This is a genomic window from Pseudoalteromonas sp. MEBiC 03485 (assembly GCF_004195145.1).
Taxonomy (GTDB): domain Bacteria; phylum Pseudomonadota; class Gammaproteobacteria; order Enterobacterales; family Alteromonadaceae; genus Pseudoalteromonas; species Pseudoalteromonas apostichopi.
On sequence record NZ_SGBT01000001.1, the window covers coordinates 1,697,280 to 2,158,652 of the forward strand.

At 40.9% G+C, this 461,373-nt stretch carries 397 protein-coding genes, 19 tRNA genes, 2 other RNA genes and 1 pseudogene (2 of these 419 running past the window's edge); 258 read left to right on the forward strand and 161 right to left on the reverse strand.

The window, feature by feature from the left end:
- Together EVU92_RS07830 and EVU92_RS07835 are read right to left on the reverse strand one after the other, a co-directional pair.
- Window positions 1-152 carry the 5' portion of a hypothetical protein gene (locus EVU92_RS07830; protein WP_130050741.1) on the reverse strand. It extends 76 nt beyond the left edge of the window, so only the first 152 of its 228 coding nucleotides appear in the window; its start codon is at window positions 150-152; its stop codon lies off the left edge, out of view.
- 9 nt (window positions 153-161) lie between these two features.
- A complete protein-coding gene (locus EVU92_RS07835; protein WP_130050742.1) occupies window positions 162-389 on the reverse strand; it encodes an EF-hand domain-containing protein in 228 nt (75 codons plus the stop codon).
- A gap of 312 nt (window positions 390-701) precedes the next feature.
- Between EVU92_RS07835 and EVU92_RS07840 the strand changes: the two genes are divergently transcribed.
- Genes EVU92_RS07840 through EVU92_RS07855 form a run of 4 tightly spaced genes read left to right on the forward strand, consistent with a single transcriptional unit; the run spans window position 702 to window position 4,543 of the window.
- The gene (locus tag EVU92_RS07840) at window positions 702-2,159 is read left to right on the forward strand and encodes a HAMP domain-containing sensor histidine kinase (RefSeq protein ID WP_130050743.1); all 1,458 of its coding nucleotides are present in this window, start codon (window positions 702-704) and stop codon (window positions 2,157-2,159) included.
- Between the two features lies 1 nt (window position 2,160).
- Entirely contained in the window at window positions 2,161-2,688 is a 528-nt protein-coding gene (locus EVU92_RS07845) for a hypothetical protein (RefSeq protein WP_130050744.1), read from the forward strand.
- A 2-nt stretch (window positions 2,689-2,690) separates the two neighbouring features.
- Entirely contained in the window at window positions 2,691-4,034 is a 1,344-nt protein-coding gene (locus tag EVU92_RS07850) for a sigma 54-interacting transcriptional regulator (protein WP_130050745.1), read from the forward strand.
- An 8-nt stretch (window positions 4,035-4,042) separates the two neighbouring features.
- Window positions 4,043-4,543, forward strand: a complete 501-nt coding sequence (locus tag EVU92_RS07855) for a DUF1543 domain-containing protein (RefSeq protein ID WP_130050746.1) — start codon at window positions 4,043-4,045, stop codon at window positions 4,541-4,543.
- A 42-nt stretch (window positions 4,544-4,585) separates the two neighbouring features.
- Here the strand turns inward: EVU92_RS07855 and EVU92_RS07860 are convergent, their stop codons facing one another.
- From EVU92_RS07860 to pdsR, 4 genes are all read right to left on the reverse strand, one after another.
- Window positions 4,586-4,795, reverse strand: coding sequence for a hypothetical protein (locus EVU92_RS07860; protein ID WP_054551195.1), 210 nt, complete (start codon window positions 4,793-4,795; stop codon window positions 4,586-4,588).
- A 50-nt stretch (window positions 4,796-4,845) separates the two neighbouring features.
- Complete coding sequence (locus EVU92_RS21560) at window positions 4,846-5,016, reverse strand: hypothetical protein (RefSeq protein ID WP_167658756.1); 171 nt, start codon at window positions 5,014-5,016, stop codon at window positions 4,846-4,848.
- A gap of 111 nt (window positions 5,017-5,127) precedes the next feature.
- Complete coding sequence (gene pdsS / locus EVU92_RS07865; RefSeq protein ID WP_130050747.1) at window positions 5,128-7,254, reverse strand: proteobacterial dedicated sortase system histidine kinase; 2,127 nt, start codon at window positions 7,252-7,254, stop codon at window positions 5,128-5,130.
- Entirely contained in the window at window positions 7,254-7,943 is a 690-nt protein-coding gene (gene pdsR, locus EVU92_RS07870) for a proteobacterial dedicated sortase system response regulator (RefSeq protein WP_130050748.1), read from the reverse strand. The genes pdsS and pdsR overlap by 1 nt, the downstream gene beginning before the upstream one ends.
- Before the next feature lie 219 nt (window positions 7,944-8,162).
- On the opposite strand from pdsR, the gene pdsO reads away from it, so the two are divergent.
- Genes pdsO through EVU92_RS07885 form a run of 3 tightly spaced genes read left to right on the forward strand, consistent with a single transcriptional unit; the run spans window position 8,163 to window position 11,484 of the window.
- Window positions 8,163-8,900: a sortase-associated OmpA-like protein PdsO gene (gene pdsO, locus EVU92_RS07875; RefSeq protein ID WP_130050749.1), complete on the forward strand. Its 738-nt coding sequence runs from the start codon at window positions 8,163-8,165 to the stop codon at window positions 8,898-8,900.
- Window positions 8,901-8,926: 26 nt separating this feature from the next.
- Window positions 8,927-10,912 (forward strand): marine proteobacterial sortase target protein, encoded by a 1,986-nt coding sequence (locus tag EVU92_RS07880; protein ID WP_130050750.1) that lies wholly within the window; start codon window positions 8,927-8,929, stop codon window positions 10,910-10,912.
- Window positions 10,900-11,484, forward strand: coding sequence for a class GN sortase (locus tag EVU92_RS07885; protein WP_130050751.1), 585 nt, complete (start codon window positions 10,900-10,902; stop codon window positions 11,482-11,484). Before EVU92_RS07880 ends, EVU92_RS07885 begins: the two co-directional genes overlap by 13 nt.
- Here the strand turns inward: EVU92_RS07885 and EVU92_RS07890 are convergent.
- Window positions 11,394-12,338, reverse strand: a complete 945-nt coding sequence (locus EVU92_RS07890; protein ID WP_130050752.1) for a DMT family transporter — start codon at window positions 12,336-12,338, stop codon at window positions 11,394-11,396. The genes EVU92_RS07885 and EVU92_RS07890 overlap by 91 nt on opposite strands.
- A 125-nt stretch (window positions 12,339-12,463) precedes the next feature.
- On the opposite strand from EVU92_RS07890, the gene proB reads away from it, so the two are divergent.
- From proB to EVU92_RS07920, 6 genes are all read left to right on the forward strand, one after another.
- On the forward strand, window positions 12,464-13,567 hold the full coding sequence (gene proB, locus EVU92_RS07895) for a glutamate 5-kinase (protein WP_130050753.1): 1,104 nt from the start codon (window positions 12,464-12,466) through the stop codon (window positions 13,565-13,567).
- A gap of 65 nt (window positions 13,568-13,632) precedes the next feature.
- Entirely contained in the window at window positions 13,633-14,607 is a 975-nt protein-coding gene (locus EVU92_RS07900; protein ID WP_130050754.1) for a GGDEF domain-containing protein, read from the forward strand.
- A 66-nt stretch (window positions 14,608-14,673) separates the two neighbouring features.
- On the forward strand, window positions 14,674-15,033 hold the full coding sequence (locus tag EVU92_RS07905) for a glutathione S-transferase N-terminal domain-containing protein (protein WP_054560852.1): 360 nt from the start codon (window positions 14,674-14,676) through the stop codon (window positions 15,031-15,033).
- Window positions 15,034-15,113: 80 nt separating this feature from the next.
- Complete coding sequence (gene gltX / locus EVU92_RS07910; protein ID WP_130050755.1) at window positions 15,114-16,598, forward strand: glutamate--tRNA ligase; 1,485 nt, start codon at window positions 15,114-15,116, stop codon at window positions 16,596-16,598.
- Between the two features lie 394 nt (window positions 16,599-16,992).
- Window positions 16,993-22,314 carry a S8 family serine peptidase gene (locus EVU92_RS21815; RefSeq protein WP_130050756.1) on the forward strand — a complete coding sequence of 1,774 codons (5,322 nt, stop codon included), beginning with the start codon at window positions 16,993-16,995 and terminating at the stop codon, window positions 22,312-22,314.
- Window positions 22,315-22,646: 332 nt separating this feature from the next.
- Window positions 22,647-23,489, forward strand: a complete 843-nt coding sequence (locus EVU92_RS07920) for a MipA/OmpV family protein (RefSeq protein WP_130050757.1) — start codon at window positions 22,647-22,649, stop codon at window positions 23,487-23,489.
- On the opposite strand, the gene EVU92_RS07925 is transcribed toward EVU92_RS07920, so the two are convergent.
- On the reverse strand, window positions 23,473-24,663 hold the full coding sequence (locus EVU92_RS07925; RefSeq protein WP_130050758.1) for an ATP-binding protein: 1,191 nt from the start codon (window positions 24,661-24,663) through the stop codon (window positions 23,473-23,475). The genes EVU92_RS07920 and EVU92_RS07925 overlap by 17 nt on opposite strands.
- A complete protein-coding gene (locus EVU92_RS07930; RefSeq protein ID WP_130050759.1) occupies window positions 24,660-25,349 on the reverse strand; it encodes a response regulator transcription factor in 690 nt (229 codons plus the stop codon). The genes EVU92_RS07925 and EVU92_RS07930 overlap by 4 nt, the downstream gene beginning before the upstream one ends.
- A gap of 939 nt (window positions 25,350-26,288) precedes the next feature.
- Between EVU92_RS07930 and EVU92_RS07940 the strand changes: the two genes are divergently transcribed.
- The 3 genes from EVU92_RS07940 to EVU92_RS07950 all read left to right on the forward strand — a co-directional run bounded on the left by EVU92_RS07940 (window position 26,289) and on the right by EVU92_RS07950 (window position 29,338).
- The gene (locus tag EVU92_RS07940) at window positions 26,289-26,990 is read left to right on the forward strand and encodes a DUF3581 domain-containing protein (RefSeq protein ID WP_130050761.1); all 702 of its coding nucleotides are present in this window, start codon (window positions 26,289-26,291) and stop codon (window positions 26,988-26,990) included.
- A 95-nt stretch (window positions 26,991-27,085) separates the two neighbouring features.
- Complete coding sequence (locus tag EVU92_RS07945) at window positions 27,086-28,321, forward strand: DEAD/DEAH box helicase (protein WP_130050762.1); 1,236 nt, start codon at window positions 27,086-27,088, stop codon at window positions 28,319-28,321.
- Window positions 28,322-28,369: 48 nt separating this feature from the next.
- Window positions 28,370-29,338 (forward strand): sensor domain-containing diguanylate cyclase, encoded by a 969-nt coding sequence (locus EVU92_RS07950; RefSeq protein ID WP_130050763.1) that lies wholly within the window; start codon window positions 28,370-28,372, stop codon window positions 29,336-29,338.
- On the opposite strand, the gene EVU92_RS07955 is transcribed toward EVU92_RS07950, so the two are convergent.
- Window positions 29,335-30,291 carry a hypothetical protein gene (locus tag EVU92_RS07955; RefSeq protein ID WP_130050764.1) on the reverse strand — a complete coding sequence of 319 codons (957 nt, stop codon included), beginning with the start codon at window positions 30,289-30,291 and terminating at the stop codon, window positions 29,335-29,337. The genes EVU92_RS07950 and EVU92_RS07955 overlap by 4 nt on opposite strands.
- A 246-nt stretch (window positions 30,292-30,537) precedes the next feature.
- On the opposite strand from EVU92_RS07955, the gene EVU92_RS07960 reads away from it, so the two are divergent.
- The gene (locus tag EVU92_RS07960; protein ID WP_130050765.1) at window positions 30,538-33,423 is read left to right on the forward strand and encodes a M16 family metallopeptidase; all 2,886 of its coding nucleotides are present in this window, start codon (window positions 30,538-30,540) and stop codon (window positions 33,421-33,423) included.
- A 28-nt stretch (window positions 33,424-33,451) separates the two neighbouring features.
- Here the strand turns inward: EVU92_RS07960 and EVU92_RS07965 are convergent, their stop codons facing one another.
- From EVU92_RS07965 to EVU92_RS07975, 3 genes are all read right to left on the reverse strand, one after another.
- On the reverse strand, window positions 33,452-34,393 hold the full coding sequence (locus EVU92_RS07965) for a sensor domain-containing diguanylate cyclase (protein ID WP_130050766.1): 942 nt from the start codon (window positions 34,391-34,393) through the stop codon (window positions 33,452-33,454).
- Between the two features lie 323 nt (window positions 34,394-34,716).
- The gene (locus EVU92_RS07970) at window positions 34,717-35,034 is read right to left on the reverse strand and encodes a helix-turn-helix transcriptional regulator (protein WP_130050767.1); all 318 of its coding nucleotides are present in this window, start codon (window positions 35,032-35,034) and stop codon (window positions 34,717-34,719) included.
- Between the two features lie 3 nt (window positions 35,035-35,037).
- The gene (locus tag EVU92_RS07975; RefSeq protein WP_130050768.1) at window positions 35,038-35,442 is read right to left on the reverse strand and encodes a hypothetical protein; all 405 of its coding nucleotides are present in this window, start codon (window positions 35,440-35,442) and stop codon (window positions 35,038-35,040) included.
- Between the two features lie 338 nt (window positions 35,443-35,780).
- Here EVU92_RS07975 and cysE point away from each other — a divergent pair, with 338 nt between their 5' ends.
- Together cysE and EVU92_RS07985 are read left to right on the forward strand one after the other, a co-directional pair.
- A complete protein-coding gene (gene cysE, locus EVU92_RS07980; RefSeq protein ID WP_130050769.1) occupies window positions 35,781-36,605 on the forward strand; it encodes a serine O-acetyltransferase in 825 nt (274 codons plus the stop codon).
- Between the two features lie 86 nt (window positions 36,606-36,691).
- Entirely contained in the window at window positions 36,692-37,279 is a 588-nt protein-coding gene (locus EVU92_RS07985) for a hypothetical protein (RefSeq protein ID WP_130050770.1), read from the forward strand.
- 2 nt (window positions 37,280-37,281) lie between these two features.
- Here the strand turns inward: EVU92_RS07985 and xseA are convergent, their stop codons facing one another.
- Complete coding sequence (xseA, locus tag EVU92_RS07990) at window positions 37,282-38,616, reverse strand: exodeoxyribonuclease VII large subunit (RefSeq protein WP_130050771.1); 1,335 nt, start codon at window positions 38,614-38,616, stop codon at window positions 37,282-37,284.
- Window positions 38,617-38,750: 134 nt separating this feature from the next.
- Here xseA and guaB point away from each other — a divergent pair, with 134 nt between their 5' ends.
- From guaB to rimI, 5 genes are all read left to right on the forward strand, one after another.
- A complete protein-coding gene (guaB, locus tag EVU92_RS07995) occupies window positions 38,751-40,220 on the forward strand; it encodes an IMP dehydrogenase (protein WP_054551225.1) in 1,470 nt (489 codons plus the stop codon).
- 100 nt (window positions 40,221-40,320) lie between these two features.
- Window positions 40,321-41,898 (forward strand): glutamine-hydrolyzing GMP synthase, encoded by a 1,578-nt coding sequence (gene guaA / locus EVU92_RS08000; protein ID WP_130050772.1) that lies wholly within the window; start codon window positions 40,321-40,323, stop codon window positions 41,896-41,898.
- Between the two features lie 146 nt (window positions 41,899-42,044).
- A tRNA-Trp gene (locus tag EVU92_RS08005) sits at window positions 42,045-42,121 on the forward strand.
- A gap of 68 nt (window positions 42,122-42,189) precedes the next feature.
- Window positions 42,190-42,492 (forward strand): hypothetical protein, encoded by a 303-nt coding sequence (locus EVU92_RS08010; protein ID WP_130050773.1) that lies wholly within the window; start codon window positions 42,190-42,192, stop codon window positions 42,490-42,492.
- Window positions 42,479-42,925 (forward strand): ribosomal protein S18-alanine N-acetyltransferase, encoded by a 447-nt coding sequence (gene rimI / locus EVU92_RS08015; RefSeq protein WP_175580473.1) that lies wholly within the window; start codon window positions 42,479-42,481, stop codon window positions 42,923-42,925. Before EVU92_RS08010 ends, rimI begins: the two co-directional genes overlap by 14 nt.
- Here rimI and EVU92_RS08020 read toward each other — a convergent pair.
- Complete coding sequence (locus tag EVU92_RS08020; RefSeq protein WP_130050774.1) at window positions 42,922-45,576, reverse strand: ATP-binding protein; 2,655 nt, start codon at window positions 45,574-45,576, stop codon at window positions 42,922-42,924. The genes rimI and EVU92_RS08020 overlap by 4 nt on opposite strands.
- Before the next feature lie 251 nt (window positions 45,577-45,827).
- Between EVU92_RS08020 and prfC the strand changes: the two genes are divergently transcribed.
- The 4 genes from prfC to EVU92_RS08040 all read left to right on the forward strand — a co-directional run bounded on the left by prfC (window position 45,828) and on the right by EVU92_RS08040 (window position 51,028).
- Window positions 45,828-47,411, forward strand: coding sequence for a peptide chain release factor 3 (gene prfC / locus EVU92_RS08025; RefSeq protein ID WP_130050775.1), 1,584 nt, complete (start codon window positions 45,828-45,830; stop codon window positions 47,409-47,411).
- Window positions 47,412-47,472: 61 nt separating this feature from the next.
- Window positions 47,473-49,215: an arginine--tRNA ligase gene (gene argS, locus EVU92_RS08030; protein ID WP_130050776.1), complete on the forward strand. Its 1,743-nt coding sequence runs from the start codon at window positions 47,473-47,475 to the stop codon at window positions 49,213-49,215.
- A gap of 400 nt (window positions 49,216-49,615) precedes the next feature.
- A complete protein-coding gene (gene pdxH / locus EVU92_RS08035) occupies window positions 49,616-50,254 on the forward strand; it encodes a pyridoxamine 5'-phosphate oxidase (RefSeq protein ID WP_130050777.1) in 639 nt (212 codons plus the stop codon).
- Entirely contained in the window at window positions 50,255-51,028 is a 774-nt protein-coding gene (locus EVU92_RS08040; RefSeq protein WP_130050778.1) for a TatD family hydrolase, read from the forward strand.
- Here EVU92_RS08040 and EVU92_RS08045 read toward each other — a convergent pair.
- Window positions 50,995-51,615 (reverse strand): AhpA/YtjB family protein, encoded by a 621-nt coding sequence (locus EVU92_RS08045; protein ID WP_130050779.1) that lies wholly within the window; start codon window positions 51,613-51,615, stop codon window positions 50,995-50,997. The two genes, EVU92_RS08040 and EVU92_RS08045, sit on opposite strands and share 34 nt — an antisense overlap.
- Before the next feature lie 125 nt (window positions 51,616-51,740).
- Between EVU92_RS08045 and serB the strand changes: the two genes are divergently transcribed.
- A complete protein-coding gene (serB, locus tag EVU92_RS08050; RefSeq protein WP_130050780.1) occupies window positions 51,741-52,760 on the forward strand; it encodes a phosphoserine phosphatase SerB in 1,020 nt (339 codons plus the stop codon).
- Here serB and EVU92_RS08055 read toward each other — a convergent pair.
- Window positions 52,743-55,223, reverse strand: coding sequence for a PilZ domain-containing protein (locus tag EVU92_RS08055; RefSeq protein WP_130050781.1), 2,481 nt, complete (start codon window positions 55,221-55,223; stop codon window positions 52,743-52,745). The genes serB and EVU92_RS08055 overlap by 18 nt on opposite strands.
- A gap of 351 nt (window positions 55,224-55,574) precedes the next feature.
- Here EVU92_RS08055 and radA point away from each other — a divergent pair, with 351 nt between their 5' ends.
- Complete coding sequence (radA, locus tag EVU92_RS08060) at window positions 55,575-56,960, forward strand: DNA repair protein RadA (RefSeq protein WP_130050782.1); 1,386 nt, start codon at window positions 55,575-55,577, stop codon at window positions 56,958-56,960.
- 50 nt (window positions 56,961-57,010) lie between these two features.
- Window positions 57,011-57,943: a hypothetical protein gene (locus EVU92_RS08065; protein WP_130050783.1), complete on the forward strand. Its 933-nt coding sequence runs from the start codon at window positions 57,011-57,013 to the stop codon at window positions 57,941-57,943.
- 25 nt (window positions 57,944-57,968) lie between these two features.
- Here EVU92_RS08065 and EVU92_RS08070 read toward each other — a convergent pair whose 3' ends face one another.
- Together EVU92_RS08070 and srmB are read right to left on the reverse strand one after the other, a co-directional pair.
- Window positions 57,969-58,307, reverse strand: coding sequence for a BON domain-containing protein (locus EVU92_RS08070; RefSeq protein ID WP_130050784.1), 339 nt, complete (start codon window positions 58,305-58,307; stop codon window positions 57,969-57,971).
- Window positions 58,308-58,522: 215 nt separating this feature from the next.
- Window positions 58,523-59,755 carry an ATP-dependent RNA helicase SrmB gene (gene srmB, locus EVU92_RS08075; RefSeq protein ID WP_130050785.1) on the reverse strand — a complete coding sequence of 411 codons (1,233 nt, stop codon included), beginning with the start codon at window positions 59,753-59,755 and terminating at the stop codon, window positions 58,523-58,525.
- Between the two features lie 76 nt (window positions 59,756-59,831).
- On the opposite strand from srmB, the gene EVU92_RS08080 reads away from it, so the two are divergent.
- A complete protein-coding gene (locus EVU92_RS08080) occupies window positions 59,832-60,530 on the forward strand; it encodes a methyltransferase (RefSeq protein WP_130050786.1) in 699 nt (232 codons plus the stop codon).
- Here EVU92_RS08080 and EVU92_RS08085 read toward each other — a convergent pair whose 3' ends face one another.
- Window positions 60,531-60,968, reverse strand: coding sequence for a hypothetical protein (locus EVU92_RS08085; RefSeq protein WP_130050787.1), 438 nt, complete (start codon window positions 60,966-60,968; stop codon window positions 60,531-60,533).
- A 104-nt stretch (window positions 60,969-61,072) separates the two neighbouring features.
- Here EVU92_RS08085 and EVU92_RS08090 point away from each other — a divergent pair, with 104 nt between their 5' ends.
- Window positions 61,073-61,501 carry a DUF2147 domain-containing protein gene (locus EVU92_RS08090; RefSeq protein ID WP_130050788.1) on the forward strand — a complete coding sequence of 143 codons (429 nt, stop codon included), beginning with the start codon at window positions 61,073-61,075 and terminating at the stop codon, window positions 61,499-61,501.
- Window positions 61,502-61,548: 47 nt separating this feature from the next.
- Here EVU92_RS08090 and fldB read toward each other — a convergent pair whose 3' ends face one another.
- Window positions 61,549-62,070, reverse strand: a complete 522-nt coding sequence (gene fldB, locus EVU92_RS08095) for a flavodoxin FldB (protein ID WP_130050789.1) — start codon at window positions 62,068-62,070, stop codon at window positions 61,549-61,551.
- 80 nt (window positions 62,071-62,150) lie between these two features.
- Here fldB and xerD point away from each other — a divergent pair, with 80 nt between their 5' ends.
- The 20 genes from xerD to EVU92_RS08195 all read left to right on the forward strand — a co-directional run bounded on the left by xerD (window position 62,151) and on the right by EVU92_RS08195 (window position 79,901).
- Complete coding sequence (gene xerD / locus EVU92_RS08100) at window positions 62,151-63,086, forward strand: site-specific tyrosine recombinase XerD (RefSeq protein ID WP_130050790.1); 936 nt, start codon at window positions 62,151-62,153, stop codon at window positions 63,084-63,086.
- Window positions 63,087-63,145: 59 nt separating this feature from the next.
- A complete protein-coding gene (dsbC, locus tag EVU92_RS08105) occupies window positions 63,146-63,880 on the forward strand; it encodes a bifunctional protein-disulfide isomerase/oxidoreductase DsbC (protein WP_130050791.1) in 735 nt (244 codons plus the stop codon).
- A 75-nt stretch (window positions 63,881-63,955) separates the two neighbouring features.
- Entirely contained in the window at window positions 63,956-65,677 is a 1,722-nt protein-coding gene (gene recJ, locus EVU92_RS08110) for a single-stranded-DNA-specific exonuclease RecJ (protein ID WP_130050792.1), read from the forward strand.
- A gap of 143 nt (window positions 65,678-65,820) precedes the next feature.
- Window positions 65,821-66,919 (forward strand): peptide chain release factor 2 gene (prfB, locus tag EVU92_RS08115; protein ID WP_130050793.1). Its coding sequence is split into 2 segments (ribosomal slippage): window positions 65,821-65,895 and window positions 65,897-66,919, totalling 1,098 coding nucleotides; the frame shifts between segments, so codons are not numbered across the junction.
- A gap of 26 nt (window positions 66,920-66,945) precedes the next feature.
- On the forward strand, window positions 66,946-68,481 hold the full coding sequence (gene lysS / locus EVU92_RS08120) for a lysine--tRNA ligase (RefSeq protein ID WP_130050794.1): 1,536 nt from the start codon (window positions 66,946-66,948) through the stop codon (window positions 68,479-68,481).
- 252 nt (window positions 68,482-68,733) lie between these two features.
- Window positions 68,734-68,931: a hypothetical protein gene (locus tag EVU92_RS08125; RefSeq protein ID WP_130050795.1), complete on the forward strand. Its 198-nt coding sequence runs from the start codon at window positions 68,734-68,736 to the stop codon at window positions 68,929-68,931.
- 112 nt (window positions 68,932-69,043) lie between these two features.
- Window positions 69,044-69,136 (forward strand) — tRNA-Ser (locus EVU92_RS08130).
- Window positions 69,137-69,169: 33 nt separating this feature from the next.
- Window positions 69,170-69,246 (forward strand) — tRNA-Arg (locus tag EVU92_RS08135).
- Between the two features lie 22 nt (window positions 69,247-69,268).
- Window positions 69,269-69,345: transfer RNA gene (locus EVU92_RS08140), tRNA-Arg, on the forward strand.
- A gap of 46 nt (window positions 69,346-69,391) precedes the next feature.
- A tRNA-Arg gene (locus tag EVU92_RS08145) sits at window positions 69,392-69,468 on the forward strand.
- A 111-nt stretch (window positions 69,469-69,579) separates the two neighbouring features.
- Window positions 69,580-69,656, forward strand: a tRNA-Arg gene (locus EVU92_RS08150).
- Between the two features lie 476 nt (window positions 69,657-70,132).
- Window positions 70,133-71,392 carry a hypothetical protein gene (locus EVU92_RS08155; protein WP_130050796.1) on the forward strand — a complete coding sequence of 420 codons (1,260 nt, stop codon included), beginning with the start codon at window positions 70,133-70,135 and terminating at the stop codon, window positions 71,390-71,392.
- A 16-nt stretch (window positions 71,393-71,408) separates the two neighbouring features.
- Window positions 71,409-72,785, forward strand: a complete 1,377-nt coding sequence (locus EVU92_RS08160) for an SH3 domain-containing protein (protein ID WP_130050797.1) — start codon at window positions 71,409-71,411, stop codon at window positions 72,783-72,785.
- 8 nt (window positions 72,786-72,793) lie between these two features.
- Complete coding sequence (locus EVU92_RS08165) at window positions 72,794-73,906, forward strand: dipeptide epimerase (RefSeq protein ID WP_130050798.1); 1,113 nt, start codon at window positions 72,794-72,796, stop codon at window positions 73,904-73,906.
- Window positions 73,903-74,652, forward strand: a complete 750-nt coding sequence (locus tag EVU92_RS08170; RefSeq protein ID WP_130050799.1) for a L,D-transpeptidase family protein — start codon at window positions 73,903-73,905, stop codon at window positions 74,650-74,652. Before EVU92_RS08165 ends, EVU92_RS08170 begins: the two co-directional genes overlap by 4 nt.
- Window positions 74,653-74,732: 80 nt before the next feature.
- The gene (locus EVU92_RS08175; RefSeq protein ID WP_130050800.1) at window positions 74,733-76,301 is read left to right on the forward strand and encodes a sodium:solute symporter; all 1,569 of its coding nucleotides are present in this window, start codon (window positions 74,733-74,735) and stop codon (window positions 76,299-76,301) included.
- Window positions 76,302-77,213 (forward strand): BadF/BadG/BcrA/BcrD ATPase family protein, encoded by a 912-nt coding sequence (locus tag EVU92_RS08180; RefSeq protein WP_130050801.1) that lies wholly within the window; start codon window positions 76,302-76,304, stop codon window positions 77,211-77,213.
- Window positions 77,203-78,138 (forward strand): N-acetylmuramic acid 6-phosphate etherase, encoded by a 936-nt coding sequence (gene murQ, locus EVU92_RS08185; protein ID WP_130050802.1) that lies wholly within the window; start codon window positions 77,203-77,205, stop codon window positions 78,136-78,138. The genes EVU92_RS08180 and murQ overlap by 11 nt, the downstream gene beginning before the upstream one ends.
- Window positions 78,138-79,316, forward strand: a complete 1,179-nt coding sequence (locus tag EVU92_RS08190) for a DUF1343 domain-containing protein (RefSeq protein WP_130050803.1) — start codon at window positions 78,138-78,140, stop codon at window positions 79,314-79,316. Before murQ ends, EVU92_RS08190 begins: the two co-directional genes overlap by 1 nt.
- A gap of 153 nt (window positions 79,317-79,469) precedes the next feature.
- Entirely contained in the window at window positions 79,470-79,901 is a 432-nt protein-coding gene (locus tag EVU92_RS08195) for an energy transducer TonB (protein WP_130050804.1), read from the forward strand.
- Between the two features lie 69 nt (window positions 79,902-79,970).
- Here the strand turns inward: EVU92_RS08195 and EVU92_RS08200 are convergent, their stop codons facing one another.
- Window positions 79,971-82,991: a carboxypeptidase regulatory-like domain-containing protein gene (locus EVU92_RS08200; protein ID WP_130050805.1), complete on the reverse strand. Its 3,021-nt coding sequence runs from the start codon at window positions 82,989-82,991 to the stop codon at window positions 79,971-79,973.
- A gap of 377 nt (window positions 82,992-83,368) precedes the next feature.
- Complete coding sequence (locus tag EVU92_RS08205) at window positions 83,369-84,214, reverse strand: SIS domain-containing protein (protein ID WP_054560797.1); 846 nt, start codon at window positions 84,212-84,214, stop codon at window positions 83,369-83,371.
- A gap of 337 nt (window positions 84,215-84,551) precedes the next feature.
- Between EVU92_RS08205 and pbp4b the strand changes: the two genes are divergently transcribed.
- The gene (gene pbp4b, locus EVU92_RS08210; RefSeq protein ID WP_130050806.1) at window positions 84,552-86,999 is read left to right on the forward strand and encodes a penicillin binding protein PBP4B; all 2,448 of its coding nucleotides are present in this window, start codon (window positions 84,552-84,554) and stop codon (window positions 86,997-86,999) included.
- Window positions 87,000-87,093: 94 nt separating this feature from the next.
- Window positions 87,094-88,470 carry a Na+/H+ antiporter NhaC family protein gene (locus EVU92_RS08215; protein WP_130050807.1) on the forward strand — a complete coding sequence of 459 codons (1,377 nt, stop codon included), beginning with the start codon at window positions 87,094-87,096 and terminating at the stop codon, window positions 88,468-88,470.
- Window positions 88,471-88,749: 279 nt separating this feature from the next.
- Here EVU92_RS08215 and EVU92_RS08220 read toward each other — a convergent pair whose 3' ends face one another.
- On the reverse strand, window positions 88,750-89,886 hold the full coding sequence (locus tag EVU92_RS08220; RefSeq protein ID WP_130050808.1) for a PQQ-dependent sugar dehydrogenase: 1,137 nt from the start codon (window positions 89,884-89,886) through the stop codon (window positions 88,750-88,752).
- 261 nt (window positions 89,887-90,147) lie between these two features.
- On the opposite strand from EVU92_RS08220, the gene EVU92_RS08225 reads away from it, so the two are divergent.
- Together EVU92_RS08225 and EVU92_RS08230 are read left to right on the forward strand one after the other, a co-directional pair.
- Window positions 90,148-90,894 (forward strand): hypothetical protein, encoded by a 747-nt coding sequence (locus EVU92_RS08225; protein WP_130050809.1) that lies wholly within the window; start codon window positions 90,148-90,150, stop codon window positions 90,892-90,894.
- Window positions 90,895-90,965: 71 nt separating this feature from the next.
- Window positions 90,966-92,639, forward strand: coding sequence for a P-loop NTPase fold protein (locus EVU92_RS08230; RefSeq protein WP_130050810.1), 1,674 nt, complete (start codon window positions 90,966-90,968; stop codon window positions 92,637-92,639).
- A gap of 266 nt (window positions 92,640-92,905) precedes the next feature.
- Here the strand turns inward: EVU92_RS08230 and EVU92_RS08235 are convergent, their stop codons facing one another.
- Genes EVU92_RS08235 through EVU92_RS08245 form a run of 3 tightly spaced genes read right to left on the reverse strand, consistent with a single transcriptional unit; the run spans window position 92,906 to window position 94,700 of the window.
- The gene (locus tag EVU92_RS08235; protein ID WP_130050811.1) at window positions 92,906-93,505 is read right to left on the reverse strand and encodes a hypothetical protein; all 600 of its coding nucleotides are present in this window, start codon (window positions 93,503-93,505) and stop codon (window positions 92,906-92,908) included.
- Complete coding sequence (locus tag EVU92_RS08240; protein ID WP_130050812.1) at window positions 93,495-94,046, reverse strand: RNA polymerase sigma factor; 552 nt, start codon at window positions 94,044-94,046, stop codon at window positions 93,495-93,497. Before EVU92_RS08240 ends, EVU92_RS08235 begins: the two co-directional genes overlap by 11 nt.
- A gap of 6 nt (window positions 94,047-94,052) precedes the next feature.
- On the reverse strand, window positions 94,053-94,700 hold the full coding sequence (locus EVU92_RS08245) for an energy transducer TonB (protein ID WP_130050813.1): 648 nt from the start codon (window positions 94,698-94,700) through the stop codon (window positions 94,053-94,055).
- A gap of 118 nt (window positions 94,701-94,818) precedes the next feature.
- Between EVU92_RS08245 and EVU92_RS08250 the strand changes: the two genes are divergently transcribed.
- Window positions 94,819-95,325, forward strand: coding sequence for a DUF3087 domain-containing protein (locus tag EVU92_RS08250; RefSeq protein WP_130050814.1), 507 nt, complete (start codon window positions 94,819-94,821; stop codon window positions 95,323-95,325).
- A gap of 9 nt (window positions 95,326-95,334) precedes the next feature.
- Complete coding sequence (locus tag EVU92_RS08255; protein ID WP_130050815.1) at window positions 95,335-95,784, forward strand: low molecular weight protein-tyrosine-phosphatase; 450 nt, start codon at window positions 95,335-95,337, stop codon at window positions 95,782-95,784.
- Between the two features lie 190 nt (window positions 95,785-95,974).
- Here the strand turns inward: EVU92_RS08255 and EVU92_RS08265 are convergent, their stop codons facing one another.
- Window positions 95,975-97,048, reverse strand: a complete 1,074-nt coding sequence (locus EVU92_RS08265; protein WP_130050816.1) for an energy transducer TonB — start codon at window positions 97,046-97,048, stop codon at window positions 95,975-95,977.
- 543 nt (window positions 97,049-97,591) lie between these two features.
- On the opposite strand from EVU92_RS08265, the gene ribA reads away from it, so the two are divergent.
- From ribA to csrA, 6 genes are all read left to right on the forward strand, one after another.
- On the forward strand, window positions 97,592-98,218 hold the full coding sequence (ribA, locus tag EVU92_RS08270) for a GTP cyclohydrolase II (protein ID WP_130050817.1): 627 nt from the start codon (window positions 97,592-97,594) through the stop codon (window positions 98,216-98,218).
- 78 nt (window positions 98,219-98,296) lie between these two features.
- Entirely contained in the window at window positions 98,297-99,091 is a 795-nt protein-coding gene (locus tag EVU92_RS08275; protein ID WP_130050818.1) for a BPSS1780 family membrane protein, read from the forward strand.
- Complete coding sequence (locus EVU92_RS08280; RefSeq protein ID WP_130050819.1) at window positions 99,091-99,543, forward strand: regulatory protein RecX; 453 nt, start codon at window positions 99,091-99,093, stop codon at window positions 99,541-99,543. The genes EVU92_RS08275 and EVU92_RS08280 overlap by 1 nt, the downstream gene beginning before the upstream one ends.
- Before the next feature lie 17 nt (window positions 99,544-99,560).
- Window positions 99,561-102,161: an alanine--tRNA ligase gene (gene alaS / locus EVU92_RS08285; RefSeq protein ID WP_130050820.1), complete on the forward strand. Its 2,601-nt coding sequence runs from the start codon at window positions 99,561-99,563 to the stop codon at window positions 102,159-102,161.
- A 6-nt stretch (window positions 102,162-102,167) separates the two neighbouring features.
- Window positions 102,168-103,385, forward strand: a complete 1,218-nt coding sequence (locus EVU92_RS08290) for an aspartate kinase (RefSeq protein WP_130050821.1) — start codon at window positions 102,168-102,170, stop codon at window positions 103,383-103,385.
- 93 nt (window positions 103,386-103,478) lie between these two features.
- Window positions 103,479-103,670: a carbon storage regulator CsrA gene (csrA, locus tag EVU92_RS08295; protein ID WP_036970495.1), complete on the forward strand. Its 192-nt coding sequence runs from the start codon at window positions 103,479-103,481 to the stop codon at window positions 103,668-103,670.
- Window positions 103,671-103,697: 27 nt separating this feature from the next.
- On the opposite strand, the gene EVU92_RS08300 is transcribed toward csrA, so the two are convergent.
- Entirely contained in the window at window positions 103,698-104,165 is a 468-nt protein-coding gene (locus EVU92_RS08300) for a YcxB family protein (protein ID WP_130050822.1), read from the reverse strand.
- A gap of 123 nt (window positions 104,166-104,288) precedes the next feature.
- Between EVU92_RS08300 and EVU92_RS08305 the strand changes: the two genes are divergently transcribed.
- A complete protein-coding gene (locus tag EVU92_RS08305; RefSeq protein WP_130050823.1) occupies window positions 104,289-105,212 on the forward strand; it encodes a hypothetical protein in 924 nt (307 codons plus the stop codon).
- 350 nt (window positions 105,213-105,562) lie between these two features.
- Here EVU92_RS08305 and EVU92_RS08310 read toward each other — a convergent pair whose 3' ends face one another.
- Window positions 105,563-105,754, reverse strand: coding sequence for a hypothetical protein (locus EVU92_RS08310; RefSeq protein ID WP_130050824.1), 192 nt, complete (start codon window positions 105,752-105,754; stop codon window positions 105,563-105,565).
- Between the two features lie 49 nt (window positions 105,755-105,803).
- Window positions 105,804-105,977 (reverse strand): DUF1328 family protein, encoded by a 174-nt coding sequence (locus tag EVU92_RS08315; RefSeq protein WP_130050825.1) that lies wholly within the window; start codon window positions 105,975-105,977, stop codon window positions 105,804-105,806.
- Window positions 105,978-106,511: 534 nt separating this feature from the next.
- Between EVU92_RS08315 and EVU92_RS08320 the strand changes: the two genes are divergently transcribed.
- The 4 genes from EVU92_RS08320 to EVU92_RS21565 all read left to right on the forward strand — a co-directional run bounded on the left by EVU92_RS08320 (window position 106,512) and on the right by EVU92_RS21565 (window position 109,965).
- Entirely contained in the window at window positions 106,512-106,760 is a 249-nt protein-coding gene (locus tag EVU92_RS08320; protein ID WP_130050826.1) for an OadG family transporter subunit, read from the forward strand.
- Between the two features lie 15 nt (window positions 106,761-106,775).
- Complete coding sequence (oadA, locus tag EVU92_RS08325; RefSeq protein ID WP_130050827.1) at window positions 106,776-108,548, forward strand: sodium-extruding oxaloacetate decarboxylase subunit alpha; 1,773 nt, start codon at window positions 106,776-106,778, stop codon at window positions 108,546-108,548.
- 12 nt (window positions 108,549-108,560) lie between these two features.
- Complete coding sequence (locus EVU92_RS08330) at window positions 108,561-109,691, forward strand: sodium ion-translocating decarboxylase subunit beta (RefSeq protein ID WP_130050828.1); 1,131 nt, start codon at window positions 108,561-108,563, stop codon at window positions 109,689-109,691.
- A gap of 97 nt (window positions 109,692-109,788) precedes the next feature.
- Window positions 109,789-109,965, forward strand: a complete 177-nt coding sequence (locus EVU92_RS21565; RefSeq protein ID WP_165385086.1) for a hypothetical protein — start codon at window positions 109,789-109,791, stop codon at window positions 109,963-109,965.
- Window positions 109,966-110,115: 150 nt separating this feature from the next.
- Here the strand turns inward: EVU92_RS21565 and EVU92_RS08335 are convergent, their stop codons facing one another.
- Complete coding sequence (locus EVU92_RS08335; RefSeq protein WP_130050829.1) at window positions 110,116-111,432, reverse strand: peptidoglycan DD-metalloendopeptidase family protein; 1,317 nt, start codon at window positions 111,430-111,432, stop codon at window positions 110,116-110,118.
- A 397-nt stretch (window positions 111,433-111,829) separates the two neighbouring features.
- Here EVU92_RS08335 and tyrS point away from each other — a divergent pair, with 397 nt between their 5' ends.
- The gene (gene tyrS, locus EVU92_RS08340) at window positions 111,830-113,029 is read left to right on the forward strand and encodes a tyrosine--tRNA ligase (RefSeq protein ID WP_130050830.1); all 1,200 of its coding nucleotides are present in this window, start codon (window positions 111,830-111,832) and stop codon (window positions 113,027-113,029) included.
- Window positions 113,030-113,088: 59 nt separating this feature from the next.
- On the opposite strand, the gene ampE is transcribed toward tyrS, so the two are convergent.
- From ampE to folE2, 4 genes are all read right to left on the reverse strand, one after another.
- The gene (ampE, locus tag EVU92_RS08345) at window positions 113,089-114,039 is read right to left on the reverse strand and encodes a regulatory signaling modulator protein AmpE (protein WP_130050831.1); all 951 of its coding nucleotides are present in this window, start codon (window positions 114,037-114,039) and stop codon (window positions 113,089-113,091) included.
- Window position 114,040: 1 nt separating this feature from the next.
- Entirely contained in the window at window positions 114,041-114,748 is a 708-nt protein-coding gene (mtnN, locus tag EVU92_RS08350; RefSeq protein ID WP_130050832.1) for a 5'-methylthioadenosine/S-adenosylhomocysteine nucleosidase, read from the reverse strand.
- Window positions 114,749-114,851: 103 nt separating this feature from the next.
- On the reverse strand, window positions 114,852-115,445 hold the full coding sequence (locus EVU92_RS08355) for a DUF2726 domain-containing protein (protein ID WP_130050833.1): 594 nt from the start codon (window positions 115,443-115,445) through the stop codon (window positions 114,852-114,854).
- Between the two features lie 81 nt (window positions 115,446-115,526).
- Entirely contained in the window at window positions 115,527-116,447 is a 921-nt protein-coding gene (gene folE2 / locus EVU92_RS08360; RefSeq protein WP_130050834.1) for a GTP cyclohydrolase FolE2, read from the reverse strand.
- Window positions 116,448-116,621: 174 nt separating this feature from the next.
- Here folE2 and arcB point away from each other — a divergent pair, with 174 nt between their 5' ends.
- Window positions 116,622-118,949 carry an aerobic respiration two-component sensor histidine kinase ArcB gene (arcB, locus tag EVU92_RS08365; RefSeq protein WP_130050835.1) on the forward strand — a complete coding sequence of 776 codons (2,328 nt, stop codon included), beginning with the start codon at window positions 116,622-116,624 and terminating at the stop codon, window positions 118,947-118,949.
- 6 nt (window positions 118,950-118,955) lie between these two features.
- Here the strand turns inward: arcB and arcA are convergent, their stop codons facing one another.
- From arcA to trmB, 5 genes are all read right to left on the reverse strand, one after another.
- Window positions 118,956-119,672, reverse strand: a complete 717-nt coding sequence (gene arcA / locus EVU92_RS08370) for a two-component system response regulator ArcA (protein ID WP_054551295.1) — start codon at window positions 119,670-119,672, stop codon at window positions 118,956-118,958.
- A 105-nt stretch (window positions 119,673-119,777) separates the two neighbouring features.
- A complete protein-coding gene (locus EVU92_RS08375) occupies window positions 119,778-120,299 on the reverse strand; it encodes a YfiR family protein (RefSeq protein ID WP_130050836.1) in 522 nt (173 codons plus the stop codon).
- Entirely contained in the window at window positions 120,299-121,921 is a 1,623-nt protein-coding gene (locus EVU92_RS08380; protein ID WP_130050837.1) for an ATP-binding protein, read from the reverse strand. The genes EVU92_RS08375 and EVU92_RS08380 overlap by 1 nt, the downstream gene beginning before the upstream one ends.
- Before the next feature lie 118 nt (window positions 121,922-122,039).
- A complete protein-coding gene (gene rsmC / locus EVU92_RS08385) occupies window positions 122,040-123,068 on the reverse strand; it encodes a 16S rRNA (guanine(1207)-N(2))-methyltransferase RsmC (RefSeq protein WP_130050838.1) in 1,029 nt (342 codons plus the stop codon).
- Window positions 123,069-123,085: 17 nt separating this feature from the next.
- Entirely contained in the window at window positions 123,086-123,811 is a 726-nt protein-coding gene (gene trmB / locus EVU92_RS08390) for a tRNA (guanosine(46)-N7)-methyltransferase TrmB (RefSeq protein WP_130050839.1), read from the reverse strand.
- A 200-nt stretch (window positions 123,812-124,011) separates the two neighbouring features.
- Here trmB and mutY point away from each other — a divergent pair, with 200 nt between their 5' ends.
- Window positions 124,012-125,091 carry an A/G-specific adenine glycosylase gene (gene mutY / locus EVU92_RS08395; RefSeq protein WP_130050840.1) on the forward strand — a complete coding sequence of 360 codons (1,080 nt, stop codon included), beginning with the start codon at window positions 124,012-124,014 and terminating at the stop codon, window positions 125,089-125,091.
- A gap of 15 nt (window positions 125,092-125,106) precedes the next feature.
- Window positions 125,107-125,379, forward strand: coding sequence for an oxidative damage protection protein (locus EVU92_RS08400; RefSeq protein ID WP_036970432.1), 273 nt, complete (start codon window positions 125,107-125,109; stop codon window positions 125,377-125,379).
- A 51-nt stretch (window positions 125,380-125,430) separates the two neighbouring features.
- On the opposite strand, the gene EVU92_RS08405 is transcribed toward EVU92_RS08400, so the two are convergent.
- On the reverse strand, window positions 125,431-128,193 hold the full coding sequence (locus tag EVU92_RS08405; protein ID WP_130050841.1) for a hybrid sensor histidine kinase/response regulator: 2,763 nt from the start codon (window positions 128,191-128,193) through the stop codon (window positions 125,431-125,433).
- Window positions 128,194-128,586: 393 nt separating this feature from the next.
- On the opposite strand from EVU92_RS08405, the gene EVU92_RS08410 reads away from it, so the two are divergent.
- The 10 genes from EVU92_RS08410 to EVU92_RS08455 all read left to right on the forward strand — a co-directional run bounded on the left by EVU92_RS08410 (window position 128,587) and on the right by EVU92_RS08455 (window position 135,744).
- Window positions 128,587-128,662, forward strand: a tRNA-Phe gene (locus tag EVU92_RS08410).
- A 70-nt stretch (window positions 128,663-128,732) separates the two neighbouring features.
- Window positions 128,733-128,808 (forward strand) — tRNA-Thr (locus tag EVU92_RS08415).
- A 35-nt stretch (window positions 128,809-128,843) separates the two neighbouring features.
- Window positions 128,844-128,919 (forward strand) — tRNA-Phe (locus EVU92_RS08420).
- Window positions 128,920-128,976: 57 nt separating this feature from the next.
- A tRNA-Thr gene (locus EVU92_RS08425) sits at window positions 128,977-129,052 on the forward strand.
- 35 nt (window positions 129,053-129,087) lie between these two features.
- Window positions 129,088-129,163 (forward strand) — tRNA-Phe (locus EVU92_RS08430).
- A 51-nt stretch (window positions 129,164-129,214) separates the two neighbouring features.
- Window positions 129,215-129,290, forward strand: a tRNA-Thr gene (locus tag EVU92_RS08435).
- Window positions 129,291-129,407: 117 nt separating this feature from the next.
- Window positions 129,408-129,483 (forward strand) — tRNA-Phe (locus EVU92_RS08440).
- A 533-nt stretch (window positions 129,484-130,016) separates the two neighbouring features.
- Complete coding sequence (locus EVU92_RS08445; RefSeq protein WP_130050842.1) at window positions 130,017-131,423, forward strand: efflux transporter outer membrane subunit; 1,407 nt, start codon at window positions 130,017-130,019, stop codon at window positions 131,421-131,423.
- 2 nt (window positions 131,424-131,425) lie between these two features.
- On the forward strand, window positions 131,426-132,664 hold the full coding sequence (locus EVU92_RS08450) for an efflux RND transporter periplasmic adaptor subunit (protein ID WP_130050843.1): 1,239 nt from the start codon (window positions 131,426-131,428) through the stop codon (window positions 132,662-132,664).
- A complete protein-coding gene (locus EVU92_RS08455) occupies window positions 132,664-135,744 on the forward strand; it encodes an efflux RND transporter permease subunit (RefSeq protein WP_130050844.1) in 3,081 nt (1,026 codons plus the stop codon). The genes EVU92_RS08450 and EVU92_RS08455 overlap by 1 nt, the downstream gene beginning before the upstream one ends.
- Before the next feature lie 286 nt (window positions 135,745-136,030).
- Here the strand turns inward: EVU92_RS08455 and ssrS are convergent.
- A non-coding RNA gene (gene ssrS, locus EVU92_RS08460) (6S RNA) lies at window positions 136,031-136,214 on the reverse strand.
- Window positions 136,215-136,408: 194 nt separating this feature from the next.
- Between ssrS and EVU92_RS08465 the strand changes: the two genes are divergently transcribed.
- The 5 genes from EVU92_RS08465 to EVU92_RS08485 all read left to right on the forward strand — a co-directional run bounded on the left by EVU92_RS08465 (window position 136,409) and on the right by EVU92_RS08485 (window position 142,181).
- A complete protein-coding gene (locus EVU92_RS08465; RefSeq protein WP_130050845.1) occupies window positions 136,409-136,972 on the forward strand; it encodes a UPF0149 family protein in 564 nt (187 codons plus the stop codon).
- 20 nt (window positions 136,973-136,992) lie between these two features.
- Complete coding sequence (gene pepP, locus EVU92_RS08470; protein WP_130050846.1) at window positions 136,993-138,318, forward strand: Xaa-Pro aminopeptidase; 1,326 nt, start codon at window positions 136,993-136,995, stop codon at window positions 138,316-138,318.
- A gap of 8 nt (window positions 138,319-138,326) precedes the next feature.
- Window positions 138,327-139,508 carry a 2-octaprenyl-6-methoxyphenyl hydroxylase gene (ubiH, locus tag EVU92_RS08475; protein ID WP_130050847.1) on the forward strand — a complete coding sequence of 394 codons (1,182 nt, stop codon included), beginning with the start codon at window positions 138,327-138,329 and terminating at the stop codon, window positions 139,506-139,508.
- A complete protein-coding gene (locus EVU92_RS08480; RefSeq protein ID WP_130050848.1) occupies window positions 139,505-140,671 on the forward strand; it encodes an FAD-dependent monooxygenase in 1,167 nt (388 codons plus the stop codon). Before ubiH ends, EVU92_RS08480 begins: the two co-directional genes overlap by 4 nt.
- Before the next feature lie 208 nt (window positions 140,672-140,879).
- Window positions 140,880-142,181 (forward strand): MFS transporter, encoded by a 1,302-nt coding sequence (locus tag EVU92_RS08485; RefSeq protein ID WP_130050849.1) that lies wholly within the window; start codon window positions 140,880-140,882, stop codon window positions 142,179-142,181.
- A 605-nt stretch (window positions 142,182-142,786) separates the two neighbouring features.
- Here the strand turns inward: EVU92_RS08485 and EVU92_RS08490 are convergent.
- Both EVU92_RS08490 and EVU92_RS08495 read right to left on the reverse strand, forming a co-directional pair.
- Window positions 142,787-144,937: a TonB-dependent receptor gene (locus EVU92_RS08490; RefSeq protein ID WP_130050850.1), complete on the reverse strand. Its 2,151-nt coding sequence runs from the start codon at window positions 144,935-144,937 to the stop codon at window positions 142,787-142,789.
- Between the two features lie 843 nt (window positions 144,938-145,780).
- Window positions 145,781-146,626 carry a LysR family transcriptional regulator gene (locus tag EVU92_RS08495; RefSeq protein ID WP_130050851.1) on the reverse strand — a complete coding sequence of 282 codons (846 nt, stop codon included), beginning with the start codon at window positions 146,624-146,626 and terminating at the stop codon, window positions 145,781-145,783.
- Window positions 146,627-146,750: 124 nt separating this feature from the next.
- Here EVU92_RS08495 and EVU92_RS08500 point away from each other — a divergent pair, with 124 nt between their 5' ends.
- The 4 genes from EVU92_RS08500 (at window position 146,751) to gcvP (ending at window position 152,144) form a co-directional block, all read left to right on the forward strand.
- Entirely contained in the window at window positions 146,751-147,350 is a 600-nt protein-coding gene (locus EVU92_RS08500) for a hypothetical protein (RefSeq protein ID WP_130050852.1), read from the forward strand.
- Window positions 147,351-147,529: 179 nt separating this feature from the next.
- Entirely contained in the window at window positions 147,530-148,612 is a 1,083-nt protein-coding gene (gene gcvT, locus EVU92_RS08505) for a glycine cleavage system aminomethyltransferase GcvT (protein ID WP_130050853.1), read from the forward strand.
- 51 nt (window positions 148,613-148,663) lie between these two features.
- Window positions 148,664-149,053, forward strand: coding sequence for a glycine cleavage system protein GcvH (gcvH, locus tag EVU92_RS08510; RefSeq protein WP_054551324.1), 390 nt, complete (start codon window positions 148,664-148,666; stop codon window positions 149,051-149,053).
- Window positions 149,054-149,252: 199 nt separating this feature from the next.
- Complete coding sequence (gcvP, locus tag EVU92_RS08515; RefSeq protein ID WP_130050854.1) at window positions 149,253-152,144, forward strand: aminomethyl-transferring glycine dehydrogenase; 2,892 nt, start codon at window positions 149,253-149,255, stop codon at window positions 152,142-152,144.
- 250 nt (window positions 152,145-152,394) lie between these two features.
- On the opposite strand, the gene ltrA is transcribed toward gcvP, so the two are convergent.
- The 5 genes from ltrA to EVU92_RS08545 form a co-directional block, all read right to left on the reverse strand.
- Window positions 152,395-153,885 (reverse strand): group II intron reverse transcriptase/maturase, encoded by a 1,491-nt coding sequence (gene ltrA, locus EVU92_RS08525; RefSeq protein WP_130050855.1) that lies wholly within the window; start codon window positions 153,883-153,885, stop codon window positions 152,395-152,397.
- A 1,224-nt stretch (window positions 153,886-155,109) separates the two neighbouring features.
- Window positions 155,110-155,517, reverse strand: coding sequence for a hypothetical protein (locus EVU92_RS08530; protein ID WP_130050856.1), 408 nt, complete (start codon window positions 155,515-155,517; stop codon window positions 155,110-155,112).
- A complete protein-coding gene (locus EVU92_RS08535) occupies window positions 155,504-155,959 on the reverse strand; it encodes a hypothetical protein (RefSeq protein ID WP_130050857.1) in 456 nt (151 codons plus the stop codon). Before EVU92_RS08535 ends, EVU92_RS08530 begins: the two co-directional genes overlap by 14 nt.
- Window positions 155,960-156,018: 59 nt before the next feature.
- Window positions 156,019-158,253, reverse strand: a complete 2,235-nt coding sequence (locus EVU92_RS08540; protein ID WP_130050858.1) for a TonB-dependent siderophore receptor — start codon at window positions 158,251-158,253, stop codon at window positions 156,019-156,021.
- Window positions 158,254-158,736: 483 nt separating this feature from the next.
- Window positions 158,737-159,582, reverse strand: coding sequence for a helix-turn-helix transcriptional regulator (locus EVU92_RS08545; RefSeq protein ID WP_130050859.1), 846 nt, complete (start codon window positions 159,580-159,582; stop codon window positions 158,737-158,739).
- A 472-nt stretch (window positions 159,583-160,054) separates the two neighbouring features.
- Here EVU92_RS08545 and EVU92_RS08550 point away from each other — a divergent pair, with 472 nt between their 5' ends.
- The 8 genes from EVU92_RS08550 to EVU92_RS08585 all read left to right on the forward strand — a co-directional run bounded on the left by EVU92_RS08550 (window position 160,055) and on the right by EVU92_RS08585 (window position 174,386).
- Window positions 160,055-162,733: a TonB-dependent receptor gene (locus EVU92_RS08550; protein WP_130050860.1), complete on the forward strand. Its 2,679-nt coding sequence runs from the start codon at window positions 160,055-160,057 to the stop codon at window positions 162,731-162,733.
- A gap of 53 nt (window positions 162,734-162,786) precedes the next feature.
- Entirely contained in the window at window positions 162,787-164,229 is a 1,443-nt protein-coding gene (locus EVU92_RS08555) for a phosphoesterase (RefSeq protein WP_130050861.1), read from the forward strand.
- Window positions 164,230-164,316: 87 nt separating this feature from the next.
- A complete protein-coding gene (locus EVU92_RS08560) occupies window positions 164,317-164,802 on the forward strand; it encodes a sigma-70 family RNA polymerase sigma factor (RefSeq protein ID WP_240701303.1) in 486 nt (161 codons plus the stop codon).
- Window positions 164,803-165,750, forward strand: coding sequence for a FecR domain-containing protein (locus EVU92_RS08565; protein WP_130050863.1), 948 nt, complete (start codon window positions 164,803-164,805; stop codon window positions 165,748-165,750).
- Between the two features lie 4 nt (window positions 165,751-165,754).
- Window positions 165,755-168,703 (forward strand): TonB-dependent receptor, encoded by a 2,949-nt coding sequence (locus tag EVU92_RS08570; RefSeq protein WP_130050864.1) that lies wholly within the window; start codon window positions 165,755-165,757, stop codon window positions 168,701-168,703.
- 723 nt (window positions 168,704-169,426) lie between these two features.
- A complete protein-coding gene (locus EVU92_RS08575) occupies window positions 169,427-171,769 on the forward strand; it encodes an arylsulfatase (protein ID WP_130050865.1) in 2,343 nt (780 codons plus the stop codon).
- A gap of 208 nt (window positions 171,770-171,977) precedes the next feature.
- Window positions 171,978-172,982: a hypothetical protein gene (locus tag EVU92_RS08580; protein ID WP_130050866.1), complete on the forward strand. Its 1,005-nt coding sequence runs from the start codon at window positions 171,978-171,980 to the stop codon at window positions 172,980-172,982.
- A gap of 279 nt (window positions 172,983-173,261) precedes the next feature.
- On the forward strand, window positions 173,262-174,386 hold the full coding sequence (locus EVU92_RS08585) for a lactonase family protein (protein ID WP_130050867.1): 1,125 nt from the start codon (window positions 173,262-173,264) through the stop codon (window positions 174,384-174,386).
- Window positions 174,387-174,459: 73 nt separating this feature from the next.
- Here EVU92_RS08585 and EVU92_RS08590 read toward each other — a convergent pair whose 3' ends face one another.
- Window positions 174,460-175,149, reverse strand: coding sequence for an alpha/beta fold hydrolase (locus EVU92_RS08590; protein ID WP_130050868.1), 690 nt, complete (start codon window positions 175,147-175,149; stop codon window positions 174,460-174,462).
- Window positions 175,150-175,251: 102 nt separating this feature from the next.
- Here EVU92_RS08590 and EVU92_RS08595 point away from each other — a divergent pair, with 102 nt between their 5' ends.
- The 4 genes from EVU92_RS08595 (at window position 175,252) to EVU92_RS08610 (ending at window position 180,115) form a co-directional block, all read left to right on the forward strand.
- Window positions 175,252-175,539 carry a hypothetical protein gene (locus EVU92_RS08595; RefSeq protein ID WP_130050869.1) on the forward strand — a complete coding sequence of 96 codons (288 nt, stop codon included), beginning with the start codon at window positions 175,252-175,254 and terminating at the stop codon, window positions 175,537-175,539.
- A 137-nt stretch (window positions 175,540-175,676) separates the two neighbouring features.
- A complete protein-coding gene (locus tag EVU92_RS08600) occupies window positions 175,677-176,543 on the forward strand; it encodes a hypothetical protein (protein ID WP_167658072.1) in 867 nt (288 codons plus the stop codon).
- A 9-nt stretch (window positions 176,544-176,552) separates the two neighbouring features.
- Entirely contained in the window at window positions 176,553-177,635 is a 1,083-nt protein-coding gene (locus EVU92_RS08605; protein WP_130050870.1) for a DUF4785 domain-containing protein, read from the forward strand.
- Between the two features lie 941 nt (window positions 177,636-178,576).
- On the forward strand, window positions 178,577-180,115 hold the full coding sequence (locus EVU92_RS08610; protein WP_130050871.1) for a glutamate synthase-related protein: 1,539 nt from the start codon (window positions 178,577-178,579) through the stop codon (window positions 180,113-180,115).
- A gap of 266 nt (window positions 180,116-180,381) precedes the next feature.
- Here EVU92_RS08610 and EVU92_RS08615 read toward each other — a convergent pair whose 3' ends face one another.
- Together EVU92_RS08615 and EVU92_RS08620 are read right to left on the reverse strand one after the other, a co-directional pair.
- Complete coding sequence (locus EVU92_RS08615; protein WP_130050872.1) at window positions 180,382-180,690, reverse strand: hypothetical protein; 309 nt, start codon at window positions 180,688-180,690, stop codon at window positions 180,382-180,384.
- A gap of 43 nt (window positions 180,691-180,733) precedes the next feature.
- Window positions 180,734-181,681 carry a helix-turn-helix domain-containing protein gene (locus EVU92_RS08620; RefSeq protein WP_130050873.1) on the reverse strand — a complete coding sequence of 316 codons (948 nt, stop codon included), beginning with the start codon at window positions 181,679-181,681 and terminating at the stop codon, window positions 180,734-180,736.
- A gap of 119 nt (window positions 181,682-181,800) precedes the next feature.
- On the opposite strand from EVU92_RS08620, the gene EVU92_RS08625 reads away from it, so the two are divergent.
- Window positions 181,801-182,337, forward strand: a complete 537-nt coding sequence (locus EVU92_RS08625; RefSeq protein ID WP_130050874.1) for an isochorismatase family protein — start codon at window positions 181,801-181,803, stop codon at window positions 182,335-182,337.
- Here EVU92_RS08625 and EVU92_RS08630 read toward each other — a convergent pair.
- Window positions 182,318-183,217: a LysR family transcriptional regulator gene (locus tag EVU92_RS08630; RefSeq protein ID WP_130050875.1), complete on the reverse strand. Its 900-nt coding sequence runs from the start codon at window positions 183,215-183,217 to the stop codon at window positions 182,318-182,320. The genes EVU92_RS08625 and EVU92_RS08630 overlap by 20 nt on opposite strands.
- A 106-nt stretch (window positions 183,218-183,323) precedes the next feature.
- Here EVU92_RS08630 and EVU92_RS08635 point away from each other — a divergent pair, with 106 nt between their 5' ends.
- A complete protein-coding gene (locus EVU92_RS08635; RefSeq protein WP_130050876.1) occupies window positions 183,324-184,157 on the forward strand; it encodes a type 1 glutamine amidotransferase domain-containing protein in 834 nt (277 codons plus the stop codon).
- Between the two features lie 43 nt (window positions 184,158-184,200).
- Entirely contained in the window at window positions 184,201-185,355 is a 1,155-nt protein-coding gene (locus EVU92_RS08640) for an iron-containing alcohol dehydrogenase (RefSeq protein WP_130050877.1), read from the forward strand.
- A 145-nt stretch (window positions 185,356-185,500) separates the two neighbouring features.
- Here EVU92_RS08640 and EVU92_RS08645 read toward each other — a convergent pair whose 3' ends face one another.
- Window positions 185,501-185,974, reverse strand: coding sequence for a YqhA family protein (locus EVU92_RS08645; RefSeq protein WP_130050878.1), 474 nt, complete (start codon window positions 185,972-185,974; stop codon window positions 185,501-185,503).
- 190 nt (window positions 185,975-186,164) lie between these two features.
- Between EVU92_RS08645 and EVU92_RS08650 the strand changes: the two genes are divergently transcribed.
- Complete coding sequence (locus EVU92_RS08650; RefSeq protein ID WP_130050879.1) at window positions 186,165-186,908, forward strand: hypothetical protein; 744 nt, start codon at window positions 186,165-186,167, stop codon at window positions 186,906-186,908.
- 48 nt (window positions 186,909-186,956) lie between these two features.
- Here the strand turns inward: EVU92_RS08650 and EVU92_RS08655 are convergent, their stop codons facing one another.
- Both EVU92_RS08655 and zigA read right to left on the reverse strand, forming a co-directional pair.
- A complete protein-coding gene (locus tag EVU92_RS08655) occupies window positions 186,957-187,625 on the reverse strand; it encodes a DUF1826 domain-containing protein (protein ID WP_130050880.1) in 669 nt (222 codons plus the stop codon).
- A complete protein-coding gene (gene zigA / locus EVU92_RS08660) occupies window positions 187,625-188,821 on the reverse strand; it encodes a zinc metallochaperone GTPase ZigA (RefSeq protein WP_130050881.1) in 1,197 nt (398 codons plus the stop codon). Before zigA ends, EVU92_RS08655 begins: the two co-directional genes overlap by 1 nt.
- Before the next feature lie 436 nt (window positions 188,822-189,257).
- Between zigA and EVU92_RS08665 the strand changes: the two genes are divergently transcribed.
- The 6 genes from EVU92_RS08665 to EVU92_RS08690 all read left to right on the forward strand — a co-directional run bounded on the left by EVU92_RS08665 (window position 189,258) and on the right by EVU92_RS08690 (window position 199,786).
- Window positions 189,258-191,324, forward strand: a complete 2,067-nt coding sequence (locus EVU92_RS08665; RefSeq protein WP_130050882.1) for a catalase — start codon at window positions 189,258-189,260, stop codon at window positions 191,322-191,324.
- A gap of 64 nt (window positions 191,325-191,388) precedes the next feature.
- Window positions 191,389-192,363 carry a DNA topoisomerase IB gene (locus EVU92_RS08670; protein ID WP_130050883.1) on the forward strand — a complete coding sequence of 325 codons (975 nt, stop codon included), beginning with the start codon at window positions 191,389-191,391 and terminating at the stop codon, window positions 192,361-192,363.
- A 140-nt stretch (window positions 192,364-192,503) separates the two neighbouring features.
- Window positions 192,504-193,487 (forward strand): kelch repeat-containing protein, encoded by a 984-nt coding sequence (locus tag EVU92_RS08675; protein ID WP_130050884.1) that lies wholly within the window; start codon window positions 192,504-192,506, stop codon window positions 193,485-193,487.
- Between the two features lie 160 nt (window positions 193,488-193,647).
- A complete protein-coding gene (locus tag EVU92_RS08680; protein WP_130050885.1) occupies window positions 193,648-196,725 on the forward strand; it encodes an Ig-like domain-containing protein in 3,078 nt (1,025 codons plus the stop codon).
- Between the two features lie 368 nt (window positions 196,726-197,093).
- The gene (locus EVU92_RS08685) at window positions 197,094-198,578 is read left to right on the forward strand and encodes an alpha-L-fucosidase (RefSeq protein ID WP_130050886.1); all 1,485 of its coding nucleotides are present in this window, start codon (window positions 197,094-197,096) and stop codon (window positions 198,576-198,578) included.
- A 206-nt stretch (window positions 198,579-198,784) separates the two neighbouring features.
- Complete coding sequence (locus EVU92_RS08690) at window positions 198,785-199,786, forward strand: family 43 glycosylhydrolase (protein WP_130050887.1); 1,002 nt, start codon at window positions 198,785-198,787, stop codon at window positions 199,784-199,786.
- Window positions 199,787-199,855: 69 nt separating this feature from the next.
- Here the strand turns inward: EVU92_RS08690 and EVU92_RS08695 are convergent, their stop codons facing one another.
- A complete protein-coding gene (locus EVU92_RS08695; protein ID WP_240701304.1) occupies window positions 199,856-200,668 on the reverse strand; it encodes a DUF2306 domain-containing protein in 813 nt (270 codons plus the stop codon).
- Between the two features lie 224 nt (window positions 200,669-200,892).
- Between EVU92_RS08695 and EVU92_RS08700 the strand changes: the two genes are divergently transcribed.
- The gene (locus EVU92_RS08700; RefSeq protein WP_240701305.1) at window positions 200,893-202,032 is read left to right on the forward strand and encodes a helix-turn-helix domain-containing protein; all 1,140 of its coding nucleotides are present in this window, start codon (window positions 200,893-200,895) and stop codon (window positions 202,030-202,032) included.
- On the opposite strand, the gene EVU92_RS08705 is transcribed toward EVU92_RS08700, so the two are convergent.
- Entirely contained in the window at window positions 202,029-203,756 is a 1,728-nt protein-coding gene (locus EVU92_RS08705; RefSeq protein ID WP_130050888.1) for a response regulator, read from the reverse strand. The genes EVU92_RS08700 and EVU92_RS08705 overlap by 4 nt on opposite strands.
- Before the next feature lies 1 nt (window position 203,757).
- Window positions 203,758-204,297: a heme NO-binding domain-containing protein gene (locus EVU92_RS08710; protein ID WP_130050889.1), complete on the reverse strand. Its 540-nt coding sequence runs from the start codon at window positions 204,295-204,297 to the stop codon at window positions 203,758-203,760.
- Between the two features lie 192 nt (window positions 204,298-204,489).
- Here EVU92_RS08710 and EVU92_RS08715 point away from each other — a divergent pair, with 192 nt between their 5' ends.
- Window positions 204,490-206,109, forward strand: a complete 1,620-nt coding sequence (locus tag EVU92_RS08715; protein WP_130050890.1) for a diguanylate cyclase — start codon at window positions 204,490-204,492, stop codon at window positions 206,107-206,109.
- Between the two features lie 22 nt (window positions 206,110-206,131).
- Here EVU92_RS08715 and EVU92_RS08720 read toward each other — a convergent pair whose 3' ends face one another.
- Window positions 206,132-207,280, reverse strand: coding sequence for a hypothetical protein (locus EVU92_RS08720; RefSeq protein WP_130050891.1), 1,149 nt, complete (start codon window positions 207,278-207,280; stop codon window positions 206,132-206,134).
- A 263-nt stretch (window positions 207,281-207,543) separates the two neighbouring features.
- On the opposite strand from EVU92_RS08720, the gene EVU92_RS08725 reads away from it, so the two are divergent.
- The 3 genes from EVU92_RS08725 to EVU92_RS08735 are packed head-to-tail and all read left to right on the forward strand — an operon-like array spanning window position 207,544 to window position 209,158.
- Window positions 207,544-208,398: an alpha/beta fold hydrolase gene (locus tag EVU92_RS08725; protein WP_130050892.1), complete on the forward strand. Its 855-nt coding sequence runs from the start codon at window positions 207,544-207,546 to the stop codon at window positions 208,396-208,398.
- A complete protein-coding gene (locus tag EVU92_RS08730) occupies window positions 208,395-208,952 on the forward strand; it encodes a DUF2975 domain-containing protein (protein WP_130050893.1) in 558 nt (185 codons plus the stop codon). The genes EVU92_RS08725 and EVU92_RS08730 overlap by 4 nt, the downstream gene beginning before the upstream one ends.
- Complete coding sequence (locus EVU92_RS08735; RefSeq protein ID WP_130050894.1) at window positions 208,952-209,158, forward strand: helix-turn-helix transcriptional regulator; 207 nt, start codon at window positions 208,952-208,954, stop codon at window positions 209,156-209,158. The genes EVU92_RS08730 and EVU92_RS08735 overlap by 1 nt, the downstream gene beginning before the upstream one ends.
- Here the strand turns inward: EVU92_RS08735 and EVU92_RS08740 are convergent.
- Window positions 209,155-209,925, reverse strand: a complete 771-nt coding sequence (locus EVU92_RS08740) for an AraC family transcriptional regulator (RefSeq protein WP_130050895.1) — start codon at window positions 209,923-209,925, stop codon at window positions 209,155-209,157. The two genes, EVU92_RS08735 and EVU92_RS08740, sit on opposite strands and share 4 nt — an antisense overlap.
- Before the next feature lie 156 nt (window positions 209,926-210,081).
- Here EVU92_RS08740 and EVU92_RS08745 point away from each other — a divergent pair, with 156 nt between their 5' ends.
- Window positions 210,082-210,330, forward strand: coding sequence for a hypothetical protein (locus EVU92_RS08745; RefSeq protein WP_130050896.1), 249 nt, complete (start codon window positions 210,082-210,084; stop codon window positions 210,328-210,330).
- Between the two features lie 45 nt (window positions 210,331-210,375).
- Here EVU92_RS08745 and EVU92_RS08750 read toward each other — a convergent pair whose 3' ends face one another.
- Window positions 210,376-211,026 carry a tellurite resistance TerB family protein gene (locus tag EVU92_RS08750; protein ID WP_130050897.1) on the reverse strand — a complete coding sequence of 217 codons (651 nt, stop codon included), beginning with the start codon at window positions 211,024-211,026 and terminating at the stop codon, window positions 210,376-210,378.
- A gap of 182 nt (window positions 211,027-211,208) precedes the next feature.
- On the opposite strand from EVU92_RS08750, the gene EVU92_RS08755 reads away from it, so the two are divergent.
- The 5 genes from EVU92_RS08755 to corA all read left to right on the forward strand — a co-directional run bounded on the left by EVU92_RS08755 (window position 211,209) and on the right by corA (window position 214,960).
- Window positions 211,209-211,592: a hypothetical protein gene (locus tag EVU92_RS08755; protein WP_130050898.1), complete on the forward strand. Its 384-nt coding sequence runs from the start codon at window positions 211,209-211,211 to the stop codon at window positions 211,590-211,592.
- A 174-nt stretch (window positions 211,593-211,766) separates the two neighbouring features.
- Window positions 211,767-211,979: a helix-turn-helix transcriptional regulator gene (locus EVU92_RS08760; protein WP_130050899.1), complete on the forward strand. Its 213-nt coding sequence runs from the start codon at window positions 211,767-211,769 to the stop codon at window positions 211,977-211,979.
- A 31-nt stretch (window positions 211,980-212,010) separates the two neighbouring features.
- Window positions 212,011-212,625, forward strand: a complete 615-nt coding sequence (locus tag EVU92_RS08765) for a hypothetical protein (RefSeq protein ID WP_130050900.1) — start codon at window positions 212,011-212,013, stop codon at window positions 212,623-212,625.
- A gap of 27 nt (window positions 212,626-212,652) precedes the next feature.
- A complete protein-coding gene (locus EVU92_RS08770; RefSeq protein ID WP_130050901.1) occupies window positions 212,653-213,882 on the forward strand; it encodes a serine hydrolase domain-containing protein in 1,230 nt (409 codons plus the stop codon).
- Window positions 213,883-214,003: 121 nt separating this feature from the next.
- Complete coding sequence (gene corA / locus EVU92_RS08775) at window positions 214,004-214,960, forward strand: magnesium/cobalt transporter CorA (RefSeq protein ID WP_130050902.1); 957 nt, start codon at window positions 214,004-214,006, stop codon at window positions 214,958-214,960.
- A gap of 223 nt (window positions 214,961-215,183) precedes the next feature.
- Here the strand turns inward: corA and dps are convergent, their stop codons facing one another.
- From dps to EVU92_RS08795, 3 genes are all read right to left on the reverse strand, one after another.
- Window positions 215,184-215,702 carry a DNA starvation/stationary phase protection protein Dps gene (gene dps / locus EVU92_RS08785; RefSeq protein ID WP_130050903.1) on the reverse strand — a complete coding sequence of 173 codons (519 nt, stop codon included), beginning with the start codon at window positions 215,700-215,702 and terminating at the stop codon, window positions 215,184-215,186.
- A 233-nt stretch (window positions 215,703-215,935) separates the two neighbouring features.
- The gene (locus tag EVU92_RS08790) at window positions 215,936-216,355 is read right to left on the reverse strand and encodes a CBS domain-containing protein (protein WP_130050904.1); all 420 of its coding nucleotides are present in this window, start codon (window positions 216,353-216,355) and stop codon (window positions 215,936-215,938) included.
- 79 nt (window positions 216,356-216,434) lie between these two features.
- A complete protein-coding gene (locus EVU92_RS08795; RefSeq protein ID WP_130050905.1) occupies window positions 216,435-217,445 on the reverse strand; it encodes a substrate-binding domain-containing protein in 1,011 nt (336 codons plus the stop codon).
- Between the two features lie 167 nt (window positions 217,446-217,612).
- Here EVU92_RS08795 and EVU92_RS08800 point away from each other — a divergent pair, with 167 nt between their 5' ends.
- The 3 genes from EVU92_RS08800 to EVU92_RS08810 all read left to right on the forward strand — a co-directional run bounded on the left by EVU92_RS08800 (window position 217,613) and on the right by EVU92_RS08810 (window position 219,633).
- Window positions 217,613-218,416: a LytTR family DNA-binding domain-containing protein gene (locus EVU92_RS08800; RefSeq protein WP_130050906.1), complete on the forward strand. Its 804-nt coding sequence runs from the start codon at window positions 217,613-217,615 to the stop codon at window positions 218,414-218,416.
- 82 nt (window positions 218,417-218,498) lie between these two features.
- Window positions 218,499-219,020 carry a cytochrome b/b6 domain-containing protein gene (locus tag EVU92_RS08805; protein ID WP_130050907.1) on the forward strand — a complete coding sequence of 174 codons (522 nt, stop codon included), beginning with the start codon at window positions 218,499-218,501 and terminating at the stop codon, window positions 219,018-219,020.
- 103 nt (window positions 219,021-219,123) lie between these two features.
- Complete coding sequence (locus EVU92_RS08810; protein ID WP_240701306.1) at window positions 219,124-219,633, forward strand: penicillin-insensitive murein endopeptidase; 510 nt, start codon at window positions 219,124-219,126, stop codon at window positions 219,631-219,633.
- A gap of 109 nt (window positions 219,634-219,742) precedes the next feature.
- On the opposite strand, the gene EVU92_RS08815 is transcribed toward EVU92_RS08810, so the two are convergent.
- The gene (locus EVU92_RS08815; protein ID WP_130050908.1) at window positions 219,743-220,333 is read right to left on the reverse strand and encodes a LysE family translocator; all 591 of its coding nucleotides are present in this window, start codon (window positions 220,331-220,333) and stop codon (window positions 219,743-219,745) included.
- 99 nt (window positions 220,334-220,432) lie between these two features.
- Between EVU92_RS08815 and EVU92_RS08820 the strand changes: the two genes are divergently transcribed.
- Entirely contained in the window at window positions 220,433-220,882 is a 450-nt protein-coding gene (locus EVU92_RS08820) for an Lrp/AsnC family transcriptional regulator (protein WP_130050909.1), read from the forward strand.
- A gap of 97 nt (window positions 220,883-220,979) precedes the next feature.
- Window positions 220,980-221,789, forward strand: coding sequence for a hypothetical protein (locus EVU92_RS08825; RefSeq protein ID WP_130050910.1), 810 nt, complete (start codon window positions 220,980-220,982; stop codon window positions 221,787-221,789).
- Between the two features lie 52 nt (window positions 221,790-221,841).
- Here EVU92_RS08825 and EVU92_RS08830 read toward each other — a convergent pair whose 3' ends face one another.
- Both EVU92_RS08830 and EVU92_RS08835 read right to left on the reverse strand, forming a co-directional pair.
- Window positions 221,842-222,411: a PepSY-associated TM helix domain-containing protein gene (locus EVU92_RS08830; protein WP_130050911.1), complete on the reverse strand. Its 570-nt coding sequence runs from the start codon at window positions 222,409-222,411 to the stop codon at window positions 221,842-221,844.
- Window positions 222,404-222,874: a DUF4920 domain-containing protein gene (locus EVU92_RS08835; protein WP_130050912.1), complete on the reverse strand. Its 471-nt coding sequence runs from the start codon at window positions 222,872-222,874 to the stop codon at window positions 222,404-222,406. Before EVU92_RS08835 ends, EVU92_RS08830 begins: the two co-directional genes overlap by 8 nt.
- A gap of 255 nt (window positions 222,875-223,129) precedes the next feature.
- On the opposite strand from EVU92_RS08835, the gene EVU92_RS08840 reads away from it, so the two are divergent.
- Window positions 223,130-224,497: an alkaline phosphatase PhoX gene (locus EVU92_RS08840; protein WP_130050913.1), complete on the forward strand. Its 1,368-nt coding sequence runs from the start codon at window positions 223,130-223,132 to the stop codon at window positions 224,495-224,497.
- 121 nt (window positions 224,498-224,618) lie between these two features.
- Here the strand turns inward: EVU92_RS08840 and EVU92_RS08845 are convergent, their stop codons facing one another.
- Both EVU92_RS08845 and EVU92_RS08850 read right to left on the reverse strand, forming a co-directional pair.
- The gene (locus EVU92_RS08845; RefSeq protein ID WP_130050914.1) at window positions 224,619-225,551 is read right to left on the reverse strand and encodes an alpha/beta hydrolase; all 933 of its coding nucleotides are present in this window, start codon (window positions 225,549-225,551) and stop codon (window positions 224,619-224,621) included.
- A 115-nt stretch (window positions 225,552-225,666) separates the two neighbouring features.
- Window positions 225,667-228,036 carry a TonB-dependent receptor gene (locus EVU92_RS08850; protein ID WP_130050915.1) on the reverse strand — a complete coding sequence of 790 codons (2,370 nt, stop codon included), beginning with the start codon at window positions 228,034-228,036 and terminating at the stop codon, window positions 225,667-225,669.
- 247 nt (window positions 228,037-228,283) lie between these two features.
- On the opposite strand from EVU92_RS08850, the gene EVU92_RS08855 reads away from it, so the two are divergent.
- On the forward strand, window positions 228,284-229,540 hold the full coding sequence (locus EVU92_RS08855) for an MFS transporter (RefSeq protein WP_130050916.1): 1,257 nt from the start codon (window positions 228,284-228,286) through the stop codon (window positions 229,538-229,540).
- A gap of 68 nt (window positions 229,541-229,608) precedes the next feature.
- The gene (locus EVU92_RS08860) at window positions 229,609-230,082 is read left to right on the forward strand and encodes a VOC family protein (protein WP_130050917.1); all 474 of its coding nucleotides are present in this window, start codon (window positions 229,609-229,611) and stop codon (window positions 230,080-230,082) included.
- Here EVU92_RS08860 and EVU92_RS08865 read toward each other — a convergent pair.
- Complete coding sequence (locus tag EVU92_RS08865) at window positions 230,079-231,716, reverse strand: hypothetical protein (RefSeq protein WP_130050918.1); 1,638 nt, start codon at window positions 231,714-231,716, stop codon at window positions 230,079-230,081. The genes EVU92_RS08860 and EVU92_RS08865 overlap by 4 nt on opposite strands.
- A gap of 238 nt (window positions 231,717-231,954) precedes the next feature.
- On the opposite strand from EVU92_RS08865, the gene EVU92_RS08870 reads away from it, so the two are divergent.
- Both EVU92_RS08870 and EVU92_RS08875 read left to right on the forward strand, forming a co-directional pair.
- Window positions 231,955-233,271, forward strand: a complete 1,317-nt coding sequence (locus EVU92_RS08870; protein WP_130050919.1) for a DASH family cryptochrome — start codon at window positions 231,955-231,957, stop codon at window positions 233,269-233,271.
- 111 nt (window positions 233,272-233,382) lie between these two features.
- Complete coding sequence (locus EVU92_RS08875) at window positions 233,383-235,065, forward strand: sensor domain-containing diguanylate cyclase (RefSeq protein WP_130050920.1); 1,683 nt, start codon at window positions 233,383-233,385, stop codon at window positions 235,063-235,065.
- On the opposite strand, the gene EVU92_RS08880 is transcribed toward EVU92_RS08875, so the two are convergent.
- The 7 genes from EVU92_RS08880 to fucP all read right to left on the reverse strand — a co-directional run bounded on the left by EVU92_RS08880 (window position 235,051) and on the right by fucP (window position 242,589).
- Window positions 235,051-235,620 carry a DUF2799 domain-containing protein gene (locus tag EVU92_RS08880; protein ID WP_130050921.1) on the reverse strand — a complete coding sequence of 190 codons (570 nt, stop codon included), beginning with the start codon at window positions 235,618-235,620 and terminating at the stop codon, window positions 235,051-235,053. The two genes, EVU92_RS08875 and EVU92_RS08880, sit on opposite strands and share 15 nt — an antisense overlap.
- Window positions 235,621-235,740: 120 nt before the next feature.
- Window positions 235,741-237,408, reverse strand: coding sequence for an asparagine synthase-related protein (locus EVU92_RS08885; protein WP_130050922.1), 1,668 nt, complete (start codon window positions 237,406-237,408; stop codon window positions 235,741-235,743).
- A 106-nt stretch (window positions 237,409-237,514) separates the two neighbouring features.
- On the reverse strand, window positions 237,515-239,398 hold the full coding sequence (locus EVU92_RS08890; RefSeq protein WP_130050923.1) for an acetate--CoA ligase: 1,884 nt from the start codon (window positions 239,396-239,398) through the stop codon (window positions 237,515-237,517).
- A 211-nt stretch (window positions 239,399-239,609) separates the two neighbouring features.
- The gene (locus EVU92_RS08895; protein ID WP_130050924.1) at window positions 239,610-240,380 is read right to left on the reverse strand and encodes a transporter substrate-binding domain-containing protein; all 771 of its coding nucleotides are present in this window, start codon (window positions 240,378-240,380) and stop codon (window positions 239,610-239,612) included.
- 84 nt (window positions 240,381-240,464) lie between these two features.
- Window positions 240,465-240,845, reverse strand: a complete 381-nt coding sequence (locus tag EVU92_RS08900; protein ID WP_130050925.1) for a hypothetical protein — start codon at window positions 240,843-240,845, stop codon at window positions 240,465-240,467.
- The gene (locus tag EVU92_RS08905) at window positions 240,845-241,216 is read right to left on the reverse strand and encodes a hypothetical protein (protein ID WP_205987926.1); all 372 of its coding nucleotides are present in this window, start codon (window positions 241,214-241,216) and stop codon (window positions 240,845-240,847) included. The genes EVU92_RS08900 and EVU92_RS08905 overlap by 1 nt, the downstream gene beginning before the upstream one ends.
- 59 nt (window positions 241,217-241,275) lie before the next feature.
- Entirely contained in the window at window positions 241,276-242,589 is a 1,314-nt protein-coding gene (fucP, locus tag EVU92_RS08910; protein WP_130050926.1) for an L-fucose:H+ symporter permease, read from the reverse strand.
- 154 nt (window positions 242,590-242,743) lie between these two features.
- Between fucP and EVU92_RS08915 the strand changes: the two genes are divergently transcribed.
- Window positions 242,744-243,874 (forward strand): ROK family transcriptional regulator, encoded by a 1,131-nt coding sequence (locus EVU92_RS08915; protein ID WP_168990003.1) that lies wholly within the window; start codon window positions 242,744-242,746, stop codon window positions 243,872-243,874.
- A 33-nt stretch (window positions 243,875-243,907) separates the two neighbouring features.
- Here the strand turns inward: EVU92_RS08915 and EVU92_RS08920 are convergent, their stop codons facing one another.
- Window positions 243,908-245,947, reverse strand: coding sequence for a S9 family peptidase (locus EVU92_RS08920; protein WP_130050928.1), 2,040 nt, complete (start codon window positions 245,945-245,947; stop codon window positions 243,908-243,910).
- Between the two features lie 141 nt (window positions 245,948-246,088).
- The gene (locus EVU92_RS08925; RefSeq protein ID WP_130050929.1) at window positions 246,089-247,321 is read right to left on the reverse strand and encodes a TMEM143 family protein; all 1,233 of its coding nucleotides are present in this window, start codon (window positions 247,319-247,321) and stop codon (window positions 246,089-246,091) included.
- A 239-nt stretch (window positions 247,322-247,560) separates the two neighbouring features.
- On the opposite strand from EVU92_RS08925, the gene EVU92_RS08930 reads away from it, so the two are divergent.
- The 3 genes from EVU92_RS08930 (at window position 247,561) to EVU92_RS08940 (ending at window position 250,781) form a co-directional block, all read left to right on the forward strand.
- Window positions 247,561-248,469: a GGDEF domain-containing protein gene (locus tag EVU92_RS08930; protein WP_130050930.1), complete on the forward strand. Its 909-nt coding sequence runs from the start codon at window positions 247,561-247,563 to the stop codon at window positions 248,467-248,469.
- 59 nt (window positions 248,470-248,528) lie between these two features.
- Window positions 248,529-249,113, forward strand: a complete 585-nt coding sequence (locus tag EVU92_RS08935) for a VTT domain-containing protein (protein WP_130050931.1) — start codon at window positions 248,529-248,531, stop codon at window positions 249,111-249,113.
- Window positions 249,114-249,194: 81 nt separating this feature from the next.
- Entirely contained in the window at window positions 249,195-250,781 is a 1,587-nt protein-coding gene (locus EVU92_RS08940; RefSeq protein WP_130050932.1) for an L-lactate permease, read from the forward strand.
- A 58-nt stretch (window positions 250,782-250,839) separates the two neighbouring features.
- Here the strand turns inward: EVU92_RS08940 and EVU92_RS08945 are convergent, their stop codons facing one another.
- Both EVU92_RS08945 and EVU92_RS08950 read right to left on the reverse strand, forming a co-directional pair.
- The gene (locus tag EVU92_RS08945) at window positions 250,840-252,780 is read right to left on the reverse strand and encodes a phytase (protein ID WP_130050933.1); all 1,941 of its coding nucleotides are present in this window, start codon (window positions 252,778-252,780) and stop codon (window positions 250,840-250,842) included.
- A 58-nt stretch (window positions 252,781-252,838) separates the two neighbouring features.
- Window positions 252,839-255,139 carry a TonB-dependent receptor gene (locus EVU92_RS08950; protein ID WP_130050934.1) on the reverse strand — a complete coding sequence of 767 codons (2,301 nt, stop codon included), beginning with the start codon at window positions 255,137-255,139 and terminating at the stop codon, window positions 252,839-252,841.
- A 284-nt stretch (window positions 255,140-255,423) separates the two neighbouring features.
- Here EVU92_RS08950 and EVU92_RS08955 point away from each other — a divergent pair, with 284 nt between their 5' ends.
- From EVU92_RS08955 to EVU92_RS08965, 3 genes are all read left to right on the forward strand, one after another.
- Window positions 255,424-256,341 carry a GGDEF domain-containing protein gene (locus EVU92_RS08955; protein ID WP_130050935.1) on the forward strand — a complete coding sequence of 306 codons (918 nt, stop codon included), beginning with the start codon at window positions 255,424-255,426 and terminating at the stop codon, window positions 256,339-256,341.
- Window positions 256,325-257,323 (forward strand): AraC family transcriptional regulator, encoded by a 999-nt coding sequence (locus EVU92_RS08960; protein WP_130050936.1) that lies wholly within the window; start codon window positions 256,325-256,327, stop codon window positions 257,321-257,323. Before EVU92_RS08955 ends, EVU92_RS08960 begins: the two co-directional genes overlap by 17 nt.
- Before the next feature lie 150 nt (window positions 257,324-257,473).
- Window positions 257,474-258,826 (forward strand): magnesium transporter, encoded by a 1,353-nt coding sequence (locus EVU92_RS08965; protein WP_130050937.1) that lies wholly within the window; start codon window positions 257,474-257,476, stop codon window positions 258,824-258,826.
- Here EVU92_RS08965 and EVU92_RS08970 read toward each other — a convergent pair.
- On the reverse strand, window positions 258,823-259,722 hold the full coding sequence (locus EVU92_RS08970; protein WP_130050938.1) for a LysR family transcriptional regulator: 900 nt from the start codon (window positions 259,720-259,722) through the stop codon (window positions 258,823-258,825). The genes EVU92_RS08965 and EVU92_RS08970 overlap by 4 nt on opposite strands.
- 107 nt (window positions 259,723-259,829) lie before the next feature.
- Here EVU92_RS08970 and EVU92_RS08975 point away from each other — a divergent pair, with 107 nt between their 5' ends.
- From EVU92_RS08975 to EVU92_RS08980, 3 genes are all read left to right on the forward strand, one after another.
- Window positions 259,830-261,473, forward strand: a complete 1,644-nt coding sequence (locus EVU92_RS08975) for an amidohydrolase family protein (RefSeq protein WP_130050939.1) — start codon at window positions 259,830-259,832, stop codon at window positions 261,471-261,473.
- Between the two features lie 128 nt (window positions 261,474-261,601).
- On the forward strand, window positions 261,602-261,778 hold the full coding sequence (locus EVU92_RS21570) for a hypothetical protein (RefSeq protein ID WP_168990004.1): 177 nt from the start codon (window positions 261,602-261,604) through the stop codon (window positions 261,776-261,778).
- A 67-nt stretch (window positions 261,779-261,845) separates the two neighbouring features.
- Entirely contained in the window at window positions 261,846-262,751 is a 906-nt protein-coding gene (locus tag EVU92_RS08980) for a tetratricopeptide repeat protein (protein WP_130050940.1), read from the forward strand.
- Here EVU92_RS08980 and EVU92_RS08985 read toward each other — a convergent pair.
- From EVU92_RS08985 to EVU92_RS09005, 5 genes are all read right to left on the reverse strand, one after another.
- Window positions 262,748-263,296, reverse strand: a complete 549-nt coding sequence (locus EVU92_RS08985; RefSeq protein ID WP_130050941.1) for a hypothetical protein — start codon at window positions 263,294-263,296, stop codon at window positions 262,748-262,750. The two genes, EVU92_RS08980 and EVU92_RS08985, sit on opposite strands and share 4 nt — an antisense overlap.
- A 142-nt stretch (window positions 263,297-263,438) precedes the next feature.
- Entirely contained in the window at window positions 263,439-265,958 is a 2,520-nt protein-coding gene (locus EVU92_RS08990) for a TonB-dependent receptor (RefSeq protein ID WP_130050942.1), read from the reverse strand.
- Window positions 265,959-266,094: 136 nt separating this feature from the next.
- On the reverse strand, window positions 266,095-267,075 hold the full coding sequence (locus EVU92_RS08995) for a diguanylate cyclase (protein WP_240701307.1): 981 nt from the start codon (window positions 267,073-267,075) through the stop codon (window positions 266,095-266,097).
- Between the two features lie 150 nt (window positions 267,076-267,225).
- Complete coding sequence (locus EVU92_RS09000) at window positions 267,226-267,603, reverse strand: DP-EP family protein (protein ID WP_130050943.1); 378 nt, start codon at window positions 267,601-267,603, stop codon at window positions 267,226-267,228.
- Window positions 267,604-267,625: 22 nt separating this feature from the next.
- A complete protein-coding gene (locus EVU92_RS09005) occupies window positions 267,626-270,880 on the reverse strand; it encodes a winged helix-turn-helix domain-containing protein (protein WP_130050944.1) in 3,255 nt (1,084 codons plus the stop codon).
- 401 nt (window positions 270,881-271,281) lie between these two features.
- Between EVU92_RS09005 and EVU92_RS09015 the strand changes: the two genes are divergently transcribed.
- On the forward strand, window positions 271,282-271,710 hold the full coding sequence (locus tag EVU92_RS09015) for a hypothetical protein (RefSeq protein ID WP_130050946.1): 429 nt from the start codon (window positions 271,282-271,284) through the stop codon (window positions 271,708-271,710).
- Entirely contained in the window at window positions 271,707-271,898 is a 192-nt protein-coding gene (locus EVU92_RS09020; RefSeq protein ID WP_054551820.1) for a helix-turn-helix transcriptional regulator, read from the forward strand. Before EVU92_RS09015 ends, EVU92_RS09020 begins: the two co-directional genes overlap by 4 nt.
- Window positions 271,899-272,000: 102 nt before the next feature.
- Here the strand turns inward: EVU92_RS09020 and EVU92_RS09025 are convergent, their stop codons facing one another.
- Complete coding sequence (locus EVU92_RS09025) at window positions 272,001-273,191, reverse strand: MFS transporter (RefSeq protein WP_130050947.1); 1,191 nt, start codon at window positions 273,189-273,191, stop codon at window positions 272,001-272,003.
- A 268-nt stretch (window positions 273,192-273,459) separates the two neighbouring features.
- Here EVU92_RS09025 and EVU92_RS09030 point away from each other — a divergent pair, with 268 nt between their 5' ends.
- Together EVU92_RS09030 and EVU92_RS09035 are read left to right on the forward strand one after the other, a co-directional pair.
- Window positions 273,460-274,311 (forward strand): universal stress protein, encoded by an 852-nt coding sequence (locus EVU92_RS09030; protein ID WP_130050948.1) that lies wholly within the window; start codon window positions 273,460-273,462, stop codon window positions 274,309-274,311.
- 104 nt (window positions 274,312-274,415) lie between these two features.
- The gene (locus EVU92_RS09035; protein WP_130050949.1) at window positions 274,416-276,548 is read left to right on the forward strand and encodes a TonB-dependent receptor; all 2,133 of its coding nucleotides are present in this window, start codon (window positions 274,416-274,418) and stop codon (window positions 276,546-276,548) included.
- 263 nt (window positions 276,549-276,811) lie between these two features.
- Here the strand turns inward: EVU92_RS09035 and EVU92_RS09040 are convergent, their stop codons facing one another.
- Together EVU92_RS09040 and EVU92_RS09045 are read right to left on the reverse strand one after the other, a co-directional pair.
- A complete protein-coding gene (locus EVU92_RS09040) occupies window positions 276,812-277,669 on the reverse strand; it encodes an AraC family transcriptional regulator (protein ID WP_130050950.1) in 858 nt (285 codons plus the stop codon).
- 785 nt (window positions 277,670-278,454) lie between these two features.
- Window positions 278,455-278,601, reverse strand: a complete 147-nt coding sequence (locus EVU92_RS09045) for a DUF2986 domain-containing protein (RefSeq protein WP_130050951.1) — start codon at window positions 278,599-278,601, stop codon at window positions 278,455-278,457.
- A gap of 156 nt (window positions 278,602-278,757) precedes the next feature.
- Here EVU92_RS09045 and EVU92_RS09050 point away from each other — a divergent pair, with 156 nt between their 5' ends.
- Complete coding sequence (locus EVU92_RS09050) at window positions 278,758-280,248, forward strand: dipeptidase (protein WP_130050952.1); 1,491 nt, start codon at window positions 278,758-278,760, stop codon at window positions 280,246-280,248.
- Between the two features lie 67 nt (window positions 280,249-280,315).
- Here EVU92_RS09050 and EVU92_RS09055 read toward each other — a convergent pair whose 3' ends face one another.
- The 8 genes from EVU92_RS09055 to yghU all read right to left on the reverse strand — a co-directional run bounded on the left by EVU92_RS09055 (window position 280,316) and on the right by yghU (window position 287,082).
- The gene (locus tag EVU92_RS09055; protein ID WP_130050953.1) at window positions 280,316-281,107 is read right to left on the reverse strand and encodes a putative porin; all 792 of its coding nucleotides are present in this window, start codon (window positions 281,105-281,107) and stop codon (window positions 280,316-280,318) included.
- 167 nt (window positions 281,108-281,274) lie between these two features.
- Window positions 281,275-281,703: an OsmC family protein gene (locus EVU92_RS09060; protein WP_130050954.1), complete on the reverse strand. Its 429-nt coding sequence runs from the start codon at window positions 281,701-281,703 to the stop codon at window positions 281,275-281,277.
- A gap of 89 nt (window positions 281,704-281,792) precedes the next feature.
- Window positions 281,793-281,945: a DUF2256 domain-containing protein gene (locus tag EVU92_RS09065; RefSeq protein WP_130050955.1), complete on the reverse strand. Its 153-nt coding sequence runs from the start codon at window positions 281,943-281,945 to the stop codon at window positions 281,793-281,795.
- Window positions 281,935-283,431, reverse strand: coding sequence for a deoxyribodipyrimidine photo-lyase (locus EVU92_RS09070; protein ID WP_130050956.1), 1,497 nt, complete (start codon window positions 283,429-283,431; stop codon window positions 281,935-281,937). Before EVU92_RS09070 ends, EVU92_RS09065 begins: the two co-directional genes overlap by 11 nt.
- Before the next feature lie 133 nt (window positions 283,432-283,564).
- A complete protein-coding gene (locus EVU92_RS09075) occupies window positions 283,565-284,164 on the reverse strand; it encodes an NAD(P)H-dependent oxidoreductase (protein WP_130050957.1) in 600 nt (199 codons plus the stop codon).
- Between the two features lie 296 nt (window positions 284,165-284,460).
- Window positions 284,461-284,847 carry a hypothetical protein gene (locus EVU92_RS09080; RefSeq protein WP_130050958.1) on the reverse strand — a complete coding sequence of 129 codons (387 nt, stop codon included), beginning with the start codon at window positions 284,845-284,847 and terminating at the stop codon, window positions 284,461-284,463.
- Window positions 284,848-284,907: 60 nt separating this feature from the next.
- Window positions 284,908-286,206, reverse strand: a complete 1,299-nt coding sequence (locus EVU92_RS09085) for an MFS transporter (protein ID WP_130050959.1) — start codon at window positions 286,204-286,206, stop codon at window positions 284,908-284,910.
- Window positions 286,207-286,242: 36 nt separating this feature from the next.
- Window positions 286,243-287,082 carry a glutathione-dependent disulfide-bond oxidoreductase gene (gene yghU / locus EVU92_RS09090; RefSeq protein WP_130050960.1) on the reverse strand — a complete coding sequence of 280 codons (840 nt, stop codon included), beginning with the start codon at window positions 287,080-287,082 and terminating at the stop codon, window positions 286,243-286,245.
- A 111-nt stretch (window positions 287,083-287,193) separates the two neighbouring features.
- Here yghU and EVU92_RS09095 point away from each other — a divergent pair, with 111 nt between their 5' ends.
- Window positions 287,194-287,568, forward strand: a complete 375-nt coding sequence (locus tag EVU92_RS09095; RefSeq protein WP_130050961.1) for an STAS/SEC14 domain-containing protein — start codon at window positions 287,194-287,196, stop codon at window positions 287,566-287,568.
- An 8-nt stretch (window positions 287,569-287,576) separates the two neighbouring features.
- On the forward strand, window positions 287,577-288,596 hold the full coding sequence (locus tag EVU92_RS09100; protein WP_130050962.1) for an endonuclease/exonuclease/phosphatase family protein: 1,020 nt from the start codon (window positions 287,577-287,579) through the stop codon (window positions 288,594-288,596).
- Between the two features lie 18 nt (window positions 288,597-288,614).
- On the opposite strand, the gene EVU92_RS09105 is transcribed toward EVU92_RS09100, so the two are convergent.
- Both EVU92_RS09105 and EVU92_RS09110 read right to left on the reverse strand, forming a co-directional pair.
- Entirely contained in the window at window positions 288,615-289,205 is a 591-nt protein-coding gene (locus tag EVU92_RS09105) for a rhomboid family intramembrane serine protease (RefSeq protein ID WP_130050963.1), read from the reverse strand.
- 98 nt (window positions 289,206-289,303) lie between these two features.
- The gene (locus EVU92_RS09110) at window positions 289,304-289,990 is read right to left on the reverse strand and encodes a type 1 glutamine amidotransferase domain-containing protein (protein ID WP_130050964.1); all 687 of its coding nucleotides are present in this window, start codon (window positions 289,988-289,990) and stop codon (window positions 289,304-289,306) included.
- Window positions 289,991-290,124: 134 nt separating this feature from the next.
- Between EVU92_RS09110 and EVU92_RS09115 the strand changes: the two genes are divergently transcribed.
- Window positions 290,125-291,036, forward strand: coding sequence for a LysR family transcriptional regulator (locus tag EVU92_RS09115; protein ID WP_130050965.1), 912 nt, complete (start codon window positions 290,125-290,127; stop codon window positions 291,034-291,036).
- Here EVU92_RS09115 and EVU92_RS09120 read toward each other — a convergent pair.
- The 5 genes from EVU92_RS09120 to EVU92_RS09140 all read right to left on the reverse strand — a co-directional run bounded on the left by EVU92_RS09120 (window position 291,033) and on the right by EVU92_RS09140 (window position 296,626).
- The gene (locus EVU92_RS09120; RefSeq protein ID WP_130050966.1) at window positions 291,033-291,770 is read right to left on the reverse strand and encodes a dienelactone hydrolase family protein; all 738 of its coding nucleotides are present in this window, start codon (window positions 291,768-291,770) and stop codon (window positions 291,033-291,035) included. The two genes, EVU92_RS09115 and EVU92_RS09120, sit on opposite strands and share 4 nt — an antisense overlap.
- Window positions 291,771-291,854: 84 nt before the next feature.
- A complete protein-coding gene (locus EVU92_RS09125) occupies window positions 291,855-293,078 on the reverse strand; it encodes a glycerophosphodiester phosphodiesterase family protein (RefSeq protein ID WP_130050967.1) in 1,224 nt (407 codons plus the stop codon).
- A 35-nt stretch (window positions 293,079-293,113) separates the two neighbouring features.
- Complete coding sequence (locus EVU92_RS09130; RefSeq protein WP_130050968.1) at window positions 293,114-293,971, reverse strand: carboxylate/amino acid/amine transporter; 858 nt, start codon at window positions 293,969-293,971, stop codon at window positions 293,114-293,116.
- Window positions 293,972-294,060: 89 nt separating this feature from the next.
- Complete coding sequence (locus EVU92_RS09135) at window positions 294,061-296,199, reverse strand: M3 family metallopeptidase (protein ID WP_130050969.1); 2,139 nt, start codon at window positions 296,197-296,199, stop codon at window positions 294,061-294,063.
- Window positions 296,200-296,416: 217 nt separating this feature from the next.
- Window positions 296,417-296,626 carry a hypothetical protein gene (locus tag EVU92_RS09140; protein WP_054561957.1) on the reverse strand — a complete coding sequence of 70 codons (210 nt, stop codon included), beginning with the start codon at window positions 296,624-296,626 and terminating at the stop codon, window positions 296,417-296,419.
- Window positions 296,627-296,823: 197 nt separating this feature from the next.
- Here EVU92_RS09140 and EVU92_RS09145 point away from each other — a divergent pair, with 197 nt between their 5' ends.
- On the forward strand, window positions 296,824-297,696 hold the full coding sequence (locus EVU92_RS09145; protein ID WP_130050970.1) for a mechanosensitive ion channel domain-containing protein: 873 nt from the start codon (window positions 296,824-296,826) through the stop codon (window positions 297,694-297,696).
- A 55-nt stretch (window positions 297,697-297,751) separates the two neighbouring features.
- Here EVU92_RS09145 and EVU92_RS09150 read toward each other — a convergent pair whose 3' ends face one another.
- Window positions 297,752-298,351, reverse strand: coding sequence for a Yip1 family protein (locus tag EVU92_RS09150; RefSeq protein WP_130050971.1), 600 nt, complete (start codon window positions 298,349-298,351; stop codon window positions 297,752-297,754).
- Window positions 298,352-298,593: 242 nt separating this feature from the next.
- Here EVU92_RS09150 and miaE (EVU92_RS09155) point away from each other — a divergent pair.
- The 14 genes and pseudogenes from miaE (EVU92_RS09155) to EVU92_RS09220 all read left to right on the forward strand — a co-directional run.
- Window positions 298,594-298,725, forward strand: a pseudogene (gene miaE / locus EVU92_RS09155) (tRNA isopentenyl-2-thiomethyl-A-37 hydroxylase MiaE); the annotation flags it as partial.
- A 40-nt stretch (window positions 298,726-298,765) separates the two neighbouring features.
- Complete coding sequence (locus EVU92_RS09160) at window positions 298,766-300,442, forward strand: recombinase family protein (RefSeq protein WP_130050973.1); 1,677 nt, start codon at window positions 298,766-298,768, stop codon at window positions 300,440-300,442.
- On the forward strand, window positions 300,442-300,636 hold the full coding sequence (gene miaE, locus EVU92_RS09165; protein ID WP_130050974.1) for a tRNA isopentenyl-2-thiomethyl-A-37 hydroxylase MiaE: 195 nt from the start codon (window positions 300,442-300,444) through the stop codon (window positions 300,634-300,636). The genes EVU92_RS09160 and miaE (EVU92_RS09165) overlap by 1 nt, the downstream gene beginning before the upstream one ends.
- Window positions 300,623-302,299, forward strand: a complete 1,677-nt coding sequence (locus EVU92_RS09170) for a recombinase family protein (RefSeq protein ID WP_130050973.1) — start codon at window positions 300,623-300,625, stop codon at window positions 302,297-302,299. The genes miaE (EVU92_RS09165) and EVU92_RS09170 overlap by 14 nt, the downstream gene beginning before the upstream one ends.
- The gene (gene miaE, locus EVU92_RS09175; RefSeq protein WP_130050975.1) at window positions 302,299-303,072 is read left to right on the forward strand and encodes a tRNA isopentenyl-2-thiomethyl-A-37 hydroxylase MiaE; all 774 of its coding nucleotides are present in this window, start codon (window positions 302,299-302,301) and stop codon (window positions 303,070-303,072) included. The genes EVU92_RS09170 and miaE (EVU92_RS09175) overlap by 1 nt, the downstream gene beginning before the upstream one ends.
- Before the next feature lie 168 nt (window positions 303,073-303,240).
- Window positions 303,241-303,783 carry a hypothetical protein gene (locus EVU92_RS09180; protein WP_130050976.1) on the forward strand — a complete coding sequence of 181 codons (543 nt, stop codon included), beginning with the start codon at window positions 303,241-303,243 and terminating at the stop codon, window positions 303,781-303,783.
- Window positions 303,776-304,270: a hypothetical protein gene (locus tag EVU92_RS09185; RefSeq protein WP_130050977.1), complete on the forward strand. Its 495-nt coding sequence runs from the start codon at window positions 303,776-303,778 to the stop codon at window positions 304,268-304,270. Before EVU92_RS09180 ends, EVU92_RS09185 begins: the two co-directional genes overlap by 8 nt.
- 86 nt (window positions 304,271-304,356) lie before the next feature.
- The gene (locus EVU92_RS09190; protein WP_130050978.1) at window positions 304,357-304,737 is read left to right on the forward strand and encodes a hypothetical protein; all 381 of its coding nucleotides are present in this window, start codon (window positions 304,357-304,359) and stop codon (window positions 304,735-304,737) included.
- Between the two features lie 347 nt (window positions 304,738-305,084).
- Entirely contained in the window at window positions 305,085-306,035 is a 951-nt protein-coding gene (locus EVU92_RS09195) for a DUF2971 domain-containing protein (RefSeq protein WP_130050979.1), read from the forward strand.
- 465 nt (window positions 306,036-306,500) lie between these two features.
- Window positions 306,501-306,809, forward strand: coding sequence for a DUF4145 domain-containing protein (locus EVU92_RS21720; protein ID WP_205987927.1), 309 nt, complete (start codon window positions 306,501-306,503; stop codon window positions 306,807-306,809).
- Window positions 306,810-307,119: 310 nt separating this feature from the next.
- Window positions 307,120-307,848 carry a hypothetical protein gene (locus EVU92_RS09205; protein WP_130050980.1) on the forward strand — a complete coding sequence of 243 codons (729 nt, stop codon included), beginning with the start codon at window positions 307,120-307,122 and terminating at the stop codon, window positions 307,846-307,848.
- A 398-nt stretch (window positions 307,849-308,246) separates the two neighbouring features.
- Complete coding sequence (locus EVU92_RS09210) at window positions 308,247-309,077, forward strand: hypothetical protein (protein ID WP_130050981.1); 831 nt, start codon at window positions 308,247-308,249, stop codon at window positions 309,075-309,077.
- A 105-nt stretch (window positions 309,078-309,182) separates the two neighbouring features.
- Window positions 309,183-309,608, forward strand: coding sequence for a hypothetical protein (locus EVU92_RS09215; protein ID WP_130050982.1), 426 nt, complete (start codon window positions 309,183-309,185; stop codon window positions 309,606-309,608).
- A gap of 352 nt (window positions 309,609-309,960) precedes the next feature.
- Window positions 309,961-311,403, forward strand: coding sequence for an IS1182 family transposase (locus EVU92_RS09220; RefSeq protein ID WP_069439015.1), 1,443 nt, complete (start codon window positions 309,961-309,963; stop codon window positions 311,401-311,403).
- A gap of 205 nt (window positions 311,404-311,608) precedes the next feature.
- On the opposite strand, the gene EVU92_RS09225 is transcribed toward EVU92_RS09220, so the two are convergent.
- The gene (locus tag EVU92_RS09225) at window positions 311,609-313,186 is read right to left on the reverse strand and encodes a DUF3987 domain-containing protein (protein ID WP_130050983.1); all 1,578 of its coding nucleotides are present in this window, start codon (window positions 313,184-313,186) and stop codon (window positions 311,609-311,611) included.
- Window positions 313,187-313,380: 194 nt separating this feature from the next.
- Between EVU92_RS09225 and miaE (EVU92_RS09230) the strand changes: the two genes are divergently transcribed.
- From miaE (EVU92_RS09230) to EVU92_RS09240, 3 genes are all read left to right on the forward strand, one after another.
- The gene (miaE, locus tag EVU92_RS09230) at window positions 313,381-314,052 is read left to right on the forward strand and encodes a tRNA isopentenyl-2-thiomethyl-A-37 hydroxylase MiaE (protein WP_130050984.1); all 672 of its coding nucleotides are present in this window, start codon (window positions 313,381-313,383) and stop codon (window positions 314,050-314,052) included.
- A gap of 237 nt (window positions 314,053-314,289) precedes the next feature.
- A complete protein-coding gene (locus EVU92_RS09235; RefSeq protein WP_130050985.1) occupies window positions 314,290-316,512 on the forward strand; it encodes an EAL domain-containing protein in 2,223 nt (740 codons plus the stop codon).
- 5 nt (window positions 316,513-316,517) lie between these two features.
- Window positions 316,518-318,419, forward strand: a complete 1,902-nt coding sequence (locus EVU92_RS09240) for a HAMP domain-containing sensor histidine kinase (protein ID WP_130050986.1) — start codon at window positions 316,518-316,520, stop codon at window positions 318,417-318,419.
- On the opposite strand, the gene EVU92_RS09245 is transcribed toward EVU92_RS09240, so the two are convergent.
- Genes EVU92_RS09245 through EVU92_RS09255 form a run of 3 tightly spaced genes read right to left on the reverse strand, consistent with a single transcriptional unit; the run spans window position 318,412 to window position 320,539 of the window.
- Window positions 318,412-319,197 carry a transporter substrate-binding domain-containing protein gene (locus tag EVU92_RS09245; protein ID WP_167657988.1) on the reverse strand — a complete coding sequence of 262 codons (786 nt, stop codon included), beginning with the start codon at window positions 319,195-319,197 and terminating at the stop codon, window positions 318,412-318,414. The two genes, EVU92_RS09240 and EVU92_RS09245, sit on opposite strands and share 8 nt — an antisense overlap.
- Window positions 319,198-319,246: 49 nt before the next feature.
- The gene (locus tag EVU92_RS09250) at window positions 319,247-319,993 is read right to left on the reverse strand and encodes a UDP-2,3-diacylglucosamine diphosphatase (protein WP_130050988.1); all 747 of its coding nucleotides are present in this window, start codon (window positions 319,991-319,993) and stop codon (window positions 319,247-319,249) included.
- 54 nt (window positions 319,994-320,047) lie between these two features.
- Window positions 320,048-320,539, reverse strand: a complete 492-nt coding sequence (locus tag EVU92_RS09255; protein ID WP_062569843.1) for a peptidylprolyl isomerase — start codon at window positions 320,537-320,539, stop codon at window positions 320,048-320,050.
- Window positions 320,540-320,716: 177 nt separating this feature from the next.
- Here EVU92_RS09255 and cysS point away from each other — a divergent pair, with 177 nt between their 5' ends.
- Window positions 320,717-322,096, forward strand: a complete 1,380-nt coding sequence (gene cysS / locus EVU92_RS09260) for a cysteine--tRNA ligase (RefSeq protein WP_130050989.1) — start codon at window positions 320,717-320,719, stop codon at window positions 322,094-322,096.
- 134 nt (window positions 322,097-322,230) lie between these two features.
- Window positions 322,231-323,115, forward strand: a complete 885-nt coding sequence (locus EVU92_RS09265) for an EamA family transporter (RefSeq protein ID WP_130050990.1) — start codon at window positions 322,231-322,233, stop codon at window positions 323,113-323,115.
- 47 nt (window positions 323,116-323,162) lie between these two features.
- Here the strand turns inward: EVU92_RS09265 and folD are convergent, their stop codons facing one another.
- A complete protein-coding gene (gene folD / locus EVU92_RS09270; RefSeq protein WP_130050991.1) occupies window positions 323,163-324,017 on the reverse strand; it encodes a bifunctional methylenetetrahydrofolate dehydrogenase/methenyltetrahydrofolate cyclohydrolase FolD in 855 nt (284 codons plus the stop codon).
- 341 nt (window positions 324,018-324,358) lie between these two features.
- On the opposite strand from folD, the gene EVU92_RS09275 reads away from it, so the two are divergent.
- The 13 genes from EVU92_RS09275 (at window position 324,359) to EVU92_RS09335 (ending at window position 334,819) form a co-directional block, all read left to right on the forward strand.
- Window positions 324,359-324,435: transfer RNA gene (locus EVU92_RS09275), tRNA-Pro, on the forward strand.
- 50 nt (window positions 324,436-324,485) lie between these two features.
- Window positions 324,486-324,562: transfer RNA gene (locus EVU92_RS09280), tRNA-Arg, on the forward strand.
- 23 nt (window positions 324,563-324,585) lie between these two features.
- Window positions 324,586-324,661, forward strand: a tRNA-His gene (locus EVU92_RS09285).
- 16 nt (window positions 324,662-324,677) lie between these two features.
- Window positions 324,678-324,754, forward strand: a tRNA-Pro gene (locus tag EVU92_RS09290).
- A 40-nt stretch (window positions 324,755-324,794) separates the two neighbouring features.
- Window positions 324,795-324,871: transfer RNA gene (locus tag EVU92_RS09295), tRNA-Pro, on the forward strand.
- A gap of 446 nt (window positions 324,872-325,317) precedes the next feature.
- Entirely contained in the window at window positions 325,318-326,622 is a 1,305-nt protein-coding gene (gene tig, locus EVU92_RS09300; protein ID WP_054553149.1) for a trigger factor, read from the forward strand.
- A 273-nt stretch (window positions 326,623-326,895) separates the two neighbouring features.
- Entirely contained in the window at window positions 326,896-327,513 is a 618-nt protein-coding gene (gene clpP / locus EVU92_RS09305; RefSeq protein WP_130050992.1) for an ATP-dependent Clp endopeptidase proteolytic subunit ClpP, read from the forward strand.
- Between the two features lie 135 nt (window positions 327,514-327,648).
- On the forward strand, window positions 327,649-328,932 hold the full coding sequence (gene clpX, locus EVU92_RS09310; protein ID WP_054562074.1) for an ATP-dependent protease ATP-binding subunit ClpX: 1,284 nt from the start codon (window positions 327,649-327,651) through the stop codon (window positions 328,930-328,932).
- Window positions 328,933-329,075: 143 nt separating this feature from the next.
- On the forward strand, window positions 329,076-331,436 hold the full coding sequence (lon, locus tag EVU92_RS09315; protein ID WP_130050993.1) for an endopeptidase La: 2,361 nt from the start codon (window positions 329,076-329,078) through the stop codon (window positions 331,434-331,436).
- A gap of 198 nt (window positions 331,437-331,634) precedes the next feature.
- A complete protein-coding gene (locus EVU92_RS09320) occupies window positions 331,635-331,925 on the forward strand; it encodes an HU family DNA-binding protein (RefSeq protein ID WP_175580427.1) in 291 nt (96 codons plus the stop codon).
- A 158-nt stretch (window positions 331,926-332,083) separates the two neighbouring features.
- A complete protein-coding gene (gene ppiD, locus EVU92_RS09325; protein ID WP_130050994.1) occupies window positions 332,084-333,985 on the forward strand; it encodes a peptidylprolyl isomerase in 1,902 nt (633 codons plus the stop codon).
- 97 nt (window positions 333,986-334,082) lie between these two features.
- The gene (locus tag EVU92_RS09330; protein WP_130050995.1) at window positions 334,083-334,481 is read left to right on the forward strand and encodes a GNAT family N-acetyltransferase; all 399 of its coding nucleotides are present in this window, start codon (window positions 334,083-334,085) and stop codon (window positions 334,479-334,481) included.
- Window positions 334,478-334,819 (forward strand): cupin domain-containing protein, encoded by a 342-nt coding sequence (locus EVU92_RS09335; protein WP_130050996.1) that lies wholly within the window; start codon window positions 334,478-334,480, stop codon window positions 334,817-334,819. The genes EVU92_RS09330 and EVU92_RS09335 overlap by 4 nt, the downstream gene beginning before the upstream one ends.
- 92 nt (window positions 334,820-334,911) lie before the next feature.
- Here the strand turns inward: EVU92_RS09335 and EVU92_RS09340 are convergent, their stop codons facing one another.
- Genes EVU92_RS09340 through pspF form a run of 6 tightly spaced genes read right to left on the reverse strand, consistent with a single transcriptional unit; the run spans window position 334,912 to window position 341,277 of the window.
- Window positions 334,912-335,673: an ATP-binding cassette domain-containing protein gene (locus EVU92_RS09340; protein WP_130050997.1), complete on the reverse strand. Its 762-nt coding sequence runs from the start codon at window positions 335,671-335,673 to the stop codon at window positions 334,912-334,914.
- Complete coding sequence (locus EVU92_RS09345; protein WP_130050998.1) at window positions 335,673-336,665, reverse strand: oligopeptide/dipeptide ABC transporter ATP-binding protein; 993 nt, start codon at window positions 336,663-336,665, stop codon at window positions 335,673-335,675. The genes EVU92_RS09340 and EVU92_RS09345 overlap by 1 nt, the downstream gene beginning before the upstream one ends.
- Before the next feature lies 1 nt (window position 336,666).
- Entirely contained in the window at window positions 336,667-337,560 is an 894-nt protein-coding gene (locus EVU92_RS09350; protein ID WP_130050999.1) for an ABC transporter permease subunit, read from the reverse strand.
- Window positions 337,547-338,581 carry an ABC transporter permease gene (locus EVU92_RS09355; protein ID WP_130051000.1) on the reverse strand — a complete coding sequence of 345 codons (1,035 nt, stop codon included), beginning with the start codon at window positions 338,579-338,581 and terminating at the stop codon, window positions 337,547-337,549. Before EVU92_RS09355 ends, EVU92_RS09350 begins: the two co-directional genes overlap by 14 nt.
- Window positions 338,581-340,158 carry an ABC transporter substrate-binding protein gene (locus EVU92_RS09360; RefSeq protein WP_233786808.1) on the reverse strand — a complete coding sequence of 526 codons (1,578 nt, stop codon included), beginning with the start codon at window positions 340,156-340,158 and terminating at the stop codon, window positions 338,581-338,583. Before EVU92_RS09360 ends, EVU92_RS09355 begins: the two co-directional genes overlap by 1 nt.
- Window positions 340,159-340,203: 45 nt before the next feature.
- Entirely contained in the window at window positions 340,204-341,277 is a 1,074-nt protein-coding gene (gene pspF / locus EVU92_RS09365; protein WP_130051002.1) for a phage shock protein operon transcriptional activator, read from the reverse strand.
- Between the two features lie 188 nt (window positions 341,278-341,465).
- Here pspF and pspA point away from each other — a divergent pair, with 188 nt between their 5' ends.
- From pspA to EVU92_RS09410, 9 genes are all read left to right on the forward strand, one after another.
- A complete protein-coding gene (gene pspA / locus EVU92_RS09370; protein WP_054553137.1) occupies window positions 341,466-342,128 on the forward strand; it encodes a phage shock protein PspA in 663 nt (220 codons plus the stop codon).
- A 57-nt stretch (window positions 342,129-342,185) separates the two neighbouring features.
- Window positions 342,186-342,419: an envelope stress response membrane protein PspB gene (pspB, locus tag EVU92_RS09375; RefSeq protein ID WP_036969793.1), complete on the forward strand. Its 234-nt coding sequence runs from the start codon at window positions 342,186-342,188 to the stop codon at window positions 342,417-342,419.
- Entirely contained in the window at window positions 342,416-342,817 is a 402-nt protein-coding gene (gene pspC / locus EVU92_RS09380; RefSeq protein WP_130051003.1) for an envelope stress response membrane protein PspC, read from the forward strand. Before pspB ends, pspC begins: the two co-directional genes overlap by 4 nt.
- Window positions 342,818-342,879: 62 nt before the next feature.
- Complete coding sequence (locus EVU92_RS09385; protein ID WP_130051004.1) at window positions 342,880-344,292, forward strand: YcjX family protein; 1,413 nt, start codon at window positions 342,880-342,882, stop codon at window positions 344,290-344,292.
- Entirely contained in the window at window positions 344,289-345,323 is a 1,035-nt protein-coding gene (locus tag EVU92_RS09390; RefSeq protein WP_130051005.1) for a TIGR01620 family protein, read from the forward strand. Before EVU92_RS09385 ends, EVU92_RS09390 begins: the two co-directional genes overlap by 4 nt.
- 134 nt (window positions 345,324-345,457) lie before the next feature.
- Window positions 345,458-346,639, forward strand: coding sequence for a methionine gamma-lyase (megL, locus tag EVU92_RS09395; RefSeq protein ID WP_130051006.1), 1,182 nt, complete (start codon window positions 345,458-345,460; stop codon window positions 346,637-346,639).
- 226 nt (window positions 346,640-346,865) lie between these two features.
- Window positions 346,866-347,663 (forward strand): phenylalanine 4-monooxygenase, encoded by a 798-nt coding sequence (gene phhA / locus EVU92_RS09400; RefSeq protein ID WP_130051007.1) that lies wholly within the window; start codon window positions 346,866-346,868, stop codon window positions 347,661-347,663.
- A 9-nt stretch (window positions 347,664-347,672) separates the two neighbouring features.
- Window positions 347,673-348,017, forward strand: coding sequence for a 4a-hydroxytetrahydrobiopterin dehydratase (locus tag EVU92_RS09405; protein WP_036969771.1), 345 nt, complete (start codon window positions 347,673-347,675; stop codon window positions 348,015-348,017).
- 122 nt (window positions 348,018-348,139) lie between these two features.
- Complete coding sequence (locus tag EVU92_RS09410) at window positions 348,140-348,709, forward strand: hypothetical protein (protein WP_130051008.1); 570 nt, start codon at window positions 348,140-348,142, stop codon at window positions 348,707-348,709.
- A 131-nt stretch (window positions 348,710-348,840) separates the two neighbouring features.
- Here the strand turns inward: EVU92_RS09410 and EVU92_RS09415 are convergent, their stop codons facing one another.
- The 6 genes from EVU92_RS09415 to map form a co-directional block, all read right to left on the reverse strand.
- A complete protein-coding gene (locus EVU92_RS09415) occupies window positions 348,841-349,917 on the reverse strand; it encodes an efflux RND transporter periplasmic adaptor subunit (RefSeq protein ID WP_130052260.1) in 1,077 nt (358 codons plus the stop codon).
- An 11-nt stretch (window positions 349,918-349,928) separates the two neighbouring features.
- Window positions 349,929-353,039, reverse strand: a complete 3,111-nt coding sequence (locus tag EVU92_RS09420; protein ID WP_130051009.1) for an efflux RND transporter permease subunit — start codon at window positions 353,037-353,039, stop codon at window positions 349,929-349,931.
- 199 nt (window positions 353,040-353,238) lie between these two features.
- Window positions 353,239-353,637, reverse strand: a complete 399-nt coding sequence (locus EVU92_RS09425; RefSeq protein WP_130051010.1) for a hypothetical protein — start codon at window positions 353,635-353,637, stop codon at window positions 353,239-353,241.
- Between the two features lie 153 nt (window positions 353,638-353,790).
- Window positions 353,791-354,618 (reverse strand): 2,3,4,5-tetrahydropyridine-2,6-dicarboxylate N-succinyltransferase, encoded by an 828-nt coding sequence (dapD, locus tag EVU92_RS09430; RefSeq protein WP_130051011.1) that lies wholly within the window; start codon window positions 354,616-354,618, stop codon window positions 353,791-353,793.
- Between the two features lie 9 nt (window positions 354,619-354,627).
- Entirely contained in the window at window positions 354,628-357,246 is a 2,619-nt protein-coding gene (glnD, locus tag EVU92_RS09435) for a [protein-PII] uridylyltransferase (protein ID WP_130051012.1), read from the reverse strand.
- A gap of 12 nt (window positions 357,247-357,258) precedes the next feature.
- Window positions 357,259-358,068, reverse strand: coding sequence for a type I methionyl aminopeptidase (gene map / locus EVU92_RS09440; protein ID WP_256854704.1), 810 nt, complete (start codon window positions 358,066-358,068; stop codon window positions 357,259-357,261).
- Between the two features lie 247 nt (window positions 358,069-358,315).
- Here map and rpsB point away from each other — a divergent pair, with 247 nt between their 5' ends.
- The 14 genes from rpsB to EVU92_RS09515 all read left to right on the forward strand — a co-directional run bounded on the left by rpsB (window position 358,316) and on the right by EVU92_RS09515 (window position 371,833).
- On the forward strand, window positions 358,316-359,044 hold the full coding sequence (rpsB, locus tag EVU92_RS09445; protein WP_054562046.1) for a 30S ribosomal protein S2: 729 nt from the start codon (window positions 358,316-358,318) through the stop codon (window positions 359,042-359,044).
- Between the two features lie 103 nt (window positions 359,045-359,147).
- The gene (tsf, locus tag EVU92_RS09450) at window positions 359,148-359,999 is read left to right on the forward strand and encodes a translation elongation factor Ts (protein ID WP_130051014.1); all 852 of its coding nucleotides are present in this window, start codon (window positions 359,148-359,150) and stop codon (window positions 359,997-359,999) included.
- Window positions 360,000-360,150: 151 nt separating this feature from the next.
- Complete coding sequence (gene pyrH, locus EVU92_RS09455; protein ID WP_130051015.1) at window positions 360,151-360,900, forward strand: UMP kinase; 750 nt, start codon at window positions 360,151-360,153, stop codon at window positions 360,898-360,900.
- A 14-nt stretch (window positions 360,901-360,914) separates the two neighbouring features.
- A complete protein-coding gene (gene frr, locus EVU92_RS09460; RefSeq protein WP_054553121.1) occupies window positions 360,915-361,472 on the forward strand; it encodes a ribosome recycling factor in 558 nt (185 codons plus the stop codon).
- A gap of 104 nt (window positions 361,473-361,576) precedes the next feature.
- Window positions 361,577-362,356 carry an isoprenyl transferase gene (locus tag EVU92_RS09465; RefSeq protein ID WP_130051016.1) on the forward strand — a complete coding sequence of 260 codons (780 nt, stop codon included), beginning with the start codon at window positions 361,577-361,579 and terminating at the stop codon, window positions 362,354-362,356.
- Window positions 362,357-362,378: 22 nt separating this feature from the next.
- The gene (locus tag EVU92_RS09470; RefSeq protein WP_130051017.1) at window positions 362,379-363,245 is read left to right on the forward strand and encodes a phosphatidate cytidylyltransferase; all 867 of its coding nucleotides are present in this window, start codon (window positions 362,379-362,381) and stop codon (window positions 363,243-363,245) included.
- Window positions 363,242-364,441: a 1-deoxy-D-xylulose-5-phosphate reductoisomerase gene (gene ispC / locus EVU92_RS09475; protein WP_130051018.1), complete on the forward strand. Its 1,200-nt coding sequence runs from the start codon at window positions 363,242-363,244 to the stop codon at window positions 364,439-364,441. The genes EVU92_RS09470 and ispC overlap by 4 nt, the downstream gene beginning before the upstream one ends.
- Before the next feature lies 1 nt (window position 364,442).
- Complete coding sequence (gene rseP / locus EVU92_RS09480) at window positions 364,443-365,795, forward strand: sigma E protease regulator RseP (RefSeq protein WP_130051019.1); 1,353 nt, start codon at window positions 364,443-364,445, stop codon at window positions 365,793-365,795.
- A 106-nt stretch (window positions 365,796-365,901) separates the two neighbouring features.
- Entirely contained in the window at window positions 365,902-368,373 is a 2,472-nt protein-coding gene (gene bamA, locus EVU92_RS09485) for an outer membrane protein assembly factor BamA (RefSeq protein WP_130051020.1), read from the forward strand.
- Between the two features lie 12 nt (window positions 368,374-368,385).
- Window positions 368,386-368,904 (forward strand): OmpH family outer membrane protein, encoded by a 519-nt coding sequence (locus EVU92_RS09490; RefSeq protein ID WP_130051021.1) that lies wholly within the window; start codon window positions 368,386-368,388, stop codon window positions 368,902-368,904.
- A gap of 9 nt (window positions 368,905-368,913) precedes the next feature.
- Window positions 368,914-369,954, forward strand: a complete 1,041-nt coding sequence (gene lpxD, locus EVU92_RS09495) for a UDP-3-O-(3-hydroxymyristoyl)glucosamine N-acyltransferase (RefSeq protein WP_130051022.1) — start codon at window positions 368,914-368,916, stop codon at window positions 369,952-369,954.
- Between the two features lie 10 nt (window positions 369,955-369,964).
- Window positions 369,965-370,417 (forward strand): 3-hydroxyacyl-ACP dehydratase FabZ, encoded by a 453-nt coding sequence (gene fabZ, locus EVU92_RS09500; protein WP_054562040.1) that lies wholly within the window; start codon window positions 369,965-369,967, stop codon window positions 370,415-370,417.
- A 2-nt stretch (window positions 370,418-370,419) separates the two neighbouring features.
- Entirely contained in the window at window positions 370,420-371,190 is a 771-nt protein-coding gene (gene lpxA / locus EVU92_RS09505; RefSeq protein ID WP_054553112.1) for an acyl-ACP--UDP-N-acetylglucosamine O-acyltransferase, read from the forward strand.
- Window positions 371,191-371,464: 274 nt separating this feature from the next.
- Window positions 371,465-371,833 (forward strand): septal ring lytic transglycosylase RlpA family protein, encoded by a 369-nt coding sequence (locus EVU92_RS09515; RefSeq protein WP_130051023.1) that lies wholly within the window; start codon window positions 371,465-371,467, stop codon window positions 371,831-371,833.
- On the opposite strand, the gene cydC is transcribed toward EVU92_RS09515, so the two are convergent.
- Genes cydC through EVU92_RS09540 form a run of 5 tightly spaced genes read right to left on the reverse strand, consistent with a single transcriptional unit; the run spans window position 371,830 to window position 378,199 of the window.
- Window positions 371,830-373,569, reverse strand: coding sequence for a thiol reductant ABC exporter subunit CydC (gene cydC, locus EVU92_RS09520; RefSeq protein ID WP_130051024.1), 1,740 nt, complete (start codon window positions 373,567-373,569; stop codon window positions 371,830-371,832). The two genes, EVU92_RS09515 and cydC, sit on opposite strands and share 4 nt — an antisense overlap.
- Window positions 373,562-375,322, reverse strand: a complete 1,761-nt coding sequence (gene cydD / locus EVU92_RS09525; RefSeq protein WP_130051025.1) for a thiol reductant ABC exporter subunit CydD — start codon at window positions 375,320-375,322, stop codon at window positions 373,562-373,564. Before cydD ends, cydC begins: the two co-directional genes overlap by 8 nt.
- The gene (gene cydX, locus EVU92_RS09530) at window positions 375,312-375,464 is read right to left on the reverse strand and encodes a cytochrome bd-I oxidase subunit CydX (RefSeq protein ID WP_036969707.1); all 153 of its coding nucleotides are present in this window, start codon (window positions 375,462-375,464) and stop codon (window positions 375,312-375,314) included. Before cydX ends, cydD begins: the two co-directional genes overlap by 11 nt.
- Window positions 375,465-375,476: 12 nt before the next feature.
- Window positions 375,477-376,616 (reverse strand): cytochrome d ubiquinol oxidase subunit II, encoded by a 1,140-nt coding sequence (gene cydB, locus EVU92_RS09535; protein ID WP_130051026.1) that lies wholly within the window; start codon window positions 376,614-376,616, stop codon window positions 375,477-375,479.
- Window positions 376,613-378,199, reverse strand: coding sequence for a cytochrome ubiquinol oxidase subunit I (locus EVU92_RS09540; RefSeq protein ID WP_130051027.1), 1,587 nt, complete (start codon window positions 378,197-378,199; stop codon window positions 376,613-376,615). Before EVU92_RS09540 ends, cydB begins: the two co-directional genes overlap by 4 nt.
- A gap of 421 nt (window positions 378,200-378,620) precedes the next feature.
- Between EVU92_RS09540 and lpxB the strand changes: the two genes are divergently transcribed.
- The 6 genes from lpxB (at window position 378,621) to EVU92_RS09570 (ending at window position 386,575) form a co-directional block, all read left to right on the forward strand.
- Window positions 378,621-379,778 (forward strand): lipid-A-disaccharide synthase, encoded by a 1,158-nt coding sequence (gene lpxB, locus EVU92_RS09545; protein WP_130051028.1) that lies wholly within the window; start codon window positions 378,621-378,623, stop codon window positions 379,776-379,778.
- On the forward strand, window positions 379,768-380,373 hold the full coding sequence (rnhB, locus tag EVU92_RS09550) for a ribonuclease HII (protein ID WP_130051029.1): 606 nt from the start codon (window positions 379,768-379,770) through the stop codon (window positions 380,371-380,373). The genes lpxB and rnhB overlap by 11 nt, the downstream gene beginning before the upstream one ends.
- A complete protein-coding gene (dnaE, locus tag EVU92_RS09555; RefSeq protein ID WP_130051030.1) occupies window positions 380,373-383,864 on the forward strand; it encodes a DNA polymerase III subunit alpha in 3,492 nt (1,163 codons plus the stop codon). The genes rnhB and dnaE overlap by 1 nt, the downstream gene beginning before the upstream one ends.
- 16 nt (window positions 383,865-383,880) lie before the next feature.
- Window positions 383,881-384,837 (forward strand): acetyl-CoA carboxylase carboxyl transferase subunit alpha, encoded by a 957-nt coding sequence (gene accA / locus EVU92_RS09560; RefSeq protein ID WP_130051031.1) that lies wholly within the window; start codon window positions 383,881-383,883, stop codon window positions 384,835-384,837.
- 90 nt (window positions 384,838-384,927) lie between these two features.
- Window positions 384,928-386,238, forward strand: coding sequence for a tRNA lysidine(34) synthetase TilS (gene tilS / locus EVU92_RS09565; protein WP_130051032.1), 1,311 nt, complete (start codon window positions 384,928-384,930; stop codon window positions 386,236-386,238).
- Entirely contained in the window at window positions 386,231-386,575 is a 345-nt protein-coding gene (locus EVU92_RS09570; protein ID WP_130051033.1) for a hypothetical protein, read from the forward strand. Before tilS ends, EVU92_RS09570 begins: the two co-directional genes overlap by 8 nt.
- Before the next feature lie 25 nt (window positions 386,576-386,600).
- Here EVU92_RS09570 and EVU92_RS09575 read toward each other — a convergent pair whose 3' ends face one another.
- Window positions 386,601-387,497: a GGDEF domain-containing protein gene (locus EVU92_RS09575; RefSeq protein ID WP_130051034.1), complete on the reverse strand. Its 897-nt coding sequence runs from the start codon at window positions 387,495-387,497 to the stop codon at window positions 386,601-386,603.
- Between the two features lie 139 nt (window positions 387,498-387,636).
- On the opposite strand from EVU92_RS09575, the gene EVU92_RS09580 reads away from it, so the two are divergent.
- Entirely contained in the window at window positions 387,637-389,610 is a 1,974-nt protein-coding gene (locus tag EVU92_RS09580; RefSeq protein ID WP_130051035.1) for a monovalent cation:proton antiporter family protein, read from the forward strand.
- On the opposite strand, the gene EVU92_RS09585 is transcribed toward EVU92_RS09580, so the two are convergent.
- Window positions 389,611-390,756, reverse strand: a complete 1,146-nt coding sequence (locus EVU92_RS09585; protein WP_130051036.1) for a patatin-like phospholipase family protein — start codon at window positions 390,754-390,756, stop codon at window positions 389,611-389,613.
- Between the two features lie 134 nt (window positions 390,757-390,890).
- On the opposite strand from EVU92_RS09585, the gene EVU92_RS09590 reads away from it, so the two are divergent.
- Together EVU92_RS09590 and ffs are read left to right on the forward strand one after the other, a co-directional pair.
- A complete protein-coding gene (locus EVU92_RS09590) occupies window positions 390,891-391,760 on the forward strand; it encodes a DUF3014 domain-containing protein (protein ID WP_130051037.1) in 870 nt (289 codons plus the stop codon).
- A 136-nt stretch (window positions 391,761-391,896) separates the two neighbouring features.
- Window positions 391,897-391,993, forward strand: an RNA gene (ffs, locus tag EVU92_RS09595) — signal recognition particle sRNA small type.
- 661 nt (window positions 391,994-392,654) lie between these two features.
- Here ffs and EVU92_RS09600 read toward each other — a convergent pair.
- The 5 genes from EVU92_RS09600 to EVU92_RS09620 form a co-directional block, all read right to left on the reverse strand.
- The gene (locus tag EVU92_RS09600; RefSeq protein WP_130051038.1) at window positions 392,655-392,939 is read right to left on the reverse strand and encodes a hypothetical protein; all 285 of its coding nucleotides are present in this window, start codon (window positions 392,937-392,939) and stop codon (window positions 392,655-392,657) included.
- A gap of 1 nt (window position 392,940) precedes the next feature.
- Complete coding sequence (locus EVU92_RS09605) at window positions 392,941-393,264, reverse strand: helix-turn-helix domain-containing protein (RefSeq protein WP_130051039.1); 324 nt, start codon at window positions 393,262-393,264, stop codon at window positions 392,941-392,943.
- Between the two features lie 421 nt (window positions 393,265-393,685).
- Complete coding sequence (locus EVU92_RS09610; RefSeq protein ID WP_130051040.1) at window positions 393,686-395,065, reverse strand: alpha-amylase family glycosyl hydrolase; 1,380 nt, start codon at window positions 395,063-395,065, stop codon at window positions 393,686-393,688.
- Window positions 395,066-395,310: 245 nt separating this feature from the next.
- The gene (locus EVU92_RS09615) at window positions 395,311-395,511 is read right to left on the reverse strand and encodes a hypothetical protein (RefSeq protein WP_130051041.1); all 201 of its coding nucleotides are present in this window, start codon (window positions 395,509-395,511) and stop codon (window positions 395,311-395,313) included.
- A gap of 274 nt (window positions 395,512-395,785) precedes the next feature.
- Window positions 395,786-397,576 (reverse strand): ATP-binding protein, encoded by a 1,791-nt coding sequence (locus tag EVU92_RS09620; RefSeq protein ID WP_130051042.1) that lies wholly within the window; start codon window positions 397,574-397,576, stop codon window positions 395,786-395,788.
- Window positions 397,577-397,858: 282 nt separating this feature from the next.
- Here EVU92_RS09620 and EVU92_RS09625 point away from each other — a divergent pair, with 282 nt between their 5' ends.
- The 7 genes from EVU92_RS09625 to EVU92_RS09655 all read left to right on the forward strand — a co-directional run bounded on the left by EVU92_RS09625 (window position 397,859) and on the right by EVU92_RS09655 (window position 405,720).
- Window positions 397,859-398,158, forward strand: coding sequence for a hypothetical protein (locus EVU92_RS09625; protein ID WP_130051043.1), 300 nt, complete (start codon window positions 397,859-397,861; stop codon window positions 398,156-398,158).
- A 194-nt stretch (window positions 398,159-398,352) separates the two neighbouring features.
- Window positions 398,353-399,198: an HDOD domain-containing protein gene (locus tag EVU92_RS09630; RefSeq protein ID WP_130051044.1), complete on the forward strand. Its 846-nt coding sequence runs from the start codon at window positions 398,353-398,355 to the stop codon at window positions 399,196-399,198.
- A gap of 232 nt (window positions 399,199-399,430) precedes the next feature.
- Complete coding sequence (locus tag EVU92_RS09635; protein WP_276319788.1) at window positions 399,431-400,072, forward strand: SIMPL domain-containing protein; 642 nt, start codon at window positions 399,431-399,433, stop codon at window positions 400,070-400,072.
- 315 nt (window positions 400,073-400,387) lie between these two features.
- Window positions 400,388-403,006: a TonB-dependent receptor gene (locus EVU92_RS09640; RefSeq protein WP_130051046.1), complete on the forward strand. Its 2,619-nt coding sequence runs from the start codon at window positions 400,388-400,390 to the stop codon at window positions 403,004-403,006.
- Window positions 403,007-403,135: 129 nt separating this feature from the next.
- Entirely contained in the window at window positions 403,136-404,593 is a 1,458-nt protein-coding gene (locus tag EVU92_RS09645; RefSeq protein ID WP_130051047.1) for a family 10 glycosylhydrolase, read from the forward strand.
- A gap of 70 nt (window positions 404,594-404,663) precedes the next feature.
- Window positions 404,664-405,407, forward strand: a complete 744-nt coding sequence (locus tag EVU92_RS09650; RefSeq protein ID WP_130051048.1) for a hypothetical protein — start codon at window positions 404,664-404,666, stop codon at window positions 405,405-405,407.
- 79 nt (window positions 405,408-405,486) lie between these two features.
- A complete protein-coding gene (locus EVU92_RS09655; protein ID WP_130051049.1) occupies window positions 405,487-405,720 on the forward strand; it encodes a hypothetical protein in 234 nt (77 codons plus the stop codon).
- On the opposite strand, the gene EVU92_RS09660 is transcribed toward EVU92_RS09655, so the two are convergent.
- The 3 genes from EVU92_RS09660 to EVU92_RS09670 are packed head-to-tail and all read right to left on the reverse strand — an operon-like array spanning window position 405,717 to window position 409,702.
- The gene (locus EVU92_RS09660; RefSeq protein WP_130051050.1) at window positions 405,717-406,097 is read right to left on the reverse strand and encodes a diacylglycerol kinase; all 381 of its coding nucleotides are present in this window, start codon (window positions 406,095-406,097) and stop codon (window positions 405,717-405,719) included. The genes EVU92_RS09655 and EVU92_RS09660 overlap by 4 nt on opposite strands.
- A 20-nt stretch (window positions 406,098-406,117) precedes the next feature.
- Window positions 406,118-407,743, reverse strand: a complete 1,626-nt coding sequence (locus tag EVU92_RS09665) for a phosphoethanolamine--lipid A transferase (RefSeq protein ID WP_130051051.1) — start codon at window positions 407,741-407,743, stop codon at window positions 406,118-406,120.
- A gap of 15 nt (window positions 407,744-407,758) precedes the next feature.
- The gene (locus EVU92_RS09670) at window positions 407,759-409,702 is read right to left on the reverse strand and encodes an LTA synthase family protein (protein ID WP_130051052.1); all 1,944 of its coding nucleotides are present in this window, start codon (window positions 409,700-409,702) and stop codon (window positions 407,759-407,761) included.
- Between the two features lie 175 nt (window positions 409,703-409,877).
- On the opposite strand from EVU92_RS09670, the gene EVU92_RS09675 reads away from it, so the two are divergent.
- The 4 genes from EVU92_RS09675 (at window position 409,878) to EVU92_RS09690 (ending at window position 414,468) form a co-directional block, all read left to right on the forward strand.
- Window positions 409,878-410,552: a response regulator transcription factor gene (locus tag EVU92_RS09675; protein WP_130051053.1), complete on the forward strand. Its 675-nt coding sequence runs from the start codon at window positions 409,878-409,880 to the stop codon at window positions 410,550-410,552.
- Window positions 410,552-411,961: an ATP-binding protein gene (locus tag EVU92_RS09680; protein WP_130051054.1), complete on the forward strand. Its 1,410-nt coding sequence runs from the start codon at window positions 410,552-410,554 to the stop codon at window positions 411,959-411,961. Before EVU92_RS09675 ends, EVU92_RS09680 begins: the two co-directional genes overlap by 1 nt.
- Before the next feature lie 77 nt (window positions 411,962-412,038).
- Window positions 412,039-412,227 carry a DUF3185 family protein gene (locus EVU92_RS09685; RefSeq protein WP_054553751.1) on the forward strand — a complete coding sequence of 63 codons (189 nt, stop codon included), beginning with the start codon at window positions 412,039-412,041 and terminating at the stop codon, window positions 412,225-412,227.
- Window positions 412,228-412,293: 66 nt separating this feature from the next.
- A complete protein-coding gene (locus tag EVU92_RS09690) occupies window positions 412,294-414,468 on the forward strand; it encodes an exonuclease domain-containing protein (RefSeq protein WP_130051055.1) in 2,175 nt (724 codons plus the stop codon).
- Window positions 414,469-414,482: 14 nt separating this feature from the next.
- Here the strand turns inward: EVU92_RS09690 and EVU92_RS09695 are convergent, their stop codons facing one another.
- From EVU92_RS09695 to ccsA, 3 genes are all read right to left on the reverse strand, one after another.
- The gene (locus EVU92_RS09695) at window positions 414,483-415,322 is read right to left on the reverse strand and encodes a mechanosensitive ion channel domain-containing protein (protein ID WP_130051056.1); all 840 of its coding nucleotides are present in this window, start codon (window positions 415,320-415,322) and stop codon (window positions 414,483-414,485) included.
- A gap of 163 nt (window positions 415,323-415,485) precedes the next feature.
- Complete coding sequence (locus EVU92_RS09700; protein WP_130051057.1) at window positions 415,486-416,754, reverse strand: CNNM domain-containing protein; 1,269 nt, start codon at window positions 416,752-416,754, stop codon at window positions 415,486-415,488.
- Between the two features lie 61 nt (window positions 416,755-416,815).
- Window positions 416,816-417,619, reverse strand: coding sequence for a cytochrome c biogenesis protein CcsA (ccsA, locus tag EVU92_RS09705; RefSeq protein ID WP_130051058.1), 804 nt, complete (start codon window positions 417,617-417,619; stop codon window positions 416,816-416,818).
- 243 nt (window positions 417,620-417,862) lie between these two features.
- Between ccsA and ffh the strand changes: the two genes are divergently transcribed.
- The 6 genes from ffh (at window position 417,863) to tyrA (ending at window position 422,851) form a co-directional block, all read left to right on the forward strand.
- Complete coding sequence (ffh, locus tag EVU92_RS09710) at window positions 417,863-419,239, forward strand: signal recognition particle protein (RefSeq protein WP_130051059.1); 1,377 nt, start codon at window positions 417,863-417,865, stop codon at window positions 419,237-419,239.
- A gap of 240 nt (window positions 419,240-419,479) precedes the next feature.
- Window positions 419,480-419,728, forward strand: coding sequence for a 30S ribosomal protein S16 (gene rpsP / locus EVU92_RS09715; RefSeq protein WP_036967110.1), 249 nt, complete (start codon window positions 419,480-419,482; stop codon window positions 419,726-419,728).
- Window positions 419,729-419,745: 17 nt separating this feature from the next.
- The gene (gene rimM / locus EVU92_RS09720; RefSeq protein ID WP_130051060.1) at window positions 419,746-420,279 is read left to right on the forward strand and encodes a ribosome maturation factor RimM; all 534 of its coding nucleotides are present in this window, start codon (window positions 419,746-419,748) and stop codon (window positions 420,277-420,279) included.
- The gene (gene trmD, locus EVU92_RS09725; protein ID WP_130051061.1) at window positions 420,279-421,046 is read left to right on the forward strand and encodes a tRNA (guanosine(37)-N1)-methyltransferase TrmD; all 768 of its coding nucleotides are present in this window, start codon (window positions 420,279-420,281) and stop codon (window positions 421,044-421,046) included. The genes rimM and trmD overlap by 1 nt, the downstream gene beginning before the upstream one ends.
- Before the next feature lie 33 nt (window positions 421,047-421,079).
- Entirely contained in the window at window positions 421,080-421,439 is a 360-nt protein-coding gene (rplS, locus tag EVU92_RS09730; RefSeq protein WP_130051062.1) for a 50S ribosomal protein L19, read from the forward strand.
- A 278-nt stretch (window positions 421,440-421,717) separates the two neighbouring features.
- The gene (gene tyrA, locus EVU92_RS09735) at window positions 421,718-422,851 is read left to right on the forward strand and encodes a bifunctional chorismate mutase/prephenate dehydrogenase (RefSeq protein WP_130051063.1); all 1,134 of its coding nucleotides are present in this window, start codon (window positions 421,718-421,720) and stop codon (window positions 422,849-422,851) included.
- 55 nt (window positions 422,852-422,906) lie between these two features.
- Here tyrA and nhaB read toward each other — a convergent pair whose 3' ends face one another.
- Entirely contained in the window at window positions 422,907-424,487 is a 1,581-nt protein-coding gene (gene nhaB / locus EVU92_RS09740) for a sodium/proton antiporter NhaB (RefSeq protein WP_130051064.1), read from the reverse strand.
- A 233-nt stretch (window positions 424,488-424,720) separates the two neighbouring features.
- Between nhaB and fadR the strand changes: the two genes are divergently transcribed.
- Together fadR and EVU92_RS09750 are read left to right on the forward strand one after the other, a co-directional pair.
- The gene (gene fadR, locus EVU92_RS09745) at window positions 424,721-425,434 is read left to right on the forward strand and encodes a fatty acid metabolism transcriptional regulator FadR (RefSeq protein WP_130051065.1); all 714 of its coding nucleotides are present in this window, start codon (window positions 424,721-424,723) and stop codon (window positions 425,432-425,434) included.
- 430 nt (window positions 425,435-425,864) lie between these two features.
- Complete coding sequence (locus tag EVU92_RS09750) at window positions 425,865-426,470, forward strand: peroxiredoxin C (RefSeq protein ID WP_054551729.1); 606 nt, start codon at window positions 425,865-425,867, stop codon at window positions 426,468-426,470.
- A gap of 68 nt (window positions 426,471-426,538) precedes the next feature.
- Here the strand turns inward: EVU92_RS09750 and EVU92_RS09755 are convergent, their stop codons facing one another.
- Window positions 426,539-429,064 carry a TonB-dependent receptor gene (locus EVU92_RS09755; RefSeq protein WP_233786807.1) on the reverse strand — a complete coding sequence of 842 codons (2,526 nt, stop codon included), beginning with the start codon at window positions 429,062-429,064 and terminating at the stop codon, window positions 426,539-426,541.
- A 265-nt stretch (window positions 429,065-429,329) separates the two neighbouring features.
- Window positions 429,330-429,809 carry an SsrA-binding protein SmpB gene (gene smpB / locus EVU92_RS09760; protein ID WP_063700124.1) on the reverse strand — a complete coding sequence of 160 codons (480 nt, stop codon included), beginning with the start codon at window positions 429,807-429,809 and terminating at the stop codon, window positions 429,330-429,332.
- Window positions 429,810-429,942: 133 nt separating this feature from the next.
- On the opposite strand from smpB, the gene EVU92_RS09765 reads away from it, so the two are divergent.
- Both EVU92_RS09765 and EVU92_RS09770 read left to right on the forward strand, forming a co-directional pair.
- A complete protein-coding gene (locus EVU92_RS09765) occupies window positions 429,943-430,383 on the forward strand; it encodes a type II toxin-antitoxin system RatA family toxin (RefSeq protein ID WP_130051067.1) in 441 nt (146 codons plus the stop codon).
- Window positions 430,380-430,706: an RnfH family protein gene (locus EVU92_RS09770; protein WP_130051068.1), complete on the forward strand. Its 327-nt coding sequence runs from the start codon at window positions 430,380-430,382 to the stop codon at window positions 430,704-430,706. Before EVU92_RS09765 ends, EVU92_RS09770 begins: the two co-directional genes overlap by 4 nt.
- Before the next feature lie 42 nt (window positions 430,707-430,748).
- On the opposite strand, the gene bamE is transcribed toward EVU92_RS09770, so the two are convergent.
- On the reverse strand, window positions 430,749-431,111 hold the full coding sequence (gene bamE, locus EVU92_RS09775; RefSeq protein WP_063528054.1) for an outer membrane protein assembly factor BamE: 363 nt from the start codon (window positions 431,109-431,111) through the stop codon (window positions 430,749-430,751).
- 117 nt (window positions 431,112-431,228) lie between these two features.
- Here bamE and EVU92_RS09780 point away from each other — a divergent pair, with 117 nt between their 5' ends.
- Complete coding sequence (locus EVU92_RS09780; RefSeq protein WP_240701308.1) at window positions 431,229-431,546, forward strand: GIY-YIG nuclease family protein; 318 nt, start codon at window positions 431,229-431,231, stop codon at window positions 431,544-431,546.
- Here EVU92_RS09780 and EVU92_RS09785 read toward each other — a convergent pair whose 3' ends face one another.
- The 4 genes from EVU92_RS09785 to ilvC all read right to left on the reverse strand — a co-directional run bounded on the left by EVU92_RS09785 (window position 431,547) and on the right by ilvC (window position 437,196).
- Window positions 431,547-432,410: a M20/M25/M40 family metallo-hydrolase gene (locus EVU92_RS09785; protein ID WP_168990005.1), complete on the reverse strand. Its 864-nt coding sequence runs from the start codon at window positions 432,408-432,410 to the stop codon at window positions 431,547-431,549.
- On the reverse strand, window positions 432,397-433,581 hold the full coding sequence (locus EVU92_RS09790; protein WP_130051070.1) for a tetratricopeptide repeat protein: 1,185 nt from the start codon (window positions 433,579-433,581) through the stop codon (window positions 432,397-432,399). The genes EVU92_RS09785 and EVU92_RS09790 overlap by 14 nt, the downstream gene beginning before the upstream one ends.
- Before the next feature lie 84 nt (window positions 433,582-433,665).
- Complete coding sequence (locus tag EVU92_RS09795; protein WP_130051071.1) at window positions 433,666-435,579, reverse strand: methyl-accepting chemotaxis protein; 1,914 nt, start codon at window positions 435,577-435,579, stop codon at window positions 433,666-433,668.
- A gap of 144 nt (window positions 435,580-435,723) precedes the next feature.
- Window positions 435,724-437,196: a ketol-acid reductoisomerase gene (ilvC, locus tag EVU92_RS09800; RefSeq protein WP_130051072.1), complete on the reverse strand. Its 1,473-nt coding sequence runs from the start codon at window positions 437,194-437,196 to the stop codon at window positions 435,724-435,726.
- A gap of 146 nt (window positions 437,197-437,342) precedes the next feature.
- On the opposite strand from ilvC, the gene ilvY reads away from it, so the two are divergent.
- The 6 genes from ilvY (at window position 437,343) to EVU92_RS09830 (ending at window position 442,842) form a co-directional block, all read left to right on the forward strand.
- Entirely contained in the window at window positions 437,343-438,245 is a 903-nt protein-coding gene (ilvY, locus tag EVU92_RS09805; RefSeq protein ID WP_130051073.1) for an HTH-type transcriptional activator IlvY, read from the forward strand.
- Window positions 438,246-438,519: 274 nt separating this feature from the next.
- Window positions 438,520-439,497: a GGDEF domain-containing protein gene (locus EVU92_RS09810; protein ID WP_233786745.1), complete on the forward strand. Its 978-nt coding sequence runs from the start codon at window positions 438,520-438,522 to the stop codon at window positions 439,495-439,497.
- Between the two features lie 168 nt (window positions 439,498-439,665).
- Window positions 439,666-440,499 (forward strand): MipA/OmpV family protein, encoded by an 834-nt coding sequence (locus EVU92_RS09815; protein WP_130052263.1) that lies wholly within the window; start codon window positions 439,666-439,668, stop codon window positions 440,497-440,499.
- Window position 440,500: 1 nt separating this feature from the next.
- Window positions 440,501-440,887 (forward strand): DUF3019 domain-containing protein, encoded by a 387-nt coding sequence (locus EVU92_RS09820; RefSeq protein WP_130051075.1) that lies wholly within the window; start codon window positions 440,501-440,503, stop codon window positions 440,885-440,887.
- Window positions 440,888-440,901: 14 nt separating this feature from the next.
- Entirely contained in the window at window positions 440,902-441,594 is a 693-nt protein-coding gene (locus EVU92_RS09825) for a response regulator (protein ID WP_054562019.1), read from the forward strand.
- Window positions 441,595-441,600: 6 nt separating this feature from the next.
- The gene (locus tag EVU92_RS09830; protein WP_130051076.1) at window positions 441,601-442,842 is read left to right on the forward strand and encodes an ATP-binding protein; all 1,242 of its coding nucleotides are present in this window, start codon (window positions 441,601-441,603) and stop codon (window positions 442,840-442,842) included.
- A gap of 131 nt (window positions 442,843-442,973) precedes the next feature.
- Here the strand turns inward: EVU92_RS09830 and EVU92_RS09835 are convergent, their stop codons facing one another.
- From EVU92_RS09835 to EVU92_RS09845, 3 genes are all read right to left on the reverse strand, one after another.
- Window positions 442,974-443,189 (reverse strand): DUF3820 family protein, encoded by a 216-nt coding sequence (locus EVU92_RS09835; protein WP_130051077.1) that lies wholly within the window; start codon window positions 443,187-443,189, stop codon window positions 442,974-442,976.
- A 138-nt stretch (window positions 443,190-443,327) separates the two neighbouring features.
- Window positions 443,328-443,609 carry a hypothetical protein gene (locus tag EVU92_RS09840; protein WP_130051078.1) on the reverse strand — a complete coding sequence of 94 codons (282 nt, stop codon included), beginning with the start codon at window positions 443,607-443,609 and terminating at the stop codon, window positions 443,328-443,330.
- Between the two features lie 283 nt (window positions 443,610-443,892).
- Entirely contained in the window at window positions 443,893-445,464 is a 1,572-nt protein-coding gene (locus EVU92_RS09845; protein ID WP_130051079.1) for a cation:proton antiporter family protein, read from the reverse strand.
- 221 nt (window positions 445,465-445,685) lie between these two features.
- Here EVU92_RS09845 and EVU92_RS09850 point away from each other — a divergent pair, with 221 nt between their 5' ends.
- Both EVU92_RS09850 and EVU92_RS09855 read left to right on the forward strand, forming a co-directional pair.
- A complete protein-coding gene (locus EVU92_RS09850) occupies window positions 445,686-446,429 on the forward strand; it encodes a sporulation protein (RefSeq protein ID WP_130051080.1) in 744 nt (247 codons plus the stop codon).
- A 69-nt stretch (window positions 446,430-446,498) separates the two neighbouring features.
- On the forward strand, window positions 446,499-446,936 hold the full coding sequence (locus tag EVU92_RS09855) for a GNAT family N-acetyltransferase (RefSeq protein WP_130051081.1): 438 nt from the start codon (window positions 446,499-446,501) through the stop codon (window positions 446,934-446,936).
- A gap of 24 nt (window positions 446,937-446,960) precedes the next feature.
- On the opposite strand, the gene EVU92_RS09860 is transcribed toward EVU92_RS09855, so the two are convergent.
- The 6 genes from EVU92_RS09860 to EVU92_RS09885 all read right to left on the reverse strand — a co-directional run bounded on the left by EVU92_RS09860 (window position 446,961) and on the right by EVU92_RS09885 (window position 452,709).
- Window positions 446,961-448,313, reverse strand: a complete 1,353-nt coding sequence (locus tag EVU92_RS09860) for a sodium-dependent transporter (RefSeq protein WP_130051082.1) — start codon at window positions 448,311-448,313, stop codon at window positions 446,961-446,963.
- Window positions 448,314-448,486: 173 nt separating this feature from the next.
- The gene (locus EVU92_RS09865) at window positions 448,487-449,776 is read right to left on the reverse strand and encodes an ATP-binding protein (RefSeq protein ID WP_130051083.1); all 1,290 of its coding nucleotides are present in this window, start codon (window positions 449,774-449,776) and stop codon (window positions 448,487-448,489) included.
- Between the two features lie 12 nt (window positions 449,777-449,788).
- Window positions 449,789-450,493 carry a response regulator transcription factor gene (locus EVU92_RS09870; protein ID WP_130051084.1) on the reverse strand — a complete coding sequence of 235 codons (705 nt, stop codon included), beginning with the start codon at window positions 450,491-450,493 and terminating at the stop codon, window positions 449,789-449,791.
- Between the two features lie 13 nt (window positions 450,494-450,506).
- Window positions 450,507-450,908: a DUF3019 domain-containing protein gene (locus EVU92_RS09875; RefSeq protein ID WP_130051085.1), complete on the reverse strand. Its 402-nt coding sequence runs from the start codon at window positions 450,906-450,908 to the stop codon at window positions 450,507-450,509.
- On the reverse strand, window positions 450,898-451,737 hold the full coding sequence (locus tag EVU92_RS09880) for a MipA/OmpV family protein (protein WP_130051086.1): 840 nt from the start codon (window positions 451,735-451,737) through the stop codon (window positions 450,898-450,900). The genes EVU92_RS09875 and EVU92_RS09880 overlap by 11 nt, the downstream gene beginning before the upstream one ends.
- A 165-nt stretch (window positions 451,738-451,902) precedes the next feature.
- A complete protein-coding gene (locus EVU92_RS09885) occupies window positions 451,903-452,709 on the reverse strand; it encodes a hypothetical protein (RefSeq protein WP_130051087.1) in 807 nt (268 codons plus the stop codon).
- A 115-nt stretch (window positions 452,710-452,824) separates the two neighbouring features.
- On the opposite strand from EVU92_RS09885, the gene EVU92_RS09890 reads away from it, so the two are divergent.
- Complete coding sequence (locus EVU92_RS09890; RefSeq protein WP_130051088.1) at window positions 452,825-453,973, forward strand: serine hydrolase domain-containing protein; 1,149 nt, start codon at window positions 452,825-452,827, stop codon at window positions 453,971-453,973.
- 106 nt (window positions 453,974-454,079) lie between these two features.
- On the opposite strand, the gene yhbY is transcribed toward EVU92_RS09890, so the two are convergent.
- Window positions 454,080-454,376 carry a ribosome assembly RNA-binding protein YhbY gene (gene yhbY / locus EVU92_RS09895; RefSeq protein ID WP_130052264.1) on the reverse strand — a complete coding sequence of 99 codons (297 nt, stop codon included), beginning with the start codon at window positions 454,374-454,376 and terminating at the stop codon, window positions 454,080-454,082.
- 88 nt (window positions 454,377-454,464) lie between these two features.
- On the opposite strand from yhbY, the gene rlmE reads away from it, so the two are divergent.
- The 8 genes from rlmE to EVU92_RS09935 all read left to right on the forward strand — a co-directional run.
- Window positions 454,465-455,094 carry a 23S rRNA (uridine(2552)-2'-O)-methyltransferase RlmE gene (rlmE, locus tag EVU92_RS09900; RefSeq protein WP_130051089.1) on the forward strand — a complete coding sequence of 210 codons (630 nt, stop codon included), beginning with the start codon at window positions 454,465-454,467 and terminating at the stop codon, window positions 455,092-455,094.
- Between the two features lie 66 nt (window positions 455,095-455,160).
- Window positions 455,161-457,098 (forward strand): ATP-dependent zinc metalloprotease FtsH, encoded by a 1,938-nt coding sequence (ftsH, locus tag EVU92_RS09905; RefSeq protein WP_130051090.1) that lies wholly within the window; start codon window positions 455,161-455,163, stop codon window positions 457,096-457,098.
- A 105-nt stretch (window positions 457,099-457,203) separates the two neighbouring features.
- The gene (folP, locus tag EVU92_RS09910) at window positions 457,204-458,052 is read left to right on the forward strand and encodes a dihydropteroate synthase (RefSeq protein WP_130052265.1); all 849 of its coding nucleotides are present in this window, start codon (window positions 457,204-457,206) and stop codon (window positions 458,050-458,052) included.
- Window positions 458,045-459,400 (forward strand): phosphoglucosamine mutase, encoded by a 1,356-nt coding sequence (glmM, locus tag EVU92_RS09915; protein ID WP_130051091.1) that lies wholly within the window; start codon window positions 458,045-458,047, stop codon window positions 459,398-459,400. The genes folP and glmM overlap by 8 nt, the downstream gene beginning before the upstream one ends.
- 69 nt (window positions 459,401-459,469) lie before the next feature.
- Window positions 459,470-460,219: a triose-phosphate isomerase gene (gene tpiA / locus EVU92_RS09920; RefSeq protein ID WP_130051092.1), complete on the forward strand. Its 750-nt coding sequence runs from the start codon at window positions 459,470-459,472 to the stop codon at window positions 460,217-460,219.
- A gap of 1 nt (window position 460,220) precedes the next feature.
- A complete protein-coding gene (gene secG, locus EVU92_RS09925; protein WP_130051093.1) occupies window positions 460,221-460,568 on the forward strand; it encodes a preprotein translocase subunit SecG in 348 nt (115 codons plus the stop codon).
- Window positions 460,569-460,645: 77 nt separating this feature from the next.
- Window positions 460,646-460,730 (forward strand) — tRNA-Leu (locus tag EVU92_RS09930).
- A gap of 194 nt (window positions 460,731-460,924) precedes the next feature.
- On the forward strand, window positions 460,925-461,373 hold the 5' end (the start) of the coding sequence (locus EVU92_RS09935; RefSeq protein ID WP_130051094.1) for a general glycosylation pathway protein. The gene runs 496 nt beyond the window's last position; 449 of the gene's 945 nt are visible here — the first part of the coding sequence; it begins with the start codon at window positions 460,925-460,927; its stop codon lies beyond the right edge, outside the window.

A 461,373-nucleotide genomic window follows, 5' to 3' on the forward strand; every position in this document is an offset into this window, starting at 1 on the left:
AGTAAGTTATCGTGCTTAGTCGCTTCAGCTAAAGAAATCTCACCGTCGGCGTTTGTATCAAATTTAGCAAATCGAACATCCATTTGTGATGCTAAAACGGTAGCGCTGATAACCAAAAACATGAGTGAAAACGCTGCTAAAAGTTGTTTCATTACAATCTCCTATTGAATAAACGACTGAAACTCAGAAAATGAAATTTGACCATCTTGGTTACTATCTATTTGAGTAAAGTTGCTATGTAATAATGCATCTTCAGATGCCTCTGCTTCACTCAAAAAGCCGTTACTGTCTTTATCTAGCTCGTTAAAAGTCGTTTGCAGATCGAATGCATAACAGTCTACCGTAACTAGGTTTATCAACACTGCGGCTGAAATGGCCGTAATCTTCATTTTGTGTCCTAAATGACTAATTTACTTTGTAGTTATCAAAATTGGTGCCAGTTTTTAAATGTGTTAATTATCAGTGGGTTATAACTTTTGTGTGGTTTTTAATGCGAAATAGTTACAGAGTATTGTGTCTTTTTTGCAACGCTTTTTAGGCGACTAAGCTTTATTCACCTTGTTTCAATGAGTTAGCGTGTTGCTAAATAGCAACTATGTATCAGTTTTTGGGTAAAAGTCAGTACTTTTTAAGGTCGGATTCAGCGAGTGTCTAAGTTTATTCACTAATAATCAGCATCAGCAATTATGTTGAGAGTGAATATGCAAAATAAAGTAGCGATAAAAATGAAACAGTTAGTCAACTGGCGGCCTAGTCTCATTAGTCAGTTCGTTTGTAGTATTTTGCTGTCTTTACTGCCGTTATCTTTAGTGGTGATTTTGTTTTTAAATGCCCTTAATAAGCAGCTTGCGCTGACCCAAGAAATCGTCGGTGACAATTACGAACTTACCAAAGCATTCAATAATCTTAAACAAGACTTAAATAGTTTAGAAAGGGCGACTCGACAAAATTGGGTGCTTAAGAGTGAATCTCTCGATAGCCTGATTGCTAACAAGTGGCAATCTTCTTTGCAAAGTGTTGATGAGCTTATTTTTTTGAGCCCTGCAGCTGATTATGTGTCGCAGTGGCGTCAGCTTGCTGAGGTATTACAATTTGCAGAGCAGCATTTGCTAGTTGAACAAAAGCAAGATGGTGAGCTGTTTGCTCCTGCTAGCAAGCTTATCAGTGAACAAACAAACTGGCTTAAAGAGCAAAATGAATTACGGATCACAAAAAACCAACAGCAATTAAAAGCATTACAAGCTTCATTTATTAATTGGTTAATAGCATTAATTCCACTCACGCTATTGGTAGGTGGTGGATTTCTATGGCGGATAAGCGGACGCCTACGAGAGCTTACCAATGTTATTGATAAATTAGGGCAAGGGCACTGGCAGCAAAAAATTCATGTCCGTGGTTCTTCAGAGTTAGTTGAATTAGGCAATAAACTTGAATGGGTACAAGCACAGTTACATATGCTTGAGCAGCAAAAAGATACTTTTTTGCGTCATGTGACACATGAGTTGAAAACCCCCCTAGCTTCTATGGTTGAAGGCACAGATTTACTTGCAGATGAAATTGTTGGCCCAATCAATAGCGAGCAACAAGCAGTCCTTGAGCTAATAACACAAAGTATGGTGCGACTTAGAGTCATGATTGAAAGCTTATTGAGTTACAACGCTATCCGCACTAGTAAGCAAAGCCTGAGCGAGCTTAATTTTAACGTGATGATGAATAAAATTGAGCGTCATTTTGAGCACCGACTATCTGCGCGTGACTTATCCATTGTTTGGGTTAACGAGTTACCAAATAAAGCCTTGTTTATATCAATAGAACTACTTGAAATGGTGCTTATTCAGCTGACCTCAAATGCGTTAAAGTTTTCGCCAGAACATGAGTCAGTGATAATCAAGGCAAGCTTAAAGCAGGGGCAATTAATTTTGAGTGTAAGCGACTTAGGCGAAGGCATTGATGATACTGAAAAAGCCGCTGTGTTCGGGGCTTTTTACCAAGGCAAGAATGCAAAACAACATACTGAAATGAGCAGCGGACTGGGTTTAACCATAGTCAAAGAAACCGTAGATCAATTAAACGGTAAGCTCTATATTACTGATAATGACCCTCAAGGGTGTGTATTTACAGCCATTTTACCAATTCAATTAACCCAAGGAGTTAACTGATATGGGCTTAGCTAATAAAGCCAGTTTTATGCTTGTTATAGGCACGTTTTTTATAACTGGGTGCACGCTCACGCAAAAGAATGTTGAGCCAGAACAAGTAGAGCCGAAAGCAGAGGTTAAACCTGATGGGCAACCTAACCCTAAACCTCGACCAAAAAGTGAGCCTTTGTATCCGTCCGCAAGTACCGTTATTGCATGGCATGCTGCCAAGTGTGGTGGCTTTAAAGCAAAATCTGACAAAGTAAATTATGTTGGTGAAAATGAACTAAAACGTCTTTTTGAGTCGATATGTTTATTCGCTGCTTCAGAACCTGAAAAGGCCCTTAACCTGCTTGATAAAAGCGACCGTGCTTATTATTGGCCAGATGATATTAAGCAGTATCTTTGGCTACAAAAGCAATATTTACAGCAAAGTTTAGCGGCAAAACAAGCAAAGCAAGCGCTGAGTGATGAAATGGAAAAAACCTTATCGTCGCTTGCGACTATCGAACAACAACTTCTGCTACGTGAAGAAACCAAGGAGCAGTAACCATGAATGAAGTAACAAAACCACGAGTTTTATTAGTTGATGACGATGCTAGTTTATTAAAGTTATTGGCGATTAGAATTGAGTCTAAAGGCTACTTGGTAAGTACTGTTGAAAGTGGCATTGAGGCATTACAAGCGCTAAAAAGCCAAACCTATGATGCGGTGATCACTGACTTAAGAATGGATGAAATGGACGGCATGGCCCTGCATCGCCAGCTGCAAAGTCGTTATCCTTCGATGCCGGTGATTATGATGACAGCGCATGGTTCGATTCCTGATGCAGTTGAAGCAACTAAACAAGGTATATTTGCGTTTATTACCAAGCCGGTTGATAAAGATGAGCTGTTCGACAGCCTTGCTAAAGCTATCGAGATCCATGGTGTACATGGTGATGAAACACCGACACAAACAAATATTGTCACCCGCAGCGGCGCGATGTTGCATTTACTTGAGCAAGTTAAATTGCTTGGCCCAACGCAAGTGAATGTGTTGATTTCCGGTGCCAGCGGAACAGGTAAAGAGCTGCTAGCACAAGCGATACATCAACATAGCCATGTTAGTAAAGGGCCATTTGTTGCTATTAACTGCGGCGCTGTGCCGGGGGAGCTTTTAGAATCTGAATTGTTTGGTCATAAAAAAGGCGCGTTTACAGGCGCGGTAAAAGATCACCAAGGTTTGTTTCAACAAGCCCAAGGTGGTACCCTTTTTCTAGACGAAATAGGTGATATGCCGCTAAATTTACAAGTAAAGCTGCTAAGGGTTTTACAAGAGAAAACCATTCGCCCTGTGGGCTTTCAAGAAGAAATCCCAATTGATGTGAGGGTGATGTCAGCGACTCACAAGAACCTCCCTGAGGCAATCAGCAACCAGCAATTCCGTGAAGATTTATATTACCGATTAAATGTGGTGAACTTAAAACTCCCCCCGCTTTGTGAGCGCAGAGAAGATATTAGTTTGCTAGCACAGCATTTTGCAGGTTTAATTGCTAAACGTATGGGACAAGAGCAAAAGCAATTTGCTAATGATGCGATGCATGCCTTGGTTCGCTATGACTGGCCGGGTAATATTCGTCAATTACAGAATGTGATAGAGCAGGTAGTAGCCCTAACACCCGGTAAAGTGATTGCAGCTCAGCTCGTAGAAAGTGCATTAAACAGCAACGCTAGTATTGCTGAGCCGCTTTCTTTAAATGATGCAAAAAAAGAATTTGAGCGAGATTATTTAATTAATACGCTGAAAATGTCAGCGGGTAATGTTGCCGAAGCCGCTAAGCTTGCGAAACGTAATCGCTCAGATTTTTATAAATTAATTAAAAAGCACAATATTAATGTTGAAAGCTTAATATAAGGAAAAACATGGCACTTTTTTTAGTCTATTTGGGCGGTCGTATTCAAGGATGCCACATTGAAATGCACGATGTTAGATTTGTCGTAGGCGATAACATTGAACAAACCTATTCAAAGCTTAAAGCACAGTGGGTGGGTGATAAAAGCAAAGTACATATGGATAGCTACATGCAAATTCAGCATATCGATGGCTATCAGGTTGAAGTAGTTGATACTCAACATAGCCAAGCTGAAAAACTGTATTTTGTGAATTTAGGTGCCTATCGAGCAGATAGCCTTGCTGAGCAACATGATTTTGCCTTGTACGTTGCGCGTAGCAGTGAAGAAGCAAAGCAACGCGCTAAAGAGTCTTTATTGGCTGGAATGACTCATCTTCATAAAGATGATTTACACGATGTGGACGATTGTTTTGCGATTGATTTGCTTGATAGCAACTTATCAATCAAATTAACGCCAAGTGGGCAGGCACAAGCCATGAAGCCCGACTGGTTTGGTTATCATGTATTGTGATATCTATGCTCAATAATACTTAATTAAGCGAGTTGGTATTAACTATTCTTGGTTATCGTTTTTGCTGGCAACTTTAAAGGCGATAATTACTAATCCAAACAAGGCAAATGGAAGTGCAGCAAGTAAATACTCAACGGTATGACTGTCTTGATAGTTAGGCTGAAGTAGGAAGTGCCCTGCAACACAAAGCAGAATAGCCACGAATAAAACAGGCAGTAAAATCAGTTCTTTTTTAGGTGAGTGTTTTTTCATTACAGAATGCCATCTTTAGAAAGTGCGCCATTGTAATGATCTCGGCTTACTCAGGTCAAATAAGTTGCTTTGTAGTTCGCTTTATATTGCGCTGTATCAACTTTTTTTGTATCAGTTTTTACTGGCTGCTTTTTTGGAGCCGCTTGTTTATCTGTTACTTCATTATGGTTAAATAGCCCCATAATGAATTCAATCTCTTCACGTTGTAATCCAGATCGCATGATGCTCTCCAAAAATATTTTCCTTTTGTAATACAAATATTACGTTCTGTAATCTGAATTATTGGTGAATATAACGTCTCTAAACTGTAATCATATGTAACGCAAATGTGCTTATTTAATAGGCAGCTTCACAGTAAACACAACACCTGTGCCATCATCTAAATTTTCTGCCAATACCTTACCCTGATGGTAATCACAAATAAGCCTTACAATGTAAAGACCTAAGCCTAAATGAGGCTGCTGCTGATGTTGTTGGCTCCTCACAGATACCATTGAGTCAAAAATGTGTTCAACTAAACCATCGGGTAACAAAGGCCCTTGATTGCTAATCGTTAATAGCGCATGTTGATCTTGCTTGGTTAAGCTAACTGAAATTGTGCTTTGTGGAGTTTTAAATTCAAGTGCATTGTTGATAAGTTTATCGAGTAATTGGGCAATAAACTCTGGTGCGCCACTGACATTTAATGGTTCTTTATCAAGCGATAGAGTAAATAGGCTTTCACCATAGGTTATTTGATAGCCTTGCATACATCCAGTGATCACCTTGGTGAGATCAAACTCTTCTGTTTCGGCGTTTTGAATGCTTTGTTCTAGACGTGTCGCTTCACTCATGGTGGTAATAATTTTACCTAATCGCTCAACCCCTTCACTGGCACGGTCTAAGTATTTTTGGCTGAGCTCAGATTGTGGCTGCATTTGTAAATTTTCAAGTGATGAACGAACAACAGCCACAGGTGTACGCAGCTCATGGGATAGCCGTGATGACATATTTTCTAAATAATCAGTATAACCACTTAAGCGACTAACAATATTGGCAAAGCTGCGAGAAAGGTCGCCAATTTCATCATTAGAGTCGGCATAGGTTATGTTGCCAGTGATTCGCCCTTGGGCATCAATGGCTTGTTCAGCATTATCACGTAAGCGGCGGATACGGCTGGAAATTCTTGAAGCAAAAAAGAACAGGGTCACAGTGCCAACAAGCATCACCGCTAAAATGACATTAAATAGCTTTTCTAGTGACTTGTTACGTAATGTACGCACGCCGTTGGTAGTTTCTTCTGCGATTACTGCACCAATTACTTTATCTTGGATCCAAATAGGGTAGGCGGCCGATAAAATAACGGCTTTGTTATCTGGAGTTAAGCGCCATGATGATGCGGGTTTTCCTTTTAAGGCACTCGCAATATGTGTGCCTTGCATCGCTGCTACGTCATGTAAGGTATCAATGAATTCATTCTCTGGGCGCGTCAGAATCTTATAGTACAGAGGGTGTAAGTAATCTTGCTCAAATCGTTGCCACCAGGTTGTTGCGGGCTCCTCTTTTAGGCCGTCTGCCCAAACGCCATCGGCATGATGAATAGAGCCTGATTGCGCAAGTACACGATGATGGTTATCGACCACCCAAATTCGACTGCCACTGTGGCCCATGCCTTTCAAAATACGGTTAATTTCTGGCGAAGGCACTAAAACAGAGCCGATATCATTGGGGTTTTGTAGGTTTGAGGTCGACATAAGCTGAGGCTCAACCTTGTCTTCATCCCAATCTTCAATCGCAAAACCGAGCTTATTACCTAGCATCGCAAGCGGAAAACGCAACTCTATATTGTAACCTGTGTCGGTGCTTTTAAAATAACCTTGGATTTTCGTGACCGGCTCTTGTGTTGTAGCATCAAATGCATTGACCCAGCCATCTTGACGAGCTGCCACCACATAACTTTTAAATTCACCTTCAGGTGTTTTTAACATGATTTGTAAGTGATCATTGCGAGTAAAGCTAAGCACATTTTTAGCACGATACACCAGTGAACTGTCTGTTACTTTAAATGCTGCATAAAGGTAGTTTTCGTATTTGCCTACCATGTGATCAAAACTTAGATCACTATCTTGATGATCGTTACTTAACCCCTGTAAGTAGCGCTTGTCATAATGCCAAAATAAACTTTGATAAGGTTGCCACTCCGACAATTTACCATCAAGTTGAATCGGGTTATTTAGGTTATAGGCATATAAATCTCGACCTTTTACAACTTGATCTAAAAAATTGGTTTGCGAGTCAAACAAAGCGGGCCGCTCATGTAATGCCGTTGCTAGCGCGCGGGTTGTACCAACTAAGGTTTTTTCTTGGCCTTGTCTTAAGAACTTTTCCATTTCCCAAACATATTCATAGCCAAGCCAAGGCAATAAAAACAAAAAGCAGGATAAGAAAATAAACTTTGTTCTAAGCCCAAAACGCAGCATTAAGCTTGCTCCCAGCGGTAACCCATACCGTACACTGTATCAATGCAGTCAAACGCATCATCTAAGGCGATAAACTTTTTACGAATGCGTTTTACGTGCGAGGTAATGGTGCTGTCATCAACATAAATTTTCGCATCACTCATTAATTCGTTACGGCTTTTTACATGGCCTGGGCGCTGTGCAAGTGAATGCACCATCCAAAATTCTGTCACAGTTAAATCAACCAGTTGCTCTTGCCAAAAAACCTGCATGCGCTGGGTATCTAACTTTAATGGACCGCGATGCAAAAGAGCGGCTTGATCAGCTGGTTGGTCGAAGGCATCAAGGCGCCTAAACAATGCGCCAATGCGAGCAGCAAGATGTGCCATACTGATGTCTTTGGTTAAGTAATCGTCAGCTCCCATACGCAGGCCGCATACGGTATCAATTTCGCTATCACGGGCGGTTAAAAATATAATCGGTAAGGTTTTAGATAGACTGCGTAATGTTTGGCAAAGTAAAAAACCACCATCCACTTCATGGCCAAGGCCAATATCAACAATGGCTAAATCTGGTAAAGATTGACTAAATGCCAGTTCAGCACTGGCTCTGTCAGCAAAGCCTACAACTTGATAGCCCTGAGCACTGAGCATTTCTGTGTAGTTTTCGCGGATTGCTGTTTCATCTTCAACGATTGCTATTTTCTTCATTGTTAATACTTACTTAAATTCTTTCTATAGCGAACTATACCTAATTTTTTGCCTTGCGTACTGGCAAAAACGCGATTGCCATTTTTCTGCCACAATTGCTCAGCAGTTTGCCTTTTTTGATCCCTTTTATTGCCATTTCGACTTGTTTCAATAGCTCCATACCAAGTTCGCAACACCAACCAATGTTGCCAAGCAATTAAGTAGAAAAAGGATTAAACCATGAAAAAATTAATTATTGCCGCTGTCATCACATCAGCTCTAACTGCAACCCCTTTTGCAGAAGCTGCGAGTAAAACAAAACAAGAGACACCGAAAGAAACGGCCATTGGCCTAGGTGCTGGTGCAGTTGTAGGTGGCATAGTAGGAGGCCCAGTTGGCGCATTTATTGGCGCGTTTGCTGGTGGCTTAATTGGCGAAAAAGAAGCGGCAGAAAACACCATTGATGAGCAAGCCCACGCATTAGTTTTAATGAAAGATCAAACCGCAGATTACCAACAAGTGATTGCTGATAATGAAGCCCTTAGTGAGCAACTTGAATTATTAGCTGATGAAAAAGAGCAGTTACTACAAGCCCAATTAAACACCTTACTGGCTATGACGGTACAGTTTAAAACCGGCTCTAGCGAAATAGCTCCGCACTTTGCTAATCAACTCGACAAAGTCGCGCAGTTACTCATAGCCCAGCCAAATCTTGCTATCGATTTAAGTGGTTTTGCTGATCAGCGCGGTGATGAGCTAGCTAATTTAATGCTCTCGAAACAGCGTGTAAATGCAGTGCAAAGTTATTTGATTAAGCAAGGCGTGCCTCATACCCGTTTAACCGCAACCGCCTTTGGTGAGCAGCAAAGTGTCGCTGATTCAAATAACTACGAAGACAACGTGTTTGATCGCCGCGTAACCTTAACGACACGCCCTGTGGCACAAAGTCGCTTACGCACAGCGCAAAGTAACCACTAATTCATCTGTCGATGGAGTGACATAATATGTTGAGTAACCGTACCAAAAGGCTTCTTTTTGGGAGCCTTTTTATCCTCTTATTAGGCTATGCCGTTAATCCAGCATTTGCTGAAAATGCCAGTGCCGAACTGCGTTTTTATGATGACTCAAATAGCCAAGTGTCGTCGGGTTTATTAGTGAAAAACGATGTCACTATGAAGCTCACCGGGCTTATTAATCATGTTGTTGTTAAACAGCGTTATCAAAACCCGCACCCATTTTCGGTAAATGCCCGGTATGTGTTTCCGTTGCCTGATGAAAGTGCTGTTCATGCTATGCAAATGCAAATTGGTGAGCGTATTATCACAGGCAATATTGCCCTTAAGCAGCAGGCTGAACAGCAATTTGAGCAAGCTCAAAAGCAGGGTAAACATGCCGCTTTAGTGCGTCAGCAACGTGCTAATATTTTCTCTACCGATGTGGCAAACCTTGGAGCTGGTGAAGAAATTGAAATCACCTTGCAATATCAGGAGATCATCGGTTTTCGTGATGGTGTATTTTCATTGCGTTTTCCTACAACGATTACACCACGTTACGAACCTTTGACGGCAGCGCTTCAGCAAACAGTTAATACAGAGAAAAAGTTTGAGCCAACAACTGACACAGAGCAAGTGGCATCAGCTTGGTTAAAACCTGTTTTTTACCGTGCGAAAAGCCAAGAGTCTGATGCGAGCTTAAATCTTGCTATTGCGATGGATATTGGCCTTGAACTGAGTGATATCAGTGCTAATTTAGCGGGCATGCAAATCGATAATCCAAGCTTTGGTCAGTACCAATTATCACTTAATCGTGATGTTCCAATGGATAGAGACTTTGAGCTCGAATTTAAACCCCTTGATAAAGCCCATTCACAAGCTGCATTTTTTACCGAAACAGTAGCAGGGCAAGAATATGGCTTACTGATGTTAGTACCGCCAAGCGATCACTTTACCTCGCAGGCACGCCTTTCGCGTGAAATGGTGTTTGTTATTGATACCTCAGGCTCAATGCATGGTCAATCTATGGAACAGGCCAAACAAGCCCTGTTCTATGCCTTATCGTTATTAGATGAAAATGACAGTTTTAACATTATAGGTTTTGATGACGAAGTGTCGGTATTAAGTGATACACCTATGATTGCCAATGATTTTAACATCCGCCGCGCAGAGCGCTTTATTTATGGTTTACAAGCAGATGGTGGCACCGAAATAGCAAAAGCACTGACTCAGGTACTTGATGGTAAACAGCATGATGGTTTTGTACGCCAAGTGGTGTTTTTAACAGATGGCAGTGTTGGTAATGAAACGCAGCTATTTAAGCAAATTCAAACGGGTTTAGGTGACAGTCGGCTATTTACTGTCGGTATCGGCAGCGCACCTAATAGCTTTTTTATGACAAGGGCTGCCGATATTGGCCGTGGTACTTTCACTTTTATTAGTAGTACCAGTCAAGTACAGCCAAAAATGCAACTGCTTTTTAATAAGCTGGCACACCCCGCTGTTACAAAGCTTGCTCTTGAAGGCGATAAAGGTGCACTTGAATATTGGCCATCGCCGTTACCGGACCTGTATTTTTCTGAGCCTGTTTTGGTTGCAGTAAAGCTTGATGGTAGTCAGCACTTAACGTTAAAGGGGCAAACAAATTCAGGGCCAATGACCATTAATTTAGCAACGACTAATGCCGCAAGCGGTGAAGGTATAGCAAGGCTTTGGGCAAGACAAAAAATTAAGTCTCTGCTGCTATATAACGAAAAACAGGCGGTACGCGCAGAAGTCGAAACATTGGCACTTCAGCATCATTTACTCAGCCCTTTTACAGCCTTTATTGCGGTTGATAACTATGCGGGTAATGAGATTGCAGAGCGTTCAATGCAAGTACGAAACAAACTACCGAACGGCATGACACTTCCGCAAACCGACGGACAAAGCCGGGTGTTTATGCTACTGGGGTTGATGTTGATTGCATCCTCGTGGTTATGGCAATGGCGACGCTAAAAAAAGCGCTGCCAGTTTGCTGCGCATTACTAGGTATCGCATTGTTTGCTAATGGGGGATATATGCAGGCGAAGGCTTGGCTTGCTCAGGTGTTAATTGAGTCGGCTTGGCAGCAAGCTTTGCTGAGTCCTTATGAGCAAGTTAGGCCTTGGTTTTACGCCGATGGTTATGTCACCGCACACATAAATTGGCCAAGTCAGCAGCAAGAATTGACAGTACTTGCTGGTGCATCGGGGCGAAACCTCGCGTTTGCCCCCGGCCACTTTTTGCCAAGCGGTGAACTTGGCAGCTCAAAAGGGGTGTTAATAGCTGGCCATAACGACACCCACTTTGCATTTCTAAAACATGTTGTAGTGGGTGAGCAGTTCAGTGTGCAATTGCAAAATGGCCAGATTGAACACTATCAAGTTCGCAGCATAGATATTATTCATCAAAGCGAACAGGACTTTTTAGCTCAATCAGGCCTTTATTTATTAACCTGTTACCCTTTTGACTCGTTAGCTTCTGGAACTGAGTTTAGGCTACTGGTGTCGGCTGATAAATTATCGTCTACGTCAACTTTGAGTTCTTGATGGCGCTGACTAACAATAACACCGGCGAATACTACCGCAATACTCACCCATTGCCATACGGTTAGTACTTCGCCTAGTAGAATGGCTGACAAAATTAACGCAAAAATTGGAATCAGGTTTGAGTAAGCGGCAGCGGTTAACACCGACACCTTACTGATGGCGTAATTGTACATGCCATAGCCACCTAAAGTGACACAAGAACCTAAATATAAAATGCTCAGTAGGGCACTTAAATCGTGCTGATTTTCGCTTGGTAATTCGATAAAAAATAAAAAAGGCGCAAAGAACAAGCTACCACTAAACCCTTGAATTGCTATTAAGGTCAGCGGTGAGTAACGCGCTACTAAGTGTTTTACACTCACGGTATAAAATGCGGCGCATACCATCGCCATCAGCTCTAAAAAGTTACCAAGCAGTGGATTAGGGGCTTGTTCAGTACTTGGTGATAATAGCGTTAATAAAATACTGCCACCAATACACAAGGTAAAACCAACGACGATGGCTTTACTGATGTACTCTTTTAATATTAAGAACGCCAAAATAGCGACAATAATTGGCAAGCAAGAGACAATTACCCCTGCTTGCGATGCAGAAGTGTATTCTAGTGCATGGCCCTCAAATAAATAATAAAAGCAAGGCTCAGCTAGTGACATACCAATTAAGTACTTCCAGTCACCTTTTTTAAACTCAAAACGGATTATGTAGCGCCATAAACATAAGCTAATCAATAACGTGGTCAGCATTCTTAAAAAAATGACTAACACAGGATCATAAATATTGATTGCGTGCTTTAAAGCAATGTAGGAGCTGCCCCATAAAAAGGTCGCGATAATTAAGCATAAACTGGCTGGCATAGGTGTCGCTATTGAGTAAAAAAACGAGAACGCGATCCTAGCATGAATTTATTTAACTTGTTCAAAAACTGTTAGCTGGTATATATATACCCAAACTACCTCAATATGCAGAATATAAGAATCAAATGCAAAGACCACACGTCGTTGTTGTAAAGCTGGGCACAAGTGTGCTGACAGGCGGTACCGACAAATTAGATAAAGCGCACATGGTTGAACTTGTTCGCCAATGTTGCGAATTAAAAAAACAGGGTTATCAGGTTGTTTTAGTATCAAGCGGCGCGGTTGCTGCAGGTCGTGAGCAACTAATTACCCCCTGTGGTCGTTCTTTGATTGAAAAACAAATGCTTGCTGCTATCGGCCAAGGCCAGCTTATTCATATATGGCAAAGTCTGTTCGCTTTGTATGGGGTGAATGTTGGGCAAATGCTCTTGACCCGCGCCGATGTAGAAGACCGTGAACGTTACTTAAATGCCCGCGATACCTTAAATGCGCTACTTGCACATAATGTGGTGCCAATTATTAACGAGAACGACGCCGTGGCAACCGCCGAGATTAAAGTGGGCGATAACGATAACTTATCTGCTTTAGTCGCGATATTAGCGAATGCAGAAAAGCTGTTACTGTTAACTGACCAAGAAGGCTTATTTACAGGCGATCCTCGCTCTGATGCCAATGCAACGCTCATTAATGAAGTAGAGCACATTAACGATGAGTTAAGAGAGCTTGCTGGTGGCAGTGGTACAGCTTTGGGGACGGGCGGTATGGCAACTAAACTGCAAGCTGCCGATATTGCACGTCGCGCTGGTGTAGAAGTGATTATCGCCAAAGGCGCGGGTAAAAATGTGATTCTAAATTGCATGGCCGATGAGCTCCCTGGCACGCGCTTTTTAAAACTAAAGGCACCAAAAGATGGCCGTAAAAAATGGCTACTTGCAGGGCCAAAAAGTACGGGCCAGTTGGTAATAGACGATGGAGCGATCGTTGCGCTTAAAGAGCGTGGCGCAAGTTTGTTAGCGAAAGGAGTCAAAACTGTACGTGGCTGTTTTGAGCGCGGTGATTTTATTGACGTCGTGTCGAGTCAGGGGCAATACATTGCTAAAGGACTTGTAAACTTTAACCATCAAGAAATTGATCAAATTAAAGGTTGTCATTCATCGCAAATTACTGAGCTGCTTACATTTGCATCAAGCAGTGAAGTAATTCACCGAGATGATATGATTTTGTTATAGTTTTTTAGTAAATCTGATAAAGTTAACTAAACTAAAGTGAGAAACAGCTTTTGAGGCTTTAATAGATGGCAGCTAACCCTTGCGGACATGACTGGGTTGTAGATATTACGCAGCAAGAAGATGAGTTAGGGTTGGATCGGGCACTAATTAATGCCGTGACTGAGTTAGAAGGATTCTCTCGCTTTGCTATCTATATCAATAAGTTCTTTAAACCAGGCCTTCCAGCACGACTTTTAAATAGAGATTCTGTTATCGAAGAGCTCAGCGAACATGAAGTCAATGAGCTCATCGAAAAAGTCAGCCGTAATAAAATTCGTATTAGCCGTAACTATGGGTATGTTTCTACCTATGTGCCTATTTATTTCATGGGTAACGTTATTGGTGTGTTAGTAATTGAGTCAGAGAAAGAGCTTTCAGAGCGTGTAAGTATGTTAGCTATTTACATGCTTAATATATATGCCAATCAGGTATCTTTGCTTTATAAATCTCAATTAGATCCTTTAACTGAACTGCTTAACAGACAGACCTTTGATAAAAAAGTAATTGAAATAGCTTCAGAAGCCTCATTGCATACCAAGGAGCTTGACTCTAAGTATCGTCATTGGTATCTGGCTATAGTCGATATTGATTACTTTAAACGTGTGAATGATAATTATGGCCACGTTATTGGTGATGAAGTTATCTTGTTAGTGGCACAACTATTAAAAAATAACTTTCGCATTGAAGATTACGTTTTTCGTTATGGCGGTGAAGAATTTGCCGTGTTATTTCAAGCAAGTGACGAGTTAGATGCACGAAAAGCTCTTAACCGTTTTCGAGGTTGTGTTGCAGAATACCCATTTCCTCAGGTTGGTAATTTAACTGTGAGTAGTGGTTTTATGCCGGTTTACGAGTTTGAAATGGTTGCAAGCCTTGTACAAAAAGCCGATCAAGCCCTATACCATTCTAAAAATAGTGGACGAAATTGCGTTACTGCTTATTCCGAATTAGATATCCAACAAAGCCAACCTCTAGATGATGATTCAATAGAGTTGTTTTAAGGTGTTGCAGCGCGCTTTGCTGTGTTAAAATTGCCCACTATTTTTAGAACCCTATGAGAAGGTGAGATGAAGTTCGTTCGTTGGTTATTAGGCCGCATCATTTTGTTTTTTGATTTTGTATTCACACCACGTAGTAAAAAGCGTCCGGCAGCTGAGCAAGCGGCGCTTGATTCAGTAACATCACAATTTAAGCTATATCAATTTAAGGCCTGCCCATTTTGCGTGAAAGTACGTCGTGCTATTAAACGCCAAGGTCTATCAGTTGAAACCCGTGATGCAAAAGGTAACGAGCAGTTTCGCCAAGAGCTTTTAGAGCAGGGCGGAAAAGTTAAAGTACCATGTTTACGTATTGAAGAAAACGGCCAAGTAACTTGGTTGTATGAATCAAACGATATCATTGCTTATTTAGATAAAGTCGCTGCATAAGGCGGCTTTTCACTTCGATTATAGTCCGTGCTGTGCTAGCATTTGGGCAAATTTTTAATTGTCTTTTGAGAGATATTACCATGACAATTCGCACCCGTGTTGCTCCGTCACCAACTGGCGACCCGCACCTAGGTACTGCATACATCGCATTATTTAATTACTGTTTTGCTAAGCAGCAAGGCGGTGAGTTTGTGCTACGTATTGAAGATACAGACCAAGTTCGTAGTACACCAGAATCAGAGCAAGCTATTATGGATAGCTTAAAATGGTTAGGCTTGAACTGGGATCACGGTCCAGATGTAGGCGGTGAGTTTGGTCCATACCGTCAATCTGAGCGTAGCGATTTATATAAGAAATTTGCGCATCAGCTAGTTGAGCAAGGTAAAGCATTTTACTGTTTTGCAACGAGCGAAGAACTTGACCAAATGCGTGAAGAGCAAATGGCAGAAGGCCTACGCCCAAAATACGACGGTCGTGGTTTAAATCTTTCTGAAGATGAAATTAAAGCGAATCTTGAAGCTGGTAAACCTTACGTAATACGTATGAAGATCCCAAGCGAGGGTACGTTTAAGTTTAACGATTATCTGCGTGGCGAGATTGAGATCCCATGGGAAAATGTAGACATGCAAGTGCTACTTAAAGCTGATGGTTTCCCAACTTACTTCCTTGCAAACGTTGTTGATGATCACCACATGCAAATTAGCCATATTTTCCGTGGTGAAGAATGGATCAACTCAGCGCCTAAGCTATTAAAATTATATGAAGATTTTGGTTGGGAAGCGCCTGTATTAGGTCACTTACCGTTACTTCGTAACCCAGATAAATCAAAGTTATCTAAGCGTAAAAACCCAACTTCAATCAATTACTACAAAGAAATGGGTTACCTACCAGAGGCACTATTAAACTATTTAGGCCGTATGGGTTGGTCAATGCCAGACGAGCGTGAAAAGTTCACGTTAGCAGAGATGATTGAACACTTTGATATGAAACGAGTGTCGCTTGGTGGTCCTATCTTTGATATTGATAAGTTAAGCTGGTTAAACGGTATGTGGATCCGTGAAAACTTATCTGATGCAGAATTAATGCAACGTTTTGTTGATTGGAAATTTAATTCAGAGCTATTCGCGAAAGTATTGCCAGAAGCAAAAACGCGTATTAATACGCTTTCTGACATGGTTGATCTTGCCGGTCACTTTGTGGGGGGTATTCCAAGCTATGATCCTGCGCTATTAACGGCAGGTAAAGCAGATGAAGATGTAATCCGTCAAGCATTGCAGTTCTTCATCTGGCAATTAGAAGGCTTACGCAGTTGGGAAAAACCAGCGATTTTTGCAATCGCAAAAGAAGTGGCGACTTTCCATGAATTGAAGATCAAAGACTTTCTTGAGCCAATCTTTGTGGCTATCACAGGTAAGACTTCATCAACATCAGTACTTGATGCAATGGAAATTTTAGGCTCAGATCTTTCGCGTGCTCGTTTACGTGTTGCATTAGCACACCTTGGTGTGTCTAAAAAGCAGGCGAAAAAAATTGAGCGTGCATATCGCGATTATCCACAAGCTTAATTGTGATATTAGTTGCAAAAACCGAGCTTATGCTCGGTTTTTTGTTTTAGAAATTAAGCTAATTCACACTTTTAACAACATGCTTAATTAAGAGGTCTATTTTAATGCAAGAACCCCTTGTCAGTAACAAGGAAATAGTTGTTGGTTACTCAACCCTCCTTCGTTTTTTATAAAACTATTCGCGTGCAGCTTTCCTATAACATTCAATAGGAATGGGGGTTTTAAAAAGATTTGCCCTTTTCAAAGTAATTTCCATGTTAACAATGCGTACAAAGCGCTACACGAATTTGCAACAGTTTTAAAACACCCTGTGGTTATATTGTAATTGTAAGCCGGAGATGGATATTCATGGTGCTTCAATAATTATTCAAATTAACTATCCAGGGGATACTTTATGCAAGTGAAAACACTCTCGATTGCTGTTGCTGCAGCTCTCTATAGTGCCAGCGCTGCTCATGCAGTAGGTGTTGATAACAATCTAGTCAAACACCAATTAAAAGCACCTAATATTACATTTGAAGAAGTAAAAGCGTTTAGCAAAGAGCTTAGTCAAGGTAACTCTTCAAGCATGTTGCAAAATGATGGTCTTAATGTTCAGCTAAACAGCAAAGCTAATAAATTTAAAGAAGAAGGCATTAATGGCGAACATATTTACATCATTCGTTTACGTGATAATGCTGTTGCCCTAGAAGCACGCGATTTAACCTCGCCATTATCACAATCACTTCAAGCACAAGGCGTTTCAAAAGTATTCGAAAAAGGTCAAGCGGCAGTCTCTGCCGTAACTGATTATCAAAATAAATTGCTTTCAAAACAACGCACTGTAATGCAAGGCATCACAGCTGTGACTGGTCGTACTGAGATGCGTCGTCAATTCACTAAAGCATTAAATGGTTTCTCTGTAAAAATGACAGAGCAAGAAGCAATGCGCGTTGCTGAGCTTGGTGCGGTTGTTTCTGTGATGCGCTCTAAGAACTATGACTTGCTTTCAGATGAAGGTCCTAAGCACATTGGCGCAGATCAAGTTTGGGATGGTTCAAGCGTTCCAAGTGGCATCAAGGGCAAAGGTGAAGGTCAAATCGTTGGTATCATCGATACAGGTATTAACTCAGATCATCCATCATTTGCGGCCGTTGGCGGTGATGGTTACGAACATGAAAACCCATTTGGTGCGGGCGTTTATGTAGGTGACTGTGTTGAAGAACCTGAAGAAATTCAATGTAATAATAAATTAATCGGTGTGCGTTCTTATGATGTGATCACTGATTCGTTTGATGCCATGATCCCTGGTTGGCCAGCAATTGGTGAAGATTATCAAGGTCACGGTTCGCATGTTGCATCAACTGCTGCTGGTAACGTGGTTAAGAGCGTACCATTTATGCTTCCAAGCTACGGTGAAAATACCGATGGTAATATTTTAAAAGAAGACCTTTTCCCTGAAATCTCAGGTGTGGCACCGCACGCAAATATTATTGCTTATCAAGTATGTTACCCATCAAGTGATGAATACGTTGGCTGTCCCGGCGAGGCACTTGTTGCAGGTATTGAAGATGCGATATCGGATGGTGTTGATGTAATCAACTTCTCAATCGGCGGTGCAGATTCAAATGTTTGGGCAGATCCAGTGCAACTAGCATTCTTAGCAGCACGAGAAGCGGGTATCAACGTTGCAGCTGCGGCTGGTAACAGTGGTCAAGCTTGTGGTTCATCAGAATGTTTTGGTTATCTTGATAACTCTTCACCTTGGCTTGCACAAGTTGCTGCAACAACTCATGGTCGTACTGTCGCTGTTGAAACTGCGGTAGAGTTTGCAGGCTTTGCGGACGAAACTTTGGGTTCAGAAGTACCAAGCTGGTCAGAAATGGAACTTGTTGGGGGATCAATCAACAGTGAAGAAATTACTGGTGTGGTTGTTTGGGCTAAAGATTACGAAGACGTAAATGGCTATAAAGATTACAACGGTTACTGTACTGCAGATTACCCAGAAAATACTTTTAACTTCTACAAAGATGGTACTGAAATCGCAGGTGCGGCCGATGGTAGCACGAATGTTATTGTTATCTGTCAGCGCCATGATGCCAATGACCCAGAAGCTAACGCGCGAACCGCAAAAGTAGATCATGTTAAAGCAGGCGGTGCAGATGGTTTCATCCTGTTTAACCGTGACCGTGATCAAGGTACTGTTCCTCAAAGCTATTCATTACCAGGCGTTCACTTTACATATGAGCAATGGAATGGAGTATACCCAGAAGATGGTTTAGAAGACTGGGTAGATAGTAATTCAGAGAAAGGCCACATGGTTACTATTAAACCAACCGTAATTGAGCGTCGTGTGGATGCTGAAGATGCGGATTGGCTAGCTACTTTCTCATCACGTGGTCCGTCATACTCAAACGTTGAAGTTTTAGCGCCGACTCTAGCTGCACCAGGTGTAGATATTTACGCAGCTTACTCTGATGAGCATCCGTTCGTGACGCCGCATGGTCAAGATTATGCGGCAATCAGCGGCACGTCGATGGCATCACCACATGTTGCCGGTTCAATGGCATTACTTCGTCAGGTTCACCCTGATTGGACTGCTGCTGAAGTACAATCAGCATTATCAATGACAGCTGAGAATGTTGTTAAATATCACCGTTTAAACGACCAAAATGATGTGGTTGCAGATGCGAAAACTTATCGCTCTGGTGCTGGTCGAATTAATGTAGCATTAGCAGCAAAGGCTGGCTTTGTTATGGATGAAACTGCTGATAACTTTTTAGCAGCAGATCCATACAATGGTGGTACGCCGCATAAATTAAACTTACCAAACCTTGTTAACTTCTCATGTGCGCCAGAGTGTCAGTGGGTTCGTACCATTAAGGCAACTGAAGATGGCACGTGGACTGTAAGTCATGAAGATGTTGAAAACTGGGCGTTTGATGTTAATTCACAATCAGCTCAAAACGGTGTGAACATTGATATCTTCCCGAAAACCTTCACGCTGAAAAAAGGTGAAACACAAACAATCATTGTTAAAGCATCAATCATGGATACCCAAGATTGGTTCAGTAACTCTGAAGTTGAGCTTCATACAAACCTTGTTTTCCAAGCCGAAGAAGCGGATATCCCAGATGCGCATTGGCCTGTGGCGTTCAAATATGACCGTGGTAACTTACCATCATCATTAGAGACGACAGCTCACTCTAATGAGGGAACATATGTTGCTAAGGGCATTGTATTGCCAAATGTAGAAGCGCCAGTAGCACGTGCATATCAGCCAGTAAAAGCAGATATCACAACGGTGACTTTACCAAAAGATGATGAACGTACCTTCCCTTGGACGATGAACCGCACAGGTGATGTGGATACAGCTGATATTTTAGATGAAGCAACATTTACTAAGTTTGTGACAGTACCAGCTAACTCAAAACGTTTTATTGCAGAAACTGTTGCTGTTGAATCTGAACTAGAAGGCACCTTGAACGTATTAAACCCTATTATTTATGTAGGTAAAGACTACAATGGTGATGGGATTGTTCAGCCACAAGATGAAATTTTGTGTGCATCTAACCACAAGATTTATAAAAACTTCTGTAATATTAATAACCCAGAAGAAGGCGAGTATTGGGTTGTTGCTTATAGTCCGAATAAAGCGTCAGTGGGTGCAGTTGAAGAAACCTTTGAACTTGCAACAGCGGTTGTCTCAGACCAAGTTGCTTCAGGTATGACTGCGAGCCTTCCAGGAAGTGATGGTCAAAATACTGTTGAAATGACTGTTGACTGGGATATGGACCTTGATGCTGACAGTGTGTACTACTCACTTCTTGATGTAGGCACGTCGGCAGTAAACCATGGCAACCTAGGTTCTATTCCATTTAAACTTAATCGTGGTAATGACGTTGCTCATCTTGATGCGCCATATACAGGTGCAAAAGTAGGCGATATGGTACCTTACACGTTTGAAGTGTTAGCGAATAACTCAGGTGTAGACCGTGAGTTCTCATTGGAACTTGATATCCCCGCAGGTCTTGATATCAAAGCAGAAAACGTAATGGTTTCAACAGCATCTGAAATCAATGTTGAAATTGCTGACGGCAAAGTAATTGTAACTGGCACACAAGCGGATACTCGCGATGTTGAGCCTGACTATATCGTAACCGATAACATCACTGATGAAATGTGCCGTACGCCTGATTTTGGTAACTCAAACCCAGGTGGCTATGTTGACTTGGCAGAGTTCGGTATTATGCCTATGCTATCTGGTTTTGATGAGGATAACCTGTACAACTCTCGCATGGGTTATTCACTCCCAATTGCTAGTTTTTATAATGGCGCATACGACACATTCAGCCTTTATAATAATGCTGAAAATACTAATATCCAAAACTCGATAATTCAAATTCGTGGTATGGGTACAGTAAACACCAATGGCAGCCGTTATTTCTACCCTGTGCATAATCCGTTCCCTTATAACTCATTCCCATATGAGAACATGGGTCCATTATGGCGTGGTTGGGAATTTAGTGACCACGGTTTATTACGCTCTGTAATGTCGGTTGGCTTATCGTCTGACGAAGGTATTTCACTTGCAAGCACAACAACAGGTTGGGGTATCGTTGAGTGGGATAACGCATCAGACTACGACAACCCTGTTTATGATCGCTCTACGGGTAAATACACTTATACAAAACGTGATAACTCATTTGACTTCCAAGTGTTATTCAATGCTAATACTCGTTTTGGTAAAGGTGAACATGAAATTTACTACGCATACGATAATTTAGATTTTGGCAGCACTCGTCCTGCAGGTAGTATCGGCTTACAAGGTTTCCGTGGTGCGCAGTATGAGTATGGTCCACTTGAAAATTACCGTGGTATCCAAATTGCTTATAACAACCTAGATGAAGTAATTAGCGATGATTATGTTGTTTGTATGGATTACATAGGTCCAGAATCATCACAGTTTGAAGTGACTGCATGGGCTGAAGTTATGCCTTCGGCAGCAGGTCAAACACTTGAAGTTGGAGCGAAAGCTGCTATCTCAGGTCTTAATGACATGATTTCAACAGCGACACTGGCAATTCCGGGTAATATCACTGTTGTTGCACTTGATGACATGGTAACTACTGAGGAAACACCAATTAGCTTTGAAGTTCATCACATTGATGAGAAGAACTCGAAGAATGAAATCTCAGTAATTTCTGATGATGTTACCTATGAAGTTGATGGCGATACAGTAACGATTACACCAAACGAGAACTTCTCTGGTGAAACAGAAGTAACTGTAATGGTGTCTGATATCGAATATCCATCAGATGCTGCAAGTACAACCTTCATGTTAACGGTTGAAGCTGTTAATGACGCACCAGTTGTAGTTGTTGAAGCAAGTGCTCAGCAAGTTACTGAGGGCAGCGTTATTACCTTAGATGCATCTGCATCACATGATTTAGACAACGATGAGTTAACTTTCTCATGGGAAGGCTCAGGTGCAATAGCAAGCCCAGCATCAGCAATCACTGAAGTATCAGGTTTAACGGCTGGTGAGCATCAGTTTACTGTAACGGTAAGTGATGGTATTGAAGCGATGGAGCTTGGTGTAACTGTGACGGTAACCGCACAAGAAACAACAGTGGTTCCTGAAGAAAAAGCGAAATCATCAAGTGGCTCACTTGCTTGGTTAACTATGTTATTAGCAGGTTTTGCAGGTGTTCGTCGCCGTGTAAAACGAAACTAATAAATCCCTAAGTATGTTATGTGACAAAGGGCCCTAGGGCCCTTTTTTGCGTCTAGTAAAACCTAATGGGCATTTATTAATAACCAAAAAGAATATCTAAAATTGAAAACCTATGTAGCAAAATGTACAGGCAGTTTTATATTTTTTTCAGTGTGTTAATTTAAAGATAAGGTATAAAAGGGATGCCTTGTGCACTTTGTATGGTAAAAAAATTATACAAAGATGCGTGCAAACGATATGATCGTTCCCGATTGGGTAAAGACTAAAAAGTTTTTAGTAGTATTAAGTTGTCATAATAATTATTTGTTATGACATAAAGGTGAATTGGGTTAATGAAGAAATTGTTTGGCTTAGTGTGTTGTTTATCTGCATCAACTGCATTTGCGCAGGTTGAAGCTATACATCCGCAATTAATTAAAAAGTCGACAATACATGCCAGCATCACAGTTGGCTATGGGGGTATTGAAAACCCAGTACTTGATGCTGATGACGTCACTTCGCCAATTCTGCCAAGCTTTGCTTATTACAGTGATAATTGGTATTTCGATGACTTTTCTGTTGGCTACAGTTTATATGAAACAGAAAAGTTTTATGTCGATTTACTTGGTCGCTTTAATGACGATGGCTTTTTCTTTGAGCTTGATGGAGTAGATAAACTTTATGCGGTAGGTGTTGTAAGGTCGAGTTCAGGAAGACCAACTTTACCAACAGCTTCACCCATTGAGCTAACGCCCATAGAGCGTGACCTTTCTTATATGGCTGGGCTATCGTCTGCTGTAAACGTTTATGATGACATCTGGTTAAGTGCAGCTTATGTGAACGATGTGACCAATGTTCATAATGGTTATGAAATCTTGTTTAACGGCTACCAAATATTTGAGCTGTTTTCTGGTACTGCTGGTATTGAGGCGGGCATTAATTACAAAAATGAAGAGTTGATTGACTATTATTACACAGTTTACCCAACTGAAAGTAAAACCCGCTTACTAAGCTACAATTTAGAAAGTGCCACCAACTACTATTTGAAAGTGAGCTATGAATATCCGATCAGCGATAGTTTCAGTCTTGATTTCAAACTCAAACATACATGGCTAGACAGCAACTTAGCCAATTCAAACATGATCAATAAAAACGGATACTTCTCAGGCTTTACAGGTATTACCTACCACTTTTAGGCCAGTGTATTGTGATTTGTGCACCGCCCGTTTGTGGGCAATTGGCTAAGCTTATTTTACCGCCATGCCAACTGGCAATACGATGAACTATATAAAGCCCTAATCCATAACCACTAGCCAACTTATCTCCTTCACCTTGTTTAAAAGGCTCAATCAGCGCATCTGCATTAATTGGTAAGCCAGGTCCATCATCTGCAATACTTATAAGGTAATAGCCCGCTTGTTCTTTACTGCTTATATGGATAGTGTTTTTTGCGTATTTAGTGGCATTGATCAGTAAATTTTGCACTGCAATAGCCATAAAGCTTGCTTCACAATAGGCAGTATCTACTTCAAGCGCTGAAATGAATTCGAGTTCTTTGTATAAATCGAATTTAGCTACTTCCGTATTGATAAGTTTAGTTAAGTTAACTTTCTCCTGATTAAACACGCTTTGCTGGTGCTCTAAGCGAGCAAACGATAAGTATTGCTCTAAACGTAATTCAATTTCATCGATATCGCGTTCTATTTGCCTACTTTCTTGTGATTCTAGCTCTGCAATCGATAAAGCAAATCGCATACGGGTAAGAGGCGTACGAATTTCATGAGAAATAATGCGTGATAAATCGTTATGTAATTGCACAAATTTATTAATGCGCTCAGACATATGGGTAAACGTGCTAGCCAATGGCGCGATAGATGAATTAGGTTTTATATCTAGCTCTATCCGCTGTGGCTTTTTGCTAAAGTGGTAGGCTGCGCGTTGTAATAAACTCAAATCACGAAATACAGGGCGAATGAACAACAAGATCATGGCACCAAGTAAAAAGTAAAAGGCAAAAAATGCAAACCAGTCAGTCTTTGCTTGTGAAATCAAGGAAATAGGGCCTATTTTTTGAATGCTGCCGAAACTTCCTTTCAGGTATATATACTGCTGATTATTCTCGGTGACACTGATAATGCCATCTTTATTGAAACTAGCTTGCAATGAATCGGGTAACACAAGTTCGTTTTGGTTAAAGGTACTGATCCTAGATGCTTTTTGCTCTGCGATTTGCGCAAGTTCTGCGACGCTGATTTGCACACTCGGTATCTGCTCAGAGAAAAATTGATTATAAAGCTGACCAAAAGCCAAAACTAAGGCAATTAAGCTGACAGTGATAATTAAATACAGCTTAAAAAATTGCTGTTTCATATTTTTGAAATATCCAGGCTGTATCCTTTACCCCGAACAGACTTAATATCCAACGACTCCTTATGTTTGCTAATGGTTTCTTTAAGCTTTTTACGTAAACGGCTAATTTTTAAATCAATAGCTCGGTCAAGTCCATCATACTCACGACCAATAACATGCTTAAATAATACTTCTCGAGAAACCGGTTGGGGTGTGCTTTTAGCTAGATAGGCAATGATCTCAAACTCACTTTCATTGAGGTTCAATGCGGTATTATGAAAGTAGATATCACGTTTTTTAGTGTCGATACGCAAAATATCACTTTGATGTGAAAAGTTATCTTGGCCAACAGTATGGGCGATAATTGTTTTAACCTTAGCTAATAACAGTTCAGGCTTAATGGGTTTTACAAGGTAGTCATAGGCGCCTAAGTTCAAACCTTTAATTTGTGATTGTACTGAGTCCAGCGCTGTTAAAAAAATGACAGGGCAACTGTATTTTTCTTTCAACTGGGAAATTAACTCAAAGCCATTGCCATCCGGTAGCATAACATCACAAATAATCAGTGAAGGCATGAAGGTGATTTCACTGCTACGGTAAGCCTCTGTAGTATTAAACACATCAATTGTATAGCCATGCTTTAACAAAAATGTTTGAATTAAGCTTGCTAATTTCACATCATCTTCAATTATAAAAATATGCTGCATTATAAACTCCAGCCAAAGCGCCGCTTTATTCGGTAATCTTTAGCTTCATAGCTTGCTATTGAGAGTAGTTGTTGTTTAACAACCTGATTACTCAATGGATTTATTAATTTCACAGTAAGTGGGTGCTCAGTTTTAATCTTAAACTTTTCGCTAATTAAACCTCCTTGTTTATAACACTGCGTATACTGTGGACGCTGAGTTATTTCTAAACAAAGCTCTTTAAAGGGAGCAATTCGAAAATGAATTTGTATATTAAATTCACAGACCTTTTGTTTCGTATCTGTCACACACACGGTGGGAGAGACTTTAAAAAAAGGTTGCTCAGGATTGTCATCACTTAAGCAAAGCGACGAAAAACAAAGACAAAAAAACAGCAATAGCCAACTTAATCGGTATATCATCTAACCAAGTCTCTGTTTTTTAATAGTCTTTTCTTCAAAGTAACAATAACCATCGAAAATTGATGTAACCTGCTCAACTCACTTTGAGTACTCATTTTTTTGCCGCTTATTATAATTGTTATTTATGCAGCCTATGAGCGGCGATTACACGATAAAAAAGCGGTTCTATCATACCTTACTTATCGTTGTAGCTACAAATAGGTGCTATGCAAAGCCTGTATTTTCAGCTTGTTGGCATATTTCTTAATGTTTAAAAAGTTAGTTTGTTGTTTTAAAAAGAAAACTGAATTTATATTTAGTTTTAGCTAATAGTTTTTCATTATGTTTAGCTGAGTCTAAGTGTTTACTAATCTGCTTTATTTGTTAATCCTTTCGTACAAATTGATACAATTTAGATTTAGCCTATCGAAACCAATATTTTAGCTGATGTCATTAAACATCTCCTAAGTTCGTGATTTATAATTAACAGATTCGACCTCTATTTTCTATTTTTCTGGTAGTATGGTCAGGTTATAAGTAGTTTAAGCAGTGAACAATTATGTTAAGTCCTTATTATCAGCAGCATGCTGATTACGTTTCTATCTCACGTGAGCAAGGCTGTCGTTTCGCCAAATTAGTGGCTGATGATTTCAATCCGTTACACGATAAAGACGCTAAAAAGTTTTGTGTACCGGGCGATTTACTTTTTTCGCTGGTTTTAAACCGTTACGGCATAAGTGAAAAAATGGAGTTTACTTTCGCTGGTATGGTTGATGAAAATTCAAAGCTAACTTTCCCTGAGGGTGCTGATGAGTTTGCGATTACCGATGGCGAAAAAGTAATGCTAAAAGTTAAACGAGAAGGTGCTGTTAGCCAGTGTCCAGAATTAACGAATAGCTTAATTAAAAATTATGTTGAGTTTTCTGGTACTACGTTTCCGCATGTCATCATCCCATTAATGGGTAAGCAAGACGTGATGATCAACCCTGCGCGCCCTATGGTGATTTACGAGTCAATGCTGATTAACCTAGATCGTCTTGATATTAGCGCACCTGAATTACAATTTGCGGAACCTGATTTTGAATTTACTGGCAAGCGCGGAAAAATTACGCTTCGCTTTAACCTTTTAGAAAACGGCAAGAAAGTAGGCTCAGGTGAAAAGCACATGCTTGTATCTGGTATTCGTGATTATTGCCAAGCAACGGTTGATGACTTAATTAGTTTTTATAATCACCGTAAAGAATCACTTAAACCAGAGTAATCTCTACATTTGCTATAAAGGGCGCTCATTGCGCCTTTTTTGTTGCTGATGTTCAGCGTACAATAGCGTTTTTATAGCCAAATGTACTTCAGAATATGTCAGTAGCGACCTTTTCAGAGTTAAATCTTGCACCTGCATTGCTAAGTGCTTTGCAAGAAGAGAATTATCACACCCCCACAGCAATTCAAGCGCAAACCATCCCACTCATTTTAGCGGGAGCTGATGTAATGGGCAGTGCACAAACCGGAACGGGCAAAACAGCCGCCTTTGTTTTACCACTACTGCACAACTTGATGTCTGCTGAAGTACTCCCTGATGCTGTTAAGGTACTTATTTTAACGCCCACCCGAGAGCTCGCTCAGCAAGTATTTGCAAGTGTAGAGCGCTATGCTGCGCACACAGGTATAAAAGCGGCGCTTGCTTATGGCGGCGCCAGTATTGGCCCACAAATTAAAGCCATAAAAGCTGCACAGGTTGTCATCGCAACACCTGGGCGCTTACTTGATCATGTGATCAAGGGCAGTATTAAGCTCTCTAGTATTAATGCTTTGGTATTCGATGAAGCTGATCGCATGCTTGATATGGGCTTTATTGACGAGATCAATCGTATCTTGCGTCACGTGCCAAAAGATCGTCAAACCTTACTGTTTTCAGCAACATTTGACGACAGCATCTTTAAGCTAAGTAAGCAGTTATTGAATGATCCTAAATTAGTTGAAGTAAATAAACGCAACTCAGCAGCGGTTGAAGTTGAGCAGCTAGTTTATGCGGTTGATGAAGATCGTAAGCGTGAACTGGTATCGCATATGATTGGTATGAAGAATTGGCAGCAAGTACTAATATTCACTCGTACTAAACAAACCGCTGATGTGCTTGCAAAAGAAATGTGTAAAGACGGTTTAAAAACTGAATCTATTCATGGTGATAAAAGCCAAGGAGCACGAGATAAAGCGCTACATAACTTTAAATCCGGTGCAACAAGAGTACTGGTAGCGACAGATGTTGCTGCTCGTGGCCTTGATATTGCTTCGTTAAAGTATGTAATCAATTACGAACTGCCTTATGTGGCCGAAGATTATGTACACCGTATTGGTCGTACAGGTCGTGCTGGCGAGAAAGGGATGGCGATGTCGCTGGTTAGTATTGATGAGCAATGGTTACTGGATGAAATAGATATCTTACTCGACACGAGACTTACTCCACAGTGGTTACCAGGATATGAGCCTGATTTAACCAAAGAGCCAAAACAGGTTCGTAAAAATACAAATAAAGCACGGCGCTCGCGTGATAAAAAACGTATCTTAGGGCAAAAAAGTAGGAGACGTTCCTAAATTTGGCATATATTTATACTATCCTCAGGCTAAAGTTGAGAGTTTAGTATGTTAGAAGAAAATAAGTGGGTTTTTCGCCGCGCTGATAAACAATTTTCCTTAGAAAAGTGGCAGAAAACAATTAATCTCATGACTGAGTTGTTTTCTGCTCCTGCGGGTTTTATCGTCCATAAAACTGACAATGTTTATCGTATTATTGTATCCAGTGAGCAGCAAGAAAACCCCTATGAAGCAGGGGCTGAATTAAATGCTGACGATAATATCTTCTGTAAAAAAGTTGTGCGAGATATGGCACCACTTTATGTTGATCATGCAAGTAAAGACTCTCAGTGGGATGATAGCCCACTAGTGAAAGATGGTTTTGAATCTTACCTTGGTGTACCTATTAGTTGGCCTAATGGTGAACCGTTTGGCACATTTTGTGTAATGGATTTTAAGCGGACTCACTATCAACAGAGCTTTTTAGAATTAATAGAGCAACTTCGCGATATGGTTGAGGACGACCTTGCTTTGTTAGATAATTTTACGCAGATGCGTGAAATTGCCATGCTCGATTCACTTACCAATATTTATAATCGCCGCGCAATAGACCTACTTTGCCAACATAAACTGAATATATCGAAACGTCTTGGCTTTGACATTAGCTGTTTGTTTATTGATATAAACAGTTTTAAACCGCTCAACGATACTTACGGCCATGAAGTTGGCGATCTCGCGCTTATTTGTTTAGCTGACACTATGAAAGAGTGTCTTCGTGAAACCGATATTATTGGCCGCTTAGGGGGCGATGAGTTTATTGCTTTATTGCAAGTTCAGCCAGGTGATTGCATAGAAAGCATAGCCGATAAGCTCAACACCACCTATCAATCTAATTTAGCAAAGCGGGGCATTCCAGTTACGAGTTTAAGTATTGGTTCTGGGGTGATAGCTCAGCCAAAAGAAAACTTTGCTGAGCTATTAAAACGAGCAGATGAAGATATGTATGAGAAAAAGCAAGCCTCGAAGGCAGCACGTTAAGCTATTTGTTTCTCAGCTAGGTTCAGCTCCATGGTCGCTTTAAGTAAACGATAAAGGTTAATTGACGCATCAATTTCTTCTTTACGATTAGTTAAGCTTTCGATATTTAAACCGAGCGGTACATCTAAATGCGCGCAGCTTTGTAAAATTAAGTCAAGATTCTCACGGCAAATACGCACCGATTCACTCAATGTATTTGCCGAATCTAACATACGGTACTTAGTCGCCTCTGGTACCGAAATTCCTAACCACTCCATAAATTCTAAGGTTTTTTCACCGCCACATGGAGTAAACGTTAGAATAATACGCTTTGGGGTTGTGCCTTGTGCTTTACAGCTGCGGGCATAGCTGGTGATCAAATCAATAGTCGCTTGGGCATTGTAAACGGCTTGTGAGATGAAAAACTTACAGCCTTGCGCTGTTTTTTCGACTAAACGCTCATGTTCATTACGTTTGCTAGCGTGACGCTCTGCAATAGTAACGCCACCTAAAAATACATCGCTATTCTGTTTTACTAGCGTTTTATAAGCATCAGAAAGGCTTAATTTGATGTCACCATGAGATGATGGACTACCTACTAGCACTAAGTTCTTTAATTCAAAATCATTTCGAGTTTCATTTAACCACTCGGTAAACTCAGCTTCACCACGTTGGGCAACACTTTTATAAGTGATTACATCCAGTTGTGAGAGGCTGCGAAGTAGTTGACTATATTCACGTGGATCAACCGTTTCTTTAAACGGAAAAGGGCGCGGTTTAGCAATTCGGCTGCTTTCATCTTGAATGTCGTAAATGATCACACCATCGTATTCAATTTCGTGCAAGCGACCTAGTAGCTTTTGGGCAATAGTTTCAAGCATGGCTTTATCAGTACCTGATTTTGGTGGTGTGGTACCGATAAGGTAGACGCCTTGATTGGTGTCTTCAATTTTCTCTTGTAATGATAAAGCCATAATCCTCATTCCAGCTTGTGCTAATGTCTATGTAAACAATATAGCAGCCATTTAGACGTCTAGATAGATTTTTCTGATGAAAGTTTTTCAATGACTATGAATTTTACTCAAGTTGAATGTGAGGTGTTCTACGAAATTGACACACCTGTTTACATAAATTATTGCCCTGACCCTCATATTTTCTGGCGCTTTGATGCATAATCAAGCTGCAATCATTATGAGAAAAATAACTAACAAGGGAACATTATGAAATTTAGATTATTAGCAACCAGTTTTGCTGTAACACTTGCGCTGAGTGGCTGCGCAAGTAACTCACAGTCAAATATGGTTAAAGAAGTCGAAATTGAGCAGCAAGTAAGCCAAGATGATAATCGTGTATTTAGCCAAGATTACCTATTAGAAGAGCTTGAGAACGGCCTTCGCGTAATGGTAGTGAAAACCGACTACCCAGACGTCGTATCACTGCAAATTCCGGTATCGGTTGGCTCACGTAATGAAGTTGAAGCAGGTAAAACTGGTTTTGCACACTTCTTTGAGCATATGATGTTTAAAGGCTCTGAAAAATTCCCGCAAGATGTCTATTCAGATATTTTAAAGAACTCAGGTGTTGATAATCGCGCGTATACGACCAACGATTACACTAACTATCACTTAAATTTCTCAAAAGAGCACTTAGATAAAGTACTCGAAATCGAAGCTGATATTTTCCAAAACCTGACTTACAGCGAAGAGCAGTTCCGTACTGAAGCACTGACTGTAAAAGGTGAATATTTAAAGAATAATGCTAGCCCAATTCGTAAGTTACTTTCTGCCGTTCGTAACGAAGCATTCGAGAAGCACACATATAAACACACCACGATGGGCTTTTTTGAAGACATCGAAGCCATGCCTGATCAAATGGCATATGGTAAAGAGTTTTTCGCTAAGTTTTATAAGCCTGAGTACGTCTCTTTAGTCATTGTTGGTGATGTTGATCCACAAGAAACTATGGCAATGGTGAAAAAACATTGGGGTAACTGGAAAAAAGGTGATTACCAAGCCGACATTCCAACTGAACCGAAACAACAAGCACCTAAGTACGTTCATGAAAAATATGATGGTTTACCGGGTCATTGGTTGCTAGTGTCTTACAAAGGCACAGCATGGGATCCAACTCAAAAAGACCGTGCTGCGCTTGATTTGATTTCGCAGCTTTATTTCTCAAATAACTCGGCACTTTATCAAGAACTTGTTGTTGATAAACAAATTGCCAGTCAAATGTTTACCTATAACCCAGATACTAAAGACCCCGGTTTATTACATGTTTTTGTAAAAGTAGAAAACGAAGCTGATCTTGCTAAAGCCCGTGATGCGATTAACCGTACTTATGCACAAGCACGTACTGAGTTAGTTGATGCGCAAAAGTTAGCTGATTTAAAATCTAACTTAAAATACAGCTTTATCAATGGTCTTGATTCATCGCAATCAATAGCCTCAACGCTTGCAAGCTACATGCACTTTGAGCGCGACCCTGAAGTTATTAACCAACTTTACGCCACTGCTGATAGCATCACTCCAGAAGATATCAAAGCAGTAGCAAACAAGTATTTTGTTGATTCAAGCCGTACCACTGTGACAATGTCGGCGCTTGATAAAGTAACTGGTTTTGAGCAGGAAGTTGATTTAAATGCAGCGGTGGCAAGTATCGAGCAAGCACCAACAGAACGTCATTTTAAAGTACTTGATAAAACAAATAGTTCACCATTGGTTGATGTAAACTGGTTATTCAATACCGGTGCGGCAGCTGATCCACAAGGCAAAAAAGGTTTAGCGGCGCTAACAGCCGCGATGCTAGCGCAAGGTGGTTCAGAATCAATGAGCTATAAAGATATTAAGAAAGCCTTATATCCTTTGGCGGGAAGCTTTGGTTATCAACTTGATAAAGAGATGATTTCACTTCGTGGTCGAGTACACAAAGATAATGCTGCGAAATGGTATGCGCTTGTTAGCGATCAATTGTTAAATCCTGGCTTTAGAGAAGATGATTTCAAGCGTCTGAAAAAAGAGCTTATAGATAGCATTAAAGCGGGCCTTAAAGCGTCAAATGATGAGGAACTAGGTAAAGAAGTGCTTTATCATCAGCTTTATAAAGGTCATCCTTACGAAAGTTATAACTACGGTGACATATCAGATCTTGAAGCATTGACACTTGATGACGTCAAAGCGTTTTATAATAGCCAGTTTACACAATCTAAACTAACAGTGGGTCTAATTGGTGCTATCCCAAGTGATGTTAAATCGACAATGATGAAAGATTTAACCCAACTTCCACAAGGTAAAGAAAGCCGTTTAATGATCCCTGATGCGCCAGTACTTAAAGGTCATCATGCGACTATTGTTGAGAAATCAGCGCAATCTACCGCAGTGTCCTTTGGTTTCCCAATTGATACAATTCGTAGCAGCGATGATTGGACAGCCCTTTGGTTAGTTCGCTCTTATTTTGGTGAACACCGCAGTTCAAACAGCTTCTTATATCAACGCATTCGTCAAACCCGTGGTATGAACTACGGCGACTATGCATACATCGAATACTTCCCACGTGGTATGTTCCAAACAAAACCAGATGCTAACTTAGGTCGTTCAGAGCAAATTTTCCAAGTATGGTTACGCCCGCTGCGTTCTAATAACGATGCTCACTTTGCAACACGTACGGCATTATTTGAGCTTGATAAGCTAATTAAAAATGGCATTAGTAAGGAAGATTTTGAAGCGACTCGTAATTTCTTAATTAACTTTGTGCCGCAAATGGTTGCAAGCCAAGATCGTCAATTAGGATATGCACTTGATAGTGAGTTCTATAACACAGAGAGCTTTGTAGACTATGTGCGCGGCAAGCTTGAAAAGCTAACCCTTGATGATGTTAACCGCGTTATTCGCGATAACCTGCAAACCGAGAATATTCACTATGTGTTTATTACCGGTGACGGCAAAGATATGCAAAAACGTTTAGCATCAGAGCAAACATCACCTATGGTGTATAACGCTGAAAAACCGGCAGAACTTGTTGCTGAAGATAAAGTGATTGCAGACTATAAACTTGCAATACCAGCGAAAAATATTAAAGTACTTGATGTCGAAAAAGTATTTCAATAATTACTAATTAACTAATCAATGCCCCTATTTAGGGGCATTTTTCTATGCTTAATGGCTCGATGTTATCAGCAACTACAAGTTGATTTCGGCCAGCTTCTTTTGCTTGATAAAGCGCGCTATCAGCCATTTCAATGAGTAACATGGCATCATCACAACTACTAGGATATAGCGTGGCTAACCCGACACTTACTGTTAATGGGTAGCCAGCCAGTTCAGCCAACTTTAGCGTAGCAAGTTTTGTCATAAAACGTGTTACGAGTAATTGAGCATTATGGCTTTGCGTATTACCAAGTACTAGAACAAATTCTTCACCGCCGTATCTTGCGCACAAGTCACTGGGCCTGCGAGTAAATTCAGACAATAGTTTTGCCACTTCTTTTAAGCAATTATCACCAACTAGATGACCAAGGTTATCGTTAAGAGACTTAAAGTTATCAAGATCGACCATCGCTATGGATAAGGGATGTTTTAAGCGTGCACAGCGACTCCATTCTTGCGAATAAAAATCATCAAAATGACGTCGGTTAGCAACTTGCGTTAGACCATCGATACGAGCAAGCTCTCGAACTTGCTGCTCGGCAAGTTTACGTTCAGTAATATTTAAGTGGCTGATCACAACATAATCTGTTTTGCCAAGTTTTAAAGGTACTGCGCGCATCATAAACCAGCGGCTTTCAGTATCACTATGACAAGGATATTCCAAGTAAAACTCTGCGAGCTGCTGATTGATAACTTGGTTTATTCCGGTGTAGGCCTTTTCACCAAACTCATCGCCATGGGCCGCAGCTGATCTACAAATAGCTAGATAGTTTTGACTTTCCCACTGAGTGTTACACTCGCATCCATTCTCATCGCCGAATGATAGCCAGCTGCGATTTACAAATGTGATATCCCCCGAGTCATTAATCACCACAATATGCTCAGAGATAGTATCGAGTATTAACTTTAGAAACTCTTTTGATTCAACCACTTTATAACCTAGCCAGTGCTTAGTTATTTAAGGTTAGCAATAAATGGCGAATTTTCCTCTAAGCTACGCTTAAAGCTTTCATAAAAGTGTTTTGCTAGAGTCCTGAAGGGGTAGTGTAAAGCTCCTATTTAGCTCATGAAGTTAACAGCTGTCAGTACTGCATTTTAAGTTCAGTTCTGACAGTTGACCTAAGTCTCTAAGTAAAGCATCAGGAAATGCTAAAGTATAGAACCAATTTTAACACCTAGCGCAAATAGCATGGTTACTATTACAAAGCCGATAAGTGTGGCATAGCCGCGTTGTTCTTTGGTCATATTTCACTCCTAAAAAATAACAAATACTGTTGCCATACCAAGGGCGAAACTAATAAACGAAGAAGTCGCTACGATTACAGCTAGGTTTTGCTTACTCACTGCGTGTGCTTTGCTGTCATTAGTTGATTCGTCATCGAGCTTGATGAGTTCACCTTGGCGTACTTCAAACACTGCGCATAAGCTCATGGTAGTTTCTTTTGACGCAGCGCCTTCTTTTTCAACTCGTTGAATGGTTCGTAGGCTTACATCACAGGCATCGGCCAGTTGTTGCTGCGTCCACTCGAATTTAAGCCTCAATGCTTTAATTGTATTAGGGTTCAGTTGCATTACTTACTTCCCAATGAACGGTTCAATTAACGTGATTAGGGCAAAACCAAAAATTGCTCCACCAATAAAACACCCTAAGGTAACCATAGCCACTTGCTTTGGGTTATCTGTAAGTGAAGTCTGTGTACTCTGTTGAACTAATTTACCTGCTTTGTAAAACGAACATTCAAGCTTACCTGTTAGTATATTTTGCATCTCAAATTCGACTGCATAAGCATTCTCTTGGTAATTAAAGTCGTGGTGACTTTTAAAACCGAAGCTGCGCTTTTCACTAACCAATTCATCGTTTACATATATTTTTTCTTTACCACTCATGATGTGACCAAAGCATGCGATTTGATTATCACCATCTTGAAAGTAGAACTTATAACCTAATTTGTGTGAGTTTAGTACGTCGTTTTTCATCATCGTTTCCTTGTTAAGTTGATGATGTAAATTTAATGATTATTTTTGTTTTTTACGCCGTCAGTAATACGCCAGTTCCTATTTTGGCATATGACAGACAAGATGTCATATCTGTTTTGTTGTTGAAAAATAAGTACTTTAATTAAACCGCGTGCCTGTCATTAGAGTTTGCAGCTGTCATATGAGATTGATTTAAAAACACCTGCAAATGATCAAAAATAAGGTTTGATACTCTGGTTATTACATATAACCAGAACAAATAAATAACGGGTTAGTACATCTTGCTACAAATCCGTTAAACTAAAGGCTTAGCAGTTAGGTACAACCAGAAAGGCAATATTATGCGTCATGAAATTTGGCAAAAGCTTCGAGATGAAGCAAACGAAGTCGTTTCCCGTGAACCGCTTTTAGCAAGTCACGTTTATTCGTGTGTGTTAAATCATGAATGCTTAGGTTCGGCGCTTAGCTTTATTGTCGCGAATAAACTCGCAGATGCGGTGGTATCAGCATTTACTATCCGTGAATTATTCGATCAAGCCTTTGTTAAATGTGACCTCATGCTGACGCATGTGGCTCATGACATAAAAGCAGTTAAAGATCGCGACCCTGCGGCCGATAGTTACTTAACTGTTATTTTGAACCTTAAAGGCTTCCATGCAATACAAGCACACCGACTCGCAAATTGCTTATGGCAACAAAACCGAAAAGAGCTTGCTCGTTTCATTCAGAGCAGAACCTCAGAAGTATTTGGCGTTGACATCCATCCTGCTTGTAAAGTTGGTCATGGTATTATGTTTGACCATGCAACTGGGATTGTAATTGGTGAAACTGCAGTTATCGAAGATAACGTTTCGATTCTACAATCTGTAACCTTAGGTGGTACAGGTAATGAACAAGGTGATCGCCACCCTAAAATACGTGCCGGTGTATTGATTGGCGCAGGTGCTAAAGTACTAGGTAACATCGAAGTCGGTGAGGGGGCGCGTATTGGTGCTAATTCAGTGGTGTTAAGTCCGGTTCCTGCACACACAACTGTGGTTGGGGTACCTGCTAAAGTGGTCGGCAAACCGAGCTGTCCCTGTCCAGCCGAAAGCATGAACCAAAACTTTTTAGATGATGGCACAACTACCGCTAGTAATGCCTCACACACCAGTGCTATGTTGTAGTTTTACATCAATAAAGAGCAATGGAATTGTCTAAATTATCCTTCGGATTAGCTGTTATAGCGTCATTTTTTTGTGGCGCTCTTGCTATGTCACTCTTTCAGTCTAATCCACTAGAACAGACTCAAACTCACCAGCAAGAATTTATTGAAGCGCAAACTGTTGAGGCGCCACAGCAAACCAAGTCGGTAGTCCCTGTGAATGCTAAAAAAATCGCTGCACCTAAAGCTGACGTACCAGAAACTCTTAGCAAAAGTGAGCTTGAACAACAAATTGCTGAGCTAAAGCTACAAGTTGAAAGCCAACAAGCTGTGATTGCTAACTACCGTTCAAGTGCAATTCCCCCGCAGCAAATTGATTCACATCTTGAAGAACTTTATACCTTGTTAGAAGAGCAATCTCGTGATGAAGCGTGGGCTTACCAAGTTGAAACTGCGATGAGCGATTTTTTAATCATGGCAGATTTACCTGTACAACCAGAGCTAAAAATCGCAACGTGCAAAAGTTCCGTTTGTCAGTTTAAGCTACTGCAACCAGAGGGTGTAGATGACTTACCAAACCGTTATTGGCGTGATTTAGGCGATAAAATGACGGAGCAAAGCTGGTGGAAGCAGTTTAAATTTACTTCCAGCACTTCGAGTGATGGCAGTCTAACCGTTATCGCTAGTACCGAGTAAAGTTAAACGACCTTCGAGTGCAGCTGACCATCGGTAAGTTCGGTGGTTATAAACTCTCCTGAACTTACATCGTTAACTGATTTCACCACTTTGCCTTGCTGGTTCTTGGTAATGCTATAACCACGCGCTAATACACTGAGTGGGCTTACAGAATCTAAGCGGCTCGCTTGCAAAGAAAGCTGATTGCGTGAACTTGAAAGTTGCTGTTGCATCGTTTGTCTCAGTCGGGCGTGTAGTTGCGCGAGCTGATGCTCGCTTTTTGCGAGCTGATTTTCAGGTGAACGTTGCATCAAGCGTGGTGTTAAGTTAGCAAGTACTCGCTCATATCGCTGAATTTTGTTATTCATTGCACCATGCAAGGCTAAACTAAGCTCATCTAATTTTTGCGCTTGCTGATTTAGTTGATTACGTGGATGGCAAAGTTGTAAGCGATGCTCAAATTGTGTTGCAGTACTGCGCTTTACTGCCAAGGAATGTTTAAAAGCATGATTTAAGTGCCTAACTAACTGCGTAACTTTATTATGTAGCTCTTCCGTGTTTGGGCTAACTAGCTCAGCAGCAGCCGAAGGGGTTGCGGCACGAATATCGGCTACATAGTCACTTATTGTGGTATCGACTTCGTGACCAACGGCACTAACGATTGGTAAGTGACTTGCGAAAATGGCGCGAGCCAATTGCTCATGGTTAAAGCACCACAAATCTTCGAGTGAACCACCACCGCGACCTAATATAAGTACATCCACTTCATTACGCTGATTGGCGATGCTTATTCTTTCTATTAATTGGCTGTGGGCATCTGCGCCTTGTACCATCGCTGGATAAATCACGACTTCAAGCTGCGGAGCACGGCGTTTTAGTACGGTAAGAATATCGCGAATAGCTGCCCCAGTGGCTGAGGTAATCACCCCAATACGATTGATATTGGTTGGTAATGGTTTTTTGTGAGCTGAGCTAAATAGGCCTTCGGCAGCTAAGCGCATTTTAAGCGCATCAAACTCTTGTTTTAATAAACCTTCACCAGCAGGGGCCATGTGCTCAACAATCAGCTGATAATCACCACGGGGTTCATACAAGGATACGCGGGCGCGCACAGTTACTTGTGCACCATTGCTTGGGCGAAAAGTTTGGCCGCGATTATTGCCGCGCCACATCGCCGCTTTTACCTGTGCTCGGTCGTCTTTTAGAGTGAAGTACCAGTGTCCAGATGCAGGGGCTATAAAGTTAGAAATTTCACCATTTAAGATAAGCGATGAGAAGCCTTGTTCTAAAACATGGCGAATTTCCTTATTTAGGCGCGAGACCGTGTAAACAGGCTGTGTTGAGTGCGTAAAAGCCATTAATAACCCCAGTAAAAAATTCTGTGTGTACTTTAACACAAATAAATGAATAATTTTATTTACTCGTGCTCACAACGCTGATAAAATTTGGCCGCAATTCCTTATACTCAGATCCACATGTGAGAAGTTGCACTATGCTAAGAATCGCTAAAGAAGCTCTTACCTTTGACGACGTACTTTTAGTACCAGGTCATTCTACTGTTTTGCCACACACGGCAAATATTTCAACTCGCTTAACGCGTGGTATCAATCTTAACTTGCCGTTAGTTTCAGCATCTATGGATACTGTAACAGAAGCACGCTTAGCGATTGCTTTAGCGCAAGAGGGCGGTTTAGGTTTCATCCACAAGAACATGACAATCGAAGAGCAAGCTAAAAACGTTCGTAAAGTAAAAACTTACGAAGCGGGCATTGTTTCTTTCCCTGTTACTGTGACTGCGGATCTTACAATTGCTGATGCTATCGCGCTTTCAGAAGACAAAGGTTTTTCAGGTTTCCCTGTAACTGACGCTGACAATAACCTTGTTGGTATTGTTACAAGCCGTGATATGCGTTTTGAAACTAAGCTTGAGCAACCTGTTTCTACAGTAATGACGAAAAAAGAATCGTTAGTGACTGTTAAAGAGGGTGCAGACCGTGATGAAATCTTAGGTCTAATGCACGAGCACCGTATCGAAAAAATTCTCGTAGTTGATGATGCATTTAAACTTAAAGGCATGATCACTGTAAAAGATTATCAAAAAGCACAAGACAAGCCGCATGCATGTAAAGACGAGCAAGGTCGTCTACGTGTAGGTGCAGCTGTTGGTGTTGGCGCGGGTACCGATGAGCGTATCGCAGCGCTTGTTGAAGCAGGTGTTGATGTACTACTTATCGATACATCACATGGTCACTCTCAAGGTGTTATCGACCGTGTTGCACAAACACGTCAAGCATACCCTGATTTACAAATCGTAGCGGGTAACGTTGCAACAGCTGAAGGCGCGATTGCCCTTGCTGATGCAGGTGTTGATGCTGTTAAAGTAGGTATCGGTCCTGGTTCTATTTGTACTACTCGTATCGTAACAGGTTGTGGTGTTCCACAAATTACTGCTATTTCTGACGCAGTTGAAGGCTTAAAAGGCCGTGATATTCCTGTTATTGCTGACGGTGGTATTCGTTTCTCTGGTGACATCGTAAAAGCACTTGTTGCGGGCGCATCATGTGTAATGGTTGGTTCAATGTTAGCTGGTACTGAAGAAGCACCGGGTGAAGTCGAGCTGTATCAAGGCCGTTACTACAAATCATACCGCGGTATGGGTAGCCTTGGTGCTATGGACCAAAAAGAAGGTTCATCAGACCGTTACTTCCAAAAATCGAACGAAGCAGACAAGCTTGTTCCTGAAGGTATCGAAGGCCGTGTTGCTTATAAAGGTCCTATCGCGACAATCATTCACCAACAAGTGGGTGGTCTTCGCAGTGCAATGGGCTTAACAGGCTGTGCAACAATTGAAGAGTTAAACACTAAACCTCAATTTGTTCGCGTTACTTCAGCTGGTATGGGTGAGTCACACGTTCACGACGTGCAAATTACCAAAGAAGCGCCAAACTACCGCTTAGGTTAATTACCTTAAGGTATTGAAATTACATGGGCTAGCATTTGCTAGCCCTAATTTATTGATCATCTCCCTTTGGGAGAGCAGTTCCTGACTAACGAGATACTCCATGAGCAAAGACATTCACGATTCACGAATTCTCATTTTAGATTTTGGTTCGCAATACACACAGTTAATCGCACGTCGTATACGTGAGATTGGTGTTTACTGTGAGCTATGGGCATGGGATGTAACTGAAGAGCAAATCCGCGAATTTAATCCACAAGGTATTATTTTGTCGGGTGGCCCTGAGTCTACAACACTTGAAAACAGCCCACGTGCTCCTGAGTATGTATTTAACGCAGGCGTTCCAGTACTTGGTATCTGTTACGGCATGCAAACAATGGCAACGCAACTAGGTGGTAGCGTACACAGCTCTGATAAGAAAGAGTTTGGTTATGCGCAAGTTGAAAAAGTAGGTAACTGTGCGTTATTCGATGCTATCGAAGACCACATTACTGACGGCGGTGCAGGCGTACTAGACGTTTGGATGAGCCACGGCGATAAAGTGATGGAAGTACCAGAGACTTTCAAAACAACTGCTAAAACATCAACGTGTCCGCATGCTGCAATGTCTTGGGAAGAAAAACGTTTTTACGGCGTACAGTTCCACCCAGAAGTAACTCATACTCACCAAGGTTTACGCTTACTTGAGCGCTTCGCGATTGATATCTGTGGCTGTGAAAAGCTATGGACACCCGCTAAAATCATCGACGATGCTATTGAGCGTATTAAAGAAACGGTAGGTGATGACGAAGTTATCTTAGGTTTATCAGGTGGTGTTGATTCATCTGTTGTAGCTATGCTTATTCACCGTGCAATTGGCGACAAGCTAACATGTGTATTCGTTGATAACGGTCTTCTTCGTTTAAACGAAGGTCAGCAAGTTATGGACATGTTTGGCAACAAGTTTGGCCTAAACATTGTTAAAGTGGATGCTGAAGATCAATTCTTAGCAGACTTAGCAGGTAAGTCTGACCCTGAAGATAAGCGTAAAGCGATTGGTCATACGTTCATTAAAGTATTCGACGAGCAAGCTAAAAAGCTGAAAAACGCTAAATGGTTAGGTCAAGGTACTATCTACCCAGACGTAATCGAATCTGCTGCATCAGCAACAGGTAAAGCACATGTAATCAAGTCTCACCACAACGTAGGTGGTTTACCTGACGACATGAAAATGGGTCTTGTTGAGCCATTACGTGAGCTATTTAAAGATGAAGTACGTAAAATTGGTCTTGAGCTTGGTCTGCCTTACGACATGCTTTACCGTCACCCATTCCCGGGTCCTGGTTTAGGTGTTCGTGTACTTGGTGAAATCAAGAAAGAGTACTGTGATTTACTACGTCGTGCAGATGCTATCTTCATCGAAGAGCTACACAAAGCTGAGCTATACCATAAAGTAAGCCAAGCATTCACTGTATTCTTACCAGTTAAATCGGTAGGTGTAATGGGTGATGCACGTAAATACGACTGGGTTGTATCACTACGTTGTGTAGAGACAATCGACTTTATGACGGCACGTTGGTCACACTTACCTTACGAATTCTTAGGTGTGGTTTCAAACCGTATCATCAACGAAATCGATGGTATCTCACGTGTTGTTTACGATATTTCAGGTAAGCCACCGGCAACAATTGAGTGGGAATAATTTTATTATTCTGACCTGAATTGGTTCAAAAACGGCGAATTAGCTTGCTAATTCGCCGTTTTGTTTATTTAAAAAGCAGTTAAACTAAAAACTGTGTTTTTTTACTTTACCTTTGAAAAAAGCTCTATATAATTCGTCGTCATTGCAGGGGCGTAGTTCCAATTGGTAGAACAGCGGTCTCCAAAACCGACGGTTGGGAGTTCGAATCTCTCCGCCCCTGCCATTTCTTCCTTCTTTACTTTAATCGCAAATCTCCCTATATTACTTGCTCTTAATCATGATTGAGTCGTTATGAATCCAAGTTACGCTGCGATATTCTCTGTACAATCTTTAGAGTTGAATCAACACTATCGAACTGTGCCTGACGTTTCTAGCGAAGAGATGTCAAATACTCAACAAGAAACACTTACGCTACCGTTACAGTTTCACCAAGACCTCGAAAAAGCATTTGCGCCGTTAGTTATTACTGAAATCGTTAAAACAACAAGTATTAGCTGGCAAGAGGGGTGCTTGGGTTTACCGAGCGATAAGCTTAATAGTAAACAGAAAAAACAACTTTGGTCTTTAATCGGTGAACAACTTGATAAGCTTTAAATCTGTAGATGCAACTTATATCAGCCAGTTAATGGCTATTGAAAATGCGTGCCATAGTCACCCGTGGACAGAGAAAACCATGCTGTCGTGTTTAGCGGGCCGTTACTTTAACCTGGCTGCTTTTCATGGCGATGATATGCTAGGTTTTTATATCGGTGAGCAAGCGGGCCCAGATTACACCCTGATGGATATTTGTGTTGCGCCAAAGCACCAAGGGCAGGGCATTGCTAAGCAGTTGTTAAATGCTTTTATTGAGCATGGTGAACAGCACCAAGCTGAAAACCTCTTCTTAGAAGTGCGTGAGTCTAATGCACCTGCTATTGGCTTGTACGAAAGTGCTGGCTTTTCACATATGTCAGTGCGCAAGAACTACTACCCAACCGCAACAGGGAATGAAGACGCTATTTTAATGGGCATGAGCTTTAGCCTTTAAGATGCCTCTTCAAGGGCGCTTATAAGCGCGTTGTAGCATTGCTCGATTTGTTCAGTTTGATTACTACGTAAGGCATTTTCAAGTTGTCCAGCGGTCTTATGAATTGCTTCAAAACTAAAACACCCAGCACTGCCTTTTAGGCTATGCGCTACTGAGCGCAGCGCTTCCCACTCTTTAGTGCGATACAACTGCACGACCTGGCTTAAGTAATCAGGCAGCTTTGAACGATAGTTGTCGTTAATTTGTTGGAATTTTTCACTTTTCAGTAAATTTTCCCATTTGTTTTGGCTATCTTTTTCAATGTGTAAGTAGCTTACGAGAACTTGCTCTAATGCGTCTTTATCGATTGGTTTTGCAAGGGCTTCATCACAGCCCGCTTCTATGTAAGTATCGACATCGGTTTTCATCACATTGGCTGTAAGCGCGATAATAGGTCCATCGTAGGCTGCATGACGTAACATTTGCGTCGCTTCTAAGCCACCCATTACAGGCATCTGCATATCCATGATGATCAACTGATAATCATTAACCAATGCCATTTCTACCGCTTCAGCACCATTTTTTGCGATGTCAGGCTCAAGTCCCCAAGTTTGTAACAGTAGTTTGATCAGCAACTGGTTATCTGGGTTATCTTCGGCCACCAGTATATTGGCATCAAAGCTATTAGCAGCGAATGAAAGCTGTACGTCTTTACTCGGCGAGAGCTGCTCATAGTTATGAATAAAGGCCTCATACTTAAGCTGCTCGGCATTTAAGTGAGCTGCAACTTGCACGGTAAAACAACTGCCGTTTCCAGGTTCACTGATAAGTTGCACATCACCACCCAATAACTGGGCTAAGTTCTTCGAAATACACAAGCCAAGACCTGTACCACCAAAGCGGCGAGTTGTCGTCGCATCAGCTTGTTCAAACGGTTTAAATACCCGTTCAACTTCGCGCTCTGACATACCAATACCTGTGTCTTGAATCGCAAATTGTAAATTTTGTTTTTCGCTGTTGTAGCTAATATCAATCGAGATACTGCCTTTCTCAGTGAATTTAACCGCATTACTGGCAATATTGATCAAGATTTGTTTTAAACGTGTGGTATCGCTATTAATGGTTTTGGGGATTGGTAGCTTGTAGTTGATATTAAACGCCAGTTGCTTCTCATTAGCCAGTGGGCGAATAATCGAATCAATATCATGAATAAGCTGCACTACATTACATGGCCCACGCTCAACAGCGAGTTTTTCAGCTTCAATTTTTGATAAATCAAGAATGTTATTGATGAGCTCAAGCAAGTGCTTAGAGTTACGTAAAATGGTGCTTAAATGTTGTTCATCATTCACCGCATCTTTGTTGTGCAGAAGTTGCTCTGTAAAACCCATAATTGCGGTAAGTGGGGTGCGAATTTCATGACTCATATTTGCTAAAAAGCGGCTTTTTAGTTGGTTGGCTTGTTCGGCTTGCGCGATTGCCACTTCTAGCTTGCTATTCATTGCTTCGAGCGCTTTAGTACGGCTTTCAACCTTTTCTTCTAGGTGATGCTTATATTCTTCGAGTTCGTCTTGGTAATGACGAATTTGGTTCACCATGTGGTTAAAGTCGTTAAAAAGTACGCCTACTTCATCGTTTGTATGGGCGGGCAAATACACAGATAAATCACCATCACCAACGCGATGGCTTGCAGCGCCTAATAACTCGACTGGGGTGAGTAGTAAATTACGCACCACAATGTAAATAAGAATAGGTAGTGAAATCACAGAGATAATTACAATTAACGCAGTAATTAAACTGATGGCTTTACCTGACTGATACAGTAAATCTTTGGGGGTGGTCGAGATGAAGTAATCGCCGTCGGTCATTTGCACCGCATAGATGATACGCTCTTCTTTATCGATACTCGAAAGCTCAATGCTGGCTAGTTTTCCGTAATCGGCCAAATGCTTAATTTGTTCAAGCTCGTATTCACTTAAGTAGCTGCCCCGTAAGTCATAGTCTGAGCTAAATAAAATTTGTCCTTTAGTTGTCAAAAACAAATTTAGGGTGTTATTAAAAGGCGCTTCTAAAATGCTGGCATTTAATATCGATGGTTCTACATGTACAACAATAAATCCTAACTGTTGCGGCTGTTTTAAGTAGTAATCGATATTGTAAATAGGGTGCACAAAGTACAAACTGGTGGAGCCATCTTCTTTGGGGATCATAAATTGCTGCTGGCGCAAATTTGATTGCAGTACTTGATCAAAAAACGGGTAGCTTTTAGGCGCAGGGGTTAATTGGCTTGAATAAAATGCATCACTTTTGCCGTCTGGGGCAACATAGTTAATGCTGACTATATCAGGGTAAGCTTCTGAATAACTTGCAAATACATTCATTAACTCGCCAAGGCGTTCAATGTATTGGTTTTTTGATTCGGGTTCACGGGCTAAAAAGTCCGCCAATACTGGAGAAGTCGAAAGTAACCGGGTAATCGAATGAAATGAGTCAATGTAATTGAAGATTTTTTGTTGCTGTTGCTCAACAAAGCGACTGACAATAAGCTCTGCTTGTTTTTTTGTTGAATTGGTCACATTGGTTAACGTAAAGCCACCTAAAAACAACAAAGGTAAGATCACTAAAGGTGTGATATACCATAATAATCGAATACTGAGCTTACTGGTTTTCATGACCTAAATTGATATCCCTCCGTGCAATTTATCAATAGTATGCGTTACAACTTGATTACACAAGCTTAGCAAAAAAGTGAACAACCCATATACCCAGCCTATGGTGAATAATTACTTACAATCGTTGCTTTTTTGGCTAAGACAAACAAGGTATAATAGTCGGCAATTCTATTTTATTTTTACAGTGCGCACCGAGCTTTATAATTTATAGGGCAGCCAAGTGCGCTTTGTTATGACTAAAAGCAGCTTACATGTCTAATTTAACTACCGAAATTAATAAACGACGCACCTTTGCGATCATCTCGCACCCGGATGCGGGTAAAACCACCATTACAGAAAAAGTTCTGTTATTCGGACAAGCTATTCAAAAAGCGGGTACCGTAAAGGGTCGTGGCTCAAACCAGCACGCAAAATCAGACTGGATGGAAATGGAAAAAGAACGTGGTATCTCGGTAACCACGTCTGTTATGCAATTTCCTTACAATGAGCGTCTAGTTAACTTACTTGATACTCCAGGACACGAAGACTTCTCTGAAGATACCTATCGTACATTGACTGCGGTTGACTCGTGTCTAATGGTAATCGACGCGGCGAAAGGTGTTGAGGATCGTACTCGTAAATTAATGGAAGTAACACGCTTACGTACTACACCTATCGTAACTTTCATGAATAAGTGTGACCGTGATATTCGTGACCCAATGGAGTTATTAGACGAAGTTGAGACTGAGCTTAACATCGCCTGTGCGCCTGTTACTTGGCCGATTGGGAGTGGTAAAGAATTCAAAGGTGTGTATCACATTCACCGTGAAGAAACGATTTTGTATAGCACAGGCCAAGGTCACACGATTCAAGAAGTACGTGTTATTAAAGGTTTAGATAACCCAGAACTTGATGATGCAATTGGTAGCGAACTTGCAGAGCAGCTTCGTGAAGAGCTAGAGCTTGTGATTGGTGCATCACACGAATTTGATTTAGATCTGTTCTTAGCGGGTGAGCTATCGCCTGTGTATTTTGGTACGGCACTTGGTAACTTTGGTGTTGACCATGTTCTTGATGGCTTAACTGAATGGGCTCCGGCGCCACTACCTCGTGAAACAGAAGACCGCCAAGTAGCTGCAACTGAAGATAACTTCTCTGGCTTCGTATTTAAAATTCAAGCAAACATGGACCCTAAACACCGTGACCGTATTGCCTTTATGCGAATTGTATCGGGCAAATACAGCCAAGGTATGAAGATGAACCATGTGCGTATTGGTAAGCAAGTGAGTATTTCTGATGCGGTAACCTTCATGGCAGGTGACCGTGAGCGAGCGCAAGATGCTTATGCGGGTGACATCATTGGTTTACACAACCACGGTACAATTCAAATAGGTGATACTTTTACGCAAGGTGAAAAAATGAAGTTTGGTGGTATTCCTAACTTCGCACCAGAATTATTCCGCCGTATTCGCTTAAAAGATCCATTAAAACAAAAGCAATTGCTAAAAGGCTTAGTTCAGTTATCTGAAGAAGGTGCTGTGCAAGTCTTTAGACCGCTTATAAATAACGACCTTATCGTTGGTGCGGTAGGTGTACTACAGTTTGATGTGGTTGTTGCTCGCTTAAAAGCTGAATACAACGTTGATGCGATTTACGAAGGTGTCAGTGTTAATACTGCACGTTGGGTAAGCTCAGACGATAACAAAAAGCTTGAAGAGTTTAAGCGTAAGTGCGAAAGCAACTTAGCGCTTGATGGTGGCGATAACCTTACTTATATCGCGCCAAGCCGTGTAAACCTAAACTTGTCGATGGAACGCTATCCAGATATCAAGTTTAACCACACGCGCGAAAACTAATACGCTAAGACTGCTTCAAATTTAAGGGCCCGTACTACGGGCCATAAAGGTAAAAATTACAATGAATATTCGTACTCTTTTAATCGAAAAAGCAATTGCTGCGATGGTTGCAGCAGGGTTACCAGAAGACACAAACCCAGCGGTAACGCAAAGCACACGCCCGCAATTTGGTGATTACCAAATCAATGGCGCGATGGGGGCTGCAAAAAAACTAAAATCGAACCCGCGTGAGCTAGCACAAAAAATTATCGATAACCTAGATCTTGCTGATATCGCAGAAAAAACTGAAATTGCAGGCCCTGGTTTTATCAATATTCACTTAAAGCCTGCGTTTTTATCAGCTAGCTTAAAAGCGGCAAATGAAGATGAAAAGCTGGCTGTTGCACCGCATGCAACGGCGCAAAAAGTGGTTGTTGATTACTCATCACCTAACCTTGCTAAAGAAATGCATGTAGGTCATTTACGTTCGACTATCATTGGTGATGCGGTTGTTCGTGCCCTTGAGTTCCGTGGCGATGAAGTTATCCGTCAAAACCACATGGGTGACTGGGGTACTCAGTTTGGTATGCTAATCGCGCACTTAGAAGATCAAATCAACCAAGGTGTTGATCTAGACAAAGTTGCACTAGCTGATTTAGAGACCTTCTATCGTGATGCGAAAAAACGCTTTGATGATGAAGAAGGTTTTGCTGATAAAGCGCGTGATTACGTTGTTAAATTACAAGGTGGCGACGCACACTGTGAAAAACTATGGAAGCTATTCATTGCGACTTCTGTGAAGCATTCTGAAGAAGTTTATAAGCGTCTAAACGTAACGCTTACATCCGATGACATCATGGCTGAAAGTGCTTATAACAGTGAACTTGCAAACATTATTGCGCTATTAAAAGGCAAAGAAATTGCGGTTGAATCTAATGGTGCACAAGTGGTGTTCTTAGATGAGCTTGCTAATAAAGACGGTGAGCCTTCAGTATTTATCGTACAGAAATCAGGTGGTGGTTTCTTATATGCCACAACTGACCTAGCAGCCTGTGATTACCGTTCAAACAAACTGGGTGCGGATCGTATCCTAATCTTCGTTGATGCGCGTCAAAGCTTGCACTTCAATCAAGTTGAGCTAACAGCACGTAAAGCTGGTTTATTACGTGATGAAACAAGTTATGAATTCTGCCCATTTGGTACCATGATGGGGGCCGACGGTAAGCCATTCAAAACTCGTACTGGCGGTACAGTTAAACTTGCAGACTTGCTAGAAGAGTCAATCACTCGTGCTGCAGCTAAACTTGCTGAGCGTGAGTCAGACTTAAGCGACGAAGAGCGTAGCGAAATAGCCCGTAAAGTCGGTATTGGCGCAGTGAAATATGCGGATCTTTCTAAACACCGCACTAGCGACTATATCTTCAACTGGGATAGTATGCTGAGCTTTGAAGGTGCTACAGCGCCTTATCTTCAATACGCATACACCCGCGTTCGCAGTATCTTCCGTAAATCAGGTATTGATGCTGCGTCATTAACAGCAGACGTTGCAATCAACGAGCCACAAGAAAAAGCACTCGCACTTAAACTTCTACAATTAGAAGAAGTACTTGATCTAATGATCAGCGAAGCAACACCGCACGTATTATGTGGATACCTATATGAACTAGCAAGCCTATACATGACGTTCTATGAGGCGTGCCCAGTCCTAAAAGAAGGCGTAGAGCCAAATGTACGTGACAGCCGTTTAGTGTTATGTAATTTGGTTGCGAAGACCCTGAAATCAGGGTTGGATCTTTTAGGTATCGAAGTAATGGAGCAAATGTAATCACCGTCGTATTTTAACCTAATACTGCGTTGTCAAACCGACTGACCCTAATCACATACAAAACACGTATGCTCATAGGGATAAGTCGGTTTTCCGCCTTGTCTTAGGCTAAACTACTTAGGTGAACTCTGCCTCGTGTAGTTCGCTTTGAAAGCACTCCTACACTTGCAGAACGTTCAAGAGCTCATAGCTTCGTAGGTTGGGTAGAGCGTAGCGAAACCCAACATAAATAGCAGGCCCTAGACTCTAGGCGCTAGGGGAGTAGCTTGTAGAACCTAGAACCTAGAACCTAGAACCTAGAACCTAGCTTCGTAGGTTGGGTAGAGCGCAGCGAAACCCAACAAAATTGATAGCTCAATAACCTTGATTAATCTTTAGCCGATAGCGTAGAGGGAATTTTATGAAACTTGAAGATATTCGCCGTGAATATTTACAGGATGGTTTATCTGAAGACATGCTTGATGCGTCTCCAATTAAGCAGTTTGAAAAATGGCTAGAACAAGCTGTTGCAACTAACTTACCTGATCCTACGGCGATGGTGGTTGCTACGGTTGATGAACATGGCCAGCCTTCACAGCGTATCGTGCTGTTAAAGCATCTTGATGAAAATGGCTTTGTGTTTTTTACTAATACTGGCTCGCGCAAGGCGCAAGAACTTAAAGGTAATAACAAAATTTCCTTGCACTTTCCTTGGCATCATATGGAGCGACAAGTCATTGTGTATGGTGAGGCAAAACCATTACCAACAACCGCTGTGGCTAAGTACTTTTTATCGCGTCCAAAAGAAAGCCAATTAGCAGCTTGGGCATCTCAGCAAAGCCGTCCAGTGTCATCACGTAAGGTATTAATGGAAACATTTGCGAAAATGAAGCAAAAGTTTTCTGATGGTGAAATTCCATTGCCTGATTTTTGGGGGGGCTATTGCGTTGAGCCTACTAAAATTGAGTTTTGGCAAGGTGGTGCACACCGCTTACATGACCGGTTTATGTATCAACGCCATGCCGATGGCAGTTGGCTGTTTGGTCGTTTAAATCCGTAAATGCACTTCATCGATTCTCACTGCCATCTTGATTTTAGTGAGTTTGATGAGACTCGTTCAGAGCTCATCAAAGAGTGTAAGCAAGTAGGGATCGAACATTTTATTGTGCCGGGTGTGAGCTTGGCACAATCTACAGCACTTTTTTCTTTTGCTAAATCAGAGCCTAGTATCTCAGTTGCTTTAGGTCTACACCCTTATTTTTTATCTGATCACCAAGATCATCACCTTGCTGAGTTAGAGCAGTTAGCAAAAGCCCATTTAGGAAAATTTATTGCCATCGGCGAGTGCGGGCTTGATCGTAGTATCGACAACCTCGATAAACAAACATGGCTTTTTGAAGGGCAGATAGAGCTTGCCAACCAACTCGCTTTACCACTGATTGTTCATCACAGACAAAGCCATGATTTGATTACTCGCTCATTTAAACGCTGTAAACCAAAGTATGGTGGTGTTATCCATGCCTTTTCAGGCTCTGAACAACAAGCTCAAAGTTATATAAAACAAAATTTTAAGCTCGGAGTGGGGGGCGTTATCAGTTACCCGCGAGCTGCTAAAACTCGTAAAGTTATAAGCTCAATTGAGCCACAGCATTTAGTGTTAGAAACCGACTCGCCGTCAATGCCGCTGGCAGGCTTTCAGGGGCAGGTTAATACGCCACTTAAAGTGCGCAACGTATTCGCTCATTTATGTGAGCTCAAAGGCGTGACAGGTGATGCACAGCAGCAACTCGCTGCTGAACTTTACGATTCTTGCTCTGCGCTTTTTTTGATGTAACGGTTGATTTGCCAGAGTTTTAACCCGCGACCTAGCTGCCAAGTAAAAATACAGGTGATCACTAACATTAATAACACTTGGCGACCTAAATCATGAAAACTACTGTGGCTGGTCGCAATGGAAGCCTGTGTTAAATAGGTAATTGATACAAAACCAATAGGTCTTTCATCATCACTTATCACCGGCTCAACAAATGGGGTTTTAAGCTTGCTGATACCCGGCGTTGAATCGGGTAATAAACCAAAAGTGTGGTGGCTTTGCCAATTATCGCTGGCCGCAATTTGAATACCCTGCTGATCGTAAATCGTTGCCGCTAACACATACTCATCTTCAGCAATATGATTACATAGTTCATTTAACTCTGGTTTGTTTTTCTCTTGCAGTGGGGTCTTTGCATTTAGTGCCATAAACTTGGTTAAGCTTATTGCTGTGCTATCAGCACTATCGTAAAGTAATTGGTGACTTTGGAAGCTACTATTCATGGCAACCCAACTTAACAGCACAAAGCAGGCTGTAGCCAAACTCAAGCGCACAAAGCGCTGGCGATAAGTGGCTGAAAAGGGAATTTTAAGTTGGTTATTTTTCATAGTCACCGTATACGTTACTGACAGCTTTTAATTTTGATGGTACAACATGATAACTTTAACAGCCCCTTGTGTGCGAGTGCCAAATGCACGACCAAGGACAGACATAAGTCTAATGTGGAGCCACTATGTCACAGCTTAGCTTAGCTGCTACACCTTCAGCAAATTTAGCAGAACAAATCAGTCTAAATTGTTGGTATAAAATTGAAAACAAACACCTTATTACAACAGACTTTACGCCAAAAGCAAACCAAGGCGTGTTTAGTGTTGCCTTTGGTAATGAGCTTAATGCAGAGAAACTGCTTACTATTAGTGATTTTTTAGCGTCACATGGGTTAAGTAATTTATCGCTTTGTTGTTATCAACCAATTACAGATATACCTGTGGCATGGAGCTTTCATAGCGATGCTACAATTTTACTGAGCCCACTCGTATTAGTTGAGTTTGCCAAACAGTTAGGTATTCAACTGGTGCAATTAACGAATCCACCGACAGTGGATGAGCCAGGCTTATTGTTGATGGATATGGACTCAACAGCTATTACTATTGAGTGTATCGACGAAATCGCGCGTCTTGCTGATGTTTATGATGAAGTTGCCGCTGTCACCGCGCAAGCTATGGCCGGGCAGCTCGACTTTGCACAAAGCTTAAAGCAGCGTGTCGCGAAGCTTGAGGGCATCGATGTAGATTTAATTGACGGCTTAAAAGCGCGTTTACCGCTTATGCCGGGCGTGAGTGAATTATGCCAATACCTAAAAGCGCATAACTGGCATTTAGCAATCGCATCGGGTGGCTTTGTGCCTTTTGCAGAGCAAGTGCAGTCACTGCTTGGTTTAGATGAGGTGCATGCCAATACTCTTGAATTCAAAGATAATCGCTTAACGGGTAAAGTCATTGGCACTATTGTTGATGCTGAAGAAAAGGCTCGTGTACTTAAACGAATCGAACAAAAGCTGACTTTAAATAATCGTCAAACAGTTGCCATGGGTGATGGTGCTAACGATTTGAAAATGATGGCTGCGGCAGGGCTTGGCGTTGCTGTGCATGGTAAACCTAAAGTAGTTGAGCAAGCACAAACTGCAATTAATGAAGGTTCATTACTGCAAGTTGCTTACTTACTCTCTCTACCGTTAGATTACTCGCTTTAACCAAGTCGCTTTGCGTTTACTCATTTCCGTGATCAGCTTTTGGTCAATATCAAAATGGGTAAGCGCTTCTTCGGTTATATCAATTAAATCACCTACACCGGCTACTGCCCACAGCGCTTCTTCTAAATCTTTTGCTTTGTGCAATGCGTACTGACTAATATATTTAAGCTCATTCGCTAAGTAATCAATATCAGGTCGACCAGTACGTGAAACATATAAACGAAACACAAATACTAAATCGTTTTTCAGCGCTTTTTTCACAAATAAAGTTTGTGGTTTGTAGTCATCTTCACTGATACAGCGACTAGTAATTGCATCGCTAATTTCGGCTTGGCGCGGATCAAAGCGTAAAAATAAAGTAAATGGTAATGGCGGATCTTGGCGACTACGATCTTTTATTAACGGGGTGATCACCTCTGTAATTTGATCCGTCGATAAGAAACCATCGATGCTGGTCGTCTCATTTAATAACGCAAAGTTTTGCAGTAACACATGTAGTGGGCTTGGATATAAACCTTGACCAATTGCGCCAGCTTTAAAGTGAGCTGCTTCTTTATGTAAATAAAACGGAAATTGGCATACACTTTTGGTCACCATGTTTCTGAGTGCGGTCGATAACCCCGGAATCTTAGGCGTTTCTTCGCAGACACGTAATTTGTCTTTGTTGTTATCGATTAAAACAGTGAAAAACTTAATTGCCATATGTGGTAGGTCACCAATCCGATGGACTTTTAAGTTTACTGTTGTCAGTGATTTACTCACTGCCATCACTTCATAGGCAAGATTCGTCAAATCATGCTTTTTGGTAATTTTTTGCAAATCAGGCAAGTTTAACTTAATGATATCGCCTTTTTTGAACTCAACTGGTTGGTCGCATTCAATTTGCAATCCCATCACTGATAAGTCTCGGGTATGCCCTGTAATAGTTTGCTCATGGTGTTCAATGCTGACAGCTGTTTTGTATAAGTAGCGTTTATGAGCTCTAAGGTTTACATATTCGAGCGCCACAGGCTCTAAATGAGGGGGCGTTTTGTGCTTACTGTGACCGAAAAGCTTGAGCTGGTTTACTGCATCTTTACTGTAATCAAGTTGTTGATATGTTCGTTGTTCAAACTTTGTACCAACCGAAGTTAAAATTAGTAGATATTTAACATCTTTGATCAACCCCTGCACTCGTGGTGTAGGTGGTTTATTTAGTTTTTCGATATTTTTGCCAGCACTGCTTGGCAGTGACAATGGAATGTAAGAGTCTTCCGGATGGCTTGGCATCAACTGTAGCTTAAAGCACTGCCAGCTGTCTTTTTGGCTGCCAAACCCGAGGAATAAATCTCTTAGGTGTGGTTGGCTTTCAAGCTCAGTTTTTGTAGCGGAATAATAATAAATTTTGCCCGCAGCCGTATGCGTGAAAGTATAAAGGTATTCTTCTTTTACTGCATCAGGTGAGCTAAGTAAGTGGCCCAAACGCTGCTGATTAATAATACTGTATAAACATGACAACTTACGTTCATCACAAAAATAGCGCTGAATAAAAATATTATTCTCAGTGGTTAATGCAAGGCTAGGGTAAAGTTTGTCGCCTTGTAAGCTTAAAAAAGCATAAAACGAGGTAACGCGTGGAATATAGTATTGCTCGTAGCCTTTTGAGACAACAGCATCTAGCGTATTGTCTAAATTAACTTTATAGCGGCGTTTGTTGCCGTGGATAAAGCTTTCTAAAAACTCATCAAATTTTTCATTATTCTCAATAAAGGTGCGTTTTAAGCGTACATGATTGTATTCACGAGAGACCTTTTCTACGGCAACCACTTCGTATTGAATACCGTTTTTTAAGCCCAGTTCGAAGTCTTGCTCTAGGCCAACCAGGCGTAAACCAATTAATTGACCTTTTTTAACTGAGTAACGAGGCCCCAGCTTAATTTTGGCACCGCTTAAAGAAATATCTGAGGTTGATGCAGCAACTTTGCGGTCTTTATCAAGCTCAACGGTGATTTTAATTGAATAGTTCATCCGCTCTTCGCGGCGACTCTCGTAAGATGCAAATTTAATGACCTTGGCTGGCTGCACTGCAGCTGCACTATCGTCGGTTAAAGCTTGTTCTGCAGCCTTTTTTTGCATTACTCGGTGATTATTTTCAGTGTTCATCACCGCTTCGTAAACGGCAAGCGTGTAACCACCGTGGCGTTTTATGGCATCTTCAAACACTTCAATGGCGGTATCATCCATAAAGTGTTGCTTGCCGTCATATTCGTAAGGTTTCACTTGGCCGGTTACTTGACCACGTAAATCAATAAAGCGAGCTACAGGCTGAGATAAGCGCGACATTTCCATTTTGATCAGAAACTGCTCTGGCTTTGTTAAGCTAGCTGTCTTTGATTTAAACAGTTTATCGAACTGGGGAGTGCCTAAATGTGCCTTTAGTTCATCAACTAGGCTTTCATATTTAAGCAGAATGTCTTCAGCCATTTATAAAACCATCACCGTCTATCTAAAAAAGTAGGTATACTAGCGGGCTATTTAAAGCCAAAACAGTGTGACTACTTCTTTATTTTATTAGTTATTGTTATATGTATTCGCCAATTAAATGGCAAGCACTGTAAAGTTTTATTTGTAAGCAAAAACTGTGCCCTTAACTATTTCTTAATTAAGTGCTTAGCTAAATTAAGTACTTTTTAGGGGCAGGTTACAGCATGTTATCATTTGTGACTATAAATTGGCTCTAATTAAATCGCCTAAGTCGTATGTTTTACTTTAGCTATTATATGCTTGAAAATACAGAAATAGTCACAAATCAGCTACCAAAATAGGTAAGGCCGAATGGCAAAATCAGCAAAAATCGAATTTGTCTGCACTGAGTGCGGCATGAACTATCAGCGCTGGCAAGGACAGTGTAAGTGTGGAGCGTGGAATACGCTCGCAGAGTTTAAACCCTCAGCAGGGCAATCAAAACAAGCAGCAAGCCGCGCCGCTGTGGCAGGTTATGCCGGTGTCGTAAGCGGTGGTTCAAAGAAAATAAATGAAGTAGCCACAACAGAGGCTGAAAAACGTCTCACTGATATTGGTGAGCTAGATAGAGTATTAAGTGGTGGCGTAACCACAGGTTCAGTCAATATTATTTCTGGTGACCCAGGTGCAGGTAAAACCACCTTGTTGTCAGACTTGGTTGCACGTATGTCAAAGCTCATGCCGTCTTTGTACTGTACAGCCGAAGAGTCTTTATCGCAGTTTAAAAACCGTGTGAATCGCCTACGTTTAGATTACAACGAAGAAGAGTTGTATTTGCTTTCTGAAACCAGCGTTGAAGCTATTATTGAAGAGCTTGATAAAAATAAAATTAAGTTTGCGGTGATAGACTCAATTCAGGCTGTAGTAACAGAAACGGCAAATGGTAGTCCAGGTTCACCTTCACAGGTAAAAAGTGCAGCCCAAGCATTAACGCAATACTGTAAGCAAAATGATGTAACTATGTTCATCATTGCCCATGTAAACAAAAATAATGAAATTGCCGGGCCGCAAACGTTAGTACATATCGTCGATGCTTTATTACATATCGATACTAACGATGGGCAAATAAGAACGCTACGAGCTAATAAAAACCGTTTTGGTGATATCGACACTGTGGGTATTTTCAGAATGTGTGAGCGCGGAATGCTGAGTGTTGATAACCCGAGTGAAATCTTTTTATCTGGTTCTAGTACCGAGTCTCCGGGATCTGCTATTACTTGTATTCGTAAAGGTAACCGTAATTTACTTCTCGAAATCCAGTGCTTAACTACAGAAACAGAAGCTGAGTTTCCGCAGCGGGTGTGTGTTGGTTTAAACATGAACCGTATCAAGATGCTTACGGGAATTTTACGCAAACATACAAAAACAAAAATCTTTCATGACACCTTTTTTAACATTGTTGGTGGTTTAAAAATCGATGAATCAGAAACCTGTATCGATTTAGCATTAGTAACAGCGTTATTAAGCAGTTTGAACGAGTTTGTTGTGCCTCGCACAACTTGTATTATGGGCGAGCTAAGTCTTAATGGCGATGTTAGACCAATAGACAGCGGAGTACCCAGAGTTAAAGAAGCTGCCCAACACGGCTTTACTGAAATTTTTATTCCGCATCGCAATTACCATAAATCAATGGAAGGACTTGGAGCTAAGATCACGCCAGTGAAAACAGTGCATGAATTACTGTCGTTAATAAACTAAATACAATTTGATACACTGATAAAAAATTTACACCAATTAAAGGAAATATAATGAAGAAGTTAATTATTGCAGCGGTTGTTGCTGCGGCTGTCGGTGGCGTAGCTTACGCAAATTACGCAGCTACACAGGAAGTGAAAAAGGTGGTTGATAAGCAAATCAGTGCATTATCAACACAAAGCGGTGTAGATATTAAATACAGCGATATCTCAGCCAGTATTTTTGATAGTAGTATGCAGTTAACAGAAATCACTGTTTCGAACAGCCTGAGTAATGAGCAAGTTGCGACAATTGATAGTATTGATGTGTCGGGTTACGAAGTTGATGCTGTACCGCCGCACACAGGTTTTGTGATGAAAAACTTTCGTTTTAGCGATGAGTTTTTGGCACAGCTTCCTGAAAATTCAAATAACAAGCTAGCATCAACAAGTTATAACGTTGACTCATCTCTTGATTACAATAAAGATTCAGGCGATAGTGATTTTGCACTTAAAGTCACTGCGAATGAGGTGGCTGATGTTAATTTTAATCTAGGCTTGGCTAAAACCACAGCACTGATGGAAGCATCTTTGGCTGTTAGCCAGATGCAAAATGAAGCAGCTGACGGTCAATTAACATTAGAGCAGCAGTTACAACAGCAATCGAAAATGATGGCAGCATTAACTCAGTTAGAACCGCGTAGCATAAATATGTCGATTGCTGACGAAGGTGAGCTTAAAGCGGTATTTGAAAGCTTTTTAACTGCACAAGGAATGACTCATGAGCAATTTAAGCAAGTCGTTACCATGCAGTTACAACAAGTGCCTGTGAGTGAAGAACTTGCAACAGCGATTAGCAATTTTGTGAGTGGTTTATCGTCTTTCTCTGTGTCTGCTAAATTACCTGAAGGTAAAACCATGATGGAGATTAATCAGCAAATTCAAATGCTGATGGGTCAACCAGAAGAGCTTGCTAAATTTATTAACTTACAAGCAAGCGGCGAATAATCTCACACCACTTGTAAACTTAGCCTTAAAGTGATGAGTGATTAAGCTTGCTCACTTTAAGGTTGTTTTTTATCTGCATCACACCTTGGCTGTGCTCTAAAAACTTTTGTGCCAAAGCTCGCTGAAACCCTGTTTCTGTAATGCCTTTTAGTTCAACAGTATCACCATCAACAATTACTTGTAGGTTTTCAATTTGAAAATTTGGATTGCTCGTTAATTTTTGCAATGCCATTTGCTGTAGACGTGGTTGTGCCGATGTGCTGGTTGTTAGTACGCTGGTATTGGCGCTTACAGTAGTTGCGCAAGCAAGTAAAAACAAACAACTTAATAAAGTAAGTGCTATGGTTAATTTGAAGCGGCTCATACAATTCCCTCGTTAATCTAGTCTGCTGTGAACTATTGCTGAACCTGTTACAATTATTATTCCAAAATTTAACTTATTGATTTTTATGTTTTTATTTTTGTGTTGAGTATGTGAGGGTAAGAAAGTGTGAACTAATTACACACTTAATAAGTAAAAAAGGTAGGGCATAAAAATGCCGAGACAAACTCGGCATTTTTATAACAGTGTCAGTAAAACTATTTTTTCTTCTTAGTTTTAGACTTGGCTTTTTTCTTTGCCTTCATTTTTTCTGGATCTTTCTTCTTTTTGGATGGGAGCTTAGCTTCTTTATGCTGTGGCTCGAGCCCTTTGATAACTCGGCGTTTGAGTTTTTGTTCGATATAACGTTCAACTTTACCAACAATTGCTACGTCATGGGCTTCAACAAATGAAATCGCGATGCCTTTTTTGCCAGCGCGAGCGGTACGACCAATACGGTGAACATATACATCTGCGGTGCGTGGCATATCAAAGTTGATAACGTGACTGATATCAGCAACATCAATACCACGTGCGGCAACATCCGTTGCAACTAATATATTATTTCGCCCAGAGTGGAAGTTCTCCATTGTCTTCATTCGTTTGTCTTGCGGCATTTCACCGCGTAACCAAGCAACACGAATGCCTTCGTTGTTTAATTCACCAATCAGTGTTTCTAGGCGCTCACGAGTTTTAACAAACACAATAGCTTTCTGAATGTCATCACCATTTAACGTTTCAACTAGCATTTTCAGCTTGTGGTTGTAGTCATCTGCAAGGTGAACCCACTGGTGAATTTTGCCTTTCTCTTTTCGTGATGATTCAGCTTCAAGTAGTGCAGGATCATTTAAGATACGCTCTGCAAATAACTCAACGCTGTCACCTTCAAGGGTGGCTGAAAATAAGAAACATTGGCGGCGGTTTCGCGCCTCATCACAAATGCGAAGCATTTCTTTACGAAAGCCCATGTCTAACATGCGGTCTGCTTCATCAAGGATCAGCACTTCAACGTTTTCGGCATGAAAGTTCTCTGTCTCGAGATACTCCATTAAGCGTCCTGGCGTCGCAATTAGAATGTCGTTATTGCTTTCGAAAATTTCTTTGTGGGTCCCGTAGTTTATACCTCCAGTCACAACGCCAATTTTAAGATGAGTTTGTGCTGCAAGTAATTCACATTGCTCATGAATTTGATACGCAAGCTCACGGGTTGGTGTCATGATCAAGACACGTGCAAAACCAGGTTCACGACGCGGGAAATCGAGCAAGTATTGAATTGCAGGGATCAAAAACGCGGCTGTTTTACCCGTACCAGTAGGGGCAGATGCCAAAATATCACGACCTTGAAGTGCTTCAGGGATCGCTTGTTGTTGAATACTGGTTGGCGTATCAAAACCCATTTTATTAATGGCATTTAACAGCTTGTTATCAATATCAAATTCAGAAAATTGCATAGAGTGACATAAATAGAGGACAATTAAGCCTAATTATACGCGTTAACGCGGCTGTGGTGAATGAAAAGGTGAAAAAATGTCAGGCTTTGTGTTTAAACAATTTACAGTAACGCAAACACGCACTGCGATGAAAGTCTCAACCGACGGTATTTTATTAGGTGCGTGGGCTAATCTGAAAAGGGCTGAACGCATCTTAGATATAGGCACTGGCACAGGACTACTGGCTTTGATGGCAAAGCAAAGATCACCTGAAGCAAATATCAGTGCCATCGAAATTGATTCTGGTGCTTGCAGTGATGCTCGAGAAAATTTCGCCAATAGCCCTTGGCCTGATATTAGTCTTTTTCAAGGTGCGGTGCAGTCGTTCAGTGCAGTAAAGCCTTTTGATGCAATCATTACCAATCCGCCGTATTTTAATGCGAGCTTAAAAGGTGATAACGATGCTCGCAATACTGCTCGCCACACAGATGGTCTTAGCTTTAGTGATTTAATTGCGGCTTGTACTCGGCTTAGCCACGGAAAAACTGTATTGAATGTAATTTTGCCTTGCGTCGAAGCGCAACAATTTATTACTGTGGCAGAGCAAGCAGACTGGTACTTAACACGTCATTGCTTGGTACGCACTACCGAGAAAAAACAACCAAGTCGTAGCCTTTTGTTATTCAGCCAAAGCAAGTGTGAATGTGAAACAACGTCGTTAACGATACACGCAGCTGATGGTAGCTACAGCCAAGATTACAAAGAGCTATGTAAAGCTTATTACCTAAAAATGTAATTATATCTGTGGTTTTTGCATGGAAGGTGGCTGTAATTGCATAACCTCATCAAGTTGAATTTGCTGAACATACTCAAGCTTTAATAAGGCATCTAACACCGACTTACTGTGTGATTTTTCTATTTCAGCGCTGCAAAAATCAATAATATTAAAGCGGCGTTTGATCAACAGGCCTTTAATTTCTGGTAAAGGTTTTGTGGTTTCGATAAGAACGCGGGTAGTTGGGCAGGGATCGGCATAGCCTGAGCGCATTAACTTATTTAAATTGAATAAGTTATCGTCAAGCCGACCCAGTTCAAGAGCGGCTTTAGCGCTATCAGGGATAAACAATGGCTCAGCAAAGCGATTTATTATTATATCTCCTGCTGCGTTAATTTTGGTAACCTGATTACTGTCATAACTGACAATATCACCGGTAAGTAATGTAAATTGACTCATTGTGTTCCCTCGCAATGTGTTGTCTATTTCTGAAAATAGCAAAATGGTGTGTTTTACTAAGTCCTGATATAGTGCCAAAGTCTTAAGTTTTATACGAGTTTTTTATGATCCGTTTATCAATTGTTTTATTTGCCTTATTATTTTCTAAGCTGTGCTTTGCTGCTTTGACACCCGTGGGTCTTTGGAAAACCATTGACGAAGAAACCAATGAAGCGAAATCTTTAGTGCGTATTAGTGAGCAAGATGGCGTGCTGATTGGCAGTGTAGAAAAAATACTTAACCCAGCCAAGCAAGATGCAATATGCGAAAAGTGTAAAGGTGATAAGAAAAATCAGCCTATTCTTGGGTTACAAATTATTGAAGGTGCTAAAGATGCTGGGGATGGTAGCTGGCAAGATGGTGAAATTCTGGACCCAAACAATGGTAAAACTTATACCCTAAAATTGACTCCAAAAGAACAGGGTAAGGTACTTGAAGTGCGCGGCTATATTGCTTTTTTCTACCGTAATCAATATTGGCAACGTGTTGAATAAAAATTAAAAAGCCAAGCAATGCTTGGCTTTTTATAAATAACAGGATGTTACAAGCTTTCGCTGTATTCAGTCATTACTTGCTCAACCCAGGTTGCAATACGGTCATCGCTCAGCTCGTATTGGCTGTCTTCATCAAGGGCTAAGCCTACAAACTGTTTACCATCTTCTGTGAGCGCTTTTGAGGCTTCGAATTCATAACTTGTATCGTTAGGCCATTTACCGAGCAAGGTAATACTCTGATCACAAATCTCATCGTGTAACATGCCAAGTGCATCTTGGAACCATTGACCATAACCTTGTTGATCACCCATTCCAAACAGAGCCACGGTTTTGCCGTTTAAGTTAACATCTTTAATGTCGTCCCAGATTGATTCCCAATCTTCTTGCAGCTCACCAAAGTCCCAAGTTGAGATGCCGAAGATAACGAAATCAAATTGCTCTGCATTTTTTAATGGCTCATCTTTGATATTGTGAAGGCTCACTATGTCGTGGCCAATAATATCGCGAATTTTCTCTGCCGCTATTTCTGTGTAGCAGGTTGTAGAACCATAAAATAAACCAATCTGCATCGTATTTATCACTGTGTATTTGCCTGATATGATAGGCCTAAGTTTACCGTAAGGTATAATCAATTGATACCTTGATAAGGATGAGAGTACGCGTGGCTGATAATAATTCACAAGCACAAAAAGGTGTAATGACAGCAAATAACGCCGAACATTTAGAGTTATTTTTAGATACTCTGTATCTTGAGCAAGGCGTCAGCGAAAATACATTGGCGGCCTATCGCAGTGACCTTGAAAAGTTTTGCCAATTTATAAAAGATAAAGACCTTCTTGCCGTTAGCTCAGATGATATCGAAGCTTATTTAGCTTACCGCGTCGATCTAGGACTGAAGTCGCGCAGCACCGCACGTAGCATTAGTGCACTGAAACGTTTCTATCAGTATTTTGTGCGCGAAAAAGTGATTGCAGATTCACCCATGGTAAACATTGCTCAACCAAAAGCTGGGCAATCATTACCGAAAACACTATCCGAAGCCGAAGTAGAAGCATTGCTTGCAGCCCCAGACATAGAAGACCCTATGGGACTTCGCGATAAAGCCATGCTTGAGCTTTTATATGCTACAGGGCTTCGTGTTACTGAGCTGGTGGGGCTCAGAATGGAGCAAATTAATTTGCGCCAAGCTGTGGTTTTTGTAAAAGGTAAGGGTAATAAGGAGCGCTTAGTTCCCTTGGGTGAAGAAGCAATGTATTGGCTTGAGCAATTCTTAAAAGTGGGCCGTTCGCAAATGATAAAGCATGCCACTGACTTTGTGTTCCCATCTAAGCGTGGGATTGGTATGACGCGACAAACTTTTTGGCATCGCATCAAACACTATGCTATTTTGGCATCAGTTGAATCGCCGTTATCACCGCATACGCTCAGACACGCGTTTGCAACGCATTTGCTTAATCATGGGGCGGACCTTAGAGTCGTGCAAATGATGTTAGGTCACAGTGACTTATCAACAACACAAATTTATACCCATGTAGCGAATGAAAGATTGAAGTCGGTACACGAGCAACATCATCCACGAGCTTAGTGCAAGATTTTTAAAGATGTACCGGTCTATATAAAAAATGATCAGGATATAGGATATTTATGAAAAAGTTAGTTTTAGCCACAGCACTACTAGGCACAAGCTTAAATGTGTTTGCCAATGGCGTATCAACAACAGACGCTGCTGATGCCCCAATTATTGCTAAGTTTGCCGAATTAGGCGTAACCGTTAAGCAAATCAATCCAAGCCCAGTGGCAGGCCTTAAAGAACTAATTACTGACAAAGGCGTGCTGTATGCAAGCCCTGACGGTCAATTTCTTATGCAAGGAACACTGATTGACCTTAATAACCGAGTTAACCTAACAGAGCATGCACTGAGCGATGTACGTAAAGAAGGTATAGCTGAATACGAAGATTCGATGATCGTTTACAAAGCGAAAAACGAAAAGCATTCAATCACGGTGTTTACTGACATTAGCTGTGGTTATTGCCGTAAGTTACACCGTGAACTTGATGATTTCTTAGAAGCGGGTATCACAGTTAAATACCTTGCTTTCCCACGTGGTGGTTTACGTGGTAAAGGGTATCAAGATTTAATGAATGTATGGTGTGCTAAAGATCCAGCTGAAGCTTTAACAGAAGCAAAAGCGGGTGCAGAAGTAGCAGCGGTGCCTGGTTGTCACGCACCAATTGCAGAGCATTACCAACTTGGTCAAAGTTTTGGTATGTCGGGGACACCAGCAATTATTTTAGAAGATGGCACGATGATCCCAGGTTATCAATCAGCTGCGCAAATCAGCCAAGCACTTGATGCTTTACCAAAAACATCTTCATAACTGTTTTTTAAACGAAAAGGCCTATTTGTTGTAGGCCTTTTTACTTGCCTTTGCTTAAGAAGTACCGTTTCCAACATGGAAAAAATAATTCAAGCTCGTCCACGTGTTGATGATTCACACTTACCGCACCATTTACACCCTGTTATCAAGCAGATTTACGCGACTCGACAGGTGCAAAATGCTACTGAACTCGATAACAGCGCTGCGACATTACATGACTTTAAGCTGTTTAAAGACATCGACAAAGCTGTTGCGTTATTGCAAGAAGCAATTGCCGCACAAAGCCGCGTTTTAATTGTAGGAGACTTTGATGCTGACGGTGCAACCAGCACTGCAACTTTGATGCAAGGTCTTGCTATGTTTGGCTTAAAGAATCTTGATTATTTAGTACCAGACAGATTCAGCCTTGGTTATGGCCTAAGCCCTGCACTTGCAGAGCAAATCGTTTCCATGCAGCCTGAGCTTGTGATCACCGTTGATAACGGTATTTCATGTATTGATGGTATTGCTATAGTAAAGAAAGCTGGTATTAAAGTGCTGGTGACTGATCATCACTTGCAAGGTGAGTCCTTGCCAGATGCCGATGCCATTGTGAATCCGAATCGTCATGACTGTCAGTTTCCATCGAAGTCGATAGCAGGCGTTGGGGTCGCTTTTTATTTACTTATTGCTTTACGAAGCCACTTACGTGAGCAAGGATATTTTCAGCATCAGCCAATGCCAAATTTGGCTGAGTTACTTGATATTGTAGCCCTTGGTACCGTTGCCGATGTGGTCGCTCTTGATGCCAATAACCGTACCTTAGTTCATCAAGGTTTAGCACGCATTCGCAGTGGTAAAACACGGCCCGGAATTAGTGCACTTATTGAAGTGGCAAATCGCAATGCAGGGCGTTTAAGTGCCAGTGACTTTGGTTTTTCATTAGCGCCACGCTTAAATGCAGCAGGGCGTTTAGATGATATGAGTTTAGGTATAGCCTGTTTGTTATCTAGCGATATAAATCAAGCACGCCGTATTGCCAGTGAGCTCGACAGCCTTAATCACGAGCGCCGTGAAATAGAGCAGGGCATGCAAACTGAAGCACAAGCCGTGCTTGACCGTTTAGCATTCAAAACCGAGTCCGTACCTGATGCCATTTGTCTATACCAAGCTGATTGGCATCAAGGTGTGATTGGTATTTTGGCTGGTCGTTTAAAAGAAAAGTATCACCGTCCTACGATTATTTTTGCAGCTGGCGATAACGGCGAAATAAAAGGTTCTTGTCGTTCCATTGAAGGGCTGCATATGCGTGATTTACTAGAGCGAGTAAATACTCTCTATCCGCATTTGATCAGTAAATTTGGTGGTCATGCTATGGCGGCGGGGCTGAGTATCAATGAACACTGTTTTAATGAGTTTAAAACAGTGTTTGAGCAAATGGTGACAGATACTCTTACTGAAGAGCATAAGCAAAGCATCTTACTTACCGATGGTGAGCTGCCAAATGATTGCTTTTCGATGGAGTTTGCCAATCAACTAAAAAATGCAGGTCCTTGGGGGCAGCAATTTCCTGAGCCAGTGTTCGAACATGTATTCGAAGTAATACAGCAGCGAATTGTTGGCGAAAAACACCTAAAACTAGTTTTAAAACATCAGTCTGGGCGGTTAGTTGATGGGATTGCATTTGGCGTGGATGTGCGTGCATGGCCAGATACCGAAGTGCGTTATGTAAAAGCAGCTTACCAACTCGATATAAATGAATTCCGTGGTAAATTTACCTTACAGTTGATTATTCGAGAGCTACAAAAAGCGACATAAAAATATCGTTATAATCGACATAAAAGGCTAATAAAACGCTCGGTTTTTTGTTAAAATCGGGCGTTTTTAATATTTGTAGATAATTTACCGTAATTATCGTCGATATCGGTGCACGGTAAATCAGCCATTTTGGAGTAATGTACATGTTTGAAGTGAATCCTGTGATTAATCAAATCAAGGAAATTCGCGAACGTACTGAACTGCTTCGGGGGTACCTTTGACTACCCTCTTAAGAAAGAGCGGTTAGAAGAAGTTAACGCAGAACTTGAAGATTCAGCCGTGTGGAATGAGCCAGAACGAGCTCAAGCCCTTGGCCGTGAAAAGTCGGCACTCGAAGCTATCGTAGAGACCATTGATAATCTAGTGGCAGGTACCGAAGATGTTGAAGGTTTAGTAGAGCTTGCAGTTGAAGCTGAAGATGAAGAAACCTTTGCTGAAGCAGAAGCTGAATTGGGCGATTTAAACGCACAACTTGAAAAGCTAGAGTTCCGTCGAATGTTCTCAGGCGATCATGACCAAAACGATGCTTACCTTGATTTGCAATCAGGTTCTGGCGGTACTGAAGCTCAAGACTGGTGTAACATGCTGTTGCGTATGTACTTACGCTGGGGTGAAGCAAAAGGCTTTAAAGTTGAGCTAGTTGAAGCAACTGACGGTGATGTGGCTGGTATTAAGGGTGCAACAGTGCGCTTTGTTGGCGAATATGCATACGGTTGGCTGCGAACAGAAACAGGTGTTCACCGTCTAGTTCGTAAGAGCCCATTTGACTCGAGTGGTCGTCGCCATACTTCGTTTGCATCAGCATTCGTATATCCAGAAATCGACGATAATATCGAAATTGATATTAATCCGGCTGACTTACGTATTGACGTTTACCGCGCATCAGGTGCCGGTGGTCAGCACGTAAATACGACAGAATCTGCGGTTCGTATTACTCACATACCAACGAATACTGTTGTACAGTGCCAAAATGAGCGTTCACAGCATAAGAATAAAGACCAAGCAATGAAACAGCTAAAAGCGAAGTTGTTTGAACTTGAAATTCAAAAGCAGAATGCAGAGAAGCAAAGTCAAGAAGATGCTAAATCTGACATTGGCTGGGGTAGTCAAATACGTTCATACGTACTTGATGACTCTCGCATTAAAGATTTGCGTACAGGTGTTGAAAACCGTAACACTCAAGCGGTTCTTGACGGCGACTTAGATAAATTTATTGAAGCCAGCCTTAAATCTGGCCTATAACCACCAAGCTAAAAAAGAGCTAAAAAATGACTGATCAAATCCAAGACGAAAATAAGTTAATCGCTGAGCGTCGTGGCAAATTAGACGCAATCCGCGAAAATTGCCCAGCCAACGGTCATCCAAACCAATTCCGTCGTGAACATTACACGGCTGATTTGCAAGCTGAGTTTGGTGATAAATCGAAAGAAGAATTAGTTGCTGAACAACACGTTGTATCAGTTGCTGGTCGTATCCTTGCTAAACGAGGTCCTTTCCTAGCATTACAAGATATGAAAGGCCAAATTCAAGCGTACGCATCAAAAGACGTACAAAAAGAATTAAAAGCTAAATACGGTCAACTAGATATTGGTGACATCATCGGTGTTAAAGGCGCACTAAATAAGTCTGGTAAAGGTGACCTATACGTAGAAATGACTGAGTACGAGTTACTGACTAAGTCATTACGTCCGTTACCTGAAAAGTTCCACGGTTTATCTGACCAAGAAACAAAGTACCGTCAACGTTATGTTGATTTAATTACTAATGATGCGACACGTGAAACGTTCCGTATTCGTTCAAAAGTTGTTGAAGGTATTCGTCGTTTCTTAGCTGAGCGTGATTTCATGGAAGTTGAAACGCCGATGCTACAAGTGATCCCAGGTGGTGCGTCTGCACGTCCATTCGTAACACACCATAATGCACTTGATATCGATATGTATTTACGAATCGCACCTGAGCTTTACCTAAAACGTTTAGTCGTTGGTGGTTTTGAGCGTGTATTCGAAATCAACCGTAACTTCCGTAACGAAGGTTTATCTACACGTCATAACCCAGAATTCACGATGATCGAATTCTACCAGGCTTACGCTGATTACATTGATCTGATGAACATTACTGAAGACATGTTACGTACTGTTGCTACAGACGTACTTGGTTCACCAATTGTTGTAAACACAACTAAAGATGAAAACGGTGAAGTGGTTGATTCGGTAGAGTACGATTTTGGTCAGCCTTTTGCTCGTCTAACTATGAGCGAAGCTATTCTTAAGTACAACCCTGACTTCGATGCAGCGGTATTTAATGACCCAGAAAATCATTTTGAAGAACTTAAAGCATATGCGAAGCAAGTACACGTTAAGATCCCTGAAAACTGTGTATGGGGCCCAGGTAAGTTCTTATGTGAAATCTTCGAAGAGACTGCTGAGCATAAGTTAATTCAACCTACTTTCATTACCGCTTATCCGTGGGAAGTGTCACCACTTGCACGTCGTAACGATGAAAACCCATTTGTGACTGACCGTTTCGAATTCTTCGTTGGTGGCCGCGAGTTAGCGAATGGTTTCTCTGAGCTTAATGATGCACAAGACCAAGCTGAGCGCTTTACGCGTCAAGTTGAAGAGAAAGATGCGGGTGATGATGAAGCAATGCACTTCGATGAAGACTACATCCGCGCATTAGAGTATGGTTTACCTCCAACAGCGGGTGAGGGTATTGGTATCGACCGTCTGGTGATGTTATTTACAGACTCACCAACGATTAAAGACGTGATCCTATTCCCACACATGCGTCCTCAAGCTGACTAATCAGCTAAAAGTCTTTAAAAACGCCGCTTTTTAGCGGCGTTTTTTTATCAGAAATTTCTGATTTTTATTACTCACAAATTTACTACTAAATTGTAATTAGCTGATCTAAAAAGAAATACCGAATTAGCCTTCAAATAAAGTTACTAGATTGTAAATTTTTTATACAAACCTAAAGTTGGATAGTGTTTTTTTTAGCCAAGATATGACATCATTGCGCCATATTCGTTCAACGCATAAATGGACTTAATTCTAATGACAAAAAAGCCTTCGCAGTTGCCAACAGATACAAATAAAAACGAGCATCAACGTGAAGATTTTTATCGTGCTTGTATAGCTGAATTTCAACAATTAGGTTACCAAGATCAATACCTCGCTGAATTAACCGATGAGCTGATCCCATTGACGGGTCTTGAGCCGTTGAGTGATAAAGAAAAAGTGGCGAAAGGATAAACAAAAATAAGCTGTTTTAGCTCGTTATGGACAATCTATAACCATCTATACGATTTTCCTTGAAAAGTGTTTGACATATTTCCTGAAATCTTTATTATACGCCCCACAAGACGGAGAGGTGGCCGAGTGGCCGAAGGCGCTCCCCTGCTAAGGGAGTATAGGGTTTGTAGCTCTATCGAGGGTTCGAATCCCTCCTTCTCCACCATTTTTTAAATGGTTTTCTTGTAAAGTAAAGAATGGGCGCATAGCTCAGCTGGATAGAGTACCTGGCTACGAACCAGGCGGTCGGAGGTTCGAATCCTCCTGCGCCCACCATCCTTTACTAAAATCAAAATGTGGGCGCATAGCTCAGCTGGATAGAGTACCTGGCTACGAACCAGGCGGTCGGAGGTTCGAATCCTCCTGCGCCCACCACTTTTGAAAAGTCTTAGTGAGACTTAAACTAACTAAAATAGAATGTGGGCGCATAGCTCAGCTGGATAGAGTACCTGGCTACGAACCAGGCGGTCGGAGGTTCGAATCCTCCTGCGCCCACCACTTTCTATACATTCATACTGCAATGTTCGAAAGTGCAAACCGACTAAATGTCGGTTTTTTTGTGTTTTAATAACACCGTCATTGCAAGACGTAAATAAGCAGAACCATTGCGGACGCGTAGCTCAGCTGGATAGAGTACCTGGCTACGAACCAGGCGGTCGGAGGTTCGAATCCTCCCGCGTCCGCCACTTTCTTCTGGAAAGTGACATAAACCGACGAAAGTCGGTTTTTTTGTGCCTGCAATTCGCGTAGGAGCTTGAAAACTCGATATAAACCTGTAGCAGCGATTTTATATCGCGTTTATTATCGTAATATTCGTAGCAGCGACTTCAGTCGTGAACATCACGCTTCCACTCCACAAATTAAACCCCAACTCAAAATACAAAAAATACACCCAGTAGGCGTGAAACTTGTTTCGCGCGCATCGCGCATTAAGATAATGTCGCTCCAGACGATGAACAATACCCCTTCGAGACGATAGACTTTAATCGTTAAATTATTTTTTAAGCCAGCGTCTTATAGGCAATAAAACCGAGTTAATTTGCTTCATGAAGAAATTGTGTTAGATTTAATAAAATATTCCAAAAAAAATAACAAGTGGGAATTTTATTTTATGTATGCGAAAGGTGCATATCAAAAACGGCTGGCTATAAGTTGCGGCTTGATGCTTTTGACTGGTTGTGAAGCGAACACAGAAAAAAACCCATTAACCGACCAACAATACTTTGAGCAGGTAATGTTAGCTCCCGCTATTTTGCCAAAAGATTTAAAAAATACTGGTTGCTTATCACTGGAAGGTGAAAGTCAGCAGCCAGGCTATAAATCAGCAACTGAGGTTAATTATCAACAGGCAGGTTGGCAAAACAGAGTGGCGGCCGATTGGCAGTATTTCTTAGCCTCTGAGCAGCCAGGTAAATTTCTATTAATAGATTATCAAGTACAGGCAGGGCAGCTAGCCTATCGCTATTTAAGTGATGGCAGCCATAATAAATTGTATGAGCCTTGGAGCTCATCAAAAATTCAAGCATTTAGCGGTGCGCTATCTAAAGTAAGACAAACCCACCCAGAGCTTGGTGCAACACTCTATGCAGGTGATACAGCGCTGGCAGATTTGATCAGCAGTATTAATAGCTATGAAGCATTTGGTAAAGCCGATGGCAACTCAAATGCTATTGCCAGTTATTTTGTGAATGTGGCAGGGCGAGAGTACTTACGTGGACTTTTTAATGATGGCTGGCTCAAACTACAGGATGAGCGTTTGTTATTTAACGGCGCATATGGCTCAGAGCAGTTTATGCCATCAGACGAGTATTGGCATAACCCTGCAAATAATGAGCTTGATGCAAAAGTCGTTCATTATATAACAAGCAGTGATGATCCCGGCTATTTAGGATATCGTTGCGACAGTTGTGGCTTAACGGGCAACAAAGCAATGACTACACTTGCTCAAGCTGAATGGTTAAAGCGCTTGGTTAGTCACCAGCGTGAGCCAAGTACACAAATGCCTTATTTACAAGCAAGTGATGTTGATGTGCTACTTAACGGCACAGGTCATACCTACGAACAGGCTCAAGTAGGCGGCATGATGGTAGGTATCAGTCATATTGTTACAAATGCGTTGGCAGATGTTATTGCTCCAAATGATAGTCGCTCTGCAAAAGAGGTGCTCGATAGCGCAACCAATGGGCAGTGGCGTGTATGGCAAAAAATTGGTTGGGGACCAAGTGAAACGCGCTCCACCACAGAAGCCGTGATGCTGGCACATGTGTGTCTAGGAAATTATCAAGGTGGGCGTGAGTTTACATTTAGTGTACAGCAGTCAACTCAGGGGGCTGACGAAGCCAATTTGCCGACAGTCGGTAAGCAAATGCAGCAAAAATTGCAGCATGCTTTTACAAAATTATTAGATTCACGCTTTCAATAAGAATTAAGGTACAGCTATGCGTCGTTCAATTATCGCTTTATCAATTACTTTAGGTGTTGCCTTTAGTGCACCCATGCATGCCGAAGATTGGCAATCAGATGTTATCGGGGTCACGCAGTCACAGCTTTCTCCTAGCTACTGGTTAGCGCAAGGGGCATCGGCAAAAATGATTATGACGGAGGCTCAAATTGCTGCCTTCAACGAAAAACTTATTAAAGATAATAAATACATTGTTGATCCACTGTCTTTCCAAAAATCGCTCAGTAAAGACGAGCTAACAAGTGCCATTCACTCGGCAAGTGCAATTCCAAAAAGCCCGCGTTTTTTTACCGATGGCCGACAACTCACTGCGAAAGATTTTGCTAAATATCAGGCTAACTTAAATCTTAATAAAGTCGCAGATACTAATAAGGTGCGTTTTGCAGTGGTAGTTAAACGTACTGCATTACGTACATTTCCAACTTGGGATCGGGTTTTAAATAGTGGCCTTGATCAAGACTTAGATCGCTTCCAAGAAAGTGGCATGTTCCCGGGTGAGGCTGTGGCTGTATTACATCAAAGTGCAGATAAAAAATGGTTGTTAGTACGTGCTTACAACTACTTAGCATGGGCACCTGCCGAAGATCTTGCCTTTGCTGATGCGGATAAAATAAAAGCTTATCGTGAACAAGATAACTTCTTGGTTGTGACAGGTGCAAAAGTAAATACTGCTTATGTGCCAAACGATGAAAGCCGCTCAGAAGTGCAACTAGATATGGGGGTACGCTTACCCTTAGTTGATAGTGAGAAAGTACCTTATTTGCTAAACGGCCAAAATAGCTATGCCAGCCATGTTGTACAGTTACCTACTCGTGATGAGCAAGGTCAACTTGTAATTAAACCAGCGATGATCAGCAAAACTGCCGATGTAAATTTAGGTTACTTAGACTACAACGAGCAAAATCTAATTAAACAAGGCTTTAAGTTTTTAGGTGAGCGTTATGGTTGGGGGCATGATTACAATGGCCGCGACTGCACCGGGTTTGTTGGTGAAATTTATAAAAGCTTTGGCCTATTAATGCCGCGTAATTCAGGGCAGCAAGGCAGTAGTGAATACGGGCAAAATAATCGTTTTGATAAGAATACCGCTGCGGATGCCAAGATACCAACGGTTAAAAATATGGCGATTGGCGATCTGATCTATATTCCTGGTCACGTGATGATGTACTTAGGGGAGCATCACGGCGAGCCGTATGTTATTCATGATGTCAAAGGATTAGGTTACAACAAAGGCGATGGCAGCTTTTATAGTAGTGCCTTGAATGGGGTGTCTGTGACACCTTTATTGCCACTAAGATTATCTCAAGAAACCAGTTATTTAGACCGTGTTTATAACATTAAGCGTATTCGCTAGAGGCCGATATGAAAATTAAAGCTGTTCGCTTTGCAAAGCTCAAAGTGCCGTTAGTTACCCCATTTAAAACAGCACTGAGAGAAGTGAGTTTTATCGAAGACTTAGTGGTTTTAATCGACACTGAATGTGGTCAAACTGGCTATGGCTCAGCGGCCTCAACGCCGGTTATCACTGGTGATACCCATCAAGGGATGATAGCGGTCATTAAGCAGTTTATTGCGCCTAAGTTGGTGGGGCAAGAAATTGAAAACATCAACCAGCTCACTCAAATTATTCAATCAACCGTGGTTGGCAACAGTAGCGCAAAAGCCGCCCTAGAACTGGCTGTGTACGACTTGTGGGGTAAGCTCTATCAAGCACCTTTATATAAGTTACTTGGCGGCGGTAAGTCAGAACTTAAAACGGATATTACCATTAGCGTCGATAACATAGATAAAATGCTCAGTGACTGTCAGCTAGCCGTTGAGCAGGGCTTTGACGTATTAAAAATAAAAATTGGCAATAACCTTAATCAAGATATTGAACGTGTCAAAGCAATCCACGCGGGGTTTGCTGCTAAGGCGCAATTACGTTTAGATGTAAACCAAGGTTGGAATGCCAAACAAACTGTGTTTGCATTACAACAACTTGAGCAAGCTGGCGTGGTGTTAGAGTTAGTTGAGCAACCAGTAAAAAGCAGTGACTTTCAAGGCCTCAAATATATTACTGAGCGGGTGAATACACCGATTATGGCTGATGAAAGCGCCTTTTCACCTAAGCAAGTAATCCAGCTTTTAGAGTTGGGAGCGGTTGATATTATCAACATCAAGTTAATGAAAACGGGCGGTTTAAGCCGGGCAATTGAGATTGCTAACATCACAGCCCAATATCAAGCTGAATGTATGATTGGTTGTATGCTAGAGGGCAGTATTGCTGTCGCAGGGGCTGCGCATTTAGCTTCTGCCAAAGCACAACAAATCAGTAAAATTGACCTAGATGGTCCAGCTCTTGGTCAGTATGACCCTGTACAAGGTGGGGTTGAGTTTATCGGCCCTCAAATAAGCTTATCGGATAAACCAGGTCTTGGTATTGAATCAATAAAAGGGCTTGAACTAATAACAAACGGAGTATGGCCAGCATGAAAAAACTAGTTAGTCTTATTGCAGCTATGAGTTTAACGGCTTGTGCAAGCAAAGAGTCACCTAAACCTGTTATTGATAACAGTCATCAGCAACTCGTGGTGGTGGTCGCTAATGACAGTGATGCTATTGATGCCACGCTGTATCGCTTTGAAAAAGACGCCGGTAAATGGCAACAACAAGGCGAACAACATGCGGTAGTACTTGGTCGTACCGGTCTTGCTTGGGGAGTGGGGCTGCACCCTGCACAACCAGGTCAGCAAAAACAAGAAGGGGATGGTAAAGCGCCTGCTGGTATTTTTGAGCTAGGTACTGCATTTGGGTATTTAGATTCATTACAAACGAACCTAAGTTATCAAGCAATGACTGCAAACGATTACTGCATTGATGTGAAAGGCTCGCCTTTTTACAATCAACTGGTCGACAAAGCACAAGTAGGCGAAGACGCAGTAAAAGACTCTTCAGAATGGATGCGCCGTGATATATACAGCCAAGATAATTTGTATAAAAAAGGCATTGTTGTTAAGCATAATCCAAGCAATATCAATGGCGCGGGTAGTTGTATCTTTATGCATTTATGGCGTGCGCCTAGCAAGCCTACAGCTGGTTGTACAGCAATGACAGAACGCAATATGGACGCTTTGCTTGCTTGGTTAGATGAACGTAAAAAGCCTTTATTAGTCAGCTTGACCAAGGCGCAATATCAACAAAAGCAAAGTCAGTGGCAATTACCTAACTTAGCTGAATAAAAATAATAAAATAAAAGTATTTTAATTCTGTCATAATGATGGAATAATATATTCCATTAAGGTTTGGGTTAGGATAATAAATGAGTGCAAATTACGCTTTACTTGATTGGCTAGTATTCGCAAGTTACGGTGCTATTTTATTGCTAAGTGGCTGGTGGTTTAATCGCAAACGCGCTAACTCAAGCCAAGATTTTTTTCTAGGCGGAAATAGTATGCCAACTTGGATGGTGGCTATTTCTGTTTTAGCTACCTCACAATCTGCAGCAACCTTTATCGGTGGGCCAGATCAAGGCTATCAAGGTGACTTTTCCTACATAGCCACTAATATCGGTGCGTTTATTGCCGCCTTTGTCGTATCGGCATTTTTAATTCCAAAGTTCTATCAGCAAAAAGTATTTACGGTTTATGAGCTACTAGAAAAACGCATCGGTCCAAAGGCAAAGCGTCGCAGTGGCTTGATGTATTTATTTGGCCGTGTGTTTGCCAGTGGTGCGCGTTTGTACATGGCGGCCATTGCCGTGGCGATGATTTTATACGGAAATATAGATGCAGACAGTGTGGTTATAGCTACTCTGGTGTTAGCACTTGCTGGCTTGCTTTATACCTTTTTGGGGGGGATTCGCAGTGTTATTTACTCAGACGTGTTGCAAAGTATTGTTTACGTGAGTGCTGCTATAGCGGTCATATGGAGCTTACTTGCCGTTATTCCTGCTGATTTTTCGACTATTATCGCAACACTCAATGAGCCAAGCCCAGGTGCAGATTCTAAACTAGCACTGTTTAAATTTGATTTAGATTTTGGCCCGTCTGGGGTGTTTAACATGGCCTCTGTTTTAACAGGTTTTGTACTTTTAAACATCGCTGCATTTGGATTAGACCAAGATATGACGCAGCGTTTATTAACCTGTAAAAGCCCTAAAGAAGGCAGTAAGGCGTTATTACTATCTGTAGTGATGGTGATTCCCGTTATGGCTATTTTTATCTTTATAGGTTTTCTGCTTTATATTGTTTATCAGCAACCTGCATTGATGAACAGCGAGGCAGGCCAAGCCGTTGTACAAGAGTTTAATGGCGAAAAAATCACAATCTTTATGTACTACGTATTGAACGAAGTACCAGCAGGAGTTAAAGGTTTGGTGAGCGTTGGTATTATTGCTGCCGCTATTTCTACGTTGAACTCAGGGCTTAGTTCGATGTCTTCAGTCATCGTACAAGATATCTATCGTCCGTATTTAGAAAAACATAATAAACAAGTTAGTGATCATCACTTTGTCAAAGCAGGTCGTGTCGGTATGGCAGTGGTGAGCCTTGCCTTAGCGCTAATGGCTATTCTTTGTTATTTCTGGCAGCAATACAGTGATATGCCATTATTAAAATTTGCTTTAAGTGTGATGGTGTTCTCGTACAGTGGCTTGTTAGGTGTGTACTTTACGACGTTGTTCACCAAACGTGGCAGTGAAGGCTCAGTGTTAGCTGCGCTGATAGCAGGTTTTATGGTGACCTTATTAATGCAGCCATACATGATTGACTGGTTACTACCTGAGACAATGCGTTTTTACCTAGGATTTACTTGGCAACTGTGTATAGGCACTTTGCTTGCGACACTTGTGTGTTGCTTTGGTAAATCATCGAACGAGAAGAGTGCATAAATGGCAGTTCGCTATATTCTAGCCATTGATGGTGGCGGCACTAAAGTGTTAGCTGAGCTTAAGGAGCTGGCAGGTGATGCTGTTTTTCATGCTCAGGCAGGTTCTGCATCAATTTCGAATGATCTTGATTTAGCGTTAGAAAATATTGTTAAAGTGACCCGCGATGTATGCCAGCAAAGTGGCGCAGAGCCAAGTGAAATCGTCACCGTTATGGGAGTGGCTGGTGGCTCATCGGTAAGCCTTGCTGAGCAATTAAAAGTGATGCTTAAACTGGTGTACGAAATTGAATTTGCCAGTTTGCAAATCACCAGTGATGCAATTACTTCATTATATGGTGCAAACCTTGGCGAGCCATGTGTAGTTATTGCACTTGGCACAGGTGCTGTCGGAGCAAGATTAAATGCTCAAAAGCAAACAAAGTTGGTTAGTGGCTGGGGCTTTACTGTTGATGATTTTGGCGGTGGTGCCCGTATAGGTCTTATGGCTGTGCAGCAATTATTAAACGATATAGATATTTATGATTTACCAAAAAGCCGATTAACGATTCGTTTGAGTGAGCAGCTAGGATGCACTCGACAAGCAATTAGTAGTTGGCTTAAACAAGCAAAACCTGCGGACTATGCAGCATTTAGTCCTTTAGTGTTTAGCTTGAAAAATGACTGTAAAGCGGCAAATAGTGTATTAACAGAGCACACTCAATCGGTAGTTCAGTTAATTAATAAAAGCCGAGGAAACTCACTATTACCAGTGATTTTAATTGGTGGTTTGGCGAAAGTTAGCCAACCATTATTGCCACTTGCTTTACAAAACGAATTATCTCCTTGCAAGGGAGATTCATTAACTGGTGCTGCGATTTTAGCAGCAGAGCATTACCATGACATTATTGAAAAAGGACAACCCAATGAGCCCTGAGCACGTATTTAAGCAACAGCGTGAGTTACTCGAAGAGTTAAACGGCATTGTCTCCGAAGGACAAAACCCAGACACTTTGGATATCGATCTGCTCAGCTCCACTGAGATCCTCACTAAAATCAATAATGAAGATCACAAAGTGGCTGAGGCGGTTAAATTAGTTATCCCGCAAATTAGTGAAGCGGTAGACCACGTAGTCGAAGCCTTTCAAAATGGCGGTAGGTTGATTTACATTGGGGCAGGCACTAGTGGTCGTTTAGGGATTTTAGATGCGGTTGAATGTGCTCCTACCTATAGCGTGAGCGATCAGCAAGTGTTGGGTATTATTGCCGGTGGTGACACTGCTGTTAAGAAGGCTGTTGAAGGTGCTGAAGATAGTACGACACTTGCCGTTGAAGACTTAAAAAATGTTAATTTAAATAGTAAAGACGTGGTGGTTGGCATTGCTGCCAGTGGCCGTACTCCTTATGTTTGCTCGGCAATTGAATACGCTAAATCACTCGGTTGTGTGACTGTGGGTGTCACATGTAATCCAAATTCAGCGGTGATGCTTTTACCTCAAATCGGCATTTGTCCTGTTGTTGGAGCTGAAGCCGTAACTGGCTCAACACGAATGAAATCGGGCACTGCGCAGAAACTCGTACTTAATATGCTAAGTACAGCTAGCATGATCCGCACTGGCAAGGTGTATAAAAACCTGATGGTTGATGTGAATGCTAGTAATGAAAAACTATATGCTCGTGCTATTCGTATTGTTATGCAAGCAACAGACTGTACTCAGCAGCAAGCTGTTGATGCATTAAAGCAAGCAGATCAAAGTGCTAAACTTGCTATTTTAATTGTGCTAACAGGAAAACCTGCGCCTGAAGCAAAACAGTTACTTTCAAAAGCCGGCGGCTTTTTACGTAAGGCGGTTGAAGAATAATGCGTTTTTTAGCTGTTTTACTCGTTAGTTGTTTCGCGCTTTTAGGTTGCCAAGAAACGCCTGTACAAGCACCTGAGAAAACCCAGCCTTTGCAAGTGGGGGCTGCTAATTTTCAAGTCTACGTTCCAGCACTAAAAGGTAAACGTGTCGGGTTAGTGGTTAATCAAACATCAGTAGTTAATGGTCAACATTTGGTTGATGCATTACTAGATAAAGGCGTTGTCGTTAGCAAAATATTTGCCCCTGAGCATGGCTTTCGCGGCGATCATGACGCTGGAGCTCATGTTAAAAGCACAGTAGATGCTAAAACTGGCATCGATGTTGTGTCGATTTATGGCAGTAACAAAAAACCAAGCCCTGAGATGCTTGCAGATTTAGATGTCATTATTTTTGATATTCAAGATGTCGGTGTGCGTTTTTACACTTACATCAGCTCAATGCACTACGTGATGGAAGCCGCTGCTGAAAATAGTAAAGAGGTTGTGGTTCTAGACAGACCAAACCCGAATATTGCCTATGTTGATGGACCTATCCTTGACCCACAATTTCGTTCGTTTGTTGGCATGCACGAAATTCCTGTTTTGCACGGTATGACAGTGGCGGAACTTGCTCAAATGATCAAAGGTGAAGGCTGGATAAATGATGCTAATAAGCTTGAACTAAGCGTTGTGCCCGTTGCGAATTATGACCGTACTATGGCTTATGAGCTACCAATAAAGCCTAGCCCTAACTTACCGAATGCACAGTCAATTGCGCTTTATCCATCACTATGTTTCTTTGAAGCAACACCCGTGACTATTGGTCGTGGCACTGACTTTCCGTTCCAAGTGGTGGGCTATTCACCAGTAAAATTGGGTGAATTTAGTTTCACGCCAAGGGCGATTAAAGGCGCTTCAATGAACCCTAAATTCAAAGAAGTTGAAGTATTTGGTCAAGACTTGCGAGATGCTGATATTCATGGCTTAGATTTAAGTGTGTTTATTTCGGCATACCAACAGCTGAGCGCGAATGAGCAAGAATTTTTTGAACGCGCTGACTTTATGGACAAACTTGCAGGCACTGATAAATTGCGTTTAGCCATTGAAGCAGGCCAAACTGAGCAGCAAATAAAGCAAAGCTGGCAAGCCGATTTAAGTGCTTTTAAACGCAAGCGAGCCCCATATTTGCTTTACCAATAATAGCTAGATAACTAGATAAATAAGAACGAGGCACTTGCCTCGTTTTTTAATATCTCTAAAAATTAATTGTGGTATATTCAGGAACTTGTTTTCATACCAATTTGCTTAATTCAATTATGTATTATTACGAGTTGGTATCATTAAGGATATACCATGAAAGCTTATTTAAGCATTGCCGTACTTGCTTTACTAGCTGGCTGCTCACAACTCCCTAACACTTCAAAAAGTAACTCAACCGATGTACTCGACCTTCGTGATGATAAAAATGCAGCAGAGCAGTTGTGGACACTTAAAAATGCAACAAAGCCTAACTACCCAAAAGCAGCTTTAATATCTAAGCAGACGGGCTGTGCGCGCTTTGTAATTACCATTGATAATCAGGGTAATACCACCGATATTCGTTTTGTGGAGAGCTTCCCAGAAGGGCTGTTTGTAGATGTGTCACGAGAGTCGCTTAAAAATTGGCAATGGCAGGCAAGTACAAGTAACAACGAGTCGCGAGCGATTATTCGAACTGTGCAGCTCGACTACTTTATGAAAGAAGCGACTAATTTAGCTGCGGCAAAAGCATTTTGTACAATTTAAGCTTTTGGCTTTTACTTTTTTCAGGCATAAAAAAGGGCCGCAATAGCGGCCCCAACAGGATAAATTAACTTAGAACTTGAAGTTAAACGACAGCTGCACGCGACGTGGGCTGTAGTAGTTACGATATTCACCAAAGTTTTCTGACGAGACATATGGGTTATTGTTGTAACCTGTTTGACGGTCAAATACATTGAAGATATCAGCACGGAATTGTAGTTCCATGTCACCTGAGAACTTAAAGTCTTGGGTGTAGTTTAAGTCAAGTTGCCAATGGCTTGGACTACGACGACTACCTGCAGGCTCGCTGTAACGCGTTGTGCCACTTGAGTAACCGTAGATTGAACCATCCCATGCTTCCCAAGGTTTACCCGACTGGAATACAAAGTATGCACCAATGTTTGCATCCCATGGCACTGTATAGTAACCATAGACTTTTACTTTATGCGGTTTATCACCTGATAATGTGCCGTATTTGTAATCCCAAGGGTAACGACCACGGCCATCACCATAGTTTGATGAACCAATGAAGGTATTCGCATCTGTTGTTGCTGTGGTGTTATCTTGGTCGAAGTTACCGTAGTAATGACTCCAAACATAAGAAGCATTGATATAGCTGTTTTCACCTAGGTATTCAGCTTCGATGCTTGCTTCCCAATATTTAGTCTCGCCACCATCTACTTCGGCAATAACATAAGATGAACCACCAATTTCATCGCGGATTTCAGCGAGGTTATCGACATAAAGGCCTTTGTCTGCAATATGTTGTGGTACGCCATCAGCATCAACGCCAGAGTAGTCAGTTAAGCGGGCATTGTTTGGCATATCTTCCCAGAAATGCGATGCCTTACGGTGACGAACATGAGCACGTAATACTAAATCAGAGCCCACATATTTAGTGGTACCAAGCGTAAACTCTTTGATTTGACGAGGTTTTAAGTTATCAGCAAATACTTTACCAGATGAACCTTGACGCGGCTCTGCATAAATTACGTTGCCGTCTGCATCAAATTCAACTTCGATTTCGGCACGGGTATTACGGTCCCAAGAGGCGGCACGTGCAAGTGAGCTTGCTTCTGGGTTATACATTGAGAAGTTAGCAAATATAGCGTCTTGATCTGCATAGTTCCAATTCACACCTAAACGCGGTTGGATCATATCTGACCAATCTGTTTGGTACATTTTGTATTTTTCGCCTGGGGCTAACTCATAACCTGAGATCGTGCCAGATGCCGATTTAAGGCCTTGGCCATACCAAGTATCGCGGCTCACTAACACACCCACATTGTAAGTCCAATCACCTACTTCAATGGTGTCGTTGATTTCGAAGTTAAGGGTTTCCATTTCTGAGTTAATAGCAGAAACGGCATCACCACCTGCTACTAAGCTCATTTGTTGCACGCGAGCACGGTAAATAACCGGCGCAGAGCTGCCTTCTTCTAAGCTTTCATCTAGGCCGCCAACATAAGAGATGCTACCCCAACCATTTGAAAGACGAGACAGTACTTCTTTACCTTCTTTCCACTCGCCACCTAAATGTAATGTATGGTAGCTATCGCCCCAAGTAAATTCATGTTCTAGATTTAACTCAAAGCTATCACGGTAGAAGTCGATATTATCGTATCGGTAATACGCACCAACACCGCCGCCGCCTCGCATTTGACCATCTTCGGTATAACCGTATTGTGCAATTAGTGGTGCTGCGCCTGCATTATATGCAGCAATTTGTTCTGCTGTGTAGTTATCATCAGCATCTAATAAGCTAGGGACACTGAAGTAACCCATTTCAGTTAGATTATTTAAGTCAAGCTGGCTCGTTAATGAAGGTACTACTGATAATTCAGTATCTGGCTTACCTGCTGTTTCTATCTCTAATTTACTGTATTGGAATGAAAGAGTTGTTGCATCGCCTAAAATCCACGAACCATCTAAAGTAAAGATATCTTGGTTGGCTTCATCACCAGCAGATACACTGTCAGTTTCGTAAGCGCCAATTGAACGGCCTTCAATGGTTTTTTCTGAGGTACGCTGTGAAATATTAAGTAAAATATCGTCAGTAGGTGCCCAAGTTAATTTACCAAAATACTCATCACGAACACTTTTAAAGTCTTTTACAGCACCATAGGCAGTATCTTTATTGGTACGCTTTTCTTCTGGGCGGTAATAAGAAGTATAAAAATACAAGGTATCTTCAATGAGTGGGCCGCCTAAACTTGCTGTTAACCAGCTTTTATCAAGCTCATAGCTTTCTTGACCTGTTGGTGTTGCCACTAAACTCTTAGGTTGAACTTTGTATTCAACATTGCCGTGGAATTCGTCAGTACCTGATTTTGATACAGTGTTAATTGAGAAACCACCTGAGCGGTTAAAGCCAACGGCTTTTGCACCACCGCGGTCCATAGTAACGTAAGCAACGTCATGGGTTGATGGCTCAGATGCTAAGTTACCAAACATTGGGAGTGAAACATCTACGCCGTCAAAGCCGTAAGAGTTATCAACACCCGAACCACCTGCTGATGGACCAAGCGTTGCATTTTCTGATAGCTCAACACCCGGAACAAGTTTTAGTAGGTCACGGTAATCTTGACCAACTGGCACGCTGTTGATTGCTTCTTCGCCTAATGAGTTAGTCAGTGCAGACTTACCTTGGCGGAATAATTTACTGCCAGTAACTGTAATGACTTCAACGTTTTCGTTAGCACCGCCCATAGTGACATTTAAGCTTGATGTTTGCTCAAGTAAAACGTCGACAGTCATGGTTTGAGTTACACCGTTTTTATCAGTGAAAGTCAGTTCATAAGTACCTGGTTTTAATTGCGGTAAGTCGTAGCTGCCATCTTCTCGCGTAACGACTGTACGTGGTTTTGGCATCACATTACTTTTTGCTGTAACTGTGATCCCCGCCAGTGACTGCTGCGCTTTAGGTGATGATACTTTACCTTTGATCCCGCCGGTTAGATTTGCAAAGGCTGGCGCGCTGGCTAGAGCTGCGGCCATAACAACACCGGTGAAGGCTGTTTTCTTTGCGCGAAGTGCATTGCTTGTCGCTTTTGCTATATAGCTCATTGCGAGTGTGGATGCATGTTGTTTCATTGTTTCCCGTCCTTATATTTATATGCTTTGCTGGACTACTTACCCAATTGAGACTTATGAACTTTAAAATTATGTTGCCCACATATTAAACAGGTGTTATCTAAGTTGGTCAAGAATATTTTTTCATTTAAAGGTTGGTTTTTAGGAATAAAATATATAACCGATTTTAGGTAAAGCTCAGTAATGACTTGCTTTAGCAGGGTGCTAATTTATTCTTAGTACAATTTTGTAAGAAATTATGACTTCTTAGTCAGTGGCTTAACAGAAGCATTATATGGGGTGAAGGCAGTATTGAGTCGTTAATTTAAGGTAAAATTCAGGCACTAAAAAAGCAGCCAGAGCTGCTTATTTGTGTTCTTATCGTAGAAAATAAGAAATTAGTTATTCTTAAATTCCCCAACAACTTCATTAGAATGTTCTAGTAACTTGCGACCTTGGCGGCTCGATTGCGTTAGGGCGATAAACAAAATGTCGATTACAAAATCTTGTGCCGTACGCGCTAAAATTGATGATAAACGCACAGATTCGCCTTCAGCAACCGAATAAAGCTTTACATCTGCTGAGTCGGCTACAAGGCTACTACCAAATTTTGTGACTGAGATCACCGAGCTTGAATTTTTCTTGGCTTGCTTTACAACTTCGGCAATTTCGCGAGTCATACCTGATTCACTTATCGCAATGACCAAATCACCTTTTGAAAACGTCGCCACATACGCAAGTTGTGCGTGCCCATCCGGCTCCGCAATTGCTGGCATACCGAGTTTTTGTAATTTATAAGAAAAATCTTTTGCAACCAGAGCCGAGCCACCTAAACCACAAATTAGAATGCGTTTTGCAGATTTTAATAGCTCTACTGCTTTTTCGACTGCCGGCGCTTCGTTTAGGTTCTTGGTTTCGGTTAATACCGCCAGTTTACTGCTTAATAGCTTTTCGGCGATTTGCTCTAGCGAGTCATTAAGGGTGATTTTACCATGTAGCTTAGGTTCGCTGCTTTCATCATTAAGGGCATCAATTACCGCAAGCTTAAAAGCAGGAAAGCCTTTATAACCTAATTTTTGTGAAAACTTCACCACACTTGATTGGCTTACACCAACCACTTTTGCTAGTTCAACCGATGATAAATTACGAATAGCATTCGCTGAATTTAACGTAAAGTCAGCAAGCTTGGCTTCGCTGCTCGATAGAGATTGACGTAAGGCTTTTATTTTTACAAAAGTAGACATAGGGCTCACTTTGTTTGCTTAACTTAGTCAAAACGCAAAGCAATGGTTCAATTATAAACACAGGGCTTGGGCGCATTGTTTGCTTAACATGACGACTTATTTTTGTTTTAGCTAACCTAAGTTTGGAATATTTTTCTTAATTTAGATGGAATAATATAGTTTTATTCCATAATAGATACAACACTAATTATTGAGATAGCTCTATTTTTAGTAGCTTATCGATAATATATGCTTTTTATTCTTTATTTGTGAAATAAAATATTTTACATGTTAAGTAGGTGTTGCTACTGTATTGCTGAGAATCGTCAACGCTTAAATCATCAGGTATGAATCTGTTATGAGTTTTACCCCTTTGAAAACATTTCTTAAACAGCTGTGTTATCTCAGTAGTGCGGCATTATTAGTAAGCTGTGCCAGTAATCCATATACCTACACACAGTCAGCTAATTATAGCCACCGTGTTAAGTTTTTAGTAATGCATTACACCGCAATTGATTACGAAAAATCAATGCACGCTTTAGTCGATGAAGGGGGCTTGAGCTCTCATTATTTATTACCTGAGTCAGGCGATCCAAGTTATCCAAAAGACGATTTAGAAATTATTCAGCTCGTTGATGAAAAAGACAGAGCATGGCACGCCGGACGCAGTTTTTGGCAAGGCCGAGAAGATTTAAATGACCATTCAATTGGTATTGAAATAGTGAATGTACCAACGTGTCATATTCCTGAGCAAACTAAGCTTGCGATGGAAAATGACGCTAGTAAGTTATGTATTTTTCCAGACTATGACGCCAAGCAAATAGAGCTATTAATAAAGTTAAGTAAAGATATTCTTGCTCGTAACCCTGATATTGGCCCAACTCAAGTTATTGGCCATTCTGATATAGCCCCAAGCCGTAAGAACGACCCTGGTCCGCGCTTTCCTTGGTATCAACTATATAAAGCGGGTATCGGTGCGTGGTACGACAGCGACACCCTTGATAAATATTGGCAAGTATTTAGTGCATCAAAACCATCAGTTGAGTTGATGCAAAAAGCGCTGCGCAGCTACGGCTATGAGGTGATTGCAACGGGGCAGCTTGATTCGCAAACGCTAGATGCTTTAAGTGCTTTTCAAATGCACTTTTTGCCTTGGCATGTAAGCGGTAATAATGATGCAAGAAGTGCTGCAGTGTTATTTGCTTTATTAGATAAATACTTTCCTAAAAAGCTTGAGCGATTATTCCAAGAATACCAGCAACAACAGCAAGCGGTTGAGCCAGAGCCAAAAACACTTTCCAATGCACAAGTAATCGCGCGAATTCCTGCGCTTGATCCGAGTAGTCGCGCGCTTGTTAATGACAGAGGTACATTTACAGCTTATAAAGGTCGCGGGGAGATCATCATTGAAAATCAGGATGCAACCAGTGCTGACATTTTTATAAATGGCGAAAAAATTAATATAGCATCGCCATTAACAGCTGAAAAAATATATCAATACAGTTTAGCTAAGCGTACCCATAATGGCATTAATACTTATAAAGTAGAAAATGTATTGCCTGAGGGGGCAAGCTTAACCTTACGTTTTCCCTATCCAAAGCTGGACAAAAGCAGCACACAAAAACGCTTTACTGCCGTTGATGAATTAATAAATCAAGAGATTAAAGAGGGCTTTCCGGGCGCTGTACTTGCCGTTGTTAAAGATGGCAAACTGATTAAATTAAGCCATTATGGTGTGGCTAAGAAGTATCATGCTGATGGCAGTGAGCTTAACAGCCCACAAGCCATGCAAAACGATACCTTGTTTGATATAGCTTCAAACTCAAAAATGTTTGCCACTAACTTTGCACTCATGAAGCTTGCCAGCGAAGGTAAACTAGACGTAGAGAAACCTTTATTTTATTACCTGCCAGAATTTAGAGGCAGCGGGCGTGAGCAGCGCTTAGTAAAAGACTTACTCACACACAGTGCGGGTTACCCTGCAGTGGTTGATTTTCATCGTAAAGACAATAAATTTGGTGAGCGCTTTTTTTCGCAAAACAGCCTGCGTACTAAAAACCTGCTATTAACTGGCGTCCCTTTCGTCGCTGGCCGTAACGTAAAACACTTATATTCTGATATCGATTATATGTTGCTAGGTGTACTGGTTGAACGCATTAGTGGTATGGCGCTCGATACTTATGTTGAAAGCCAAATTTATCAGCCGCTTGGTTTAACGCATACAGTTTATAACCCGCTGCAAAAAGGTTTTCTAGCCTCACAAATTGCCGCTACTGAGATTAATGGTAACACCCGAGGTGGACGCATCGAGTTTGAAAATATTCGTACCGATGTACTACAAGGTGAAGTACATGACGAAAAAGCGTTTTATGCCTTGGGTGGCGTAGCAGGACATGCAGGGCTTTTTAGTACCGCCAGTGACTTGTCAGTGTTAATGCAAGTACTACTTAATGGTGGCGGCTACGATAACAAGCAGATTTTTACACCGCAAGTACTCGAACAATTTACAAAGCCAGAGGCGAGTGATGAGACCTATGGCTTAGGGTGGAGACGAGCGGGGCATCAAGCGCGTAAATGGCATTTTGGCCCTTATGCCAGCCCGCGAGCTTTTGGTCATACAGGCTGGACTGGCACTGTAACCGTAATAGATCCCGAGTATGACCTTGCCATCGTACTACTAACTAATGCTCGTCATACACCTATTGAAGGTTCGCAAGAAAATTACGAGTTTGTTGGCAAACGTTTCGAAACGGGTAAGTATGGCTCTATTATCTCACTGATTTATGAGAGTATATTAAATCACTAGTCGAATTAAGTTGAGTTTAGTGGCAAAGCCATTAAGCTTAGCGAGTTTTCGCATAATAAAAATAAAATGTTGTTCTTAATTTAAAAGGGTTTTTATGTCTTGGTATTCAATTTTACCACCCTTGATTGCTATCTTAATTGTGTTTTGGCGCAAAGAAGTGATCATGGCGTTATTGGTCGCGGTTGCGTCGTCTGAGTTTTTACTTGCTCTGAATGGTGAAGGTAATACCTTGTTTTTCACCTTTATCAATACCATTGAGCGAGTTATTGAAGTTGCCAGCTCCCCTGGTAATAGCCGTATCCTTATCTTTAGTATTCTAATTGGTGCTTTACTTGCTTACATTCGTGAATCTGGCGGTGTGGCTGCTACAGTTAATTTACTGATGAACAAAGGGGTTGCCAAAAGTAAGCGCCAAGTGGGTTACTTAACCATGTTCTCAGGTATTGCGGTATTCATTGAATCGAACTTAAGTGTATTAACCTCGGGGATTTTATCGCGTGGTTTATTCGATAAATTCAAAATGAGCCGAGCACGCCTTGCTTATATTATCGACAGTACCAGCGCTCCTGTGTGTATCTTAATCTTGCTAAATGGCTGGGGCGCTTACGTGCTGGGCCTACTTGGCAATTACGAAATGGAAGAGTCGGCGGTATCGGTATTGTGGGGCAGTATTGGCTATAACTTTTACGCCATTATTACTTTGCTCATCGTGTTTTACACTATTACTTTTGACAAGGTACATGGCCCATTAAAGCAAGCTGAAGAAAATATTGAACAACAAGAAACTGAACTGACTGAAGAAGTTAAAGGCTCAAAAGCGCGTTATATGCTTGTTCCGCTTATTACTTTAATTGGTAGTATGGTTGGCTTTATGTTCTGGACTGGCGATGGTGATATTGCCAGTGGCAGTGGTTCTAAATCAGTGCTGTATGCAACTATTTTAGCATGTGTTGTAGCTTACTTCTTAATGATCAGCTCTCGTGACTTTACTCACCATAAGCTGGTGGATATCGGCTTTAAAGGTATGGGAGAGCTGTTACCACTGGTTGCTATTGTATTGTTATCGCTGACCTTAGGCGCGAGCTTAAAAGATTTAGGTACAGGTGTGTTTGTAGCAGGCCTTGTGGGTGATTTCTTACCTATATACTTGGTTGTGCCAGTACTGTTTTTAACCGGTGCGGTGATTTCATTTACCACAGGTACCTCGTGGGGCACTTTCGCAATTCTTATTCCGATTGGTGTACCGCTCATTCAAGCTTTAGGGTTACCACCTTCATTGGTCATTGCGGCTATTTTAGGTGGTGGTGTGTTTGGCGATCACTGCTCGCCAATCTCAGATACCAGCGCGGTGTCGGCCATTGCATCTGGGTGTGATTTATTAACTCACGTAAAAACCCAAATGCCATACGCCTTATTCGGCGGCGCATTAACCTTCATCGCTTACCTAGTGACGAGTATTATTGTTTTATAAGTAATAGCTTTGAGCTTTAAGTCTTAAGTTATAAGTAAAAAACCACAGAGGGAGTCTGTGGTTTTTTATTGCTTGAATTTCGATAACTCGCATATTCAAGTCTGATAGCCGTCAGCCGTCAGCCGTCAGTTTGAAAGCTGATGGCTCGTTGAACCATCGTGCGAAATAAATTTCACGCCTACGAGGGGTAAACCCGCTGTTACCTAAAAGCTTGCGACTTTACTCTTGTAACTCGCTACCTTGTATTAAATCTTATAGCTGACGGCTGAAAACTGAAAGCTATATTTTCGGTACAACCTTATAAACACCCACACCATCAACACCAAGATATAAATCACCATTAGGATGGGTGGCAAGGCTGCGCACACGACCTACACCTTCAAATACCTTGCTGTGGCCTATTACTTTGTCACCATCAAGTTTCACCAAAACAAGATGACCAAACTTCATCGAGCCTACGGCAATTTGACCTTGCCACTGTGGGTATTTATCACTGGTGATAAACTCCATGCCTGATGGGGCAATTGAAGGCACCCAATACCAATCAGGTTGTTCCATTCCATCGCGACTGGTTTCGTCGGTAATTTTTGTACCAATGTAGTTGATCCCATAAGTGATCTCAGGCCAACCATAGTTTGCACCTGCTTTAACTATATTGATTTCATCGCCGCCACGAGGGCCATGTTCATGACTCCATATAACCCCCGTTTCAGGGTGCATTGCCATACCTTGAGGGTTACGGTGTCCATATGAATAAATGCTTTTGTGAGTTGTTTTATGGTTATAAAACGGGTTTGATTTAGGGATAGAACCATCGCTATTGATACGGTGAATTTTGCCTGCATCATAGTCAAGGCTTTGTGGGTGAACGTCTCTTTTGCCACGGTCGCCAATAGAGAAGTACAAGTAACCTTCTTTGTCGAACTCAATACGTGAACCATAGTGTTTTGTTGTTTTAATATTTGGCTCGCCATCAAACAATAATTGCTGATCGACGAGCGTCATATCTTTAAAGCGGGCACGCATAATCGAGGTATTGTAACCCTCACCATCGCCTTCATAGCCCGAGTACGAAAAGTAAATCCAGCCATTTTCGGTAAAGTTCGGATCAAGCTCTATGTCTAATAAGCCCCCTTGACCTTCATCATGTACTTTAGGTGTGCCTTTAACTGTTTGCTCAACGAGTTTGCCATCACGAATTAACCTAAGCTCACCACGTCTGTCGGTAACGAGTAAGTCACGCTCGTTAAGCCAAGCCATACCCCAAGGAATTTGAATTCCTTCGCTTACTAATTCTAGTTTGTAGTTATTAGCGCTAGCATCCAGTGGAATTTTTTGCTCCGGCTGGGCACAGGCTTGCAAACTCGACAAGCTAATTGAGGCGATGATTAAACTGTTAAACAAAGACCTTTTCATGGTAACTCCATAATATTTAAACACGATGTTACTAGCCTAGCTGGTTCAGCATTAAAGTGTTATTAACATTAGAGCAATGTGCGATTATTGGTAGGAAAAGCGAGGTAAAGAGCGGAGTATTGCCGTCAGCCGTCAGCCGTCAGCCGTCAGCCGTCAGCCGTCAGCCGTCAGCCTGAAAGTTGATGGCTCTCAGTCTAGCTTTGCTTGTGGATACCTGCTAGCTTAGCAAGTTATTATTCTTAAAAGGATTTTACTAGTCGTATGAAGTCAGAAAAGTTTTTTAAATGGGTGTGGAATGTTAACGGCCTAATTTTACTTATAGGCTTAATCATTGGAGCAGCAGCAATAGGGTATAACTTTGTTGCTTACTTACTAAAGTCCGATAACCATGTTCAGCAACAAACACTAAACTTAGCTGAAGATGAAAAGCAGCAAGAAAAGTGGAAACTGGGTTACCCCCTTAAGGTCGAGGGGAGTGATTTTTACTTTATCCCGTTGGAATCAGAAAAACTGGATATTGAGGTGAAAGCTGACGTAACAGTTTACAATAATTTTAGCGGTGGTTATAAATACAGACCTACGCGCTCAAAGAACATCTTGTTTCTTAATGACAAAACCAATCACGCCAAGTGGCTATTTAAAACAACGGATCAGTTGATCATAGAGTTTGGTGCTTTAAGCCATTACAAAGAGTTTGATACTCGTCCTTACAATGAGCAAAAAGCCGATGCTCCTAAGGCAGTTTCGTATGAAGTTATCAAAAACGATACCAACAACGACAAACTGCTCGATGGCAAAGATAAGCGCACCTTCGCGCTAAGCAAGATTGATGGCTCAAACTACAGCGAAGTTATTTCAGGTTACAACCGCATTGTAGAGTCTAACCTCAATGCTGAAGGCAATTTATTCGTTGTATTTATTAACAACGATGAAGTTTACTCAATGCTGATAGACCTAGGTAAATTTGAAGTGATTAGTAAAAGCATTCTACCGAAGGTAGGAGAGTGAGTTGGTTTAAATTTAAACTAATAATGATAATTACTAAATATTAATTCTTAAGTTTATTGTTAGGTACTTAAATGGATAAGATAAAACAATTTGATTGGAGTGGGCCTACTAATCCTAAAACTGAAGGTGAATTTTTCCCGCCAGACAAACTAGATAGAGCAAAATATGCATCTTTTCTTACAAATCTTTTAGCAAGCGAAGGGTTTGATGAGAGCCGGGGCTTCGATTCTTGTAAAAGAAATTATGTGCTTAATTTAAATGCTGAGTGGGGAGCTGGAAAGACTTATTTTTTAAAGCGTTGGTCGCAAGATTTAAAAAGTGATTACCCAGTCGTATATGTTGATGCTTGGAAGCAAGATTATTCTGATGATCCATTTTTGACTGTTATATCATCAATTATTTCTCAATTAGGCATTCAAGCAGAGTTTGAAATTAAAGTTCCCAAAAGTGCTGTCTCTATGTTTAAGGCTGTTGCACCTGCAATAGCTCAAGGGGTAGTAAAAAAAGTTTTAAATACAGACTTTGATGAGATATGTAATTTGTTAGCTGACGATGATTTAAGTGATGAGGAAGGTGGAGACCCTAATACAAAACAATCAACAACTGATTTTTCTCCTGCCGCTAAAGCTCTAGCTGAAAATTTGATTAAAGAGCATGAAGCCAAAAGCAAAAGCATTGAAGTAATTAAAAGCAAGTTATCTATATGGGTTAATAAATTTGAAGAACAGAACGGTATACAGCTACCAATTTTTATTTTTATAGATGAGCTTGATCGTTGTAGACCTAGTTATGCGGTTGAGATGTTGGAAACAATAAAACATATCTTTGATGTCAAAGGTATTGTATTTGTGGTTGCAACAGATACAGAGCAATTACAACACACTATAAAAGCAATATATGGTCAAGGTTTTAGCGCTCAAATGTACTTGGGTAGGTTTTTTAATAGTAGGTATAGCCTTATGAGACCTGCATTAAGTGACTTTTTAAATGTGCACGCTGATAGAGTAAAGTTTGATCCAGAATACCTTAAGAACAAAAATATTCAGATGCTGCCTCAGGCAGAAGAAGCAGAAACTGCATTTGCAAATATTTCAGTCGTTCTAGATGCTTTTCAAGTATCTGCGAGAACAGCGATTCAAATAACGGAACGAATTACAGCGATTATTACTAATTTACCAAGCGGCAAAAAAGTTGATATTCTTGTTTTAGCTACTTTATTTTGTATCTATGAAAAAGATCACTCATTGTACAATGAGATCATAAGTGGGCGATTTAAGCGAGAAGGGAAAAATAACAAAGGTCAGCCTAGAAAAATTAGTTTAAGTGAATTCCTCGAGGGACAAATTTTAGATACTTATGCTTCCACTGAGCTTTTATATTTTATAGAACCTGAAACTTACACTACTAGGTTTTATACTAGCAATATGTCATATCAAAGGAACCAGTACAGTAAGGGAAACTACCCAGTTTCATTATCTGAGTTTATTAAAAATATTTTTTGTAAAATTTTTAATAGCTTTGAAAGTGATTTTGGCTTCATCTATTCGGATAGTGAAGGCGGAATTTCTGAACTGCAAAAAGCTGAAAGGGAATTAGCTAAACTGCCTTATGGAATTTCTCAAAAAGTAACAATACCTTGGATAAACTATATTTATATCAAAGAGGAATATGATCAAATCACGAAAGAGCATTATCGTGATTTTATAGAGCTATCTTCGCCGTTAGACTATATGGGAGATAGCTGATATTTATAAATGATAATTTTATAGCTTTGCTACGTTAAAAAAAATTAGGATTAGGTCGTCATTTATGGCGACACATTTTTATCTTCTATACAGTGATAGACTATAGTTTGACTCTACAAGAGTATGGATTGAAACCATCGCGCGAAATAAATTTAACGCCTACGCGGGGTAAACCCGCTGCTACTTAAAAACTTGCGACTTTACTCTTGTAGCCCGCTAACTTGTTTTAAATCTGATAGCTGACGGCTGAGAGCTGACCGCTGCTTTTAAGCTTTACACTTTTCCGCCTCATGGGTTAACTGTTTGAGTGCGATGATTTGGCCTTGCTTGTTTTGGTCTAGGGCGAGTAGGTCACCCTGGTGAATGTGGGTATCTAGGGTGCCGTGTTTTTGTAGCTCTTTAAGGAGTGATTGTTTTATTTGTACAAGGACATTTTGCTCGCAGTCGGCGATATACCAGTCGTTATCAACGCTTACTAAACGCCCTGTGAAGCTGGTACGGGCTTGGTGATTAGCAAGTGCTTGTTGGTAGTTAGTATCTAGGTTTTGTTTTTGTTGTTTAAGGTTACTCACATAGCTGCCTTTGGCGTCGAGTTCGTGTACCTCAAGCCATTGATAATCTGATAAATCCACCGCATAAACATCGGTTAACTCGCGGTTGTTGTATTGCAGCATGACAAAGCCAAGAATGGCTAAAGCAGCAAAAACTCCGGTCATTTGTAGGCCTAAAAAGCGCTGTGGTGTTGGTGTGGCTGACTGTGGTTTTTGCATGTGTGAAAGCTCGTCGGTGCTTAAGCTGTGCTGTGCTTTACGCTTTTGAAAATATGCTTTTAAATCTGCATCGAATTGCTCGTCGTTACGCTTCATGATGGCCTCCTAGTTGTTGTTTCAGGTTTTGACGGGCATATCGCAGCCGAGTTTTAATGGTCTCTGGGTTACTTTGTGTGATAGCAACAATATCTTCGAGACTAAAGCCTTCTTGTTGTAAGGTCAGCGCTTCACGTTGTACAAAGCTAAGTGCCATTAGTGCTTTATCAAAGGCTTCGTAGTCGTAGTGATAACTTGTATCCTGAGATTCAGTAAATAGTTGGTTGTCTTCTAACTCAACGAACTTTTGTTGCTTACGAAATTCATCAATTAATAAATTACGTGCTAACCGGAAAAGCCACGCTTTTGGGTTGTTCTGATCATTGTAAAAGTCGCGTTTATCAATGACTTTTAACCAGGTTTGCTGGCATATATCAAGGGCCAGATCTTTATCACTCTGAGTGACTAGGTAGTGATAAAGATCGTTCCCGTATTGAGCAACGAGTTGGTTAAGGTAACGGTTGTCGCCCGTTTTGGCATACTGCGCCAAACAATCTGTGTTTGGCTTGTCAAATAACCATGTCTTGATGCTCATTAGCATAGGCAGTTATCCATCTATTTTAAAATCAAGTTGAACACTTTGGTTTGCTTGTAATTGTGCCACACCTTCAACAACTTTAGGGCGATATTTCCAACGTTTAATAGCGCGAATTGCTTCACGGTCAAATACTCGCTTAGGCTCAGCATCAATAATAACAGGGTCAATCACTTCACCAGTCGGTGAAATGCTAAAGCTAATTTGCACCCAGCCTTCAATGCCATCACGAGCTGCTACTGGTGGGTACTTAGGGTTTATGCGCACAATTGGCGTTGCATCTCCCGTTGGTTGATTAATGCTTTTGCTTAGCGTGTCGCCAATGTTATCGAATGTCATCGTTGGTGTTAAATCTGCTACCACAACTGTATCAGGGTTATCAATCGCTGGGCGCGGTGGCGTCTTCGGTGGCATTTTTGCAGTTGGTGGTGGCGGCAGTGTTTGCTTTACTTGTACTTTTGAGTCTTTGGGTACTTCATAAATTTCAACCGTGATATCTGGGCCTGTTTTTACATCGGCTCTTTGCTCAGCAGAAATTAAGTATTGCATAAATGCAAATGCTGCAAAGGTCATGACACCGCCGCCAATAATTGCTGCGGTTGTCTTTAAAGCCGCCTTGCTGTTATTCAAGCTTGCTGAGTTTAGTGGTAAAGTATGCATAGCCGTTCCTCTTTGGATAATTGCTTTCATAGCTAAAACGGCTGGCAAATAAAAAAGGGGTGAAATTTTTTTCACTTTTTATTTCTTCACTAATTTTAGTGTGACTTTTTAGGTTGTTATGAAACTTATTCAAATAGACAAAGCACGTTACCGTAAACATTTAAACCAAGTGATTATTGCCTGTGTAATTGCTTTAGCCATTGGCAGTTTAGCCATTTCACAAACGCTAATTGCGTTATTCCCTGACTCAAGCGGTAGTCATTTTCATTGGAACCTATTAGGTGTTGTTGTGTGTAGTTTGCTGGTGGGCTTTGTGCTTAATAAATACCGCAATCATGATTACATGACTGAAATAGTGTATGTGTGGGAGCTTAAAAAAGCCCTTAATAAAATCACCCGTAAAATGCCTAAGTTAAAAGCAGCAGGGCGTGAAGGCAATGCAGATGCTTTATTAGCAATTCAATACAGCTATGCTGGTTCGCGTTTGTTATGGCAGCTCGATGACAACACCATTACCATGGATGAGCTGGCAATTAAGCAGGCAGAGCTTGATAATGTTGCAGATAAATACAACCTTACTCTTGATGCAGAACGTTATGATGAGTCAATCTTAAAGCAATTTTAAGGACGAATAATGAAAAAGGTTTTGATTGTTTGCTTAGGCAACATTTGCCGTTCACCTACTGCTGAAGCGGTACTTAGAAGTCGTGCTAAGGCGTTGGGTGTCAATGTCAAAGTTGATTCTGCTGGCACCATTGGTTACCACCAAGGTAATCCTCCAGATTCACGCTCAAAAGCAGCAGCTGAAAAGCGCGGTTATAGTTTTAAAGGGATTTATTCGCGACCAGTGGCTCAAGCTGATTTTCATGAGTTTGACTTAATTCTCGCAGCCGACAAGCAAAATCTTGCTGATTTACATGCCATGTGCCCAGAGCACTTAGAATATAAGTTGTCGCTGTTTTTAAGTCATGGTGATGCAGGAGAGAGCGAAATCCCCGATCCCTATTATGGTGGCGATCAAGGCTTTGAAAAGGTACTCGATTTAATTGAGGATGCAGCCGATAACCTGCTTAAAAAGCTATGATACCAATCCGCAATAATACTTAATCATTTTGAGGGATTAAACCTGTCGCTATCTACGTTAAAAATTTCTGATTTAGAACAACTAAATAACGAAATTTTTGCCTTGCTATCAACGAGGTTTTCTTGCCTCAAAATAGATTACTTAATAAAGCGAATTGGTATAAAAAAGGGTCGCACTGCGACCCTGTTATTTAGTTGTTGATTTTAAAGTCTAATTGCACCCGAGAAGTCGCAGCAATCGCTTGACCGTTTTCAAACTTAGGGGCATAACGCCATTGTTTTACTGCTTTAACCGCTTCTCTTTCAAATGCAGAGCCACCCTCAGAACCTACCACAGTTATGTTGTCTACAAAGCCAGACGGGGTTACTTCAAACTCCATTACGACACTGCCATCTTCCATACGTTGAACTTTTGATTTTGGATATTTAGGATGCACGCGGTATAACGGTTCTTGTTCTTGGCTCTCTTTCCATGGCACCATTTTCGCTATCGCTAAGCAATGTTTAGTTGCTTCGTCGCTTTTACCTGTTTTTTCGTATAAGTGAACTAGCTTTGAATGGGCGTTTAATTCGGTTTGATGATCAAAGTCTAACTCTTGATCAAATACACTAACTACGTGATTTAAACGTTCAATGGCGGTGCTGTATTTACGTTGATTTTCTGCAAATGCGGCAACTAAAAAGTCTGCACTGATCCGATCAACTGCGTTATTTGGTAAGTTTTCTTGGTAGTACTTATCTGCTTCTTCAAGATATTCCTTTGCTGTGTAATAGCGCTCGCCACTACCTTTGTAAGCGAGGATACGAGCGGCGGTCATTTTTGCATCTGCAACAAGCTTGGCTGAGTTTTGTTTTTCAGCAATAGCAATGACATCATCAAGATATGTATCAGCACGCTTTGCTGAGGGAGTTGATTCTGCCATGCCGATTAATGAGTCATACACTTGTACACTTAGCTTGCCATGGTTTTGTTCTAGTATTTCGTAGGCTGTACGATATAACTCAAAGCGTTGTTCTTGTTTGTATTCAGCAAGGCTGTTTGCATAGTTAATAGCAAGATTAGCGGTGTTGTCGGCGCTTTCTCCATAAATTTCTTTGCCAAGCTCAAACGCTTTTTTGGCAAGCTCACTACTGTCTTGCTTATTTTCTACAGCGGCGATATAAGCGCGGTAGGTCTCGTTAAATTCTTGGGTGGTCGTTTCATTGGCAATGCCTTGCTGGCTAAACAGTAGTGTAATGCATAAGGCAAGTGAGCTTTTTTTCATAATAGTCCTTATTATTTTGCCCAGAGAAGGGGGGATTAATACTTGTTGATGATAATTATTATCATCATTAGGTGCAAGGTAGCAAATTACACTCGATGTGTCACTGTTAAGGTTTAAGGTACGAAGTGTGATTCGTTGAACTGATGATTGGCAGGCTTAGTCGCAGGGCGCTACAAATTAGCACGAAGGCTTTTTTCATAATATTCCCTATTATTGTTGTTTTTATTAATGGTTTGAAAAAAGGCTTAGCGGTTTATTGAGATTAAACTAATCTATTTTTTCGAATATCTGCAAAGGTTTATAAAGTAATTTTTTTAATTCAATAGCCTAGCTGTAGAGGGTAGAGCTTTTAAGGTACTTTATTAGCGCCACTAAAGCGAGGCGCAAAGCTCGTATCTTGGGGTGGTTTGAGTGTATAATACTTGAATTGCTGGTAACTGCCTCAATATTAGTTATCACTCGTCGTATGTTGCATCCTTACAACCTTCAAGCTGTTGTAATCACATTTGCAGTATCGCATTTATTTTTTAATTTGGATTTGTCGTGGCGCAAGTAAGAGCAAGAGTCCAGCTGAATGTTGGCAAAAACAGTGATATCCCTGCAGAAATCGTATCTTTCAGTGGCTTAAAAGATGGCCAAGAGCATGTTGCTTTAGTTTTTAATCAAGCCGACACAGAGCAAGACGTACCATTAATTCGTATGCATTCAGAATGTTTAACGGGAGATGTATTTCACTCGTCTCGTTGTGATTGTGGTGAGCAATTAAATGAGTGTATCGAAATGATGCACCAGCAAGGTGGCATTTTATTATATTTACGCCAAGAAGGCCGTGGCATTGGTTTATACAATAAAATTGATGCGTATGTATTGCAGTCACAAGGCATGAATACTTACGAAGCGAATAACCACTTGGGTTTTGCTGACGATTTGCGTGACTTTTCAGACGCAGTGTTAATGTTAGAAGCGCTTAACTTAAATCACGTTAAGTTAATGACAAACAACCCAAATAAGCTTAAAGCACTGCGTGATGCAGGCATTGAGGTTGAGTCGGTGGTTGGCACTCATGCACACATCAAAGCGGGTGTGGTAGGTAACCGAGCTTACCTCGAAACGAAAATCAAACATGGCTCGCACATGCTTGATATTAAAAAAATTAAAAAGCCTGAGTAATTTTCACTATAGGTGACTATAAACAAGTAGCGCACCCAGTTATACTCGGTGCGTTTTGTTGTTATTGAATGAGAAACTATGTCGATCGAAGTACGTATTTTTAAAGCAGGTGCAGGCGTTAAATGGTTTAAAGCTGGATGGGAAATCTTTAAGCTGCAACCGTTTACCTTTATTTTAATGCACCTGCTAATCGTGATAATTAGCTTTTTGGCATTGCTGCTACCTTTACTGCAAGTTGTTGGTGCATTTGTAACCCCGTTTTTGATGGCTGGTTTTTATCAAGCTGTATTAACAAAACAACAAGGCGGGACTATCAGCCAAGCTGATATCTTTAAGCCGTTTAGTAATAAAGGAAACCGTATAGGTTTAGTGCGCGTTGCAGTGTATCAGATGGCAGCAGGTATTTTATTAGCCTTACTTTCTAATTTCATTTTTGCTGATGCTTACGCAGTTATTTCGAGCCAGACTTTTGATCCGCAGAACCAAACACACATTACAGATTTATTGGCAACCATTTCAATGGGGCAAGTTGCGGTATTTCTATTGGCTATCTGTGTGTATCTAACAGCTTTTGCTTATGCAGTGCCATTGGTTTACTTTCAAAAACAAAGCAATATGTTTCAGGTTTTAAAAACCTCATTCATGGTGTTTTACCATAATATGGCACCACTGAGTGTTTATGGTCTAATTTGCGCCGTTTTAATGGTAATCTGTATTCCTTTATCATTTATTCCTCTATTGGTTTTAATGCCAATTTGTTACATTAGTTTCTTTGTGTCTTTTCAGGCTATTTTTATGCCGGTTGTGCCAAAAGGTGATGACCAAACAAAAGCACCTGAAGCACAGTCACAATCAGGACGCTTTGACGCGTAATGGATGATAAAGAACAAAAGTTAAAGAATTATGTACTTTGGTTACTGTCTCGACAAGATTATTCGCGTCGAGATTTAACACGAAAGTTACTGCAAAAAGAGGCGTCGCCGGAGTTCACAGAACGCTTGTTAGACTGGTGTGAGTCACACAACTTTATCAACGAACAGCGCTACTGTGAAGGGTTTGTACGCCGCCATTTAGCTAAGTATCATGGTGCAAAACGCATTCAGAGCGAAGCAATGGCAAAAGGGATAGACCGAGCATTATTAGATAAGACGCTCGAGGAGTTCGAAGTCGATTGGTTCGAACTCGCGCAGGACGCATATTTAAAGAAGTTTTCAAATTCAGGTAAAGAACTCGACCATAAAGAAAGAGCGAAACGTGTACGCTACTTGATGTATCGAGGCTTTAATTACGAACAAATTGATTTTGCAATGCAAGCACAGCAATAAACGGGTGAGATTTTCACATGCAGCATATGACTACCGCACAGATCAGGCAACAGTTCTTAGACTTTTTTGCCTCTAAACAACACCAAATTGTTCCTTCAAGCTCGCTGATCCCGGGTAACGATGCCACGTTATTATTTAATAACGCCGGTATGGTGCAATTTAAAGATGTATTTTTAGGTGCCGAAAGCCGCCCTTACTCACGTGCGACCAGCTCACAACGTTGTGTGCGTGCAGGTGGTAAACATAACGACCTAGAAAACGTAGGTTACACTGCACGTCACCATACATTCTTTGAAATGTTAGGTAACTTCAGCTTTGGTGATTACTTCAAGCAAGACGCAATCAAGTTTGCGTGGGAGTTTTTAACTGATGTTGTAAAACTACCGCAAGAAAAGCTACTAGTAACCATTTATCACGATGATGAAGAAGCCTTCAACATTTGGCATAAAGAAGTGGGTCTAAGTGAAGATCGCATTATTCGCATTGCAACTAGCGATAACTTCTGGTCAATGGGTGATACGGGTCCTTGTGGTCCATGTTCTGAAATCTTTTACGATCACGGTGAAGAAATTTGGGGTGGTCCTCCTGGCTCTCCAGAAGAAGACGGTGACCGCTTCATCGAGATCTGGAACCTAGTATTTATGCAGTATAACCGCCATGCCGACGGCACAATGGAACCTCTTCCTAAGCAGTCTGTTGATACAGGTATGGGTCTTGAGCGTATCTCTGCAATTTTACAAGGCGTTCACTCAAACTACGAAATCGATTTATTCCAAGCACTTATTGCCGCTGCGGCTAAAGTAACAAACGCGCAAGACTTAGATGATAAATCACTACGCGTTGTTGCTGACCACATTCGTTCATGTGCGTTCTTAGTATCTGATGGCGTTATGCCATCAAACGAAGGCCGTGGCTATGTGTTACGTCGTATTATTCGTCGTGCAGTTCGTCACGGTAATAAGCTAGGCGCGAAAGGTGCGTTCTTCTACAAGCTAGTTGCTGCTCTAATCGAACAAATGGGCCAAGCGTACCCAGAGCTTGCTAAGCAACAAGAAATTATCGAGAAAGTACTACGTATTGAAGAAGAGCAGTTTGGTAAAACACTTGAGCGTGGTCTTACTATTCTTGAAGAAAGTCTTACTGACATCAAAGGTGATGTGATCCCTGGCGACTTAGTGTTCAAGCTTTATGACACTTACGGTTTCCCTGCTGACTTAACAGCAGATGTGGCGCGTGAGCGTTTCATGACGATTGATGAGCACGGCTTCCAAGAATGTATGGCTGTACAGCGTAAGCAAGCACAGCAAGCTGGTAAGTTTGGTGCTGATTACAACCAACAACTTAAGTCAGAAAAACACACTGACTTTAAAGGCTACGATGCAGAGCATTACACTGGCACTGTGGTTGAGCTTTTCTCTGAAGGTCAATCAGTTTCTGTACTTGAAGATGGTCAAGAAGGTATCGCAATCTTAGACCGTACACCTTTTTATGCTGAATCTGGTGGCCAGGTTGGTGACACGGGTGTGTTAAAAGTCGCTGGTGGTGAGTTCGTAGTCACTAACACTACTAAGCTTGGTAACGCATTTGCGCACCACGGTCGTGTTCAAGGACGTATTGGTACAAATGATAAAGCAGAGGCAATAATTGATGCAGCACGTCGCGATAGCATCAAGAAAAACCACACTGCAACACACATATTGCACGAGACGTTACGTCAAATTTTAGGTGAGCATGTAAATCAAAAAGGTTCACTTGTTGACCCTGAGCGTTTACGTTTTGACTTCTCTCACTTTGAAGCGGTAACAAAAGACGAATTACGTCAAATCGAGCGCGCAGTGAATGATGAGATCCGTCGTAACTTTGCTCTTGAAACTGAGCTAATGGCTATTGAAGATGCCAAAGCAAAAGGTGCAATGGCATTATTCGGTGAAAAATACGACGACGAAGTTCGCGTAGTAACCATTGGTGATTACTCAATTGAACTATGTGGTGGTACTCACGTTAAGCGTGCTGGTGATATCGGCTTATTCAAAATTGTGTCAGAAAGTGGTATCGCGGCAGGTATTCGCCGTATCGAAGCAGTAACAGGTGCAGAAGCTGTTGCCTATGTTAGTGAGCAAGAGCAACAGCTAAATGATGTTGCAGCGCTAGTAAAAGGTGATAGCAGCAGTGTACTTGAAAAAGTGACAGCATTACTTGAGAAGTCAAAAGGGCTTGAGAAGCAAATTGCCCAGCTTAACGACAAGCTAGCAAGTGCGGCAGGGGCATCGTTACTTGACTCTGTAGTTGAAGTGAATGGTATCAAACTTCTGGTCGCTGATGTTGCTGGTACTGAATCTAAAGCACTACGTGGCATGGTTGATGACCTGAAAACTAAGATTGGTTCAGGTGTAATTGCTCTTGGTGTAGCCAATGGCGATAAAGTAAGCCTGATCGCGGGTGTAACTAAAGACCTAACAGGTAAAGTGAAAGCTGGTGAGCTTGTAAATCACATGGCTGCACAAGTAGGCGGTAAGGGCGGTGGTCGTCCTGATATGGCACAAGCAGGTGGTACTCAGCCAGAGAACCTTACTGCAGCCTTAGAAAGTGTAACTGGCTGGTTAACTGAGCGTTCTTAATCACTAGTGGCACTTATCGTCCAAAAATTCGGTGGCACCTCAGTTGGCTCAATAGAGCGAATTGAGGCCGTCGCCGACCTTGTTGTAAAAACTAAGCAACAAGGCCACCAAGTTGTGGTAGTGCTTTCGGCTATGTCGGGAGAAACTAACCGTCTTATTGAACTCGCTAAACAAATCGATTCTCGACCTAGCGCTCGTGAGCTTGATGTATTGCTGACCACAGGTGAGCAAGTCTCAGTCTCTTTATTGGCAATGGCTATCATTAAACGTGGTCATTCAGCGGTAAGCTTACTTGCCGATCAGGTTAATATTCGCACCGACAATATGTTTGGTAAAGCGCGTATTGAAGAGGTTGCTGCGACTCGTCTAAAGCATGAGCTTGAGCATAACCGTATTGCCATAATTGCAGGCTTTCAGGGGCGCGATATTGAAGGTAATATCACCACGCTCGGTCGCGGTGGTACAGATACTTCTGCGGTTGAGATTGCAGGTGCTGTCAATGCGGATGAATGTCAAATTTACACCGATGTTGATGGGGTATACACCACTGATCCGCGTATTGAACCAAATGCGCGACGTATGAGCCATGTTACCTTCGAAGAGATGCTTGAAATGGCCAGTCTTGGGGCTAAGGTTCTGCATATTCGCAGTGTCGAAGCCGCAGGAAAATACAATATACCGCTCAGAGTGTTATCGAGTTTTAACCCGGATCAAGGAACCTTGATCAGTTTTGAGGAACCGGATGTGCAAGCAAACATTGTGTCGGGTATCGCCTTTAATCGTGACGAAAGTTTGATTTACGTCAATGGCGTGCACCAAGGGACGGAAAACCTTGCAAAAATATTGAAACTTTTCGCAGAATTCGGCATCGAAATAGATATGATTAATCAAGTTAATCATAACTTTGAAAAAATAGACTATGCTTTTACTGTGCACACGAATGATTTTGAGCAAGCGCTCGAAATTCTGACCAAAAACCAAGATGGTATCAGCGCAGAATCTATTAAAGGGGTCAGCAATGTTGCCAAAGTGTCTGCAGTAGGTGTAGGGATGAAATCTCACTCTGGTGTGGCAAGCTTATTTTTTAATGCGCTTGGCGAAGAAAACATCAAAGTGATGCTTGTGTCGACATCAGAAATAAAGATATCAGTTTTAATTGATGAAAAATATTTAGAACTGGCTGTACGTGCACTACACAAAGTTTTTTTAACTGAAAATGAATAAGATCTAGAGTTTTTACTTACTTTTAAGTCTAGATTTCATTAGAATGTTTTTGACGCGGAATCTTTTAATTTTTTGGAACATGGGAGCAAGAGAATGCTAATACTAACTCGTAGAGTAGGTGAAACCCTTATGATCGGTGACGAAGTAACAGTTACTGTTCTTGGTGTTAAAGGAAATCAAGTTCGCATTGGTGTAAATGCACCTAAAGATGTATCAGTACATCGTGAAGAAATCTACATGCGAATCCAAGCAGAGAAATCTAACCCAAATCCGGGCAATGTTTAATCAGCGATAGATATTTTTAAGAGCCACTCATTGAGTGGCTCTTTTATTTAGTTCAGCTGTTATTTCATCATTTAGCGCTTGTTTAGAAATATATTGCATACCGCGCTGCGCCTTTAAAATATAACCTCGCTCAGTTTCAATAATCTCACTAATTTGTTGCCAGCTTAATTGGTAGCTTTTATGTGGGTTTTCGGCCTTCACTCCTTCATCATCAAAGGTGATGGTCACTTCGCTACCTGATGCTCGGCTCATCATTTGTCTTGCGACCCACCATGGGCGCTTGTAATAAAACGATAAACACTCAACGACAGCAAGCATAATCATAAAGCTGCCCAGATAATGGTTCTCTAATTGATAAAAAGCTAATAAGCCTAGGGTTATTAACAATGCCAACAGCGGGTATTTAGGCTTGGCTTGTGATGAATAAGGTAAAGACTCATCAAAGCATTCGTAATAATACGGTTTATCTAGTGTGTAATTTGTACTTAATGTCATTCTCAGACTCACTTATTCGACTGGCAGCAGTTTAACATTGATAGAAAAAAACTGCCGCAGTTGGTTTTCATTTAGTTGTCATTATGAGAGCTTAAGATATCTGTATTTTTAGGGGTAAGTTGTATGTTTGTTAGTTCAATGTCATTAGCGCTTGCAATGACTTCAAATACTTTTTTAGTTATGGGCGATATGCCATACACCCCGATAGATGAAATAAATCTCGCAAATGACGGAAAAATTACTAAGGCAATCGCTGCAACACCCCATGGCTTTTTAATGCACCTTGGCGATATGAAATCAGGAGCGCTTGCTTGCACGAATAAGCTTTTGCAAACTAATAAGGCGTTATTAACATCGCTGACTACGCAGCCTTTTATTTACACCCCAGGTGATAATGAGTGGACAGATTGCGACCGCGTCACATTAACTCCTCAATTTGATGAGCTCGAACGGCTAAGTTTTGTTAAAGGCTTAATGTTCGACGATGCTTATAGACAAAAAGCAAAACAGTTACAGGGTTATTTAACACAAACTGAAATGCTAGAGAATGCTCGTTGGCAATTCGATGGCATTGAGTTTCGCACCTTACATATACCAGGTACTTTTAATGGTCGCTCGCAAATTTTAAAAAGTGACAAAAGCGCAGCACTTGATGCAGCCGACAAACGTGATAAGTACAATTTAATTTGGTTAAAACAAGCACTCGTTCAGCAAGATGCTAAGGCGTATGTGTTTGGCTTTCAGGCTGATATTTACCACCCGACCAGTAAACCAGTTTGTAGTGAATCACAGCGCTCAAACTGTGATGCTTTTAAAGTATACCGTGATGCCATCAGTGACTTCGCAAAGCACACCAATAAGCCTGTGTTAGTGATGCATGGTGATACAGGTCCATACTGTAAACAACAGTTAGCAAGTAACTTAACACGCTTGAATGTACCTGGTGATTTTGCTGTGAGTGATGTAGCAAAAGTGAGCTTTGTTGATGGGAAGTGGCATATAGCGAGTGTAACAACAAATGAACCCCTCACAACGGGTTGTAAGTGAAACCCAACAAGTTAGCGTGTTTCTAGGGGAAAGAGTAAAGTTACGAGCTTAAGGTAGCTGCGGGTTTACCCCGCGTAGGCGTGAAATTTATTTCGCGCGATTCTCTCAATTTATGCGGCTGTAAGTCGGGCTTTAGCCCGTCACGTATGTGTGATAAAACACGTGTCGCCATAAATAACGACCTACGTGGCGTAGGGTAGAGCGGAGCGAAACCTAACAAATTAGCGAGTTTCTGGGGGAAAGAGTAAAGTTAGCAAGCTCCTTGACACAAGCAGCAGGCAGCCTAGACTTGCTAACTTGCATACACAAAAAAAGCGACACTTGGCCGCTTTCTTCATAAAGTGTTGTGATTAGCAGTTAGTTTCTTCTGCGTTAACACCTTCTTTTACTTCTTCACATGTGTCTTCAACAGCATTTTGTGTATCAGTAATTGCTTCATCAATACGCTCACCTGCATCTTCTGCCGAGTTATCTTCACAACCCATGATGAATAGACCTGAAAATAGAGCGATAGTAGCGGCTTTCAAAGTTGAATTTTTCATAACGAAATTCCTTGTAAATAAAATAAATTAAGTGGTTATTTGCTTATAACTACTTAGGGGCGTTACCTCTAAGAGCTCCAGATACCAGTGAAATAACTAGTAGTACTAAAAATATAAAAAAGATAATTTTAGCGATGCCTGCAGCGGCTCCTGCGATACCACCAAAACCTAACACTGCTGCGATTAACGCGATAACTAAAAAAGTAATGGTCCAGCGTAACATAATGGTCTCCTTGGCTATTTAAATTTTCTAAAGTTCGATGTAACTGAAGCGAGTTCTGTGCCAGATGTTTTACTTGTTTTATTTCAATGGTTTACCTTTATTTGTGATGCTGGTAGATGTTCATCACTTGGTAACATTTACGAGTAAGCATGTAAGTTATTCATAGTGATATTTTTTCATATTGAGTTGCATGAGGAAAACATCAGATTGCCACAGCATTGGTAAGACCAATTTAACTTTTTATTGGTTGGTAAAGTCTAACACCTTGTTGTGTGTGGTTTTTAGACGCTTGCTGGTTTTTAGTTAATAGCTGAACATATAACTTATGGCTATATCGACTATTTATATCATCTATATCGAGGCTTTGAATGATGGAAATGTAGGGTGTTAATTATATGTGCGGCATGTTATTTTAAAATTAATTGGTTTTACCAATTTACAATGGTGCTATACAAATGATTTTGGTTTGTTATTATTGGTGCATAATTATTTAACAAAAATAACTTTTTATTTTAAGTAAGCGAGGGGAGTCGTATGGATATAGGTGGATTACTCACCACTGCGGCCAGTTTGATGGTAACAGGCATGGTAGGCGTGTTTGTTTTTCTGACTATTCTGATTACAGCAGTCACTTTAATGTCAAAACTAGTGGGTCGATTTGATGATCCTGCAAGTGCAGAACCTACGCGAACAGCAAAAATTCAACCTCAACAGGGTGTGCCTCAGGCACATATTGCAGCAATAAGCGCTGCAATCGCTCAATTTCGAAATAAACAAAAATAACGGGGCAGCTCGAACATGGCTAAATTAAAATTAACCGAATTAGTATTGCGTGACGCACACCAGTCTCTTTTGGCAACGCGTATGCGCTTAGACGACATGCTACCCATAGCCGAAAAACTCGACAATGCGGGTTATTGGTCAATTGAATCATGGGGGGGGGCAACGTTTGACTCGTGTATCCGTTATTTAGGTGAAGATCCTTGGCAACGTATTCGCGAACTAAAGGCTGCAATGCCAAACACTAAGCAGCAAATGTTACTTCGTGGACAAAACCTTTTAGGCTACCGTCATTATGCTGATGATGTGGTCGAAAAGTTTGTCGAGCGAGCACACAAAAATGGTGTTGATGTATTTCGTATTTTCGATGCGATGAACGATGTACGAAACCTTGAAACTGCTATTAAAGCAGCTGTTAAAGTGGGAGCTCACGCTCAAGGTACAATTTCATACACAGTAAGTCCTGTACATACACTTGATATGTGGCTGAAACTTGCAAAACAGCTTGAAGAGCTTGGCTGTCATTCGATTTGTATTAAAGATATGGCAGGTTTATTAAAGCCATATGATTGTGAGCAGTTGATCAAAGGCCTAAAAGAAACCGTGTCTATTCCTATTGCGATGCAATGCCATGCTACTACTGGCTTAAGCACTGCAACTTATCAAAAAGCAATCGATGCAGGTATTGATATGCTTGATACGGCGATTTCGTCAATGAGTATGACTTATGGTCATAGCGCAACGGAGACAATAGTTTCAATTGTCGAAGGCACAGAGCGAGATACTGGCCTTGATTTAAACCAATTAGAAGAAATTGCAGCTTACTTCCGTGATGTACGTAAGAAATATGCTGCTTTTGAAGGTAGCTTAAAAGGCGTTGATGGTCGCATCTTATTAGCACAGGTACCTGGCGGCATGTTAACTAACATGGAAAACCAGCTTAAAGAACAAGGCGCGGCTGATAAGCTTGATCAAGTATTACTTGAGATCCCACGTGTTCGTGAAGACTTAGGTTTTATTCCTTTGGTTACGCCAACCTCGCAAATTGTAGGTACCCAAGCGGTACTTAACGTATTAACTGGCGAGCGTTACAAAACCATTACTAAAGAAACTGCGGGCGTGCTCAAAGGTGAATATGGTGCCACTCCTGCACCTATGAATAAAGAGCTGCAAGAACGAGTGCTAGAAGGCGCAGAGGCAATTACTTGTCGTCCTGCAGATAAATTAGAGCCTGAACTTGAGAAACTTGAAGCTGAGTTATTAAGTGAAGCCAAAGAGCAAGGTTTAGAACTTGCTGATGACGTGATTGATGATGTACTTACATATGCATTATTCCCACAAATAGGCCTTAAATTTATTAAAAACCGCAACAACCCAGATGCGTTTGAAGCAATTCCAACAGGTGAAGTTGCCAAGTCTGAAAGCAAACCTGCTTCTTCAAGCCCTGTAAAAGCGGAGCAATACAGCGTTAAAGTTGATGGTAAAGTTTACGATGTCGTCGTAGCACAAGGTGGTGAGCTTAAAGAAGTAACTTTAAAAGACAGTGAATTAATTCCTCAGTCTGCTTCAGCGTCAGCAGGCGAAACACTCAATGCGCCGTTGGCTGGTAATATTTTCAAAGTGAAAGTGAAACCAGGCCAAACAGTAAATGAAGGTGATGTGGTTATTATCATGGAAGCGATGAAAATGGAAACAGAAGTTCGCGCCGTACACTCAGGTACAATTGCAGAAGTATTAGTAGCTGAGGGTGACTCTGTTGCCACTGGCGATGCGCTAATCGCGCTAGCATAGGAGAGGCAGAGGATGGATGGTGTTTTAAACCTCTGGCATGCCACGGGTATTGCTAATTTTACCTTTGCGGCATTGATCATGATTGCGGTTGGTTGCTTGTTACTTTATTTAGCAATTGCACGTAACTTTGAGCCACTGTTGTTATTACCTATTGGCTTTGGGGCTATTTTAACGAATATCCCTGTGGCCGGGTTATCTGAGCCGGGTGGGTTACTTTATTATGTGTACCACATCGGGATTGATTCTGGGGTGTTCCCACTTTTGATCTTCATGGGGGTTGGTGCGCTTACAGACTTTAGTGCCTTGATAGCAAACCCTCGTATGTTGTTGTTAGGTGCGGCTGCACAGTTTGGTATTTTTGCTACTCTATTTGGTGCAATACTACTTAACTTTATTCCTGGCTTTGAATTTACACTACAAGATGCATCTGCGATTGCCATAATTGGTGGTGCAGATGGTCCAACAGCTATTTTCTTAGCATCTAAGTTAGCGCCTGATTTACTTGGTGCAATCGCAGTTGCGGCTTATTCATACATGGCATTGGTGCCAATTATTCAGCCGCCAATTATGCGTGCACTAACTACACAAGAAGAGCGTGAAATTCAAATGCCGCAACTTCGTACTGTATCGAAGAAAGAGAAAATTGTTTTCCCGTTAATGGTGTTGAGTTTAACCATCTTGTTTTTACCAGCTGCAACACCTCTGGTAGGTATGTTTTGCTTGGGTAACTTGATGCGTGAATCGGGCGTGGTTGATCGTTTAAGTAATAGTGCACAAAACGAAATCATCAACATTACCACCATTTTCTTAGGCTTAGCGGTGGGCTCAAAGCTTGCGGCAGATAAGTTCTTAACCGTAGAAACAATAGGTATTTTGGTGTTAGGTGCTTTGGCCTTTGCGATAGGTACAGCTTCAGGTGTGTTTATGGCAAAAGGGCTTAATAAGATCTCTAAATCGCCAATCAACCCATTAGTGGGCGCAGCAGGTGTATCAGCGGTACCAATGGCAGCACGTGTGGTTAATAAGGTTGGTCTTGAGAGCAACCCGCATAACTTCTTGTTAATGCATGCCATGGGGCCAAACGTAGCAGGGGTATTAGGAAGTGCCGTTGCAGCAGGTATTCTTTTAGCTATTGTTGGCTAAGTCGATTTACTTCCAACCGACTGGCGCAGTAATTTTACTGCGCTTTTTTTTGTCTATAGACTAGGTAGTTAAATGATTCTTGTGTAAGGAAGCCATCATGAATATTTTTATTATCTTACTCTGCCTTTTTGTTGCCTTGGTTATTCTAATACCGCTACTTGAAAAGTATCAGTCTAAAATGGGGCTTGATGGCGCAACTAAATATGCAAAGTATATTTGGCCACTAGTGATGATTTCGCTAATTATTCAGCTTATCTATGTATTATTAAGATAATAATTGTATCGGTAATGAGCGTGTTTAATTTAAGGTATGAATAGAGTCGGCAATAAGTTTAGTTTGATAATGCCATAACCGTTTTAGCTTGAATTGTCTCAGAAACGAAAAAGCCGCTTCAATTGAAGCGGCTTTATTATGTTTACTTAGCTACTTATTTAACGCTAGTTGTAACTCTCTGTTACGCTGTAATTGCGCTAAGAAGTTATCAGCAATTGGTTTAAACTTAGCTAGCTCATCGCGCGGTAAAGGCTCTGATTTAGGTAGTTTGACTGTTTTCGGATTACGGTGCACACCGTTTACTAAGAATTCATAGTGTAAGTGTGGGCCTGTTACGCGGCCTGTCGCACCAACGGTACCAATTTTTTGGCCTTGCTTCACTTTTTGGCCTGTTCTAACCATTTTCTTGTTTAAGTGTAAGTATTTAGTCACATACTGTGTGCCATGGCTAATAAAAACGTAGTTACCATTGTACTTACTATAACCAGCTTTAATTACTTTACCATTACCCGATGAAACCACTGGCGTACCTGTACGTGCAGCGTAATCAATACCATTATGTGGTTTTACCGTCTTAGTCACAGGGTGTAAGCGGCGAGGATTAAAGCTCGAGCTAATATACTTAAAGTTAACTGGCGCACGTAAGAAGGCTTTTTTCATGCTACGGCCTTCAGGCGTGTAGAAGTTACCATCTGTATGGCGAATAGCGGTATAACGCTCGCCTTGGTTAATAAATTCTGCGGCAATAATTTTACCATCACCAATGTACTCACCATCAACATAGTGAGCTTCGTAAATAAGACCAAATTGGTCACCTTTACGAATGTCATTAGCGAAGTCGACATCCCAACCAAAGATGTCAGCAAAATTCATAATTTGACGCTCGCTTAGACCAGCGGCAATACCAGACGTCCAAAAACTATTAGAGATCTCACCGCCAGCTGATTTACTTAGCGTTTCGATTTCTTTGCTATCAATAGCGGTGTCGTAGTTACCTTCGTCATTTAATGTAACGTATAAGGTATCTGTTTTTGAAATCACATAACGAAGCTGCGCTAGAGAGCCATCTTCGGCCGTTGCAAAGCTTAAGATTTCGCCTGGGTGAATTTTTGTTAACTTACGAGTTTCAGCGTTGGTATTAACTAGTTTGTGTAATGTTTGCGCTGAGAAACCCGCACGTTTGAATATAAGTGCTAAATTATCGCCATTACGTACTTCATGGTCGATAAGCTCGTATTCTGGAAGTTTTGCTGCTGCTTGCTCCGAATTTAGCTCAGTTAGTTTTTCGTTATCATCAACTTTAACTTGTAATTCGTAGCGTTTGCCAATTTCAAGTGCGTTCGCACTGTTGTCCTTTGATGCGGTGGCTTTTTCAGAAGGCAATAATGCCAAGCCGACAATAGCAGAAACCAAACCGAGAATAAGCAGTTTGTGTTTTTTGGGAAGTTTGTGCACTACGTGAACCATATCGTGCCTTTTCTGCTGTCAAGAAATTTAAATACTAATATCGCAGGATATACCTAAAATAGAGCAAATACCAGTGTTTTGTAGATTTAAACTGGCGCTATTTTACGCTAGAATTGGCCTGCGCGTTAAACTTTTTTGGTTGAAATTGCAGCAGATGCCTATGGTTAAACTAAATCTAGATTAGTTAACTAAAGTACCTTCATAAAATTGCAATAACGCGGTATAAAGAACAATCATGCGCGCTGCCTTCAGGGCTGTTTCTTAAACTATTTAAGTTAGGCTTTTTTCTAGTGTCGCTTTTGGTGCTAACTAGCTAAATTTTAAAGTTTTTAGCTCTATATTTATAACCCTGACAGGCCACCACGCCCCGGTAGCTGAATTTTTGGAGTAATACACAGTGGATTTACAAACCGCTCTAGCTGAGATAAAACGCGGTGCAGAAGAGATATTAATTGAAGACGAATTAGTTGAAAAGCTAAAGTCTGGTAAGAAACTTAAGATCAAAGCGGGTTTCGATCCAACTGCGCCTGATCTGCATTTAGGTCATACAGTTCTTATCAACAAAATGAAAACCTTCCAAGATCTAGGTCATGAAGTAATTTTCTTAATCGGTGATTTCACCGGTATGATTGGCGATCCAACGGGTAAAAACGTAACACGTAAACCGTTAACTCGTGAAGATGTTCTAGCTAACGCTGAAACATATAAAGAGCAAGTATTTAAGATACTTGACCCTGCTAAAACTACTGTTGCGTTCAACTCTACTTGGATGGAGAACCTCGGTGCTGCAGGTATGATTAAATTGGCTGCGCGTCAAACAGTAGCACGTATGCTAGAACGTGATGACTTTAAAAAGCGTTATGCCGGCGGTCAATCAATTGCTATCCACGAATTTTTATATCCACTGGTACAAGGTTGGGATTCTGTTGCATTAGAAGCTGATGTAGAGCTTGGCGGTACAGACCAACGCTTTAACCTATTAATGGGTCGTGAATTACAAAAAGATGAAGGTCAGAAGCCACAAACAGTATTAATGATGCCACTGCTTGAAGGTACTGATGGCGTTCAAAAAATGTCTAAGTCATTAGGTAACTACATTGGTATTACTGATGAGCCTAACGATATGTTTGGTAAAGTCATGTCTATTAGCGATGAGCTAATGTGGCGTTACTATGACTTATTAAGTGCCTTATCAATCGAAGAAATTGCTGCACTTAAACAGCGTGTTGCTGATGGTGCGAACCCACGCGACATCAAGATTGAGCTAGCGAAAGAAATGATTGCTCGCTTCCACAGTGAAGAAGCAGCTGAAGGCGCTCATCAAGATTTTATCAAGCGTTTCCAAAAGAATGCATTACCAGATGAGATCCCTGAAGTAACAGTAACGATTGCTGAAGACACTGTGTTCATCACTAATTTATTAAAAGAAGCTAACCTTGTAGCAAGTACATCAGAAGCAATGCGTATGATTAAGCAAGGCGCTGTAAAGATTAATGGTGAAGAAAAAGTAACGGATACTAAGCTTGAAGTTGCTAAAGGTACAACACAGATTTACCAAGTAGGTAAGCGTAAGTTTGCTAAAATCACCTTAGCTTAATAAAGCTAATAGGTATAAAAAAACCAGCTGCGGCTGGTTTTTTTGTGCTTATATTTTGATTAGTTTGTGAATAGGCTAATTACTTCAATCCCGACTATAAGCAGTAACCAAAATGCTTTCGCTTGATTTAAACGATTGACTAATGCGGGAATATCATCAGCATTTGGTAGGCGATCGGTACCAACACGCATTTTATTAAAGCGCTCACCTTGGTATAGGGCAGGGCCACCTAACTGCACTTGCAAAGCAGCCGATGTAACACTCAACAGCCACCCTGTATTGGTTTGATAAAAGTGTCTGCCATAGTGTTTTATATAATGAATACATTGCTTGCTGGCATTGGTTGCTGCAATCGTTAATGCGACTAATCGAGTGGGTAGCCACTCCAATACAAACAGGAGCTTAGCAATGGGAGCCAAAAACGGGTTGTCGGGTTTGCGGTTTTTTCGCCATGCTTGATGAATTAATGTGAGTAAGCGATAAACCAAAGCAAGGATAGCGCCGCCAAGTATATAAAAGAAAATAACGGCAAAATAATGCCGTGCACTTTGTAGCACCAGTGACTCCATCGTTGCTTTGCAAATTCCAGGATCTGATAAACGTGATACATCACGAGCAACGAGGCTAGCTAGTAGCTCTCTAGCTGTCGCTTTTTGATTGAGCTTGAGTAATCTGGCAATACGTAAAGATTTCTTCTCTTGAGCGCGGCTACTGAGTAACAAATATAAAATTAAGCCATTTAATAACTCAGGGTAAAAAGCAAACTCTAAAAACAGCACGATCAATGTCACTATCACTAAAATAGTGAGTGTAAAAGCCAAAGTTGAGGCTAAATACTGATAGCTTTTGGGGTTCGTTGGGTTGTATAAACGCTCGCCGAGTGCAGAGAAAATAACGGTTAAAAAGGTGTTTGGATGATACCAACTAACCAAAGGAAAGAAGCGCTCAGCTAAGAGCGCTACAAAAAATACAATAATGTCCAAATGGTTTTGAACAATATTTGTAATCACCTTATAAACTCACCGACGTCAGTTTTTCAAGTAGAGCAACCACCATTTTAGAAGAGTTGATAGATGCAGTTTCGATATACTCTTCAAATGATTGCGGCGATTCTTTACCAGCAATGTCAGACATTGAACGAATCACAACAAATGGTGTTTCTAATACGTGGCAAGCTTGAGCAATTGCCGCACCTTCCATTTCTACAGCAAGCATCGTTGGGAATTCAGCGCGTGTTTTTTCAATTCGTACTGGGTCACACATAAATGAATCACCGGTACAAATTAGGCCAATCATGGTTTTAACATCGCTGATTTGGTTTACGCTTTGCTCTGCCGCTTCAATCAGTTTAGGGTGTGCAGCAAAGCCTGCTGGCATTTGTGGTACTTGGCCAATTTCGTAACCAAATGCAGTAACGTCTACATCGTGATGGCGCACTTCTGAAGAGATAACCACATCGCCTACATTTAGTGACGGTTCAAAACCACCTGCAGAACCTGTGTTGATCACACAATCTGGGCTGAAGTTATCGATTAGTAGTGTTGTTGCTACTGCAGAAGCTACTTTACCAATGCCAGATTGAACTAAAGTAACAGTGTTACCCGCTAATTCACCGGTGTAAAATGTAAAACCAGCTTTAGTCATGATGCTTGGGTTTGCCATCGCTTCGCGTAAGATTTTTACTTCTGGCTCCATCGCGCCAATAATACCAACGTGCATAATATTTGATTCCTTAGATTGAATAGAATGATTATACCTAAAAACAGCTAAAACAAACAAAAAAGCAGACTTTAAAGTCTGCTTTTGCCAATATTATGACAGGCTAGATTTCAGCGAGCGCCGTTGAGTGTGCTTTTGCTTGTGATGGTGACAACACGGCTGGTTTAGTTACGCGGTTACGTGCCGGTCTAACTGGTGCTGCTGCAGGTTTACCAAGCTTAAACATGATTGCATCACGTACTTCTCTTGGTTGATAACCTGATTTTACCTTCATACGAATATGTGGAATGCCTGCAGCTTCTAATGCGCCGCTAACAAACCAATCTCGTTGAGCTTTGTGGCCGTCGCGGTTGGTGTTATTTACCAAATCAACAGCGGCAACAATAGTTAGTTTATCTTTGTCGATAAGTACATAATCTAACTGTTTGTTTTTGGCTTTAGCCATCGCTGCGCGTTTAGCTTTTACCGATAAACCTTGTTTACAGTCGATTAAATCAATCAGTTTAACGCGGCTTACGATTTTATACTGATCGCCTACAGCACGTTCAAGAAGATGTAAAAAAGCACTCTCAACTTGCGTAAAAACAGTTTGCTTACGAGTGAAAGGATAGGGGTTTCCGCCTTCATCGGTAAACTTCGACGCAACAACAGAGGCTACTACGACTAAAACTAAAATTGATAATAAAGCGAATTCCATACGGTAACTCCACAACAACAAATTGACACTGAAAATTAAAAGCAATTAGCGTGCCTAAGTGTGTGGAGGTACTCGAAATTTTTAAGCTGTGTATCCGCCTGCAATTCCTTTAACTGCGATTGCTACTGCGTCATGGGCATGAAGTGATTCGTAGTGATTGATTTGCAACCAATAATCTGCGTAGTTATGCTGTTCAAGTAAGCCTTTAATTTTACGTGCAGCATCTTCGCAGAACATTAAGTTTTGACCATTTAAGCGGGCAAATTCTTGCTCATCTTCACGTTTAACTGCCGCTTGCACAGGTGTTTTTAGCTCAGCTTCTAACGCATCAATTAAGCCAACCACATCAAAACTGTCAACGTTACTATCGAGTTTTACTTTCACGTTTGCAATTGAACGCTGTGAGTGTGGTGTAGCAACAATTCCGTCAGTTGTGCCTAGCCATTCTAAAACAGTTTGCTTATCAACATTTTGCTCTGCAAACTTTTCGCTAAACGCATTTTGAATTAATTGACGAGCAAGGGCTGCTGAACATGGGCATGTTGACGAGTAAGTTACATCAACCATTAACTCAAAGCTTAAAACACCTTGGTTGATCTTCGCGATCAGGTGAATAGGGTAGTTTTTCCAACCCACTTTGCCACTTAATAAAGATTTACGACGTAAAGGCAGCTCAAATTTAAATTCGATTTGTGCTTGGTCACTTAAATCATCATGACTACTAATAAAGGCATCAAGTGCTTGGGCAAGTGTTTGTGGATTAACTTGCTGCTCGGTTGATAAAGTGTCTAACGCTAAAAATAAACGCGACATGTGAATGCCTTTCGCGTCTTCTTTATGCAAGTTTACAAAAGCTCGTGCCTTGGCAATTACATTTACAGGGGCAATATTGCGAGTTTCAAAAATGAAAGGAAGTTCAATTTCGCCCATGCCAACCCAGTCTAATTTACCTGTTTGTAGGGCGGGAGCCGTATCAGCAATATCTGGCATCGTGGTTTGCATGGTAATACTCATTCTTTGCAATTATTAAAGCGCGGTATTTTACATGAAAAAATATAAAAAAGCGGCGTTGATGAAAAAATTCTATGTTTATCGCACAATATGAATATTTCTAAAGGAATAGTGATAAAATCAGCTATGCTGTTTTTTTTCGATTATGTGCCTAAGCTTTAATATATGATTGATTCTTCTTTGAGTCCGTGGGCTCGCACACTCTCAAGCTTTATTTCTAAATACGGTGAGTTTAAAACTGCCGCCGCCTGTTATGCCTTATTATTGGTCATGTCGCTGATCTTATCGTGCATGTTTTATTATGTAGCAGTCGGTACGGTAACTTTAGTTGATGTTTTGGCGGTGATGTTCTTCACTGCGGTGGTATCGCCGATTTTAATTACTGTGCTGCTTAACTCAATTCGTCAGTTAGAAGCCTCTTACAGCTATCTAGATAGCGCAACCAAACAAGAAAAACTACTCAACCAAACGCTAAAAGACAATATCAGTCGCTTAAATGAAGAGATTGATGAGCGTAAAATGGCGTTTCATGCCAAACACAGAGCAATCGAAGAACTCAGGCGTGAAATTGCCGAGCGTAAGAAAACCCAACAAGAGCTAGCACAACAAGGTATGTTATTGCGCTCTATTGTCGACTCGTCTCCCGATTTGTTTTATTACCGCGACAACAACGGCGTATTTGCTGGCTGTAATAAAATGTTCGAACAAGTGATAGGGAAAAGCAGCGATGAGTTAATAGGTAAAAGTGTTGAAGAAATCTACCCAAGTGATTATTTACCTGAGGTACTGCGCACCGATAAAAAAGTATCACAAACTCACCAAGCTCTCACTCTTGATGTTGAATATCCAGTAGGGGGTGAAAAGCGTTGGTTTGAAATGCGTAAGTTACCCTTTATTAATGAAAAAGGTGAGTACATTGGTTTACTTGCTTTTGGACGTGATATCACCAGTCGTAAAGAAGCAGCACAAGCACTTGAAGCAGCCTATAAAGATAAAGGTAAGTTCATTGCGACTTTAAGTCATGAGTTAAGAACGCCGCTTAACGGTATTGTGGGTTTAACCCGCATGCTACTTGATACTGAACTAGATAAACAGCAACGTAGCTGGTGTAACACGGTATTTTCGAGTGCCGAAACCCTTGGCAATATTTTTAATGATATTATTGATTTAGATAAAATTGACCGTGAGCAGCTCGATATTGTTGCCGACTCAGTCAACGTGGCCGACTTTATTAATGATGTAGTGAACTTTGCCGGTCTGATTGCTGAACAAAAAGGGCTAGAGTTCAATATTAAGCGCAAAGGTACGCTGGATGTTTACGCATCGCTCGACCCAACTCGTTTACGCCAAGTTGTTTGGAACCTTATCAACAATGCGGTTAAGTTTACTCAACAAGGCCATGTTGAACTTGAATGTCGTCGTGAGAATCGTGCCGATGGTCCGTGGTTAGTTATGCGAGTCAGTGATACAGGGCAGGGTATTCCGCAAGAGCAACTACACCGTATTTTTGACATGTACTATAAAGCACCTGATATCAATGGTACTAATGCCATCGGCTCTGGTATCGGCCTTGCGGTAACGAAAGCACTCGTTAGCGCGATGAAAGGTGAAATTAATGTCAGCAGTACAGAAGGTGAGGGCAGTGTTTTTGTAGTCGAAATACCGCTTCAGTTATGTATTGCGCCTACAGAGCAAAGTTATGCAGTTCGTAGCTTAAATATTCTTTTAGTGGAAGATGTGCCGTTAAATGCTGAAATAGCTACTAACTTACTTGAGCAGCGAGGGCACGAAGTTATTTGGGCTGAAACTGGTGAAGATGCGCTGTCGTTTGTCTATACAGAAGATGACTTAGATCTAGTTCTGCTTGATATGCAATTACCTGATATCAATGGTGATGAAGTAGCTCGTCAAATTCGTGACGATGAACACTTTGATAAGCTGCCAATCGTCGCCTTGACTGCCAACGTACGTAGCGCCGAAGAAGAGCTTGCTGGCATCAATATTCAAGGAGCACTTGCCAAGCCTATCAACACCACTAAACTCGATAAAATGCTCGGCGAGCTATTTGATATCAAACAGCAAAAAAACTGTCAGCCTGAGCCAATCAAAGCTGTGACTGAAAAAGATTTATCAGGTATTCGCATTGAGTTACTCGACATAGAAACCATCGAAGACTTTGTAGGCTCTATGGGGCTGGTTATATTTAATCGTAGCTGTGAGTTATTTAATAAGTTAAACCCTCAGTACCAAACTGAGCTGGCAGATGCCTTAGCGGCAGATGATAGAGAAGAGTACAAATCGGTGGCACACAAATTAAAAGGTGCGGCTGGTTCTGTAGGCTTAAACGATGTGCAGTTACACGCTAAGAAGATGGAACACGGCGCGCTTGATGAAAGTAGTGAAGAGTTACAACTGTGGCTTGATGAACTAGCAGTTAAAATAAATGAAGGGCGTGAAGCCCTCCAATTATTCTTGCAACAGTTAGAAGATTAATTCTAATTAGCTGTCGATTTTACCAATGAAGCGGTAGCCTTCACCATGGATGGTGCTGATTAGCTCAGATGTGCTGTTATCGCTTTCAAAGTGTTTTCTGATACGACGAATCGTTACGTCTACAGTACGGTCATTAGCGCGAAGCTCACGACCAGTCATGTGCTTGATTAATTGCTCACGGCTGAAAATACGGCCCGGTGAGTCAAGCATTAAGCGTAGCGCGCGGTATTCACCTTTAGGTAAACGCTTCGCATCGCCACTTGGTGATGTTAAACAACGGCTGTTTTCATCAAGTTCCCAACCGTTAAATGTGATAACACCATTTGTTTCGATATTCGCTTCTTCGCCACCAAGGGCTGTGCGCGAAATAAGGTTACGAGCACGAATAGTTAATTCGCGAGGGTTGAAAGGTTTAGTGATGTAATCATCAGCACCAATTTCAAGACCTAAAATGCGATCAACGTCGTTGTCACGACCTGTTAAGAAAATTAAACCAACGTTACGTTTTTGACGTAATTCACGCGCTAAGATTAGCCCGTTTTTACCTGGTAGGTTGATGTCCATAACTACAAGGTTCACATCATCATTATTTGTAAGCTTGTCATGCATATCATCGCCATCAATGGCTTCAATAACTTTGTAACCTTCAGCTTCAAATAAACTAACGAGGTTTAGTCGAGTTACGTCTTCATCCTCTACGATCAGAATGACTGGCGTTTGCATTGTATATTAACCTTTTCGGAAATTTTATTTACAAAAATTCGGTATTATCAAGCAAAACCGAATACTAGAGATTATAGGATTAGATCCAATTGTTAACAAGTAAAATCAATTTGGATAAAACTTAGCCATAGCTAACAATCGAGATTGCACTTTAAAGTTATGCTGCAATACGTGCTGCTTATTGATATACAGTCGGATTTTATTTCCTTCTTGAACCAGAGAGGCTATACCGCCATTTTCTAAAAAGCTGATACTTTCACCTATCGTTAAAGTATCCAATGAAATTGTATCGGTCCAAAGTGGAAGTATATCATTTTCTAATGTTTCATCAATGTATGTGATATCACAAACTTGAGAAAGTTCAGAAATTTGCTGGGTTTTTTTCACTAATATAACTTTGATTGGCTTTTTGTTAATTTGCAGTTCATTTCTATCTTTAAGAAACGCACCAGGGCCTTTATCTAAGTCATAAAAACAGAATGAAATAGGTGGAGGATCCATTTGCTCATTAAACTTAGTGAACTTGGCAATTTGATACAAAAATGCCGATTTTACCTGGTCAGGTGATTTTGCAGATACCGGGCACACAACAAGCAAAGTTAATAAGATACAACTCACTAATCTCATTACGCTGCACCTTCTTGCAACGGCAGGGTAATTATAAAGTGTGTACCTTCTTGGACTAGTTCATCGTATACGATGCTACCACCGAGTGCTTGAGTCACTAGGTTATACACCAAGTGCATGCCTAAACCACTACCACCTTCACCACGTTTAGTCGTCACAAATGGGTCAAAAATACGTTTTCGAATCGATTTTTCTACACCATGGCCATTATCAAAGTAATGAATGCTCAAGCTACTTTCGTTGCGCTCAACGTTAAAGGTGATTTCGTTATTTTGATCGTCACTAAATGCATGTATCACCGAGTTACTTAACAGCTGTTGTAGCACTTGTTGTAACGGTCCAGATTTGGTTTCAATACTAACATCATTGTTGCAGTTAATCGTGATTTTTGGATTACGGTATTGAATTTCAGAGCGCATCGACATCACTACATCGCTCAATAAATTATTTAAGTTTATTTTGGTGGTGACTTCGACATCTTGATTAACGGCAACTTTCTTAAAGCTAGAAACTAGTTCAGCAGCGCGATTTAGGTTGCGATAGATGAGGTCTAAGTTTTCAATGCCGTCATTAATAAAGCGTTTTAAGTGTGCTGAAGTTAGAGTTTTTTGTTCAAATAGGGCATTAATTTCAGCGAGTTTATCACGGAGTAGAGTAGAGCCTGTAATGCCCAAACCAATAGGTGTATTTACCTCATGGGCAACGCCAGCAACCATTTGGCCTAGTGACGCCATTTTTTCGTTTTCGACGATTTGGTTTTGGTATTGATGCATTCGCTCAAGGGTGTTGAGTAGCTCTTGGTTAGCCTCACGTAATGCGATTGTGCGCTGGTTTACTTTTTCTTCAAGGCTTTGGTTTAGTTGTTTAATCTCTTGTTTGTCTTTTTCGTGGCGCTCAATTTGCTTTTTAGTGCGCGCGAGCATGATGTTTAAGCTGCCAGCAAGTTGATTTATTTCATCAATATTGGTTTTTTTCGCACGAGTTTCATAGTTATGATTTTTCGATACATCTTGCAGCAAGTTACTCAGCTCATCAATAGGGTTTGCAATGCGTTTTTGAATACGTCGAGCAACAAAGTACACCAAAACTAGAACAAATAAGGTGAGCAAAATATCGATGATAATCTTACGATTAATGTACTGATTTAGCCTATCTAAGCCGCCGCGAACGTACACGTAACCAATGGTGTCGCCTTCGTATACGATAGGTGTTATTAGCTCTATATCTTCATCTTTAAAACGCGGTTCTAATAAATTATCGATGCTACCGACTTTAATGGGTACAGGTGGTGTTCGGTTGGCATTAAAACTACTAAAAAACACTGGTTCGTTTGATAACTCATCGATTGAGTAGATGTGGATGTTTTTAATGAGCGGCACAGACTCAAATGATTTTAAGCGCTCAGATTCTGTTTCGTTATCATCAAACAATACGGTGATTTGTGCATTGTAGGCGATTATTTTCGATAGAATAGAGATTTTATCGACAATCAGTGCTTTTTGCTCTTTGACATCTAAGTAAGTCGAAATAGAAATAGACAAAGACAAACATAACGCAGTAACTAGCATTACCGCATTGGTCAACGCTTTACGAATACTTGTTTGTGTCGAAAATGTCGGCATGCGCTTTTGAAGGCCAGAATTTTTGTTATTAGTAAGAGTTTAGTCTAGCAAAGACAATTGAAAGTAACTAAATATTTTAAAAAATATTTTTACTACGAATAAGCTATTTACTCAACTTTTATTTAGCTGAGTAAACTGCAAATTTAGTATTCTTGAAATCGGTACTGTATTGGCCAAATTGCGCTTCTAAAATAGGTGGGTATTTTAAGAAGCTGTTTGCAACTATGGTCAACTGACCTTGTTTACTTAAGTGCTGCTTAGCTGAGCTAAGAAATGCTTCGGCAATGGTGTAGTCTGTAGCAATACCGGTATGGAAAGGCGGATTACTGATGATTAAGTCAAACTTACCATTAATATTTGCCAAGCCATCACTCAATACCGTTTGGCCTTTAAGGTGATTTAACGCCAGTGTTTGCTCAGTGGCATAAGTTGCTAATGCACTTACATCGCTACAAACAAATTCAAGCTCAGGCTGCTTTAAACCTAAGTAAGTAGCAATAATGCCGGCGCCGCAAGCAAAGTCGAGTACTTTGCCCTTGCTAATACTTGGCGCATTATTTAAAAGTACCGCAGTACCAACATCAAGAGCACCATGGTTAAATACCCCTGGCACACTGATCGCAGTAAATTCGACTTCGCCCGCTTTTACCTGAAATTGCTTATGGTAACGGCTGATATCAAAGCTATCGTTTAGCGTAAGCTCAGAGAATAAATACAAAATACAGTGCTTAGCACTATCGATTTTGTTACTAAAATTACAGTGGTCTTTTAGCTGTTTCTCTGCTGATTTAACACCGCTTTTATTTTCACCTACCACAAAAAGTTGTACATCTTGATGACAAACAGCACGGATGTTATCAAGGCACATTTGTGCTTCTGGCTTAGCTTTAGGGTAATAGTAGATAACTAAATCGTAGTTACCATGTGGAATAGTGTGATCAACCACAGCATGTACGCCGGCAATTTTGCTGGCATACATGAAATTTGCGTGGTTATAGCTGAACGCGGTAATTACTGAGTCAGGATTGAGTGTTTTAAGTTCGTGTAAAAAGCCATCTTGCTCAAAGTTAACCACTAAAATCGATTTTCCAATAAGTTCGTCTTCATTTCGAAGCAATAATAAACTTGGATTGGTTAACTTACTCATGTTGCTTTTACCTTCTATTACTTAGTACGCTCAAACATTAGATCCCATACGCCGTGACCTAAGCGGTGACCACGTTGTTCAAACTTTGTCAGTGGACGTGAGTCTGGGCGAGGAACGTAATCGTTGGTTTCTGACTGGTTTTTGTAACCTTCAGCAACTTGCATTACTTCAAGCATATGTTCAGCATAGTTTTCCCAGTCAGTCGCCATATGGAAAACACCACCAATTTTTAACTTGCTACGTAATTTTTGCGCAAACTCAGGTTGTACAATACGACGCTTATGGTGACGTTTTTTATGCCATGGATCAGGGAAGAATAATTGCAGCTTAGATAAGCTTTCATCAGCAATACAATCAGCAAGCACTTCAACCGCATCGTGTTCGAATACACGTAAGTTTGTTATACCAGCTTCGTCCGCATCCATTAAACAGGCACCCACACCCGGGCGGTGAACTTCAATACCAATGAAGTTAAGCTCAGGTGCGTTTTTAGCCATTTCAACTAGCGATTTGCCCATGCCAAAGCCGATTTCTAGTACGACATCGTTATCGTTACCAAACACTTCAGCTAGGTTTAGCATGCCATTTTTGTGCTCAAGGCCCATCGTTGGCCAACACTTTTCGATGGCGGCGGCTTGGCCTTTTGTTAGGCGACCTTCGCGCTTAACGAAACTACGAATCGTGCGGATATATTTACCCTCTTGCTTTGCTTGCTCGAGGTTTGGGTTGCTTGAATCATTCATAAATTTGGCCTGATAAAAACACTGACTATAGAAAAAGGTTGCGTATTATCCCTGACCAGCGCCTTGAGTACAATAGTCAGGGCCTGTTTATCTTGCGAGATTAATTTTGACATTGAGGTAAAGCTGCTGCTGTTCGACTTGCTTGGCCTAACTAACTGCAATAGACTTGGCCGCAATGAGCTTCAGCAGGTAAAGACGTTATTTTGAATTTAAGCAATAAGGAGTCAACTTGGTTTGCAAACCAAGTGGTTGACTGGTATCACCTTCACGGCCGTAAAACGCTGCCATGGCAGTTAAATAAAACCCCTTATAAAGTATGGATTTCTGAGGTTATGCTACAGCAGACTCAGGTCGTTACTGTTATTCCTTACTTTGAAAAGTTTATGCAAAGCTTTCCTGACATCATTGCGCTTGCAAATGCGGATGAAGATCAGGTGCTACACCACTGGACAGGGCTTGGCTATTACGCCCGTGCGCGCAACTTGCATAAAACGGCAAAAATAGTCCGCGATAAATACCAAGGTAAATTTCCAACAACTCTTGAAGAGGTGATGGACTTGCCGGGTATTGGACGTTCAACTGCTGGGGCAATCTTGTCTTTATCGCTTGGCCAACATCATCCAATTCTAGACGGCAATGTTAAACGAGTACTAGCACGCTTTTTTATGGTTGAAGGCTGGTATGGAGTGAAAAAGGTCGAAAATCAACTTTGGTCATTATCATCGCAATTAACGCCTAAAGAGTCGGTCACTGAGTTTAATCAGGCAATGATGGATTTAGGAGCAAGCCTTTGTTCGCGGAGTAAATTCGACTGTGAGCCTTGCCCTTTAAATAGTAAATGCCTTGCTTTTAATGAAGGTAAAGTTAAAGAGTTTCCACATTCAAAGCCTAAAAAAGCAGTGCCTAAAAAGTCATGTCATCAGCTTATTCTAGCCTGTGACAATAAAGTACTCATGGAAAAACGCCCAAGCTCAGGGATATGGGGTGGTTTGTTTGGCTTTTTTGAGTTTAGCGAGTTAACTGAGCTAGAAACATTTTTAGCCCAGCATGGTTTATCTAACGATACGCAGGCACTTGAAGCATTTACCCATATATTTTCGCATTTTGAGCTGACTATTAATCCGCATGTTTTAACACTGCCGAACATTCCTGATCTTATCAATGAGCGTCAATTGGTTTGGTATCCGCTTGATGAGTCAGTTGAAGTTGGTCTTGCAGCGCCTACGAAAAAGCTGGTTAAACTATTAAGCGCAATAGATTACAATAGCATCACGCAATAAGAGTAGAGAGCAATTATGGCACGTACAGTATTTTGTCAAAAGTTACAAAAAGAAGCTGAAGGCTTAGGCTTCCAACTATACCCAGGTGAGCTTGGTGAAAAGATTTTCAACAACATCAGTAAAGAAGCTTGGGGCCAATGGCAACACAAGCAAACAATGCTGATCAACGAAAAGCATCTGAACATGATGGACCCAGAGCACCGTGCTTTTTTAGAAGAGCAAATGGTAGGTTTCTTATTTGAAGGTAAAGACGTAGAAATAGAAGGCTACCGTCCACCAGAAAAATAAGCCTATGATCTAAAAGCAAAAAGGGCCGTTATGGCCCTTTTTTGATAGGTGTTATTCAGTATCTTGCTCTGCTTTTTTTATTTGTTCTTTTAAATACTGCGCTACTTTGGAATATTCAATTTCATAGCTGTCACGCAGTTCAATTAAGTCATCACTAGAAAGTTCATCATCTTTACAGCGTTGTTCAAATACAGCAGCTAGTTCTGCAACTTTCATTGCGCCAATCGTTTTTGAAATAGACTTGAGCTGATGACAGGCTGATATAATGGCCTCTAGATCCTGCTCAATGACACCACTGTTGACTTCCTTACTTAGCTGGTAGCTTTGCTCTAAGTACATTTTAAAGAAGCGTAGTTTTTTGTTCTCGTCAGTACCAACATAATCAGCCAATACATTCATATCGATTGGTGCTGCCGGTCTTTTTACTTCGAGCTTAGTAGCCTCAGGGTTCGTTTTGTAAGCGCATTTGTGTAATGTGGCTTCTAGTACATTTAATTCAACTGGCTTAGTGATGTAATCGTTCATACCTATGCTCAAACAGCGCTCTTTTTCACCTTTAAGAGCATTAGCTGTGATGGCAATCACGTAAGGTTGTGCATTGATATCTTCAAGCTGTGACGCTTCATTACGAATTATTTCAACCATATCGTAACCAGACATTTTTGGCATATGTAAGTCGGTCAGAATAATTGAGTGTTTTCCTTCACGCCATGCTTCAAGGCCTTTTTCACCATTTTCAGCCAGCTCAACACCATAGCCTAGCAGGTGTAATTGATCGGTTAACACTTGTTGATTTAGCACGTTATCTTCAACAAGTAATACTAGCTTATTTTCTTCGCGGGCTTTATCAACACTTAAGTAGTCGTTAAGTGATTTTTTTGAAGTTATTTGTTTTGGTTTATGTAAACCAGCTGCCACAAGTAGCGACATCATAAAGTTGGACTTGCATAGCGGTGCTGCGTTTAGGTAGAAGATATTTTTATGATTAACAGCGGCTTCGTCCAGTTTACTTAGAACTATAACTTGTTGTTTATTATCTTCTAGGGTGTAGAGTAAGCGGCGCAAGATATAGTTAATATCTTCCATGCTCTCGATACCATCGAGGATCCAAATAATATCTTTTTTATCCTGTTCTACTTCGATTATATCGCTGTTGTCAGCGATAACAGGAGTTGCTCCCATAAATGATAGATAACGAGTAAGTATCTTTTTACGACCATCGTGGTTAGTTACAACCACTACGCGTTGGTTTTTCATTACCTGCTTATGAGCATATTCAACTTTACCTTGTGTACTAAAAGGTAATTCGACAACAAACTCACTGCCTATTCCTAGGTCACTAGATACAGAAATAGTTCCTAGCATTAGCTCAGTTAAGCTTTTGCAAATAGATAAACCTAAGCCCGTACCACCGTATTCACGGGTGATTGAGCCTTCAGCTTGAATGAATGGGTTAAAGATCTCGCGAAGCTGTGCTTGCGTCATACCCTTACCGTTGTCTAATACACTAAAACGCAGGGTGTAGTGGTCAGTGGTGTTTTGTGCCACCTCTACCGAAATCTTGACGTGTCCTTTACGTTTGTCGTCTGTTGAGGTGAACTTAATCGCATTACTACATAAGTTATAAAGAACTTGGCGAACTCGCACTGTATCACCAATCAAGTTCGTAGGAATATCAGGGGCAATAGCAAGTTCTAATTCAAGATCACGCTTTTTAGCAACCGATGATAAAACACGAGCGACTTCTTCAATGGTGTCTGACACAGAAAAAGGAATGTTATCGATGTTTAATTTACCCGCTTCAATTTTCGAGAAATCGAGAATGTCATCTAATATTCCTAATAATGAAAATGCAGAATCACGAATAATTGTGCTTAGTCTGTGCTGTGCACCATCTAGCTCTGTTTGGCGCAGTAAATCAATAGTTCCGATAACCCCGTTCATAGGGGTGCGAATCTCATGGCTCATGGTCGCCAAGAAAGTAGTTTTAGTTTCGTTTGCCTGCTCGGCTTTTAGGGTTGCTTGCTCAAGAGCAAGGGTTCGCTTGTGTACTTCATTTTCAAGGCTGCTTTGTAGTTTTTGTAAATCAGCCTGAGAAGCTTTGTTTTCCGTTATAGCTGACTGAACTTTATTTAGAAGCAAGTTGATGTGTCTAGCTACAGAGTTTAATCCAAAATCCAATTCTTCAGTTACGTGGGTCTGATAATCTGCATTTTCGGTAATTGCTTTTAACTCTTGACTCAAAGCGCTACTGCTTTTACTAAAACGTTTATTAATAAAAATGCTCAGTGCGAAGGATAAAATAATTAATGCAAGAAGAGTCATGGCTGCAAGGGCGAGTGAAACCCCTATTGATTGTGTAACAGGCTGCTCAGATGGATGTTGTTTTACTATAAGTTCACCGACAGGTTGGTCATTAAGTTCAAGTACAGTGTGAATGAGTGAGTTTTGTTCTAGTTGTTGGTTTACTTTACTTGGCGTTATGAGCTTTTTGTTATTAGCGTAAACCAGTGAAACGTCACCATTGAATTCGTATCTATACAAGTAATAATCAAAGTTAGCCTGAAGGAGGTGTGCTAAGTCTAAAACTTCTTTTACTTTGTCTTGACCTGGCATAGTTAATGCGCTGACAAGTGGAGAAGTGAGTTGAGCTGATAGTTGCTGAGCTGTTAATTGAGGTTTATCTATCTTTTGTGGTTTATTACTAGTTGGATAAAAGGAATAAGCAACAACCGCTAGCAAGGCGATGACAAGGTTCGTGATTATAAAAAGCGGTAAGAGGCCTTTAACAGGTGAATTCGATTTACTTGGCATGGCATTAGTCCAACAATTAAACAGCAACATTGAGCATATTCTTGATTATTAGATAATCCTATCATCTACGAAGAAAAATTCACCACGTTTTTAACATAGGTAACCCTTTTATGATGAGGGTCAACTCAAAGGCGCTAAGTTTGTAGATTAAATAAGCTAAAAGCTATTAAAAACAGCAATCTTGATTGAAAACTGTGCAAACAGTTAGAATCCTCAAAAAAAAGTTGACTTGAGAGGGCAAAACCCGTTTAATACGCCGCACGCCCAGACAGCGACAACCAGTTTTGTTGCTTAAAAGTGCGTTTAAAATTTAGTGCCAAAATAGCTCGGTATTAGAGCCCTTTGGAATTGCATTGAAAATCCTTGTTGATATTCTGCATAAAACTAAATATTGCCCAGATAGCTCAGTCGGTAGAGCAGAGGATTGAAAATCCTCGTGTCGGTGGTTCGATTCCGCCTCTGGGCACCATTATTAAATATATTGGTGTTTAATTTTTGATTAAAACATCAGTATAGTGCATAGCACGCAAATTTAGTGTGCCGACTTAGCTCAGTTGGTAGAGCAACTGACTTGTAATCAGTAGGTCATCCGTTCAACTCGGATAGTCGGCACCATTTATTTTAATAGTTAGCATTTAGCTAATTGTTTTGCCCAGATAGCTCAGTCGGTAGAGCAGAGGATTGAAAATCCTCGTGTCGGTGGTTCGATTCCGCCTCTGGGCACCATTATTTGATAATCTCTTTTAAAGTGATTATAGTGCACAACGCACACGATTTTAGTGTGCCGACTTAGCTCAGTTGGTAGAGCAACTGACTTGTAATCAGTAGGTCATCCGTTCAACTCGGATAGTCGGCACCATTTATTTTAATAGTTAGCATTTAGCTAATTGTTTTGCCCAGATAGCTCAGTCGGTAGAGCAGAGGATTGAAAATCCTCGTGTCGGTGGTTCGATTCCGCCTCTGGGCACCATTATTTATAATCACAATGTGATTAAGTGCACAACGCACACAGGTTTAGTGTGCCGACTTAGCTCAGTTGGTAGAGCAACTGACTTGTAATCAGTAGGTCATCCGTTCAACTCGGATAGTCGGCACCATTTATTATCCTAGGCAGCAAATTGCAGTCAGGAACTTAGCCCAGATAGCTCAGTCGGTAGAGCCATTGGGAGTTGCATTGAAAATCCTTGTGGATATTCTGCATAGAACTAAATATTGCCCAGATAGCTCAGTCGGTAGAGCAGAGGATTGAAAATCCTCGTGTCGGTGGTTCGATTCCGCCTCTGGGCACCATTGATTCAAAGCCTCGCAATTGCGAGGTTTTTTTGTTTTTGGCCCCTCCAAATCACGATTTTACATCCCGTAGGCGTGAAATTTAGAGCTATCAGCTTTCAGCCGTCAGCTATCAGATGAAAAAGTTAGCGAGTTAGAAAGAGTAAGGGTACGAGTTTCGAGGCCCGAGATACGAGTTGAAGGAGGCGTTTTAACGCCGAAAAAAGAGTTATTAGATATCAGTGGTTAGAAGTCAGATTGAAAAGTGCCTACACTCAGTTTCAGATAAATGCTCACCCGTATATGTAAATTTATTACACGCTAATAAACTCTTGTAAAAGAGAGAAGCTAGATCAAAGTTCTGATAGCTGATAGCTGATAGCTGATAGCTGATAGCTGATAGCTGATAGCTGATAGTTTGCAACTTACCTCCATTTTCCTACCGTTCATCGTAGCCACATGCCAGGCAGTGTAATGTTATGTAAAGTCAGTTGAGCAAAACTTAACGTGGTGCTTGAATTACACTCATAAATAGATGTTTTCAGGTTTTTAGAATGAATTGGCAATATAAGCCGAGTTTTTTGGCTTTAAGTGTAATTTTGCTAAGTGCATGTGCAAGCCAGCCGGCTCACAATGAACGAGTTGCTGAACTTGAGTCGGTGCCGAGTGCATGGCAGCAGCTTCCCGCAGACGACAAGGTGCTTGCAGTTCAAGATAACTGGTTGCAGCAATTACACGATCCTCAAGTTTTTAATTTAGTTGAGCAAGCATTGGCGCATAACCAAGCAATTTTACAAGCTGGTTTTGATGTGGCAATTAAAGAGCAGCAGCTTATTGCTGCAGGGGCTGATTTATGGCCAAGCCTAGATTTATCAACACGTGCTAGCCGCAGTAAAGATAATCGCCCTGTCAGTTACAGTAATGCCAGCTCAGCATCGCTAGAATTAAGCTACGAAGTTGATTTATGGGGAAAATTATCGGCCTCAGAAAGACAGGCAAACCTTGAGTATCTAGCAGAAAAAGCCATATTTGCGCAAAGCAAACAACAATTAGTGGCTGATGTAGTAGCTGGTTGGTTTGATGTTATTACTAATCACAAATTGCTTGAGTTGTTTAAGCAACGAGAACAAAACGCCGAGAAAAATTTAGATATTATTGAATCAGGATACCGCCAAGGTTTAAATGAAGCGCTTGATGTATATCTTGCGCGTAATGAGTTAAATACTGAGCGCTCGAATATTGCCGCGCAGCAAGCCAAGCTAACTCAATCGATTCGTGATTTAGAGCGTTTAACAGGTCAATATCCTGCAGGCGCATTAACTGTCAGTGCAGATTTGCCATTACTTGAGAACACTATTCCGTTGGGGTTGCCTTCAGAGCTCATCACCCGCAAACCAGCGCTAATGGCGAGCTGGTATCAGCTTTTAAGCACAGACGCAGGGCTTGCTTATGCGCATAAACAGCGTTTTCCGAGTTTAAATCTTTCAGCATCAATCAGTGACAGCACCAATAGAGTAAGTGATTTATTTTCGCCTTCTAGCTTAGCTTGGTCGCTGATTGGTAGCATTTCAATGCCGCTCTTTGAAGGGGGGCGTTTACAAGCTAATGAAGAACAAGCAAGGCTTACCGTTAAACGTCAAGAGCAAGCTTACCTTGCCACACTCTATGATGCATTTAATGATGTTGAAACTGCAATTAGCCAAGAACAAGCTTTAAAAGTTCGTTATGAAAAAACCTTAGAAGCCCAAGAAAATGCGGTTGCCGCTGAGCGCTTATCCTTTGAGCAATATCAAAGTGGCTTAGTAACATACACCACCGTTCTAGATGCGCAAGATCGTTCTTTCAACGCGCAGAGTTCGGTCATCGAACTTAAAAATCAGCTTATTAAAAATCGAATTAACTTACACATTGCCCTTGGTGGTGACTTTAGTGCAGCAAACAGCGAAGTAGAAGAGCAATAATCATGAATAGTAAGACACGTAAAATATTAATCCCACTTGTAGTTATAGCTGTGACGGTACTGCTCGTCATGTTTATTAAAGGCAACCCACCACAAGCAAACCGCTTTTCTTCACCACCGAAAGCGAAAGTAAATGTTGCTGTTAAAACGCTGACGCCAGAATCCTATCAAGTGATGATAGATAGTTTTGGAACGGTTAAGCCGCGTACGCAAAGTTTGTTAGTTGCTCAGGCCTCCGGACAAATTATAGAAATTAGTGAACAATTTCGTGAAGGTGGTTTTTTTGAAAAAGGCGATGTGTTGTTGCAGCTAGACGATAGAGATCACCGCGCCGAAGTGAAATCAGCCCAAGCTGCTTTATTAACCGCAGAGCAAGGCTTACTTGAAGAACAAGCTCGCGGTCGCCAAGCTGAAACTGACTGGCAGCGCTTAGGTAAGGGCGAAGAAGCTAGTAGCTTAGTGCTGCGTAAACCACAATTAGCTGCTGCTGAAGCGAGCGTATTATCGGCTCAAGCCACCCTTGAAAAAGCTAAACTCGACTTAGAGCGTACAAAAATTACAGCACCTTACGCAGGTCGTGTTTTAAGTCGCAGTGTAGACTTAGGCCAAGTTGTGAGTAACAACATGGAACTAGCGAGCATTTATGCGATTGACCGTGTTGAGATCCGCTTACCAATCAAAAATAAAGACTTGCCGTTTATTAACTTACCTGAGCAGTTCCGTGACGGCGCTAAAAATAGTGCGGGTTCATTAGTTAAATTCAGCTCAGACCTTGTTGGTAAACAGCATTGGCAAGGTCAAGTTGTCCGCACCGAAGGTGCCATTGACGAAAACGCTCAGCAGCTTTATGTGGTTGCACAAATTAATGACCCTTATAAAGCAACATCTATAAATCAATATCCAATCAAAATTGGTCAATATATCAAAGCGCAGATCACCGGTAAGACGATTGATAATGCCATTGTGATTCCAAATAGTGCGATTTACCAAGGCACTTATGTTTATGTTGAAGAGCAAGGTGTTTTACGTCGTAAAAATATTTCACTTGCTTGGCAAAATGCTAATCAAGCTGTTGTAGCTGATGGCCTGTCTGCAGGTGATAATTTAGTTATTACACCGCTTGGACAAGTTAGCTCAGGTACGCAAGTGACTGTGATGGGAAGCGAAGAGTATCAAGCTACGAGGGGGAAAGCTAAGCGTCTTAATAATCAAGAGCAACCTAAAGAGCAAGGAGCGCAATAATGATTGCTTGGTTTACAAAGAATCATGTTGCAGCAAACTTATTGCTGATCAGCATTTTATTAGCAGGTTTATTTAGCGTTTCGACACAAATCCCGCTTGAGGTATTTCCATCGTTTGAGTCAGATCGCATTAGTGTCAGTGTATCACTTCGTGGCTCGACGCCTGAGGATGTAGAAAAAGGGGTCTCTATTCGCATTGAGGAAGCTGTTCAAGATCTTGAAGGGGTAAAGCGGATCACGAGTCGTTCATCAGAAGGCTCTTCATCAGTAAGTATAGAGGTCGAGACAGGTTATGACCCAAGGGAGCTATTGGCTGATATTAAAAGTCGAGTAGATGCGATTAACACCTTTCCGGTTGATGCGGAAAAGCCGATAGTTTCGCTTGCCGAATGGAAGCGCGAAGTTATCGCAGTATCTGTTTCAAGTATTTATGGTGAAAAAGAAACACTTGAATACGCTGAAACTGTACGTGATGAGCTTTTGCGTTTGCCAAGTGTAACTCAAGTTGAGTTAAGCGGAGTTCGTAATTACGAAATAGCCATAGAGGTGAGTCAAGATACTTTGCGGCAATATGATTTGAGTTTAGCGGATATTTCTTCAGCTATTAAGAACTCAAGCACAGACGTTTCTGCTGGTAATTTAAAAACAGAGGGCGGTGATGTACTTATTCGCTCTAAAGGGCAAGCATACCGTAAAGATGAATTTGCTAATATAGTGGTTAAGAACCAAGCCGATGGCACTATTATCCGTTTAGGTGATATTGCCCGTATTAGTGATGATTTTGAAGAAACCCCCGTTCGTACTCGTTTTAATGGTAAACAGGCAGCTTTTATTGATGTATACCGTATTGGTCCACAAAGTGCGATTGAAGTAGCTGATGCTGTAAAAAACTTTATCACAGAACATCAAAGTCAACTTCCAGAAGGGTTTGAGTTAAGTTATTGGGACGATGACTCCGAAGTTGTAAAAAGCCGCATAGCAACTCTCACAAGTAACGCAATTCAGGGCGGAATTTTAGTGCTAGCGCTATTAACTCTATTCCTACGTCCAGCTATTGCTTTTTGGGTATTTATTGGCATACCTGTATCGTTTATGGGCGCATTTTTGATAATGCCTATCTTTGGTATAACACTCAATGTAATCAGCTTATTTGGTTTTATTTTAGTGTTAGGTATTGTTGTAGATGATGCCATTGTTACAGGTGAAAACGTTTATACCCACTTAAAAACGGCAGAAAGTGGTGAACAAGCGGCTATTCGTGGTACTCAGGAAGTAGCAACTCCTGTGACCTTTGGTGTGTTGACAACCGTTGCAGCCTTTTTACCTTTAGCTTTTATTGAAGGTGCGCGAGGCGCTATCTTTGCACAAATCCCTGTCGTGGTTATTCCGGTTTTACTATTCTCATTAATCGAGTCAAAGTTTGTTTTACCTGCACACTTAAAGTATTTAAAGCTGCGCCACGAGAAGGGTGAACCGACCAAACTTGAACGCCTTCAGCAGCGCTTTGCCGACGGTTTTGAACACGCAATAATGAAATATTACCAACCATTATTGAATTTAGCCTTAAAGAATAAAGTAGCCACTGTGAGCTTATTTGTCGGTATTTTTATAATTATTATGACTTTAATAACAAGTGGTTGGACGAAGTTTACTTTTTTCCCTCGAATTCCAAGTGAAACCGTGCGTGCATCTGTTACTTTTCCTGCAGGTACACCGTTTGAAGTAACGAATAAATATGTAATCAAAATGTCAGACAAGGCAAAAGAGTTACAAGATAAATATCGTGATGAAGACGGTCAAAGTGTAATTTTAAATATTTTGGCAACTACGGGGGGGCGTGGTGGCTCGTCAAATACGGGCAGTGTTAGATTTGAGATTATGCCAGCTGAAAAACGAGAATCAGATATTGGCTCTCGTGAACTTGCTAGTGAATGGCGAGACTTAATTGGCATTATACCGGGTGCAGAAAGTGTAACGTTCCGTGCTGAGTTTGGCAGAACATCGAGCCCAATTGATGTACAGCTAAATGGTAGCTCAATTGAAATGCTTGAAGCAGTAGCCGAAAGAGTGAAAGAACGATTATCGACTTATCCAACCGTCTTCGAAATTGCTGATAGCATGTCAGACGGTAAAGAGGAGTTGCAAATAGAGCTGACAGAGCAAGGTTTAGCATTAGGTTTAAACCGTGTTGATGTATCGCAGCAAGTACGTAATTCGTTCTTCGGTGCGCAAGTTCAGCGCATACAACGTGGGCGCGATGATGTGCGGGTTATGGTGCGTTTACCTATTGAAGAGCGTCGTTCTGTTGCTGATTTGAAAGACATTCTAATTAAAACTCCTGCTGGTGGGACTGTGCCGCTCTCGCATGTGGCAACTCTAGTACCGGGCCAAAGCCCATCATCTATTTATCGTATTGACCGCTATCGCACACTGAATGTGACTGCGGATGTCGAAAAATCAAATACCAATATGACGGTGCTGCAAGCAGATCTAAAAACTTACTTAGACGAGCTAATGCAGCAATATCCTGGAGTTGATTATTCACTAGAAGGTGAAGCCAAAGAACAGCGTGAATCATTTGGTTCACTGGCTTGGGGCCTAGTGTTTGTATTTTTTATTATTTATGCGTTATTAGCGATTCCGTTTAAATCATATATGCAGCCATTGATCGTAATGAGCGTTATACCGTTTGGCATGATAGGTGCCGTAATGGGTCACTGGATAATGGGAATGGATCTGACCATTATGAGTTTACTTGGCATGTTGGCCTTGATAGGCGTGGTTGTGAATGACTCACTGGTACTGGTTGATTTTATCAATAAGAAACGTGAAGAAGGCGGTGATTTACTTGAAACCGTTAAGCTTGCCGGTGCAGCTCGTTTTCGCCCAGTTATGCTAACCAGTCTAACCACTTTTATTGGTTTAATGCCGCTGTTATTTGAAAAAGCTACGCAAGCACAATTTCTTATACCAATGGCGGTAAGTCTTGGTTTTGGGATTATCTTTGCAACGCTTATCACCTTGCTATTAGTGCCGGTTAATTATCTATTGATGGAGCGCTTTCAGGGATGGTTTAAGTAGGGGGCGATAGGTTAAAAGCTTGTGTGTTGGGTAGAGTGAAGTGAAACCCAACACACAGGAGCTATCAGCTTTCAGCCGTCAGCTATCAGAAGAAATAAGTTAGTGAGTTAGCGAGGGGAAAGAGTAAAGTTAGATTGTGCCCGCACATAGCTATGGCTAAACCCGATACCGTAGGCGTGAAATTTATTTCGCGCGAATAAGAGTAATAAGTTCTTGTATAAAAGAAAAACTACATGGAAGATTTTCGATAGCTGATAGCTGATAGCTGATAGCTGATAGCTTGATGGTGTTCCCCAAGTATGCGGTGCCCGGTGTCAGTCCTGAAACCTTGAGGTTTCAGGGCGGGGATCTGCGGTCTACCGTAGGCTTCTCGGTACATGCCGAGCTTGCACAATAGTAAACGAACAGAAACCCTAACATAAAATTTATCGGCTCAGGGACTTAACCAAGCTCCTACACCCTAGGGAACACCTTCAGTATATAAGACAAGTTTCAATCCTTAAACCATAGAAGTAAAAAAAGCGGATCGTTCGCGTAGTTTTTCCCCACCTTTAACTGCTTATTTACTTTTCAGATTGCTTTTTGACCTCAATCATACAATTAATTGGAGTTGCGATTTATCGAGTGGTAGCATGGCGTTACTTAGCCGAACAAAGAAAAAGTTATGAGCACGTTACCTGATTACCAACAAGCCCAATTGTTATTAGAAAAAAATGAAATTTTCGTCGCACCAGCCGAAGCCCATGGTGTGATCAGTGGTTTATTAGCCTGTGGCATCAATATTGAAGCCGAAGAATACTTAGGTTTACTAAGTGATGTATTCAACGATGGCTTAGCCTTCAATAAAGATTTAAAAGCATTTTTTGCTGACGTTTATTCTCAGGTTGTGGCCAGCTTTAGTGATGAAGAATTTCAGTTTGATCTATTCTTACCAAGCGATGATGAAACACTGATCGATTTAGCTAATGGATTAGTATCTTGGGTATCGGGTTTTATGCTTGGTTTTGGGTTAAAACAAAAAGATTACGGCAAGTTATCAGCTGATGTGAAAGAAGTAATTAGCGATTTTAGTGAAATTACCCGCTTAGACACCATGTTTGAAGAGACCGAAGAAGATAGCCAAGCACTGCACGAGGTGATTGAATATGTGCGTGTTTCTGCGTTGTTATGTTTTGCTGAGCTAGGTAAAGAGCCTACAGACAAAAATCCTAAGAAGACCCTTCACTAATCAAATTACAGAGGTTTAGCATGTCGTCTATTGTAATCGATAAAGCTGAATTTAAAGCCCGTCGTGAGCGCCTGCTTGCGATGATGGATAAAAACAGTGTGGCTATTATTCCTGCTGCAGGAGAAGTAACACGTAGTCGTGATACTGAGTATGCATTTCGCCAAGACAGTGATTTCTTCTACCTAACAGGGTTTAACGAACCGGATGCAGTTTTAGTATTGTGTCCGTCGAGCGATACGCCAAGTACTCTTATTTGCCGTAACAAAGACAAACTGGCTGAAATTTGGCATGGTCGCAGAATAGGCTTCGAAAAGGCTAAATCTGAGTACTTATTCGACGCAACTAGCCCACTTACTGAACTAGATGAACAATTATTAGATTTGGTGAACGGCCAGCAGATTTTATTTTATGCACAAGGCACTTACCCAAACTTCGATGCAAAGATCTGGGATTTATTAAGCACACTTCGCGGCGCACCTAAAAAAGGCTACAAAGCCCCGCACACCATTAAAGATATTCGTGGTTTAGTGCACGAAATGCGTTTATTTAAATCTGACGCAGAATTAAACATTATGCGCAAAGCCTGCGAAATTAGTGCGCAAGGTCATATTCGCGCTATGCAGTTTGCCAAACCAGGCGCAACTGAATACCAATTAGAAGCTGAACTGCATCATCATTATGCAATGAATGGTGCTCGTCATCCTGCTTATGGCACGATTGTGGGCAGTGGTGACAACGCCAATATTTTGCACTACACACAAAATGACGCTGAACTAAAAGATGGTGATTTAGTGTTAATTGATTCTGGCTGTGAACTTGAAGGTTATGCGGCAGATATTACACGCACTTTCCCAATCAATGGCAAATTTAGCGAACCTCAAGCAGCGCTTTACAATATTGTATTAGCAGCCCAAGAAGCGGCATTTAGCCAAGTAAAACCGGGTGGTAGTTTGTCTAAAGCCAATGAATTGGCCTCGACGGTACTTACGCAAGGGCTCATTGAGTTAGGCATTCTAACGGGCGAGCTTGATGAACTAATGGCTAACCAAGCGTGCAAAGCCTTTTACATGCATGGACTTGGCCACTGGTTAGGGTTAGACGTTCACGATGTTGGCGAATATAAGCTTGATGAAAAAGAGCGTGTATTTGAACCAGGCATGGTGCTAACCATCGAACCTGGCTTATATATTAGCGAAGATGCAAAAGCACCAGAGCAATATAAAGGCATTGGTATTCGTATTGAAGATAACTTACTTGTCACTCAAGATGGCCATGAAAACCTGACCATTTCGGTTCCAAAAACCATTAGTGACATTGAAGCAGTGATGCAAGCAAACAAAGGCTAGGAGCAAGCGTGGCAAAGCAGTTTGATGTTGTCATTATCGGCGGTGGAATGGCGGGTGCAAGTTGTGCACTGGGCCTAAAACAGAGCAATAAGCAGTTATCAATCGCTGTAATTGAGGCAAATGAAGTAAGCGCAGACTATCACCCAAGCTTTGATGATAGAAGCATTGCGCTGGCTCAGCAGTCGGTGCAATACTTAAAATCAATCAATGCCTTTGATTGCCAAGCGCCATTTGCGGCAGCGATTGAAAAAGTAACCGTATCTGATCGTGGTCATTTTGGTAAAACACATATTGATTGCCAAGAATACGGCCATGATGCCCTTGGCTATGTGGTCGAAGTGAATCCATTTGGGCGTAGTCTTCATCAGCAACTCATGCGAACTGATGTCCGTTTATTTTGCCCTGATACAGTCGCCAAACTTGAATACCAGAGCGACTGTGCCAACATTACACTGAGCTCAGGTGAGCAGTTAAGTGCAAAGCTTGTGGTGATTGCTGATGGTGCTCATTCACAAAGCCGTAAGTTGGCCAATATTGAGTTTAATACCCGCGCTTATCAGCAAGCGGCAATTATTGCCAACATCGAAGTGGCTGGTGGTCATCATCATCATGCTTTTGAGCGTTTTACGGAATACGGCCCAATGGCACTGTTGCCAATGAGTAATAATAGATACTCACTAGTATGGTGCATGGAGCCTGAGCAAGTTGAGCACTATATGACACTTGAAGACGATGCTTTTTTAGCTGCTTTACAAAAAGCATTTGGTTACTGCGGCGGTTCATTTAGCAAAGTAGGCATGCGTGCAAGCTACCCTCTGGTTTACGGTAAAGCAGAGTCACTTAGCAGCCATCGCACGGTATTAATAGGGAATGCAGGCCACGCTATTCACCCAATTGCAGGGCAGGGCTTTAACTTAGGCCTGCGAGATGTACAACTATTGTGTGATATGGCTAATAGAAGCGACCTTGGTGATTACGCTTTTACCCGTTATTACAGTCAAAAGCGTAGCAAGGACATTACTACCGTGATGACACTCACAGACAGCCTAGTGCGTTTGTTCTCAAACTCATCACGATTGCTCGCACTTGGTCGCAGCATTGGCCTTTTCTCAATGGATTTATTCTCCTCGTTAAAAACCCCGCTGGCAAAACAGCTTATGGGTCAGGTTAAGCAAGGTAAACGGATATGAAACAAGCACAAGTTTGTATTGTCGGTGGTGGTTGTGTTGGTCTTACGCTAGCACTTGGTTTAGCAAAAGCAGATATCAGTGTTGTGGTTGTTGATGCAAGTAAAAATCAAACCTTACCGGGTGATGATTATGCACTTCGAGTAAGCGCATTGAGTCTTGCCAGTCAGGGCTTATTTGAGTCTTTGAATGCTTGGCAAGAGATTATTAAACAGCGTGCCACACCTTATACGTCGATGGATGTACGTGACCAAGACAGCTTTGGTAAAATTCATTTTGATCATAACGATCTCGACTTACCACAGCTAGGTCATATCGTTGAAAATGATATTATTCGCTACGCTTTAATTAGCGAACTTGAAAAGCAAAGTAATGCCACTTTATTGTTCGAAACCCGTTATCAGCAAATTCATCAAACTGATTCTGATGTATTTATTACGCTTGAAAGCGGCGAGCCTGTGATTGCTAAATTATTAGTGGCGGCTGATGGTGCCAACTCGGCTATTCGCAAGCAGTTCAATATGCCAATTACTTTTAAAGATTACGACCATCACGCCATTGTTGCTACGGTTAAAACGTCTGATGAGCATAACAACACGGCACGCCAAGTATTTTTGCCAACAGGGCCGCTGGCGTTCTTACCGTTACCAGACAAACACACGCATTCAATTGTATGGTCAACAAGTCCAGAGCACTGCGAAACACTCTTAGCGCTTGATGATAGCAACTTTAATAAAGCAGTAATGGCAGCCCTTGATGGTCAATGTGGTTTATGTGAAGTGCAAAGTGAGCGCATGGCATTTCCACTTAAAATGCGTTACGCCCAGCAGTGGGTGTCTGGCAAAGTGGTATTAATGGGCGATGCAGCGCATACCATTCATCCATTAGCTGGTTTAGGTATGAATCTTGGCCTAAAAGACGCCGCTTATTTAATTGAGCTTTTAAGTAATGAGCAAGGTGAGTTTGCAAGCGCGCGCACACTGCGTGATTATGAACGTACTCGCAAGCTTGATGCACAAAAACACATTGCCATGATGCAAGGCTTAAAAGAGCTATTTGCAGGGGCTAATCCACTGAAAAAACTCGTACGTGGTGTTGGTTTAAGCCTAGTTGATAACCTTGGCCCAATTAAACATTTGTTCGCAAAAGAAGCGATTGGTAAATAACATCTAACTAGTTGTTACTATTTAGTTTAAGCCGCAGCTAAGCAATTAGCTGCGGCTTTTTTGCACTTATATGAACGCAAAATGATAGCGCTGTCATTTTTGTTAGTGTATGATTAAATTTTTGTGATTGGTATGGAAATTAAACAGCTTTATCGAGTTGTATACTAGATTCCAACCAAATAAAAATAATTAAACTAAGAGAACAATTATGGAAGCAACGGTTGAGTGTGACAACAACACAAAACAAAGCATATGGCTGCCAATGGTATTGGCCGGCTCAATGTTTTTTATCTTAGGGTGTATAACGTGGCTTAATGGTGCAATCACACCATTTTTGCAGCAAATGCTTGAGCTTTCGCCGTTACAAGCTTCGTTTATCATCTCTTCTTTTTATATTGCAGTAACAGTTGCCGGCATCCCATCGGCGATGCTGATCAAACGTGTTGGTTATAAGAATGGCATGGCGATTGGCTGTGCGATTATGGCTTTATCGGCGCTGATGTATATTCCAGCTGCGAAACTGCAGATGATCGAGATTTTCTTGTTCGCACAGTTAATGATTGGTGTTGGACAAACCGTGCTACAAACGGCTGTTAACCCATACGTGGTAAAAATGGGCTCTGAAAAATCAGCTGCCGTACGTGTGTGTATCATGGGCTTATTAAACAAATTTGCGGGTGTTATTGTGCCTGTTATTTTTGCTGCTGTAGTAGTAAGCGGCGTTGTAGATGGCGCAGGTAAACTATCGCAAGAACAAAAAGATATTATGGCTAATAGCCTGATCATGCCCTATGTATTGATTGCAGCTTTAATCATGTTATTTGCCGCATTTGCTAAATTTGCTCCATTACCTGATTTAGTTTTTGATGAAGACAAAACATCAAACGGTAAAGGTGAAATTAAAGAAACGCTTGCACACCCACACTTGGTTTTAGGTGTTGTTGGTATTGCACTATACGTTGCTGTTGAAGTTATTGCGGCAGACACAATTGGCTCTTACGCATTACAAATTGGCGTTGCCGACTACTCAGTCATGACCTCTTATACTATGGCGTGTATGTTGATTGGTTACGCAATTGGTATTTTGACTATTCCGCGCTTTATGAGCCAACAAACAGCGTTATTAATGTCGGGTATTGCTGGTATTATTACCGTGTTGCTAGTGGTACTTGGCAGCAATGATTCATTCATTATTTCAAACTTATTATTAGTGCCATTTGGTGGCCCTGAGTTACCGGACCCTCTTTTGTGCATTGCGTTATTAGGCTTTGCTAATGCAATGGTTTGGCCTGCTATTTGGCCACTGGCTTTAGCTGGTTTAGGTCGCTTAACAGGCACTGCATCAGGCTTACTTATTATGGGTATTGCCGGTGGTGCACTCGGCCCATTGTTAATTGGTTTAGGCAATGTTGCTGGCCTTGGCGCACAAGGTGCATATATTGTCATGATTCCAAGCTATGTATTCATTTTATTCTATGCCTTAAAAGGCCATAAGATGAGAAGCTGGTAGTAAACTAGCAAACTAATTATAAAGTTATGCAAAGCCGCGGTACGCCCATCACCGCGGCTTTTTTGATCGTAAACTAAAGCCATCAGCTTTCAGATTGAAAGTTAGCGAGTTAGAAAGAGTAAAGGGGAAAGGTACGAGTTTCGAGGAAAGAGATACGAGGTGTAGGAGGCGTTTTAACGCCAAATTCGTAGCAGCGGGTTTACCGCGCGTAATTTACTGTTTTTTCTGTGGTTCACTATTTTTTTCACAAAGAGAAGACAATGAGAAAAGAATAAGAAAGACCATAAGATTTTGTAGTTTTTCCTCTAAAGCGCAGCGCCTCTTATCCTCTTTGTGATTATTATTTTAAATTATGTTTTCTCTATGTAACGCGAAGCGTCTCGGTGTTCTCTGTGGTTCACTATTTTTTGCACAAAGAGAAGACAATGAGAAGAGAATGAGAAAGACCATAAGATTTTGTAGTTTTTCCTCTAAAGTGCAGCGCCTCTTATCCTCTTTGTGAGTATCTGTTGAGTCACGCGATATAAAATCGCACTAACTCACACCCGCAAAAAAGCCGTGAGATTTTCATCACACGGCTTTTTAAATTTCGCTAAAACGTTTTATTAAAACGAGTAGCTGTAACCCAGTTGTAGGCTACGTGGTTTGCCAGGTTGAATACCACCGTTTGCACGGTTTGCAACGTAGGTTTTGTCAAACAGGTTGTCTATTGTTAAGTACACTTTTTGTTTGTCGTCGATTAAGTATTTAGCAGCTAAATCCCACACAACGCGGCTGTCGATTGCATTGCGACCTGAGTCTGTTAAGTCTGCGTGTGCATCAGACACGTAACGCATTTGTGTATCGAATACAAAGCTTGAGAACTCAGCACCTACAGAAAGCGCTAATTGGTTTTCAGGTACGTATGGCATTGCATCGCCTTTTTCTACGCTACCCCAAAGATCTGACTCAAATGCATTATCGAACTCAGAATCAGTGTAAGTGTATGTTAAGCGAACTGGGAATGAAGCTGCGTTTGTAGCAAACACTTTACCTGCGCTTAGCTCAAAACCAGACACCGATACTTCACCGTAGTTGTATTGATCGCCAATGTTGTCATCGCTACAACCAACAGACGCAGTACAGTTACCGTGCATGTTTGTGTAGTCAGAGTTAAAGTAAATTACTTCACCTTGAATGCCAGCGTAATCGTAACGACCACCTAGCTCAATGTTGACACTCTCTTCTTCTTCTTGGTTTGCATTACCAGGGGCTGCTGGTGCGTAACCTTTTTGAATACCAGCAAGCAGCGTTATGTTGTCGCTTACTGTGTATGTTGCACCTAGAGATGGCACTAAGATCTCAGTGTCGTTGCTGATGTCTTTTGTTAAACCATTTTCACGGTTTGGATCAGACTTAGCCCATTCAACACGTTTGATTGTGATGTCTTCGTAGCGAAGACCAGCGCTAATTACTAATGCATCAAGTGACCACTCATCTTGAATGAAAAGGGTAGTCGCTTCGGCGCTATCTAAACGGTTACTGTTTGAACCTGGAACGCCTTTTTCTGTTAGCGTCATTGATAAGTCTTGGTTAAGTGTGTATTTGTCTTCCCACTGGAAACGATCCATTTCATCTTCATGGTAACGTGCTCCAACAGTAAAGTAGTGGTTACCTGCTGGAATATGGAATTCAGTTTGTAAGCCTTTTGCTTGGTAATCTCGGTTATTTGCTTTTACGCCAACACCCTCAATACCTTCGCTAGTTGGGTTTGCTTCAAATTCACTGTATTGCTCAAGGTAACTTGTGCTTACTTTACTTGCTTTATACCAGTTACGGTGGAAGTCGTTTAAGTAAGCTGTAGCAAGTAGCTCATAACCTTTACCAAAACGGTATGCATAGTTAATTTGGTATGCATTGTGTTGTGTGTTCATTTCGTCGTTTTGCGATGCAGCATAACGACGATAAGGGGTTGCTTGGTAATCAGCGTCAGTTAAACCCATGTAAGTTTCGTCAGAACGCTCGTCTGAGTACTTTAATTTCATTTCTAGGCTGTGTGCTTCGTTGTCACCAAAGTCAAAACCAAACTTTAATAAGAAATCGTTCTTTTCAAAGCCTGTGTTGTCGCTGCCAACTGGTAAGTCTTTAAAGCCATCTGCGCCGTAAGTAAATACTTCTACAAGACCAGCAGCGTTGTTTTTCTTTTTACCGAAGTAAGCATGACCTTTGTAGAAACCATCGCTACCAAGTTCAGCGTTAAGTAAACCTTTAGAGCCTTCTGTTGGTAAGCTACGCGAAACTAAGTTTAAAACACCACCGGTTGTACGCGGACCATACTTAACAGAAGCAGCACCTTTTAGTACTTCGATAGACTCCATACGACCCATAGTAGGGAAGTAGTAAGCAGAAGGAGCAGAGTAAGGTGCAGGTGCTACAAGTACACCATCTTCCATTACAGAGATTTTGTCGTTACGGCCTGTGCCTGTACCACGCATACCGATATTAGGACGAAGACCATAGCCGTCTTCTTCTTGTACATATACACCAGGTACAGCACTTAAAACACGAGAGATATCAGTGTATTCAAACTTTTCTAGTTCTTGCTCGTCTATGAATGTAGCAGAACCTGGAATATCGTTAATTGCAGATGCAGAGCCAATTACAGTGATTTGCTCAAAGTTTTTCTCTTCTTTAGTTACATCTTTTGCAAAAGCATTCGCGCTTAAAGATAAAGCGACCGCAGTCGAAAGCGTAGAAACAATAAACTTAGGTGTCATTGTGTGTCCTGTGTATTTAGATTTTTTTAACGGGCGCAATTAAAACATGTAATATAATGCGAATCAATCCTATTTGTAATAAAAGTACTGTTATCTGTAAGTTGTTGTATTCATTTATTTAAATAAATTACAGTAGTATTGTAATATCATTCTGGTTCGGTGATGTGTTAAGTAAAACTTAACAAGTTAGCGAGTTAGAAAGGGGAAAGAGCAAAGAAGCTTTAAGCTAGATTGTGCCTGCACATAGTTAAATTGAAATGCTCGCCTGTAGGCGTGAAATTTATTTCGCGTGATATTTCTTAAACAACGGGTAATTCGTAGGTCGGGCTTTAGCCCGTCAATGTTAGTGATTATGTGTCGCCATAAATGACGATCTACAATATTTTTTTGCACAAAGAGAAGAGAATGAGAAGAGCCAAAAGAGAGTTTGTTTTCCTCTGAAGCGAAGCGTCTCTTGTCCTCTTTGTGATTTTTACTTTCTCTATATAGCGCGAAGCGCCTCGGGGCTCTCTGGGATTCAATATTTTTTGCACAAAGAGAAAAGAATGAGAAGTGAATGAAACAAGCCAAAAAGAGTTTGTTTTCCTCTAAAGCGCAGCGTCTCTTTTTCTCTATGTGATCATTACTTTCTCTATGTAGCGCGAAGCGCCTCGGTGTACTCTGTGGTTCAATATTTTTTTTGTACAAAGAGAAGACAATGAGAAGTGAATGAGTAACCCAATAAAAATTATTAGTTACTATCCTCTAAAGCGAAGCGTCTCTTTTTCTCTTTGTGAATATTCATTTTATTATGCGATATGAAATCGCTGCTACAATTTTGCTAACTTGCTAACTCACTCACACCTATGTCAAACGCAGGGCGATGAACTCAGCAAGTTTATCGACGGCGGTTCCTGGGTCTTCAGTGCGTTTAATTAAACTAATACCTATTTGCCCAAGTTCAGGTAGGTCTTTGGTTTGTAATTGGTAATTCAGCTCATTAGGTACGGTGCTTTTTGCGAGCACAGTAATGCCTAAGCCTTCTTTTAACGCGGCAGTCAGGCCGGTTAAGTCAGCATTACTGTAGGCAATACGGTATTTAATACCGGCACTTTGTAGTGCTTCTATTGCTCTGCGGCGATAAATACATCCCTCAGGAGCGGTGACTAGCGTTACCACATCGTTTTGTGCAAGGTTTAAATCGCCTACCCATACTAATTGGTCTTGCATAAAAATAGGGAACTTGGCTGACTCTAGCTCTTCGTTTAATGCCAGTACTAAATCGAATTGATCTTGGCGCGAGACCGACAACAAATGTTTACTCAAGCGAGAGCGAACTTCTAGTGATACATCCGGGTAGAGGGCAACGAAGTCACCAATGATTGAAGGTAGAATACGTGCGGCAAATTCACTGGGGATCCCCAAGCGCACTTTACCTGTGACATTTTCGCTGGTGAACTGCTGCAAAATAGCATCGTTTTGTTGCAGCATTTGTTTAGCTAATGGCATAAGCAATTCGCCATATTGATTAAGTACTTGGCGCTGACCTTGCTTTTTGAATAGCTTATGGCCAAGCATGTCTTCTAGGCGCTTAATTTGTAAGCTCACAGCAGGTTGCGATAGCCCCAATAATTCACCTGCTTTGGCAAACCCGCCAACTTCAACAACGGTTACTAAAGTACGTAAGCTATCGGTAGAAATGTTCTTCATTAAAAAATTCTATTTATAGGGCTATATATATAAGCATTATTTATCAATTGATAAATAATTACAATTTGTTGTTGCCAGCACGGCGCAATATACTTCAAGCATTAACGATTGATAGGTGTCACATATGACTTTTACGCCAATAATGTTTGCTCGCCACAGCCAAGCTGAGACTCCAGCAGATAATGTGCTACGAGCTAATAGCGATATTGCCATTATGGATTTTAGTGGCACTGAAGCAATCCCATTTTTAACGGCTATTTTAGGTCTTGATATCAATAAGCTAACTGCTAGCGGTTTAGGCTTACGTAGTTCATTAGACGATGACCTAACAAGCAGCTACGCTTATGCCCTGTACTACTTTAACGAAACTGCATTTCGTTTTGTGTTAGGTAAAGATGCTAGCGTGCAATTACAGTCGCTTATAAATGAGCAACAACTACGTTACGACATTGATTATGTAATGCGTGACGATTTAAGCGCGCTAACCCTAAGTGGTGAGCAGGCGTTTGATGCCTTGGTAGACAGCTTTAAGCTAACACCGGGGCTGCGTTTATCAGACATGCGCAGTTGTTATGGTGCACAAAGCGGTGAGGTATTTATTACCGCGATAGATAACCAAGCAACACAGCAATTTCAGCTGGTGGCGCGCCAAGCAGAGCTTGATAAATGGCAAACGCACTTACAGCAGCTCGGCTTTGATTTAGCCTTAGCCAACGTTGCTTAAAACATAAAATATTTAAAACAGCTACGCACTTGGGTGTTTAGCTGTTTTTTAGTTACAAAATCGCAATTTGGGTGTGACAACTGTGCAACTAATGTATAATCGCCGCCCATGTTATTCCCCCTCATTAAATTGAGGCCACGCCCCACACTAGTGGGTTAATTTAAAAGTGAAGGAATATTATGACTTCTAAAACAGTTTTACATGCTAAGCACCTAGAAGCTGGCGCAAAAATGGTTGATTTTCACGGCTGGGAAATGCCAATCAACTACGGCTCACAAATCGAAGAGCATAATGCGGTTCGCACAGATGCAGGTATGTTTGACGTATCTCACATGACAATTGTCGATATTCAAGGCGAGCAAGCACAAGCGTTCTTACGTAAGCTAGTTGCAAACGACGTTGCTAAGTTAACCGTACCGGGTAAAGCACTTTACACAGGTATGCTTAACGAAGAAGGCGGCGTAATCGACGACCTTATCATCTACTTCTTCTCAGAAACGAACTACCGTTTAGTTGTTAACTCAGCAACGCGTGAAAAAGATTTAGCGCATTTAGCTAAAGTTTCAGCTGATTTCGCCGTAACGGTAACTGAGCGTCCTGAGTTTGCAATGATTGCTGTTCAAGGCCCAAATGCACGTGCCAAAACAGCAACAGTACTTACTACAGAGCAACAAGCTGCAGTTGAAGGTATGAAGCCTTTCTTTGGTGTGCAAGCAGGTGATTTATTTATTGCGACAACAGGCTATACTGGCGAAGATGGTTATGAAATCGTAGTACCTAACGATCAAGCTGCTGATTTATGGCAACAACTTCTAGACGCAGGCGTAGCGCCAGCAGGTCTAGGTGCTCGTGATACATTACGTCTTGAAGCAGGTATGAACCTTTACGGTCTAGATATGGACGAAAGCGTTTCTCCACTTGCTGCAAACATGGCGTGGACAATCGCATGGGAGCCAGAAGATCGTAAGTTTATTGGTCGTGAAGTATTAGAACAGCAACGCGCTGACAAGAGCACAGACAAACTAGTTGGTTTAGTGCTTGAAGAAAAAGGCGTATTGCGTAGCGGTTTAAAAGTAATCGTTGAAGGTGGTGAAGGGGTGATTACCTCTGGTACATTCTCACCAACCCTTGGTCACAGTGTTGCGCTAGCACGCGTTCCGCGTTCAACTGGCGAAACAGCCCAAGTAGAGATGCGTAAAAAACTGGTTAACGTTAAGGTTGTTAAACCTTGCTTTGTACGTAACGGCAAATCAGTTATCTAAACTATAAAAAATTTGGTGTTATCACCCAATATAAACCAAAGGAACAAAAAGATGAGCAATATCCCAAGCGAATTAAAATATGCTACTTCACACGAGTGGGTTCGCGACGAAGGTGACGGTACGTTTACTGTAGGTATCACTGAGCACGCACAAGAACTTCTTGGCGACATGGTATTCGTTGAATTACCAGAAGTTGGTGATGAAGTTGACGCGGGTGAAGACTGCGCAGTAGCTGAGTCTGTAAAAGCAGCATCAGACATCTACGCACCAATCGGCGGTGAAATCGTTGCAATCAACGAAGAGCTTGAAGATTCGCCTGAAACAGTAAATAACGACCCGTACACTGACGGTTGGTTATTCCGTATCAAAGCATCTGACACATCAGAGCTTGATAACCTGTTAGACGCTGAAGGCTACGCTAACACAATCGACGAAGACTAATTAATTAGTCACGCCGACTAAAAGCCCCGTCTAGATCCCCAGCTAATTAAATGCGTAGCTTGGGTTTCACTGGGGCTTTTATGATTTTATAGCTTACTTTTCCATACGCTGTAAGTTACTGAATCAACCTGTTTTTAAGTTATTGCCAGTTACCCATTGGCAGTAACCACTTTTTTTTGGATCATAGGAATCTGGACAAATGTCAAACGCCAAATCTCTTGAACAATTAGAGCAAAAGCAAGATTTTATTCGCCGTCACATTGGGCCAAGCCCAGCGCAAGTAAGCGACATGCTGAGCGCTCTTGGAGTATCGAGTGTTGAAGAGCTGATCGGTCAAACGGTACCTGCAAGCATTCGCTTAGAGCAAGGTTTATCAATTGGCGAAAGCCGCACTGAAGTTGAAACACTAAGCTACTTAAAATCAGTAGCAAGCAAAAATAAAGTGTTCAAATCATACATCGGTCAAGGCTACCACCCAACTCACGTACCACACGTAATTTTACGTAACGTACTTGAGAACCCAGGCTGGTACACTGCGTATACACCATACCAACCAGAGATTGCACAAGGTCGTTTAGAATCATTATTAAACTTCCAGACTATGACCCTAGACCTAACAGGTCTTGATTTAGCAAGCGCGTCATTACTTGACGAGTCAACGGCTGCTGCAGAAGCAATGGGCCTTGCAAAGCGCGTTGCTAAAGCTAAAAAAGCAAACATCTTCTTCATTGCTGATGACGTACATACACAAACTATCGACGTTGTTGCTACACGTGCAGACCAGTTTGGTTTTGAAGTGGTTGTTGGTCCTGCAAGCGAAGCGGCTAATCATGAGATTTTTGGTGCATTATTCCAATACCCATCAACAACCGGTGAAATCACTGACGTAACTGACCTAATCGCACAAGTACAAGACAAAAAAGCGATTGCCTGTGTTGCTGCAGACATCATGAGCTTATTAATGCTTAAAGCACCAGGTAAACTAGGTGCAGACGTAGTACTTGGTTCAGCACAGCGTTTTGGTGTACCTATGGGTTACGGTGGTCCACACGCTGCATTCTTCGCAACACGCGACAAGTACAAGCGTTCACTACCAGGTCGTATTATCGGTGTTTCTAAAGACCGTTTAGGTAACGACGCACTACGTATGGCAATGCAAACACGTGAACAACACATTCGTCGTGAAAAAGCTAACTCGAACATCTGTACAGCGCAAGTATTACTAGCGAACATGGCAGCGTTCTACGCGGTTTACCACGGTCCACAAGGCCTGAAAACGATTGCTGAGCGTATTCACCGTTTTGCAGACATCTTAGCTGCAGGCTTAAAAGCGAAAGGTGTAAACCTTAAGCACGACACATGGTTCGATACACTGACTGTTGTTGCAGATAACAAAGACGAAATCGTTGCACGAGCAGTAGCAAACGGCGTTAACTTTGCGTCTAACCGTGCAGGTGAATACTCAATTTCTGTATCAGAAACAACAACCCGTGCAGACGTAGCAGAGCTATTCGACATCATCTTAGGTGAAGGTCACGGCCTAAGCGTTGACGCACTGGCGAACGAAATCGAAGTAAACGGCAGCAACTCTATTCCTGCAAGCCTAGTACGCGATGACGAAATTTTAACGCACCCTAACTTCAACTCGTACCACAGCGAGACTGAAATGTTGCGTTACATCAAGCGCCTAGAGAACAAAGACTTAGCGCTTAACCACTCAATGATCTCATTAGGTTCATGTACCATGAAACTTAATGCGACAGCTGAGATGATCCCTATCACTTGGCCTGAGTTTGCAAACTTACACCCATTCTGCCCACTTGATCAGGCAGCGGGTTACCAAATCATGATGACTGAGCTACATGATTGGTTAGTAAACATCACAGGTTACGATGCAGTTTCACTACAACCTAACTCAGGTGCACAAGGTGAATATGCAGGCTTAATCGCAATTCGTAAATACCACGAGTCACGCGGTGAAGGTCACCGTAACGTATGTTTGATCCCAAGTTCAGCGCACGGTACAAACCCAGCGTCTGCACAAATGGCAAGCATGAAAATCGTGGTTGTTGACTGTGATAAAAACGGTAACGTTGATATGGCAGACCTTAAAGCGAAAGCCGAAGAGGTATCTGAAAACTTATCTTGTATCATGATCACTTACCCATCTACACACGGTGTTTACGAAGAAACAATTCGTGAAATCTGTGACATCGTGCATGAGCACGGCGGTCAAGTGTACATGGACGGCGCAAATATGAACGCGCAAGTAGGTGTTACAAGCCCAGGTTCAATCGGTTCTGACGTATCGCACCTTAACCTACACAAAACATTCTGTATTCCACACGGTGGTGGTGGTCCAGGTGTTGGCCCAATCGGTGTTAAATCTCACCTAGCGCCATTTATGCCAAACCACAGCGTAATTAATGTTGCTGGCACAAACATCGGTAACGGTGCGGTTTCTGCTGCTCCTTACGGCTCAGCAGCTATTTTACCAATCTCGTGGGCATACATTGCCATGATGGGCTCTGAAGGCTTAAAACAAGCAACTGAAATGGCTATCGTGAATGCTAACTACTTATCTGAGAAGCTAAGCGAGCACTACCCAATTTTATACCGTGGCCGTAACAACCGCGTTGCGCACGAGTGTATTGTTGACCTACGCCCAATCAAAGAGCAAACAGGCGTTACAGAAATGGACGTAGCTAAACGTCTACAAGACTACGGTTTCCATTCACCAACTATGTCATTCCCAGTAGCTGGCACACTAATGATTGAGCCAACTGAGTCTGAGTCTAAAGTTGAGATCGACCGTTTCATCGAAGCAATGGTGTCAATCAAGTCAGAAATCGACCGTATCGCATCTGGCGAATGGTCAATTGAAAACAACCCGCTAGTGTTTGCACCGCACACACAAGCAGACGTACTAGGCAATGAGTGGGATCGTGCATACGACCGTTTCTACGCTGCATTCCCAGTACCAAGCGTAGCAAAAGACAAATTCTGGCCTACAGTAACCCGTATCGATGACGTATACGGCGACCGTAACCTAGTTTGTTCATGCCCAGCGGTTGAGACTTACCGAGACTAAGGTTTAATTGATAACTGGTAATGAAGATTGTGACAGTTTTAATGAAGTCTGTGACAGTTAATTAAGATTGTGACAATCTAGCTAGTTGAACACTAAAAAGGCGAACCGAAAGGTTCGCCTTTTTGTTAACTCGTTTTTGTCGGATAGACGACACCTGTTACCAAGTGTCGCCCTCCTAAGAACCGTACGTGCAACTTTCACTGCATACGGCTCAAGCCTTCACGAAGGCACCTAATTGGTACCCAGCAACTTATAAAGCAGCGAGATTAGGCTCATTCCAAGAGTTGCGGCATTGCCTCTTTGCTTTTCTCTTTGCCAAGTATTCTTGGTATAAAGGATCAAAAGGCGTAGCTTCACTCCTGATTTTCACATGTCTCTCTATTGGCACCTTAGCTATTTGAAATAGATTAAACTGACAATCCATGTTCATGTTCATGTTCATGTTCATGCTCTTCTGCCAACCGTGAAATTGCCATTGGCCTCGACGGTTGATAAAGTACTTCATGGCGATCCAAGTTTTTGATTTTGTTGGATGACGCCTTTTAGCCCAATGCCATAACGCTAGAAATAGTTTGTGGCTCACATATCCGAATACTTGTTTGGCAACGCAATGGCGATAGTAATTCGACCAACCCCTGAGTTTCGGATTTATCAACTTGATTAGATCGTTAACGGGGGTAGTTGCGTGCTTTTTAATGAGTTCGCGCAAGTTACTCAGAAATATTAACGTGTTAGATTTGCTCGGTTTAATGAGCAGTTTTCCTTTGTACTTCCTATGGTTAAAGCCTAGGAAGTCAAAACCACGGCTAATGTGGGTAATGTGCGTTTTCTCTTCGGAGAGCGTTAAGCCTCTATGTGCTAAGAAGTCAGCAATCAACGGTTTGATATCGTTCTCCAGCACGTCCTTTGAAGTGCATGTGACTACGAAATCATCGGCGTATCCTATAAAGTTGGCTCTCGCCCCATTTTTAAGTGCGGTGGACTTAATGCGTTGCTCAAGACCTGCAAGAGTCATCAGCATCAAGGTTGGAGATATGATCCCGCCTTGTGGTGTTCCCTCGTCAGTGCGATAGAACAGCCCTTTGTCCATAAAACCAGACTTTAACCATTGTTCCAACATTCGTTTATCTACAGCTATATTATTCATAAGCCATTGATGCCCAATCTTGTCGAAACAGGCTTTGATATCTCCCTCAAGAACCCATTGCGCGGATTGCTTTTTACTCAAACAGAGAAAACACTGAGCAATAGCATCAGCAGTGCTTCTATTGCGCCGAAATCCGTAGCTATTTGGGTCAGCAAGTGTTTCTGACACAGGCTCTAGTGCAAGAAGGTGAAGCGCTTGTAGCGCTCTATCGACCATGCACGGGATACCCAAAGGTCTGAGCTTGCCGTTTTTCTTAGGGATGTAGATACGCTTGAGCGGTTTGGCTTGATAAGCCTTTCTGCTCAATTGATTGACTGCTTTCATGCGGCGCGTATCCGTATTCCAGATGACGCCGTCTATTCCGGGCGTTTTACTGCCTTTGTTTTGTGATACTCGCTTAACAGCAAGAAGTTTTGCCGAATGCGAGTGAGTCAGTATCCACTGCAACGCTTTCGCTTTGCTGTGTTTACCTTCTCTTGTTGCTTTTGCAATACGCATCTGAAGCTTTAAAACGTGCGACTCAACAGTTTTCCAATTTATGGATTGCCATTGAGCACTGTCAGGGGAGGCACTAATCTCTTTTGAAATCATCATTTGCGTTTCTCCTTGAATAAAGTTCTTCAAATTCTCTTGCAACGGAAGACCAGTCGGAAGTCAGCTCACTTTCGTGCCAGACAGACGTCTGTATCTGCATCATTACAATCCAGCCTTTGCTTTCTCCAACATCCTCTACCTGCATCACTATCGGCTATATAAGCTTTCCCAAAGGGAGTGATACAGGCTTACCGTGTTCCGTATGTTGCGCAATGTCAGGTTAGATGCCCGCTATAGTGCGGAGAGTTCAGTGATCACGAAAGAGCATGGGGCAATCTCTTTCCGACTCTCGTGCCTTTTGGCTACAGCGTATTAACCACTTCCGCTGTTTCATCGTATAACGCACCTTACGCGGATTCACTTATGTTCATCATACTGACTGCCTAGCACTCACCCGATTTGTGGTTATCAGGAGGATCGTCCTCTCACGATTAAGATCCCGATTGGCGCATACCAACCTTCGTTACATTGTCAGAGCCGCTACTTTATTCAGGCTCCTAGGATCATCTGGTGATACAGATGGTTCACTCATTAAGCGGTGAACAGCGCTTCATACGACTTCACGTCGCACGCCCCAAAACGTGTTTAGTCGAGCATCGCAAATGAGCGAACTAGAGCCTCTCATTGAATATTGCTAAGATGGGAAGCTCTGTTAATTATGCTCTTAAAAGCGCTCATCAAAATTGAAATACATGCTAATGCCCATATAATGATCATATTGAGATAAAAAGAATTGAAAACAGAGGATAAAATTTTATGCTAGAAGTCATACTACTAACAGCACTTACTATAGCTGGTGTGTTTGCCTCCTATTTTTTTATGTTCGATAAAACGCCTCTCAGAAAAGAAGACAAGCGAGACTAATTCTTAGCGTTGAGTTTAGTATAGTTTAGGTATAAAGAGGCACTGGAGCTATAGGCAAAAAACGGCTGGCTTTGGTTACACATTAGAGATTACTAATAGACTGCTATTGGCACACAACTTTCCTTCATCTCTAACACGCTTTTGTCCAAAAACGAGCTTGTCCGGCCATCTGCTTCTGGCTCATAGCTGCCTGCCAGATAAAGTTCAAACCTATTTATCGGAATTGTAAGATCAAATATGAGCTACTACAACTTACAAGAAAGGTATTTCCTCTCTTCATGGTCGGCCAAGGGGTTGCCGGAGTATGGGGTCTCCGGCGGTATCGGTCTTCTTGATGATATCAACAACAGGCCATTTGTGCTAAGACGCAGGGGATGATGTGGATTTCCCAGAAAGCAGTCCCTTGGCAATCTCCATCGCGTCCTCGTGCGACGAGGCAAGCATTAACGGGTAGCCCCAGAACTTGGCGAAAAGCATTGCAAACGCCTTGATGGCAAGACGTTTGGCTTGGCTGGGTTCAATCAGAATCATGGCCAGAACCAGCTCGCGTAATTCCGCCTTGTGCTCTTTCAACCAAAACGCAGTGCGTCTTTTGTCTTCCGGTGAGTGCGCATGGTCTTCAGCAGGTGCGGTATCGGTCAATATCACGAAGGGTTCGCCGCGCTGCAAATTGGCCTCGAATGCTTCAAAGTCCTTCTCGTGGTCATGTTCCGGCTCATGCGAAAAGCTCATCCAGACGAAGGGGAAGTTTGTGCTATTCATCGACATTTTGTACCCCTTTGCTTTTGAGTTGACGCCAGGTGGTCACAATAGCAAGGACACCGGGCAAGGTGATGAAAAAAACGGCGGAGAAAGCAACGTACCAACCGTCGCGAACCCCATCGGCGATCCCGCCGAGAGTATTTAGGACAACCATCAGACTACCGAGAACCAGCGCTACCCACAGCGCCTTGCGGGTTCCGATCAGCGCAATAAGCACGGTGATGATCCAACAACCATAAAATGTGGGGAATACCCACAGTACGTTGGGCTCAAACGTCATCGTCGGCGTTACTCCATGTGCTCTCACAAAGCCGTTGACGTAAAAGAACAACTGGAAGGTGACAAAAAGCACGGCACCCACGCAGGTGGTCAGCCAAAATAGGGCAACCCTGTTCTGTTGTTGGGGAGCTGTAGGGTAGCGTTGGTATAGATTAGATGGGGATGACATAGTTTTCTCTCTTATTAAGTTAGGTATTAGCAAGAGCGAATGTGCTATAAAGGCCACACTCACAACTTGTAGTTCAGTGTTAACATAACGTTGCGCGGTGCGCCGTAGCTTACGGTGTCGAAGTCTCCCTTCTGTAGCGCATACTTCTTGTCGAAAAGATTGTTAAGGTTGACTGACAGATCGAACTTCTGGGTGATGTCGTAACGTCCCATCAGTGATACCAAAGCATAGGAACCCTGTTCCCCACCCAATGTGCTCGTCCCGGTATTGGGCGTTTGGTAGAAGCGGCTTTGCCATTTAATCCCGCCACCGAGCGTCAATGAGTGCCAGTCTCCGGGCAACTGGTAGGTATTGAAAAGTTGGGCCGTAGTGCGCGGTAGTTTTGAATTCAGACGCACGCCATCGCCATCTTCCGCTGTGAAATGAGTGATACCTGCGTAGATGTTCCAACCTAGTGCCAGCTCACCCTGCAAGTCCAACTCGATTCCCCGTGATTTCGTTCCATCAGCGCCCTTATAAGTTTGGGCACCGCCAGGGGTATAACTTCCGGCGACCACCTGCGCCGCGTTGTTCAGTTTGGTGTCGAACAAGGCCACCGACGCATTCAGACGCCCATCCATGTAAGCACCTTTGAGGCCGATTTCCTTGGTTTTTCCCTTTGACGGCGTGAGCACATTGCCGCTGCTGTCGCGATAGTCGGTTTGCGGATTGAATATGCTCGTGTAGCTGACGTAGCTCGAATAGGTTTTGTTAATGTCGTAGACCAAGCCTGCATACGGGGTGAATTCACCGCTCTTTTTGTAGTGCAATGAGGTACCACTGACGTCGTCGATTTCGTAGTTACTGAAGCGGCCGCCGATAATGAGTTTTAGCGGATCGGCCAGCGAAAACCGGGCTGCGCTATAAATACCGCTCTGCTTGACTCGGGTATGGGTCGGTACCGAAGCCATGGTCTCGAAGTCAGGTCGGGGATGGGCTGGACTCAAGTCATAGACATTGACTGCTGCAGTGCTGACATAGAATGGTGAAATATCCGCTTGGCGAGATGTGCGGCGTGAACTTTTCGCCCCCACCACTAAATCGTGTTTGCGCCCCTGCAATTCGAAGGGGCCGCTTGCCATCACATCGAAGGTATTTTGACGACTGCGACCGCCGGATGCCAGCGCGACCGGATAGGCCCCGTAAGGAAAAAAGCCTAGGCCTGTCTCACGATCGGGGCGGCCGACCAGACCAAGCAATTCGGCATCGAATTCTGTGCGGTACTGGTTAGCGGTGGCTTTAATATTCCAGCCATTATCGAAGACATGCGCTATCTCGGCAAACGCCGTCTTGAGGGTGTTGTCCCAGTGGCTCCACTCTTGCGCATAGTTCTTGCCGCGAGAATACTCCGCCTGTGTACCGTCGCTAAACCATAACGGCAAACCACCCCAGGTCGCCCCCTTCGGCATGATGCTCTGATAGTCATAACCTAGGCTCAACGTGGTGTCCTTGGTTAGATCCGCCTCGATGATACCGTAGAACCCTTTCCGCTCCGGCTTGTAGTCGTCGAGATACGAATGTCCGTCTTGATACGTTCCCACGATACGGGCGCGAATACGACCATCTTCGGCCAACGGCATCGATAGGTCGGTCAAGCCCCAATAAGTGTCCCAGCTTCCCGCACCAATTGAGGCGGCTGCCGAGAAGTCACGGGTTGGGCGTTTGCGCACCAGGTTGATGGCGGCCGAGGGATTGCCGGTGCCCGTCAGCAAACCGGAGCCACCGCGCACGACTTCGACCCGCTCGTAGAACGCGGTATTGAGCGAACCAATGCCGCTGCCATTGACGACATCGCCGACGGCGATGGGAATACCGTCGTACTGAACGTTGTTGATCAAGAACCCGCGAGAATAGAAACTCGTGCGCTCACTGTCGGACTGGTTCAACGTGATGCCCGTGGTGTTGTCCAGCACATCCTGCACTGAATTCAACTGTTGATCATCTATGCGCTGGCGCGTGATCACCGTTACTGCATTTGGCGTTTCCTGCAGCGACAGCGGCAGGCCCGTCGCCGCTGCAGTCTCACCCATGGTGTAGGCGTTAGTACCTTCACCTATTACCGTTATAATTGGCATGTTTACTGTTTTCTTAGACGTTTTATCCCCATCCTTGTTTTGTAGTTGCCCTGATTCACTGGCGCATACGCTCTGAGTGCTGATGAGGACTATCGCCGCAACAACAGAGCTAAGTACGGTGCTGGGTGTGCTCTTCTCAATTTCCCCACGAAGCTTCCTTATAGTTTTGCTATAACTCATTTAATAATACTCATTTTCAATTAGAGGCTTTATTTAATAATAAAATTGCCTGGGTGTAATGGTGTAATTAGGCCTGATTGTTATTCATTTCGGCCAAATATATTTGCCTCACTGTTTTTGGCCTTACTGAAAAATGAATTGACTTGATTTCGCCATGTGGAATCCCCATCGTGCAGGTCGATTGTGCTTTCTTCTGGTCTGCTATTCTTCAACCCAGCGTGCTTGGTTTGCCAAATATGGAATCCGTGATTAATACAGAAAAGGTCTATCCTGCCAGACACCGATATCAAAACCACGGATTCGCTCTGGTTTTGATAGCGGAATTTTAGGCATTAGTGTCTTATAGAGACTTCGCAGCAGCTCCAGCAAGGTAGCCGTGGGGATATTAATTCTGTGAGGGGTTACTGATTGCACCGATGCCAGTGGGCTGTCCATCATTCACCATTGACGAAAGCATGGGAACGATGCTGGCGGGAACTCCTATCAGGTTATGTCAGAAAGCACAATGCCTGGCACTGCAGTCGTTTCCGCGTTGCTCATTCGTTCTGAGATGTATCGAGCAGGTGGTTTACCGACGGCCTTGCGGAACATGGTGACGAAGCCGCTGGCATTTTCGTAACCCAACTCCAACGCTACTGTCTGCACGCTTTCGCCTTTGCTCAGACGTTGAAGTGCAAGGATCACATGCAGTTGTCGACGCCAACGTCCGAAGCTCATGCCGATTTCGTTCAGCAGCAACCGACTCATATTGCGTTCACTCATACCGATGCGGGTAGCCCAGTCCCCCTTCAATGTTTTGTCTGAAGGGCTGGCCAGTAGCATCTCGGCGAGCTGACGTAATCGCGGATCGCGCGGCATAGGTAGATGGAGGTTTTCTACCGGAGCTGCCGCCAACTCATCCAATAACGTAGCGATCAGCCGCTCTTCCCGGCTCCCGAGTTCATACAATTTGGGAAAGCCAGCCACCTTGAGCAACAATTCACGTAGCAGCGGTGATACTGCAATCGTGCAGCAGGTTTTTGGCAGATCCGGTGTGGCATCAGGCTCGACGAACAGGCAATAACATTCCGTTTCACCCGTGCCTCGGGATGAATGGGGCAAGTTTCCCGGTATCCATACTGCACATTGCGGTGGCACAATCCAGACTCCGTCTTCAATTTCGCAGTTGAGAATACCGCGAACGGAGTAAATCAGTTGCGCCTTGTGATGCTGATGACGGGCTTGTTCCCAGCCCTTTGTTACCGATGTAGCGCTCAGAGCAACCACAGGTCGGGGGATGTCATCAATGTCTCGGGCTGTGCTCAGATCGGTGGTTGTAATATTAGACATAGTCAGTTCTGAACCTTGGTTCAACGATGAGAAGGGGATAAATTTTGACCGAATTGAAAAGTATTATGGAGTAATAATGCAATGAGGTCCAACTACGCATAGGAATTTTAGGATTAACTATGCAATCTGTGCCGCCAGTACTGCCCGTCGGAGCATGTAGCGACATCTAAAATTTAGACAAACCTATAAAAAATAGACAAACTCCGGTTTGTCTATTTTTTGGTCTTTTCATCCTTACTAAAAAGCTCCAATTACGAATCAGGGGCCAATTTAAGCTCATGTATTACTTTTAAGCTGAGCCCAACCGAAAGCCAGCCTTAATAATAAATAACCCTAGTAAATATAAAATGGCAATGCGTGTAGCTTTGTCTGTCACAAATTGTTCATCATAAAAATTGTCTGCTTTTTGTAAAAAAAAGCTCTTTAAGAGTGTTCAGTCATTTAATAACTTTATTAGTAACACGGAACTTTTATGAATACTCTATTAAAGAAAAGTATACTCTCAAGCGCTATTTTTTCGGCGTTAAGCACTGCTCCACAAGTTGCAGCTCAAGCTAATGAGCAATTAACTGATATGGAAGTGATACAAGTCACTTCTTTTAGACGCTCTCTTATCAAAGCAAAAGATATGAAAAGAGAGGCAATTATTGCTAGGGACTCAATTTTGGCAGAGGATATTGCAGATTTCCCTGATTTGAACTTAGCAGATGCGCTTCAACGCGTACCCGGAGTAACTATTACTCGTGAAGCTGGTGAGGGGAGGCAGATATCTTTACGTGGTCTCGGCCCTGACTTTACTCGAGTACAAGTAAATGGCATGGAGGCTATGGGAACATCATCATCGCCAATGGATGCAAAAGGTGGTGTAAGCCGAACGCGTGGTTTTGATTTTAATGTGTTCGCAGCAGAACTGTTCAACCGTATCGATGTTAATAAAACATTTTCTGCTGAACAAGAAGAAGGTGGTATAGGTGGTACTGTAGGTTTGTATTCAGCTAAACCATTTGATTATGATGGGGCTAAAGGAGCGATTTCAGTTAATGGCGGTTATAACGACAACAGCGAAGAAACAGACCCTCGTTTTGCCGGTTTACTTTCAAATACTTGGGGTGATTTCGGTGCATTAGCTTCAGTAGCTTACAGTGAGCGATCAACAACTGAGTTCGGTACAAATACAACTCGTTGGCGTAAAGAAGGTGGGAAGTCAGCGGCAGATGAAAGTAATACTGAACTTCAAGCTGAATTGGATTCTGGAGAACTTTGGTTCCCAAGAGGCCATAGGTACTCTTTATGGAACAATAATCAAAAAAGATTGGGTGTTACAGCTGCTCTTCAATTTAAACCAAGTGATGACTTAAGTTTAACTCTCGATGTTTTACATGCAAAATTAGAAAACGAGCAAAATGAACATCACTCCGCAGTAAAAGATAATAAAACAGTTAAAGATTTGCAGTGGATTGATAATGATGGGCAAAAGGAAGTTATCTATGCAAGTTATGCGGATGCAACGTGGCGTAATGAAAATTCAGCAAGATATAACGAATCTGTATTTGATCAATATACACTAACTCTGGATTGGTCATTAAATGATGAGCTGAGCATGAAGGCGCTTGTTGGCACGAGTTCTTCCGATTTTAATCAACCACGAGTTCAAAAGTCTAATATTCATGCAAAACGTAAAGTTGACATTATTACTGATTTTACCCAAGACAGATTTTATGGCCTTAGTTACTCGCCGAATTTTGATCCGACGAGTCGAGATCATTTTGAGATAAAGGACATTTATCTTCAAGAAAACTACATAACGAACGATTTTGATACGGCTAAAGTTGATTTCACTTATTTAGTGGGTGACTCAGGGACATTAAAATTTGGGTTAAATTACAAGAAGTTTGAAAATAGTGCGTATCAGCTTACACAAAGTAATGCGCAAAATATTGCTAGTCAGAACAATGGTATCCTTGCTTTAGATGATAGTCTTGTAAACGTGTTCACTCAGCATCCAGAACATCAATGGGTACAAGGTGACTTAAAAGCATTACTCGATTTTTATGACCTATCTGATTATAAAATTGACGCTTCAGATCTTACTGAAAATAAAAAATCTCCAGTGAGTGAAACAACTCAAGCAGTTTATGCGGAGTATCAATTTGAAAGTTCACTTGCTGGTAAGCCTTTACATGTGAGCACTGGTTTACGTTACTTTGATACAGAAATTCAAGCCTCGGGTGTTTCAAATGGTATCGATATTGAATCGACTAGAAATTACTCTGATGTATTACCTACCTTGAACATGGTTTATGAGTTAGATGAAGATATTTTATGGCGTTTTTCTGCTAGCAAAAATATCACCCGTCCTTCGTTAGGCGCGTTAAGTTATAACGCAACTGTTTCTCAAACCTCCGGTGAAGCGATTACTAGCGTTAACATGGGTAATCCTGAACTTGAGCCGTTTGAGTCAATTAGTTTTGATACCTCGTTTGAATGGTACTTTGAGGATGTTGGGTACGCATCAGCTGCGTTTTATTACAAAGATATTGATAACTTTATTGTAAGCACTACAACTGAGGTCGTTTATTCATCATTAGGTTTACCTGAAGAGTTGCTACCAGCGGATAAATCAATGGATAGTATCTTCTATCTGCAACGACCTGAAAATATGGATTCATCAAAAATTAAAGGTGCTGAACTTGCCTTTTCAAGAGACTTTGATTTTTTAAGTGCTCCGTTCAGCAATCTGGGTGTCGTTGCAAACTACACGTATGCAGATGGTGAAGCTTTATATCGTGATATTTATGGTGTTGAGGGTAATAACCAAACTAAGCCATTCACTGGCTTATCTAAAAATAGCTATAACTTTACTCTTTATTATGAAGTTGATTCATGGGGAGCGAGAGTGTCAGCAGCATATCGTAGCCCTTATATTTCAGGAGCGTCATCAAGTGGCGATCAAGACGAAAGTGGTTTCCACAGTACAACGTATATTGATTTCTCAGCATTTTATCAGTTAACAGATAGTGTGAAGTTAAGTTTTGAAGGTATTAACCTGACAAATGAGCGAGAAGTTTTCTATAGCGACTCACATGACAGAGCATATAACACGACTACAAGTGGACGTACTTATATGCTCGGCTTCACAGCTGAATTTTAACTTTATTTGAAAGCCACAAAGGGGTTGCTTTGTGGCTTTACTGGGATTCGGTAATGAGTAATAAATATACTATTTTTTTTGTGGTTTTTATTTCAAGCTGTTCAACTAACTCTCCTAAAAGTTCGGATGAAGAATTTATCATTCCAGAGGGGGAAAGGACTTGGTTAGCAGGTGACCATCACGTTCACGGTAAGTACAGTGCAAAATGGAACTTAGAAACAACACCCCCAACTCCAATTCTCTTTGGCGATGCACATTATTTTACTGCGCTAAATGCAGCAATGGCAAAAATGCATGGTTTGGACTGGATGGTGACGACAGATCATGGTGGCCCTGGACACAGTAAACTTAATTTTGAGCAAGCATATCCAGAGTTACTTGATTCACGAAAAGCTATTCCACAAGTGTTACAGTTTTATGGAATGGAGTTTGACATGCCATCTGCTCGCCATGGCAGTTTAATTATTCCAAAAAGTGATAAAGAGGCTGAGCAACTATATCAAATAGAAAGTAAATTTAATCGTCGTGAAGTATCACCAAATGAATATTTAAGAGGTACGCAAGCGTTTATGATTAAAGCGCTTGAGCATATGCAAGCAATGTCACCTAAACCTATCCTAGCTGTAAATCATCCTGCACGGCAAGCTCCACGGTTGAATACTTTTACTAAAGTAACTCCCAAAAAAATGCGTGAATGGCAGGATGCTGCACCTAATGTTATTACTGGAATGACTGCTATTCCGGGTCATCAAGCAGCAAGTTTGAATCCTGATGGTTCGATTGACTCTACAGCCGAACGTGCAGAGTATTATGGCTATCCCACTCATGGTGGAACGGATCAAATGTCTGCGATTGTAGGCGGCGTTTGGGACAGTTTTTTGGGTGAAGGTCGCAAGTGGAGTGTCACAGCCGTTTCTGATAGCCATGCACATTATACTGAAGGGCGCACAGATTTTTGGCCAGGCGAGTATGCAAAAACCTATGTATACGCTAAAAAGGATTACTCAAGCGTACTGGAGGCATTTAGAGCCGGAAAGGTTTTTATAACTACAGGGGATCTTATTGATAGCTTGTTCGTCTTTGTTTCACAAGGGGAACGAAAGGCACAAATTGGAGAGTCGCTAACAAATAAAAACTCAGATCCTCTTGTTGTAACTATTGCATTTAAATCACCAAAACATAAAAACTTTAATGGTGACTCACCTCGTGTTGTAAGAGTGGATTTAATTTATGGTGAGGTATTAATTGACCAAAAGTTTATTGAACAAAATATTAATCCAACCACAAAAGTGGTGAAACGTTTTTATTCAAAGGACTGGAAAGATAAGCAAGGCTATAAAGTGATGACTTTTACTTTACCTGCGAATACTAAAAAGGGTTATATCAGGGTTAGAGGAACTAATCTTCTTAATGAGTTAGAACCCGAAGTAGACCAAAAAGGTGAAAATCCTTGGGGGGATTTATGGTTTTACAGTAATCCTGTGTACATTAAATAACTCATGAAATTAGAAACTTATAAACGACAATACAATTGTAATAATACTGTTGTATTGTCGGGCGCAAACCCTCAAAGTGTAACTACAATGCCTGAAGTTGAAGAGCCGAGTGAGCAGCAGTGTCTTTTAGAAAGTAGTCAATTAAGAAGGTACTTATCACGAAGAGCACAATGTTCAGAAGAAGCTGCGGATATTTATCAAGAATCAGTTGTCAGAGTGTTAGAGCAAGCGAAGAAAAGCCCTATTTCTAATCCCATAGCTTATGCTATCAGTATTGCTAAAAACCTTTTGACTCAACGAAAATTAAACTATGAAGAAGGAATTGAAGAAGCTTCAACTACGCAAACGAATCCAGAACTAAATTTACAAAGAACACAAAAGCTAGAGTTAATTTATCAAGCGTTAGAAAAAATGCCTGAGCAACGCCGACGTGTTTTTGAGTTAAGAAGGTTAAACGGAGAAAGTAGAGAGTCAATCGCGAATCAACTGAATATATCATCAGAAACTGTGACTCGCCATATATCAAGAGCCATGGTCGATATTCAGCGCTACCTAGATGAAAAGACAAAATAAATGCCTATAAAAGATATTCCAAAAATGAATGATCATGTGTACCAAGAAGCTGCTTCATGGATTGATGTGCTTGCAGATAGAAAACTTGATGATCTACAAAAACGTCGTTTTATTAAGTGGCTTAATACCTCACCGCAAAATAGGCAGACTTTTGAATCTATGTTAGCAACTTGGCAAGATCCTGATATTGAGAATGCTTTTAAGAGGTTAAATACAAAACGTATAAAGCCTAAATTCTATTTTAGTGTAATGGCTGCTTCATTTTGTTGTGCTTTAGTTATGACCCTTGCTCTATATTTTTACCAAAGCGAGCAGCAAGAAGAAAGCTATGTTTTAACTGCTAAACACCAATCTGCAAATTATAAATTGTCAGATGGTAGTCAATTAGAGCTTCAAACATCTAGCGAAATTAAAGTCGATTACTCATCATCAAGGCGTGGACTTTTACTTAAAGATGGACAAGCCTATTTTTCTGTCGCAAAAGATAAAAGCCGTCCGTTTATTGTGTCTACTGACTTCGGAGATATAAAAGCAGTAGGAACACAATTTAATATTGATACAAACCAATTCTTTGCTGAATTAACGGTGTATGAAGGAATCGTTGAAGTGAAGAATAATTCAACTGGTCGTCACACGTTAGTAAAAACAGGAGAGAGGGTGCGTATTAAAGCTGAAATAACGAGTGAGATAAGTAAGGTGGATTTAACTAACTTCGTTGATTGGCGTTCTGGTTGGATTGAGATCTCAGATCAAAATTTAGCGTATTTAGTAGAGCACTTAAATAGATATAGTAAAAAGAAAATAGTTTTAAAAACTACGCAGCTTATGGATCAGAAAGTTGCGGGCCGTTTTAGATTAGACGATACAGATCAAGTTGTAGATATGTTGAGTCAAATGTACTCGCTAAATATTGTTGAAAATAATGATTACCTAATTTTGACACCATGAGATTATGCTAAAAAAACATAGGATTTTGGGGTTGTTATTGCTATCGAACGGAGCAATTGCGGCTCAACAAATTCAGTTTGACGTTATTTTCGAGCAACAATCTTTAGAGCAAGCTTTAAATTTGTTTTCTCGCACTGTTGAACAGACAATTTTATATGATCCTAAGCTTATTAAAGACTATAAATCGTCACCTATTGAGGGGCTTTTTACTGCTCAACAGTTAATTTCTAAGTTGCTTGCAGAAACACCACTTTGTGCACGAGAAATCAATTCGGGTTGGGTGTTGTCAACTTGCCCAAAACAAGTTGAGCCTCTTACCTCTTCGAGGCCTGTGTTAAAAAAAAATTTATCACTTCAAAGTTTGCCTGTCTCGGAAGAAATCGTTGTTATGGGTTTTCGTGATTCTCTTAGAAAGGCTAGCGAGTTAAAGAGATTAGCAATGATTACTCAGGATACAATATTGGCAGAAGATATTGCCGATTTTCCAGACTTAAATTTAGCTGATTCTTTACAACGAGTATCAGGAGTTACTATTACACGAGAGGCTGGCGAGGGGAGGCAAATTTCTCTTAGAGGCTTAGGTCCTGATTTCACAAAAGTAACCATAAATGGTATTGAGGCTCTAGGAATGACTTCATCTCCAATGGATGCTAGAGGTGCCGTATCACGCAGTAGAGCGTTTGACTTTAACTTGTTTTCAGCCGAATTGTTTAGCCAAGTTGATGTAAAAAAATCTTATGAAGCTTCCATGGCTGAGGGGGGAATTGGTGGGAATGTTGCATTAAAAACTCCTTTGCCTTTTGATTTTAAAAAATCAGAGAGTGTTATTTCATATAAACACGGTTTTAACTCAATTAACCAGCAATCAGATCCTCGAGTTTCTATGATGTATTCAGGATTATGGGGTAATTGGGGAGCACTACTTTTAACTACTTACTCAGAACGAAGTGCTACAGAGTATGGAACAAACACTACCCGTTGGAGACAAGAAAAAAAACAGTATGTTGGTGAGTTAGCTCAACAGCAAGAGCATCTGGATAAATTAGGGCTATGGTACCCAAGAGGGCATCGATATTCCTTATGGAATAATAATCAAAAAAGGTTGGGGGTTGATGTTGCACTTCAATTTAAGCCTAATAGTAAATTAGAAACGGTAATAAACCTACTGTATAACTCGCTTAAAAACGATTTAGATGAGCATCACCTAGCGGTTAAAAATAATAAACGGGTATTAAACGTAATTTGGGAAGAAAGAAATACTGCGAATGAAGTTATTTATGCTGAATATCCAGATGCATCGTGGAGAGTCGAAAGCCGTAAAGACTTTAATGAATCAGTATTCAAGCAATTTTCTATTGATACTCACTACGTTTTAAAGAATGATCTGAGCTTAAATGTTGTTATAGGTGCAAATGATTCTGACTACCAGCAACCAAAATTAAATAAAGTAAATATTATTGCGGATGATCTTAAAATCATTACTGACTTTAGGCAAGATGCTTTTTATGGTAATAGTTATTCACCCCACTTTGATACAACTAATCCATCTAAATTTAAAGTAAAAGATCTCTATTTCCAAGAAAACTATGTTGAAACAAATGTATTTAATTCTAAATTAGAACTTATTTACGACTTGAGTCAAGAAACTGAGCTGCAGCTAGGCTTAACTCACAGTACTTTAAAAAACTCAGGGCATGATCGCGTCTTTTCTTATTACCCTTTTGTTGAAATAAAAGAAAACGCAGGTGGTTTATTAATATCAAATAATAATTCGAAGCTGTTTAGTCAACACCCAGATTCGGAATGGGTGGAAGCCGACATTAGCGAAGTTCAATCTTATTATGGCTTAGAGTCTCTTACGTTAAGCTCTGAATTTGTTATACCCTCAACAAACTTTAACTTGGAAGAGAAAACAAATGCTTTTTATGCTCTATTAAAATCTGAAAATGACACTTGTATTTATCCAATAAACTACCAAATAGGTCTACGTTGGTTTCACACAGATTTAAGATCTATCGGGTTGTCAAAAGGATACCTGACTCAACGCGATAAAAGTTACTCAAAATGGCTACCTAGCTTTAACTTAGTTTGGGACTTTGCGGATGATATGTTGTTTCGCTTTGGAACAAGTAAAAATATTACACGGCCTTCGCTATCCGATTTGTCTTATTCTGCGAGTGTTTCTCAAGCATCAAGGGCGGAAGGTGAAGTAGGGAATGTTTCAATTGGAAACCCTGAACTAAAACCATTTGAGTCAATGAATATTGACTCATCCTACGAATGGTATTTTAAAAACCAAGGTCTTTTCTCATTTTCATTGTTTTATAAGAATATTAATAACTTTGTTATTGAGCAAGCCGAGTTGATTAAATACAGTGAACTAGGACTACCAGCTTCATTATTACAAAGTGGGGACTCTATTGATGACTTGTTTATTGTCTCAAAACCAGTTAACTCTGACTCATCTATTATAAAAGGCTTTGAAGTTTCGTTAATTAAAGACTTTGATTTCTTACCTTCACCATTTAGTAATTTTGGTATAAACGCTAACTTTACATGGGCAGACGGTGAGACTCTTTACCGTGATGTACAAGGATCAGGAAAGAATCAGCTAAAACCTTTTGCAGGCCTATCAAAACAAACTTATAACCTAACCTTATATTATGAAACAGATGATTGGGACGCGAGAATTTCTTCAGCTTACAGAAGTAACTATATACTTTCTTTGGAAGCTGGGAATACAGACCAAGATGAGTCAGGCTATCATTCCACAAATTATATTGATTTTTCAGCTAGGTATAAGCTTTCAGAGCAACTTGACTTTACTTTCGAAGGTTTAAACCTTACTGATGAAAGGCAAGAGCTCTATAGTGACTCAAATGATCGTGCATACAATACAACAAAAAGTGGGCGTAGTTTCTTTTTAGGATTAACTTATAGATTCGACAAATAAGTTAATACTATTTTAACCATTTCAAAGTATGCATTTGCCTTAGCGCCGTATTGTCTAGCGAGTAAACGATAATCAAAACGGACAAGTCTGAAATTAGTTTTAACTTAATTCAAATACAAAAAGCCGTTGCTGCAATGCAACGGCTTTTTAGTTGGCGAATATATGGAGCTGTTATCTTTCTGTTATCGAGTTCATACAAACACAATTGAGGTTAAATATTCACTAAATATAGATGGCGGAGCGATGGCTCGCCTTTTCGCAGAAAGTATCTGCCATACAGATAAGAGAAACCCTGCGTGATACACGATTAATAGCGTTCTTACTTCACTTTTAATATTCGTAACTTCAGACTTTTTGATGATTATTTTGACACTCCAAGCCACTTCGACGCTGTTCTTTTGTTAGGCCCTTGAGTAAATATGCTACCAGCTTTTAAATCTTCAGCTGAGCTTATTAATATCCTAAATATCGAAATAGTTTGTTAGCAGTAATATCTTCAATAACAACAATAATTCAGAGGCAAAATATTTGGGGTTTGAAAATGATACATGGATATTATTCAGTTTTTTTTACTAATGGCTTCGATGCACAAAGCTATATAAAAATGCGATTTAAAAACCAATTACATCACCTTTAACTTTGTTTAAAAAACACTCGCAAAAAATGAAAAAAAGTATCTATACTAGAAACTGTATCGAGCTCAGATATTTCAAGGAGAAAGGAATGAATCGTTTAAGTCGAGTGGGAGCTATTATTTCAGTATTACTGCTTTCGGGACTGCCACAAGCATATGCTAGCGAAATAGATAGAACAGTGATACCTATAAGTAATGGGAAGTTTGAAGGAAAAATAGGCAAAACATTTGAAACTTCAAAACAGGATTATCCGCAGCCAATTCAGGCACCAAAAGGCGCACCTAATGTCGTAGTGATTTTACTTGACGACTTTGGCTTCGGCCACCCCAGCACCTTTGGGGGGCCAATACCGACCCCTTCAATCGATGAATTAGCTAATCAAGGTTTAAAGTTCAATCGTTTTCACACTACCGCGATTTGCTCACCAACTCGTGCCGCTTTACTGACAGGTAGAAACCATCATCAGGTTGCTTCAGGCACGATTACCGAGCTTTCAACAGGTTACCCTGGTTATCACAGTGTTTGGCCCGATGAAACAGCGACCGTTGCTGAGATATTAAAAAGTAATGGCTACAACACGGCTGCATGGGGTAAATGGCACAATACTCCTGATTGGGAGACAAGCCCTATAGGACCATTTGATCATTGGCCTACAGGACTTGGGTTTGAGTATTTTTATGGTTTTCAAGGCGGCGAAACAAGTCAATGGGAGCCTCAATTATTTAGAAATACCACCCCTGTTGAGCCACCTAAAAAACCGGAAGAAGGGTATCACTTAACGGAAGATCTTGTTGATGATGCTATAAACTGGATAGGCCAACAAGAGTCTATCGATAGTGATAAACCATTCTTTATGTACTTTGCAACGGGTGCAACACACGCTCCTTTGCATGCGCCGCAGGAGTGGAATGATAAATTTAAAGGTAAGTTTGATCAGGGCTGGGATAAAGTCCGTGAAGAGACACTTGCACGACAAAAATCGCTTGGTGTAGTACCACAGAATACCAAGCTGACAAAACGACCTAAAGAAATTAAGGCGTGGGATTCTCTGTCTGCCAACGAGAAGAAGCTATTCAGTCGACACCAAGAAGTATTTGCGGGTTTTGCTGCACATACCGACTATCACGTAGGCCGGTTGCTTGATGCTATCTCACAATTACCCGATGCAGATAATACCATGATTATATTTATTGCTGGTGATAATGGCCCAAGTGCTGAAGGTAGTGCTACTGGTACGCTTAACAATATGATGACTCAGAATGGTATTGCTGACACTGTTGAAGGGCAGCTTGAAAAAATCGATGAACTCGGTGGGCCTCTTCACGAAAATCACTTTCCGGTTGGTTGGGCGTGGGCTGGCTCTTCACCATTCCAATGGATGAAACGAGTACCTTCACACTTCGGTGGTACGCGAAATGGGCTTGTTATTTCATGGCCTAACTATATTAAAGAGCATGGTGGCTTACGATCGCAATTTCATCATGTAATTGATATCGTGCCAACGATTTTAGATGCAGCACATATACCTGAGCCAAAAATAGTGAATGGAGTAGAGCAGACTCCAATAGCCGGTGTAAGTATGTTGTATTCACTAAATGATAAAAATGCTGAAGGTAAGCGTAAGACTCAGTACTTTGAGACTGGTGGTCACCGTGCAATTTATAATGACGGTTGGGTTGCTGCCTCTTTCCACGGTGTGCCATGGGAGTTAAGTGGCTCAGCTGGCTTTGGTAACGATAAGTGGGAGCTTTATAATATTGAAGAAGACTTTTCTGAGGCGGTAGATTTATCGAATAAATACCCAGATAAACTTAATAAGTTAATCTCTATTTTCGATCAAGAAGCAGAAAAATATAACGTTTATCCACTTGATGATCGTTTTGTTGAGCGTGCATCGAACCCTGAACGTCCAAGTGTGACCAAAGGGAAATCAAAATTCACTTATCTACCAGGTACTAGTCGCGTGCCAGAGGGTAGTGCACCTCCTGTATATGGTCGCTCTCACACAATTACTGCAACGTTTAATATGCCTAAAGATGGTGCAGAGGGTGTATTAGTAGCTGTAGGGGGTGGTAGTGCTGGTTATAGTCTATACATTGAAGATAATAAACCTGTCTATGTAATGAATTTTTTCAACGAGGATCACTATTACTTAAAATCTAAGGAGCCATTACCAGCGGGTGAGGTCACTTTGACACTTGATTATATTCAACAAGGTGAAGCACCAAATGGTGGACAAGCGACTCTTTTAGTTAACGGTAAGAAGATTGCTACCGGTAAGATAGATAAAGTACCACCTGTTCGTTACTCAGCGACAGAAACGCTTGATATCGGAAAAGATCTCGGTTCCACTGTTTCACGAAGCTACTATGATAAAGCTCCTTTTGCTTTTACTGGTCAGCTTCACAAAGTGGAGTATGTACTGAAGTAGTTGTTCAACTTGCAAGCCCACATTAGTGGGCTTTGCTTTCCATTAGGATACTAACTTTCAAGCTCCCTACTTTTTAATAAGCAATCAACCTCTGTAACCTTTTCGGGTGCAAGTGCCAAATAACCTGTATTATGTATTCTTTGATTTTAGATGGTGAGAGCTCTTGCTTAACCATTTGATTTTGTTGTTGAAAATTGAAGGTGAAATAATGTTAAAAGGGAACTTTGTGGCCATTAAAATGGGTTTGGCGTGTTTGCTTGTGTTAAATCTTAGAGTTGGTGGTGCTTTGGCTAATGACGATACATCATTAGAGAGCGTGGTTGCAGATGCTAATTTCTTAGAATGTTTACAAGAAAGTGGCTATAAAACGGTGGGGGAGGTGACAAAAATACATTGCAAAGATCGCGGTATTACTTCAGCCAAAGGGCTTGAGCATTTTAGTAATTTAATAAAACTAGTCCTCAGTAATGAAGGGGATAGCTTCATAGTTGGTGAAATTGGTGGCATTACAAGCAGACCTACCGATAAGAAAATGCCAAACCAACTGACCGAAATCGACATAAGCCACAACAGCCAGCTTTTCTTTGTTGATTTAAGCCAAAACAGCCTTGCGAATATCGATGTAAGTAAGAACGAAGAGTTAAAGACTTTAATGCTAAGTGGTAATAAGCTTTCAAAGGTGGATGTAAGCAACAACAGTAAACTTACATGGCTTAATCTTAATGATAATAAGCTGACTGGCGAATTGACGCTTGTTAACCCTGAACTGTATCAACTTAATCTGTCGGGCAATAAGCTCACAAAAGTAAATATACCGAGTGGTATTCGCAACCTTGAGCTTGCAAATAACCAGTTAAAAAACCTAGATTTAAGCAAGTTCAAGATGCTTAGCGAACTAAACCTAGATGCCAACCAGCTTAGCTCTTTAGACATAAGCCATAATAAAAAGTTAACTGCACTTTACGCCAGTAATAACCACTTAAGCACTATCGATTTAACAGCAAACCCCATGCTTCAAGTGCTCTTTTTGTCGAATAACAAACTAAAAAATATTGATTTACGTGAACATGAAAATTTAGTTGATATCAGCCTTTTTAATAATCCACTACAAAAGGTAGATGTTAGCAAAAGCTATAATTTAGAGCTGTTAGAACTCGATAGCCGTGTTGAGTGCATAGGCATTGGTTGTGCAACAAGGTTTGAAGGGTATTAATACCAGCGTGTAGGTAGAGCACAGCGAAACTCGATAAGTTAGCGAGGGGAAAGGAGAAAGGAGCTATCAGCCGTCAGCTATCAGATTAAAACAAAAGAGCTTTAAGCCATAAGGTTTAGGTTAGATTGTAGCTGCATATAGTTAAAGCGAAATGCTCACCCGTAGGCGTGAAATTTATTTCGCGCTAAGAAGTTAGAGTAAAGTCAAATAGAAAGACCTGGCCCCATCTGTTTGTTAATATTTGCTGGTTGCTTAAAAAATTATGAAAAGGGAATAAATATGTTCTGCTGTAAAACACTCATCAAATTATTAATGAGCGTGTCTATTATTTTGGGTTCATCTTGTTATGCAAAGCAAGATGTTTATTTTGGTACAGGCTCAGTATCTGGTGATGGTATTTATCATTCGGTTTTAGATAAAAAAACAGGAAAGTTATCTGAACCAGTTCTTGTTGCAAAAATCAAAGAGCCGAGCTTCTTAGCTAATCACCCAACTCTGAATGTATTATATGCAGCAGCGACAATAGACAAAACGCCTGTAGTAGCTGCATATAGCAAGCTAACTAACGGAAAACTTGCTTTGCTTAATCATGTTGAAATTGGTGACGGTAGTGGGGCACACATCGCTGTTCACCCTTCTGGGCGCTTTTTATTAACAGCTCAGTATGGCGGCGGCTCTGTGGCGGTATTTGCACTTGCTGCTGACGGTAAAGTTATCAAACGTAGTCAGTTAATAGAGCATACTGGTGGCTCAAAAGTCGTTAAAGATCGGCAAAATAGTCCTCACCCTCATTGGGTTGGTTTTTCACCTGATGCAAAATTTGCCTTTGTTCCAGACTTAGGGTTGGATGCTGTAATGATCTATCGTGTAGCAGACAATGCAGCTGAATTAATCGGGCATGGACAAGCGGATACAATAGCAGGAGGCGGTCCAAGGCATATGCGTTTTTCTAAAAATGGCCAGTTCATTTATTTATTAAACGAGTTGGATTTAAGCATTTCTACCTTTACGTATGATGCACAAACTGGTCAAACTAAACGAGAGTTTGTAGTGCCTACGTTAGGCAAAGCAATTAAAGAGCAGGAAGACTTTAATTCAGCTTCAGAAATTCTGGTACATCCAACAGGTAAATATGTGTATTCAGCTAATCGCGGTCATGATTCTGTGAGTGTATTTGCAAGCGATGAGTCAACTGGCTCTTTAAGACTACTTGAAACAGAACATGTTCGTGGTGCGTTTCCTCGTAATATTAATATGGACCCTGAAGGAAAGTGGTTATTAGCGGCAGGTCAGCATTCTAATACTGTGGCTGTATTTAAGATTGAGCAAACAACAGGGTTACTTCAGTATAGAACCAACAGTACAGTAAATGTTCCTGAACCTACTTGCATCTTGTTTGATTAAAACATAAAGGGGTTTGGTGTTTCTTTTACCTAACCCCTTTATCAACCCAGAACTGACAATATGCTGTTAGCAGCTATTGAATCAAACTCACTTGTTTAACATAGGTGTCAGTTTGCAAACCAAAGTGGCCGAGAACGTAGGTGTAGGTGGCATTTTCATTCCATAAACGGCTGCTGTGAATACCATACACATAGCAAGTGCCTGTTGAGCAGACAATTTGATCAGAGTAGCTTTTTATTGAATACACTTTGTCGCCTAATGCTTCTCCATAAATACTGTTTAATAATGGGCTGCCAACCGATAAGCCATAGTAGCCACAAGTGTTATTCCACACGTTGTATGGGTAAACACCACAACTTAATAGGCCCCGTGCGGCACCTGCAACACCTACAAAGGTATCAACATCTGATGCCATTGCTAACTTATAAATTTGCTGCGCTGCGAGTGTTACACCCATTGAATGGCCGATAATATCAATCTTACCTGTGCAAGATTGGTTGATTGCAGTAAGAATGGCGTTACGCACTGGTGTTTCTTCACTGCCATTATGATCGTTGCAGCTCGCGCAAGATTTAGATCCCCAATCTGGGGTGAAAATTTCACTGTCGGCGTAACCTTTTCGTTTTAATTCATTAATTGTGTTACTCCAACTAGAAGGGGAGGCGGTATTTCCATGTACAAGTACAACATTATCTCTGCATGCTGCAAGAGCCGTTGTGCTCATACCTGCGCATAGCGTAATCATCGTCAATAGGCGTCTCATTGTGTATTCTCCTGTTTAACATTTAATTTACAATGTATGAAGTTTAAACAGGGCAGGATATAGTACTTTCGTGCAGCGGCACTATTTAGCATTGTGCAATGTATGAGTTTATATTTTGCTAGCACTGTAGGCGTGAAATTTATTTCGCGCGATGAACAAAAGAGCTATCAGCTATCAGCTTTCAGCTATCAGCTATCAGCTATCAGCTATCAGCTATCAGCTATCAGCTATCAGCTATCAGCTATCAGCTATCAGCTATCAGCTATCAGCTATCAGCTATCAGCTATCAGCTATCAGCTATCAGCTATCAGATTGAAAGTTAGCAAGTTAGAGAGAGTAGAGGGGAAAGCAACTCGAGTCTTGTCCTCACTTTTTTCTCCTAAAATCTAATAATTTGTACTTAAAAAACACCCAAAAGTTAAATTATTGTAAATGTTTTCTTGCTTTCGTACCTGTTTGGTCTATGTTTTTGGTCGGAGGTCACTCCTCCAACCTGATAGATAAGATTACAATCAACAGGAACACACATGAAAATAAAAACACTCTCACTAGTGCCAGCTTTAATGTTGGCAGCGGGTATCAGCCACAATGTTTTTGCTGCGCAAGGAGTCGCATTTGTGCACGGTACAGGCCAGCAAAGCGATGCGTATAATGACTATTGGACAGGCAGCTTTGTTGACACAGTTCGCCAAGGTTTGCCAAACAGTAGTAATTACACGGTCATTAATTGTGACTTTGATCAGTACATGTGGGCAGATGCTGCATCTGGCTGTTTAGCTGGGCAGCTCACTACATTTATCAATAATAAAAACATCACTGATTTAACCCTGATCACCCATTCTAATGGCGGTAATGTGGTGCGTTGGATTTTATCTAATCCAACATGGGATAGCCGTTATCCAAATATTATTAGCAAAGTAACGCGTACTATTGCACTGGCACCTTCAAGTGGTGGCACGCCTTTGGCTGATGCGGTTATTGCAGGTAATTCGTTCGAGCAAAGCTTAGGTTGGCTTTTGGGCTACGGCAGCGATGCAGTAAAACAACAGCAAGTATCTTGGATGGCGTCGTATAACGCACAATGGCTGAATGGCACTCCAAACCGCCCAAGTTTACCGTCTCGATTCGAAACTGTGGTGGGCAGTGATGTTGAATCAGCTGTATGGGATAGCGACAGCTATTGCGGTGGTTACCAAAACCAAGTGGGTCTTGAAGTAACACAAAACTGGTTAGACAGCTGCTCAGATGGCTTTTTAAATTGCAGTTCTCAGTCGTTAGCTGGAGTAGTGTGGTTTACCGATAAATCACGGACCCAAGGCAGTGAGCCTTTGAGTCATCAGCAAAGTCGACGCAACTGCTTTGGCTTGCCAAACATGCTTAAAAATCGAATTTAGGAGCTAGCTATGATTAATAAGTTAACCACACTTACAGCTGCAATCATGCTTGTAAGCACAGCAGCACAAGCAAATGATCAAACGGTTTATCAGTTTCCTCAAGTTCAACCTGCGTTAGGCGCTCAGCTGCAAACACTTGAAAAAGACAGCGTTGAGTATTGGCAGAAGGTTTCGGGCAAGGAACTTAAGCGAGGTGTGCCAGTATTTGTAAACCAAGCTGATAACTTTATTCGTATCGCGCCAAAAGCACGTTTTGATAATGGTGAAGTATTTAAGCCTCATGGCTTACAGCTTGATAAGCTGTCGGTACGTGATGACAACTTTAGACAAATGCCAATGCAAACAATGGTTGCACAAGAGCAAATGGAAAATGCTGGGTTTAACGATGGTAGTGTTGGGTTAAAGCTCGGTCAGGTCAATGGCAAGGCAATGTTAAGAACAAGCCAAGCACTTAACGACAACGACACCTACTTGCTGCACGTGATTGAAAAGGGCTCGAGTAATGCTTTGCATGCTAAATCGCAGTTTAGAGTAAAAGATCATCAACAACGTGTCGCTATGCAGCTCAGTATGGGCAAAAAACGCTTTAAAGATAGCGATGTGCAGTTAACACTTTCAAGTCCAGATGGCGAAAAGCTTGATGTGCGTTACGAAAATGGTGAAGCCGTATTTAATTACCCACTTGAAACCTTAGGTGCAGTAAATGGTTACTATGAGCTTGAGGCTAGTGTAAATACTAAAGTGAATGGTCAAACTGTTAAACGATCTATAAAAATGCCATTTGTACACAGCATGCAAACCATCAGTATGGATAAAGCTAAAGTGACAGCGCTAGGCAACAATAAATATCAAGCCAAGGTGCCAGTGCAAGTGACCGAATCAGGCCGTTTTGCTATTCGTGCAACCTTAACTGGTAAAGGTGATAAAGGTGAACGCATTAAACTAGCAACGGTCGAAGTTGCAAAACAGATTGATAGTTATGGCAGTTTCACGATGCCTTTCGCGGTCACTAAAGCAGCCAAAGCCCCGTTCGAGCTGGTGGATATTGAGCTTACCGACCAAACGCGAATGTTAAAGTTTGCAGGGGAATAAAGGGGAGTTCTTATCGTATGTTGGGTGGAGCGAAGCGAAACCCAACAAGTTTGCGAGTTACAAGGGAAAAGGAGAAAAAGTTGTAAGCTCTGACCCCGATTGTGCCTGCATATAGTTAAAGTGAAATACTCACGCGTAGGCGTGAAATTTATTTCGCGCGTAATCAATTCTGCTTTGCTCTATGTAGCGCGAAGCGCCTCGGTGTACTCTGTGGTTCAATATATTTTGCACAAAAAGAAGAGAATGAGAAGTGAATGAGTAACCCAACAAAACCATCAAATTTGTATTTAATAATACCTCTTAAGCGCTGCGCCTCTTATCCTCTTTGTGATTATTATTTTTAAAACCTGCTTTGCTCTGTGTAGCGCGAAGCGCCTCTGTGACCTCTGTGGTTCAAATTATTTTTTTGCACAAAAAGAAGAAAGTGAGAAGAGAATGAGTAACCCAACAAAACCATCAATTTTTTAATAATTCCTCTTAAGCGCAGCGCCTCTTATCCTCTTTGTGATTATTATTTTTAAAACCTGCTTTGCTCTGTGTAGCGCGAAGCGCCTCTGTGACCTCTGTGGTTCAAATTGTTTTTTGCACAAAGAGAAGAGAATCAGAAGTGAATGAGTAAACCAACAAAACCATCAAATTTGTTGTTAATAATACCTCTTAAGCTTAGCGTCTCTTTTCCTCTTTGTGATAATTACTCCCACAATGGTTCATAAACCGATTTGCCTCTTACCTTAAAATATGAAATGGCTGATATCTTGGCTGCTTGTTGCGGTTATATAGTCGATTAGTGATAGCTAAGTAAATTCTAAGGCGCTTACGAGCTCGTTTTTTAACTGAGCTAAACTACCCTTTGTAAAGCAAGTAAGCCTTAAATTAATACTTACCTCAATCGCTGTACTTTGAACATAGCAATGTAATATAGCAACCGTGAGGGAACAATAATGAGCAAACCTATAATTGCAGCCGTTTCGCCGAAAAAAGTCACCTTAGAACAGGGGCAAGAGTATTACTTTTGTGCCTGTGGGCGTTCTAAAAACCAGCCATTTTGTGACGGCTCACATGCCGGAACCGATTTCAAACCCAAAGCATTTACAGCAGAAGAGTCGGGCGATGCCTATTTATGCCAATGTAAGCACACTGCCAATGCGCCATTTTGTGACGGTAGTCACAAACAATTTGATCAAAGCCTAGTTGGTCAAGAAGGGCCTGGCGTGCAAATTCAAGCCTCTGATTCGCCAGTTGCTACAGCAACTAAAGAGGAACCCACCGTTGAGCTTATTCATCAATTAGCTCGAGAAGGATTATCAAAGCTTGGTCATCATGGTCCTATGGTGTCGATGGGGGTGCCACGATATCAATTACCTAAATGGGATGACTTACAGTTGATGGTCGCACAAATGGCAACGCAACCTTTAATGGAAGATGTAGCTGTTAATACTGAGCTTGTGGTTGGCCCGCGAGCGAAAAAGCCATTAAAACTGGCTATTCCGCTGTTTGTTTCTGATATGAGTTTTGGTGCTTTATCAGAAGAAGCCAAAGTTTCCTTAGCGAAAGGAGCTGAACTTGCTGGTACGGGTATTTGCTCAGGTGAAGGCGGTATGCTTCCTGAAGAGCAGCAAGCCAATTCACGCTATTTTTATGAGTTAGCAAGTGCAGGCTTTGGTTATAGCGAAGATAAATTAAAAAACGTGCAAGCCTTTCATTTTAAAGGCGGGCAAGGGGCAAAAACAGGCACGGGGGGGCATTTACCGGGCAACAAAAATGTTGGCAAAATCTCTGAGGTTAGAGGAATTGAAGCGGGTACTTCGGCGATTTCACCACCAACATTTAAAGATTTACACAGTGCGGCCGATTTCAAAAAGTTTGCTGACAGAGTGCGCGAGGTAACGGGTGGTATTCCAATCGGATTTAAACTAAGTGCTAATCATATTGAGGAAGATATTCAATTTGCACTCGATGCAAGTGCCGATTACATCATTCTTGATGGTCGTGGTGGTGGCACGGGTGCAGCTCCTGAGATCTTTAGAGATCATATTAGCGTACCAACTATTCCTGCACTTGCCAGAGCAAGAAAGTACTTAGATGAACAAGGTGCAAGTGATGTTACTTTGATCATAACAGGCGGCTTACGCTTGCCGATTGATTTTGTAAAGGCGCTTGCCCTTGGTGCTGATGGGGTGGCGATTTCGAATAGTGCAATGCAAGCAATTGGCTGTGTTGCTGCGCGCATGTGTAATACCAATAACTGCCCAGCAGGGATTGCCACACAAAAGCATGATTTACGTCAGCGCTTAAATATTGAAAAGTCAGCAAATCAATTGAAGAACTTTTTTGAAGCTTCAACTGAGTTAATGTCGGTTATGGCAAGGGCATGTGGTCATGACTCTTTAGCTAAGTTCAATGCTAATGATCTAGCAACATGGCACAAAGATATGGCGTTGTTATCTGGTGTTAAGTATGCAGGTGTTGGAATAAGTTAGCGAGTTACAAGGGTAAAGAGTAAAGGGGAAAGGAATCATCAGCTTGTAGGTTGGGAAGCGCGAAGCGAAACCCAACGTTTGGAGCTATCAGTTATCAGACTCAAAACCCTACTGGTGAGCTGAAATGCTCACCAGTAGGCGTGAAATTTATTTCGCGCGCGTTGAATCCTGTTTTCCTCTAAAGCGCGCGTCTCAACCCTCTTTGTGAGTATTAAGAGAACTACGCGATATAAAATCGCGGCTACACTCTTGCTAACTCATCCCATTTAATCGTCTGGGCCTTTTAGGGTAAATACTAAATGCCTGCGCATGTCTTTTAAAATCACACCTTTTTTCAGCATTGCCCCACTTAGGCGTTTTTGCCATTTTAATAGCTCTGGGGTCGCTGCATCGAGTGATTGCTGGTTTTCAAATTGAAAACACAAAAGCAATGAACCAGGGAATAAGTGGTATTCCACATCAAACCAGCATTGCAACATGCCTTCAAGCTCAGCGCGGCCTTGCTCTTCAAGGGTATCGGCAACATTTAATACAAGGGCTTGCTGTTTTAATTGTACTTTAGAAAGCTTTTTCATTTAAAAACCAAAATCGAGTCGAAAAACTAATTATACCTAAGCTTTATGTTTGGCGGAATGCATTACGCCAGTCTCGCGGTGATAAACCAAACTGAGAGCGAAAATGATGGCGTAAAGTAACAGATGAACCAAAGCCGCATTGCTCGGCTAAATTTTCTAGTGGTAAATCAGTTGACTCAAGAAGTCGCTGTGCGTGGTTTAAACGTTGATTTAATAGCCATTGCCCAACGCTCTGCCCTGTAAGCGATTGAAAATGGCGGGTAAAGGTGCGTCGGCTCATGTGCATTTGCTCTGCGAGTGTATCAATCGTATGGTTGCTAGCTAAGTTTTCTTGCATCTGTTCAAGTAAGCTTGCTAAACGCTCATCAGCAACACTTTCGGGGACGGGTAGGGCAATAAATTGTGTCTGCCCACCAGTGCGATACGGAGCCGTTACCATCATTCTGGCAATAGCATTAGTTTGCTCGCTTCCTAAAAATTTGCGAACCAAATATAAGCAGCAATCAATAGCTGCTGCTGTTCCTGCCGATGTATAGAGCTGGTCATGTTCAAGGTAAAGTACTTGATTGTTAAGTTTCACTTTTGCAAAGCGAGCTTTAAAGTCATCGCTGTATGCCCAGTGGGTGGTTGCTTCAATATTATCTAAAAGCCCAATGTGTGCTAACGCATAAGCTCCTAAACAGAGCCCTACAATAATAGCGCCACGGCTATGAGCGTTTAGCAAACTGGTTGCTAATTCTTTAGAGGGGGCTGTTTCAGGGGATGGCCAAGACGGAATAATTATAATATCTGCCTGATCAAATTTTGTTATTGAGTGGTGCGCTTGAATATCAAACCCCGCACTTGAGGGCATTACCTGTTCACATTCGCTGCACACTGTTAAATTAAATTCTTTGATACCTGCCGAGCGAGCGCCCTCACCAAACACCATACATGGTACTGCAAGATGAAATGGGCTGATATTAGGAAATGCGAATACTGCAACATTCATGGTAAAGCCTTATTAAACACTTTGGCCCAATATTATCGATAAATGGTATTTGGGTCACTGTTTGATACGTTAAAAATTCAGCAAACTAGGGTTCAATAAAATGAAAAAGGGCTCATACAATGACAAACACAGCATTACTAATTATCGACTTACAGAATGATTATTTTGAAGATGGTGCATTTCCTTTATGGCAGGCTAAACAAGTAAAAGATCAGCTAGTAGATGTGATCAAACAAGCAACAGAACGCGGAGTTTTACCTATTCATATTCAGCATGTTGCTGATCCTTCTCAGGGGTTAGCGCCATTTTTTAATGAAGGTACAGAAGGTGTTGATATTCATCCTGATATTTTAAAAGCAGCACCAGAAGCCCCTGTGGTTGTAAAACACTATGCTGACAGCTTTCATCAGACCAATTTAGAAGATGTATTAAAGCAACATGGAATTAAAAAACTTTTGATCGCAGGCATGATGACGCAAAACTGTGTGACTCATACTGCTATCTCAGAGCAAGCTAAAGAGTACGATTTGGCAGTTATAACGGATGTGAGCACCACAGTATCTGAAATGCTACATTTAATCGCACTAAATGCGCTTGCCCCACGAGTAAAACTGTTAGACGCAAAGCAAGCCTTGCTTAGTTTGCAAAGTAGTTAATATTTGCAAAGGCCGAAATAACATCTTTGGCAAATGCAATACGGGGGTGCTTTAGTGCCCCTTTGTTCCAAACTAAGTAAATTATGTTTTCTGGGCCTTCGGGCCCTAGTTGCACAAGCTCTCCGGCTTTTATCTGATCGCGACATAGGTAATCGGTTAATACAGAATAGCCAATGCCTGAGCGAATAATATTGCTAATAGCACGTATATCTGGGCAAATAGCAATGACGTTTGAGTGGCATTTTGCGTTGAATACAGCTTCAAAGTATTGTCTTATCAAAGGCAGCTCTTCATCATAAGCAACGACATTGTAGCTAGAGAGTAAATCTGCGGTAATGGTGCTGTCTTTGATTTCTCGGCCATGTAAACGGTTCATCACCAAAATTAGCTTTTCTTTGTCGAGCACTAGGCTATCAAATAGTGCTGGATCAGGCGCTGATGCGGCAATAGCAATATCTGCAGTACCTGATTGTAATGCGTCAAAAATACTCACCTTATTACCAATATGCAGAACAAGGTTCACATTGCCAGATTGCAGTAAGTTGGCAATTTGTGGCCCTGACACACTACTAATATATTCGGCAGGTCCTGCGATATTTATAGTGCCATGTGCGGCATCAGAACGTGCCCGTATCGACATGATTTTTTGCTCTAATATATCGATATGACCAGAAACCTGAAGCGCTAGATCATGTGCTGCTGCAGTGGGGGTAACACCGCGGGCTTTGCGCTCAAATAAAGGTTTACCAACTACAGCTTCCATTGCTTGAATGTGTGAGGTTACCGAAGGCTGAGATAAGCCTAAATTAGCCGCTGCCTTCGTAATATTTTTACAACGATAAACTTCAACAAAGGTTTTTAATTGCGTGAGATAAGACATGTAACTGTACGAGCCATAAATATTCTGATTGCTCCTCTTAATTTATCCGAATTCTACTCGCCCCGCAAACCAACTATGATGGCTTCACTTTCTAAGAGGACGAGTTATGAAAAAGATATTACAGCGACTAACGCTTGTTGCTGCATCAACTATGTCGATGTTTGCAGTGGCGGGTGAAGGCGAAGTTTTGGTTATTTTATCAAGTGAAACAACCATGGATTTAGCTGACGGCCAGAGTATTGAAACAGGCTACTACCTAAATGAGTTTGGTGTGCCTGCGAAAGCATTAGTCGATGCGGGTTATGAGCTTGTACTTGCAACACCCAAAGGTAATGCGCCTCAAGTAGATAAAAAATCAGTGAGTACCGATTACTTTGATGGTGATGAAGCTAAAATGCAGAGCATTCAGCGTTTTGTAGCATCCTTACCTGATATCAACGACACCGCGAGTTTAAGCGAAATTTTAGCGGGTGACTTAAGCCAATATGAGGCTGTGTTTATCCCAGGCGGCCATGCACCTTTAATTGATTTAGCAAACAACCCAGAAGTGGGTGAAATTTTGCGTCACTTTAATAAGCAAGGTAAACCAACAGCGGCAATTTGCCATGGCCCAATTACATTGTTGTCGGCACAAGTTCAGCCAAATTCTTATTATCAAGCGATAAAAGATGGCGAAAAGGCAGCGGCCAATAACTGGATTTATGACGGTTATAAAATGACTATTTTTTCAAACCCAGAAGAGCGTGTTTTTGAAAGCAGTTTAGAAGGTAAAAAGCTTAAGTTCTATCCCGCTATGGCAATGGAAAACGCCGGTGGAAATATGGCATTCGCTAGTGAGTGGCAGCCAAACGTGGTTGTTGACCGCGAACTTATTACGGGGCAAAACCCGTTTTCAGATAAATTATTAGCAGAAAAGCTTTTAGAAATGTTAGCTAAGTAAATTAGCTAATTAGCAATTTAAACATAATTTAAGGGGCATTTAAATGTTGAACTTTATTTATAAAAATCAAACCGAAATTTTGTTTGGTAAAGGTCAAGTGAGTGAGATCACTTCACGTTTACCAGAAAACGCTAAAGTACTATTACTTTTTGGTGGTGGCTCAATAAAGAAAAATGGCGTATACGACCAAGCTATGAGTGCATTAGCCGATGTTGACGTTATAGAGTTTGGTGGTGTTGAACCTAACCCAACATACGAAACACTAATGCAAGCTGTGGCAACTGCTAAAGAGCAGAATGTTAACTTTATTCTAGCTGTTGGCGGTGGCAGTGTTATTGATGGCGCTAAGTTTGTTGCAGCAGCTTATAACTTTGCAGGTGAGCCGTGGGATATCCTTGTTAAAGGTGCTGAGTTTAGTAACCCGTTACCTATCGGTGCGGTATTAACTTTACCTGCAACTGGCTCTGAGAGTAACGGTAACTCAGTGGTTACTAAAAAAGAGACGTCACAAAAACGTGCTTTTTCATCACCGAGTGTGCAACCTGTTTTTGCAGTACTTGATCCTGAATATACTTTTTCGTTACCAGAACGCCAAGTAAGCAATGGTGTTGTAGATGCGTTTGTACACGTTATTGAGCAGTACTTAACTTACCCAGTAAACGCGCCATTACAAGACCGCTTTGCAGAAGGTATTTTACAAACCTTGATTAGCGAAGGGCCTAAAGCTCTGAGTGAGCCGCAAAACTATGATGTAAGAGCCAATGTTATGTGGTCGGCTACAATGGCACTGAATGGTTTGATTGGTCAGGGTGTACCGCAAGATTGGTCTACGCATATGATTGGTCATGAATTAACAGCACTTTACAATCTTGATCACGCCCAAACGCTGGCGATTGTTTTACCTGCGCTAATGCATGTTCAAAAAGAGCAAAAGTCTATTAAAATACAACAGCTTGGTGAGCGAGTATTTGGTTTTAATTATAGTGATGAAGCCGAACAAATCGATAAAACGATTAAAGCAGTGCAAGACTTCTTCGAAGCCATGGCTGTGAAAACACGCCTTGCTGACTATGACCTTGATGAACAAGCAATCGATGCGGTTGTTAAAAACTTAGAAAAGAATGAAATAACGACGCTAGGTGAACATGGTGACATTGACTTAGTAAAGGTTAAGCAGATACTAGCGCTTGCACTTTAGGGCTTAAATTTAAAGGCGTAACATAGTTTGTTACGCCTTTTTTAGTGCTTAAAAAATCGATTTACTTGAACGATTTAATGCCGCGATGAAAGAGCAATATCAGCTACGTTACCCTGATAAATAAACTAACGTAGGTGAGTGTTCACTATTTCATTGAGCGCCATGCAAAGGTCGAAGCGGCAACGACAATCGCAATAGAAATGCCAAGGTAAAGGGTTACTATTGTGCCGCCAAACTCAACGGCGTGCTCTAAAAATAGAATCACTAAAATGACAGATGTTACCTGTACTAAGGTAATTTTTAAGTCATGAAAATCTTCGATATGAAAGGCGGCCAAAAACTGGCTACTCTTTGTGGTTGCAGGCGAAATGAATAGCCGGTACAGGCTGATGGTAATAACTTGAAGAGTAATACCGATAAGTAATAAGTCGAGAATTTTTAAAAGCTCGACTATCATCTCTTTCCCTCCCTTAGCAGAGTCAGGCAATGATATAAGTGTCGTTTTAACAACATTAAAAACGATGTTCACACAGGTTATATAAACAAGTAATGACGAAATTGCTGTAGTGATAATCGCGATGATGACTAAAAACCGGCTATTTTGAAAAAGGCGCTCCATATCAGCTCACATATATAAATTTCTTTGTTATACGAAGCTTAGCTGGTTTTTCATTAAATACAGCACGTTCATTGGCTAAGGGGGCTTAACTTATTAGTTCTTTAAGTATTTACGAGCGAGCTCTGGTTATGTATAAGTTTAAGGAATAAAAAGGTTGCTTCTATTAAGCATTAATACAAAAGGGATTTTTATGGGCTCGATGGCTAAGCACTCACTAGAACTGGATTTAAATGATAAAAAATGGTTTCGATATGCAGCCTTTAAAGGAAAATCGTCACTAACCGAAGATTCATTAACAGAACTAGAATCTTTGCCAGGCTTAGCGACGTTATCAGGATGGAGCGAAGTGATTTTTGCGCTCATGGTATCTGCGATTTCGTTATCTAGTTTTTATTTAGAAGATGTTGTTAAACCATGGTTGGCTTTTTTAATTTGCCTTACAAGCTTTTTATTGGTGTTTATTACTAAGCGCGTCATGACTTACAAGAAGTATGGCTTTGGTTCTAAATGGGCAATGAGCATAAGCAAGGATGAGCTTAAAGTTGATAAGTTGACGTTTAAAAAGCACCAAAATCGTCCCATCACAATTGCTAAAAATGAAATCGCAGAGGTGTTATTTCACTATACGATGGATCTAAAACGCAAACGAAAGTTTGGCGAACCACGAGTTAGATTACCCACCTTGCAAGTGTGTGAAATTTACTTAAAAAATGGTGATACCCATGAAATTGACGGGATGCGGGTAGGGCTTTTTAACGTATTATATTTAATGGTTTTTCATGGCTACCCATTAAGCTTTAAAGGCACTTTTGCTGGTGGTGTAGGGAATGTCTTAATTTTGTTACTAAGGATGTTTGCTCTAACAGCGATTGCAAGTGCGCTTAGTATGCTTTTCATTAATTTAAAGCCATGTGCAGTTATAGCGTGTTCTTGAGTGAAATAGCGCCTATTAGAATTAATAGACGCAGCTGGTACGCTTGTATTAAGCAATAAAGTCGAGGGTTACAAGTAGCCGTTGTTCGCCAGCAGCAAGTGCAGGTGAGCGGTGCACAAGCCCTTTACCTTCGTTATCTTGCCAAGTTTCGCCTTTTAATAGGGCTACATCACCCTCATTAAGAGAGTGAATTTTAGTATTTGCTGTCATTAATCCTGATTCTTCATCGCTTAACCCTTGATGGCCAGCGCCAAGTTTAGTGCGATCAAGTCCTGCATTTTGCAACCATTGTGAACCACTACCACAATATGTACTGACTAACCGGCAAGGAACTCTGTCGACATGAAAACGTGGGCACATGGCACGTTCAAGTACTCTTAGGCGTAATCCGGTGCGCTTTAACTCAAATAAATAACAAAACATATCAACTAACTTTGCCAAATCAGCTTTTAACTCCTGCGCTGATGGAAGTTTTTCAAGGGCTTTATCAATGTCAGTTCGAATAGAATCCTCGTTGATCACAGCGTTTATACTGAGATCAGGATTGGCTGCAATACTCTCAGCTACCTCTTTTTGCAGCTGTTCAGCTAAGCTGCGCTGCCAAATTGCAATGTTATGCTCTGGTTTATAAATATGCGAAAACACCACAGGGCTTAATGCCGTTGCTACTGTTGTTGGTAAGTTATCAGTATCATGTTCAAATGCGTAAGCTGTCATTATGCTTCCTCCCAAACAGGAAATGGGTCGGGCAGGGTTTGCCAAAGCGCTTTGCCTGCTAATAGTTCATCGTCGCTGAGTAAGCAGTTATCGAGTGCGTGTGTGATCGCTGCTTGATTAAGGTTTTGGCCAATAAAAACCAGCTCTTGGCGCATATCACCAAAGGGTTCTTGCCATACTTGGTTAATTGAATCTAAGTATTCGATATCTGTTGGCCACTGATCTTTCGGTAAGGCTTTCCAAAAAATGCCGCCAAAACCATAGCGAGCAATGCCGCCTGCTTGATTCCATTGGCAGGCAAATTGCGGTCGAGAGGCTAACCAAAAATAGCCTTTGGAGCGAAGTAATTTGCCTTCGGGTTGATTGTTATGAATAAAGTTATAAAACTTCTCAGGGTGAAAAGGGCGGCGGGCCTCGTAAGTAAAGCTGCTAATACCGTATTCTTCGGTTTCTGGGGTATGCTCGCCGCGCAGCTCTTTTAGCCAGCCAGGTGCTTGCTGAGCTTTTTCAAAGTTAAACAGGCCTGTGCCGAGAATTGCATTGATATCAACTTGACCATTTTCAATGGCAATCAGCTCTGCAGAGGTATTTAATGAGCTTAAAATGGCTTTTAAACTCTCAAGTTCATCGGCGCTAATTAAGTCTGTTTTACTAATTAAAATGACATCGGCAAATTCAACTTGATCAATGAGTAAGTCGGCTACGCTTCGCTCATCTTCATCGCCTAAGTGCTCGTTGGTTTCTTGTAAAAACTTGGCTTCGTTAAAGTCTTTTAAAAAGTTAACGGCATCAACGACCGTGACCATGGTATCAAGCCTAGCAACATCAGAAAGTGATACGCCATCTTCATCGGCAAAGGTAAATGTTTCGGCTACAGGAAGAGGTTCTGAAATACCGGTTGACTCAATAACCAAATAATCAAATTGGCCTGTTTGCGCTAAAGCGCGTACTTCAATGAGTAAGTCTTCACGCAGTGTGCAGCAGATGCAACCATTGCTCATTTCTACTAGTTTTTCTTCGCCGCGGCTAAGCGAAACATCGTTTTTAACAGTCGCTGCATCGATGTTTATTTCGCTCATATCATTGACGATTACAGCCACTTTTTTTTCTTCACGGTTATTCAAAATATGGCTGAGCACAGTGGTTTTACCTGCACCTAAAAAGCCAGAGAGCACGGTGACGGGAAGTTTGCTCATGGTAGTGACCCTTAATTAGATTAAACAAAATCGTTAAATGTTTTGTTATAATATATCAATAAAGGTGCGGTTAGGAATAGCTGTTATGTATTAATGCAAGATAAAGATTCACGGTAGTGAAGTGTAATACGCAATCGCATTGCTGTTTATTAGTGAAATCTGAGCTTTTATTGTGTGCTTGCCAAAGAAGACGAAGTTAATAAATGCCGAATGTTGAGTGATTTTTATGGGGGGAAGGGTAAACCTAAAATAGGTGGTTCAGATTGTTTTAGCTAGAAAAAATTACACAAGTTGTGTAATAAGTTTAATTACAAGTTATTTAATTCCGTTTTAACTTGTTGATATTGTTTGTTTTAATTTTGGCTTTTTACTTGCTTATTAGTTTTCCTAAATTTACGTAATAACAATTTAACGAGTTTAAAATAAAGGGAAACTTATGCCGGAGTCATTTAAATATTCAGGTCAAAAGGGGCATGGTGGTGAGCTACATCAACATGCAAATAATCAGTATTCAACAATGACTACAGCACAAGGTTGTCCTGTTAGTGATAATCAAAATTCATTGTCAGCAGGTAAGCGTGGTCCAACATTAATGGAGGACCATATTTTTCGTGAAAAAATGTTTCATTTCGATCATGAGCGTATTCCTGAGAGGGTGGTGCATGCTAGAGGTTATGGGGCACACGGTTACTTTGAAACTTACGAAACACTTGAAGAGCTGACATGCGCGGATATATTTCAACGAAAAGGCGAAAAAACACCTGTATTTACTCGGTTTTCAACGGTCGCTGGTAGTAAGGGCTCACCTGACTTAGCAAGGGATGTGCGCGGGTTTGCTGTTAAATTTTATACAAAAGAGGGAAACTGGGATTTAGTTGGTAATAACATTCCTGTGTTTTTTATCCAAGATGCGATGAAATTTCCAGACTTGATCCATAGCGCTAAAGCTGAGCCTGATCGTGGTTTTCCGCAAGCGCAAACGGCTCATGATAATTTTTGGGACTTTATTAGTTTATCGCCTGAATCTATGCACATGGTCATGTGGGCAATGTCTGATAGAGCTATTCCACGTTCATTACGCTTTATAGAAGGATTTGGCGTTCACACATTTAAGTTTATCAATAAAAATGGTGAGCAAAAGTACGTTAAATTCCATTGGAAACCTAAATCAGGCATGCAATCAGTGGTTTGGAATGAAGCTGTTAAAATTAATGGAGCAGATCCTGACTTTCACCGTCGCGATATGTGGGAATCAATTCAAAATGGCGATTACCCTGAGTGGGAACTTGGCGTACAGGTATTTGACCAAGCTTTTGCTGATGACTTTGAGTTTGATGTATTTGATGCAACAAAGCTTATCCCTGAAGAACAAGTACCCGTTAAGATCATTGGTCGAATGGTTTTAGATAGAGTGGTTGATAATTTTTTTGCAGAAACAGAACAAGTTGCTTTTTGCACACAGAACATAGTTCCCGGAATCGATTTTACGCCAGATCCACTATTACAAGGGCGTAACTTCTCATATTTAGATACGCAAACCAAGCGATTGGGAGGGCCAAATTTCACTCATATCCCTATTAATGCACCTAAATGCCCAATGCACCACTTTCACCAGGATGGTCACATGGCAATGCATAACCCCAAAGGAAGAGTAAATTATGAGCCAAACTCTTGGCAAAGTGATGAAAACAATCCAAGAGAATGTCCTGTTCATGGCTTTAAAAGTTCTGATGAAGAAACGCAAGGTAGCAAGCTAAGGTATCGATCAGAAACCTTCAGCGATCATTACAGCCAAGCTAGGCAGTTTTATATAAGTCAAACTAAGATAGAGCAATCACATATTCAGGACGCATTGATTTTTGAACTTTCAAAAGTGGAACATTTAGCTATTAGGGAGCGTGTGGTGTCTCATTTACTAAATATTGATAGCGAGTTAGCTAAATTAGTGGCCTCTGGTTTGGGCTTGCAAACAATCCCTGACCCTGCTGAAGCTGCACTAAAAACTCGCCAAGATTTACCTGTATCTGATGCACTGAGTATTCAAAAAAGTGCTTTAAATACTTTTGAGGGAAGGAAGCTCGGTATTCTCGTTAGTGATGGCTTTGACGATCAGCTATTTAATTCATTAGTTAGTGAACTAAACGAGCAAGGTGCGAACTTTGAAATCATTGCAGCCCAGATAGGTGGAGCGAAAAGTTCTACTGGTGTTCATCTTGGAGCTGAGCAAGTTATTAACGGCGGCCCTTCTGTTTTGTATGATGCAGTTGTTTTACTGACATCAGAGGAAGGTGCTAAAGAGTTAATTAAAATTCCAGAGGCGAGAGATTTCGTTTCAGATGCGTACTCACACAAAAAGTTTATTGGTTTTACTGAAAGCTCTATGGAGTTGTTAAAAGCTGTTGGCTTAAATGGGAACCAAGACGACGGCATAATTAACCTAGAAACGTGCAAGGCATGTGACTTTCTTCAGACACTAACACAACTTCGTTATTGGCAACGATAACTCATCTTTCAAGGCGGGGGCTACTCGCCTTGAGTAATGATTATTTATATAGTGAGAAGGTGCAGTGAAATTAATTTATGTTGATGATAATTTGCCCGGTATTACTCGAAAAAGTCACTCTAAATGTTGGCTTTACTACGACCCTACAGGTAAGCGGATTAATGATAAAAGTGAAATCGCCCGTTTAGATGCACTAGCATTCCCTCCTGCATACAAAGATGTTTGGTTTTGTCCTGAGGAAAATGGCCATATCTTAGCAACTGGTTACGATACAAAGGGAAGAAAACAATACCTTTATCATCCAGATTTTAGAGAGCAGCAGGAACTAAAAAAGTTCGAAGTGTGTGAGCTTTTCGGAAATAAATTACCTTTACTTAGAGCAAAGTTAGCTGAATATTTAGAAGGTAATACACTTGACTATCAAAGGACATTAGCCGCAGTTGTTAGATTGATGGATTTAGGCTCTTTGAGGATAGGATCTAAACGAAACGCGAAAGAAAATAATAGTTTTGGAGCGACAACCTTACGTCGCCGCCATGCGAAGATAACAGGGAAAAATATTCGCTTAGAATATAAAGCTAAATCTGGCAAAGTGAGAGAGGTTAACCTTACAGATCGTGTTTTGAGCACCATTATTAAAGAGTTGCAAGATTTACCCGGACAAAACCTGTTTCAATACAAAGAGGATGGTGAATGTATTCCCGTAACTTCACGTGAAGTTAATCAATTTATTCAGCATGTAATGGGAGAGGAGTTTAGTGCAAAACACTTTAGAACCTGGCGTGCAAGTGTTTTAGCATTCGAAGCTTTTTATAATGCAAAGAAAAAGCTTCCTTTGTGCAACATGCTAGAAACGGTATCGAGCCATTTGGGTAATACGCCAACGATAGCACGTAATTCTTATATTCACCCGGCGCTTATTGATTTATGTAAAAAGGATGAAAACAGCCAGGTTGCTTTAAGAAAGCAATTAAAACTGCCCCGTAAAACGAAGTATTTGAATAGATACGAGCGAGGACTACTACTCTTTCTCAGCTAGTAGATTTTTCTATTGCTGGTAGTCAAGCAATGCCAATTCCTGATAACAACAATGACAGAATAAGTAAGACTATTTGGCAGTGTACTAATAAGTACGGCTGGCTTAACCTTTAGCTAATTAACTGCTTATTAAGGATTTATATGCGCTTAGCCACACGGTTGTTACCGCTTTTTATTACTTGTTTACCTTATACTTTATCGGCAAATGAAGTTTCAGCACCTGAGCTTCCTGAGGCTATACAAGAAATCTACCCTACAGTAATGAATCAACAAGTTTGGGTTGCAGGTGGTATCTCTACTGAACTGCCAGCATCAACGGGTAAGATGACTGCAAAAGTTCATTTTTGGTCACCAGAATACTTAAGTTGGCAATCCGCTCCCAGTTTGCCCGAGGGGCGTCATCATACTTATTTAATTGCAGTAGAAAAAAGATTATTTGCCTTCGGAGGTTTCGTTAATGCGCAAGGCCAATGGACCAATAGCCGTGATGTGTTAATGCTAGATGAAGGCGCTAAAGCATGGCAAAAAGTGGCGAGCTTGCCTTTTGCATTAAGTGAAACCGTAGGCGCAGTGTTAAATGGAAAAGTACATTTAGCCGGCGGCCGCAGCCCAAGCAGTGAGAAAAATGGACAATGGCAGCATAGTTTAGATGTTAGAGCGCATCTAGTCTTTGATCCTAAAAGCTTTACATTTACAGAAGCGGCACCTTTACCTTCAGCGAGAAACAGTGCGGCAAGTGCACAAGTAAACGGCCGGTGGTTTGTGCTTGGTGGCAGGACAGTAGGTGGCGAGCCAATCACAGAAATGCTCGAATACTTACCAGATACAGACATTTGGCAGGCACATGCAGCATTACCCAAAGCGCGTGCCGGGCATGCAGCGGCAGTTATTGATAATGCTATCTATGTGTTTGGCGGTGAACATAGCAAAGGGGTTGACCGCGAGGTTTTTAAATATGATTTAACCAAGCAGCAATGGGGCAAAGCTTTCGAATGGCAAACGCCTCGTCATGGCTTAGGGGCCATCACGTTAAAAGGCCAAATTTGGCTTGTGGGTGGCGCCACAAAAGTGGGATTGTCTGAAACAAGCAAAGCAGTGACTTCACTTAGTAAGCTTATTGACTAATAGTTTGCTTCTACTGAGATAGGTTTGGTTGAAAGTTCATAACCTAACTCTTGAATAAATGTCTCTAATAAAGGAAAATTGACCGCTTCGTCTCACAATAAGAAGATAAATTATTTGTTGTGAGTAAAAATAAAAATTATAAGCTGTTTAGGATAGGGAAATGACCAAGCTAACTTACCTTGCATTGCTACTTTGTTCGCAATCACTTTTAGCCACAGAAAATACGACACATTACAACCAATTTGGTGATGCGACACTTTTGAGTTCGCAACAGATTAACTACGACAAAACTTATTTTACTAGCCGCAATGAAAACAATTCGTATGCAAATTTAGACAGAGCTTCAAGGCTAAACTTATCCAATGCTCTTGCCGATGAAAGCCTAGAATTAACATCTGTATATCGTCGTTACTCTTTGGGTAATTCAACAGGTCTTAATGGTCTTTATTCTGTTGACTTGTACGGTAATGGCAATAAGCAAATTATTTCGGTGCAACAAAACGATTTTAATATTATTGAGTATAAAGACAATCAATATTCAGTCGTTGAAGGTTTCGATTCTCAGGATTACATCACTGATAGTACATTGGTAAAAAGCATTGCCGATGATACATATTATTTAATACTTATGACGAGCAATCAGATAGTAAAAATTAACTTACTAACAATGAAAGTCGAAAGTACAAAGGAAGTAATTTCTAGCCAATCAGTTATGGCAAGAGATATTAATAACGACGGTCAGGACGAGCTTATTGCTATTGCCAATAGCCAAATTTTAATACTAGACCAGTCAGACCTTTCAGTTATTTCCCAACTTGAGTATTACGGTAACAAATTTGTTGTTGGCTCGTTTACCGAACAAAATGTTCACGAATTAATGCTTGAAGATGGCAAGTTGTATCGTATCTCTGAAAATACAATAGATTATATAAAAACATTGAGTACTCAACTCACTGGTATCCATTTACAAAGTGTTGATACTAACCAAGATGGCTTAGATGAAGTAATCAATGGAAATGCTTGGTACTCGATTGAACTAATTAGTCCAAATACAGACAGTATTGTGTGGACAGCGAATAGCGATTTAGATATTTCAAGAGTTATAGTTGCAGATATCAATAATGATGGCGCCCAAGACCTCGTATATGGCGATGGTCAATGGGGACAAATACATGCTTTGTCTTTAAGTACAGGTCAGGAGTTTTGGCAGATCAATAACCCTGAACACAGTGTTTCAAGTATTTTGGTGGACGATTTTAACCTAGATGGCAAAACAGATATTGCGTGGGGAGCTGGTTATACGTCTTCAGGTAGTGATGGGTTTCATATTTATACTGTTGAAGACAAGTCTAAGCAATGGTCGCAAACGATCTTTAGCTATTCGCAGTTTTTATTAGGCCTTGCTGATATTGACGGTAAAGGTGGAATTGATGCCATTTTTTCTGAAAATGGCACAAATAAACTTCAAATTGTCGATATCGAAACAAATGAGCAATTGCTAACTAACGTTGATTTAACAGATGGCTGGAATGATTATCAGTATGTGGTTACAGCTGATTTATTCAATGATGGTAAAAACTATTTAATCGTAGCAGGGTCAGAAACTTACACAGGAAACATACAAGTATTTTCGCCAGAAAATGGAAACTTACTGTACACGGTACCTTTTGAAAGTGGTGACCAAATTTCAACGATTGAAGCCTATGATATCAATCAAGATGGTTTCTTAGAGCTAATTGTTGGCAATGGCGCATCGCATACCGGAAGTGAAGGCTCTTATATACGAGTTTTTAACGGACAAACCGGTGAACTAATTAAGCGTTCACCTCGTTTACAGGACTTTTGGAGTGGGGTTTCTGGCATAGTTGCAGGCATAGATACACAAGAAAGTAATAAAGAACTATTTGCTTTAACCGCTAACCAATTAGTTAAATATAACTACACTGATAATAGTGTAACTAATTACTCTTTAAACGGCAGTTTTAAGTCGCTAGAGGGGGTTGTTATCGGTGGTAAAAAAGCACTCTATGCTGCTGATCAATATGGTCTTTTATTCTCTTTGACAGAATCAGGAGAAAAGTCAGAAGTTGCGAAACTATGTGACAATTCATTAAACAATATAGTGTCTACACGCGCAGGCTTCATTTTATTTAGTTGTGAAGATAAGTTTGGAGAGTATGACTTAAATAATGATGAACTGCTTTATGAAATAGCGCGTGCAAATCAACGCAGTTCTATCGTGAGTGCAACTTATAATGGTGTGGACTATTCATTGCTTTCAGGGAAGTCTATAGAGGTATTCTCGAATGAAGCGGCAGAACCTTTAGCTAAACCGCAAGATAGCGAGATCACATCTCATGTACTTGCGCCAGTCGAAGTTAATCTTAATTTAAGTAATATTGATTTTGTGGTATTTGAAAATAGCCCTAGCCTTGGTCAATTAACATTTATTGATCGTCAAACTGGACAGTTCACATATACCCCTAACGGCACTGTAGGTGTTGATGAATTAGCGTTTTATACAGTAAAAGGCCGTTCACGCTCTGAGCTAGCAAAGTTTAAAGCTACGTTAACTAATCAGGCTCCGGCCGTTGAAAACTCTACGATTACAACGCACTGGAATACACCTTTGATACTTAATCTGCCTGCTTCAGATGCAGACGATGAGCCGCTTATTTTTACTGTAAAAAATGAGCCTCAGCATGGTCAAATTGAGTTACTTGATCAAAATACGGGTGAAATAAAATACACGCCGAGTGGTGAATCATTACAGCCTGTTTCAATTACTTTTACCGCGAAAGATTCACTTGAAGAGACTGCGCTTGCCAATGTTGTTGTTGAATTAACAAATACAACACCAAAGGTTACAAATTTAAGTTATGAAACTTATTATTCAACGGTAGTTAATGGTCGTTTTATTGGCAATGACGAAGATAGTGATAAGTTAGAATTTGAACTAGTAACGAGCCCAAGTACTGGTGAGCTTAGTTTTGATAAGGATACTGGATTATTTGTCTACGAACCGGCAGGGGAGTCTTCTTACTCAGTAAACTTTAGTTATCGAGCAAAAGATAAATTTGCTTCATCAGATACTAAAACTGTAGTTATAGATATTGTTGGTAAAGCAGACAATTCTGGGTCAAGCTCTGATTCCGGCTCAGACTCAGGCGGTAGTATGTATTACTTAATGTCTTTGTTACTTGCTATGGTTGCGTGTAGACGTAAACTTAAAGTTTAGACATTATAAACTAATTGAATTTTGTAGGTGCTGTACCAATTAAATTGGTACAGCATTTTTTTGAAAGGTTAGCCTTACAAAAAAGACTCCTGAGAAGGCTTTAGTGTAGGTTCATCACCTACAACATAATTATTTAGAAGTTCAGCCGATAACTAAAGCGCTAACATTTTTACTAATCTAATGTTTGTCTACGAATCAGAAAATTCACATAGTACAAGGTTTTTTAATGTCTAATTTTCAACTACTTAATCTTTTACTATTGAGTGATGTAGCGAATTGGATGACGATTTCCTAGAGCAAGCTTATTGTTGATTAAATGTAAATGGTTAAACTCGTGCAAGTGTCAGCTTTCATGTGGTTTAGTAGTGATGAAAAGTCGCTCCTCTAAAGTTATATTTGTTATTACAGTAGTCATTGCCAGTTTAAGTTCGAGTGCATCCCAGTTACCAGGCGAAGTTAACTGGATGAAAGATGCAAAGTGGGGGATAAGTCATCATTACCTTGCTGGAGGTACTCTAGATAATGCATGGTATAAAATAACAGACTACAACGAATGGAATCACTACGTTAATGGTTTTGATGTCAACGATTATGCAGATAAAGCAGTCAAGCTTGGTTATAGCTATGTAATTTTTACGATTACTCAAAATAGAGGTTATTTATCGACCCCGAGTGATATTTACGACTTACACTCGCCAGCATGCCCAAGCAAAAAAGTTGCGCCTGGTTGTATCACCCAAGTTAACTCAAATCAGGCTGATTACACGCCAACCCGTGACCTTGTTTTGGATTTAGCCAAAGCACTTAAACGAAAAGGCATTAAGCTAATTGCTTATATACCTTCGCACTTAGGGGATAGGTGGACGGGTACAAAAACCAAAGCACCTTACCCTGATTGGTTTATAACCGGTTTTATCAGCGAAAGATCACAGGCTTGGGGAGCCAACATCGCTGGCTGGTGGTTTGATAATTGGTTTGAAGCAGATGAATCGAAACAAAAACTCGAGGCAAAGAATGCTTATTTCGTTGCTGATCAACTTGCTCAGTCTGTTCGAAGTGGCAACCCAAATGCGACGATCAGTTTTCATGCTGGTGATGAGCATAGCTTTGCACCCAAAGAACCACACAGCCAATACACATCAGGTAAAACTAACGAGTTACCTAAGGCACCTTCTTCTAAAAAAGTCATAACAGCTTTAGGTTCAAAAGTGCAGTGGCATGGATTTACCTATACCTCTTTAGGGGGATGGGGACAAGTAAAGAGCAGCTTAAAGTATTCGAACACAGAAATAGCTAACAGAGTAAAGCTAATTGTTGATGAAGGTGGGTTGATAACGTTAGATGTGGCTATCAATGCCGATGGCAGCTGGATTGCTGATCGTCTGGTGCAAATTCAGACTATTGGTAATGCACTTGGCACAACAAGTGACACCACCTATTCAAGCCTCGAGTTGGTAAATGATGATGATCCAAGGATACGTTATAGCGAAAGTGGATATTGGATCAGCGCGAGCCAAACAAATATGGGTGAGTATATGCAAGATAGGCACATTACAATGATTAATGGTGCTTACTTTAGTTATGATTTCCAAGGTTCAAGTATTGTATTTGCTACATCAAAAGCTGCTGATCAAGGTACTGTTGAGATTCTCATCGATGGTCAATATCAAGGACAGTTTTCAACTTTTGATGAAAATAACTTCCGTCAAGTGCAAAGTATTATATTTGAAAAACATGATTTATCAGCTGGAGCACACACTTTAATAGTGAAAAAGGTATCGGGTGACGTAATGGCAGTTGATCTCGTCTTATCTAAAAAACCTAAGAGGAGTTTTAAAAAAGACTCGTTTTAGTGATCCCAAACAAAGGGGGGAAGCCCCCTTTTTCCATAAATGTTTGATAACGAGCTAGGTTCATACTTTTTAATTCCTCGTACATTGAAACTCACAGAGCAGCTTACATTTCTTTTCACTGTCTGTTAAAAATAATGTTATATTTGTGTTCTCGCTAAAAAGTAATAAAATAATACAAATTATAAATATAACGATCAGGTTTCAAGATGACATTACAAACAAACAGTCCGTTAGTAGAGCAGCGTGCCGACCCATTTGTGCATAAGCACAGCGATGGTTTTTATTATTTTACAGGTTCTGTACCAACTTATGACCGTATTGAGCTTCGTAAGTCTGAGACATTAGAAGGTTTAAAAGATGCTGAAACCTTTGATATTTGGTTTAAACACGACAGCGGACCAATGAGTCGTCATATCTGGGCGCCTGAAATTCATTATCTTGATGGCAAGTGGTATATCTACTTTGCAGCCAGTGAAGAAGATGATATTTGGGCGTTACGTCCATATGTACTTGAGTGTAAAGGTCAAGATCCACTTAATGATGAGTGGGTTGAACTTGGCATGATGCAAGCTGCTGAAGGTGATGAAAAGTCGTTCACTGACTTTTCTTTAGATGCCACCATTTTTGAAAATAACGGTAAGCGTTACTTCTGCTGGGCAGAAAAAACAGGTGGCCAATTTGCTGCATCAAACCTTTATTTAGCTGAAATGGAATCACCAATTAAACTAAAAACTGCACAGTTTATGCTGACTACGCCTGATTACGATTGGGAGCGCGTGGACTTTTGGGTTAACGAAGGCCCCGCAGTTCTAAAACATAACGGTAAAATCTTCATTGCTTTCTCTGCAAGCGCAACGGGTGCATGCTACTGCATGGGCTATATGGAAGCAGATGAAAATAGCGATTTACTTGATCGCAATTCGTGGACTAAAACACGTACGCCAGTGCTAGAGACGAATATTGAAAAGAAAACCTTTGGTCCGGGTCACAACTGTTTTACTGTTGCTGAAGATGGTGAAACGCCACTGTGTATTTACCATGCTCGTGACTATGAGCACGCAGTGGGTGAGCCGAGTGTGGTGCCAAAAACAGACACCCGTCCACTTGAGGAGATTATAAAAGATCCTCTTTATGATCCAAACCGTCACGCACGTGTGTTAGAAGTGAAGTACGACGAAAATGGTCGCCCGTTATTTGAACTCTATTAACTTTATAGAGCCGTAAACTCAGATCATAAAGCCACCTACTTGGGTGGCTTTTTTAGCTTTAAAGCTTGGTTAAGCAATGATAGCGGGGTACCAGTTTGCCAGCGTTACTCCAAATAAACCGATTAAGAACACGACAGATATAAACGCCATCAAACATGCCGTTCCGATTGTAATAAATTTATGGTTAGTTTGTTCTGCATAGCGGACAAGCTCGGCTATGAAAAGAGGTATCAGGTAAGAGCAAAGACTAACGGCAAGCACGGCAGGTCCTGTGAATGTTTTGCTATCGACCCCTAAGCTGCCAAATACTAAAAACCATGCAAATATCAGTAATCTAAAAAACAACACACCATTAGCAGCGAGATATAAACGTATCGCCCAAGTTTTATGCGCATTGAAGTTACGAGCCCGCGCAGTTTTCACTGCAAATAGACTTGAGATGATAACCACTAAGCCGCCAAACATTGTCAGCGCATGCATCAAGGTGTTACCAACGGTGCCTCTTACTATCATTAAATACATGCCGGCAAATGAAATACAGCAAGCTAAAATAACGAATACACGGCCATTATATCGATGAAAGGTTTTGTATTTTGCACGTAATTTTTCAATAAGCTGTAAGCTTCCGCCAAGAATCATCACTACAGCAAATAATACATGCACTGCATACATCAAATTCCCCGTGGTATCATTTGCTACATAAGCGGTGTTGTTAAGTCGATTCCAACCAGATAGACCTGTGGTCATACTTGTCACTCCATAACCAAGAATGAGATAACCCACAAAGCAAATTTGTGCCAGTAATAAGCAAATAAACCAAAGCTTTTTACTGTATTTGAGCGCCTTCAAAGGTGTAAGTTTGCTATTTTTGTTAAACATCATCAATTCCATTACATTTTGCTAATACCGCAAATATAAAGGGCTAGAGAAATATTTCTTATCAAATTCGGAATTTGATCAATGAAATATTGTGTTTATTTATGACCGCCAATGCAGGGTTTGACACATTCACTAACAAACTCTTTTTGCCATGTTGATTTTGAAAAAGTAAACTTACCTGATTGGTAAATTATTCATCAAACTCCCAATTTAAGGTATGCAGAGTTATGCAAAATACTTCCCCTTATTACTTACTCGTTTTTGTTTGTATGGGGCTAATGTTGCTAAATGGCATGAAAAAAGATAAGCAGCTTATTCATTATCTGTTTGCTGTCTTTTGTGGTTCGCTTTGCATGGTTGGGGTGCAAAAAATCAGTGCACCGAGTATTGGTGTTTACAGCTATTTAATCGGTTTATTTACTTGTGCAACATGTAATATGTCTTGGCTTATATCACGCACTTTGTTTCGTGAGCACAAGCCTTTTTCCATGGTGCATATTGCTGTAGCCAGCACTATTGCAGGTTTGATTATGTTTAATCAAACTTGGCATTATTTGGTAAGTGTTGATGCGCAGATTTTCCCAGATAGCCAATTCATGTGGCGTTTAAAGCAAGGTATGGGTGAAATAACTGTGCTGCTATCTTCGAGTATTCTGGTGCTGTCCTTTTGGGAAGCATTACGAGGCTATAAAGGTAAAACACGAACGCAAAAGTGGCAGGCAACTATTTTTGCTAGTTGTTACTTTTTAGCAGTATTTAATGCCAGCATACTGCCTAAGTTTTTATTTAGTGAAAGCGAATTTCAACAGTTTGAGCCACTTATAATTACCTCATCCGCCTTGTTAATCGTACTTGCAATGCAGTTAGTGATGTTTTTGCAAAAGCGTCCCCATCCTTGTGTAACTGAATCTGCTGAAATTGAAGAGGTGAACTCTGAAAGGGCAGTTCAAGCTACTAAAAAAATTGAGCCGTCAGAAAATAGAGAAATAGAGCCTGAGCTGACCAAGGGCATAGAAGCACTTATTATTAAGCAACAGGTTTATTTGCAAACTAATTTGAAAATTTCTGACTTTGCACAAGCTTTAGCAGTACCTGAGTATAAAATTAGCCGCGCTATTCGTCATCATTTTAAAGCCACTAATTTTAATTTATTTATTAATCAGTATCGAGTAAAGCATGCGCAAATGCTGCTCCTAAAAGACGAAGCAAGTCATTGGAGCATTCTAAGTATTGCACTTGAAAGTGGTTTTTCTTCGCTTGCTACTTTTAATCGTGTTTTTAAAAGCAGTGTAGGGATAAACCCCAATGAGTTTCGTAAGCAAAACGGCTCGTTAGCAGAACAAAAATTAATAGAGCTCGCTGATTAGGGTTGTTTTTGGCTTAAATGTGCTGCAATTACTTCAAACATGTTTTGTACTTCTATAGGCTTGGCTATGTAACCTTGCATCCCCGATTCTTTGGCTTTAGTTATGTCGGCTTCCATAGTATTGGCAGTCATGGCGATAATAGGAATATGGGCATACTTTGATTGCTTTTTAATTTTATTAGCAGCGGTATAACCATCCATTTTTGGCATTTGGCAGTCCATTAAAATACAATCGAAAGAGTCTTTTTCGACAGCTTCAATGGCCGCTATGCCATCCTCGGCGACATCAACAATAAATCCATTTGAGCGCAGTATTTGCGATGCGACTTGTTGGTTGAGGGGGTTGTCTTCAACAAGCAGTATTTTTGAGCCAGCAAACTTTTTAAAGCATGTGTTGTCTACACTGTTATCTTTTTTCGTGGCGATACCCATAACATGCTCAAGCGTTTTGAGTAGATTTCCTTTAATAATTGGCTTTAATAATATTTCTTCAACGGTTTTATTAAGTGTACTAAGGGTGTTTTTAACCTCTTGGTTTTCATAAGAAGCGAGAATAATGGTTTTTGTAATGTCGATAGAAAGCTGCTGTTTGAGATTCTCCAAAATGTTATTTTGCTCATAGTTTAGAACATGCCAGTCTAAAAAAATAAAGTCATAGTCATGGCTAATACTGATTTCTAACAGTCTTTCATCTTTACAGTTAATAGTATGGGTGTTGATTTCTAATGTATTGAGCATATTCCGTAAAACTGCTTCAGGGCGGTTGCTTTGTTCAATAATAAGAGCATGCTTTTGTTTAAAAACGTTTGTGTCGTGAGTACTTTGTTTGGATGATTTAGCGAATGACACTGTAAAACTAAAGCAACTGCCTTTGTTTAATTGGCTTTTAACCTCAATGTTACCTCCCATAAGCTCGAGGATCTTTTTGCTAATAACAAGGCCAAGGCCTGTACCACCAAACTTACGTGTTGTAGAAACATCGGCTTGTGAAAAGGGCTTAAACACATTAGTTACTTGCTCCTCAGACATGCCAATACCTTGATCAATCACCTGAAAATTAATACAAATACTTTTATTTGTTTGTGACTCTATCGCCATTTTAAGCATAACGTTTTTCTGATTTGAAAACTTAATTGCATTACTCAGTAAATTTAATAAAACTTGATTGAGCCTAAGAGTGTCACCGATTAAAAACTCAGGAATGCCATCATCAATATCAAAGATTACTTCAGTGTTATTTTGCTCAATTAAACTACTGACTAGATTTGCTAGATTTGCGAGGAAGTCATTTAGATTAAAATCACTATTTTCAAGTTCGAGTTTATTGGCTTCTATTTTAGAAAAGTCGAGAATGTCATTGATAACACCAAGCAACGATTTAGCTGAAAGCTGGATTTTTTCGACGTAATCATACTGTTTGTCAGTCAAATCGCTATTGAGAGCTAGGTGGGCCATACCTAAAATTGCATTCATAGGTGTGCGGATTTCATGACTCATATTTGCTAAAAACATCGATTTAGCTTGATTGGCGGCATCGGCTAATTCTTTTGCTTTATTTAAATCTTGGGTGCGAGTGATGACTTCTTTTTCTAGATTTTCGGCCGCATGTTTTAGCGTCATATTTGCTTCATATAACTCTAAGGACTTCTGTTCTAAAAGTGCTTCGGCTTCTTTTCTGGCCTTGCGCTCTCGTTCTATTCTTCGTTTGTAGAGTTCTTCATCCACATTAAGCTTCTTTTGTTAGGGTAAAAATGGCAGATTGGAAGTTTTCGTCAATCTCGCTTTTAACTGTAATTACTTCATTAAAATGTTCACAGGCTCCCTCAATCAAGCCCTCAGCTAAACAAGCAAATGGGTTACCTGAGCGATAAAACATTTTCATCTCGTTCTTGCTAATTCGTTTTGTTTCAAAACTTGGTAACTCAGCATCGTGGTAGAGCTTTTTAACCTCAATATGCACGTGCCGGTCGATGGTATCAAGGAAGTCAAAAGTGCTTTCGACATTATTAAAGAAGTGTGGAAACAAAACAAAAAAGCGTTTTAACAAATACTTACCGTAGGCATGAACCAGCTCATTAACAGGTTTATTGATATGTCTGCTTAATGAGCTGACCAACATTAGCAGTTCTTTATTGTCGTAATTTCCAACGCTGGTGTAGGCGCCGTTTGAAGGAAGTGAGTTTTCTTCAATGATTTTGTCAGCCACCTCAAAAGAAAACTCATTTTCAACCATTTCTAAAAACTCGGTAAAGACGATACCTTTCATAAAGTAACTCAATAAAACGTCATACTAAAAGTTTAGATACAAACAAGGGTTTTACAATTTCTCTACTTACAATTTTTGTGTGGCTAGAGCTTTTAATTTGATTATTAATTAAAGGCTAGCAAGCAAACCTACTAAACAAGGTTATACTTTTTAATACTATCGTCTTTAAATTGCAGTTTGGTTTGGTATTTTATGGTGATTGGCTCGAGGATAAGAAAACGCTTATTGCTCGCTTTTACAGCAGCGTGTATTGCTATTTTGCTTGCGCAAACAATCATCAGGCAATTATGGATATTGCCAACCTTTGAAGCGATGACAAAGCAAAACGATAGGATTGATATTCAGCGAGTGGAGTCTCAACTTCAGCAAGAGATTGATGCGCTGTCAAAAATGGTTTTTGATAGCTCCGCTTGGGATACCATGTATGTGGCAGCGTACGAACGTGATACCCAGTGGTTTAATGATGATTATGTTATTGCTGACGCACTGCAACGTTTAGACGTGAATGGTTGGTATTTATATGATACGCAGGCAAATATTATCGGAGGTGGCAGTTTTAATAATGATTATCTGACTTACTCACCAAAGATCTTAGAAACCTCCCATTTGTTGAAAGAAAACGACTTAATAGTCTTATCTGATGATATAGCTAATAGCCAATCAGCGTTAGTTCATAAAGTCCGATTTATTACGATAGACAAATCTCCAGTCCTGACAATTGCTTACAATGTAACGAAGTCTGATGGCTCGGGTAAATTTGTAGGGACTTTGCTGCTGTGGAGCTTTATTGATGAAGGTTTTGTAGAAAATTTAACCCCAGGGTTAGCAAATGATATTCGCTTTTATGGCACGGACGAAGTGTTTAAATATAAAGATCATTTAACCAGAGTATTTGGTGATAATCGTAGCGTAATGGGTGCTTCCCAACATAATCGGCGTCTTTACTTAGGAGTTAATGACCAAAAGGGTAACTTGTTATTTGTACTTTCTATTAAATCGCGTGAGCGTACTTACGATCGAAGTTTGTTTGATAGCTCTTTAATCACTGGGTTATTTATTTCTGGCTCAGTGTTTATTTTGTTTTATTTATATATAAATCAACAGGTTTTGAAACCACTTAGAAAGCTTTATACATTAGTAAATTCAGCAATAAGCAATAACGATTTTAGTGCTAGAGACGAGTATTACGGTGATAACGAATTACACCAGCTCGGAAGGGGAATGAATGAGTTATTTACTCTGATTGAAAACCAACGTGAAGAAATATTTCTTCGCCATGAGAAGTTAAACCATATCAGTAATACAGACTCAATGACGGAGCTTGCTAATCGTAGGGCTCTAGATAAACACTTTGCAAAGCTTGCCAGTGATGCTGTATCAGCTAAACAGCCTATTTCATTGATCGTAGCTGATATCGATCACTTTAAACTCTACAATGACTTTTATGGGCATGATCAAGGTGACAAAGCGCTATGTGAGGTTGCCAATCTCCTAAAAGATAATACCAACCCAGACAATCACTTTGTTGCTCGATATGGCGGCGAAGAATTTGTAATTGTGCTCAGTAATACTGATAAGCAGGAGGCACTCAAAGTGGCAGAAACCCTGCGTAATGCTGTTGAATCAGCTCACATTACCCACCAAGGTCGCGAAGACTTAAGCTATGTTACTTTATCGATTGGCATTGCCAGTAAAGCCACTAATGAGGCGTTTGATTCAGATAGTTTATTTAAAATAGCTGATAATGCGCTATATAAAGCCAAAAAGCAGGGGCGCAATTGCTGTGTTGCTGGTGAGAAAGCTCAGCTATAGTCTAATAGCTGAGCTTTATTTTTTAAATTGCAACTAAGCTTTGCTCAAGCATTGCTTTAATTTGCTTAACAATTTTAGCTTCTGTTTCTGGCTCAAATTGTTGAATACGTGGGGTGTGAATATGCCCTGTAGGGATGTCTGAATTAAGCTCATCGCGCAGGCGAATACTACGGTACGAAATTTCATTGGATAAGTAGCCGCCGCCACCGCCTTTTACCGCAATCGCACCTTCTAATTCTTTAAGTGATTTTGGCTCAAATGCTTTTTCAAGTGTAACGACTTTGTGGTTGTCGTTAATTATGAATGGCCCTTTAGCTTGTTGCATTTGCTTAACTGGTAAGCTGAATAACACAAATTCGTTACCAGGTAGTGGGCGGCCATTAAGGCTTGAAACCTTTGGGGCAGTGGCTGTGCCACCATAGATTATATTGGCGTTATCTGGCGCTGTTACACTGCGACGCTTACCTGGGAAGCGTTCAAGATCAAAGTCTTCTCTGCCCATACTGATAGTGGCGATCATATCGACATTATTAAGTGCGTAATAAGGTGCAAATAATGATTCGATGATACCTTGATCAAAGTCTTCATAGCGTACTGGCACCATCACTGTATTAATCTCAGCGCTTATGCCTTTGTAATTTATAACTTGGCCATCAAGTAACAGGGCTGCGACACCTGACGGGTTGCTTTGATTAATATTTTTATCCAATAAGAAAGGATCAAAACCTGTAATCAAAATACGTTTATCGGTTTTTTTACTGTAATCAAGCTCTGTTCGGCCTCGGCTGCCATTTTCAAGCCTTGTTAATAATGCGGTTTGTTCACTGTCTGTCATTGCAAACTTTGGTTTGCTGGTGCGAATAATCTTGCTTGAAAGTAAACGTGCCCAATACAGTTCGCGGTCGTCGAAACTGTTAGTTTTAATAATGCGGGCTTTCGCATCTCGCCATAATTGCTTGGCGTAGTCATCGATAAGGTCACTCGCCTGCTGGTAACTTGTGGTAGCTTGCCACTGTTTTTCAAATTGGTTTACTTCATCAGCAAAAGCATTCAACACCTTTGGCATGGCTTTGCTGGCTTTTTCAATACGCAGTTCTTCAACGGTTAAATCGGCTGCAAATGCAGAAAATGACGAGGCGATTAAGCTGGTGGCAAGTAAAACTTTTTTCATGATAATCCTATTTAGTTACAGCACGTTTAGTAGGCTTGAGTTAACTATCCTATGGATAAAAGCCCAGCGCAAATAAAATCGCTCAATACAGAACTGGAATAAAAATTAATTAATGGAGATAGCGGTTTTGATCAAAATCATTTCTCAAAGGGAAGGCTTTTGATGTGTGAAAAAGAGTAATTAGTTATCGTTTTTCGGTAATTAATGTTTGTTTTTTAAGTTTGATAGTGCCATAGTGTTTTTTTACTAGAAGGATCGTGAACATGAAATTTGGTTCTATTGCAGTGGTTTCGCTGATTGTGATGTTATTAACTGGTTGTACAACAATTAAAATTGAGGAGTCTCATTTTTTATACCCCGATAAAAAAATAACAATGCAGGAAATACAAAGTGTTGATGGTACTGCCATAACGCAAAAGGTAACTTTAACTACCGATGATGGCATCAGCCTTAAAGGTACCCTTATTAAAGTTGCAGATGCTCGCGCCACTGTAATTTACTTTGGTGGTAACCAGTTTCGCGTTAGTGTCGCTGGTGGAGAACCTGCCAAGCTAATCTTACCTTTTCAGGTAAATATTTTAATGATGGATCATCGTGGTTATGGGCTTAGTTCAGGAGTACCCAGCGTGGCTAATCTACAAGCTGATGCATTACAGGTGTTTGATTATGTAAAAGGCAGAGCTGACTTAAATCACTTGCCTGTTGTGATCCATGGCCATTCTTTAGGAAGTATGATCGCAGGTTATGTTGCCAGTCAGCGCAATGTTGATGCTCTGGTACTCGAAGGTAGTGTGACAAATGTTGAACAGATGACAGCAGCACGAATTCCGTGGTTTGCTAAACCGTTTGTTAGCCTTGAGTTTAGTGAAGAGATTAACCAAGTCGATAATTTAAAAGCGTTACAAGTTTACCAAGCACCGCTATTAATAATCACAGGTGAAAAAGACACACAAACTCCACCTGAGTTAGCGAGAGCTTTATATCAACACGCAAAATCTCAGCAAAAGCAGATTTACATCGCAAAGGGGAAGCATCATTCAGATGCGTTAACAGGTAAGCAATTAGCGACTCATTATGAGCAACTTTTAAAACAAATAACATTGAGTAAATCGTCATGAAAAAAATTGTTTGGATGAGTACGCTGATCCTAAGCTTGCTAGTTTTTACGCTCCTTAGTTTGTTAGTTACAAGCATTATTGTGCTTTTTAGTGACAATGATGTTTTAAGCTTTACTCAAAGTAATGGTGCGCATATGTGGATTGGTCTTGAAGTCAGCGGATCTTGGCAGGGAATAGCGCAAACATTGAGTGAGAGTGATTTTGATAGTGTTTTATGGCTTGGTCTTGTGCAATTGCTGCCATTTATTCTTATCAATATAATTTTGATTCGGTTATTTTTGCTCTACCGACGTGGGTCTTTCTTCGCTATTGAAAATATTCAATGTTTTAAATGGTTAGGTGGCGTATTATTGGCGCAATTTGCGCTAGTTGTGTGCTATCCACCACTACTTATTACTCTTCTAAACTTTGCAACAGATACTGATTTGGGAAGAGTCGTGGTTATACAAGATACTGATATTATAGGTTTAGTGATGGGTTTAATTATTTATGTTATTGGTTGGATCATGGGTCAAGCACAGCAGCTACAAGAAGAGCAAGAGTTAGTGATTTAATGGCGATTATTATTGATTTAGATGTTGTGTTAGCTAAGCGAAAAATGAAGTCTGCAGAATTAGCTGAAGCGATAGGTATTACGCCACAAAACTTATCAGTTCTGAGGGCTGGGCGAGCTAAAGCTGTACGCTTTACAACCTTAGATGCAATTTGTAAGCACTTAAGTTGTCAGCCAGGTGATATTCTGCGTTTTGAAGATGATTAGCGCAAAATAAGCTTTGTTTGTTTAGTTTGAGAGTCTTTTAATAACTTGCGGTATTTTGCTGGCGTGATGTGCATTATTGCTTTGAATTCTTTGATTAAATGAGGCTGATCGGTAAAGCCACAATCTAATGCAATATCTGCAAAACTCATTTCAGGGTTAACTTTAATTGCTTGTTTAGCAAGCTTTACCCGGTATATACGCTCAAAATACTTAGGGGTGACACCGCATTGCTCCTTTACTTGCCTTTCGAGCTGGCGTTGACTGAGTGGGGCAAGTTGATAAGCGGTTTCGAGTGGCGTTAACTCAATAAGGTAGCGGATTAAGTGTTTTGAGTGCCTGTTACTGTGGTTAATATTTTTATTATCAGTAAAGTGGCGGCTAATAAACGCAACAAACGCTTCTAAGCTGGCATTATCTTGTAGGCCTTCGGCAATTTCACACAGCGATTGCTCAGCAAGGAGTGGATGTGCGTTTCGCTTAAGTTCAGACAATACGGTTGGGTTAAAGCGAATTCCGCAAAACTGCGCGTCGTATGAAAATGTGACTTTGGATGCTTGAGTTGATGTTTCTTGCATTGCATAAGGGGCAGCAAGCGGCTTGTCATCCAGTAAAACCTCACCGGTAACAGGAAACACAAGCCCTGTTGCACCGTCGCAGGCAAGCCATTGTTCACCTTGAGAGTGCGCTGAGGCATACCAAATAGCTTGTATGCTATCGGCAAGATAGCCCTGTGGGGTCATTAATTCGAGCGTTAAATGGTTACTCATTAAACTTTACTGTCTCTGTCGATAGTGGAAGTATCTTCAATTGTATGCCGTTGTGTCAATTTTTAGTCCAAGTCTAAGTTGCTTTATGGGCTGTTATTCGCACCATTTTTTTAATCCTGCTATGCTACGCCCATTAGCAATCACTGAGTATTTGAGATGATTAACGATAACGATGTAATTGAAACATTAGATGAGTTAGAAACATTTTTACGCCTAGTTGAAAATGGCGGTTTAGGGCTTGAGAATGTAGCTGGTGTTGCGCTTGCAACAAATAATAGCGATGGTCGCCCATTTGTTGCAGTACTTGATGATAGACATCAGCTACTACTGGGCCGTTACGTAAGCAATGATGTGTATGAAAATGGCAAAGATATGGTGCGTTATGGCACTAAAAAACCTCATTAATCATCACTGAGGCACTAGTTAAAGTGGGGCGAAGATGCCCCATTTTTATTGGTATAGGGCAAGTTCTCTGTGAATACTTAACACCAGTTCGCTAGGAATACATAACTGACTTGCCAATGTGTCTAAGTAGTGTTTAGAAATTGCTTGGTTTAAATCAATCGCACTGGCACTGGCTGCATATACTTCAATACCCATTTGTGCGTTTGGCACAGCGTCAACTAACTCGGATAGTTGCATTGGTTTTCTCAATTCATCGAACAGCATGGCCTTTTCTTGCACAGACAATTGCATTGTCTCAACTTGTGTGAAGATTTTTTGTCTTTCCGTTTCATCAATGTGGCCATCAGCATAGGCGGCTGCAATCATAGCGCGCATTAATAATAGTTGCCCATCACTATGATTATCGTCGATTGCATCACTAAATGACTGCTCATGCAGTGTGGCTGGAGTAAAATCAAAACCACGCGAGCTCGTTTGCTGCACAGGAGCCGCTTTTTGTTCTGAATATTGTTTATAGGCTTTCCAGGCAAGCCCACCTACAGCAGCTAGCGCACCATATTTAACGGCTTTTTTACTGTTCTTTTTACTTTTTCCGCCCATTAAACTAGTTAGCCCGCCGCCAGCAACACCCCCTAAAAAACCACTCAGCGCACCTGATTTATTTAAATTACCCACTAACTTTTGTAAGTCTTTCATTGTTCTCTCCTTGCAGATATGTGCCCAGATTAGGCGATTTGAAATTAAAAGGAAACGAGATAAATGTTACAAAACACATCAGGTAACAATTATCTGTTTTAGGTGCTAACTTTCAGCTTGCTTAAAATACACTCAATACTATAAGTTAGGATTTCTGTTTGCTTATTAATAAGGAAAAACTCATGGCAGATAATTACACTCCACCCGAAGCAAGTCTTGAAATGGTATCTGAAAATAACTCAGGGCAGGGAAAGGTAGACAATTTACCCGAGGGTATTAAAGGCTTTAGTTGGGGCGCTTTTTTGCTAACTTGGATTTGGGCAATTGGCAACAGCACATGGATTGGTTTATTAGCCTTAGTGCCTTATGTTGGTTTTATTGTGTCGATTTATTTGGGCTTTAAAGGCCGAGAAATGGCTTGGCAGAATAAACGTTGGGATAGTGTTGAGCATTTTCAACGAGTTCAAAAACAATGGTCATTTTGGGGCGTATTGATCATTGGTGGCATATTTTTATTGGGTATTCTATCGGCAATATTAATACCTGCCATTCAGGCTAATGCCTAAATTATAAACAAAGCGAATCGGTATAAGAGTCAGTATTTACTGGCTTTTTTTATATCTGAAATTCAAACAACAGATTTAACTCCACATATGGTAATTATGTTTTTCATTCTTTATTTTATGATAATCGTAAAATAAAGTTTGACAATCATAAACCAGCTGCGTACTTTTTAGACTATGAAAATACGAATCAACCTAGATATAGAATTGGCAAAGAACAAAATGCAGCTGAAGGAGCTATCGCAGCGCATAGGTATTTCTATGACCAATTTATCATTACTTAAAAACGGAAAAGTGAAAGCGATCCGATTTAGTACGCTAGAGGCTATTTGTGAAGAGCTCAATTGCCAACCGGGCGATATTTTGGTGTACGAACGTGATAGCGAATAACTTAACAACGCAACAGGATTTTGGAGGGCATATGTTCAACCGTGACTATTTAATACCAGGCATTGCAGCGGGGTTACTTGCTGTCATATTTCCCTTGTACTGGATTTCAGTTTTTGGTGAAACACTTGATGGCTTAGGAGAAGCACTTAAGCTTGACCTACAAAGTTTAAGCTTTTCAGACCTTATTTTTGTATTCATAGGTGCACTTGAGATATATGTGTACTTGAGCTTACGCAAGGCTCTTAAAGATATGTTTGATGTAGAAGGCGTTCGCATCTTGTTATGTGTATTAGCGGTGCTGGTATTGGCTTTTCATGCTACCGTTCTTTGTGATGTTTACCTTGCTGTTGTCGGCGATAAAGCATCGAACGACGTGATTGATAGTATTTTGGTTATTGCCATGGTGGTATCGGCTGGGAGTTTAGGCTTGTATGCGTTAGTTGGTTTAATCACAGCGGCTTTATTACTGACAAAGCGCCATGGTATTTCGTCACTACTTACGGTGTTTTCTATTCTACTGCTACTAATATGTATCCTACAGTTAACGGTGATTTTTGCTTATTTGAATTTATTTTTATTCCCTGCAGCTTTATTAATTTTAATGGTTTTCTTTATCAAAAAACCTGAACAGATCGAAGTAGTTTAGTTCGGTTTGCACAGCAAGGAGTAGGGTATGAACTGGTTTAAAACGATTTTGTTAACGCTATTTTTTTCATCTGCTTGGGCTGCGACCTGTTTGTATGGTGGTGTCAGTGGTTGGTTTTTAAAGCCAATTGCTGAGACTGGTAACACTGAGCAATTTATTGCCAACAGCCAGGCGTTGATTTCTGAAAACCAAGCGAACATAGCTTATGTTTTGATTGAAAGTGGCGAAGTGATTTTTCAAGATTACTCGAAAAGCAAAGATGAAATAACCGCAAATACGTTGTTCCCTGTGGCATCACTTAGCAAGTTTATTACTGCTTATGGCGTGATGATTTTGGCAGAGCAGCAGAAAGTTGACCTAGCTAAAGCAATACATGAACAACTAACAGCTTGGCAATTACCTGATTCAGAGTTTGATAATCAAAAGGTCAGCCTTGCTCATCTGTTATCTCATACTGCTGGGCTTAGTGATGGTTTGGGGTTTGCTGATATTCCTCTAAGTGAAACGGTACCAAGTTTACTTGAGTCGCTTGATAACCCGCTTTCATCAACGGGTGTGCGAGAAATTAAAGCCACGAAACCACCGGGCGATTTTCAATACTCTGGTGGCGGCTATCTGATGCTAGAGCTACTGGTAGAAGAAAAGACGAATCAACGCTTTGCAACTTGGATGAATGATAATGTCTTTAAGCCAGTCAACATGACTGATGCCAGTTATGATGTACTAACTGAGTTAGACAACATAGCACCTGCGTACGATAAAAGTGGGCAAGCTGCTGGGCATTTTCAATACGCATCGGCAGCGGCCACAGGTTTATTTGCAAGTAGCCATGACTTAATCGCTTTAGTGCCAGCATTAACATCACCTCAAACAGGGCAGTTAAGCCCGCAAATGATCTCCACCATGCGAGAGCCATTGGCTATTAGCTTAGGCGCACCAATTTGGGGGCTAGGTACCATGCTTTATGCGCCAACAGCATCGGGAGATTTTGTGTTTGGCCACGATGGTGCAAATGAGCCGGCAATAAATAGCACGCTTCGCATCAATCCCGATAACAATGATGCAATCATCGTACTTAGCAGCGGCGGTGAACATATTGCATCAAAACTTGGTTATGAATGGACGCTTTGGCAAACGGGTTCCCCTGACTTTTTAGCCTTTGATATTGCCCTGCAAAGCGCTTTTGTACCTTGCTTAATAGGCCTTGGTATCATCTTGATAGGTATGATTATTGTGCGTTTCAAAAAAGCGAAATAAGCAATTGATGTTAGGTTTAAATTATTTTTCTGCTTTACCCGGGAATTAGTAGCATTGTCATTGTTCATTAACGTGAACAGCTATAGTATTTGCTTTAAATTGATTTATCAGGATAGGGCGCATGTTACGATTTTTTTCTATAGACCAAGGTGTAATTACAGAAACCGAACCAGCTGCTGATACGCCTCTTGTCACTTCTATTAAAAATGCCCACTGGATTGATACCATAAATCCAACAGAAGAAGAACGACAAGCACTGGCAGGTACCCTCAATATTACCTTACCCGGTGCTGATGATGTTGAAGAAATCGAGGCGTCTTCCCGGTGTTTTATCGACCATGAAGGCTTGCATGTGCATGCGCTTTTTATGTCACCAAATGAAGGGCGCTTTAATACGGTGACAGTGGCTTGTTTGTTACAAGACAACTGTTTGCTGACAATCCGTGATGATGAATTAGCCGATTTTCGTTTATTACGACTTCGTGCTCGAAAAGGGCAAGTGGCGTGTGATAATCCCAAGCAACTTTTAGTAACTTTGTTTGATCAAAAAGTCGAAAACCACGCAGATATGCTTGAAGACATGCACCATCAATTAGAAAAACTCAGTGCTTATGTACTTGAAGAAGACGACTCAGATTTAGAAGAAGCCGTTAGCCGAATCTCTCGTCTTGAAGATAACAACGGCAAGGTGCGTTTATGTTTGATGGATACGCGTCGGAATATCTCGTTTTTACTGCGCTACTTAGGAGCACCAACAGAAGACCGCGAATCACTGCGTGAAATTGTGCTCGATATTGATACCCTTATGTCTCACTGTACCTTCTTGTTTGATAAAGTGAACTTTTTAATGGACTCGACTCAGGGTTTTATTAACATCGAACAAAACCAAATTATCAAAACCTTTTCAATTGCTTCTGTGGTGTTTTTACCTCCGACCGTCGTCGCAAGTATCTATGGGATGAATTTTAACAGCATGCCAGAACTGCAATGGGCATGGGGTTACCCGTTTGCAATTGGCATTATGTTGCTGTCTGGCTTTGCACCTTACTTGTTCTTTAAACATAAAGGTTGGTTGTAATACCAACCCGCAGTAATACTTAATCATTTTGAGGGATTAAACCTGTCGCTAACTGCGTTAAAAATTTCTCATTTAGAACAACTAAATAACGAAATTTTTGCCTTGTTATCAACGAGGTTTAATTGCCTCAAAATAGACTACTTAATTAAGCGGGTTGGTATAACAAAGCATAAAAAAGCCCAGCAAATGCTGGGCAAGGGGTCTTCGGATAGACCTAGGGGGTTTAGCCTTTCAATTCGCCGGTAGACGATTCAATATGCGCACGAACAAACCATTGGAATTGTTCTAAATCGGCCAGTTGGCCGGTGATCATATCTTCAGAAACTGGGTCTAGCTCACCAAGCTTTTCGATAGCTGCACGGTGGTCTTTATTGACGCCGTTGTACACTTTATCAAGTGAAGATAGATGGTCAGTCACTAAACCTTTACCAATTGAATAGTCTTCCCATGTACGGCGATCTACAATTGATTGTGGTGTGCCAACAGGTACGCCACCCATAGTTGCAATACGCTCTGCAATCGTATCAGTCATCTCTTGGACTGCGCTTACTTGCGGGTCGAGCATTTCGTGTACACCAATAAAATTAGGTCCAACAACATTCCAGTGAATGTGTTTTAAAGTGAGGTGTAAATCGATTAAAGCGACCATACGCTGGTCTAAAATAGCAATTGTGTCAGCTGCAGCTTGGTCTTTAACACCCGGTGCTGTAAATTCTGCGACTTTTGATGATGAATTACTCATTACTCCTCCGAGATTATCTATTAATTTCCTTTCGCTTTTAGTTTTAAAAGCATGTTTAGTTAGATAGAAGCAAACGTTATGCCTAAAAGAGATTTGTGGTTAAGTTGTTGAATTTATTTGGTTAGATTTTTTTTGTGTTTTGTTGCAGTAGCTATGGCTAAGGTGGAGTATGAAAACTCTGCACACCGAATGTAAAAAATTCAGTGTGCAGATATAAGTTTAAACTTAACGGCTTAAGAGAGTAATGCTGCTGCTAAGCGAACAAAGTCAGATGAGGTTAGAATTCCCACTAAGTTGTTATCTTTATCAACTACAGGCATGCAGCCGTGGCGATTTTCGACAAAGAACTTAGCGACGTCATGCAACGGTTGCTCTGGCGAGATACTGGTAAAATCGGTAGCCATGATATCAACTACTTTGGTTTGTTTTTCTTTTCGTTCAAGGGCGCTGGCGCTGTAATTAGCCATGATATTCATTACCTGAGCAATCATGATTTTTTGCGTTAACATGCCAACTAAACCACCGTGCTCATTGATCACTGGGATATGACGGACATTCTTCTCTTTCATTAGGTTATGAGCGTCATGCAGGGTATTTTGTGCACTAATAGCAAACGGGTCTGGCGTCATCAAATCACTAACTAGGTGTGTCATTGCTAAATCCTTTCAATTAATCAAGTTGTTGTAAGTCTAGTCCTTATCTAGTTAATTGCACTTTAGTGAGATCAAAGTTTTAGTGATTAACGGTGCAAGTACCAGCATTACTTTGCTGGCAATAGTGAAAGTCTAAATAATAGTGAGACTTAGCGGGTCGCTCACCTTTAGTTAGGTACTGATACATCAATTCAGCAGACAGACGGCCCATTTCAAATGGGTTTTGACCAATGTTAGCCGATGATAATCCTTGCTTTAATATGTCTAATTGCATTTGCTCTGTATCGGCAGAAACGATCACTACCTCTTGATTAGCAATGCGCTGTTTATGTTTAGCAATTACGTTTGCATAGTTAGGGTTAAATTGGGCAAAACCTGCTACAGCTAAAAATAGTGGTGGATTTTCTAGGTTAAGAAGTTTGTCGAGCTGGCCGAGGGATACCTCTCGCTTGCCTAAGCTATACAAAGGACATCGATCAAACTCACTCCAGCCATTTTCACCGCTTAAACGTTTATCTTTTTGCCCTGATAATGCATAGCGCACACCTTCAATACGCTTGTTTAAATTAGGTGTCGTTGAATGCCCTGACTGAATACACACTTGGTTGGTTGTTTTGTTAGTAAATTTTTTTAATTCGTTGCCTAACGCAACACCATAATCAAAATTATTAGTACCTACATAGGCTAAACGATATTGCTGATCTTCTTCGAGCAGATCAGAGTCAAAAGTAATTACAGGAATGTTGTTATCTTTAAGCTGTTTAAGAGCTCTTGCAACAAGATAATTAGAGTCTGTGGTTGCGATTAATAAACCACTAATATTGTTTCTACGAATGAGGTCGGTGATCACTAACACTTGGGTGCGAATATCTTGAAAGTCTTTAGGGCCGTCGTAAATACATTCAAAATCGAGATGTTGTTTTGCAAATTGCTCACAACCTTTAAAGGCTTGCTGATAAAAGCTATCGTTCTTGGTTTTACCCACAACAGCCACCACATATTTGGCCTGAATTGGCAGAGCAAAAAGCCAAAAACAGGCGCACAAAAACACCCAGTTTAATTTAAAATTTAATAATACTTTTAAAGACATAGCACTACATATTGAAATTTTATTATAAGCTCGAACTAATTATAGTGGCCTAGCTTGAATTTACCAGAGAGCTTTTGTATGAACTAACAAGCTTTAACATATAATTAAAAAGCCTTTATAAGGAAGTACTTATTTTTGCTATCTTTTATGATTCAAATGGAGTGGCTATGATTATTTATAAATACTGGCAGCAATTAACAAAACTTTGGCAAAAAGCGGCTTTTTTATGGGGGGCTTTTTTTATTTTATTTAATGTATATTGCTTTTTTTGGCGCCATTTAACTGCAGGAGGCCAATATCAGTTTATGGACTCACAGGTTTTTTGGTTCAAAGAGTGGGGGGCTTTATGTGCTTTAAATATTGCATTGGTGGCTTTTGTTGATTTAAAAGGCAGAGTCCGTAATAACGTATTTGTTTTTATTATCGCGTGCACAGTTGCTATTTGTTCATTGGTGATCTTACGTATTTTTATTGATTACTCTTTTTATGGTTATGCAATTGCAGCGTCATTTATCCAGCTTTTACCAAAGTACTTAATAGCGTGTTGCTTAGTTTTGGCGTTGTGGCGATTATGCAGCATGTCGTTTTTGCCACAAGCGAAGCAAGATAAGCCAGAGAAAGGTTCACCTAAGTATATTGAAATAAACCACAAAGGGGTTGTTAAGAGACTTTCTCCAGAATCAATATTATTTATTAAAGCTGCAGGCAACTATGTCGAAATACAAACATTATCTGAATGCTTTTTAAAAAGAGATACCATCAAAAACAGCCAAGCTCACTTGCCTTGCTATGAATTCAAGCAAGTGCATCGCAGCTACCTTGTAAACTTAGCCCACATTGAAGATTTTAATCTTCATAAAGCAAATGCAACTTTACAGATGAAACTAGGGTTTAGCATTCCTGTTAGCAAAACTTTTAAGCCTGCTCTAGCAAATGTATTAAGTGAGTCGAGTGCATTCGTCACAGAATGATGGCTTTCGTCACAATCTTATTTAAAACAAAAGCTTAATCTTTACTATTAAGTCATGAATATAGTTTTTAAGGATAAAGTTCATGACAATAAAGACACAGAAAACACATAAGATTTTGCACTGGCTAAGTGCGATATTAATTCTGAGCGTACTTGTGTTGGGTTACTACATGACCTGGGTGACTGATTACAGCTTGTATCATTGGCATAAATCAATCGCGGTGATCATTGCTATCATCTGGTTATTAAGGATAGTTTATAGGCTCTATCAGCCGTTTCAATCTGCCATACAAACGAGCTTAACTAAGTGGCTTCATTTTTATCATTGGGGCTTGCTAATCTTGCTAGCTGTAATGTTACTGTCAGGTGCTTTTTATAGTGGTTTTGGCGGTTTTGGTATTGCTGTTTTTTCGTGGCAATTAATTGCTAGTAATTACAATGAAACGGGTCAGGCCGTTGCGTTTAATGCTTGGTTAAGCGATTTTGGCTGGCAAATTCATATTTTATCTGGCTATTTGTTATCAGCGGCCCTTTCAATCCATATTTTAGCGGCGCTTAAGCATCATTTCATAGATAAAGACGCGACCTTAAAGAGTATGCTTTAAGCGTTTATTTTAATTTGGTTTCGACCGTTATTTTTTGCCGCATAAACGTGTTTAGTTGTAGTCTTATTAATTAGCTCTCAGTCGGCTATGGCTAACAGTTTATGTGGTTACTGCCAATGGCTATGTACGTAATGCAGTAAAACTGCCAAGCAATGGCGATAACTTTACCAGTTACAGCAAAGTGGCTGAGCTGGTAGGGCGTACGTATGTTCATTCGCAGGTAAAAAACATCATTGTTGATGCTTACCAAACGCTCCAGAAATCCCATCCAGATAAACGATACAAATATGCTGAAACGGGCTTAGTAAATGGCGGGAAATTTAGCCCGCATAAAACCCATCAAAATGGCCTGTCGGTTGATTTTATGACATCTGTTGTTAACGAAAAGGGGCAATCCGTTCATTTGCCAACTCTCGTTTTCAATCGTTTTGGCTACGACATTGAATTTTATGAACAAGGCCAGTTTGAACAGTTTAAGGTTGATTACACCGCTTTAGCAGCTCATATTGTTGAGCTGCATACATCGGCAACAGCAAAAGGTTACGATCTTTGGCGGGTGACCTTTGACCCAACCCTGCAGGGCTTTATAAAACCAAGTATGCAGATGATTTAAAAAGCACATCCAGTTTTCGACTAGACCATCTTGGGTACGACATGATGAGCATTACCATGTTGATTTTTTAGTGCCATGTGAAAAATAAGCCAAGCAAAGCTTGCCCAAATCAAAACAAACTAAACATCACTGAAGCGATTAATAGTATTGCCATTAGGTAGTTAAATGCTTTCAAGCGCTTTGGGCTGGCAAGCAAATGTTGAAGCTTTTCGCCAAGTAAAGTCCATGAGCTGACGCATGGCAGGTTAATTAAGCCAAATACAAGGCTTACTATTAACACTGAGGTGAGGTTTTTGTCTGGGGCATACAAACTAACCGCGCTTAACGCCATTGCCCACGCTTTTGGGTTCACCCATTGAAATAGTGCAGCCTGAATAAAAGTAAGTGGCTTACTTTCACTACTGGCTTTTTGTTGTGCATTACTTGTGGCAATTTTAAACGCCAGATAGAGTAAGTAAGCAATGCAAAATACTTTTAATATCAAATAGCTTGGTGGAAACAAATCAAATAGCTGCATGATGCCAAGGCCCACCAAAACCAGCATAAACATAAAGCCAAACGTCACGCCAAGTAAGTGTGGCATGGTTCTTTTAAAGCCAAAGTTAGCACCTGAGCTCATCAACATTAAGTTATTCGGTCCTGGGGTAATTGATGACACCAACGCAAATAATGCCAAGGCTGTTAAAATTTCAAAACTCATTACTATTTCTCCATTTGAATTATGGTGCAATTATAAGTTGTAATATGCACAATTATTGCGCTTAATATTGTTATTGATATTTGAAATTCACAATCAAAAATGAAAAAAGACAAAATTAACGATAGAATATTGCGTGAGCTTAAGAGTAATGGCCGAATTGCCAATGCAGAACTGGCAGAAAAAGTGGGTTTATCGCCATCAGCATGCCTTCGTAGAGTGCAAGAATTAGAAAAGCTTGGGGTTATTGCGGGGTATCGAGCGGTTATTAATAATCAGGCTGTTGGCCTAGGATTTATCGCTTATGTTGGGGTTGGTTTAAATGAGCACTCAACAATATCTCAGCGAGCATTCGAACAAGCTCTTGAGTTTATTGATGAAGTAAAAGAGTGCCACAATGTAACTGGCTCGTTTGAATATTTGCTGAGAATTGAAACAACAGATCTTAAGTCCTATAAAGCGTTTCATGCTGATGTACTTGGCTCTATCCCACAAGTAAGAACCATTACAACTCATGTCGTGATGGAATCACCCAAGGATGAACGCGCTTAATATAGAGTTTGTACCTTTTTTGTTATTAATTTATTGCGAGCTACCAGGCCTTAGTCTAGAATCTTCGCGTTAAAATAATAATATATAAGGAAATTAAGTGAAAACGTTAAAGCCTCTTTTGGCGTTTATAGCTTTAGGTTTATTAGCTGGCTGTCAATCTACAACCGAAACAGGTGTATCGATGGCCCGCTTTGAGAGCCCCGAGATCAACAGTGACCCCTTTCATTTTCGTGCAACCGTTGGTACTGATACAAGCAAGATTATTGCTAAAGATACCAGTGAGAGCACATCAACGAGTACCGCGTTAACTACTTCGATGAGTATGACCTTAGGTTATTCGACGGAGCTTACCCTAGGTGCAGGTATTGGCGGCGATCATGATTATGAAAAATACGCTATTAAGCATCAGTTTTATGGCAGCCCTTTAGAGTCTGCCGCCGAGAAAAACCTCTCTATGGCGGTTAGCCTTGGCTATATTCGCAGTAAAGATGCGGGGTATGGTCCACTATTAGCGGGTAATTATGATGACGATACCTATGATTGGGATTTGTCGCACGATACTTATGATATTGCACTTATTTCAGGTTACCGTTTAAGTTCAAAAGCCTTGTTATATGGCAGTGTCTTTTATCAAAAAGGCTCTATCGATGTTGATTATACGCAGATGTATTATCTTGCCAGCGAAGAAGGGGCTATGTTAACTCGAGCATGTAGTGATACGCCAGAGCTATGCCTTGATTTTAGCGCTGATTACGACGGCCACAATGCCGGTGTCAGCATTGCTCTTGAGTATGCATTCACACATTGGTTCGCCATTACAGGTGAGGCGGTCTATAAATCGATGAATTGGTTTGATCGTAGTGAAAGTGAGACTGCAGCAAATGTAAACTTTGAATTTAGGTTCTAGGTTCGGCTGTTCGAGAAAAAGGCATTAGCAAGCGCTAGTGCCTTTTTTGTAGTTATAAAAACACATAAGCTGCTGGAAGCAGCATACCGCTGATGACTAATACTGAGCGGCTGCCCCATGGGCTATTTTTACCTTTGATCATAAACAAGCCGCTGATCGCTAAAAACAGCAGCAGCCCAGCAAAAATATCAGAAAAAATAACCCACGAAGCGTTTGTCTCGTTTAAGTGTAAGCGGTTAAATGCTTGAATCACATGGCGAGGCTCAATGGCTTCATAGTTTATGATATCTTGATTGAGTTTAAGGCTGAGGTTGTTACCGTTTTTTAAAAACACCTTAAACTCTTGCGGCGATACCCAATAAGAGGCCTTTACCGGCTCGCTTATATCAGCATGGGAGATAATTTGCTCAATCAACAACTCGTCATTATCTAACTGCCAAGTTTCATCGCTCACACTGATTTGCTGGTGGCTTACTTTGTAGTTTGGGTTCCAATCATCTTTGTGGTTTACTGCAATGCCAGAAACCGCAAAGATAATCACTAAACCAACACAAAAATAACCAATATCGCGGTGTAAGTTTCTGTTTAACTTAAACCAGTTGATACTTGATTTGTTACTCAATGATTTCAACTCCGCTCGGGACGAGCTGATAAATAGCCATTGCTTCAGTTACAGAGTTTACATCAAAACTTTCGCCGGCTTGCTGCGCTTTGTGAGCAAGTAGCGCTTTAGTGCGGACAAGGCTAAGCTGAATTTTATCGAGTTTACCAGTTACGATAGCTTTACTGCCTTTAGCCGTCATCGGGAATACCATGTCGCCATCTTCAACTTTGATACGTAAATTTTCAAAGCGTTTGTCTGATGCAAGCGTCATCCAGCAACCACGTTTTTCGCAAACCCCTGTGATAGTCCCTTCTACAGTAATTGGACTTGCTAGGTAATCGTCTGGCGTGGCCATAACCGTCGAAATTTTAATGAGTTTGTCACTGTCGACTTTACTGCCAAACTGCAAGCTAAAGGCGTGTTGGCTAAAGCTTAAAAGCGCCAATGAGAATGCAATAAATGTTTTTGATTTTAGTAACATAGTTGTTTCTTAGAAATACATTAAGTCTTAGTTTAAGCGGTTTACTTGTATGATAAAAGCATCATGAGATTATAAATTATTCGCAATTATATCAAGCGTAGATCAATTGTTTTTAATGCTGCGGGGTACTATCAGGTATAAGAAGCTTTATGACAATTTCGTGAATATTGTGATAATGTAACTTTTTATCGTTTCATTGCTTTATAATGCCTTTTTTATTTGTATGATAAAGCTGGTTTTTAGCTTGGAGTTAACATGGTTTCACGTCGAGAATTTTTAGTAGGGGCGGGCACAATAGCCTTTTTAGGATTATCAAAAAGTGCCATAGGTAAGGTGTCGTTAGGAGATTTAAAAACAACGGCTGTCGGCTTTGGCCCGTTAATTCCTGATCCAGATAAATTGCTCGATTTACCAGAGGGCTTTAGTTATCAAGTCGTTTCAAGCCTCGGTGAGAAAATGTCTGATGGATTTACGGTACCTGATAAAGCTGATGGTATGGGCTGCCTAGCACTTGGTAATGACCGCGTTGCATTAGTGCGAAACCATGAATTAAAACCAAAAGATTTAGCGAAAGCCGAAGCAAGTATTGCCAACCATAAAACGCCCCTGGCTTTTGATACCAACAGTGAAGGTGTGGCGTTACCGGGCGGTACAAGTCATATAGTTTATAACTTAAAAACCCATCAAAAAGAGCAAGAATATCTGTCATTGGTCGGCACAATTCGTAACTGCTCTGGTGGTATCACGCCATGGGGTTCGTGGCTTACCTGTGAAGAAACCACTGATACTAAAGCTGATGGGTTTAACCAAGACCATGGTTATATTTTTGAAGTACCCGCAAATAGCAAAGGCTTAATCAAACCTGAGCCATTAAGAGCCATGGGTCGATTTAACCATGAAGCGGCTGCTGTTGATCCGCGTACAGGTATTGTTTATCTAACCGAAGACAAAGGTGATAGCGTCTTTTATCGATTTATTCCAAATGAATATGGCAAGCTACACAAAGGCGGGCAATTACAGGCTATGATGGTGAAAGGTAAGCCACAATTTGATAGCCGTAACTGGAATAACAAAGCCATGGTGTTACATCAAGAACTAGAGGTTGAGTGGGTCAATCTAGATAACCCAGAAAGCCCGAAGGATGACTTACGCCTACGCGGTTACAAACAAGGTGCGGCATTATTTGCCCGTGGTGAAGGTATTCACTGGGGTGATAAAGAGCTTTATTTTTGCTGTACCAATGGCGGTAAAAAGCAACTTGGTCAGGTTATGAAATATCAGCCATCAGAGTTTGAAGGCACGGCAAAAGAAGCAGAGCAACCAGGTAAAATCTCGTTGTTTGTAGAAAGTACCAGCAAAACCTTCTACAACTTTGGCGATAACCTTACTGTGTCACCTAATGGTCATTTAATTGTGTGTGAAGACCAATACACTGATGTGGTTGATAATCATCTTCGTGGTGTTACACCGCAAGGCCAAGTTTATAATTTTGCCCGTTTAGTTGCGCAAACCGAGCTGGCAGGTGCCTGTTTCTCACCAGATGGAAGCACTTTGTTTGTGAATGTTTACTCACCTTCAAAAACACTCGCTATAACAGGCCCATGGCATCAGTTTAGTGTTTAGTTAAAGCCTATTTTGAAAAGCCACTGCAAAGTGGCTTTTTTATGACTCTAATTTATCATTAATGAATAATAGAAAACCCTATATGAGTAAGTGCTCATCAGCACAGCCAAAATTAGCGACTTTAAGTGTTGAGAGCTTTATTTTTAGCGGCTTTTTTGGCACTGACTTTATGTGCGTGTTTAGCAATCCATTTAGTCATTTTTTTCATTAAAGCGGGTGGAAAGTCATGGCCCATACCGGGCACGACTCTTAATTTGCTGCGCTTTATTAACAGTGCGGTGTTGATACCAGCAGACAATGGCATGACAGGATCAGCACTGCCGTGGATCACTAACGTCGGGGCTTTAATCTTCTTTAAAAGTTGCTCGCGATAGGGTGTTGCGGCAATGGCTGCAAGCTGACGTTTAAAACCTGTTTGATTAGTGTGGGCACGCGCTATATAACGCTCGGCGTTGGCGTATAAAGCGTGTTCATCTTGTGGGTAGGCTGGGCTGCCAATGAGTTGGTTTAGCCTAACATTGTAATCAATCGCGGCTTCCTTATTACTGCTTCGGGGGCGTATTTTTGCGAGCTTTACTAGTAGGTTTATGTTTGAACCCGAAAACGATAAGGGCGAACTACTCGACATAATAGAGGTTAAGCTCAGCACGCGCTTTTTATATTTTGCTGCGGCAATTTGGGCAATCATACCACCCATAGAAGCACCCACTAAATGTGCTTTTTTGATATTAAGAGCATCCATTAACTCTTTTACGTCGCGAGCCATATCATCGAGCGAATAGGGCAGCTTTGCACGAATGGGTAATCGGCGGCTAAGCCAGTGTTTTACAAGACTTGGCTTACCTAACTCATCTAACGATGTGGATAGCCCTGCATCGCGATTATCAAAACGAATAACCCGAAAGCCTTTTTCGACCAAGCCAAAGTAAAGCGACTCTGGCCAAACGGTAAATTGAGCACCTAAGCCAATAATTAAGATGATCACCGGCGCATTTTTATCGCCTTCATCTTGATAACTAATACTGATACCGCTGGCTGTAAGGGTATGTTCCATAGACTGACAAATAAGCTTACGCAGGTATCATCAGCATAGTAGGTGAAGTTGGCAGTTTAGTGACAGTAGGAAAAATAGACAGCATCTAACTACGTGCTGCCTATTTTCAGGGAGTTTAGAAGTAAGCGGTAACGCCAATCCAGAAGTTACGGCCTTTATCTTTAACGTTGTAGTCGTCTGTGAATGTGACTTCGCTAACTACACCGCGACCTGTTAGGTATTCGTACTCACCATCGCCATTTAGGTCGGTATAGCTAGTGCTATATGAGGTGAAATCTTCGTCTAATAGGTTGTTTACACGGGCATTGATTTGCACGTACTCATTTACATAAAACTGCGCACCTAAATTAAGTAGGTTGTAGTTTTTGTAATATAGCGCTTTGTCGTGCACGTTATCCCAGCCGCGGTAACGGTCTGAACGATATACACCTTGTAGGTATAAGTTCATAAAGTCAGTCGCTTCCCAGTTTAGGGTAAGGTTTGCCATGTGCTCAGCTGAGTTAGTTAATGGTTGACCTTCTTCAGGACCGCTCTTTTGTTCGCTATCAGTCCACGTGTAGTTACCGTTAACAGACACTGTTTTAGTGATAGTGTATTGACCTGCAATTTCAACACCTTGCAAGTCTACTTCGTCGATATTGATCTTTTGGCTGTAGCTATCGTAGCCAAGCTGATCGTACTGACCTAAGTTCACACATGGGCGCACATTATTAGTTTGCTCACAGCTTAAAATAGTATCGCCGCGGGCAATTTTGTCTTCAAACTTGGTGTTGTAGTAAGTCACATTAATGTTGTGATCACCATCAAGCGAAGTCCAGTAAAGTGCAACTTCTGAGTTCACACTTGTTTCAGGTTCTAAATCTGGGTTACCCGCAAATGGGCTTGTGCCTTGACCACCAAATCCGGTGATACCGTCGTAAAGGTCAGTTGTTTGAGGTGTTTTATAACCCGTACTGACACCCCCTTTTATCGTCCAAGTGTCTGATATGTTGTATACACCATAAACGCGTGGTGATACTTGGCTGCCAAATACATCATGGTCATCGTAACGAGCGCCTAATGTAAAGGTAAAGTTGTCAGTTGCCATCCAGTTATCTTCGGAAAATAGCGAGTACATGTTTTGCTCTTGCACTTGACCTGCTTGGTCACTTTCAAGGCCAAATACACCGTCTTTTAACTCACCATCGATAAGCTGGCCACCAATTGCAAGGTTATGGCTACCAAAGCTGCCAGTGATAGGAATATCAAAGCGTAAATCATACGTATATTGGCTGCTTTCTAGCGGGCGAGTAGGGCGTGGTAAGAAAGTTTCTTCAGCTAAGTCTTTACGTGCTTGCTCGTCCATTCCCTCGTATTCGCCAGTACCATCGTACATAGCTTGCAGCTCTAATCGTTCGCTTACACTTAGCGGTAAAGTACGGCCATTGTTTTGCGTATCAACATATGAAACAGAGGCCTTCACCGTTGCCCAGTTAAGCTCTCCATCGTAACTTAGTGACCACCATTCACGATCAAACTCTTGGTCTGCAGCATAGCCTGCGCGCGGGTTTACTTGGCCACGACGATCTTGCCAAATAGATTCAATGTTATCTTTAGTACCAAGTGGGTAAGTAATGGTGCCTGATTCAATGTTGTAGCTTGGTGTGTTGTCGTACACTTGACTTGAGTTATCATAATCAAAGCGTAAATGATGAGAATCAAACGGGGTATAAGTTAGGGTAATACCATACTGCTCATTAGTGTTATCAACAGTACGCCCACCACTACCAAAACCTAAAGAGCGAACATGAACAACGCCATTAGGGTCGGTAGCTGGTTCAAATGTCGGTGATGATGCCTGTTGCTCGTAAACACTACCGCGTACGCCTAAGCTTAATACGTCTTTGATCAGCGGCCCCATCACACTAAAGTCAGTGGTAATGTCATCACCAAAATCATCGTTTTGTTGTAATGAGCGGCTAAATGAAACAGCACCGCTCCAGCTATCAGTATGCTTTTTAGTGATGATATTAATTACACCGCCAAGCGCATCAGCACCATAAAGGGTTGATGCAGGGCCGCGGATAACTTCGACACGCTCAATGGCATCGACAGGCGGTACGTGGTTAAACGCGTTGCCTCCAAAATTGTTTGGGTAAATATCGCCATGATTATTTTGGCGTTTACCATCAATAAGTAACAGGGTGTACTCGCCTGTTAAACCACGCATACTCACACTGCCTTGGCCTGTTTTATCACGGGTTGTGCCAATGTCGATACCTTCTAAATACTGCACTGCATCAAGCACTGAGGTGAAGGCGTGAGACTTAATATCTTCATTAGTGATAATTGAAATACTTGCAGGTGCTTCAGTAACTTTTTGCTCAAAGCCGGTTGCTGTAATAACTAAGCGTTCCATATCTTGTTTAGGCTTAGCGTCGTCAGCTGAGGCTGAAAAATGTGTTGCTATGGCAAGGGCCAGTAAACTTGGTTTTATTGATTTCATTGTAGATTTCCAGTTCTTTTTGTTGGTTATCCTTTTAAGGAACGACGGGTATACTACAGAAATTAAAAATACAATCAATAACTATTCTTATTTAGATTAAGGTGTTTCGGTTTCAATTTACAGTATTCATGATTAAGTTGAGTTTTTAGCCAGTAAATACGGTGTTACAAACTAGATTTAGATTAAATATCCATGACAGGTTCACCTCCTGTATAGTGTTTTAATTATTAATATAAAAATTAAAACAATGAATTCGGATATCTCTTTAGCGCGCTTTAAGCAGTTTCCTTCTCTTATGTGGATCTTCTTATTCGGCTCGTTTATTACCCGTGGCAGCTATTATATGGTTTGGCCATTTCTCGCGGTTATCTTGTACGAAAAATTTGCTTTAACGGCGACAGAGGTCGGTTTGGTGCTTTCCAGTGCTGCCATAATTTCAGTGTTCACCAGCTTTATTGGCAGCAGCCTTTCAGATAAAGTCGGTCGTCATACACTGATGTATATTACAGGCGTGTTGTATATCATTTCTTTCTCGTTGTTGGCTGAGGTTGAAACAGTGGCAGGCTATGTGATTGTGATGACCTTATGTTCGATTGCTACCGCGCTTTGGCGGCCATTAACCAGCGCTGCAATTGGTGATATTATTGACGATGCAGCAACTCGTGAGCTTGCCATGCAATCGCTGTATTTTATCGTTAATGTGGGTTGTGCGGTTGGTCCATTAGCAGGCGTATGGCTGGGTTTAACAGGCGAGCAGTCAAGTTTTTATATTACCGCAGGCGCATTTGCTATCTTGTTAGTACTACTTGTTTGGGGTTTCAATGTTAGTGATAAAGCGTCAAAAAATAGCGCCGCAGCCGACGAGGTTGAAACTAAAAGCCCAGAAATAAAGGGCCAGCAATTATTGCGCATTTTGTTTGCTGATAAGCTGTTGCAATGTTTAATTTTAGCCAATATTTTGTGCATGTTTATTTACGCGCAAATGGATAGTTCACTAATACAATACCTGACTCGTGCAGAAGCTCCTGATTTACTTGCATTGATTTCTGCGCTGATTTTTACCAATGCGATGGTGATTATTTCAAGTCAATTTTTGCTATTGAGAATGATGGCGCGATTTAACTTAACAGTGCGTATTCAAATCGGTTTGGTACTTTTAATGGGGTCGCAATTTTGGTTGGCACTCAATCCGATAGACCTGTTCTGGGGATGGATAGGTGCGATAGTGGTCATGAGCTTGGCTGAGACTATTTTATTTCCGACTATGAATGTTCACCTTGATAGACTCGCGCCATCACACCTTCGTGGTGCGTACTTTGGCGCAGCTTCGTTTTATGATTTAGGTTTTGCTTTTGCACCGCTTGGTGGTGGCTTAATTTTAGATTATTACGGTGGTCCAACCTTGTTCTTTGTTGCGGGAGGGTTATGCCTAGTCGTGATTTATTTATACGCCATTCTTGAAAAGCTACCTAGACCTGATTTTGCAAATCCATTATCTAAGTAAATATATAAAGTGAAAATGCAGAACAGCTGCTACCTTTATAGCTCAAACATTAAACATTGAGGTTTAACATGGCTGTTTCTGCAATTCCTAAAGGTTTTCATGCGGTCACCCCGTATTTGATTATTGAAGGCGCTTCTAAAGCTATTGAATTTTACAAAGAGGCGTTTGCTGCTGAGCTAGTAATGCAAATGCCTATGCCTGACGGAGGGGTTGCACATGCCGAGATAATAATAGGTGACTCCTACATCATGCTTTCTGATGCTTACCCTGAAATGGAATATAAATCTCCACAGCAGCTTGGTGGCACCCCTGTAAATATGATGCTTTATGTTGAGGATGTCGATGCTGTCTTTGCTAAAGCGTTGTCGTTAGGTGCAAAAGAGTTACGTCCGGTTCATGATCAGTTTTATGGTGACAGATTGGGGACTTTAGCCGATCCATTTGGTCATATCTGGAATATTGCAACGCATAAAGAAGACCTCACAGAGCAAGAGCTAATCGAGCGCATGGGGGAACTCATGAGTAAAGAACAAGATGCTTAAAAGGTTGTTTCTACTGACATTCCTATTTGCCACGAATCAACATCTTGATAACTTCCAAGAGGCGAACTAAAGTCGATATGTATAACGTTATCGTTACTTGAACGCGATGAATATAGACGAATACCCACACCAGCACTGGTTAGCATTGAATCTGAAATATTCGCCGTTTCAGTGCTGCCGAATGCTTGCCCTACATCGACAAAACCGACAAAGCCAACATCCACAAACTGATATAGATTGATGTTTGGGTACATTCTTAGCTCAGCAGTTGCTTGTAAGCTTGAAGTACCATGTTGGTAACTTTCTGGAAAGCCTCGCATGCCTTCTTCACCGCCAACAGCCAGCGGTTTCTCTGCAAACTCATGGTTTTGCCAATGACCATTTACATGAGCATAAAAGGCAAATGCATCTGACCAGCGATAGTTCATTTGTGCTTTTGAATATATAGCAAAGCGGTCATCAAGCTCAGTACCTACATTGCCCTTGATACCCGTGGCAAAGCGATACAAAGTGTTATTGTTAAACCAAGCTTTGGTGAGATTAGTATCAAACAAAAATCCTTGCCCCAAATTAACGCTATCTATAGCAAACTTTGAGTTTAGCTCCCAGCCTAGGTTAACGTCTTCGTTGTGGTTTATGAGGTCAATATCCTGTAAAACAGTATAGTTGTCTTCTAACCAATGTAATCCGACCCACGGCGCAGCAATACTGTAATCGCTAAGACCTGCGGGTAAAGGTTTTGTATCGAAAGGGCGGTAACTAACATCTTCGTAATCAATCCCAGCTAGCCAGTGAAAGGTTTGCTTTCTGTCCTGTGACAAAATTCCACCATAGGCGAACTGTGCGATTAATTCATCAGTGAAAAATTCTGAACGAGTCAGTCCATTTTGATAAATATAGCTTTTTTGTTTTTGTGACTTGGCAAAGTAGCGCATCAGTGCGTCACTACTACGTTGATAAAAAGGCTGATGATAATCCACTAAAAAGACTTGCCCGTCATCGTAGTCATCAGCTTGTAAAGTGAGGGTCGCATGAGGCTGCCAAGGAACCGGCATTTGCAGTACAGAGTGATAGCCTGAGCGTTCGTGATCTGATTTATACTTTAATGATGCGCGGATCCCGTACCCCAAAAAGTTCTCTTCTTTAAAGCCTAAGCTGTATTTGTTATTGCCGCTACTACGGCCAAAATTAATAGTTGGTAATAAACTCCACGTGTCCCACGTATCTATTTGTACCACGCGTGGTTCATCTTCAAGGCAGTCTTTTGTATAGCTAACTTTGGCATCTCTTAAGTACTTTTTGCTGCGTAGAATACGCTCTGCTTCTTGCAGTTGACGCTCACTGACTAGATCGCCTTCTTTAAAGGTAATTTGCTCACTGACAACTTTGTTTTTGGTATCTATGTGCAGCCAATTTATAAAGCGATGTAGAGCGGTTGTTTCAGGATCATTTGGATCAAAAATCGTATGTGTATCAATGTTGAGTTTATCAACAGTGATATCTTTTTCTTCGCTTAACTCAGCAGTTGGTTTACTTTTTACTTCACAGACGACGTCTAAGCTTAAAGGTTCATTTGCGTATACTGTCCCTGTAGCAGTGCATGTTAATAATAAAACAGGTGTTATTTTATTCATCTTTATTATGCCTACTAAATACGAAGGAGACGCAGCTTGTTTGCTTTATCAACCTTTTAAATTCTTTACAGTTCTCAGCATAAAATCGCTAACTTAAGAAAAACTTAACTAAAACTTAAACTTTATTGAATATTATAAGCTATTGATTAATAAGCCGTGTGCTAACTCATTATGGCGAAGTTAATCTTTAAATGGTCGGCTTACGTATGAGTTTTTAAGGTTTCTAGTAGAGTAAATAATGAAAAAGCGTGTTTTATACTGGCTGCAAAATGACTTACGTTTGGTCGACAATGAAATTTTATCTGAATTAGCTGAGTTTAACGGCGAGCTAGATTTAGTGTATGTGATTGAACCACGCTGGTTTAGGCAAACTAACTTTCAGTCAAAACCGTATGGCACGCACAAGTACAACTTTTTACTTGAGAGTCTAGCTGCATTTGCAAAAGAGCTTGAGAAGCTTGGGCAAACTCTACATGTGATCACCGGAGAGCCAGAGCAAGTTATAACTCAGCGTTTGCGAAAATATGAAATTGAAGCATTGGTTTGTACTGAGCAGGTTGGTACTTATGAGCAAAAACAGCTTGGCAAAATCAAAGCATTATGCCCTCAAGTAACAGTGAAAACCTATCAGCAAGATACCTTGTTTAAAGCAAGTGACTTGCCATTCCAACTTGATAACCTACCTAAAAACTTTACAGCCTTTCGTAAAAAGGTAGAAGCAGAGTCAACATTCATAGCAGCGCCGCTGCAGCCTGTAAGTTACTTACCTCATCCCGTACAACTATGCCCTGAGAACACTGTTGATGATGCTCCAACTAGGTCAGGTAGTTTTAAAGGTGGTTTAATTGCTGCCCAACAACATTGTCGTCAGTACTTTTCGTCAAAAGCGCCGAGCAGTTATAAAGAAACACGTAATGAGTTAGACGGTTTTAGCAATAGTACTAAATTTAGTATATGGCTTGCTGGTGGCGAAATTAGCGCAAAACAGCTGTACAGAGAAGTTGAAATATATGAATTGCAAAACGGTGCTAATGAATCTAGTTATTGGATAAAGTTTGAATTGCTTTGGCGCGAATACTTTAAATGGCACGCAATGCAAATTGGCGCAAAACTTTTCCGCTTTAACGGGCTAAAGCACAGTGCGCCACTGACCACTTTTAACAGTCACCGTTTTAATGCGTGGTGCCAAGGGTGCACACCATTTGCTTTGGTAAATGCAATAATGCATGAGCTAAACGCTACAGGCTATATTTCTAACCGTTCGCGGCAAATTGCGGCAAGCTGTTTGGTTAATGAGTTTGCTCTTGACTGGCGTTATGGCGCGGCCTATTTCGAACAACAACTCATAGATTATGATGTGGCTGCGAACTGGGGGAATTGGCAATATATTGCGGGCGTCGGTGTTGATCCTAGAGGCGGGCGGCATTTTCATATCAATAAGCAAACAGCGCTATATGACCCCTTGGCTCGTTATATTGATATATGGCAAGGAGAGCAAACAATTACAAACAGTGTGGATAGTGTCAATGAGGTGGATTGGCCGATATCTTCATAGCCTGTGTTAGATCAATATTCTTCACGGATTTTTAGTATTTTTTATTTTGTTAACTAGAATAATAATTAAGGCTTGCTTTAATTTTGAAAGGCCTAGTTAACAAGGCTAATTATGGTATTTAGTGAAGGGTATGATGCGATAAAATCGCAGCTTGGTTTTGACCTATCTCAGCTAATTCTCGACAGTAGTGATGCGGGAATTTGGCTTTGGAATGTAAAAACAGGCGAAACTGTTTTCAATGATAAATGGGCGAACATTATCGGCTATACACTGAAAGAGTTATCGCCAATTTCAATTGAAACCTGGCTCAGCTATGCTCATCCAGGCGACTTGCCAAAATCAGAACAACTTTTACATGCTCACTTCAAAGGGGAGTCAGAGCGCTATATCTGTGAAGCGCGCATGAAACACAAACAGGGACATTGGGTTAAGGTGCTCGATAAAGGAAAGGTGCACAGTTGGGATGAAGATGGTAATCCAGAGTGGATGCTTGGTGTTCATATCGATATTACTGAGCAGTGGTTAAAAGAGCGTGAAATTGATTTTTTACATGCCAAGTTGCAAAAATTTACTGATAACTTACCCGGGTTTGTTTATCAGTATGTAGTCGATAAAAACGGTAAGGCATGTTTTCCTTTTGCTAGTTCAAAAGTCTTTGATATCTATGGCTGTACTGCTAATGAAATAAAAAAATCTGCAGATTTAATTATGCAGATTATTCACCCTGATGACTTAGCCCGAGTTGTTAAAAGCATTGAAAAATCACGAGTAGAATTATGTGATTGGCACGAGATATACCGAGTTAATCACCCAAAAAAAGGTGTGATTTGGGTTGAAGGAAAATCGTCACCCATAGCCCGTGTGAATGGAAGCGTTGAATGGAATGGCTATATCGAAGATGTTTCAGAAGAAGTAAAAAGGAACGAGAAAATACAACTGCTTACAGCGGTTTTTTCAACAACTAGTCGCGGTATTTTGATTACAACGGCAGAGCCTAAAATTGTGGATGTTAATCCTGCATTCGAGCAGATAACCGGGTTTAAAAAATCGGATGTCATCGGAAAAAATCCATCCGTATTTTCAGCTAATCAGCAGCCAAAAGAGTTCTATGTACAGATGTGGGAAGTTCTCTTAAAGAGTGGCCGCTGGCAAGGTGAAGTATGGAACAAGCGTAAAACGGGTGAAGTATTTCCTGAACTGTTAACTATCGATGCATTGTATGATGAACATGGCCATATTAGTCATTTCATTGGGGCATTTGATGATATTTCGCAAGCTGTAGAAAAGCGCCAGCTACTTGCTCAATTAGTTAATCAAGACCCACTCACTAAGCTTTTAAATCGTCGTGGTTTAGATATCCAGTTGCATTCACTTACTCTTAGTGCGACAAGTGAAGAAAATTGGTTTTCATTGATTTATGTAGACCTTGATAACTTTAAACTGGTGAACGATACCTTTGGTCACGAGCAGGGCGATAATCTACTTCTTGAAATCAGTGAGCAGCTTTCACTTCAGCTACGTGATAAGGATATATTAGCCCGCATTGGGGGCGATGAGTTTGTCATTTTATTGCCGAATTTATCGAAACATTTGGTTTGCCAAGACATTGCTGAGCGTTGCAAAAAAGCGGTTGAGGACGTAGCAAAGCGCTACGCAACCAAAGTGCCTGTCAGTGCTAGTTTTGGAATCGTGCTTTACCCAGAGAATGGTAAAAACGCGAAAGAGTTACTCGCCAATGCTGACGAGCAAATGTATCAGATGAAGATTAAACATAAAGCCTCACCACTGGGATGATATTTCGACACTAGGTAGTTTATTTAAAAGAGGTAACAATGCGCGCTCTTTGCGTAAATCTTTGCGTTCATGTTCTAAATCTTTACGTTCTCTATACAACTCTTTTTGTTGGCCATTATCGAGCTGATTGCTATTAAGCTCAGCGCGAATATCTTTTAAGCGCCGGTCAATATCGTCAATTCGGTCATCTATGTATGCCAGCCTTTGCTGTACTTGATATCTGTCGTTTCCTTCTTGCCATGCTTTACGAAAAGCGGTGCTGTTACATACTCCATTGTAAGAGACCCCTTGTATGCCAAGGGTAAAACCATTTTCGGGCTCACAATATACAGCCAGACCCAGATCGTACCCCACTTTATATTCAGCAATATCAGCACTAACGCCATATTCGCCGCATTGCGATAATGCATCTAGCCCATCGTGATATTCCGTTCCATCAGCACCATGTTTATAACCTATACCTTGCCAATTGGCTTGCAAACATTCATCTTTGCTGACAGAGGTACAGCCTGCTAATACGATTAATGACAGCAGAGGAAGTGTCCATTTTCTCATTAAAGTCTCGGCTTAAATTATTAATAACTGACTAGATTCTAGCCTGTAATGTATTTTTTTAGAAAGTAGTTTTTGTATTTCGTAATAATGCCCTCAGTTGAGGGCATTACACGCTTTTAATTACCACTGACAGAACCGCTGAGCAATGCGAATATTTGACTGTGCATTTTTTAAGTGTGCTAATTGTAATAAGCATAACGCAGTAAAGTGACTGCGTTTGATCAATTGATGGCGGTCAAAGCGCATAATCTCGTACCACAACTTAAATAGCTCGCCAAAACGCATCAGGTTGTTATTGTTAAATTGCCATTGTGATTGGTAGTTTACTTTAATTGGGCAAGGCATATGACCTGGGTATGCTTGCCATGGTGCAAGCATAGCTCGTGGGTAACTGGTTTTCAGCCAGCGCTGATAAAAGCGGTGTTTACGTACATATTCAACAGGGACAGCTAGAGGATATTGCAGTACTTTCCACGAATAGAATGGATGGAAGAACTCCATTTTAAAGTCGCATACTTGCTCATTTGGAATGCTCAAATGATGGTGTTGATCATTGAGAAGTAAAAATAGCTGAAATGCTTTTTCGAGTGGTAATTCAGCCAAGGGTTTAAAACTAACTTTTAGGTTATCTATTAATTTTTGTTGCAGCATAGCCGCATTATGAACTACTGACTTTGGCAAATAAGCGTACTGCTGATCTAAATAAGCTTGAATGAGTTTATCAAGATTGTTTTCTTTTGCTGCTGAATAAATATCGTCGCCATAAAATACGGCACCTAAGCCAACACTGCCGCCATTACCTGACCAACTGATCTGTGGTCTTGTAACGGTTTTATATTCATTGTGATGCGCCTTACGCCAGTATTTACCAAGCCGCTGTTCAACAGAAAGCTTTTGCGTATCTCGTACTTGCACTACTTCAAGCTTAAGGGCGTTTTGCGAAGCATATTGTTTTGCGCAATAGAGATCTTGGCTATCTGACTTTGAAAAATTAAACGATTTGAGCTCAACCCCTTGGCGTAACAGTTCACAATTAATTAGTCGCGAATCTAGACCTCCAGAGAGGGTGCTCAGCACTTTTTTATCGGTGTGCATCGCTTTTGTAACAACACTGCGAAAAGCCTGAGTGACTCCATCAATTGCATCTGTCACCTCATGGTTTTGTTTGGCAAGGGCGACCCAGTCAAAGTAACGTTGTTTTACCACGCCATGGCTGACATCAAACCGTAATATTTCGCCTGGATATGAGCATTTAATGTTTTTATAAGGTGTGTGGTCAAGAAGCGGGTAGCCAAGCACAGCAAGCTCAGTGAGGGCTTCTGCATCGCTTTCAAGCTCAATACTCAACTGTTTAAATAAGCCTAAGTTGGAAGAAAATAGTAAGCCATGTGCAGTTTTTAAGGTATAAAATGGTTTTAACCCAAGTGGATCAGTAGCAAGTACTAAGCAGCCTAATTGGCTATTAAACTGGCAAAAGCTAAAAACCCCTTCACACTGCTGTAAACAGGTGTTGAGTGAGGTTGCATTTGCCATGGCCTTTAAATCATCACTACGGGAGCTGCTGAGTAAAGGATGGCCAATCAGCGTTGCAATTTGCGACTCAGTTTGCAACCAACTTGCTTGTTGGTATGCATCGAAATCATAGTGAAAAATAGCTCCATTCTCACAATCAAAGCGCTTAACATCTGTTTTTTTATAGCGATTAAATGCATCAGATAGTTGATTAATATAATGAAATTCTGTTTTGCCTAATTCATTGAATTGGATATAACCTGCGATAACAGCCATGTTAACTACCTTTTCGTTTGCTAACTTACTAGTGAAGTTGCAAGGCGTAGGCCAAAACGAATAAAGGCCTTACAACAAGGCCTTTGGGTAACATTACAAAAGCTGATCAGCGATTGTTAAGTTGTTGGTTGATCTCATCAAAAATACTCGCGTCATCAATGGTGGATGGAATTTGTAGTTCTTCACCATCGACCAGTTGGCGTAAGTTCTTTCTGAGTATTTTCCCTGAGCGGGTTTTTGGTAAGCGCTCAACATGAACGATTGTTTTCAAACAGGCAATAGCGCCAATTTGATGCCTGACTGTGTGGATAAGCTCTTGCTCCACCTCTTTGCTATCACCGAGGTAGTCGTCTTTGAGTACAATCATCGCCATCGGTAATTGGCCTTTTAGTGCGTCGTTAACACCAAACACTGCGCATTCAGCAACAGCTGGGTGAGCAGCCACAATTTCTTCCATTTCACCTGTTGATAAGCGGTGACCTGCGACATTAATAACATCGTCTGTACGGCCCATAATAAACAGATAACCATCATCATCAATATAGCCACCGTCACCAGAGAGATAATAACCTGGATATTCGTTTAAATAGCCCGCTTGAAAACGTTCATTGTTTTGCCAAATTGTTGGTAAACATCCAGGTGGTAAGGGCAGTTTAATGACCACAGCACCACTTTCGTTTGCAGCGCACTGCTCACCATTCATATCAAGAATTTGTACATCAAAGCCCGGTGTAGGTACCGTTGAGCTGCCCGGTTTAGTTGCAAGTTGCTCGATACCAATTGGATTACAAGCGATAGCCCAACCTGTTTCTGTTTGCCACCAGTGGTCGAGCACTGGCAAGCCTGTGTTGTCTTTGAGCCACTCATAAGTTGGTGGATCTAAGCGCTCACCAGCAAGGAATAAGCGTTTTAAACTAGAGGTATCGTATTGTTTGAAGCCCTCGGCTGTAGGGTCCTCTTTTTTAATTGCGCGAAACGCAGTAGGGGCACTGAATAATGCGGTGACCTTGTAATCTTCAACCACTCGCCAAAAGGCACTTGCATCAGGTGTTCTAATTGGTTTGCCTTCATATAGTATTGTAGTGCAGCGATAAATAAGTGGCGCGTAAACAATGTAAGAGTGACCAACGACCCAACCGATGTCAGAGGCGGCCCAAAATACTTCGCCGGGTTTCATACCATACACAGTTTCCATGCTGTAATGCATTGCGACAGCATGACCCCCATTTTCTCGAACCACTCCTTTAGGTGTTCCTGTCGTACCTGAGGTATAAAGGATATAAAGGGGATCATCACCTGCCACTGGCACTGCACCCACTTCGCTCGCTGCATCTGAGGCTGATTGCCAATCGATGTCTCTGCCATCTTGCATCTCGGCAAAAGCTTGTTCACGCTGAAATACAACACAGTGTTCAACTACATGCTTGGCGTTTTCGAGAGCTTCATCAAGCAAAGGCTTATATTCAATCACATGGTTGATTTCAACCCCGCAAGACGCTGTAAGCACAAGCTTAGGTTTTGCATCATCAATACGAACTGCTAACTCGTGCGGTGCAAAACCACCAAATACGACTGAGTGAATGGCACCAAGACGCGCACATGCCAGCATACCAATAACGGCTTGTGGGATCATTGGCATATAAATAACGACACGGTCACCTTTACTTACGCCAAGGGACTGCATAAGTCCCGCAAATTTGGCAACTTGAGTTTGTAACTCGCCATAGCTGTATTGTTGTTTAGTATTGGTAACAGGGGAGTCGTAAATCAGAGCGATTTGATCTGCAAAGCCTGCTTCGACGTGTTGGTCGAGGGCTAGGTAACTAGTGTTTAGCTGACCATCAGCAAACCAGTGATAAAAATCATTATCGTCATATTGATAGGGTTTACTAGGTTCTTTAAACCAAGGAACCCGTTTACTTTGTTCAAGCCAAAATTGGCCCGGATTGCGCTGAAATTGTTGATATTGTTGTTGATATTCGCCCGCCATAATGAGGCTCCTATACTTTTTAGTGAGAGATTTGTACAACGTATAAAAAAATATAAGGGGGATTTTGATTAAATAATATGCGACCTTGGTCGGCATCAGCTTCATTTATTCTTGGAAAGATAGCTGGTGTTATTGAAATTTAGCTACAAAATCAATCAACTTTCGGGAAGATATGCTTATTCTCGAATTAAAAAATGATTTCAAATTTGCGTTATTTAGGGGCTGTGGGTAGAGGGAGCTGCCACTTTTCTAAAATGGCTTGGTATTGACCTGTTTCTTTAAGTGTCGAAAGTGCAATGCTTAACCTCATTGCCGTTTCAGGATTTAAATTCAAGTTTGCAGCTAAATAAAGCTCTGAAGGAAAGTCATCTAAGTGAAGGCTTTTATGAATTTTTTTAGCTTCTACATTTGATAAAACAAGTTCATTTTGCAGGGTGAGTGTATTGGTTAGTACAAAATCGATTCGTTCTTTTTCAAGCATCTGCCACAGCTGATGATAATGACTTACTAACACTAAGTTTTTATCTTCACTAAATCCTGCTTGCTTTAAATAATGTTCGCTGGAATAACCACGTATAGTCGCAACGCGGTATTTCTCAGCTTGTTTTAGGCTTTGTACTTCATGGTTTTGACTTTGAGAAGCCAGATCAACTAAATAAGCATCAGAGAAATACGTTTGCCCCAGCCATTTAAATTTAGCTTCACGAGCTGGGTTTTTTAAAAGCGAGATCATTAGTATGTTTGGATTGTTTTCAAGCTCATGAAAAGCCCGAGCCATCGGCATTATTCTAAACTCACCCGCTAGATCTGCCTGCGCTAAAGTAGCTTCAATAACTTCTATAAGTGCGCCATCTGCTTCGCCTTGCTGATTAATAAAGTGGTATGGAGGCAAGTCTTCAGCAATAAAGGTCAAATTATCCGCAGCAGTTGCACAACTGATGCACAGAAGCATGATAGCAATCAGTAATGAGCGAAACGGCATAAATATCCATTATTTATAAATAAACAATTAACATACTAATAAATCTTAGTGCAAAGGTATAGGCTTTTAAAAGGCCTGGAATATTTAATTGCTTTTCTTACTGCGTGGTGCGCCCATTAAAATGCCCATGTGGCAAATACAGACCGATAAAAAGGCACTCAAGCCTAGTGCACCACCATAGCCATCCAATAGAGGGACTAAGTATTCAAATAAGATAGAAAATAGTACAGAAGAAATAGTTAACGTGAAGAATCCAAAGCGCTTTGGTGCGCTCATACCAATAAACGTCCCGCCAAAAAATACCACAGAGTAAAGCGCTAAATTTACTGGTAATAAGCTCAAAATGCCATAAGCAATAATGCTTGAGGCAGCAGATGCTCGAATGGCATCAAAGCGATTATGATGTGCTATTAGGTAGGTAGATAATGCACCTGCTAAAGCGGTTAGTGCTATAAATATATCCACTATAAGACTCCTTTAGCCATCATAAACAGAGCAACACTGGCAAAGGCAACACTACCAAGGCGACCACCAAAACCTGCAAATAGATTCATAGTTAGCATATAAAGACAGGCACCGATCAAAGAAATGAAACTTAGTTCCCAGTAACTATCAATTAAACTTGATGAGCACATGCCGGCAAAGCTTCCTGCGTAAATAGCTGCATAAGGGTGATTTCCAAAACGAGCCGGGAAAGGAATAAATGTGCCAACTAAACCGGTAACAGCGGCAGATAAAACAAGGGCAACATTGGCTTGGTCATGAAGCAAAAAGCAGGCAAAACAGCCAAAAGAAAAGGCCAAAAATTTGACCAAGAAAAATGTAATATGTGCCATTAATTGATGATACACCTCGCTTAAGTAGGTAAACGAGGTGCATTATCTCATTGATGCGTTTAGTCCTGCAACTGCCCTGCGTGGAGTTTTATATCAGTTTGCTTAACGAAGTGAGCTGCTACTTTGCTGTGGTGACCATATAAAGCTACAACCAAAAAGCAAATGAGCGGAACAACAAATGACACAGCAGTGTTAAATGCATCGATAGTTGCGGCTTGGATCAGGGGTAAAAATGCTCCTCCTAAAATCGCCATAACTAAGCCTGCCGCGCCGACCTTTGCATCATCGCCTAAACCCTCAAGTGCCGTCCCGTAAATAGTTGGAAACATCAAAGAGAGACAACTTGAAATAGCAACGAGTGCTATCACACCAGCTAAATTAACTTGGGTTGCAACAACAAAACAAAGTACGGCTGCACCTAAGGCCATAAAACGGAGCAATTTAGCCGCGTTTATAAAGCGCATTAGCCAAGTCATAACGAAGCGTGACACTAAAAACACCAACATAGAATACTGTAAGACTTGGCCGCCTGTAACTTCAGTTGTGTTAAGAGCTTCCATCGTATAGCCGATGGTGTAAGTCCACACACAAGTTTGGGCTCCAACATTAAAAAACTGTGCTAGCACACCAAATCGATAATGCTTATTTTGGTACAAATGTTGAAAGGTTTTTTTAAGCTTTCGAGCTGGTGTTGCCGCTTTTGCTACTGTTGCAGGCGATCGGCTACAAAAGATACATAGCCACAGCAAGATTAAACAACACGCCATACCGACATACGGCACCATTACGGCATTAAGTTCAGCACTCACAACTGTTTTTAATTGCGCCTCACTCATTAGGGCGCGGCCAGCACTATCTGCTTGATTTAAGTTTGGCAAGATTAAAGTAGCCGCCAAAAACACACCTATATTAGTACCCACAGGATTGAAGGCTTGGGCTAGGTTGAGCCTGCGAGTTGCTGTTTGTTCGCATCCAAGCTGCATAACATAAGGATTTGCAGAGGTTTCTAAAATAGACAAACCGCCCGCAAGAATAAACAAGGCTAATAAAAAGTGACTATAGAGCATGGTTTGGCTGGCGGGATAAAACAGTAATGCTCCACATGCGGCCATGGCTAAACCAACTAGCAACCCAGTTTTGTAATTAAACCGTCTGTTAATCATTGCAGCGGGTAAAGCCAAGCAAAAGTAAGCGCCATAATAACTAAATTGCACTAAGGCTGATTGCAGCGCACTCATCGAAAATGTTTTGCTAAAAACTTTAACTAATGGGTCTGTCATATTGGCTGCAGTGCCCCAAGCTGCAAAGCAAATTGTAAGTAGAATAAAAGGCCAAAGCATTTGGCGCGATACAATAGCGGACTGTGTTTGCATAGCTCACCAGTTTAATGTGTTCATATTGTTGTAAGCGACAGTATTCACGACTATAAATAATAAATCAACTAGGTTGATTTATTATTTATAGTGGCAGATAGTATGACAAACAGGTCTAATAGGCCGCTCATGAGACTTTACTATGAAGGATGTTATGAATCGCAGTCTAAACCCAACAGTGAGAAGCTGTAACGAGCGTGCCATCTTAAGCTTAATTAGGCAGCATGAAAGTATGCCTAAAGCGCAAATAGCTAAGGCGCTATCTTTATCTGCTCAAGCTGCGATGGTAAATATTAATAAGCTAGAAGAAGACAACTTATTACTGCGAGGAGCACCTTTAAAGGGACGAGTAGGGCAGCCTAGCGTGCCGTTTAGACTCAACCCAGATGGCGCATTTAGTTTTGGTTTGAAAATTGGTCGACGTCGTTTTGACCTTATTTTAGTTGACCTACAAAGTAACCAAAGAGCCAGCATATCAGTTGAAGTGGAAGAGCCCTCTGTCGATGAGCTTAAAGCATTTTTAGAAATACATATCCCACAATTAAAAACTCAACTAGAGCCTGAACCAAGGGCGCGTGTGTGTGGTTTAGGTGTCGCAATGCCATTTGATATTTGGCAATGGCAAGCCGCTTCAGACACTGCAACAAATACCCTTAGTCAATGGCAAAATTTCGACTTAAAAGGTTACTTAGAAAGTCAGTTTGATTTACCGGTTTATATTAGTAACGATAATAACGCTGCCTGCTGTGCAGAACTAAGCCTTGGTAACCCTAATAACTACAGCGATTTTTTGTATGTTTATTTGGGGGCTTTTTTAGGTGGGGCTGTGGTGATTAACCACCAACTTCTCGAAGGTAAAAGTGGTAATGCCGGTGCTATAGGCTCAATGCTAAACGCTGATCGGGAGCAGTTACTTAGTCAATGTTCATTACTATCATTGCAAAGCGAGTTTGATAAGCAGCAACTTAGCATTTCAGTGTACGAGCTAACTGACAGTCAGTTTACAGAGCATAAACGACTAGTTCAGCCTTGGCTTGAAAAAGCTGCTGAGGCTATCAGTATTGCCATGCATAACAGTTTGAGTTTGTTAGATATGCAAGCGGTGATTATTGATTCGCCACTGCCAAGTAAGGCTTTACAACTGCTCAAACAGCTATCTGTTGAAGCATTTACAAAGTTAGATAGTCGGGGGTTGCGCTCGTGTGAAGTGAGTTTAGGTATTTGTGGAGAAAAAGCGCAGTCGATAGGTTCTGCTCAACTCGCGCTTAGTCGTCATTATTTTTAAACAGGAGTGAGCAGCTCACTCCTGTTTAAATTATTACTTCTGATATTGTTTGAACCACGCAAGCGTGTATTCAATTTTAGAAATCATGCGTGATGGACGACCTGCAATACCATGTGGCGAGCCTGGTACACGAATAAGTACGGTATCTACTTTTTGCAGTTTTAGTGCTTGGTAGAATTGCTCTGATTCTGAAATTGGCGTACGGCGGTCTTCTTCACCTGTCATGATCAATGATGGCGTGGTTACGTTACCTACTAATGAAAGCGGCGAACGTTTCCAGTAATGCTCAACATTATCCCATGGCATGCCAGGGAACTGGTTACGAATTTGACCAATGTAGCTGTCAGCTGAAAGAGTTTTACTTAACCAGTTGATCACCGGTTTGGTAATCGCAGCTGCGTTGAAGCGGTTTGTTAAACCAACAGCATAAGCCGTTGCAATACCACCTGCTGAGCCACCAGCAATAAATAAGTTATCTTTGTCGATAAAGCCTTTAGCAATCATCGCATCAACCGCAGAGTTATGATCGGCAAAGTCCTCTTCAGAGCTGTATTTACCGTCTAGCAGTAATGCAAAGTCTTTACCGTAACTTGTTGAACCACGGTAATTAACATACACAACCACGTAACCTTCAGCGGCATAACGTTGTAATTCAGCAGTAAAGCTTGGGCCATAGGCCAGGTGTGGGCCGCCGTGAATTTCAACCATTAATGGGTATTGTTTGCTTTCATCAAAATCAGGTGGTGTGATGTACCAACCTTGAATTGCTTGGCCATCGAACTGCGATTTAACATTCAGCTCGTGCACTTTACCAAGCTTTTTATGACCTAACACATCTTCGTTTAATGAAGTGAGCGTTTTCTTTTTACCTTTGTAAAGGTAGCCTAAATCAGCTGGGCGGTATTCACTGCCAGTAGTGTAAGCAATGGCACCATTATTGGCCATGCTGAAACTACCACTGATATACGGACGACCAATTGAAGTGCCCGACACGGTATCAGTTAAATCAGTTACCTTACCGCGGCTGTTTACTTTAGCGAGCTTACGCTTACCAAAATCATCGTACTGAATAACAAAGTCGCCATCGCCTGACCACTTATAATCAGCAACTGAACGGTCTAATTTTTCAGTAATATGCTTGATTGATTTATCATCTAAATCGAGCATAGATAGTGTTGAGTTAATATAAGGCACAGGCGCGTTGTCACGGGCAACAAAGGCAAGTTCATCACCGTCTTTAGCGTAACGAGGCTTAGTTTCACGGCCAGGCAAATTAGTTAGCTGCGTAAGCTCACCTGATTTTACATTAATTTCATAAAGGTCTGACTCAGTTGTGCGGTACTCCCACTCATCATTGCGATCAGCAGAAAAAGCCAGTTTTGTGTTACTTGGATCCCATGCTAGTGGGCCATAATGCTGATAATCACCCGATGTTAACTGACGCGGTGTGCCACCCGAAACCGGAATAACAAAAACGTGACGATATGAAGGCTCTAAAAAGCCAGCGCCATCAGCTTGATAGCGTGCCTTTTCAAAAACTCTAACAGGTTTTGACCACTCGGCACCTTTTGGTTTCTTCGGTAGTTTTACTGATTTAGCGAACGCAGATTTACCTTCAGGAATGCTCATAGTGAAAGCAATTTGCTCAGAGTCATTCGACCAGGTTAAGTTACGTACTGATTTTGGCAGTTGCGTTAATAATGCTTGTTTGTCTTGCGCTAACCAATAAACGTGAAGTTGATTTGAGCCGCTTGAGTTACTGGTAAAAGCAATTTTCTTGCTATCTGGAGACCAAGTAGGTTGGCTATAGTTATGCTCATCAGAGAAAAGCGGTGTGTGTTGGCCAGATTTTATATCGTACAGCCAAAAGCTACGCTTGTTGCCATCTTTCATGATGTCGTAGCCGCTGCGCACATAAACGATTTTTTTACCGTCTGGACTTATTTGTGGGTCACCTGCGTATTCAAGTTGAAAAATATCTTCTGAGACAAACTTGTCGTTAGCATATACCTGAGCCGTGGTTGCTGCGCATAGCAAACTGGCTCCAATGAGGATTGTTTTTTTTAATTGCATGGAATGGTCTTTTTTTAGCCGTAAAATTTTATCCTAAAAGCAGAGCATTCTGTGCGCAAGCACATTGAGATAAAGTTGCATTTACCCCAGTTGAATTAACGCAAAGTCTATTTGTGCGTGCTAGTAGCTGATTTTAAAGGCTTAGGAAAACTTAAAATAGTCATCCCAACGCGTATCTAAGCGCTGTTTGGCCTTATCTAAATCAACTGCTGTATAAACGTCATCTTGCTGATTAACCAGCTCAAGCTTTACGAGCTTGTTTAAGGCATCATCAATTTCGAAATCGAGTTGGCAATTGTGTTGTTCGTTGAACCACTGCTCGATTCTCTTATCTAATTGTTCTGCGCTCATTGCTGTGTTGGCTTTTAATAAAAAGGTGTAGGCAAGCAGAGCTTCTTTAACATCCTCTTCTTCAGCTGCGTCGACAAGGGTATGAAAAACACCAGCATTGTTATCCAAGTTTTTAAAATATAAGTTGTCGGCCAGTGCTTTCATAAAGCGAATTTTACGGTTTTTAAATTTACTCCACTCTTTAAAGATAAAGCTGCCAAACACTCCCATGCCGATTGCAAAGGTTATAAAGTGCTGCTGACTCATGTGCACTTCTTCACTACGCCAACCACCCCAAAAAGCAATCATAGCAATAAGAAGTAGAATTGAGGCGCCTAATTTTGTTACTAAAACTACAGCACCACCAATTAGTGCTGATGAGCCAATAATGAGTTTATCTATAGGGCGCATTTTTACTTCACTATTGGGAAACAGCATTTCTAAATCGGCTTTTGGTACATTCTGGAATAGTTTGACGATAGTTGAGTTTGGCTCAAAGCCTAGCGGCATTTTGCCTTTTTTTAAAAAATACTGCTCGTCTTTAAAGCGGATGAATACGGCAACGCGGTCGTAGTTAGTAAACTGAATTTGCTTTTTCTTAAGCCCCCAGAAGCTTCGCAAAGTTTCGGTTTTTTGCGATTCGCCACGACGGTAAAATACCACTTCAGCAAAATCATCAAACTCAACGGCCAAACGTACTTTAAATAATGACTCTTCATTAAGCGCGTCTTGTAAGTCTTGATTGGTAATGGTTTCAAAGTTGGCAGCATTGAGTACCGTGGCAAAATCTTTTGCAAACGCAGATTGATAGCAGGCACGTTGCTCGTTGGTAATCGGTTTTAGTGTGCGGGTGTCGCTATTTGGGTCAAATGGCGCGTAGTTATCTTTTAATGATTCCAACAGTTCGTGATATTGATAATGTGTCACGCTTTGTAGTAATACACAAAACTCTATAAATGACGCTTTCTGCTGTTCGCCTAAGTAGACTTGGCAAAGGTTAATAATGTCGTGTTTTCGAAAAGGAATAAATCGTGTGTTAGTCATTATGCTAGTAAATGTATTAAACAGAATCCGCATAGATGATAAAAAAATGATGCCAGAAATGCGATATTTATCAGAAAATAGCGTAAATGTAGAACTTTTTACTGAGCAAAAGGGGTTGTTTTTAGGCTGAGTTCTTCAGTCAAAATGCTGGTTTTTGAAATTCACAGGCGCTTTGTCATGTACTTTTAAACACGCTTTGCTAATGTTGGTTCAATTGCAGTAAGTTGTCGTGATCTCTTATGAGTAAACAACCCCCAACAATCAAAGTGAAAGCTGAGTTAAGTTCAGTACCGCTAGTTATAAAGCAGTTATTTATCAGCGTGTTTATTATGTCATTACTAATGATTGTGGTGATATACCTCTACCATTTTTATCGATTAGAAAATGATATCTACCTCAATGGCGTATTAACAGATGCGATTAATTTACTGATCCTCATATGTATGTTCGCTTTTGTACAAACATCGGTAGTTGCAAAAAGAAGCTATATATTTTTAAGTATTGGTATTTTTTTGTGGAGTGTTGGGCTGACTTTTGACTTTCTTGATGAGCTAGTGTTCCAACCTATCTGGGTTGGGATTTATATTGAAGATATTAGTCGAACGATTGGTATGTTGGTCACTGGTTTTGGTTTGTTTTTAGTATTGTCAGATTTAGCAAAAACTCGTGAACAGCTAGAGGAAGAGCTTAAAACCGATGTGCTTACTAAGGCTTATAACCGCCGATATTTTTATCACTATGTACAACAGAATCAAGACCGACCATTTAGTATTGTGATTGTAGATATTGATCATTTTAAAGCGATAAATGATGAGTACGGCCATGATGTGGGTGATCAGGTACTGGTTGATTTTGTGCTGCAGTGCCACAAGGCATTAGAGCAAACTATTTTATTTGCACGTATAGGTGGAGAAGAGTTTGCTTTATACGTACCAACTGATGATCGCGTAATATTGAGCCAGACCTGTCAACAACTGCTATGTATGGCAAGTAACGTTTTGGTTACTCCTAGTAAAACGCTCAGCGTAAGTGTGGGGTCAGCAATTAAACGTACTACAGAAACGTTTAGCAATACTATGAAGCGTGCCGATCAGGCGCTTTATTTGGCTAAAAACCAAGGTCGTAGCCGTTATATTCATAATCCGTAAGGTACGGTTAAGGGTTTTTGTTGTAATCTAAAACGCAACAAAAAAATTAAGGATGAATAATGGCGATTGCTAAAAAGCTTAAGCAAAAAACACGGCAGTTTATCGACTCAAAACATATGCTTAAATCGATTACGGTGGCATCATTTTTAGAGTCAACCATAGTGCCAATACCTCTTGAAGCTGTACTTGTTCCGTTAATGCAAGCCCGTCGTGAAAAGCTTTGGTTAATTGCATTAATGGCGACGATTGGCTGTATTGTCGGCGCTATTTTTGGTTATGCCCTCGGTTATTATCTATTTGATGTGGTTGGGGATTGGGTTATTAATACCTTCTCAAACCCAGAGCAATTTGAGCAAGTTAAACAAAAAATGCAAGCACAAGGCTTTTGGTTTGTACTGACGCTCGGCATCGTTCCTATTCCATTTCAAATTGCCATGCTTGCAGCTGGGGCAACCAAATATTCAATTTTTCTATTTTTACTGGCAACGGTCATTGCTCGTTCAATCCGCTACTTTGCCCTTGCCGCGGTTGTGTATTACGCGGGTAATCAGGCTGAGCGAATTATTCAAAAGCACAAAACCAAAGCGTTAGTCGCTATTTCGGTGTTAGTACTGTTACTTTGGTGGCTCAGTACACTCATTTAACAAATAAAAAATACTGATTATGATTATCCTGTCTATACTTTGAATTAAGGAAAGCGCTTAATAAAAACAACAGGATGACCCATGAATACCCTAGTGGCTGCACTACCTATTTTGGTGCTGATCTGGATGATGGTAAAACGCAGCCCCATCGCTTCCTATATTGCCTTACCAATAACGGCGCTACTCGCTGCTTTACTGCAACTGTTTTACTTTCAAGCTGATTTACGGCTATTGCTTGCAAATTCGTTTGCCGGTGTATTGTCTGTCATGACGCCTATTTCGATTATTGCTGGGGCTATTTTACTTAATCGCATGTTGGCAATATCTGGAGCCGAAACCACGATTAAACATTGGCTCGAATCTATTAGCAGTAATCAGGTTGCACAGTTGATGATCATAGGTTGGGCATTTGCATTTATGCTCGAAGGCGCATCGGGGTTTGGTACGCCTGCGGCCATCGCGGCGCCTATTTTGGTCGGGCTTGGTTTCTCGCCTTTTAAAGTGATTGTTTTTACTTTGATTCTAAACTCGATTCCCGTGTCTTTTGGGGCTGTTGGCACGCCTACTTGGTTTGGTTTCTCGGCGCTACAATTAGATGATGAACAAGTGCTGGCTATCTCAAGATGGACGGCGCTTTGTCATGTTATTGCTGCTTTGGTAATTCCTATGATTGCGCTGTGTCTTGTTTTACCATTAAAAAAGGTGCGTCAAAATAGCGTATTCATTTATTTAAGTGTGTTTTCATGTGTCTTACCCTATTGGTTGTTTGCCCAGTGGAACTATGAATTTCCATCGTTGATAGGTGGTGCAGTGGGGCTATTGCTCACTATCTTTTTAGCGAATAAGGGAGTGGGGTTAGATAACTCAGCTGTAAATATACAAAGCATGAAAGGCAAGGTTGAGCTCACACCAAAAGCGCTGTTTTTAGCTTTATTCCCGTTATTACTGTTAATTGTTGTGCTGGTCATAACCCGTATTCATCAGCTAGGCATTAAAGCATTGCTTAACGACGAAACACTCTGGATGAGCATGCATTTGGGCTTCGCTCAATTTGAATTAAGTAAAGCCCTAATCCTTTCATTACACGAAATATTTGGTACGTCAGTGGGGTGGTCGTATAAAACCTTATTTGTACCGGCCTTAATCCCGTTTGTATTGGTTGTGCTGATCTGTGTACCGTTACTTAAAATGAGCAAGCTACAAGTTAAACAGATGTGCACCGATACCTTAGGGCGTATTGCTCTGCCATGTATTGCCTTAATTGGGGCGCTGGTGATGGTTAATGTTTTAATGCAAGGTGGCCATAATGCGCCCATATTTTATATGGCGAGCACCTTTGCTAATGTAAGTGGAGAACATTGGGTATTATTTGCCTCATATTTGGGGGCGCTCGGGACTTTCTTTTCGGGCTCGGCAACGGTGTCTAATCTTACCTTTGGCGGTATTCAATATGGCATAGCAGAGCAAGTGGGCTTATCAGAAACTTTAGTGCTTGCGTTGCAATCAACGGGTGCGGCGATGGGGAACATGATCTGCATTAGCAATATTATTGCTGTAGCCAGTATTGTTGGAGTTAATAATCAAGAAGGGCCAGTGCTTAAGAAAACCTTTTTGCCTATGCTAATTTACGGTGCAATAGTAGGGGGCTTTAGTTATCTATTTTACTGATTAAACATGTTCAGATAAAAAAGGTGCCCAGATAAACCGAGCACCCTTACGGAGTAATTTATTGAATGGCTTTTTTTACTTCGCGCCAGTCAATAATCTTAAAGTTTTGCGGTGCTTGTGGCATACGGTTGTAACCATCTTGCACAATTAACACCCCTTCAGGGTAGCCTGGTAGCGCAGCCGGTGTCACCGTTAGGCCATCGGTTTCTGATACGCCATCGATTGCTAACTCTAGGTTATTGCTGATTGCAAATTTACCCGCAAACTCAAGGCTAGGGGGATTGCCATCGATAATTTTATAAAGCACATAGCTGTAGTCACCTTGGCTAGAAACCACTAAATAACGGGCATCTTTAGCGTGATAGATTTCCATGCCTTCTACATCATCCACCAGCATATCGTTCACGGTTTGTAGCATTACAGGTTTATTTTCTGCTGTAGGCTCAGCACCAATAAACCAAATACCTTCGTCTTCTTCACCTAAAAATAGCTGTGCGGTTTTATCATCTGCACTGCAACCTTCAGGTTGGCTCGGAACACTAAATTCGCGCACTAGTTGTGCTGATACGCTCTCATTATTACCGATTAGTCTGTATTGCTGAAACAGACCTGACTTATCATTCATAAACACATAGTTACCGGTGTTTGATGAATACATACACATACCGTAAATTTCTTTTAGAGTCGTTGGCAGCTCTGCAATATGTTGCACCTGATTGTGAGTATCGACGCTGTAAACACTGATGCTGTTATGAGTACGGTTACTGCCAGCAATCCAGGTATTCGTTGCGTTGCTGATACTTGCATGTTGGCGCACATCAACATTATTTAAACGGCCAGTTTCTAGCGCTTGTAGCTCTTTGCCTGCAAGGTCATACACCATTAAACCACGACGTTTATCGGTGCCTAAAATCAGGCTTTTTGCTGCATTGCTTGGGTTTACCCAAATTGCAGGATCATCGGCGGCATCACCAAAAGCACGAACTGCATCGGTTTGCGCTTGTGCATTAATGTAAGTAACAGCAGTTGTTTTAACGCTATTTTTTAGCTTAGCTTGTCTCTGGGTTTGGCCCTCGATTTGACCTTTTACATAATGACCAGATTCATCATCGTATAACACGATGTCAGCTTGATTATTATTAAAGCGCACTGCGGCAGATTCAATTGCCAGTTCTCCAGCAAATTGCCAGCTGCTAAAACGTTTAGTTTTACTTTCGTAGCGATGTAATTGGTTATCTTCAGAAGTGGTGAACCATAAGCTGCCATCATCTGATGTGCTTAAACCGCCAACTTCAGGCGCTAAGCTGCCAAATGGCGACATCATAGCAATGGGCTTTTTATCAGCCCGAGATTCGGCATCTGCGTTAATTTGCCAAATGCCTAGCTCACCTTCACTTAGGTAAAGGGTTTTGTTGTTATCATCAACCGCGCAGCCTGATGTTTCACTTACACCTGCAAACTCGCGTAATTCAAGGTTTAATGCACGTTTGTTTGCAATATCAAACACTAAAGTCTCGCGGATAAGGCCGCGGGCATCAGCCACAAATGCTGACACAGCTTGAGTTGTCGGGTTAGCAAATAAGCACACAGCCTCAGGTTTTGCTTTAGGTGGGCTGATACGGCTAATTTCGGTTAACTGCCATTTTGGTGCTTTTTGTAAGCTAAAAATCACTGCTTGGTCAGCTTCGTTATCGATGCTGGCAACAAGGTAACTATTTTTGTTGATTGCTTTAACAGAGAGCGCTTCGAAATTACCTTTTTGTAATGCGTGCTGTTTACCTGTGGCATCAATGAGTTGTAAGCCTTGGCTTTGTGAGCTCAATAACCAAGCGTCATCAGCAAGGGCTGCTGCTTGTGAGCCTTGCATATTTTCAGTTGTGCCAAAGGCTGTTAATTGGTTTTTACTTGGCGCCTCGGTCGCTGTTGTTTGGCTACAGGCTGCTAGGGTGCTTAGCATCACTGCACTGGCTACAAGGTTAAGTGGTTTTGTAAAATTCATGGGATCCCCAAATATAAAACAAGGCAGCAATGCGCTGCCTTAATAACTCTTTTGTGTATTAAAATGCGTAGCGCAGCATTAACTGAATAACCGGGCCTGCTTCTTCAGACTCCAGTTCATACTCGTCAAAGTCGCGGTTGATTTGGTCATCAACGGTGTCGAACTTGTTAAAGGTTTCGTCTTTACTTGTATCTAGTAGGTTTGAACCTACTAAACGAAGCGTGACGTCTTGCCAGCGCTTTTCTACGAATACTTCAAGGTCTGCGCCGTAGTGTGTGGTTACTTCTTCACCTACGATGCGGCCATAAGCATCACCTTGTTTACGGTAAGTTGCACCGAATGAAGCGCCTAAATCAGGCAGGTCTTGAATAAAACCAACGTTAAATACGTAGTCAGATTGGTCGTTGAATTTACGGCTACCAAAGGTGTCATCTACTTCTGAATCGAGCCATGAGTAGTTAAAGAATACTCCTGTGTTTGGCATGCTAATAGCGCTTAACGGGGTTGATAAATCAAGCTCGATACCTTGAACATTGCCATTACCGGTGTTACGAGGTTGCAAAATATAAGTACCATCACCTTCTGACCCTTGCTGGCCTGTATTGGCAATTTCGATAAGGTCAGTAACATCACGGTAGAACACATTGATACCCACTACACCGCTTTTACCTAAGCGATATTCATAACCTAAGTCCATACCCCACGATGATTCTGGTTGTAGGTCTGGGTTACCTAAAAAGTCGTTATCGCCTAGTTCTTTTTCAAGTAGAGCGGGGGTGATGTAGTCAAAATCAGGGCGACGTAAGCTACGCGCTACAGAGGCACTCACACGGCCGTTTTCTGAGACGTTGTAGCGTAAGTGTGCCGATGGCAAGAAAAAGTCATAATCGTTTTTAGCGCTCACACCTTCTGCTTTGTCAGTAATGGTTGAGTCGGTTGTTTCATAGCGTACACCTAACTCCCACGAGAAGTCTTGGTCTTCGTGTTTCACTAGCGCAAATACGTCTAGGCGGTCTTCTTCGAGTTTATTTACACCACCAGCGGCTGCTTCAAACTCGTTATTGAAGCCTGCCAGTGACAGTGGTGTTTTGCTGAACTGATCCCAGCTGGTAAAGCTTTGTTCGCTTTCATCTTCTGCTTGATAGACGGCGGTATCTCGCTCTTTACCTTGTACAAAGGCACCGAATTGAATCGTTTTGTTCTCGCCTGCAAATAGGCTATGTTGCCATTGTAATGACCATTCTTTGTCATCAAGGTCTACGGTTTCTTCTTCTTCCTCGAACACCATAGGTAGTTCAGAAGTATCGATTTCTACTTCTTGCTCGTAAACAGACTCTTCAAAGCTTGCAAAACCAAGCTTGAATTTACTGGTGCCACCAAAGAGCGGTAACTCATAACCTGAGTTGATGTTGTAGTTGGTTTGGTCGATGAAAGACACATTAGCGTTGTCGGTTTCAAGATTACCACCTTCAACAATCGAGTTATTGATTGCTGTTGGGTCATCATATTCGAATGAGCGCTCATCTTCAGTTCGGTCGGTATCAACCCAAATCGCGCTGATATCGAACTTGCTGCCATCATCAAAGGCTATTTCGTAGCTGGCATTTAGCGAAGTATCGTCACCGTCACGAGTATCTGATTGATCTTCGCGGTTATCGAATTCTTCAGTTTTGTAATTAGCGTTATTCTCAGGGCTGTCGCCATAGCGTAAGCTTGATTTCTGTTTTGGGTTATAACGACCTTGTAAGTTAGCGCCAAGTAACAAACGGCCACCAGCAAACTCAGTGCCGTAAACACCGGCAAAGCTTTCTTTTAATTCGCCATCGTCATAACGCAGGCCACCCGCACGAAGGTAACCACCATCTAGGCTGTAACCGTCACGCAATACAATGTTTAGAGTACCGGCAATGGCATCTGCAGAGCGGTTTGCACTTGAAGCACGAATAATTTCAACACGCTCAATTAGCTCAGCAGGAATACGGTCAACAAAAAATGAGCGGTCAGCACCAGCACCAGGTACTTCTTCACCATTAATAAGGACCTTGGTGTAAGCGGGGCTTAAGCCGCGCATACGCGCGCCATCAGACTCTAAAACATCTGATAAAAACGTCACACTGGGTACACGTTTTAATGCATCACCGGCAGTAAGAGGTTCAAAGCGCTGAAAGTATTCTTGTGAGTATTCAAGCGTCGGTGCCAGCTCTTGTGAGCGGTTGCGATAACCGATTTCGCCATATACAACAAGCTCTTCAGAGACTTTTACTTTTTTCTCTTCGCTGCTTTGCTCATCTTGTGCGTAAGCGGCAAATTGACATAAGGCGAGGGCGCTAACTAACGCCTTCGTTTTAAATTGTTTCATGGGGTTGCTCCTGGTTGTCCTTGGTTTGACGAGCAAAGTACGCAGCTTAAATGACGCAAATGTGACAGAAAGTCGCTAACAGGTAGTAAAAACAAGTGATTAGAGGGTTTTAAAAACACTTTTGAGCTGCAATAACCCTATCTTTTTAAGGTAAATACAGTGCTTAAGGGGTTTAATAAGGTTTGACTGTCGTTTTGCTGTCACATCATTGAGCTAATATGACCCTGCTGCTTAAAACGCTAACGGGTTAGCATGGCAGCGTGAATTATTGTTAGGTATCTAAAATGCGATTTAACCCTTTTACTCATCATCGATTTTTAACCAATGCAGTCATTGCTCTGTTTGTGATTGCGTTTTTGCTAAGCGCGCAAGCAGGAGAATTAAAGCCTCTTGCGGATATAGCTTGGTTAGATATTTTAGGCGAGGGTGGCATTGTACTGATGACACTCACTTGGATAGCTGCACTGCTTATTTCAAGGCCGCCTGGGAAAGTAACAAGCTTTTTAGTGCTTGGGCTTGGGCTTTTTATGTTTTCAGCTTCCCTCGATTTATTTGATGAGTGGTTACATCAACCCACCAATACATGGCTCACATGGATAGAATCATTGCCTGCGCCGATTGGCATGATTTTCACAAGCCTTGGCTTGTATCAATGGCACCAAGAACAATACGTACTTAACAGGCAGTTAAAGCGCCGTGAAGCACAGCATCGCGAGCATGAATTAGTGTGCTCAATCACCGGACTTTATAAGGCTGATTATTTACAAGCGGTATTAAAAGAGCAGTTGAATGAACCACAACCGTTGCAATTGGCCGCCATTGATATTCGCGGTTTTGCTGATTTTAACGCTGAATTTGGCTTTATCGAAGGCGACCGCTTACTAGGTGAAGTGAGCGAGCTTTTATTGATGAATTGCCGTCTTACCGATGTAGTGTGCCGCTACGCGGGAGACTGCTTTATGGTGCTGATGCCAAATACCAGCGCAGTACAAGCGAAAGAACTGCTGGCGCAAATTACCTCGGCGCTGAACCATTGTGCATTTAAGGTCGAAGGAGAAAAACACGCTAAGTTTCAAGATGTAACAGCGGCCTTAGTAGGCAGTGTTCAAGGCGATACGCCACAAAGTTTAAGCTCGCGTTTACACGCTAAGTTACAACAACAAAAACAACAAAGAGTCAGCCATTGTGAAGCCGTATCTTAATCAAGATGACAAATACCTCACCGCACAGGGACTGATCACCACGCTGGTGGAGCTGGCCTTAAGCCGCGGCATTGCACTGCATAAGTTACTCAGAGGCACAGGGGTGTTTGAGCAAGACTTAATGAGTGTGCAGCATCAGTTTAGTATCTCGCAGCAAGTGCGCTTATTAACGCAGTTTAAGCAATTGATGAAATCAGCCGACAGCGGCTTTTTATTAGGCAGTCAACTAGCAAACGATACCTCTGTTGCCGCCCAAGGCGTGTTACATGCAGAGCATATTGGGCAAGCTTTAAAGCAGTTACACAATTTGCGCATGCAACTGGCACCTTTGTTATTTAGTTATAGTTATGTACATAACGAGCAGTATTACATTGTGCTGCAAAACGCAGTAGGTTTGGATGATGAAATAAGCCAGTATGTTATGGAGATTTACAGCGCCGCTTTTTATCAAATCCTTAAAAAAGTGGCGGGTGAGCGGGTACCTTGTCAGTTCGAATTTGCCTACAAACGAGCCAGACATAGCCAAGAATACGAACAACATTTAGGCCTTAAAGTCGCCTTTGAAAAGCCAATAACTCGTTGGATTTTGAATAAACAAGCGCTTAGGCTTACTAACCCGGCGTTTAGTAGCTTTAGGTTTTCACAAATTAACTCGCAACTAGCGGCATTAAGTTCTGCCAACAGCACTTTTGTGGAAGCAGTAAGCCGGTTAATTTATCAAAATCCGGCCTTAAATTTAGAACAAGTAGCCAGCCAATTTGCCATGAGCCCCGCAACTTTCAAGCGTAAACTAAAAGCTCATGGCGTGCGTTTTTCTACTTTGTATGATGAGCAAAGTAAGCGTAAAGCGATTTACCTGCTTGCCATGCGTGAGCAGTGCAATGAGCAAGTCGCCATGCGCTTATCATTTTATGATATTGCTAATTTCAGACGAGCGTTTAAGCGCTGGACTGGGCTTACGCCAAGTCAATTAAAGGGGTAATTATTTTTTATTCTCTACTTAGGGAGAAAAGGTTTTATGTACATCTTTATTACGGATGAAGTGTAGATAAAAATATATCAATTCCTAGGCAGTTATTTTTCTCAAGCTGCGTTAGACTATTGTTATTGATGTAATTAACCGAGGTCTCAAATGATTGAGTATCCTGTTGACCAACTTCCCCTGTTAATTGATGACTTGCTTCAGTGTGACACCACAACGCGCAAAAATAAGTTACTTGCTGATGCTAAAGAAAAGCTTTCTACCGAGCATTTATCGTTATTGTTTGAAGCGTTACCCAAAGAGCAGCGCTTAGAAATTTGGCAATTACTTGATGAAGATACCCAGCATGAAATCTTCATTAACTTAGGGGGGGATAGTTGCCGCTGGTTATTGCAAAGTCTAGAAGAAGGCGCTGGCTTTAAGCTACTTGACGAAGTCAGTGTAGAAGAGCTACTTGAACTTGAAGAAATTATTCCTGAGCGCTTTGTTGATTATGCACGCAGACAACTTGATGAAGTTCAAACAAAGCAGTACGACCTTGCACAGCAATATAATCCAGAGCAGTTAGGTCACTGGCTCGATTTTGATGCGCTAAAAGTGTCAGAAAAACTCACCGTGGCTGGCGCGCGTAAAATTTTTCAAAAAGGTTTACCGCAGTATACCGAGGTGATTTATCTAGTCAGCCGAAAAGGTACATTGATTGGTGAAGTGGCTATCAATGCTTTATTTAAAGCCAATGATAACGACAGCCTACTGGATTACGCGAACCTTGATGTATCGGCTTTACATGCTGATGACGACCTATACGAAGCGGCTGAAGTGGTTATTCACAGTGAGCAAATGGCGATGCCTGTTGTGAATGCCCACAACAAACTATTAGGCCGATTGTCAGTGTCATCAGCTTATGAATTGCGTCAAGAAGTCACCGACGAAGCCGCTGCAAAAGCAGGTGGTCTACGTGAAGACGAGGATCTGTTCTCAAGCGTCACTAAGTCGGCAAAAAACCGCGGTATTTGGCTTGGTATTAACCTAGCAACGGCATTTTTAGCCTCTTGGTTTATCGGTTTGTTTGGTGCAACTATCGAACAAGTGGTTGCTCTTGCGGTACTAATGCCTGTTGTCGCTTCTATGGGCGGTATTGCGGGTAGTCAGACGTTAACGGTGATTGTGCGCGGTTTAGCGCTTGGTCAGGTTACCGACTCCAACCGTAGAGCGCTGTTGAAAAAAGAGCTTAGAGTGGGCGCGCTAAATGGCTGTGTTTGGGCCTTTGTAATTGGTGTACTCACTTATTTCTGGTTCAACGATGGCATGTTAAGTGTAACCATTACTATCGCTATCTTACTTAACTTAGTTGCTGCTTCGTTATCAGGAGTGGTGATCCCATCGATTTTAGATAAGCTTAAAATCGATCCAGCCCTTTCTGGCTCTGTGATCCTTACCACAGTCACCGACATCGTCGGCTTTGTCACCTTCCTAGGTTTAGGTAGCTTGCTACTTCTTTAAGGGATCGGATGCTGGCTAAAATACTGTTTAGCCAGCTCAACAAATGTTTTAACTCGATTTGACAGCGCATACCTATGTGGATAAACCGCAGCAATCGTTAATGGTTTTAAAGTATGCTCTGCTAACACTTCAACTAATTGACCTGATTTTATAAACGGGGCTACTGAATAACGGGGGGCTTGAATTATCCCATCACCGGCCGCCGCTGCTTCATTTAAAAATCGACCATTATTTGAGGTCATTGCCCAATTAAACTTGCGGCAAACATGCTGGCCATCTACCCAAAATATCCATTGTTCATTACGAATATGATGGTTGAAAAACAGTAATCTATGCTCAGATAAGGCTGCTATATCTTTTGGAACGCCATGGTTTTTTAAATATGCAGGGCTTGCCCACAAAGATAATGATGAGTGGCAAACAGTTTGCGCTATGTGGCTGGCATCTGGTAATGAAGGGGCAATTCTAAATGCTAAGTCAATTTGGCTATCAAATAAATCAACAGGCGTATTAGACAGTACAATATCTAATTTCACACCGGGAAAAGCGCACTGATATTGACTGACTAAAGGTGCTAAATATTGACAGCCAAATTCTATACTAGTTGAAATAGCAAGCTTGCCGCTAGGCACTTGGCTAAGCGCACTAAGCTCTTCATCAACTTCATTAAATTTATTAAGTAAAGGCTTCATTTGCAGTACATAACTCTGGCCTGCATCGGTTAAACACACTTTGCGGGTGTTCCGCTTTAACAGCAAGCAGCCTAAGTTTTGCTCTAACTGTTTTACATAGCGGCTAACCATGGTGGTAGAGAGCTGCATTTGCTTAGCAGCTTGAGTAAAGCTCTGATATTCAGCGACTAAGCACAAGGCTCTGACGGCTTCTAGTTTGTTCATTGTTATTATTTTTAAACTATAAGTTTATACACTATAAACTTTTGTGAGATGTAAAACCAAGCAATTCAGGTGTAAGTTGATAGCTAGAACAAGAATAAGAGGTGATCATGAAATCGGGTATCAACACATTACTTGCCAGCATTGCATTGGGTTTATCGTCGTCGGTGGTGGCTCAAACCATTGCATTACAAAATGTTAACCTAATCGACGTGGAAGCACTGTCGGTTAATGAAGCACAAACCATCATCATAGAAGATGACAAAATCAAACAAATTGTTCCTGCAAGCTATCGTCGCTTTGCCGACGATGCCATTAAAATCGATTTAGCAGGTAAGTATGTAATACCCGGTTTAATCGATACGCATGTGCACCATGCTACATCACCTGATGATTCAGATAACGATGAAATCACGCGCACTCGCTTGCGTCAGCTTTTACAGGGTGGTGTGACAAGTGTGCGCGATATGGGCGGCGATACCCGCGCTTTGAGCTCACTTAAAAGACGAGCCGATAACGATATTATTCAATCACCGGATATTTATTATTCTGTGATTATTGGTGGTAAAGCGTTCTTTTCTGACCCCCGCACAGTCGCCTCTGCAAAAGGTGAAATCCCGGGCACTGTGGATTGGATGCGAGCCGTTGATGAAAACAGTGACTTTGATGCCATTATGCTGCGTAGCAAAGGGCAGGGGGCAACCGGCATCAAAATTTATGCAAATGTGCCAGGGGCAGTGGTAGCAAAGTTATCAAAAGCTGCTAAAAAACATGGCCTTAAGGTATGGGCGCATGCTTTTATTGGCCCAGCAACACCGCTTGAAGCGGTTAATGGTGGGGTTGAAACAATTTCGCATGCTGCTGATTTTGCTGCGCAAGTTATTGAGAATTTCTATGATATGCGCCGTAAAAATGTTGCCTTAACAGAACAGCAAAAAAGCGATGCAAAGCAACTAGAAGCTTATCAAACATTAATAAAGCAGATGAAAAAAAAGGGCACTATTCTAGACTCGACCCTAACGGTATTTGATAAAACCAAAGCCTCTCGTGGTGAAAAAGGGTTATTGCTCAATGAGTGGGGCGGGCTGTTTACACAGTTGGCTCATCAAGCCGGTGTGACTATAGCAGCAGGTACCGATGTGACTAGTGACAGGTTTAATACTGTAACGCCTATGGTCCACCATGAAATGCAGTTATTAGTTGAACGGGCAGGTTTAACGCCTTTAGAAGCTCTACAGGCTGCAACCATTAATGGTGCAAAAGTGATTGGCATTGAGAAAAAAACAGGTTCGATAAAGGCAGGTAAAACGGCGAATCTTGTGGTGCTTAGCAGAGATCCAAGTAACGAGATTACCAATAGCCAAAACATTGTTCATGTGATTAAAAATGGCCAATTTATCCACTTGGGTGATAATGAAAAATTACCGTTTGTGATGGCCCGTGAAGCGGCGGGGTTATTATTTTTATCGGGGCAATTAGGCAACTTGCCAACCACTATGGCTTTGGCTGGCAATGACATCAGCACCCAAATGACGCAGGCGATGAAAAACATTGGCTTTGTTTTGCAAGATCACAATTTAGATTTTAACGATGTTGTTAAATGCACCCTTATGTTGGCAGATATACAAGACTGGCCTTTAGCCAATCAAGCCTACACGCCATTTTTTACTAAATTACCTGCTAGAAGCGCATTTGCAGCCAGTGGCTTAGCACTGGGCGCAAAGGTTGAGGTGGAGTGTATCGCTGCGTTGTAGTGATGCACAGTAAAACTATATACTCTTAACCTAACTTTATATACCTGATTGTAGTTAGATAAAAGGAATGCAGAGTTAGGTAAAGAGGCTTTACTAATTAAAGATCATTGTCCGAAAAATGGACAGTAATGGCAGCCGCAGCTTATTCGATAGGCTCTAATGATTATTCAGGTTATTTCGCTGCCATTGGTGCAAGTTATCAATTTGATAAAAAACAAAGTTTCAAGGTATTTGCCGCAACAGAAGACAGTGATTATGGCTCAGATCAAAACCTAGTATTTGGTTACAATTATCAATTTAATTAAAAAATACTGTTATAAAGTATTAAATTTTGTTAGTTTTCTGAGTGAATTATCACTGAGAAAGTTGTGAATGAAGAAAAAGTTAGCTTTGTTATTACTAGGATTATCTAGTCTTAATGCCAGCGCCTCTGAAAACTTTAGTGATCATGAAATGTTTTGTGAGCAACAGTCACAAATTAGTTGCTTAGATTACATTAACCAACAGCTTGCAAGCAGTGAGCTTGGCTCTGCGCATTGGTATGAGATTAAATCTTATCAGTTTGATTATTTCTACGATAAGATGGAATATGAGATTTTGAAAGATAGCACTGAGCCTTTTGTTGCGAGTGAAGAGTTACCAGTCGTTTTTCAAGTTCAAGTTTACTTTTACTACGCAAAATCAATGCATTATTTAGGCGACTTTGAAACAGGCCGTAAATATGCCAAAAAAGCATTTGAAAAACTGCAAGCAATCTTCGACTCCTTTGGTAACCCTATGCGCATGGTCGAGCTGGCTAATTTGCAATATGTGTTTGGTAACAAGGAAACAGCACTGCAAATTCTTGATAGGGCAGAGCGCCGCTTTGGCAAAAGCAAAGATCCTATTTTTCACTTTGAACTTGCGTCGAATAAAGCGAATGTTTTTCACTCATTAGGTGATGTAGACGGTGCGCTTGCAAACCGAAAAATCGCAGCCGATTGGATTTTAAAAACCAATCATAACCGCAAAATCTCTGTGGCTTTAGGTAACTTAGCTCGCACCCATCAACTTTTGGCGAATTATGCTCAAGCAGATGAAGTTTATGTACAGTCTCTTAAGTACATGAATTCAGACTCAGATCGAAATGTGATAGCTATTTATAAGTTACGCTTAGCTGAAATCAATTGGCAAGCAGGAAAGCAAGATCAAGCATTAAAATGGTTTAAGCAAGTGCATAAAGAAGACATTCGGCAATCACATGCGAAACTTTATGCACATCTCGCTAATGTACTTTAGATATTGTAAAAACACCCAGGTTTTTCGTTTTCACCCGGCGCTAAAATTTGTAGATGGGTTGACTCACCTTGTTCCATCAAAGGCTTCATTGTTTTATCAAATTGTTTAGCGGCATGTTCGATTAACTTTGCTTGCTGTTCTAGTGCTTTAAAATCAGCATCATGAGCGGCCATAAGTTTATTTAGTTCTTTAGCCAGCTTATCTTGCTCTTTTAATAAGCTTTTATTAATTCGCAGGTGGTTCTCGTCTTCAATAACTGCTTCTTCGGTGATCGCTTCTATTTGCTCAGAGTACTCAGTGACTTGTAGTTCTATGTCACTAATTGGTTGTTCTAGCGCTTCTAGTTTTACCTGCTCACGTTCAAGCTCTAGGTATGCAGCAATCTGTTCGTTATTGAGGGTGCTTTCGCTTACCTTTTTGCAATCTTTAAAAGTAATAACACGATAATCGTTTTGGTTGCTTGTTGTACTGGCATTTGAGAGGCCAATACAGGCAGTAGTGGCTGTGATTAAGAGTGCACTTGCGCTGATGCGTACTAAATTCATAATGATGTCCTAATGGGTTATGTTATTTAGTTAGTCGCAACAAGTTTGCATATAGTTTATCTATCCGAAAATTTTTTTAATTATTTTTGAGATTATAGTTTCAGAAGCTAGCGGTGATGACCTAGGTCATCACCGCTTTTTTTTAGAAGCTATAAGTGATGTTACCGTAAATAAAACGGCCATCTAAGCTGTATGGCGCAAAGCCACTATAAGGGAAAATTTGGTTGAAATCGCTATAACCAATATTACTTACAGTATCTTGAGGATACTGATCAAACAGGTTATTAGCGCCTAATGCGAACTTCCACTGCTCATCAGGGCGGTAAGCCACTTCTAAGTCAGCAATCCATTTAGCATCAAGTACTTCATCACCTTCAGGTGTGCTTGATGTATCCACCACTTCACCGTAACGCGTGGCACGAAGTGTTGTTTGGAAGTTTTCATAATCCCATGTTGCAGATAAGTTCCACTTATTTGCTGGGGTGCCTTCTTCAAAGCGGGTTATTTCACGACGCGCAAAGTATTCGTAGCTATCACCAAGCGCTTCAAGCTCTGCTGGGTTTTCTTTAACATTCGTCACTTCAGTGTCGTTAAAGTTAACCGCAGCACTTAAGCGTAAATCACCATATTTTTCTATGCCTAATGAGTAAGTCGCAACAATATCAACACCTTGCGTACGTGAATCAATGGCATTAGTAAAGTAACGAACGCGCTGCGTATTTACTTCGCCTGCTTCGGCTAAAATCGCTTCAACTTCAGGGCCGCTTAAGTTTTCAGACAGTACGATACGGTCGTCAATTTCAATGCGATACGCATCAAGGGTTAGGCTAAAGCCGCCTTGCGTAAAGATGAAACCCGCCGTCATATTAACTGATTCTTCTGCATCAAGGTCACGAGCACCCAGTGCACGCGCCGCAGGTTCATCAACAGGGAACAAACCAACTTCACTTGGAATACCATTTTCAAATACCGTGCTTACCGATTTGTAAGACGTTTGTGCAAGTGAAGGTGATCTAAATCCAGTACTAATAGCACCACGTAGAGACAATGATTCATTCACGCTGTAACGAGAAGCCAGTTTTGATGTAAAAGTACTACCAAAGTCACTGTAATCTTCAAAGCGGCCAGCGAGAACCACATTCCAGTCGCTTGTAAGGTAGGTATCAAACTCAGCAAAAATAGCGACATTATGGCGGCTTTTATCGGTTGCACTGTCAGGTGAAAAGCCTGCTAAAACTTGTGCACCACCGGCAGCAACAGGGTTGCCATCGTCATCTAATACAGTGAGGTAAGAGGCTGTTTCACCTGCTTTAATTTGGTAGTTTTCGTGACGATACTCAGCACCAATGGTGACAAACACATCATCAGGTAAACCTAAGTCTAGCGTGTTGCTAGCATCCATGTTCACTAGGTATTGCTCGTACACAAGCGCACCGTTATCAAACTCTGTTGGGCTATTTACGCCCATTGAAGTGTTTAAACTATTGCTAACACCTAAACCAAAGTCATTACGACCATAATTAGTGCTTACATCCCAAGCCCAATCATTAGTTTCGCCATTTAGACCAATCGCAAATGAGTAGTCATCTACGTCGGTATCAATTTGTGGTAAGAAACCGTCAGGATATACTTCAGGTAAGTTACGAGAGTCTTTCGCACGACGATAAAAACCACCTGAATTACCTTTACGGTTTGAGTAACTTGCAAATGAGTAAAGCGATAGTGAGTTATCAAACTCATAACCTAAGTTATAAAAAAGCGCGAAGTCTTCGATAGCGGCTTTACCAAAGCGGTGGTTATAGCGGTCAAAGTCAAATTCGCGCGAATCTAAATTGCCATTCTCATCACGGCTATATTGCTCACGTGCATCAAAACCAGAGCGGTTTGTTGGCTCGTTATTGCGTGACTCAATCGACACGTTAATAAAACCGTTATCGCCCAGCGCAAAGCCCGCATTAGCACTTGCTGTGCGCGAAATGCCGTCGTTTACTTCACGGTCGCTGCCAGTTTCAAAGCTTAGGTTTCCTTCGCTATCAGTTGTAGTGTTTAGTAGCTGAGGAGAGCCTGCCATTTGAGTGTCGTACTCACCGTATGTGTAGCTTACACTACCGCCTTCATCGGCATCTTTTAGTACAATGTTAATTACACCAGCAATCGCGTCAGAACCATATTGCGCGGCAGCGCCATCACGCAGTACTTCTACGCGCTTAATTGCTGAGGTAGGAATATTATTTAAATCAACCGCCGTTGAGCCACGACCCACTGTGCCACCTAAATTTAATAGGGCACCCGCATGGCGGCGTTTACCGTTGACTAATACCAGTGTGTGATCAGGGGCAAGGCCACGTAATACGGCAGGTTTTGCGTGGTCAGTACCATCAGCAATGGTGGCGCTAGGGTAGTTAAAACTAGGTAATTGAGAGGCAAGTACTTGGCTAATTTCAAGCTGACCTGTGCTTGCTAAATCGCGGCTTGTTAATAAATCAACCGGAACAGTACTTTCAGATAGGCTACGTAAACTACGACGTGTGCCCGTCACTGAAATAACTTCAATATCTTTTGCTGTATTTTCAGCAGGTTGCTCAGCAGCGATTGCAGTCACTGATGCAGCAAGCGTACTTGCGATTGCAAGTTGCAAAGGTAATTTTTTGAATAATGCCATTTTTGATTCCCATCTGACTTATCTATTTTAGCGCAGTGTAAAACGCATAATGGGAACAAACAAATAACATAAAAGTATAGTATATGTGTAACTAACGCGATTTGTTAATTAGTTTTTTGTGTTGTTAACTATGTGTTTACGCGCTAATGCTTATTTTATTTCTACCTTCTGTTTTTGCTCGGTATAAAGCAGTATCTGCTGCACAAATTAATGCCTCTGAAGTACGATATTGATTATTAAACTCACAGGCAATTCCTTGGCTTACACTTATTCTAAAATCACTTGGTAAACCTATATCAGTAAATGGCATGTTATTTACTTTTATTTGAATATGTTTAGCAATAGCGGCGGCCGTATCTTTTTGGCAGCGGGGTAATATAATGGCGAATTCTTCACCACCATAACGGGCTGCTAAACAATCGCGAGAAGGGAGTGATTCTGCGATTATACTTGCTACTTTTTGTAAGCACTTATCGCCTTTTACATGACCAAATCGGTCGTTGAATAATTTAAAGTAATCAATGTCGATTAATATAGTGCTAATGGCTTGGTTGGTTTGTACGCTTTCTTGCCAATGCTCTTTTAATGATTCCTCAAGAGTTAATCTATTTGCAAGGCCGGTTAAATGGTCAGTGGTAGCCTGTTTAATTAAGCGGTTATATTGTTCTTTGTGTGATGATAAATCATGTAATACACAAATAAATAAATTTTCTGCAACGGCAATGTTTTTTGGCAGGCTCGATATACATAAATCCGCCTCAAGGGTTTTATTATCAGCGCGGTTTATTTTAACTTCGTTTGGCCCAAGACTTATCGGCGAGTCTTTATGGTCTAACCAACTGAGTAGGGTATACATGTATTTATCACGATCGGTGTCGTGTAGGTAATGTAAAATGTTTTGCCCGATTAACGCTTCTTGGTTGTCTCCTAAAAGCTGAGCCGCCATCGGGTTTGCAAATTCAAACGTGCCTTGACCATTAATGATAAACACTCCTTCAGGAATGTTCTGAAACATTTGTGCAATCAGTGCAAGTTGCTCTGAATTGATAGACTGCGGTAGTGCGTTTTTCGCTTCTGATTTTGCAGTGCTTGGTTGTTCATTTTTGTTAGTAGACACGTTCGTTTCCTTTTTGCAGATGCAAACGACTTTGGTGTCTATAAAGTTACTTAAAAAAGTGCAAATTAACCTTCTGGTAATCTTCTGGTTTTAATTTGTTGTTTTGTAATGTAAAAAAGCTCCTAAGAAGGAGCTTTTTACGAGAGGTCTTTAGTCTTCTTTATCATTTTTTACTTGCGGGTCGGCACTTTCATAGCTTGTGCCATTGCACTCTACGATGAAAGTCATACACGCAGTACCGCTATTATCATCTGTATCGGCAATCTCAATTGTTTGACCATTATTAGTGACTTTAAAGCTAAAGTCTTGCTCGCAATCACCCTCAAGGTTTGCAAATTTAGCACCTGTAAATTGAAAGCCAGCATCAACAGTTGCGTCATCAAGTGTATAAATACCGAGGCTGTTTCTTTCATTGACAGTACCGCCACCAGAAACTTGCTGACCGTCTTGGAAGTATGTGAATACAGCTTCATTTTCAGTGTTAAGTGTAACATTCACTGTAAAGTTGTAAGTTTGACTTTCGCTCATTGTTATTACCTTCTAGTTGTTTTTATAGATCAAAGTTAGTAATACCTAACTCTATTAGTTTACTTTTAATTGTGCCTACCTCACTTTCCTTGTTTAAACAGGTGTAGGCTTGAATAAGTGGGTAAGTTCTTTTTATACTTTTATCGCCGTTATTATTTTCTTCAATTGCATTAATAGCTTCTTGGCATGCTTGTTGTCTTGCTATCTTGTCTTCAGCAAGCTTTGCTTTAATTAAGTTAACCCTAATTAGAATAGAGTTGTTTTCTATTTTTTTAGTATCAGACAATCTCTCAATAAAGTCTGAGTTGCTTTCTAATTTTAATAAATGGACTTCGGCTTCACTTAAAAGATTTCTATTTATTAAATAATGAATGACACTTATTTGAATGTTTATTAAAGTTGTATTTGAAAACCCTTGATTATCAATGTAACTCAAAACATCTTTTACCCTTTCACTAGTTTTATTTTTATCTAACAGCATTAATTGGTATGCAAGCGTTCTATAAAAGGTGCGTTGAAAGTTTTGATTTTTTGGATCTTGTATTCTTGCTTGATTAATCGCATTAGTTGCTTTTTCTGCTTTTAAAAATGCCGCTCTCTTATTTGGGAAGTAGCTCAATAAAAAGCTTTGCTGCATATAAGTGTTTGCTAAATGACTTTGCAAACTTGCATCATTCGGTGCCGTTTTAAGCATGTTGACTAGCTGTTGAGAAGCTTGTTCAAGCATTTCGAGTGCAGCGTTTAAATTACCGAGCCTTTCTTCTGTGGTTGCAATCCAGCTGATAGTATCTGTCTTATCGCGTAATAAATTTTTGTTATTAGGTTTAAGCTCAAGAGCTTGGTTTTTAAGTTTTAAGGATTCAGTAAAGCTTTGTTTTGCAAGTGCGTAGTTAAACTGTTTTAAATACAGCGAGCCAAGTGAATTGTGTGAGTAAGATAGCTCCATAATTGAATTAAAGTCATTAGGGGCAAGCTGATACATCATTTCGCTGTAAGCCAAGTATCGTTTGAACATTGGCTCAGTCGCTAAATAATTACTTTGCTCATAAGTTAAATTACCAAGCCAGAAGGCATTGGCCCCTGCGAGCATTAGTAAATCAAGGTTGTTGGGTTGAACTTTTAGTAAAGATTCTAGGCGCGTTCGCGCATTTTCAAAGGCGGTGAGGGCTTCGTCGGTTTTGCCGCGAGAGTACGCCACTTCGCCCATGGCCTCTAAGGTTTGAGCGTATTGAAAACGGTTATTAAACTGGGCTTGTTTATCGCTAAAGTCAAACAAAGACGCTGTTTCTTCGTCTTGATTGGTAAAATACTCAAGGGCTTTATTGCTAATACCATCAAGTAAATCCATACGTTCAACGCTTCTGAGTTTGTCGGCAAATTCACCGACCATAAAACCCAGTAAACTCTCAGCTTCTTGGCGTTTTTGTTTTGCTACTTGCTCAGCATGGTAGCTGCGCACGCTCATAAATGTGGCAATAAAGGTTAAGCACACAAGTGCAGCCGCTGTTATTTGTAACACGCGTTTTTTACGTTTGGCTTTGTTGTTAGAAGCTTTAATTAACGCTTGTTCGTCACTCGATAAGCTAAACATAGGGTTTTTAACTAGGCTTTGTGCTTCTTGTAGCGGTTTGCCTTGCGCTAATAAAAAGTCGCTGTGTTTATGTTCAAGCAGCCAGCGCTCGCTAGCTAGTTGCACACGGCTTTGAATTGCTAAGCTTTGTTGGTGCTCTTGCACCCAATCTATGGCGCGTTGCCAATGGCGTAGCAGCGCTTCGTGGGCAAGGCTAAAGCAGGCTTGCTCATTTTTAAGGTGCGATACAAACAAGCGGCTGTCGACCATGGCCTGAACAAGCTTGGTCGCAGCAGGGCTGGTTAATTCGCTCCAACGAGCTGCACGGCTAGTGAGTGTTTCGCCATCTGGGTTTAAAGTGATCAGCTTAGAAAGGACTGCGGCAAGTTCAGTTTGTTGGTCTTTGGGTAATTGGTAAAATACCTGTTCGGCTTTTTGGCCGATGGCTCCTTCGATGGTGCCAAGCGCTTGGTATTCAGAGAACAATAATTCGTTGTCTGGGCTGCGCTGTAAATAAAGCTGTTGCAAGGTGTATTGCAGCATTGGCAATGCATCTGGGTTATTGGCAGTATCGTTACAAAGTTGTTCATCAAGCGGTGTGTGATGCTCTGGGTGATGTTGCCAACTTAAGCCTGCTGCAAGTGCTGGCAAACGGATCATTTGCTTAAGCTCAGAGCGAGTTGGCGCTAATAAATCAAAGTGTGCGCCATTGGCTTTACCTGCCATTAAACTTGGTTGACTCACTACCTGCGGGTAAAAGTCATTACGACAGGCACTAAAAATGATCATGCATCCACTTGTTGCTAAGCGCTCAATAAGTGCTAACAGCTGGTTGCGCTCGTCATCGCTAAATAGCGGTGATGACAATAGCACTTCGAGCCGGTCGATAAATAAAAATAGATAGGGCGTAGTGCGCTCTTTATTTAGCGCTGCAAGTGCTGCTTTACAGCGGGAAATAACCTGTTCTGGATCTGTTAATAACAATTCAGCCAACGCATCGGCGCTTATATCGCTAAGTACAGGTGCGTCGTTTACTTCTAAATCGAGCAAGGTTGAGGCTAAATCAAGCAGTAAGCGCTCTTTACTGACATCGGCAAAGTCGAGTTGGCAGTAACTGTGTACTCTTATGCCATCGTAGCCATTACTTGACATTAAAGCGGGCAATACACCTGCGTTAACTAACGACGATTTACCTGAACCACTGGCTCCCAAAATTAAGCAAAATGCGCGACCAAACTCAATTTGAGCCGACACTCGCTGTAACAAGGTGGCAATTTGTTTGTTACGACCAAAAAATACATCGGCTTGCTCTGGTGCAAACGCACTTAAGCCAACAAAGGGAGAATCACCTTGCCAACTGGTTTGGCTGGCTTTTTGTTCTTCGTTGAGTGGAAAGTTGATTTCGGCAATTACTCGATAACCGCGTTTACGAATGGTTTCTATGTAATGCGGATCGCTTGCTTTATCGTCAAAGGCTTTACGTAATTGGGTGATCACTTTATGCAGGGGGTTGTCACCCAGCGCTACATTTGGCCAGCAATGGCTGATAATTTCTTCACTTGTTAGTAGCTCACCTTGTTTTTCGCATAGCAGCAGTAATACATCCATCGCCTTGGGTTCAAGATGCTTTGTTTGCTCACCGCGTCGGATTGAGTTGGTAGCCGGGGTAACTTGCCATTCTCCAACGAAAAACAGTGCCGTATTCATAGTGTTATCTTCATTGTTATTGTTAGAAACGCAGTCCGATTGGACCGATTTTTTATAAGATCATACCAACTTGCAATAATACTTAATCATTTTGAGGGATTAAACCTGTCGCTAACTGCGTTAAAAATTTCTCATTTAGAACAACTAAACAACGAAATTTTTGCCTTGTTTTCAACGAGGTTTTATTGCCTCAAAATAGCTCACTTAATTAAGCAAATTGGTATTACGTGATACTTTGATTAATACAATATTATGAGATTAACAGCAAGCACCTTGCCTTTCCTAACATTAAAAAATCATATTGATGTCGTGTATATAAAACTTTTTGTAAAGTTTGTTTGACTTTTTGTGTTGCTAGATTAATCTTTAGTCAAGTTTACTTTACTTTCAAGGTGAGAATAATGAATCAAACAGGATTAACCTTTAAACAGCGTAATAAGCAGAACACGCTAAACCTCGCTAAATGGACATCAGCATGGGTGATTACTTTAGCAATTGCCTCATTTGGACCACATTTTTTATGGCAAGAGCAGGCTGTTTTTAGTGTTGTAGCAATCTTAATTAATGTCGTAGTTGGCATCATGATGATTTTATCGAACAAACGACAACTACAAGGAATGGATGAGCTTCAGCAGCGTATGCACCTTAATGCAATGGCCATTACTTTGGGTGCAAGCTTGGTATTTGGTTTAGCTTATTCGGTGGTGCAATCAAGCGGTTTAATAAGCTTTAAAGAAGATATATCGCACCTCGTAATCTTTATGAGCTTAACCTATTTAGTGAGTCTTTTAATGATGAATAAGCAGTTAAACGACGAGGGCGAAGAATGAAAAACCGCTTGAAAGTGCTTCGTGCTGAGCACAACTACACCCAAGCGAAACTCGCAGAGCTTTTGGATGTGTCTAGGCAAACTATTAATGCGATTGAAAAAGGTAAATTTGACCCAAGTTTGCCATTAGCATTTAAAGCCGCGCGTTTATTCAACCTGAGTATCGAAGAGATATTTCAGGATGAGTAAGTCTGATAGCGTAGGAGGCGTTTTAACGCCGAATGTTAAATCATTCAGGTTAAACGCCACTTATCCTACGCGATATAAAATCGCTGCTACATTTTTGAGAGCTTAAGGCTTACAGCTTTGTCTTTTCATCTGCATCGCACTTAACGACCACATTAAAAAACCACCTAAGAATAGTGCCGCCGAAACATAGCCTGTTTGACTTGGCAGTGCGCCTTCGGCAATAGCCATGCCGCCAAGCCAAGGGCCAATGGCATTGGCTGTATTAAACGCACATTGCACAAGTGCGCCTATCATGGCGTGGCCTTGTGGTGATACATCCATTAATAGCGATTGGATCACGGTACCTAAACCCACGCTAAAGCCAATAAAGAAAATAACCGCATATAACAGCCAAATATTGTGGCTGGCGCTTACATAACTGGCTGCAAATACAACAGCACCAATTAGCGCTGCGCCTGTGGTTTTCAGCGGTGAGTGGTCGGCGGCTTTACCTAATACGTAGTTACCTAAAGTACAGCCAATACCAAACATGATCATGGCAATAGAGATAGTGTAAGCAGGGGTATGGGTGACTTCTAAAATAGTGTCAGCAATGTAAGTGTAAACACAAAATACACCACCAAAACCAATAATGATGATACCTAGAATGGTCCATACGAGCTTGTTCTTTAATACACTTAACTCATCGAGAATCGATGTTGGCGCGGTATTTTTTACGTTAGGTACGTATTTCACAATCAATACCAAGGCAACTAACGCAAGTACAGCGGTGCCCGCCAAACAATAACGCCAGCTAAAGTTTTGACCCACAAGGGTGACCATGGGCACGCCAACGATAGTAGCAATGGTTAAACCCATAAATACTTTTGACATAAAACTTGCGCGTTTATCGGCAGGGGCGATATCGGCGGCTAATAAAATAGCAGCGGCGAAGTAGGCACCGTGTGGTAAACCACTTAAAAATCGAAATAAAATAAGTTGCTCAAGTGAGTTTGCAAAAGCACTTAAACCATTGAATAAAAACATCATACTGACAAACATCAACAGTGCATTGCGCTTACGCATGTTGGCGGTTGTGATCATAAATAGCGGGGCACCGACGACTACGCCTATTGCGTAAGCACTGATGGCATAACCACTTTGCGCTGGCGTAGACGAAAATGTTTCGCTGATCAAGGGCAACATTGGCATCATAGAAAATTCTGATAGGCCTAAAATGAATGTGCCTAAAGCCAATACTATCAGAATGGTAAACGTGCTTGCGTTGCCTTGGGGGTTGGCTACGTTAGTCATGTAATTCCTTTAAAAATAAATTTAAAAACAAAATAGATTTTTGATAATTGAAAATGCCAGTAACAAATACTTTGTTCTGGAGTAGAGATGTGTGCCCAGCGCTATTGTAATACAAATTAACGGGGTTGATACAGTACTTTTTGGAACGTTCTATATTTGTTTGCTATAAGAAAATAACCTGAACTTCTTGAGTCTTTGCTGTTCAAATTAAATACAGATGAAAAGCCAACTATACTTGGTTAACTGAATTGGTTTAAAGGAGAGCGCAATGAAAAAGATATTTGCCTGTATCGACGGTTCATGCATGACCGATGCGGTGACAGAAGCGGCTATTTGGATTTCTAAGCGCTCCAGCCATCCGATAAATTTTCTGCATGCTTTAGAGCCACCTTTGCCGCAGGGCAGTGATGATTTAACCGCAATTATTGGTTTAGGCTCGCAAACCTCATTGTTAGAGCAATTGGCAAAACTTGAACAAGAGCGCAACAAAGTAGCGTCGCAGCATGGTCAATTATTGCTTGATGAAGCAATGAAAAAAGCCGAGCATGCAGGCCTAACCGAGATTGAGCAACAGCAGCTTTCAATGAGTCTTGTTGATGCCTTACTTGAACATGAAGACAATGCCCGCGTGATGATTATTGGCCGCTCAGGTAAAGGCCATTACGATGATTTTAAAGTACTGGGCTCGCATATTGAAACGCTGATCCGTCAGGTGCATACCCCGGTTGCGATTGTGCCGCCGCAATTTCATGAGCCTACAAATTTTATGCTGGCTTATGATGGCAGCGAAAGTACCGACAAAGCGATTACACAAATTATCAATGGTGGCATTTTATCTGGCTTAGATTGCCACTTGGTGATGGTGGATAAACAAGATGGTCACAGCCAAGACAAACTTGATACCGCCTCAGCAAGGCTGGCTGAAAACGGCTTTAATGTCAGAGCGCGCATGCTCGATGGCGATGTTTACCAAGCTTTGTGGCGATATAAAAGTGACCATGCCGTTGACTTAATGGTGATGGGCGCATTTGGTCACTCTAAATGGCGGCAATTCTTTTTAGGCAGCACGACCTTAAAAATGATTGAAGATAGCCGTATTCCTTTAGTGGTGCTGCGCTAAGTTATTTACCTGTGACAGGGTGCGACAATATGTCACGTGTTCAGACTAATTAATGAGTTTTATAATCGGCGTCATTAATTATTTGCTTTGATTTTAAAAGAGTTATGAACACGCAATCTTCTCGCCCTGGTTTTTTATTTTCTAAAATTGCTGCAGCACTTAGCTGTGTTTTAAGTATTTCTGCCTTTGCTGATGATTCTATTGAAGTGATAGAAGTGCAAGGTCATGCCCAAAACAACCATCAATTAGTTGGCTCTGCTGACTCATTACTGAAAGATTTAGGTGTTGATTTTTCAGCAGCCGGAGGTGTGTCTAACTTGCCGGTGATGAACGGCATGATGGGAGATAGAGTTAAAGTTTTAGTTGATGGTGCTGATGTCACAGCAGCGTGTGCTAACCAAATGAACCCGCCACTCTCTTATGTGTCGGCAAACCAAATTGCCTCTTATAGTGTTGTTGCTGGTGTATCACCGGTAAACAGTGGCGGTGATAATATTGCTGGTGTTATCAGGGTAAATACGATTGCCCCTGAATTTAGTGATACAGACTCAGTTAACTGGCGTGCTGGCTATGTTACTGCCCAGTATAAGAGCGTTAACGACAGCCAAGCATACGCCCTAGGTGCAAGCCTTGCTAGCAAACAGTTTAGCTTGTCTTACCAAGGTAGCTTTGAAGATGCTAACAGCTATGATGATGGGCATGGTGAGCGTGTACTTGATACCTTATATCGAGTGCAAAATCATGCTTTAACAGGCGCTATTCGTGATGAGAAGCAACAGCTTGTAGTTAAACTGACGCATCAAAAGATTCCTTACCAAGGCTTTCCTAATCAATACATGGATATGACCGATAACACCAGCTATGGTTTCGTTGCTCAGTATCAACGTGAGCTTGAAAATGGTGATTTGCAGGTGCAAGTGAATGCGCATGATGTAAAACACGAAATGGGTTTTTTCAGTAATGAGAAAACCGGCATGATGCCAATGAATACCGATGCACAAGATTACAGTTATCAAATTCACTGGCGCACTGATTTATCAAAACAGTCGTCACTAATGATAGGGCAAGAATACTACGGTTATCGAATTGATGATTGGTGGCCAGCGGTTGCAGGGTCAATGATGATGGGCCCAAATGAATACGTAAACATTAATGATGGCAAACGTGACCGCCTTGCGGCATTTGCTGAGTATCAAAACCAAGTAAACCAAGCATGGTGGGTATCGGCAGGTGTTCGTGTTGAGCAAGTAACCACAGATACTGGCGAAGTGCAGGCTTATAACGAAGGTGGTATGGGCGGCATGGGTCATATGGGATCGATGATGGATATGTCAAAAACCGATGCCCAAGCTGCGATGGAGTTTAACCAATTAGACCGTAAACGTGACGACACTTTAGTTGATATTAGCTTACTTGCTCGCTATCAATTATCGAACAACGATGAGCTGCAATTTGGTTTAGCTCGTAAAAATCGCGCACCCAATTTATATGAGCGTTATAGCTGGGGTGTCGGCACGATGGCAACCACCATGATTGGTTGGTTTGGCGATGGTAACGGTTATATTGGTAACCCAGATTTAGAAGCCGAAACAGCCCACACATTAAGCTCTAGCTACACCAAATTAGCCAAAGACGATAGCTGGCAAGTAACGGCAAATGTTTGGTACACGCAAGTAAATGATTATATTGATGCTGAAGTTACTAAGAGCTTTAATCGCACCGACATGGCGCATACTAAGCGTAATATTCTTACTTTCACGAACCTAGATGCGACACTTTACGGTGCAAAACTGGCGGGCCTGATTGAACTTTACAACACAAAGCAAGCAGGAAAGTGGCAGCTAAAAGGCTCACTAACCAGTACTCATGGCGAACGTGATGATAGCAATGAAGACTTATATCAAATTATGCCACTGCACACTGAGCTGAGCCTAGAGCACGAATACAAAGGCTGGCAAAACGCACTGAGCTGGCAGTGGGTTGATAGTAAAACTAATGTTGATGAGCGTCGTTTAGAAAACCAAACCGACAGCTATCAGCTATTGGCTATCTCAAGTCAGAAAACGTGGCAAAATTTAACCTTTAAGTTAGCAATTACCAACTTACTTGATGAATACTACCAACAGCCACTTGGCGGTGTAAGTATTGCTAATTATAAGCAAGATATGAGTAATGGCTTTGAGCAACTTGCAGGACAAGGCCGCTCGTATAATGCCAGTGTGAGTTATAGGTTTTAGGGAAGGGAGTTAGCGAGTTGCTAGAGTAAAGTTAGCAAGCTGCTAGGGGAAAGAGTAAAGAGAGCTGTCAGCTATCAGCCGTCAGCTTTCAGATTAAAAACCAGAGTTTCTAGTTACGAGAGTAAAGTTAGCGAGTCAGGTCACGTGTCCGATACAAATGTGAAATAAGCTGTCGTAGGCGTGAAATTTATTTCGCGCGTTATCTTTTTATAATGCGCGATATAAAATCGCGCCTACAATATCTCGCAACTCGCAACTCGCAATCATTTTATCGGCAAATATATATCCGTTTGCAGGTCACATTCATCTACCTCATGGATGAGGTTGAGGTAATGAAAAAAGCAAGGGAAGTCTCGGACCTCTTCGCCACTTTGCACCAGCCATTCACGGTATAAGTAGTAAACTGTATCGCTAATGGTGTCATGAGAGCCATTATGACGTACTACTGCACAGCGTCCTGCTGGGATTTCACCATTACGCACGCCTTGCGGGTTTTCAGTAATCGGTGAGGTGATACTGCCTGCAAAGTCAAAACGAAATGCATGGTCTTCAGTCGTTGCCGGATCGCTATATGGGATCCCATAAGTATTACTCGTTTTAACGGGTGAGAAGCCTGATTCTTTGCGCCACTCAATAAATTGTGCAGCGGTATTCATCAGGGTATTAGCAGCGCCTTGGTGGGTAAGTAACGCCACAGGCTGTGCTTTAAAATCAACAATGTTTACGTTCATAGGGCAAACCTTTTTATCGGGTAATGAAAATTCAAACTGTGAGTGCCAATTAGGCCAGTTTGGTTTGCTTCTGAATTCGCTTGGAGACTGCTTAAATGTGCGCTTAAAAGCACGGCTAAATGCTTCTGGGCTATCAAATTGCGCTTCTAATGCAATATCAATAACTTTAAGTTGATGCTCAAATGCAATTCGAAATGAGGCCCGCTTTAAGCGCGCAAGTTGCGCATATTTGGTGACACTTAGGCCAACCCCCGCGACAAATAAACGATGAAAATGATATTTCGAGCAACATGCCACCTCACTGAGTGTCTCCAGTGATAAAGGTTCATCAAGATGCTGACTAATATAGTCACAGACTAGCTCAATGCGTTGTTGTTGCCTCGTTCTCATAGTTACTCGTTAATGCTTTTCAGAAGTGAGGCCAGTTTGCCATGGCCCCTAAGTCGTTACCTGATTGAAATTGCGCATTTTGCTTAACATTTACGAATTGTAGCAGGTGCTTTGAAGCCAGAGAAAGCGTTAGAAGCTCCTTGAAGAAATCAGGGTAAGATAATTGAATAAATACTTTTTTATCTAGAGCGCTGCGCTTCTTATTCTCTTTATGGGGTTTAGTGTTTCTTTGTGTAGCGCGAAGCGCCTCTTAATCTCTTTGTGCAATAAGTATCTTTGATGTAGGCGTGAAATTTATTTCGCGTTAAAACAAATTGCACAAAGAGAAGTGAATGAGAAGACCATGAGGGGAAACAATAGATCTTTTTTCTAACCACAGAGGACATAGAGAGCACAGAGGAAGAGAAGGAGAGACCATAATCTCTTTGTAAAAATTGTTTTCTCTGTGTAGCGCGAAGCGCCTCGGTGTTCTCTGTGGTTCAAATTGTCCTTTTCACAAAGAGAACAGAATGAGAAGACAATGAGGGAAAACAATAAATTACTTGTTGTTTTGCTCTAAAGCGAAGCGCCTCGGTGTACTCTGTGGTTCAAATTGTCTTTTACACAAAGAGAAGTGAATGAGAAGACAATGAGGGGAAACAATTGATTACTTGTTGTTTTCTCTAAAGCGCAGCGCCTCTTAACCTCTTTGTGCAAATAAATGTCTTGAAGAAGCGTGAAATTTATTTCGCGTGTTGCGCGATGTAAAATCGCGCCTACAATCTTACCGCTGACCGCTAGGTATTTTAACTTTCCTGCTCAGTTTCTTGCTGTGCTAATTTTTCGCGTTCTGCTTTTGAGATATATGCCGGTTTATTGCTTTTATGCAATTTTGCATTGGCGCGCTTATCTTTTTGCTTAAGTTTAGTGAAGATCTTTTTTCTGCGGTTCATGAGTCTAACAAACGAATTAATAGGGTGAGTGGCTATTGTACCTTGTTGGTATTTTTAAGCGATCTATTTTGCTTGAATTAGAGATGTTATGTCGGCGTTATAAGCGTTACAATCAAGGCGACTTTCTAAAAACCTTCTTAAACTCTGGAGCTTATCTTGAAACATTCATTACTTGCTGCATTTTTATTAAGTGCTTTCTCTAGTCAGGCAGCTGTGTCTGAGCAAAGTGAAAAGCTGGCTAACTACGCGGTAGAGCAATATCAACAAGCGCAAATTCATACCTTAGAGAATTTAGTTTCGTACCCAACAGTGAATAAAGAAGGTCTAGCGACTCCTGATAACCCTGATTTCATTGGCTTTAAGTCGTTCTTAAAAATGAAAGCGGCGCAGTTTGGTTTTGATTACCAAGATTTAGGCTACACAGTATTAATTGGCATGGGTAACCAAGCTGACAAAGTAACCATAGTAACCCATGGTGATGTGCAGCCAGCAGATGCCAGTAAATGGCAGCAAAGTCCATTTAAAATGGATAAAACCTCTGAGCCAGGAAAGCTAATAGCCCGTGGGACAGAAGATGACAAAGGTGCTATTGCGACTGCATTGCATGCAATGAAGGCGATTAAAGACAACGGCATTACTTTAAATAACCGCATTGAATTAATGGTTTACCTTGCTGAAGAATCTGATTGGGCACCACTCGAAGAGTTCATGAAAACCTATCAGCAACCTAAATATGCTGTCACTATTGATGCTTCATACCCTGTGGTTGTTGCAGAAAAAGGCTGGAGCTTAATTGCGCCGACTTTCTCAGCAACCTCAGCACAAACAGGTTTATATGTCAGTGACTTAAAAGGCGGCGCCTTTGTTAGCCAAATCCCTGAAGATGCCAGTGTGTTAGTGCATAACGCTGATGCGGCGACTGTGGCTAAATTACATGATAATGTCGCTAAGCTTAAAAACGTCAAAGTGGCGATGACTGAGCAAGCAAATGGTTTGTTAGTGAAAGTGAAGGGGATTTCTGCGCATTCATCGGAGCCAGAAGCGGGTGAAAATGCGATTGCTCACCTTGCTGAAATCTTCAAAGGCATCGATCTTGAGAACAATAGCGATGGTCAAGCAATTGAGTTTATCAATCAGCTAATTGGTCTTGATTTATATGGCGCGCAATTCGGTGAAATCGGTTACAAGCATGACTTTATGGGTCCGATGACCGTTTCGCCAACTTTATTAAGCCGCGACGGTAACGACATTAAACTGTCGATTAATATGCGTCGTCCAGTGGGTAAACAAGAAACCGTGCTTAGGCAGCAAATTAATGAAGCGCTTAGTGCTTGGCAAACCACGAATAATGTCACGTTAAAAGACACTAAAGTGGTAATTGGTACGCCAATGCTGTTAGATGGTGCGCCTCATGCAGAAGCGCTACTCGATATCTTTAAGCACTTTACCGGCGATAAAGACGCGGGCTTTGTATCAATCGGTGGTGGCACAAATGCTAAGCTATTTGATAATGCGGTGTCATTCGGTCCATCAATGCCAGGTAAAAAGTACACAGGCCACTCAGAGCATGAGTTTATTACTGAAGAGCAGTTAGCACTGAACTTAAAGATGTACACTGCAATGATGATGAAGCTAGGTAATATGTAATTCTACATACTAATAAACGCCACTTTTAAAGTGGCGTTTTTGTTTAAAACTGTTGATTCATTCCTGTTTAGAATTGGGCAACAAACTTAAGGTTATAAAGTTCAGCAGAGCCGCTTTCAGTGTAATTCGCGGTTAAATAATAGCGATCGTTAATAAAGTACTTACCTTGTAAAACGAGTTCAGAGTCATCCACCCCTGCACCTATGGCATAGTGATCGCCGAAGTAGTAGCTGATCATGGCATTGCTTGCTGATTCATAAAGGCTGTCTTGGTGGCCAACATCGACGGTAATGTAATGGCTGCCGCTTAAATGATTAAAGTATCTGGCAGAGACATTCCAAACGTCGAGTTCATCATCTGTTTCTGCGCTAAAACCAAGGTAATCCTTATCGTTGATTTGGAGGTTATACTGGGCTTTTAAGCGAAAATAATCATCACCATATTCACGCACATCCCTATTTACAGAGACTTTTAAGGCATCAATAAATAAGTAGCCTATTCCTAAGGTATAGTCATCAGTATCATCAACATCGTAAATTTCACCTGTAACAAACCAATTTTTATAATAACCTTCACCAAACATGCCAAGATAATCAGTGTAATCGCTATTAAAGTAATTCACTCGGATGTTTGAATCTGTATCTAGGTAGCCATAATCATCGAGCACACCCGAGCTCTGCTGCTCCTCAAAGTAGTAATGGCTCACTAATTGGTAAGCATTAAAACTATATCTGTTATTCTCGATGTGCGTATAGTCGATACTATTGAACCATTGTTTATTTACTTGTTGTTCTGTTGCGATTGAGCAGCTTGAATAAGCAAGTGTTGCAAGAGCAATAGGGGCTAGTTGTTTAAACATACATATCCTTGTTGTATTTGGTTTTGTTTCAGAAACATAATACAACAAGCTGGTATTTACATTGTAATAAAGTGTTGTGGGTTTGTAAGAGTCGCATACCTAATCGCCATAATACTTAATTAAGCATATTGGTATGAAAAGGCCAAGCAACGCTTGGCCAAGTGTGATTAATTAAGCTTTGTGGTGAGTGATATTTCGGCATTCATCAGTTTAGAAATAGGGCAGCCCTGCTTGGTTTGCTCGCAAAGTTGCTCAAACTTTTCGGTCGAAATTTCAGTTATTTTCGCGCTGACATCAAGTGCAATGTGGCTCACTTCGAAGCCGTCATCAACTTCATCAAGGCTCACTGTTGCTTTGGTAGTTATGTCGTCAGCGACAAAGCCTGATTCTGTTAATGCCAGCGATAGCGCCATGCTAAAACAGCTACTGTGTGCCGCTGCAACCAGTTCTTCAGGGTTAGTACCTGGCTTATCTTCAAAGCGAGTATTAAAACCAAATGGCTGTTTATCAAGCGCACCGCTTTGACTAGAAATATAGCCTTTGCCAGATTTAATATCACCAGACCAACTCGTATGTGCAGATTTTTTAATCGTCATTGTCATCTCCTTTGTAAATTTTTTCGGCTACCGTGAAAGGCTTTCAGGGTTTTGTGCCGAAAACTGTGAGTTAACGATATAAGTGCAACTTAAACGCCAATATTTCTTTTCGCTTCGCGCTTGCAACGCTCAGAGCAGTATTTAACATGCTCCCAGTCACGCTGCCACTTTTTACGCCACCTAAATGGCCTGTCACAAACTGGGCAAGTTTTGCTTGGTAAATTAAGCTTTTTATGAACCATGCTGTTGCCTTTTAAGGCTTGTAACATGCTGGCGTAGTACGGCTTCTGTGCCACGCTTTACATCATCACGCTCTCGAAATGACCATAATCGCTCACGAGCATCCTTGGCAGCGCGTTCTATATCGACCATGGGCTCTGGGTAGTCCTCGCCGAGTTTAAAATTATTAAACACGGCTTCCATTGGTGGCTGTTGCCATGGCTGGTGGAGATCCTCTATGGGTAATTCTTTAAGCTCAGGGCACCAGGTTTTAATAAAAAAGCCATCAGGATCTTTGTCTTTTGATTGCTTAATTGGGTTATATAAACGAATAGTGTTAGTTCCTGTGACCGATGCTTGCATTTGGATTTGTGGGTAGTGAATACCCGGCTCAAAATCTAAAAAATAACGCGATAAAATAAAGCTGACTGATTGCCAATGGATATTCATATGATGGGTCATAAAACTCACTAACAAAGCGCGCATTCGAAAGTTAATGTAACCCGTTGCTGCTAGACAACGCATGCAAGCATCAATAATAGGAATACCTGTTTGACCTTGCTCAAAGCGCTTTAAGTGCTCTGCAACGAGTTCATCATCGCGATAAGGGTAACGCAGGTAGCCTGCATTTTGCGGTGCAAACTCCATACTGCATTGAGTTTCGAACTTTTGCATAAAATGACAATGCCAATGAAGCCTAGACTCAAAAGCATGTAATGAACGACGCCAGCTTCTTGGTTGCTTGGGGAGGTAATACTTTAATGTCTGATAAACTTGTCTCAGACTTAAATTTCCCCATGCTAAATAAGGAGAGAGCCTAGAGCATGCATACCTACTTTGTGATGGGCTGGAAATTCCTTTTTGATAACCTGCAGCACGACTTTCGATAAAACTCCTCAGGGTAGCTCTAGCAGCATGAGGTCCGCCATATTGAAAATATTTATCATGGGATGCTAATTTATTTATGTAGTTCGGTATTTGATATTTTTTAGGTAGTATTGCTTTAAACTTGAGCCAGTCAGGGTTATCAAGGGATTCATTCATCACTGTGTGCCAGTGATCTTGCCAGTCACATTGTTTGGGACGAGCTCTAATTACACCGCCCAGAGGTGTTTCATTCCATGTAATTGCTCTTTTTTCAAGCCAATGCCTAACATCTTTGTCTCTGTTGTAGGTGTTTAGTAGGCCAATTTCTTGATGACTGTATACGGTCTTTATTTCAAATTCATCATTAAGTGTTTTAAATAAACTGATCATTTCTTGATTATAAATAGCAACTTGAGTCTGATACTTTTCAAGTTGTTTATTCATATCGACTAATGACTGATAAACAAAGCGCCAATGTCTTAAGCTGTAATGAGGGTCTTCAATCAGCAAAGGCTCGAAGTTATAAACTAACAAGCAAGGGAGATCAGATTGTACTGCTTTGGCAAGAGGTGTGTGATCAGAAAACCTTAAATCACGCTTGAACCACACTATATTAATTGCTTGTTTTTTTAAATTACTCATGACTATTGCTACTTTTAACTTCTGAGCAGCAATACGGGTTATAAAGCGTTTTAGATTACTAAGAGTTGAGTACAGATAATAATAAAGCGGTCATGATGACCGCTTTATTGCTTAGCTTTAAGGTATTGGCGTTTTAGATTGAAGCAGCGAAAGATTTAATCTCATTTGCCGCCGTTTCTAAGCTTTCCTCTGCGCCCGGCATCGCTAAGCCTTCAGCATAAATAAAGTTAACATCTGTCATACCCACAAAACCAAGTACATCTTTTAAGTATTTAGTTTGTGTATCCATGTCGGTGCCTTGATAGATACCACCACGCGCTGCAAGTACTACGACTTTCTTGTCCGTAATTAAACCCACAGGTCCTTGCTCTGTGTATTTAAATGTAATACCAGCACGGGCAACACGATCAATCCAAGCTTTAAATGTTGATGGAATACCAAAGTTATACATTGGCATACCAATAACGATAAGTTCGTTGTCGTTAAGTTCCGCGATTAAATCGTCAGAAATTGCAGCAAGGGCTTTTTGCTCATCGCTACGTTCATTTGCATCAGTCATCCAAGCAGCCATTTCTGTCTGCGTTAAGTGGGCAATCGCATTGTCGCTTAAATCGCGAGTTGTTACTGAAATTTGTTGGTTGTTAGCAAGCTGCTCAACAAATTGTTGGCTAAGCTTGGTTGAATTACCTTGTTCACCATTTAAAGATGAATTTAACACAAGTACTTTTTTCATCATGTCACCTAAGAAAACTGAAGTTGTGCAGTCATTATAATTAGCAATAAATAAATTAATAATGCTATTAATCGAGTGGTTTATTCGTTTTAAACGAATGAATGGGGTGGGTTAGTTTTTAGGCTGCTTTTCATAGCTGTGAAATAGAACTTGGAACAGGCTTTATAAAGTAAATATATTAGCCAATTAAACTTTATAGCGGGGGTTACCACCTTTTACATCAGCTAAATTGTTTAAAACTAATAGAGAAAAGGCGACCTAGGTCGCCTTTTTTAATTACTGATTCTGCGTCAATTTTATTTATAGGCTAATTCAGCATCAATATTGCGCATTAAGTTGGTAACCCAGTTAATGTATTGGCGGTGAATCTTTTCACCATTGTAATCTAGGTTTATCGAATCTTTGTAATCAATAGAGTATTCTTGCTCGTTAAACGTAATATCAACACGTAATTGATGTTTACGAATATCAAGTTTACCTAAGATTTGACCTTCGGCATTTGAACGACATGTCCAGCCTAGTTTCATGCATGCTTTTAAAATATTGGTTTTGATACTTTCAAGGTCATGTTGGCCAGAGGCCATTTGCGGTACAGGGTTAGCGTCAAAGTTACGAATAGGCACACTGGTGCTACAAGCAGAAAGTGTAAGTAGCGTAAGAAGTGCAAAAGCTGCCTTTTTCATAGTAAATCCTTTTTATGGGAACAAAATTAGCGCGATTATGCGCTTTTTTTAAGGCAGGATCTAGACATCAGGCAAAAACCACGCACTGATAGCACCAACTAAGCCTAAGATACTGTAGAAAAAAATCAACTCAGCAGTTGTTAAATAGCTATTTAGTAAGCCGACACTACCGAGTAATAATAATATAACCCCAATCACCGTATTACTGACGGAAACATAGTCAGTACGCTTGTTACCTTCAGCCATATCAACAAGGTAGGTTTTACGCCCAAGTCGAACCCCTTGATGAGCTACTGTGAGTAAAAAATAACATAGTGGTAATAGCCAGAACTCATTGAGCGTTTGTGGGCTGAAATAAGCAACTAAATACACCGCGAAGCCATTAACAGTAACAAGCATAGCAGCAAACATTAATACTTTACGGCTCGATAAATCACTTAGTCGACCCCAAATAGGCGCAGAGACTAAACTGGCAAGCCCAGAAAGTGCCATAAACGTAGCAAGCAATGAAAAGTCGAAAGTTTGTTCACTGGCAAGGACAATATAAAAAGGTGCACTCAAAGCAGAGCATAACAACAATGCTCGCGTGACAATAAAATGTGCAAATTGCTTATCTTGATAAAGCAGTTTTAATTTTGATAAGGCATGTAATAAGCCGTTTTCAGCGCCTTCGGTTGCGCCTTTGTATTCTTGAATACGACTATAACTGAGTGCTGCAAACAACCACATCAAAGCAGCCAACATTAATGCGACATAAACCCCATTTTCATAGCCAAGGCTTTGTAGGTACCACAGACCAAGACCAAAGGTGAGCGTCGCAAACCCGGCAAAACTGGCAGCAAGACCACTAATGCTGCCGCGTTGTTGTTTAGGTATGACCTTGCCCAGTACATCTTTTGCGGCAATCGAGTTAAAGCCGCGAGCGAGGCTAAAGACAATCAAAATAGCAATGATAGCAAAACCAGCACTTGCGCCTTGTAAGGTCAAAGCACAAACTAGCATGCCAACAATACATAAAGCTTGCACAATCGCACCAATCACCCACACCCACTTTCTGACCGATAGCTGACGAATTAAACTTGCAATTGCCAGTTGTGGCAGCATTGAACCAGACTCACGGATAGGCACAAGCCATGCTATAAAACTAGTTGGTACATTAATGCTTTGTAAAAGCCAAGGCAGGGTTACTTTTGGGTTTAATAGAGCATCGGCAAATTTACTGAATAGCTGGCTAACTAATAAGGTAATAAAATTGCCGGGTACTACCTTACAAGCTGCTTCATCAATTGCCTTACAAGCACGTGCATCTTCAGTGTTACTGAGGCGTTGGTAAATGTCTTCTTTGCTGAGTTTATTCATGTGGTTTAAAGTTATAAAAAAGGGCTAGTAAAGCCCTTAAAAATCATCCTTAGAGTGACGCTCAGCTAGTTGCTCAGTTTCATCACCCCATGTTTTATTGACTCTGCGACCACGTTTTACCGCAGGGCGACGCTCAATTTGTTTCGCCCAGCGAAGAACATGGCTGTATGACTCAACATCTAAGAACTCAGCTGCATCATATAGGTTACCAAGCACTAAATTGCCATACCAAGGCCAAATCGCTATATCAGCAATCGAATATTCGCTACCTGCCATGTAGTCATGGTCGCTCAAATGACGGTTTAGTACATCTAACTGGCGTTTAACTTCCATAGTAAAGCGATCTATCGGGTACTGCATTTTGAAAGGCGCGTAACTATAAAAGTGACCGAAGCCACCGCCTAAATAGGGGGCAGAACCCATTTGCCAAAATAACCAATTACGACATTCTGTTTTACTGGCATGATCGCTTGGTATTAGAGAATCAAACTTTTCTGCCAGGTATTGTAAAATTGCGCCTGACTCAAACACGCGCGTAACGGGTGTAGTACTGTGATCCATTAAGGCTGGAATTTTTGAATTAGGGTTAACACTTACAAACCCTGAAGAGAATTGATCACCATCGCCAATTTTAATTAAAAATGCATCGTAGTCGGCTTCATCAATACCAAGCTCTAATAGCTCTTCGAGCATGATAGTCACTTTTTGGCCATTCGGTGTCGCAAGAGAGTAGAGTTGAAGATCATGTTTACCAACGGGCAAGTCTTGCTCGTGGGTCGCACCTGAGACCGGACGATTCGTCTTCGCCCATTCACCACCGTTTTCTGCATCCCATTGCCACACTTTAGGTGGCGTATAACTGTCGGTATTACTCATTGAAACTCCTAAATTGTGCTTTAATGAATGTCATTACGAGACTACCATCCTAGTTGATCAGATAGATCAAGGGAAGTACAGTTATTAATTATGAATAATAAGGAGGATGACATGAAAAAGCATGGTTTAGCTATAGGGCTTGAGCGAACAGGTACGACTTTTTATCTCACTATTAAAGTGGTGGGTAAGTTAACGCACGACGATTACAAAACCCTCACCCCTCTCATTGATAATGCAGTAGCCGCAGTCCCAGGTGCAAAAATAAGAGCCTATGTTGATATTACTGAACTAGAAGGCTGGGAGTTGCAAGCCGCTTGGGATGACTTCAAATTGGGGCTTAAACACAACAAAGAATTTTGCCGTATTGCAGTGCTTGGCAACAAAAACTGGCAACAAGTGGCAAGTAAAGTGGGCAACTGGTTTATTAGTGGCGAAGTGAAATATTTTGAAGATCCAATTATTGCCACACAGTGGTTAGACGAATAAGGAATTGAGTGATAGAAAACTATCAATTAAAGGTCGCGACGTTTAATTTATATAATTATTTAGCGCCACCTGACGCATTTTATGATTTTCAGCGAATTTATAGCGCTGAGCAATGGGCTAAAAAGCAGCGCTGGTTGGCCGATTACCTTAAAAACCAGCAGCCAGATATTATTGGCTTTCAAGAAGTGTTCAGTATTAATGAACTTAAACAGCAAGTTAACGCACAAGGTTATCCCTATTTTGCGGTAGTTGATGAACCGACTGTGATTGATGACTTTATTTATCGCGATCCGGTCGTTGCCATTGCCTCGCGGTATAAAATTGTTGATGTAAGTCAGGTTGAGGCAGAACAAGACGATGTTTTAGCTATGGGCTTGAGTGCTCGTTTTAACTTTAGCCGCAGCATTATTCGCGCAACACTTGAGGTACCTCACTTAGGACTGGTCGATTGCTATGTGGTGCACTTTAAATCAAAGCGTAGCATGCTCCAGCACCAAGATGATGAAAGCCGCAGCGAACAGCAAAACTTAGTAATGCATTTAAAATCACAAGCTCTTGGACGCTGGGCATCGAGCATACAGCGTGGCAGTGAAGCAGCACTTATACTCGTTGAAATCATTAAACGCAGGGCGCACACCAATAACCCTGTGATTGTAATGGGGGATTTTAATAATGAGTTACACGATGGCGTGCTTAACCATTTAATAGCTGACCATCTTCGCTTTAGCGGTCATAGGCAAAATAGCCCATCTCGTTCAGAGTTTAAACTACAAGATAGTTGGCAACTCTATCAGCGCCATGTTGTCACCGAGAACGATAGAGAAGCCACCCACTATTTTGGCAGTAGCAGCTCAGTATTTGATTATATTCTGTTATCCCGTGAGTTTGATGCCGGGTTTCAGGGCAGCTTTTTTGAAGTAGTTGAATATCACACTTATGATCAGCATTTAATCAACCCCCAGTTTGCCTATGATGATCAGAGTACGGATCATGGTGTCGTGATGGTGACAATGAAGTTGCGAGACTAGAAGCTCTCAGCTTTCAGTTTAAAGCTTAGGGTACTTTTGTTTATCACGCTTTGCCATAATATAACCGATGAATGCGCCGCTAATTGCGCCGAATAAATGGCTTTCGAATGAAATATGAATGCGCTGCGGGAAGACACCCCAAATCAGGCCGCTGTATAACACTACAACCGCAATACTAATTAAAATGGCTTTGAATGAGCGGTGCATAATGCCATAGCAAATTAAGTAGCCCCATAAACCGTAAATAACACCACTTAGTCCAACATGAATATTACTGCGACCAAATAGCCAAACTAATAAACCGCCAATAATTGCTGTACCGGCAAACACCAGCCAGAAACGTTTAACGCTAAATTGGCAAACTAGCCACCCGAGAATAGCAAATGGCACTAGATTACTGAAAAGATGTGCCCAACCACCATGTAAAAATGGCGCAAAAAACACCCCTGATAGGCCTGACATTTGTCGTGGCAAAATACCTAAACCGTTTAAGTTTATGCCGGGTAGGCTATTAATTATTTGCAGTACAAGGCACACAAGCATAATGCCTAAAATTGCGAATCGCTTACTACTGATAGGAGGAAGTTTTGCAGCTTTTTTTTCAGTCATGATGAGAAGCTCTTAAATCAATTTGACCGAATGAGTATAACTTATTAAAAGTGAAGGTAAACACCTTGACGTACAAGGTATTTACCTAAGGTTTAGGGCTAACCTAATTTGGTAAGCAGTTTTTTCGCAGCAAGCTCAGAACTTGCTGGGTTTTGTCCTGTGATTAAAAGGCCATCTTCAATGGCTAGTACACCCCAATCATCGGTTTTTTGATATTGCCCGCCTTGCTTTTTGAGCTCATCTTCAACCAATAATGGTACGACATTGGTAAGCTGTACGGCATCTTCTTCAGAGTTACTAAAACCTGTGACTTTTTTATCAAATACTACAGATTTACCAGCTGAATTTTTCGCATTAAGCAGTACTGCACTGGCGTGACACACCGCAGCCACTGGCTTGTCTGAGTTAAGAAATTGCTCAATTAAGTTAATCGAATCTTGGTTATCAACTAAATCCCATAAAGGGCCGTGACCACCTGGGTAGAAAACGGCATCAAAATCACCGGCTTTTACTTCATTTAATGGTTTAGTATTTGCCATTAAGGTTTGTGCTGCGCTGTCTTGTTCAAAGCGTTTAGTCGCATCAGTTGCAGCATCAGGCGCTGCGCTATTTGGATCAACTGGTGGTTGGCCACCTTTAACAGATGCTAAAGTTACCTCTGCCCCGGCATCAATAAAGGCGTAGTAGGGGGCTGCAAACTCTTCCACCCAAAAGCCTGTTTTATGGCCGGTATCGCCAAGCTCATCATGAGAAGTAAGTACCATTAAAATTTTCTTAGCTGACATAGTGAATCCCTTTTTGCTTATTAAATATCGTTAATAACACTATAGGGGCGAAAATAGAGTTAAACAACGCAGATAAATTTGACTTCATTGGTTTAATAATTGATACAATGATTCAGGTTAGATTAGGAGTCTGTATGAAAGTATCGTTCGAGCAATTAAAAAGCATGGTGGTGTTTGCCCATATTGTGCAGCAAGGCAGCTTAACTAAAGCAGCTCAACAACTAGGTTTATCAAGGGCTGTTGTCAGCTACCACTTAAAGAAATTAGAGCAACAACTAAAGCTTACGTTACTTAATCGCTCAACGCGCACCATGACCCTTACCGAAGCGGGTATAGCTTATTATGAACGTTGTCAGGCTATCACCGAGCACGCTGAGGCTGCTAACTTACATCTTGAGAACTTAAAGAGTAAACCGGTTGGGGTTATTAAGCTAAGTTGTCCGGTAAATGTAGGTTTGCAGCTTGTGGTACCTGCACTTGCTCAGTTTAGGCGTTTGTATCCGAAAATTGATATCGATTTACAGCTCAGTGATGATGTGGTTGATATCATCAAAGAGGGCTATGACTTAGCGATTAGAGGCGTAGCCCTTGAAAGCTCAAACTTACAAGCGACTAAACTAGCAAGTATGGCGACCTGCTTATGCGGCTCAGTCGATTACTTTACAAAATACCCTATACCAAAGAGCATTGCCGATTTAGCAGAGCATACATGGGTGGTGTATCAACCAAGTAGTGCTGTTGTCACGCTCGAAAAAGATAAACGCCGCTTTGAGGTGGCTGTTAGTGGTGGCATAAGTACAAATAACGCTGCTGCGCGAACTGCCTTTGTTGAAGCTGGGCATGGTTTAGCGAAGATCCCTGTTTATGATGCATTGCCAAGGATCAAAGCGGGATTACTACGCACAATATTAGATGATTACAAGACTGCTGATATTGAGCTTTATGGGGTGTTCCCGCCAGGAGCAGCGGGAAGCAAAAAATTGCGTGTGTTATTAGATTACCTAAAGGATTATTTTACTAATCAAGTTGCCACACTGACGGTTTAAATAAGCGTTCGATTAAATAAAGCAACGGCTTGTTGATACATAGTTATTGCAAGAGCTGGATCGTATCGCTCACCTTCATCACGCATAAAGGCATGTTGTGCGTTAACTTCTTGCCACTGGTAATTAATTCCTGTTGCAACAGCTTGTTGGTAAATTTTAAGGCGGCCTTCCTTTGGTACATGTGGGTCTTGCTTGCCCCAAATAAAGTGAATCTCACCTTGGATATCTGCCATGCGCTCAAATGAGTTATTCCCCTTTTGTGCTGGTAAGGTATCGCTGTGTATATCTGTCGCATATAAACAAAAAGCGGCCTTGATATTTGGGTTTAAAGCAGCACGGTACGCAAGGTGACCACCAATACATACGCCCATAGCACCAACATTTCCCGTGCAGTAATCTTGCTGAGCCGCAAATGCAATTAAAGCTTCAGTATCTGAGTCATGACTCTCAAGAGGCTTAGCCCATTTGTCGGCGTTGCCTTTATCTTTACCTGCATCATCATAGGCGAGTACCGTCCCAATAGGATTTAACTCATGAAAAACTTCTGGCACTAACACAACAAAACCATGACCAGCAAGTATTGCCGCAGAGCGCGCAATCGGTGCTGTTTCTTGGAAAATCTCAGAATAGAAAATAACACACGGGTATTTACCTTCTTCTACAGGGCGATAAATACTGGTGCGCATTGCGCCTGTTTTAGTCGCTATATCGTGGTTATGGTGCTGAATAATCATGTTAATCCTTGTAAAAAACGGTTTAGTTAATAATACCTCAGCCCTACCTTTTGGACGAGCAAAAACCCTTGAAATTTATTGATGTCAGCTAGCAGGGTACTGCATACAGCTTGCGTAATAAGTGAGAGTAGCAGGCCAGTCTGAGAAAATAGCCATCACACCCACTTGCTTAGCAAGAACATCTATCACATTCATCATTTGCCCATCTTGTTTAATTACGCTGGCAATCGACTGATAATAATAACCACCGCCATTATTTAATGGCCCAGAGCGCTCCAAACTCCATGTAATAATGTTCAGCCCGGCTTGTTTAGCTTTAATTGCATAAAGCGAGGGCACGATTTCACCTGATTCTTCAAGGCTCAAAAGCATCCACATTGGTGGTGCGATAATGCGTATTCCGTCGTTATATAGAGTCTGCATTGAAGGCTGCCAAGTTGTTTCATCCATGGCATCAAAGTGTGCTTGCTCATCTCGGCCATCAAGGTAAATACTGTTGTTTGCAAATTCTGGATGATTGTTTAGCCAATACTTCACATCTTCAAGGTTAAATGATTGTGGATAAACATCTTGGCTATTCACCCCTAAGGCCTGATACTCATCAAGCATTTTTTGTGCATAATCTTGCTGGCTAAAACCGTTAAATGGCATGCTGACTTCTGGGCTTTTTAGCTCGGGTGTCATTTTTACACCCAGTGATTTGAATAACTCAATACTTTGCTGGTGGGTCATTACGGTACCACTGTTTGCGTATAAATCAGTGCGCCAGTTTGGTGTTCCTTGCAAATACTCTGCGACCGTTTTGGCATTTGGGTTGGAGCCATCCATTTTAGCTTTTAAGGTTAAAAATTCAGCTTCAGTGATATCGCTGGTGCAGCATTTAGCCTGAGCTGGTTGGCCGTCTTTGGCCGGGGTAAAAGGTTGGCTGCATTTTGCTGCCAGCTCAGGAATCGCTAAAATGTTGGTAGTGGTGTGTAAATCACACTGTGAATGACGGCACACGAGTTGTTTGTCTTTAGTAAAGGCAACGTCACATTCAAGTACGCCAGCGCCCATTCTCGCAGCGGCTAAATATGACTCTTTACTATGCTCAGGAAACTGCATGGGGGCGCCGCGATGACCAATTACAAAGTCAGTTTTGTAAAAAGGGCCATTGCCACATGTCGCAAGTTGCTGCTTTAAGGGCCCATCTGCCATCTTGTCGATTAAATAATAAGGCCGCGCGCCAACTTGAACAGCCTGCTCCACAGGCAGGTTTTTACAGCCTTGAATAACGAAAACTAAACAACATAAAACCAGTGCGCGCATAACAGCATCCCTCTAATCGAATAGAGTTTAGCCTATCATGTCTGCGTGGCAGTTTTATTAAGTTTCTGATTTATAATAAGTGCTAATAAGATAATCGCTGCGCCGATGGCAAGCTTGATGATATCGGCATCACGGTTCCAAATAACAATGTTAACGATTATCCCAGCTGGAATTAGTAAGTTATTCATTACTGCCAGGGCACCTACATTGACTATGGTTGCCCCCTTATTCCAAGCGAAATAACCGAGCCCTGAAGCAATCGTGCCTAAGTAAATTAACACGCCCCATTGTGTCGTTGTGGTGGGTAGCTTACTAGTATTGCCAAATAAACCGTAACAAATCAGTGCGACAATTAACGCGCCAATAAAGAACCAAGCAAACACCCGAGAGTGAGGTAATTGCTCATCTTGCATTAAACGTTTGTAGGTTACTTGCCCGGTAGCAAAGCAAATATTGGCTGCCTGCACCATTAACATACCAATGAGGTAGTTCTCATCAACCCCTTCGTAACGAATAGCAACGGCGCCCAAAATAGCTAGCATTGCGGCGAATAAAAACTTGGCATTAAAACGCTTTTCAAGCAAATCATTTAACAAAGTAATGTAAAGCGGTGTCATTACCGTAAATAGCAGTACTTCGGGCACACTGAGGTACAAAAATGAATGGTAATAGAAGCTGTACATCACGCCAAGCTGTACCGCACCTATCGCCATGAGCTTGAGTGCTAGGGCTTTAGGGGTCTTACGCCATTGTAAAAATGGTAAAAATACGCAAGTTGCCAAGCCAATTCGCATTAACACACTAAACCATGCATCCACTTGGCCTGCTAAATAAACGCCAATAAGACTAAACGAAAAGGCCCAAAGCAGGGTAACAGCAAATAAGTAGGTCATGTTTGATTAATTTGTAATTTTAAAAATTGCACTATAACAAAAAGCCCGCATTAATTGCGGGCTTTCATCATTTTGCGAATAATTTTAGGTTATTCAACCAAACCTCGACGCTTTAATAACGCATCTGTTGTTGGTTTTTGACCACGGAACTCAATGTAGCTTTGCATTAAGTCGCGGCTGTTACCTTTTGATAAAATCTCTTTACGGAAATTATCACCGTTTTCACGTGTTAAACCACCTTCTTCAGTCATGTGTGCAAACGCATCAGCTGCGAACACTTCAGTCCAAAGATAAGCGTAGTACCCTGCAGAGTAACCGCCGGCAAATGTGTGGCTAAAGTAGCAAGACTTATAACGAGGTGGTACCGGGTAGTAAGCAATACCGTGCTTGTCTAACGCATCATGTTCAAACTTTTGTACGTCTGTAATGTCAGCATCAACACCAAATGAGTGCCATTCCATATCAAGTAGTGCCGCGGCTAAATATTCAGTTGTATCGAAGCCTTGGTTGAACTTTTGTGATTCTAGTACTTTTGCAAGTAACGCTTTTGGAATCGGTTCACCTGTTTTGTAGTGCTTGGCATAGTTTGCAAGTACTGTGGGTTCAATATTCCAGTCTTCATTTGCTTGTGAAGGGAATTCAACGAAATCGCGTGCTGTTGCTGTGCCCGCTAAACTTGGGTATTTTACATTAGAGAATAGACCATGTGCAGCATGACCAAACTCATGGAACATCGTAGTTACTTCAGAGAAAGTCATCAATGTTGGCTGACCTTCAGCTGGCTTAGGAATATTCTGTGCATTGTAGATCACAGGCATGGTGTCTTTTAGACCGCTTTGGCTAACATAGGCACTCATCCACGCACCACCACGTTTACCTTCACGTGCATAAGGGTCCATGTAGAATAGGCCGATAGCGCTGCCATCTTCGTTAAATACTTCAAACACCATTACGTCTTCGTGATAAACAGGTAGGTCTTTACGCTCTTTAAAGGTAATACCGTAAAGTTTATTCATCGCAAAAAATAGGCCGTCGTGGATCACTGACTGCATTTCAAAGTAAGGCTTAACTAAAGCTGGGTCTAAGTCGTACTTCTCTTGGCGAACTTTTTCAGCGTAAAATGCCCAGTCCCAAGGCTGTAGTGCAAAAGTTTCACCTGACTTTTTGATAACTTGTTGGATTTGCTCTGCTTCTGCTTCTGCTTTAGCAACCGCTTTCGGTGCTAAGTCATCAAGAATGCCGTAAACATTTTCAGTTGTTTGCGCCATACGATTAGTCATTACATACGAAGCCCAATCTTTATAACCAAGTAATGCGGCTTTTTCCGCACGTAGCTTAGTTTCTTTAATGATGATAGGGCCGTTTGTTGCTTGGGCGCGCGTTGAAGAGGTAGTCCAAATCTTTTCACGTAACTTACGGTTTTCAAGGCTTTGTAAGATAGGTTGGCGAGTCGTGTTCACAAGGGTGATCATGTAACCTTCTTTACCTGCTTTTTTGGCAGCGGCAGCTAGGCTTGCGATTTCACCTTCAGATAAACCTGCTAATTCACTTTTATCTTTAACTAAAATTACATCTTCTTTGAATGATTTTAAGATGTTTTGTGAAAACTCAGTTGAAAGCTTGGCAAGCTCTGCATTGATTTCACGCATTTTTGCTTTTTCAGCTTCAGTTAGTTTTGCACCCGCGTTAACGAACTTTTTGTAGTAGTAATCAACAAGGCGTTGATCTTCAGCGTTTAAAGATGCTTTGTTGTCGTAAATGCTTTGTACGCGAGCAAATAAAGCTTTGTTTAAGTAAATGTCATCAGTGTGAGCTGACATAATCGGCGCCATTTTCGCGGCGATACGTTGGTACTCACTGTCAGAGATTAAACCTGATAAGTTAAAAAATGCCGCAGATGTGCGGTCTAATAGCTCACCAGAGAACTCCATTGCAACAAGGGTATTTTCAAATGTTGCTGGTTCTGGGTTGTTTGCAATCTTTGCAATTTCAGCTTTTTGCTGTGCGATGCCTGCTTCAAACGCTGGCTCGTAATCTTTGGTTGAAATTTTATCAAACTCAGGGGCCATGTATTGTAAAGGGCTTGGCTTGAAAAGAACGTTTTCAACATTGGCTGTTTGTGTTTCAGCGGCAGTTTCAACTTGAGTTTGAGTGTCAGCTTGCTGTGAACTACAAGCAGATAATAAAAACACACTAGCAATTGTAGTTGCTACTAAGGTCTTACGCATGAGAGCTCCAAAAATGTGGATAAATCTTTTCTAACTTATCAAATTTTTGGCTAGAAACAATCAAGTTTGTCGTTTTATTGGGGAATTTGAACGCAAATAATGACAATGAAGGTATAAAGGTGTGTAAAAAGCCATCAATTGTTTATTAATGGCTCACTTAAGTAAAAAGTGGCACTAGCTGCCAATTTAAATCTTGTTGGTAATACATCACCATAGGTTAGTTGTAACCCAACACAAACTTTTTCTCTGAGCCAAAGCTTTCTGGCATGGCGTTGCCAAACTCTTTGTTTATTAAATTCAGTGAGTGCTCTTGCTCAGCAAGTAAGTTTAAGATGCGGTTACGGTACTCTAAACTTGATTCAAATAAGTTTAGATCAACCAAAGGTTGTAAAGTGGCAAGTTTTTGTGTGAGTGTCATTTGTGACATTGTGCTCTCCTCGTGCTATTCAAAGCCTGTGAAACCTCAAGCTCTCTCTATGTATATAGCAGCTGTAGACTAAAATAGTTAATAATTAGCGCATATTGCGCATAAAGAACTTAGTATTTACCAAGTTTTCACCTATTATGCCGTGCTAAACTTAGTCACAACTGAACCAAACTGATTTTTACTAGGAATGTTAATTTATGACCATTGCTGATCTGCAATCTGCACTATCGTTTGTTTTGTTCACCTACAATGATGTGCAAATTACTGTGCTTAAAGTAATTCAAGTCCCTTTGGCGCTGTTTTTAATGTGGTTTGTGGTCACCTGGATTGGTCGATTAATTAAAAAAGCGTTACTGGCAAAAAACTTAGGTCCTGACACGGTTCATCTATTCACCCGCATTTACCTGGTCGTTACCATAGCCGTTCTCGTTTTTACTTCGCTGGAAGTACTTAATATTCCTCTAACAGCTTTTGCATTTGTTTCTGGTGCAATTGCAATAGGCGTCGGATTTGGTGCGCAAAACATTATCAACAATTTTATCAGTGGTTGGATACTAATGTGGGAACGACCAATCCGTATTGGCGACTTTTTAGAAGTGGGCAATGCAAAAGGAGTCGTCGAGACAATTAATACTCGTTCAACCCGTATCCGCCGTAATGATGGCGTGCATATGCTTGTACCAAATAGTCACTTATTAGAGAACACGGTGACAAACTGGACATTGATTGACCGTAATGCACGTTCTTTTGTGAACGTTGGTGTTGCTTATGGCTCAGATGTTGTGTTGGTTGAGAAGCTAATGAAACAAATTCTTGATGAGCATCCAGCTATTTTAAAAACGCCAGCATCGTCAGTGTTATTTGATGACTTTGCCGATAGTTCTCTAACCTTTAGCGCTATTTTCTGGGTGTGTGCTGAATCAGAAGCGCCGCTTCGCCAAGTGCGAAGTGAGCTGCGTTTTAGCATTTATAAACTATTTGCAGAAAATAACATTACCATTGCTTTCCCTCAGAGAGATATTCATATCGATGGCGAGATAGCGTTAACGAGACGCAACAGCCAAAAATAAAAAAAGCGGCTCAGCCGCTTTTTTGTTATCGAAAGAATGAATAGTAACAATGAAACTAAGTAAACATAGGGTGGACAATTCCGTTAGTCCATAAAATAGCTGTCGCAGCTAAAATAATTACCAGTAATATTAGCCCACAAGTGACTACTGAACTGGCATAAATAAAGCCTCGCTCTTCAGGAATGTGCATTAAAATTGGCACTCCAGTGTAAAGCAAGTAAACAGAGTAAGCTAAAGCAACAAGACCAACACATACCACAAACCATAGCTCAGGTAAAAATGCGGCAAATGAAGACATAAACACCGGCGTTGCTGTGTAAGCTGCAAGCTCTAGAGTTTGTGTAAACGTAGGTTTTGCACCAAAGGTCACAGCCATCCAATGTGCTAAATAAGCAAGAGCAAAAACGCCCGCAATCAGTGCAAAGTACATCGCAACTGCGATAAGTAATGCACTATCATGGGTGAGGTATACTGCCTCACCTGAACCGATACTCCAGCCCAAATAAACTGATGAATAGTAGCCCATAATAGAAGGGATACAGGCAATTAATAATATATGCGATAAGCTATAGCGCAAGCTTTCGTGACGGTTATCAATTGTCTGCCATTCTTCGAGTGGGTGAGCGTACAAGCCCCATAAGTGGTTTAGAATCATAATTATTGCCCCTGTAAAAAAGGAATATAAGCTGTTTTATTTTTGTACAGCTTTGATTAAGTTATGGTTCAGTAATTAAGTCTTGTCAAGAAGCTGAAATAGACGAAATAGTCGATTAAATGTAACTCTTTAGTGCATATAGAAAATTACTTTGCACTGATGTGGGTCATGGAATGCGGACTTATTTATGTGGTAAAATCAAACCAAGATTTTTGATGAGAAGTTATTCTGTGCCTTATTCTGTGCCTTATTCTGATTTGTTAGCACCCATTCATTCTTTTCTAAAGTGTGAAACACCCGATGAGTGGATTGCTGCGGCAACTAAAAAAGAAAACTTAGATATAGTTCTAATTGACCACTTAATTTGTGAGCTTAATGATAATATGTGCATATATAATTCAGTGAGTAACAACTATGTCAGACGATAAATTATCTGGTAACGTTTATTTATACCAGCGCTTTAGTTCTCAAGCACAAGAAGGGAATAGTTCCTTATATAGGCAGGGAGAGGCGCAAAGAGAGTGGTTGCGTAATCATCCTGACTGTGAAGTAGTTGAACTTGAAGGTAAACCTCTTATTGATGCCGGTGTATCAGCATTTTCAGGAAAGCATTTAAGTTCGGGTTCTTTGGGGAGGCTTGTAGCTGCAATAGAGTCAAAAGTAGTTCCTAGAGGCTCTATTATCCTTGTTGAGCACTTTTCTAGATTGTCTCGTATGACCATTACTGAAACAGGGAAGCTACTAGATAAAATTTGGGATAATGATATTTCTATCGTTACAGCTAGAGATCAAAGTGTTTACTCACCAAGTAAGCGAAATGACTTATCTACACGTATGCGTTTAATCGTTGAGATTGATAAAGCTCATTCAGATTCTAAATGGCGTTCAGAAAAAGTAAAAAGTTCTTGGAGTCGACGAGAGTACAACGCAAAAGAAAATAAAATAGCGCCAAAAATGCGGATGCCTTTTTGGTTAGACAAAAAAGGAAATTTAAATGAATACGCCGATGTAGTCCGAGATATTTTCAAATTGCATGCCGAAGGGTTTGGCCAAGTTTTGATTGAAAGGTCGTTAAGGAAAAAGTACGGTGATATAAAACCTTTAAAAAACATCAATCCGACAAAAATTATAAGAATAATTCAAAACCCAAAATGCATCGGTTTGGTTTATAATGAAAAGCTTTACGAGTCGGTTGTAAGTGATAAAGATTACTATAATGCTCAGCGGATATGTAAAGAGCGATTATTTACGAGCGTTAGACCCGATAGAAAGTGGCCTCTGCATGGTCTAGTTAAATGTGGGCATTGTGGCTCAGGTATGAGCATCCAACAATCGGCTAAGTCTTTACCACTGCTTCGATGCAGTAGAAAACAGCGATCTGGGGGGGAGAGCTGTGATGCACCAACAACATTTCCCTATGTAGTAGCTTATCATTTCTTTTCTGTTTATGTTGAACATTTAATACTTGCAAAAATAACAGATTTAAAACGTAGTTCTGCCAATCATGAGCAAAAAGTTAAATTAATACATAAACTAAAAGAGCTTCAAGTAAAACAGGCAGATCTAAAGGAGCATTATAGAAAAAGTGAAAAAGTTTCAGTAACGATTTTTAGTTTGATGGAAGATTTAGATGCTGAAATAAATGATATTGAAGCTCAACTATCTGTAATACAATCAAAAATAGAAAAAAGTCTTAATTTAGCTGCCATTTCAAAAAAAATAGTTAAATTATCACATAGTGACCCTTTACAGTATAATCTGGAACTAAATCGAATAGGTAATAAGATTTTTTTAAAGGATAAAGAATTATCTTTCAGCTTAGAAGAAAATCAAGTGATCGCTAGGCTCAAATTTACGAATTACGATCGTAAGTCAAAAGCCTATAAATGTATTTTTTACGGTTCAAAAGATTACTATAAAGAAAGTGAATTTGTTACTGAAGTTCGTACTTGCGACTGGGATGTCGACCGATTATTGAAACCAAATCGAGATAGAGCTTTTACTGCTAAAGATGCGGCCCGTATTTTCAATTATAGCAACCTGTATTCAGAAAGTAGCAATTTAGATATATTATTACAAGATGATGAATAATGAACATAAATGATATAGACAAACTATTGAAGCCAATAGATAGTTTTTTAAAGTGTGGTACACCTGAAGAGTGGATTAAAAAAGCACAAAAAAAAGAAAATCTCGACATAGTTTTATTAGACCATCTCGTGTGTGAGCTTAATGATAATATGTGCATATATAATTCAGTGAGTAACAACTATGTCAGACGATAAATTATCTGGTAACGTTTATTTATACCAGCGCTTTAGTTCTCAAGCACAAGAAGGGAATAGTTCCTTATATAGGCAGGGAGAGGCGCAAAGAGAGTGGTTGCGTAATCATCCTGACTGTGAAGTAGTTGAACTTGAAGGTAAACCTCTTATTGATGCCGGTGTATCAGCATTTTCAGGAAAGCATTTAAGTTCGGGTTCTTTGGGGAGGCTTGTAGCTGCAATAGAGTCAAAAGTAGTTCCTAGAGGCTCTATTATCCTTGTTGAGCACTTTTCTAGATTGTCTCGTATGACCATTACTGAAACAGGGAAGCTACTAGATAAAATTTGGGATAATGATATTTCTATCGTTACAGCTAGAGATCAAAGTGTTTACTCACCAAGTAAGCGAAATGACTTATCTACACGTATGCGTTTAATCGTTGAGATTGATAAAGCTCATTCAGATTCTAAATGGCGTTCAGAAAAAGTAAAAAGTTCTTGGAGTCGACGAGAGTACAACGCAAAAGAAAATAAAATAGCGCCAAAAATGCGGATGCCTTTTTGGTTAGACAAAAAAGGAAATTTAAATGAATACGCCGATGTAGTCCGAGATATTTTCAAATTGCATGCCGAAGGGTTTGGCCAAGTTTTGATTGAAAGGTCGTTAAGGAAAAAGTACGGTGATATAAAACCTTTAAAAAACATCAATCCGACAAAAATTATAAGAATAATTCAAAACCCAAAATGCATCGGTTTGGTTTATAATGAAAAGCTTTACGAGTCGGTTGTAAGTGATAAAGATTACTATAATGCTCAGCGGATATGTAAAGAGCGATTATTTACGAGCGTTAGACCCGATAGAAAGTGGCCTCTGCATGGTCTAGTTAAATGTGGGCATTGTGGCTCAGGTATGAGCATCCAACAATCGGCTAAGTCTTTACCACTGCTTCGATGCAGTAGAAAACAGCGATCTGGGGGGGAGAGCTGTGATGCACCAACAACATTTCCCTATGTAGTAGCTTATCATTTCTTTTCTGTTTATGTTGAACATTTAATACTTGCAAAAATAACAGATTTAAAACGTAGTTCTGCCAATCATGAGCAAAAAGTTAAATTAATACATAAACTAAAAGAGCTTCAAGTAAAACAGGCAGATCTAAAGGAGCATTATAGAAAAAGTGAAAAAGTTTCAGTAACGATTTTTAGTTTGATGGAAGATTTAGATGCTGAAATAAATGATATTGAAGCTCAACTATCTGTAATACAATCAAAAATAGAAAAAAGTCTTAATTTAGCTGCCATTTCAAAAAAAATAGTTAAATTATCACATAGTGACCCTTTACAGTATAATCTGGAACTAAATCGAATAGGTAATAAGATTTTTTTAAAGGATAAAGAATTATCTTTCAGCTTAGAAGAAAATCAAGTGATCGCTAGGCTCAAATTTACGAATTACGATCGTAAGTCAAAAGCCTATAAATGTATTTTTTACGGTTCAAAAGATTACTATAAAGAAAGTGAATTTGTTACTGAAGTTCGTACTTGCGACTGGGATGTCGACCGATTATTGAAACCAAATCGAGATAGAGCTTTTACTGCTAAAGATGCGGCCCGTATTTTCAATTATAGCAACCTGTATTCAGAAAGTAGCAATTTAGATATATTATTACAAGATGATGAATAATGAACATAAATGATATAGACAAACTATTGAAGCCAATAGATAGTTTTTTAAAGTGTGGTACACCTGAAGAGTGGATTAAAAAAGCACAAAAAAAAGAAAATCTCGACATAGTTTTATTAGACCATCTCGTGTGTGAGTTGAAAGCAGCTCAGTCTGCCATGTTTTTAATCCGTAAGTACGCGGTTGATAAAGAAAGTAGTGATGTTTTGCTTGAGTGGTTAAAACCATTTGAAACACTTGTGTATAAACGTGAAGGGGATTGGCGTGAGCTTGCAGATAAAAACAAGCTGACTAAATCAATGATACCAAAATCTAACTCACCTTATGGGCAAGATCTCATTGATAAAATGGTGATGCTAATCAAAGAAGAGTTACATCACTTTTATCAAGTTCTTGAGATCATGGATGAATATGGTATTGAATATAAGAGCATTACCCCATGCCGTTATGCCAAAGGGATGCTGCGCCATGTAAAAACATACGAGCCAGATGCCTTGGTTGATAAGTTAATTATCGGTGCTTACATCGAAGCCCGATCGTGTGAGCGTTTTGCTAAATTAGCCCCACATGTTGATAAACGCTTAGGTGATTTTTATATCTCGCTACTGCGCTCAGAAGCGCGTCATTACCAAGATTATTTAACTCTTGCGCAAGAAATCAGTGAGTTTGATATCACCGAACGTGTTGAGTTCTTTGGGCAACTTGAAGCTGAGCTTATCTTAAGTCCGGATGAAGACTTTAAGTTTCATAGTGGTGTCCCTTCACATATATAAATTTCATATATCCAATAATGTAAATTGAAGCATTTGAAAACCTCCCCTAAAACTTTAACCCACTAAAGCCTATGTTCATAGGCCGCCTTGCGGTGGGTTTTTGCTTTGCAAAAAAATTGAAAAAAAGAAAATATGATATAATACGTTATAACATAGTAGGAGGTGTTTATGAGCTGTTTAAAATTGAAAATGATGGATGAAGAACTCAAAAATATTCTGTTAGACGAAGGCGCTGAATTATTTGTGTCAGAAGTTAAGGAGGCATTGAAGAAGAAGTTACGTGAGTACCATCTTCAGTCTAATTTTTCTGTAAAGGTGAGTCGAACTAAAGAGTTTAAGGATTTTATGAGGTTATACATTGCTCGTGATCAAATACCTATTCATTTAGGGAAACCCCCATATGTAAGTATTGAAGACTGGCGAAATTTAATGCTTAAGTTTAATTTAAAAGGAATTGATAAAAAGAATATTTGTTTATTTTCAGAATTGTGGCTCGATAAAAATGCAGCTATAGACTTAGAAAGATTACAGAATGCTTGCCGTTCTTTTAAGTTATTATCGACATGTTCACTCTGTCGGTACGGTAATTTCCTCGGAGGTGAAGATTCTACTCAAGCTAGATTTATTAACTGCGCAGTAGACATCAAAATTGAATACCCTACATATCAAAGTTGTACCTCATTTGAGGGGAATAGGGGGACACATGAGTAATCTTAAAGCATTTGCTTCAGTTAGAACTCGGTACTACAAAGCGGATAAAGCATTCATTGTTTTAGATCACTCAAATCCGAGTAGGAATGGCTTTACATGCTCAGTAAACGTAAACCCTAAGTTTAGTCATAACAACCTCGGTTTGTATTCCAAAGGCTGTAAGAACGGCGCTGAAGCTCTTAATCAAGCATGCGCCCGATACAAGCTGGTCACTGGTAAAAAAGTTAGAAAAGATTTCAATCTATTGTTTGAACACATCGTTATTTTAAGTGAACATCAATACGTAAAAATTGAGAAAAAATATGGAGAAAAGAAAGCAAAGCAGCTTTTAATTCATTATTTACGTAAATACGCTGTGCAGATAAAAAATGAATTTGGCTTTGAGCCAATAGGGATTGATTTACATTTAGATGAAGGGCGATATGAAGGAGGGCGCTTTGTTCGTAACATTCATGCGCATGCTTTTTTTTTAACTATGACTTTATAAACAGGATTTCACCGTTACGCAAAATTTCAGCTAAAGGGAAAAATTTCAAATCAAGGACTAATCAACTAAACCCACACTTTGAGAAAATGCAAGATGTTGTTGCTGATGCATTTAAACCGCTTGGATTTGAACGTGGGGTGTCAAAAAATGTTACTGGCCGTGAACATCTACAAAAAGAGAAATTTGTAAAAGAAAAACTCAATAAAGTTGCGCAAAAAGTCGAAGAACTTAGTAGTCGTAATAAGGCTTTAGAGAGTCAATTAACTTTACAAAAACAAAAGTCAGATCAACTTTCAAATGAAATTCAGATACAAGAATCTAAAAAGAGTTGGCTAGAAAGTAGAATTAATGAGTTACATAGCTTCGCAGAAGAACTAGAGATTGCAATTAAAGTGCGTTGTAGAAGAACTGTTAGTCGCCTATTTAAAAGAGTTAGTCTCCATAGTGGTAACAAACCTAAGTTGTAAGTAATTGATTCTGTTGAATTTCAAGATAAGAGTGTTCAGCTTATTCAACTGTTTTTTAAGTGTACTAAGAGCTTAAAGGTAAACTTATGTAGTAGCATATATCTCTGGCATAATTGCTGGGAAGTTTCGACTAAACCTGACTGGTAGAAAAATACAATATGCGGACATTCAGATAAAGCTCGTTTCTGCCCAAAACGTATTTAAACTTATTTTATGTCAGATCTCTTTACCAATTTGAAAATATTTTGTTAGCTAGAAAAAGGTTAGCTAATTTGATAAAAACGTAGTAATAGAAAAGTGCCATTTTGTCGCATAAATACTAAAATGTTAGTTGTAAAGGAGTTAATTTGAAAGTTTTGTACAAATATATGCCGTTACGACATGAGTTTTTTAGTGATCCGTTACTTAGATTAACTCAACCATATAGTCTTAATGATCCTTTTGACTCCAAGCCAACTAAAGAAGCGATCAGACAAAAGATCGCCTTTATGAGTGATGATATGGGGGAAGGAGCTGGCTTTGTTTCTGATGAAAAAATTAATTTGAAACATAGTGATGTGAAAGAATACTTAGAAACTGAACTCCATAAGTTTGGTATTATTTCACTTACTGAAAATCCTCATAACCTTCTTATGTGGTCGCACTATGCAGACGAACACAATGGAATCGTTATTGCAATTTCGAATTCAGAAAATACATTTTCCTTTTCTAAAGATGGCGTTAAAACTTCACGTATCGGTGATAAAAAAGCTGTGCGTGTTCGATATGATAATAAACGACCTAGTAAAGATATTCCTCCTGAGTGTATATTTTCCATATACGAAGATGAATTCTTTAAGCATTTCGCACTAGTTAAAAGTGATAGTTGGATGTATGAAAAAGAACATCGATTCTTAATTCCTACAACTGAATCTGATGTTGCAATTTTGAACATCAGTAATGGACCCTACTCGATTGATGAATTTGAAAAATATTTACATCAAAGGAAAATTGATTTCATTAATGTGGGAAATAAATACATATTTGAAAATGAAAACCTTAACTTTCCTTTTAATAACCTTGCAAAAGTCATGAATGATGATGTTGTAAATTCTATGGGAAGCCTAATGTTTTTCAAAAGGCTTTTGCCGAGTGCAATCCAGTCCATATATTTCGGGTGTAGAGTTTCAAATGAAATAATCGAGGAAGTCATTCAATCTGTTCGTAATAATAATAGGTTCAGCTCAAATTTAACTTTCTACAGAACTTTAGAAAATAGTGATAGATTTGATGTCGATTTTGAAGCAATTTACAACTAGCAAGGCATTTAAAATTAAATTTAAACAGTTGGCTAGGTTTCGCTTCGCCGCAGATTATAACCAATAGTTTAGCTCGCGTAATGCGGCGTTACTTACCTCAAATACTAGGGCACCACCTTGAACAAAAAATTTTCACAAAGATTCGATGATTTGGCAGACGAAGTAGTACGCATTGAAGCAACTAAGGTTGCAAAAATGGTGGTTATGGAAACTATGACCAAGTTAGCGAAGAAAAGTTTGATGCGTGGAAGGTTAAGGCGAAATCGCTAATTGTTAAGACGTGTGGCAATGATAGCGAGTATATTAATGCATTTGTAAAAGCTGAACAGATTATACCTATGTTGGATGATAGCTATAGCGTACTAAAAAGAGTTAAGCCGGTATTTATGGCTGCTATAGATGACTTTCAGGGGGGATTTCTGTCATCAGTAAAAATCTTGTTCAAGCGAATTGTTCGACTCTGAGTTGGAGCAAGCTACAGAGCTTCTTCGCAGCGGATATAAGGGCCCCGCTGCAGTTGTTGCAGGAGTTGTTTTAGAAACAACTCTGCGAGACCTTTGTATAGATAACTCAATACCAATCGCAAAGCTCGACAAAATGAATTCAGAGCTAGCCAAAGCTGGTGTTTACAACAAGTTGCAACAGAAAAGGATTACAGCTCTGGCTGATATAAGAAATAGTGCGGCACATGGTGATTGGGCTTCTTTTAAAAATGATGAAGTTGAAGGGATGATAAGCGATGTCGAACGATTCTTATCTTATTACTTGGTTTAATAAGCGCATGTTGTTGGACTGGTTTTCCTGTGGGCTGCAAACCAGCTGCAAATAAAGGCGTTCACAGTTCGGCTCTGAAAAAGCAGGTATTCGTTCTAACTTATTTTACATTTTGTTTCAGCCTGTTCGGGCTGGAGCATTTCTTCTCCATTCTGAATAAACTCAAATACTATAAAGTTCTGTTTTGAAAGATATCTAGACATTGAGTTACGTTATTTGTTAAAAGTAGATTCATTAATACATAAGTGTGATTTCGGTAGGAAGATACGCGACACGCATTATAAAATATTTATGAGTCAAGGAGATCGCTTTGATTACCAGCGAAGGTGTTATAGGAAAAGTCGTTACATTTATAGTAAGTAAAACTGTTGGAAAACTAGTTGATCTTCCGTTCGATAAAAGGAAAAAGGCATGTAGGTCGCTTACAAAATTGTATTATTGTGTCCAAACATTAGATGATGTAACTGAGGAATTTTATCAAACGCTCGAAGATTTTGATGATTGGGGCGATGCAAAAGCGATGATCAATGCGTTAAACAACAATGCATCCAAATTAGAACAAGCTTCCAATATGTTCATTGAGTTGGGTCAGGAATTACGCGGCGGTTTGGAAATCATAGATCCGGTATTGGCTAATTGCTGCAATGCTTTATATATATCAAAGTCTGATTTCTTATCATTTATGTCCAATTCAATTGAGTTTGACCGAACTAATGAAGTTGCAACTATAAAAGTAAAAACGCCATCTGATGAAATGCTTAATGTTGACTTAAATAAAAAGTACGATGAAACAAAAATAGCTTTCGCTGAAAATGATATCACCTACTGGCCTAGTTCCGCTCTTGACGATTTTTACGAGGAAGTCAGTATGGTAACTATATCATTTGATGATATGCAATCAGCTCAGCGATTAAAAACACATATAGATAAGCACAGAAAGTTGTTAGGATCTGCAAAGGTTTCATTAAGAGAGCTACTTAAAGATAACTTCTCTATTGAGGAGGTTCTTTTTCAAAATGACAGTCATCCTTGGCGTTAACTAAACTAATAACAAATCGTTTCAATCGACAAAATGATTGTCACACATTTAGGAAAACAAAATGATGCACCAATTATTTTGCAACTGAGCCCAGTCTTAATCGAATATATTTAATGGAACATGAAATCTGTTTGTAATAGCTAGAACTTTACTCGTTTAGGGATTATTGCGTAATGCTTATGTAATGCTGTGATTTTATATGTAGTAGCGCATATCTTCATAAAAATGGGCGCTCAGTGTATGTTGGTTCATTTAACTCCACCTAAAAACTTTAGAAAACATAGTGATGTAATACCTTCGGTAATTTGTTAAAGCTATTTAAAGTAGATAATTTAGCGTGGCGGCGCAGAGATTTGTGCGATAAGGGCGCAATTAAACTCAAATGGCAAGGAGAATATATGCAATATTTGAAAAAATTAGCGGGTATGGCTTGGAGAATATTCCCGCATTTTATATTGGTTGTTTCTGGTGTATTCCTTTGGTGGTATTTAAATGAGACAGCTAACAGCTCTACCAATCTATTTGGTTCTTTGGCTAGCGGTATTATCAGTGGTCTAATTACAGCATTGTTACTTTTCGTTTTCGCTATTTTATGGCGAAAAAACATCGAGCCTTGGTTTGAAAATCTTCTATATCAAGATGTATGTATTGAGGGTGAGTGGTCTGGGATATTGATACCCTACCTTGGTTTAGAAGATCTTGATAGAGCAGCTAAAAAGGCAGCTTGGCGAAGATTTCAAGAGCGCCTTAGAAAAGAAAGAAAGGCCGAAAGAGGTGAGCCAGTTCCTGCTTCGTCAGTTAGTGAGCAGGGCGAGCAGAGAGAAGTAAGTGCTGAACTTATTCTTCATGACGACTCAGAAGAGAAGCAAGTACCCGAAAAAGATAAATACATTAAAATAAATATTGGTTCTGTACCAATTATTGTAAGAGTCGAAATTTTTAGAACAGGACACAAAATAAATGGGCGCATCATTGAGATCGGTGGTGCCAGCAAAGTTCACACTTACACTATCTTAGGTAATTTTAAAAATTTAATACTTTCTGGTTGTTATGAAACATGTAGCAGAGATCATATAGATCGTGGGGCATTGTCGCTCATGTTAAAAAACAATGGTAAGGTTTTTGAGGGATTCTTTTCTTCTTATAGTGACAGTGAGCATAAAATAGCTCCGATGCAGTGTGTTCTAAAAAAGAAAAACCAATTGAGTGACGAGTCTAATGGCATTTAAAAATCTCAGGCACAGCAAGGGCTTTTCCGTTCTGGCCTCGCCTCCACTGCAAAGCTGCGCGTGCAGCCGGCGTTATGTGCCCGAGCGTCCTTCGAGTTAAATGCTATGTTCAAATTTACAGTTGATGAAAAAGATTATTGGGTTGGCTACCACGATACACTAGGTTATCTGATATATGCTCCATATCTTCAAGTATCTGTAGATGAAAACTTTGTGATTTTGTTCTCTTCAGTTCATAAACGAAATGTTAAAGTAAAGAAAGATATAATAAGAACAAAATTAATTCATACTGATAAAGTTGATATGTTGGTGAGCTATAAAGTTCTAAAGCAATTTATATTCAGAATTTCTAAATATCGAAAAAAACCAACAATTAGTTATTTTGCTTCATTAAACTCAAAAGGTGCAGTGTTTCATCGGGAGAATTGTGGCTGGCTATCTAATGTGGGAGCGTCTAAAGCGATCGTCTTTAGCAGCAGAGAGTCAGCAATAAAGCAAGGTTACAATCCTTGTAAATCATGTAAACCATAAGCTCGTAACAAGTAATTATGGTGTCAATTCATATTCTTGAACCTTGTTAGGATAATCCATGAGTAAACTTAAACATCCAAGGTAAGATTGTTGTGCAGCGTTAGATTTTGTAACTAAATTAACATATGGTTTTTTAGTTATGAGGCAGCATTTTTGGTACATTATCATTTATTGTAGAGCAGAAACTATTTATTCATGAATGTCCGCTCATGGCACAGACTGTGTGAAAACTCTGATCACCTTTTGGTCTAAGTATGTTCTGCTTATGATCTATTAATCTATACATTTAGTTCACTTAATATACTGATATTTATATAATTAGACTATTGATTCAGTTGAGGGTTGAGGCAGTATGTCAAAGTTTATAAGCGGTGAAAGTCGTGACCAATCAACGTTATTTCCAGAATCGTTGGAAGATTACGTCAGTGAAGATAATACGGTCAGAGTGATTGATGTTTTCATTGAGGAACTAAATCTAGCTGAATTGGGGTTTAAAGGATTAACTTTAAAGTCCACAGGCCGCCCTAAGTATCATCCAGCCACATTATTAAAACTGTATCTTTATGGTTACCTCAACCGTATTCAATCATCCCGCCGATTAGAAACCGAATGCCAACGCAATATTGAACTGATGTGGCTACTTGGTAAGTTGGCACCCGACTTTAAAACGATTGCTGATTTTAGAAAAGACAACGGAGATGGTATAAAAAATGTGTGCAAAACGTTTGTTGAAGTCTGCCGTCGTCTGAATATGTTTGAGAAACCAGTTGTTGCCATCGATGGTAGTAAGTTTAAAGCTAGCAACAACAAAGGCAATAATTTTACGCCAAGCAAAGTTAAATTCCACATCGACCGAGTCGAAAAGAACATTGAACGTTACCTTGAATTACTTGATGAAGCCGATAAAGAGCAAGCTAACGTCACAAAAATTAAAGCCACAAAAGATAGGCTAGCTGACTTTCGCAGCCAGTTAAAAAAACTACACGAGATTAAAGAACAAGTTGAAGCTCATCCTGACAAGCAAATATCCACTACTGATCCTGATTCACGTTTAATGAAAACTCAAGGTTTTACAAGAGTTGTGAGTTATAACGTGCAAAGTGCGGTTGATACCAAGCACCACCTTATAGTGGCGCATGAGGTGACCAACGTGCCAGATAGAGGCCAGCTTGCGTCAATGACAAAACTCGCACAAAAAGCATTGCGCAAGGAAGATATAAGGGTATTAGCAGATAAAGGTTACTTCAGTCAGCCCGATATAAAAGATACTATCGATTTGGGTGCAGAGCCAATCATGCCCAAGACGGATACATCGTCCTCTGAAAAGAAAGGGATATTTAACCGCTCACTCTTCAAATACGATGCAAATAAAGATATTTACTTATGCCCCGCTGGTAATGAACTTCAAAATCGAATGCAGGTATTTGAGCAAGGTAAATACCTTGATGTTTACTTCAATCACATTGCTTGTCGAGATTGTAAAATAAGAAGTCAGTGCACTAACTCTAAAAAAGACCCTAGGCGAATAAGGCGGTGGGTGCATGAGATTCTGACAGAAGAAATGCTTCAAAAGCTAAAGAATGAACCTGAATTGATGCTTCATCGCAAGCAAACTGTTGAGCACCCCTTTGGCACAATTAAACTCTGGATGGGAGCTACCCACTTACTAACACGAGGTTTAAAAAGCGTGGGGACAGAAATAAGTCTTCATGTCCTAGCTTACAACTTCAGAAGAATGATAACAATTATGGGAGTTAACGGCCTAAGTAAAGCAATTAGAGTAGCGTTGCCATAGCAGTTTCGCTCGCGCGGAGAAAATTGCGATACTGAGAAAAAATCGATCGCAACCATCTTAAATGGTTTCAAACTAAGAACATACCCAAGACAATTTATTAAAAATTAGTTTTCACACAGTCTGGGCATATATGTGACTGTCAGATTTGATTGAGTTCTATTATTCGAATCTGACAGATCAAGTTAAGACTTTTCCACTTATAGAGCTAGCTGATGAGTGGGTTTTTCAAAAATCTTTCAGTAGACTTTTGACCTTGCTGAGCTATAGTAATTTTTCTGATGTAACCCATCGATTCGAGCTGCTCTAGTACCGGTTTGCATTGCTCCGCATTTTTGAGTCCAGTCCACCCTTTACGTTGAAGATCTCTTTGTGAGAACTGTGTTGGAAGTTTTTCTAATTTATTAACTAAATGTTTAATCACATCAAGCTCATTACTTTTTGAGGAAAGCTCTTGAATCCGTCGGTTGTTAGAGAGTAGAAGTTCAGAGAAACATATTGCTTGCTCAAGTGATAAATATGATACTTTTCCCGACGGGTTAAATGTACTGTAATCACTCTGTGATTCAGCTTCAGTTATAAGCTGAAAGACTAGACTTAGTTTAGCTACTAAGGAAGGGTACTTGCCCATTACTGATTGCATATTTGTGTTTTCTGAAATTGTTTTTTCTGCTTGTTGAGGTGCCCATTTATTCCACAGAACTTGTGCTTCGGATGTAAAATTAGCGCAGCCATTAATATTCTGCTCTTTGAGAGAGGCTAAGCAACAGAAAATATGCTCCATCTTATTTTGTAAAGTATCACATGTCAGGCTATCCGTGTATTTCATCTTAGTACTGCTAAAAATAGCAAGTTGGAATCGTTCATAAAATCCATCATTGCTTTCACCATTGGTTCTACCTGTTAAAAGTGGTCTCAACCGATCAGGTTGAATACAACCTAAGACACCGACGTGCATTAAAGCTAAATCTACTTTCTCTCTAGTAATTCGCTTTTGAGAATAACTATTACTACCTTCGAAAGCTTCAGTATACAGCGAGCGCTCACTCGTATTGTCTGAGCCGATAACTTTAGAAAGCCATCCATGCAGTTCATCTCGTACTATAAGGCAGCCATTGGGATTTGACTCAAGATGTATGACTAAAGCCTCTGGTGTGCAATCATTTATGACAACATTGCGCTGAGGAGCAATAGACTCTTTGAGCTTTCCTGCTTGTTCAAATAAAAGCTGAGCAGCTTCTTCATCCCCTTTATCTAGTTCATCATGAGCTTGAGCAGAAAGAGCTTTTATTTGCTTCTCTTTAATTTTAGCTTCGTTCTCTCTTATTACATTTCCAGGGTTGATTACTTCATTTTGTGCAAAATTTACTAAATTTATTCCAACCCGGGTCGTTGGAGTTTTTAGTAATGATGGCTCGCCAATATTTAAGCACCATAAAGCTTGTGTAACAGTCCACCTTTTATCCCTTTCTTTTGGAGCGATTTTATAACTAGCACCTATTAAAGCAGAAGCACAAGTAATAATTGATGAGACAACAAATTCAGCAGAGGCATCATTGAATCTGTAGGCTTGATCTTTACTGTATTTAAACAGTACATTAGGAAGCATTTTTTCAGAAAGACCGATCACTGTTGAGTCAGGTGCTTTTATTGGTGTAGGAGTTGGCCATGGTTTGTCGTTTTCATGGGCTATTCTTTTTGTCACTTCATTTGCACCCCCTATGTTCAAGTTTTGAGATTTAAAAACGTTTGAGAATACCTGCATGAGCTTTGTTGTGTACATCATAATGAGTTCCTTGTTTCACTTTTAAGTTCCAGAGTAACTTATATCAAAAAACAAATTTTCTTGGCTGTATGCTATTATTTTTTGTTATATGCTTATCACTTTGTGTTATATGAGATAAATCCATTCATTAACTCGGCTTATAATCGTTATACTCTTGACAACTGACACGGTAGACAAGGAAACACGAGTCAGTAATGTCGGTTGTTTTATATATGCACATATTTACATTTAGTGAATTAAAGGCCGCGCAAAGTGCGATGTTTTTAATTCGTAAGTACGCGGTTGATAAGCAAAGTAGTGACGCTTTACTTGAGTGGCTAAAACCTTTTGAGACGCTTATTTATAAGCGAGAAGGGGATTGGCGTGAGCTTGCAGATAAAAACAAGCTAACTAAATCAATGATCCCAAAATCGAACTCACCTTATGGGCAAGACCTCATCGATAAAATGGTTATGTTGATTAAAGAAGAGCTGCATCACTTTTATCAAGTACTTGAGATCATGGATGAGTACGGTGTTGAATATAAAAGTATTACCCCATGTCGTTATGCAAAAGGTATGCTGCGCCATGTAAAAACTTACGAGCCAGATGCTTTAGTTGATAAGTTAATTATTGGTGCCTATATCGAAGCCCGCTCATGTGAGCGCTTTGCTAAATTAGCGCCACATGTAGATAAGCGTTTAGGTGATTTTTATATTTCACTACTGCGCTCTGAAGCCCGCCATTACCAAGACTATTTAACCCTTGCTCAAGAAATCAGTGAATTTGATATTACAGAGCGTGTTGAATTCTTTGGTCAGCTTGAAGCCGATCTTATTTCAACCCCAGATGAAGATTTTAAGTTCCATAGCGGTGTGCCTGCGTAAAAATAACCAAGAGCGCTTGCTTGGCGCTCTTTTGCTTCATCCTACCTTATACAGTCCGTTTTCTTAATAATTAAGCCTTATCCTTGTCGTAGTTTATAATTTTTATTACTTTTCCGAGACTTACTTATTTTTATCTTCAGGGAAATATTTGTACCTTTAAATATTTTGTACTACGTTTGACCTAGATATCTATTAATGTTCGTAAAATAGAATCATAAGTTGTCAAAAGGAGACGTTATGCGTGATTCTAATGAGTTTTTCGAGTTTAAAGAGAGTGCTTCTGAACAAACGCATACTCAAAAAAAATGGAAAATATTAACGGTTGAAGACGACCTAAACTATCAACAAGCATTATTAAATAGTTTTAATGCTATATCTTTCGATGAAAACCAGTCACTGGAGGTACTGACCGCGAATTCAGTGTCAGAGGCATCATCTGTATTATCCCGACATAAAGACATCGCTATTGTATTTCTTGATGTGGTGATGGAAGAAGATGATTCAGGCCTACGGCTTGTGAATACTATTCGCCACGTATTAGGTAACAACGATATACGCATAGTGCTATTAACAGGGCAGCCAAGCTTTGCCCCTGAACCACAAGTCATGCAATCGCTTGACATCGACGAGTATTGGAATAAGTCAGACATGACGGTAGATAAGCTTAAATCTATCGTTAGTAGCCACCTTCGTACTTATCAATACATTTCGCAAATCTCAAATGCTAAACAAGGGCTTCAGCTAGTACTCGATGCAGCAAGAAGCATTAATAGTAAACACGATATACGTGCGTTTTCCCATGCGGTGCTAGATGAGATAGGTAAAATTTTGCACCTATCTAAGGGAGGCGGCGTGTTATGTGTTGGTAATGAAAAGCACTTTGATAAACATCCTAAAGTTCTTACTAGTATCGGCTGCTTTAGGGGGCTTGATGGTAAAGACCTCAGCACAGATTTGCTCAGTGAAGAAGCACAACAATCCTATATTTTAGCCAGAGAAAAAAAAGAACACGTTTTCTCTGAGCATTATAGTGTTTTTTACTTTGATACCAGTGATGTTGATATTAGCTTCTACATCACGATTGTAAAATCAGATACGCCAATTGATGAGCATAATGTATTTTTACTCAAAGTTTTTAGTGAAAATGTCAGTACGGGCTTTTCGAATATCGCACTGATGAACCGCCTTACTGAGCTTGCATATACCGACATAACGCTAAATATACCCAATAGAAACTGGTTACAGCGCGAAATCGATAATATGAACAAATACGAACAGTCTGAAACTCAGCTAGTGGTATTTGAGATACTCCAGTTTGACGAAAAGTCTTTTCGGTTTGGCCATGAATTTTGTAAAAAAACACATCTCAAAATGCTCGAGAATATTTTGCAAGCATTGGCGCCGTATCACCCTCGTATTGCCGTATTTAAAAGTGATAGTTTAGGTGTTTTAGTTTCAAGTCATGCATTTGAAGATGAGAGTATTGTTGACTCTTTAAAACGTCAATCTTTTGAAATTGATGGAGTAAGGCAGTTTTTAGATGTGCGTATTTTAGTTATGCAACTAATCGCCTTTGAACAACATAATGCTGAGCAAATTTTTAACCTTGCAGAATCCACCCTTAACGAAGAAAACACACAGAGAGCTGAACTTCTTTATTATACATTAGACAATACTAAAGCTATTACACGGCGCTATGAATTGATGCAAGAGTTGCGCACCGCAATTCGTAACAAAGAGCTCCAAGTAGCGCTACAACCCAAGGTTAATTTAACCACAAATGAAGTGGTTGGTTTTGAAGCACTGGCGCGATGGCAAAGAGACGATGGAACATTTGTTAGGCCCGATGAGTTTATCGAACTTGCCGAAACTGCGGGACTTATTAGTGAGTTGGATAAGCTTATTTTCGATAAGATAATGCAAACGATTAAGCAATTTGCAGAGCAGGGCATTAGCTTGCCAATTGCGTTTAATGCATCTACGTTTGATTTGTTAGCCGATGATTACTTTGTTGAGATTGCCGCACGTATTGAAGAGTATGATATATCGCCTTCGTTATTAGAGCTTGAAGTAACAGAGACTCAAGCGATTTTTGACTATGAAAAAATTAACGCATGCTTATGTCGTTTTGCGGGTTTAGGTATAAAAATTAGTATTGATGATTTTGGTACTGGCTATTCGTCGCTTGCCCATATTAGTGAAATACCTGCGCAGATAATAAAAATAGATCGCTGTTTTGTGACTAACATCCAAGAGTCAAAATCTAACCAACACATTATCGAAATGATTATGTTGCTGGCAGATAAATTTGGCTTTGAAGTAACGGCAGAGGGCATTGAAACAGAAGCCGAGCATAACTGGCTTATTGAAGCTGGGTGTAACATAGGGCAGGGCTACTATTATGCAAAACCCATGTTTTATGATGATGCATTGCAATGGCTAAAGGGCAGGTCTAAATAACTAGTATGGTAGAAGTAACAAGCCAATATAAGTCACTGAAAAAGAGTCTGATTTTTAAATTTATGGTCATGGCTGCTGTTAGCTTATTATTAAGCTTGATGGTTTATGTAATTCAATATCAAATACAAAAAAGTAGTGTCACGCTTTTGCAAGATAACACCTTACTTGCCGCTCACAACACCTTAAGCCGTGAGCTTGGTGATGTACGTAAAGTGGTTCAGTTGCTGGTAGCCGATGACATATTAAAGCAAAGTGATGAAATCGCATTACTTGAGGAACAGATACAAATCCATTTTGTGAACTTTGGTTTAGCAGCAGAAAACATTTCGCAAATACGTTGGTTAGATAGAAAAGGCCAAGAAAAGGTTCGGGTTAACTTTAAAACAGGACAAGCAGAGCTAGTACCAAAACAACAGTTACAAAATAAAAGTAGCCGTTATTATTTTACCGAGGGAATGGAGCACAGTCAGGGTGAAGTTTATATCTCCCCAATAGATTTAAATGTAGAGCGCGGGGCTGTTGTTACACCCCATGAGCCGACATTGCGAGCATCTTATCGAACCACAAGCGATAACTTTGTATTAGATGGGCTAGTGGTTGTCAACTTTGACTTATCGAAAACCTTACAGCAAATAAAGTCACTCAGTACCTTACAAGCACAAATACAATTAATTAATGGTGAAGGTTATTGGTTATTACACCCTCAGAAAGAAAAAGAGTGGGGGTTCATGCGAGAAAAATCAATGCTGACATTAGGTAATGAAGATAGCCAATTATGGCAAGCAATTACCCAGCTGCCTAAATCTCAGGAGCTTATTGCATCACATAGTCATGCAACTAGCTTTTTAAAAATGAATTTAGGCAATAAAAACGCAGCTGGCACAAACGATATTGTTGTCCTAGTAGAGGCTGATGATTCGGTGCAAAACGAGATTATTTTACGATCTTTTATTATAGCGTTAGCTTGTGCTGTTACCTTAATATCAATTTCTGGTTTGTATCTGAAACGTAGTTATCGAGATCAGCGTAAAATTATAAAAGCCAGATCACACCTAGAGCAAGAGCAGCAAGAACTGTTAGCTGCCAATACCAAATTACAACGTTATATAAAGCAGCAACATCAATTACAAGGTGAGCTTATTGAAGCGCAAAGGTTGTCATCACTTGGTTTAATGGTGGCAGGTGTAGCTCATGAAATGAATACGCCACTCGGTGGTGCTGCAATTTCATTATCGAATGCGCAATTAATTAATCAACAACTCAAAGATAAAATAGATGAAGGCTTCACTAAGCAGTTCTTAGAGTCTAGCGTTGAAAAAATTGACGACAACCTATTGATATCAAGGGTTAATTTAGATAAAGCTATCTCTCATGTTAAAAGCTTTAAGGAAATGGCACATGACCGCTCAAATGATCAGCTCGTTAGTTTTAATATCGAAAAAGTCATCAGTGATCTATTACTTGGTTTAAAGTCTCGCTTTAAAGCCTCACAAGTAACAATAGAAACTTACATCGATGTCAAAAAAGATATCACGAGTCGTCCTGGAGTTATCTCGCAGGTTATCGAGAGTTTAATCGTTAATGCAGTTTCTCACGCTTTTAACGAGCTTGATGACAAACTGATTCAATTACATGTTTATTTAAATCAACAAGGTGACGTTTGTATTACTATTTCTGATAATGGCTGTGGTATTGATGACTCATTACGTAGCAACTTATTTGATCCCTTTGTTACAACATCTCGAAAGCATGGCCATACAGGGTTAGGTTTGTACCTTGTACATGAGTGGGTTACGAGTGTTCTAAACGGAAAAATCCAGCTAGTTGCAAATACTGACTTACCTGAGGGTATAGCAACGAAGTTTAAAATCACTTTGCCAATCGTGCAGAAGAGCACGGTTAGTTAGAGTAGGCTTGCTCGTATAGTTGCGTAATATGACTCATTTCACTTTCATTCAGCTCATATCGCTCCAGTATCTCTAAAAGTTTACCAGACGCCATAATCGCTTTTAGGCCTAAATATAAACTTTGTTGAAAAAGCTCCCCTTGAGGGTGTTTTTTTTCGGTGATTACATGCAATTGTTGAGTTGCAAGGTAAGGAGTGATTATTTCTAACTCTGTTGGCTTTGCTTGCTTTAAGCGTTCGCTATTCTCGAGCCAATACAAGGCAACTTCTTTAGTGCCTGCTACTAAATCAACACGACCATGCTTCAATAATAATAAGCTTTCAATTAAGCTTCCTGTTGTTGTCACACTCAATTCTGGGTGATGTTCAAACTCTTCACTAACTACATAGTCTTCACCTTTACTAATTGTATAAGGCTTTAATGAATATAGTGAACCTGTGTAGGTTACTTTGTTATCAACACGCTTGAATAACACGGTATGTGCAGTTGCCAAGGATTGCGAATATGTAAAATTTCTTGCACGTTGCTCGGTATAAAATGCCCCCAGCACCGCTACTCGTTTATGGCGCTTTGCGAGTTTTAATGCCCGAGCCCAATGGGTGTGTTCAATGGTGGCTTTTTGTTTTTGGGTTTTAAGCGCTGCAATTATAACTTCGTGAAGCCAGCCAGGCTTACTTGAGTTATCAATAAAATAAGGAGGATAAGGCTCTGTTACCAATTGCCAAGTTTGACAATTGATTGAAAAACTAAATAGTAAACAGCAAAAAAAAAGGCTCAACCGACTAATCATAGATAATGCGTTTTTTACAATAATAGTTAAAGCATAGTTAAAATGTCAGCGATTTAAAGGGAGTGTGGACTAGTTTTTGTTGCTCGGGCGTAACTCTTAAATATGAACCTTGCTCATACCAGTCACCTAAGACGGTGCGCGTCAAAGTTTTATCGGCTAGATTATAATGGTGCACATTTGGGCGGTGGGTATGACCGTGGATCATATTCGTAACTTGATGTTTTTCGAACATGGCTAATACCGCATCCTCAGTAACATCTAGAATTTCTAACGCTTTGCCAGCTTGGCTTTGTTTTGATTTTTCTCGGGCGTTGCGGGCAATTTTCTTGCGATACCAAAGCGGCATAGCGAGCATTAATTTTGGCCACCACCAACCACGACTTTTTTTACGAAACTTTTGGTACTCAACATCTTGAGTACACATTTCATCACCGTGCAGGATAACTGTGGGCGTCCCGTATAGATCAATAACAACCTGCTCAGGTAATAAAGTCATACTCGCGCTTTTTGCATAGTCTTCGCGCATTATGAAATCGCGGTTGCCATGAATAAAAAACACCTCAGTACCACTTTTGCTTACTTGGCGTAAACGTGCGGCAACACTCTTTGAAAGCTCAGTTTGATAGTCATCACCGACCCATACTTCAAAAAAGTCACCCAAAATATACAGCGCATCAACGTCATCATTAATAATCTTACTATCAAGAAAATTAAAAAATGCCGCAGTAATGTCTGGGCGGTTTTCTGTTAAATGGAGATCGGCAATAAAATAACTTTGTTTCATGGTTACTCGCAAAAAAGCGGGCAATGGCCCGCTTAAAATGACTAAACGATTAAATTAGCTAACCGTTACTTTTTCGATGATTACATCTTCAAGAGGTACGTCTTGGTGGAAACCAGCGCTACCTGTAGCAACACCTTTAATTTTGTTAACCACGTCCATACCTTCAACAACTTCTGCAAACACGCAGTAGCCCCAGCCTTGTGATGTTTCACTGCTGAAGTTTAAGAAGTCGTTGTCGTTAACGTTAATGAAGAACTGCGCAGTCGCTGAATGTGGATCCGGCGTACGTGCCATTGCTAATGTACCTACTTTATTAGCAAGGCCATTATTTGCTTCATTTTCGATAGGGTTGTTCACTTCTTTTTGCACCATACCTGGCTCAAAACCACCGCCTTGTACCATGAAACCATCAATTACACGGTGGAAGATAGTACCGTTGTAAAAGCCAGAGTTTGCATACTCTAAGAAGTTTTTAACTGTGTTTGGTGCGTCGCTTTCGTGCATCTTGATAGTGATGTCACCAAAGTTTGTGTGTAGTACAACCATGAGGTTTCCTATATCTGGTTTAATAATGGGGCTATTTTATAGTAGTTGCCTTGGATTAACAAAGTGCTTATTGAGAAGGATTAACAAAGTGCTTATTCAGTTGATAAAGCGCTAGAGCGGCGGCTTTGCAAGTGTTACCATAGAGAATCTCGAAACACCGTTAAGGACATTTTATAAATGGTACAAATTTACAACACACTTACGCGACAAAAAGAGCAGTTTAAACCCCTTGTTGATGGCAAAATCGACATGTACGTGTGTGGTATCACTATTTATGATTACTGTCACATCGGTCATGCTCGCACTTTTGTAGGTTTTGACGTGATTGTGCGTTACCTACGTCACATTGGCTACAGTTTAAAATATGTACGTAACATCACCGATGTTGACGATAAAATCATTAAGCGTGCTAACGAAAATGGCGAGTCAATTAATGATTTAACGACTCGTATGACCAAAGCGATGCATGAAGATTTCGACAGCTTAAATATGCTGCGTCCTGATGTTGAGCCAACAGTGACAAACCATATGGATGAAATCATCGCTATGGTTGAGCGTTTAATTGCTAAAGGCCATGCCTATGTTGCTGCAGATGGTGATGTATTGTTTGATGTTTCTACATTTGAGCAATATGGTGCTTTGTCACAACAAGACCTAACTATGCTACAAGCAGGGTCACGTGTTGAAGTTGCTCAAGATAAGCAAGACCCACTTGATTTCGTGCTTTGGAAAAAAGCTAAGCCAGGTGAGCCTTCATGGTCATCTCCTTGGGGTGAGGGTCGTCCTGGTTGGCATATTGAATGCTCGGCAATGAGCTCTAAGCACTTAGGCGAACACTTTGATATTCATGGTGGAGGTTCAGATTTACAGTTCCCGCACCATGAAAACGAAATTGCTCAGTCATGCTGTGCAAATAACGGCCAGTACGTAAATACGTGGATCCACACAGGTATGGTTCAGGTTAATAAAGAGAAGATGTCTAAGTCATTAAACAACTTCTTTACCGTACGTGACGTATTAAAAGAGTACGATGCTGAGTCAGTTCGTTACTTCTTAATTTCAGGCCACTACCGTAGTCAGCTTAACTATTCACAAGAAAACCTTGAGCAAGCGCGCTCTTCTCTTGAGCGAATTTACACTGCACTGCGTGGCGTAGCACCAATTGAGTGTGATTTAGCCAGCAATGAATATGTGGCTAAATTCAGAAAAGCGATGGATGATGACTTTAACACACCAGAAGCGCTACCAGTGTTATTTGAATTAGCAAAAGAGCTAAATCGTGTGAAAGATAGCGATGCAGAGCAAGCAGGAAAACTTGCTTATGTATTGCGCAGTGTTGCAGAGGTACTAGGTGTGGCACAACAAGATCCAGAAGCCTTTTTGCAAGGTGGTCAAGCTGATGACGAAGTTGCACACATCGAAGCGTTAATTGCAAAACGTAATGAAGCCCGTGCTAGCAAGGATTGGGCGGCTGCTGATGAAGCGCGCGATGCTCTTAATGCGCTTGGTGTTGTACTAGAAGATTCTGCTGGTAAAACAACATGGCGTAAAGCATAAGCCTCAATTGAGACATTACCCATCAAAAGGTTGCCAACGTGGCAACCTTTTTTGTTTTTAGATGGTATAGCTATTGACCTCAACTTTGCTTGAGGTTTTACATTGGCATCTCTTCGTATTAACAAGGACAGACTTTGAATATTATACTTGCCATGATCCCCGCCTTCTTATGGGGCACCACCTATGCAGTGACCAAATATGCCACACCTGATTGGCCGCCACTTTTATTAGGCGCATTGCGTGCTTTACCTGCAGGATTATTACTTTTATTGCTTAAGCCTAGTTTGCCGACTCGTTCGCAGTGGCCCAGTTTACTGACTTTAGGTGCTGTGAATATAGCGCTGTTTTTTGCCTTTATTTTTATTATGGCAGTCAACCTTCCAGCAGCAATTGCAGGTGTGGGAATGGTTTCAGTGCCTGTTGTCGCTTTATTATATGCATGGCTTGCCAAAGGGCAGCGCCCAGCAAAAGTTCAAGCATTCTGCGCTATGGCATTGGTCGTGCTTGCATGGCTATTATTTGATCCCGCTTATGTGGCATTGAATGTATTAGGAGTTGCGGCTTTATTTGGTGCCTTACTTACTATTGTAATTGGTAGTACCTTAGTACAAAGCTTGTCTGTGCATATACATTGGTGGGTCGTACTTACTTGGCAATTAATCATTGGAGGCAGCCTATTATTGCTTGCTGCTTTTATTGATGGAAGTGTGCTAAACCCAGAGCAATACCATGTAGTATTTGAGCCTATTTCAGCGCTTCAATATACTGCGCTATTTTGGTTAATCGTTCCCAATACAGCCATTGCCTATACTCTGTATGTTTGGTTATTAGGGCGCATGAGTGTAGCTGAGTTTTCATTTGGCACCATTGCCAACCCAATAGCGGGAATAGTGTGTGCTGTTGTGCTCATAAACGAACAGTATCAAGACTGGCAATACCTACTGATGTTTTTGATGATCATATTTTCAGTGCTACCTCAGATGTTAAAGCTAAGATTGTTAAAGCAACAAACAAGCTAATAAAAAAGGGCTGCCAATTGGCAGCCCTTTTACTAAAGTAATTTTTCTTAGCTGTGATAATTTTCACAAGCTTCAAGCGTGTTTTCGATTAAGCTTGCCACTGTCATCGGGCCAACACCACCAGGTACTGGTGTAATGAAATGTGCTTTTTGTTCAGCAATATCGTATTCAACATCACCAACAAGCTTGCCAGATTCAAGACGGTTAATGCCCACATCGATTACGATAGCACCTTCTTTAATCCAATCACCCGGAATGAACTCAGGTTTACCAACCGCAACAACTAATAAATCAGCGCGGCGAACATGCGTTTCTAAATCTTGAGTAAACTTATGACATACCGTGGTTGTACAGCCAGCAAGTAATAGCTCAAGTGACATAGGGCGACCAACAATGTTAGACGCACCAACAACGACTGCATGCATACCTTTGTAGCGAACACCGGTAGAGTCGAGTAGGGTAATAATCCCCTTTGGAGTACATGGACGAAGTGCCGGCATACGCTGAGCTAAGCGACCAATGTTATAAGGGTGAAACCCATCAACATCTTTATGTGGTGTGATGCGCTCAAGAATTTTTTCAGCATCAAGACCTTGCGGTAAAGGCAATTGTACTAATATACCGTCTACTTCTTTGTCTTCGTTTAGTTGATCTATTAATGCAAGTAAGTCTTGCTCAGTCGTGTCGCCAGGTAAATCGTAAGACTTAGATATAAAGCCGACTTCTTCACATGCTTTACGTTTAGAACCAACATACACTTGGCTAGCCGGATCTTGACCAACTAACACAACTGCTAGTCCTGGAGCGCGTAATCCATTCGCTACACGCTCTGCAACTCGCTCTGCTACATTGCTGCGTACTTGTTTAGCTATTGCCTTACCATCGATGATGTTTGCCGTCATGGGTGACCTTTAATTGGGGTTAGTTAACTTGATACTGATACATCTAAATATGATTATCCAATAAAGGGGGCGTGGATACACAAATCATGTTTGTTTGATCATATTTATTTATGTTGCGTATTTTCGCAGAAAAGCATCATAGCGCCAAGATGCAATCTTATATAAAGCGCTACTTTATAAAAAAGAGTTCAAATTTTAGCTTATATTTGCAATATTTAACCATTATGAACTAAAAGTGACCGATTGAATTATTTTCTTAAAAAAATGTTTGACCTAACTCGGCCAAATCACTATTATGCACCCCGTTGTTAACGAGGTCACTCGCAAACAATAGTAAGCATCGGCGATTAGCGCAGTTTGGTAGCGCACTTGGTTTGGGTCCAAGGGGTCGCAGGTTCAAATCCTGCATCGCCGACCACTTTACTTTTTGTAAATGGTGCTTACAGGCAAACTTATGAAGTTTTCGATGCGCCCGTAGCTCAGCTGGATAGAGCAACGCCCTTCTAAGGCGTTGGTCGAAGGTTCGAATCCTTCCGGGTGCGCCATTTGAAAATATGTAAATGCCGTGGTGATTGTAGCTCAGTTGGTAGAGCCCCGGATTGTGATTCCGGTTGTCGTGGGTTCGAGCCCCATCAGTCACCCCAATTTACTCTAAGATATCGGCGATTAGCGCAGTTTGGTAGCGCACTTGGTTTGGGTCCAAGGGGTCGCAGGTTCAAATCCTGCATCGCCGACCACTTTTTAAGTGGTCTTAATTTTCAAAACTTCTCTCAGTATCGGCGATTAGCGCAGTTTGGTAGCGCACTTGGTTTGGGTCCAAGGGGTCGCAGGTTCAAATCCTGCATCGCCGACCACTTTTAAAGAGTTTAAGGTCATAGAACGATTGGTTTGGGTACCTCCAATTCAGTCGCAGGTTCAAATGCTGAATTACCGACCTCTTTTAAAATTTAAGCTTCACTCCCTCTAGCCGAAGCTACTTAATTCTTTTCAATACCTTTTAAATCAGCTTAATTCTCTTTTGTTATTTTTTGCGTTCGTTTTTTACGCACTTAAACGCTGTTTGCTGCTATATACGCCAAATAATTGCCCCCCAGACTCGACTATCATAAATATTAGGTTATAATGCCGCGTCTATTGTTTAACATAGTGCCCATAGAGGCAAAGCAGCAATGGTATCTCATGGTTACAATGCGCCGTTTTAAGTTGAAATATTCAGCGTTAAAACTTGCTATCACTCATGGAGATCACCTTGTTTGTAAGGAAGGCGAAAAGTCGCCAAAATTGAAGATTGAGGTAAATCATGCAAGTTTCTGTTGAGACGACTCAAGGCCTTGAGCGCCGTCTGACCATCACCGTTCCTGCAGAGAACGTTGAGACTGAAGTAAAAAAACGTTTACAACAACTGTCTAAAACCCAGCGTATCGATGGTTTCCGTCCTGGTAAAGTACCAGCGTCTATCATCAACAAGCGTTACGGTGCTGCAGTACGTCAAGAAGTTGCTGGCGAATTAATGCAACGCAACTACATCGAAGCTATCGTTTCTGAAAAAATTAACCCAGCTGGTTCACCTACTTTCGCTCCTAAAGCGTTAGAAGCTGGTAAAGATTTAGAATTCGATGCAACTTTCGAAGTTTACCCAGAAGTTGAAATTCAAGGTTTAGATAAAATCGCTGTTGAAAAACCAGCTGTATCTGTAACTGACGAAGACCTAGCTAACATGCTAGAAACTTTACGTAAGCAACACGCTTCTTGGGCTGAAGTTGACGCAGCTGCAGGCGAGAACGATCGTGTAACTATCGACTTCGTTGGTTCTATCGAAGGCGAAGAGTTCGAAGGCGGTAAAGCTGAAGACTTCCCACTAGAACTTGGTCAAGGTCGTATGATCCCAGGTTTCGAAGACAACATCGTTGGCAAAAAAGCGGGCGAAGAAGTTGTTGCTGAAGTAACATTCCCTGAAGAGTACCATGCTGAAAACCTTAAAGGTAAAGCTGCTACTTTCGCAATCACTGTTAAGAAAGTTGAAACTCAAGAGCTTCCTGAGCTTAATGACGAGTTCGCAACTAAATTCGGTGTAGCTGAAGGCGGTGTTGACGCTCTTAAAGAAGAAGTTAAAAAGAACATGACACGTGAGCTTGACCAAGCGGTTAAAGCTAACGTTAAAGACCAAGCTATCAAAGGTCTTTTAGCTAACAACGAAATCGAAGTGCCAAAAGCGCTAGTAGATCAAGAAATTGATGCACTACGTCAGCAAGCAGCACAACGTTTCGGTGGCGACGCTAAAAACATGCCTGAGCTTCCGGCTGAATTATTCCACGAGCAAGCTGTAACTCGCGTTAAAACTGGCCTATTACTAGGTGAAGTAATTAAAGCGAACGAGCTTAAAGTTGACGACGCTAAAGTTGAAGAGTTAATTGCAACTGTAGCTTCTGCATACGAAGATCCAACTGAAGTAGTAGAGTACTACAAAGCAAACGATCAGCTTATGCAGCAAATGCGCAACGTAGCTATGGAAGAGCAAGCAGTTGAAGCAATCCTAGCTAAAGCAAACGTGACTGACGTTGAAAAAGCATTCGACGACATCATGAATCCACAGCAAGGTGCTTAATAAGTCATTGACTTAAGCTCTCGCTAGCGATTAAATGGCTCGTGTTACCCTGTATTTATACAGCGTACTCGGGCCATTTTAGTTTGTGGTATCAGTTTCAAAAAAACCAACAATACTGATGTTATTTCAGAACTTTTTTCGGCTAGGATTGAAATTATTCTGATAAGTTCCTATATAGTTATAAAGATTGAATAGGCAGCTTAATTAACATTATTATAAATGTGCTTTCCTTATAGTAAGGATGAGTCGCAGCGGATAAGGAATTAAATAAGAATGAATAGCGGTATGACAGACCCTCTAAACGCACTAGTCCCTATGGTTGTTGAACAAACAGCTAAAGGCGAGCGCTCATATGATATTTACTCACGTCTTTTAAAAGAACGCATTATTTTCTTAACTGGCCAAGTTGAAGATAACATGGCAAATTTGATTCTTGCGCAAATGCTGTTTTTAGAATCAGAAAACCCAGAAAAAGATATTTATCTTTATATAAATTCGCCAGGCGGTTCTGTGACTGCGGGTATGGCGATTTACGATACTATGAATTTTATTAAACCTGATGTAAGCACTATTTGTGTTGGCCAAGCGGCAAGCATGGGTGCATTTTTACTGTCAGGGGGTGCTAAAGGTAAGCGTTTCTGTTTACCTAACTCACGCGTGATGATCCACCAACCATTAGGTGGCTTCCAAGGTCAGGCATCTGATTTTGAGATCCATGCACGTGAAATCTTATCAATCAAAGATAAATTAAACCGATTAATGGCTGAACATACTGGCCAGCCACTAGAAGTTGTTTCTCGTGATACTGACCGTGATAATTTTATGACTGCTAGTGAAGCAGTTGAATACGGCCTAGTTGATTCAGTATTTTCAAGCCGCGAATCGAAGTAATCTGAATAGCTAATAATAACGTATTGTTAGCTATCACCCTTTACTATGCGAAAACTGATATTCTTTGATATAGTTAAACATAGTGAATTAGCAGTAGCCTTATGCTACTGCCAACGTAATAAATGAGGTAGCTGAATGTCTGACACTCCTACAGACGGCGACAAAAGTAATAAATTGTTATATTGCTCTTTTTGCGGCAAAAGCCAGCACGAAGTTCGCAAATTAATTGCTGGCCCTTCAGTATACATTTGTGATGAATGTGTTGAGCTGTGTAACGATATTATCAGGGAAGAAATCAAAGACATTGCGCCGAAGCATAATGCGTCTGATAAACTGCCTGTGCCGAAAGAGATTCGTGATCACCTAGATGATTACGTGATTGGCCAAGACCACGCGAAAAAAGTGCTGTCGGTTGCGGTATACAATCATTATAAACGTTTGCGCAATCAAACAATCAATGCGGACATTGAGCTTGGTAAGAGTAATATCCTATTAATCGGTCCTACAGGTAGTGGTAAAACATTACTTGCTGAAACCATGGCACGCTTACTTGACGTTCCATTTACCATGGCTGATGCAACTACATTAACTGAAGCAGGTTATGTAGGTGAAGACGTTGAAAACATTATTCAAAAGCTACTGCAAAAATGTGATTACGATGTAGAAAAAGCACAGCGCGGTATTGTTTACATTGATGAAATTGACAAGATTTCTCGAAAGTCTGATAACCCATCAATTACTCGTGATGTATCAGGTGAAGGTGTGCAACAAGCCTTACTTAAGCTAATTGAAGGTACTGTTGCGTCTGTGCCACCGCAAGGCGGTCGTAAACATCCACAGCAAGAATTTTTACAAGTAGATACATCTAAGATTCTGTTTATTTGTGGCGGTGCATTTGCTGGCCTAGATAAAGTGATTGAGCAACGTAGCCATAAGAATACTGGTATTGGTTTTGGCGCTGAAGTTAAGCAATCATCAGGTAGCCGCAGCCTAAGCGAAACATTTAAAGATGTTGAACCAGAAGATCTAGTGAAATACGGTTTAATTCCAGAGTTCATCGGTCGTCTTCCGGTTGTTGCGACATTAACTGAGCTGGACGAAGCTGCACTTATTCAAATTCTTAGCGAACCAAAAAATGCATTAACTAAACAATTCTCTGCATTGTTTGCTATGGAAGATGTTGAGCTTGAGTTTCGTGAAGATGCACTAAGTGCTATTGCTCATAAAGCAATGGAACGTAAAACGGGTGCTCGTGGCTTACGTTCAATTGTTGAAGGTGTATTACTAGATACTATGTATGAGCTACCTTCAATGGATGATGTTAGCAAAGTGGTTATTGATGAAACCGTTATTAAAGGTGAATCAGACCCAATTTTGATTTACCAAAGCGGTAACCAAGACAAAGCTGCATCAGAATAAAGCTGTAATAGTTTAAAAGTTGAGCAGTTAAACACGAAAAAGGAGCCAAAGGCTCCTTTTTTTACAAATATGTTGAACTTTCCCTTACATATCCCCATATACTTGAGTAATCTTTAAAATAAATGAAGTGCGAAGAGAATATAATGACGCTTGAGAGAACAGATCGAGTCGAAATCCCCGTGTTGGCACTGCGCGATGTAGTGGTTTACCCACACATGGTGATCCCGCTATTTGTTGGTCGTGAAAAATCAATAAAATGCCTAGAAGCGGCGATGGACAAGGACAAACAAATTTTCCTAGTGGCGCAAAAAGACGCCTCTGTTGATGATCCGCAGCAAGATGATATCTACCGTGTTGGCACCATTGCCACAGTACTTCAGTTATTAAAGTTACCTGATGGCACCGTTAAAGTGCTTGTTGAAGGCACACAACGTGCGAGCGTTGAAAAGTTTTTAGATAACGATGATTTCTTTGTTGCTGAAGCACAGTTCATTGAATCGAGCCATATCGACGAGCAAGAGCAAGATATCTTTATTCGCAGCGCAATTAGCCAATTTGAAGGCTATGTAAAGCTTAATAAGAAGATCCCACCTGAAGTACTTACTTCTGTGTCAGGTATCGATGAAGCCGCACGTCTTGCTGATACCATGGCAGCACACATGCCACTTAAGGTACCTGAAAAGCAAAAAGTACTTGAGATTGCCGATGTTACTGAGCGTCTTGAGTACTTAATGGCGCTGATGGAAGGCGAGATTGACTTACTGCAAGTTGAGAAGAAAATCCGTACTCGCGTGAAAAAGCAGATGGAAAAATCGCAGCGTGAGTATTACCTCAATGAGCAAATGAAAGCGATTCAAAAAGAGCTTGGCGAACTTGATGATGTACCCGATGAATTCGAAGCAATTAAAAAACGCATCGAAGAGTCAGGTATGCCTAAAGAAGCGCAAGAAAAAGCGAACGCTGAGTTAACTAAATTAAAAATGATGTCGCCGATGTCGGCTGAAGCAACCGTTGTGCGTTCGTACATTGATACGCTTATCAATGTACCTTGGAAAAAACGCTCTAAGGTGAAAAAAGACTTAGCTGGCGCACAAAAGATTTTAGATAGTGACCATTACGGCTTAGATAAAGTTAAAGAACGTATTATTGAGTATCTAGCGGTGCAGCAACGCACTAATAAGCTAAAAGGCCCAATTTTATGTTTAGTAGGTCCTCCTGGTGTCGGTAAAACCTCACTTGGTCAATCAATCGCACGTTCTACGGGTCGTAAATATGTGCGTATGGCATTAGGTGGCGTTCGTGATGAAGCGGAAATCCGTGGTCACCGCCGTACTTACATTGGTTCTATGCCTGGTAAATTAATCCAGAATATGACTAAAGTCGGTGTGAAGAATCCATTATTCTTATTAGATGAAATCGATAAGATGTCATCAGATATGCGTGGCGACCCAGCATCAGCATTACTTGAAGTACTTGACCCAGAGCAAAACAGCCATTTTGCCGATCACTACTTAGAAGTTGATTACGATCTATCTGATGTGATGTTCGTGGCAACTTCAAATAGCTTTAATATTCCGGGTCCATTATTAGACCGTATGGAAGTTATTCGTTTATCTGGTTATACCGAAGACGAGAAGCTAAACATTGCAAAACAGCACTTAATTCCAAAACAAGTTAAGCGCAACGGCTTAAAAGAGCATGAAGTTGAGATTGCCGACAGTGCAATCATTGGCATTATCCGCTACTACACACGTGAAGCGGGCGTTCGTAACTTAGAACGTGAAGTGTCAAAACTATGCCGTAAAGCAGTTAAAAACATCCTGCTTGATAAAGACACTAAAAAAGTACTTATCAACGATAGCAACCTTGAAGAGTTCTTAGGTGTACAGCGTTTTGACTATGGTAAAGCAGAAGACGGCGACCGTATTGGTCAAGTAACGGGCCTTGCGTGGACTGAAGTAGGTGGTGATTTACTTACTATCGAATCAGCTGCGGTTCCAGGTAAAGGCAAGCTAACTTACACCGGTTCGCTTGGTGATGTAATGCAAGAGTCAATTCAGGCAGCGATGACGGTAGTTCGTAATCGTGCTGAAAAGCTACGCATTAATAGCGATTTTTATGAAAAACGTGACATTCATGTTCACGTACCAGAAGGTGCAACACCAAAAGATGGCCCAAGTGCTGGTATTGCCATGGTAACCGGTTTGGTATCTAGCCTAACTGGTAACCCGGTTCGCTCAGATGTGGCTATGACTGGTGAAATCACTTTACGTGGTGAAGTGTTACCAATTGGTGGCTTAAAAGAAAAACTTCTGGCAGCACATCGCGGTGGTATTAAAACCGTTATTATTCCAAAAATTAACGAACGTGACTTAAAAGAGATCCCTGATAACGTATTAGAGGGCCTTGAAATTCACCCAGTTACATGGATTGATGACGTTTTAAATCTGGCGTTGAAGCATCCAGTTGAGAGTTTTTCTGTCGAAACAGAAAAAAACCAGTAAAAAACCGCAAAAAAGTGCATTTAGGGGCTTTTCAAATACAAAGGGTATGATAAGTTAAGCACTAGTTTTCAAGCCTAGGCCTTATGTGGCCTAGGGTTGAGAAAAATATAATAAACTGAGCATAAACTTAATTTGCTCATCAATTTTCAAAACAGTGATGTTATTTTTTAATAAAAACAATCGCTCTTGATAATAACAATGAAAGAGGATGATATTGTGAATAAATCTCAATTAATCGATCAAATCGCAGCTGACGCTGACATTTCTAAAGCGGCTGCAGGTCGTGCACTAGATTCATTCATCGAGGCTGTTTCAGGCGCTCTAAAAGATGGCGATTCTGTAGCGCTAGTTGGCTTTGGTACTTTCTCTGTACGTGAGCGTGCAGCGCGTTCAGGTCGCAACCCGCAAACTGGTGAGACTATCCAGATTGCTGCAGCAAACATTCCTTCTTTCAAAGCAGGTAAAGCGCTGAAAGACGCAGTAAACTAATCATTAAAGATTAGTTGGTGAGAGATACCTAATCGCACTTAAATTGAATTTAGGTAACTTATCACCAGTTACTTCAAGTGAAAAAGCGTATCTGGTAAGATACGCTTTTTTTACATGAGCAGGGTTAATTTGTACCTGATCAGAATAGAGATAGATAAATGCTTGAGAAAATCAGAGAAGGTTCGCAGGGACCTGCAGCCAAAATTATTTTAGGCGCGGTGATTTTATCTTTTGCTTTAGCTGGGATCGGTGGTTATTTAGGACAAACCACAGAGCAACCCGTTGCAGAAGTAAATGGAGTTAAAATTAGCCAAACCGAATTCAGCCGTGCATATCAAAACGAACGTAACCGTTTAGAACAACAATTTGGTGAATACTTCGCACAGATCGCTGCTGATCCAAATTACATGGCACAAATTCGCCAAGGTGTAATCGACCGTTTAGTACAACAAGAATTGCAAACTCAACTAGCGGCAGAATTAGGTCTTCGTGTAAGTGATGAAAGTGTTCGTAAAGCAATTTTAGAAATGCCTTACTTCCAAGTAGGCGGCCAGTTCAGCAACGACCGCTACTTACAAGTTATTCGTCAAATGAATTTCCAACCAGATGCTTTCCGTGAATATTTACGCGAAGACATGACACGTAGCCAATTAGTTGGTGCGGTTGCTGGTACTGATTTCATCTTAGAAAACGAATTAAACAATAGCGTAGCTCTACAACAGCAAACACGTAGCATCGACTATCTTGTTGTGACAAAAGAATCATTACAAGAAGGCATTGCAGTAACAGAGCAAGAAATTGCTGATTACTATGAATTAAATCAACCGCAATTCTTAGCGCCAGAGCAAGTATCTGTAAGCTATATCGATTTAAATGCTGCCACCTTAACACTTGATTCAAGTGTTTCAGAAGAAGACATCAAAGCTTACTACGACCAAAACAGCGCACAATATGTTGAGCCTGAAAAACGTCGTGTATCACATATCTTAATTGATAACAGTGAAGACGATGATGCCGCAAAAGCGAAAGCTGAAGAGCTACTAGCGCAGCTACAAAACGGCGCTGATTTTGCTGAGCTAGCTGAGACATCTTCTGATGATGTAGTTAGTGCTGAAATGGGCGGTGACCTTGATTGGATTGAACGTGACATGATGGACCCTGCGTTTGAAGATGCAACTTATGCACTTGAAAATAAAGGTGACATTTCTGACGTTGTAGAATCTGAGTTTGGTTATCACATTATCAAGCTTACTGATATTCAAACGCAGCAAGTTAAACCATATGCTGACGTTAAAGATGAGCTTCGTGCTGAACTTGAGCGTACTAAGAAAATTAATGCGTTTTATGAAAAGCAAACTCAAATGGGTGAGCTAGCGTTCGAGATTTCAGATACCTTAATTGATGCAGCAGAAGCTGCAGGCGTTGAAGTACAGAAAACAGAACTAGTAACTCGTAATGCGTTACCTGAGCCGCTTAACAACCCACAAGTTGTGGCTGCTATTTTCTCACCTGAGGTGCTAGAAGATCGCATGAACTCAGAAGTAATTGAAGTAGGTGATGAGCATGCTGTTGTTGTTCGTGTAAATGATCACAAAGCAGCGACAACGAAAGCTCTAGCAGATGTATCTGAGCAAATTAAATCGACTTTGGTTGCACAAAAAGCATCTGAGCTTGCTAAAGAAAAAGCGCGCACACTTTACGCTGATATTGAAGCAGGTAAGAGCTTAAACGAGGTTGCACAAGCTGAAGGCTTAACAGTACGCCAAGAAGCTGCTCTGGGTCGTCAAGCTTACACTGTGTCACCAGCGATTGTTCAACAAGCTTTCAAAATGGCTCACCCACAAGGTGCACCAGAGGTTGAAGTTGTTGACCTAAACAATGGCGATGCGGCAATTGTTGCGCTAAAAGCAGTTAATCCAGCGGCTGACGTTGAAATTAACGAGCAACAAAAGCAAAACATCACGATGGCTCAAGTGAATAAAAACTACATGGTATTTATTGCAGCACTAAAAGCACAAGCTGAAGTGCAAGTACCACAAGCGACTCAAGCTGCTGAATAGTTAGCAAAATGAGTTAAATAAAAGGCGCCTACTGGCGCCTTTTTTGTTACCTTTGTAGGTCATTTCAACTCGTGAATTGGTATCAAAAGGAGCATTTATGGAGTACAGTCAAATAGAGCAGCTACCAAGCGCTGAAGAATACTGTGATATGCGCCTTAAAGCTGGCTTATCAGCACGTTCATTAGCGGCTGCAAAGGCGGGATTGCCAAACTCTCTTTATGCTATTTGTATTCGTAAAAACGATGAGTTGATTGGCATGGGCCGTGTAATTGGTGATGGTGGCTGTAATTTTGAAGTGGTTGATATTGCAGTCGCACCAGAATATCAAGGCCAAGGGTTAGGACGTGTCATTATGGAACATATTGACCGTTACATTGAATCTGCCGCCTTTGAAGGTAGTTATGTCACTATGGTGGCTGACAAACCAGGCTTTTATGAAAAGCTTGGCTACAAGTTTGTCGCACCACAAAGCCAAGGGATGTATAAAAAGTTTTGAGTATCATAGACAAACAAAGCGCAGATCATTATACATGGGGTAACAATTGCGACGGTTGGCATTTGGTAAAGTCTAATGCGCTGAGTGTTATTCAAGAGCATGTCCCAGTAGGTGAGGCTGAAGTAAAACACTATCATAAGCATGCCGAACAATTTTTCTTCGTACTTAGTGGCTGTGCCACCATTGAACTTGATGGCCAAATACACAAACTCACTGCACAACAAGGTTTGCATGTAAGTGCTGGACAAGTTCATCAGCTAAGTAATCAAGGTACTGAACCACTGCATTTTATCGTTACATCTACACCACCAAGTCATGGTGACAGAGAAGAAGTGTAAAAGCTGTAAGGTAAAAGAGTAGAGTTAATAGAGATATTAACATGCTCGCGTAGGAGGCGTTTTTAACGCCGAATCAAACTGACAGCTCACTGTCAGCAATTCAACAATTTCTGCGTTACGCTTGATTGCGGGTTTTGAAAAATCGCTTCGGTTTGGCCGTATTCAACAATCTCACCGTGATCAAGTACTACGAGTTGGTCGCTTATGTGGCGCACCAGACTTAGATGATGAGTAATTAGCACATAGCTAAGCCCGGTATCTTTTTGTAGACGCAGTAATAAGTTTACCGTTTGTGCGCGCACAGATGGGTCTAGAGACGATAATGCTTCATCGAGCACTACCACTTTAGGATCTAAAATTAAAGCTCTTGCAAGCGCTATACGTTGCAATTGGCCACTACTAAACATATGCGGGTAATAGTATTGATGATCTAATAGCAATCCAACTTTTGCGAGGGTTTGCTTTATTTTATCTTCACGCTCTTCTTTGTTTAAGTCAGTGTTGTACTGTAAGCAGTCGTTAAGCATGTCACCAATGGTTAAACCCGGATTCAACGACGCCTCAGAATCTTGGAATATCATACGGATGTGGCGACAGTCATTATCACGTAAGCCATCATTTTCGATGATATTACCATCGAGTAGAATTTGTCCTTTATCGGCGTTATCGGCTCCAGAGAGCAATTTAGCTAAGGTACTTTTGCCTGAGCCTGTTTCCCCGATAATCGCAATGGTTTCGCCTTGACCTAAACAAAACGAAATATCTTTTAAAACAGAGAAGCGCTTACGTGAAAATAAGCCAGCACGTAGGTTGAAACTCTTTGATAACGCTTGAACTTTGAGCAGTGGTTGCATTATTTCATCGCCTTAATCAATGGGAAATGACAGGCATAACTATGGCTATGATGCTTGGTTAACTTAGGTGTAACCACACATTCTTTTTGCGCTTGCGGGCATCGTGGGCCTAATCGGCAACCTATTGGTAAATGCTGTAAGGTTGGAATGGTGCCTTTTAATGCATAAAACGGTTCTTTGTGTGCTAGACCTTGCTCATAGTCAGGCAAACTTTTCAAAAGTGCTTGAGTATATGGATGGTATGGCTGACTAAAGATACGATTAGTTGGACCTGCTTCAACCATTTGTCCGCAATAAAGTACATGCATGCCATGAGACCAGTCGATGATTTCTTCAAGCTCGTGAGAGATCATTAAAATTGACATATTCTTTAGCTGATTCAAGCTTTTTAATAGCCTAAATACTTGTGCGCGAGTGGTACTTTCAAGTGCAGTTGTTGGCTCATCGGCAATTAATAGCTTAGGAGTACGGGCAATTGCCATCGCAATCATCACTTTTTGACATATACCTTCAGAGAGTTCATGGGGGTAGCTGTCGAGCACTTTTTTATGATCTTTAATACCCACTTTATGAATTAACGCTTTTACTCTATCTTTACGCTGTTTATTACGCTTTAAGAAAAAGCCGCTGATGGCCTCAGCGGGTAGGGTTTCGGCAATTTGATCAAATATTTTTGCAGTAGGGTCTAGGCAGCGGCTTGGGTCTTGGTAGATCATAGCAATGTCTTGACCCACCAGTTTACGGCGCTGCTCGTTAGATAAGCGCATCAAATCAACACCACGCCAGTGCATGCGATCTGCGGTGATATGCCAGCGTTTGTTCAAAACCCCAACAATGGCTTTTGCAATTAAGCTTTTACCAGAGCCAGACTCGCCAACCAAAGCATGCACTTCACCTTCTTTTAAGGTCATGCTGACCCTATCAACCGCACGAATTACGGTTTCTGAGGTGCGCAACTCTATCGTGAGATTGCGAATATCGAGTAATTGCATATTAGTCGGCCTTACGTTCTTTAAGCACTTGGCGTAAACCGTCACCTACTAAATTGGTAGACAGTACTGCTAAAAATAATAATACGCCCGGTAAGCCAACAGTCCAAGGGGCAAGGTAAATTAAACCGAGATTTTCAGCCAAAATAGCGCCCCATTCTGTGGTTGGGGGCTGGGCGCCAAGTTTTAAAAAGCCAAGTGCCGAGATATCCAAAATAGCGGTAGAAAGCGCCATGGTAAAAATAACCACAATATGCTCGTAAATATTTGGAAAGATACCACGGGCGAGAATATGCCAGTTGGATGCGCCATCAAGTTTGAATGCTGTGATGTAATCCTTGTTAAGCTCTTCAACAATTAAGTTACGTACCGAGTGAATAAACTGTGGCAATAAAGCTAAAATAATCGCCCATACTGTATTCATTAAGCCCGGGCCAAGAATCGCGATAATAATAATTGCCAGTAACAGCGATGGAATAGATAACGTAATATCGAGTAAGTGATTTAAAAAGCTTGAGCGAATACCGTGGCTAATACCAGCAAAAGTACCCACTAATACCCCAATCACGGTGGTTATTAAAGCTGCCACGACCGACAAACCAAAAGTATAAGTTGCACCATTCATTAAACGCGATAACACATCACGACCTAAATCGTCGGTGCCTAATAAAAAGCGCACATCACCAGCGTCATGCCAAGATGGCGGTAACAATAAAGCATCGCTGTGTTGTTGATTTACACCATAGGGTGCAAGCAGTGGTGCAGATACTGCCAGTAATACTAAAGCGATAAACAACCATAAGCCAACAAGGGCTGGGTGATTAGTCTTAAACTTTTTCCAAAATCGCGCTAGTGGCGATTTATTCGACTCTTCTGAGAATAAATTAAACTTTGCCATGAGCTTGGTTCCGCGATAGTGGGTCGAATAAGGTGTAAGTGAGCTCAGCAATAATTGTAGCTAAAATGACAAACATAGATACAGCGAGTAAGCCGCCTTGAATAGCTGGGTAGTCGCGTTGATAAATACTATCGATAAGCCAACGACCAATGCCTGGCCACGAGAAAATAACCTCGGTGATCATCGCAAGGGTGATCAAGGTACTAAACTGTAAACCGATTTGTTTAATAACCGGTAGCAGCGCATTACGTAGTGCGTGATGAATAATCAGCTGTGCACGGTTTAAGCCCTTTGCCCGCGCCGTTTTAATATAGCTTTGATCGAGTACTTTCAACATTGAGTCTCGGGTAAAGCGCACTAGAACAGTGGTTGGATACATAGCAAGCACTATAGTTGGCAGGGTTAAATGGTGTAAAGCATCTAAAAACGCCATACCATCATATGGAAAGTTACCTAGCATGATATCAATTAGAATAAAGCCAGTAACAGGCTCAATCTCGTAAAGTAGGCCCATACGACCCGACATAGGAAACCAGCCTAGTTGCAGTGAAAAAACCATAATTAACAAAAGAGCTAGCCAAAAAACCGGCATTGAGTAGCCGATAAGTGTGCCTGAGTTAATAAATTTGTCTGGCCAACGTTTGTAGTAAGCTGAAGCTAAGATACCCCCTGGTACGCCAACAGCAACTGAGACAAACAATGCATAAAGGCTTAATTCGAGCGTTGCAGGAAACAAGTCTTTAATATGCTGAAATACACTCTCGCCAGATGCAAAAGAGACCCCCCAATCACCCTGAATAATGCGCTCTAAAAAGGCAAAATATTGCACTATGTAGTTTTCGGTAAAATGAAATCTTTCTTCAAGTGCACTGGTTTGCGAGAAGGTACTATTGGTAATACCGCTTAGGTTAGTAAGCGCATCACCAGGAAACAAAAAGCTTAATGAGAATGTAAAGATGCTCAAAGTTAACATCATAAACATTAAGAGCGCCAGGCGGCGAAGAATATAATCTAGGATCATTATTCTTTCCTCGCGTTAGCTAATGAAATACCACCGAAAGGGCTCAAACTGATGCCTTTTACATCACTACTTGCTGCCTGAAAGCGCATGCCATGGGCAATAGGTAAGATAGGGAGCTCTTGTACTATAATCCGCTGTGCCTGATTATAATATTCTTTACGTTTTTCAAGATCGGTTGTGTCGAGAGCTTGTGTGAGTAACAAATCAAATTCAGGGTTACACCAATTAGACGGATTTTTACCACTAAAGGTAGCTGTACAGCTTAATAATGGACTCATAAAGTTATCAGGATCCGGCGTATCGGCAGCCCAACCTAACAATACGCTATCGTGGCGATGCTCGCCAACCCGTTGTAAAAAGGTATTCCACTCGTATTCGACGATATTAACGTTCACACCAATTTTGCGTAAATCGCTTTGCATCAGCTCAGCCATTTTTCGGGCATTAGGGTTATAAATACGACTTACGGGCATGGCCCAAATGTTCATATCAAAGCCATTTTTGTAGCCAGCTTCAGCGAGCAATGTTTTGGCAAGGGCAGGGTTAAATTCAGGCATAGCCTTTTGTGCTTCAAAAGCCCAAGAAGCTGGAGGAAGTAAAGACTGAGCCTTAATACCGTTACCGTAATATACCGCTTGCATGATTTTATCGATATCAATGGCGCTTGCGAGTGCTTGGCGTACACGTACATCATCAAAAGGCGGGCGCTCAGTGTTAAAGGCCCAATAACCAATGTTTAAGTTTTGTTCTTTTTGAACTTTAATGTCTTCACGTTGCGATAAAATACTAAGCTGCGCACTGCTTGGGTGCGCAGTAACATCACACTCTTTAGTGAGCATTTTGGCAACCCGGGTTGTCCCGTTTGGCGTAATGTCATACACCAGTTGCTCAAGTACTACAGGGTGTTTCCAGTAGTCAGGGTTACGGTAATAGCGAATTAAACGATCGCGACGATACTCTTTATATACATAAGGGCCAGTACCCACAGGGTATTGGTCAAATAAGTTTTCTTGATTTCGCGCTTTAAGTTGCATGGCGTATTCTTCAGATAACACCACAGCAAAGTCTGTTGCAAGGTTTGCTAAAAAGCTGCTTTCAGCATTATAAAGCTCAAACCGTACTTGGTAATCAGAAACACGAACAATGCGACGAATGAGCTGGTCAATACCAACACTTTGAAAATATGGGTAACTGGCTTCGCCAACAAAGTGATAGGGGTTGTAGACGTCGAATAAGCGGCTAAAGGTAAAAATTACATCATCTGCGTTAAAATCACGACTTGGGGTGAAGTATTTAGTGGTATGAAATTTAACTCCTTTACGTAGGGTAAAGGTGATTGCTTTGCCGTCTGGGCTAATTTTCCAATCGGTTGCTAATTCTGCCTGAAATTCAGCAGACACCGGATCAATACTCAGTAGTCGGTCATAAAGCTGGTTAGCGATAATATCGATAGTTGAACCAGTCGTCGTCACTTGAGGATTAAACGACACAGGGTTTGCTTCAGCGCAATAGACCAAGCCCTGGTTTTTTTGTTCTGTGGTTTTTTCTTCGCTATCTAGGCAGCCTACTAAGCACACCAAAGACAAAGCAAGTAACGGTTTAAACACCTGATTAGCCTCTAACTATTGCTGCTGATCTAATAAATTGTATTTTTTCAAATAGCCACGTAATTGATGATACGTTAATTCTAAGTGTTCTGCAGTTTTCTTTTGGTTAAATTGACTATGTTCAAGCGCTTTTTTAATCACATCAATTTCAAAGTCATTAGACAGTTGCTTTAAATTGCAAGGAAATTGAATTTCTGGCTTACTCAGTGTCACTGCCTCTTGATTTTGTGTTGTTGTAATAGGCGCAGCTTCTACACTTGCAACTGGGACACTGCTCACTGCCGCTTTAACGCGCTGTTTAGGTCTATACTTACTCGCAAAAGGGTCTAAAACAATCTGGTGAACGGGAATATGTTCGTTGCCATGGCGATATAAACTACGTTCAACCACATTTTTTAATTCACGGATATTACCAGGCCATTCATAAGACTGAAGGGTTTCGATGGCGCTACGCGTAAAGCCACTAAATAGCTCCCATTCAAGATCACGGGCCATGTTAATTGCAAATTGTTCTGCTAGTAACATGATATCTTCTTGGCGTTCACGCAGCGGGGGCAGGGTAATAACATCAAAGGCGAGACGGTCGAGTAAGTCGCTTCTAAATTCGCCTTGCTCAGCAAGCGTCGGTAAATCTTCATTGGTTGCACAAACGAGGCGGGTATCGACTTTAACGGTTTGCTTACCACCGACACGTTCAAATTCGCCGTATTCAATAACGCGTAGTAGCTTTTCTTGCACCATGGCTGAGGTATTGGCTAATTCGTCAAGGAATAGAGTACCACCGTTAGCACGCTCAAAGCGGCCTTCATGGCGTTTGCTAGCACCAGTGAACGCGCCACTTTCATGGCCAAATAATTCACTTTCAAGTAGATTTTCATTAAGCGCTGCGCAGTTAAGCTTTATATAGTTTTGTTCCCAACGCTTAGATAAAAAGTGCAAACGCGCAGCAATGAGCTCTTTACCCGTACCGCGCTCACCAATAATCAGTACAGGTTTTTCCAAACTTGCTAGTTGTGACACTTGATCAAGTACACTTAAGAAACTGTCAGATTGGCCGAGTAAATTATCCTGTTGGCGAAATTGGCTCATATTCCCTAACTCTTAGTCATTTTTACTAAGATCTAGTGTATTTCATTATCTTCGAGAACTAAAGAAATTTATAAATTTAGTTTAACTGTTTGAATATATTAGGTTATTCTAGCTTTATAAAAGTTGGCAAGCATATTGATACTAGATATACCAACTGATTAAGTTAAAACACCAAAGAGGTAAATGTTATGGGAATTTTTTCACGTTTTGCAGACATCGTTAATTCTAATATCAATGCCATCTTAGATAAAGCAGAAGATCCAGAAAAAATGGTTCGCCTGATCATCCAAGAGATGGAAGATACATTAGTAGAAGTTCGCTCTACATCAGCAAAAACACTTGCTGAGAAAAAAGAGCTAGTACGTCGCGTTGAAACTTTGAAAGTTCAAGTTGCAGACTGGCAAGAAAAAGCTGAATTAGCACTAAGTAAAGACCGTGATGATTTAGCACGCGCAGCACTGATTGAAAAGCAAAAGTCAGCAGACGCAGTAGCTGCAGTTGAAACTGAGCTTGAACATGTAGAATCTCATATCGAGAAGCTACAGCAAGAAGTCAGCACGCTACAAGAGAAGCTAGCTGATGCAAAAGCGCGTCAAAAAGCAATCATCTTACGTCAGCGTTCTGCTGAATCGCGTCTTGAAGTTAAAAAAGCACTCGACAGTTCTAAAGTTGAAGACGCTTTAAACCGCTTCGAACGTTACGAAACTAAGATCGATGGTCTAGAATCACAAATAGAGTCTTATGATCTTGGTAAAAAATCATTAGCTGACGAAATTGCTGGTCTTCAGCAAGACGAAAAGATTGATGATGAGCTAGCTGAGCTTAAGAAAAAACTAGCAGATAAAAAATAATAAATGGGGGCGTGTCCCCCAATGCTTAAACACATAACGGATTGACAGGAGAGTACCATGTTCGACGCAGAAGTTTTGATGGCACCCATTATTGTTTTTATGGTGGTTGTTGCCCCACTTTGGCTAATTTTACATTACCGTAGTAAAAAGCAAGTGAGCCAAGGTTTAAGTGAACACGAACATCGCCAGCTGTTAGAGCTTGCACAAAAAGCAGATAAAATGGCAGAGCGTGTTGAAACATTAGAAGCCTTACTAGATCAAGAGGCTCCGCAGTGGAGACGTAAAGTATGAGTACCAAACGCGAATTATTTAGAGATGCAGAGCGCGGTAAAATAGCTGGCGTGTGCGCAGGTATCAGCGATTACTTTAACATGGAGCTTTGGCTGGTACGTATTTTAGTCGTGACAGCAGTACTATTATCAGGTGGTCCATTTATTGTTGTTGCTTACATTGCTGCTTGGTTTATTTTAGATAAAAAACCAGTAGAAAAAACAGAGAAAAGCACAGACAGCATCCATCAAGACCCGCTTGAAGTAAAGTTTAAAGTATGGCAAAAAGGGGAACCACCTCGCCGTGCATTGCAAGACTTAAAAGATCGTCTTGCTCGAGTTGATGGCCGTTTACAAGAGATGGAACGCTATGTCACATCAACAGAATTTACGGTTAGCCGTGAAATCAACAAACTTTAAAGGACATATACGCACCTTGTTTGCATCCTGATACCAAGCGCAAATAAGGTGCTAGACACTTTATGAGCCAATCATTTGCAAAAAACACCTTTAATTCGTTAAAAAATAAAGCGGAAAAAGCTCTTCATCGTAGTTTAGATCAACACGTGAAGTTAGCCGTCACAGGGTTAAGTGGCAGCGGTAAAACCGCGTTTATTACCGCCTTGGTTAAACACTTAACCAGCCAAGCTGACGATAAAAACTTACCTTTTTTTGATGTGATGCGTGAAAAACGCCATATCGCTACAAAAATAGTGCCGCAGCAAGCACTGACAATTCCTACATTTGAATATACCAATGCATTATCAGCGTTATTACCTGCTGAAGGTGAGCCTGCATGGCCTGCATCCACTGAGCGTATAAATACTTTACGTTTGGCAATTAAATACCAAAGTAACTCGGGGCTGCGTGGTCACTTTGCTCCGCAATCAACACTTTATTTAGATATTATTGATTATCCAGGTGAGTGGTTACTTGATTTGCCAATGCTAGAGCAATCCTTTGCTGATTGGTGTGAATTACAATATTCACTGTTGCAGCAAACAGCGCGTAACGAAAAGGCTAAGCCATTTTTAGCAGCCCTCGCTGAACTTGATTTATCAGCCTGTGTTAATGAGAGCAAGCTTGCTGATGTCGCTGCGCTTTACCAGCAGTTATTGGTCAGCCTTAAACAAGATACCAAACTTGCTATGCTACAACCTGGGCGCATGCTAATGCCCGGTGAGCTAAAAGGAGCACCGTTACTGCAGTTCTTCCCGGTTGCGAGTGTGCCTGACGATATAACCGAGGGGTCAAATTTAGCGCATCTTAAAAAGCGCTATAAAGCCTATGTAAAAGAGGTTGTAAAACCTTTTTACGAGCAGCATTTTCGTCATTTTGACCGACAAATTGTGCTGGTGGATGTGCTCAGTGCCTTGAATGAAGGTAGCGAAACGCTGCATGAGCAAAGCCGTGTTATTAACCAATTACTGGCGCACTTTAATTATGGTGAAGCAAGCTTCTTTAAACGTTTGTTTAAACCAAACATCGACAAGCTACTGTTTGCGGCCAATAAGTCAGATCATATTAGTGCTCAGTATCACAAAGATTTAGCACTGTTGCTTGATTCAATCGTGCATGACCAAACGAATCACTTAAAGTTCGAAGGTGTGCAAATCGAAACCATGGCAATGTCATCTATCTGCGCTACAGAGCCGCGCCAAGTGGCTGAAAAAGGCCAGCAGTTAGCTTGTATTTATGGCAAGCCTTTAGGCGAGCAAGAATGGCTAACATATTTACCGCCGCAGCCACCGTCACGCCTTCTCAACAAACAAGAGTGGCCAAAACAGGGCTTTGAGTTCTTATCGTTTTCGCCACTGCCATGCCCTGATAAACGGTTAAAGCATATTCGTTTAGATCATGTCATGCAGTACCTGATAGGAGATAAACTAACATGAGTGAGCAACCTAAGGAGATGAATTTTCAGGCTGGTCGTCGTATTTCAAGCTCAGCAAGCAATGAGGCTCCTACAAAGGAGTTAACCGTTGCAAAAGTCATAGAAAACGCAGAATTTATCGACACAGAGGACGAACTGCAAGATAGCATCGAACTTGAGCCTGTGTATAAAAAGTCAAAGTGGCAAACCTTAAAAGGGGTGTTTGTTGTTAGCTTTTTAGCTTTAGTGTTACTTGAGTTTGCAATGTCATTATTTGTGACGTTCCAACAATCGATTATTTTAGGTTCCGTCTATTTAACAGCTGTTCTCAGTGGTGTGCTACTGATTGCCCGTGTTATTTGGCGCGAGTACCGCATGTTGAGAAGTTTAAAGCGCAATCAATTGCATCGAACCGAGGCTGACCGCTTACTTAACAGTGAGCAAGTAGGTGAAGCACTACCATGGCTTGAAAAGCTTAATAAACATCAGGAACTGACTGGGTTTGAAGAGTTTAAGCAGCAAATAGCAAGTCATCATACAGATAAAGAAATCATGACATTATACGCTGATAGTTTATTGGTGAGCCAAGATCAACAAGCGAAAAAACTGATTAACCGTTTTGCTACTGAGTCCGGTTTATTGGTTGCGCTAAGCCCGCTGGCTTTAGTCGATATGATGGCAGTTTTATGGCGAGGCACTAAGTTAATTGAACAAATTGGCCGGATCTACGGTATTGGTTTTGGTTACGCAAGCCGTATTAAGTTGTATCGTTTATTAGTGAAACAAGTGCTGTTTGTTGGTAGTGCAGAGTTAGTCTCAGATTTAGCGGCAACGGCACTGAGCGCTGAATTATTGGGAAAATTGTCGGGGCGTGCAGCACAAGGGCTAAGTGCAGGTATTTTTACCGCGCGTATAGGTTATAAAGCAATGGAGCTTAGCCGCCCGTTACCTCGCTTAGAGCATAAGCGTAGCTTGCTAAAAGAAACTGCCAATAGTATTGCCCGTAAAATTGCCTCACGCACGAGCGATAAAGAGACCGAAAATACAAAATGACAACTTTTGTGTACAGTTAATAAAAACTGCTGAGTGATATTTAGCCATCTGAGCATCCGGCATGCTTGTGCATCTTAGGTATCTACGTTTTATTTATGAGTATGAAGTACTGATAATAAAAACGAGAACACACAATGACTAAGCATCACTTACATACACAATGTATTCATGGTCCAGAAAAACCAAATGACCCACATGGCGCACTGAGTGCGCCACTTTACCAAACCTCTACCTTCTCTTTTGCTAATGCCGCCCAAGGTGCAGCCCGATTTGCTGGTGAAGAGCAGGGCTTTATTTATACCCGTTTAGGTAATCCGACAACCCAAGAGCTAGAACAGAAAGTGGCTCAGTTAGAAAACTGTGAAGCGGCTGCTGCAACGGCTACAGGTATGGGAGCAGTGTCTGCGTCTGTACTTAGCTTTTTACAACAAGGTGACCACTTAGTGGCATCAAGCGCGTTATACGGCTGTACCTTTGCATTTTTTGCTCACATGCTGCCGCGCTTTGGTATTGAAGTCACTTTTGTTGATATGACCAACGAAGCTGAACTTCGCGGGGCGGTAAAAGCAAACTCAAAAATGATTTTTGCAGAAACACCAATTAATCCGACCATGGCGGTGCTTGATCTAAGTTTAATTGCCGATGTTGCCAAGCAGCATCAACTGATAAGCGTTATCGACAATACATTCCTAACTCCATTGCTACAGCAACCGACCTCGTTTGGCATTGATATTGTGGTACATAGCGCAACTAAATACCTAAATGGCCACGGTGATGTGGTGGCAGGGCTAGTTTGCGGTACAGAAGAGCATATCAATTTGATAAAAATGACGGTGCTAAAAGATATTGGTGCAACGATTAGCCCGCATGATGCATGGCTAATTAATCGTGGTTTAAAAACCCTAGCTGTGCGCATGGAGCGCCACTGCGCGAGTGCTCAAGTTGTGGCTGAATATTTAGAGCAACACCCGCTAGTAAGCCAAGTTTATTACCCGGGTCTTAAATCACACCCGGGTCACAAATTTATTGGCTCACAGATGAAAGCTGCTGGTGGTGTTATAGCCTTTGAAATTAAGGGCAGCCTCGAAGATGGCGAAACATTTATAAATAACACCCAGCTTTGCACGCTTGCGGTTAGTTTAGGGGATGCTGAAACCCTTATTCAACACCCGGCATCGATGACACATTCGCCTTATACACCTGAAGAAAGAGCGGCTGCTGGGATTAGTGATGGCCTAATTCGATTATCTGTTGGTCTAGAAGATGTTAACGATATTATTAACGATCTTAAAACTGCATTTACATTCATTGGATAGGTTGTAATTATAAGTTTACGACAATACCTTCTTTAATCCCTTTAAATATGGGGTGTGTAAACTTTTAGATCTTTTGCTGTAATTTAATGCTTACGTTAAGGCTGTTTCTGCAAACCTCGGAAACAGCCTTAACTATTAAAATTTCGCTTACTTTTACATAGTATCGACTTAACAAGTTAATGAGATTCTGATCAATGCTGATCAAGATTTAACGAAGAAGGTTATTATGGCTAAAGCAAGTAATTACACCTCCAAGCAACCTGATGAAAATGGGGTTATCCATTGGAGCGAAGAAGAAAATAAAATATGGTCAGAGCTAGTTGCTCGCCAACTCGCTTGCATAGAAGGTAAAGCCTGTGATGAATATTTAGCAGGTCTTAAGAAAATTAATTTACCAACAGATCGTATTCCACAACTTAGTGAACTCAACGAAGTGCTACTCGAAACAACGGGCTGGCAAGTTGCGCCTGTTCCGGCACTGATCGATTTTGATGAGTTCTTTCGATTATTGGCAAATAAGCAGTTCCCAGTTGCGACCTTCATTCGCAGCCGTGAAGAGTTTGACTACTTACAAGAGCCAGATATCTTCCACGAGATTTTTGGTCATTGTGCCATGCTTACCAACCCAGCATTTGCTGAGTTTACACACAAATATGGTCAGTTAGGTTATGCCGCTGAAAAGAAAGATCGTGTTTATTTAGCACGCCTTTACTGGTTTACTGTTGAGTTTGGTTTGATGCAAACCGAACAAGGCCTTCGTATTTATGGTGGTGGTATTTTATCAAGTCCAGGTGAAACACAATATGTGTATTCAGATAAGCCAGAAATCAATGCGATGAATGTGCTTGATGTGTTACGTACACCTTATCGCATTGATATTATGCAGCCTGTGTACTACACCATTAACTCAATCAATGATTTATTTGATATTTCACAAATGGATATCATGTCGCTGGTGACTAAAGCAAAAGAATTAGGGCTACATGAGCCAAAGTTTCCTCCTAAAGAAAAATTAGCAAGTTAAGGATTTATAATGTCTTCATTAAGCACACAAAAGTGTGAAGCGTGTCGTGCGGATGCGCCTAAAGTATCTGATGCTGAATTAGCAGAATTGATCAAAATGATCCCAGACTGGGTTCCAGAAGTGCGCGACGGCATTATGCAATTAGAGCGTGTTTACAAGTTTAAAAACTTCAAGCAAGCACTTGAGTTCACTAATAAAGTGGGCGATATGGCTGAAGAAGAAGGCCACCACCCAGGTCTGTTAACTGAGTGGGGCAAAGTAACCGTTACTTGGTGGAGCCACTCTATCAAAGGGTTACACAAAAATGATTTTATCTGTGCAGCTAAAACAGACGATGTATTCGCTGCACTGTAAATTTTAAGTTCTGCCCAGAACGATAAAAGGCGTAACCTCAGGTTGCGCCTTTTTGCTTTTTTAGAGCCCAAGAATTAACATTAGGCTCTTATTTATGCGAGAACACTAATGAAAAATAAAGAATGAAAAACAAAACGCTTATTCTGCCATTCCTACTTATTTTACTGCCCTTAATTGATAGTTTGTTCATCCCGCAAACATTTGGCATGCAATGGCATAGCCCTAAGCTGATGTATCAAGTAGGCGTAGCGCTGATGATTGTAAAGCTCACTATGGTTGCCATCGGGCTTTGGTTATTATTAAAAGCAAAGCGCCTTTATATGGAAGCCAGTAAATCGACCCGTATGCTTAAATTTTCAGTCTTTTTACTCGGCGGTTTACAAGTGGTGATAATGACTGCAATATGCTTTTGGTATTTAGTAGCGGGCACGCAAGCGAAACACTTTATGCTGCAAGATAACATTGCTGTATTTACCGCTGATTATGGCGTATTTGCCCCGGTACATCATGAGTTTTCATTTATATGCTTTGATGCCAATGGTTTTTACCATATGCAACCAATTGCCCAGCTACCTTGGCTCGGAACCTTTACTTTTACTAGCCAAGATTCACGTTTGATCATTCAACATAAAAACCAAAGCGGCGCGAATACTCAAGAAATTTCATTAAAAGGGTATGGCTGTTTGCAATAAAGCGGGAAGGTGTTTGGCGTTATGAGCTGTATTTTTTCAAAGAAAACAGTATTGGGATTTATATTGTCGAAACTGCCAGCTCTGAAAGTATCCTCTAAAGCTGGCAGTCTATTTCTTACATAGCTTACTTGCTATTGCTTTACCTGAACTTCGACTTCTTGCCCGGTTTGTAGTTGCTCGGCGCCGCGCACTGCAACTTTATCGCCCGCATTTAAAGCGATGTTAGAAGTCGGGGTGACTTCAACAAGTTTATCTTTACCATTACCTACTTTTACGGGAACTTGCAGAGCTTTGTTGTCGTTGTCGATTTTGACGATATGGGTGCCTTTTTTGCGTAAGATAAGCGCATCGCGATTCACTAGTAGTACATCCCCTTTGCTTTTTAGTGGCACGGCTACATCAACCAGTTGGCCAATCGCCCATGTTTGCTCGGCGTCTCTTGGTAGTAGGGCGCGTACTTCTACAGTTTGTGAACGCGGATCGGTTGATGGGATCACCGCTGTTACGGTAGCTGTTGTCATATCAGGGGCTGATAAGTCGCCGGCTTGAATTGGTAACTCTATGCCTTTGTGTAAAAACTTTAAGTATTTAACAGGCACGTACAAACGCACTTCTAAGTTATTAATATCGAGAAGGGTGACCAGTTCATCAGCACGATTTATTTCGCGGCCAGCGCGTTTAAAACGCTCGCTGATCACGCCATCAAATGGGGCGCGAACGGTTGCACGGGAAAGCTGATCGTCTATCACTTTTAATTCAACCTTAGCCAGTGCGATATCAGATAACGCAAGGTCATGCTTATTTTGCATATCATCGACTTGGCTTGCTGCAGCACTGCTGGCTTTGGCGAGTTTTTGTAAACGAGCGAGCTCTTGTTGATATAAGCGTAAGTTTATTTTGGCGCGATTGAGCATTTCTTGCTGACGTGCTTTTTCAAGTTCAAGCGGTAAGGTATCCATACGTACGAGGGTGTCGCCACTTTTAACCAGAGTACCTGGCTCAACAACATATAATAAACGACCGCTAACGCCTGCTGTTAGGGTTACATCATCTTTGCCATACAAAGTGCCACTGACTTCAATTTCGCTTGTCAGTGGAGCTTGTGTGACAGTTTCTACAGTAACCGGCACGACTGCAAAGGCATTAAATGCGATAAGGCTTATTAGCGCACAAAAGCGAGCGGTTAATTTACGAAAAGGTGTGTTCATTGTTTTAATACTCATTGATTCGATACCAAGCTTAAAGGCGTTTTTTCTGGTTGCTGTTTGTTATTAACGGGCGGCAGTTGTCTGCCAAGTTGCAATAAACTTGGCATTAATATCAAGGTGAATAGGGCACTAATGGCCATGCCACCGACAATCACAGTGGCAAGGCCACGGTAAATTTCTGATCCTACCCCCGGCATTAGCATCAGTGGCAGCATGCCAAATAAGCTGGTTAAGGTACTTAAGTAAACGGGTCGTGCGCGCAGTAGCACAGCTTGGCGAACAGCGTCTTCTCGGCTGAGTCCTGCAGCCATCGCGACACGGGTTTGGTCAACCAACAAAATGGCATTATTTACCACCAGACCGAGCAAGATAATAAAGCCAATCATGGTCAGTAAGTCGAGCGATTGGAAGGTAAATAAGTTAAGCACAAATAGAGCCAGTACACCGCCTGCAATTGCCAATGGCATAACCAGTAAAACTAACGCGCTATCTTTGGCTGACTTAAACAATGCGGTCATTAGCAAGAATAAAATAAACAGAGCCAAGATAAAGTTGATTGTCATCTCTTGCATGGCTGAATTCATCTTTTGTGCATTACCTGCCAAAATCGCGCCGGAGCTGTCGGGCAAACTTGCACGTACTTTTGGCATAACTTGCTCAGAAAGAATGGTTTGTGCTTGCTGCAAACTCATATCTGCTGGTGGTGTGACAACAATACTCACGGTACGGCGGCCATTAACACGTCTAAGTTGGGTTGGTCCCACGGTGCGTTCAATATTGGCAAGCTCGCCTAAGGTTTGAATACCTGAACGCGGGGTCACAATAGGAAGTGCTTTAAGCTCCTCAGGTGTTTGCCATGGAATACCGCGCAAAATTACATTCATGCGTTCGTTGCCATCAAAGTATTCATTAACAAATAACCCGCCTGTGTAGGCTTGCACTGCTTGAGATACATCACGACGAGTTAGCCCAGCTTGAGTTATACGACGGTCATTTGGTGTGAGTCTAAGCTCAGGTTCAGCCATATCGAGTCGTGGTTGTGGCCTGGCTGTGGCGTTCGGCATAGCTTCGGTGACAGCTTGTAGCGCCACATTAGCACCTGCAATGAGCTCATCCATATTAGGGCCTGTTAAATCTATATTAATATTACGACCATCACCGCCATTGGCCACTTGGATCATCGACCCTCTAAAGAAGAATACTTGGGTGTCGGGTAAATCAATGAAGATTTCTTCTCGGGCTACTTTCATTAATTCTTCAACGCGTTGTGGATCGGCAGAATAAATAAAGCCGCCAGCATTAGAACCAAACGCATAAAAGTTAAAGTCTTTAATACCCGGCTCTTTTTCGCCTGTGTAATAAGGCATTAAGCGCTTTTTGATACGCATCAGTAGCTCTTCTTCCATAAACTGCACATTGCCGCCAGGCGGGGTATTCAAGTTAAAGAAAAAGCCATCGGTTGGTGCACGCGGCATAAAATCAGTTTTCGGGAGCATGGTCATGGTCGCGACGAGTGAGCCACCTAATAACGAAACAATCCATACTATTTGTTTCACGCGGGTATTGGTAAGCGCCATGATGAAGTTAGTTAGCTTGTGCCAATATTCACGATAAGGATCTGCTTTGAGCTCTTTGTCTGGCCAAAAGTGGTTAGCCAACGGAATAAGTGTAATTGCGCAAATCATAGAGGCAATTACAGCAATGGATAAAGTGAGCGCTAAGTCAGAGAATAACTGCCCTTCAATACCTGCCATAAATAAAATAGGCAAGAAAATAGCAACGCTTGTGGTGGTTGAAGCAAATAAAGCGCCTGTTACTTGAGCTGCGCCTTTTAGCGCGGCTTTTTTACTATCAAAGCCTTCGCTTCTGAGCCTTGCGATGTTTTCTTGCACTATGATGGCGGCATCAAGTACTAAGCCAACGGCAAAGGCAAGGCCCGCCAGTGAAATAACATTTAAGCTGCGGTCAAAAATGTTTAACGTTAAAAATGCGACTAACAAAGAGACAGGAATTGTCGCTGCAATCACAAACGTGGCCTTTAAGCCCCTAAAGAACAACCACAAGATTAAACACGACAGCAAAACGCCTAGGCCTAAGTTACTTTTAACCAACGACAAGGCATTACGAATATGCACAGAGGCATCAAAACTTAATTCAATCGATAAGCCATTTTCAGCCAGCGGCCCTTCGTTGAGCTCTTTAATAGCAAGGTTAATTTCGTCGAGCAGGGCAACGGTATTGGCTTCGTTAGCACGCGAAATACGAATGTAATATGCGGGTTTACCATTTCGACCACTCATCCCTAAACGGTCAGAGAAAGTACGCTCTACACTTGCGATATCGCCAAGGTAAATGGGTCTGTCGCCTGAATAGCCAACGCGCATTTGTGCCATGCTCGATAAATCATATTGCCCCGTAAAGCGTACCGTATATTGACGACGGCCAACATTAGCTAGGCCACCGGAACTATCGCGTGAGCTGGCTAATACATTACTGATTTGGTCAAGGCTGACGCCCAGTGCGGCGGCTTTGTGAGGGTCAAAGGTAATACGTAATTCTTTTGGTCGTTCACTGGCTAAATCAACACGGGCAACTCCAGGTATACGTGCCAAACGGGGCTCAACAAATTCATCGATTTGTTTTTGGAACTGCGCCATGTCTAAATCAAGGCTGTCGCTATTAAAGTCTTTCGGGGTGACCAGTAACGTTGCTGCGGCTTCACCATTATTACCGCCAGCAAATACCACAGGATCAAATGCATCTAATGGCAGGGGCGGCGCTTGGTTAAGGCTAGTTAACACATCAAGCATTGCCTGCTGCATGTTTTGCCCAACAGCAAAAGTCAACGTGATAGAGCCATTACCACGGTTAATGTAAGTATTAACCTCTAGCGCACCCGGGGTGTTTTTTACTGCGTTCTCGAGCGGCTCAATGATCACCGATTCAATCTCTTCAGGCGCAGCTTGGCGCCAGCCAGAAAAAATAGTGATCTGCGGTTGCTCAATATCTGGTGTGAGCTGAATTGGCAGCTTAAAAATGCTCAACATGCCAAACAACATAATCAACACCAAGATGACAATAACACTCGCAGGGTTTTTCAGCGAACTACGTGTCAGATTCATTGTGTGTGTTCCAAAATCAGTTTGTGTGCATTGTAGTGCGATGTAAAAAAAGTGCCAGTGAGGTAAAGGAAATGTATGTCAGAAGTAACGCTGAATGGCCTTAATTACGCGATAAAATGTGTATTTGAAATAAGATGTAACAATTTAACAAGGGGAGCTTTAAGTTTTAAGCCCTAAGCTTTAACTAAAAAGCCTGAAACTAGTCGGCAGTATCTTCTCGAAGCAGGTTGGTAACGTTTTGCTCAAACACACGTTTTACTTCTGCACTGTAGTGATTGTGGTCATTAATGGTGATAAAGGGATTAGTGAAACTAACATCGCAGAAAGTTGTATAACACTGGATTTTAACAGCAACTCGATCTGGGGTTGCAAGGCTATCTAGGGTTGTTTGTAATGCATCAAAAACATATTCTTTGTGAACGTGTGATGTTAAAGCAACTTCAAGTTTTTTGACCTCAACGCGATGTGAATTTGTATCTGTTACAAACAACTCGTATAGGTAGCTACGTGATACAAACAGCAAGATTGCCACAAGATAGAATAATCCTGTGTAATAAAATAACTCTGTGTGGGTAAAACTGCGAAAAGACTTAAACATTTTCACTATTGTTTTGTTTGTTTTTTATACTAAAACATATTTTTGAGCGTATCTCAATAAACTAGCTAAAAATCACTGCATTACAGATAATAAAAAAGCGCGAAACTAGTTAGTATCGCGCTTCTTATCTCTAAAACTTAAAGCTCAGTCTTGTTATTCATCAATCGAGCGAAGTAGGGCATTAATACCTACTTTTTCACGAGTTTGTTGATCAACTTTTTTCACTATGATGGCAGCGTATAGGCTGTGTGAACCATCTTTTGATGGCAAAGAACCTGGAACAACAACCGCACCGGCTGGTACTCGGCCGTAATGGATTTCGCCAGTTTCACGGTCATAGATACGTGTGCTTTGGCTGATGTAAACACCCATTGAGATAACTGCGCCTTCTTCAACTACAACGCCTTCAACAATCTCAGAGCGCGCGCCAATAAAACAGTTGTCTTCGATGATAGTTGGGTTTGCTTGAAGTGGTTCAAGTACGCCACCAATACCTACACCGCCCGATAAGTGAACATTTTTACCAATTTGAGCACATGAGCCAACCGTTGCCCATGTATCAACCATTGTGCCTTCATCAACGTAGGCACCAATATTGACATAAGACGGCATAAGCACCACGTTTTTACCTACAAAACTGCCTTTACGTGCAACAGCATTAGGCACAACACGCATACCGCCTTGTTGAAATTGTTCTGGTGTATAGTCGCTAAATTTAAGTGGTACTTTGTCGTAAAACTGATTAACACCATCGTTCATTGGTTGGTTGTCACGAATACGGAAAGACAGTAGCACTGCTTTTTTCAACCATTGGTGTACAACCCACTCACCGCTGATTTTTTCAGCAACACGAGCAGCGCCGCTATCAAGTAATTCAAGCGCATCGATAATAGCTTGTTTTACTTCACTTGATACCGTACTCGGGCTGATGCTATCGCGGTTGTCCCAGGCGTGTTCGATCATGGTTTTTAAATCTGACATAAGATCCTCTTATTCGGTTTCTGCGTTGAGTTTTTTACGCAATGCTTGATGAATTTTAGCTTGTTCTTCGTCTGTTAATGCTTGGTATTCGTTATTTGATACCACGAAGAAATCTTCTGCACGCTCACCAACAGTGGTGATCCGTGCGGCATGAATATGTAATAAGTGTGCTTGAAAAACTTCAGCTATTTTCGTCAACAGACCCGGAATATCCACCGCTTGAATTTCAATTAAACTGCGATCTTTACGAGCATGTGGTCTAAGCACAATTTTTGGTTTGATATTAAAGTCTTTGAAGCGCTGTGAGCGATTCTTCTTAAAGCGAATTTTCTTTTTCGGGTCGCTAATAGCAAGATCTAATGCACGTTTAATGCCTTGTGCTCGATTACTCGCAATAGGGTCACCATTGACCTCTAAAATAACAAAGCTAAATAGCACGTAGCCGTCTTTCGTAGTCAAAACTTGTGCATGTTGAATTTGCGCTTTTTTCGAACCAATTACACTGACTAAACGAGAGAATAAACCGCCTGAGTAAGGGCTGTAGGCAAAGACTTGCGTACCGCCATGCATTGCAGTGTTTGAAACTGCAACGCTTGGTTGGCTTAAATCATCACAGCTCAATAAGTGCTCTGTATGCCATGAAATTTGCTGTTCACTAAAGGCTGTAAAGTAGTTAGCTTTAAAGCGGCTCCAGATTAAGTCGATTTGATCTTCGTTACAGCCATGATTCAATAAGCGCTGTTTGGCTTGCTGCTTTTTATCACGTATCTGGTCACGTTGGTCCATCGGGTTTTCAAGCCCTAAACGAAGCGCGCGCTGGGTGTGTAAATAAAGCTCACGAAGTAGGGTGTTTTTCCAATCGTTCCACAAATTATCATTGGTTGCGCGAATATCAGCTAAAGTTAAGCAATATAAGTAATCAAGCTGGCGCTCATTTTTTACTTTACTCGCAAAGTCTTTGATCACATCTGGGTCATTTATGTCTTTACGTTGCGCTGTTACCGACATTAGTAAGTGATTAGCCACTAACCACGAAATTAGCTTGCCATCTGATGCTGGGAAGCGGTGTAGCTTAGCAAATGCGATTGCATCAACCGAGCCCAGTTCTGAGTGATCGCCACCACGACCTTTCGCAATATCATGGAAAATACCAGCTAAATAAAGTAACTCAGGCTTATCCATACGAGTGACAATTTCACTGCATAACGGAAATTCGCTGACTTTTGATTTATCAAAATACTTATAAATATTGTTGATCAGTTTATGGGTGTGCTCATCCACTGTGTAGGCATGAAATAAATCAAATTGCATTTGCCCGAAGATATTACGCCACTGCGGTAAGTAGGCGGCAATAATGCCGTGTTTATGCATTAGGGTAAATGCACGACCCATACCGTTAGGATGCTTTATTAGGCGTAAAAATGCCTCACGACAAGCGGCGTAATCTTGTAAATCACCTAGTAAACGACGGCGAACTTGACGCATTGTGCGTATGGTACTTGGGTAAATATGGGTGATCTCTGGGTTATCAGCAATGTGTTCGAACAACACAAATAGCTGATCACGGCGGAAGAATACCGATGGATTTTTAACACGAATTTGATGGCCAATGCGCTCAAAGTTACGGTCAAGTTCAATCACAGGTAACTCACCTGCACCCGGTAAAATGCTTTGCTCAAAGTATGAAAGCAGCATTTGGTTAAGCTCACGTACGCGGCTCATGATCCTAAATAAGCGTTTCATCATGCGCTCGACCGAGGCTTTACCATCACTACCAAAGCCGAGAATTTCTGCGGCATGAGGTTGATGATCGAACAACAAACGGTTTTCAGAGCGACCCGCAGCGATGTGCAGCGCAAAACGAATGTTCCAAAGGTTTTCTAAACATTCAGACAGCTCTTGGTATTCTTCGTGAGTAAGATAGCCGTGATTTATAAGTTCTTGTAATGTTTCGGCTCTAAAGTGCTTTTTAGCAACCCAAATAATGGTCTGTAGGTCGCGCAGGCCACCTGGGTTTTCTTTGATATTGGGTTCAAGGTTATAAGCCGTACCATGGCATTTTTTATGGCGTAAACTTTGCTCTTGAACTTTTGCCAAAAAGAATTCGTCTGAGCGCCAAATAGGCGTATCAAGCAGGTGTTTTTTTAGTTTTTCGAATTCGATATGATTACCGAAGATTAATCGGCTTTCGAGTAAGCTGGTGGCAAATGTCACATCTTCGCGTTTTTGTTCTAATGCTTGTTCTATCGTACGAACACTATGACCAATCTCTAAATTAAGGTCCCATAGCATGGTAACGAACTGACCAATTTTTTCACACACAGCTTCACTTGGTTGCTCGCTAACTAGCAGCATAAAGTCGATATCGGAGTAGGGGTGCAGTTCGCCTCGACCATAACCTCCCACAGCAATGAGGGCTAGGTCACTTTCGTGAGCAAGGTTGTAATCGTGAAACAGTTTAATTAATAAGCGGTCGATAAACTCAGCACGGGCATTAATTAAGTTGCTAACGGGTTGTTTTGAGAATTCGTTCTGTAGCCATTTATAAAAATAACTAGAACAGTCGCGATAATCGCTAAGTTGCTCAGCTTGGCTGAGCAACTTTTTTACTTTATTGGGTAATGCCACAGGGGCTGGCTCCTAGTGTTCGATGATCCTGTCGATAGTATCATCTGATCGGAGCGTTAAAATTTCAACACCATTTTCAGTCACTAACAGTGTATGTTCCCACTGTGCAGACAATGAACGGTCTTTTGTTACTACAGTCCAGTTATCTTTTAGTAGCTTACATTGGCGTTTACCGGCATTAACCATAGGCTCGATTGTTAAACACATGCCTGCTTTTAATACTTCGCCAGTACCTGCTTTGCCATAGTGCATCACTTGCGGCTCTTCGTGGAATTCAGCGCCAATGCCGTGACCACAGTATTCGCGAACGATTGAGTAGTTAAAGCCTTCAGCGTATTTTTGAATTGCAGCACCGATATCACCTAAGCGTACGCCTGGTTTTACCATTTTAATTGCAAGGTATAGGCTTTCTTGGGTAATTTCAGCAAGGCGTTTACCTTGAATATTAGGTGTACCAACGTGGAACATCTTAGATGTATCACCGTGATAGCCATCTTTGATCACAGTCACGTCGATATTTACGCTATCGCCTTCTTTAAGCGGTTTGTCATTTGGAATACCGTGACAAATTACATGGTTCACTGAGGTGCAAATTGATTTTGGGAAACCGTGATAATTAAGCGGTGCTGGAATAGCATCTTGAACATTGACAATATAATCATGACAAATTGTATTTAGTTCATCTGTGGTTACACCTGGCACCACATGCGGTTCTATCATTTCTAGTACCTCGGCGGCTAAGCGCCCGGCAACACGCATTTTTTCGATTTCTTCAGGGGTCTTGATCACAGCACTCATTGAGGCTCCAAAGTTGTTTTTCAGGTCAGTTTTTAGTGCACAAATTTTGCACTAGACGTTGAGTTTTCAATTTTAATATGGTATAAAGCGCGCCGTCTTTTTACAAATAAATTCTTAACTGATTTTTTGTATTTAAGGCAAACACAATTTTATTTTAACACACACACGTATCGTCACATACACTTGGGTGCACTTAAGTTACAAATTAACTGCGGTGTTGGTGCTATGGGATATGTGGAGGCCTAACCCTAAATTATAGAGGATTATACAAATGGCAAACGTTTCAATGCGCGATATGCTTCAAGCTGGTGTTCACTTTGGTCACCAAGCACGTTACTGGAATCCTAAGATGAAGCCTTTCATCTTCGGCGCTCGTAACCGTGTTCATATCATCAACCTAGAGCAAACTGTACCAATGTTCAACGAAGCACTTAAGTTCTTATCGAACGCAGCTTCTAACAAAGGTAAAGTACTTTTCGTTGGTACTAAGCGCGCAGCAAGCGAAGCAGTTAAAGAAGCAGCGATCCAAAGCGAGCAGTTCTACGTGAACCACCGTTGGTTAGGTGGTATGTTGACTAACTGGAAAACAGTTCGTCAATCAATCAAGCGTCTTAAAGATCTTGAAGCGCAAAGCCAAGACGGCACTTTCGAGAAGTTAACTAAGAAAGAAGCGTTAATGCTTACTCGTGAAATGGAAAAGCTTGAAAAGAGCCTTGGTGGTATCAAAGACATGGGCGGTCTTCCTGACGCGCTTTTCGTTATCGATGCAGACCACGAGCACATCGCTATCCGTGAAGCTAACAACCTAGGTATTCCAGTTGTTGCTATCGTTGATACTAACTCTAACCCAGACGGTGTTGATTACATCGTTCCTGGTAACGACGATGCGATCCGTGCTATCCAACTTTACACAGGCGCTGTATCAGCTGCGATCACTGAAGGTCGTGAGAACAACATCGTTGCTCAAGCTGAGAAAGACGACTTCGTAGAAGCTGAGTAATTAGCTGTCATCAAGTCTTCATCTAATTAAGGTGAAGACTTGTTATTCTTGTTAAGCGGCCTATACCGCTTCCCTATAACAGAATTCAATTGAGGATATTCTAATGGCTGTAACTGCTGCCCTAGTTAAAGAATTACGCGAGCGTACTGGCGCTGGCATGATGGATTGTAAAAAAGCGTTAACTGAAACTAACGGTGACATCGAGTTAGCGATCGAAAACATGCGTAAGAGCGGTGCTGCAAAGGCTGCTAAAAAAGCAGGTAACATCGCTGCTGAAGGTACAATCTTAATCAAAGAAGGTAACGGTTTCGCTGCACTTCTTGAAGTTAACTGTCAAACTGACTTCGTTGCTAAAGACGCTAACTTCCTTGGTTTCGCTAACCAAGTTCTTGACGCTGCTGCAGAATCTAAAGCAGACATCGACGCACTTAAAGCACAGTTCGAAGAAACTCGTGTTGCTCTAGTTGCTAAAATCGGTGAAAACATCAATGTTCGTCGCGTTGAGTACATCGACGGTGACAAACTTTCTTCTTACCGCCACGGCGACCGTATCGGTGTTGTTGTAGTTGGTGAAGCTGACGAAGAAACACTTAAGCAAGTTGCTATGCACGTAGCTGCGTCTAAGCCTGAGTTCGTAAACCCAGAAGACGTACCAGCTGACGTTGTAGAAAAAGAAAAAGCAGTTCAAATCGATATCGCGATGAACGAAGGCAAGCCTGCTGAAATCGCTGAGAAAATGGTTATCGGTCGTATGAAGAAATTCACTGGTGAGATCTCTCTTACTGGTCAAGCTTTCATCATGGAACCTAAAAAATCAGTTGGCGAAATTCTTAAAGAGAAAGGCGCAACTGTTTCTAACTTCATCCGTTTAGAAGTTGGTGAAGGTATCGAGCGTAAAGAAGAAGACTTCGCTGCTGAAGTAGCTGCTCAAATCGCTGCTGCAAAAGGCGAGTAATTTTCTAACTTAGTGACGTAGGCCAATTAGATGAAATTAATCTGTTATTAGCTTTTGCGTCACTGATGAAAATTCTTTAAAATAACCGCGTTTTATGTGTAACCATAGCGCGGTTATTTTTTATCTCATTACTAAGGCTGGCCCAAATATTATGACTATCAATCGTAAACCTATTTTTAGACGTGTTCTTCTTAAACTTAGCGGTGAAGCATTAATGGGAGACGAAGGCTTCGGCATCGACCCAAAAGTACTTGACCGTATGGCTCAAGAAATTAAAGAACTTGTAGAGCTCGACGTAGAAGTAGGTTTAGTTATCGGTGGCGGTAACTTCTTGCGTGGTGGTTCATTAGCAGAAGCGGGCATGAACCGCGTAGTAGGCGATCACATGGGTATGCTTGCTACTGTAATGAATGGTTTGGCAATGCGTGATGCACTTCATCGTGCATTTGTAAATTGTCGTTTAATGTCAGCTATTCCACTTAACGGTGTATGTGATGCTTACAACTGGGCAGAAGCTATTAGCCTATTAAAATCTGGCCGCGTTGTAATTTTCTCAGCGGGTACAGGTAATCCATTCTTCACGACTGACTCAGCAGCGTGTCTACGTGGTATTGAAATTGAAGCAGATACTGTAATCAAAGCGACTAAAGTTGATGGTGTTTACTCTGATGATCCAGTGAAAAACCCAGAAGCTACACTATATCGCCACTTAAGCTACAATGAAATCATTGATAAAGAGCTTAAGGTTATGGATTTAGCTGCATTTACGCTGGCGCGTGACCACAAAATGCCATTAAGCGTATTTAACATGAATAAATCAGGCGCGCTTAAGCGTGTTATTATGGGCGAAGATGAAGGAACGCTTATCTCTTCACAAGCCTCAGATGAAACTAGCAAATAGATTAGGATTGAACCGTGATTAACGATATCAAAAAAGATGCGTCAGAACGTATGCAAAAAAGTGTTGCGGCACTAGGCAGTCAATTATCTAAAATTCGCACAGGCCGTGCGCACCCAGCATTACTTGATGGTATTCAAGTGTCTTACTACGGTGCTGACACACCATTAAACCAAGTTGCTAACGTAACAATTGAAGACTCACGTACACTTGCAATTAGCGTGTTCGACAAGTCATTAGCGCAAGCAGTAGAAAAAGCGATCATGGCTTCAGATTTAGGTTTAAACCCGATGTCTGCAGGTACAGTTATCCGTGTTCCACTTCCTCCACTTACAGAAGAGCGTCGTAAAGACCTAATCAAAATCGTACGTGGCGAAGTTGAAAGCGGCCGTGTTGCTGTACGTAACATCCGTCGTGACGCAAATGGCGACATTAAGAGCTTATTGAAAGAAAAAGATATTTCTGAAGATGAAGCGCGTCAAGCAGAAGACGAGATCCAAAAGCTTACAGATAAGTTCATCAAAGAGATGGATGCACAATTAGCTGCAAAAGAAGCTGAGCTAATGGAAATCTAATTGCTGCTGTTTATCTTTCAGACACTGATTCTGTAAGTAAACAGGCGCAACTAAATTTATTAGTTTTGAAACGCCGTCTAGGGTATACTAGACGGCGTTTTTTTATGGAATACTCGATATTTATGGTTCTTAACGCTGATAAAATTTCCCAGCAAAGTTTGCCTAAGCATGTCGCTATAATCATGGATGGCAACGGACGTTGGGCACAAGCGAAAAATCGCCCGCGTGTTTACGGACACAAAAAGGGCGTTGATGCAGTTCGTCAATCAGTGCAATTTTGTACTCGCTTAGGTATACAGTCGTTAACACTATTCGCATTTAGTAGCGAAAATTGGCGACGTCCAGAGGACGAAGTAAATACGCTTATGGAGCTGTTTTTATTCGTACTGGGCAAAGAAGTTAAAAAGCTTCATAAAAATAATGTAAAGCTAAACATAATTGGTGATTTATCACGCTTTTCAGAAGGTCTGCGCGAGAAAGTTGATGCAGCCCATGAATTAACTCGTAATAATACGGGTCTACAGTTAAACGTGGCAGCTAATTATGGCGGACGTTGGGATATCACTAACGCCGCAACAATGCTTGCGAAAAAAGTCGCAGCCGGTGAAATGGCCGCAGAAGATATTACTGAAGAGCTCATGGCCGAACAAATGAGTATGGCCGATCAAGGTGAACTTGATTTAATGATCCGCACCGGTGGAGATTTACGCATCAGTAACTTCCTTTTATGGCAAGCGGCTTATGCTGAGCTTTACTTTACTGATACGCTTTGGCCAGACTTCAATGAAGCTGCATTTGCTGACGCTATCGCATGTTACGTTGCCAGAGAGCGACGATTCGGTTGTACAGGCGAACAAATAAAACAATTACTCGCCGAGACCTAATTACTAGTTGAAGGTACACACATTGCTAAAACAACGAATTTTAACCTCGCTCGTGTTGGCACCACTTGCACTTATTTTGGTTTTTTATACCCCATTAACACTATTTAGTTATATCGCCGCCGGTATTGTTTTACTCGGTGCATGGGAATGGTCTGCATTTATGGGCCTGTGCGATAAAGTTAAACGTTTTGGATTTGTTGCAGCAACAGCGGCATTTTTGGCATTACTTAACTGGCATTGGCCAATAGAATCACTTTGGCAAAATGGTCAATTAGTGGGTGATGCAAATTATTTATTTACCCTGTCATTTGCTTGGTGGATTGTGGCAACTTACTTAGTTTGGCGCTATCCAGCAATGGCAAAAGCATGGAATGAAGGTATTGTGATGCGCGCCATAGCAGGGTTTTTAACTTTAGTACCGCTTTGGCTTGCACTAAATACACTGCGTAGCGCAGGTTACAACGAATCAACACATTTTGGTTCAATGCTGATTTTAGTTGTGCTAGGAATTGTATGGAGCGCTGATATTGGTGCTTACTTTACCGGCAAAAATTTTGGTAAACGCAAGTTAATGCCAAAAGTAAGTCCTAATAAAACGATAGAAGGTTTATTAGGTGGGGTCGTGGCCTCAGTTATTTTTGTCTTAATATTTTGTCACTTCACTAATGTTGATATGAGTGTTTGGCCCATCTATGCGGTGATGACTGCATTTATCGCATTATTCTCAGCGGTAGGTGATTTACTCGAAAGCATGTTCAAACGAGAAGTTGGTTTAAAAGACAGTGGCTCATGTTTACCAGGTCATGGCGGTATTTTAGACCGTATCGATAGCCTTACCGCAGCTGCGCCTATTTTTGTACTTTGCTACGCATGGACACTGAGTTTATGAGCAAAATAGAGCAACTTGTCGTATTGGGCGCAACTGGTTCAATCGGTTTAAGCACCTTAGATGTTGTTTCTAGAAACCCAGAGCGTTTTGCGGTTTTTGCATTAGCAGCCGGTAAAAATGCCGATCAAATGGCTGAGCTGTGTATCGCGCATCAACCTAAATTTGCTGTCATGGCTGACCAACAAGCCGCTTCAGCACTTTCGAACTTACTCGCTAACAGTTCATGTAACACACAAGTGCTAGCGGGTGTTGAGGCTATGAGTGAACTAGCTGCTCATGCAGATGTTGATGCTGTGATGTCAGCTATAGTTGGTGCTGCAGGTCTGCTCCCGACTTTAAGTGCGGTTGAAGCTGGCAAAAAAGTGCTGTTAGCAAATAAAGAATCTCTAGTCATGTCGGGTCAGTTGTTTATCGATAAAGTTAAACAGCATGGCGCAACTTTGCTGCCTATCGACAGTGAACATAATGCTATTTTCCAATGTATGCCAGCATCACTACAAAATGCGTCGGGCTTACTGGCTGACAATGGCGTGAGTAAAATTTTATTAACTGGCTCTGGCGGTCCTTTCTTAAAGCGCGACATAGCTACGTTATCATCAGTAACTGTTGCACAAGCGGTGGCTCATCCTAACTGGTCAATGGGACAAAAGATTTCCGTTGATTCAGCAACCATGATGAACAAAGGCCTCGAGTTTATTGAAGCTAAGTGGTTGTTTAACTGCCATGCTAGTGATATTGAAGTGGTAATTCACCCACAAAGCATTATTCACTCTATGGTGCAATATCAAGATGGCTCTGTGCTTGCGCAAATGGGTAATCCTGATATGCGTACTCCTATAGCGCATGCTTTAGCATTTCCTGAGCGCGTTGATGCAGGTGTAAAACCTCTCGATTTTTCACAAATGGCAGACTTTACTTTCACCAAGCCTGATTATGCGAGATACCCTAATTTAAAACTCGCAATTGATGCGTGTGAAATGGGGCAAGGTGCAACTACTACAGTAAATGCAGCTAATGAAATAGCTGTTGCTGCATTTTTAGATGGTCAAATAGGCTTTACGGATATTTACCGAATCAACGCAGAAACACTCAATGCTACACAAGACATTAACGTGCAAACACTTGAAGAGATTTTAGCTTGTGACCAAGCGGCACGCCTAAAGGCTACCGAGTTTGTAAAAAGAGGCTTCGACTAGCATGTTTGATTTTTTCTGGAACCTTGGTTCATTTATCCTTGCGCTTGGCATTTTAGTAACTGTACATGAATATGGTCACTTCTGGGTCGCTCGTAAAGCAGGTGTTAAAGTACTACGTTTCTCGATTGGCTTTGGTAAGCCATTGATAAAATGGTATGACAAACACAAAACAGAATATGTGATTGCGGCGATTCCATTAGGTGGTTATGTCAAAATGCTTGATGAGCGAGTTGACGAAGTTCCGCCAGAGCAGCGTCATTTATCATTTAATGCCAAATCAGTTAAAGCACGTATTGCTATTGTTGCTGCAGGTCCGATGGCGAACTTTTTATTTGCTATTTTTGCTCTTGCAGTGATGTATATGGTGGGCGTACAGTCGTTAAAACCTGTCGTTGGCGAGGTCTCGCAAGGTAGCCGTGCAGCTGCTGCCAATATTGAACCAAACCAGCAAATTATCAAAATCGGTGAAGACGATATCAACACTTGGCAAGATGCAACATTCTCGCTAATGAGCCGTTTAGGTGAACAAAGTGTTGTGGTAACGCTTCGTGACCAGAATTATCAAAAGCATGTACGTACACTCAACCTAGATGGCTGGAAATTAGATCAACAAGATGTTCCGCCATTAACCTCAATTGGTATTGTACCATTTCGCCCTAAAGCACTTTTACAAGTGGCCATGATCAGTAAAGGTTCGGCGGCTGAGGCTGCTGGCTTACAAGTTGATGACAAAATCATTGCCGTAAATGGTGAAAATATCAGCAGTTGGACCAAGTTAGTTTCACTAATTCAGCAATCACCTAACAAATCCTTACAATTTAGTGTACAAAGGCAAGATAGTATAAAAAAGCTAACTGTAACGCCACAAAGCAGAACTAATGATGCTGGTGTTTCACAGGGCTTTCTAGGTGTGTCTCCGGTGGTTGAGCCATGGCCAGAAAACTATATTGAAACTAGACATTATGGCCCTGTCGATAGTATTGTGCTGGGCATACACGAAACATGGCGTTTAATTACTCTTAGTTTTGATATGATTGGTAATTTAATTACCGGTCAGGTATCGGTTAAAAATTTAAGTGGTCCGGTGGGCATTGCAGTTGGTGCGGGAACTAGCGTAAGCTATGGCTTGGTTGCATTTTTAAGCTTTTTAGCATTAATCAGTGTAAACCTTGGCGTATTTAACTTATTACCGCTGCCAGTGCTAGATGGTGGGCACTTAATGTATTACATAATTGAACTTTTTCGCAAAAAACCGGTCTCTGAAAAGACGCAAGAATTTGGTTTTAAAGTGGGGGCCTTGCTGCTTCTGTTTTTAACATGTTTCGCATTGTTCAATGATGTATCGCGTTTATAACAAATAAGCGAAAAATTCCAATTTGAACACGATTGTAAAACACCGCAAAAGTTAAATTTATAAGGTGTTGAGCGGTAATACAGTTGTAAAGGATAAAGATAACAAAATGGCTATAAAAAAACATTTGGCAGTTTCAAGTTTATTAGGTGCTAGCTTTGCAGCCCTAGGCCAAAACTCCTTTATTGTAGATGATTTAAAAGTTGAAGGCTTACAACGTGTTGCACTCGGTGCTGCGTTAACACATATTCCTATCAACGTGGGCGATAATATTGATGAGTACACAATTTCAAGAACCATAAAGGCTCTCTATCGTTCAGGTCACTTTGACAATATTAAAGCGTTACGTGATGGCAACAGTGTTATCTTCCGAGTGACTGAGCGCCCAACGATCAGCATGATCGAATTTGATGGCAATAAAGACATCAAAGATGAGCAGCTAAATGAGTCGTTAGACCAGCAAGATATCCGTACTGGTGAGCCGCTTGATAAAACAGTCCTTGATAACATTGAAAAAGGCTTAGTTGAATTTTTCCATAGTATTGGTAAATACAATGCAAAAGTGGATGTAAGCATCATTAAGTTACCGCGTAACCGTGTAAAACTAATGTTTGAATTTGATGAAGGTGATGCAGCTTCAATTCGTCAGATTAACCTAGTTGGTAACGAATTATTCTCTGATGAAGAATTGCTTAAGTTAGCAGAGTCTCAGCAAGATCTGCCGTGGTGGCAATTCATGTCTAGCGACCGTTATCAAAAGCAAACCATTGAAGGCGATTTAGAAAAAATTCGCAGCTACTACCTTGATCGTGGTTACTTACGCTTTAATATCGATTCAACACAAGTATCAGTAAGCCCTGAGCGTGATTCTGTTTATGTTACAGCGAATATTACTGAAGGTGTTAAATACAAAGTTAAAGGCTTTGACTTTATTGGTGACTTGCTAGGTCGTGAAGAACTAATTAAAAGTGTTATTCCGCTGAAAACTGGCGAGCTTTATAATGGCTCTGTGGTTACTTCTTCTGAAGAGTTTATTAAAAGCTACTTAGCACGTTTTGGTTATGCTAATGCTGAAGTACGAACAATCCCAGAGATTGATGACGAAAATAAAGAAGTTCAGCTAACGTTATCAGTAAACCCAGGCAAGCGTGTTTATGTTCGTCGTATTATTGTGGGTGGTAACCAAAATACCTCTGATGAAGTTGTACGTCGTGAAATGACACAGCTTGAAGGTGCGTGGCTATCAAACCAAAGCCTTGAGCGCTCTAAGCTACAAATCCAGCGTTTACCTTATATGGAAAGCGTTGATTTCAATGTTGTTCCAGTCCCTGGTGTTGATGACCAAGTTGATGTTGACTTTACTGTTAAAGAACAATCTGCAGGTAGCTTCAATGCCGGTCTTGCTTATGGTTCTTATTTGGGTCTGCAATTTAACATTGGTGTGAGTGAGTCAAACTTCTTAGGTACTGGTAACCAAATTGGTTTTAACATTAATACTTCACGTGGTTCTGAGCGTGTTAGCGTTTCTTACACAGACCCTTACTTTACTCCAGACGGTGTATCGCAAGGTAGTAGTATATTCTACAGCAACTATGATGCGAGCAAGTTCAGCCTAATCGACTATAAGTCAAAGAGTTATGGTATTGGTACTAATATTGGCTTCCCAATTGATGCTGTAAACCGTATTAACTTTGGTGTCCGTTGGGTGCAAGAAGAGTTATCTGATATTGCTGAATATGAGCAAACACGTGTTATTCGTGAAACTTTCTTAGATCCTGAAAATCCAGATGCTGGCTTTGATTTTACCAAGTACGAGTTAAGCGCAGGTTGGTCACGTGTTACTGTTAACCGTGGTTTATTCCCAACAGCAGGTTCGCGCCAATCACTTAACTTAACAGCAACAACGCCGAACTCTGATTTACAGTACTTTAAGTTAAACTACGACTCGCGTTTCTACTGGCCAATCAGTAATGACCATCGTTGGGTATTTTCAACTCGTGCAGCACTTGGCTATGGTAATGGTTATGGAACAACGAATGGTTATGACCAAACACTACCGTTCCAAGAGTTCTTCAGAATCACTGAGATGGAATTACGTGGCTTCGATCGAAATACGATTTTGCCACGGGCTGTATCGCGTGTTCCGCAAAATATTCCTGGTACACCATTACCTGATGGCACTACGACTGGTAGCATTGGTGGTGCATCAGAATTTGACCAACTTTACACAGCAGGCCGAATTGGTGGTAACGCCAAAGCGGTAGCAGGGATGGAGCTAATTGTTCCAACACCTTTCTTAGATGAAGAAAACACCAGCTCTGTACGTACCAGCTTCTTCGTAGATGCAGCTAACGTATGGGATACAGAGTTTAATATTGACCGTTATCAAAACCTGTCAACAGATCAGCGTGCAAAATTGGATGATTATTCAGATCCAATGCGCTTTAGGGTTTCAACCGGTCTTTCTCTACAATGGATCTCTCCAATGGGTCCAATGCTGATCAGTTTTGCGTATCCATTGCAAAAAGAAGAAGATGACGATACGAAGACCATCAGCTTTAACATTAGTAATACATTCTAAAGGAGTTTTTTCGTGAATAAATCAATTAAATCAACAGCTTTTGCACTACTTGCCACCTTATCTATGGGTCTATCTACTAACGCATTTGCGCACAAAGTAGGTATTGTTGATATGCAAGAAATCTACAAGCAAATCCCACAAATGGCAAAAGTAGAGCAAACGCTAGAAGCTGAATTCTCTGAGCGTCGTCAAGAGCTTGAAAAGCTTCAAGGTGATATTCGTTTTGAAGCTGAAAAGTTCAAGCGTGAAGCGACAACAATGAGCGATAAGCAAAAAGATGAATTACGTACTAAGATTCAAGGTATGCAACAGCAGCTTGCAGAAAAAGGTCGTCCTTTAGAGCAAGAAATCAAAATGCGTCAAAACCAAGAACTAGCTAAAGTTCAAAAGCTAATCTTGGATGCAATCGAAGAAGTCGCGAAAGCTGGCAAATTCGATGAAGTTAAAGTTAAAGAAACAACGATTTATGTTAACCCTAAAACTGTCGATGACTTATCAAGTAAAGTTGTTGAAAAAGTAAGTAAGCAATAGAAATCATATATGCAAAACTACACGCTTTCGCAGATAGCGGATCTTCTGGGCGCTGACCTTCAAGGTGACGGCGCCACAGAAATTAAAAAAATATCTACACTTGCAAATGCCCAACATGGGCATATTGCATTTTTAGCGAACAAGAAATATCGCTCGCAATTAGATGATACTCAAGCAAGTGCAGTGATTTTGTCACCAGCAGACGCTGAGTACTTTTCAGGTAATAAACTTGTTGTTGCAAACCCTTATGTTTGTTACGCAAAGCTCGCTCAATTGATGGACACCACACCGCGCTCTGCAGTGTCGGGTATTCACCCAAGTGCAGTCATTCACGATTCAGCCTCTATTGGCCATAATGTCGCGATCGCAGCCAATGTGGTAATTGAAGCGGGTGCTGTTATTGCTGACAATGTGCAGATTGGCCCAGGCTGTTTTATCGGTGAGCAAGCAAAAATAGGTCAAGGCACAAAGCTTTGGGCAAATGTTAGCGTTTACCATGAAGTTGAAATTGGCAGTGACTGTTTATTCCAAGCGAATACGGTCGTGGGCAGTGATGGTTTTGGTTACGCTAACGAGCGTGGCGAATGGGTGAAAATACCGCAACTTGGTCGAGTTATAATCGGTGATAAGGTTGAGGTAGGTGCGTCTACCACGATTGACCGTGGCGCACTAGACGATACTATCATCCACAGCAATGTAATTATCGATAATCAATGTCAAATAGCGCATAATGTCGAGATCGGTTCAGGTACAGCGGTTGCTGGTTGCACGGTATTTGCTGGCAGCACAGTGATCGGTAGGAATTGTCAGATTGGCGGCATGGTTGCAATTAATGGTCACATTAGCGTATGTGATGGTGCTATAATCACTGGCATGAGTATGGTGACTAAGGCAATCACAGAACCTGGAATTTATTCTTCAGGCTTGCCACATTTAACCAATAAAGAATGGCGACGTAGTATTGCCCATATCCGTAACCTTGGCGATATGAAAGACCGCATTAAAGCACTTGAGTTACTGACAAAGTCACTCAATATTGAAGACAAATAAGGATGCTATTTTGGCAAATGAATTAAATAGTCTTGATATCCAAGATATCTTGAGTTTACTTCCGCATCGTTACCCGATGCTACTTGTTGACCGTGTACTTGATTACACGCCAGGCGAGTCGTTACATGCTATAAAAAACGTAACAGTGAACGAACCTATTTTTACGGGTCATTTTCCTAATCAACCTATCTTTCCAGGTGTGTTGATTTTAGAAGCAATGGCACAAGCAACTGGCTTACTTGGTTTTAAGACAGTTGAAAATCGCAGTGATAACGAACTATATTTATTCGCAGCGATCGACAATGCGCGATTCAAACAGCCGGTATTACCTGGTGATACCATGCATTTGCATGTAGAGTTTGTAAAAGAGCGCCGCAATATATGGAAATTTGCAGCAGAAGCAAAAGTTGACGGCAAAGTAGTGTGTACTGCCGAAATCATGTGTGCGAGAAGAGAGTTTTAATAGTGATCCATCCTACGGCAATAATCGAACCAGGTGCAAAACTTGGAAATAACGTATCAGTTGGCCCTTATAGCTATATCGGTAACGATGTAACTATTGGTGATAACTGTATCATCGAATCTCATGTGGTTGTAAAAGGCCCATCGACGATTGGTTCTGGTAACCATATTTTCCAATTTGCTTCGGTTGGTGAAGCTTGCCAAGATAAAAAGTACGCTAATGAGCCAACAACCTTGATTATTGGTGACAACAACGTGATCCGTGAGTGTGCAACTATTCACCGAGGTACAATTCAAGATCAAGGTGTGACAAAAATTGGTAGCAATAACCTATTCATGGCTTACACACACGTTGCACATGATGCAGTCGTGGGCGATAACGTTATTTTTGCTAACAATGCCTCTGTTGCTGGCCACGTTCATGTAGGTGATTGGGTGATCCTTGCAGGTAATTCTGGTGTGCATCAGTTCTGTAAAATCGGTTCTCATGCCTTTGTTGGTATGTACTCAGGTGTTAATAAAGATGTACCGCCATTTGTAACAACTATTGGTACGCCGGCGGGCCCTGTAGCAATCAATACTGAAGGCATGAAGCGCCGAGGTTTTGAAAGCGATGAAATCATGGCCACACGTCGTGCATATAAAACACTTTACCGTAAGAGCTTAGGTGTTGAAGAAGCAATCGCTGAGCTAAGCGAAGATGCTGCGAAGTACCCAGCTGTTCAGCTGATGATAGACTTTGTGAAAAGTTCTGAGCGCGGAATTATTCGCTAATTATAAGCGATAGACTAAAAGCCACCGAAAGGTGGCTTTTTTGCTTTTATAGTTCAGGTTTTGCTAAGAAATACCAATCCGCAATAATACTTAATCATTTTGAGGAATTAAACCTGTCGCTATCTGCGTTAAAAATTTCTAATTTAGAACAACTAAATAACGAAATTTTTGCCTTGCTATCAACGAGGTTTTATTGCCTCAAAATAGACCATTTAATTAAGCGAATTGGTATAAGCGCTTGCTACCTTTATGGTAAAAAAAAGGATTATATAATATGAACAAACTCATCCTCTTTGCATTATTAAGCTTAATTATAACTGGTTGTAGTAGTGCGCCTTCGATATCTAAAGGAGTGATTGAAAAAGGCAAAGCCAGTTATTACGCTGATAAATACCATGGCCGAACTACAGCAAGTGGAGAGGTGTTTAATCAACAGGCATTGAGCGCGGCTCATCAGACGCTTGGCTTTGGCAGCAGAGTAAAGGTCACCAATATTAGTAACAATAAAAGTGTGATTGTTACCATTAATGACCGCGGCCCATTTATCCGCGGTCGTATTATCGATTTATCAAAAAAGGCGTTCTCACAAATTGCCTCTGTAAAGCAAGGTGTGATTGACGTCACAGTTGAGCGACTCGATTAAAAACGGGTGATAAGCTCCACGTAATCAGCTTCATTCGCCACTAATTCAGCATGACTTGCAAGCGCTCTTACTTGTCCTTGTTCTAACCAAATAACCTTATCAACACGACTTAGCATTTCTGGATCGTGAGTAATGGTCAGCATAGTTTTATCGGCCCATATTTTTTCAAGCGTAGTGAGCAATTTCTGCTTGGTATGGTTATCTAGGCTCTCTGTTGGTTCATCAAGAACAATTAAATTACCTTCCCTTAATAGGGCTTGGGCAATGGCGATTCGACGTGACTGACCATGTGAAAGTTTTCTTCCCGCGGTGCCTAAACGGGTATTAAGGCCGGTCTTTAAGTTGTTTAGCCAAGAGCCAAGTTCAGCTTGTTCACAGGCTTCAATAAGCATTTCATCAGTCGCCTCTGGCGCTGCATAGCGAAGATTCTCACGAAGCGTACCATCAAAAATATGATGTTGCTGAGCAACAATTGTCAGCTGCTTAAAGCGTGTTGCAGCCGTCATGCTTTCTAGTTCAAAGGTACCTTGATCTGTAATGAATTTTAATGAGCCTGATTGCTTTGGCCAAAGGCCTGTGAGTAAGTTAACAAGAGTAGTTTTGCCACTGCCACTGGCACCCACTAGCGCAACCTTACTCCCCGGTGTAATCACAAAATTGATATTATTAAGAGCTTTGTTTTTCGCTCCTGCGTATTGGTAATTTACCGCAGCCAGTTCAAGACCTATTGCAGATTGGTGAGCTAAGCAGTTTTGCTGTTTACTTAGATGGCTGCTGTGCTTATCTTCAAGTGCAAACAGTCGCTTTGCAGCACTTAGGGTGAGTGGCAACTCGATAAATGCAGTGGGCAAGGTGAGCACTGTTTCAAAACTTGCTAATACAAATAACGCGAGCATCGCCAGTTCAACGTTTTTCATGGTTCCCATTGCAACCAGTGGAATTATCATAAATACACTGGCTAGCATGGTAAGCTGTATCACCAAAGTGCTTAAGCCATTGCTGTTTGCAACGGCTTTGTGGCGGTTATAGAGCTGGCTGTTGTATTGCTTACTCAGTAAGTCACAATGGGTTAATTGCGCTTCTTGTGCTTGATAAACAGCAAGCTCTCTTGCACCTTTTAGAGTATCGGCAAGTTCAGACCTTAATTCTGCTGAAATTTGTGTTTCTGCATCTGCTTGTCGGTGAAGTTTACGGCTTAATATTGCTGGTAGCAGTACGCCAATAATCATCAGTGAAATAAAGCAGACTAATGCAACCTCAGCGCTATACATAGCCATAAATGCCATTACGATAGGGATGCTGATAATCGCGACGATAATGGGAAGCAGCACATTTAGGTAAAACTTATCTAGCGCATCAACATCGTTTTGTAGGCGGTTAAACAAATCGCTACTACGACTCATTGCTAAGTCAACGTTGTTTAGCTGGCTGAGGGTCCTGAACATTTTTACGCGAAATTCGCTCAGTAATAAAAAGGTGGCATTATGAGTTATCATCCGCTCACCGTAACGTGAAGCTGTGCGTACTATCGCTAAAAAGCGGATCACCCCAGCTGGAGTAAAGTAATTCATCTGCACTCCGGCAATACCAGCGGCTGCCATGGCTGCTAAAAACCAACCCGAAATAGCGAGTAAGCCAACGTTAGCAAGTACCGTTAAGCTTGCTAAAAAAGCACCCAGTAACAGCATGCCAGCATGAGGCTTGCATAGCTTTAATAAGCGTATAAAGTTATGCATGGGCTTCACCTTGGCTCACGAGTTTAGCTAAGAGGCCTGCTTGTTCAATGAGTTGCTGATAATGACCAGATTCAACAATTTGACCTTGTTGCATTACGTAAATATTATCCGCCTGTTTTACCGTATTAAGCCTGTGAGCAATAACCAACACGAGATGGTTTTTTGCATAATCTTGAATTGCCTGATTGATTAGGCGCTCTGTTTGGCTGTCTAAGTGCGCTGTAGGCTCATCAAGCATTAGCACAGGGGCATTTTTTAAAAACGCACGGGCAAGGGCTATGCGCTGCTTTTGCCCCCCAGAGAGGCCTTCTCCTTGCTCACCTAATAAGGTATTAAATCCATCAGGTAAGGCGTTTATAAACTCTAGCGCACCTGCTCTCATTGCGGCCTCGTCGAGTTCTGTTTGACTTGCATCTGGTTTAGCTAATCTCAGATTGTCTGCAACAGTTCGATAAAATAACGTGGCTTGTTGTGGGATCCACGCAAGTTGTGCTTGCCAATCATGTAAAGCAATAGTGCTTAGTTGCTGTCCGTTAATGATAATGGCACTGCTGGCTTGATGATGAAAACCCAATAGGCAATCAAATAAGGTACTTTTACCAGAGCCACTTTCACCCACAAATGCAATTAGGCCTTTTTTAGGTAGGGTTAAGTTTATATCAGTCACCCCTTCATTTGTTTCGGGGTAGTGGTAGCTAAGCGCACTCAGTTGTATGTCTTTTAGCGGTAACTCAAGTTTAGAGGAACCTAAATGTTCATCGGCGTCGCTCTGATTAATTATGTCGACCATATCAGCAGCGGCGCTAATACCCTCGAGCTTTGCATGGTAATGAGTGCCCATTTGTCGAAGTGGTAAGTAAAACTCAGGAGCCAGTAATAGCACTACAAATCCGGTGGCAAAATCGAGCGTACCAAAAAACAGTCTAAAGCCAATGATCACTGCAACAAGTGCAACACTAATAGTGGCTAAAAACTCAAGTGCGAAAGAAGATAAAAAGGCAACTTTCAATACTCCCATGGTTGCACCACGGTAATCATCAGAAATCTGACTGATACTATTTAGCTCACGCTTGGTTGCATTAAATAGTTTTAATTGAGTAAGCCCTTGTAGGCGGTCGAAAAAGTAATTGCCGAGTACAGCAAGTTGCTGCCAACGTTCTTGGTTGAGCTGCTCAGCTTTATGGCCCACTAAAATCATAAAAAATGGGATAAGCGGGGCTGTTAAAAGAAAAATGAGCCCAGCTTTGTAATCGGTTGGAAAAATCACTACTAATATAGCCAAAGGGATCAGTGCGCTGTATGCCACGCTGGGAATGTAGTTTGCGTAGTATTGATGCAGCGCTTCAACACCATTATGTAATGTATTAAGCGTTGCGCCATGTCCTTTTTGTTCACTATAGGCCGGACCAAGTTTGGTTAACTTTTCAAGTAATGTATTGCGCATCACGTTTTTTATTTTTAATGCGGCAAGGTTACTTACTCGCTCACTAAGAGCAACAAGCACAGCGCGTAGTAAGATAAGTCCAGCAAGAGGCCATAACAAGGGGGTTACAGCTTGCAAGTCTGCTTGCTCAAACATGACTTGATGAACAGCGTTTGCAAGAAGATAACAAGAGGCAATCATTAATAGGGCATTGAGTGTACCCAGACTAATGCTTAATTTAAGAAGTCCTGAAGCGGACTGACTATACTGCTTTAAAAAAGCGCGCAGCGTTTGCTGCTGCGCGCGATTTGGTCGGGGTTTAGTTGTCATCGTTGTTTTTGAGTCTCGCGTACAGCTCTAGCTCATCATCAGCGATAGAATCTTTATGTTGGTGAAATTCGTACCACATTACGTTAATCACCCCAAGAGTACAGGCTAATAGAACACCTAATATCCAGGCAAAATACCACATATTTAAATCTCCTTAATAGCTACCGTGGGTGTTGTTTTCAATTTCATTGATGGTTACTTTGCGCCACATTTTCACATAACACCATGTCGTGTAAATAAGAATAAGTGGTACAAAAATAACGGCAGCGAAAAACATCACGTTTAATGTCATATGGCTCGAAACTGCATCCCACATAGTTAGACTAATATTTGGGTTATTGCTCGAAGGCATAACGAACGGGAACATTGACATACCCGCAGTCAATATCACACCTGCTAGCATTAAGCTTGAAGCGATAAGTGCCATCGCTGGTTTTTGTAATTTAGATAACACAATTGCCAGTGCAGCCATGATAAAAGCAAGAGCAGGGAACAGCATTGTTAATGGCATTTTTGTATAGTTATCAAGCCATGCACCAGGTGCCTGAGTTACTGTTTTAGCCAATGGATTTGCAAAGCCTTGTGTATCGCCCATGCTAACGATTTTATAACCGTCAATTTGAGATACCCACACACCTGCTAAGGCAAATAATACAATAAACGCCATAAGTGCATATTGGCCATATTGTGCTGAACGTTTTGCTACTTCTGCATCAGTTCGAAGTTGCAACCACATACCCGCATGACCAACTAGCATAAGTACACTAACGAGACCAACGACGATGGCAAACGGGTTCAATAACGCAAAGAATGAACCTTGGTAGCTAACACGTAGTAGATCATCGATATGATAAGGCACACCTTGTAATAGGTTACCAAAGGCAACCCCAAATACGAGTGCTGGAATAAAGCTACCTGCAAACAGGCCCCAATCCCAGTTATTACGCCAGCGTGGTGAATCTATTTTTGAGCGGTAATCAAAACCAAGCGGTCTGAAAAATAGCGCAAATAACACCAGCATCATTGCAAAGTAAAAGCCAGAGAATGCGGCTGCATACACCATAGGCCAAGCAGCAAAGAGGGCACCACCTGCGGTGATGAACCATACTTGGTTTCCATCCCAGTGAGCGCCAATGGTGTTAATTACTGTACGGCGTTCAACATCAGTTTTACCAACCAGACGAAGCAAAATTGCCACGCCCATATCCATACCATCGGTCACTGCAAAGCCAATCAGTAATACACCAATTAACAGCCACCAAATTAGTTTTAGTGTTTCGTAATCAAAAATCATGACTGAGCTCCTTCGCTTACAAGTGAATCCGCTTTGGCAAGTTCATGGTGATATTTACCGGTATGAAGCGAGCTTGGACCTTGTTTAACAAAGCGCAGCATCAACCAGCCTTCAACTGCAGCTAGACCTGTATAGAATACTAAGAAACCAGTAATACTAATCAATAAGTCATTCACCGTCAGCGACGAGGTTGCCAAGAAGGTCGGTAGAATTTCTGAAATTGCCCAAGGTTGGCGACCGTATTCTGCAACAATCCAGCCAAACTCAATGGCAATCCAAGGAAGTGGAATACTCCATACTGCAGCCCAGAGTAACCAACGCTTTTGCTCAATAATACGGTGTGCATTGTAATAAAACGCCAGAACAAATACGCCAAGCATAATGACACCACAGCCAACCATGATTCTAAATGACCAGAACATAGGGCCAACTTGAGGGATTGAGTCTTTCACTGCTTTTTGAATATGTTCTTCTGTTGCATCTACCACGTTAGGTGTGTAGCGCTTAAGTAACAAACCATAGCCAAGATCAGCTTTTAAAGTATCGAATTTAGCAATGTTTTCAGGGGTGTCTTCACCACCACGAAGCTTCTCTAGGTATTCGTATGCAATCATGCCATTACGAATACGCTCTTCATGCTGTGCTTCGAGGTCTTTAATGCCTGTTACTTGCTCATCAATTGAGCGCGTTGCAATGATACCTAGCGCATATGGAATTTTAACAGCAGCGTGGGTTACTTGCTCTTCAGAGTCAGGAATACCTACCAGTGTGAATGCAGCAGGGGCTTCTTCGGTGTGCCACTCAGCTTCAATGGTAGCGAGTTTTACTTTTTGCACCTCGCCAACTTCGTAGCCAGATTCATCACCAAGTAAAATAACACAAAGAATAGACGCTAAACCAAAACCTGACGCGACCGAGAACGAGCGTTTTGCAAAAGCAAGGTCGCGACCTTTTAAGATGTACCAGCTACTAATACCAAGTACGAACATAGATGCTGCAACATAGCCTGCTGATACGGTATGAATAAACTTAACTTGTGCGACTGGGTTAAATACCAATTCAGCAAAGCTGGTCATTTCCATACGCATGGTTTGGTAATTAAATTCAGCACCTACCGGGTTCTGCATCCAACCATTTGCTACTAAAATCCATAGCGCAGATAAGTTAGTACCTAATGCCATCAAGAAGGTTGCAGCAAGATGCTGGCGTCGTGTCAGTCGTTCCCAGCCTAAAAAGAACATACCCACAAAAGTTGATTCTAAGAAGAAAGCCATTAAGCCTTCAATCGCTAGTGGAGCACCAAAAATATCGCCCACATAGTGAGAGTAATAAGACCAGTTGGTACCGAACTCAAACTCCATGGTAAGGCCTGTGGCCACACCAATCGCAAAGTTAATACCAAATAACTTACCCCAGAACTTAGTCATATCACGATAAATTTCTCGACCAGTCATCACGTAAACGGATTCCATGATCACCAAAATCCACGTCATACCTAAGGTAAGTGGGACAAATAGGAAGTGAAATAGGGCAGTGATTGCAAATTGCAATCGCGATAGATCCACAAATGTTTCATCTATCATTGTTAAGCTCCTTGTTAGCGGGTGCGGTAGACACGACAAATTATCGGTTATAAAGTTTCAGTAATTATTGAAACTTTGCGAATAGTAAACCTGTATTCATTTTAGTCAATAGGAAAATATGAAATAAAGATGAATTAATTATGTTCATCTTTTCTACAGATTAGAGATAAAACTCTAAAATTTCAAATATTTAATCGTTATAAAAAGCCTGTTAGCTATGGCTTATTTTATTCTTTTTCATATATTTTTTTTAGCAAGCGGCAATAAACCTGCACGATTCGCGCTTAAGAAGCTCAATCATTGAGCAAGTAAGCACGCTAATTTCGATTTCTAGTATTTATTAACTCTGTGACATTTATCCGACTGCTAAAACACGGTAAACTCATTTTTATTAGTGCCAAAAGTTGCGAATTATCAACGAATGAAAGAACATACAAAGCCGTTACGTATTGCCTTGGTGGCAGGTGAGTTATCTGGTGATATTTTAGGTGAAGGGCTAATAAAAGCACTTAAACGCCGTTTTCCGGATGCCATATTTGAAGGGATTGCGGGCCCGCGTATGCAAGCGGCTGGCTGTAAAACATTATTCGATATGGATGAATTATCGGTAATGGGTTTAGTTGAGGTACTTGGCCGGTTACCTCGCTTACTTAAAATACGCAAACAATTAGTGCAACATTTTATCGACAATCCACCGGATGTATTTATTGGTATTGATGCGCCTGACTTTAATTTACGTGTTGAAAAACCGCTAAAAGAAGCAGGCATTAAAACAGTACAATATGTTAGTCCATCAGTGTGGGCGTGGCGTGAAAAACGTATTCATAAAATCAGTGCAGCCACAAATTTAGTGTTGGCATTATTACCGTTTGAAAAAGCCTTTTACGATAAACACGGTGTACCATGTACTTTTGTTGGGCACACGCTTGCCGATGATATTGCACTTGAGCATGACCAAACCGAGGCTCGTAACAAACTTGGTTTAGCACAAACAGATAAAGTGCTAGCGTTATTACCGGGTAGCCGTGGTTCTGAAGTGGGGCTTTTAAGCGAAACCTACATCGAAACGGCATCTAAACTACAAGCACAAAATCCTGATCTTAAAATTGTGGTGCCATTAGTTAATGAGAAACGAAAAGCACAGTTTTGTGAAATTTTAGAAAAAACAGCTCCTGAGCTAAAACTGCAATTATTGGACGGTCAGTCAAACCTTGCAATGCAAGCAGCGGATGCCATTTTACTTGCCTCAGGAACCGCAACACTTGAAGGCATGTTGTATAAAAAGCCGATGGTCGTGGGCTACAAAATTAAGCCTATGAGTTATTGGATATTCAAAACATTATTCACTTTTAACATTAAATATTTCTCGTTGCCTAACTTATTAGCCAATGAAGAACTAGTACCAGAATACCTACAATCAGAGTGTAATGTTGATAACTTATCAGCTGCGCTAACACCTATGTTGAATACGGATAACAGTGAACTAAAAGCGCGCTTTTTAGCCATCCATAAAGACATAAGATTAAATGCCAATGAACAAGCTGCAGCAGCAGTCGCGGAGTTACTAAATGCAAATTGAACGACCGAATGTTAATTATATTGCTGGTGTAGATGAAGTTGGCCGTGGTCCATTGGTCGGTGATGTTGTTACCGCTGCGGTGATACTCGACCCAAATAAGCCTATTGCAGGTTTAACCGATTCTAAAAAGTTATCAGACAAAAAACGTCAATTATTGGCTGCAGAAATAAAAGAAAAAGCGCTGTGTTATGCCATTGGTCGCTGTAGCCCAAGTGAAATTGACGAATTAAATATATTGCACGCCACTATGCTAGCAATGAGTCGCGCAGTTGAAGGCTTAAGTGTTAAACCTGAGTTTGTTTTTATTGATGGCAACCGTGTGCCAAGCCAACTGACAGTTCCAGCACAGGCGGTAGTAAAAGGCGATAGCTTGGTCGAAGAGATTTCAGCTGCTTCTATTTTAGCTAAAGTTGCCCGTGATGATGAAATGATTGAGCTTGATAAGCGTTATCCTGATTATGGCTTTGCAGGCCACAAAGGCTATCCGACTAAAGCGCACTTTGCGGCACTCGAACAATACGGTGCAATTGCAGAACATCGTAAAAGCTTTAAACCTGTTCAGCGCATTTTGGCGTTAAAAGGAGAGCAATTGTAATGCCAGCGCCGCAATTTGTTCACTTACGTGTTCACTCAGATTTCTCAATGGTGGATGGTCTAGCTAAAACTAAGCCGATTGTAGCTAAAGCAGAAGAGCTGCAAATGCCTGCATTGGCTATTACCGATCAGATGAACTTATGTGGTTTGGTGCGTTTTTATGGTGCTGCCCATGGTGCCGGTATTAAGCCAATTGTCGGCGCTGATTTTTGGTTAAGAAGCCCTGAATTTGAAGACGAACCTAGTCGTATTACCATCTTAGCGAAAGATAACGAAGGCTATAAAAACCTTACTTTATTGATCTCTAAAGCATATCAGCGCGGACATTTATTTCATCGCCCTGTGGTTGACCGTGAATGGCTGGTGGAGCACAAAAATGGCCTAATCTTATTATCTGGTGCGAAAGATGGTGACTTAGGTAAAGCCCTATTAAAAGGTAACCCTGGGCTCATTGAATCGGTAGTTAGCTTTTATAAGCAGCATTTTAGCGATCATTATTACATTGAGCTTATTCGTACTGAGCGTGCTTTAGAAGAAGACTATTTACACCTAGCTGTTGAGCTTGCCGCAAAAGAGCAGTTACCCGTGGTGGCAACTAACGAAGTAGTGTTTTTAAAACCAGAAAACTTTGAAGCCCACGAAATCCGAGTTGCAATCCATGACGGTTACACATTAGAAGATAAACGTAGACCAAAACGCTTTTCTGAGCAGCAATATCTTAAAACAGCGGAGCAAATGGCTGAGCTATTTAGCGATATTCCAGAAGCGTTAGAAAACACCGTTGAAATTGCCAAGCGCTGTAATGTGACCGTGCAGCTAGGGACTTACTTCTTACCAGATTATCCAACTGGATCGCTGAAAATTGACGACTTCTTGGTAAAGGTTTCTGAAGATGGTCTTGAAGAGCGTTTACAGTTTTTATTCCCCGATGAGCAAGAGCGTAAAGAAAAACGTGTTGAGTATGATGAGCGTCTAAAAATAGAGCTCGAGGTAATCAACCAAATGGGGTTCCCTGGTTACTTCTTGATCGTAATGGAGTTCATCCAGTGGAGTAAAGATAACAATATTCCGGTAGGACCAGGGCGTGGTTCTGGTGCTGGTTCGCTAGTTGCATATGCACTAAAGATTACCGACCTTGATCCGTTAGAATTTGACTTACTATTCGAACGTTTCTTGAACCCTGAGCGTATCTCAATGCCCGACTTTGACGTCGACTTCTGTATGGACCGACGCGATGAGGTAATCGATCACGTAGCGGCGCTTTATGGTCGTGACGCGGTATCTCAGATTATCACTTTTGGTACCATGGCCGCAAAAGCGGTTATTCGGGACGTAGGCCGTGTATTAGGTCACCCTTACGGCTTTGTTGATCGTATTTCGAAATTAGTACCGGGCGATCCGGGTATGACCTTAGCTAAAGCCTTTGATGTTGAGCCACGTTTACAAGAAGCCTACGACGGTGATGAAGAGGTAAAAGAACTTATCGATATGTGTCGCATCCTTGAAGGGTGTACACGTAATGCCGGTAAACACGCTGGTGGTGTTGTAATATCTCCAACTACTATTACTGACTTTGCGGCCCTTTATTGTGATGATGAAGGTAAATTCCCAGTAACGCAATTTGATAAAAACGATGTTGAGACGGCAGGCTTAGTTAAGTTCGACTTCTTAGGTTTAAGAACGTTAACTATCTTGCAGTGGGCGCTTGATATGACTAATGAGCGCTTAGCCCGAGAGGGGAAAGAGCCGGTTGATATCAACGCTATTCCTCTTGATGATAAGCCAAGTATTGAGTTACTGCTACGCGCCGAAACCACCGCGGTATTCCAGCTAGAATCTCGTGGTATGAAAGATTTGATTCGCCGTCTGAAACCCGACTGTTTCGAAGATATGATCGCACTGGTAGCACTATTCCGCCCAGGTCCATTGCAATCAGGCATGGTAGATAACTTTATCGACCGTAAGCATGGTCGAGAAGAAATATCCTACCCAGATGTGCAATGGCAACATGAAAGTCTGCAGCCAATATTAGAGCCAACCTACGGTATCATTCTATACCAAGAACAAGTAATGCAGATTGCGCAGGTTCTAGCAGGTTATACGCTAGGTGGCGCTGATATGTTGCGTCGTGCGATGGGTAAGAAAAAGCCAGAGGAGATGGCAAAGCAACGTTCAACCTTCGAAGAAGGAGCTGTTAATAACGGAGTTGACGGCGAACTTGCAATGAAAATCTTCGACTTGGTAGAGAAGTTCGCAGGTTATGGTTTTAACAAATCTCACTCAGCTGCTTATGCCTTAGTATCGTACCAAACACTGTGGATGAAAACCCACTACCCAGCAGAGTTTATGGCTGCGGTAATGTCGGCGGATATGGATAACACCGATAAAATTGTTACCTTGGTAGATGAATGTGAAAACATGAAACTGACCTTGCTACCACCAGATGTAAATGCCGGTGAGTACAAGTTTACGGTTAATCTACAAGGTGAAATTGTCTACGGTATCGGTGCAATTAAAGGGGTCGGTGAGGCGCCTGTTGAAGCTATTTTAGAAGCTCGTAGCGAAGGTGGTCCGTTTAAAGACTTATTTGATTTTTGTGCCCGTGTTGACTTAAAGCGTTTAAATAAGCGTGTTGTTGAAAAGCTTATTTATGCCGGAGCACTCGATCAACTTGGCCCAGATAAAACACAGCCTGGTCGTGCTACCTTATTGGCTAGTTTAAAAGATGCAATGCGAGCAGCCGATCAGCATCATAAGGCTGAGTCACTAGGGCAGGCAGATTTATTTGGTTTACTTGCGACAGAGCCAGATGAAGTTGAACAAGCATTCATTAAAGCAACTGATTTAACCGACAATGAGTGGCTTGATGGTGAGAAAGAAACCTTAGGCCTGTATTTAACTGGCCACCCAATTAATCAGTATCGTAAAGAGTTAAAACACTATACAACGGGAAGACTAGTCGATTTACAGCCAACTAATCGCGATGTGCAGTCCACAGCTGCAGGCTTAGTGATTTCTGCCCGAACCCTGATAAACAAAAAGGGAAATCGTTGGGGTCTTGTAACTTTAGATGACAAGAGTGCCCGTATTGATGTACGCTTATTCCCAGAACAGTTTGAAATGTACCAAGATTTGCTGCAAGTAAACAATATCTTGGTAATATCAGGACAGGTCAGCTTTGATAACTTCTCCGGTGGCATTACAATGACCGCTAGAGACATATGCACCATCGCTGAGGCGCGAGAAAAACGTATAAAAGCGATTAAAATGACCTTAAATATGGTGCAGATCGAGGCGAACTTCTTCGATAATTTACAAAAAGTACTGGAACCTTATAAGTTTGGTACTTGTCCTATTAAAGTATTCTATCAACGTCCGGATGCGTTGGCTGAGATTACTTTAGGAACCGAATGGTGTGTTACGCCGAGCGATGACTTAATTCACAAGTTATCGCTTATGGCGGCGCAAGATGTAGAACTAGAATTTAATTAATTAGGTAGTTTAGAGCATGAGCCTCAATTATCTTGATTTTGAGCTTCCAATTGCAGAATTAGAAGCAAAAATTGAAGAATTACAAAATGTAAGCCGCGCTGGCGAATTAGACCTTGGATTAGAAGAGGAAGTCAGTCGATTAAAAGAGAAAAGTGCTGAAATGAAAGAGAAAATTTTCTCTGAATTAGGTGCTTGGCAGGTTTCTCAGTTAGCCCGTCATCCGTTGCGTCCTTATACTCGTGATTACATCGAGCGTATTTTCACGGAATTTGACGAACTAGCAGGCGACCGTACTTTTGCTAACGACCCAGCTATTTTAGGCGGTGTTGCACGTTTTGATGGTCAACCAGTGATGGTTATTGGCCAACAAAAAGGTCGTGATACTGCAGAAAAAATTAAACGCAACTTTGGTATGCCAAAGCCAGAAGGTTACCGTAAAGCACTACGCTTAATGGAAATGGCTGAGCGTTTCAAAATGCCAATCATGACATTCATCGACACGCCAGGTGCATACCCAGGTGTTGGTGCAGAAGAGCGTGGTCAAAGTGAAGCTATTGCTCGTAACCTTAAAGTAATGGCTGCATTAAAAGTACCAACCATCTGTACTGTGATCGGTGAAGGTGGTTCTGGTGGTGCATTAGCAATTGGTGTGGGTGACCGCGTTAACATGTTGCAATACAGCACTTACTCAGTTATTTCACCAGAAGGTTGTGCATCAATCTTATGGAAAAGCGCAGACAAGGCACCATTAGCTGCAGAAGCAATGGGTGTAACTGCTGCACGTGTTAAAGAGCTTGATTTAATCAACAACGTAATTGATGAGCCGCTAGGTGGCGCACATCGCAATTATGATGCCATGGCTCGTAACCTTAAAAACCAACTTAAGCGTGATCTTGCTGAGTTACAAGGCCTTTCACTTGATGAAATGCTTGATCAGCGTTACAAGCGTTTAATGTCGTTTGGTTATTGCTAACACAGCAAATAAATGAAAAAAGCCGCTTTTGCGGCTTTTTTTGTTTTATAATGCAGATAACTCAGGCGCTTATATACTCATTGGTTATTAATGCAAACATCAGGTTTATATCACCATTTTTTAGCACAACTACAGCCTTTGCTGAACGCTCAGCAACGCTACTTTAGTGTCGCCTTATCAGGTGGTGTTGACTCTGTCGTGTTATTACATCTAATGAGCTTAGCTCGAAAACAGCATCCTGAACTTGAACTTGAAGCCGTGTATGTTAATCATGGTTTGAGTGAACATGCTTATGAGTGGCAAGTATTTTGTAAATCGCTATGCGAAGAGCTAGGTGTGACATTTAAAGCGTTGCAGGTTGAAATTATTGAACGCTCGCGTACTTCACTCGAAGCACAAGCTCGAGAGGCAAGATACCAAGCTCTCGATGAGCACTGTTTGGTTGGTAGTGTAATTCTGCTTGGTCAGCACTTAAATGACCAACTTGAAACTTTCTTATTACGGCTTAAACGCGGCTCAGGCTTACAGGGCTTGGCATCGATGCAACAAAAGCGATTATTAGCTTCTGGGCGAGTTTGCTTTAGGCCACTGATAGATATTACTCGTGAGCAAATAGAGCAGTTTGCCGATGAGTTTGCCATTACCCACATCACCGATGACTCAAATGTTGATGAACGCTTTGACCGTAATTTTTTACGTCATCAGGTAATGCCTACTTTAACTGAACGCTTTCAAGGCTTTGAAAAAAGTGCAGCGCGTAGTATTCGACTGTTACAGCAACAGCAATCGTTACTTGATGAGTATACCCAAAACGATCTTGCAAACTGTCAAAATAAGTATAAAGGCTTAAGTTGTGCGGCAATTGCTGATTTTAGTAAGCCCAGACAAGCTAACCTAGTGCGTGCGTGGCTTAATCAGTTTACGTATCAGTTACCTTCTGAAAATCAACTGCAGCAAATTATCGAGCAAGGCTTAACGGCAAAAGCCGATGCGCAGTTAAAAATCTGTTTGCAAAGCGGCGATGTTCGTCGTCATCAGCAATATTTGTATTTTGTGACGGAGCAAGCAATACCACAGGCAATGGATATTGCTTTGCAAAGCGTTGAACTTACAGATGGCCGCAAATTAATTGTCAAAGCGGGCAAAGGTGTTAGGAAACCTCAAAAAGATGAGCGAGTAAGGGTTGAGTTTAATAAACCACAAGCGCGCATAAAGCCTTTGCATAAACCTGGCTCAAATACCTTAAAACATTGGTTTAAAGATGCCAAAGTTGCCCCTTGGCTTCGTGCGCAGACACCACTTATTTTTTATAATGACCAACTTGTGCAAGTTGTTGGCTACTTTGTTAGTGAGCAGCACAGTGTTGAAGATGGAATTATCTGGGAGACACCCTATGAGTGAACAACCACATGTAGGTTTATCGCTAGTTAATAAAGCACCACTAGGCTTTGTGTTATCTGTGTTAGTGGCTGTTATTGCTGGTTTTGCCTATACAGAACTGACTTTAAACACACTTTTTTATGCGCTAGCTGGCGGCATAGTTTGTTCAATATTGCTGCTAGGCTATTGGTCAGGTAAAGGCGGTATTTTCTTTATTTTAGGCGTGCTTACGCCATTGGCTTTAGTGATGGTATCGCCCCTTACCAACATGGCTGCCTTGCTTTACTTATTAACTGGCTTCTTTGCTGGTTTTTGGTTAGTACTACTTGGTTATAAATTTATAAACAAAAAAGCCTAGCGGGGGATGCTAGGCTTTTACTTGATTAGTAAGCTCGTGCGCAATTTCTGCCTGCTGCTTTTGCCTTATAAAGGCCTTTATCAGCACGTGCGAATACTTCATTTTCGCAGTCTTGGTTATTGGCGAGTGTATAACCAATACTAGAAGAAACACTATATTTTTTCATTAAGCTGGAATCTTCTACTAGTTTCATAATGCGTTCTGCAACCACTTTATTGGTTGTAAATTCGGGGTCATCAATTAATAACGCGAATTCGTCTCCGCCAAAGCGAAAAATTGAGTCTGTTCCACGCACGCTGCAACGCAAAACTTCAGCAAATTCTTGTAAAACATCGTCGCCAATTTTATGACCATAGGTATCGTTAACTTGTTTAAAGTTATCTAAATCAAGCAGCATTAAACTAAACGGACGATGTTGTCGGCGGCAACGCTCTAATTTTTGTGCCAAGCTGTCATTAAATTGACTACGGTTGTTTAAGCCAGTTAGTGCATCTTTAGTAGCCAAGCGTAATACGCGGGTGTACATAAGTGCGTTACGTAACGGATAAACAAGGACTGCATGAAGCATTTTTAGTCTAGCTTCAATTGCCTTGCCCATAGGAAATTGGCTAAAGTAAATTAATTGCCCTAATCGTTCACTTTCGATATCTAAATCAAAAGAGTAGGGTGTTTGACTGGTATCGCTTCCAGCACTTTGTGACACTCCGAGCGCAGATTGAAACTGTAACCCAGATAAATTGATTAATTGTTTTGCGTGCTCGGCAAAAATAGTCAAAATTTCTTCGATTGATAACGTGGTTTGTAACCTCGCGACCAAGTCTTGTGGATTATTCGTTTCATTTATTCGGTAATGCTCTGCCGAAAACGGCAGAAACTCGCCTCGCGCAGACACCCGCTGCGTCAAAATATGGACATTTTCCATGATAATTCTCCCCCCGGAGTGTTTAGATACTCATAGTTAGCGAGATTTGTGCCACATTTTTAAACTGGCTGAAAAACAGATGGTTGCTATATTTAAAGGAGGGTACAGCTTTATCATCAAGTAGAAAGGAGTTTATTGCTTGCAAAATGTGCTGATTCAAGTGTTTGGCTTGCTCGTCGCTGCCGTATTATTTGTTTGGTTCTTCAAACGAATTGGTTTACCACCTATTCTTGCTTATCTTGCTACAGGCTTGTTGGCGGGTAGTCATGGTATAGGCTGGATGGCGCAAAGCCATGAAATGCATTTTGTTGCTGAGCTAGGCATTGTGTTCTTATTGTTTAGTTTAGGGCTTGAGTTTTCATTGCCGCGTTTAATGGCGATGCGCAACATTGTATTTGGCCTTGGATCCTTGCAGGTGGTGGTAACCAGTATTGTGTTTATGCTGGTTTTACTATTGTTGGAGCACAGCCTTTTAAATAGTTTTACTATTGCCAGTTTGATGGCACTGTCTTCAACGGCGGTGGTGGTTAAGTTGCTTAAAGAATCAGGAGATTTAAATCAGCGCCGCGGTCAGCTGGCAATCGGGGTGTTGCTATTTCAAGATATTGCTGTTGTTCCTCTGCTCATTGTTTATCCTTTACTAGTTCAAAGTGGCTCTGAAGAAATTGTTGGCGCACTTGCTTTTGCTCTCACCAAAGGTGCCTTGGTGTGTATTTTGTTGTTTGGTATAGGTAAGTGGATTTTACCTAAAGTGTTTAGCGAAATAGCGCTAGTAAGAACCGATGAGCTATTTATGCTAACGACCTTACTGGTTACCTTATTTGCCGCAGGTCTAACTTACTTATTTGGCTTATCAATGGCGTTAGGGGCTTTCTTAGCTGGTATGATGTTGGGTGAAAGTCATTATCGACACCAATTAGAAGCCGATATTAGGCCTTTTCGCGATATTTTAATGGGGCTATTTTTTGTTACTGTAGGTATGCAGTTAGATGTGCTTTATGTGCTAAATAGCTGGTACTGGATCATCACCGTATTAATTGGCTTGTTACTGTTTAAAATTGCAGTGCTCGCGATTTCTGCTCAAGTGATGGGTGAACGTAAGCAAGATGCTGTATCGGCAGGTATAATGCTTTGGCAAATGGGGGAGTTCGGTTTTGTATTAATAGCGCTTGCTTCGCAGCATTTATTAATAAGCTCAGAGCAAGCTTCATTTTTAATTGCAGTTGGCGTGCTTTCAATGGCGTTAACGCCTTACCTCATTGATAAAACCCCCCTTATTCTTAAAAAACTGGGTCTTTTGAGCCACACAGGTCAGTACTGGCAACAGCCTGCGACCAGCAGTCCTTTGTATCAAAATCATGTGGTGATCTGTGGCTTTTCTCGCGTAGGCCAAACTGTTGCACGTTTTTTAAAACCTGAAGCTATTGAGTATGTAGCGGTAGAAAGTAACCCTATCTTGCTGCAAGAAGCTAAAGCAGCTGGCGAGCCTGTTATATTTGGCCATGTAAATCAAAAAGATATTTTAAAATCAGCGGGTGTAGAGCGTGCAAGGCTAGTGATCATTACTTTTACAGATTTTGAGCAAACTCAAATAGTTGTAGATGCCATTAAGCAAATTGCGCCTGATGTTAAAATACTTGTAAGGATGCGTGATGATACAGAACTTGAAACCCTTAAAGAGCTTGGTGTTACTGAAGTTGTGCCAGAGACGCTGGAAGCAAGCTTAATGTTGGTGTCACATGTGCTTTATATGTCTGGCGTGCCGATGACGCGAATTATTCGCCGTGTTAGTAAAGAAAGGCGTAATCGCTATAAGTTTCTACATGGTTTTTTCACTGGTGATAAACTTGATGGTGAAGAGGCGAGCTCAGACAGACTTGAGTATCTGCATGTTATTGCGTTGCCTGAGCATGCTTATGCGGTAAATCAGAAAATTAGCGAGCTAAAGCTTGAGCAGCGCCGCGTGTCGGTTAGAGCACTGCGCCGACAAGACCGCGAAATTGACGCTCCTTCACCACAAACTATTTTACTGGCGGGCGATATTTTAGTGCTCCAAGGTAAACCTCGGCGAGTAGAGCGGGTAGAGCGCTTTTTACTCGATGGTATGGAATAGCTACTCCAACTCTAAGAATTTGCGAATTTCTGGTAGTTTATTGAGACCATCTTGGTAGCCAATTTCAATTAGCTTTTGGGTATAGCGTTTCTCAAAGAGCAAGTAGCTGGTTAAACTTGATTGAGAACGCTTTTTCACACCTATCATGCGCAGTAGTAATTTGATTGCCATGGGCATATCATCATAAAACTGAGCAGCAATCGCATTGAAGTTTTGCGATGGATTGATGACGCATGTTTCGATTTGTTTTAGTTCCTGGTGCTTGTCGCGGGCAGGCAATAGGCTCAAAGTGCGATTGATACGTTGTAAGCGCTCTAAGTCAGACTGTAAAGTGTCTGTGAACACACTGTCGAGTAAGTGACCAGCAATATTAGAAAGACCTGGGTAATGGGGTTGATAACCCGGTGGGTGCAACTCTTTTGGCTCATCAACACCAATAATAAAGATTTTCTCAGCACCTAAATGTATTGACGGGCTAAGCGGCGAGAGTTGGTGAATAGAGCCGTCACCAAAATAGTGGTTATAAACATTTACACTTGGGAACACCATAGGAATGGCACTTGATGCCATTAAGTGCTCAACATTAATGCGGGTTGCTTGGCCTTCACGCTTTGCTCTGCGCCAAGGATTTTGTGTCAGTGACTGAAAAAACGCTACAGAGTCGCCAGTGGTATAACTTGAAGCCGTAATTGAAACTGCATCTAAATAGTTTTTATGTAGGTTTCGTTCAATACGCGATAAATCGAGTATTTCGTGCAGTAGTTTTCTAAGTGGCTTATTGTTTAATAAGCTCGCTGGTGGGTGGTTTATATGTTCAGATTGAAAGCTTGTCAGCATGTTGCGAGTAATATGCAAAAACACACTTAAAAAGTCACTTTTATATACTTGAGAAGTAGAAAAGTTCTTCCAAACCCATTCAAGTTTTTTACATGCTAAGTGAGCACAAGATGCATAACAAGCTAATGCTGCGGAATTAATTGCGCCAGCTGATGTCCCATTAATAATAGTAAAGGGCAGCGGTGCTGTTCGAGGCATGCTTTGCGTTATCGCTTTAAGTACACCGACTTGATAAGCCGCTCGTGCGCCACCACCTGTTAGTAATAAAGCGATTTTAGAGTGTTGTGTTTTTTTTAACTTACTGCTCATGGTTGCATTTAAATAGTTGTGCGTCTTTACTTTATTTATCAACTGTAAGTCTTTAAGCTAGAAGAAGCAAAGATTAGCTCAAGGCTAAATGGTTTTTTCGTATTTTTATCTGTTTTATTTTTAAGGGAGTGTCTATGTCGGAGCATTCGTCAGAACCTGAAGTACAAAAAGGTTCATCAAATAATAACCTCATTTTTGCGGTTGTTATTCTTATCCTTATCGCTGGTGTAGCAGCGTTTATTTTATTAAAGCCTGAAGATAAACCAGTTCAAGTTGTTGAAGACATTGTTACTGAAGAAGTACCTGTTGTGGAATATCAAGAACCAGAAGCAGAGTCAGAACCAGAAGTTACAAACCCTGAACCAGAGCCTGTTGTAGTAGATACAGCTCCAGAGCGCACTCCTGAGCCAGTTCCTGAAGTTAAGCCATTACCAACCTTAAATGAAAGTGATGAAGTTGTTGTTGCTCGCATGGATGAATTACTAAGTGACCAAGTGATGAGTTTAATGGTGACTGATGATCTTATTCGTCGTGGTGTTGTGTATGTTGATAACATTGCAAAAGGTAAAGTAGCATTAAGTCATGCTCCTGTTGAGCGCCCTAAGGAGTCGTTCAAAGTCATAGAAGGGGATATTTTAACAATCGATCCAAATAGCTATGAGCGTTACACGCCTTACGTAAAACTATTTACTAGTTTAAGTGCTGCACAAGTTATACGTATGTATGACGAATACAAGCCACTGATTAACGAAGCTTATGCAGAAATTGGCTACGAAGGTGATGCATTTACTGGGACTTTAGAAGAAGCTATTGATGTGCTTCTAGATACGCCAGATCCAAAAGGTGATATGCCACTAGTTCGTAACTCAGTCACTTATCAATACGCATACTCTGAATGGGAAAATCTTCCTGATGCGCAAAAACAATTGCTACGCATGGGGCCAGAAAATATGAAAAAAGTGAAAGCAGCTTTACGTAACATAAAAGCTGAACTTGAAAAGTAAGTAATTACCCCTCTAAATACAGTGTGATTGTATACCAAGTATGCAATCGCACTTTCTTTTTCGAATACCCCTTGAATAACAGGCTAAAAGTAGAGATAATCCCTCCCGCGCCAAACAAGGCCCTCAATGGTAGTCTTATTGGTCCTCTCGCAACACTAGCAGGTGAACCTGGTCAGGCCCGGAAGGGAGCAGCCACAGCGTGTGACGTGTGTGCCGAGATGCGGCTGGTAAGACTGCCACCCAAAATCCTACTTGGGTGACTTTCTTTATTTTCATTATCTTTTTCAAGTTTTAATACTCTGTTGTAATCCAATATTTATCTGATTTTATTTTAATTGCTCTAGATACTTGGCTTTTTCAGTCCAAGACGCGGTGCCGTGTTTATGTGCAATAGAATTTGGATGGTATTGTTGCTTATGCCTTAATGCGGTTCGTTAGGCTTGCAGTGCAATTTGACAGACTTAATTTTTGTATGGTTTTTGATAAGTGAGGAGTCTAGAGTTCTTAAAATAGGTCAAACTGCTGCTTGTATTTATGCATGTTCAATGGTGGCACAATGGGTGTTAGGCAGGTGTATAGTGAGCGCCTTAATGCTCCCTAAAACTTAAGTGAATTGGGAATGCTTTATTGTCCCAATAGTAAGTATAGAAAGGTAACCTTCTTTCAAGAACTCTTTCAGAATTAATGTAAGATTCAAATGATAAGAATGAAAAGTATAGCCCTTGTCTATACTTTTCTAATCTTGAAATGAAACAGAAAACGATGAATAAAATTAAGAATGTCAGGCTCAAAATGAAGAGCTTAAAGTCGACGTAAAACAGCACCAATGTTAACAACGAAAGTGCTAAAGAATGATTGATAATTCTTAATTTGTTTTTTTTGAGTATTATCATTTTAGTTACTTGTTACATAGTTTATGTAATCAATTTCTTCTCTATTTAATGCTTTTTCTTCAGTGTCGTTATGATGCATTGCATCATTAAGAAAAGTAGAGCTGAGCTTAATAAAGTTTATTTTGTCTTCAAGTGATGTGTTATCTAGGCCTGCGAGAAGTAGTTTGCTGGAGAGCTCTGAAATAGATGCTCGGTTATTTCTCGCGAAGTTGAGACGTGGTAAAGAGTCAATAACAAGTATTAAGTTAACAATAGACTCATCTATATTTTTGTCCAATACGTTCATTTTATTCTCTCCTTATATTTATTAACTTGAAACCGACTCCTCTCACACTTTCAATAATGTAGCTGGTGTCATTCAAGATAATTCTTAACTGATAAATTGAAACATTTACATTGCCAATAACAGCTTTCTGTTCTGGCCAACCAATCCTTAGTAATTCGTACCTATTAACTGTTTTTCCAATATTCCGATAAAGAACCTCAAAAACCCTAAATGTGGCAGGGCTGACTCTGTATTTTTTTCCATAAATAGTCAGGCTTCCGTAATCAAAAATAAGAGGTTTGTTTTTGATTGGAGCTTGGCTGGTTCCTGAGTGTTCTGATTTCATCTTATCCTCCGTATCCAAATATGGTACTTGGTTTAATTGTCATATCAATAATTATTAAAAGTATTAAAACCATTAAAAATATTAAATTACTAAACGATTAAATTACTAAACCGCTAAATTCTTAAGGTTATGAAATTACTATGTTTATTTAAAATATTGAAATTTTCAAACTTTAAAGATGAGTAGTATGAAATGAAAATTTATTAATAAAAAAGTATCAATTTTGCGCGGTGGTTACTCGCTCTAGAAATGAAAAAAATAGTAGATAACTGGCCTAATCTAGCGTTAGACAGTCGTATTAGCGCCATTGCTTTTACTAAACTATTTCTATACTTAAAAATAAAAAAAGGTGCAGCAGTAGCACCTTTTTTTATAAGAATTGATAAAGGAATTCATGCTCTCTTAAGTGCACTCAAAATTGTTATTTCGCGAATACTTTAAACTCCCAAGCAGGCAGGGTTAGTGTTGAGCTTTCAGTAAACTCAACTATTTCTTTAGAAAGTACTTCTTTATATTTTCCTGTAAACAACGGCTCTTTAAAGCTGACAGTTTTAGGCTCTTTTGAAAGATTGAATACGGCAAATACTTTATCGTTTCCTTTTGCACGAACAAAGCTAAGCACCTGCTTAGGTGCGGTGTTTGGTACATGTACCATGCGGCCGCCAAATTGACCATTCCACAGGGCTTCATTGTTATGTTTGAGTGCAAATAGCGATTGGTATAAATCACCGATAGGGTGCTTTTGCCACTTTATTGGATCGCGTTCGAAAAAGGCGAGTCGTTTATCGTTGCCAGCTTCTTGTCCGTTATAAATCATCGGGAAACCTTCGCCAATCACAGAAAGTGTAATTACAGCTTCAAGTGCATCGCCGTAGTTTTCGAACATGGTGCCTTCCCATGCATTGGTGTCGTGATTTGCAACACCTACAAGGCGGTACGCCTCGGCCGGGAATGCACTTTCATTCCATGAATAATAAAGGAAGAGAGCGCTGACATCGGCATGAGCATTTACGATATTATGCATATGCTTAGACCATGACCAAGCGTAAGTCATATCGAATGCTTTAGCATGTAAATCACGAGATTCCCACTCAGCCAGCATTAAAACAGGCTTTATTTCATCCAGCTCACGGCGAACGTTATTCCAAAAGTCGACGGGTACAAAGCCTGCCACATCACAGCGATAGCCATCAATACCTACTTCTTTTACCCAGTATTTCATTGATTCAGTCATATACTTACGCAGCGCTGGCTTTGAATAATCAAAATCGATAATGTCAGACCAATCCCACCAAGGCGTTGGCCTAAAGTTTCCTTGATAATCACGCTCGTACCAATCAGGGTGCTCATAGCGAAGCCAATTATCCCAGGCACTGTGATTCGCTACCCAATCTAAAATAACATACATACCCATTTCATGAGCTTTATCAACAAAGGCTTTTAGATCATTCAATGTGCCAAATTCAGGGTTTACTTTACGGTAATCTTTTACAGAATAAGGGCTACCTAAACTGCCCTTGCGATTTTCTTCGCCAATAGGGTTAATGGGCATGAGCCAAATAATATCTACACCTAATGCTTTTAAGCGAGGCAGCTGTTGCTGTGCTGCAATAAAGGTTCCTTCTGGAGTAAATTGGCGAGTATTTAATTGATAAAGTACCGCATTTTTTGACCATTCAGGATGAGTTATTTTTACATAGGCTTCTGGTTCATAGGCACTTTTTGTACTTGTGGTTTGTGAACATGCAGCGAGTAAGCTCAGTGTAAATATAAGCAAGCTTTTGGTAAGAAGTGAATTCATGTCAGACCTTGTTGTCAATTTAAATTGTGTGTACTAACAAACAGTCTGATAAATATATACCCAAGGTTTGTGTGTAACAAATTTGTACATACGTATTCACAGTATATTTACGTAATCGATTAAGTTCATCTTTCAAAAGTGTATTTAAAGGGCTAGGAAGGTAAAAACTTAAATGATTAAACAGGGTCGGGTATATGTTAAAACGACAGCAATGCATAGCCAAGCTGTCGTTTAAATATGCTGAGCTAGGCTGAAATCATAAAAGCAGATTTACTGGCATCCCAGCTGATCAGTTTTTTAATTTCTAGCTCTTTTAAAATGGTTAGTAATTCAGAGTCACTTAGACAACAGCCTTGTTTTAATGTATCGAGTGATATCTCTTTATTACGGCTATGAAGCTTAGAGGCCAACATAATACGGTAGATTAATTTTGACTTACGGTTCATAACGCATCTCCTCCACATTTTTGTTTATAGCAATTAGTTTGCTACTTGGTTTTATAATTTGGTCTAATGTGTACTGATGGTTTTTTCGACTATGGGGGATCTTTTTAGCTAAGTCAATTAATATCGAATGATATTTGTACAGCGCTATAAGAGAGGGAGTTAGTAGTAATCTACAAATATAACTCATTGAAAATATGTAATAAGTTACGCTTTAAAAAATTGGTATATTTATAAGAAATTAAAAATCAGAGGGTTATCGCTGTACTATAAAAGCTTAGTCAATGAGCTCATCGCGGCTAACTGCAATTGCATCATGCAGCGCTTTAAATAGTAAATGCTTTTCAATGGGTTTGCCTACGTGGCCATTAAAACCACAGTTCATGTATTCGATTATATTTTCTTTCATCACGTTGGCAGTCAAGGCAACAACGGGAATCTCTTTATCAATACTACGAATATGGGAGCAAGCTTCGATCCCTCCCATATTTGGCATTTGTATATCCATCAAAACTAAAATGGGGTTGAGTTGTTTAAATAGCTCGACAGCTTCAGCACCATCTTTTGCAAAGTGAAGTTCTGCGTTGGTTTCTGCAAGCATCGATTTGATGATCATAGTATTGAGTGGGTTATCTTCAGCAATTAATAAGGTTTTAGCCGATAAATCAGGTGCGGTTACATCAGTAAAGCTATCATTTAAGTGTTGCTTTTCAGATACTTTGAGCGGTAAATAAACCGTGAAATGGGTGCCTTTACCGAGTGCGCTGTCTACATCAATACGGCCATGCATCCGTTTAACGAGATTCGCGGTGATCGACATACCCAACCCTGTACCGCCAAAACGCCGCGTTATGCTGTTATCGGCTTGCTGAAAACGGTTAAATAGATGCATTAACCCCTCTTTATTCATACCAATGCCGGTATCAATCACTTCTATCTCAACACCTTGCTTTTGGCTTTGCGAAGATTTATTAACCTTTATTTGCACGCCACCTTGCTCGGTAAATTTAACGGCGTTAGAAACCAGGTTTAAAATAATTTGTCGAACCCGAACTGGGTCTCCTATCCATAAATCTTCAACGTCATCGTCTATATCTATGTTTAATTCAATTGCTTTTTCGTTACAAAGCGGCAGAAAATCAGAATTGATCGACTCAACGACCTTCGACATCGAAAAATCCACCTGCTCAATCGAAAGCTCGTTCGCCTCCATTTTCGAAAAGTCTAAAATATCGTTGATAATGGTAAGGAGTGACCGACAAGAAAACAGCGCCTTAGCAACAACTTCAATATTTTTCGGTTTTTGAATGTTCGGCTGCAAAATTTGTAATAGCCCCATTATGCCATTAAGTGGAGTGCGTATTTCATGACTCATATTAGCTAAAAATTCTGATTTTATTCTTGTGCCTTCTAAGGCACGTTCAGTAAGCTCAATCTGTTGTTTATAAGAGTTTGAAAGCTTTCTAAAGTAAATAAGCAATATGCTGGTGAGCAATATAATTGTTAAAACATGAACGGTATAAGCAATTTGGAAGTTTTCATCAATTGCGATACTTTTTTCTTTAAGTGTTAAGTTTATATGTTGCTCGAACGCGGCAAGTGCCTTCAATGCCTCTGTATCATCTACTTTAACTTTGGAATCTATTTGCTCGCTAGTTGCGCCATCAGCAATCATTTTTAAAACAATGTCGAGATTATTTTTATACTCATTAACCGTTTTTTTAACGTCAATAAGTGCTGTTTGATCGTATTCTTTTATTGCGCCAAGTTTGGCAAAGATCTCTTTTATTTCGCGGAGTTCATTTTCAATGGGCGGTAGGTATAGATCTGTATTTTTTCTTAGTACTAGGTTTTTAAAATGGTGAATAAAGCCACCATAACCGAGTTTTTGAATTAGCTTGTCGTGAAGTACATAAATGTTAGCGGCGGTTTTTGAATAGTCATGCCATTGTGAGTCAACATTTCTGTAAAAGAATAAAGAGGTAACAGTAAGTGAAGCTACTAATGCAATCATGATAATGGCATTTACTTTTAACTTGTTTTTAGTTTGCTGCAACGCTTTTATCATCAGTTTACGGCACCTATCCTGTTGTTATTCTAAGCATAGCGCATTTTTATTTGTTCACATAAGAAAGGGTAAAAGCTGTGACGGCTTTTTTATGAAAATATTAAAAGTCCTATACAAAGGAAAAGTAATCTAACGTGTTCAAAAGCCCTTTGTAAAATAATGATTTGAAATTAATTGATTTAACTGTACTTTTTTCGTACTTGTTGTATCTTAAGTTGGTACGCTATTTTAAGGTTTAATTGAGTGTAGGCTAACACTCATTTGTTAAGTGGAGTAAAGGATATGCACGCACACACAGTCAAAGAATCAGCAGCAACTATTCAATCGGGTGTCGCAAAAGCGGATGGTAAGCTTTTAGTTACTGAACAAGACATTGTTTTTGAACCGTTTAATAAAGAGTTAGGCTTAGGCCCATACAGATTTTCACGAGCGCAAATCAATAACGTTGATAAGTGTTCAGGTAAAGGTGCGGGTATTTTGCCAATCACAGCAGATGGAATTCGCATTACTCTAAATAACAAGGATGTATTTGAGTTCATTTTAGCAAACCCTGATGAGTGGCTAAGCGTACTTGCTCACTAAGCAAACCGCAAACCTTCAAAAAGACGGCATATTATAGCAACGTGTCATAATATGCCGTGTTAGCTTTTTATGAATTAATTCCCTTTCTTCGCAACACATTGATCTCAAACAATACTAAGGCAAACTTCTTAGGTTATTTTACACATCTAAACTATTAAATTGCTCGTTGCTTATTAACGGAGGCTCTTGGGCAAATGATCAACTTAGATGAACAACACCTAGTTTCACTCGAACGCGGTTTTCATATTCCACCTAAACCTGAGCTATTGAGCCAAATTGCCGAAGAAATGCAAAAATCTGATGCAAGCTTAGATAAAGTAGCCAATTTAATATCACGTGACATTAGCCTTTCGGCCTTATTATTAAAAACAATCAACAGCCCCGTGTTTGGCTTACAACGCACCATAAGTGATATACGCCAAGCGGCGATGTTTTTAGGGTTAGATCAGCTTAATCGGCTGGTAACTTTGGCTCTCCTAAAGCAAAACTTTAAAGGCAATGCTTGTATTAGCTTAGAGCGCTTTTGGGATGAATCGGTTGAAGTTGCAAATGCCTGTGTGTTGCTGGGTAATCGTTATAAGTCTTTAATGCCAGTGGATGAGCTTTATTCATTAGGGCTTTTTCATAATGTAGGTATTGCTGCCATGGCATTAAAATTTAGAGATTATGTTGAGGTACTCAAGCAAGCAAACCTAGCCAAAGAGCTCGCAATTACAGACCTTGAACAAGCACGTTATCAGTGTGACCATGCGGTGATTGGCTACTTTATTTCTGTATCATGGCACCTACCTAAGCCACTATGTCACGTTATTTTAAATCATCACAACACGCACTTTTTAGAGCAAAGCAATGATGAGCAGCAGCGTATGGCGTATGCCATTTTAAAGTGCGCAGAGAGTGCTGTGGACTATGCGCGCCACCAACAGTATTCAAGCGAGTGGTTTAAAATTAAAGAGCAATGCTTATCTGAACTTGGCATTGTTGACCAAGATTTTGCAGATATGGTCGAAGATTACGTCGACAATGCGATGGCGAGCTAAAGCTGCTTAGATTTTATTTCCTCTCATCTTAACTTCGATGCGGTAGCGAGTGCAGACTTGCTAACTTTGGTTTTTTTACACTTCATTAAAGCATAGTATTACTATACTTTCATACCGTAGCAAGGCATCATAACTTTTTCTAGGGAGAGATTATGATGCTTAAATCTTTGTTACTATTGGTTTTATGTACCAGTTCTGTGATGGCTGAACGAGTTTACCAGATAATCGCCACATCGTTGTTAAAGGTGAGGCTGTTGTGCGTACTGCTCCCGATATGGCTAATATCACGTTAGAGTTTGAATCTGTAAAAGCTGAAAGTTTGCAAGCGAAGCAGCAAGTCGATACGCAAGTGAACAAACTTCTTGCGGGATTAAGCAATTTTTCTATAGACGAAAAAAGTATCTCTGCGGGGCGGATATTTGTTGAGCCCAATATGCGTTATGACGAAAACGATAACCTAGCTAAAGATGGTTTTCGAGCCACGCGTAAGCTCAAAGTCAGCCTTAAACAACTCTCTCTTTTGGATGGTTTCTTAAACTTTGCTCTTAAAGTGGGTGTCAATCAAATCGAGCAAATTCAACTTTTATCAACGAAAGCCTCAGACTACGAGCAAGTCGCTCTGAATAAGGCAGTAGTGAATGCCAAACAACAGGGGAGCAGCCTTGCTAGCGCATTCGAAGCGAAACTTGGTCGAGTGTATAGTATTCAATCGCAAGAGGTAGGTAGTCACTTCGGCTATGATAGCAATAACAATATTGAACAAATCTTGGTAACGGGCTCACGTATTAATGCAGTCCCAGAAGGTAAGTATTTACAAGAATCGATTACCTTCAGAGCAAGTGTCAATGTTGTGTTTGATTTTTTGTTAGAATAATTCTTTCTTTAAATAATGCTTTTTAGGTACCAGCTTAATTGTAAGTGCATGTTTTTATTGTAAATTCAAGTAATTGATTTTAATGGGGTATTTTTATTGCCTTTTTTAGGGTGTTTTTTTGGATGTTTTTTAGGAATTTTATATTTTAATTTGCATATTAATCAAGAATAAAATATCTTGATTTTGTGCGGCGTTGCTACTATTGTAGCCGCAATGTAGCAATAAAGTTGTTACCAGTTGTTGTTCAAAAGAGCATTTATGTAGTTTGTAGTCACAAAATCTCTCACTTTTTAAAAACGATAGGGTTACATTTCCATGAATAAAAAATTCTCCACGCTAACTGTTTGTATTAAAAAAGCATTGCTCCCAACACTTGTGTTAGGAACATGTACGACTGCCTTTGCAGCTGCTCAAGAAGATGGAAAAAATAAAATTACAAAAGAGGATATAGAGCAGATCGAAGTACGCGGCTATGCGGCGTCAGTTGAGAAAAGTATCAACATGAAACGTTTTTCAAACAGCGTTGTTGATGCGGTTTCTGCCGAAGACATCGGTAAATTTCCTGATCAAACAGTTGCTGATGCACTACAGCGTATTCCAGGCGTGCAAGTAGAGAAAGACTTAGGCGGTGAAAGTGATCGAGTGAGTATTCGTGGTACAGCACCTCATTTAAATATAACGCTGTTAAATGGCCAAAATGTGGCTTCTGCAACGGCTTCGGCATCAATTACACGCCCGTCGCGTGGTTTTAATTACTCATTATTACCAGCAGAAATGGTCGATACTCTAGAGGTTTATAAGTCTGCTGAAGCTGACATTGATGAGGGTTCAATTGGCGGCACTGTTGTAGTAAAAACACGTAAACCGCTTGATAGTGAAGCTAACTATGCTGCGCTTTCAGTAAAAGCATTTCATTTTGAAAACGCAGACGAAACTAAGCCATACGTGTCTGGTTTATATTCATGGAAAAATGAAGCCCAAGACTTTGGGTTTAATGTTGGTTTTGTCCACAAAGAAACGGCAACGCAGCGTGATAGTAAAGAAGTACGTTTTGGATATCGCAGCACAGATGCCAACCAAGATGGGAATGCAGAATTTTATCCAGGGGCAGTGGGTTACAACCGCTACGCAAGTGATAGTGATTTAGATACCGCAACAGCGACATTCCAATACGCAGCTAATGATAATCTTGAATTTGTTTTCAATAACTTATATTCAAAGTCAGAACATGAATCATATGGCACGTATTCAAGCGGTTTTATCTTACAGAATATTGCTAATATTGAGAACCCAGTGATTGTTGATGGTACGGTTGTCGCAGGTGATTTACCAGCACACAATAACTTGGGTTATTATGGTAATGCGGGATATCGCGGTGAATTTAAAACTCAAGCGCATGACTTAAAAGTGACTCTTAAAGCCGATGATTACACTCTTACAGGTCAATTTGGTTATAGTAAAGCGGATGGTGAGGTGAGTGATGTGTATTCTGAGTATTACGCCAATACAAATGCATCATTTACATTAGAAAACGGCACGCCTGATGTAACTTTATCTGCAGATTTAAGCCCTGAAGATTATCGATTAGATTACAACCATAAAAATGATATATTCAACGATTCTGATGAGCTTTATGCACAATTTGATGTTGAATATTTATTAGATACTGGTTTTTTCACTGCAATTAAAGCGGGTGTAAAATACCGTGAGCATACAAAAGCCGCCAGTTTAATGAAAGCCAATTATCCAAAAGTCTCAGCAGCAGGTGAAAATTTTAATTTGGGTATGTTTGCAAGTGATTCTGCTAGTGACGGCATTTTATGGCAGTTTGATAATAACCAATATGCAGACTGGATTTCATCAACAAGTCCTACTTCAGGTCCTTATGAGCACCTTGACTACACCTTCGATCTAGAAGAAACCGTTACGGCTGGATACCTCAAAGCTGTGTTCGAGCACAATAAGTGGCGCGGTAATATGGGCGTACGTGCAGTTAAAACAGAGCTTGACTCTCGTTCAGTTGAATACACAGGACGTAGTTTTGCGCCTGAAAATATTCAAGATGTGTATAGTTCAAATAGCTACGATGACTTTTTACCAAGTGTAAATATTAACTATGACTTTACGGATGATGTTGTGCTTCGCTTTGCTGCAGCTAAAGTAATGTCTCGTCCTGACTACGATTTTTTATCAGCGCGTAAAAGTGGCTACTGTGCAGCGGCAACAGGTTGTAAAGGCTCACAAGGCAATCCAGATTTAAAACCTTATCGTTCAACTCAATATGATTTATCAGCTGAGTGGTACTTTAATGAGTCATCAATATTGTCATTAGCTTATTTTTATAAAGACATTGATTCGTATATTACCAATACCACTATTGAAAAGCAGTGGACATGGACAGACCCTGATACTGGCGTTGAAGAGGTTCGTGATTTCTTAGTGACTCAACCGCAAAACGGGCTAGGTGGTGAGAATTCCGGCTTTGAAGTGAACTACACGCAAAAGCTAATGTATGGGTTCGGCATTCAAACGAACTACACTTATTCAGATGCTGAGCTAGAGCAAACTGCAGAGCAAAAAGCTGCGGGTGAAGAGGCTGTGTTACCTAACAATTCAGAAGATACCTTCAACGCGACTGTTTACTACGAAAATACAGCTTTCAGTGCGCGTGTTTCTTATACCTATCGTTCAGAATATTTTTATACAAATTACCTTGGTTTAAATCAGTATAAAGATGGTTTTGGTCAGTATGATTTGAATATAAGCTACAATGTTTCTGAAGATTTTAATCTTATTTTCCAAGCTATTAACTTAACAAATGAAGAGCAAAAAGCGACTTCAGGTAATAGCACCGGTATGCCAGATGCTAATCGCCCTTTAGCTATTCATGATTATGGTCGTCGTTTCTTGGTCGGCGCGCAAATGAAGTTCTAATTTTCTTATTTGAATTAGATTCATGTAGGCACAACAAGTTTTTGTTGTGCCTTTTTTGTGAGGTATACAGTGTATTTTAAACATTTATTATTATTGTTCATCTGCTTTGCTTTGAATGCGTGTGTTTTTATGCAAAAACAAGAGGCTACGAACATTGAAAAGCAGTTTTTTGGCACTATCCAGCAACCTCAGGTTGCAAGAGAGTTTCGTGCTGCATGGGTAGCAACCGTTGCAAACATTAATTGGCCATCAGAGCCTGGATTATCTGTTGCTGAGCAAAAACAACAAGCAATTAAAATCCTTAATTTACTAAAACAACATAACTTCAATACCGTTATTTTTCAGGTTAGACCGCAAGCAGACAGTTTATATAAAAGTACGAATGAACCATGGTCTTATTATCTTACTGGAAAGCAGGGAAAAGCACCTGAACCGTTTTATGATCCTTTAAAATTTTGGATAGAACAAGCACATAAACGAGGCTTAAAGTTACATGCATGGATAAACCCATACCGCGCTCATCATCACATTGGAGGCCCCGTTTCAGAGCATTCAGTTGTTGAAAAAATGACGGATAAAGTAGTGAAACTAAAAAATGAGACCTATTGGTTTTTGCCTACAGATCAAGCTGTAGTGTCGCATACTTTAAGTGTATTAACGGAACTTGTAGAAAACTATGATTTAGATGGTATTCACTATGATGACTACTTTTACCCATATCCTTCTTACAATAACGATGAAGGTTTTCCTGATGCTAAACAATACAGTCAGTATTTAGAAGCAGGTGGTGAGTTATCTATCGGTGATTGGCGCCGTGAAGCAGTAAATCATTTTGTGAAAAGCTTATACAAATTAGTTAAACAAACAAAGCCTCATGTTCTTGTTGGGATAAGCCCATTTGGTATATATAGGCCTGATGAACCTGAAACTATTCGTGGTATGGATCAATATGACACCTTGTTTGCTGATGCAAAGCTGTGGCTTAACGAAGGCTGGCTTGATTATTTTTCACCGCAACTTTATTGGCCAATTAATCAATATGCACAAAGCTACCCGCTCTTATTAAGCTGGTGGCAATCACAAAACACTCATGGGCGACATTTATGGCCTGGCATTAATGCATTGCGTTCATTTGATGAGGCTGGTGTTGATGAGGTCGTCAATCAAATTATGATAAATCGTGGGTTTTTATCAACTTCACCCGGTACAGTTTTTTGGAATGTTACAGCGCTTGAAGGCAGTCAATTGATGAGTGATGTGATTACTAAAGGCGTATTTCAACATCAAGCCTTAATTCCAGAAACTCCTTGGCTAGATGCGTCAGTAATAGCAGCTGTTAAAGTTGATGTTAAATATGATGGTGACGATGTTCATTTGACTTGGACACACCCAGATTCAGATCAAGTGTCTGAGTTACTTGTCTATCTAAAATATGCGCAGCAGTGGCACTATCATATTTACTCAAGTGATGAGAGTACGTTCTCTGTTGCAGCTTCTTATGGACAACGACCATTAGAGGCAATGAAGATAATTGCAATTGATAGGCTTGGTAATCAAAGCGCTGAGATTGAGTTGTTAATGAAATAGCACCTGTACTGTATATACAAAAATTTGTTACGCTTTGAATAATCTGGTTTTTAAATTTTAAAGTAGGCATATGAAGTATTTCGCGGTAATTTTGTTCGGTTGCCTTATCTCTTTTTCAACAACAGCCGCAACAAAACATATAAAAATTGTAAAACCTGTGGTTGCGGCGTTTAAAGCGGGTGATAGAGCTGCAATCGCCAAGCGAGTGCATTATCCTCTGCAGCGCAAAGCGCCTCTGCAAGCAATTGAAAATGAGCAAATGCTTATAGAAAAGTTTGAGCAAATTTTTGATAAAGAGTTTGTCGAAAAAATCGTGAATTCAAATATTCGCCACGACTGGGAAATGATGGGGTGGCGCGGCATTATGTTTGATTCAGGCAAATTTTGGTTAGACTTTGATGGCTCTATTTGGGCTGTGCCTTATGAATCAGAGGCAGAAAAAGCACGACGCGAAGCACTGATTGACGAGCAAAAACAAGCATTACATAAAAGCCTTCGTGAATTTACAAAACCGATATTAACGTGGCAAACAAAAAAGCACTTAATTCGTATCGATGAGCTTGCTGATAATCAGTACCGCTATGCAGCATGGGAAATAGATCAATCTATGCAAGATGAGCCAAGCCTTGTGATCACAGGGGGCAGTCTAAGCTTTGATGGCAGTGGCGGAAATCATTTTTATACCTTTACTAATAACGGTTATCGTTATGTATGTCATGTTACCGTACTTGGTACTGAACACTCACCGCCGGGGCTGTTAGAGGTATTTAAAAATAACGTACAAATATTGTCTGAGCCTGTTCTGGATTTATAAGGTGTTTTTCTTATTTTGAACTACACTCATTCTTTCAAAGGAGGCTCGTTTAAAGGGGTCTCATTTAAAGGAGTAAGTTATGGGTATTAAATTTTGGGTTTTAAGAGCCACTAGAGTTTTCACGCTGGTGGCTATTTTATTATTTATGGTGGAAATACTGAAAGGTCACGAGACACTCAGCGCATTAGGCTTTGCGTTACTTTGGTCTTTTATTGCCACGGCAATTTTTATCGCAACCCGTTTATATCATTCATCAAAAGGGCGCCACTGTGCACTTTGTAATGACACCCCTGATGATAAAAAAGCGAGTTAACTTAGATTGTTCACAAACACACCGCCCCATACCAGCGCACAAATTGTTAGGGCAATAAGTACGGCTGCTGATCCTAAGTCTTTAGCTAGGCCTGATAATGGATGAATTTCAAGGCCTACACGGTCTATTGTGGCTTCAATTGCCGTATTTACGACTTCAGCAAACATCACAAATAGTACAGATACAAGCAGCATGATTTTCTCATACAGGTTAATTTGCCATACAAAAACCACTGCTATGGCAAGGACCAACAGTATCAGCTCTTGTTTAAAAGCAGACTCATGCTTTGCTAACCAAGTGAATGCACGTTGGGAGTTTTTAAATGCTAGGCGAATACGTTTAATGCCAATGGGTTTGTTAGTGCTATCAAATTGCATAGTATGAAATCTCTATTTCGTTAGCTTTGTTTTGAGCAAGCATTGAAGATATCTTGCTCTGGATGATATTCAGTGCTGTCTACATGGGTTAAACCAAGTAGGGTGTCAAAAATATTATCGTGAGAAAAAGCGTTGTTACGCTGTTGTTCGATACATTGATTAAAACGGGTATCGGCTAGTTTATTACTCCAAAACAACATAGGCACTTGGGTTTGCTCTTTAGGTGCTAATGCGTATGGGAAGCCATGCAAGTACAAGCCTTTTTCTCCAAGTGATTCACCATGGTCAGAAACATACAGCAGGGCTTTGTCATCCGCCTGACTGTTTTGCATTAAATTAATAAGTTTACTGAGTACTAAGTCTGTATAAGCAATAGTATTGTCATAGGTGTTTGTTAGTTGCTCGCTGCTACAATTTTGAATATCACTACGCGGACAATCAGGCATAAATACACTGTCTTTTTTTGGGTATCGACGATAGTAAGTTGGACCATGTGAACCAATCATATGTAACACAACAAGTTGATGTTTAGCATTACTCTTGGCAAGTTTTGTAGCTAACTCTTCCACGAGTACTTCATCAAAACAATAGCGTCCATCACAAAGTGGGTTGCTCTTTGTTGGTTCTACCGTTTGTGAGTTTACCCGCACACAAACCCCTTTACAGCTGCTATTGTTATCAATCCACGTTACTTCGACACCACTTCGTTGAATGATATCAAGCGCATTTTCTTGGCTTTGCGCTATGCGCGAATCATAGTGATTACGGTCTAAACGCGAGAACATGCAAGGTACAGATATAGCCGTAGCCGTGCCACATGAACTAACGTCACTGAAATATTTAACGCCAAGCTTAGGTGTATATTGATTAGTTGGCTTGTTATATCCTTGCAGTGAAAAGTTTGCTGCACGAGCTGTTTCACCTACTACCATAATTGTCAGCGAACTTTGTTGCTGTTCTAGTAAATGCGGCGTTTTATCCAGTACTTTAAATGGTAAAGGCGGATAAAAATAATTATCGCGCAGATACTTATAGCCCGCAGTGTAAAATGCAAAAGGGGTAATATAGCTAGTTAATTGACGGTTATTACGCCCAACAGAGGCATAATCTTTATAAAATGGTACTGCAATAGCTGCTATAGCAATAAATGCAGTGACGTTGAGAAGCGCAAAGTTTTTTAGACGAACACGAAAGTTACCAACAATTTTAAAACGTGAAAACAAGTAAGCGGGGAGCACGCCAAGTACAAAAATAAAGACGACAACTTGTATATTTAAGTATGAAAATGCCTCACCTGAGTTTGTCTCTAAGATATTTTGTAGCATGCTTTTATCGAAGATAACACCGTAGTTTAAGGTTGCATAAAACAACAGTGACGAAACTACGATGCTTGTTAAAAGCACTGGTTTTACAAAGGTGATTAACGATAACCAACTTAACACCATTGCCGTCAGTGCTAATAATAAAAACGGTACGCTTGCTATAAATAACCAATTGACATGTTCTGGCTTGCTTGCTGCTTCAGCCATGTTAAATAAAAATAGACCATTAAATGCGATAACCAAGTACAACGACACCAGCCACACAAACTGACTGTAGCTAACTTGCCATTTTTTAATAAGGAGTTGTTTAATTTTCATGCTCATGATTATTCCTCATCGCTACGATTTATTTGGTAAGCGATACAACTGTTCGGTATAAGCTAAATTGCTAAATAAGACGTGAGCCAGAGCTTTTTTGGCAAGTTCAACGCTGCTGCCAGCCTTATCAATAGCTACTTGGGTTTTAGTGGCTGGGTCGTAGTGCCAATAGCTAACCTTTTGGTTTGGCATGAGTATCACTGCCTCACCATTTTCAACGTAAGCAAAGTTGTCGTAGTACTGCATCATGGCGCGCTCAACTGGGTATTGTTTAGTTAAATCATAACCAAGCATAGGTGTCGCTTGGTCTACGCCTAATAGCGATAACAAAGTGACAGGTAAGTCTATTTGACTGACTAAGCGAGTATCCTGCTTTGCGTCCATACCACTATTTAGGATCACGGCAGGAATATGGAAAGATTTAAGCGGCACAGGCTCTGAGCCAAACACTCGCACATCATGATCTGCAACCACTAAAAATACTGTGTCTTGCCAGTAATCTTGCGTTTTTGCTTTTGCTATGAATTTACCTAGTGCATAGTCTGCATATTTGATTGCTAGATCACGTTTGAGGTTTTCTGGGTCATGGCCTTCAGGTAGTGTTACTTTACCTTCTGGAATATCGAATGGATCGTGGTTACTTGAAGTAAACACAAGGCTAAAAAAAGGATTGCCTGCTTTATTTAATGCGCTTAGCTCTTTATCAGCTTGATTGAACAAGTCTTCGTCGCTTGCACCCCATGACGAAATAAACTCAGGGTTTTGCATGTCATTGATATCTACAATATCGCTAAAGCCATTGCCTAAGAAAAAACTTTTCATATTATCGAAATGACTTTCACCGCCGTAAATAAACTGAGTGGTGTAGCCTGTGCGGGCTAATACATCAGCTAGTGAGAAAAAATTACGCTGTGATTTTGATAGTTTTACCACTGAGCGTGAAGGAGACGGAGTAAACCCAGTTGTTACCGCTTCAATACCTCGAACAGAACGAGTGCCAGTTGCGTATAAGTTATTAAAGCCCCAGCCTTGCTTGTATAACTTATCAAGCTCAGGAGTCACACCAATGCCACCTAGTTCACCAACAAAACGTGCACCTAAGCTTTCTTCTAAAATGATAACTAAATTCTTTTTCTTACCCGTGTTAAAAGGCGTGTTGCTTGAAAGTGTAGGAATATTCTCAGTTATAAACTTTTGTTTATAGGCTGCTTGCTTTACTGTTTGTAAAATCTCATTACGTGGCATGTTGCCGTATAAACTACTGGCATTTTTCTCATTGCCCATATTTTTAATAGCAAATGCCACACTGTACGTTGAATTCAAAGCCAGCGAGTTAACCAGCGAGTCACTTGAAAAGTACACTAAAGCAGGATTTAAAGGGCGGTGGCTTACAGTGCCTCGTGCGCTAATTAAGCAGACTAATAAAGTGGTAACGAGTATTACAACTTGGCTAACAGTTTTAGCGTTTTGTTGTTTGCTAAATGCTGCATTTATATAACGATACGCAAACACACAGCTTAGCGTTGCAATAATTAAGGTGCTTATCATAGCGAACAGGTGGCCATGTAATAGCATGGAAAATACTTCTTGGGGGTAATCAAGATATTCGACGAATAAGCGATTTGGTCGTACATCGTACTGGGTAATAAACGCGGGAGTAGAAGCTTCAATAACCACGATTAAAGTAACGACTATGCTGCTATAAAGAGTAAAAATAAGTTGCAATAAAGAGGTTTTGCTACGCAAAAGAACATGAGCTATCAACATTAAAACGGCAAGGGCTAACAAGTACCCTAAACTACTTAAGTCTACCCTTAAGCCGCCAAATAAAACCGCTAGGCTATCGCCATCAGCTAACCTTTGCTGTTGCCATATTAGCAAGCTTATTCTCGACAGTATAAAAACTGCCATTAATATTAATGAAAAACGGAACAAAGGTTTTAAAACAGAGAGTTTTGCTGTCATAGTCGTACTTACTTAATCGAAACTATGGCAATACTAGGCAGTGAAACTTAAGAAACCCTTATGGTAATCTTAATATTTTCTAAACTAGAAAAACTTAAGTAAATCTTAAGGGAATCTTAAGATTTTGAGCGTAACCTAATGACACAAAAGTGGTTTTCATCTAAATGAGTAACATATGAAATTGTTGATAATAGAAGATTCGGTGTCATTAAGACGTAGTCTACGAATTGGCCTTGAAAACTTAGGTTTTACCATTGATGAAACCGGCGATGGTGCTGAAGGTTTGAGTATGGCCATGTCTGGTGAGTACGAATTAGTAATACTCGACATTATGTTACCCAGCCTTGATGGCATTACGTTATTACAAACCATAAGAGCAAAGCAGCTCGATGTGCGTGTGCTTATTTTATCTGCCAAGCAAGAACCTGCAGACAGAGTAATGGGGCTGCTGACTGGGGCCGATGATTATTTGACCAAACCATTTTCGTTTGATGAGCTGCATGCAAGGTTATTAAATTTAATGCGTCGCGGTGGTCTGAAAACAATCAGTGATGTGATCCGCATTGATAACTTGGCTTTAAATTTACAATTAAAACTCTTACAAGTCGGCGGTACTTCAGTCGACTTAACACCTAACGAATATAAAATAGTTGAGTGTTTATTTAGCAATCAAAATAAAGTGATCACTGCAGAAAAGTTGAGTAGCTACATAGCTGGGCAGTATGACTTGGTCTCAAAAAATTCCATTGAAGCGCATTTATCATCGGCCCGCAAAAAGGTTAGGGTGGCAGGCGGTGAATTACCTATTCAAACTAAGCGTGGCTTTGGTTATATCATTCAAGGAAAATAATGAAGTCAATTCGCAGTAAGTTGGTAACTACATTATCGATTACTATAACTGGGCTAGTTTTAAGTATTTTAGTCGCCACTGATATAGCCGTTGATAGTTGGATTGATAATGAATTTAACCGTGGCATGAAATCAAAAGCCGGTATGCTGATGACTTTGGTTCATGAAGATGAAGAGGGGTTAACTTTTAATTTTTCTAGTGACTTTATGCCAGAATTTGATGGTCAAGTTGAGCCTGAATATTTTCAAATGTGGACTGATGATGGGGTGTTTACCCGCTCACAGAGCCTTAATTTATTCGCTTTGAAGAACCTCAAGTTTGAAAAATTAAAACTGGGTGAAGCGAAAATAATGACCACTGAGCTGCCGGATGGTCGTGACGGGCGAATTATTTATACTCGTTTCCAGCCGCAAATCGACTCTCACTCACATAGAAATTTTTTTGATGGCGTGAGCAAAACGCATCACACCACGCTTACTTTGGCTTATGCAGCTTCATCAGAAAAAGTTGATTTTATTTTATGGTTAATTGACGTTATTTTTGTTGTTTCTACCGTGTCAGTAATCGTATTCATTCGATTATTTGTGCGTAAATCGGTCGACAGTTCTCTAGCGCCACTTAATAAACTAAACCGTGATATAAGTCGGCTTAGTATCGCAGATAAAAGTGCCGTGATAACAATAAAAGAACCTGTGAAAGAGCTGCAACCCATTGTTGATAGCTTAAATGCCTTTATTCAAGAAAATCGCCAGCTCTATTTTCGTGAAAAGCGCCTGACCTCAGATATTGCCCATGAGTTAAAAACGCCGATTGCTGAGCTTATTAATATGGCTGAAGTGGCGATTCGGTTTCCAAATGAAAAAGAGTTTGAGGCAGACTTTAAACCTGAAGTGCTAAAAATTAGCCAGCGTTTAAAGAGCATTGTGTCGAACTTATTGCTACTGCATAAGTACAGTGATGAAGCCCTACCTAAGCAAGATGCATGTGATTTAAATCAGGTTATTTTACGCACCTTAGAAAAGTGCGATTTAGAATGGGTTAAGTTTGAGTTTCAAGATGATATCCCAGCCATTGTAAGTAACTTATTTGCCCTTGAATCAATCATCACCAACCTTGTAAATAACGCTAAACAATACAGCCCAGAAAAGAGCATAGTGACTGTAAGTTCGCTGCTTAATAAAAAGGGGAAGTTGCAATTTTCTGTTACTAACGAATTAAAAGTACCATTAACAGATGAAGACATTAGCCAGTTATTTGATCCGCTTTGGCAAAAAGATAGTGCCAGAACGTCTGAAGATAACTTTGGCTTAGGCTTATCCATTGCCAAAGCGTTAAGTAAAGCAATTGATGCTGAACTTCAGGTTTCGTTAAGTGAGCAAAACATAACCTTTAGTTTGATTATTTCTTAAGGTTTTGCAGCTAATTATTATATGTGCAAAACTAAACATAGCAGCACGAAATCAAAACAACAAAAAGGAACAACACGATGGGAAAAATTATAGGTATTGCTTTAATCGTTATTGGTGTAGCGCTCGCAGTATGGGGATATAACGTTTATGACTCTGCAAGTGCACAAATTAGCCGAACTTTTAGTGGTGATACACCGATTGAGGCTTGGCTCGGTATGGTAGGCGGTGCAATTTGCGCGATTGTAGGTATTTTAAAAGTTAAATAGCCTCAAACATTGAAATCAGTTTACTAATACCTGATACTGTATTTATATACAGTGTCAGGTTTGGCTATGAAAACACAATTACCAGCAAAATATTATTTAAGTCATTTCTTTGAGCTCGCTGAGTTTATTCAATCTCAGTGCACGCATTTACTCTTAGCTGAGCAAATGCAATTTCTTGAAAAACTCACCCTACTTGATGAGCAAAGTTTGTGTACTTTGCTGCGTATTTATTCCCGTAAACCAAAAATCGTGGCACTGTCATCGTTAAATTATGAAGAAATCCCTAATCTACATGGGGCTATTTTTAAGCTAAAGCAACAGGGGCTGGTGGCACATCCAAGTCATGATGAATTAGATTTGCTGCTTGAGCATTTAACAAAGCCAACTTTATTAACCTTATTAGCAAACGATGAGTTAATGACGACACAACCTGATTATAAAAAATCAGCCAGCAAACATAGCTTAATTCAACTTTGTAAACAGTATATTGACCGCAACCACAGTGATTTAGACGCTTTATTTAGTCAGTTCGTGGTCAATAGCCGAAGCCAGTATTATGAATACTTTGAGTTTTTACATAGCGGCCGACTAAGTCAAGGCGATATAAACCATCAAAATCGCTTTGTAATGCGTGACTTAGGAATTGCAAAAGTACGTGGTGATGTCAGCGACAGCTTATCGCGTTTTAAAACCTTAGCCGAGGCACAATCGCATTATCAATTAAACCAGTTGCGTATGCAGCTTAAGCAAAGCCAATCAGAAACACAGTACCAAACCTTAGCTCAAGCACTTTTAGCTATTAACTGTGAAGATGAATTAGCCCAGAGCATCAAAAACAAGTTACTGATTCGCTTATATAAGCAGCTTAAAGATCATGACTTAGGTTTTGCATTTGAGTTACTAGAGCATTGTGAGGGCAGTAGTGAAGCGCAAGAGCTGGCAATTCGCCAGCGTTACAAGCTAGGAGACAAAAGCTGGGTTGAGCATAAGCTTGAAAATATTATCCAAAATCCGCTTGATGATAGCATTTTGTATTTCGCCGAAGACTTTCTACAGCGTAAATATAATAAGCAGCAACGTTCACGCTTAACACAAATGTTAATTGATACAGAGCATCAAATAGAGGTTGATGACATTTACCGTGGTGATGTCGAGCAAGGAGTATGCGAGTATTATCAACAGCTCGGTAACACTGTGTTTTTTACCGAGAATAATCTTTGGTTAAGTCTTTTTACCTTAACATTTTGGCAAGAGCTCTATATCGAGACACCGTACCCGCCGTGTAATGAATTTGATTTTTATCCACAAGTACTACTTGCTGATTGCTTTTACACATCGCAGCATACACAAATTGAGCAAAAGCTTGCAAATTTTACTAGTAATGAAGCGTTGTATAAATATGTTTGTAAAAACGCAGGACAGTACTACGAAATAGCCAATGGTGTTTTTATGTGGCATAGCGATATTTTAGAGCCACTAAAAATGTTGATAAAACACAGCAGTCTAGCTAGTTTAAAAGCGCATTTATTGCAAATGACAAAAACCTTTAAGCAGCTTAAAGATGGTTACCCAGATTTAATGGTTTTAAAAGAGCATAAGCTCACATTTGAAGAAGTTAAAGCTCCGGGCGACAAACTAAGACGCAACCAACTTGTCAGTATTGATGTCTTAAAACAACACGGCTTTGAAGTAAATATCGTTAAGGTGAGCTGGTTTAATGATCCAAATCGCATTTATAGTGTGGTCGATATAGAAACCACTGGCGGCGTACAAGGGAATAATAAAATCACTGAAATTGCGGTTGTGCAGTTACAAGCTGGCGAAGTTATTAAGCAGTGGGCGAGTTTAATCAATCCCGAACGAAGTATTCCTGCCTTTATTACCAAATTAACAGGAATTAACGCGGCAATGGTACGTGATGCTCCTCGCTTTGAGGACATAGCCGACACGTTGCGTGCCCTGTTAAAAGGCAGTGTATTTGTTGCTCACAATGTGAATTTTGATTACGGATTTATTCGTAAGGAATACGCTGCACTAGGGCAAGGTTTTAAAATGCCTAAGCTATGTACAGTAGTTGAATCACGAAAGACATTTCCAAAGCTAAAGTCTTATTCACTTGGTAACTTAGCGACACACTTTGAATTGAACTTAACGAATCATCATAGAGCATTAGCCGATGCAACTGCTACGGCAGAGTTATTGATACGAATTCAACAAGCACAATCAAATAAGGCGAGTTGACCTCGCCTTGTAAATTATTTACCAGGGAATTGGTGAATATGAACATCTCGCTGTGGGAATGGAATAGTGATATCAGCAGCATCAAAGGCAATTTTGACTCGTTCATACAAACCAAAGTACACAGGCCAATAGTTATCCGATTCAACCCAAGCCCACACTAACATGCCGATATGACTTTCACCGTGCTGGCTAACATGCACTGTTGGTTTTTTATCTTCTATATCTTTTAATACCAGATCATAGTCATCCAGAACGCTCATAAGCACGTCACGGGCTTTATGAACGTCATCGCCATAGCTAATACCAAACTCGATTGCAACGCGGTGTGTTGGCTCTGCAAACTTATTCTTAACACAGCCATTTGATAGCGTGCCATTTGGAATAATGATTTTTTCATTATCGTAGGTAAGTAAAACAGTGACAAAAATTTGAATTTCTACTACTTTCCCCATGTAGCCTTGGGCTTCAATAACATCACCTACTTTAAAAGGCTTGAAGAATAGGATAAGCACTCCACCTGCAAAATTCGCTAGACTGCCTTGCAGTGCCATACCTACGGCTAAACCGGCTGCTCCGAGCATTGCAATAAATGAGGTTGTTTCGATACCAATCATCGAGGCAACAGATATCAGCAGTAGTACCTTTAAAATGACAGAAATGAAGGAGACTAAAAAGTGTGTCAAACCAACTTCGAATTTGACCCTATTCATTGATTTTTCAGCCATGTTGGCAACTCTACCAATTAACCACCAACCAATGATTAAAACCAGTATTGCTAGAATAAACTTTGGCCCGTAGAGCATTAGCAACTCTATAGCTTGGTTGTAGATTTTCTCGATTGATATTTCGTCCATTATTTTTCCTTGTTATACAACAGAGTATTTAAAGAAAATAATAGTAGAGGAATTGCTTTTCGGTGTGGGGTCTGCTGGGAAAATGTGAATTTTCTGAGGCGTTTCAGTTATAACTAACAAAAAAGGAGTAGCAAGCTACTCCTTTTTTGGGGTGAGTCGAACGTTACTCAGTGCGTTTGCTTGGAATAACTTTAACTAACTTCACCATGTTTTCTTTTATCTCGATCACTTCAATAGGGTATCCGGCAATACGTAAACTTAGGTTTGAGTCTGGGATATCCTCTAAGTATTCAACGATTAAACCACTTAGCGTTTTCGGGCCATCAATCGGGAGCTCCCAACCCATTTCTTTATTTAAATCGCGAATATTAGCACCGCCATCTACAAGTACTGAGCCATCGTCTTGCTCTGTAACTTCCTCACTTGGCGTGCGAGTTTGCGTTGTTGTGAAGTCACCAACAACTTCTTCGAGAATATCTTCAAGTGTTACTAGGCCTTGGATATCGCCATATTCATCAACAACTAAACCGATACGTTCTTTTGATTGCTGGAACTTAAGCAATTGTGTGTTTAGTGATGTGCCTTCAGGAATAAAGTAGATTTCACGAACCGCACGTAATAGTGATGGCTTATCAAACTGTTCTTTAGTTAATAGGCGCAGTGCATCACGTGAGTGAATAAAGCCAACAGCATCATCAATTTGGTCACGATATAATAAAACGCGAGTATGCTGAGCATGAGTTAGCTGACGGCTAATAAGTTTCCAGTCATCATTGATATCGATAGCAACAATTTCGTTGCGTGGGATCATGATATCTTCAACAGTTACTTGCTCTAAATCTAAAATTGAAGTCAGCATGCTTTGGTGGCGAGCTGGTAATAGAGCACCAGATTCGTTCACCACGGTTTTTAATTCTTCTTTACTTAAACTGTGCTCTTCAATTTGTGCTGTTGTGATACCAAACAAGCGCAGCATGCCATTGGTCATCCAGTTTACGATAACCACAAATGGGAAAAGTATTTTCAAAAGCCCCTTAAGGACAATCGAGCTTGGGAAAGCGACCTTTTCTGGGTAAAGCGCTGCAAGTGTCTTTGGCGTTACTTCGGCAAAGATTAAAACCACTAAGGTCAGTGCACCAGTTGCAATTGCGATACCGAGGTCACCATATAGGCGAATACCAATAATCGTTGCAACCTGTGCTGCAGCGATATTAACTAGGTTGTTACCAATCAAGATCAGACCAATGAGTCTGTCAGGGCGACTTAACAGTTTGCTGACGCGTTTCGCTGCACGATGATCTTCTTTAGCAAGATGGCGCAAGCGGATACGGTTAATTGACATAATTCCAGTTTCAGAACCAGAAAAATAAGCAGAAATAAGTATCAATAATCCCAATATAATAAACAGGGTACTAGTCGATATGTCGTCCAACGATGGATCCTTTTTTTATAAATCAGTGCATATTAAGCTAGAGACAGCTTGCTGAGTCAAGTTAAAACTTATTTAGAATCACTTCTTGGATGAAACGGCTGCCAAAATAAGCAAGTGACAAGATAAAAGCGGCTATCATGATCGAAAACACCACGGGTTTACCACGCCAGCCTTGACGTAAGTGACCCACTGTTACAACAGTGAAAATAAGCCAAGCAATTAACGATAAAACCGTTTTATGGATAAATTCACTGGCAAACATACCTTCTAAGAAGATAAACCCAGAAAGTAGTGCAAAGGTAAGTAGAATTGTACCAAGCGTGAGTAATTGATAAAGCTGACGCTCAACGACCATTAAAGGTGGAAGATGACTGTGTACGATTGCTAAGTCTTTGCGCTTTAAACGCTTATCAATAAAGTAAAACTGTACCGCATAGAGTGTCGAGATTATCAGCACACAATATGCCAAAAGTGATAACGATATATGAGTGACTAAGCCAAGTTCAACATCTATTGATTGTAAAATCACATGATGCGGAATAAATAAGCTGGCAAGTGTAAGTAAGGCTGCAAAACCATACACAACTGGTAGTAATAAGGTAGCAGGGAACTTGAGCGACACAGCTGTAACGGATACTACGATGACCCAACAGGTCAATAAAGCAACGTTGACGATACTCAAATCTTGACCGTCAGCACGAAAAACTGAATTAACCAGTAATAGCATATGGGCAAGGATAGCCACAGTGCTTAGTATCACTGTGAGTTTTTGGCTCGGACCTTGTTTGTGGAAAAGGCGTGATAGCACATGTGACGTTGCTAACACATAAAACAAACTAGCAATAATAGTTAAACTAATAATCATCGTGTTTTGGCCACTTAATTTATATAGATAAATCCTTGTCTCTTTGATGCCATTGTATTTTATAGCAAGGAAAAAGCATAGAGTTTGTAAAAAGAAACTCAAACTACACACTTGAACACTGTATTGTCGACCACCATTTACGGTATACTGCTAGTAATTAAATTTTAATATTGCCTGTATTGTCTTCAAACTTGTCTGTTTTATGTACACTGCAGGTGAAACACGTTTTATCGGAACCTTTACATGTTTGAGAATCTCCAAGAACGCTTAGGTAAAACCTTAAAAAATATCAGTGGCCGCGGACGCCTAACTGAAGAAAATATAAAAGATACATTACGTGAAGTCCGCATGGCATTTTTGGAAGCGGACGTTGCATTACCTGTTGTTCGTGAGTTCGTTAAGCAAGTTAAAGAACGCGCCGTTGGTGTTGAAGTAACGAAAAGCTTAAGTCCAGGCCAAGTCTTTATTAAGATTGTTCGTGAAGAACTTGAAAAGGCAATGGGTGAAGCAAATGAAGAGTTAAGCCTTAATGCGCAGCCGCCTGCGGTAGTGATGATGGCGGGCCTACAAGGTGCTGGTAAAACAACCAGTGTTGGTAAACTAGCTAAATTCTTAAAAGAGCGTAAGAAAAAGTCTGTGTTAGTTGTTAGTGCTGACGTTTATCGTCCGGCAGCAATCAAACAGCTAGAAACACTTGCTGATGAAGTGGGTGTTGAGTTCTTCCCAAGCGATATCTCACAAAAGCCAGTAGATATTGCGAATAATGCGATTTCACACGCGAAGAAAAAGTTCATCGATGTAGTATTAGTCGATACTGCAGGTCGTTTACATGTCGATAACGACATGATGGACGAGATCAAAGCACTGCACAGTGCGATTAATCCAATCGAAACCTTATTCGTCGTTGACGCGATGACAGGTCAAGATGCAGCAAACACCGCAAAAGCATTTGATGAAGCGCTACCTTTGAGTGGTGTGATCTTAACAAAGACTGATGGTGATGCTCGTGGTGGTGCTGCATTATCAATCCGTCATATTACCGGTAAGCCGATCAAGTTTATGGGTGTAGGTGAGCGCACTGATGCACTTGAACCTTTCCACCCTGACCGTATTGCTTCTCGTATCCTAGGTATGGGTGATGTACTTTCATTAATCGAAGAAGTCGAAATGAAAGTAGATAAAGAGAAAGCGGCTAAAGTTGCTGAGAAAGTATTTAAAGGTGACGGCTTCACATTAGATGACTTTGCTGAGCAACTTCGTCAAATGAAGAACATGGGCGGTATGATGTCGATGCTTGATAAGCTACCGGGCATGCAAAACTTACCAGACGCCGTAAAAGGGCAGATGGGCGATAAGACTTTCGTACAAATGGAAGCCATCATTAACTCAATGACACCAAAAGAGCGCGCGCGTCCTGAAATCATCAAGGGCTCTCGTAAAAAACGTATTGCCGCAGGCTCTGGTACCCAAGTGCAAGAAATCAACAAACTGCTTAAGCAATTTACGCAAATGCAGAAGATGATGAAAAAGATGAAAGGCAAGGGGGGTATGAAGAAAATGATGCGCGGTATGAAAGGCATGTTACCACCTGGCATGATGGGTGGTGGTCCTAAATTTTAATAGCGCTTTTTATTAAGTGTATAAAAAGGAGCGTATAGCTCCTTTTTTTGTAGATAATTTATGCATAGTTGTTAGCTGCATGTAAGATTTAAAGGCCAGATCAGTGTTTAATCAACTAAACTTACATTTTGCAGCAGTTCTTACTTGCAATGTTGCAAAAAACTCGTACAATTCCCCAGCTTCCCGTACTGGGGAGTAAATCTTATTAATGAAAACAGTCAATCTAATGTAGAGGACGGTATGGTAACTATTCGTTTGCAACGTGGTGGCGCTAAAAAACGCCCTTTCTATCAAATTGTGGTTGCGGATAGCCGTTTCTCGCGTGACGGTCGCTTCATCGAGAAAGTAGGTTTCTTTAACCCAATTGCTTCTGGTCAGGAAGAAAAAGTACGTTTAGATTTATCTCGTGTTGAACACTGGGTAGGTCAAGGCGCATCTCTTTCAGATCGCGTAGCTAAGTTAGTTAAAGACGCTCGTAAAGCGGCTTAATAGGCGTAAGAGTAACCATGAGTCAAGAGAACACCTCGTATATTACAGTAGGAAAGCTCGGTGCCCCGTATGGTATAAAGGGCTGGCTTAAGGTGCATTCATTTACTGATGATCCCGAAGGGATCTTCGATTTCAGCCCATGGTTGATAGGGCAGCAAGGTAAATGGCAGACCTTAGAAGTGGTCGACTGGCGTCGCCACAACAAAGGCTTTATCGCTAAAGTTGCGCAAGTAAACGACCGAGACGAAGCAATGGCTTTAACCAATGTAGAAATCTCAGTAGACGCAGCGCAGCTACCAGAATTACCGCAAGGTGAATTCTATTGGCGAGATCTGATCGGCATGTCTGTTATAACTGATAAAGGTTATAACTTAGGCACAGTCGATGACCTTATGGAGACAGGCTCAAATGATGTTTTGGTTGTGAAAGCAAACAAAAAAGATGCATTTGGCCAAGCAGAACGTTTAATTCCTTTCTTAACAGACTCTGTTATTAAAGAAGTTAAATATGATGCAAGAGAAATTACCGTTGACTGGGACCCAGGGTTTTAATGTCACAAACGAGTTCGCTATGGGTAGGGGTGATTAGCCTTTTCCCGGACATGTTTGATGCGATTACCACTCAAGGGGTTACAGGTCGCGCAGTTAAAAATGGTCTAATTGACTTTAACTGCTGGAATCCGCGTGACTATGCTACTGATAAGCATAGAACTGTAGATGACCGTCCTTACGGGGGTGGTCCTGGCATGTTAATGATGGTTGAACCATTGAAACAAGCTATCCTTGACGCTAAAAAAGCGGCAGGTGATGGTGCAAAAGTAATTTATATGTCACCGCAAGGGCGCAAATTAGATCAGCAAGGTGCAAGTGAACTTGCGCATTCAGAAAAGCTGATTTTAATTGCCGGTCGCTATGAAGGTATAGATGAGCGAATTATAGAATCATACGTTGACGAAGAATGGTCAATTGGTGATTTTATTTTAAGTGGTGGTGAACTACCCGCAATGACGCTAATTGATGCAGTAGCACGATTAGTACCAGGGGTGTTAGGTCATAACCAGTCAGCTGAGCAAGATTCATTTTCGAATGGCTTGCTTGATTGTCCTCACTATACACGGCCAGAGACATTGGATGATAAACAGGTGCCTGCTGTATTGCTCAGCGGAAACCACCAAGAAATCGCTAAGTGGCGCACAAAGCAATCACTTGGTAGAACTTGGCTTCGTCGTCCTGACTTGTTGCATAACCTAGCTCTGACTGAGGAGCAAGCGGCACTCCTTGCTGAGTTTCAGCAAGAGTACCAACAAGCTTGTGGCTAGAAGACAGTTACACCTAGGAAAGTGAGAAATATAATGGCAAAAGTAAACCAAAATATTATTAAAGCGCTTGAAGAAGAGCAGCTTAAATCAGACGTACCAGCATTCGGCGCTGGTGATACAGTTGTTGTACAGGTACGTGTAAAAGAAGGTAACAAAGAGCGTCTACAGGCCTTTGAAGGTGTTGTAATCGCTAAGCGTAATCGTGGTCTTCACTCAGCATTCACAGTTCGTAAAATTTCGAGCGGTGAAGGTGTTGAGCGTGTATTCCAAACGCACAGCCCTCTTATCGATAGTATCTCAGTTAAACGTCGCGGTGCTGTTCGCCGTGCGAAACTTTACTATCTACGTGAGCGTTCTGGTAAATCTGCACGTATTAGAGAAAAACTTAACTAATACGCGCTGTTTTACAACGCAAAATAAAACGGGTTGCAGCCTTAGGTTGCAGCCCGTTTTGGTTTTTATACCACAAAAATAATTTTCCCCCCTTTGTGAGACACCTAAGTACTCCCTTCAAACTGATCGACTGACCTCTATTTATCCCTTTATAAGCTATGCGACATGCACGTTAGGGCTTTGTGCTTTGGCTGTTATCCTGTTACTATAATTTGTATTAAAAGCTTTACTTTTTTGTATATAATTATTTACGTTTTTAGGGTTTGAGGTGTAGTAACGTGGTAACAGTGAATGATCTAGCTGATTTAAGAGCAGGAATAGATGAATGTGATGCGCAATTGGTGGCATTACTGGCAAAGCGTAATGGGATTACAGAAAAAATAGGCGCAATTAAGCAACAAATCGGTGCGCCATTACATGCCCCAGATCGCGAGGCTGATTTACTTGCAGCTCGCCGTAAAGAAGCAGTCGCACAAGGGGTTAACCCTGAGTTAGTTGAAGATATCCTGCGCCGTATGATGCGTGAAGCGTATCAAAACCAGCAAGGTAGCCTCGCTTGTGTTGCACCTCAGTTATCACCCATTGTAATTGTTGGTGGTGAAGGTGCCATGGGTCAGCTATTTGCTCAACAATTTGCTCGTTCAGGTTATGAAGTCCGTATTTTAGATAAAGCACAGCAAGCACAGAGTGAAGCGATATTAAAAGGGGCAAAATTAGTCCTTGTAAGTGTACCAATTAATGCACTTGAACACGTAGTTTCGGCATTACCAACACTCGATGATGACTGTTTATTAGTTGATATTACATCAGTTAAGCAAAAGCCTTTAAAAGCCCTAATGGCGGCTCATAGCGGCCCAGTAGTCGGGTTGCATCCCATGTTTGGTCCAGATATTTCACACTGGGTAAAACAAACCGTTGTTGTGTGTGAAGGGCGAGATCATGAAGTAGCTAAAGGGCTAATGGCGCAACTCCAAGTTTGGGGATGTCAAGTGGTTGAAATGGATGCTAAAAAACATGATGAAGCGATGCAAATCATTCAGGTAATGCGTCACTTAACAACCTTTGTATACGGTCAGTTTCTTGCCAAGCAAAGTCATACGTTGGCAGAACTTCGCAGCTGTTCTTCACCAATTTATCAGTTAGAGTTAATGATGGTTGGGAGATTGTTTGCTCAGTCACCTGAACTATATTCTGATATCATGTTAGCGCAATTCGACGATGTAGAATCATTACTTTCAAATTACCAAGATACTTTTGCGGAAACCCTCGAAAAACTCAAAGCAGGTGATAAAGCTGCATTGATTGCCGCGTTTGCAGATGCGAAAGAGTATTTCTCTGATGCGACAGCGCATTTCTTAACGCAAAGCCGAAGCTTACTAAACAAAGCGAACGATGCAAAAGTGTTAGATTAAATACTCATACTCAATAAAACCAAAAGCCCGCATTTCGCGGGCTTTTTTGTTTAGATTAATGACCACCAAGTGAGCCTGGTAACACACCCGTATGGTGGTTGATTAAGCCCCATTGATAGAGTAAATCTGTCATATCAGATAGGCTAAATAAGGTCATACTCAAACCAACAATCGTTAACACTATGGTATATGGTAGGGCCATATAAACCATGCGCCCGTAAGACAGCCTTAGTACAGGTGCTAATGTTGATGTTAACAAGAACAAGAACGCAGCTTGGCCATTAGGGGTAGCAACACTTGGTAAGTTAGTACCAGTGTTAATAGCCACAGCCAGTAAATCGAACTGATCACGAGTAATTTGACCTGCTTGTAGTGCAGCAGCAACTTCGTTTATATACACAGTACCTACGAAAACATTGTCACTGACCATCGACAGAATACCGTTAGCTATGAAGAACATGACTAATTGCAGCTGGCCTTCAAAAGTAAGTACCCATGCGATCACGGGTGTAAATAAATGCTGGTCGATAATAACGGCAACAATTGAGAAAAATACGCAAAGTAATGCAGTGAATGGCAGGGCTTCTTCAAATGCTTTACCTAGTTGGTGTTCTTCAATGATGCCGGCACTGGCTGTCGCAAAAATAATTACCGATAAGCCAATTAAACCAACAGTGGCTAAATGAAGTGCTAGACCTATAATCAACCAAACAGCGATAAATGCTTGAATAGCTAAGTTCACTTTATCGCGTGTAGTACGTTTTTTCTCAAGCTTTTTAGCGTGGTCCGATAATATAGTGTGAATGGGTGCTGGGAGTTTGGCACCATAGCCAAATGCTTTGGTTTTCTCGAGGAAGAAAGTCGTGGCAATACCTGCAATCATTACAGGCAAAGTAATAGGCAGCATACGAAAGAAAAACTCGCCAAAGAACCAGCCAGCTCGTTCCGCAATAATTAAATTTTGTGGCTCTCCTACCATAGTACACACACCACCTAAGGCAGTACCAATTGATGCATGCATCAACAAGTTACGTAAGAAAGCGCGAAACTCTTCAAGCTCTTGGCGATTGACAGGACGTACCTGGTTATCATCGTTAATATCGTGCTCACTGTTAGAATCTTTGCCAGATGCCACTTTATGATAAATGCTATAGAAACCCATAGCGACGGCAATAACCACAGCCATAACCGTTAACGCATCTAAGAAAGCGGATAAGAAGGCAGCTGCAATTGTAAACGACAGCGATAACACGGTCTTGCTACGCACCGAAACAACAAGCTTTGTGAAAATATACAAAAGCAAGTCTTTCATAAAGTATATGCCTGCAACCATAAAGATAAGTAACAGAATTACATCAATATTCTGTACTATTTCATGCTCAACTTGGCCGGCTGTTGTCATTCCAATAAACAACGCCTCTATGGCTAATAAGCCACCTGGTTGAAGCGGGTAACACTTTAGCGCCATTGCGAGTGTGAAGATAAACTCGAGCACTAATACCCATCCTGCCAGATAAGGGTTAAGTTGAAATAAAACTGGGTTGATTAGTAAAAACGCAATAATGGTGTATTTATACCACTGTGGCGAAGTCCCCAAAAAGTTTTTAAATATTGCTGGTAAAACGCGCTGTTGCATGGCTGTACCTTTTATTAGTGCTGGTTGTTATTGTAAATAATTAGAAGTTGAGTATATCGAAAGTATTGTTGTTTGGTGTGCTTTTAATCCAAAAGGTCACTTATTTAACGAGATCTTAAAGATTTTTATGCACAGCAGAGTTAGTTTACTTGTTAGTTGCTGATCATCTGGTACAATCAGTGAGTTGAATGCCAAATGCGGTAAAAGTAGTTGCTAACTCAAGTGGAAATTGAATGAGAATTTTTAAAGCGAAAAGCCCAGCAGGTTTTGCTGAAGAATACATTGTAGAATCTATTTGGAATGGTGACTTTCCGCCTGGCTCAATTCTTCCTGCCGAACGTGAATTGTCAGAGCTTATTGGTGTAACACGCACAACGTTACGTGAAGTACTGCAGCGTTTAGCTCGTGATGGTTGGTTAACAATTCAACACGGTAAACCTACTCGTGTAAATAACTTCTGGGAAACCTCAGGTCTAAATATTTTAGAAACACTTGCGCGTCTAGATGAAGATAAAATGCCAGAGCTTACAGATCAATTACTTTCTGCTCGTACTAATATCAGCGCAATTTACACTCGTGCGGCAATTAAGCTTGCCCCTGAGCGTGTAATTGAAATCTTAGCGCAAAGTGAAGAACTTGAAGACAGTGCTCAAGCATTTGCTGATTACGATTATAAAGTTCACCATGAACTAGCCGTTGCTGGTAATAACCGCATTTACGTGCTTATCTTAAATGGCTTTAAAGGCTTCTACTCAAAAATTGGTTGCCATTACTTCTCTGATTCACGTACCCGTGAATTAGCACGTCAGTTTTATAAAGATTTAACTGTGCTGGCAGAGCGTCGTGAACACGATGGAGCGATTTCTATGATGCGTAAATACGGTCATCAAACAGGTGAAATCTGGCAGCAAATCCGTGGTGATATGCCAGAAGATATCATGGACTAGGTAGCACTAATTGATTTTCTATTTTTAAGAGCCCAGCTTGATGCTGGGTTTTTTGTGTTCGTAAACTTTTTACAGCAGAAAGTTAGACTTACGAGCAAGTGTGCACGACATTCTTTTCTATCGTCACTGCTTTGTTCTGACCAAGATTAATACTAATAATACTTAATCATTTTGAGGGATTAGACCTGTCGCTACCACTATAAAAAGGTCCTCACTTATTTCACGAATTGATAAGAATCGTCAGTATTTAATGTGAATCAATTTTTCCGATTAGGCATATCGCTTTTTTCGATTGTTCATTTGTCTGTAACCTCATTAAACTATCTTGCAAATTATCAATACTTACTCTTGGTTTTTGCTTTTTAGTAACCATATATAAGTGAGTATTGCATAGGCAATTGGAAATAAACTCAAATATTTGGAGATAAAAATGGGTGTATTAGTTGGCCGTCAGGCACCAGACTTTACTGCAGCAGCTGTTCTTGGTAACGGTGAAATCGTTGAAAACTTCAACCTAAAAGAAACTATCAAAGGTAAAAAAGCAGTTATCTTCTTTTACCCGTTAGACTTCACTTTCGTTTGTCCTTCAGAGTTAATCGCTTTCGACAAGCGTTTTGAAGAGTTCCAAAAGCGTGGCGTTGAAGTAATCGGTGTTTCTATCGATTCACAATTCTCACACAATGCATGGCGTAACACTGCCGTTGCTGACGGTGGTATTGGTCAAGTTAAATATGCACTAGTTGCAGACGTTAAACACGAAATCTGTCAAGCATACGACGTTGAGCACCCAGAAGCAGGTGTTGCTTTCCGTGGTTCTTTCCTAATCGATGAAGAAGGTAACGTACGTCACCAAGTAGTTAACGACCTTCCACTAGGCCGTAACATCGACGAAATGATCCGCATGGTTGACGCGCTAGCGTTCCACAGCGAGCACGGTGAAGTATGTCCAGCAGGTTGGACTGAAGGTAAAAAAGGTATGGATGCAAGCCCTGAAGGTGTTGCTAAATTCCTTTCTGAAAACGAAGGCGACCTATAATTTAGGCCTTTGTTAGCGAATTAAAAAACCCGCCAATTGGCGGGTTTTTGTTTTTAAGCTCAACGCGATTAATTAAAGCGCATTGTTAGTTTAGTATAGAAATAACGACCACGTGGGTTATGTACGCTCGACACATAGCCATATAAGTCGCCATCACCATCACCGATTGCAAACGGAGGATCTTCATCAAACACGTTATTCACACCCACAGATAGTTTGATTTTATCTGAGAAGTTATACGCAGTTTGTAAATCAACCAGTGTTTGCGAATCAACCATACGTGATGTGTTGCTATCAAAGTCTAAGTTTCCATCAAAGTCGATGTCTGGTGTATCTTCAAACTCACCAGTGTAGCTCACATTTACATTGGTATTGAAATCACCCATCTCCCAGTTTGTAGAGAAAATCCAACGGTTTTCAGGATAACGGTACTCGCCTGTGTAATCGCGACCATCTTTTTTAAATTCGTTTTGGTATGCCCATTCTAAATTGAATTTTAAGAAGCCGTAATCGTTCATAGCATGAGTGTAGTTTGCCGACACATCAACACCCGATACTTCTTGCGATGAAACGTTTTCAAAGGTGCTGTAAACTTTTTGGATTACACCTAAACTTTGACCATTTTGTGGTGCTAAACGCACACACACAGTGCTGTTTTGATCGTTACAGTTATTATCATAGATAGGGCCGAATTCTTGTTCATCTATCTTGTTATCTTGCGTAATGCTCCATACATCGACACCGAAACCAAATTCAGCGGTTGGTGCCCATATGAAACCAACATTCCATGACTCTGATTCTTCAGCTTCAAGGTTAGGGTTACCCGCAAATTGGATATTGTAATCAAGGGCATTACAGTCAAGTCCTGTCGCTTGACAGCGGTATGTATCAACGAAGAATTGGCTTTCTTCAGAAGGGCCTAAACCAATCTGTGCTAGTGAAGGTGCTCGGAAACCTTGTGCCCATGAACCACGAACAGTAATTGAGTCTGTTGGCGCCCAGCGTACAGCTACTTTAGGGTTTGTTGTTGAACCAAAGTCACTGTAATCATCGTAACGACCTGCTAATTGTAGCTCTAAATTTTCAGCAAGAGGAATTGAAAACTCAATATAAGCTGCATATTGGTCGCGTTCTGCAGCGGCTGATACTGACTCAGTGCCAAAGATTAAACCACGCTGGAATTGATCGTCTGGAATATCGCTCACATCTTCTTCACGGTATTCAATACCGGCAGCCATCATCACCACATCATCGCCAAAGCTAAATGCTTCACCACTGATATTTGCATCAAATGATGTCATATGAGACTCACCACGACGAACTAAGCTTGTCGTAATACGGTCAATAACTGCTTGGTCATTATAGGTGCCACCGAAAGGGTTATAGTTACCCGCATCGATTTCTTGTTGTAAGAAATCAGTACGCACCCAGCCTTGGCTTCTATCGCCTGTTTGCATTGATTTACTTCGACCTTTTTGAACGGCTGCTTCCCAGCTCCAGTCACTGATCTCGCCTTTTAGGCCCGCAACAAAGCGAAGTGTATCTGATTCGATATCCCATTGACGGGGGCCCGCATCTACTGTTCTGTAGCGACCAATTTCGATATCTTGGCCAAACGGGTTGTTAGGGTGGTTTGCTGGCACTGTAAGGCCGGCATCTTCATCAAGCGGAGTCGGTGCACCAGCTGCTTGCGAACTATTGTGTTGTACTGCAACTTCTAAAAATGCCGATATACCATTATCAAAGTTATATTCAAACTGCGAAATAGCACCAACACGTTCAGATGCAGGGGTTACGTAACCATACGGGCCATAGTCAAATAAACAACTACCACTTGCTGTCGCATTTTCTGCAGGGCATGCTGGATCAATGGTTTTTTCACCATCTACATAAAAGTAGCCTGGGAAACCACGGGATGAACGGAAATCCATACCACCATATGGTTCTTGGTTTGCTGTACCTAGGCGGCCCATTTCATCAGAGGAGAGTGCTGAGTTGTTAAAGTAATCAATAATAATTGATGCGCTGCTTTTTTCTGTACTGGTACCCCAAACGAGGCTTGCTGTTTTTTCTTCGTAGTTAGGACCATCAGTACCACCATATCCAAGGTTTACTTCTAGACCATTAATATCCTTTTTTAAGATGATATTAACTACACCTGCAACCGCATCAGAACCATATATTGCCGATGCACCATCTTTTAAAATATCGATACGCTCAATCGCTGAAACAGGAATCGAGTTGATATCTACAAATGAATTGGTGATGCTTTCCGCAAAAGCACTTATTGAAACACGACGGCCATTAATAAGTACTAATGTTGCATCAGAGCCTAAGCCTCTGAGACTTACCGCAGCAGCCCCATTAGCTGTAGAGTCTTGGTTATTGCCGCGAGTAGAGAAAGTACCATTACCTGCAACTGGCATACGTTCTAATAATTGTTGTAGGTTGTCGTAGCCCATATTGTCTATGTCTGCACGACTTATTGACTGTACCGGTGATGGCCCTTCAATGTCTGAACGTTTAATACGAGAACCTGTAACTTCAATACGCTCGACCTTTTCAGCTCCATCTGACTCAGCAGCAATAGACATAAAGCTTGTGCCACTTAGTGCTGCAATAGTAAATGCGTAGAGAGGTCGCTGTAGAAAGCGGTGGGTGTTCTTCATAAATTTCAATCCTTGTGTAATTGTGAAAAAGTTGTGAAGTTGTCACGGTAAAGATTGATATCATGTAAACGTACTGATTTGGAATAGCAAAAAAGGATGGGTTTTTTAGAGAGGGTATTGATATTTTTGTAAAAAGTGAGTGTTTGTAAGGGGTACGAGCCTAACACGAAAGTTAGGCTCATTTCATAAATTAAGCTTTATGTTTCATTAGGCGCTCTTTTTCTCGTGCCCAATCTTTATTCTTTCCGTCTTCACGTTTATCGTGCATCTTTTTACCTTTAGCAAGGTGGAACTCCAACTTCACCCAGCATTTTTTCCAGTACATTGCAGTTGCGATTAGTGAAAACCCGTCGCGTTCTGTTGCACCGATAAGACGATCGATTTCACGTTTATTTAAAAGTAACTTACGATAACGAAGTGGATCGCAAATTACGTGAGTAGAAGCACTGTTGAGAGGCTGAATTTGACTGCCAAGTAAAAATGCTTCGCCGTTTTTAATATGAATATAAGTCTCAGAGATGTTTACTTTACCAGCTCGGATACTTTTTACTTCCCAGCCCTGTAGTTCAACCCCTGCTTCGAACTTATCGTGTAAAAAATACTCATGGCGCGCTTTTTTGTTAAGCGCGATGGTATTACTTGTCGATTTAGATGATTTTTTCTTAGCCATAGTGGCCCATATTATACGTAAAAACAGCGTTTTTACATCGCTTTTTTAAGGCTTTGCGGATATTTTCGTGTTACTAAAATTTGGGGAAATAGCCAAAGCTTGCTAAAATTCGCCGACAAAGTTGGGAGTGAATATGCCGCAAATAGAAAAAAGTGCGCTTGTAATGTACAGCAGCAAAGAAATGTTTGATTTAGTGAATGATGTTGATGCTTATCCAGAGTTTTTGCCAAATTGCTCAGATGCTAAAATCATCACGCAACAAGCTAGTGGCATGACGGCCAGTTTGGAGATCTCAAAAGCGGGTTTAAAAAAGTGGTTTACTACCGAAAATACGTTTATTGATGAGCAAACTGTTGCACTTCGCTTAGTTGATGGCCCATTTAAAAAGTTACAAGGTAAATGGCAATTTTTACCGCTGGACGATAAAGCGTGCAAAGTACACCTTCATCTTGAGTTTGAATTTGCGAGTAAACTTATCGAACTGGCTTTTGGAAAAGTATTTAACGAAGTAGCTAAAAATATGGTTAATGCATTTACGCAGCGTGCTAAAACTGTGTACGGAGTTCGTCCATGATAACTGTTGAAGTAGTTTTTGCTTTACCAACAACGGCAACCAGTTTATTAGTAGAAGTGCCGATAGGCACGACAGCTGAGCAAGCGGTGATTAAGTCGGGTATTATCAATAAGTGTCCTGAAATAGACGCAAATAACTTAACACTGGGTATTTGGAACCGTACCTGTAAGCTTAATCAAGAAGTAAAGGAAGGGGATCGTATTGAGATTTATCGACCTCTTATTGCTGATCCAAAGGATGCGCGCAGACGTCGAGCTGAAAAGGCCAAAGAAGAAGGACGTGCCAATAAAGTGACTGGCGGAAGGCCACTAAACAAGGCATAAAAAAGGGTAGCTCAGGCTACCCTTAATTAATTAGAATTAAGATTACTCTTGTTCAAGCGGCGTATTAAATTCGCTAGGTTGCTCGTAGTCACCTGATAACGAAACAAGCTTATCATTTTCGAAGTTAATAGTGAGTGACTTACGTTGCTCGTTGCTACGGCCAATGTTAAATACATACAGGTAATGCCACGTATTTTTATCAAAAGAGTCTTCTGCTACTGGCTTGCCTAGAACATACAGTACTTGCTCGCGAGTCATATTAACACGTAGCTTATCTACATCTGATTGTTCTAAAAAGTTACCTTGAGGAATATTGATACGGTAAACCCAGCTTGAACACCCTGCTGTAGCACTTAAAGTAAGGGTAAGTACTAACCAAAAAGAAAAAGTTTTAAACGACTGCATTATTTGTTTGAATCCTTATTTTTTATACACTGCATGATACCGATTAGTCACAGAAGGTAAAACCCTTTTCAGTAATTGTTTTTACTGAAATGCGATTAAAAACCACGAGGCACAAATTTGACCACTGCAAACCCAAAAAGTTTACATCAGCCTTTAAAAAACAGCGATAACTCAGATGTCATGTGGTGTTTGTATATAGTGCAAACACGTTTAGGTCATTGGTATACAGGGATCAGTACCAATGTTGAAAAAAGATTCGCTCAGCATCAAGCTGGAAAAGGTGCTAAAAATCTTAAGGGAAAAGGGCCTCTAACGCTTATCTATCAACAGCAGGTGGGTAACCGTAGTGAAGCAACTAAACTAGAAATAAGTGTAAAAAAGCTCAGCAAAGCACAAAAAAGACAGTTTGTTTTAACGTCTGAGCTACCTAAATAACTAACTTGGAAGCTTTTCAATAAATAGGGCTATTTTCGCTATGGCATATTCGAATAGTGTAAAGTCGATGTGCGCCGTCGTGTCTGTGCTTTGGTGGTGGTGTTTGTCATGTCCTATACCAAAGTAAATATAAGGGATCCCCGCTTTAGCGAATGAATAATGGTCGCTTGCTCTACGCCAATCAACTTTGAGATCAAATAACCGATTTAGCCTCGCTGACGAGCTAGTTACCATAAAGGTTAACTGTTCATCAGATAGAATTTTAATGTCAGCTTGATAATGTGCTAATGATTGATTATCTAAAAATGCATAGATACGCGGTTTTCTGGGATTCACAACGAGCATATCTAAATTAATATTAAGTTTGATTTCGTCTTTATTAAGTGTCGATACCAAGTACTCGCTACCATGTAGGCCATTTTCTTCTGCATCGGTTGCAACAAAAACTAATTGATAGGGCTGAGGGCTTTGCGCAAAGTGCTCAGCTAAATAAAGTAAAGCGGCAACTCCGCTGGCATTGTCGTTCGCACCTGGGTAGAGCCGATTACCTTTTTGCCCTAGGTGATCATAGTGGGCAGTAAAAATAACTTTTTTACACTTTTCACAGAGGCTATTTTTAGTCGCAATAATGTTCCGCCCATTAGCCTTGCCAAAGAGCCCTGATTGATAAGTAAATCTTTGCTCATTAACCGAATAGCCAAGTACTACAAAGCGATCAGCTATGAATTCGGCGGCTAACTGAGCGCCTTGAGTCGCCGTTTTTCGCCCAGCAAATTGAGCCGATGTTAGCGTTATGACGTCTCGTTCTAAATCTGTACTGGCAAAAGCTTGCGCAGTGCTTAGTGTAGCACTAGCGGTAATCAATAAGCTTTGCAGTATGCGAGCGAAGCGCTTGTAACTTACTTTCGTAACGCTGTTTATCATGATCAAAGTCTGCTTTATTGTTTGCCATAGTTAAGTACTTTTTAGCGAGCTTTAGGTCACCTAATTGATAATAGGTTCTCGCTAAACCAAAATCAGTATCATGCAGGGTTGGGTTTAAGTCACGGGCTTTTTTGTAGTGCTTTATTGCATCTTGATAACGGGCGGTCGTGTAAGCATCATTACCTAAAGAAATGTGATAATAGGGGTTTGCTTGGCGCTTATTATCAAGCTTGGCTAATATCGCCTGGCCTTGCTCTTCGCGATTGGTCAGATTATAGAGTCTGGCTAAATTGCCTAATGCGGTGTTGTTATCTGGATCTAAACTAATCGCGTATTGGTAGGCTGTTTCAGCTCTTGGATAGTCATCTGTTAATCTGAACAATACCCCAAGGTTACCCCAAGCACCTGAGTAGTTGCTATCAATATTAACAGCTGCTTTGTAATAGCTAAAAGCAGTATCATAATCATGTTTTAGCATCGCAGCTGCGCCTTTATTATTATAAAACATTGCTGTGATGCGGGCTTTATTGATGTTGCTGGTTTTAAACGCTTCTTGGCGGCTGTTAGGGTCAAAATCTATCACTAAAGAGCGCTCTTCTGGGTAAATGACTTTTCTATTTACCACGAGCTTTTGAGCCTCACTTACTTTTAAGTTGATATGGCCTGTGAGTAAATTAAAGCCATTATCAAGTGCCCAATATTCTGGAATATGTACTTTTTGAAATTGTCCTTCAAGGCCGAGATACTCAGCAAGACTGTAGGCTAAAATCGATAACGATAAACAATTAGCATTTAAATTTGAATAGGCTTGCTTGGCCGTTAAGGTGGCGCCAGATTGATAAGATAAAGAAGCATCACCATTTTGCAAAAGGAACTTGAGCAAACGTTTAGTGCTTTGTAATGACCGGCTGTCTTTTGGAAAGGTACTATCAAGTTGCTCTTTTATATGTTTACTTAATGCAAAAATCTCTTGTTGAGTTTCAACTGAGGTTTGAGTAAACGTATTACTTTGCGTCAAAGCAAGTGGTGGGGGAGCGGTGTTATTTTCTGTACTACTACACGCTGTTAATAAGCAAAAGCTTGAGGCTAAAACAATGCTAGGTAATTTCATCTGACCCTCTTAATTCTTGGCCTAATACCATTTAAGTATAGGCCGTGAATGAAAAAGGGTCAGGGTTAACTGTTACAAAACGTGTCAGCGTTTATCGAAGGTCGCAACAAGGTCATCAAGAGTTTGAGCACTGTTTGCTAAATCTTTGATTGCTTGTTCACTGTCGATTTGTTCACGCATTACGTTGTCACTAATATCGCTTATTTGCTCAATGTTTCGGCCCACATCTGCCACTACGTTACTTTGCTCTTCGGTAGCAGTCGCTATTAAGGTTGCCATATCGTTTATTTCATTGGCAGCATCGTTAATGGCATTGAGCAATTCAACTGAACTTTGCATTGCATCAACGCTTAACTGTGCTTGTGATTTCGAGTGATTGATATGATTAACCACTAGATCAGACGTATTCGTTAGTTCACTGATCATCGTTTGAATTTCAGTTGTTGATTGTGAAGTACGGTTTGCTAATGCTCTTACTTCATCGGCTACAACTGCAAAACCGCGACCATGCTCACCAGCACGAGCTGACTCAATCGCCGCATTAAGTGCTAATAGGTTAGTTTGCTCAGAAATACCTCTGATAGAGTCAACAATACTGGCGATAGCTTGCGTTTTATTTGCAAGCTCGTTTACTTGCTCAGTGATGTTATCGATATCGCATGCAAGTTCTATAATTGCTTCTTTGCTTTGTGTTACCTGAGTATGACTTTGTTCGGTATTTTGTTTACTGTTTTCAGTGAGTTTAGCCGTATTAGCTGCGCTTGAGGCAATTTCTTGCACTGTCGCACCCATTTCATTAATCGCTGCTGCGACCGAAATTGTTTGTTCTTTTTGATTATCTAGCGCTTCAGAGTTCTTCTGTGCTTGCTTAAACACATGATCAGCGCTTTGTCTTATTTCACTACTTTCCTGAGCAACTTGGCTGATAGCAGTCTCAATCTTAGAGATGAATTGGTTAAAGCCTGCTGACAAGTTAGCGAGTTCAGGTTGTTCTGAAGCAGGCAAACGATAAGCTAAATTTGCATCACCAGAGCCTAAACGAGTAAACAACTCTGCCATTTTAGACAGCGGCGATGATAGTGTACGTGCCAGCACCAGCCCTGCAAAACTTGCAATGAGGGCAATAACAATTGCAAAGCTGATAATTTGCCATTGTAAAACTTGGATGCTAGAAAATACTTCGTGCTTAGGTACTTGGGCAATGACAAATAAATCTGTGTTTTGGATTGGGCTTGCGGCTACTAATGTCGCTTCACCATCAAGATCGATTTCCTGTAAATTGAATTCACTTTGAGTTAACAGAGAACGAGTGATAGCAGTTTTATAAACGTCATCTAATTTAGCTTTGGCGACTTTGCTCTCGTCTTTATGAAGCTGAATTAGGCCGTTTTTATCGGCAATGTAAACAAAACCAGTCTCTTCAATTTTAAAACGCTGTAACATTGCTTGCATATCGTCAATACTTTTTGCAAGGCCTGCTAAACCAATCCCATTGGTTTGCTGGTGATTTACAAACATTTTTACATCAGTGGGTGATTCTTGATAGATACTGATTGAAAAAGGCTGTGTAGTGTTGGTAAACGCATAAAACCAGCCATCCTGCTCTTTGGTTAAAACTCGCAAAAAGCCATCTTGGTTCCAATATTGTGCAGTTTCTCGATTAGCCCACGAAGCAGTTGCTAAGTCGTATTGCTTAACAAGGCGGTTGAGCTCTTTAAGCAAAGTCTTGTCATCAGTATTACCTGAGCGAGCCCATTCTAATACAAATTCGTTACTAGATAGCTGCTCTGCCGCACTGATCATTTGATTTATATCATGAGTAATATAATTATCAATTGCTTGCAATTTGCTAGGTAGTTCAGATTCAATCATTCGTTGTTCAATGATTTGTTTTGCACTATATATAGCCGTTGCGCCGATTAACGCAGCAACAATTAGGGCGATAGAACTGCCAAGCAGTGTAATTTTTTTAGTAATGGTGAGTTGATTTAACGCCATGAAAGTGTCTTAGTTTACAACATTTAAGTCAGTAATTTTAGCATACACTTTATAGATGACGAATCAATGTAGGGACAAAAAAAAAGCCCAAAGCATATAAGCAATTGGGCTTGGTTTCTAACAAGCGAAACTTACTTTCCAGGGTTAAACAATTTTCTTCATTGCTGACATGTAACCACGTAGCTTGCTACCAATAATTTCAACCGGGTGCTCGCGCAGTGCTTTATTCACGGCAATCAAGGTTTGGTTATCAACTTGGTTGCTAGCACTATCAAGACCTTTACCAATTACATCTGTATCGATATTTTTCATAAAATCTTGCAGCAACGGTAAACACGCGTGGTTATATAAGTAACAGCCATACTCTGCAGTATCTGAAATAGTTCGGTTCATTTCGAAAAGCTTCTTACGAGCAATGGTATTCGCGATAAGTGGCGTTTCGTGTAGTGATTCATAGTAAGCAGATTCAGCGATGATACCTGCCGCAGTCATGGTTTCGAAGGCCAACTCAACACCTGCTTTAACCATGGCAACCATTAAAATACCTTGGTCGAAGAATGCTTGCTCGCTGATTTCTTGATCTGTATTTTGTTGTTTCTCGAATGCGGTTTCTGCTGTTTCGGCGCGCCAAGCTAGTAATTTTGCGTCATCTTCAGCCCAATCAGCCATCATGCCACGAGAAAATTCACCGCTAATGATGTCATCCATATGCTTATTGTAAAGTGGACGCATAATTGTTTTAAGCTCTTCACTTAATTCAAATGCTTTTACTTTTGCTGGATTTGATAAACGGTCAAGCATGTTAGTAACACCGCCATACTTAAGTGCTTCAGTGATCACTTCCCAACCGTATTGGATTAGTTTAGACGCGTAGCTTGCATCAATACCTTTTTCAACCATTTTGTCGAAGCATAGTAATGAACCGGTTTGTAGCATACCGCATAGAATCGTTTGCTCACCCATCAAGTCAGATTTAACTTCCGCAATGAATGATGATTTTAATACGCCAGCACGATGACCACCGGTACCAGCTGCATAAGCTTTAGCTTGAGCTAGGCCATGGCCTTGAGGATCATTTTCTGGGTGAACCGCAATCAATGTTGGTACACCAAAGCCACGCTTATATTCTTCACGTACTTCCGATCCAGGGCACTTAGGTGCAACCATGATAACCGTTAAGTCTTCACGGATTTGCATGCCTTCTTCAACAATATTGAAACCATGTGAGTAAGCAAGCGTTGCGCCTTGCTTCATTAAAGGCATAATAGCATTTACAACAGCGGTATGTTGTTTATCAGGTGTTAGGTTTAATACTACATCTGCTGTTGGGATAAGCTCTTCATATGTGCCTACAGTAAAACCATTCTCAGATGCGTTTAAGAAAGATTGACGACGCTCAGCAATAGCTGATTCACGCAATGTATAAGAAACATCTAAACCTGAGTCACGTAAATTTAAACCTTGGTTAAGGCCTTGTGCGCCACAACCGACAATAACGAGTTTTTTCCCTTTTAAAGCGTCTACACCATCAGCAAACTCTGCTGGGTCCATAAATTCACACTGCGCTAATTGCGCTAACTGCTCTCTTAAAGGAAGAGTATTAAAATAATTCGCCATTGTTAGTGTCCTATAAATACAATTTTGTTAGAAAATCAAAGAACCGACGTAGTGTTCTTTGTATGTCTTAACACTATGCAATTTTTTACCTTGCGTAAAATGATATATTTGAATTAAAGTATTTCATAAAATGAAATGGTGGTGGTATGGATCATAAACATCTTAATTACTTTTTGGCGTTAGCAAAGACGCTACACTTTGCAAGAGCCAGTGAGCTTTGCCATATCAGTGCGCCAACCTTGAGTCGGAACATCAAGCAACTCGAAGAAGAGGTTGGGGTGGTGTTATTTAATCGGGATAATCGCACCGTAAAATTAACCCGCGAGGGTGAGTCATTTATTGAGTACGCTAATGCGACGCTTGCTAACTGGCATCGTTTTAAAGCTAATGTACAAGAGCCGCAACAGCATGTTTATGGCAATGTCAGTATTTATTGCTCTGTAACTGCCTCATATAGTTTTTTACATCAAATACTTGAACAACTGCGTATGCAGCACCCATATATTGAAATTACTTTGAATACTGGTGACCCTGCATTAGCAATAAATCGTGTTTTAGATGGTCATGAAGATATGGCAATTGCTGCTAAACCAACAAAACTACCGGGACAAATTGCCTTTACTAGTGTTGGTTATTCGCCACTAGTATTGATTGCGCCAAAAATTGTGTGCCCGATCAGCGAAAAACTGTCAGCAAATGAGCAAATTGATTGGTCAGATTTAGAATTTATTGTTGCTGAGCAAGGTTTATCAAGGCAGCGCCTTGAGCAGTGGTGGCGTAAAAAAAATATTCATGGCCGTATATATGCGCAGGTTGCAGGTCATGAAGCTATGGTCTCTATGGTGAGTCTAGGTTTAGGTATTGCTATGGTGCCAAAAATAGTACTGGATAACAGCCCGCTCAAAGATAAAGTGCAAATTGTTAGTGATGCAGAACAAACTATTGCAGGTTTCGAAATTGGTCTAGCCGTACTAAATAAAGAGCGTCATGATCCTGCACTCAACGCGATTTGGAGTATTGCTCAATCGCTTACCCAGCAAGCAATTTAACTTAATAACTAGTGGCTTTGACTTTAATTTAAACTTTTACATAGATACAACCGCACACTTTAATTAGTTATTTAGTATTGGTTTTTGTAAAATTTTTTCGTGGTTTTTACTGGTTTTAGTCTGTCAAAATCCTTTTTCATTGATTTTTCTTTGGGTGTTGTTAACTTAATTGAAATAATAAAAATTTTCATGGCCTAGACTCATGATACTCTCAGCGCAAGCCGACCACTCTTTAAGCTACTCGAGCCATTGTCTGAAGCTAGCAATTCCTCTAATGGTAAAATACAAGATGCCAATTACGCCGCTTAATTATGCGCTTTGGTATTGCTATGTGAGTGATAAAAATCAAAAGTTAAGTAAAGAGCTCGATAGTATTATTAAACAACACAATACTTGTAGTCATGAGCAGGCAAAACGGCTTTTCGATAAGTACTTATCTCGGGATGACTTGGCACTATTTTATCAGCTCTCTAGCGGCTTTAACGATGTTGTTGGCAAGGTACATCAAGATATTAACGAAGCACTAAATTACTCAACTGAATTTAATCAGGCGCTGCAAGAGTGTCGTGAAACACTAACGAGTGCTGATATAAGCCAAGAAAGTGGCTTTGATGATGTACTTGATTGTGTAGAGCGTTTAAGTGATGAGTCGGCAGCTTTGCAAAGCCGTGCGCAAGATTTTCAAAACCAACTCGCTATGGCGTACTCCGAAATTACAGAGCTAAAGCAAGAGCTTGTTAGGTCAAGAAGTAAAGCTGAAAAAGACCCTCTGACTGGGCTTTATAATCGTGGTAAGTTTGATGAAGATATAACGCGATTTTGCCAAACTAATAATTTAGCTGAAGTCGCCGTGCTTACAATGGTCGATATCGATCACTTTAAACAGTTTAACGACACCTTTGGTCACCAAAAAGGAGATCAAGTTTTACGAGCTGTTTCAGCAAAACTACTTAAGCATGTTTCAAGTGTTGGCCAAGCTTATCGTTATGGTGGCGAAGAGTTTTGTTTCACGGCTCAGTTTGCCAGCATTAGTGATATGACTAACTTTACCCAGCAACTACGTCAGGCTGTTACTAAACTACAAATTAAAAATCCTAAATCTGACAAGGTGTTAAGCCAAGTGACAGCAAGCTTTGGTATTGCTATTAAAGCTAAAAATAGTAAACCGGAACAACTGATTGCTAAAGCTGATAAAGCGCTTTATTTAGCAAAAGAGCATGGTCGCAATCGCATAGAAATCGTCGAAGAGTAACAAACTTAATCGATATATGTATCAAATTTGTGAATAGTTGTAACCTTGCAACGACAGTTTGTTCACATCTTGATATTATGCTTTTATTGCATAAATTTCTTTGGTCGTAAAATAACAATGAAATCTCAAACGATCAGGATGTGCGCACTGGTTTATGCCATATTTGGCATGCTAGTGAGTCAAGCAAGCGCTGATGACTCAACGCGCACTGAACGTGAAAGCCGTGTGGCAAATCAACAGATTGATACCCAGCAATGGCATCTAAGTATTAATACAGGTGCGGGGGTGATCACGAATCCACTTCATGGAGGTGATAACTTACCTTTGCTCGTGCTGCCTGAAATCGCTTTTTATGGTGAAAAATGGTTCTTTGATAATGGCCGTTTAGGTTATTCATTACAAGAGAGTGATAGTCACGTCGTTAACTTTGTTACTGAGTTCAACCCTGAGACGCGTTTCTTTATAGATTTCCATCCAAGTAATATATTTGCACTGCAAACATCAAATAGTTTTATTGTTGAATCGACCACCAGTAATGAACTGGCAGAAAAGTCTGTATCTACAAGCGATATTAAAAAAAGACGCTGGGCTTTAGATGCTGGCTTAAGTTATCACTATATTCGAAATAATCATGTTATCTCTGTACAAGCGTTGACCGATGTTTCCGGAGTTTATAACGGTTTGCGTAGTGCTTTACAATGGCAATCACATCACCGTATAGGAAACTTATCGATCGCACCTAGCCTAGGGATCTGGTACAAATCAGCCAGACTAAATGATTATTTTTATGGTTTATCGGCAGAAGAGTCCTCATATGGGGAAATTGATGTTGGCAGTAGCTGGCAACCTTATGCTAAAATCGACGCCCGTTGGCCCCTGAGTGAGGCTAACTCTCTTCGTTTTCATTTAGCATATTATGACTACTCAGCCGTGGATGACAGTCCGCTTTTTGAACACACGTACTCGATGACTGCATTTATAGGATTCAATCATATTTTTTAATATGAAGTATTTTGCTTTTAGTCTGTGTGTGTTTGTTGCTGTTATTTGGGCTTCCCCAAGCTATGCACAAGCGACTCAGTTTGATATCACACCAAAAGTGTGCGTTGTATTACAACAGCACGAATTTTGTGATCTTGAGTTAAAAATGAGTTGGCAAAGTCAACAGCCTCAAGATTTGTGTTTGTACCAAAATAATCAGAAAATTCAATGCTGGAACGACACTAGTTCAGGGGTTTTCAGCCATAAAGCGCGGGTTCAGATTGAAACAATATACTCCTTAGTCAATCCGCACACGGGGAGTAAAATTGCGACAGCAAAAGTCGAAGTGCAAAGCACCGAAGCAAAAACAACGAGGCGTAGGTTACGCTCACCGTGGAGCTTTTTTTAATTTAGGAGCAACCAATGGCAAAGATTTTACTTGTTGAAGATGATCTCGGCTTACAGCAGTTAACACGTGATTACCTTCAGCATAATGGGTTGGATGTTGCGGTCCTTGAACGCGGCGATGAAGTATTTGAATACCTTGAAAACAACCCTGTTGATCTAATGATTTTAGATGTCATGTTACCGGGTAAAGACGGCTTTAGTGTGTGTCGTCAGGTTCGTGATAAATTCAGCTTACCTATTTTAATGTTAACAGCAAAAGGTGAAGACTTTGACCAAGTGATTGGTTTGGAGCTCGGCGCAGATGATTATGTAATCAAGCCTGCTGAGCCTCGTGTATTATTAGCGCGTATTAATGCGTTATTACGTCGTGGACAAGCTACTAACAAGGCACCTGAAGAGCTTAGTTTTGGTGATTTAACTATTGATAAAACTAGCCGCATCGTTACACTAAAAGGCAGTGAAATTACACTGACTTCCCATGAGTTTGAGCTACTTTGGTTACTCGCATCAAATGCAGGTGAAGTGTTAAGCCGTGAACATGTGCACCAGCATATGATTGGCCGTCAGTATGATGGCTTAGACCGTACAGTTGATGTACGCGTATCACGTATCCGCAAGAAGCTAGGTGATAACAGTGATAAACCATACCGAATTAAAACAGTTTGGGGACAAGGTTACCTCTTTGTATCTGATGCATGGGATATGTAAACATTAATGGGGAAACTATTTGCAAGCTTATATCTTTATATAATAGTTTCTCTGTTTCTTGTTAGTGGGGTCATAGAACAGTTATGGCCCTACGAAGAAACTCAACAACAAATCGCCCTCGACCAAGAATTTGGTAAATCTCTATGGCTATTAAGCCAAACGGATAATGGTTTAGCTTCGCTACAACGAGAGTATGAAAGCGAATTGATTAATCTCTCAGACCTTGCTTTACCAGATGATTTAAAATCACAGCTCAAAAATGATCATCATCTGTATTTGTTTAATAAAGAGCAAAAGGTGGTTTGGTATATTGCTATCAACGACACACAGCTTTTGCAAGTAGGTCCACTTTCTGTTGAAAACCCAAATTTTAGCTCAGTTTGGCCTTACTTTTTATTATTAACTGTAATTGGTTTGCCTATTGGGCTATGGAGCTTATTACTATGGCGAGATTTTAATAAACTCACACTTGCCTGTGAAGCTGTAGGAGGAGCGCAAGACTTCGAACTACAAGACGCTTCCAAATCCTTTTTCCTGCCAATCACAGATACACTCAATGCGATGCAAGAGCGTATCCAATACCTTCTAGCAGCACAGCAAGAGCTTACTTCTTCTGTTTCTCATGAGTTTAGAACGCCACTTGCTCGTTTAAAGTTTGCAATTGCTATGCTTGAAGAGCAAGTTGAGAATGAAAAATCTTATACTTACATTGATAACATGCAGGCTGATATTGCAGAGCTTGAGGCATTAGTTTCCGAAATGCTGGAATATGCGCGGCTTGATTCACATCAACCGAGTTTAAAACCACGTTCTTGTGACCTTACTGCGCTTATCAACAGTGTGGTGAATAAGCTCGAATTTGCTACTGACATTGAGGTAGCAGTGAGTGCACCTAAGCAGCTTTACTACGAGTGTGACGAGCATTTTATGGCGCGTTGTATTCAAAACCTATTAGGCAATGCACAAAAATACGCAAACCACAAAATTCATGTGAGCCTTGAAGAGTTAGGTGATTCGATACAAATTAGTGTTGAAGACGATGGTCCAGGGATCGCTAAATCTGAGTGGCAAAGTATTTTTAAGCCATTTACTCGTTTAGATAAAAGCCGTGATAAGAAAACAGGTGGCTTTGGGTTAGGTCTTGCAATTGTCGCTAAAATTGTCAGTTGGCATCAAGGGCAGTCTGAAGTGTGTGATTCACCATTAGGTGGAGCAAAATTTGTGATTCGCTTGTTCAAGACTAATTAAGTCTTAGATTACAGGTATTTTTGCAGGCATAAAAAAAGCGCCTAAGGCGCTTTTTAAAGATTAAAACCAAAAATAAACAAGTAGCAAAGTAATAGACCGCACTTAATTATAAAAGTTCGAAAAAAGGTTAATTATTTTTCATCTAATAATGGCATTAGCATTTTTTCTAGGCCATTGAGCTTCACTTCATACATCATCGCTAGTTGTGCACCTAACTGGGAATCAGGAAATCCTTGTTGTTTAAACCACACCAAATAAGGCTCTGGCAGCAATAATAAAGGGCGACCAGCATACTTTCCAAATGGCATCTTAGTATTTATGGCGCGTTTGAGTGGAGCTGTATCCATCTTTATCTCAAAGAAATTTTAAAGCTAGATGATACGGTAAAAAGGGGAGAGAAAATAGGCTGTGACGGGCAAGAAACAGCCTATTTAGTGAGGGATGTAGGCCCTCAGAATAACAGCCACTAAATTAATTACGGCGTATTAGTGTAGTTGGTTACGACGCTTTTTCGTAAAGCCAAGCTTATTTAGCTTGAGGGCAATAGCTGGGTCGTCGATTCGTTCAGGTGTTTCACAGTCACGAAGAAAATGATCACTAGGTACTTGATATACATCGAGCATCTTGTTGAATAGCACGGTTCTAATATCCAAAGCAGTCATGCCGTTATTTTGTAACTCATCAAGTTGCTGCTGAATATCTGAAAGTTTCCCACCACGTGCATCATCCGTATTTGCTAAAAACTCGTTGGTAAACTTATTTTTCATTTAAACAACCTCAATCAATCTAACCGCGCTGTATTTGAGATAACGAAATCACAACATGGCTAAACTTTTTTGTGTTAAAAATAGATACTTAGCTAAGCACCTTAGAATTAATTCTACTCTTTTTTTTAGCCTGATTGCTAATCTGGATGTAAAGCTTTGTAAATAGGCTTAACCCAATGTGGGGACGGGGTTGTTGAGGAAAGAAAACTAGTTAGCCAACTAACTGAATACAGTGAAAATAATTATCAGTACCATCTGGAGGTACTGATAATTTTTTTTTACATTAAGAGAAAAGTTTTTGTTTTACATGCTCAGCGAAGCCACTTCCAGCTTCTAAATAGAAGTTATATGTCGAGTCAACCCCCATATCTTCTAGTTCTTTTTGCTGATCTGGGTAGTTTGCGATAGCAGTAACCTGACCTTCATAGCCAGAAGCACGAAGTTGCTCTAAAGCAAAAATATTTTGCATATGCTTCGGCATCGCAAGCATCACCATCCCTACATGTGAGTGATTTACACGCTGCCAGAAATCAGGGTCAGTGGCGTCTGCAAGCAATACACGGCGACCGCGTTTGATATGTTTATCAACAACATCAGGCTTTATATCAATACCTGCGACAAGATTTGGATGGGTTTGGCTGATTGTTTCATAAGCACCTGTACCAATGCGACCCATGCCAAATATAACAATTTTTGTATCATTAAGGTTTACGGGCAGCTCTTCAGCAAGACGACTATCACTTTCAAATTTAAGCAGCCAATGTTCAATTTTCACATAAACTTCATTTGATCGCTTATTTAATGGCGAAGCTAAAATAAAGGTGATCGACACAGCAATAGCCATCACTGCCAACCACTCAGAGGTGATCATATTACTGGTGGCGGCAACAGCACACACAATTAAGCCAAACTCACTATAATTAGCTAAGCTGAAGGCACTTAACAAAGAAGTACGAGCACGTAATTTGAATGTGTTTGTTAGCACATAATAAAGAGCAACTTTTAATGGTAAGACTAATATAATGATGATTGCAACGATCACTGCATGAGTTGTCAGTTCTGCATTCAAGCCAATATTTAAGAAAAAGCCGACTAATAATATGTCTTTTAAATTAAGTAACGACTTTGATAACTCACCAGCTTTTTTATGTGAAGCGAACATCATACCAATGATCAAAGCGCCTAAATCACCCTTAAGGCCCGCGAACTCAAAAGCCTGATAGCCAATAATAAGTGCAAAGAAAAAACCAAACAGCGGCAATAATTCACCGTGCTTTGAGCGGTTTAATACCCAAAACATCACAGGTCTTAAAACTGGTAAGCCGACTAATAATGCCAGTGCCCAAATATTTGGGGCTTTACCTGTACTGATGGCTAAGAAGATAACCGCAAAGATATCTTGCATAACTAAGATACCAATAGCAATTTTACCATGAAGGCTTGCCATTTCACCGCGCTCTTCAAGTACTTTTACTGCAAATACGGTGCTTGAGAAGCTAAAGGCAAAGCCGACTAATAATGCACTTTGCCAAGTCAGCTCATTAAATAAAGGTAGTGCTAAGGCACCTAATAACAACATAAAACCACTAAACAGCGTGCTACTCAAAACAATATGCATTGAGGCTGGCGCCCATACTTGTGGCTTCATTAGGTTAGATACTTTGAGTTTAAGACCAATGCTAAACAATAACAAAGTAACACCAAGACTTGCCAAGGTATTTAGCAGCTCGGTTGTCTTATATCCATATAGGTTGAGTGCAAAACCCGCTAATAAAAAGCCGATAAGAGGAGGCAGCTTTAACTGGTAAACAGCAAAGCCACAAACGAACGCGGTAGCAAAGTAGATTAGTTCCATAATTGTTCTTTTAACTTCATTTGTTTGAAGTGTAGCGAAATATTCGTAGTTGGAAAACAACAACGAGTAATAGGAGTTCAAAAAATAAGCACTTATACATGATTTATTGATTAATCCGGCAAAAGCATCATTTTTTCGCTGACATTAGCTTTTAATTGTGGTTAAGATGCATTAACAAAGGAATTTAAGCCATAGGTTAGAAGCTGGCTTAAGGAGAATAGATGTTTAAGAAAATCCTTGCATCAGTAGGTATTGGTGCAGCAAAAGTTGACACTGTACTCGAGACAGAGCATTTACAGCCGGGTCAAAAGTTTAATGCCGTTATTGTCATCAAAGGTGGCGATGTGGACCAAGAAATATCGGGTTTAGACCTAGCACTTATGACACGTGTAAAAGTCGATGGCGAAGATGGTGAGTATTTCACAAACCATGTTATTGAAAAATGGCGTATTACAGATATAGGCACAATTGCAGCGGGTGTTGAAAAACATATTCCATTTGAAGCTCGCCTTCATTCTGAGACACCGATCACCGAAATTAATGCTGGTTATAACCAATCGCATGTTTGGCTTGAAACTGGCTTAGACATTGATTTAGCGCTTGATCCAACAGACCGTGATGCATTGCATATTTATCCTAATGACGCTGTAAGCACGTTTATGGAAGCGATGGATCGACTGGGCTTCAGTCTAGTAAAAGCGGATGTAGAAAAAGGCTTCTTAAGGGCTCCCACTTTTCAATCACACTCTGGTTGTTATCAAGAATTAGAATATCGCCCAAATAGCCGTAGCCTCTTTGGTTTACAAGAGGTTGAGTTGTCGTTTGTGCCTGAAGCGCATAAAACACATGTATTAATCGAACTTGATCGCGCCTTCAGAGGGGATGGTTATGTAGATTTAACCATTGAACATGATCATGTAAATCTGTCACAGCTTTGTGATCAGCTAGAACGATTATTTGCTTAAAGACTAACTATTGGCTAGTTAGTTAAAACCCAGCTACGGCTGGGTTTTTTGTCTTCATAAAGGAGCGTTATGTTTTCTATTAAAAGTTATAGCGAACTCAGTAAAGATGAGTTATTCGCCATTTTACGGGCGCGGGTTGATGTATTTGTTGTAGAGCAAACCTGTCCTTACCCAGAAATTGACGAAGTTGATAACAATGAGCTTACTCAGCATATATTTTTGTTTAAAGCTCAGCAGGTAGCTGCCTATGCACGTTGCTATAAAAAGAATGAGCAATTTAGCGCATTTGGTCGAGTGCTGGTTGCAGAGCAATTTCGTGGTGATGGGTTGGCAACTAAACTAGTGCAAACCGCGATAGATACTTGTAAAAAACATTGGCCAGATAAAGCGATCATGATTGGTGCTCAGTGCTATTTAACCGGGTTTTATCAGCAATTTGACTTTGTAAATGTGGGGGATGATTATTTAGAAGATGGCATTCCACACCAGGATATGTGTTTGAGGTAGCCAAATGGCTACCTCCGTAATTTGTTAATTTAATAATGAGTTAGCAAATACCAATGCAATGGCAAGTGGACAAATGAACTTAATGTACCATGGCCATACTTTCCAGAAGAAGCTGTTTGCAGCTTCTGGGCATCCTTGTTGAATTTCTTTTAGTAAAGACGCACGATGCCAAATCCAACCGACAAAAATACAACACATTAAGCCTAGAATAGGCTGCCCAATCTTAGTGGTTAAAGTAATTACAAAACCAAATAACGTGCTTAGGTTAAATACGATTGTGAAACTAACGAGTGCAATGATACCACCGATGATCCAAGTAGCTTGAACACGTTTCAAAGCAAAGCGCTCAACTGCATAAGAAACAGGTGCTTCTAGCATCGAGATTGATGACGTTAATGCGGCAATACTCATTAAAGCAAAAAAAGCAAAGCCAACAAAAATACCTACATCACCCATGCTAGTGAATAATGCTGGTAGCACTTGGAATACCAAGGTATCTTCAGAAAGTAGGGCACCTTCAGCAGAAAAAATTTGTACGCCTTGCGCTTGTGCAACATACATAGCTGGAATAATCAATAAACCAGCTACAAAGGCAATGAACACATCGATTAAAGTAACATACGCACCTAGCGATACTAAATTCTCTTTTTTGCTTATGTATGAGCCGTAGATAATCATTACGCTGGTACCAAGCGACAATGAGAAAAACGCCTGTCCTAACGCATTCACTAATAACTCTGGGTTTAAAATCGATGAAAAGTCTGGCACTAAATACGCTTTTAGGCCTTCCATCGCGCCTTCTTGCGTCATTACATAGATGATTAGCATAAACAAAATACCTAAAAGGGCAGGCATTAAGCGTTTAGACCATTTTTCGATGCCGTTTTCTACACCCTTAGAGATAATAGAGACGGTTAGAATAATAAATCCAGCAGTAAATATAAGGTTTCTTGATAGTGATTGCTCACTTAGCCAAGTGCTAGCTTGCTCTTGACTCGCTAATTGTGCAACGGGTTCGAGGGTTGCACTCAGCATCCAGCCAGCCACAATCGCATAGAAGCTTAAGATGAGACCCGCACAAATAATACCGCCAAAACCCACCACGAAGGCGAACTTCTTTTGCCATGCTTGATTCGTTACTTTTCGAAGTGAAGTGACGGCATTAGCTTGACCATGACGACCAATTACTAACTCAGCCATTAAAGCAGGATAAGCAAGACAAAATGCTAACACTAAATAAGCCACTAAAAACGCGGCACCGCCATTACTTGCAGTTTGTGTTGGGAAACCCCAAATATTTCCTAAGCCAACAGCAGAGCCTGCTGCAGCCATAATAAATCCAAAGCGGGAGCTGAACTCCCCACGTGATGCGCTCATATTATTGTTACTTCTCTATTTGTGACGGCGCTGACAATCTACTCGAATTAACACTAAATAAAAAGGGTTAATCATCCGCATTTTGGTTGTTCTTCGTTGTGTGCGAGTTGTCAGCGTAGAATTCGTGCAATTGCGCATTACAATACGAAACAATTAACACAAATGAAACATGTTTATTGGCTTTTATTTTGGATTGTTATGCTAAAACAGGCGCCACCTAGCTGCTTACTTTTTGATACTTCGACCGTGCCGTGGTGCCAATCAGCGACTTTAGCCACGATAGCAAGACCTAGCCCGTAGCTTTCTCCATCGCGATTACGGTGCGTTTGTTCTTGAAAGAATGGGCTAAATACTTTTTGCCAATTTTGTTCGCTCACACCAGGGCCGTCATCTTCAATACTTATAGTGATGCACTCATTAGTACTGGTTGCACTGATTGAAATTTCAGACTCTGCAAAGTCACAGGCATTACTTAATAGATTAACAATGGCGCGTGCTAACCAGTGTAAATCAGCACAAATATCACCAACTTTAACTCGGTGACTGATTCGTAAACCGCGTTGCTCAAGCTTAGGTTCTATTTGATGAATTAAAGTTAGAATATAAGTTTGCAGATCAGAGTGGTTAAACGTTAGCTGATTAGATTTTTGCTCAAGTGTTGCAAATGCCAGATAACTTTTTAACATAGACTCCATTTGATCTAAGTCGTTTTCCATGCGTGCAAGATATTCAAGGCGCTTTTCTTCACTTGGACAGTCTTGTGCCGCTTCTAAACCAAATCGTAAACAAGCTATAGGTGTGCGAATATCATGAGATAAGCTCGATGCCATTAACTTATTCTCATCAAGGAGTTTTTCTATTTGGTTTGCCATGCGGTTAAATGTCAGTTCAACATCTTTGATATAAGTAAAGTGTGATAATTGAATGCGACTTTTTAAATCACCTTTTGCAAAGCGTTGTGCCGCCTCGTTTAATACGCTTAAACGCTTTGCAAGTGGTGCAATAATGAAGCCCATAAATACACATAACCCAGTGTAGAATAACAAGGTAAGTAATACATCGTTACCTTGTTCATGAGTTAAGTCTTTGTCTAGTCGCATTTTTATATGATGAGTATCAAGGGCTGCTTCACTGTAAAGCAAATAATAGCCTTGCTGATCTTCTAGAATGAGACCACTTGGCTGAGTTATTTGAGCTAATAATGAGTAAGGCAGCGCAAGGGATTGGGTTGGTCGATACTCAAGTTGTACAGAAAAGTCTTGATTAAACTCTGCAATAGCGTGCTCTCGTTGCTTCGCGTCAAGTTTAGCCAGTTGCTTTGCAAAACCTTTGATCATTTTCGTTTCGCTAGAAAACACATCCTGAGGTGCCTGGGTTTGTTGGCTAAAAGCATCAATTAGCCAGCCCAAAACAATGATTGAAAGCAAAGCGCTACCAAGTAGCGAAATATAAAACTTTTTCACAGGCGCTAGTCGTTATTGCCAAGCAGTGGCAACAAGTAAATAGCCTTTGCCCCAAATGGTTTTAATTTTTTCAGGGTGCTGTGGGTCATCATTAAATTTTTTTCTTAATGAGGAAATGAGTACATCTACACTTCTGTCCAAGCCATCATACTCTCGGCCTTTAGTTGCCTTAAACACCGCATCACGAGATACCACCTGACCTGCATTGCTTGCTAAATAGTTTAGCAGTAAATATTCAGCGCTTGAAATATGTACCTCGTCGTTAGCCAAGTAAACCGTGCGTGATTCAGTGTTAATTGATAATTTACCAACACTTATAAGCTCAGAGTTTGCAGCTTCATGCGTGTCGGTTTTAGAACGAAGTGCAGCTTTAATACGTGCTAATAAAGCGCGAGGGCGAACTGGTTTCATCATATAGTCGCTGGCACCCACTTCGAGGCCTATAACTTCATCCATTTCATCATCACGTGCAGTTAGCATAATAATCGGAGCTTGATAAAAATGCCTTAAATCGCGACACACACTAATACCGTCTTGACCTGGTAGCATAATATCTAACAACACTAAGTCTGGGTTTGTTTTACGTACTTGCTCAACTACTAGGTCACCGCGTTGGCATATAGTCGTTTGATAGCCTTGCTCAATTAAGTATTCCGCAACCCAGTTGGCGAGCGAGATATCATCTTCTACTAATAAGATAGTTCCGTAATGTTCCATTTTTTACTCCTGCTTAGAACAGTCGCCAACGACGTTTCTTCTGACGATTTTGATAGACCCACTGTAATTGTATTTCAGTGCTTGCAACAACCTTACCGTTATCACTACTTATAAGTTCAAAGCCTATGGTTTCTGCTGAATCAAATTGGTATCTAAATAAGCCCTTTTGTTGCATTAACCAGCATTGCATTATGTGCTTGCTTTGTGCGTTACGTAAGCAGTAATTACCAACTTGCTGCTGGTGCCATGTAATATCAACTTCGGCATAACAATTTCTGCCTTCACGCAGCGCTACACAGGTATCTGGTAGTGCAACTAGTGCACTTTCGGTTGTCTGATCAGTTTCTAACTGCTGCTTGGCGAATAAGGGCCCTGACACCAAGAAGATAAAGCACAAGTAATACTTAGAAAACATAACGCACGCCTACCTTGGCTTTATGCTGATATTCTTGAGAGATAATAGGGCTTTGGTGGATATCATTTGAAAACCAAGTTGATAGCCAGCCAGTTAAAAATACCCAGTGCCTATTGATGGGGTATTCTGCGTGAAATTCAAAAATAAGGCTGTAAGAGGTATCTGGGTTATATGCTGGGCGTGTATCCAATGCTTCTGCGTCTGAAATGCCAAAGTAATAATCTGTAAAGTCATTTGAATAGGCACTCAAGCCAACGCCTGAGCGAAATTCCCAATTTCGCCAAGGGATAATTTGACTAAAAAATGAATTCATTACCCAACCATTATGCGCACCTGACACATCGTGTAAATACTCAAATGAAATTTGTGAATTCTCAAAGCGACGCGATAAACGCAGCCCTACATCAAAATCGTAGTCTCTAGCTCTAATCCCTTTGAGCTCTTCAATCACATCGTTGCCATAAATGTTTAAGCCTGTTTCATCAAATCCAGATTGAATGTTCGTGCCAACAATATCTAAGCCCCATTCAAATTTATCGATAACACTGTAACCGAGTGTTAAACCACCACTGAGTTGGCTCTGATCGTAATCAAGATAAAAACGGTCGTAAGAAACGGCGAGGTGAACATCTGGCTCTATACCATCATTGTATGAATCCATGCCAACAAGGTAAGAATCTTCAATGTAGTAACCTAGACCTATGCCCCAGTCCCATGCAAAACCTTGGCTTGGTTCTAAAGTATTATCTGCATAATAGCGATTACTAGCTCGGCTTGTGGTACTAAGCAGGGTTAAACATATCAGTAATAGGGCACTATGAGCTCGCAACGTTGCTTCCTTGTCTGTTAGAAAGGGTAATAGCTTATAGTATATTGTTAAGGAGTTCCTGTAATCTGTAAAAAAATGTATTAGTAGGAATTGGAAGTGTAAGAAAGTGTTGCAAATTCAAGGAGGGCGCTGTTTGCCTATGGGTAGGCAAACAGCTAATGAGTTTTACTGAACTTTAATTTTATCGATTAAAATACTGCTCAAGTAGTACTGCATCATAGGTGTTAGAGCACTAATTTCTGTACGGTTACACGGGCCTTGCTCTTTTTTAAACGCGTTCACTTGTGTGAAGGTCTGATAAGCAGGAATAGTGACTTCTTTATTAATACGCTCCATCCGAGCTTGTTCTGAGTTTTGCTCGTGCACAAAACTCGCTACTTCAAGTTCATTCTTTATTAACTGTTGCTGTTCAAAACTATAGATAAGTGGCTCACGATGAAAACTTGCACTATCAATCGATGATTTTGCGAACCAAACAACATCACCGGTTTTTTTATGAGTCAGACGCATACTCACTTGGCCTAAAATAGTTGCACACTTTTGAACCGGGAACTGTTTTGCTACTTCATCAAATAAAGGCAATGGCTTTTCAGGTTTTACCAATTGGTATTCTGTGTCTTCAATCAATTCAAGATCAAGCTGGTGAATTGAAAGGGTATAGTCTGCTTGTGCACCTTCTTCTACAACCTTTAATTGCTTTGCTGTGAGTGCTTCTGCCAGCTGCGCGTAAAGCGTATCTGTTACACTGGTTTTATCAGCAACAATGACAACAGTTTGATGTGTACTAACCACATGTGCAGGTAATTGTACTGACTTTACTTTAGGCGCAGCATGCTCTGTTTGGTACTCAACTTGAAAGCGTTGGCTTTGTAAGCTTGGTTTCTTAGGCATTGAAAGTAACGGAGCTGGTTCAGGTTTTAGAGCACAACCAACTGAAATTAAAGTAAAAAACAAAACCACAAGTAAGCGCATGAAAAATAGTCTACCCATAAAAAGTTAAGATTAAGCGTATTGTACGTTAGTCGAGGCAAAAGTTCATGATATTATGTTATGAGAAACTTCCCAAACAGACTTAAAAAAATAAATAATGAAGTACAGCTCATCTTTAATTCTTTTTCTTTTTTCTTTATTACTGCTTGTGGTGAGTGGTGAAGCTACTTCGAGTGACAAACAGTGGCAAAGTTTCGTTGCTGACTATAATAAACACCTAACCCGAAAACTAAAAAGCAAAGGGATCCCAGGTGGTTCATTGGCGATTGTAAATATTGGTAATGAAGATTTTATTCGTGGTATTGGGCGAACAAAAATAGAAAAAGGTCGCAAAGTTGATAAACACACACGTTTTCGATTAGCGTCAGTATCAAAAACTTTTGCCGGCTCGTTGACCGCAAAACTTGCAGCACAAGGTGAGTTTAATATTGACGACCCAATAAGTAAGTTTATTCCTGCTTTTTCTAATACAGCTTATAAAGATGACTTAAAAATCTATCACATCCTTAGTCACTCAAGTGGCTTAGTACCTAATGCATACGATAACCTTATTGAGTCGCGTATGAGCTACCCAGACATTGTTGAGCGGTTATTGACTGTTGAACCTATCTGTAAACCAAGCGAGTGCTACGGTTATCAAAATGTGATGTTTAGCTTGATTGATTCTGTAATTTATCAATCAACACAGATGGATTACTCGCACTGGATTTCAGAGTATATATTTGCTCCCTTGAAAATGGTGGATGCCAGTGTTGGTTTTGAGGGGATGGTAAGAGATGATAATTATGCTCACCCTCATGTTCGTGGAAGAAAGCGTTGGTATACTTCACGATTAAAGAAAAACTATTATAAGGTACCTGCCGCTGCAGGTGTCAATGCCAGCGCAAATGATATGGCTATTTGGTTGAATGCGCAGTTAGGGCAGTATCCTGACGTGTTACCTCTAGAAGCACTTATTAAGCAAACACGCCCTTATACACATACTAAAAAGGAAACTCGTCGTAGAGTTTGGCGTAGTCATGTCAAAGATGCTTATTATGGGTTGGGTTGGCGTGTATATAACTATGATGATGAACTGCTGTATTACCATAGTGGCTGGGTGCAAGGTTATCGCAGCGATATTGTTGTGTTTCCACATCTGAACATAGGGTTTAGCTTAGTTCTCAATGCTGAAACCGGGTTAATTAATGAGTTAACCACGGAGTTTATCAATCGGGTACTGAAATACACTCGTGAGCAAAAATAACCTAGGTAAAAAAGTTTAGTTACAAATTAATGCAAAATTTTTTTGCCTACAAAAAAGCCAGCATTTTTGCTGGCTTTTCCTTGATTCATGATTTCCTCGGGTTAGATTAACCGCGTGGTAATTGAATCTTTTTCTCTTCGCTTTGGCGATACAACACAATTGTGTGGCCAATTGTTTGTAGTTTTGTTGCGCCTGTCTCGCGAACAATAGCATCAAAAATCAATGTCTTAGTTTCACGTTCGTCAGTAGGAACTTTAACTTTGATTAGCTCATGAATATCTAGAGCGCTTTCAATTTCAACTAAAACGCCTTCGGTTAACCCGTTTGCACCAAGTAATACAACAGGTTTTAAACTGTGCGCTTGGCCTTTTAAAAACTGCTTTTGTTTGTTCGATAATTTCATCATGTTACAAATTTTGCTGAATATGGCTTGAATTAAGGGTATTCTAACGCCATCTAGAGAATATTACTAATTAGTTACGTATTAATTTATGGCAAATAAAAAACATTCAGCCAGTTCTAAGCGTTGGCTGAAGGAACATTTCGACGATCCTTATGTTCACGAAGCGCAAAAGAAAGGCTGGCGTTCTCGTGCGGTTTTCAAATTAGACGAAATTCAGAACAAAGATAAATTAATTAAACCATCAATGGCTGTGGTTGATTTAGGTGCTGCACCAGGTAGTTGGTCGCAATATTTAGCGGAAAAGGTAGGTGACAAAGGCCAAGTTATTGCTTGTGATATTTTACCTATGGACTCGCTGGCAGGTGTTGACTTTCTACAAGGTGACTTTCGTGAAGAAGCGGTGCTTGATGCTCTATTGACACGCATTGATGGAAAAAACGTGGATGTTGTTTTTTCTGATATGGCGCCAAATATGAGCGGCAATACATCTGTTGACCAAGCTGGTAGTATGTACTTAGTTGAGTTGGCATTAGATATGTGCCACCAAGTTTTAAAGAAAAATGGCGCATTTTGTGTCAAAGTCTTCCAAGGCGAAGGATTTGATCAATACTTGCAGGAAGTACGTAATAGCTTTAAAGCGGTGAAAATTAGAAAGCCTGATGCATCACGCGCCCGTTCTCGGGAAGTTTATATAGTGGCGACAGGCTACAAACTGTAGTACAGTTGTGCTGCGTTAAGTTGAATTTAAATTAATTGGATACAAGAGGTTAACTCCTTGAGCGATATGGCGAAAAATCTAATACTCTGGCTGGTCATTGCAGTAGTGCTAATGTCAGTGTTTCAGAGCTTTAATGGTGGTGATCAGGCTGATCGCCAAACAAGTTACACTCAATTTGTTAGCGACGCTCGTAGTGGCGCTATCCAAGAAGTCTCTATTGAAAGCACAACGGGTACTATTACAGGTACCAAAACAAACGGTGAACGCTTTCAAACCATCATGCCTATGTATGATAAAGACATCTTGAATGATCTTTTAAAAAGCAATGTTAATGTTAAAGGCGTTAAGCCTGAAGAGCAGTCATTCCTCGCCAGCATTTTAATCTCTTGGTTCCCAATGTTACTGCTTATTGGTGTATGGATTTTCTTCATGCGTCAAATGCAAGGCGGTGGCGGTAAAGGTGCGATGTCTTTTGGTAAGAGCAAAGCGCGCCTGATGAGCGAAGACCAAGTTAAAACGACTTTTGCTGACGTAGCGGGTTGTGACGAAGCGAAAGAAGATGTGACTGAGTTAGTTGACTTCTTACGTGACCCATCAAAATTCCAAAAGCTTGGTGGCAGCATCCCGAAAGGCGTGTTGATGGTTGGTCCTCCTGGTACGGGTAAAACGTTACTTGCTAAAGCAGTAGCTGGTGAAGCTAAAGTGCCGTTTTTCACAATTTCAGGTTCTGATTTCGTAGAAATGTTTGTTGGTGTTGGTGCATCACGTGTACGTGATATGTTCGAACAAGCGAAAAAAGCAGCACCTTGTATCATCTTCATTGATGAAATCGATGCAGTAGGCCGTAAACGTGGTGCTGGCATGGGTGGTGGTCACGATGAACGTGAGCAAACACTGAACCAAATGCTGGTTGAAATGGACGGCTTTGAAGGTAACGAAGGTATTATCGTTATTGCTGCAACTAACCGCCCAGATGTATTAGACCCTGCGTTATTACGTCCTGGCCGTTTTGACCGCCAAGTTGTTGTTGGTCTTCCTGACATTCGTGGCCGTGAACAAATCCTTAAAGTTCATATGCGTAAAGTGCCTTTAGGTGACAACGTAGAAGCCGCTGTTATTGCACGTGGTACGCCAGGTTTTTCTGGTGCAGACCTTGCAAACTTAGTTAACGAAGCCGCGTTATATGCAGCTCGTGGTAACAAGCGCGTAGTAAGCATGGCTGAATTTGATGCCGCAAAAGATAAAATCATGATGGGTGCAGAGCGCAAGACCATGGTGATGAGTGAGCAAGAAAAAGAAATGACTGCTTACCATGAAGCGGGTCACGCGATTGTTGGTCGCATGGTACCTGAACACGATCCGGTTTATAAAGTGTCTATCATTCCTCGTGGACGTGCGCTAGGTGTCACTATGTACTTGCCAGAGCAAGATCGTGTGAGCCACTCAAAAGAGCTATTAGAGTCAATGATTTCTAGCCTTTATGGTGGTCGTATCGCCGAAGCGCTAATTTATGGTGAAGACAAAGTTACAACCGGTGCAAGTAACGATATTGAACGTGCAACAGATATTGCTCGTAAAATGGTTACCCAATGGGGTCTAAGTGAGAAACTTGGTCCGTTACTTTATGCTGAAGATCAAAACGAAATGTACATGGGTGGCGGCGGTAGCCGTTCTATGAGCATGTCTGATGAAACAGCAAAAGTGATCGACACAGAAGTTCGTTTATTCTCAGATCGTAACTATCAACGTGCAGAGCAAATCCTTAAAGATAACATTGATATCTTACATGCAATGAAAGATGCACTAATGAAGTACGAAACGATTGATGCCGGTCAAATTGATGACTTAATGGCACGTCAGCCTGTACGAGAGCCGCGTGATGTTCATGACCGTCGTTCAGATGATAAAAAGCCTACAGCAAAAGCAGAGCCTGTAGCCAATGAGACAAAAGAGGATGATTCAGTAAAAAAGGATGAAACAAGCCTTGATGACAAAGCTGAATAATCGTTAAAATATACACAGCAAAAACCCCGGATGCCGGGGTTTTTTTTTAGCATTAAATTGGCTCTTTGTTAGTAGAGCAAATGCATGGAAGATTTGAAGGTAAAAATGACCGCTCTTAAATTACCCCGAGGTCGTATTTTACACCTCGATTCCCCTGTCGTGATGGGGATTTTAAATGTCACTCCTGATTCATTTTCTGATGGTGGCAGCTACTGCCAACTAGACAGCGCTGTCAAGCAAGCTCAAATATTATTAAACCAAGGTGCAAAAATAATAGATATAGGCGGCGAGTCAACACGTCCAGGGGCTCCAGATGTATCTCTTGAAGATGAGCTTGAGCGAGTTATACCTTTAGTCAAAGCACTTAGAAAAACTAGCGACTGCATTATTTCCATTGATACCAGTAAAAGTGAAGTCATGCGCCAAGCGATTATTGCTGGTGCTGACATCATTAATGATGTTAGAGCATTGCAAGAACCTGGGGCTATTGAGGTCTTAGCTCAATACCCTGAGGTGGCAATTTGCTTAATGCACATGCAAGGTCAGCCTCGCACGATGCAAAGTAACCCACACTATGATGATTTGTTTACTGATATTAATGAGTTCTTTGCAGAGCGTTTAGCCAAATGTGAGCAAGCGGGTATTCAGCAACAGCGTATTATTTTAGACCCAGGTTTTGGTTTTGGTAAAACACTGGCTCATAATTACGAAATCTTAAATAAGTTTGATGTATTTAATCAATTCAAGTTACCGGTTCTCGTGGGGTTATCTCGTAAATCGATGATCGGTAATTTATTAAATAGAGAAACACATGAACGCTTAGCGGGAAGCTTAGCAGGTGCGCTGATTGCAGCACAAAATGGTGCGAAAATTATCCGCGTTCATGACGTACAAGAAACAGTTGATGTGCTTAGCGTTTGGCAAGCATGCACGAAAGGAATTACAAATGAGTAAAACAAGAAAGTATTTTGGCACGGATGGAGTTCGCGGTATGGTTGGTGAGTTTCCAATCACTCCTGAATTTGCATTGAAGTTAGGCTGGGCAGCAGGTCGCGTATTATCAAAAATAGGGACGAAAAAGGTTATTATTGGTAAAGATACCCGTATTTCTGGCTATATGCTCGAAACATCACTTGAAGCTGGTTTAATAGCTGCTGGCATCGATGTTGTATTATTGGGCCCTATGCCGACTCCAGCGGTGGCGTATCTTACACAAACTTTCCGCGCCGAAGCGGGGATTGTAATTAGTGCATCTCATAACCCTTACCACGATAATGGTATTAAGTTCTTTTCAAGCAGAGGTTTAAAACTACCAGATGAAGTTGAGCTTGAAATTGAAGCTATGATGGACGAACCAATGACCTGTGTTGCCTCTGATAAACTTGGTAAAGCACGTCGTTTAGAAACGGCAGATGGCCGTTACATTGAGTTTTGTAAAAGCCAATTCCCGCAAGGCTTATCACTTGAAGGTTTAAAAATCGTTCTTGATTGCGCAAATGGTGCTACCTATCACATTGCTCCTTCAGTAATGCGTGAGTTAGGTGCTGAGGTTATCTGTCATGCTTGTGAGCCAAATGGTGTCAATATTAACCTTGAATGTGGTGCAACTCACGTTGAAACCCTAAAACGTAAAGTTCTTGAGCACAATGCTGATGTAGGTATTGCTTACGATGGTGACGGTGACCGTGTAATGATGGTTGACCATAATGGGCGAATTTTTGATGGTGATGACATTGTTTATATCATTGCTTGTCAAGCAGCCAACGACGATATGTTAGGTGGTGGTGTTGTTGGTACTGTTATGTCAAACATGGGTCTTGAAAATGCCTTAAAAGCACGTGGCATTGGTTTTGCTCGCAGTAAAGTAGGTGACCGTTATGTAATGGAGTTATTGCAAGAAAATGGTTGGAAAATCGGTGGTGAAAGCTCAGGTCACGTATTAAACCTTGATTTAATTAGCACGGGTGATGGCATTATTTCAAGCTTACAAGTGTTGGCTGCGATGGTTGCTCAGAATAAAACATTGCAAGACTTAGGGGCTGGTTTTACAAAGTACCCAATGAAAATGATCAATGTGCGTTACCCACAAGGCACTGATCCAACGCAAGATCAAGCTGTCGTTGATATGGTTGCACTGGTTGAAGAACAGTTAGGTGATACAGGTCGTGTATTACTGCGTAAATCAGGGACTGAGCCAGTTGTACGAGTAATGGTTGAAGCTGAACAGGAAAAGGTTGTTCTTGATAGCGCACGCAAAATTGCCGAAGTTGTCGAAACTGTGAGCAAACAAACCGAGGCATAACAATAACCTCTTGTAACTTTGGGCAAGTCGAGTTAGTATCTTGCCCGCTTTCTAATGTGGAGTGGAATAATGGCAACACGTAAGCCGATGGTCGCAGGTAATTGGAAAATGAACGGCTCTTTAGAGCTTGTTGAACAGTTATCAACTGCTATCAAAAATGTTCAATCGGATGAACTGGATATAGTGGTGTTTCCACCATTCCCATTGTTGAGTTCTTTGCAGCAACAAAACGTAACTTTTGGTTCGCAAACAGTCTCTGAAAATCATGCTGGTGCGTTTACTGGTGAAGTAGATGCCCAGTTAGTAAAAGACTTAGGCGCAACTTTTACACTTGTTGGTCACTCTGAACGTCGTAGCATATACGGTGAGTCAGATGACGTTGTTGCAGATAAGTTTGCACGAGCGCAGCAAGTTGGCTTAACACCTATTCTGTGTGTTGGTGAAAGTGAACAGCAACGTGAAGCAAATGAAACTGAATTAGTGGTTGCAGCACAAATTGATGCTGTAATTAGCAAATTAGGTGTAGCAGCACTGAAGAATTCTGTGGTAGCATACGAGCCCGTTTGGGCCATTGGCACAGGTAAGACTGCCTCTCCTGAGCAAGCGCAAGCTGTACATAAGTTTATTCGTGAGAAAATTGCTTCTTCGGATAGCGAAATAGCACAGCAACTAACCATCTTATATGGTGGTAGCGTGAATGAAAAAAATAGCGAATTATTATTTGCACAACCAGATATAGACGGTGGCCTTATTGGCGGCGCGAGTCTTAAAGCAGATTCGTTTACTGCTATCTGTGAAAGTGCAAAAGGGACCGTATAAGATGTACGAAATTTTATTAGTAGTTTATTTAATCGTTGCTTTAGCATTAGTTGGTATGGTTTTAATCCAACAAGGTAAAGGCGCTGATATGGGTTCATCATTTGGTGCAGGTGCTTCTGCAACTGTGTTTGGCTCATCAGGTGCTGGTAACTTCATGACTAAAACAACAACAATCTTAGCGACGATCTTCTTCGTACTAAGTATTGTTCTGGGCAACCTTACTGCAGGTCAAATTAAAAAGACTGATGAGTGGGAAAACCTAGAGGCTGCGCCAGCTGTTGAAACTGTAACACCAGCACAAACTGATGTGCCTGTGACAGAAGAAAAAGCGTCTGACGTACCTAACTAATTAGTTTTTACTAATTATTGTTAAGTAGTTTTCATTCCTCAAGTAAACAACAAGCTTAACAACATACAGAATTGTATGCGGATGTGGTGGAATTGGTAGACACGCCATCTTGAGGGGGTGGTGGCTTCGGCCGTGGGGGTTCAAGTCCCCCCATCCGCACCAAAATTAAGAAGCCGTAACTTAATAAGTTACGGCTTTTTTCGTTTTAGTGCTTTTTAATTATACTCTGCACTTTTATAGTGCCTTGATCATTGTTTTTAAATCTTCAAATCCTCCAATCAACTGATTATCAAGGCGTTACAAATTTGGAGCCTTCCTTGCTTAGCTTAGTGTGTCTATTACTCTAAGGAAGCAAAATGGCAAGAATGAGTTATTTAAGTGCTATAGAACGCTATGAAGAGCAACAAGTGCTTATTCATAATTTACTGCTCTCAATACTGGCAAGCGTTCAGGCATCTTTAACTAACAAGCAAGAATATCAGCAGCTAGTCAATCAATATCCATTTCTAGAATTACAATATTGCTTGAATGAGCAAGGTATTCAGCAGGGTTATAATGTTTGTTTTAAACGTCAATATAAGAAAAAACTCGCGCATGTAGGGGCTGGTCAGGACTTAAGTGCTCGGCCTTATTTCTTACTTGCTTCAGCTTCGCCTGATCCCCATTTTACTTCGCCGTATATTTCGACAGCAACAAAGCATTTATGTATTTCAGTTATTAAAATGATTCCTTCCGAAAAAGGTAAGCAGCAATTTTTGGTAATTGATGTGTGCTTAACTGAGTTAATCGAATTTATTATGGGAGA

What these genes read in the sequence shown, in the direction of transcription:
- EVU92_RS08845 (WP_130050914.1), bottom strand. Translation starts at nt 225,551, where the DNA reads ATGGAACATACCCTTACAGCCAGCGGTATCAGTATTAGTTATCAAGAT.
- EVU92_RS08400 (WP_036970432.1), top strand. Translation starts at nt 125,107, where the DNA reads ATGGCACGTACAGTATTTTGTCAAAAGTTACAAAAAGAAGCTGAAGGC.
- EVU92_RS21565 (WP_165385086.1), top strand. Translation starts at nt 109,789, where the DNA reads ATGAATATTTTTATTATCTTACTCTGCCTTTTTGTTGCCTTGGTTATT.
- yhbY (WP_130052264.1), bottom strand. Translation starts at nt 454,376, where the DNA reads ATGAAATTATCGAACAAACAAAAGCAGTTTTTAAAAGGCCAAGCGCAC.
- EVU92_RS08695 (WP_240701304.1), bottom strand. Translation starts at nt 200,668, where the DNA reads ATGATGTTTAACAAAAATAGCAAACTTACACCTTTGAAGGCGCTCAAA.
- pepP (WP_130050846.1), top strand. Translation starts at nt 136,993, where the DNA reads ATGTCGTCTATTGTAATCGATAAAGCTGAATTTAAAGCCCGTCGTGAG.
- EVU92_RS08565 (WP_130050863.1), top strand. Translation starts at nt 164,803, where the DNA reads ATGCCTATAAAAGATATTCCAAAAATGAATGATCATGTGTACCAAGAA.
- EVU92_RS09820 (WP_130051075.1), top strand. Translation starts at nt 440,501, where the DNA reads ATGAAGTATTTTGCTTTTAGTCTGTGTGTGTTTGTTGCTGTTATTTGG.
- EVU92_RS09815 (WP_130052263.1), top strand. Translation starts at nt 439,666, where the DNA reads ATGCTAGTGAGTCAAGCAAGCGCTGATGACTCAACGCGCACTGAACGT.
- EVU92_RS09860 (WP_130051082.1), bottom strand. Translation starts at nt 448,313, where the DNA reads ATGAGCGCATCACGTGGGGAGTTCAGCTCCCGCTTTGGATTTATTATG.
- EVU92_RS09680 (WP_130051054.1), top strand. Translation starts at nt 410,552, where the DNA reads ATGAAGTCAATTCGCAGTAAGTTGGTAACTACATTATCGATTACTATA.
- ffh (WP_130051059.1), top strand. Translation starts at nt 417,863, where the DNA reads ATGTTTGAGAATCTCCAAGAACGCTTAGGTAAAACCTTAAAAAATATC.
- EVU92_RS08165 (WP_130050798.1), top strand. Translation starts at nt 72,794, where the DNA reads ATGAAAATTAAAGCTGTTCGCTTTGCAAAGCTCAAAGTGCCGTTAGTT.
- EVU92_RS09410 (WP_130051008.1), top strand. Translation starts at nt 348,140, where the DNA reads ATGAAAAACAAAACGCTTATTCTGCCATTCCTACTTATTTTACTGCCC.
- EVU92_RS08850 (WP_130050915.1), bottom strand. Translation starts at nt 228,036, where the DNA reads ATGAAATCAATAAAACCAAGTTTACTGGCCCTTGCCATAGCAACACAT.
- EVU92_RS08545 (WP_130050859.1), bottom strand. Translation starts at nt 159,582, where the DNA reads ATGTCTAATATTACAACCACCGATCTGAGCACAGCCCGAGACATTGAT.
- EVU92_RS08455 (WP_130050844.1), top strand. Translation starts at nt 132,664, where the DNA reads ATGATTGCTTGGTTTACAAAGAATCATGTTGCAGCAAACTTATTGCTG.
- EVU92_RS08610 (WP_130050871.1), top strand. Translation starts at nt 178,577, where the DNA reads ATGAGCAAACCTATAATTGCAGCCGTTTCGCCGAAAAAAGTCACCTTA.
- EVU92_RS08905 (WP_205987926.1), bottom strand. Translation starts at nt 241,216, where the DNA reads ATGGCACATATTACATTTTTCTTGGTCAAATTTTTGGCCTTTTCTTTT.
- EVU92_RS08820 (WP_130050909.1), top strand. Translation starts at nt 220,433, where the DNA reads ATGAAAAAAGACAAAATTAACGATAGAATATTGCGTGAGCTTAAGAGT.
- EVU92_RS08315 (WP_130050825.1), bottom strand. Translation starts at nt 105,977, where the DNA reads ATGTTACGCTGGACCATTACTTTTTTAGTTATCGCGTTAATCGCAGCA.
- EVU92_RS08860 (WP_130050917.1), top strand. Translation starts at nt 229,609, where the DNA reads ATGGCTGTTTCTGCAATTCCTAAAGGTTTTCATGCGGTCACCCCGTAT.
- pdsO (WP_130050749.1), top strand. Translation starts at nt 8,163, where the DNA reads ATGAAAAAATTAATTATTGCCGCTGTCATCACATCAGCTCTAACTGCA.
- EVU92_RS08940 (WP_130050932.1), top strand. Translation starts at nt 249,195, where the DNA reads ATGAATACCCTAGTGGCTGCACTACCTATTTTGGTGCTGATCTGGATG.
- EVU92_RS08915 (WP_168990003.1), top strand. Translation starts at nt 242,744, where the DNA reads ATGAATCGCAGTCTAAACCCAACAGTGAGAAGCTGTAACGAGCGTGCC.
- EVU92_RS08620 (WP_130050873.1), bottom strand. Translation starts at nt 181,681, where the DNA reads ATGAATGTTGCAGTATTCGCATTTCCTAATATCAGCCCATTTCATCTT.
- EVU92_RS08485 (WP_130050849.1), top strand. Translation starts at nt 140,880, where the DNA reads ATGGAAGCAACGGTTGAGTGTGACAACAACACAAAACAAAGCATATGG.
- EVU92_RS09065 (WP_130050955.1), bottom strand. Translation starts at nt 281,945, where the DNA reads ATGGTTCATAAAAAGCTTAATTTACCAAGCAAAACTTGCCCAGTTTGT.
- EVU92_RS08975 (WP_130050939.1), top strand. Translation starts at nt 259,830, where the DNA reads ATGAAATCGGGTATCAACACATTACTTGCCAGCATTGCATTGGGTTTA.
- EVU92_RS08755 (WP_130050898.1), top strand. Translation starts at nt 211,209, where the DNA reads ATGGCAGATAATTACACTCCACCCGAAGCAAGTCTTGAAATGGTATCT.
- gcvH (WP_054551324.1), top strand. Translation starts at nt 148,664, where the DNA reads ATGAGCAATATCCCAAGCGAATTAAAATATGCTACTTCACACGAGTGG.
- miaE (WP_130050984.1), top strand. Translation starts at nt 313,381, where the DNA reads ATGTCGGTTGTTTTATATATGCACATATTTACATTTAGTGAATTAAAG.
- EVU92_RS08330 (WP_130050828.1), top strand. Translation starts at nt 108,561, where the DNA reads ATGGATGGTGTTTTAAACCTCTGGCATGCCACGGGTATTGCTAATTTT.
- folP (WP_130052265.1), top strand. Translation starts at nt 457,204, where the DNA reads ATGACCGCTCTTAAATTACCCCGAGGTCGTATTTTACACCTCGATTCC.
- EVU92_RS09855 (WP_130051081.1), top strand. Translation starts at nt 446,499, where the DNA reads ATGTTTTCTATTAAAAGTTATAGCGAACTCAGTAAAGATGAGTTATTC.
- murQ (WP_130050802.1), top strand. Translation starts at nt 77,203, where the DNA reads ATGAGCCCTGAGCACGTATTTAAGCAACAGCGTGAGTTACTCGAAGAG.
- EVU92_RS08725 (WP_130050892.1), top strand. Translation starts at nt 207,544, where the DNA reads ATGAAATTTGGTTCTATTGCAGTGGTTTCGCTGATTGTGATGTTATTA.
- EVU92_RS08540 (WP_130050858.1), bottom strand. Translation starts at nt 158,253, where the DNA reads ATGAGTTATAGCAAAACTATAAGGAAGCTTCGTGGGGAAATTGAGAAG.
- EVU92_RS09140 (WP_054561957.1), bottom strand. Translation starts at nt 296,626, where the DNA reads ATGTCACAAATGACACTCACACAAAAACTTGCCACTTTACAACCTTTG.
- EVU92_RS08200 (WP_130050805.1), bottom strand. Translation starts at nt 82,991, where the DNA reads ATGAAACAACATGCATCCACACTCGCAATGAGCTATATAGCAAAAGCG.
- EVU92_RS09875 (WP_130051085.1), bottom strand. Translation starts at nt 450,908, where the DNA reads ATGTTTTCTAAGTATTACTTGTGCTTTATCTTCTTGGTGTCAGGGCCC.
- EVU92_RS07880 (WP_130050750.1), top strand. Translation starts at nt 8,927, where the DNA reads ATGTTGAGTAACCGTACCAAAAGGCTTCTTTTTGGGAGCCTTTTTATC.
- prfC (WP_130050775.1), top strand. Translation starts at nt 45,828, where the DNA reads ATGTCTAATTTAACTACCGAAATTAATAAACGACGCACCTTTGCGATC.
- EVU92_RS08740 (WP_130050895.1), bottom strand. Translation starts at nt 209,925, where the DNA reads ATGAGTAACCATTTAACGCTCGAATTAATGACCCCACAGGGCTATCTT.
- pspB (WP_036969793.1), top strand. Translation starts at nt 342,186, where the DNA reads ATGTTCGACGCAGAAGTTTTGATGGCACCCATTATTGTTTTTATGGTG.
- EVU92_RS07845 (WP_130050744.1), top strand. Translation starts at nt 2,161, where the DNA reads ATGGGCTTAGCTAATAAAGCCAGTTTTATGCTTGTTATAGGCACGTTT.
- EVU92_RS08585 (WP_130050867.1), top strand. Translation starts at nt 173,262, where the DNA reads ATGTTCTGCTGTAAAACACTCATCAAATTATTAATGAGCGTGTCTATT.
- EVU92_RS08045 (WP_130050779.1), bottom strand. Translation starts at nt 51,615, where the DNA reads ATGAAAAATAACCAACTTAAAATTCCCTTTTCAGCCACTTATCGCCAG.
- EVU92_RS09190 (WP_130050978.1), top strand. Translation starts at nt 304,357, where the DNA reads ATGCAAGATGTTGTTGCTGATGCATTTAAACCGCTTGGATTTGAACGT.
- EVU92_RS07860 (WP_054551195.1), bottom strand. Translation starts at nt 4,795, where the DNA reads ATGAAAAAACACTCACCTAAAAAAGAACTGATTTTACTGCCTGTTTTA.
- EVU92_RS08980 (WP_130050940.1), top strand. Translation starts at nt 261,846, where the DNA reads ATGAAGAAAAAGTTAGCTTTGTTATTACTAGGATTATCTAGTCTTAAT.
- EVU92_RS08925 (WP_130050929.1), bottom strand. Translation starts at nt 247,321, where the DNA reads ATGACTAACACACGATTTATTCCTTTTCGAAAACACGACATTATTAAC.
- EVU92_RS09830 (WP_130051076.1), top strand. Translation starts at nt 441,601, where the DNA reads ATGGGGAAACTATTTGCAAGCTTATATCTTTATATAATAGTTTCTCTG.
- EVU92_RS08730 (WP_130050893.1), top strand. Translation starts at nt 208,395, where the DNA reads ATGAAAAAAATTGTTTGGATGAGTACGCTGATCCTAAGCTTGCTAGTT.
- smpB (WP_063700124.1), bottom strand. Translation starts at nt 429,809, where the DNA reads ATGGCTAAGAAAAAATCATCTAAATCGACAAGTAATACCATCGCGCTT.
- EVU92_RS09185 (WP_130050977.1), top strand. Translation starts at nt 303,776, where the DNA reads ATGAGTAATCTTAAAGCATTTGCTTCAGTTAGAACTCGGTACTACAAA.
- gcvT (WP_130050853.1), top strand. Translation starts at nt 147,530, where the DNA reads ATGACTTCTAAAACAGTTTTACATGCTAAGCACCTAGAAGCTGGCGCA.
- EVU92_RS08815 (WP_130050908.1), bottom strand. Translation starts at nt 220,333, where the DNA reads ATGAGTTTTGAAATTTTAACAGCCTTGGCATTATTTGCGTTGGTGTCA.
- EVU92_RS07930 (WP_130050759.1), bottom strand. Translation starts at nt 25,349, where the DNA reads ATGCAGCATATTTTTATAATTGAAGATGATGTGAAATTAGCAAGCTTA.
- EVU92_RS09025 (WP_130050947.1), bottom strand. Translation starts at nt 273,191, where the DNA reads ATGACTAACGTAGCCAACCCCCAAGGCAACGCAAGCACGTTTACCATT.
- EVU92_RS09825 (WP_054562019.1), top strand. Translation starts at nt 440,902, where the DNA reads ATGGCAAAGATTTTACTTGTTGAAGATGATCTCGGCTTACAGCAGTTA.
- xseA (WP_130050771.1), bottom strand. Translation starts at nt 38,616, where the DNA reads ATGGCTTTTACGCACTCAACACAGCCTGTTTACACGGTCTCGCGCCTA.
- EVU92_RS08335 (WP_130050829.1), bottom strand. Translation starts at nt 111,432, where the DNA reads ATGGTTCACGTAGTGCACAAACTTCCCAAAAAACACAAACTGCTTATT.
- megL (WP_130051006.1), top strand. Translation starts at nt 345,458, where the DNA reads ATGACTAAGCATCACTTACATACACAATGTATTCATGGTCCAGAAAAA.
- folE2 (WP_130050834.1), bottom strand. Translation starts at nt 116,447, where the DNA reads ATGCAAACCACGATGCCAGATATTGCTGATACGGCTCCCGCCCTACAA.
- mtnN (WP_130050832.1), bottom strand. Translation starts at nt 114,748, where the DNA reads ATGCACGTTGGTATTATTGGCGCGATGGAGCCAGAAGTAAAAATCTTA.
- EVU92_RS21560 (WP_167658756.1), bottom strand. Translation starts at nt 5,016, where the DNA reads ATGCGATCTGGATTACAACGTGAAGAGATTGAATTCATTATGGGGCTA.
- miaE (WP_130050974.1), top strand. Translation starts at nt 300,442, where the DNA reads ATGAACATAAATGATATAGACAAACTATTGAAGCCAATAGATAGTTTT.
- EVU92_RS09235 (WP_130050985.1), top strand. Translation starts at nt 314,290, where the DNA reads ATGCGTGATTCTAATGAGTTTTTCGAGTTTAAAGAGAGTGCTTCTGAA.
- arcA (WP_054551295.1), bottom strand. Translation starts at nt 119,672, where the DNA reads ATGCAAACGCCAGTCATTCTGATCGTAGAGGATGAAGACGTAACTCGA.
- rsmC (WP_130050838.1), bottom strand. Translation starts at nt 123,068, where the DNA reads ATGAGTAAGTTAACCAATCCAAGTTTATTATTGCTTCGAAATGAAGAC.
- EVU92_RS09135 (WP_130050969.1), bottom strand. Translation starts at nt 296,199, where the DNA reads ATGCGTAAGACCTTAGTAGCAACTACAATTGCTAGTGTGTTTTTATTA.
- EVU92_RS07945 (WP_130050762.1), top strand. Translation starts at nt 27,086, where the DNA reads ATGTCAGTAGCGACCTTTTCAGAGTTAAATCTTGCACCTGCATTGCTA.
- ftsH (WP_130051090.1), top strand. Translation starts at nt 455,161, where the DNA reads ATGGCGAAAAATCTAATACTCTGGCTGGTCATTGCAGTAGTGCTAATG.
- EVU92_RS08020 (WP_130050774.1), bottom strand. Translation starts at nt 45,576, where the DNA reads ATGAAAACCAGTAAGCTCAGTATTCGATTATTATGGTATATCACACCT.
- EVU92_RS08735 (WP_130050894.1), top strand. Translation starts at nt 208,952, where the DNA reads ATGGCGATTATTATTGATTTAGATGTTGTGTTAGCTAAGCGAAAAATG.
- EVU92_RS08675 (WP_130050884.1), top strand. Translation starts at nt 192,504, where the DNA reads ATGCGCTTAGCCACACGGTTGTTACCGCTTTTTATTACTTGTTTACCT.
- EVU92_RS08375 (WP_130050836.1), bottom strand. Translation starts at nt 120,299, where the DNA reads ATGAGATTAGTGAGTTGTATCTTATTAACTTTGCTTGTTGTGTGCCCG.
- EVU92_RS08855 (WP_130050916.1), top strand. Translation starts at nt 228,284, where the DNA reads ATGAATTCGGATATCTCTTTAGCGCGCTTTAAGCAGTTTCCTTCTCTT.
- EVU92_RS08770 (WP_130050901.1), top strand. Translation starts at nt 212,653, where the DNA reads ATGAACTGGTTTAAAACGATTTTGTTAACGCTATTTTTTTCATCTGCT.
- EVU92_RS08950 (WP_130050934.1), bottom strand. Translation starts at nt 255,139, where the DNA reads ATGAAACAATTTAAAACGAAGGCGTTAGTTAGCGCCCTCGCCTTATGT.
- EVU92_RS08190 (WP_130050803.1), top strand. Translation starts at nt 78,138, where the DNA reads ATGCGTTTTTTAGCTGTTTTACTCGTTAGTTGTTTCGCGCTTTTAGGT.
- EVU92_RS08985 (WP_130050941.1), bottom strand. Translation starts at nt 263,296, where the DNA reads ATGAATTTAGTACGCATCAGCGCAAGTGCACTCTTAATCACAGCCACT.
- pdsR (WP_130050748.1), bottom strand. Translation starts at nt 7,943, where the DNA reads ATGAAGAAAATAGCAATCGTTGAAGATGAAACAGCAATCCGCGAAAAC.
- EVU92_RS08990 (WP_130050942.1), bottom strand. Translation starts at nt 265,958, where the DNA reads ATGGCATTATTCAAAAAATTACCTTTGCAACTTGCAATCGCAAGTACG.
- EVU92_RS09000 (WP_130050943.1), bottom strand. Translation starts at nt 267,603, where the DNA reads ATGAGCGAAAGTCAAACTTACAACTTTACAGTGAATGTTACACTTAAC.
- EVU92_RS09385 (WP_130051004.1), top strand. Translation starts at nt 342,880, where the DNA reads ATGAGCCAATCATTTGCAAAAAACACCTTTAATTCGTTAAAAAATAAA.
- EVU92_RS09540 (WP_130051027.1), bottom strand. Translation starts at nt 378,199, where the DNA reads ATGATAGATGAAACATTTGTGGATCTATCGCGATTGCAATTTGCAATC.
- tsf (WP_130051014.1), top strand. Translation starts at nt 359,148, where the DNA reads ATGGCTGTAACTGCTGCCCTAGTTAAAGAATTACGCGAGCGTACTGGC.
- guaA (WP_130050772.1), top strand. Translation starts at nt 40,321, where the DNA reads ATGAGCAAAGACATTCACGATTCACGAATTCTCATTTTAGATTTTGGT.
- EVU92_RS09885 (WP_130051087.1), bottom strand. Translation starts at nt 452,709, where the DNA reads ATGCGCTTACTTGTGGTTTTGTTTTTTACTTTAATTTCAGTTGGTTGT.
- EVU92_RS09045 (WP_130050951.1), bottom strand. Translation starts at nt 278,601, where the DNA reads ATGAACCGCAGAAAAAAGATCTTCACTAAACTTAAGCAAAAAGATAAG.
- EVU92_RS08355 (WP_130050833.1), bottom strand. Translation starts at nt 115,445, where the DNA reads ATGGAATTCGCTTTATTATCAATTTTAGTTTTAGTCGTAGTAGCCTCT.
- EVU92_RS09750 (WP_054551729.1), top strand. Translation starts at nt 425,865, where the DNA reads ATGGGTGTATTAGTTGGCCGTCAGGCACCAGACTTTACTGCAGCAGCT.
- EVU92_RS08800 (WP_130050906.1), top strand. Translation starts at nt 217,613, where the DNA reads ATGATTATTTATAAATACTGGCAGCAATTAACAAAACTTTGGCAAAAA.
- EVU92_RS08930 (WP_130050930.1), top strand. Translation starts at nt 247,561, where the DNA reads ATGAGTAAACAACCCCCAACAATCAAAGTGAAAGCTGAGTTAAGTTCA.
- EVU92_RS08955 (WP_130050935.1), top strand. Translation starts at nt 255,424, where the DNA reads ATGCGATTTAACCCTTTTACTCATCATCGATTTTTAACCAATGCAGTC.
- EVU92_RS08635 (WP_130050876.1), top strand. Translation starts at nt 183,324, where the DNA reads ATGAAAAAGATATTACAGCGACTAACGCTTGTTGCTGCATCAACTATG.
- EVU92_RS07975 (WP_130050768.1), bottom strand. Translation starts at nt 35,442, where the DNA reads ATGATGAAAAACGACGTACTAAACTCACACAAATTAGGTTATAAGTTC.
- EVU92_RS07920 (WP_130050757.1), top strand. Translation starts at nt 22,647, where the DNA reads ATGAAGAAATTGTTTGGCTTAGTGTGTTGTTTATCTGCATCAACTGCA.
- clpP (WP_130050992.1), top strand. Translation starts at nt 326,896, where the DNA reads ATGAATAGCGGTATGACAGACCCTCTAAACGCACTAGTCCCTATGGTT.
- ppiD (WP_130050994.1), top strand. Translation starts at nt 332,084, where the DNA reads ATGCTTGAGAAAATCAGAGAAGGTTCGCAGGGACCTGCAGCCAAAATT.
- fadR (WP_130051065.1), top strand. Translation starts at nt 424,721, where the DNA reads ATGAGAATTTTTAAAGCGAAAAGCCCAGCAGGTTTTGCTGAAGAATAC.
- EVU92_RS08625 (WP_130050874.1), top strand. Translation starts at nt 181,801, where the DNA reads ATGACAAACACAGCATTACTAATTATCGACTTACAGAATGATTATTTT.
- cysS (WP_130050989.1), top strand. Translation starts at nt 320,717, where the DNA reads ATGGTACAAATTTACAACACACTTACGCGACAAAAAGAGCAGTTTAAA.
- lon (WP_130050993.1), top strand. Translation starts at nt 329,076, where the DNA reads ATGACGCTTGAGAGAACAGATCGAGTCGAAATCCCCGTGTTGGCACTG.
- EVU92_RS07850 (WP_130050745.1), top strand. Translation starts at nt 2,691, where the DNA reads ATGAATGAAGTAACAAAACCACGAGTTTTATTAGTTGATGACGATGCT.
- secG (WP_130051093.1), top strand. Translation starts at nt 460,221, where the DNA reads ATGTACGAAATTTTATTAGTAGTTTATTTAATCGTTGCTTTAGCATTA.
- EVU92_RS08880 (WP_130050921.1), bottom strand. Translation starts at nt 235,620, where the DNA reads ATGAGAAAATGGACACTTCCTCTGCTGTCATTAATCGTATTAGCAGGC.
- EVU92_RS08235 (WP_130050811.1), bottom strand. Translation starts at nt 93,505, where the DNA reads ATGAAGCGTAACGACGAGCAATTCGATGCAGATTTAAAAGCATATTTT.
- xerD (WP_130050790.1), top strand. Translation starts at nt 62,151, where the DNA reads ATGAGAGTACGCGTGGCTGATAATAATTCACAAGCACAAAAAGGTGTA.
- EVU92_RS08175 (WP_130050800.1), top strand. Translation starts at nt 74,733, where the DNA reads ATGAGTGCAAATTACGCTTTACTTGATTGGCTAGTATTCGCAAGTTAC.
- EVU92_RS09390 (WP_130051005.1), top strand. Translation starts at nt 344,289, where the DNA reads ATGAGTGAGCAACCTAAGGAGATGAATTTTCAGGCTGGTCGTCGTATT.
- EVU92_RS09110 (WP_130050964.1), bottom strand. Translation starts at nt 289,990, where the DNA reads ATGTCAGCTAAGAAAATTTTAATGGTACTTACTTCTCATGATGAGCTT.
- EVU92_RS09405 (WP_036969771.1), top strand. Translation starts at nt 347,673, where the DNA reads ATGTCTTCATTAAGCACACAAAAGTGTGAAGCGTGTCGTGCGGATGCG.
- EVU92_RS08490 (WP_130050850.1), bottom strand. Translation starts at nt 144,937, where the DNA reads ATGACACCTAAGTTTATTGTTTCTACGCTTTCGACTGCGGTCGCTTTA.
- EVU92_RS09120 (WP_130050966.1), bottom strand. Translation starts at nt 291,770, where the DNA reads ATGATTATTCAGCACCATAACCACGATATAGCGACTAAAACAGGCGCA.
- EVU92_RS07960 (WP_130050765.1), top strand. Translation starts at nt 30,538, where the DNA reads ATGAAATTTAGATTATTAGCAACCAGTTTTGCTGTAACACTTGCGCTG.
- EVU92_RS09840 (WP_130051078.1), bottom strand. Translation starts at nt 443,609, where the DNA reads ATGAAAAATAAGTTTACCAACGAGTTTTTAGCAAATACGGATGATGCA.
- ilvC (WP_130051072.1), bottom strand. Translation starts at nt 437,196, where the DNA reads ATGGCGAATTATTTTAATACTCTTCCTTTAAGAGAGCAGTTAGCGCAA.
- yghU (WP_130050960.1), bottom strand. Translation starts at nt 287,082, where the DNA reads ATGAGTAATACCGACAGTTATACGCCACCTAAAGTGTGGCAATGGGAT.
- EVU92_RS08055 (WP_130050781.1), bottom strand. Translation starts at nt 55,223, where the DNA reads ATGGCTGAAGACATTCTGCTTAAATATGAAAGCCTAGTTGATGAACTA.
- EVU92_RS09845 (WP_130051079.1), bottom strand. Translation starts at nt 445,464, where the DNA reads ATGGAACTAATCTACTTTGCTACCGCGTTCGTTTGTGGCTTTGCTGTT.
- EVU92_RS08790 (WP_130050904.1), bottom strand. Translation starts at nt 216,355, where the DNA reads ATGACACACCTAGTTAGTGATTTGATGACGCCAGACCCGTTTGCTATT.
- pdsS (WP_130050747.1), bottom strand. Translation starts at nt 7,254, where the DNA reads ATGCTGCGTTTTGGGCTTAGAACAAAGTTTATTTTCTTATCCTGCTTT.
- EVU92_RS09600 (WP_130051038.1), bottom strand. Translation starts at nt 392,939, where the DNA reads ATGAACGTATTGGACAAAAATATAGATGAGTCTATTGTTAACTTAATA.
- EVU92_RS08870 (WP_130050919.1), top strand. Translation starts at nt 231,955, where the DNA reads ATGAAAAAGCGTGTTTTATACTGGCTGCAAAATGACTTACGTTTGGTC.
- EVU92_RS08405 (WP_130050841.1), bottom strand. Translation starts at nt 128,193, where the DNA reads ATGCCAAGTAAATCGAATTCACCTGTTAAAGGCCTCTTACCGCTTTTT.
- EVU92_RS08255 (WP_130050815.1), top strand. Translation starts at nt 95,335, where the DNA reads ATGAAAAAGGTTTTGATTGTTTGCTTAGGCAACATTTGCCGTTCACCT.
- rpsB (WP_054562046.1), top strand. Translation starts at nt 358,316, where the DNA reads ATGGCAAACGTTTCAATGCGCGATATGCTTCAAGCTGGTGTTCACTTT.
- EVU92_RS09350 (WP_130050999.1), bottom strand. Translation starts at nt 337,560, where the DNA reads ATGGCAAAGTTTAATTTATTCTCAGAAGAGTCGAATAAATCGCCACTA.
- EVU92_RS09890 (WP_130051088.1), top strand. Translation starts at nt 452,825, where the DNA reads ATGAAGTACAGCTCATCTTTAATTCTTTTTCTTTTTTCTTTATTACTG.
- EVU92_RS09340 (WP_130050997.1), bottom strand. Translation starts at nt 335,673, where the DNA reads ATGCAACCACTGCTCAAAGTTCAAGCGTTATCAAAGAGTTTCAACCTA.
- EVU92_RS09515 (WP_130051023.1), top strand. Translation starts at nt 371,465, where the DNA reads ATGAACAAACTCATCCTCTTTGCATTATTAAGCTTAATTATAACTGGT.
- EVU92_RS08500 (WP_130050852.1), top strand. Translation starts at nt 146,751, where the DNA reads ATGACTTTTACGCCAATAATGTTTGCTCGCCACAGCCAAGCTGAGACT.
- EVU92_RS09640 (WP_130051046.1), top strand. Translation starts at nt 400,388, where the DNA reads ATGAATAAAAAATTCTCCACGCTAACTGTTTGTATTAAAAAAGCATTG.
- EVU92_RS09125 (WP_130050967.1), bottom strand. Translation starts at nt 293,078, where the DNA reads ATGCGCGCACTGGTTTTATGTTGTTTAGTTTTCGTTATTCAAGGCTGT.
- pdxH (WP_130050777.1), top strand. Translation starts at nt 49,616, where the DNA reads ATGAAACTTGAAGATATTCGCCGTGAATATTTACAGGATGGTTTATCT.
- EVU92_RS08645 (WP_130050878.1), bottom strand. Translation starts at nt 185,974, where the DNA reads ATGGAGCGCCTTTTTCAAAATAGCCGGTTTTTAGTCATCATCGCGATT.
- EVU92_RS08065 (WP_130050783.1), top strand. Translation starts at nt 57,011, where the DNA reads ATGAAGAAGTTAATTATTGCAGCGGTTGTTGCTGCGGCTGTCGGTGGC.
- cydC (WP_130051024.1), bottom strand. Translation starts at nt 373,569, where the DNA reads ATGCATAACTTTATACGCTTATTAAAGCTATGCAAGCCTCATGCTGGC.
- recJ (WP_130050792.1), top strand. Translation starts at nt 63,956, where the DNA reads ATGGAAAAAATAATTCAAGCTCGTCCACGTGTTGATGATTCACACTTA.
- dapD (WP_130051011.1), bottom strand. Translation starts at nt 354,618, where the DNA reads ATGTCAGATTTAAAAACCATGATCGAACACGCCTGGGACAACCGCGAT.
- gcvP (WP_130050854.1), top strand. Translation starts at nt 149,253, where the DNA reads ATGTCAAACGCCAAATCTCTTGAACAATTAGAGCAAAAGCAAGATTTT.
- EVU92_RS08010 (WP_130050773.1), top strand. Translation starts at nt 42,190, where the DNA reads ATGAATCCAAGTTACGCTGCGATATTCTCTGTACAATCTTTAGAGTTG.
- srmB (WP_130050785.1), bottom strand. Translation starts at nt 59,755, where the DNA reads ATGCAATTTTCTGAATTTGATATTGATAACAAGCTGTTAAATGCCATT.
- EVU92_RS07885 (WP_130050751.1), top strand. Translation starts at nt 10,900, where the DNA reads ATGGCGACGCTAAAAAAAGCGCTGCCAGTTTGCTGCGCATTACTAGGT.
- dsbC (WP_130050791.1), top strand. Translation starts at nt 63,146, where the DNA reads ATGAAAAAGTTAGTTTTAGCCACAGCACTACTAGGCACAAGCTTAAAT.
- tig (WP_054553149.1), top strand. Translation starts at nt 325,318, where the DNA reads ATGCAAGTTTCTGTTGAGACGACTCAAGGCCTTGAGCGCCGTCTGACC.
- EVU92_RS08935 (WP_130050931.1), top strand. Translation starts at nt 248,529, where the DNA reads ATGGCGATTGCTAAAAAGCTTAAGCAAAAAACACGGCAGTTTATCGAC.
- rpsP (WP_036967110.1), top strand. Translation starts at nt 419,480, where the DNA reads ATGGTAACTATTCGTTTGCAACGTGGTGGCGCTAAAAAACGCCCTTTC.
- EVU92_RS09085 (WP_130050959.1), bottom strand. Translation starts at nt 286,206, where the DNA reads ATGAATAAACTCAGCAAAGAAGACATTTACCAACGCCTCAGTAACACT.
- EVU92_RS08920 (WP_130050928.1), bottom strand. Translation starts at nt 245,947, where the DNA reads ATGCAATTAAAAAAAACAATCCTCATTGGAGCCAGTTTGCTATGCGCA.
- EVU92_RS08615 (WP_130050872.1), bottom strand. Translation starts at nt 180,690, where the DNA reads ATGAAAAAGCTTTCTAAAGTACAATTAAAACAGCAAGCCCTTGTATTA.
- EVU92_RS09030 (WP_130050948.1), top strand. Translation starts at nt 273,460, where the DNA reads ATGAAAAAGATATTTGCCTGTATCGACGGTTCATGCATGACCGATGCG.
- EVU92_RS08160 (WP_130050797.1), top strand. Translation starts at nt 71,409, where the DNA reads ATGCGTCGTTCAATTATCGCTTTATCAATTACTTTAGGTGTTGCCTTT.
- EVU92_RS08465 (WP_130050845.1), top strand. Translation starts at nt 136,409, where the DNA reads ATGAGCACGTTACCTGATTACCAACAAGCCCAATTGTTATTAGAAAAA.
- EVU92_RS08840 (WP_130050913.1), top strand. Translation starts at nt 223,130, where the DNA reads ATGGTTTCACGTCGAGAATTTTTAGTAGGGGCGGGCACAATAGCCTTT.
- EVU92_RS09345 (WP_130050998.1), bottom strand. Translation starts at nt 336,665, where the DNA reads ATGCAATTACTCGATATTCGCAATCTCACGATAGAGTTGCGCACCTCA.
- fldB (WP_130050789.1), bottom strand. Translation starts at nt 62,070, where the DNA reads ATGCAGATTGGTTTATTTTATGGTTCTACAACCTGCTACACAGAAATA.
- guaB (WP_054551225.1), top strand. Translation starts at nt 38,751, where the DNA reads ATGCTAAGAATCGCTAAAGAAGCTCTTACCTTTGACGACGTACTTTTA.
- EVU92_RS08155 (WP_130050796.1), top strand. Translation starts at nt 70,133, where the DNA reads ATGCTTTTGACTGGTTGTGAAGCGAACACAGAAAAAAACCCATTAACC.
- ccsA (WP_130051058.1), bottom strand. Translation starts at nt 417,619, where the DNA reads ATGATTATTAGTTTAACTATTATTGCTAGTTTGTTTTATGTGTTAGCA.
- EVU92_RS08230 (WP_130050810.1), top strand. Translation starts at nt 90,966, where the DNA reads ATGGATAAGATAAAACAATTTGATTGGAGTGGGCCTACTAATCCTAAA.
- EVU92_RS09585 (WP_130051036.1), bottom strand. Translation starts at nt 390,756, where the DNA reads ATGAGCAGTAAGTTAAAAAAAACACAACACTCTAAAATCGCTTTATTA.
- EVU92_RS08795 (WP_130050905.1), bottom strand. Translation starts at nt 217,445, where the DNA reads ATGTCTTTAAAAGTATTATTAAATTTTAAATTAAACTGGGTGTTTTTG.
- EVU92_RS08320 (WP_130050826.1), top strand. Translation starts at nt 106,512, where the DNA reads ATGGATATAGGTGGATTACTCACCACTGCGGCCAGTTTGATGGTAACA.
- EVU92_RS09035 (WP_130050949.1), top strand. Translation starts at nt 274,416, where the DNA reads ATGAACACGCAATCTTCTCGCCCTGGTTTTTTATTTTCTAAAATTGCT.
- EVU92_RS08085 (WP_130050787.1), bottom strand. Translation starts at nt 60,968, where the DNA reads ATGAGTCAATTTACATTACTTACCGGTGATATTGTCAGTTATGACAGT.
- EVU92_RS08700 (WP_240701305.1), top strand. Translation starts at nt 200,893, where the DNA reads ATGCAAAATACTTCCCCTTATTACTTACTCGTTTTTGTTTGTATGGGG.
- arcB (WP_130050835.1), top strand. Translation starts at nt 116,622, where the DNA reads ATGATTGATTCTTCTTTGAGTCCGTGGGCTCGCACACTCTCAAGCTTT.
- EVU92_RS09240 (WP_130050986.1), top strand. Translation starts at nt 316,518, where the DNA reads ATGGTAGAAGTAACAAGCCAATATAAGTCACTGAAAAAGAGTCTGATT.
- dnaE (WP_130051030.1), top strand. Translation starts at nt 380,373, where the DNA reads ATGCCAGCGCCGCAATTTGTTCACTTACGTGTTCACTCAGATTTCTCA.
- EVU92_RS09645 (WP_130051047.1), top strand. Translation starts at nt 403,136, where the DNA reads ATGCAAAAACAAGAGGCTACGAACATTGAAAAGCAGTTTTTTGGCACT.
- EVU92_RS09810 (WP_233786745.1), top strand. Translation starts at nt 438,520, where the DNA reads ATGGTAAAATACAAGATGCCAATTACGCCGCTTAATTATGCGCTTTGG.
- EVU92_RS08280 (WP_130050819.1), top strand. Translation starts at nt 99,091, where the DNA reads ATGGATGATAAAGAACAAAAGTTAAAGAATTATGTACTTTGGTTACTG.
- EVU92_RS09835 (WP_130051077.1), bottom strand. Translation starts at nt 443,189, where the DNA reads ATGGATACAGCTCCACTCAAACGCGCCATAAATACTAAGATGCCATTT.
- cysE (WP_130050769.1), top strand. Translation starts at nt 35,781, where the DNA reads ATGCGTCATGAAATTTGGCAAAAGCTTCGAGATGAAGCAAACGAAGTC.
- EVU92_RS09150 (WP_130050971.1), bottom strand. Translation starts at nt 298,351, where the DNA reads ATGATTCTAAACCACTTATGGGGCTTGTACGCTCACCCACTCGAAGAA.
- lysS (WP_130050794.1), top strand. Translation starts at nt 66,946, where the DNA reads ATGACTGATCAAATCCAAGACGAAAATAAGTTAATCGCTGAGCGTCGT.
- EVU92_RS08225 (WP_130050809.1), top strand. Translation starts at nt 90,148, where the DNA reads ATGAAGTCAGAAAAGTTTTTTAAATGGGTGTGGAATGTTAACGGCCTA.
- EVU92_RS09210 (WP_130050981.1), top strand. Translation starts at nt 308,247, where the DNA reads ATGCAATATTTGAAAAAATTAGCGGGTATGGCTTGGAGAATATTCCCG.
- lpxB (WP_130051028.1), top strand. Translation starts at nt 378,621, where the DNA reads ATGAAAGAACATACAAAGCCGTTACGTATTGCCTTGGTGGCAGGTGAG.
- EVU92_RS09130 (WP_130050968.1), bottom strand. Translation starts at nt 293,971, where the DNA reads ATGACCTACTTATTTGCTGTTACCCTGCTTTGGGCCTTTTCGTTTAGT.
- EVU92_RS09870 (WP_130051084.1), bottom strand. Translation starts at nt 450,493, where the DNA reads ATGGAACATTACGGAACTATCTTATTAGTAGAAGATGATATCTCGCTC.
- pspA (WP_054553137.1), top strand. Translation starts at nt 341,466, where the DNA reads ATGGGAATTTTTTCACGTTTTGCAGACATCGTTAATTCTAATATCAAT.
- EVU92_RS09685 (WP_054553751.1), top strand. Translation starts at nt 412,039, where the DNA reads ATGGGAAAAATTATAGGTATTGCTTTAATCGTTATTGGTGTAGCGCTC.
- EVU92_RS09665 (WP_130051051.1), bottom strand. Translation starts at nt 407,743, where the DNA reads ATGAGCATGAAAATTAAACAACTCCTTATTAAAAAATGGCAAGTTAGC.
- EVU92_RS08805 (WP_130050907.1), top strand. Translation starts at nt 218,499, where the DNA reads ATGACAATAAAGACACAGAAAACACATAAGATTTTGCACTGGCTAAGT.
- EVU92_RS08220 (WP_130050808.1), bottom strand. Translation starts at nt 89,886, where the DNA reads ATGAAAAGGTCTTTGTTTAACAGTTTAATCATCGCCTCAATTAGCTTG.
- EVU92_RS09620 (WP_130051042.1), bottom strand. Translation starts at nt 397,576, where the DNA reads ATGATAAAAGCGTTGCAGCAAACTAAAAACAAGTTAAAAGTAAATGCC.
- EVU92_RS08765 (WP_130050900.1), top strand. Translation starts at nt 212,011, where the DNA reads ATGTTCAACCGTGACTATTTAATACCAGGCATTGCAGCGGGGTTACTT.
- EVU92_RS07855 (WP_130050746.1), top strand. Translation starts at nt 4,043, where the DNA reads ATGGCACTTTTTTTAGTCTATTTGGGCGGTCGTATTCAAGGATGCCAC.
- EVU92_RS09655 (WP_130051049.1), top strand. Translation starts at nt 405,487, where the DNA reads ATGGGTATTAAATTTTGGGTTTTAAGAGCCACTAGAGTTTTCACGCTG.
- EVU92_RS09670 (WP_130051052.1), bottom strand. Translation starts at nt 409,702, where the DNA reads ATGACAGCAAAACTCTCTGTTTTAAAACCTTTGTTCCGTTTTTCATTA.
- csrA (WP_036970495.1), top strand. Translation starts at nt 103,479, where the DNA reads ATGCTAATACTAACTCGTAGAGTAGGTGAAACCCTTATGATCGGTGAC.
- EVU92_RS08245 (WP_130050813.1), bottom strand. Translation starts at nt 94,700, where the DNA reads ATGCATACTTTACCACTAAACTCAGCAAGCTTGAATAACAGCAAGGCG.
- EVU92_RS09215 (WP_130050982.1), top strand. Translation starts at nt 309,183, where the DNA reads ATGTTCAAATTTACAGTTGATGAAAAAGATTATTGGGTTGGCTACCAC.
- EVU92_RS08760 (WP_130050899.1), top strand. Translation starts at nt 211,767, where the DNA reads ATGAAAATACGAATCAACCTAGATATAGAATTGGCAAAGAACAAAATG.
- EVU92_RS21570 (WP_168990004.1), top strand. Translation starts at nt 261,602, where the DNA reads ATGGCAGCCGCAGCTTATTCGATAGGCTCTAATGATTATTCAGGTTAT.
- EVU92_RS08040 (WP_130050778.1), top strand. Translation starts at nt 50,255, where the DNA reads ATGCACTTCATCGATTCTCACTGCCATCTTGATTTTAGTGAGTTTGAT.
- EVU92_RS09250 (WP_130050988.1), bottom strand. Translation starts at nt 319,993, where the DNA reads ATGAAACAAAGTTATTTTATTGCCGATCTCCATTTAACAGAAAACCGC.
- serB (WP_130050780.1), top strand. Translation starts at nt 51,741, where the DNA reads ATGTCACAGCTTAGCTTAGCTGCTACACCTTCAGCAAATTTAGCAGAA.
- EVU92_RS09690 (WP_130051055.1), top strand. Translation starts at nt 412,294, where the DNA reads ATGAAAACACAATTACCAGCAAAATATTATTTAAGTCATTTCTTTGAG.
- EVU92_RS08080 (WP_130050786.1), top strand. Translation starts at nt 59,832, where the DNA reads ATGTCAGGCTTTGTGTTTAAACAATTTACAGTAACGCAAACACGCACT.
- EVU92_RS08965 (WP_130050937.1), top strand. Translation starts at nt 257,474, where the DNA reads ATGATTGAGTATCCTGTTGACCAACTTCCCCTGTTAATTGATGACTTG.
- EVU92_RS09755 (WP_233786807.1), bottom strand. Translation starts at nt 429,064, where the DNA reads ATGTCTATTGCTGCTGAGTCAGATGGAGCTGAAAAGGTCGAGCGTATT.
- EVU92_RS08265 (WP_130050816.1), bottom strand. Translation starts at nt 97,048, where the DNA reads ATGAAAAAAAGCTCACTTGCCTTATGCATTACACTACTGTTTAGCCAG.
- EVU92_RS09160 (WP_130050973.1), top strand. Translation starts at nt 298,766, where the DNA reads ATGTCAGACGATAAATTATCTGGTAACGTTTATTTATACCAGCGCTTT.
- EVU92_RS08690 (WP_130050887.1), top strand. Translation starts at nt 198,785, where the DNA reads ATGACATTACAAACAAACAGTCCGTTAGTAGAGCAGCGTGCCGACCCA.
- EVU92_RS08240 (WP_130050812.1), bottom strand. Translation starts at nt 94,046, where the DNA reads ATGCTAATGAGCATCAAGACATGGTTATTTGACAAGCCAAACACAGAT.
- trmB (WP_130050839.1), bottom strand. Translation starts at nt 123,811, where the DNA reads ATGAATGATTCAAGCAACCCAAACCTCGAGCAAGCAAAGCAAGAGGGT.
- EVU92_RS09615 (WP_130051041.1), bottom strand. Translation starts at nt 395,511, where the DNA reads ATGAACCGTAAGTCAAAATTAATCTACCGTATTATGTTGGCCTCTAAG.
- EVU92_RS08180 (WP_130050801.1), top strand. Translation starts at nt 76,302, where the DNA reads ATGGCAGTTCGCTATATTCTAGCCATTGATGGTGGCGGCACTAAAGTG.
- EVU92_RS08655 (WP_130050880.1), bottom strand. Translation starts at nt 187,625, where the DNA reads ATGACAGCTTACGCATTTGAACATGATACTGATAACTTACCAACAACA.
- EVU92_RS09145 (WP_130050970.1), top strand. Translation starts at nt 296,824, where the DNA reads ATGACCATTGCTGATCTGCAATCTGCACTATCGTTTGTTTTGTTCACC.
- fucP (WP_130050926.1), bottom strand. Translation starts at nt 242,589, where the DNA reads ATGCAAACACAGTCCGCTATTGTATCGCGCCAAATGCTTTGGCCTTTT.
- EVU92_RS08310 (WP_130050824.1), bottom strand. Translation starts at nt 105,754, where the DNA reads ATGAAAAATTCAACTTTGAAAGCCGCTACTATCGCTCTATTTTCAGGT.
- EVU92_RS08495 (WP_130050851.1), bottom strand. Translation starts at nt 146,626, where the DNA reads ATGAAGAACATTTCTACCGATAGCTTACGTACTTTAGTAACCGTTGTT.
- EVU92_RS09055 (WP_130050953.1), bottom strand. Translation starts at nt 281,107, where the DNA reads ATGTTTAAACAACTAGCCCCTATTGCTCTTGCAACACTTGCTTATTCA.
- EVU92_RS08865 (WP_130050918.1), bottom strand. Translation starts at nt 231,716, where the DNA reads ATGAATAAAATAACACCTGTTTTATTATTAACATGCACTGCTACAGGG.
- EVU92_RS07835 (WP_130050742.1), bottom strand. Translation starts at nt 389, where the DNA reads ATGAAGATTACGGCCATTTCAGCCGCAGTGTTGATAAACCTAGTTACG.
- pspF (WP_130051002.1), bottom strand. Translation starts at nt 341,277, where the DNA reads ATGAGCCAATTTCGCCAACAGGATAATTTACTCGGCCAATCTGACAGT.
- clpX (WP_054562074.1), top strand. Translation starts at nt 327,649, where the DNA reads ATGTCTGACACTCCTACAGACGGCGACAAAAGTAATAAATTGTTATAT.
- EVU92_RS07940 (WP_130050761.1), top strand. Translation starts at nt 26,289, where the DNA reads ATGTTAAGTCCTTATTATCAGCAGCATGCTGATTACGTTTCTATCTCA.
- glmM (WP_130051091.1), top strand. Translation starts at nt 458,045, where the DNA reads ATGAGTAAAACAAGAAAGTATTTTGGCACGGATGGAGTTCGCGGTATG.
- EVU92_RS09040 (WP_130050950.1), bottom strand. Translation starts at nt 277,669, where the DNA reads ATGAGAACGAGGCAACAACAACGCATTGAGCTAGTCTGTGACTATATT.
- EVU92_RS09570 (WP_130051033.1), top strand. Translation starts at nt 386,231, where the DNA reads ATGAGTGAACAACCACATGTAGGTTTATCGCTAGTTAATAAAGCACCA.
- oadA (WP_130050827.1), top strand. Translation starts at nt 106,776, where the DNA reads ATGGCTAAATTAAAATTAACCGAATTAGTATTGCGTGACGCACACCAG.
- EVU92_RS08710 (WP_130050889.1), bottom strand. Translation starts at nt 204,297, where the DNA reads ATGAAAGGTATCGTCTTTACCGAGTTTTTAGAAATGGTTGAAAATGAG.
- EVU92_RS09605 (WP_130051039.1), bottom strand. Translation starts at nt 393,264, where the DNA reads ATGAAATCAGAACACTCAGGAACCAGCCAAGCTCCAATCAAAAACAAA.
- EVU92_RS07905 (WP_054560852.1), top strand. Translation starts at nt 14,674, where the DNA reads ATGAAGTTCGTTCGTTGGTTATTAGGCCGCATCATTTTGTTTTTTGAT.
- EVU92_RS08215 (WP_130050807.1), top strand. Translation starts at nt 87,094, where the DNA reads ATGTCTTGGTATTCAATTTTACCACCCTTGATTGCTATCTTAATTGTG.
- trmD (WP_130051061.1), top strand. Translation starts at nt 420,279, where the DNA reads ATGTCACAAACGAGTTCGCTATGGGTAGGGGTGATTAGCCTTTTCCCG.
- EVU92_RS08680 (WP_130050885.1), top strand. Translation starts at nt 193,648, where the DNA reads ATGACCAAGCTAACTTACCTTGCATTGCTACTTTGTTCGCAATCACTT.
- zigA (WP_130050881.1), bottom strand. Translation starts at nt 188,821, where the DNA reads ATGAGCAAACTTCCCGTCACCGTGCTCTCTGGCTTTTTAGGTGCAGGT.
- gltX (WP_130050755.1), top strand. Translation starts at nt 15,114, where the DNA reads ATGACAATTCGCACCCGTGTTGCTCCGTCACCAACTGGCGACCCGCAC.
- EVU92_RS09575 (WP_130051034.1), bottom strand. Translation starts at nt 387,497, where the DNA reads ATGGAAAATGTCCATATTTTGACGCAGCGGGTGTCTGCGCGAGGCGAG.
- EVU92_RS08885 (WP_130050922.1), bottom strand. Translation starts at nt 237,408, where the DNA reads ATGGCTGTTATCGCAGGTTATATCCAATTCAATGAATTAGGCAAAACA.
- EVU92_RS09415 (WP_130052260.1), bottom strand. Translation starts at nt 349,917, where the DNA reads ATGAACACACCTTTTCGTAAATTAACCGCTCGCTTTTGTGCGCTAATA.
- EVU92_RS09355 (WP_130051000.1), bottom strand. Translation starts at nt 338,581, where the DNA reads ATGATCCTAGATTATATTCTTCGCCGCCTGGCGCTCTTAATGTTTATG.
- folD (WP_130050991.1), bottom strand. Translation starts at nt 324,017, where the DNA reads ATGACGGCAAACATCATCGATGGTAAGGCAATAGCTAAACAAGTACGC.
- EVU92_RS08530 (WP_130050856.1), bottom strand. Translation starts at nt 155,517, where the DNA reads ATGTCGATGAATAGCACAAACTTCCCCTTCGTCTGGATGAGCTTTTCG.
- EVU92_RS09675 (WP_130051053.1), top strand. Translation starts at nt 409,878, where the DNA reads ATGAAATTGTTGATAATAGAAGATTCGGTGTCATTAAGACGTAGTCTA.
- EVU92_RS08945 (WP_130050933.1), bottom strand. Translation starts at nt 252,780, where the DNA reads ATGAATTTTACAAAACCACTTAACCTTGTAGCCAGTGCAGTGATGCTA.
- pyrH (WP_130051015.1), top strand. Translation starts at nt 360,151, where the DNA reads ATGACTATCAATCGTAAACCTATTTTTAGACGTGTTCTTCTTAAACTT.
- EVU92_RS08650 (WP_130050879.1), top strand. Translation starts at nt 186,165, where the DNA reads ATGGGCTCGATGGCTAAGCACTCACTAGAACTGGATTTAAATGATAAA.
- EVU92_RS07900 (WP_130050754.1), top strand. Translation starts at nt 13,633, where the DNA reads ATGGCAGCTAACCCTTGCGGACATGACTGGGTTGTAGATATTACGCAG.
- EVU92_RS08250 (WP_130050814.1), top strand. Translation starts at nt 94,819, where the DNA reads ATGAAACTTATTCAAATAGACAAAGCACGTTACCGTAAACATTTAAAC.
- EVU92_RS09420 (WP_130051009.1), bottom strand. Translation starts at nt 353,039, where the DNA reads ATGAATCTGACACGTAGTTCGCTGAAAAACCCTGCGAGTGTTATTGTC.
- tilS (WP_130051032.1), top strand. Translation starts at nt 384,928, where the DNA reads ATGCAAACATCAGGTTTATATCACCATTTTTTAGCACAACTACAGCCT.
- EVU92_RS07955 (WP_130050764.1), bottom strand. Translation starts at nt 30,291, where the DNA reads ATGGCTTTATCATTACAAGAGAAAATTGAAGACACCAATCAAGGCGTC.
- EVU92_RS08300 (WP_130050822.1), bottom strand. Translation starts at nt 104,165, where the DNA reads ATGACATTAAGTACAAATTACACACTAGATAAACCGTATTATTACGAA.
- EVU92_RS08715 (WP_130050890.1), top strand. Translation starts at nt 204,490, where the DNA reads ATGGTGATTGGCTCGAGGATAAGAAAACGCTTATTGCTCGCTTTTACA.
- EVU92_RS07950 (WP_130050763.1), top strand. Translation starts at nt 28,370, where the DNA reads ATGTTAGAAGAAAATAAGTGGGTTTTTCGCCGCGCTGATAAACAATTT.
- EVU92_RS08070 (WP_130050784.1), bottom strand. Translation starts at nt 58,307, where the DNA reads ATGAGCCGCTTCAAATTAACCATAGCACTTACTTTATTAAGTTGTTTG.
- EVU92_RS09020 (WP_054551820.1), top strand. Translation starts at nt 271,707, where the DNA reads ATGAAAAACCGCTTGAAAGTGCTTCGTGCTGAGCACAACTACACCCAA.
- rlmE (WP_130051089.1), top strand. Translation starts at nt 454,465, where the DNA reads ATGGCAAATAAAAAACATTCAGCCAGTTCTAAGCGTTGGCTGAAGGAA.
- EVU92_RS08205 (WP_054560797.1), bottom strand. Translation starts at nt 84,214, where the DNA reads ATGTCTACTTTTGTAAAAATAAAAGCCTTACGTCAATCTCTATCGAGC.
- EVU92_RS09695 (WP_130051056.1), bottom strand. Translation starts at nt 415,322, where the DNA reads ATGGACGAAATATCAATCGAGAAAATCTACAACCAAGCTATAGAGTTG.
- pspC (WP_130051003.1), top strand. Translation starts at nt 342,416, where the DNA reads ATGAGTACCAAACGCGAATTATTTAGAGATGCAGAGCGCGGTAAAATA.
- EVU92_RS08875 (WP_130050920.1), top strand. Translation starts at nt 233,383, where the DNA reads ATGGTATTTAGTGAAGGGTATGATGCGATAAAATCGCAGCTTGGTTTT.
- EVU92_RS08835 (WP_130050912.1), bottom strand. Translation starts at nt 222,874, where the DNA reads ATGTTACTAAAATCAAAAACATTTATTGCATTCTCATTGGCGCTTTTA.
- EVU92_RS09075 (WP_130050957.1), bottom strand. Translation starts at nt 284,164, where the DNA reads ATGAAAAAAGTACTTGTGTTAAATTCATCTTTAAATGGTGAACAAGGT.
- EVU92_RS21815 (WP_130050756.1), top strand. Translation starts at nt 16,993, where the DNA reads ATGCAAGTGAAAACACTCTCGATTGCTGTTGCTGCAGCTCTCTATAGT.
- cydB (WP_130051026.1), bottom strand. Translation starts at nt 376,616, where the DNA reads ATGATTTTTGATTACGAAACACTAAAACTAATTTGGTGGCTGTTAATT.
- EVU92_RS09330 (WP_130050995.1), top strand. Translation starts at nt 334,083, where the DNA reads ATGGAGTACAGTCAAATAGAGCAGCTACCAAGCGCTGAAGAATACTGT.
- miaE (WP_130050975.1), top strand. Translation starts at nt 302,299, where the DNA reads ATGAACATAAATGATATAGACAAACTATTGAAGCCAATAGATAGTTTT.
- EVU92_RS09320 (WP_175580427.1), top strand. Translation starts at nt 331,635, where the DNA reads ATGAAAGAGGATGATATTGTGAATAAATCTCAATTAATCGATCAAATC.
- EVU92_RS09795 (WP_130051071.1), bottom strand. Translation starts at nt 435,579, where the DNA reads ATGGCGTTAAATCAACTCACCATTACTAAAAAAATTACACTGCTTGGC.
- EVU92_RS09015 (WP_130050946.1), top strand. Translation starts at nt 271,282, where the DNA reads ATGAATCAAACAGGATTAACCTTTAAACAGCGTAATAAGCAGAACACG.
- EVU92_RS09220 (WP_069439015.1), top strand. Translation starts at nt 309,961, where the DNA reads ATGTCAAAGTTTATAAGCGGTGAAAGTCGTGACCAATCAACGTTATTT.
- EVU92_RS08750 (WP_130050897.1), bottom strand. Translation starts at nt 211,026, where the DNA reads ATGAAAGACTTACAAAAGTTAGTGGGTAATTTAAATAAATCAGGTGCG.
- EVU92_RS09225 (WP_130050983.1), bottom strand. Translation starts at nt 313,186, where the DNA reads ATGATGTACACAACAAAGCTCATGCAGGTATTCTCAAACGTTTTTAAA.
- radA (WP_130050782.1), top strand. Translation starts at nt 55,575, where the DNA reads ATGGCAAAATCAGCAAAAATCGAATTTGTCTGCACTGAGTGCGGCATG.
- EVU92_RS09005 (WP_130050944.1), bottom strand. Translation starts at nt 270,880, where the DNA reads ATGAATACGGCACTGTTTTTCGTTGGAGAATGGCAAGTTACCCCGGCT.
- proB (WP_130050753.1), top strand. Translation starts at nt 12,464, where the DNA reads ATGCAAAGACCACACGTCGTTGTTGTAAAGCTGGGCACAAGTGTGCTG.
- EVU92_RS09650 (WP_130051048.1), top strand. Translation starts at nt 404,664, where the DNA reads ATGAAGTATTTCGCGGTAATTTTGTTCGGTTGCCTTATCTCTTTTTCA.
- EVU92_RS08380 (WP_130050837.1), bottom strand. Translation starts at nt 121,921, where the DNA reads ATGCCGACATTTTCGACACAAACAAGTATTCGTAAAGCGTTGACCAAT.
- EVU92_RS07890 (WP_130050752.1), bottom strand. Translation starts at nt 12,338, where the DNA reads ATGCCAGCCAGTTTATGCTTAATTATCGCGACCTTTTTATGGGGCAGC.
- EVU92_RS07970 (WP_130050767.1), bottom strand. Translation starts at nt 35,034, where the DNA reads ATGCAACTGAACCCTAATACAATTAAAGCATTGAGGCTTAAATTCGAG.
- alaS (WP_130050820.1), top strand. Translation starts at nt 99,561, where the DNA reads ATGCAGCATATGACTACCGCACAGATCAGGCAACAGTTCTTAGACTTT.
- ilvY (WP_130051073.1), top strand. Translation starts at nt 437,343, where the DNA reads ATGGATCATAAACATCTTAATTACTTTTTGGCGTTAGCAAAGACGCTA.
- EVU92_RS09790 (WP_130051070.1), bottom strand. Translation starts at nt 433,581, where the DNA reads ATGAAATTACCTAGCATTGTTTTAGCCTCAAGCTTTTGCTTATTAACA.
- EVU92_RS09660 (WP_130051050.1), bottom strand. Translation starts at nt 406,097, where the DNA reads ATGCAATTTGATAGCACTAACAAACCCATTGGCATTAAACGTATTCGC.
- EVU92_RS08890 (WP_130050923.1), bottom strand. Translation starts at nt 239,398, where the DNA reads ATGGCGGGCGAATATCAACAACAATATCAACAATTTCAGCGCAATCCG.
- EVU92_RS08125 (WP_130050795.1), top strand. Translation starts at nt 68,734, where the DNA reads ATGACAAAAAAGCCTTCGCAGTTGCCAACAGATACAAATAAAAACGAG.
- rnhB (WP_130051029.1), top strand. Translation starts at nt 379,768, where the DNA reads ATGCAAATTGAACGACCGAATGTTAATTATATTGCTGGTGTAGATGAA.
- EVU92_RS08275 (WP_130050818.1), top strand. Translation starts at nt 98,297, where the DNA reads ATGTCGATCGAAGTACGTATTTTTAAAGCAGGTGCAGGCGTTAAATGG.
- bamE (WP_063528054.1), bottom strand. Translation starts at nt 431,111, where the DNA reads ATGCAGTCGTTTAAAACTTTTTCTTTTTGGTTAGTACTTACCCTTACT.
- EVU92_RS09850 (WP_130051080.1), top strand. Translation starts at nt 445,686, where the DNA reads ATGTTTAAGAAAATCCTTGCATCAGTAGGTATTGGTGCAGCAAAAGTT.
- EVU92_RS09425 (WP_130051010.1), bottom strand. Translation starts at nt 353,637, where the DNA reads ATGTTTAAGTCTTTTCGCAGTTTTACCCACACAGAGTTATTTTATTAC.
- EVU92_RS09115 (WP_130050965.1), top strand. Translation starts at nt 290,125, where the DNA reads ATGAAAGTATCGTTCGAGCAATTAAAAAGCATGGTGGTGTTTGCCCAT.
- nhaB (WP_130051064.1), bottom strand. Translation starts at nt 424,487, where the DNA reads ATGCAACAGCGCGTTTTACCAGCAATATTTAAAAACTTTTTGGGGACT.
- EVU92_RS08550 (WP_130050860.1), top strand. Translation starts at nt 160,055, where the DNA reads ATGAATACTCTATTAAAGAAAAGTATACTCTCAAGCGCTATTTTTTCG.
- EVU92_RS07985 (WP_130050770.1), top strand. Translation starts at nt 36,692, where the DNA reads ATGTCACTCTTTCAGTCTAATCCACTAGAACAGACTCAAACTCACCAG.
- EVU92_RS08720 (WP_130050891.1), bottom strand. Translation starts at nt 207,280, where the DNA reads ATGAAAAAAGTTTTACTTGCCACCAGCTTAATCGCCTCGTCATTTTCT.
- rimM (WP_130051060.1), top strand. Translation starts at nt 419,746, where the DNA reads ATGAGTCAAGAGAACACCTCGTATATTACAGTAGGAAAGCTCGGTGCC.
- EVU92_RS08745 (WP_130050896.1), top strand. Translation starts at nt 210,082, where the DNA reads ATGATTAACGATAACGATGTAATTGAAACATTAGATGAGTTAGAAACA.
- cydD (WP_130051025.1), bottom strand. Translation starts at nt 375,322, where the DNA reads ATGACAACTAAACCCCGACCAAATCGCGCGCAGCAGCAAACGCTGCGC.
- EVU92_RS08605 (WP_130050870.1), top strand. Translation starts at nt 176,553, where the DNA reads ATGATTAATAAGTTAACCACACTTACAGCTGCAATCATGCTTGTAAGC.
- EVU92_RS09770 (WP_130051068.1), top strand. Translation starts at nt 430,380, where the DNA reads ATGATAACTGTTGAAGTAGTTTTTGCTTTACCAACAACGGCAACCAGT.
- EVU92_RS08305 (WP_130050823.1), top strand. Translation starts at nt 104,289, where the DNA reads ATGTTTGTTAGTTCAATGTCATTAGCGCTTGCAATGACTTCAAATACT.
- corA (WP_130050902.1), top strand. Translation starts at nt 214,004, where the DNA reads ATGTTACGATTTTTTTCTATAGACCAAGGTGTAATTACAGAAACCGAA.
- ltrA (WP_130050855.1), bottom strand. Translation starts at nt 153,885, where the DNA reads ATGATGATTTCAAAAGAGATTAGTGCCTCCCCTGACAGTGCTCAATGG.
- EVU92_RS08170 (WP_130050799.1), top strand. Translation starts at nt 73,903, where the DNA reads ATGAAAAAACTAGTTAGTCTTATTGCAGCTATGAGTTTAACGGCTTGT.
- bamA (WP_130051020.1), top strand. Translation starts at nt 365,902, where the DNA reads ATGGCTATAAAAAAACATTTGGCAGTTTCAAGTTTATTAGGTGCTAGC.
- EVU92_RS08590 (WP_130050868.1), bottom strand. Translation starts at nt 175,149, where the DNA reads ATGAGACGCCTATTGACGATGATTACGCTATGCGCAGGTATGAGCACA.
- EVU92_RS08685 (WP_130050886.1), top strand. Translation starts at nt 197,094, where the DNA reads ATGAAAAGTCGCTCCTCTAAAGTTATATTTGTTATTACAGTAGTCATT.
- rseP (WP_130051019.1), top strand. Translation starts at nt 364,443, where the DNA reads ATGTTTGATTTTTTCTGGAACCTTGGTTCATTTATCCTTGCGCTTGGC.
- EVU92_RS08480 (WP_130050848.1), top strand. Translation starts at nt 139,505, where the DNA reads ATGAAACAAGCACAAGTTTGTATTGTCGGTGGTGGTTGTGTTGGTCTT.
- EVU92_RS08445 (WP_130050842.1), top strand. Translation starts at nt 130,017, where the DNA reads ATGAATTGGCAATATAAGCCGAGTTTTTTGGCTTTAAGTGTAATTTTG.
- ispC (WP_130051018.1), top strand. Translation starts at nt 363,242, where the DNA reads ATGAGCAAAATAGAGCAACTTGTCGTATTGGGCGCAACTGGTTCAATC.
- argS (WP_130050776.1), top strand. Translation starts at nt 47,473, where the DNA reads ATGAATATTCGTACTCTTTTAATCGAAAAAGCAATTGCTGCGATGGTT.
- EVU92_RS09610 (WP_130051040.1), bottom strand. Translation starts at nt 395,065, where the DNA reads ATGAATTCACTTCTTACCAAAAGCTTGCTTATATTTACACTGAGCTTA.
- EVU92_RS08665 (WP_130050882.1), top strand. Translation starts at nt 189,258, where the DNA reads ATGCCGGAGTCATTTAAATATTCAGGTCAAAAGGGGCATGGTGGTGAG.
- tpiA (WP_130051092.1), top strand. Translation starts at nt 459,470, where the DNA reads ATGGCAACACGTAAGCCGATGGTCGCAGGTAATTGGAAAATGAACGGC.
- EVU92_RS09095 (WP_130050961.1), top strand. Translation starts at nt 287,194, where the DNA reads ATGAAAAAGCATGGTTTAGCTATAGGGCTTGAGCGAACAGGTACGACT.
- EVU92_RS09625 (WP_130051043.1), top strand. Translation starts at nt 397,859, where the DNA reads ATGCACGCACACACAGTCAAAGAATCAGCAGCAACTATTCAATCGGGT.
- EVU92_RS08595 (WP_130050869.1), top strand. Translation starts at nt 175,252, where the DNA reads ATGAGTTTATATTTTGCTAGCACTGTAGGCGTGAAATTTATTTCGCGC.
- EVU92_RS08600 (WP_167658072.1), top strand. Translation starts at nt 175,677, where the DNA reads ATGAAAATAAAAACACTCTCACTAGTGCCAGCTTTAATGTTGGCAGCG.
- phhA (WP_130051007.1), top strand. Translation starts at nt 346,866, where the DNA reads ATGGCTAAAGCAAGTAATTACACCTCCAAGCAACCTGATGAAAATGGG.
- rplS (WP_130051062.1), top strand. Translation starts at nt 421,080, where the DNA reads ATGGCAAAAGTAAACCAAAATATTATTAAAGCGCTTGAAGAAGAGCAG.
- EVU92_RS08570 (WP_130050864.1), top strand. Translation starts at nt 165,755, where the DNA reads ATGCTAAAAAAACATAGGATTTTGGGGTTGTTATTGCTATCGAACGGA.
- EVU92_RS08895 (WP_130050924.1), bottom strand. Translation starts at nt 240,380, where the DNA reads ATGCCGTTTCGCTCATTACTGATTGCTATCATGCTTCTGTGCATCAGT.
- EVU92_RS08970 (WP_130050938.1), bottom strand. Translation starts at nt 259,722, where the DNA reads ATGAACAAACTAGAAGCCGTCAGAGCCTTGTGCTTAGTCGCTGAATAT.
- pbp4b (WP_130050806.1), top strand. Translation starts at nt 84,552, where the DNA reads ATGAGTTTTACCCCTTTGAAAACATTTCTTAAACAGCTGTGTTATCTC.
- lpxD (WP_130051022.1), top strand. Translation starts at nt 368,914, where the DNA reads ATGCAAAACTACACGCTTTCGCAGATAGCGGATCTTCTGGGCGCTGAC.
- dps (WP_130050903.1), bottom strand. Translation starts at nt 215,702, where the DNA reads ATGAGTAATTCATCATCAAAAGTCGCAGAATTTACAGCACCGGGTGTT.
- EVU92_RS08450 (WP_130050843.1), top strand. Translation starts at nt 131,426, where the DNA reads ATGAATAGTAAGACACGTAAAATATTAATCCCACTTGTAGTTATAGCT.
- EVU92_RS08575 (WP_130050865.1), top strand. Translation starts at nt 169,427, where the DNA reads ATGAATCGTTTAAGTCGAGTGGGAGCTATTATTTCAGTATTACTGCTT.
- EVU92_RS09255 (WP_062569843.1), bottom strand. Translation starts at nt 320,539, where the DNA reads ATGGTTGTACTACACACAAACTTTGGTGACATCACTATCAAGATGCAC.
- EVU92_RS08580 (WP_130050866.1), top strand. Translation starts at nt 171,978, where the DNA reads ATGTTAAAAGGGAACTTTGTGGCCATTAAAATGGGTTTGGCGTGTTTG.
- EVU92_RS09105 (WP_130050963.1), bottom strand. Translation starts at nt 289,205, where the DNA reads ATGACTGAAAAAAAAGCTGCAAAACTTCCTCCTATCAGTAGTAAGCGA.
- EVU92_RS09080 (WP_130050958.1), bottom strand. Translation starts at nt 284,847, where the DNA reads ATGAAAAAGGCAGCTTTTGCACTTCTTACGCTACTTACACTTTCTGCT.
- EVU92_RS08555 (WP_130050861.1), top strand. Translation starts at nt 162,787, where the DNA reads ATGAGTAATAAATATACTATTTTTTTTGTGGTTTTTATTTCAAGCTGT.
- EVU92_RS09070 (WP_130050956.1), bottom strand. Translation starts at nt 283,431, where the DNA reads ATGAGTAATTTAAAAAAACAAGCAATTAATATAGTGTGGTTCAAGCGT.
- EVU92_RS09465 (WP_130051016.1), top strand. Translation starts at nt 361,577, where the DNA reads ATGGAATACTCGATATTTATGGTTCTTAACGCTGATAAAATTTCCCAG.
- EVU92_RS09180 (WP_130050976.1), top strand. Translation starts at nt 303,241, where the DNA reads ATGAGCTGTTTAAAATTGAAAATGATGGATGAAGAACTCAAAAATATT.
- EVU92_RS08640 (WP_130050877.1), top strand. Translation starts at nt 184,201, where the DNA reads ATGTTGAACTTTATTTATAAAAATCAAACCGAAATTTTGTTTGGTAAA.
- EVU92_RS09590 (WP_130051037.1), top strand. Translation starts at nt 390,891, where the DNA reads ATGTCGGAGCATTCGTCAGAACCTGAAGTACAAAAAGGTTCATCAAAT.
- EVU92_RS08535 (WP_130050857.1), bottom strand. Translation starts at nt 155,959, where the DNA reads ATGTCATCCCCATCTAATCTATACCAACGCTACCCTACAGCTCCCCAA.
- cydX (WP_036969707.1), bottom strand. Translation starts at nt 375,464, where the DNA reads ATGTGGTATTTTGCCTGGATATTAGGTGTTCTATTAGCCTGTACTCTT.
- EVU92_RS08090 (WP_130050788.1), top strand. Translation starts at nt 61,073, where the DNA reads ATGATCCGTTTATCAATTGTTTTATTTGCCTTATTATTTTCTAAGCTG.
- EVU92_RS08560 (WP_240701303.1), top strand. Translation starts at nt 164,317, where the DNA reads ATGCCTGAAGTTGAAGAGCCGAGTGAGCAGCAGTGTCTTTTAGAAAGT.
- EVU92_RS09765 (WP_130051067.1), top strand. Translation starts at nt 429,943, where the DNA reads ATGCCGCAAATAGAAAAAAGTGCGCTTGTAATGTACAGCAGCAAAGAA.
- EVU92_RS09630 (WP_130051044.1), top strand. Translation starts at nt 398,353, where the DNA reads ATGATCAACTTAGATGAACAACACCTAGTTTCACTCGAACGCGGTTTT.
- EVU92_RS07925 (WP_130050758.1), bottom strand. Translation starts at nt 24,663, where the DNA reads ATGAAACAGCAATTTTTTAAGCTGTATTTAATTATCACTGTCAGCTTA.
- EVU92_RS08195 (WP_130050804.1), top strand. Translation starts at nt 79,470, where the DNA reads ATGAAAGCTTATTTAAGCATTGCCGTACTTGCTTTACTAGCTGGCTGC.
- EVU92_RS09170 (WP_130050973.1), top strand. Translation starts at nt 300,623, where the DNA reads ATGTCAGACGATAAATTATCTGGTAACGTTTATTTATACCAGCGCTTT.
- EVU92_RS07840 (WP_130050743.1), top strand. Translation starts at nt 702, where the DNA reads ATGCAAAATAAAGTAGCGATAAAAATGAAACAGTTAGTCAACTGGCGG.
- accA (WP_130051031.1), top strand. Translation starts at nt 383,881, where the DNA reads ATGAGCCTCAATTATCTTGATTTTGAGCTTCCAATTGCAGAATTAGAA.
- EVU92_RS08630 (WP_130050875.1), bottom strand. Translation starts at nt 183,217, where the DNA reads ATGTCTTATCTCACGCAATTAAAAACCTTTGTTGAAGTTTATCGTTGT.
- EVU92_RS09060 (WP_130050954.1), bottom strand. Translation starts at nt 281,703, where the DNA reads ATGACGATTAAAAAATCTGCACATACGAGTTGGTCTGGTGATATTAAA.